Here is a 461373-nt window from a genome sequence, read left to right as displayed (position 1 = left end):
TTTGGAATCGTTCGGAAATTTATAAATCCTTTGGTTATGATCATTTCTTCGACATCGAATCGTATACCAATTTGACTGAAGAAGACATGGCAGAATACGGCGTTATGGATAAGCCGTTTTTTGAGCAGTCAGGTGAACTATTAGAAACCTTGCCAGAACCTTTTTACACGAAATTAATGACAGTGTCGCATCATTTCCCTTATCACATCAATCAGGATTTGACGACAATTGGAAAAGCTACAACGGGCGATCCAAGTGTTGATAATTATTTCCAAACGGCTCGTTATGCAGATGAAGCAATCGAGCAGTTTTTCACGCAACTAGAAGAGTCTGGTTTGGATGATAACACGATGGTTGTCTTGTACGGTGACCATTACGGGATTTCCGATAATCACAATCAAGCAATGGAACAAATTCTATCAAAAGAAATTACACCAGTTGAAAATGCTAATCTTCAGCGCGTGCCACTATTCATTCATGTACCAGGTATGAAAGGCGGCGTTGACCATACTTATGGTGGACAAATCGATCTTCTGCCGACTGTTATGCACATGCTTGGCGTTGAAACAGAAAATTACATTCACTTTGGTGCAGATTTACTATCTGAAGACCACGAGGAACTGGTGACATTTAGAAATGGTGATTACGTCAGTCCTGAAATCTATTCAATCGGCGAAAAATATTACAACCCTAAAACAGGATTGCCGTTAGAAGATGCACAACTCGAGCAAGCAGAGAAATTCCAACAACAATCTAATTACGAACTGGAATTATCTGATCAATTAGTTACTAGTGACTTGCTGAGGTTCTACACACCTGACGGATTTACACCAATTGATCCGGCTGACTATAACTATCAAAATGATAAAGTAGAAGAAGCTGAGTAACGATAACAAAAAAGCATCCTAAAGACGGATTACACCGTCTTTAGGATGCTTCTTTTTGTTATAAAATGAAGAACTCACTATAACTCTTATGTCTCGATCCATTTCTGTTCTTTCAAATTACTGTTTATTTTACTGAAACGGTTAGCAATCATCGCGCCAATCGACAAATTGAAAATCATATTGAAAATAGGTGCAATTACACCAAGTTCTCCAATGAATTTATAAGCGAGAATGGCAGCGAGTGCAGTGTTGCAAAGTCCTACTTGAAATAAAGCAGCACGCGCGTCTTGTTCTTCCATCTTCAGTCCTTTGGCAATAAGGTATGCTGAAGCCATTGGCAAAGTAACTTGGATAAAAGTGGCTACTGCAATAAGTGGGATGGTTGCTAGTTCAGAAGTGATGGCTTCTTTACCGCTACCAATAATCGTATGGACAATAACTAATAACGCTAAAGAGGTTCCCAGTTTTGTGACGGAGCCGGTGTAGGAATTTAAATTAGGAATGATTTTTTGAATCCATAAGCCAAGTCCCATAGGCAAAACGACGATTAAAAAAAAGGATGTCAGGAGGTCGGAAAAAGATAGAGAGATCTGTTCACTGGATAATCCAAGCATTGCGAGTGGTGTAACGACAGGACTAATCACAACATCAAGTAAAGATGCAACGACGACCAGTGAAGCGTTGCCCCCGGCAAGAAAGGTATAAACAGTCGCAGCTGTAGCACTTGGTACAGTTCCAGCTAGTATGAGTCCCGCAGCAATTTCTGGTTTTGATGAAAAGAAAAGGTGTGCTAATGCGATGGAAACAGACACAGTGAGTGTCCATTTTAATCCGGTAATAACTAATAATTCTTTCGTTTTCTTTTTAATTTGTTTAAAGGCTTCTATATTCATTGATAGACCAGCAAAAAAAATAACAGCTCCTAACAGCAAGCTAGGCACCCATGAAGATACTTGCCAGTAAACTGGAGAAAAATAAGTGGCTATTGAAACCAATAGGATAAGAAAAGGCAATTTACTAGAGATAAACATAATCAACGACATGAATAGACACTTCCTTCCTTTTGTATTTGGTCAATAGAATTCATTATACGTGAAAAAATTTTAAAAATTCAGTTTTAAATTTAAAAAGGGAAATCTTTTTGAATCTGTTAAGCTATATAGGACATATACAGAAAATTCATAAAGTATTTAGGAGTTAGGGGAGATAGGCGATGTTCGACTTTGAAGCATTAAGTTCTCAAATTGTAGAGGAACTAACTTCGTTGATTGATAAACATGTAATTGTTACCGATAAAAACGGATTTATTATTGCAAGTACAGATGCTAATCGCTTGAATTCTTATCACGAGGGTGCTGCCATTTCGATGAGAAATCAGCAAGAGTTTCATTTGACTACTGAAATGAGTAATCAATTACGTGGAGTACGACCGGGTATTGTTATGCCAATTATTGTTTCGGGGACACCAATTGGAGTTCTCGGAATTACAGGCAAGCCGACTGAAGTAGAGAAATATGCGAAGCTCGTAAGAAAAGTTGTAGAGCTTTTCATTACGGATTCTATTTCAAGAGAAGAGAAAGAGCGGGGCATTCGAGAAATTGAATTCTTTTTCTTTGATTTGGTAACGACAAATTCACCTAAAGAGGTTATTGAAGATCGTGCACGAATGATTAATATTGACAGTTCTCTGTATCGCCGAGTTGCGGTAATCCAAACATACCAGCAACTTGAAGTTACAGATGTAGAAGGTCTATTGAAAATCCAGACAATCCATCCAGAATTGAAGATTATTCGCTGGGGGATGGAAAAATTGGTCCTGTTAATGCCAGATATTAAAAAAGAAAAAATGATAGAGGGATTAAATAGTTTATCAATAAAAATTCAAAAAAAAATACGACAAAAATTACCGATTGGCATAGGCAACTTTAATAGCTTTGAGCATTTAAAAGAATCATTCAGTCAAGCGGAAACTGCACTTTTAGTATCTGAAAGACAAGAAAAAATAGTGTTTGAGGAAGATCTAAAGTTAGAATTGCTTTATTACTCGATCCGGGAAGAAGTTCAAGAGGAGTTTTTAAAGCGCACAATCGAACCACTGCTGAAAGAAGATGAGTTAATGCTGAGTTTGGAAACATGGCTTCAACGAAAGAATTCTCTTCAAGATGTAGCGGACGAACTGCACATTCATAAAAATACGTTGATTTATAGATTGAACAAAATACAAGCAATATTAAAGTTAAATTTGAATGACATGAATGATTTAGTAATTGTTTATACAGCGATTCGCCTTTATAGAAAAAAATGACTCTCTGACTTTTAGTCAGGGAGTCATTTGGTTTTTTGTACAAAAAATATGACGGATTTGTGTCTAACTTTGGTTGAAAGGACATAGAAGAAAGAACAGTTAGAATATTATAATTATAAAAAGAGATGAGATGAAAGTGGTGAGAAACGTGGGGCTTGAGATGAAGAACTCTTTCCTATCGATAGTTGGAGTAGAAAACGTAAAATATTCGCAAGCTCATATGCTTGCCTATTCCTACGACGCAACGGCAAATTTCCAAGCGATGCCCGACTTGGTGTTATCGCCTAGAAGTACACAAGAGATTGTAGAAATTGTGAAGATTTGTGCAAAAGAACAAATTCCGATTGTACCAAGAGGATCGGGAACAAACTTAGCTGCAGGCACTGTTCCCACTCAAGGTGGTATCGTGCTGTTGTTTAATAATATGAGTGAAATTTTAGAACTAGACAAAGAAAATTTAACAGTTACTGTACAGCCAGGCGTCATTACGCAAGATTTAAGTAATTATGTCGAAAGCAACGGATTGTTCTATCCTCCTGATCCAAGTTCGATGAAGATTTCTACAATCGGTGGCAATGTTAGTGAAAATTCAGGTGGACTAAGAGGACTAAAATACGGTGTAACGAAAGACTATGTGAAAGCGCTTACTGTTGTTACACCCGCTGGAGAAGTAATGAAACTCGGAGGGAAACTTGCGAAAGACGTGGCAGGCTACGACTTGTTATCTTTGCTAGTAGGTTCTGAAGGAACTCTCGGAGTCATTACAGAAATTACGTTAAAGCTAATTCCGCTACCTATCGCTAAGAAAACAGGAATTGCTTATTTCAACTCATTAGAGGACGCTGCAGAAACAGTATCAGCCATTATCGCAAATCGGATTATTCCAGTGACGCTTGAATTTATGGACAAAGGGACAATCGGTGCTGTGGAAGATTTTATGAAGATCGGTCTACCACGTGAAGCTGAGGCCATGCTATTGATGGAGCAAGATGGGAACGATAAGCAAGTAGATGAAGATATTCAAAAAATGATTGCCATAGCAAAAGAGAACGGAGCAACTTCCGCAATTTTAGCAGCTTCAGAAGAAGAGTCAGATATTTTGAAAACAGGAAGAAGAGCTGCACTTTCTGCTTTATCTCGAAAACGCCCTACTACTATCTTAGAAGATGCAACAGTCCCACGCTCTGAAATCGCGAAAATGGTTAAAGCGATACAAGAAATTGCACTAAAGCATGATTTGCAGATTAGTACATTTGGTCATGCTGGTGATGGCAATCTGCACCCAACTTGCTTAACGGATGTCCGAGATCAAGAAGAAATGGCAAGAGTTGAAAAGGCGTTAGAAGAAATATTTCAAGTAGCGATTGAGTTAGGCGGAACAATAACAGGTGAGCATGGCGTTGGAGAAATGAAAGCGCCTTATCTTGAATGGAAGCTTGGAACTGTTGGCATGAACTTGATGCGAACGATTAAACAGTCAATCGATCCGCAAAACATTATGAACCCAGGTAAGATTTTTGCAAAAGAAACAAAGAAAAGGCTGGTGATTCATGGTGGTAACTGAATTGCAGCAGCGGATGCAAGAATCGTTTAAGGACAATGTCGATGAAGAGTATTTGATGGACTGCATGCGCTGCGGCTTTTGCTTACCAGCCTGTCCAACATACTTAGTAACAAACAAAGATGAAATTCACTCGCCACGTGGTCGTATCGCCTTAATGAAAGGGATGCGAGACGGTGATGTGGTATGGGACGGTTCGGTAGAAGAGTCATTTGACATGTGTCTTGGATGTCGAGCTTGTGAGCCTGCTTGTCCTGCGGGAGTTCAATATGGCGTGTTACTTGAAGAAACTCGCGTTGCGATTGAACAAGTAAAGACCAAATCAGTCGTAGAAAAAGCTGTTCGAAAATCCACTTTTGATGGCGTATTCGCAGATCAAAAGAAAATGGCAGGAGCGGTAAAGCTTGTTCAGTTTTACCAAAAAAGCGGCTTACAAACCGTGACACGTAAAATTGGGTTTTTAAATCTATTTCCACCATTTATGAAAGAAATGGAAGCTGTACTTCCAGCAATTGAATCGAAGAAAAAAAGAGCAACCCCATCTGAACCAAAAACAACAACCGTTGCATTTTTTACAGGTTGTTTGATGGATACCCTTTTTCAAGAAACCAACCGTAAGACCATTGAATTACTTGAATCACTCGGAGTAGATGTAATGATTCCAAAAGAACAACAATGTTGCGGGGCTTTGCATGGTCATAGCGGAGAGTTGGAAAAAGGGCTGCGCAATGCTAGGACGAATGTTGATGCATTCGATTCGGACAGCTTCGACTTTATCGTCAATAATGCAGGTGGCTGTGGTGCTTTCTTAAGTGAATATGAAAAACACCTGCAATCTGATACAGCATATGCTGAAAAAACAACTCGATTTTCAAGAAAGATGATTGATATTTCGTCGTTATTAGTAAAACTTGGCTTGAATGAGCGTCTAAAAGAAATTCAAGTAGAAAGCAAAGCGATTGTAACTTATCAAGATTCTTGTCATTTACGCAATGTAAATAAAGTGTTTTTAGAGCCACGTACTCTTTTACAAGATGCACCTGGCTTTGAATATAAAGAATTGATCGACGCTGGGAGCTGTTGTGGATCTGCAGGTATATATAATATTCTGCAGCCTGAAATGGCAAAGAAAATACTCGACTTAAAAATGAAAGGAGTGAAAGAGTTGCAACCCGCCAAGGTTGTGACATCCAATCCAGGGTGTTTGATGCAAATGCAAGTAGGTATTCAGCGTGAAGGATTAGAAAAAGAGATGCAGGCAGTGCACATTGTTGATTTTTTGTATGATGCGATTTACAAAAACCAAAATTAGGGGTGGAGAGAATGTTGAAGAAAAAAATGAGTATGGCGGTACTTGGGTTATCAGCAGTTTTAGTATTAGGAGCATGCGGTTCAAACGAAGCTGAAAGTAGTGAAGGTTCGGAAGCAAAAGATTATGACTTAAAAATGTCGGTAACGGTTTCAGATTCTTCAACTTGGTATGAAGCAGCTGAAAAACTCAAAGAAGATCTTGCTAAAGAATCAGATGGACGCATTAACCTAGAATTATTCGCAAATGAGCAATTATCGGGTGGAGATTCAGGTAAAGCGGTAGAAAGTTTAGCAAAAGGTTCAATTGATCTGACTTTTAACTCTACAATTATTTATTCTATTTTGGATGATCGTTTCGGTGTAGCTAGTGCGCCGTTCCTATTCAATAATACGGATGAAGTTGATCCTGTATTTGCTGGAGAAGGCGGAGAAATGTTTAAGGAAATTTTAGCTGAAAAAGGCGTTCAGGCACTTGGCTACGGTGAAAATGGTTTCCGTCAATTGACAAATAGTAAATTGGAAATCAAGAACCCTGAAGATTTAAAAGGCTTAAAAATCCGTATTCCTGGCATCACAATGTATACAGACCTTTACCGCGAGTTAGGAACAGATCCACAGACGATGACCTTCTCTGAAGTATTTACAGCGCTGCAGCAAGGAACAATCGATGGACAGGAAAATCCGATTGATGTTATTTCATCTTCTAAATTACAAGAAGTTCAAGATTATATGACACTTTGGAATTACTCATATGATCCACTCGTGCTTGGGATGAACAAAGAACTTTATGACTCCATGAGTGATGAAGACAAAGAATTATTTGATCGTCTAGGTAAGGAAGCCGCAGCTTACCAAGTTGAAATTGCACGTGAAAAAGAAACGACTCAAATTGCAGATCTAGAAGCTGCAGGTATGCAAATTTACACGCCAACTGAAGAAGAAATTGCTCAATTTAAAGAAGCTTCAAATCCGATTTACGATAAATACACGGATATCTGGGGTGCAGATTTACTAAAAGCATTCCAAGGAGAGTAAAACATAACTCAATATAACAGGGGAAACTTTTACTAGAAAGTCATTGGGTTTAATGTATTTATAATAGTTACAGGGCTTCTTCGAATTCAGATGAAGGAGCCCTGTCACCTGTTATAAAGTCAGGATACGGGGAGGGTACTGTATTGAAAATTTTAAATTATTTTGAAGAAGTTATTTTATTTCTGGCTTTCTTAACAATGACCATTATTGCATTTTCAAATATTGTGGCACGAAACATGGCTAGCTTATCGCTTTCATTTACTGAAGAAATTACGATTAATCTTTTTGTGCTACTTACATTTGTAGGAACAGCAGTCGGTGTCCGTCGCTATGGACATCTTGGATTTACGTTGATTTTTGATCATATGAATCCGCTTTTCAGAAAAGTCTTTATTGTCTTTTCAACTTTGATGAGTTTAATCTTGTTTGGTGTTTTGCTTTGGTACGGCCTTCAAATGGTCATGTTCCAAATGGATATGGGTCAGAAAACGCCCTCTTTAGGTTGGCCACAATGGATCTTATCTTCTGCACTCCCAATTGGTGCTTTCCTTTGCGTCATAAGAACCATTCAAGTGGGCATTGAAGAGTTGAAATTAGAAAAGCATTCGGTGAATAAAGGAGATGAGGCAGTATGATTGCTTTGGTGTTATTTGGATTATTCTTCTTATTGGTCTTCTTGCGTGTTCCGATTGCGATTTCACTTGGTGTTTCTTCTATTATTGTGCTCGTCTCATCAAGTGGCATTTTTGGCTTAGAGATGGTCACAGATATTATGTACACGAGTGTCGCGAAATTCACATTACTAGCTATACCATTCTTCATATTAGCAGGGGTCATTATGGAGCATGTAGGAATCTCTAAACGACTGATTGATTTTGCGCAGACATTAGTTGGCCACCGTAAAAGTGGAATTGTGTTAGTTACAGTTATTGTCGCTGTTTTCTTTGCTGCTATATCTGGCTCCGGTCCGGCTACTGTTGCAGCAATTGGAGGTATCCTGATTCCCGCAATGATCAAGAACGGCTACAAAAAAGAAACTGCCGGAGCCTTAGTTGCGAGTTCGGGAGCGATCGGAATTGTTATTCCACCAAGTATTGCGTTCATCGTATTCGCAGTTGTAGCAGGAGATCAAATTCCTGTAACGATCAATCGATTATTTATGGCTGGTGTTGTTCCAGGGATTTTAATGGGAGTTGCTTTTGTTATTGCCGCGCTTGTCGTACGTTCACGACAAGAAAAACGTGGAGAATTCATTTTGCCAGAAGGTGTAGAAATTAGAAAAGCTACAGGGAAAGAACGGTGGGATGCTTTTGTTGGTGCATTTCCTGGCCTGATGATTCCTGTTATTATTTTAGGCGGTATTTATGGCGGATTCTTCACCCCCACTGAAGCTGCAGTTGTAGCGGTCGTTTATGGCTTACTTGTTGGAATGGTCGTCAACCGAAAAGATACATTCAAGAAAATGTATCGAATTTTTATCGAAGCAGCCGTACAGACAGCGGTCGTTATGATCATTGTTAGTGCTGCATCGGTCTTTGCGTATATTGTGACTACTGAACAAATTGCGCGCGATATTTCAGATGGCATTATGGGCTTGACAAGTAATCCAATTCTTATTTTATTGTTAATCAACGTCTTGCTACTAATTGCCGGTGCGTTTATCGATGCTATTTCAGCTTATTATATTTTTGTTCCAATTTTATTGCCAATCATTATCTTTTTAGAAGTAGATCCAGCCGTATTCGGCGTCATCATGACCGTCAACTTAGCAATTGGATTATTTACACCTCCTGTTGGTTTGAATCTATACGTTGCTGCTGGGATTTCTGGGACCAATATCGTCGAAATTTCACGAGGAGTTGTACCATTTATCGTTGCGGCAATTGTTGTACTGATGTTAGTTACATATATTCCGCAAATTTCTACATTTTTACCTGACTTACTAAATGTAAAATAAGGGGATGAATAAGTTGAGAATGCAAAATGAAGTAGCGATTATAACAGGCGCGGCAAGTGGAATTGGACAAGAAGTAGCGATTCAAATGGCAAAAGAAGGTGCCCGTGTCGTTTTGGTGGATTTGAATTCATGTGACAAGACAATTGCGTTATTGGGTGAAGCTGAGTATTTGGAATGTCTAGGAGATATTAGAGAACCAGAGTTTGTCAAAGCTGTCATCAATCGGACGATTGAAAAATACCACGAAATCCATGTGCTAGTAAATAATGCAGGTACGTGTAGTCGCTTAAATTTGGAAGATATGACAATTGAGATGTGGGACAGAGATTTAGATACCAATCTAAAAGCGACCTTCTTATTTACACAAGCAGTTGTTTATCCACATATGAAAGAAGGTGGATATGGGCGAATCGTCAATATTAGCTCAGTATCAGGAATCAACGGTGGTGTAGTATCTGGTGGTGAAAAAAATGGTCGTTCAGGACCTGCATATTCAGCGTCAAAAGGTGGCGTTATTGCTTTAACCAAATGGGTAGCAAAAGAGGTGGGTAAATACGGCATTACCTGTAACTCAGTTGCTCCTGGTGCCACGTTAACTGGTATTACAGCTGGTGTGCCATATGACACGAGTCAACAAGTAATCGATCGCATGGGCGAATCACGAGATATTGCGAATGCAGTCATGTACTTTGCTACAAAAGAAGCCAGCTATACAACTTCTCAAGTGCTTAAAGTTGATGGAGGGATTAGCATTGGATAATCTTCGCATCCAAGCTGTCTTCGATGAAGCATCTCATCGAATTGCAGGTCGATTAATGAAAGATGTCGATTTGTTTGAAGGGATTAAGGAAGTATGTCGTTATTATGATGTGGAGTCCGCCCATTTTCAATGTTTTGGATCACTGCAATATGCAACATTTGTCCAAATGGAGCGTGGCGATGAAGAAGGCTCTGTTCGTTACTCAGAGAAAATTCGCTCCACGTCTCCAGTTGAATTATTGTCTGGATCTGGCTTTATAGGATATGGAGAAGATAGAGAGCTCGATATTCATTTTCATGGCATGATGATTGACTGCGATCGCCAAATTAATGGTGGCCATTTCTTGAATGGGGAAAACCCGGTAGCGGTCACGATCGAATATGTAATTTTTCCGATTAACGGAGTTGGTATGCAACGTGGAGTTGATCCTCACTGGGGTTTGCCCGTATTTCAATTTTCAAAAAGGAGTGGCTCATAAATGGAAACTTTAGGACAGTTAGCAGTCAGGTCAGCACATGCTTATCCGAACAAAATCGCAGTAAAAGATGATAAACGTTCATTCACCTATAAAGAGTTTTTAGCTCGTGCCAATGCGTTGGCCGCATTTTTTCATGCATCAGGTTTTAGAAAAGGTGATCGTATCGGAATTTTGATGTCGAATCGACTTGAACATATTGAGTTGGATGTAGCTGTAGCACTAACAGGACTCGTTAAAGTCCCTCTGAATTATCGTCTTCATCCAAAAGAGCATAAGTATATGATTGATGATTCACAGTTGAGTTTGTTGATTGGAGAAAAAAATCTACTCGATACAGTCGATAAAACTGTGCCCTTTTTATACATGAATCGTGACTTTGAAGAAACAATTTCGCAGTTTACTGGACAGTCATTTGTTGAAAAAGTAGATGAAGACGATTTGTTCGCCATTATGTATACATCTGGAACTACGGGGAATCCAAAAGGCGTCATGTTGTCGCATCGCAATATCATTGCTGGGGCACTGTCGTTATCTCAAGTATGCGAAGTCGACTATAACGATATTATTGGTCACGTCGCGCCTTTGACACACGGGGCTAACTTTTTGAGTCACGTCGCTTGGCTGTTTGGTTTGACACAAGTCGTTTATAACAAATTCGAACCAGAAGAATTCTTAGACGTTCTAGTAGAAGATAATATTTCAGTTCTATTTTTAGTTCCGACAATGGTCAACTTGATGATTCAGCATCCTAAGTTTGACGCCTCAAAATTAGCGACAGTCAAATCAATCAATATGGCAGGTTCTCCAATTGCTGCTAGTAAACTACAAGAAGCGTTAGATAAAGCGGGCAATATCTTCGTAGAAACGTATGGACAAGTAGAAGCTCCGATGTGTATCACAATGATGCCACGCAATGAAATCCATGAACATTTGGATTCTTGTGGAAGAATTGGTGTGTTTGTTGATGTAAAAATAGTGGATGACGAAGGCAACGAAGTTCCGTACGGCGAAGTCGGTGAGATTATTGCAAAAGGTTCGCTTGTCATGCAAGGCTACTGGAATAATGAGAAGGCGACCAATGAAACGTTAAAAGATGGATGGTTGCATACGGGGGATTTAGGCAAGCGAGATGAATTTGGCTATGTCTATATTGTAGATCGCAAAAAAGACGTTATTATCTCGGGTGGCGTGAATATTTATCCGCGTGAAGTAGAAGAAGTTTTGAACTTGCATAAAGGTGTTAAAGAGACATGCGTCATTGGAATACCCGATGATAAATGGGGAGAAAGCGTCATCGCTTTTGTTGTACCAAATGGAAGAGAAGAAGTCACAGTTGATCAGCTGATTGTGCTGTGTAAAGAAAATTTAGCTAGTTTCAAAAAGCCAAAAGAAGTATTTATTGTGGACGAATTACCGAAAAGTTCGTATGGAAAAATATTGAAACGTGAAATGAAAACTCAACATGAGGAGGTGAGCAAATGACGAATGTTTATATTCATGGAATCGGGATGACGAAATTCGGGAAATCAGCGTCTTCGCTGAAAGAATTATTAGTAGAAGCGAGTGCTGAAGCGTTAATTGATGCAGGGAGACCAAAGATAGATGCTATATTCGTAGGTAACTTTATGGGGGGGAGCATTGCCAACCAAGAAATCTTAGGAGCAATCGTTGCAAATGAACTAGGGCTTGGTTATATTCCTTCAACTAAAGTCGAAGGAGCTTGTGCATCAGGCGGTATTGCTTTCCGTCAAGGATTGCTAGGTATTATGAGCGGCGAATACGATACAGTTTTAGTAGCGGGTGTTGAAAAGATGAAACATGCTTCTACACCAGACGTCACGCAGGCGATTAATGCGGCAATGGATACAACGACAACTGAAAAGCATGCTGGATTAACGTTTCCGGGATTTTTCGGCGTGCTAGCAAACCGTTATTTTTACGAAACAGGTGCAACCAAAGAACATTTGGCACAAGTGGCGTTGAAAAATCGTCAAAATGCTGTGAATAATCCGTTAGCGCAATTTTTAAAACCAACTTCAATAGAAGAAATTATGGGGGCACGAATGATTACAGATCCACTTGGCTTGTTTGATTGCTCGCCAATGACAGACGGAGCTTCGGCAATTGTCATTTCACGTAAAAAATCTCCAATCTATGTGAGAGCATCGTCACAAGTTTCAGGACCTACAAAAATGCAGGATGTCAGTAATTTACTATCGCTGCCAGCAATCGGTGAATCTGGACGTATTGCTTATGAAAAAGCAGGTGTCAGCCCAGGAGATATCGATGTGATAGAAATTCACGATTGTTTCTCAATGACCGAAATCATTGCAACAGAAGAACTTGGATTTTTTAACCGCTTGGAAGGATGGAAAGCTATCGAAGAAGGGCGTACAAAAGTGACTGGCGATAAGCCGGTAAATACAAGTGGGGGCTTATTGTCCAGAGGTCATCCAATAGGCGCAACAGGTATCGCGCAGATTTATCAACTTGTACGTCAATTGCGTGGAACTGCGGCTAATCAACTAGATAGAACATCTCGTCTCGCATTGGCACAAAATTTGGGTGGAACAGGTTCTTACTCAACTGTCCATATTTTAGAAAGGGTGTAATGCATGAAAATTTACTCTTGTTGCGGCACTGAATCTATTACAAAAAAATATTTCTGTTCAGAATGTGGTGGATCTACATTCGAAGAAAAAGAAGTATCTGACGCAGGAACCGTCTATAGCTACACCAAAATTCACATCGCACCTGCTGAATTCGCAGATATTGCACCTTATAATGTAGTATTAGTTGCTTTAGATGAAGCCAATGCTAAAGTGACAACGCGTATCGAAAAAGACGTAGAGATCGGGGACAAAGTAAGTTTGGACCGAATTGAAAATGAAGCCTATATTTATAAGCGAATTTCATAAAAATGCAAAAACCTTCCAGTAGGACACATTGTGCCTACTGGAAGGTTTTTGCATTTAGTTAAACTCTCAAAAACCCTCTAAATCCTCTTGCTCCGTAATACGAGTCCGCACCGTTATGGTACAAAAAGACTTGTCCATAGCGGAAATCACAGAACAGAGCGCCGCCGAGATCGCGGATTTCTTTAGGTGTCAGAACCCAGCTTGATGTTTTCAAATCAAAGCTACCGTGTTTTTGCAATACCCGGTATTGATCTTCAGACAGCAGTTCAATACCCATAGCAGTAGCCATTGACAGAGCATTGTTGTCAGGTTTGTTTTTCTTTCTAGCATCCAATGCCTTTTGATCATAGCAAATACTTCGGCGACCACTCGGGCTTTCTGGTGAACAGTCGTAAAAGACATAATTGCTTGTTGTCTCATCAAACTCTAGGACGTCTGGTTCTCCGCCAGTTCGCTCCATTTCGTGTAGTGACCAAAGCTTGTCAGGCTGGGTTTCCAGCTTTTTCTGGATTTCGTCCCACTGCATCCACTCGTGACGCTGGATATTTTCTTCGAAACGGATTTTCAGCGTACCGAGTAGTTCTTCTCGCTGTTCAGCTGTTAATGCATTTTTCTTAGCCATGCGCTTTCCTCCTGTCGTTCTCGACGTTCTACAAACTGACTTTTATTAAATTATGCACGGTTTTGAATAGCTAAGCAACTGGCACTCTTATGTAAGGAGAGAAAAGAGGGGTTACAATATTTCTTTGTAAGAGTTGTAGCTCTGTCACTAATATCCATTCAAATCCCATTGACTTTTCATTGATAACGATTATCATTATTAATTAGAAACAAAAGATGAAAGAGGGATATACATGAAAAAAGCTCCGTTTTTACTATCTTCCATATTAATAAGTGCTGCATTAGCAGGATGTGCAGAAAAAGAAGCGAGTTCACAGCCTGAAGTAGCTGCAGAAACGATCGACTTACAAAATGAAGTAGATGCTTATAAACAATTTGCGATTGAGCAAATGAACCAATTTGTAGTAGAAACAGAAAAATTTACAGAAGCTGTGAAAAGCGGGGATATTGAAACTGCGAAAGCGATTTATCCACAAGCACGTATGTATTTCGAGCGATCGGAACCAATTGCAGAAAGTTTTGGCGATTTAGATCCTCGTATTGATGCTCGACTTGCAGATATCGAAGAGGCCGGTCAAGGTGAAGAAGACTGGTCAGGTTACCACAAAATTGAGTACGGCCTATGGGTAGAAAATACAACAGAAGGTTATGAAGAAGTAGCGGATCAATTATTGGTCGATACGAAAGAACTTCGTGCTCGAGTTGAAACGGTAGAAGTGACGCCAGACTTGATGATGACAGGCGCAGTCGATTTGTTGAATGAAGTATCTACTTCGAAAATTACTGGAGAAGAAGAAATATTCTCTCATACAGACTTATATGACTTTCAAGCAAATGTCGAAGGTGCAGAAAAGATTTTCCACATTTTAGAACCTGAAATCGAAAAGAAAGATGCGGCACTTACGGAAGACTTGCAAGCGAAATTCGATGCTTTATATGAGCTATTAGACAAACACGCAACGGGTGAAGATGGTTTTGTTTCTTACGAGGAATTGACTTCTGAAGACACGAAACAATTAGCAGAAGCAGTAAACCAGTTAGGCGAACCACTTAGTCGGATGGGTATCATAATGGAGTGAATGTAATGACTGAAAAAGACGAAAAATGGTTGGAGAAGAAAATTTCAAGACGCCATATGCTGAAAATCACAGGAGCAAGTGCAGCAGGAGCTGCTGTGCTTGCTTCTGGAATGGGTGGCGTGGCAAAAGCTTTTGGCTTTGACATTCTTGATGACGATCAAACGGCTGAAAACAAAGTTTTGTTTTACGGAAAACATCAGTCAGGCATAACAACTGATACCACCACGCACATTTACTTTGCTTCGTTGAATGTATTGGTGGAGTCACAAAGTGAGTTACAGGACTTGTTTAAGATGTGGACTCCTCTGGCCGTACGTTTAATGAACGGAGAACGATTGGAAGAAAGTTCTCAAGGGGTATTTACGCCACCGAAAGACACCGGTGAATCAGCGGGGTTAGATGCTGCTAACTTAACCGTTACGTTTGGCGTTGGCCCATCGTTATTCGACAACAACAAGCTTGGTCTTGGATCTAAGAGACCAACTGAATTGACTGAGCTGCCTCATTTTTCTAAAGACCAAATTGACGATAAATTTGCAGGCGGAGATATTTGTATACAAGCATGCGCTGATGATCCACAAGTCGCGTTTCATGCCGTCCGTAATTTAGTGCGTGCTGCTACAGGAAAAGTGACATTAAAATGGACACAGACAGGATTTACATCGACACCTAAAGTAAAAGATAAAAAAGAAACGCCCCGAAATTTATTTGCCTTTAAAGATGGAACCGTCAACCCAAGTCCGAAAAGCGCTGCTGATATGAAGGAAGTTGTATGGGTGCAACCTAATGAATCAACAGGCTGGATGACTAACGGAACTTATTTAGTCGTCCGCAAAATTCAGATGCATTTAGAGACATGGGATCGAACTTCATTGCAAGGACAAGAAGCAACTTTTGGAAGACATCGTGACAGCGGCGCTCCAATTGGTAAAAAGAAAGAATTTGACGAAGTCGATTTAAATGCGAAAGATGCTAGTGGCAATCCGCATATTCCGGCCGACTCACATATGGCACTTGCGCGAAAAGTGAAAGATCGGATTTTGAGAAGAGGCTTTTCTTATTCCAGTGGATTGATCGATGAAACAGGCGCATATGATGCAGGCTTATTATTCATTTCGTTTCAGAAAAATCCAAAGCAGTTTATCAATATTCAAAATGCATTAGGACGTGCGGATAAACTGAATGAATATATTACCCATCGAGGTAGCGGTATTTTCGCTTGCTTCCCTGGTATACAAAAAGGGAGCTATATTGGTGAGAAACTTTTTAACGTACTTTAAAATTCTTCTACTAGCGATTGTATTACTATTGGTTCCGGCTCATAATCATGCTTCTGCCGAACAATCTTTTGGTCTTTTCTATGTTTCGATTACCGACGCGATTATGAGCACTCAAAATGATGATGATGTAAAAGCTGTTGAAGCCATTGAAGATTTTCAAAAAGAATGGCAACAGCTAAGTGTTACGGAAGGGGAGGAATCCCAAGCAGTAACGAACTCGCTTGAAAAAGCTTTGGTTGCAACAACCAGTGAAGAGCGATTAACTGCATTAACCGGACTATCAAAAGCACTGACTGCCTACGAAAAAGCTGAAAACCCCGTTGACGAAAAAGCGGGACGAGAGGATTTTTTGCAAGCAATAGAGCCATTTGTCGTTGACTTAAAAACAGCAGTCGATTCTGGAAACACACAAGAAATTCAAGATGCGTATTCAGTTTTTCTGGGGGGTTGGTCGAAAAATGAGCGAGTTGTTCAAGAGCAGAGCATTGCAGCCTATGGGCAAGTAGAAACACAAATGTCCTTTATGCGGATTTCTTTAGCTGAAGATAATCTTGATGTTGCGGCATTTAGTGAGCAGGTTGAAGCACTTGATCAAACGATTCAAAATTTTGCTGCTGGAAAAATAAAAGAATCAACTGCAACGACTACTTATTCTTTAGCAACTTTGATTGGCTTGTTAGAAAAAAGTGAAGCTTCTATTGAAGAAAAAGAGTTTGACCAAGCTGCAGAGGCGTTGAAGAAATTCATCACAATTTGGCCAAGTGTCGAAGGCGAAATTCGCACAAAAAACGCCGGCTTGTACAGCGAAATTGAAGCGGAACTCCCTCTTCTTGTGAGTGATTTGACCCGTGACGAAGTACAAGTTTCTGCAGTTGTTGAGAAGATTGCTTCTTTAAAACAACAAATCAATTTTATCCAACAAGATACGGAATACAGTTTTTGGGACTCTGCCTTGATCTTGTTACGTGAAGGATTAGAAGCGTTGCTCATTATTTCTGCGTTGATTGCGTTCTTGAAAAAAGCGGGTCAGCAACATATGCAGCATTATGTCTATATCGGAGCGGCAGCGGGCATTGCGGTGAGTATCCTTGCTGCAGTATTGATGTCTACGCTGCTTCAGTCCGGAACCATTGATGCCAGTCGCGAAGTGATGGAAGGCTATATCGGCCTACTCGCGGCAGCGATGATGCTAGGTGTTGGTGTATGGCTTCACAGGAAATCGACTGTCACTGCATGGAATCAATACATTGCAAAACAAATGAACCAAGCGTTATCCACACAAAGCGTTTTGGCCATGACGGTCTTGAGTTTTTTGACGGTATTTAGAGAAGGGGCAGAAACGGTCGTGTTTTATATGGGCATTGCACCGAAAATGTCGACCTTCGATTTTAGTTTGGGAATCGTCCTTGCGCTACTGATACTAGTAGCAGCAGCTTTCTTTTTTGCAAAAGCCAGTAAAAAGATCCCGATGCACTTATTTTTTGGTGTAGCAACTGTCTTCATTTACCTGTTAGCATTTAAAATTATTGGCGCGAGTATTCATACCTTGCAATTAACCAATGTGTTGCCAACTCATATTCTTGCTGATTTGCCTGTCATTAACGTCATCGGATTTTATCCGTCTGTAGAAACGCTGAGCGGTCAGTTGGTATTGGTCATACTGATTGTAGCGACCATACTTTATAAAAAGAACGCAGCTAAAACTAGCAATGTAGCAGTAGAAGGGTGATTACACCCACGAAATTCCTCTAAGGAAGTTCGTGGGTTTTTTTGTGCTTGAAAAGATGATTTTACGCAAAGTAAACTGATCCATGCAGGACATTTTACTGAATTTAGCGAAAGATACTAACTAGAAAACGAACTAGAGGAGGGGCTTTATGTTCACTGATGTTCAAGATGTACTTCAAAACTACCGGGATGCTGTTTACGAGCAAGATGTAGAGAAATTCCTTTTAAGCTATGCACCAAATGTTCATGTTTTTGATTGCTGGGAAGAGTGGGAATACCATGGAATAGAGCAGTGGAGTACGATGGTGACAGAATGGTTTCGTAGATTGGCTGAAGAAGAGATGAAGCTTGGGGTAGAAATTCACAAAGAAGTAGGAAAAGAAAATGCAGAAATGGCTTATGTTCATGGCTCTGTTAGCTTTGCAGCTTTAGACCAGACAGGTAAGGAATTGAGAAAGATGAGCAATCGGTTTACTTTTGTTATGGAAAAAATAGACGATTCTTGGCGTATTGTTCATGAACATTCGTCGCTGCCGATTGACATGGAAAGTGGGAAAGCGATTTTTGGATAATCTAAAAATAAAACCCCTGGCAGAAAAACGTGCTTTTCTGCCAGGGGTTTTTGCTTTCTATTCTTTTTCTGTTAAAAAGGTAATGATTAAGAACAGCAAGAATGCGAGCAACAACAAACTGCCACCTACAATGAATAAAATCATGACCAAGGTTTCATTCCAATTAAATGGGTTGATAGTGTATAGCCACATACCCCCAGTAAGCGTGAAAGCTCCAACCATTGCGAGCACACTGTGAATCGCTACTAATTTTTTGAAACGGATGGTATAGACGCGGTAAAAGATACCCCAAGCAAAAACGGACAACCACCCGACAAGCAAGATATGGGCGTGAATTGGGCGCAGGGAATAATCCATTTCACCGGCCATTTGCGAACCAAGAAAAGTGCCAAACAATCCGAAAATAGCTGAAAAGCGTATTAAACGAAGACTCCATGTTTTTTCCAAATTAAAACCTCCAAAAGATAGTTGAGTAAATCAAGCTGTACAAAGGGTGAAGCAAGTGATTTTCTTTGTCTAGTATACCAATGATTTATCTCAAGGGTTGGAAGCTTTGTGGAAATTCACTGTTTTGTCATAGTGTGAGTAGACGAATTTTAGAATGTTCACTAGTGTAAAAAGAGCATTGTTTACTAAAAAATGGTTGTTTTGAGTTCTATTAATAGCGGTGTACTAGTTTAAGTTTCTCAGGTTGTAGCCTTTTTAATCCAACTTATCACTAAGTTTTTCTTTGCTCATCCAAAATGCTGTTAGTAAGGCCAAAGCAGCTGGAACGGTAGCCCAAAAGAAAGTGCTAGCAATAGAAGAAGACAATGCAGCAATCAATTGGTCTGACACTTCAGCTGGAATATTGGCACGTCCTTCAGGAGATAGCAATGCACGAGGATCCCCGGAAAAACTAGCCGCTCCTGCACCAAAACTATCGGTTATGTTGCGTGTGAATAGCTGGCTTTGAACAATACCAAAAACTGTGATCCCGATCGTCATCCCGAATGTACGCAAGAAACTAACAGTAGAGGTTGCGGCACCTCGCTTGCGAACTGAAAATGGATGAATGGCCGCTGACGGAATGACCGAAAACGAAGCGCCGATTCCAAGACCAACTAGGATCATAAATACGACAACCCAAATTCTTGAAGTGTCGACGGACAAAGTGGCCAGTAACGCCATGCCAGCAGTTAGTAAAGCAAGTGTTGGAATGAGGAACGAGCGATACCGGAACTTGGTCATTAAAGCTCCTCCAATAGAAGCGCTAACGACGGAACCGACCATCATTGGTAATAAGACGAATCCTGCATTTGTTGCGTCGCCGCCTTGTACGCCTTGGATGTAGAACGGAATGTAAACAGAAGCAGTAATAAAAGCGGCTCCACTAAAAATGGAAATGAGACCACTTGTTGCAAATAAACGTTCTTTGAACATGCTGAAGTCTATAACCGGTTCATCAGCACGACGCTCTGCAATGATGAAGAGAACAGTTAATCCGATGAAACTCGCAAATAAGCCGAAGCTTTGTGGGGATACCCAAGCAAATTCTTTGCCGCCAAGTTCGACTGCGAACATCAATGACACGACAGCACCGACCAACGTAAAAGCACCGAGCCAGTCAATTTTTTGATTGGAATGCTCGAGTGATTCTTTATAGAAGAATGCGACCATGGCAAAAGCGATTAAGCCAAGTGGAATATTGATGTAGAAAACCCACGTCCAGTCAATGTATTCTGTTATATAAGCACCGAGTAACGGTCCAAAGACACTCGAAATACCGAAAACCGCGCCGAACATGCCACTCATTTTGCCACGGTCTTTTAACGGCACGACATCAAACATAATGGTAAATGCAATCGGCATTAAGGCACCGCCACCGACTCCTTGAATGGCTCGGAAAATAATTAATTCATTAATCGTATCGGCTGTACCGCAAAGAACGGAACCAATCATAAAGACGATCAATCCAAAAATGAAAAATCGTTTGCGTCCATACATATCGGATAATTTACCGAAAATCGGCATGCCGGCCATCTGTGCGACCAAATATGCAGAAGTTACCCAGACGAATTTGTCGACTCCACCGAGTTCACCGACAATGGACGGTAGGGCCGTTGTGACGATCGTATTGTCCATCGCAGCTACCAAAATCGCTAGTAGCAACCCCCCGATTACGACTTTCATATTGCTTTGTTTTGCAGTATTCATAATTCCCACCTGCCATTCTTTGTAAGTTATCTTAAAAGATATTCATAGCATAGTCCTCTAAAAGTAAAAAATCTATATACAAGTACTTGAATAGAAGTAGAAGGAGAGATTTTTAAGTTTTTCATTGAAGAATTGAACGTTTGTATAAATTCATAGTTCATTTGCGTTAGGTATATGACTTTTTAGTAAAAGGACTATTCGCATGTTCTACAGAATAGAGAATAATAGAGACAATCTAGTTTCTGAAAAAAGTCTTGTGTCAGTAACAATATTGAGTTTCAATAAGTGAAACGTTCGAAATAGCAAGGGGGAGAGTTATTGATGAACACACTTTTTATCGCTGGGCATGCAAGACTTCCGGCTGGAATGGCAGCTCAAAATATGTACGAAACGTTAACCATTACTGCAGAAATTGATAAGAAATATAGCGTGATTGTCGCAGCGAGTTGTACGCTGGCCACTACTCATGGACAAGAATTTGTTCATCAGTTACTAAGAGGACATAGCCTACAAGACGGCATTGAAAAACCGCTGGCTGATATCAAAGTCCATTACTTAGGAAAAGCTGGAAATGCGTTAGCTTCTGCTTTGAAAGATTTATATAAGCATTACGAAGGCTATCAAGAAAACTCGCGTTTATTTTGAATTGTTTGGGTGCCTGGCACCAAATCAATTGACGGCGCGTGATTAGTATCGAGCACACAGGGTAAACAACAAGTAAATCTTTGGAATCGGAGTGATCACAATGGCGAGAAAAGGGACAGCAGGAAAAACTCCTGAACAACAATCGGCTCCTTCACAATCGGTAATTGATAAAGCTGTCAAGAAAACAAAAGAAGCGTTCGACAGCGACAGTGAGGCGACTAATTACGAAGACGCTACAGATGAAATGGAGAAAGCGAAAGATTATTCTAAAGAGGCGCCCCATAAACGAAATGGAGAAAACCGGACTATTTAGTTAGTCTGGAGAAAGTGGTGAATAGTCAGATTAATCACTCTTTTCGATTTACAAACCCTGTGTTCTGTATTACAGTGATACTAAGAGTCGTGTTAAAACGTTACAGCGTTTATCTCGCACGATCTGTACGATACGAAAAAAATTATGCTGCCTAGTCTGCTGAAATTTCTTTTCAGGAGTTTCATACGTAGATAAAAGCCAGTCCATTCAGACAAGCAGTTTTGCTGTTGTCTTTTTTGGCTGGCTTTTTTGCATGGCAGTTGCAGGGAAAGGAGAGGTGAACGTGGCAGGAGCATTGGCAGGCATGAAGATACTCGATTTATCACGTGTTCTGGCTGGTCCTTATTGCACGATGATTTTAGGAGATCTCGGGGCAGAAGTAATCAAAGTGGAAGCGCCCGGTGGCAGCGATGAAACCCGTAAATGGGGTCCTCCTTTTCAAAAAGGGGTCAGTGCTTATTACCTGAGCGTCAATCGCAACAAAAAAGCCATTACTGTTGATTTGAAAACGGCAGAAGGTGTCGCTACTATTAAAAATCTTGTAGCAGAAAGTGACGTGATCGTTAGTAATTTCAAGACCGGTACGATGGAACGCTTGGGACTCGGTTATGAGACATTATCACTTATTAATCCAGCTATCGTATTCTGTTCGATCACGGGTTTTGGCGAAACAGGACCTAACCGACATTTACCAGGTTATGATTTCATTATCCAAGCGATGAGCGGACTTATGAGCATAACGGGTACGAACGAGTCAGGGCCTCAAAAATCAGGAGTTGCGATTGTCGACGTACTGACTGGATTGTACGCCTGCATTGGTATACAGGCGGCAGTGCTCGAGCGCGTTCACTCAGGAAAAGGACAAAAGCTAGATATCTCTTTGTATGATACAGCGGTTAGTGCGTTGGTGAACATCGGTAGCAATTATTTAATGGACGAACACATACCGACAGCTCTAGGCAATGCGCATGCCAACATCGTTCCTTATCAGACATTCCGAACAGCTGATGGAGAAATGGTTATTGCTGTTGGCACAGATCAGCAATTTCAGGCACTGTGTACGGTTTTAGGGAAACCCCAGTACGCAGTGGACGAACGTTACGACAGCAACCCGAAACGAGTAAAGAACCGTGACAGCCTTGTGCCATTATTGCAGGAAGCTTTGTTGACACAAAAAACAGTGTATTGGCAGGCTATATGCATAAAAAATAACATCCCAGCCGGACCCATTCAGACGATAGCGGAAATGATCCATGATCCACAGCTTCAAGCACGTGATATGTTCATTGAACAAAATCATCCGACAGCTGGAAAAATTAAATTGATAGGCAGTCCGCTAAAGTTGTCGCGGACACCGGTCAAAATGGAACGTCACCCGCCAAATGTAGGAGAACATAATGAAGAGATTTTAGGGCAATATTCTATTACGTAATTCACTTTATTAGTAAGGGGAGATTGACGATGAATTTTTCGTTCACAGAAGAACAAGACATGTTGCGCAGCACGACACGAAACTTTGTCGACAAAGAAATCATGCCATTTATTGAGGACTGGGACCGAGCAGGTAAATCAGATCCGGCGATTTATGAAAAATTGGCAAAGCTCGGATTGATGGGTGTCTGTATTCCCGAAGCATACGGGGGCAGTGGCATGGATTACAATTCGCTAGCAATCGTTTGCGAAGAACTTGAACGTGGAGACACGGCTTTCCGTACTGCCGTTTCTGTCCATACGGGATTAAATAGCTTAACCATTCTTCAATGGGGAACAGAACAACAAAAGCAGCAGTACTTAATCCCACAAGCAAAAGGGGAAAAGATGGGTGCTTTTGGATTGACGGAACCAGAAGCCGGATCGGATGTTGCAGCTATGAAATCGACTGCTGTGAAACAAGGCGATCATTACGTGTTAAACGGCCAGAAAACGTGGATTTCTTTATGTGATGTGGCAGATTATTTTCTCGTCTTTGCTTACACGGGCGACCAATCACAAAAGCATGGAGCGATTTCTGCCTTTATTGTTGAACGTACGTGGCCAGGTTTTTCCTCGAAGGCAATTAAAGGAAAACACGGCATACGAGCAGGAAATACAGGAGAACTGTTTTTTGAGGATGTTAAAGTACCGAAAGAAAATTTGTTAGGGCAAGAAGGCGAAGGATTTAAAATTGCGATGTCGGCACTAGATAACGGTCGATTTACGGTTGCCGCTGGAGCAGTTGGGCAAATCATGGCCTGTCTTGAGGCAAGTGTGAGTTATTGTCACGAGCGTCAGACATTCGGTAAAGAAATCGGTAGACATCAGTTGGTTCAACAAATGATTGCTAAAATGGAAGCAGGATTCCAGATGAGCCGTTTGCTCGTTTACCGTGCAGGTGAATTAAAAAATACAGGAAAACGCAATACACGTGAAACGTCTTTAGCAAAATGGCAGGCTTGTGATTTTGCCAATCAAGCAGCGGACGATGCTTTCCAAATACACGGAGCTTATGGTTATTCCGATGAATATCCAGTCAGCCGTTATTTGCGCAATTCCAAAGCACCTGTTATTTACGAAGGAACACGAGAAATTCATACAATCATGCAAGCAGAATATGCTTTAGGTTATAAAGAAGATAAGGCGTTGTCGAAAACTTTACCTGCTTGGGAGCATCAAGCCGATCCGACAACTAGCCGCTAAGAATTTGTTTTAAAGTTGGAAGCCCCTAAGCGAATGGCAGTCAAGTTTTGCGAGGGGGTTACCGGCTTTTTTCTTTTGATCAGGTTAGTTTAGTTTTAAAAAATAGAAAAGACTGAATTCTCTTTCGTTACAGATTAAATGAGTCGATTAATGCGTTATACTAGAATGGAGAAGTTTTTTCATCGCTATAGCTACAGTGAATATTGGAAGTAAAGAAAAACTATACAAAGAGGAGAATGATGATGGAAATTTTAAAACGCTTTAAAGATATTATGACGAGTAATATTAACGCTTTACTAGACAAAGCAGAAGATCCTGAGAAAATGATTGATCAGTATTTACGTGATTTGAACAGTGATTTAGGAAAAGTGAAATCGGAAACAGCCGCAATTATGGCAGCTGAAAAACGCGAACGTCGCGAACTGTCAGAGGTTGAACAAGAGATTGACGACATGCAGCGCTATGCCGTAAAAGCTTTAGAAGCAGGCAATGAAGACGATGCGCGGAAGTTTTTGCAACGAAAAGCAGAGCTTTCTGAAAGAGTAACAGACAAAGGAACAGCCGTTGAACTCGCAGCGGCCAATACACAACAAATGCGCCAAATGCATGACAAGTTAGAGTCGGACATTGGAGAACTTGAATCTCGCCGTTCAGAGCTAAAAGGCAAAGCTGCAGTTGCAAAGACACAAAAACGCATGAACGATTTTGCTTCTTCGGTAGACGGTGCAGGCGAGCGGATTTCTGCTTTTGATAAAATGGAGCAGAAGATCAACCAAGAACTTGACGAAGCTATTGCTATGACCGAACTCAACAAAGGATCGGAAACAGATATTAAAGATTTAGCTTCGAAATACGATGGCGACACATCTGTCGACGATGAATTGGAATCGCTAAAAGCAGGCATTAATGTAGACGATGAACTAGAAGCATTGAAAAGTCAGTTGGGCAAAAATGAATGATATGTGCAGTGTAAGAAGTTCCTTTAAGTTGAAAGGGGCGTAAAAGATGGTCATTCAGTATAAATGTCCGAACTGTGGTTCAGACATGGCGTTTGATAGTGAGTCAGGGCACCTGTCTTGTCCGAACTGTGGCAGACAGGACAACATTGAGACGTTTCCTGAAACCAATATCTTACGAAAATTTGATCCACAAGAAGCGAAAGAATATCACTGTGAAAACTGCGGCGCCGTTATTTTGACCGAAGCACAAACTACTGCGACACATTGCAGTTTTTGCGGAGCACCCGTGTTACTTGCAGACAGGTTAACAGGTGAATTGGCTCCGGCCAAAGTAATTCCTTTTACGATTAGCAAAGATGAAGCTGTCGCTGCATTTCGAAAATGGACGAATAATGGGCGATTGACACCAAGAGGTTTTACCAGTGGTGACCGCATTAAAAAAATGACCGGTATGTATGTGCCGTTCTGGCTGTACGACATTGATGGCACAGCGGATGTAGCGGCGCTTGCGACTAGAGTGCATAGCTATACGTCGGGCGATACGATCTACACAGAGACTGATTTTTATGACGTTCGTAGAGAAATAGATCTTAGCTATTTAAAAGTTCCAGCAGATGCCTCGGAAAAAATGGACGACGAATTGATGGATAAGCTGGAACCTTATAATTACGAAGAATTGAAAGATTTCAAGATGCCTTATTTGGCAGGCTTTCTTGCTGAAAAATACGATTATGACGAAGAAGCGCTGTACTCACGGATCGAGTCGAAGATCGTCCCTTATATCGATTCGTATATAGGCAGCACCATTTCAGGCTATTCGACTGTCAGCTATACCCATAAGCAAATTCTGACGAATAAGAAAAACGTCTACTATACGTTGTTTCCTGTGTGGATGGTTTATTATGATTTCGACAATAAGGAACATACTTTTGCGATGAACGGTCAAACCGGTAAGGTAGTCGGTAAACCGCCAATTAGTGGATTTAAAGTTGCAGCTTGGTTTACCGGTATTGCGGCTTCCGTTTTTGCAGTAATGAAAGTGGTTGCGTTCGCTGTAGGAGGTGTTCTATGGTGAAGGCTTTTCAAAGTACATGGCTTAAAACTCTTTGCTTATTGCTAATACTGATGACTATAACTGGAGTCACTGCATTTGCTGCAGTGGATCAACATGTTTACGATAACGCTAATTTGCTTAGTGAATCAGAAATCGCAGAATTAGAAACTGTTGCAACAAAATACAGCGATGAGCAAGATACAGACTTCCTGTTCTTAACTTTGGCAGATGAAAAATCGTTGTCGATTATGGAGGACATGGGTGATTTTTATGATGCATGGTCTGTAGAAAACAATCAAAAAAATGCGGTGCTGCTGACGATGAACATTGCCACGCGCGATGTTTACTTAGCGGGCTTTGGTACGGCAGAAACATCACTAGATAACAAGCGGGTCGATTTGGTACTAGATCGAATTGTTCCCGAAATGCAAAACGGCGACTATGCAGATGCTTTTCAGGAGACCGTCACTACATCAAGCCGCTATATGGAATATCGACCAGGTGTCAATCCGGAAAACATTCTTCTTAAAAGCTGGTTTCAGCTGCTAATTGCGCTGTTACTGGCGACAGGTGTTGTCGGATTCATGTTATACAATTCTGGTGGACGTGTAACAACGACTGCTAGTACTTATTTTGATGGGGATCATACAAAAGTGACCGGCACGCGTGACCAATTTCGCAACAAAACCGTTTCCCGCCGTAAAGTTCCGAAGGCTAACAGTGGAAGCGGCGGAGGCTTTGGTGGGGGCGGAAGTACGGGAGGCGGCGCTTCTTTCAGTGGAGGCGGTCGTAAATTTTAAAAACAGATGATAGAAAAGGAGGAGAAAAGAAGAATGGGTTTTTTTGGCAACCAATTTTCGGATGTAGTGGAATGGGAAGAATTCAGGGAAGATCAGATTTTCTGGAAGTGGACGAATAATGAAGTGAAAAAAGGGAGTAAGTTAATTATTCGTCCAGGTCAGGATGCCGTCTTTATGAATAATGGCAAAATCGAAGGGATTTTTGAAGAGGAAGGCGAGTACGATATCGAATCACAAATCGTGCCATTTTTGTCGACCTTAAAAGGCTTTCGTTTTGGCTTTAATAGCGGTATGCGTGTAGAGGTATTGTTCGTCAATACAAAAGAATTTACGGTTCGATGGGGGACGCAAAATCCAATTAATATCCCATCCCCACAGTTGCCAGGCGGTATGCCAATTCGTGCAAATGGAACGTTCCAGTTTACAGTAAGCGATTATATCGGCTTGATCGATAAAATTGCAGGCGTTCGAGATAGCTACATCGTTGACGATGTGAAAATCCGGATTACGGCGATTTTGGATCAACTTTTGATGAGATGGATAAGTAAAGAAGGCAAGGACATGTTCAATTTGCAAGCCAATGCGCATGAAATTGGACAAGGCATTCAAGACGATTTGAATATGCAATTGATGGAAGATGGCTTAAAAGTGACAGGCTTCCAAGTGATGAGCTTTAATTATCCGAAGGAAATTCAGGATATGATTAACAAAAGCGCATCACACGGAATGGTCGGGGATGTCGCCAAATACCAACAGATTTCAGTGGCCGATGCCATGGGCAAGTCATCTGGATCCAATGCAGCCTCTGACATGGCAGGCATGATGATGGGAATGAACATTGCCAAAGAAATGATGGACGGTCAGAAAGAACAAGAGTCCGGAAAGCAGCAAAACACAGCGGGTACAGGTTCTATGGATTCAGCAACACAACCAGGTGCTAACGATAAGCCAGCACCAAAATTCTGTCCGAACTGCGGTCAGAAAAACGAAGGGGCCAAGTTCTGTCCGAATTGCGGGCAAAAGCTAGTTTCATAAACAAAAAACCGACATTGGGGTGAAAGATCCTAGTGTCGGTTTTATGTTAGGTAGAAATGTAATTTCATCTTAATAACTGAATAGTCTGCTAATTACTTTGACTTTCGATAAAAAGAGAGTATGCTAAAGGGAAAAGGAGGAGGAGTTCTAATGGAAGCTACCTTTGGTTTTGTGCCCATGCTCATCCTTTCCATCATTGTCATTGTGCTCATCTTGTCTTATTTCTTCTTTCATCATTGGGCAAAGTGAGTAAAAAAGCGCTACTCCTAGGAATGTACATTTCTAGGAGTAGCGCTTTTTTATTAAACAAACAAATGACCGAACAACACAAGAATTGGTAAAGTGATGATGGTACGTAATACGAAAATTACAGCCAGTTCCCAGAATTTCACTGGAATGTTCGAACGTAAAATCAAAATGCCGATTTCAGACATATAGATGATTTGCGTTAACGAAACACCAGCTAGCACAAAGCGAGTCAATTCACTCTCGATACCTGCACCTAGTACAGCAGGCAAGAACATATCTGCGAATCCAACTAAGAACGTAGGAGCGGCTTCGGCGGCTTCGGGTAAGCCGAATAAAGTCAGTACGGGAATCAGTGGATAAGAAATGATTTTGAATAATGGTGTGTATTCTGCGACAATCAATGCCACAGTACCAAGAGCAATAACGAGTGGGATTAGCGCTAGCCATATATCCAGTACCGTCTCAATGCCGATTTGTGCAAGTTTTTTCGGGCTTGCCGCGCTGCTTGCTTTACGACGAGCTTCGTCAAAACCCCATTGTAAAAGCGGTGCACCTTCAGGAATGGTATCGTCAATTTGTTTGCCAACTGGCGCATAATAGTCGTCTTTTTTACGAGACAAAGGTGGGATGCGCGGCATAATGATGGCAGCTACTAAACAAGCAACCGATACAGCTAGGTAAAAAGGAAAGAACAAATGTCCGATGCCGACGACATTGGCAACTACTAAACTAAACGCCACAGAAGCGATTGAAAACGTAGTGGCAATGACCGAAGCTTCACGTCCGGTATAATTGCCTTCATCGTATTGCTTCATTGTTACCAAAACTCCAACAGGTGCAGCGCCCATCCATGATGCCATCGCATCGATTGAGGAACGGCCAGGCAAGGTGAAGACAGGACGCATGAATTTGTTGAGCAAGGTACCGACAAATTCCATTAAGCCAAATTCAACTAGTAACGGCAATAAAATTCCAGCAAACAAAAACCAAGTGAGTAGGACAGGGGCTAAGTCATAAAGCACAACGCCTCCCGTAGCTCTTGAAGAAATGATTTCAGGGCCAATTTCATAAAAAGTCATAAAGCCAAATGCAAAAGCAAGAACACGAACGATTAAACCAAATGGTCCATTAATAAAAGTAGTGCGCAAAAAAGGTGAATTTTGAACGAAAGCAGGTTTTGTAATCGTTGCAAGTACGCTAGCAAGTGCGGAAAAACCAAGTAAAAAAACAATAAATGCAGGAATTACATCACCGAATGTTGTTAAGAGGAAAGATGCCAAAATACCGACACCAATCGTGATTTCATCGTTGTAAGAGATGGGGCATAAGAATAATAGCGCACCTATACTAGAAGGAATTAAGAATTTCCATGTGTCGACAGATTCAATTTTCTTTTTTTCGCTTTGAAGCAATGTCATATAATTTCCCCCTTAAGTGATGTTTGTGTATTTTTTTAGTTTACGAACAACCGACGGCTGGCTAATGCCGAGAATATGAGCCATTTCAGTCGTTGTTCTGTAGCGTTTTTGTGCATTGAGTAACACTTTCTTTTCGACAGATTCTAAAATATGTGGAAGCGTCTGGCCATCAAGTTCAAAGCCGATGCGTTCACTGGAATCTGGCTGATAAGTAATCGGGAGGTCATCGAGCGTAATCAGTGCAGATTCACTTTCGATAAAGCTGCGTTCTAGTACATTGCGCAACTCTCGGAAATTGCCTTTCCAAGAAAGTTGTAGCGCATGAAAGTAGAAGTCATCAGAAATCGTTTTTTGATTTTTGTAGTTGATATTGAGTTCTTCAAGAACGCGATGGATAGACTGATCTAAATCATCTGGACGTTCTCTTAGCGCTTTTAATTCAATCGAAGCTAAATGCAAAAAGTAAAATAAGTCTTCACGGAAGTTCCCTGCAATGACGGCCTCTTCAATTGAAACCGTGCTGATGGCAATTATGCGTGCCTCGTGTGGCTGCTGCAAAACGTTAAACAGTATGGCCTGAGAAGCAGCTGAGAGCTGTTCCACTTCATTGAGCACAAGCGTGCCTCGAGCAGCCAAGTTTATGTAGCCTTCTCCGTCAAGTCCGGTAAAACTGATTTCAAACACCGATTCGGGGATAGCGCTGCAATGGACTTCGATAAATGCTTCTTCACGTCGATCGCTTTGTGCATGGATAAACTTAGCTAACGATGTTTTACCGGTGCCAGGTTCACCGTAAATAACAACCGGAACTTCAAGTTGCGCCATTTTGATAGCTGTTTGGAGTGCACGTTTAGAAGAAGGACTTTCCATGATACAACCTTCAACATGAAGCTGTTGGTTTCGTAGGTGAGCCAGTTCCCTTTTTACCTTGGACATTTCCGATTCCAGATTCTCTAAATATTCCTTCATAACCATCAACTGTGACATATCGTAAGAATAACTGACGACAAACTCTACATCGCCATTATCATTAAAAAGTGGAATACCAGTGATCAAGACCTTTTTCCCAGAAGGTGTATTTTGGCGCAAAACAACTTTTTTCTTTTGCTTTAAAACGAGTGGCGTAATGGCAGGAGAGAAGATTCCAGCTGCTTCTAAATCATAGACCGATTTTCCAAGTAGTTCATCAGCAGATACTCCATAGTGCTCACCACTGCAGGTAGAAGCTTTGATAATACGACCTTCTCGTGTAGTAACAATAATGTCTTCATCATAAGTGTTGATAATTTCTTCGTTCGTATTGGGAAGCAGAAATAAAGTATTCATGACTGTCCTCCTTTATTCATTCTTGTATAGACTATACATTATTGAATAATTAAATTACAAGAGAAAAATAAAATATTTTTAAATAGTTTTAGTTAGTTATTGATTTTATAAGAGATAACCATATTGGTGTTGATAGTTTGACGAAACAAGTGTGAGGAATTCTTATAAGTTAATGAGTATTTTTATAAATTCATTTTTAGTTTTTCTACATACTAGAATACTTACGAAAAAGGCAATGACGTTTAGAGAACCGAATACAGGGAAATCTAGAAGTATAACCATCTAACTTTAATTCAACTTAAATGTAGGAGGAATAAATAATATGGTAAACGACACAACAAACGATCTACAGGCCATCAAAACAGTTAATGACTTGATTAAGGACATTAAGGTAGCGATGTTCACAACCATTTCTACTGATAACAAAATCATTTCACGTCCTATGCAAACACAGGAAGTAGAATTTGATGGTAATTTGTGGTTCCTCACAATGAAAGATACGGAAAAATACGATGAAATCATTAGCAATCCAACCATCAATTTAGCCTATGCCGGGAAATCTTATGTATCTATTAGCGGAACTGCTGAGTTTATTGAAGATGCAGCGAAGAAAAAGGAATACTGGAATCCGATTTTTGATAAGATGCTCGATACTACTTATGACGATCCGAATGTCGTGTTGATTCGCGTTGATGCTGATTCAGCTGAGTATTGGGACTCTGGCAATACGGTAAAGTCCGTTAAAACGTTTGTGAAGAAATTGACCAATAAGGACACAGAAAAAGACCGTAAAGAAATAAACGATACAGTGGATTTTAAATAAGAAAACATACAGCTATAAAAAAGCTCGCAGACAACTAGTTGTCTGCGAGCTTTTATGACTTTAAAGAACTTCTGTTTTTAGCGTAGGCTCTTCTTTAGCGAGATTGTCGTTTTTCCGTCCTGAGCTCCGTGCAATTAATCAACACAAAGCGAGCAGTTGGCTTTTTCAATGTCCGATTTTCATTCAATCGCAATCAATTCTTTTGTTACGGTGCCGTCCAAGTCCACCGATTTTACTTCTCCAAAACCTTCCACCATATAGTAGATATGACCTTTTTCCAAAAGCTCAGAATTAGCCGCAACGGTCACTTCTACAGCGTTGGTAAACATTCGGTAAGGTGTTTTGACTGTAACTCCGATATTGGTAACTTCGCGTGGAGCCGCGTACATCGTGTTCATATACCAATTTTGTCCGATTTTAACAGGATACTCAAGCTCGGTATAGGACTCTGAATAAGGCATGCCAAATGTATAGTGAGTGGAGGTCTCGAATTCCACTGAATCTGTTAAGAGCAAGTTGTCTTTTGTGTTAATGCTCCAAACATAACCCAACGCTAACCCATTTCGGGCAGGCACATAATTGTAAACGTGACGTTCGACACCAAATTCTGTATCGTACACATAGGTTTTTGTTTTGTCTCTTAAATAAGACTGTTTGATCGTTGCGTCATTTTTAAACTTCGGTTCGAGCCCCCGTGCCAAAAATGCAGCAAATTGGCCACGCGTGACCGTATCGTTTGGACGGAATGTATTATCTGGGTAACCGATGGTAATGTTGGCTGCTAGTATTTTTTGTACAGGTTCGTATACCCTCATATTACGTGAAACGTCGGTAAAACTAATATCTGTCCGGAACGGTACAATAAACAATCGAGATAGAATAAACGCCATTTCGGCACGTGTGAGGGTGTTGTTCGGACCGTAGCTGCCGTCTGGATAACCTTTGACCAACTTCGCTTCTGTAGCTGCTGCAATGTAACCACTGGCTTTGTGGGAAGAAGGGACGTCTGAAAATCCTGTATGCCGTTGTGTACGATCAAATCCTTTCAAGCGACCCATCATAATAACAGCTTCTGCACGTGTTACGCCTGTATCGGGACGCATCGTACCATCAGGGTACCCACTTAAAACATCACGATCTACTAAGTAACTGATTTCTTCATAAAACAAATGAGACGTCGCTAAATCGGAAGCAGCTTGAGCAGGAATTGCTAAGGAAAGCATTAAAACTAAACAAGTACCTATTGATAATTTCTTCAACACGCTCACTCCTTTTGTGCGTATTCACCGACTCATGCATCAAAAGTGGTCATCATCCGGAGCAACACAGCTTTGTTTAAGGTATACCCGTTTTGCTGAATACTATTAAAAATCCCTTTTAAAAAACAAGAACTTCACAGGAAATAATTTTTATTTTCAAAAATAATTTTAAAATAGAAACGTCGAATTAATGCGAATGATAGCGTTTTCTTTTTTGGACTTGATCGATAAGAAGCTAATTAATGGGCTACTATAGTGAAATATTGATTTGCGCTAGCTTAAAACTGTTTGTATAATGAAAGGAAAATATTAAAAATAGCGAATAATTATACAGTTAGTTGCTGTTTTTAAAAAGGAGATTGAATGCAATTGACATTTATACGGCAGGAAAATCCGATTAAGCAGCAATCATCTTATGAATATATACAAAGTATACATAAAAAAGTTCGAGATCGAAATCCAGGAGAATCCGAATTTTTACAAGCAACTTGGGAAGTATTCGATACGCTGCAGCCGGTCTTCGAACAACATCCTGAATATGTTGAACAAGGAATTCTTGAACGCATTTCAGAGCCAGAACGGTTTATCGCGTTTCGTGTGACCTGGGAAGATGATGCTGGAAATGTCCATGTTAATCGTGGGTACCGTGTCCAGTTTAATAGTACTCTCGGACCGTACAAAGGCGGTTTGCGTTTTCATCCTTCTTTAACCGCAAGCGTCGTGAAGTTTCTTGGATTTGAACAAATTTTCAAAAATGCATTGACTGGGTTACCAATCGGCGGCGGTAAAGGGGGCTCTGACTTTGATCCGAAAGGAAAAACAGATCGTGAAATTATGCGTTTTTGTCAAAGCTTTATGACAGAACTTACACGCCACATCGGACCTGATATTGATGTTCCAGCTGGAGATATTGGCGTCGGAAAAAGAGAAATCGGGTATATGTTTGGACAATACAAGCGCCTTCGGAATGCCTCAGAAGCGGGTGTCTTTACTGGAAAAAATCCAGGGAATGGCGGTAGCTTAATTCGTAAAGAAGCAACGGGTTATGGAACGGTGTATTTTGTTGAAGAAATGTTAAAAGATCAGGGACATTCATTTAAAGGCAGTAAAGTCATCGTGTCCGGTTCTGGAAATGTTTCAATTTACGCGATGGAAAAAGCAATCGAATTTGGTGCGACCGTTATTGCCTGCAGTGACTCAGAAGGTTATATTTACGATCCTGATGGCATTAATGTTGAAACGGTTAAGCAGTTAAAAGAAGTGGAAAGAAAAAGAATTTACCATTACTTGGAGCATCATTCAAATGCTCAATATGGCAAAGACAAGTCAGAAATTTGGAAAATCCCATGTGATATTGCTTTACCATGTGCCACGCAAAATGAAATTGATCGAGAAAGTGCCCAGGTGATGGTCGAAAACTCAGTGAAGGCTGTAGGAGAAGGTGCTAACATGCCGTGTACAGAAGAAGCAGTTCGTGTGCTGACGCATAACAAAGTGTTATTTGCACCGGCTAAGGCCGCTAATGCAGGTGGAGTTGCGGTGTCTGCTATGGAAATGTCTCAAAACAGCATGCGTTATTCCTGGTCGGCTGAAGAAGTTGATGAAAAACTGTTACAGGTAATGAAAAGTATTTATCAAACGTGCACAGAGACAGCAGCGCAATACGGTTCGCCAGGCAACTTGATTGTCGGAGCTAACATCGCGGGCTTTAAAAAAGTAGCAGATGCTATGGTTAGCCACGGATTAAATTAAACATGAGTAAGCAGAACGAACAACAAACGGCTATTCCTAACGTAGAAATTTGGGGAATAGCTGTTTTTTTATTTGGAAGGTATTTATAGATGTGGCCGCTTCACTTATAGTTAGGCATAAGAACAATACGCAAAGGATGAGACATATGAAAGATTTTGCTACACACGGCGAGCAGTTGAAAATTCTTGAGGAACGAGGCTTGGACGTATCTGATCAAGCAGCTGCGAAACGAATTTTGTCTCGTGAAAATTATTACGCATTGGTTGATGGCTATAAAGAACCGTTTTTGGAGCATGATGAGCGACTCAATCCATACGGTCTTGAACGTTACAAAGAAGGTACAAAATTTAGTCATCTTCAAGCACTGCACAGTTTTGATCGGAATTTACGGTTGCTGTTGCTAAACGAACTGTTGAAGTTTGAAAAAAATATAAAATCAAAAGTGGCATATCGTTTTTCAGAGAAGTTTAGAGAGAAAGAAAGTTTTCTTAACCCTGTCAATTATAGTCACGACAGCCAGCATCATCACGAGCGTGACCGCATTATTTCAACACTCGCCAATCTAATCAAAAGTCATAAAAAGCGAGACAAAGTAAGGTATCCAGCCATCCGTGAATTTTATGACAAGCACAAAAATGTACCGCTATGGGTGCTCGTCAATTTCTTGTCACTTGGACAAACCACACATTTTTACACAGTAATTGACGAAAAACTACGTGACCAAATTGCAGCTGATTTTGCCAATGAATACAGTGAAGAATACCGAGCAATCCATTTAGAAGCAAACGAATTAGATGCTATTTTGCGTATTGTTTTTCCGTATCGCAATAAATCTGCACATGAAGAAGTACTCTACCGCTTCCGCCTTCCGCATCCTGTAGAACTAGGTGCTCTTGAAGAAAGACTGGCCATGTCAAAAGGCAGTTTGAGTGGAGCGACTGTTTTTTCTGTGAGTCGCCTATTAAAACTAGTACTCTCACAAGCTGATTACGGCCAGTTTTCTACAGAATTAAATCGATTGATTGAGACGCTTGAAAAATCGATTCAAGAGCACGCATTTATAAAAATTATGAAAGATACCGGTTTTCATGAGTAGCATGTGAGGAGAGGAATGCGGTGTTATATGTGGCATTACTACGAGGAATCAATGTGGGTGGCAAGAACAAAATAGAGATGAAGCTGTTAAAGCAAGCTTTTGAAGAACTAGGCATGTCATCGGTTGTGACCTATATCAATTCAGGCAATATCATTTTTGCCAATCCTACTCATTCCGAAGAACAACTGGCAGAACGATTAGAGGAAACAATCTATAGCCATTTCAATTTGCGAATCCATCTATTGATTTACAGTGCAGAAGCGTTCCGGAAAATTGCGCAAGCCATTCCGGAACAGTGGACAAACGATTCACAGATGAAAAGTGATGTCTTGTTTCTATGGCAGGATGTTGATCATGAAGCAGTGCTAGACAGACTGACCATCCATAAGGAAGTTGACCGTGTCTTTTACGTTCCGGGGGCCATTCTTTGGTCGGTTAATAAAGACAAAGTTTCAACTAGTGGAATGGTCAAGGTTGCAGGAACGACCCTTTATCGCCATGTCACTGTTCGCAACGTCAACACGGTCCGAAAAATTTTAATGCTGTTATAGAAAATGGAGCACGAATAAAACGACCCTCCTCTTGTCATAAGAGAAAGGTCGTTTTTATGTGTAGGTATTCAAGCCACTGTATATTTCGACAATGTCTTTCATCTTTAGACGGACGAGTCCGCTCGAAGATGGTGCTACATATTCGACAATGCCCGGAATGACCGGTTCTTTTTGAGCACCCCACGAAACGGCTTTTCTTTGGCTAAACTGCTGGTAGACACCTTTGCCAACAAAGCAGACAGCTTTTGGTTGCAGCTGTTTAATTTTTGCTGCTAGTAAGCTAGCCCCTTGTGCATATTCTTCTTTTGAAATCTCTGCCGCTTCTTTGGTCGGTCGTGCCACAATATTTGTTAAACCATAGCCGAGAGCCAGCAGCTTACTGTTTTCTTCAGGTAGGTACTTCCGAGGTGTCAAGCCAGCTTCGAAAAGAATCTTCCAAAATCGGTTATTCGGACTGGCGTAGTGAAAGCCGGTTTCAGAAGATCGAATGCTCGGATTAAACCCGACGAACAAAATCTTCAACTCTTTTTTTATATGGTCAGGAATCGGTTCTAAGTGCAAACGAGATATCCTCCTTTAAGATCTACCGTGTTTCTCTTGAAAGCTTTCTTCAGATTGCAGAAGATATAGAATGCCTTCAATAATCCCGATTACTGCAGGGATACCTGTCCAAAAGAATAACAGATAAAGGATTCCCATGCCCGGCTTCCCAAGATAAAATTTATGTGCCCCAAAGTCGCCAAGGAAAATAGCGAGTAATGCGGCCGCTAATTTGTTTTTCATTCGTAATCATCCTTTCCAGATACTTTACTATTCCCGAATTACGAGAAGTTAAAAGCGATGTCAGTAATAATGTCCTTATTTTAGCTAAAGGAATTTTTGTTCTAATCAAATACAGTGAGAAAGAAATAACATTCAACTATGGATTCTGATCAACCATTAACTTAAAAGAGCGAAAGTCTGGTCACAAATCAGCTATATCGTTAAATGATAACGGGTTCATCCAATTAATAGAGAAAAATAGCGGAATCTAAGTTTTGATATGACCACAGCGGTTATATTAAGAAGATATTTAAAGGAAAGAAGGTGAGCGCACGAGACAATATCTATGAAATGTTCGGTTTACTGCCTTGGTAATTTTTTGCGAATTCTGCTACACTATCAACTTATAATTAATTTTTCTAGAAAAATGTTGCTGGACGATGGAATAGAAAAAAGTTGAGATAGGCGTTTGGACATCTTCAGATTAGGTCAAGGCCGATTGATGGGGAGAATGACCAAGGTCTTTGTGAGGGATCAGTTATGAACAGAAAATGGTGGAAAGAAGCAGTTGCGTATCAAGTGTATCCGAGAAGTTTTCAGGATTCAACTGGAGACGGAGTAGGTGATATCAACGGCGTAACCAGCAAGCTAGATTATTTGAAAGACCTTGGGATTGATGTGATTTGGATTTGTCCGATGTATAAATCACCCAACGATGACAATGGCTATGACATAAGCGACTATCAGGAAATTATGGATGAGTTTGGGACGATGGCGGATTTTGATCGCTTGCTTGAAGAAGTACACGCACGAGGCATGAAACTTATTATTGATTTGGTGATCAATCATACAAGCGATGAGCATCCGTGGTTTATGGAATCACGTTCATCAACAGATAATGACAAACGTGATTGGTATATTTGGAGCGATGAGCCAACCAACTGGGAAAGTATTTTCGGTGGTAGTGCTTGGGAATACGATCAAGCAACTAAGCAGTATTATTTGCATTTGTTCTCTAAAAAACAGCCGGACTTGAACTGGGAAAACCCAGAAGTGCGACAAGCTTTGTACGATATGGTCAATTGGTGGTTAGACAAAGGCATTGATGGTTTCCGTGTAGATGCAATTAGCCACATCAAAAAAGACGTGAGCGACGTTGAAGACCCCCAACAAAATTTGTATGTACCGGCTTGGGAGAAAATGATGAATGTCAAAGGCATTCAACCGCTGCTTGCGGAACTGCGTGATGAGACGTTTGCGAAACGTGACATTATGACAGTTGGCGAAGCGAACGGGGTCCAGGCAAGCGATATTAACGAGTGGATTTCAGAGGACGATGGGAAATTCAATATGGTATTTCAATTTGAAAGCATGGGGCTATGGGATACGGATTCAACAACCGGTATCGACGTGCCTAAGTTAAAAGAAGTATTGACCAAATGGCAAAAAGCGGTGGAAGGCCAAGGTTGGAATGCGCTTTTCGTTGAAAATCACGACAAGCCGCGAATTGTCTCTTCTTGGGGCAATGACCAACAGTACTGGCGGGAAAGTGCCACGGCTATTGCCTGCATGTATTTTTTCATGCAAGGCACCCCGTTTATCTATCAAGGTCAGGAAATTGGCATGACCAACGCGCCCTTTGAAGAGCTTGCACATTACAACGATATACAAACACATAATTTGTATCATAATAATCGTTCGGAAGGCATGGAGCACGATGCGGTGATGACCATCATCAAAGCACAAAGTCGTGATCATTCACGAACGCCGATGCAATGGGATGCCAGTCCGAACGCGGGGTTCTCAAGCGGAGAACCTTGGCTGCGCGTCAATCCGAATTATGAGAAAATTAATGTAGCAGCACAGCTTCGCGATCCACATTCGGTTCTGTGGTTTTACCGGAAGATGATTTGGTTACGTAAGCAGCAAGATGTGCTCGTTTACGGAAATTACGAGTTGCAGGACGTCGGTCATGAATCAATTTACGCTTATACACGTACAAATAAAAACAAGACAATATTGGTTATCACTAATTTAACCGAGTATTCTTGTTACTGGGACGAACCGGAAACAGCACATTGCTTGTTGCATAATTATCAGCAATGCGACCCAAAACAATTATTACCTTTTGAAGCACGCGTTTACGAATTGTGAAGCTAAAGCCATGCCCTCAAGTGATTTACTTGAGGGCATGGCTTTTTTATTTGATCCAATCGGTCATTTTGCAAACAACCAGTTGGATTACGCAAACAACAGGTGAGATCGTGCAAAAAAACTGCGATATTCCGCAAACAACGAGCCTATTTACGCAAACAAGCTTCACAAAAAACCATATCCTTAAGTAATCAAGGTTTATTCAAATAAATCCCTTTAAAGTCAAGGAGACTTATACAAATCCTCTACTTAAACAGAAAAAAACCACCTTGCCCGAGGGCAAGATGGTTTTGATAGTTTGCGGCGTTTCAAGCCACGTTCCACAACGTGTTCCTAAAAGGAATGCTTGTCCGTCTTATGCAAACGAGCTCATCGCGTAGTTAATACTAGTCGATAATCTACAAACTGTCAATATTTTAGCGGGAAATAGTACTTGTTTTCTTCGTGTTTATGCATATTTACAAAACAGGACCTTGGCATTTGAATCATGTGTCAAGTCCAGATTATTATTACAGTAAGGATATTTTAATATGAAGGAGAGTTGATATGAAGCAATCTTGGCAAGAGTTAGCAGAATTACTGACAGCAGTTAAAGTCGTAGCCCATCCGAATAACGAACCCGTCAGTATTGACGGAAATGTGGATGGATTTCGCTGCATCGGAGTAGGAACGGATGCGGCAGTATTTCAATTTTTAGAGGCACCAGAATATGCCTTCAAAATATACGCAAAAGACAAAAAGGATAAACTTGAAGCTGAGGCAAAGGTTTACGCACAAATCGGGTTGTCTCCTTATTTCTCCAGTTGCTATGGAGTGACCAATCGATTGTTAGTGATTAAATATGAAGAAGGAGTAACTTTATTTGATTGTCTTTTGCAAGGAATTCATGTCCCGGATCAAGTTATACAAGATGTTGAAGCGGCAAGGGAATACATCCGTCAAATCGGGTTAAATCCACGAGATATTCACTTGAAAAATATTTTATTACAAAACGGTCGAGCGAAGCTGCTTGACGTTTCTGAGTATATAAAGCCGGGCAATGATTTCAGATGGGAGCACTTGAAAAAAGCATATGAAGAGTATTACGCGATTATTGACGGCAGACCGATGCCGTTCTGGCTGCTGGATACGATTAGGAAATGGTATCATCACTGGAACCGCTACGCCTCTTCTTTTGATGAATTTATGCAAACGGTATTAAAGCAAATGAATTATTGGAAATAAGTGTGTTTCTAACGAGCGGAATTTGTGTAAAAAATGAAAACGATGAAAACGTGCTTTCTTACACCATATTTGGCTATCGCTCTCCGGGTGTGTGGCGTAAAATATTTTTGATCCCGAAGAACCTAATTAATTTTTTGTGGAAAAGCTATCATTAACCAAGGAACATCAGGGGGGCATGATCCTGCACTTAATGTTTTCGACATTGTTTTGGGCGAGCGAACAGTGAATATCGGTTCTATGAAAACTGGAGACCGTGCTGAAGGTGAAGGCATCGAAGCAACTGAATAGAAACCGATGGACGTTATGGCTTCTGAAGGAAGCGCTGGGGAAGATCCAAATGCTGAAAAAGCACGTTATTACGAAGGTGACACAGAACTATTGGCCGCAACTAACCGAGTGAAAGATAGCTACACGCAAGGCAAAGTGGTTGAAGGAACAATTGGTTCAGCTGACGTATGGAATAACGAAGTTGATCGCATTCATTGGTTTCATGAAAACTATGGCACGTCAGTCGAAGAAATGGAATCCGCATCGTCCGCTATGATTTCAAAGGCGTACGATGTACCGTTTTTGGCAATCCGTATTTTGTCGAATAACAAAACAAATGAGGGTGCATATAACCCCGAAACAGCTGCAGCGAACCAAGAATATGTTTACAAATTTGTGCAAGAGTATATTGCTGCGTTAGAAAAATAGCATAAAATAGAAAAAGCATTCCCACCAACTCAATACGGTGTGAATGCTTTTTCTATAACCGATTCTTATTTTACAACGTAGTCCATGGTCACTTCATACATTTTTCCTTGTTTCGGCGTTAACCAAGCAGCCAGTTTATATGTTCCGGGTTCAAGCTCAAGTGCGGGAATTTCAAAATCATAACTTAGCTCATCCCCTTGATTTATCGTTTCTTCGCCTAAAGCTTGTAGGTACAAACTGACTGATGAAAAGAGGAAAGCTACTTCTCCACTGTCATTTGTTAACGAAAAATCAAAGCGCTGGCTACTGGTGAATTCAAAAAGCTGTGCTTTTTCTGTTTGATTGACCAAAGTGTAACGATAGGTATTGTCGTTAACTTGCTCGATAGTAGGTTCTACCTTTTCTGCTGCTTCACCGTTAGTATCGATTTCTTCAGTTGCCGGATCTTTTTCTGTATCGTTACTCTCTCTCGTTCCGCAAGCTGTTAACACGAAAACAGCAAACAGAATCAGAAAGGCGCCCAACCAAATCATTTTTTTCATGGTGGATTCCTCCTAATGGGTTTAAAGACAAGTAAATCGCTTTAGCATAAGAACGTTAAAGTGCTGGAAAAGTTACAATTTTCCGGTATAAATACATCGAATACAAAGAGGATTTCCACGACGTTCTACACATTAGGTGTTGCACACTGTAGAATAAGCATTAAGAGATTTTATATTATGCCATTAGCTACACGAAAGGAGAACAATCTACGTGAAAACAGCTTTCCATTTTTCAAAAGATATTGAAATGGCTTTTAAAAATGATCCGCCTGGCCAGTGGCTTTCTACTTTACCTCCAGGATGCTTGCGTCTGAGTTCGGGTTATCCGGACCCTGTATTGGTTCCATCAAAAGAAATAAAATTAGCGGTAACGCGCTTGTTAGAAGAGGAAGGGGATTTGCCACTTCATTATATGGGCAGTCCACGAATACCGCAGTTAAAGAAATTTCTTCAAAAACGAATGGCACAGCGCGGAGTTGAATTAGCATTTAATGAGCTGCTCATCACTTCGGGTGCTTGTCAGGCCATTGATTTGATTGCTCGCGTACTACTAGATAATGAAGCTGTCGTGGCTATTGAATCACCAAGTTATATGGAAGCTTTGGAAATATTCCAGAATTATACACCGCATTATATGACCATTCCAATTGATGAGAACGGATTGCAGACAGAGCTGTTTGCGGACATGTTGAAAGACCGAAAAGAAAAAGGACAACCGTTGCCGCGTTTGCTCTATACCATCCCGACTTATCAAAATCCGACCGGTACGACTTTGTCGCTTGAGCGTCGTCAACACTTGCTCGAACTTGCGGAACAATACGATTTTGTCATTTTAGAAGATGATGCTTATGGGGAGCTTGGCTTTCAAGACGTGCCGCATTTACTAAAAGCGATGGATCCCACTAACCGTGTACTTTACGTAGGTTCATTATCGAAAGTGGTAGCACCGGGTATGCGAATTGGTTGGGTAGTTGCCGATAAGCTACTAATCGAACCATTAAGCTGGTTTAAGAAAGATCTTGATCATCCATTCGATCAAGCAACAATGGCTTCTTTCCTAGAAGTTACTGATTTTGATCAGCACCTCCACGCTTTAACAAACGTCTACGCATCTAAATGTCAGACCATGTTGTTAGCGCTAGAAAAGTTTTTGCCATCTGAAGTCTCGTGGTTCGTGCCGAAAGGCGGCTATTTCGTTTGGGTTAAAGTTCCAGGTGTTGATACGTCAAAAATTCTTGCGGAAGCATTTGACGCGGGAGTTTCTTTTGTGCCGGGTAAATACTTTTTCTTAGAGCAGCAAGAAGGTCTTGAGTATATGCGCTTATCATTTAGCTATGCTACTGAAGAAGAAATTGTCAAAGGCGTGGAATTACTAGGACAAGTAATTGGCAAAAATATAGTAGTAGCTGAAAACCACTAGTACCTCTCAACAGCGTAATATTCCACCATAAATTAAGTATATTCATCTACTAACTCGATTAATTACATGATATATCGTGTGAAAATACGCCACACCGTGCACATCTATACAAAGATGGAGCACGGTTTTATTGTTTGACGTCGTTGTTAGCCTTAGCTCTGTATAAATCAAATTGACTATGTTTTCAGAATACTGTAAAGTTAAATAGACTATTTAAGGACGTATGGAAATTTCTAATGAGTATGAAGATACTAGAAATCTTCAATATAGGAGGAACGACTATAAGCATAATAAGTCGATTACACGAGGAGGAATTCAAATGAATATTACAACATCACTCAGACAAAATGCGAAACGCTTTTCAGATAAGATGGCCATTACGTGCGAAGGAAGATCCTATACGTACCAAGAGCTTAATGAAGAAGTAAATAGATTAGCCAATGGACTGTTGGAAACCGGGTTGCAAAAAGGCGATAAAGTATCGTTGTTTATGAAAAATTCCGATTATTACGTCCTGGCTTTTTTTGCTGTGCTAAAAGCCGGCGGTGTTGCTGTACCTGTGAACTACCAGCTAAGTTCAGATGAAAGTGGCTATATTTTCGGTCAATCTGATAGTAGATTTATCTTTTGTGATGCGGAATTTGAACTTGTCGTAGCTGAAGAAAAAGCACAAGCAAGCTCACTTCAGCAAATTATCGTTCATCCTGCACCTGACAATAACGATTATCTTAGCTGGGAAAGCGTGGTAAGCGAAAATGCATTAGAACCTTCCGTTGAAGTATTCAGTACCGATGACGCCGAAATTCTGTATACGTCTGGTACTACCGGAAAACCAAAAGGCGCGTTGTTTGATCATCAGCGTCTCGCTAATGTCAGTGCTTCTTTTGTTTTTGGAGTGGAGTTAAAAGCTGAAGATCGGATTCTTCATGCTGTTCCGCTTTTCCATTCGGTTCAATTAAATCTATATTTAGTGACCGGCATTTTACTAGGGACCTCTAATGTTATTGTTCGCGACTTCGAGCCAGTCAAAGCCATTCAAGCAATCAATGAATTCCAAGTTTCTGTTTTCTTTGGTTTACCGGATATGTACAGTGCATTGCTGCAAATGCCAGATGCAGATACAGTTGATGTATCTTCTGTCACCAAATGCATGTATGGTGCAGATCCAATCGAAGCGGATCTAGTCAAGCAAGCAATGACCTTTTTTGGACACCAACAATTTTACAATCTATGCCTATTAACGGAAGGTGGTCCTGGAGGCGTCTTTTTATTGCCAGCTCAGCATGAATACAAAGTAGGCTCTGGTGGAAAGCCGATGTACTTCACAGAAGTACGAGTAGTTGACGAAGAGTTTCGGGATGTTCAGCCTGGAACTATTGGAGAGTTTGTCATAAAAGGTGCGACCGTCATGAAAGAATATTTCAAAAAACCGCAGGAAACAGAAGAAGCTTTTCAAAATGGCTGGTTATTAACAGGAGATTTAGCAACAATTGATGAAGACGGATTTATCTCACTTGTCGATCGTAAAGCAGATCGAATCATTTCAGCCGGAGAAAATATCTATTCGATTGAAGTAGAGCAGGTTATTAACAGCCATCCGCAAGTGGCTGAAGCTGCAACGGTTGGTTTGCCGGAAGAAGAGTGGGGCGAGATCGTAGGCGTGGTTATCGTACCTAAACAAGGAGAAACTATTGATGAAGAGAAATTAATGGATTATTTTTTAGAGCATCTTCCGGGATACAAAATTCCACGCAAATACAGAATCGCGGATTCACTGCCACGCAGTGGAGCTGGGAAAATTGTGAAGTATAAATTGCGTGAATTGCATATTAGCGAATTTGAATGGTTCCGTAAAATTCCAGAGAGTCGTTATTAGGTTTTGGCAACACAAAAATGCCTCGCAGCAAGTTAAGCTGCTAGGCATTTTTGTGTTGTTTGTTTAAGTAATAGAAGCTTCGTAAATGCTCTTAATGGAGTTTTCCAACAGGGCATTAAATTCCTCATCTGACTGACTGGCGCTGACACCTTCAGATAAAGCACGCGAGAAGCTAGCAATCAGTCCTTCGTTCGCAGCTAATTTCTTATTAGCATCGTCTCGCTTATAGCCGCCTGACAATGCGACCACTCGAAGTACACGTGGGTGATCAATCATTTCCTTAAAGAAATTATCTACGTTAGGAATAGTGATTTTGATCATGACGTTTTGGTCTTCCTTTAACTGGTCTAACTGCTTTAACATTTCTTCTTTAAGTATTGTTTCGGATTGTTCTTTGTCTTTGCTATTGATATCTACTTCAGGTTCAAGAATGGGCACTAAACCAGCTGCAAGAATTTGTTTGCCAACGTCAAACTGCTGTTCGATTACTTTTTTGATGCCTTCAGAATTGGCTTCTTTAATAACGGAACGCATTTTCGTACCAAAAACATTTCGTTCGTTGGCACGTTTTAAGACATCTTCTAAGTCTGAAATAAGCTTCATGACCTGAACGCCGTTTTCTTCATCGGCTAGTCCTTTGTCGACTTTTAGGAAAGGCACGACGCCTTTTTTCTGCCATAAATAATCAGGGGTATAATGACCTTCCACTTTGCGGTCCATCGTTTGTTCAAAAAGGATTGCCCCGATAATCGAATCAGAACTGAAAGAAGGTGCTGTCATGACGCGTGTCCGCATTTTATGGATCAAGTCATACATTTCTTCTTCTGTCGAGTATTGGTCTTCCGAAACGCCGTATAGCGCTAAAGCTTTCGGTGTGCTGCCGCCACTTTGATCAAGTGCTGCAATAAAGCCTTTGCCGTTTTTCACGAATTCCATTTGTTCCTGATTCATCATCCCAGCTCCTTAGATAAGTTTTTAGAAAGTCGATCAGTATGCGTAAAAAATTTACTATAAAGAAACTCTTTCACTGAATATTGTAACAATATATACAAGAAACTACAAAAAGAAATTTTTTACTAATCGATCTATACGTAAGGGTTTCCCTGTATAAACGGTTGCAAACTTCCCTTAGCTATCAAGTTCCACAAAAAGTCTGGTAAAGTCCACTCGTAGGACCCGGCGGCTGCGCATAGATTTCTTGTTCGGGTGAGTGAGCATACGGATTAGCCAATACTGCCAGAAGTTGGTGGAGAACACGGTAATCTCCTCGTGCTTCAGCTGCTTCCAAAGCTTCCTCCACTCGGTGATTGCGCGCGATGACAGCCGGATTACTGTCGCGCATCAATTGCTGAATGGCTTCTATGGATTCCTCTTGCCGGTGGAGACGTGTCTGCCATGAGCGATGCCATTCCGAGAATTCGGGTGTTGTGAAAAAATTGTTGCCTTGCAGTTTATCGAAAGTTAATGCGCGAAAGGTATTGGTATAATCTGCAACGTTGGCATGCATTAGATTGAGCAATTCTTCGACTAAGATCTTATCAGTTGCTTCTTCATTGAAGAGCCCAAGTTTTCGGCGCATGCCGTTAAGCCAGTGACTTTCGAACAGTTCGATGTAGTTAGAGAGTTGTCTCTGTGCCATTTCGACGGCCTCTCCCGGTATGTCGTGCAGCAAAGGCAGTAAACTTTCACCAAAGCGAGCCAAATTCCAACCAGCAATCATCGGTTGGTTGCCGTAAGCATAGCGACCTTGAGCGTCAATCGAACTGAAAACAGTTTTCGGATCATAGCTATTCATAAATGCACAAGGACCGTAGTCGATTGTTTCACCACTAATTGCCATGTTGTCGGTGTTCATTACGCCGTGAATAAAACCGGCTACTTGCCATTTGGCAAGTAACGCGGCCTGGCGTTTGATCACTTCTTGAAACAATGCCAAATACCGATTTGGAACATCTTGTATATGAGGGAAATGGCGTTCTAATGCATAGTCAGCTAACGCCTTCACATCTTCTGTCGATCCGAACCTGGCTGCGTATTGAAACGTGCCAACGCGCAGATGGCTATCGGCGATGCGCGTCATAATTGCACCGGGAAGTATAGTTTCACGACGAACGGTTTCGCCAGTTTCGACGACAGCTAGGCTACGTGTTGTTGGAATGCCGAGCCCGTGCATCGCTTCACTGATGAGGTATTCGCGTAGCATAGGTTTAAGTGCAGCACGACCATCACCACCTCTTGAATAAGGCGTTCTACCAGAACCTTTTAACTGAATGTCTAAGCGTTTGCCAGTAGGCGTTAGTTGTTCGCCAATTAATAAAGCACGGCCATCGCCAAGCATCGTAAAATGACCAAATTGATGTCCAGCATAAGCTTGAGCAAGGGGGATCGTGCCTTTTGGAACGGCATTTCCTGCAAGAATGGCAATGCCGTCTTCACTTGTTAATTCCTCAGAATCTAATCCCAGTGTTGCCGCTAATTGTTCATTGAACATCACGAGTTTAGGTGCCGGCACTGGATTAACAGAAAACCTGCTAAAAAAAATTTCAGGCAAACGTGAATAGCTATTATCCAGTTGCCATCCGGTATGTGTAAGTTCTTTTTTATTCATTATCGATTCTCCTTCTTTAAGTAGGATTTACTTTCATTATACCCTCTCGAACAGAGGAACATGTCTCCGCTGTTCGAGTGATTTACGTGTGCTATAATTCGGTAAATGAGAAAGTGAATATTCGAACGAAAGGGAGAAGATTATATGAGCAATAACACCGTTTTATTTGTGTTGTTAGATGACTATGCGGATTGGGAAGCGGGTTCATTAGCAGCTGCGCTGAATGAAGAGCCAGAAGGTAAAGGACAACGGTTTAATGTCAAGACGGTGTCGTTGACGACAAATCCGATTCAATCAATTGGGGGCTTTACGGTGTTGCCGGATTACGGATTGACTGATGCACCAAAGGATTTTGTGGGACTGATGTTAATCGGTGGAAACTCTTGGAGAAAGAAAGACAGCAAACAGGTCATGAAGTTAGTCGATAAAGCTCTCGAAAAACGAGTCGTTCTTGGTGCGATTTGTGACGCAACTGTATTTTTGGGGAACAATGGAATCCTGAACAACATTCGACATACTAGCAATCACCTAGAAGATTTGAAGGAGGCAGCTGGAGAGAACTACAGCAATGAGGCAGGCTATCTCCATCAGCAGGCCGTTCGGAGTGGACAAATCATCACTGCCAACGGTTCGGCATTTCTGGAGTTTGGAAAACAAGTGCTTGAGGCGCTGAATGCGGCACCGCAAGCTGAAATTGACGAATGGTATCGTTTTTTCAAACAAGGCTATCACGAAAACATGAACACGAACCAATAGATCGAGTTGAATAAACCAGCTGTCATTGTGAGAGTACTTTTATAAGGAGAGGTGATTTTTGATGGTGGGCTATAAGGAACTTCGCTAAACTGAAATGAGCTATTGTAAAAAATAGATCGAATAGAAGTTATTAGTGAACAAGAATGGAATGAGAGAATGTTCAAAATCATGATTGTGGAAGATGATTTAACGATTGCTAACATTTTAAAAAAAGAACTTGAGAAGTGGAATTACCAAGCATTTTTAATAGATGATTTTAACCAAGTACTCAAAGAATTCAAAGATAAGACTCCTCAACTAGTGTTATTAGATATCCAGCTTCCTTCTTTTAATGGTTATTACTGGTGTCAGGAGATTCGTAAATTTTCACAAGTGCCGATCATTTTTATTTCGTCGCGAAACGAAAATATGGACATTGTGATGGCCATTCAAATGGGCGCCGACGATTTCATCTCTAAGCCTTTTGATTTGACGGTAGCAGTCGCTAAAACCCAGGCACTTCTAAGAAGAACTTATGACTTTAAAGAATCGGATCATTTTTTAAGTTTCAATCAAGTCTTGTTAAAATCTGGAGAATCGAAGCTGTTTGCGAAAGGTCAAGAAGTCAACTTAACACGTACAGAACTGAAAATTATGGAACTCTTGTTTCTTCAGAAAGGTAATTACGTCACCAGAGAGGAAATCATGGTTAATCTGTGGGAAGATGAATCGTTCATCGACGACAATACACTAGCCGTCAACATCGCGAGGCTACGAAAAAAACTAGTAAAAGTAGGGCTATCTGATTTTATTTTGACTAAAAAGAATGTGGGTTATGCATTGAATAAGGAGACATTACATGCTTAAAGTATCTAGGGGGATCCTTTTTAAAAGCTTCTTGCTATCTGTTCGTCATCAATTGTTTCTTTTTGTAGCAATGGCAGTGATTTTTGGAGTAGTGTACATTTTAGGAAGACAACCGATAACTTTATTTTTCTATAGCCTTGAGTTAGCAGGATTTCTGCTGCTAATTTATTTGGTTATCTCCTATTTTCGGTATGTTAAACGATATAAGCTCATCAGTAGGCTTGAGTTGTTGAATGCCTCAAGCCTGGAGGAACTCCAGCAACATACCGACTCTGTAGATCAATTGTACATCGAAAAGATGGCTGCTTTACTCGAACAGCTGCGAGAATCAGAAAATTTGCATGCCGAGCGACAAACCGATCAACTGGATTACTTTACACTATGGCTTCATCAAATTAAGACGCCCATCTCTGCTATCAGTCTCTTGACACAAAGCTCTCGTGCCAAAGAAGCTAAACAGATTTCGCAAGAGTTGGTGCGCCTCGAGGATTATACACATATGGTACTCAATTACATCAAGCTTGAAGAACCTGGAGCTGATATGGATTTAGCAATGGTCGATTTGGATGACATTATCAAAAAAGCAATCAAAAAATATTCTATTTTGTTCATCTACAAAGGTATTAAGCTCGATTACAAACCGCTTGGCATACGAGTATTATCGGATGGCAAATGGCTACAGAACTTATTGGAGCAAATCTTGTCGAATAGCTTAAAATACACGCTGGAAGGAACAATTTCTATTTACCTAGACCCAGTAAATGCAGAGACAGTGATCATTAAGGACACGGGTATTGGAATCGGTTCTGAGGATTTGCCAAAGATTTTCAACAAAGGCTATTCGGGCATGAATGGACGCCTTCAAGAAAAGTCGACAGGACTAGGCTTGTTTCTTAGTAAGAAAATCTGTAAGCGTCTTGGTCACCAATTTTCAATTGACTCGCAACCTGGTAAAGGAACCTGTGTCGCCATCGACATGTCGCGTGCGGATTTGCAGGTTTTTGACTAACAGTAGCTGATAAATAAATATTACTAGTTCGAAAGGTATTCAATGCAAAGGGGTTACGCAACTCCTGCGACTGGACATCACAGGAGTCACTTCGCCGGATGACGCTCGGATTCCTTGAGTGATTGCTGGTGTACAGTAGATGAGGTGTTTATAGATTTTAAGTCCATGGAAGGTGAAGTGAGCAGAACGGGTAGGTTTATATACCGTTATTCCTTTTGGTTAGACTTTTTCTACAATCTGAGCAATCTTACGAAACCGTAAGATTGCTTTTCTATTTGTAAGAATAGGTACAGGCAACTTGCTCTATCCTGTCGTATGATTAAAAGCAAGGAGGGGTTAGTAATGACTTTATTAGAAATCAAGAATTTAAAGAAAGTATATACAGCACGATTTTCAAACCAGCAAACAGAAGCGTTGACAACCGTCAATTTTTCAATAAAGGAAGGCGAATTTGTTTCCATCATGGGAGAATCGGGTTCGGGCAAAACGACGCTTTTGAACATTATCTCTACGTTAGACGATGCCACTTCAGGGGAAGTTTACTTGGATGGTCATCCATTATCGAAAATCAAAGATAAAGAAATTTCCGCTTTTCGAAGAAATACACTTGGTTTTGTTTTTCAGGATTTTAATCTATTAGATAACTTTTCTATTCGAGATAATATTTTATTGCCACTGGTGTTATCGAAAACACCTATCGTTGAAATGGAAGCACGGCTTATGCCGATTGTGCGGAATCTCGGAATTGAAGCACATATCGATAAATTTCCTTACGAAGTATCAGGTGGTCAAAAGCAGCGAGTTGCGATAGCCCGCGCATTGATCACACAGCCGAAAATAATTTTGGCAGATGAACCAACAGGGGCACTCGATTCCAAAGCTTCCCAAAACTTGATGGAAATTCTCAAAGCCATCAATGAAAGTGGTCAAACCATTCTTATGGTAACGCATAGTGCCCGCGCGGCGAGTTTTTCAAATCGTATCTTATTTATTCGAGATGGTTCGGTTTATCATGAAATTTATCGTGGCGATGCTCCTGATGAACAATTTATGGATCGTATTACAAAATCATTGAAGGTCTTGGCTAGTCGAGGTGAGCCGAATGAATAATCGTTTTTTTTCGTCATTAGCGTTGCGCAATATCAAGTCCAACAAACAATTGTACATTCCATATTTGTTGTCTTCGACCATTATCATCATGATGTTTTACTTAATGGCTTCTTTGTTGACCAATAAATTCGTACAGGAACGTTCGAGTTCATTGGCTACACTGTTTCTGTACGGTACTGTAGTGATCGGAATTTTTTCGGTTATTTTCATTCTCTACACGAATAGTTTTCTGATCAAGAGAAGGAAAAAGGAAATCGGCCTTTACGGTATTTTAGGATTGGAAAAAAAGCATGTTGCAAAAATTTTGTTTTTCGAAACGGTCTTTACTAGCTTGTTGAGCATTGCGGCAGGACTGTTGAGCGGATTTATATTCGGACGACTGTTTTTTATGCTATTGAACTACTTGTTAAGACTACCAATAGATATTACTTATTCAACCTCAGGTGTAACGATGTTGGCAACAATCGCATTATTTAGTGGAATATTCGGTATTATGTTTCTCTACAACGTTAGTCAGTTTACATTTGCTAATCCAATCAAATTGCTGAAAGGCAAACAAGAAGGAGAGAAAGAACCAAAAGGATCAATGATTCTGTTTGTCTTGTCACTTGTTTTTCTTGGATGGGGCTATAGCATCTCTGTGACAATTCCAGATCCGCTCGCCGCTATTTCAAATTTTTTCTTAGCGGTGCTGCTTGTTATTGTGGGTACTTATCTACTGTTTATTTCGGGTTCGATTTTTATCTTAAAAGCTTTAAAGAAAAACAAACGAATCTATTACCAACCTGGCGCTTTTATTTCCATCTCCGGGATGCTTTACCGTATGAAGCAAAATGCAGTGGGACTCGCAAACATCTGTATTTTGGCATCGATGGTCATTATCGCGGTTTCAACAACAGTTACAATTTTTATTGGTTCAGAAGAAACTTTGGAAAACCGATATCCTTTTGAAAACAATGTGACTTTGTTTGGTGAAGTAGAAAATTTGGAAAAAATGAACAAGCGTTTTTTTGAGTTTCAAGATGATTTGTGGAAGACCGTAGAAGCGAATGGTTTAGAAATCACAGAAAACAAAAGTTATCGACAGCTGTCTTTATTCGGTCGTCTTCAAGAGAACGAATTTGTATTCGATGGAAATCTGGCAGAACCGGAAAAATCAATCTTGCTTATGGTTTTACCGCTAGAAGATTTTAATGAAATGACTGGGAAATCAATCACACTTGAAGATGGCGAAGCATTGTACTACCACTCGACAACTACTGATAAAAAAGAAAGCCTCACAATTGGAGCAGAAACGTATCAACTCACCCAAGTAGAAAATGAATTCGATGGAAATATGGAGTTAACTGAATCACTGGCACTGGTTGTACCAGAAGTCTCGCATTTATTGGAAATCTCAAAAAAACTTAAAGAACAATTTCCAGAAAGTAACTATTTGACAATAGATGCGCACATTGGTTGGAACACCTCTGGCACTGAAGAGAAAAAAGAAGTGCTAGCTAAACAACTAGAAAACCAATACGGGTGGAATGCAGGCGAGAATAGTCTTTACGAATCTCGGTTACTTCAACGCGAGGAATGGTACAGCTTGAACGGGGGCTTCTTGTTCCTCGGAGTATTCTTGGGACTGCTATTTACGATGGGTACGGTGTTAATTACCTACTTTAAGCAAATATCTGAAGGTTTTGATGATCGAGAGAAATTCCAGATTATGCAGAAAGTTGGGCTAGATAAAGAACTGATTGAAGAATCTACACGGGCGCAAATTGTCTGGATGTTCTTGTTGCCGATTGTTATTGCCACAATCCATGTTAGTTTTGCCTATCCAATCGTCCGAAAGCTTTTACTGATTTTCGGTGTGACAAACGAGATTACATGGTTGCTCTCATTTATTGGAGTAGTGTTTGCTTTTGCAGCTAGCTACTGGATTATTTATCGCTTAACTTCTCGAGTTTATTACAGCATTGTTAAATAGAGCGAGAACGCTATCAACCGGCTAGTAGACTTGCAGTCTACTAGCCGGTTTTAGCATTTCAACAAAAAGATAAATTTATACAGGTGTGAAGCAAATCACCGCTTCCTTATTTAGTGGATGGAGCAAGAGAAACTAGGCTTGCAAGCGTCTTCAGATGGGTAAAGAACTAGATAAGGAGGGATTTAGATGACGATAACAACTCAATATCTATTCGAACCATTTACTTTTACATCTGGACTAACCGTTAAGAATCGAATCTTGATGGCACCGATGACTACCTCATCTTCGGATCCCAGTGGTGACGTCACAGAAGAAGAACTGACTTATTATAAACGCCGTGCTGAAAGTGGACTAGGTGCAGTTATTACTGCCTGCGCACATGTCGAACCACTCGGTGTAGGCTTTCCAGGTCCATTCGGGGCAGACAGCGATGACCGTATCGAGAGCCTCAGACGACTGGCTACAGCTATTCGAGAAGGCGGAGCCAAAGCCATTTTGCAGATTTATCACGCAGGACGTATGTCAAATGAAGACTTATTAAAAGGCAATCAGCCAGTTTCAGCAAGTGCCGTAGCAGCACTACGTTCAAATGCCGTTATACCGCGAGAAATGAGTTCTGAAGAAATTGAGAAAACAATCGAGGCATTCGGTGAAGCGACAAGACGTGCAATTGAAGCAGGATTTGATGGGGTGGAGATTCACGGGGCTAATACGTATTTGATTCAGCAATTTTTCTCGCCGCATTCTAATAGACGTACGGATAAATGGGGAGGCGACGTCGATTCACGTATGAACTTTCCGCTGGCAGTAATCAAATCGATCCAGCAAGCAGTTAACAAGCATGCCAGTCAACCATTTGTGGTCGGTTATCGTGTTAGCCCAGAAGAAAAAGAGGAGCCTGGTATTACAATGGACGATACATTGACTTTCTTAACCGCTATTGCTGATCAGGGCATCGACTATATTCATGTATCAGTCGGACGATTTTTTGGTGGTTCGATTCGCGAAGAGGATAGCCGCTCGCGTGTGGAAATCATTCAACAGCATATTGGGAGTCGTGTACCTGTTATTGGAGTAGGTGGCTTGCAGACCTTAGATCATGTAAAAGAGGCATTACAAGTTACTCCGCTCGTGTCTCTCGGTCATGCATTAATTATGGATCCGGACTGGCTCGCGAAAGTTCAAGAAAGTCGAGATGAGGAAATTTACCAAGCAATCCATTTGACTAGAAAACAGCAGCTAGATATTCCTGAAAATCTGTGGAATATGGTAACGAATGCACCTGGCTGGTTCCGAGTCGAGGAGTAACCCAAATGTAAGCGGGAAATTTGGTGTGCGCTTCGCAAAAAAACAGCACGCCCTGGAATTTATCCGGGTCGCGCTGTTTTTTTTGTAACTAAACATGTCAAACGATTTTTCGACCGCTGCGGCCTAACGCATAATAAATGCCGTGCTGAAGGCTTTGTAGGGATTCGAAGGTTTTCAAGCTATTTTGTGACTGAGCAATAATGATTGCCAGTTCAGGAGAAATGCCGACTAAAATGACTTCCGTTCCTAAAAGTCTTGCAGAAGCCCCAAGTTTATCGATTAAGGAAGCTGTATGTTCTGTAATATGCTGATTTAAACCAGTCAAATCAACTAATAGGTATTGGGCTTTGTGTTTTGGAAGTTCACTTAAAGTTTTAACGATTAAATCTTCTGTCCGTTGTTCATCGTAACTGCCAATCATCGGTACGACAATAATGCCTTCAAGTACAGGAATAATCGGAGAAGAAAGCTCTCGGACTAAATTTTGCAGCGATTTTGTATGCTCATCTACGAGTGCTTCAAGTTTTTGAATTTGATCGGCTTCTTGTTTCCGAGACAGCTCACGAATATTTTGCTGGACGGTTACTTCAGAAGGGAAATATTCGACGATGCTATAAGGGGTGCTATCGTTTTGATACTGAATGGTTTTATACCAGAAGTTAATACCAAACAGACCTGTCAATACACCTGCATAATGAGAAGGGACGAATATACCTTCTGTGCCTTTGTTTTTTAGTAAGTTCATTTTATATTCCCAATCATTTTGGATATGTAATGTAAAGGTATTGTGTTCAGTGTCCATTTTGATGATTTCAACTCTTCCCCAACCAGCAGGGGCATAAGTATTGGAAATCCACTCGACAATGTTGGACGTATCGATTTGCTTTAAGTTTTTAAATCCTTCACCGACAATAACGCCTTGACGAAATCCAGTTGTTTCTAATACGAGTTGTGTTGCTTCAATACCTGAAATGTCTTTGATCGTATCAAAAAAAGTTTCCATGGCAGAAATCCAAAAGAAAACAACATCTCCACCTTCAAAAAGTGTTTCTCCTGTTTCCAAATCCCATTGCAATTCAATACCGCCGACAACTATATTTTTTTTGCTCATGCTATAAATTCCTCCATTATGGTAAAAGTGGGGATAGAGAATAAAAATCACAAACTCTCTTTAAGTATTCCCTGGATAACAAACAATATGTCTCACCCAAAAAAAAGTGCAAAAAATCGGCCATACGTACTGTCAGCTTTTAATCTAGTCGTTTAAAGGGATACACAACAGTCGTCAGTTTTTCCGACACGTCCCAAAGCTTGCAAGAAATTTCAGGATCAGTTGCATTGGTGTGAGGGGTTCCTAGCGCAGGATAGCCTCTTCGTTGAAACTGGGCAACTGGACCAATGTATTCCCCACCCATAAGACTGGGTTCGGTCGCAGCATAAATTGCCGACAATGCTCCCATACTAGGTGGTTGAAGAAAAAGGTTAGCAACACGTTTAACAGCAGCTGGAATTTCTTGACTGCCAAGCTTTAAAATGTTGGTGGCAGAAACACCTGGATGACAAGCTACGCTAATTGTCTGACAGCCATGTTCTTTAAAGCGCTTATCTAACTCTAACGCAAAATATAAATTAGCTAACTTGCTTTGGTTATAGAATTTTTTTGCCTGATAACCTTTGGTTCCTTCGAGATTATCAAAGTCGATTGTGCCACGGCTATGTGCCCGGCTGCTAACAGTCACGACACGTGAACCAGAAGTGTTTGTTAGTAAAGGCAAAAGCAGACCCGTTAAAGCAAAGTGGCCAAGATGATTGCTGCCAAACTGCAGTTCAAAGCCGTCTGTCGTTTTTGAAAGAGGGGGTGCCATAATTCCTGCATTGTTAATTAACAGATCAAGTTTATCGAAGGCTTTGCTGAATTGTTCAGCAAACTTCCGAATCGTTTCAAGGTTAGCCAAATCCAACTTCATGACATCGATTTGAGCAGAAGGATAAAGCGCCAATAAAGTAGCGCGCGCTTGAGCTCCTTTTTTCGTATTGCGGACAGCCAGAATAACCTCTGCCTCTAGTGCTAGCAGAGCTTTTGCCGTTTCAAAGCCGATACCGCTATTGCCACCTGTGATGATAGCTGTTTTCCCTGTGAGCAAAGTAACACTTCCTTTGTTTCTAAGACTGGAGTTGCTCTTTATTATTTTAGCCGTTTTATGAACGATTTGGAATCTTTGCTAATAAAAAAGTATGTGGTTTTTGTTATTTATTCCTTGAGCTGAGCGGTAGAATGGAGAGAGATCTATGGAAGTTTCGATTCGTATACTGAAGAAATGAGGTTAGGTAGATGGGGTATGTAGAAGAATTGCGAGCGGTTGTGGGGCATAGACCGTTAATTCTTGTTGGTTCGGTCGTCGTAATTGTTGATGAAGAAGGGCGTTTGCTGCTAGAAGAAAGGAAATTCCCAGAAGGTTTGTGGGGGCTTCCGGGTGGACTGATGGAACTCGGCGAATCCACAGAAGATACAGCGAAACGAGAAGTTATGGAGGAGACTGGTTTGACGATTGCCGAGTTGAAATTGATCAATGTCTACTCCGGACCGAAACATTTTGTAGTGGCTAAAAATGGCGATGAATTTTATGTGGTCACGACGGGTTATTATTCAAATAAATTTCATGGCGAATTGATTGTTGATCAAAAAGAATCACTAAGCTTTAAGTTTTTTGCTCCAGCCGATTTGCCGGACAGGATGGTCGGTAGTCACCGTGTAGTAATCGAGGACTATCTTAACCACCTAACCAACCAGCCGGGATAACAGCCGGGAAGTAATGAATAAAGCCACTTTCATTATTAAAATGAAAGTGGCTTCTAGTGTCATCAGACTTTGCTGAAATCAAATTGGACGCCGGTCAGCTTTTCTGACACGTCCCAGAGTTTTTGAGCAACTGCCTGGTCACCAGCTGATGCGTGAGGCGTGTCTAGCGTTGGATAGCCTTTACGTTGACCTTTGCCATCTGGACCAATATATTCGCCGCCTGTCAGTCGTGAATCGGTAGCTGCATAAATGGTCGGTAAAGCACCCATAGCAGGCGGCTGCAAGAAGTTATGCATGAGCGACTTCATCAGTTTCGGTGCGTCCCGCTTGCCAAATTTAAAAAGATTGGTGGCGGAAATTCCTGGATGACAAGCAATACTGACGGTTTGCAAATCGTACGCTTTAAAGCGCTTGTCTAATTCCTGAGCAAACAGCAAATTCGCTAGTTTGCTTTGGCCATAAAATTTCATCGCTTTATAACCTTTGGCACCATCAAGGTTATCAAAATCGATTTTCGCCCCTTTATGAGCCAAACTGCTGAGAGACACGACACGTGAATCTGGCGTATTTTTCAGTAACGGCATCAAAAGGCCGGTTAATGCAAAATGTCCGAGATGATTGCTGCCGAACTGCAATTCAAAACCGTCTTTGGTTTTTGAATAGGGGGGTGTCATAACGCCAGCGTTGTTGATTAACAAATCAAGTGAATCGTGCTTGTTTTTGAAGCTTTCTACGAATGCATGAACGCTTGCAAGATCTGCTAGATCAAGTTTCATGACGGTAACGAGCGCGTCTTTATCTACATCAAGAATCAATTCACGAGCCGCCTTGCCTTTTTCAAGGTCCCGCACGGCCATAATAATTTGTGCGCCAAGACCGGAAAAGACTTTTGAAGCTTCTAATCCGATACCGCTGTTGGCTCCTGTAACAATGGCTGTCTTTCCGGTTAACTGTTTCAAACAATCAGCTCCTGAGTCATGTTATTTGTCGTACGATAAAAATACCACGCCATAGCTCACGGAACAAATGATAGGATTAAAGAACTTTTTGCTGTTACATATGTTCTACTCAAAAAGGGTAGAAGTACACTATTAGCGATAGGCGGGAGCGATTAGATGGAGAAAAATGAAAAACTAGCAGGCTTGGCTTTTTTGCTGTTGATCGGTGGACTGGGTCTAGCTGTGCTGTTTATTGTATTATTTGCAGAATTAGCTGAAGAAGTCGTGGAAAAAGAAGTTGCCCAGTTTGATAACTTTATTATTAATGGAATGGAAGCAGGAGCAAGCAAAACGTGGGATCAGGTAATGTTCATCTTTACCGAAATGGGTTCAGTATGGTTTTTAACGGTGTTGTCACTCGTCGTACTGGTCGTACTTGGAGTTAAAATGAAAGACAAGTGGGGCATGTTGTTTTTTGTTATTGCAGTGGGGGGTGGCTCACTATTAACGACCGTATTAAAAAATCTATATGTCCGGGAACGTCCGAGTATTAATCCGGGTATTGATGCGATCGGCTACAGTTTTCCAAGTGGTCATTCGATGGGGTCGTTAATTTTTTACGGCTTTGTCATATATTTGGTCATCCGAACACGACAACGGTCTTGGATTCGGTGGTTGTTTGTCGCCATTTTGGGTATGCTCATTATTATGATTGGCAGCAGTCGAATCTATCTCGGTGCACATTTCCCAAGTGATGTTCTGGGTGGCTACATTGCGGGATTGATTTGGTTGATATTGAGTTTGGTTGCACTTGAATGGATTCAATGGCATAGCAGAAGTCCGGTACCGCCAGTTTATGCACTACGCAAACTATTAGGGCCGCTATATAGAACCGTGCGAACAAAATTGCCTTTCTTTAATAAATAAAGTAGAAAAAGTAATCAGAAACGACCTCCTATTTATAACAGAAGGATGTCGTTTTTGTGTTAGGAAATTTAGGGGAATGGGTATCCAATATTATTAAAAAGGAGAGAAGGGACGTTATGAATCGGATATTCGGAGTTTTGGTGGCGGTAGGAGTACCCTTAACGGTACTTGGATCTTTCCAGAACTGGCCAAGCATCGCCATGTTTTTTATCTGCTCAATAAGTGTTGTGGCATTATCAAGTTTTATGGGAAGAGCAACAGAAAGCCTAGCAATCGTCAGCGGTCCACGTATCGGTGGTTTGCTGAATGCAACATTTGGAAACGCCGTAGAATTGATCATTTCTATTTTCGCCTTGCAGGCAGGTTTGATCGGCGTCGTATTAGCTTCCTTAACCGGCTCGGTGCTCGGAAATTTACTGTTGGTCGGCGGATTGTCCTTTTTCCTAGGAGGCATCAAATTTAAGCGACAAATGTTCAACGTTCATGACGCTACACACAACTCAGGTTTACTAATTTTTGCAGTTGTTGTAGCGTTTGTCATTCCAGAAATTTTTTCGATGACAATGAACGAAACCGAGACCATTCAATTGAGTGTCGGTATTTCCGTTATCATGATTGTTTTGTACTTGGCAGGATTATTCTTCAAGCTCGTTACACATCGCGGTGTTTATAACCATGCAGACGTAGCACAAGATTCCGAACACGAAGAACCAGAGTGGTCGAAAAAGAAGGCACTGATTATTCTGCTCGTTGCCACGTTAATCGTTGCTTACGTTTCAGAAAACTTGGTTCATACATTTGAAGAAGTAGGAAAGCAGTTTGGCTGGTCTGAATTGTTTATTGGTGTGATCATCGTCGCAATTGTTGGGAATGCGGCTGAGCACGCTTCTGCGCTCATCATGGCCATGAAGAACAAAATGGACGTGGCGGTAGAAATTGCCATCGGCTCCACGCTCCAGATTGCCATGTTTGTAGCACCTGTTTTAGTGCTTATTTCTCTTTTCATGCCGCAACAAATGCCATTGGTTTTTACCGTTTCAGAACTAGTCGCAATGATTACTGCAGTCTTTCTGGCAATCAACGTCATGAATGATGGAGAATCGAACTGGTTTGAAGGCTTAACGCTACTCGCGGCTTATCTCATCATGGGAATCGGGTTTTATTTGTTGTAAAAACAAGCTGCCAACGAAAAAATCGTTGGCAGCTTGTTTCATTTTTTGATTGCAGTACTACTGCTTATTGGATTGATTCAAAGCTTGCTTTAATTTCTTCATTGCTGAAATGACCAGTCTGACTTTTAACGAGTGTGCCATCTGATCCGATATAAACAGAAGTTGGATAACCAATGACGCCATATTCGTCAAAGAAAGTACCACCTTCATCTAATAGCACAGTAATATTCTCGGCATCAGGAAATCCTTTAAACCATTTAGCGAATGATTCGCTGCTTTTCTCAGCATTAGAGTCTGGCGATACGATTGTTAGCACTTTAAAATCGGTGTCTTCACCCGCTAATGTATTCAATTCCTCCATACCGGAAAGACAAATAGAACACCAAGATGCCCAAAATTTTACGTATACCTTTTGACCGGCGTAATCGGCAAGGTTTTGCTGATTTCCTTCCAAATCCACTAAGTTAAAACTAGGCGCTGGATTGCCATCGTTCAGTTGTTCAGCATTTGCTCCATCTTGTTGTGAAGTACCTGTGCATCCACTTAATGCCACTAAAAGAACAGACAGTAATAGGGTGTTTCGTAATATTCTCATAGCCATCATCCTTTTCTGTAAACGAGCAGTTCGAGTTTATCTAATTCCATCATATAGTGAAAATTCAATAAAAGAAATTTTGGTCTCTTCGTTTTCTATGAGAAATCACCGTTAGTTGATACGCAGTCTATTTTTTGTCACTTTTGCTCTCTTCTATTTTTTGTAACGCATTTTTTTGGATAATCAAATCAGATAACCGTAGCTTTTCAGTGACAGAGTCAATCTGCTCGCTACACTGCTCAACTTCAACTTTTTCGCCCGAATCGGTTTCATAACAAGTGCCGCTTCCAGCAGCTACAGTCAAATCAGGCTCAAAATAAAATTTTTCATAACGAAAAGCACCGTCACGGAACAGCGTCAAATTGCTAGTATCGTTTAATAGCGACTGTCCCAGCATATAAGACGACTCAATTCCGACTAGGTCAAGGATAGTCGGAGCAATATCAATTTGACCACCGTTATTAGTAAACGTTTCTCCACGGGTCATGTTTGGTGCTTTAATAAACAGTGGAACTTGTCGATCAAGTTCAAATAATTCCACCTTCGTTTTGGCATCGAGTTTTTGTGCCATTTCACTAGTGGCCTGAGTCAATCCACTATCATGATCACCGTAGAACACGATGAGTGAATCGTCCCACATGTCCCTTTTCTTTAGTTCTTCGATCATCACGCCTACAGCGCCATCGACATAATGAATTGTTTCGTAATAGCCTTTTAACAGGGGATCTTCGTAACCGGATAACTCTAATTGCTCTAGTTCTTCGGGTATTTCATAGGGTGTATGACTCGATAATGCGACTAAAAAAGCAAAATAAGGCTCTTTTAACTGTTCAGCGAAATCGATAGAAGAAGTGAAAAAGTCTTCATCATTCAAAGCCATGCCGATATCCTGATTGTCCGGGAAATCTGTTTGGCTGAAGAAATGGTTAAAACCGATATTCTTGTAAAAATCATCACGATTCCAGAAATCTTTTTCAAACGCATGCATAGCTGCTGTGTCATACCCTGCATTTCTAAGCAGTTCGGGTAAGCCATCAAATTCGTGGTCGGCGTATTGCGTATAAACTGAACCGGATTTTAACGGGTATAGAGACGTTAATGTAATAAATTCAGCATCCGATGTCCGACCTTCATGCGTTTGATGATAAAACGATGGGAAAAAGTATGCTTCTTCTTTTAACGCATTTAAGTGAGGGGTTAGTTCTTGGCCATTCACTTGCTGTTCAATGACGGATGTTTGAAAAGACTCTAATTGAACAACGATCACATTTGGTTTTTCAGAATCGGGATTAGTTGAAGAGTGGTTGGGATGCAATTGGCGAATCTGTGACTCTTCTTCAGCAGTTACATTCGTGTCTTTAAAAAAAGAGCCAATACCTTGGGCAAAATCTAACCCGTGATAGCCCCAAAATCCAAGCTGGTAATATTCACGCATATTCGAAATCGGTTCATCTACAAGCCATTGTTCTTCGTTAGAGTAGCTAATCACGATAGGAATCACAAACAACGCAAGTCCAAGCGCAAAGCCACCACCTGCTACTAGACTCTTTCTCTCCAGTGTTACTTTTTCTTGTGTGTTGCGAGTAGCAAAAAGAACAATAGAAAAAATTAGCAAGTCAGCAAAAAAGAGAAAATCTTTCATTTCGATTAAAGTCAGAAATCCACCGCCAACATCACTCATCTGTGTAAGGTCTGCGATTAGCACGACAGACAGCAAATCATCAAAATAACGATAGTACCAAAGATCTGAAATGAGAAGAGTGCTATGTAAAAACAGCAATAGCAATAAAATCCATCGTCTTTTTTTGCTACTTAGTAACAAAGTCCAACTAGACAACACCACTATCGAAGCGAGATTAAGAACAAAGAAACTGAAAGAGAAATTAGTCCCTGCATACACGCTAAACAAAAACAGCTTCGAAATAGACAGTAACAGGTAAATCCAATACTCGGGAAATTTCATGACAGACCTCCAAATAAATTAGTCTATTTTGCAAATCAAATTTTTTTTTGCAAAATGATACAGTTCTTTATAAATACCACTTTAAAGTCCTGCGAAAACATGGCAAAAGTTTGAGTAAATAAGCTGTGGGTATCTAGGAAATAAAGGAACAAGAAGTTAGTTCGTATAAAGGAGCGATGACTGTGGATAAATTTAATGGAAATACATCAGCTAAAGCAGAATGTAAGTATCCTGTGTTGCCTAACGGACAAAAATTTTTCGTGGATTTTGGCAGTCAGCAAGCTCTCCATGGCACATGGCAGATTATAGACAATGAGGAAGCTCCATTTTATTTCTGTGGTCGTGTTTTTGATAACGGTACATTGTCTAAACGAAAATCAGCTGATCACCGTCGCAAATTTTTTGAAGCGGAAATTTACTTGGCTTTAAAAAAAGAGATGTAAATACAACAGTAGAATCGATTGAGCGGAGGGGGGACCCACTCAATTAATAGATATAAATAAATCACCAACGCGATTTTCTACTATGTTTTCTATAAGCAAACAGTTATTTTTCAAAAAAATAACTGTTTTTGTGCTGTCTATATAGGATTACCGAAATCTTTTGTTAAAATAAATGATTTTATAGACCAATTACGCAAAAAAAATATAGATTATTTGAAATTTTGCTGTAATATGAAGTCATACTTTAAATGTAAGGGGATACATACAATGAAAACACAGCAACAAGAGATTAAAATACCATTTGCATTAGCACTTATTCCATTGATTGTCATGATTTCAGTAATGGCAATTACCATTATTGTTTTTGAAGGAAGTCCACATGTACCTCTAGCTATAGGCGCTATTGTGGCGGCATTGATTGCTTGGCGTCTCGGTTACAAATGGGAAACAATCGAAGAAGGAGCGTACAAAGGAATTCGTTTAGCGCTTCCAGCTATTTTGATTATTATTGTTGTTGGGATGATAATCGCTTCGTGGATTGGTGGCGGTATTATTGCAACGATGATTTATTACGGCTTACAAATTATTACGCCTTCATTGTTTTTGATGACCATTTGTATGATCTGTGGAATTGTTGCACTCGCTATTGGTAGTTCGTGGTCGACAATGGGAACAATTGGTGTAGCCGGTATGGGAATTGGTCTTAGCATGGGAATTCCAGCGGCAATGGTAGCCGGAGCTGTTATTTCAGGTTCTTATTTTGGTGACAAGATGTCGCCACTGTCAGACACTACGAATCTTGCAGCTGGTATTACGAATACAAATTTATTTGAACATATCAAGCATATGCTGTATACGACAGTTCCTGGACTAGTCATTGCTTTAATCGTTTACTTTTTCCTCGGTCGCCAATTTGCTGGATCGGCGATTGACCAAGAAAATATTCAAGGAATTTTAACCGCGCTAGACAGTAACTTTTTGATTTCACCTTGGTTGTTATTAGTACCTGCAACGATTATCGGATTAGTCGCACTAAAAGTACCAGCATTGCCAGCTTTAGTCGTGGGTGTATTCCTTGGTTTTATGTGCCAGATTTTTGTACAAGGAGGCAATGTTGGGGATGCAGTTAACACGCTGCATGACGGCTTTGCCATTGCTTCTGGTAACGAAATGGTTGATGAATTGTTTAACCGCGGTGGGATCGCTTCAATGATGTTCACTGTCTCCTTAACCATTTTCGCGATGGTTCTTGGCGGGATACTTGAACAAACAGGTATGCTAAAAGCAATCGTTACACAAATTTTGAAGGTCGCAAAATCAGCTGGTAGTTTAATCGCAGCGACAATCGTTTCTGCTTTTTTCACGAACGCAACGGCATCAGAGCAGTATATTTCGATTCTAATTCCTGGAAGAATGTATGCGACAGCTTATCAAGATAAAGGATTGCATTCAAAGAACCTTTCACGTGCGCTCGAAGATGGAGGAACTTTAACGTCTCCTTTTGTTCCATGGAATACATGTGGGGTATTTATTCTAGCAACTTTGGCCGTTCATCCATTTGCCTATGCTCCTTATGCGGTGCTCAATTATACAGTTCCAATTATCGGCATTATTATGGGTCTAGTTGGGTATAAAGTTCAATTTTTGACAAAAGAAGAAGTGAAAAATTTAAAATTAAGACAGCAGCGAATGGATAATGAAAACGAATTGACAGAAAATGTTTAAGATCTCGTGTTTGATAACTAAAAAAGTAAGCTCTCTTTTGAACATTCAAAAGAGAGCTTACTTTTTTAGGTAAATTACGAATTAGCGATTAACACCATACAATAGCCATGGAGAAGGCAAGTTAAACATGTGATGGGTTGGTAATGCACTGACTTGAGAAGGCGACAAGTCGATCCACAGCAAAGCTTTTGCTTTTACTGTTTCACTTAACTCGCGCTGAGCCAGTGAAACAGTTTCCCATAATCCGGCTTGTTCCATTAAATCATCCCATGGGTAGACGATGTGAAGATAATAATCTCGTTTGTAATCCTTTTTCGCTATGAGCACACGGTCTTTCTGAGGGTTTTCAAAAAAAGACCATTGTGCTAATTTAGCATCGGCAAACAACTCTTCAGAAGCTGGAAACGTATAGTAGCATTCATAAGGAAAAACAGCACCTGTCTGAATATACAATTGATCGACCCACGCCTGTTTTTGGGAAAGCGTTGTTAGGCTTTTCCAAATAGCACCACCAGTCTCAAGTGAAGATGCGTCAATGGAAATAGCGCTGTAAAGTGTGGATACTTCGGCAAGACCGAGCTTATCCATAACACGTCTGGCGGATGTGTTTTCTTGCTGCGTATTTGCACCGATCCATTGGATAGCAGGAAGCGAGAAGGCTTGCTCCATAATATAAGACATTAATTGTGTGGACAAATTTTTTCCGCGGAAGCGTAAATCACTGCGCATTCTGCCAAGCATAATGTATTGCTTGGCAAAAATCGTATAGCCACCGATACTTGCAAGACGGTCGTCTACAAACAAACCATACAAACGACTAGAACCGCTAGAAATTCTGCTGTAGACACGAAGAATATAATCATCTTCTATACCGGTCTCCATTTCTTTTAAATAATGCAAATCGTCCAATCCTAATTGCCGAATAATTTTTTTCACATACTTGACCTCCCTGCTCTAGTTGAGAACACCTAGCTTTATTATATCCAATACTAACGCTAACTTGGCTAATGCTAAGCTCTTATCGCCCATCTATCCCTACGAAAGACTTAGAGTGGAAAGGCTGTGCAGTATCTTTTACTCCTATTTTTATATATACTAGATATAGTGAAAAAGACGGTTTGAATATTCATTAACTTGCTCGTTAAAGGGGAAAAAACATTTGGGAAAAGAAATCGTAAGTGTTCAGGACAAATTTCAATTATCTAAAGGCGATCACGTTTTTTATTATGTGGAAGAACTGGAGCGTTACATTGATAATGCTGTTTCCTTTGTTATGGACGGTATGGAGCAAGGAGACCAAATTCTACTTGTTGAAAATGAACGTCTTTACCCAAAGATATTGACACATCTAGAGAAACTTCTATCTAAAGAACAATTAGAAAATGTACATTATGTTAATAGCTTTACGTTTTATTGGAAGAATGGAAATTTTCATCCGCCAACGATTTTAGATTATTTTTCTCGAATCATCAATCCTTTTCTCGAAAAAGATTTGAGCTTTCGTACTTGGGGACATATCGAGTGGCGTGATGAAACAGAAATCATTAGCGATATTAAAGAATATGAACAAGCAATTGAGCAACTTGTACCACAGCTTAAAGCCATTTCTGTTTGTGCCTACGATGCTCCTCGACTCTCGGATTCGCTTAAAGACGTTCTAATGAATTGCCATGACTATCTGATGACCGACAACAACGTTTCGCCAATCTCAAGGCAGTCTAATTAAGTTATACCCACTCAAAAGGATTTTTTCACGGATATTTCGTGAAGAAATTCTTTTTTTGACTAACTAAAGAAAAAAAGAGCAAGTGTGTTATTACTCTAATGTTTATTGACGGAATATTGACAATAATAGAAAAGAGAATACTATATTAAGTAACAACATGTAAACAAACAGTTGCATTTACAGTAAAAGAGGATTGTCCAATTGAAAGGAGGAGAATCCAACATGCTTGAAATTGGGACGTGCCGTTTCGGTTCGATTATTGAAGGGAACAAAGTCATTAAAGCAGGTCTTAGAGAAATTAGCGTGAACGATCCTTATACTCATAAAGTAATCGGAAATTTTTCATGTGCGACAACAGAAGATGCAACTCAGGCAGTTATTTGTTCGCATCGTGTCTACACAAAAATCATGAAGAAAATGCCGGCTCAGAAACGATCAGAAATACTAAGGGAAACAGCTAATCGAATAGAAAGCGAAATCGATCAACTTGCGTATTTCTTGTCTTTAGAAACAGTCAAGCCGTTAAAGACCAACCGTTTAGAAGTGGCACACGCTATAGCTGTGTTGCGTTACGCTTCAGAAGGCGCAAAAACAATCTACGCGGAAAGAATGCCACTAACTCGTGCGAGTGAAAAATTGACTCAGATGGGTATGACAAAGCGGATTTCTCTTGGGGTAGTAAGCGTCTTTACGTCGATTAACTTACCATTTAATTTATTGATCGATCAACTTGCTTCAGCGATTGCAGCGGGCAATACAGTCATCTTGCAACCATCAGAAAAAGCAGTACTTTCTTTTGCTTTGCTCTACCGTCTATTTGAAAAATCCGGATTGCCCAAAGGGGTAATGAATATTGTTATGGGGACTGACGAGAACCTAGCGAGAATAATAACAACCCACCCTAAAACTAAATATGTGATCTTTACTGACAATCACAACTTGAAAACAGACGGAATGACCATACGCAAAAAAGTCATTCTCTCACATGATTACAAGACACTGCATATTGTTTTTAGAGATGCTAATTTGGACACAGCAGTTTACGCTGCAGTAATTGGGGGCATTACACACGCAGACGCAAGCTATACATCAGTTCAGCAAATTTATGTAGAAAGAGAAATTTATTTAGTTTTTCTTGAAAAGCTTACTCAAAAAGTAAAATCACTTAAAATAGGAAATCCTCTAGACGAGACAATTGATGTCGGGCCGATGATTACTGAACAAGCAGCCGAAAGAGTAGCAACATGGGTAAGAGAAACGCTTGAACAAGGCGCAACTTTATCAGCAGGTGGATACCGTAAAGAGGCTTTCATGGAACCTACTATTATTAGTGATGTATCGATTAATATAAAGCAACGTAGTACCGATCGATTTGCCCCAGTCATTACGATTATTCCGTTTAGTGCTGAAAAAGAAATAATTAATCCTATTAATGAATCCAACTGCTGCTCACGAGCAGTCGTATTCACATGTGATATGAAACGAGTTATACACCTAGGTAATGTCTTGACATCAAAAAAGGTCTATATCAACGAAGGTGCAGGCGATCATCCTATCAATGGTTCTGACAAGAGCGTTGATGCTAAGGCTGTGCTTAAAGATGAAGTTATCTCGGCAATCAAAGATATGACCGAAGTGAAATTAATTCGTACTGAATTGTGAGTGTTGAAAATACAAGAGAAACGGGTGAGTATATGAAAATAAAGTCAGCAGTATTAAGAGAAATTGGAGCTAAAACTCCTTACGAAAAAAGCCAACCGATTAAAATTGAAACCTTAGAATTAGATTCGCCGCAAAAGGGAGAAGTACTGATTCAAATAAAGGCAGCCAGTTTATGTCATTCTGATTTGTCAGTAATGAACGGAAGTCGGCCACGTCCTGTGCCAATGGCTCTTGGTCACGAAGCAGCGGGTGTCGTTGTAGAAATAGGCGAAGATGTAATCGACTTAGAGCTTGGCGATCACGTTGCTTGTGTGTTCGTACCAAGCTGTGGACATTGTGGTCCATGCCGAGAAGGACGTCCTGCCTTGTGTGAACCAGGTGCTGCAGCCAATACGGCAGGAACCTTATTAGGTGGCGGAAATCGACTTCACACAGAAACGGAAATCATCAATCATCACTTAGGAGTGTCCGCTTTTTCGGAATATGCCGTAGTATCTAGGAACTCAGTCGTCAAAGTAAATAAAGAAATTCCGTTTGAAAAAGCAGCCTTGTTTGGCTGTGCGGTCATTACCGGTGTTGGAGCCGTCGTTAATACGGCAAGTATCAAACTGGGCAGTACCGTTGCCGTAGTTGGACTTGGGGGTGTTGGACTCAGTGCATTACTCGGAGCAATCGCTGCAGGAGCGAGTCGCATAGTAGCAGTGGACATCAATGAAACCAAACTAAAGCAAGCAAAAGAGTTGGGCGCAACAGACGTCTTCAATTCAAAGGATGCGGACGTTGTTGAACAAATTCGTAAAGTGACAGGTGGCGGTTTGGACTATGCTTTTGAAACCGCGGGAGTGGTACCTGCGATGGATGTCGCTTATGGCATCACGAAGCGTGGGGGAACTACGGTCACGACCGGGTTACCTCATCCGGAAAATCAATTTTCTTTTCCGTACGTCTCGTTAACTGCGGAAGAACGAACACTCAAAGGGTCCTATGTGGGCAGCTGTGTACCGAGCCGCGATATTCCACGTTACATGGATTTGTTTCAGAAAGACCGGTTACCTGTCGATAAACTGATTACCGATTTTATTACACTAGATGACATCAATAAAGGTTTTGATCTGTTAGCAAAAGGCGACTCTTCACGAATTATTATCAAGTTTTAGAGCGAAAGAATTAAATTCAATCGATATGTAAGTACATCTTTTGGAAGGAGAATCAGTGTGATTACCAAACTATTTCCCTATTTATATTTTGAAGGTAAAGGTCAGGAAGCGACACATTTTTACACAGATGCATTGGGCGGGAAAATAGCAGGAATCCTGACATACGGTGAGGCAAATGAAGGAGACATGGAAGGTGTGCCGGAAGCGGCAAGAGATATGATAATGAACGCACAAGTCGATTTGGAAAATGGAGATCTATTAATGATCTCAGATGTGGTGCCGGAGATGGGGACAGCATTTCGACATGGCACAAATATGGCACTTACGTTATTTTTTAATGACATGGAAGAAGCACGAACCGTTTTCCATAAACTAGCTGAAGAAGGTACCATTTCTATGGAGTTACACAAAACATTCTGGAGTCCCCTGTTTGGAACTTTAACGGATAAATTTGGAATCGATTGGCAAATTTCGGTTGAAGGTGAAACAAGTTAACTAAGTTTAAAAATCGTAATTCCTATAAAGGATTGCGATTTTTTTTTGCTGTTAGATTTATTCAGATGAAGGGTATAGAAACAGAGATCAGTAGATTTACTACAGTACTGAACAAGCATGTGGGAGGATGACTATGAATACCGATAAATACGCAGTTAAAAAAGATGAGAAAATAAAGCTTTCCGATTACCCAACGACTGATGAAAACAAATTCAGTGAAACACAGCTGAAAGACGAGTTGATTCCTAAAAGTATCAAAAAGCTTAAAGAGCTGCATATGAAACTCCATGCTCAGGAAGAGAAAGGGATTGTTGTTGTCCTTCAAGCGATGGATGCCGCGGGAAAAGATGAAGCGATCACCTATATTTTTTCGAATTTAACAGCTCAAGGGCTAAAGACAACTTCGTTTAAAAAGCCAACTGAAACAGAACTTGCTCATGATTATTTGTGGCGTTTTCGTGAAGGAATGCCAGCAAGAGGACAGATTGGCATTTTAAATCGTTCTTATTATGAAGAAGTGATTGCCCCAAGAGTTCATAACTTGCTTGAAGAGACACCACTTCCAGACGAATTGATTGACGAAAATATTTGGAATGCCCGTTATCGTCAAATCAATGACTTTGAGCGCTATATGGTGGAAAACGGCTTTCCAGTAGTAAAATTCTTTTTTAATATGTCTTATGATGAACAGCGTCGTCGATTGCTTGAACGTATGAAAAATCCAGAAAAAAACTGGGAGTTTTCATTTAATGACGTAAAAGAACGTGAGCATTGGGATGGCTATCAAGGAATTTTTGAAGATTTACTAACTAATACATCAACAGAATATGCGCCTTGGTATGCTCTTCCTGCTGATGATGAGTGGTATTCGCGTTACATCGTTTCGGAAGTGATGGTCGAAGCATTGCAGCGGATAGACCCGCAGTACCCGAAAATTACGGGAGAAGAAAAAGAAAAACTGAAAAAAGCAATTCGACAATTGGAAAAAGAGGAATAGCCATATAAGGAGTCAGGATGAATTTATTCTGGCTCTTTTTTTCTATTTGCGGACAGTCCGTGAACAAAAGAACAAAGGCTTGCATTCTTGTACCGAAAGCTACTATAATATGAAACATTGGTTCACTATAAAAAAGAACAATTTATTCGCATTGTCGTAGTTTTTATTGAAAAGTAAAAAAATACATTCCGATAAATAGTCTTAAGGTGACGTGCAGATGCACGCCCTTTTTTTGTGGAGTGAACAAAATAGAATGACTAAGGGTCACCTTAGGATTGGAGTTTAGTTATGAATAAATGGACGAGATTATTACTGATTTTTGTTTCTTCGATTGTTCTTGGATTTGCGTTTAATATGTTCTTACTGCCGCATGAAGTATTAGCAGGCGGAGTAACGGGTATTGCGATGATGCTAGGATTGGTAACCCCTTTGAACGCGGGGCTTTGGATGATCATTTTGAACATCCCGATTCTTGTTGTGGGCTGGATGAAGCTCGGCAAGACGTTTATCGCAAACAGTCTGTTTTCTGTTGTCGTGACTTCGGTTTCGATGTTGTATATTCCTGTCGTTAAATTGACAGAGGATGCATTACTTTCTACTGTTTTCGGGGGGGTAATTGCAGGAGCAGCCATTGGAATCATTATTCGCTTTTATAGTTCGACTGGCGGATTTGACGTGATTGGCTTGTTGTTGTCGAGAAAACGCGATATTCCATTAGGTGCACTCGTTTTTGGACTTAATAGTGTCGTCGTTTTTGTATCGGGCTTTATTTTTTCATGGGAATTGGCGATGTACACAATGGCTTCTATCTATATCTCGGGTCTAGTACTTGACCGTGTTCACACGCGTCATATTAAACTGAGCTTAATGGTCGTGACCAATCAAGGAGATGCAGTAAAAAAAGAGCTGCTCGATAATTTATATCGAGGAATTACGGTAGTGGACGGTGAAGGTGCATATTCAGCAACTAAAGTAAAAGTTCTTTATAGTGTGATTAGCCGTCATGAATTAGCATTTGTCAGACCATTGATAAAGAAAATTGATCCACAGGCATTCGTGAGCATTAGCGAAACGATGGAAGTCATGGGGAATTTCAGAAAAGACGATAACTTCATGAAAAACTCAATCTAAAAAAGACTCTCCAGTGACTGGAGAGTCTTTTTTGCGTCTCTAAGCTAATTTAAAAGCTAATTCGTTTTTGTTAACAGGAATTATCGAAACAAGAGATAATCAATTTCGGAGATAAAGTCGTTGCTAATGTCGATAAACAAATAGCATTCGTGCGATAAAGGAAAACTAAATGTACGAATCATTTTACCAGTTTCAATATCCGAATAAACGTCCGACAAAATTCCTTTATGCCAACTTTTCATTTGCATCGTGTTTTCAAGGAAATAAGGACGAAAAGCCCAATGTGAACCAAGTTGATCTTTTTCTAACACCCACTCGTCACCGTATTTTCTGAAATTGGAAGATACTTGTCGGCCATCGCTATTGCAAATATACAAGCGAAAGCTTTCTTCTTTAAAGGCTTCAGCAACAGCTTCGATAAAAAGATCTGCTGTTTCTGGACCATGCCATTTGGACAGCGATTTTTTCACCTTCTCTTCAAAACCTAGCGTAAAGGTATAGCGTTTTTCTATTAGCGATTTTTCTCGTTGAACAAACTCAGTAATTTTTTCTCCTACGTTCATCTGAATGCTATTGTTCATCGGAAGTTCAACCTCAGGATTGGCCAAATAAAATCCTTGGTAATAATGACCGCCATGTTTCCAGGCGAAATACAATTGGTAATTGTCTTCAATGTTTTCATAAGAAAGCTTGGCACCAATTCGACGTGCAAGTACAGAGAGGGTTTGGATAACATCTTGGAATACTTCTGGATTGGCATTTCGAACAAAGCCGGTATCGATTTTTAAAATATGAGGGCGCAATTGACGAATTCGATCAATATTCGAGCTTTTTGCCCCCACATGGTCAACCGCTATCTGAATACCATAGGTTTTGTAGTAAAACAATAAATGCTGGAGCGTATCAAAATCTTCTTCAAAATCATATTCGGTAATTTCCAGGACAATTCGCTCCATGGAAAATCCTTTTTCCGCAAAGTTTTGAAGAGTTTCTAGAAAATCTTCCCCGCTATTAATCAGCAGTTGTCTGGCATTACGGTTTATAAATAACAGGCCATCATTTCTAGCTTCAAGCATTTGAGTGATTGCTAATGCCAATAGGTGCTGATCAACTTCTACTTTGTACTCGTCAGGTACATCATCGTCGTGAAAGAAACTGCCTAAACTCATCCAAGTATCTTCAACTTGGAAGCGACCCAAAACTTCATAGCCGATGACAGTATGTTTAACGGCGCTAATGATAGGCTGGAAAGTAGGTTTTACCTTATGTAAATTCTCGAGAATGTCAAATGGATCCATCGGGTGTGCTCCTTTGCTGCAAGTATTTCGGGAAGCAGAATGTTACATGATCATAAAAAAGTAAACAATGACCATGATGATCATGATCGCTAGCATAGAAGAAATTAAAGTGATGTGCATGTTTGAGGGAGTAAAGGTTTCATCAATGAGTTGTTGGCGTTTTTTCTTGTAATTTTGTGTTGCTGAAAAAATAACGATGAGGCCAAAAATACAGGCGAAAATACCGAGTGCAATAGTAAACGTATCAACAAATGTATTACGTGTGACACCCATAGTAAAATGCAAACTCGTCGCCAGAAAACCAACGCCGACAATTGAAATAACCGTACGAATCCAGGCTAGGTAGGTACGTTCATTAGCTAGGTGTTGTTGTGTATAAACCAATTGATTTTTGTCCTTTCGGTAGGACTGACGGGACATACGGTACGCTCCTCCAAGTAATAATCAGTTCAAAATTTAAAAAATCTGGAATTGAGAAAAATGAATGTCTTTCCAGTATAAATGAATCGTGATTAAAAAGGAATTTCAAAAAATTAAACAAGTTGAATAAATTATACAAAGAGAAGCAAGTAACGTTCCGTTGCTATGAAGGCACGAAAGCTGAACAAATCAATCGAGGAAGAATTCGACCACTGTAAACTAGTTGTAAAAATTCTATTAAGTTAATGTGATTATGCCCAATTCGGAAGCTTTTTAAGTATAGTTAAGGGAGAATGGCATTTAAGAAGAGTCAGAAAAAATATGTCAGTGTCTTACTGCCAAACCAAATAAAAAGTAGGAGATGAAGCAGTTGAAGAAAATTTCGTTTAGCTTATTGGTCTTATTACTAATGAGTACAGTGGTGTCAGTCAACTCAATAGGAGCAAAGGGAAAGTCGAAAGAAGCTGAATTTAATTCCAATCGTTTTTTGTCTATTGCGCACCGCGGAGCCTCTGGACATGCACCTGAACATACGTTGGCTGCCTATAAATTAGGTGAAGGGATGCAGGCTGATTACATAGAAGTGGATTTACAGATGACAAAAGATGGCGTTCTGATTGCGATGCATGACGAAAAAGTAAATCGGACAACGGATGGTTCTGGTTATGTTAAAGACATGACGCTTGCAGAAATCAAAAAATTAGATGCAGGTTCCTGGTTTAACAGAGCTTACCCTGAAAAAGCTCAACCTGAGTTTGAAGGATTGCAAGTACCGACTCTTGAAGAAGTGATAGAAACGTTCGGCAAAGGCTCCCGGTATTATATCGAAACGAAGGCACCCAGCGTTTATCCAGGAATGGAGCAGGAACTTGTGCGGATATTAGAAAAGCATAAGTTGACTGGACAAAATGCACAGTCAAGTAAAGTTCTAGTGCAATCCTTTAGTCAGGAAAGCTTGTTAACTATGCATGACTTGAAGCCAGAAATTCCACTAGTTCAATTGATTTCTTATTCAAAACCTGCGGTTATTTCGGATCTTGAGCTTGAACATATTAAAGAATATGCGATTGGAGTAGGCATGAGCCATACGAAAATTGACCGCTCTTATGTAGAGCAAGTACGACATCACGGGCTACTGATTCATCCTTATACAGTCAATGAACGTGCCGACATGGAACGCTTGATTGACTGGGGGGTAACAGGGATATTCACCAATTATCCAGAGGTTTTAGAAGCCGTATTGAAAAAAAAGGGCTAGCAGAAATTTAAAGACCGTCTATGAAATCAATTGTGATTTCATAGACGGTTTTTTACGTTATAATTTTTCTGTAGTACAGCACAGTGCTGTGCAACGGGAAGAACAATAATGGGACTGAGAAAAGATGTTTTTTAGTGAATACATAGACTATTGTTAAAGTAAGGGAGGATTAAAGGATGTTTTTAGATGAAAGAAGTGCAACTTTACTAAAGCTCCTACAACATTCATCAATTCCTTCGATGAGTGCGATTGAAGACCAAACGGGACTGACACGCAGACAAATTCAGTATAGTTTAAACAAGGTCAACGATTGGCTTCAATCTAATCATTATAAACCCGTTCAGTATAAGCGAGATACCGGCTATTTTTTACCAGACGCAATTAAAGAAGAAATCAATATCCAACTGACAAAACGAAGTTATGTATTTTCAGAGAAAGATCGCCAACAAATTTTTTACTTGTTAATTTTGCTCAGTTTAGAGCCTTTATCTCTTTATCATTTTCAATCGGTCGCCGGCGTTTCACGAAATACGGTTTTGACAGATCTTCAACGTCTTAAAAAGATGGCTAAGCAAATGGATTTGACAATTCAGTATTCTAAACAAGCGGGGTACATCATTACTGGGAATAGTCGAATCAAGCGCTTTGTCATTGAACAATTGATTCATGAAGTATTAAGTGGTTCAAATAGTCAGCTGATTATCGAATGCATTTCGACAGGATTTGAAGAGCACATCGATGCCATTCATTCAGAATTGGAAAGAATAGAACAACAACTGGGCACTACTTTTACAGATAATCGCCTAAACGAACTGGCTTATCTATTCTTTTCCACAAATCAATTGATTGGAAAAGGTGAAGAGCTAGAACAAGATTCCAGTTGGTTGCCATTTATTGATACACAGGAATACGCATTAATCGAACAGATGGTTGGAGCGGCTGCATTTTATTCGGAATGGAGCCAAACGGAAAAATTATATGCAACTTTGCATGTCATCAGCATGAACCGTATAAAAGACGGCTCTCCTTTAGAAGAAGATCAAGTTTTTTACGAGATCTTGCAGCAAGTCATTGAAGAATTCGAACGACTAACGTTTGTTCACCTTCACGAAAAAGATCAGCTATGTGAACAATTGTATGTGCATTTTAAACCAGCTTTTTACCGAATCAAGTATGGGATTCCTCATGTCAATCCGATGAGCGAACGGATACGCAAAATCTATCCGGAACTTCATCATTTGACAATCAAATCCTTGAGAGTACTCGAGGAAAAATTAAGTCTTTGCATTCCAGAAGCTGAAGTAGCCTATTTTACAATTTATTTTGGGGGCTGGCTTCAAAGACAAGGCACGCGTTTAGATGATCGAAAAAAAGCAATTGTCGTTTGTCCACACGGTACAGGTGTCAGCAACATCCTTAACTACACGTTGCGAGAATTGTTTCCAACTATCTTATTCTTGGATGTATTATCTGTTCGAGATACAGCTGACTATCCGCTCCCTTACGATTTGGTTTTTTCATCGGTCTATATGAGGACGAATGAGACATTGTTTATAGTGCCGCCTATTTTAGAAGATCGCGACAAACAAAGGTTGAGTAAGCAAGTCATGCAAGAACTTTACGGCTATGCGGTTCCAGAAGCCGATGTTGCAGGTATGATGAAAATTATTTCTAAATACGCCACGATTCATGATGCAAAACAACTAGAGAAAGAACTCCAAGTATCGCTACAGACACAAAAAAGTGCAACTCACACATATACAGTAAAGGAGGCGGAAAAGCCTGTGTTAGCCGAACTATTAAATGAGCAAACGCTTCAATTAGAACCAGTGATTGCCACGTGGCAAGAGGCAATCGAAGTGGCTGCTAGGCCACTTGTAGAATTAGGGACAATCGAAGATCGCTATGTAACAGCCATGATAGAGTCTATCGAGGAAAATGGACCTTATGTCGTTATTACGCCGTTAGTTGCAATCCCACATGCTCGACCGGAAGAGGGGGTTCGTTCTTTATCAATGAGCCTATTAAAACTTGACCAAGCGGTGGATTTTTCACCGGACAAACCTGTTCGATTAATTATCATTTTAGCAGCAGCTGACAGCGATTCGCATCTTCGGGCATTAATTCAGTTGACAAATTTATTGAATGAACCTGAAAATATCCAACAAATGTTGGGAGCAACAAATAAAAATCAACTTTTGGAGATCATCCATAACTATTCCAAGGAGGAAACAGAATGAAAATCATGGTAGTGTGCGGAAACGGATTAGGAAGCAGTTTTATTATGGAATTGAATGTTAAGAAGGCATTAAAAGAATTAGGCAAAACAGCAGAAGTAGGTCACACAGATCTAACTTCTGCTGAATCAGAACAAGCGGACATCTTTATTGGGGCAGCAGATATTATGAGTCAGTTAGATAATGGCAGTCGAACTATCGTCAATTTGGAAAACATGATGAGCATTCCAGAAATTAAATCGAAACTAGAGCCGCATTTAGGATAAAACTGACGCCAAAGGAGGAAATGCTGTGTTACAAATAATTATGAACGATATACTGGGAACGCCAGCTATTTTGATTGGGTTATTTGCACTTATCGGGTTATTACTTCAGAAGAAAAATAGCGCCGATGTAGTTTCTGGAACGTTAAAAACAGTAATGGGCTTTGTAATTATTGGTGCTGGAGCTGCAGTGCTGATTGGCTCTCTGGATATATTCGGGAAAATGTTTGATTATGCGTTTAATGTCCAGGGCGTCATTCCAAATAATGAAGCGATTGTTGCTGCTGCACAAAGTGAGTATGGAACTTCAACAGCATTGATCATGGTTTTCGGAATGCTTTTCAATATTCTCTTGGCACGTATCACACCGTTTAAATATATATTCCTTACGGGTCATCATACCTTGTTCATGGCATGTCTACTAGCAGTGACTTTATCAGTCGGCGGACTTGCAGGAGCTCCATTAATTTTGGTTGGTTCAATTATTCTTGGTCTATGTATGGTGCTTTTCCCAGCACTTTTGCAACCATATGTGCGTCAAATTACAGGAAGTGACGATTTTGCTGTAGGTCATTTTGGATCAATTGGTTATTTCGTTTCTGCCAATGTTGGGAAATGGTTTGGTAATAAAGAAAAAACCACTGAGGACATTAAAGTTCCTCAATCGTTAGGGTTTCTAAGAGATACTTCTGTAGCAGTTTCTTTGACAATGACATTGTTCTTTATTGTGGTTGCTTTATTTGCAGGTCAAGAGTTTATTGAAACAACACTCTCGAACGGTTCAAATTTCTTAGTATTTTCATTCATTCAAGCAATTACCTTTGCAGCGGGTGTTTACATTATCCTTGCAGGAGTAAGAATGCTAATTGCTGAAATCGTTCCTGCTTTCCAAGGAATTGCCGACAAGCTAGTACCGAACACAAAGCCAGCACTTGATGTGCCAATTATTTTTCCGTTTGCTCCAAATGCTGTAATTATTGGGTTTTTATTCAGCTTTTTTGCAGGATTATTAGCGATGTTCGTTCTTCCGGTTCTTGGGTTGAGTGTCATTGTTCCAGGACTAGTTCCTCACTTCTTCACTGGAGCAGCAGCTGGTGTCTTCGGAAATATTACAGGTGGTAGACGCGGTGCGATGCTCGGTGCATTTGCTAACGGCTTAATCATCAGTTTCATTCCCGCTATCCTACTAGTATTACTGGGAGATATCGGATTTTCTGGAACGACATTTGGTGACTCTGACTTTGGAGTAGTAGGTATCTTGATTTTAAGTATTATGAAACTTTTAGGGTTTGCATAACAATGATTTTAAACTAAAAAAGCCATTCAGAATCTATGAATTCTGACTGGCTTTTTTTGCATGGCATGGCTTTTTAGGTTTGAAGACTAAACAGGTTCAGCAAAGGCTCTTTAGGTGATAGTAGTTGAATAGCAACTTATATAGACTGAAGATGAGCTAAAAAAACAGTAAATTCACCAAAATAGTCAAGATAATCGAAAGAATGAGTGAAGTAAGCAGGCTATCCATACAGGAAATCCGCACATTGACACCACCTTACTCAAAGAATGATTTGGAGCAGCACAGTGATAAAGATAAGCCCTGCGATAAAAGAAGGATAGCTACTATTTTTCTCTGCCGGCAATTCGTCATCTAAAATATTTAAGATGATTCCCCCTGTCAGAAACGCTGAAAAGAAGGCAATAGTCAATTCGTTAGTTTCTGTAACATGATAAAGCAACCAACCAAGTAATACGGAAATGGCCAATACCCAACGACCAATATTCGTATACAAGTCTTCGTGTGTTAAATGGAGTACACGATTGTTGGCGATAAAATGAAAAGAAAAGACGACAAAGTAAATAAGATAATCCGAAATTCGTTCGCCACTTAAATCAGTAAGCAAATAGCCAATTAGCACGTTATATAATGCAAATCCGAAAATTTCAAGAGCGAAGACGAACCTGCTTGGTTGAGAGAGGTTTTCTTCTCTTTCATTTTTTGCTTTGGATTTCTCATTGAGTTGATTGATGCCGTAGAAAAACGCAATACCCAGGAGCGTTAACAAATAAGTGGAGTAGTCAAGTGACTCAAGCCACAGCGGTAATTGAGCATCTTCAGCGACTTCTTGGTAATGGGTCAATTCAGGAACGAGGTGGAGAAAGACATAAGCAATTGAACCACCGGATACAAACGACATAAGTCTGTCTTTTGGCTTTCGATCAAGAAATTTAATGTAATTTGTAGAGATATGAACAATCATAAATGCGATGGTGATGGCTAAGCTCAAGTAAAACATCGCAGTACCTCCTAATCTGGGTTAAAAGCAGTATACCCGAATCTTTACAAAAAACTCGCGTTAAATAATAGTAGAATTCAAAAAGACATCTTAAATAAAAAGCGTAGAGTGTAGACTGTTTTGGGTATACATAGATGACTCATACCCGGAATAGAATGGAGAAAAGCTATGGACTTGTTGCTTACTATTTTTCTTTTGTTGATTTGTCTATTGATTTCGAATGTAGTGAGCCATTACATTCCGTTTATCCCGACCGCGCTAATCCAAGTGGCTCTAGGAATTATTTTGGTGCTTGTTTACCAAGATATCTCTTTCGATATTGAAACAGAATGGTTTTTACTGTTATTTATCGCTCCCTTATTGTTTAATGACGGCAGCCACTTTCCACGTGAAGAATTATGGCGAATGAAAGGACCCATTCTAGGAAATGCAATCATTCTCGTACTATTAACAACGGTGTTAGGTGGCTATTTTATCCACTGGCTAATAGATGAGATTCCGCTGGCTGCTGCATTCGCATTAGCTGCAATCCTATCTCCGACAGATCCAGTCGCAGTTAATGGCATCGCGCAGCGTATTCGGATTCCACAAAAAGTATTGAGTCTGGTGAGAGGCGAATCATTGATAAATGACGCATCGGGTTTAGTCGCATTTAATTATGCCGTAGCGGCTGTGGTTACCGGCTATTTTTCACTATCAGAAGCAGTTTTGGATTTTTCGTATAAATTTCTGGCAGGTGGATTGTTAGGTTTGCTATTAGGGTTATCAGTTATCGGAATCCGATTAATATTGCGAAAGCAAGGCATTAACGACGTCACATTCCACACCTTATTACAAATTATGACGCCGTTTTTAATATTCATCGTTACAGAAGATATTCTCCACGCATCGGGAGTTATAGCGGTTGTGGTCGCAGGAATCGTACATTCTCTCGTTAGAGAACAGACCGAAACGTTTATTGCAGAAGAACAAGTATCAACAGAAAACATTTGGAAAATCATTCTTTTTATATTAAATGGCATAGTTTTTTTACTGCTTGGGTTGAATATCCCGATTTCGATGCGCGGTGTTTTGGAAAATCCTAACGCCAGTTTGTTGCTCATATTTTCCTATGTGTTCGCAATTGGTACGATGATTCTCGGCATTCGTTTTGTCTGGGCATACCTGTTCTCCATTTATGAATATCATTTTGGCAAAATGAAAGAAGCGGCCAAGCCCAGCTTGAAGTTAACTTTGTATGTTAGTTTAACAGGAGTTCGTGGAACCGTAACTATGGTCGGAGTTCTGTCACTGCCTTTTCTGATGGAGAATGGAGAGACTTTTCCAAACCGGTCGCTTATTCTTTTCTTAGCAGCAGGAACCATTCTTTTTACGTTGATTGTTGCAACGATTGTTTTACCGATGCTCAGTAAAGGACAATTGGCAGATGGTGAGCAATCCTTAAAGATAGATTTAGAAGAAGCACAGAGACGAATTTTACTAACTTCGATTAAAAAAATAAAATCTGAAATTACGGAAGAAAACGAAGCAGGTGCTTATGAATTGATGGAAGAATATAAATTACGTTTCCGTCAGATTCAAACGGAAGAAGATGCCGCAACGCAAGCCAATAAAAAGTATCAGCGAAAAATGCGAGAACTTCGATTAAAGGCGCTGCGACTTGAACGTAAATACATCCAATCACTTTATCGCAAAAAGGAGTTGGATTCAGAATTACATGATGCTTTTGAAAAGTCACTAGATCGTCGCGAAGAAGTCATTGCCAACAATACGCGTTCGACGATGCTCTATTTACAGGGGAAGCTGATTCGGGCATGGAGGCGTTTCAGGGGGCAAAATGCGAGAGAAGAGGAAATACGGCTGGTCGAATTTCAGGAAGGACGAGAAGTTCAACTGCAGGCTTTGCAAGCGGCTCTCTCTGGGATTGAAGCATATGCAAAAAAATACGAACCGAAAGAAATTATGGAAGCGGTCGTTTCAGATTATAGACAAATGGTCAGTAGATTAAAAAAACCTGAAGCGTTGTACGATGAAAAATACGAATTGCAAAAAGAAGAACTGCGCGTCATTGTCATGGATATGGGACGAGCGGAAATTTATAAAATGTATGCAGCTGGAGATATTACAAGAGAGCAGGCAAAAGAACTAAGACGCTATATTCATTTTATCGAAAGCGTTACCTTGCACGAAACTACTGACTAAAAAGCAGCACCGATTTTTCGGTGCTGCTTTTTAGTCGTTAGTATCTACCAAAGAAAAGCTATATCCTTGCTGTTTAATCGCATGAATTAACTGAGGTAAAATAGTGATAGTTTGCTCTAATTCATGTAACAGGATGATAGCACCATCTTCAAGATTTTCAGTGATATATCGAATAATTTGTTGGGGATCTTCTTTTAATTCCCAGTCCATCGAAGCGATTCGCCACATGACCGTCGTTAAGCCCAGTGCTTTTGCTGCTCGTAACGTATCGGCATTGTAGTTACCGTATGGAGGCCGGAAAAAAACAACGGGTGTTCCAGTTATTTTTTCGATATGCAACATACTATTGTGGATATCTTGATACTGTTTTTCATAAGACAGTTGTATCAAGTTCCGGTGTTTCATTGAATGCGTACCAAGAACATGCCCATCGTCCAACAAGCGTTGCCATGGTCTTGCAGGATAAAGCAGATGCGATTGCCAGAAGAACATCGCTTGCACATCGTGCTGTTTTAAAATATCTAGTAGTTGTGGCAGTCGTTTGCTTGGACCGTCATCAAATGTTAAGATCACAGATTTTTTGCTTTGCAAACGAGTGCTCGTAACAATTTCGGGGTGAGTAGAGTCGTACACGACCCTGGATTGATCGACTGCTCAAGGGCTCTTAATCATCCGAATCATCTCCTTGAATTTAAATTCCTGCATCGAAAAATGCGGTTTGTGGATTAGACGTATAGGTTTCACGATATTGGGAATCCGTGAAGTCTGCCGGCAGCCCATCAAAAATAAGCTTACCATCTTTTAAAGCAAGAATGCGACTAGCGTAGCGCTTTGCCAATTCGATGTCATGAACATTGATAATCGTCAGTAAGTCTAAACGTTCATGCATTTCTGTCAGTAACGTGAAGATGTGATTAGAGGTGCCAGGATCTAGACTAGCAACAGGTTCGTCTCCAAGCAAAACTTTTGGCTGTTGGGCGAGGGCACGCGCGATACCTACCCGTTGTTTTTGACCACCGCTCAGTTGTTCAACTTTTCGATAAGTCATATCGGACAAGCCAACATCTGCAATAACTTGTTTGGCGAAAGCTAACTCATCAGCAGAAAACCAGCCAATCAGATTTTTGAAAGAAGAACGATAACCAAACATGCCGGTCAATACATTTTGAATGACACTCAGACGAGGAACGAGGCTGAAATGCTGGAAAATCATCCCCGTTTCTCGTCGTACTTTGCGCAATTTTTCTTCACTGTGGATAGAGATATCTTGATCATCAAAGTAAATTTCTCCACTAGTTGGTTTTTGTAATCCATTCAGACAACGAATAAAAGTCGATTTTCCAGCACCACTTTTCCCTAGTACACAGACGAAATCGCCTTTTTTAAGAGACAAGCTGATATCAGTCAATGCTTTTGCTTTCATATCTGGATACTGTACAGATAGATTTTTCACTTGAATCATATCGCCACTCCTTTAAATTACACGATTTCGAACCGTACTGGCCAAAAAATCGATAGCGATGACCATAATCATGATAATCAATACGTCTAGTGAAACAGAAGCGTATTGAAAGGTTTTAAAATCATTGAATAACCGTTGTCCGATTCCACCACCACCGATAAAGCCCAAGATAAGCGATGTCCGTATAGCTACTTCAAAACGATAAAAAAACTGCGACAATACGTTTGGCCAAATTTGTGGCAGAATGCTGAACAGATTCGCCAGCCATCTTTTTGCACCAACCGCTCGCATGGCTTCTTGGGGACCAGGGTCTGCTGCTTCAATTAATTCAGAAACCAGTTTCCCGAAAACCCCCACGTTATGGAACATGATGGCAATAACGGCTGGAAAAGGTCCGAGGCCAAGTGTTGTTAATAAGATAAGACCGAAAACAATTTCCGGAATCGATCGCACAAAACTAAGTGCCACACGTGTGATATGGAAGAGCGACTTAGAAGGCGCTGTATTGCGTGCCGCCATAAAGCTGATTGGCAAAGCAATCAATAAACCAAAAACACTGCCAAGAAAGGCCATTGCCAATGTTTCAAACGTATCTTCTACCATACCTGGAAGCTTAGAAAAGTCCATTGGCCACCATTGAGACAGAAAATCGATCATATTGCGAAAATCTTTAAACTTGGACAGATCGAATTCTGTAATGCGCATGCTGAAATAAACGAGTACGAGAACAATTATGAGTGTAATGAAATTTCTTTTTTTAAACCACAAGCTAATCAACTCTATTCTTCAATGATTCCTTGCTTTATAGCGGCTTGTTTGATGCTTTCATAATCGGCATTCGTAGCTTCTGTAAAACCCGTTGCGCCAAACGCGTCCAGGATCTCAGGATCTTCAATCGCCAAAAATGCTTTCCGTAATTTTACGATCGTTTCATCATCTGTACTTTCAAGAACAGCCCATGGGTATTGGAACAACGGCTCAGATTCCCAAACGATTTTTAATTGGTCCGCATCGATTTTGCCCGATTCTATTAATTGATTGTAAATAGCGCTATCAATAGCACCTGCATCAACTTGTTTGTTTTGAACGGCTAAGGCAGTAGCGTCGTGTGATCCAGTAAAACGAACATTTTTAAATTGGTTTTCTTGTTCGGACTCATAGACGCCTCGATCTTGTAATTCAATAGAAGGAATTAATGACCCGGAAGTAGAATTGGGATCACCAAAAGCAAATTGAACTTCACCAGGAGTTTTTAATAGTTCATCTAGAGACGTTGCTGGATTGTCTTTATGAGTGATGACATAGGAATGATAGAAAGGTTCGCCTTCGACCAGTTGGGTAATGATGGCTTCTGCATTGCTGTTCGCTTCAGCGATTACATAAGTCAATGGTCCAAGATAAGCCATATCAATCTGGTCGTAGTTCATCGATTCTACTACGCCGTTATAATCGGGATAAACTTCAATCTCAACTTTGCGATCCAGTTCTTTACTTAGAAGGGCTTGTAATTTTTCCATCGCGACTTCCATTTCACCTTCTGTTTGAGCAGGAATGACGCCTATTGTAAAGGGTTCTTGTTCATCTGAGGAGCTGTCATTTTCAGCTGACTCATTGCTACAGGCAGACAGGAATAACACAAGAAAAAGTGCAGAAATCGTACCAATCCATTTTTTCAATAAAATCACCTCTTTTTGAATTTGGGCATTGAGTTAACAGTAAAACAAGGACTCAAGCAGAGTCCTTGTAAAAAGCTTAAATAAGTTGTGCCTGACCTTTAAATAACACGAATACGTCCAGCATGTTCACTTGTTACATGACCAATGATAGCGGATTGAACTTTATTTTTTACTAACTCATTTTGTAATGCATCCGCATCTGCTTCAGGAACTGAAATCAGCAAGCCTCCTGAAGTGACCGCGTCGCACAGAATCAATTGATCGATTTCACTAATGTTTTCAGCATAATCGATGTCATCAGCAAGCCATTTTCGATTTTTACGGGTTCCGCCTGGAATGACGTCTTGTTCGGCAAGTTCTCTAGCGCGAGCCAGAACAGGAACATCTTGGTTAGTTACGGTCACGCCAACATTGCCGCCTTTAGCGATTTCCATTGTGTGACCAAGCAGGCCAAATCCAGTGACATCGGTGCAGGCATTAACGGTGAAATTTTCCATCACTTCTGCTGCAGTTTTGTTTAACGTAGCCATAACATTCATAACTTCATCCAAAGATTTTTGATCCAAAGTCCCTTGCTTGATGGCAGTAGTTAAAATACCGACGCCAATAGGTTTGGTCAAAATTAGACGATCACCCGGTTTCGCACCAGCGTTAGAGCGGATCCGATCGGGGTGGATTGTTCCTGTAACGGAAAGTCCGAATTTAGGTTCTTGATCATCAATTGAATGACCACCCACTAAAACAGCGCCAGATTCCTTCACTTTGTCAGAAGCACCAGCCAAAATATCAGCTAAAATACTTTTGTCTAAAGTATTGATTGGGAAAGCTACAATATTCATAACTGTTAAGGGTTTGCCACCCATAGCATAAACGTCGCTTAAGGCATTAGCTGCACCGATCTGACCAAACATATAAGCGTCATCGACAATCGGAGTAAAGAAGTCCAAAGTTTGAACCAATGCAGTTTCGTCATTAATTTTATAAACTCCCGCATCATCAGCTGTTTCCAAGCCGACCAGCAAGTTTGGATCGTCTACATTTTTCGGTAAGTGGCGCAGAACCTGCGCCAGGTCCTCAGGACCAATTTTGCAGCCTCAACCGCCTTTTGTAGATAAAGAAGTTAAGCGTACGTTTTCTTTTTCAACCATATTAATCTCTCCTTTTTCTCATCAGTTTATAAGTTAAATGAATCATTTTAGCCTGTGGATATTCCGCTGGGTTACTCCAACTCTCAATGACCATTGCTTCAATTCAACTTACTATTGTTTAATACTGACCAAAACCAAAATTACTTTAAGATGTTTTGATAAACTTTCAAGAACGTTTCAGCTTCGCGTTCACTTGAGTGATGTTGTTTCACATAAGCTTTAGCGGCATGGCCAATAGTTTCTCTTATTTTGTTATTATTCATGAGCTTTTCAGCATAATCAAGAAATTCGATCCGAGTTTTATATAAAAACCCTGTTTCCCCATCGGAAATGATGCTGCTGTTGCCTGGAATGTCTGAAGCGAGGACAGGTAAGGCATATCCCATGGCTTCTAAAATCGTAGCAGGCTGTCCTTCTGATAAAGAAGTATTTAAGACAACATCGGCCTGTTGGTAAATAGAACCCATGTCTTCGTGTGGTACTTGCCCGAGATAGCGAATCCAGTCTTCATGCTGCTTGACGAGAGCCATCACGCGTTCGTTTTCCATTTCTTCAAGAACGGGGCCAATGAGCCACAATCGAAGTTGGGGGTTTCGCAGATATAAATCATGGAGCATCAGAATTGCTTCAGGAATATTTTTGACTTTCCGAATACCGGCAGGCAAAAAAAACAAAAAGCTACCTGGCTCTTTTGTAAAAGAAGATGTACCTGCAAAAGAAGGCTGATTGCCTTGTGGCATAATAAAAATTTTATCAGTCAACCAAGGAACTTCCTTTACGAGCAAGTCTTCTGCTTTTTTATCGAACACATGAATTGCGTCTGATTCATGCAAACAGGTTAAGACGTCCGTTCGTCTATCTGGATTAAACAGGTCTTGATTCAAATCAGTACCAGTCATGGTCACAATGTAATGCGCAGGTTTGGTGTCTAGTTGTTGCAAGAACTGATAAAAATTATAAGCATGGAAACCGTGAACGATATCGGCAGGTGGAAAACAGCGAATGACGTCTTCGTCTGTCGTTGAAATGATTTCTGTGTCGATTCCTAATTTTGTTAGATTGTCTGAGATGCGTTGGACCGTTATGGTATTTCCGCGAAGTTGCGGATAGTTTGGTGAAGCTAAAACAATTTTCATTTTTATCCTCCTTTACTCCACAAATTGAAGGTTTGTTCACTTCTATTAAATTGAATTATCCTAAAGCCTAGTAAGTTTGTCACCTAACTTACCTTTCTGTTTGTAAAAAAAAGATTGCCGATAAGGCAATCTTTTTGGTGAATAGCAGCAGACACTGGGTTTAGGACGCTGTCGCTTTTCTCTATATCTAGCTCAAGCGCCTAGCTCCTCGGGTCTTAAGCCAACCCGACTGTGTGGCAGAGAGCGCCACTTCGTCGGTCTGTCTTAAGCCTGTCGGAGCTACATAGGCGCTGTCGCTTTTCTATGTATTTGGCGGGATTGTATGGGAATCGAACCCACCGAGCCTGACACGCAGGCCCCTCAGGGTTTTGAAGACCCAGGAGGACACCAGTCACCCATCCAACCCCAAAGTTCGTAATGGTGAACCTGTACAAGTTTATACCGAAAAAAAGATCTTCGCAAGAAAGGCGCTTAGTGAGAATCGGTGAAAGCGGTGCTCAGGCTTGAAACAGCCCTTCTTGAAGACTAAAGTAAAGAGAACAGCGATAAGAGAAGGCGTGTGAAAAAAATGGAAGAACGTTATTATACAATCGGCATGGCAGGACATATTGATCACGGCAAAACCACTTTGACAAAAGCATTGACTAACGTAGAAACAGATCGATTAAAAGAAGAAAAAGAACGTGGGATCTCTATCGAACTGGGCTACGCACCTTTAAATTTAGAAATGGGTGTTGCTATTTCGATTGTCGATGTACCAGGACATGAACGGTTTGTTCGGCAGATGATTGCCGGGGTTGCGGGAATTGATTTAGTTGTTTTGGTTGTAGCGGCAGATGAAGGCATCATGCCGCAAACCGAAGAGCATTTGGAAATTCTGCAGTTTTTAGGCGTGGAACATTGCATCGTGGCGATTTCGAAAATCGATCGTGTCGATGAAATTATGCTCGAATTGGTCATGGATGATGTTAAAGAACGGCTGTCAGAAACCATTTTTCGTGACGCACCGTATGTTGCGCTCGATAGTTTATCGGGAATCGGAATAGACGAATTAAAGCAAACGATTTTAACGAAACTGAAAGCAATCGATTTTCGTGACGCTTATGGTTCATTTCGTTTACCAATTGATCAAGTGTTTTCAGTCCAAGGTCAAGGCACTGTCGTCAGAGGAACCGTATACGAGGGGGTTGTCCAGAAATCCTCGCAGCTTCGTCTTTTACCAGAAGGGATTTCTGTGAAAGCGAGACAAATTCAAGTGCATCACGAAGAACGTCAGCAGGCGCGTGCAGGGCAGCGAACGGCGATTAATTTAGGCGGCATGGATCAGACAGCTGTAAAACGCGGAGATGTACTTGTCGATTCAGAACATTTTCTCGTGACAGATACGATCGATATTGCATTGCAAGTGATTGGTCGAAAGTTCGCACCACTTAAACAGCGGACGGCTGTCAGGCTTCACGTCGGAACCTCTGAAGTGATGGGTAAAATCGTCTTTTTTGACCGTAACGAACTGACGCAAACACCAAACGAAGTATTGTGCCAAATTCGGTTAGAAGAAAAAATAGTCGTGCGTCGAGGAGATCGTTTTGTATTGCGGCGCCCGAGTCCCGTTGAGACCATTGGTGGCGGCTGGGTCATACAACCAAATGGTGGGAAATACCGCTTTGGCGACGAGACAATCGAGATGCTTCGTCACCACCAGCAAGGAACACCGAAAGATTTAGTCGTAGATGCCTTAAGTAAATACTTATTGCTCGACGAGAAAAGCCTCATGCAACACACTTCATTAAACGAAAACACATTGGCGGAAATCTTAGAACAAGGAGTAGAATCGGATAGTTGGTTAGAAATTCCTCGCCAAGGCTATAGTTTGACCAAAACGTTTATCAAGATAAAAGATGAATTGCTCGACAGGTTGCAGCAGTATCACGAAGATTTTTCAATGCGTATGGGTATGAGCAAGGCCGAACTAATTCAGTCAGTGAGCACAAGCTATCCTAAACCATTACTGGAATTTAGTTTAAATTTATTGGTTGAACAAAATGAACTAAAGCGATTCGAACAGTTTGTAGCTCTACCTCTTTTTAACCCACATCTACCACAAAAATGGCGCGTCCGAATGGAGCAGGTTATTAGTTCGCTAGAGCAAGATGCTTTTCAAGCGAAGAAATGGCAAGACTATTTTTTAGGTACACCCTTACCGAAGATGGAAATTGCTGAACTCACTGCCCATTTGATTGGAAGTAATCAAGTTTATCGTTTGAGAGAAGATACATTGATTCACCATACTGCTTTCGATGACGCATTAAATCAACTGCGGCATCAAACAGACACTTGTTTTGATTTAAAGCAGGCCAAAGAAGTGCTAGATTTATCGAGAAAGTACATGATCCCGTTTCTCGAATTACTTGATGAACTTCATTATACGAAACGATCAGAAGATCAGCGTTATTGGACGGAGGATAAACGATGAAACAGTATTTGCGACTACTTCCAGCGGTTCATGAATTACAGAAAGACCCACGATTTGAAACGCTAAAAAAGAAATTTGATCTCCACGAAACGCAGTTGACTGAATTTCTACAACAAGAAGTGGGCAGTTTGCGAAAAAGCTTGTTAGCAGAAGAGACTCTAATCGAAAAAGCAACTCCAGATTTCACTGGACAGATTTTCAAGTCTGCGGAACTTCACATACAAATATGGCAAGAAGACCGATTAGAAAGAGTAATTAACGGAACCGGGACCGTGCTGCATACGAATTTAGGACGGTCACGACTGAGCGATGCGGCCATTGCTCACGTAGTAAGAACAGCAGAGAATTACTCGAATTTGGAATATCAATTAGTAGCAGGAAAGCGAGGATCGCGCCATCAGATTATCGAAGATTTGGTAGTCCAAGCTACAGGCGCGGAAGCTGCGATGGTGGTGAACAATAATGCTGCAGCGGTATTTCTCATTTTAAGTGCGCTAGCAAAAAAACAGGAAGTGATTGTTTCCCGGGGACAATTGGTCGAGATCGGAGGTTCGTTCCGTGTGTCTTCCATTATGGAAGAAAGCGGGGCTCGACTAGTTGAAGTGGGAACTACCAATAAAACCCATTTAGTTGATTATGAACAGGCCATAACAGAAGAAACCGCTATGATGATGAAAGTCCACACGAGTAATTTCAAAATGATTGGATTTACAGAAACAGTAGAGACTGCTAAGCTCGTTGAACTTACTGGCAAACATCAACATGTTATCTTTTATGAAGATTTGGGGAGCGGTGCGCTTTATGATTTTAAACAACATGGTATTGGAGATGAACCGCTTGTTCGGGAAGTAATTGAAAGTGGCGTAGATCTTGTGTCTTTTAGTGGCGATAAATTATTAGGTGGACCACAAGCGGGATTAATTGCCGGTAAAAAAGAGTTGGTCGAGCGATTGAAAAAGCACCAATTGGCGCGTGTCTTAAGAGTCGATAAAATGACTCTTGCCGCAATGGAAGAAACCTTAAAAAGCTATTTAGCGGGGGCAGAGAAAATTGCTGAACTTCCCACCATCCGTGATATCATTCGCCCAGCAGAAGACATTAAAGTTCAAGCGCAATTATTTATCCGTAATTTACAGTCAAAGTCTAGTAACTATCACAGTGAACTTCAAGAAAGTACATCTCAAATAGGCGGAGGCACTATGCCAGGAGTAGAAATTCCGACGTATATTGCGGCTATAACACATAAACGGTTAAGTGCAGCGCAATTGTCGCTTTGCCTGAGAAAAGTAAAACCAGCCATCGTGTCGCGAATTCAAGAAGACCAGGTATGTATTGATTTCCGGACTATCAACTTTTCTGAGCTAGACGATTTATTGGCAGGGTTTGTCGCTTGCCAATAAATACAGTGAACTGGCTCGTGACACTAGAAATCGGTGCTAAGCTTAGCGAACATCAATCGAAAATGCACCTTTACTAATGTAAAGATGAACAAAAGGAGTCGGCGACTAGCTGACTCCTTTCATCTATCGGCAATCATCTATTCAAGTAGGAGTCGTTCCTCATAATCGATAACAAGATCAGGAAGAATAGAAGGTGTGACGTTGTCCCAAATCAGTTGTTCACGTGTTTTTTTATCTAGTCGGAAAGACAAGACACTTTGATAATCTACCTCGTTTTGTTCGTTTCCAATAGGATACAACCATGAAAAGGACATATCTTCGAGTTGGTCGATTTCGGGTAGAGAGTCAAGTATCGCGATGGTTTGTGTTAACATTTTCTGTTTGGTTGAAATGACGGTAAGTTCTTTATCAGCATTTATGGAAATCTCGACATTCCAGCCTGTTGAACTGTGGGAAACTGATAGATTAGAAATGCGTTTCTTATTCATATTACTAGTTGCTCCCGTTTGGTCAATAATGATTTCCTGCAATGCGTTTTTTACGTTTGTTGCGTCTTGAGAGTTCGCTTTTAGTAGCCATCCACCGGTAGCGAGGAGAGCAGCTATTGTTAATAACAGCCAAGGTAAAGCAGCAAATCGCCAAAACTTCTGTTTATGTATTTTAGTCATTGTCTTGACCCCCTTAGGTCAGTCATGCTTTTAGTATAAAGGAAAACTAGTTTTTTTAGAAAAAACTACGTGTAGATTTATAGCCAAAAGTCCCCTAATTTAAAGGACTTTGAAAATAACAGGGACATTAAATTGCGGAAAAGCTCTTTATTTCAAAAGACCATGGCTGGTAGATAAAAAAGCGTTATACTGAAAAAAGATTCGAATTATTTCTTACGTGCAGTTCTATCATTCTTTAAAAAGTCAAAAGAATATACTTGTTTTGAAACGAGGGAATAGTATGAAGCAATACGAAAATCACCAGGCAATGCTTCAAGACTATATCGATTCACCAGAAAAGGTTAGAGGGCTGTATCGACGAACACTGTGGGTTGTTGTAATGGCACAGGTTTTTGGAGGAGCTGGACTAGCGGCTGGTGTGACGGTTGGTGCACTTCTAGCACAGGACATGCTCGGTACAGACCGATTTGCAGGTCTTCCAGTAGCCCTGTTTACACTGGGGTCAGCGGCAGCAGCTCTTATTATTGGAAGGCTTTCGCAGCGTTTTAGTCGACGAACCGGTTTGGCAACAGGCTTCCTTGCGGGTGCAATCGGTGCAATTGGTGTTGTTATGGCTGCTTTATCGGATAATGTCTTTCTGCTGTTTGCGTCGTTGTTAATTTATGGAGCAGGAACGGCTACAAATTTGCAAGCACGTTATGCAGGCACAGATTTGGCAACTGTGAAGCAACGAGGGACTGCAATTAGTATTGCTTTGGTTTCAACGACTTTCGGTGCATTTGCCGGGCCAAATCTAATTGGTGTAATGGGCAGATTTGCTGAATCCATTAACGTTCCAGCTTTAGCAGGTCCTTTTATTTTAGCTGCTGTGGCATTTAGTTTAGCTGGCATCGTATTAGTCATTTTCTTGAGACCGGATCCTTTGCTAGTATCAAAAGCGATAACGGAGCACCAGCGAAATTTTAAAGCGAGTTTAGTAGACACGGAGTCGGTAGGTTCTGCCATTAATAAAAAAGGAGTCGTACTAGGAGCGACTGTCATGGTGCTGACACAGTTGATTATGTTTGCAATCATGACAATGACGCCCATTCATATGGGTCATTATGGACATAATCTTGGAGACATCGGGTTAGTCATTAGCATTCATATAGCTGCCATGTATTTACCATCGCTTGTCACCGGTATCCTTGTCGATAAATTGGGTCGAATTATCATGACAGTAGCTTCAGGAGTGACGTTCATGGCTGCGGGAATCGTTGCGGCCTTAGCGCCAAGTGATTCTTTATGGGTGCTGATTGTCGCACTGGCTTTACTGGGTCTCGGCTGGAACTTTGGGTTGATCAGTGGCACTACACTCATTGTTGACTCAACCCATCCATCGACACGCGCAAAAACACAAGGTACTGTAGATGTATTAGTTGCGCTAGCAGGAGCAACAGGCGGCGGGCTTTCGGGACTGGTCATGGCGCAGTCAAGTTATGCCGTCATGTCTTTAGGAGGCGGATTTCTTGCACTGGCAATGATTCCAGTTGTTTTTTGGTCGATGAAGACAGTAAAAGTGGATAATTGAACAGCTCTGAGAAAGGTTGTTTTTCAGTGCTCATGCAAAATGGCAGGAGGTTATTTTCTTTTTGGCTTCGCTAAGTTACGTAGTCAAAAGGCTCTGTTGATCAATCCGCATGAACGGTATACTATTTTTACACTTAACGTTAGTAAAAGGGATAATTTTAGCTGTCATTTAAAAGAGCTCCGTTCACAATTTTGTGAACGGAGCTCTTTATACTAGGTTGAGTTTAAGGATTAGTCGACCAAAGTCCAGCCGATTTTAATAATACGCGTGGGTGTAGTTTTAACTGAGCAACCATCATTTCAGCCAAATCTTCTGGCTGCATCACTTTATCAGGATTGCCATCGGTTAAGTTTTCACCAATCGCTAAGTCAGTTGCAACTGTACTCGGTGTTAGTGCACTGACACGGATATTGTGTTTTCTTACTTCGAGCATTAACGATTCTGTTAATCCCATGACACCAAACTTCGACGCGCTGTAAGCACTTGTTACCGGCGCACCTTTTTGACCAGCTGTTGATGAAATATTAATAATGTCACCTGATTGACGCTCGATCATTTGCGGCAAGACAGCGCGTGTTACATAATACACACCCATCAAGTTGGTGTCGATAATGGCTTTAAATTCTTCAGGTGATAGATCAAGGAAGTTACCGAATTTCCCAATACCTGCATTATTAATTAAAATATCAATCGAGCCAAGTTCAGCCAAAACGTGTTCAACTGCTGCATTGACTGAATCTTGATCGGCAACATCAGCCACTGCAAAAACAGTTTTCACACCGTATTGCTCGAGTTCCGCAACAACTTTTTCCAAGTTTTCAGCAGTGCGACCTACAAGTCCAACGTTTATACCTTCTGCTGCAAAAGCAATAGCTGTAGAACGGCCGATCCCTCGTCCTGCTCCTGTAATTAACGCATTTTTTCCTGTTAAGTTTTGCATATGGATAGCTCCTTTTTATATAAAATCAATTTCCTATACCAGTGTAGCAAAGTCTAGTTGGAAATCCTAAATAGAGAACTCAGGAATAAAATAGAAACAAAAAACCAGCAGGCGACAAGCCTGCTGGTAGTGATTATCTTTTATTCATCAAATAAATTCATACTTAAGTAACGTTCACCGGTATCGGGTGCGATGCATAATACTTTTTTGCCGCTACCGAGGCGCTTCGCAAGTTCAATCGCTGCATAAATTGTCGCGCCTGCAGAGGGTCCGACAAAAATACCTTCTTCACGAGCAACTCGTTTAAAGATGTCAATCGCATCTTCATCTTGGATTGCCATGATTTCATCGTAGATTTTAGTATTTAAGATGCTCGGAATAAATCCAGGGCTCGTGCCTACTAATTTATGCTTGCCAGGTTTTCCACCAGACAAAACTGGAGATCCTTTCGGTTCCACGACTGCGATGTACAGCTCTGGCAGATGCTCTTTTAATGTTTCACCAGTCCCTGTAATAGTACCGCCAGTGCCAGCAGATGCTACAAAGGCATCCAGTTTCCCGTTCATTTGTTCCAAGATTTCTAGCGCTGTCGTTGTCCGGTGGATATCAGGATTTGCTTTGTTTTCGAATTGTTGCGGGATAAAACTATTTGGAATCTCCTTTTGCAGCTCAAGTGCTCTGCCGATAGCGCCAGGCATCTTTTCGTCACTTGGTGTGAGGACAACTTCAGAACCGTATGCTTTCAATAAATTGATTCGCTCTTTTGTTGCGTTGTCCGGCAGTACCAAGATAGAGCGATAGCCTCGTGCAGCAGCAACCATGGCTAAGCCAATACCGGTATTGCCACTTGTTGGCTCGATAATGGTTGCGCCTTCTGTTAATAACCCATCTTCCTCGGCCATTTTGATCATATTATAGGCAGCACGGTCTTTGACACTTTTCGATGGATTAAACATTTCCAATTTAACGTAGACGTCCGCTGCACCTTCTGGCACTATACGATTTAGTTTTACGACAGGCGTATCGCCAATCAATTCGGTAATATTATTGTAGAGTTTCACGTAGATAACAACCTTTCTTAGTTTAAAAAATCAACACGCGGATTTTGTGGAAATAAACGGCATCTTTCAATTGACGGCGTACAACCTAGCTATTATTGTACTAGTATAACGCATATTTGTTAATCATATTGGATTTGTCGGCTTAAGAAAGGGATGTTAAAGAAATGGAAAAAATACCTTTAGTAGTTAGTACAGAATGGCTAGAACAGCGATTAGATGATCCGAAGTTACGAATTATAGATGCGACGGCCTTTATGGATATTCCAAGAGATGGAGGCCAAACTTCGATTTTGTCAGGCAAACCATCCTATGAACAAGGGCATATTAGTGGAGCAGTTCATATTGATTTATTAAACGAATTGTCAGATCCTGAATCGTCGTTACCGTTTACAGTGCCTCCACGCGATTATTTTTGCAAAAAGATGACTGAACTGGGCATAGGTGACGGCACTTATACCGTTATCTACGATCAAGGGGCATTGGTGGAAAATCCAGTTGTCGCTGCTTATTGGGCTTCACGGCTAGCGTGGCAAATGCACTATGAAGGCTACGAAAATATCGCGATTTTAGATGGAGGACTGCCTAAATGGAAACAAGAAGGGCGTCCATTAACGACAGTTCCCGGGAATTACCCATCGACTGTTTGTACTGGACAGCGTCGTACCGAGCTGCTTGCGAGCAAAGAAGACGTTAAACGTGCGATGAACGATGACAATGTCATTCTCATCAACAGCTTGTCACCTGAAGATTTTAAAGGAACAACAGATGCCTATCCCAGAAAAGGGCATATTCCGAGCAGCGTCAATGTCTTTTTTGGTGATCATGCCGATCAACAGACACAAAAAATGCATGCCGATGCCGCACTGCGTCAACCATTTGAAAAAATAGGAGCGTTAGATCTAGATAAAAAAGTCATCACCTACTGCGGTGGCGGACTTGCGGCAACGTGGACCGCTTTGATACTTAATACACTCGGTCAAACAAACGTCGCTGTTTACGACGGGTCGTTAAATGAATGGATAAGTGATCCAACGTGTCCTTTAGTGATGGGAAATTGAAAGACCGGGCTGATGTCCATTGCGACAGACGCTTTCCGCGAGTAGAGCCTCAGCCGGTTGCACTACTGTAATCTCGAAAAACACACATCGAGTTCGAGATTGTGGGACGAGATTCAGAAAAACAGACGGAGAAAAAGAGCTTCTTTTTCTCCGTCTGTTTTATTTTAGAGGGTTATGGGAAAGCCTCATCTATTCGACTTTCAAGGACGTTTAAGGTTTTATGTAGCATAACGACAAAGTAAATCACTCAGTAATGCTATCTAACAGATATGTGATGATTTTATATTAAGACCTGAAAAGCTATAATGAATACAGCAGCTGTGAATGTTAAGAAAGAAGATGATCAAATGGTGATTTATCCAATGATGAAAACATTTCTAATTGGCTTAGCCGGTGCTGGGATTTTTATAATGGTTGGAGCACCCATGCCTTGGTTGCTAGGTCCGTTATTCGCTGTCTTATTCATGCAATTGTTTACGCCACTGCAGCTGAAATGGCATCCTCGCTTTCGCAATAGTGGATTGGTAATTGCAGGATACGTCATCGGCTTTGCTTTTACTGTGGAAGCGCTGCAAGGAATGAAAGAATATTTTCTGGCAATGGTCGTAATCAATTTAGCGTTTTTTATTCTTTTTTTATTTATCAGTTCATTAATGGCTTCTCAGACGAAAGTTGATCGGGCAACGGCGATGACGTGTTGTGTGCCGGGTGGATTGTCGCAGATTGTCACTTTTACAGAAGAACAGAAAACAATTGATTTGACAGCCGTAACGTTTTATCACGTCCTACGCGTGTTGCTCATTGTCGCCATTGTGCCATTTATTGTTGCTGACGGTGGATCTTCACATGTTGAAAAATTAGGGCAGGGAAACTATTCGCTGTCATTGCTGATGTTACTAGCGCTTTGTTATGGCGCTGGAATGATCGCACAAAAAATAAACGTACCGACAGCTTTTTTGTTGGGACCTGTTTTTTTTATTATGTTGCTTAACTTGACTGGTGTGGTAGTTCCGGTCATGCCAAGTTCTTTTTTGCATATCGCGCAATTGTTTATTGGCATCTATATCGGCTTATTATTGCAAAAGAAAGATTTGAAATTAACTAAGCGCATGGTCTTCTACTCTTTTTTTTCAAGCAGTGTACTGATTGCTTTTGCTTTTATCGTGAGCCTAGTGTTGCAGAAGTTATACGGGTTAAGCTTTTCGACTAGTTTTTTAAGTGTAGTGCCGGGTGGACTTGACCAGATGGGGATTATTGCCGCATCCGTGGATGCAGACGTCACAGTAGTGACAGCTTTTCAGCTATTCCGGATTTTGGTTGTCTCAACATTGATTGTGCCGTTTGTTAAAATTATTGCTAAACGCGGTGAACAACAGGAAAACTTGTATGCAAAAAATACAAAATAAACAACAACTATAAGTTAAAGCTAGTTGTTGTTTATTTCGCAGCTAGATTCTCTTTCATGATTCAGAAGTCGACAGCTCTTTTTGAAAATTAGGGAATGTAAAGTTCACCTCGTCCGACGACGACAGCAGTGCCACCAATTTTAACTTCTTGGTATGTTTCGTTGTTCTTAGTGATAGTGATATCGATAAAACTAGGTCTTCCCATTTCTATTCCTTGTTCACTGCGTATAAAAAAATGGCCTTCATCACCAGTGTCAATAACACCGTGTTCAACTAAAAATGCACCCAGTGGACCACAAGCAGCACCAGTTGCTGGATCTTCTGAAATGCCCATAGCAGGGGCAAACATTCGACAGTGGACTGTTGAGTCATCGTGTTCGGTTTCTGTTGTGAAGGTGAAGACGTGTTGGCGATTGGAATCCCCACTAAAGTGGCGTTCCCAAACATCGGTTCGGAAATTTATTTCTCTCATGGCGGCGAGGGAACGAAGGGGTACGAACAGGAAGGGAATACCGGACGAAACGGTCTGGATAGGAAAGCGTGTATCTAATTCTCCTTTTGGCAATGACAGCAAGTCTGCAACCAAAGCTTGTCTTTCAAATATTTCTCCGAAAACTGGGAGAGGTTGAATCATTTCTACTGTTGTTATTTGCTCTCCTTCTTTGCGGACGGTCACCGCGATATCGGTAAGCTCTTCTTCGATAATCCATTCATTCATTCCGTCGTGTAAAGGTAACATGTTTAGGTAGGCCATAACAAAAGCTGTTCCGATCGTAGGATGACCCGCTATCGGTAATTCTACTTGGGGTGTGAAAATCCGTAAACTTAGCTGGTGTTGTGGTTTGCGGGGAGGACAGATAAAAGCAGTTTCCGATAAATTCAGTTCGTTAGCAATCCGCTGCATGATTTTCGTGTCTAAGCTGGAACCATCATGAAAAACGGCTAATTGATTGCCACTAAAAAATTGTGCAGTAAACACGTCGACTAATGTATAGGTTAACGTTTGCATAGTAATCCTCCTTTTCTGAATAATTCTACTTATTAGTTTATTTTTATCAGTTATCCATCAAAAAGTCCAATGTCTTCGATTGCAAACAATTCGTTTTGGGAATAAAGTAGCTATATGAGAGAAAAGAGGGAAGCCTGTGAAAAAACAGATTGTGGTCGTCGGATTAGGTCGCTTTGGAAGCAGTGTCTGTAAAGAGCTACATAGCATGGGACATGAAATTATGGCGATAGATACAGACCCAGAAAAAGTGAATGCCTTAAGAGAGTATGCAGCTTTTACCGTAATTGCAGATGCTACTGATGAAAATCAACTGAAATCGTTAGGCGTACGGAATTTTGAACATGCCATCGTAGCTATCGGAGATAATCTTCAAGCAAGTGTGCTATGCACTTTGATGTTAAAAGAACTTGGCTTGCCGAAAGTGTGGGTAAAAGCACGTGACCTCCAGCATGAGAAAATTCTTCACAAAGTCGGAGCAGATCGTGTCATTCAGCCGGAAAAAGAAATGGGAATCCGGGTGGCGCATCACGTCGATTCGGATAAAATTATCGACTACATCGATTTGTCCCACGATTACAGCATCATCGAGCTAGTAGCTTCTGGTAAGATGGCCAATAAAACATTGATTGACTTAAACATTCGCAAAGAATTCAATTGTATTGTATTGGCGATAAAAAAAGAGGAAGATGTTAATATCGCACCAGCAATTGACGATATGGTGGAACAAGACGATGTATTAATTGTCATGGGACATAAAAATGATTTAAAGCGTTTAGAAGAGAAAGCATTATAAAGACAGCCGGGCTCCGCAATGGAGGCGGCTTTTTTGCTGCTTAAGTAGTCGTTTAGTGAGGTTGCTGAATGGGAATCGTGTGTACAAGAGAAGTTGAGCAAGTAGACTAGTTTACAGAGAATGGAGGACGACGGATGGAGCTGCGGATAGAGTGGACGCATAAAACGCCTAAAGGCCCAGAAGTGAATTTCTTTTCAGAAGAACTACCAGCAGCAGCCGCGATTTTAGTAGCCAAAGATCTGGAGCAAACAGGTCGAGCTAAAAATCTTCGTTTTGTAGATCGTTTTGACAGTAGCTGGACGTTAAAAGAAGTGAACGCATACTTAAAAGAAATAGAAACAGAACCGCATAGTGTCATTGTTTATTTTGATGGAGGTCATGAACGTATTTCAAGAAGTGCCGGTCTTGGTTGTGTGATTTACTATGAGCAACATGGCAAATCGTATCGCCTTCGGACAAATACCAAATTGGATCAGCTAACTTCAAATAACGAAGCGGAATATGCAGCGTTGTATTTTTGTCTGCAGCAATTGGAACAGCTAGAAGTCCACCATCAACTCGTTCGCATTGTCAGCGATTCTCGCATTGTCAGCGATTCTCGCATTGTCATAAACGGCATGACCAATGAATGGCTCGTAACAGAAAAACAATTACAGCTTTGGATAGAACGAAGTAGAGTAAAAATAAACGAGCTGGGCATTCAAACTGATTACCAATTAATACCGCGCAAAGAGAATTCAGAAGCAGATAAACTAGCTACGCAAGCGTTGAGCGGTGTAGCTATTGCAGCTTTAATTGAAATTACAAGTTAAGTTCGCTATGTGTAAGCGAAAAGAAATGGACAGGGTCATGCAACTCTGTCCATTTTTTTATAGGGAAAATGTTATTGTGTGTAAGCTAGTCATGCAGGAAGGTTATACAGAGAAAAAGTGAGAAAATATGGAATATTTTTAGGGTAAGCTACTAGTTATGTAGATGATGGATAGTACTATTAGTTTAAAAAACAGAATAATCTGATTTTAATGTTGTAAAAACAACAGAAATAGGTTATAAATAAGTTGTACAATAATTGTGCAAAAACTACACATGTGAAGGAGAGGAAAAAATGAAGAAAATTTTAGTTTCATTTTCAGTTGCTATGGCACTTGTATTCTCACTGCTCGCTGCTGGTGTTTTAGCAGATAGTGACACTGCTAAAGTCAGAGTGGTTCACGCTTCACCAGATGCACCTGCTGTTGATGTGTATGTTAATGGTGATTTAACGCTCGAAAATGTACCATTTAAGACAGATTCAGGCTACCTAGAAGTGCCAGCCGGTATACATGATGTAGAAGTTTTTGCAAACGGAACGGAATATGCAGCGGGTGAAGGCGTATTGCAGGCAGACCTTACCGTCGAAGCAGGCAAAGCCTATACGGTTGCTGCAGCAAACTTGCTGGAATCTATTGAATTTGTAGTTGCTGAAGATTCAATGGAAGTAACAGAAGGGAAAACAAAAGTACGCGTTGGACACTTGTCTCCAGACGCTCCAGCAGTTGATGTTGGTGTAATTGGTGGAGATGCTTTGTTCAGTGGAGCAGAATTCCCTGGAATTACAGCTTATGCTGAATTGGATGCCGGTACTTATGACTTGGAAATCCGTTTACCAGATGGCACACAAGTGTTGCCACTCGAAGGCACGGAGTTAGCTGCAAACACTGTTTATAGTGTCTTTGCAGTAAACACGGTTGATTCATTGGAAGTAATTGCGCTTGTTGATTATGAAGCAGCTGGATCACCGGACGGCATGCCAACTACAGGTCTTGGTACGCCTAATCAATCTCAGGCTACTTGGTTGTTGCTAGGAGGAGCCCTTGTTCTTATCGGAGCTAGTACGCTTATATGGAAAAAACGGTTTCAATAAAGAGCTCCTGGTAGTTCTAACTCTTTTGTTGTTAGCGGGTTGTCAGCAACCGGAGGATGAAGTAAGTGTCCGCTCAGAAAGCGTAGGATTTACGCTCGATGAACCGGCTACAGTCGATGTCCAACAGACGGCTCCAACTCAAAATCCGATTAATGGGTTAAAGCGAACAGGTATTGAGCCCAGTTCATTAAAAATTCCTTCTATTGATGTGCAAGCAGAAGTCCAACACCTGGGGATAACAGAGAATGGTGAAATGGCAGTGCCGGATAATATCGAAGATGTCAGTTGGTTTTCTCCAGGATACCAACCTGGTCAAAACGGTCGCGCTGTAATTGCCGGTCATGTCGATGGTATTGACGGTCCTGCAATTTTCTGGGATCTTTCTCAGCTTCAGTTAGGGGACGAAGTGGTAGTTGAAGGGAAAGACAAAACGCTGATATTCAAAATTCATACGATGGAGTCTGTCGCGCTTGATTTGGCGGATGTCTCGAATGTTTTTGGCTATACTTCTTCTCCTGAATTGGTGCTGATTACTTGTTCAGGAACTTACGATTTTGATCGAGGAACACGAGAAGAACGTTTGATTGTCTACGCAAGTCTTGTAGAAGAATAACTGGAAAGACGTTGTAATGTGCTAATAAGAGCATATCACAATGTCTTTTTAGTTTGAACTACGTGTGCATCTCGTTTTTTATTGGAATAGATGCAACCTTTTTCTGAGTACAGCGTTCTATAGTAATTGAACAAAAGTCTGTATGTTCTTTCTTAATCTTTGGCAGTACAAATGCTTTAAAAAGAAAGTCAAAATGACAAAAATTCAGCAACTCATACGCCTTTATTAACCGTATAATAGATACAGCATTTATTTTATTACAGAAAGCAGGATTCGTTTACATGGAATGGTTTGACTTGTTAAAGGCATTAATATTAGGGTTTGTTGAAGGGATGACAGAATTTGCTCCTGTTTCTTCCACAGGTCATTTAATCATCGTTGATGACATGTGGTTAAAATCACAGGAGTTTTTAGGGAAATACCCAGCGAATACATTTAAAATTGTTATTCAGCTAGGATCAATACTGGCAGTTGTTGTGGTCTTTTGGAAACGTCTATTCAGTTTAGTAGGCCTTTATAAAATAGAGGGTCAACAAGCAAGCTCGAGCTTCAATTTACTACACGTTATTATTGGCATGCTGCCAGCAGTGATTTTCGGATTTGCTTTTAAGGATTTAATCGATGATCACTTGTTTGGTGTTGAGACCGTCATCTATGCACTAGTTGCCGGAGCCATCTTGATGATTGTTGCAGACAAGTTCGGACCTAAAAAGCCAACAGTCAATTCTTTAGATGACATTACCTATTTTCAAGCATTGAAAATAGGCCTCGTGCAATGCTTATCGCTGTGGCCGGGATTCTCTCGCTCTGGTGCCACAATTTCAGGTGGTGTGTTGTTTGGGTTAAATCACCGAGTTGCGGCGGACTTCACGTTCATCATGGCTGTTCCGATTATGTTTGGGGCGAGCCTTGTATCGGTACTGAAAAACTGGGATACGTTATCGATGGATTATTTATCCTTTTACGTCGTCGGCTTCGTATCTGCTTTCGTCTTTGCGTTAATTTCCATTCGTTTCTTCTTAAAACTGATTTCTCGCATAAAGCTTATGCCGTTTGCTATTTACCGATTGGTCTTGGCTGCAGTGTTGGCGATTATTGTTTTCTTATAATAAGCAAAAAAGGAGCTTCCAAGTGGAGGCTCCTTTTTTGTATCAAACAATCGGTAACTTTTCTACTAAAGAAATAAACTCGCGCGATACATAAGGGACATAGCGATTTTTTGCTAAAATAATGCCCAGTCTCCAAGGAAAAGTATGAGTCAGTGAAATCATTTTAAATGGACCATCTTTAACGCGGTCGCAAATCAATTTGGGCATTAACGTAACACCTAAGTTTTTTTCTACCATTCCGACAATAAAATCCCATTGCGAACTTTCATAGGCAATTTTGGGCGTGAATCCTTCACTTATACAAAATTCAATCGTTCGGCTGTTCAAAGTAAATTCTTTGCTAAGGAGCAAAAATGGATCATCTTTAAAACGAATCAAATCAATAACATCGTGACAGGCAAGAGGATGTGATTCGTGAACGAGCAATTTAATTTCTTGGTCAACAAAGGGGACGACATCGAATTTTTCTTGATCAACTGGCAGCATAACAAATCCCAAATCAACTTCGCCTTCGTATACTTTTCTCTCTACTGTTTTGGCACCATCTTCTGCAAGAATGACAGTGACGTCGGGATAAGCGTGTTGAAATTCGGCGATGATGGTCGGAAAGAATAACGTACTAATAACTGGTGGAAGACCAATTTTCACTTTGCCTTTTTTCAAATTCATGACATCGTACAGAGAAGCCGATAAATCATCAATACTGTGAATGATTTTCTGAGCTTGTTCATAAACAACAACGCCTGCGTCAGTTAAATTGATTTGACGGGCTGACCGATCGAACAACATAACTTCCATTTCGTCCTCCAGGTTTTTTACCATTTTACTCAAAGTTGGCTGTGTCACGTGAAGAGTAAGTGCAGCTTTTGTAAAACTTCGATGTTTGGCAACTTCAACGAAATACGTTAATTGACGAATATCCATACTATTCTCCTCTACTTATAACTAATTATTATAGAACTTATAGTAATTATTCATTTTACCTATCTTGAAGAGAGTTGTACACTAATAAAAGCAAACAGCTCTAAATTTTCAGAAATTTAAATCGCTTTTTGAAAACAAGTAAGTAAGCGTTTTCATTTGGTAAGTAAAAGAAAAGGGGGATTTTAAATGTTGAGTATGATTGGAATGGTTGGTGGACTGGTACTTCTTATTGTTTTAACGATGAGAGGTATGAACTTATTGATTGCGGGTCCATTATCCGCATTATTTGTAGCACTTTTCAGCGGACTGCCATTATTTCCGCAATTGGTAGGAGAAGGAGAAGCAAACCTATTAACAAATTATATGACTAGTTTTTCTGGATTTATCACTGCTTGGTTCCCGATGTTCCTACTCGGTGCAATTTTTGGTAAAGTAATGGAAGATAGTGGAGCTGCTGATAGCGTCTCAAGATGGTTAGTTGGGAAATTTGGTTTATCGAAAGCTGTACTTGCAATTGTTATCGCCTGTGCTGTCTTGACCTATGGGGGAGTGAGTTTGTTCGTTGTTGCGTTCTCGGTTTTTCCAATGGCGCTTAGCTTGTTCAAACAAGCCGATCTTCCACGTCGCTTTATTCCTGCAGCTTTAGCTTTGGGCTCAGTAACATTCACAATGACGTCTGCGGGTTCACCTGAAATTCAAAACTGGATTCCGATTGAATACTTAAAGACGAGCCCGTATGCAGGGTGGGAAGTTAGTATTTTAGTCGCTGTCTTTATGGCCGTGTTTGGTTACTGGTGGTTAAAACGCATGATTAGTAAAGCTGTTAAGAAAGGCGAGCGTTTTGAAGCTCGTTCAACAGATCCAGTTGTTAAGAATCGAGAATTGCCGAACCCGATTATGGGCTTAATCCCATTAGTTGTCGTTCTTGGAATCTCCTTTATTTTCCATGATTCATTAAAAACATCTGCGTTGATTATCGCTTTACTAGGCGGCGTTTTGACAACGTATTTATTGAACCGTAAGTATTTTTCTAATCTAGGCAAAGCTTTATCAGATGGAACAATCGGTGCATTAATTGCAATCGGTAATACGGCGGCTGTCGTTGGTTTTGGTGGTGTTGCCAAATCTGTCCCAGCGTTCCAAGTAGCAGTAGATGCGATGACAAGTATTCCCGGAAGCCCATTAATCGGTGGGGCGATCGCTGTCAGCGTCATTGCTGGACTAACTGGATCCGCTTCAGGTGGGCAAGTTATCGCCTTGCCACTTCTTGCGCCACATTATATCGACATGGGTGTTAATACAGAAGCGCTTCACCGAACAATTGCTATTTCATCAGGAGCACTTGATTCATTACCTCACAACGGGTACGTCGTTACAACGATTCGAGGGATTTGTGGCGAAACACATCAAGCCGCTTATGGACCTGTTGGTGCTGTGACAGTCATTGTTCCGTTACTAGGACTTGCCATTGCCATCATTTTATTTTCACTAGGACTTGGAATTTAACAACAGCTACGGAGGGAACAAATGATGATAGACAATAAAGTAGTATTGATAACAGGCGCCGCTAGTGGAATAGGTTATGAAATCAGCTCAGACTTTGCACAAGCTGGAGCAAAAATTGTGTTATCGGATATTGATGAGCATGCAGTACAAAAAGCAGCAGAAACTTTGAGAGCCAAAGGGATGGATTGCCTCGGCATCAAATGCGATGTAACAAATGAAGAAGATATTAAAAATGTTATTGAACAAACAGTTGCTCATTATGGCTCACTTGATGTTCTTATCAATAATGCTGGAATGCAATACATCTCACCGATTGAAGAATTTCCAACAGAGAAGTATGAATTATTGATTCGGATTATGTTAATTGCACCGTTTATCGCGACAAAGCACGCTTTCCCAATTATGAAAAAACAAGGTTCTGGGCGCATCATTAATATGGCATCCATCAATGGACTTGTTGGTTTTGCAGGAAAAGCTGCATACAATAGTGCCAAGCACGGCGTCATTGGCTTGACGAAAGTTGCAGCACTTGAAGGCGCTGAGCATGGCATTACCGTAAATGCCATGTGTCCAGGCTACGTCGACACGCCACTTGTCCGAAATCAGATGAACGATTTAGCAAAAACGCGTCAAGTGCCAGTTGAAAAAGTATTTGAAGAAGTGCTATATCCTTTAATTCCTCAAAAGCGTCTACTGGCGGTAAAAGAAGTATCAGATTATACGATGTTCTTAGCTAGTGACAAAGCGTCAGGTATTACGGGACAAGCCGTTGTGCTAGATGGTGGCTATACCGCTCAATAAACTAAACCCGTTCAGCATAATAGGTGCCGAACGGGTTTTTCTTGTCGTTTTATAGACGTAGCTAGGGCAGATTAGTCAAGAAAGTTTTCAATAATTCCAAGGAAAAGTTTGGGTTGCTCCACATTTGGTGCATGTCCAGAACGTTTAAATTCCATAAAAGTAGCATCGGGAATGGCAATTGCTGTTTCGCGTCCTTTATCAGGCGGGTTTAATCCGTCGAATTTGCCGCTAATGATCAATGTCTCGGCAGAAATTTGGGGAAGTTGTTGACGAAAGTCGAATTTCTTTAAAGCATCCGCTGCAATAGCTTGCTCTTTCATAGTCAATTGACGGCTTTTTTGAGCCGTTTTTTTGAGCCATTCATCAATCCGATTTTGGTTGTGGTAGATATAGCTAGAGGAAGTCTTGAATTTTTCAAGAATGCTCAAACCGTCAAACTCCTCAGGATAACGATCAAAAAGCTCAGTCATAGAGGATTGTTCGCCGTAAGATTTAGTCGCAACTAGTACAAGCTTTGCAACTTTTTTCGGTTGTTGAGCTGCAATTCCCTGTGCAATATAACTGCCCATCGATACACCAATCACATGAACCGCATCAAGTGTGAGATGAGCAAGAAGAGCAAGGGCATCGTCTATATGATCTTGCAATGTGTATTGTTCAAGACGGCTGGAATTGCCGTGTCCGCGTGAATCCAATGCAATAACGCGGTGTTCATTTTTGAAAAAGTCCATTTCGCGATAAAACATCGCTGAATTGCTTGTCAGTCCATGAAGCAAGAGAAGCGGTTGTCCTTCTCCGATATCTTCGTAAAATAATTCGATTCCGTTGTGGGTGAAAACGGGCATAATCATTCTCCTTTATCAATCATCTATGACATGTAATACCCTGTAATTAAGAAAATTAAAAGCACAACTTAAAGTTGTGCTTCAGTTTGTAGACGAAAGAATCATTATAAGTCGGCAGAGAATGAACATTCTTTTCATCTTGTTTATATCGGATTTAGCGCTCCAGGCGGTCGCTTTCTGCGGGCTTGCGCTACGAATCTTAGCGTGTCGCAATTACCAAGCATATTAAGATTTTGTCTACAAAAAGTGAATAACAGTGTACTGTGTTTCTTCTACGTACTGTTTTAGTCAATCAGACTGTGGACGAGAATTATGCCATTTTTCAATAAAGCTGAATACCGCTGCAAGCAATATAAACATACTTGCGGTTACATACCAAGGAAACTCTGAAATAGACTGGCCAAATGCGGTGTAAAGAATGGCAGGTGCAATTAAACCAAGAGCAGAAATAGCCATGTATTCCTTAAGTGATTTGGTCATTTCCATCAAGTACCAAGATAATAAATGAAAATGAACAAAAGGCATAATCCGCAGAATCATCACTTGAGCAACAGACAAAGTGCGATTGGGAAATATCTTATCTTTCAACTTTCTCATTTTTTCTTGGAATTTCGGGAATTTATTAATTAATACGTAAGATACCCAACTCATTAATGTTAAGCCGATAAACGACAAAAGAGCTCCTTCAAAAAATCCGAAAAGGTAGCCTCCAGCAATACAAACAGCGATAACCGGTAGGAATAACAGTGGCCGTAATAAATGCAAAAGTATAAAAAGAAGCGGTGCCAACCAACCGACGTTATCCATGAATGTTTCGAGGGATTGATCGAATTGCTCCATACGATCCCAACCTCTCTAATTATGTTTACTAATAAGGTAGGATAATCTAAAAAGACTGTAAAAGCAAGGAGTTTTTTTATGTGGTATATTCATGCTAGATATATCGACTGAATGATTTTGCTTGTCGATCTTCCAAAATTAACGGTGCTATTTTTCATATAAAGTCGCTAAAGTTAGATAGAAAAGAGGGATTGCATGAATGTATTAATTATCGGAGCAGGAGCAATGGGGAGTTTGTTCGCGGGACGTTTAAAAGCACAAGGAGCTAATGTCTTTCTATATAATAGGAGAAATTCTCATGTTGATAAAATCAATCAAAGTGGATTAACGATTGTTGAACGAGATAACCAGGAGACAATGGTTCCTTTGACAGTCGTACACGAAGTTTCAGGTGCTTCGTATGATCTTGTATTAGTGATGTTGAAAACGCATGCTACGAAAAATGTGTTAACCCAATTAAAGGATTCATTTTCTGTGAATACCTTATTTGTGACCATGCAAAATGGTCTTGGAAACTTAGAAACTATTTCAGCCATTTTCCCGAACAATCCTGTGGTTGCCGGTACGATGGGCTGTGGTGCTAGTGTAGAAAGTGCTGGACGGATTCTTCACCGGGGCTGGGGGAAAAATTGGATTGGTCATTCTAAAGATGCTGCTGCTCAAAAGAAAATAGGAGGATTCATCGAAGCGTTGAATTGCTCCGGTCTGGAAACGGAATTAGCAGAAGATGTTCAAACCATTATTTGGAATAAACTGTTTGTTAACGTTGCTTTTAATTCATTGACGGCAGTAACGCGCTTGAGAAATGGTGATATTCTCCATACAAATGAAGGACAACAGTTGCTCGAACGTGTCGTAACAGAAGCACTGCAGGTAGCTAAAGCGGAAGGTGTTTCTGTAGACGCACAACAGACAATCGCCAAGTGCATAAAAATGGGCAACGAAGAAATTGCCACCAATAAATCTTCTATGTTAATGGATATTCTACATAAGCGAAAAACAGAAATTGACGCGATCAATGGCGCTGTATCCAAACTTGGCAAATACCACGGCATACCAACTCCATATAATGAAATGATCACGGGAATCATTCGAGTCATTGAAGCAAATTATGACCTGCAAGTCGACTAACTTCTGAAGAGTTCTGCTATACTTAGGAGATGTTGTCCTGAACAAAGGGGCAGATAAGGACGGGATGAATTGAAACAATTAACTGCAACAGGCGATTACATCTACACGTATGCTTATACAAATGATGAAAAAAATTTATGTCAATTAGAAATGCGATCTTTTTTCGAAAAAGACACCAGTAGTAAAATTATCAAAAGCGGAGTCGCAATCGATCCGAGTCGGAGCCCGTTTATTAAAGAACGAGTTGAAGTATTGCTTGAAGGCGATAGCTTGCAAGAAATTTTGAGACAATCAGCAGAAGTAGATATGGACCAGTTAACATTCAAAGTCATTTTTTTGAAAATCAACGGCTTGACTGAGCAGGACCAAGTTGATTATTCAGGTAAACGAAACGTTGAGCGAGAAATTGGTTCCGCTATTACCGGTGAAGCGGACGTTCATCATCCAGATGTAACATTTGGGTTGATTCCTTTTGAAGGTCGCTGGTATTTCGGGCGCTATCTTCAAAGCGAGCCTGTTTGGTTTAAGCATATGAAAAAACCGCGCGAATATTCAACGGCATTAAGTACACGCGTTGCTCGCGCAGTTGCTAATATTGCCGTACCACAACCAAAAGGTATCAAAGCCATTGATCCATGTTGTGGTATTGGTACAGTTTTAGTGGAAGCACTATCAATGGGAATCGACATTGTTGGGCGTGATATGAATCCGCTAGTTGTCGATGGATCTAGAGAAAATATCGCTCATTTTGGATTGACTGGTGAAGTAGCATTAGGCCCGATTGCGGAAGTCGAAGCTATTTACGACGTGGCCATCATTGATATGCCGTATAACCTATACACACACGCAACGCCCGCAGACCAATTAGGGATTTTAAAAGCTGCATATCCGATTACTGAAAAGTTAGTGGTCGTCACGATCGAGACAATGGATCATATGATCAAAGAAGCGGGATTTGCCATCACTGACCGCTGTATTGCTAAAAAAGGGTTGTTCTTGCGGGAAATCGTCGTGTGTCAAAAAGCTGTTTAAACGTCGCGATAAGCGGCGTTTTTTGGTTGAAATCGGGTTTGGCAAGTATTTAGCGTGAACTGGACAGTATTTGCTCCCAATCGGACAGTATTTCAGCCCAATCGGACAGTATTTTCAAAAACATTAAAAAATAAAGGGAATTGCGTTCGAAAATTGAATACGGTAACAGTACCTTACTCAAAAAGGAGCTGCAAGCAATGAAAATAGCCACAATAACGAATTATCCAATTGCTAAAGTACGTGAACAATTTCCGGCTTTAACGAGAACTTATAACGGGAAAATGGTTGCTTATTTTGATGGTCCAGGCGGATCGCAAGTTGTCAGTTCAGCGATTCAAGCAATCGCTCGTTATATGGAAAGAGGCGGCGGTAATCTCCACGGTGCTTTTCCATCTAGTTGGGAAACAGAAGAAGTGATTTCAGAAGCAAGACTTGCGGTCGCAGACTTTCTAAATGTCCAAGCCAAGGAAGTAGCGTTTGGAGCGAACATGACAACATTAACGATTGCCATCGCCAACGCACTCGGTAAAAAATTCAAAGCAGGTGACGAAATCGTGGTCACTGAAATGGATCATCGTGCCAATGTCGATCCGTGGATCATGATGGCAGAAGACCGAGGATTAACGATTCGCTGGGTCAAAGTTGATACTGAAACAAAAACACTCGATTTGACAGAATTAGACGAACTCATCAATGAAAAGACAAAAATTGTCGCTATTGGGATGGCATCTAACGCGATTGGCACAATCGTCGATCTTAAACCGTTTGCGGAACGAGCAAAAAAGGTTGAAGCCCTATTAATAGCTGATGCTGTTCATGCTGCACCACATGTACCGATGGACAGAGACGACATGGAAATTGATATTTTATTATGCTCAGCTTACAAGTTCTTTGGACCGCATATCGGCATCGCCGCAATCAAAGAGGAAATTTTCAAAGATTTGGAGCCGTACAAATTGACCACTTCTCCAAGTTATTACCCAGATAAGCTAGAAACCGGTACGCAAAATCATGAAGGCATTGCCGGAATTCGCCCAGCTATTGAGTTTTTTGCAGGTTTTGGAGAAGGCGAAACGCGAAGAGAGCGTATTTTGAGTGGTGTGGAGCATATTGAAAGTTACGAAAACAGTTTGGCAAATCGACTGCGAGAAGGCTTATCAGCTATTGAAGGTGTGATAGTTACACAAGCCGCAGCAAATGTACCCAAAACGCCGACAGTCGCTTTCCAAGTTGCGGGTGTTGAACCAGGAGAAATTTGCAAAAAGCTAGCTGAAGACCATAGTATTTTTGTTGCCGCAGGTCATTTCTACGCATCGACACTTGGTGAGGTTCTAGGCGTCAATGACAGTGGTGGCTGGGTGCGTGCAGGTCTTGCTCCATATAGTACAGAAGAAGAAGTAGATCGTTTAATTGGCGCTATTAAAGAGCTTACTTAAACTGTAGTATGAATAATCGACTTTTTTCCTTTTGCTCTAGATGATGTTATACTGGTAGGAACTTGTTCCGCCAACGGAGAGCATTACGTTATTTCCCGCAAAGGGACATAAACAAAGGAGAATGAAATTTTGACACAAACGAACAGCAACTCTGATAACAAACCGACGAATTTACCACCGAATTACGACGAATTGAAAAAAGCGGCGAACCGGCAGGCTAACTGGAAAGAGCGCTTGGCTGCGGTTGAAGAGCTTGGTAACTGGAAGAGCGAGCCAACAATCGATCTTTTGACACATCGCATGAATCACGATTCTGTTTATCAAGTACAAGAAGCTGCTTATGAACAACTTAAAAACTTTGGTGAAAACGTTCATATGCCAGAGCGTAAGAAATTTGATTTGATCAAAGATACTTCGAAAGTACTTGTGCGAATCAAAAAAAGTTTGCCAGTAGGGCATAGCTATGAAGAATTTAAAGAAAAGTTGCAAAAAATGCGTAGCGATATTTACGATACGTATAAAGGCGACAAAGGCGAAGATTTCGAAAAATGGTTAGAAGAGCAATGGAAAGCAGCTCCATTCAAACAACCACGCCGCAGATAATAAAACCAAAACCCGAATGCCACCGAGGCATTCGGGTTTTTTTAAAGGTATTTTTGAATAATAGGTTTTAAACGGTAACCGAACAAACCGGCAAGTACAGCGAGGATTAAATCTTTTGGAAGCGGTACAGCCATCCAAGCCCAAGCCATTTTATACGTAAAGCCTTCAGGCGCTGCAAACCATAATTTGTAGGCTGCATACATCCAGTTGGTACCAAACAAATAATTGACCGTCATGCCGACGAGTGCCGCAATAACAAATCCTTTTTTAGTAGACCATTTTTCAGCAATGAGTCCGGCTAAATAAGCTGTAAAAACATAAGACACAATAAATCCAAAAGTTGGACTGATCAACGTGTCCATGCCACCAGAAAATTTTGCGAAAACAGGGACGCCTGCAAGACCGATAAATGCATAAACAATCATAGAAACGGCACCCATGCGACTACCAAGAAGAATGCCTGCTAAAATTGCAAAGAAAGTTTGAAGCGTAATCGGTACACCGCCGATAATCAGAAACGAAGCAATATTTGCGCCAATGGCCATTAAGGCAGAAAATAACGCGATATGTACCAATTGCAGAGTGCGGGAGTGATTAGCCGATCTAGTCGTCGTTGTGGTCATTATATTTCCTCCTACTTTTTTCATATAAATTGAGTATAAAGAGATGATTTATTTAAGTCAACTTATTTATTTTTGTGGTTAACTCATTTAAAAGGAGAAAAATACAATCAAAAAAAGCTGACTCGTTACAAGTCAGCTTTTTGCTATAATTTTAAAATCCTGGTTTATTTAATAACTTAAAGATATTATTCTTGTAGTCTTCTACGCCCGGCTGGTCAAATGGGTTAATATCGAGCATATAAGCACTATAGGCACATGAAAGCATATAGAAATACAATAAATGACCTAGATGGTATTCATCGATTTTAGGAATCGTTAAACTAAGCTGCGGTACACCACCGTCTAAGTGAGCACTTGATGTTCCTTTGTACGCGACGTGATTAAACTCCTGTAAAGAAAGTCCCGCCATATAATTCAATTCATCGTCGTCATTTTCAGCTTCAACAATCGACAAGTCTTCGTTTGCTTCTTGAACGAGTAAGAAAGTTTCAAACAAATTGCGTTTGCCATCTTGGATATACTGTCCCATCGAATGCAAGTCGGTTGTAAAGGAAACAGATGCCGGGAAAATACCTTTGCCTTCTTTGCCTTCACTTTCGCCAAACAATTGCTTCCACCATTCCTGGACGAACGATAGTTTCGGTTCGAATGTTGCCATTACTTCTGTCGTATAGCCTTCTACATAAAGCTGGTGACGAACTGCTGCATATTGTGCTGCTGCATTGTCATCAAAGTTCGTATTGTTGTAAAGTTCTTCTGCATTTGCAGCTCCAGCCATCAACTCGCGTATGGAATAACCCGCAGCGGCAATCGGCACAAGTCCAACAGCAGTGAAAACAGAATAGCGTCCGCCTACGTCAGCAGGAACGACAAAACGTTCATAACCATTTTCTTCAGCAAGTGTTAATAAAGCACCTTTTTCAGCATCAGTCGTTACAATAATTCGCTCTGCTGCTTCTTGGCCATAGCGCTTTTCCATATAGTCTTTTAGGAAGCGAAAAGCGATAGCAGGCTCTGTTGTTTTCCCCGATTTGGAAATCACATTGACCATTACGCGTTTGCCATCAAGATGAGCAAGCAATTGCTTTAAATACTCACCGCTAACTTGGTGACCTGCAAAAATCACTTCGAGTCCTGATTCTTTACTGAAATAAGGAGCGAGTGCGGACAACACAGCTTTAGCGCCTAAATAAGATCCGCCAATACCAATCACTACTAATACATCTGCCTTATCCTGAATTTCCACTGCTGTTTTTTCAACTTTCTTCAAAAACTCTTCATCGAGTTTGCTTGGCCAGTCTAGCCACCCAAGAAAGTCAGAGCCTTTCCCTTTTTTGTTGTAAAGGTTTTCGTGAATCTGTTTTAAATGCGCTCTTTTTTCAAGTGTTAAACCTGCTCCAATTGACTCTGAAAATGTAAGTTCAACCATATTCATCCTCCTATCATTTGTTTATCAGTTTACCATATTTAAAGCGGCAATTGCGCAGCCAGCTAATGCAATAAGCAAAAAAAACAGAAATCCATTACGCTGATCACAAGATAAATTGAACGCTAAAAGTTAGCAAAAAAAAGCGATTCTTCGAGTCATTTTTACTCTAGAGCTTTTATTCTTTTAACTTATTGTTTATTATTGGTAAAATGAAGAAAACAATTGGGGGTTATCATGTGACTAAGAAATTAGCAGTCATCCTAGCACTGGCTTTCTTGGTTTTTCTTGCAGGTTGTCAACCAAAAGCGTCACCTGAAGAAAGGCTGAAGGAATACATAGGGCATTGGAACAAGGAAGAGTTCTCAGAAATGTACAGTACGTATTTAAACCAAGGCACGAAAGAAGCTTATGCTTCAGAAGATTTTGTCGAACGACAGCAAAAACTGTATGCAGACTTGGCAATTGAAAATATTGAAGTGACTTATACCAAGCCCTCGAAAGATGAAAACTGGGATACTGAAAAACCTGCAGATTTTCCGGTACAGGTGAAGATGGATACGATGGCTGGACCAATCGAGTTTGAAAAAAATATGACTTTGTTGTATGAAACAGCAGAAGACAAAGAAGATTGGTTTATTGAATGGGATCCTTCTTTTATCTTTGAGCAATTGGCAACAGGAGACGAAGTTCGTGTCTCGGCAACACGTGCAAAGCGCGGTGAAATTTTGGATCGCAATGAACAACCAATTGCCATTAATGGAACAGGCTATAACGTGGGTGTGGTTCCTGAAAACTTCAAAGATGCATCTGCTAAAGAAGAACTAGCCACAGTTTTGGGAGTGTCAGTAGCATCTATAGACGAAAAATTAAACCAAAGTTGGGTTCAAGAAAATCAGTTCGTGCCCATATCAAAAGTAGCTAAAGACAACACGCAATTACTGGAGAAAGTAAAAGCTGTTCCAGGAGCAACTTATCAAGAAACAGCTATGCGCGAATATCCATATGGAGAAGCTCTTGGTCATTTAAGCGGTTATATCGGACCAATGACTGCCGAAAAATTAGAAGAACTTAAAGACCAAGGGTATACGTCCACGGACTTGATTGGTAGAAGAGGACTTGAGCAAACGCTTGAAGAACGTCTTCGTGGCAAAAATGGCCTAAAAATCCTCATTAAAAAACAAGGCGATACAGGAGAAGAGTTAACGATCGCTGAAACTCCCGCAAAAGATGGAGAAACCGTTGTGCTAACGATTGATGCCGAATTGCAAAAATCGACTTATGAAGCGATGGAAGGCGAAGCTGGCACAAGTGCTGCGGTCAATCCAAAAACAGGAGAAACTTTAGTATTGGTCAGTTCACCAGCGTACAATCCAAACGAATACATGCTAGGGATTAGCGAGGATCGATTTAAAGAACTAAGCGAAGATCCGTTAAATCCGTTATTCAATCGTTTTGGTGCAGCCTATGCACCGGGGTCAACAATCAAGCCTGTAACGGCAGCAATCGGAATGGAAGCAGGAACACTAGATCCTTCAGTTGGGTTACAGATTGATGGAGAAACCTGGCAAAAAGACGGTTCCTGGGGAGATTACCGAGTTACTCGTCTTCATCCAGAAGCACCGAATCCAGTTAATTTGAATACAGCGTTAGTCTATTCCGACAATATTTACTTTGCACGACAAGCACTTGAAATGGGCAATCAAGCATTTGTTTCTGGTTTGCAGCGCTTTGGTTTCGGAGAAGAAATTCCCTTTGCTTTAGAATTGCAATCGTCTCAAATTTCAAATGAAGGTACAATCGGGTCACAAGGACAGTTGGCTGATACATCATTTGGTCAAGGTCAAATGCTAACGAATATCCTTCATCTGGCTTCTATGTATGAGCCTTTCTTAACGGACGGTACGATGTACAAACCGTTATTGTTTATAGATGAAGAAAAAAGCCAAGTTTGGAAAGAAGGATTGCTTAGCGCAGAAAATGCAAAAGTTCTCCGCACTGGGATGCGTAATGTCGTCGTAGATGGCTATGCACAATCGGCAAACAGTAAAACGGTCAAGATTGCTGGCAAAACCGGTACAGCTGAGTTGAAAGGTGCGATTGGAGAAGAAGGACAAGAAAATGGCTTTTTTGTTGCTTATGATTCCGAAAGCCCGGATTTTATTTTAGCGATGATGATTGAATCAATTGAAGAAAACGGTGGCAGTGATTATGTTGCTGGATTTGCAACCAAGGTATTTGAAAACTATAAAGCTGAATAAAAGAAAAAAGCCACCGACATCTATTGTTGGTGGCTTTTTGTATATAAGAAGGCTATGAGCCAAAACCAAATTTTAATTGCAGGGATTTTCATCAGAATATTGAATATAAACCATTAATAAATCATTCCATAATTTCAATGGCAGCCTGTAAGTATGCTCAACTAGATTTAGAAAGTCGGTTTAACAACAGCACATTCTAGTATCGGGAAGAGGGAGATGACGTTGAAGGAAGTATGGTGGAAAGAAGCAGTCGTCTATCAAATATATCCAAGGAGCTTCAACGATTCGAATGGCGATGGCATGGGCGATTTAAATGGCATAACAGCAAAACTAGATTATTTGGATGAACTGGGCATTACCATCATCTGGATCTGCCCGATTTACCAATCTCCAAATATTGATAACGGGTATGACGTTAGTGATTACCAAGCGATTATGGAAGAGATGGGGACGATGGCAGATTTTGATCGCTTGCTAGAGGAAGTGCATAAAAGAGGAATGAGACTTATTCTTGATTTAGTAGTGAACCACACGAGTGATCAGCACCCGTGGTTTATAGAATCCCGTTCCTCTAAAGATAATCCAAAGCGTGATTGGTACGTATGGCGTGATCAGCAAACTAATTGGGAAAGTATTTTCGGAGGGCCGGCCTGGACATTTGATCCCAAGACAGCGCAATACTATTTGCATATTTACACTAAAAACCAAGTAGATTTAAACTGGGAAAATAAAGCTATGCGTAATGCCATATACGAGATGAGCCATTGGTGGCTAGCTAAAGGAGTGGATGGCTTCCGCGTAGATGCCAGTAATCATCTGAAAAAAGATTATCGGGACATGCCTCCTTCTCAATCTTCTCCTTATGTTCCTGCTTGGGAAAGATTTACTGACGTAGAAGGATTACAGGACATATTGGCAGAGCTGCGAGATCGCGTTTTTTCGAATAATGATATTGTCACGATAGGCGAAGCGAATAGCGTCACATCACAAAATATGGGGCTATGGATCGGTGAGCAGGAAGGGAAGTTCAATATGATTTTCCAACTAGAAGCGATAAAAGCGGCCAGTGGTGGTTTGAATAGCGGATTAAACGTAGAGGGCTTACGAGAGGTTTTAGACCGTTGGCAAAAAGCAACATATGGCATTGCATGGAATTCTCTTTATGTGGAAAATCATGATCGCCCAAGAACAGTTTCTATTTGGGGGAATGACCAAGATTATTGGTTCGAAAGCGCTACAGCACTAGCTTGTATGTACTTTTTCATGCAGGGCACGCCTTTTATCTACCAAGGTCAGGAAATTGGGATGACCAATGCCCCCTTTGATGATATTGACATGTACGAAGACATCGAAACAAAAAACATCTATCGGTATAAGCGACAAGAAGGACTGTCTCACGAAGCAGTAATGGAAATTATTAAAAAAATTAGCCGAGATCATGCTCGGACACCGATGCAATGGAGCAATCAGAAGTTTGCTGGATTTTCTACAGTTACACCGTGGCTTTCAGTAAATCCAAATTACAAATGGTTGAATGTAGAGGCTCAAAAAGATGACCCGAAATCTATTTGGGCCTACTATAAAAAAATGATTCATTTACGCCAAAACTGGAAGGTTCTGATTTATGGGACGACCGATTTAGCGGATTCTGGATGTCCAGATGTATACGCCTACATCCGTGAAGATCAATACACAAAAATGCTCATTGCTTCAAATCTAAGTGAACATGTCTGTACGTGGAATACCCCTTACGATGCGGAACTTCTTCTAAGTAACTATGACAAGCGTGAAAAAGGCGTATTACAGCCATACGAAGCCTGTGTTTACTTTTTGAAAAAAGAAATTTACTGACGTTACTAAGCCACAAAGCCATCGTTTCAAGCTGGCTTTGTGGCTTGTTTTGTTTGTTTATAAATAAAAACGGAAAGCTTTAACGAAAACTCCGTCATCTAAAGGTGAAAAATCAAGTGAAGAAATTCGCTCAAATCCCATTTTTTCATAAAGTTTAATGGCGTGCTTCATGAAACAGCCAGTATATAGACCAATGAATTTTTGTTTGCGAATTTTAGAAATATCAATGCAATGTTCGACCAACAACTTGCCGATTCCATGGGAACGGAAATCGGGATTGACAGCCAACATTCTAATCTCAGGACATTCAATTGCTTGGGAAGTTCCTGCGTAGGATTTGGAGTCAGCAGGAAATAAGGCTACACTCCCAACAATTTGCCCATCCATTTCTGCAACAAACACTTCAACGCCTGGCTGGTGGTTAATGTCAGAAGACAAATGAGTTTCTAGCATAGCCCATTGTTTTGATGATAGTTTTTCTTTGTAAATTTTATAGGAAGCAAGTCGTTGTTTTTTTAGTAAAAGAAACTCATTTTTTTTGGCTTCGCGAATCAACAAAAGACCATCTCCTGTTACTCAGAATTCCGACCGGTGTTCAAAGTCTTAGAAAAGATAAAATGACAAGTGTATGAAGAGGCATGTAAAGAAATTCTGCAGCTCAATGTCTAAAAAGTTATTGTAGACATGGTAATTATAAAGCTATATATTGCATACATCAAGAGTGAGTACGTTATAATAACATGAAAACGGATACATTTGTGACTTGTTAGACAAATAAAAAAATATCTAACTATTATTTTTTTATTCATTGAATTCTGATAAATGTGTTCTATAATAAATAGAAAAGAAAGGATTGGATAATTATGAAAAAGGATTTGCGCATCAACAGTAAGGTTTTTGATGGAGCCATGAAAGCACCTAACCGAGCGATGCTTCGTTCAGTAGGTGTAACAGACGAAGATTTTAAAAAGCCAATGATTGGCGTCGCTAGTACGTGGAGCGAAGTGACACCGTGTAACATACATATTGACGACTTAGCGATTAGCGCGAAAAAAGGCGCTAGAGATGCTGGAGGCGTCCCGTTTATTTTTAATACAATTACTGTTTCTGATGGAATTTCAATGGGTACAGAAGGCATGAAGTATTCTCTTTCCAGCCGAGATGTGATTGCCGATTCAATTGAAACAGTCGTAGGAGCAGAAAGCTTGGATGGGTTAGTCGCAATTGGGGGCTGTGATAAAAATATTCCCGGCTGTTTGATTGCGATTGCGAACTCTGAAGTTCCAGCTGTTTTTGTTTATGGAGGAACCATTGCTCCAGGACGCCATAACGGACAAGATATTGATATTGTTTCGGTTTTTGAAGGTGTAGGTCAGCATAATAACGGCGACATCACCGACAATACACTTCGCAGTATTGAATGTGGGGCTTGCCCAGGAGCTGGATCGTGTGGCGGCATGTATACAGCGAACACGATGGCATCTGCTGCTGAAGCAATGGGAATGAGTTTACCAGGAAGTTCTTCTAATCCGGCAGTATCAGCAGCGAAATTAGCTGATTGCGAAAAGGCTGGAGCAGCAGTACATAATCTTTTAGAACTGGATATATATCCGAAAGATATTATGACAAAAAAAGCCTTTGAAAATGCGATTACCGTTGTCATGGCACTTGGCGGATCGACAAATGCGGTTCTTCATTTATTGGCGATTGCTCATGCAGCCGAAGTAGACTTAACAATTGACGACTTTAATCGCCTACAACAAAGGGTACCCCATTTGGCTGATTTGAAGCCGAGCGGCAAATACGTCATGCAGGATTTGCACGAGGTCGGTGGCGTTCAAGCTGTGATGAAAATGTTGCTTGAGGGAGGTTATATTCACGGAGATTGCATGACGGCTACGGGTAAAACGGTAGCAGAAAATCTGCAGGAAGCACCAGCTCTTAAGGAAGGTCAAAAAGTCATCATGCCTTTTGAACAGCCAAAACGTAAAGATGGGCCTTTAATCGTCTTGAAAGGAAACCTTTCTCCAAGTGGGGCCGTAGCAAAAGTTTCGGGCGTGAAAGTAAAACGTCATACGGGCCCAGCTCGCGTTTACAATACAGAAAAAGAAGCAACAGAAGCTGTAATGGCAAATGAAATAAACGAAGGCGATGTGCTAGTTATTCGTTACGTGGGACCAAAAGGTGGACCAGGCATGCCAGAAATGTTGTCAATTTCGGCAATTCTTGTTGGGAAAGGTATGGATGCATCTGTAGCGTTATTAACTGATGGACGTTTCTCAGGCGGAACCCACGGCCTCGTAGTTGGACATATTGCACCAGAAGCACAAGTTGGCGGACCAATCGCCTTGCTAGAAGAAGGAGACATTGTTACGATCGATTCTGACTTGCAGGAAATTTCGATGGAAGTATCCGAAACAGAACTAGAAGAACGTCGCAAACACTGGGTAGCACCGCCACTTCATAAAAAAGGCGTACTTGGCAAATATGCGCATAATGTATCTTGCTCTTCTCAAGGAGCAGTAACCGATTATTTGAATCGATAAGTAAGGTAGGTCACTGCATTAGTGCGTTCTGCATCCACTACGCATTTTCGCTTGCTTGAACAAGTATAAACAGAATTCAGCGGGATACTGCATCCCGCTGAATTTTTATAAAATATAAAAAACGGAATATTTTGTTTTTTTGTAGACAATTTCTTTTATTGTAAAAGTAGAATCTATTAAAGCGCTAGAGCAAGATAAAAAAGGGGGAAACAAAGATGGCAAAGAAGAAATTTGGATTTGTTTCAATAATGTTGGCAAGTACATTGGCTTTAACGGCATGTGGTGATTCTGATAGTGATTCCTCATCAGGAGGAAAAGACTCAGAAGAAAAATTTGTTTTGCAGGCAGGACATTCGTTGCCGGATGATCATCCGTACCATCTTGGACTTTTGGAAATGGCTGATGCTGTTGAAGAACGGACAGACGGTCAAGTAACGATTGAAGTTTTCGCAAACAGTGAAATTGGAGCTGAGCGAGAATTGACAGAAGGTATGGGCCTTGGAACTGTCGATTTGGTGGTATCTTCAACTGCTCCTGTTACGAACTTTGTGCCGGAGTTAGGTGTTTTAGATGTACCATTCTTATTTAAAGACCGGGAATCGGCAGTAGAAATTCTAGAAGGTGATATAGGAGATGAATTATTCGCTAAAATGGAAGAAAATGGTATAATAGGTTTGTCTTGGGGAGAAAATGGTTACCGTCACATTACCAATGCAAAACGTCCAATCGAAACACCAGAAGACTTGAAAGGGTTGAAAATCAGAACGCAGGAAAATGAAATTCATTTAGCTGCTTTTGAAGCACTTGGTGCACAACCGACTCCAATGGCTTGGACAGAAGCAATTACAGCATTGCAACAAGGTGTAGTAGATGCTCAGGAAAACCCAGCAATTGTTGCTGACCAATTTAGTTTGTATGATGCGAACCAGAAATACATGAGTTTAACAGGTCACGTTTATTCTGTAGCCATCTACATGATGAGTCAGCAAACATACGATGAATTGCCAGAAGATTTGCGTGACATTGTTGTGGAAGAAGGACAAAAAGCAGGCGCAAGAGAGCGTGAATTGATCGTAGAAATGGAAAAAGAATCGATTCAAACATTGAAAGACAATGGCATGGAAATAATAGAAGATATTGATACAGCGCCATTCCAGGAAGCTGTAAAGCCAGTTTACGAAACAATTGAGTATCAAGATCTATTAAATGAAATTCTGGATGCTCAGTAAAAAAATAATTAACTCAAAAAAGAGAGAATCCTTTCTCTCTTTTTTATATCGGAGGCATGACAATGAATAAATGGATCGGTTATATGAACGTTGGCATTAAGCATGTATTGAATCTGATTATGGCATTATTGGTCACCGTCGTTTTTCTTCAAGTAATTTTCCGTTTTATCCTCAACTCGCCTCTTGCTTGGACTGAGGAGTTAGCGCGCTATAGTTTGATTTGGCTAACGTTTTTAGGGGCATCGTATGCTATGTCATCAAAGGCGCATATCGGAATGGAGTTTTTTGTGAAATTATTTGCAGTTCCTGTACGCAAGGCATTCTACACTATCGCCACGTTTGCAAGTTTGCTATTTTTCTTGTTAATGGTAGTTGAAGGCTATGATTTAGCGATGCAAGGCATGTCTCAAACCTCGCCAGTTTTACGGATTCCGATGGGGATGATCTACATGATCATTCCAGTAAGTGGTGTAATTTTGATTATCAACATGACCTCGCAGTTTTCAAAAGACTTTAAAAGCGGGGGTGTCTGAAGATGGCGTTGGTGTTATTTGGTTTATTAATCGTTTTATTTTTAATAAATGTTCCAATTGCTGTGGGACTTGGACTGGCTTCAACACTCGTTTTCTTTATTGATGGAAACGTTTCATTGATCGTGATTATCCAACGAATGTTCAATTCGGTGGACTCCTTCCCACTTATGGCAATTCCCTTTTTTATTCTTGCTGGTAAATTAATGGAAAGTGGCGGGATTTCTCGCAGGCTGATTCACCTAGCCAATGTTATTTTTGGTCGTGTTCGAGGAGGACTCGGAATCGTCTCGATTGTTGCCTGTGCGTTTTTTGCAGCTATTTCAGGTTCAGCAGCTGCAACAACAGCGGCAGTAGGAGCGTTGATGATTCCTGCGATGGTCAATAAAGGCTATGACAAAAGCTTTGCGACGGCTATTCAAGCGGCTGGAGGGACAATTGGAATTATGATTCCGCCGAGTGTGCCACTCGTTCTTTACGGAGTGGCGGCAGGTGTTTCTGTTAGTGAATTATTCATCGCAGGAATTGTGCCAGGCTTGTTTGTAATGGTGTCATTGATTTTACTGGTGTATTTGATTTCTTTAAAAGAAGGATACGGGGGCGGCGAAAAGTTCGGTTTTAAAGACTTTTTCAAAGCATTTTTAGATGCATTTCTCGCATTGATGATGCCTGTTATTATATTGGGCGGAATTTATGGAGGAATTTTTACGCCAACAGAAGCTGCTGTTGTGGCAGTTGTTTACGGCTTGTTTGTAGGGATTTTTGTGTATAGAGAAATTAAGCTGCCAGACTTGGCAAGTATTTTTTCTTCTTCTGTTGTAGTAACAGCAGTGATTATGTTCATCATTGCGGGCGCTTCAGTATTTGGCTATTACTTAACGCGACAACGGATTCCGGCTGAGTTGACTGAGTTAATGCTTAGCGTGACGGATAATTGGATTATCGCATTATTGATCATCAATCTTTTACTATTGATTTGCGGAGTTTTCTTGGAAACTTCAGCGGCAATCATTATTTTGACGCCAATTCTCGTACCTATTGCTAGTGCACTTGGAATCGATTTGGTGCATTTCGGAATTATTATGATTGTTAACTTAGGAATCGGATTTATTACACCGCCAGTTGGACTCAATTTATTTGTAGCTGCAAATATCGCTGGAACAAAGTTTGAAAGTTTGCTGAAAGCGATTATTCCATTCATCCTGGTGATGATTGTCGATGTACTTATTATTTCATTTATTCCAGGAATCAGTTTATTCCTTCTTGGAGAGTAAGCAATTGGAGGAGAATATATGACAACTTATAAGATAGCGGTCCTTCCTGGAGACGGAATTGGACCAGATGTTACAAAAGAAGCTATCAAAGTATTAGAATCTCTTAAGCGACAAGACCCTACTTTTAACATTGATTTTCAGCAATTCGAGTGGGGCAGTGAATATTACTTGGAACATGGGTACATGATGCCTGCGGATGGACTAGATCAGTTAAAGAACTTTGATGCTATTTTGTTCGGTGCTGTTGGAGACAAACGGGTGCCAGATGAAATTACTATATGGGAACTAATCATGCCGATTCGCAAAAAATTTCAACAGTACGTCAACATGCGACCAATTAAACGATTGGCCGGTATTGAATCTCCTTTGAAAAATGATTTGCCAATTGATTTCATGGTATTCCGTGAAAATGCAGAAGGTGAATACTCGAATATCGGCGGTCGCTTATACCAGCAACAGTCGCAAGAGATGGCCATTCAAAACACCGTGATCACCAAACAAGGCGTCGAGCGAATTGCAAAATACGCATTTGAATATGCTCGAAAAAACAACAAATCGAAAGTGACGAGTGCGACAAAATCCAATGCTATCATCCATTCAATGAAGCTATGGGACGAAGTCGTGGAAGTGGTCGCGAAAGATTACGAGGATATTGAACTTGAAAGTAATTTTATTGATGCCTTGGCTGCGTATTTCGTCATGCGACCAGAATCGTTTGAAGTGGTTGTCGCATCTAATTTATTTGGGGATATTTTGACAGACCTCGGAGCCGCCTTAGTCGGAGGGCTAGGTGTATCCCCGTCAGGCAATATCAATCCAGAACGTAATTTCCCTTCTATGTTCGAAGCAATACATGGTTCGGCACCAGATATTGCGGGCAAAAGAATTGCCAATCCGATTGCGCAAATTTGGTCAGCTGCATTAATGTTGGATCATTTAGGACGTGCAGATTTATCGGCTGCAATTGTAAGCGCCATCGAACAAGTAATTCAAGAAGGCAAAGTGCTGACACCGGATTTAGGTGGTACTGCTACAACGCAACAAGTCGGATCAGCAATTGCAGAAAAAGTCTATCATTTGCTGACCAAAGAGGGGGAAAGATAGATGAATCTAGAAACTAAAGTAGCAATCATTACGGGTGCCGGCGGTGGAATGGGTAAAGTAGTTGTCGAACAATTTTTAACACATGGCACAAAAGTAGCGGCAATTGATCTCGACTTAGACGGTCTTAATGAATTAAAGACTCAATATCCGGAGCAGTTACTAGTTATTCAAGGAGACTTAACAGACGAACAAAGTGTGGAAGATGCGGTGAAAAAAACGGCTGAAACATTTGGGCAGATTGATGTCTTGGCAAACGTTGCCGGAATTGCACAGGCAGCGACAGATATTGAAAAAGTGTCTTTAAAAGATTGGGAACGCATTATGGCAATTAATTCAACGGCGGTTTTTTTAACTTCACGCGCGGCCGTTCCATATATGAAACAGCAAAAAAGTGGATCGATTATTAACATTGCTTCTGTTTCCGTAGACCGGCCGCGTCCGGGTTTGAATGCTTATGTAGCTTCCAAAGGTGCAACGATTTCGTTGACAAAAGCGTTGGCCATTGAACTAGCTCCTTACAACATAAGAGTAAATGCCATCAATCCAGGTCCAGCCGATACGAAGATGCTTGGTGAATTTACAGCATCCGGCAGTGATGAAGGAGAGACAAAAGAACGTATATTCCGCAAAAGCGTACCATTAGGTGAATTGATTACACCTGAAGCAATTGCGAACTGTGTGCTATACCTCAGTTCTGATTTAGCAAAAATGATGACGGGCAGCGTAGTAAACGTAGACGGAGGACGTGGAATCTAACCGAGAAGGGGAACAGGAAAATGAAAAAACAGCAAATGTATGTAAATGGGAAATGGCTAGACAGTCTAACCGGAGAGCGATTTGAAACAAAAAATCCGGCAACTGGCGAAATACTAGCGGAAGTACCAAGAGGCAAAAAAGAAGATGTGGATGCCGCGGTTCAAGCGGCTCGCACAAGGTTTGAGTCCGAAGAATGGCAGTTGTTTCCACCAATTGAAAGAGGACGAATTTTACATAAAGTAGCCTGTGCTTTACGCGCAGACATAGAAGAAATCGCCTTGTTAGAAACACTTGATACGGGAAAACCACTGACACAGGCACGTAAAGATGTGGAGGCTTCTGCTCTCTATTTTGAGTATTACGCTGGAATGGCGGATAAAATTTTCGGCGAAACCATACCCGTTCAACCGGGAATTTTGGATTACACACTGCGTGAGCCGATTGGCGTAACGGCACATATCATTCCGTGGAATTATCCGTTACAAATCATTTCTCGTTCAACAGCCGCAGCGATTGCAACAGGCAATACGGTCGTTGCAAAACCAGCAGAAGACACGCCGTTAACTGCGATCAAATTAGCTGAAATTTTTGATCAAACGGACCTGCCCAAAGGTGTGTTTAATCTGGTGACAGGCTATGGCTTTGAAGCGGGGTCCGCAATTTCTGAACATCCAGATGTGGATCATATTACTTTTACCGGCTCTGTTCAAACAGGTTCTGCTGTCATGATGGGAGCAGCGAAAAATGTTAAGCCAGTTACGCTAGAACTTGGCGGAAAATCGCCAAATATTGTTTTTGATGATTGCGATCAAGAAGAAGCGGTGGATTGGGTTGTTCGGTCGATTATTCAAAATGCCGGACAAACCTGCTCAGCGGGATCTCGTCTTTTGGTTCAACAAACCATCAAGCAAGAGTTTTTAGAAAAGGTAGTAGAAAAAATGAAAACAATTCAAATTGGCAAAGGACTAGATGATTTGGATCTTGGCCCAATTTTAAATGAAAAACAATTTACGCGTATCTTTGAATTTATGGGTGTAGCTAAAAAAGAAGGTGCCACATTTTTAACAGGAGGTGAACGACAGAAGACGGTTGGACTCGAAGATGGTTACTTTTTTCAACCAACTGTGATTGATGGACTGTCACCAGACAGCTATGTTGCTCAAGAAGAAATTTTTGGACCCGTGGTTACGGCTTTTTCATTTGAAACGGAACAACAGGCAATTGACTTAGCCAATGGCACAGATTACGGACTTGTAACAGGAGTTTGGACAAAAGATGGGGCTAGAGCACATCGAGTAGCCAGTAAAATTCGTGCGGGACAAGTATTCATTAATAATTACGGAGCGGGTGGTGGAGTACAGATGCCGTTTGGAGGATATAAAAAAAGTGGATTTGGACGTGAAAAAGGACTTGAAGCTTTGCGCAATTACACCATTTTAAAAAATGTAGCGCTCAAATATTAACAGCTAAAGAATTGGAAAAGGGATGCCCTCAAGTAGAGGACATCCCTTTGTTTGTTTAAGGTAACCATAATTTGTTTTGACTCAATTTTTCAACCCATGTTACTGGGGAATCATTTCCATTGAAAGTATTACTTTCAGTACCGCGGTCATTGTTCCACTGGGTGCTTTCTAACCTAAGCAACGTAAACCCTACCTTCTTTTACGTCCTTGCGATCCTTAAATCGCTCCAGTGTGAATAAGTATTCTCAAAAACATTATCGTAGAATGCCAGATTATCAAAATTTACCAGTTACCTTTGTGTTAACCAAGTAAGTATCTCATGTTTGGTGAAAAGTGTCAAGGCATATGATTAATTGTGGGTAGTCATATACTTTTTGTCAATTGTGTAGAAAAAGCATGTACATTTGTAGTCGATAGATTAACTAGAAGATTGAAACGTGAGATTACAGATTTTTGCAAAAAAAGTGTTGATTTGAAGGGGTTAGAAGAAAAGAAGCATTAGTTCTCTACATATGAATGACTTTTATTTTTGTCTTTGGATTATTGGTGTATAATTGGAAGCATTACTGATGGTGGAAGAAGGAGAATCTTATGGATAAGCATTATGCGGATGACAGTTTGGCGCTACATACAGATTTATATCAAATCAATATGTCGGAGACTTATTGGGCAGATGGGATGCATGAACGAAAAGCGGTATTTGAATTATTTTTCCGCAAACTGCCTTTTGGCAACGGTTATGCACTGTTCGCTGGATTGGAACGTGTTTTGGATTACTTGAAAAACTTTAAATTTACAGAAAGTGATTTGAATTATCTTCAAGAAGAACTCGGCTACAAGGAAGATTTTATCGAATATTTACGTACCGTCCGATTTACCGGAGATGTTTACTCGGTAGTAGAAGGCGAACTAGTCTTTCAAAATGAAGCGTTGATCCGTGTCGAGGCTCCTCTCGTAGAAGCGCAATTAATTGAAACTGCACTATTGAATATCGTTAATTACCAAACCTTAATTGCCACGAAAGCCAGTCGCATTAAACAAATCGTAAAAAAAGAACGGGTCATGGAATTTGGAACAAGACGTGCCCAAGAAATGGACGCTGCAATTTGGGGTTCTAGAGCTGCGTATATCGGTGGACTTGAAGCGACTAGCAACGCACGAGCTGGGAAAAAATTTGGTATTCCAGTAGCAGGTACGCACGCTCATTCAATGGTGCAAGCATACAAGGATGAATATGCTGCATTTCATGCATATGCTAAACGTCACAAAAACTGTGTGTTTTTAGTTGATACATACGATACCTTGAAATCTGGACTGCCTATTGCCATAAAGGTAGCGCAAGAATTAGGCGATAAAATCAACTTCCAAGGAATACGCTTAGATAGTGGAGATATCGCTTTCTTATCGAAAGAAGCGCGGAAAATGCTAGATGCTGCAGGCTTCACGGATACAGAAGTTGTAGTTTCAAATGATCTCGATGAATACACGATATTGAATTTAAAGGCACAGGGTGCTCGAGTAGATACATGGGGTATTGGGACAAAGCTAATCACGGCATACGATCAGCCAGCATTAGGAGCTGTTTATAAATTAGTAGCTATTGAAAACGACAGCGGTGAAATGGAAGATACCATTAAAATTTCCGGAAACGCTGAGAAAGTTACGACGCCGGGTCTGAAAAATGTTTACCGAATTATTGATAGAGAAAATGGTAAATCTGAAGGCGATTATATTGCTATGCACGACGAAGATCCGGCTTCTCAAGAACGTTTAAAAATGTTCCATCCGGTTCATACCTTCGTATCAAAGTTTGTGACGAATTTCGATGCAATCAATATCCATCAAAAAGTTGTTGAAAATGGTGAAATCATTTATGACAATCCAAGTGTGCAGGAAATGCAAAGCTACGGAATTAAAAATATGGATTTATTGTGGGATGAATACAAACGGTCGTTAAATCCTGAAGAGTACCCAGTCGACTTAAGTCAGAAATGCTGGAACAATAAAATGAAAAATATTCAAGAAGTACGGGAAGCAGTTCATGACTTTATCGAAGAGGAAGGAGGAGCTTAATGTCTACTTTGCAACAGCGAATTATTGATGAGTTAAAAGTAGAGCCTCTGATTCAACCGCAACAAAAGATTGAACAGATTGTAGTATTTTTAAAAGAGTATTTAAAGCATCATCCATTCTTGAAAGGATATATCTTAGGTATTTCTGGCGGACAGGATTCTACCCTGCTCGGTAAGCTAGCACAACTAGCAGTCAATCAGTTAAATGAAGAATCAACTGACGTTAAATACGGTTTTTATGCCATACGTTTGCCGTACGGTGTGCAGGTTGACGAACACGAAGCACAAGACGCTTTGGAGTTTATTCAACCGACTAAATTGTATACCATCAATATAAAAGAAGCAGTTGATGCCAGTGAACGTGCTTTAGAAAACGCCGGCATTATGTTGACTGATTTTGCCAAAGGCAACGAAAAAGCCCGGGAACGAATGAAAGCCCAATACTCAGCGGCAGCGATGCACAGTGCAGCCGTGCTCGGAACAGATCATGCAGCAGAAGCAATAACTGGGTTTTACACAAAATTTGGCGACGGTGCTGCTGATTTAACGCCATTATTTGGCTTAAACAAACGACAAGGGCGAGCAATGTTGCAAGAACTTGGTTGTCCTGAACACCTGTACATGAAAATTCCGACCGCAGATTTAGAAGACGATAAACCAGCGCTCCCTGACGAAGTGGCTTTGGGAGTGACTTATGAATTGATTGATGATTATTTGGAAGGTAAGAAAATTCCGCTAGATGCGCAGGAAAAGTTAGAAGGCCATTACTTGAGAACGCAGCATAAACGTCATTTGCCGATTACTATTTTCGATGATTTCTGGAAATAAATAATAAAAAGCAGGAAACCTTAAGGGATTCCTGCTTTTTATTTTAGGGAAATCGTGGGAAAAGATCTTATGCAGTTGAGTTATCACTTGTTTTTCGTTATGATTACGATAAGATTGCGATAATTCAAAACATTTTTGATTTATATTGGAGGAACCTATAGATGGATGCCAAACAACTATTGGAAAGAGTAATAGACAATATCGAAAAAGTTATTATCGGCAAACGCGATATTGCTGAATTGAGTATCGTGGCCATGCTGTCTCATGGTCATGTTTTACTAGAAGACGTACCGGGTGTCGGTAAAACGATGCTTGTCCGAGCATTAGCAAAATCAGTAGGCGCCGATTTTAAACGAATCCAATTTACGCCTGACTTATTGCCATCGGACGTGATTGGTGTGTCGATTTATAATCCGAAAGACATGGAATTTCATTTTCGAGCAGGGCCAATTATGGGCAATATCATATTAGCTGATGAAATAAACCGAACTTCTCCGAAAACACAGTCCTCTCTTCTTGAAGCGATGGAAGAAGCTTCCGTCACGATTGACGGAGTAACAATGCAAATTCCTAAACCATTCTTTGTGATGGCTACGCAAAACCCCATCGAATATGAAGGCACTTATCCGTTACCTGAAGCACAGCTTGATCGGTTTTTATTGAAAATTAAAATGGGCTATCCTACACCGAAAGAAGAAATGGAAGTATTAAATCGAGCACGCGCTGCGGCGCCAATCGAAGAATTAACTTCGGTCATTTCACTGAGCGAACTTTTGGAGCTTCAAGAGCAAGCGAAATTGATCAAAGTGGATGAAACAATACGCAGCTATATTGTCGATTTGTCTAGACAAACTCGTCAAGACGCTTATGTCTATTTAGGCGTGAGTCCGCGAGGGTCGATTGCATTGATGAAAGCCTCACAGGCTTACGCATTATTGAAAGGACGAGATTATGTAACGCCAGACGACGTCCAGTATTTGGCGAAATTCGTTTTCGGTCACCGAATTATGTTGCGTTCCGAGGCTCGTTATGATGGTATTACTGCAGAAGAAATCACAGAACGAATATTGGCAAAAACCCATGTACCTGTTCAAAGGCTTGTCGGTCAATGAGCCGAATGAAAAAAAATATTGGTTTATGGGGACGTTTGACTTCAGTAGTGCTGATTCTTTTTTTAACTTTCTCCTTTGCTATGTTTCAAGGAGGCTTTGTCAGCTGGTTTATTTTTTATATGTCTCTGCCGTTTACTATTTATTCGGTGTTACTGGCATTATATCCCATACAACACATTGTCGCTTCGAGAGAAATTCACACGACTCAGGTCAGAAAAGGCGGAAGTTTTTCTGCTACCGCCACTATTTACCGGAAAACTCCTTTTCCGCTACTTTATACTGTTGCCAGTGAACAAACCCACTCTCCTTCTCTCAACAAGCAAATGGCAGGGCAACATCAAAAGATGGTAGTTCCAGGATTTCGGAAGATCTCTTCTTGGACATATGTTATTGATCAAATGCCAAGAGGGGAACATGTACTAGAAGGTATTCACCTAGAAGTTGCTGATTTTTTTGGGTGGGTAAAAAAGACTGTATTATTGCCAGTTCAGCAAACAATTTTAGTATATCCGAATACAGTGGATATCGTTTATCGGCCGATGGAGTCACGTTACGATCAGGGAACGATGGCTGCCCCTTTCACATTAGTAAAAGACACGACCATGACTAGTGGACTTCGTGATTATCAACCCGGAGACCGTGTATCATGGATTCATTGGAAATCCTATGCGCGAACGCAAACATTGCGGACGAAAGAATTTGAGGATCGCCAGTCGCAAGAACTTTTTTTGCTAGACGATCGAAGAAATTCCGAGAAATTTGAACTTCAAGTAGAATTAGTTGCTTCTATTTTGCAATCGATCGTACGCGCAAATTCGAGCGTAGCTTATCTATCAGTGGGTCGCAACCGTAATTATTTCCCTTTAGTTCAAACCGAAGAGCACTTGCAGCGAATTATGTATCATTTGGCGAAAGTGCAAGATGATTTGGATAAACCAGTTGACCAAGCGATCGGTCGTGAGTTGCAGCAGATGAATACATCGAGCTTACTATATGTCACGAGTCAACTCTCGATGGATATGGTTCAGTCTATTCGGAAGAACGCTAAAAATTTGAGCAATTGCATGTGTTTAGTTGTCGCAACTAAAGGCGAGAATTTGCTGGCAGAGGAAGAAAAGGTACATCAATATGCTCGCTCAAAGGGATTTGTTGTTAAACGTGTAAGTCCTGAAAACTTTGCAACAGTGTTTACGGAGGTGAGCCGCCAATGACTTCCATAAGAAACAATAAAGTCTTTATGGCTATTTTATATGTACTGGTTTTTTTGATGCTAGCCGAGTGGCTGACGCCAGTTATTGTATTAACCGAAACAGGACATAAAGCGCTGTTTTTGATTTTTATTGCTGTCGGGTTGTTGATGGCTTTTCTGCGGGTTCCATGGTGGTTTTCCGGACCGATAAAACTTCTTTATATTTTATGGTTCATTGTCTATGTCTATACCGGTCACGTGTTTTTTACAGCTGATGCTATTGCGTTTCTTCAAACTGATGTCGGTTTGAATTTCTCAGCTTTAACGAGTCAGAACTGGGAGCAAACGACAGATGTTTTCCGAACGGTCTTGTTTTTTGTTTTGTTGTGGATGGCTATTTACTTAATCCATTACTGGGTTAGTTTTAGGTTAAGTATTTTCTTGTTCTATCTATTAACAGTTATTTTTATCGCCGTGCTGGATACCTTTAGTCCGTATTCAGGAGAAACGGCGATTGTTCGAATTATGGTCATTGGACTTCTTCTTGCGGGTCTATTGTATTTGGTACGCTGGATGGAAGGGCATCGTATTTTAGAACGTACGGATAAAATGGCTTTGTTTGCTGTACCCCTCGTGTTGCTGGTGGCGGCTTCGACAGCACTGGCGTTATATTTGCCCAAAGCAGATCCAGTTTGGCCGGATCCTGTGCCATTTCTCACCACCTTTTCTGGCCAAGGCGGGGCTGGTAGTGGAGGAACCATTGGTAGAATTGGCTACGGAGTAGATGATTCACGACTAGGCGGATCTTTTGTCGGAGACGATACCGCTGTTTTTCGTGCCGAAGTGTCAGAAGGTCAATATTGGAAAGTCGAATCGAAAGACACATATACAACAAAGGGATGGGAATTGACAGGAAATGTAGGGGAATCTGTTGTTTATGGAAACAGCGATACGGTTGATACTGATTTTGTTCCCGCAGAAGAGCTCGAATCAGCTCAATTGGCGATGGAGCAAGAGTTTCCGTTTGTACTATATCCCTATGGAACAAAATCTTTTTCAATGGAAGAGTCACCGGACTATCAATACAGTACAGCAGATCAACGTTTTGAGACTTACCGAAACGGTGAAGAATTCGAACCTAAGGCATACGAAGTATCCTTTAACGAACCGAATTTTAGTTTGACGGCATTGAGGGAGACAAGCCAAGTCGACTTAGCTGAATTGCCTATCGAGTTCGACCGGTTTTTGCAATTGCCGGACGAGTTGCCGGAACGTGTCCGAGATTTAGCTGTTGAAATTACAGGCGGTACTGAATCAGTTTATGATCAAGCACGTGCCATAGAACGATATTTCAGTACTGCTGGATTTGAATACAGTCAAACAGACATTCCGGTTCCTGAAGCGAACCAAGACTATGTAGATCAATTTTTATTTGAAACAAAAAGAGGATATTGCGATAATTTTTCAACCTCGATGGTGGTAATGCTCCGTTCTCTTGATATTCCAGCTCGTTGGGTCAAAGGATTTAACGAAGGAGAACTCATCAACTCGGGAGGAGACACCAACGTTTATCAAGTAACAAACAATAATGCACATTCATGGGTTGAAGCTTATATGCCAGGAGTTGGTTGGATGTTGTTCGAACCAACAATTGGGTTTACAGGATCTTCATCTATCGACTTCGACTTGGAGCTGGATGCAACAGACCCCGAACAGCCTGGTCAGCAAGAACAACCGTTAGCTGAAAAACCCGATACCGCAGAAGCCGAAGAGACCACTGTAGTTTCTGGGCCTTCTTTTTGGGATCGATTGACTGATTTTATTTCTATGAATCGGTGGAAACTTGTCTGGATGATTGTGGGGACGGTTCTACTTGCAGCGATTCTTTTCAAAATCCGTCATAAATGGATGCCAAAGTTATTAGTTGCTTATTACCGAATGAGCGGAGATAGACCCGAACGTTTTGAAAAGGCTTATCTGCGGTTATTAAAGCAATTGGAATTGTATGGCATTAATAAGAGACCCGGACAAACATTAAAATCTTATGCAGCATATATCGATGCGTTTTTCGGCACGAAAGAAATGACGGAATTAACCGATGCCTATGAGCGGATGATTTACGGCAATGATAGTGAATCCATTGACTGGCATGAGTTGAGGGAAAGTTGGGAAAACTTAATCAATCGGACAAGCGGTTGATTTTACAAGCTTTAACTTGTACAATTGATTAAATTATAAATTACAGGTGCCCTCATATATGTCCGGTAATATGGATCGGATGTCTCTACCAAGTCCCCGGAAATGACTTGACTATGAAGGTGGATGACGCATGCTTTTTGACATGTGCATTCGCCTTTTTGATGTAGAGCAGAAGAACGCGAGGTCCAATTTTCGCGTTCTTTTGTTATTTTGAAACCTAAATTAAATAGAAGAGGTGAAGGTTTTGCCAGTTAGTCCAATGTTGAAAGAACAGAAAAAAATCGTCGTTTTGGATTTTGGAAGTCAATACAATCAGTTGATTACTCGTCGCATCCGCGAAATCGGTGTATACAGCGAGCTTCATCCACATACAGTTACTGCTGAAGAAATCAAAGACATGAATGCTACAGGGATTATTTTCTCAGGTGGACCAAACTCCGTTTATGACGACAATGCATTTTCAATCGATGATGCTATTTTTGAAATGGGCTTACCGATTTTAGGAATTTGCTACGGTATGCAATTAATGGCGTTGCACCTTAAGGGCAATGTAGAAAAAGCGCAAAACCGAGAGTACGGCAAAGCAGAATTAAAGCTGACTAAGGAAAGTAAAATTTTCAATGGTCTTCCTGAAGAACAAATTGTTTGGATGAGCCATGGTGACTTAGTTACGGCTGCACCTCCAGGTTTTGATGTTATTGGAACAAGTGCTAGTTGCCCAATTGCCTCGATGGCTGACGAAAGTCGCGGATTCTACGGCGTTCAATTCCACCCAGAAGTCCGCCATACAATGCATGGCAACGATTTGCTTCGCAAATTCGTCTATGATGTTTGTGGCATGAAGGATGACTGGTCGATGGAAAACTACATTGAGTTGGAAATCGAAAAAATTCGTGAAGAAGTCGGCGACAAAAAAGTACTTTGTGCACTTAGCGGTGGAGTAGATTCGTCGGTAGTCGCTGTACTGATTCATAGAGCAATTGGCGACCAGTTGACTTGTATGTTCGTCGACCATGGCCTTCTTCGTAAAGGAGAAGCGGAAAGTGTCATGAAGACTTTTGCTGATGGTTTCAATATGAACGTGATCAAAATCGACGCGCGCGATCGTTTCATGAGCAAACTTGAAGGTGTTACAGATCCAGAGAAGAAACGTAAAATTATCGGCAACGAATTTATCTATGTATTCGATGACGAAGCTTCAAAATTAGAAGGTATGGATTTCCTTGCACAAGGAACGCTTTACACGGACATTATTGAAAGTGGCACAACAACGGCACAAACCATTAAATCTCACCACAATGTTGGCGGATTGCCAGATGACATGCAGTTTAAATTGATTGAGCCATTGAACACATTGTTCAAAGACGAAGTGCGCGTACTTGGAGCTGAACTTGGTATGCCAGACGAAATCGTTTGGCGCCAGCCATTCCCAGGCCCAGGATTAGGAATACGTATTATGGGAGCAGTTACAGAAGAAAAGTTGGAGATCGTTCGCGAGTCTGACTGGATCTTGCGTGATGAAATCAAAAAAGCGGGTCTTGATCGTGATATTTGGCAATACTTCACTGTTCTGCCGGACCTTCGCAGTGTAGGTGTAATGGGCGATGCCCGCACATATGATTACGCAATCGGTATCCGTGCAGTAACGTCAATTGACGGCATGACATCTGACTGGGCTCGCATTCCTTGGGATGTTTTAGAGAAAATCAGTGTCCGTTTAGTCAATGAAGTCGATCACATTAACCGTGTATTGTATGACATTACGAGCAAGCCACCTGCAACAATTGAGTGGGAATAATTTTTTGAGGTGTCAGCTAAACTAGCTGACACCTTTTTTTACGAACTTTTTTCATTTATTCTTTATAAATGTTCGTGTTTGGTATTGTTTAATGATTTTATACATGATATATTACGATAGAAATCAAATAAGCTTGTCGTATAATGTCGGGAATATGGCCCGAAAGTTTCTACCGAGTCACCGTAAATGACTCGACTACGATTTTAATCCGCTCCTAGTTGAGTAGGATGCCCTTCATTTCTGTTGAAGGGGTAAATCGAACGCATACGGCAAACTGCTGTATGCGTTTTTCTTTTGTAGAAATTATGCACAGGCATTCGGAGGAATCAATATGAAAAAGTATTTTCAGTTTGAAGAACTGGGAACAAATTACCGTCGGGAAATTATCGGCGGCTTAACAACATTTTTAGCGATGGCTTATATCTTAGTCGTCAATCCGTTAACTTTAACGCTGGAATCGGTTCCGGATTTTGATGATGCACTACGCATGAATTACGGAGCTGTATTTATGGCAACCGCTCTAGCTGCAGCTGTCGGATGTTTAATGATGGGAATACTGGCGAGATATCCAATCGCACTTGCTCCAGGAATGGGGTTAAATGCATTTTTTGCTTACACAGTTATCCTGACTTACGGAATTCCATGGCAAACGGCCTTAACAGGAGTTTTGTTTTCAGGTCTTATTTTTATTCTTCTTACGTTAACGGGTCTTCGTGAACTCATCATCAACTCAATACCTGCTGAATTAAAATATGCGGTTGGAGCAGGAATCGGACTTTATATAACTTTTATCGGATTGCAAAACGCTAATATTATCGTCGATAATCCAGCTACCTTAGTCGGATTAGGTGATCTATCAGATAGCTCAGCACTACTGGCTATTTTTGGTTTAATTATTACTGTCATCTTCATGGTCCGTGGTGTTCAAGGCGGAATCTTTTTTGGGATTTTAATTGCAGCAGTTGTCGGTATGATTTTTGGTGTAGTTAATTTGCCAAGCGCGATTATTGATCTGAATGTTCCGAGCATGGCACCGACTTTCGGTGTTGCGATTGATCCAATCGTTAACGATTTTGGTTCATTGTTGAATATTCAATTCCTTGTTATCGTATTAACATTTTTATTCGTCGACTTTTTTGATACAGCCGGAACACTAGTAGCTGTTGCTAATCAGGCAGGTTTGATGAAAGACAACAAACTCCCGAGAGCAAGCAAAGCATTATTGGCAGATTCAATTGCGACAGTCAGTGGAGCAATCTTCGGAACGTCAACAACGACTTCCTATATCGAGTCGACTGCAGGAGTTGCAGCTGGAGCACGCTCTGGATTTTCAGCCGTAGTCACGGGACTGCTGTTCCTCATTTCGATTCTCTTCTATCCGGTACTCGAAGTCATCACTAGTGCTGTGACAGCTCCAGCTTTGATCATTGTTGGGGTGTTAATGGTTTCAGCTTTAGGAAAAATAGATTGGACGAAATTTGAAATCGCTGTTCCGGCATTCTTAACGATGATAGCTATGCCACTTGGTTATAGTATTGCAACAGGCATCGCGATTGGATTTATCTTCTATCCAATTACAATGGTCGTAGCAGGTAAAGGCAAGCAGGTTCATCCAATCATGTATGGGTTGTTTGTGATTTTCGTTCTTTACTTCATTTTCTTGGTGTAATTATAAAGCGGCTATCCCATAAGTCTCGAACATAAAACAGACGGAGAAAAAGAAACTCTTTTTCTCCGTCTGTTTTTTTGAATCGCCGCCGAGAATGCAGAAAGTAGCTAAGGGATGCCAGCTGCTTATAGAAGAGTGTGGACCAATCCCACAATCTCAAACTCGAGATGTACTTTTTGAAGGTTCTAGAGGTGAATTCTATGGAGTGATCGCTTGTCCTTGATAGGCACGAACACACTTTATCGGTTAATTTTGCGTCCTCGTATCATCTTTAAGAGCGGCTTTGTCCTTTGCAGAAGTGGAATTTTTTAGATTCACAGGGGGATGACGACAATAAAGACGGTGACTCCTGCAAGAACAGTGTATCGTGAAGGCGGTGCAATCGGCTTAGGCAGGGCCAACAAAAAATGTCCATCGCAATAGGCATCAACTTACTCTGTTACAGTTAAAAAGGTTGCACTCAAAAGTCATTGTTCAAGACCTCTTGAGTGCAATGCTTTTTGTATTAGCGAAATTAAAAGTTGTATTCAATATACTATTATAGAAGGAACTCGAAAACCTTCTCTTTTTTTGGGGTACGCTAAAAAGAATTAGAACTTATGAAACGGGAATGGAGCAGTCTTGTCAGGACTTATTTACAGAAAAATTTCAATTGACGACCAACAGTGGGAATACCTTAAATATAAGGAGTAGTCTTCAATGTAAAGAGAGGATCTCCTTTCAAATTTGTAACAATTTCGTAATCTAATTATTAAGAGTTTTCTGTTATAATAAAGTTGTGAAAAAAACTTCATGAAAGTGTTGACTCTATATATGGAACCGTGTTATATTAATTGAGTCGCCAATGAGCGCGGCAAACTGAACCTTGAAAACTGAACAGCAAAACGTCAACGAAAGACGTCACGAGCACTTCGGTGCGAGAACGGCTTTTGCGAAGTTTGCCTTATGGCAATCAGAGCAAAGTTGTTTTCCTTCTCGGTGTTCGTGACGACAACTTACTGATCAGCATTACGCAGATCAAAGCGAATCGTGCGTCTTCGGACGGCGATACGCCAGCAGTATTGAGCAATCAACACTACTCTATAATGGAGAGTTTGATCCTGGCTCAGGACGAACGCTGGCGGCGTGCCTAATACATGCAAGTCGAGCGGAACCAGAGGAGCTTGCTCCTTCTGGTTTAGCGGCGGACGGGTGAGTAACACGTGGGCAACCTGCCCTGCAGATCGGGATAACTCCGGGAAACCGGTGCTAATACCGAATAGTTTGCGGCCTCTCCTGAGGCTGCACGGAAAGACGGTCTCGGCTGTCACTGCAGGATGGGCCCGCGGCGCATTAGCTAGTTGGTGGGGTAATGGCCTACCAAGGCGACGATGCGTAGCCGACCTGAGAGGGTGATCGGCCACACTGGGACTGAGACACGGCCCAGACTCCTACGGGAGGCAGCAGTAGGGAATCTTCCGCAATGGACGAAAGTCTGACGGAGCAACGCCGCGTGAGTGACGAAGGTTTTCGGATCGTAAAACTCTGTTGTGAGGGAAGAACAAGTACCAAGTAACTACTGGTACCTTGACGGTACCTCACCAGAAAGCCACGGCTAACTACGTGCCAGCAGCCGCGGTAATACGTAGGTGGCAAGCGTTGTCCGGAATTATTGGGCGTAAAGCGCGCGCAGGCGGTTCCTTAAGTCCGATGTGAAAGCCCACGGCTCAACCGTGGAGGGTCATTGGAAACTGGGGAACTTGAGTGCAGAAGAGGAAAGTGGAATTCCATGTGTAGCGGTGAAATGCGTAGAGATGTGGAGGAACACCAGTGGCGAAGGCGACTTTCTGGTCTGTAACTGACGCTGAGGCGCGAAAGCGTGGGGAGCAAACAGGATTAGATACCCTGGTAGTCCACGCCGTAAACGATGAGTGCTAAGTGTTAGGGGGTTTCCGCCCCTTAGTGCTGCAGCTAACGCATTAAGCACTCCGCCTGGGGAGTACGGCCGCAAGGCTGAAACTCAAAGGAATTGACGGGGGCCCGCACAAGCGGTGGAGCATGTGGTTTAATTCGAAGCAACGCGAAGAACCTTACCAGGTCTTGACATCCCACTGACCGGTGTAGAGATACGCTTTTCCCTTCGGGGACAGTGGTGACAGGTGGTGCATGGTTGTCGTCAGCTCGTGTCGTGAGATGTTGGGTTAAGTCCCGCAACGAGCGCAACCCTTGATCTTAGTTGCCAGCATTCAGTTGGGCACTCTAAGGTGACTGCCGGTGACAAACCGGAGGAAGGTGGGGATGACGTCAAATCATCATGCCCCTTATGACCTGGGCTACACACGTGCTACAATGGACGGTACAAAGGGCTGCAACCCCGCGAGGGCAAGCCAATCCCAGAAAACCGTTCTCAGTTCGGATTGCAGGCTGCAACTCGCCTGCATGAAGCCGGAATCGCTAGTAATCGTGGATCAGCATGCCACGGTGAATACGTTCCCGGGCCTTGTACACACCGCCCGTCACACCACGAGAGTTTGTAACACCCGAAGTCGGTGAGGTAACCCTTGTGGAGCCAGCCGCCGAAGGTGGGACAGATGATTGGGGTGAAGTCGTAACAAGGTAGCCGTATCGGAAGGTGCGGCTGGATCACCTCCTTTCTAAGGATAAATTCGGAACCGAGCTTGGCTCGGGGTTGACGTTTTGCGTTCAGTTTTGAAGGTTCACCTTCAGGCGGCAACGCCTTTTTTTGTGACTTTCACTCTTGTTCTTTGAAAACTGGATAAAACGACATTGAAACAAAGCAAGTAATTCAAGTACGCGTGACGATTTCGTCACAACTTTTTAATTAACCAGTGGTTAAGTTAGAAAGGGCGCACGGTGGATGCCTTGGCACTAGGAGCCGAAGAAGGACGGCACTAACACCGATATGCTTCGGGGAGCTGTAAGTGAGCTGTGATCCGGAGATTTCCGAATGGGGAAACCCACTGCCTTTAATCGGGTAGTATCCATGTGTGAATCTATAGCACATGAGAAGGCAGACCCAGGGAACTGAAACATCTAAGTACCTGGAGGAAGAGAAAGCAAATGCGATTCCCTGAGTAGCGGCGAGCGAAACGGGATCAGCCCAAACCAAGAGGCTTGCCTCTTGGGGTTGTAGGACACTCTATACGGAGTTACAAAAGATAGGATTAGGCGAAGCGACCTGGAACGGTCCGCCGCAGCGGGTAACAGCCCCGTAGCCGAAAACCCTATCCCTCCAGAGTGGATCCTGAGTACGGCGGAACACGTGAAATTCCGTCGGAATCTGGGAGGACCATCTCCCAAGGCTAAATACTTCCTAGTGACCGATAGTGAACCAGTACCGTGAGGGAAAGGTGAAAAGCACCCCGGAAGGGGAGTGAAATAGATCCTGAAACCGTGTGCCTACAAGTAGTCAAAGCCCGTTAATGGGTGATGGCGTGCCTTTTGTAGAATGAACCGGCGAGTTACGATTGCATGCAAGGTTAAGCTGAGAAGGCGGAGCCGCAGCGAAAGCGAGTCTGAATAGGGCGACAGAGTATGCAGTTGTAGACCCGAAACCAGGTGATCTACCCATGTCCAGGGTGAAGGTAAGGTAACACTTACTGGAGGCCCGAACCCACGCACGTTGAAAAGTGCGGGGATGAGGTGTGGGTAGCGGAGAAATTCCAATCGAACCTGGAGATAGCTGGTTCTCTCCGAAATAGCTTTAGGGCTAGCCTCAAGATTGAGAATCCTGGAGGTAGAGCACTGTTTGGACTAGGGGCCCATCCCGGGTTACCGAATTCAGACAAACTCCGAATGCCAGTGATTTATGCTTGGGAGTCAGACTGCGAGTGATAAGATCCGTAGTCAAGAGGGAAACAGCCCAGACCACCAGCTAAGGTCCCCAAATATCCGTTAAGTGGAAAAGGATGTGGCGTTGCTTAGACAACCAGGATGTTGGCTTAGAAGCAGCCATCATTTAAAGAGTGCGTAATAGCTCACTGGTCGAGTGACACTGCGCCGAAAATGTACCGGGGCTAAACGGATTACCGAAGCTGTGGATGGATCTCGTTAGAGATCCGTGGTAGGAGAGCGTTCTAAGGGCGTTGAAGTCAGACCGGAAGGACTGGTGGAGCGCTTAGAAGTGAGAATGCCGGTATGAGTAACGAAAGACGGGTGAGAATCCCGTCCACCGAATGCCTAAGGTTTCCTGAGGAAGGCTCGTCCGCTCAGGGTTAGTCGGGACCTAAGTCGAGGCCGATAGGCGTAGACGATGGACAACAGGTTGATATTCCTGTACCACCTCCCCGCCGTTTGAGCAATGGGGGGACGCAGAAGGATAAGGAGAGCGTGCCGTTGGTTGTGCACGTCCAAGCAGTGAGGCGTGAAATGAGGCAAATCCCATTTCTAATACGTTGAGCTGTGACGGCAAGAGGGTTTACCCTTGAGTCCCTGATTTCACACTGCCAAGAAAAGCCTCTAGCGAGGCGGGAGGTGCCCGTACCGCAAACCGACACAGGTAGGCGAGAAGAGAATTCTAAGGTGAGCGAGTGAACTCTCGTTAAGGAACTCGGCAAAATGACCCCGTAACTTCGGGAGAAGGGGTGCTCTGGTAGGGTGAATAGCCCGAGAGAGCCGCAGTGAATAGGCCCAGGCGACTGTTTAGCAAAAACACAGGTCTCTGCAAAACCGTAAGGTGACGTATAGGGGCTGACGCCTGCCCGGTGCTGGAAGGTTAAGAGGAGTGCTTAGCGCAAGCGAAGGTGCGAATTGAAGCCCCAGTAAACGGCGGCCGTAACTATAACGGTCCTAAGGTAGCGAAATTCCTTGTCGGGTAAGTTCCGACCCGCACGAAAGGCGTAACGATCTGGGCACTGTCTCAACGAGAGACTCGGTGAAATTATAGTACCTGTGAAGATGCAGGTTACCCGCGACAGGACGGAAAGACCCCGTGGAGCTTTACTGTAGCCTGATATTGAATTTTGGTGCAACTTGTACAGGATAGGTAGGAGCCTGAGATTCCGGAGCGCTAGCTTCGGAGGAGGCGTCAGTGGGATACTACCCTGGTTGTATTGAAATTCTAACCCACAAGCCTGATCGGCTTGGGAGACAGTGTCAGGCGGGCAGTTTGACTGGGGCGGTCGCCTCCTAAAGAGTAACGGAGGCGCCCAAAGGTTCCCTCAGAATGGTTGGAAATCATTCGTAGAGTGTAAAGGCAGAAGGGAGCTTGACTGCGAGACGTACAGGTCGAGCAGGGTCGAAAGACGGGCTTAGTGATCCGGTGGTTCCGCATGGAAGGGCCATCGCTCAACGGATAAAAGCTACCCCGGGGATAACAGGCTTATCTCCCCCAAGAGTCCACATCGACGGGGAGGTTTGGCACCTCGATGTCGGCTCATCGCATCCTGGGGCTGTAGTCGGTCCCAAGGGTTGGGCTGTTCGCCCATTAAAGCGGTACGCGAGCTGGGTTCAGAACGTCGTGAGACAGTTCGGTCCCTATCCGTCGCGGGCGCAGGAAATTTGAGAGGAGCTGTCCTTAGTACGAGAGGACCGGGATGGACACACCGCTGGTGTACCAGTTGTTCTGCCAAGGGCATCGCTGGGTAGCTATGTGTGGCCGGGATAAGTGCTGAAAGCATCTAAGCACGAAGCCCCCCTCAAGATGAGATTTCCCATTGCGCAAGCAAGTAAGATCCCTCAAAGACGATGAGGTAGATAGGTTCGAGGTGGAAGCGTAGCGATACGTGCAGCTGACGAATACTAATCGATCGAGGACTTAACCAACACACTGTATGCGAAAAACTTGCTTGTTTCACCTGTCGTTTATCCAGTTTTGAGTGAACAAACACTCAACCAAATAGTCCAGTGATGATGGCAAAGAGGCCACACCCGTTCCCATCCCGAACACGGCAGTTAAGCTCTTTTGCGCTGATGGTAGTTGGGGGTTTCCCCCTGTGAGAGTAAGACGTCGCTGGGCACATGAAAAAAAGTCGTTACCGATTCCGGTAACGGCTTTTTTTGTGTAAAGAAAATAATGAATTAAATCTTCATGCACTTTGATTAAGCAATACATGAGGGGTGTTCTATTGAATACAACGTGCTCGTGCAAAAATGCCATAAGGATTTGCAGTCAAATCACATATAAAGTTGTCGGTCAACAGCATGCGTCGGAAGCCGATAAGCGATAAAGCTAGTATTTGGACAGTTTTTTAAAAGAAAATTGTAGATTGTCGTAGCCAGTCAAACACTTAGAAAATAAAAATAACTCAAGTGGGTACACCGTAGTTAACGCGAATCAACTAAAGGAGTATCCCCAGAGCGATGTCCACATGATATTACGGGAAGGTGTGCGAATCGAGTGTTATTGCCTGAAAGAAAAATCACTGTCCTATATAGCGAAACAGCTAGAACGAAGCAAAAGCACCATCCACTATGAAGTGAAACGCTGTAAGCTTTGCGACGCTCTGTTGGCACAGGCTGATTACGAGGCCAGACCTGAACTAGACGATCGGTCAATCAAGAAGACGATTATATCCTATCCAAACTAAAGCTCGACTGGTCACCAGAATGCCTCGTCGGACGGTACTGGAAAATGCATCAAAAATCTTTTCCCATCCGTGTTTCGAGCATTACCGGTAAGGGACTCTCGGCTTGTTCAACCTGTCCCAAAAGATACTGATCCGCAAAAAAGTTAAAGAATAACGAGGTGAAACACGAGGCAAGCTGCCTTGTCTGAAAAAAATCCATGCACGTTTGGCGCCTCGAAGCCAAGTGGGACATTGGGAAATCGGCACCGTCATCGGCATGTCGCACAAGAGCCAGATTCTCACATTGACGGAACGTACCACCCGTTTTGAGAGGAGCTATAAGTTAGCTGCGAAAATGGTAAGTGAAACCGCACAGGCCATCATCCATATGTTGAAAAACCTGCCAAAAAAAGTGGTGAAATCCATTGCCGCCGACCGAGGCACGGAATTTCACGGCTGGATCGAAGTGGAGAAAGCGTTGGAGATCCCGTTTTACTTCTCAAATCCGAGTGTTCCTGGTCAGCGTGTCACGAATGAGAACAGTAACGGTCGTATTCGGCGCACGTATCCAAAAGGAACTGACTTCAGCCGCATGACCTAAAAAGAGACATTGGACTTTCTACTGGTATTCCACCAGGTTCCCCGGAAAATATTGAATTACAATAGGTTCTTTGAGGTATTCATGAATTTCTTGCCATGTTCGACTTGAATTGACAATTTACGAATAGAACTTCACAAAGACACATAATCGGTATCTCAAACAGCTAGATGCTTGTGTCTTATACGTTTGACTGAGAAGCTTTAGTACATAGAAGTGTTGTTTGATTTAGGAGAAAAGGATTAGATGGCCCCAGCGCGTTTTACACATGGTAGCGATTGCTTTGACCGAAACGTCACAGACTGGTGACAACCCGGATTTCATGTTCTTCAAGGCCAGTGAAAAAGAAGATACGATGCCGATTCAGTGAGCGCGATTGTGACGTGCTTAGCCGGTAAGTAAAGTCACGTGTGACAGTGTATTTTTTTCCAGCAGGCGGTCGATAAGACGACATTCTCTTTCGTCTGGATAACGAAATTTTGTTTGCTGTTGAAGTAGATGGGATCTTGAAACGGGATAAGCCGAGAGTAGATAAATTTTCGCTAATCGGTCCATCGTGTACCAGACCGGTGTTTCTACCAAGCGATACGGCACGTAGCTTACATGGAGCTTAATGCCGAGCCTTTCACTGTGATAAAGCACCTATGAAAGACAATTTTCCCCTGCGATAAGGGAAGTGAAATGCACTAAAAGGAGCGAGTTAAGAATTTTGAACACACGTTGTGCTGGCCGATTGTATTTGTTTATAATCATAGAAAAATCCTGGTTCATTAGTTGATTATTTAATGCTTTTTTCTTTTTGGAAAGCGTTGAGTACTATTCCTGCGGAAGTTCCACCATTTCCGAAACTGCGTCACCAAGTACTTCATCTTATTTGTCCGTAGGAAGTTTTTGTGCAGTATCTTAGTACCTGATAAGTTCGGAGATCTGTTCTTCTATGAGAAATTTTTGAAGTGAATTTGGAAACAATATATGCTAGTGTATCTATCTATAGTAACTTGTCATGTTTCTGTGCATTGTTATTTTGTGTTGTACAGGTAGTAAAGCTTACCAAATAATTGCTGCTTGGGTATCGCATATAAAGAGTTAGGTCTAACGTCGGCAAATCGAAATCAAAGTGATTGTTTACCTGTTAGTTTATTTAAACGACGTCGAGCAACTAAATCTGGAAATCAAACTCTTTAGAGTTGCTTTAGAAATTGACTTTCAAGGATTTTTTAGAATAAAGTTAGTAGTTAGTTCGAAGACACACTATTAGTACCGACTATCGCCACGTTACCTAACCAATTTTATAAAAATTCTACTATCTCTACAAAGAGCCAATTGATAGTTACTCGCTATAGACAATTTGACGTGCTAGCGTTTGGAGTAGAAAAATATGAAGCATTAGACAAACACTTAATACACAAGGCTTTTCTCTCTTGCATTCTTAAGATTTTTAACATAGTATGAAAATTAATTGTTAATGAAAATCAGAGGGGTGTAAAGATTGGATATAAACCCATGGATTATGGTGCTAATAATTTTTTCAATCAATATTGTGTATGTAACTTTTTTCACATTGCGAATGATTATGACGTTAAAAGGCTATCGCTATTTAGCAGCAGCCGTTAGTATGGTAGAGGTTGTTATATACATAGTAGGACTTGGATTGGTTCTTGATAATCTTGATCAAATTCAAAACCTGGTTGCTTATGCATTAGGTTACGGATCAGGGGTTGTTATCGGTTCTAAAATCGAGGAAAAAATGGCTCTTGGTTATATTACGGTAAACGTTATTACGAGTGAAGCCGGAGAGTATTTGCCTAAGCAACTTCGCGAAAAAGGCTACGGTGTCACGGATTGGAATACCAATGGGCGTGACGGGGATCGGCAATCGATGCAAATTTTAACTCCGCGAAAAATGGAACTAAAGCTATACAAAGCGATTCAAGAGCTTGATCCAAAAGCTTTTATTATTGCGTATGAACCTAAAACAATTCATGGCGGATTTTGGGTAAAGTCAGTGAAAAGGGGCAACTTGTTTAAATGAGTAAGAATACAGTGTGGTTTGAAGTTGAAGAACATGAATCTATTTCGGAATGTCTGGATCGGATGAAAGCGGAAGGCTACGCAGCAGTTGGACGAAAAGAGGAGCCTCTGTTTCAGGAAGTAAATGGCCAACCAGTACCTATTAGGCAAATCGTCAAGTTTAAAGGAGATAAACTAGAATAAAGATAAGTCAGACCTTATAAAGACGAACGATTAAATAATTGTATAACTTATTGTTCGACTTTATCATTGACGTAGTTTCGTCGTCTTGTTATGATAAGTGAGGATACCCCATATATGCAGAAGAATTGGCTTCTGCGTCTCTACCAGGACACCGTAAATGTCCGGACTATGCGGGAAAGCAACTTATTGGTCGTAAAGCGAAGGATGTGCTTCTTTATGCCATCATTTAAAATTCGTATCATTTACAGTCCTTAAGTAAACTGCTTTTCACGTAATGTGAGCAGTTTACTTAAGGACTTTTTATTTTTTAAAAGGAGAGTGCAATCGATGAATCCGCGAATTGGCGTCATTATGGGAAGTACGAGTGATTGGGAAACAATGAAGCATGCGTGTGATGTATTAGATGAACTGGGATTAAGCTACGAAAAGAAAGTGGTTTCAGCGCACCGGACACCGGATTTAATGTTCAGCTATGCAGAACAAGCACGTGAACGTGGATTGCACGTGATTATTGCAGGGGCAGGCGGTGCTGCTCATTTGCCAGGTATGGTAGCAGCCAAAACAACTTTACCGGTTATCGGTGTACCTGTTCAATCAAAAGCGTTAAACGGCTTAGATTCCTTATTATCAATCGTTCAGATGCCTGGCGGAGTTCCAGTGGCGACTGTCGCTATCGGCAAAGCTGGAGCTGTAAATGCTGGGTTACTAGCAGCGCAAATACTGGGGACGGTAGATGAGCAGGCAGCACAAGCATTGCATGAAAGAAGAGATCGCATCACAGCAGCAGTTCTAGAAAGTTCGGGGGATTTGGTATGACAAAAACCATATTACCTGGACAAACGATTGGCATTATCGGCGGCGGTCAATTAGGACGCATGATGGCGCTTGCTGCAAAAGAAGCAGGATTTAAAATTGCTGTTCTCGATCCAGCTATGGATTCACCAACAGGTCAAGTTGCGGATATACAAATCGTTGCACCGTTTAATGATCAGCATGCGTTAGAAGAGTTAGCTGAAGTGAGTGACGTCATTACTTATGAGTTTGAAAATATAGATGTAGACGGGCTATCAAAATTAGCAGAAATCGCTTATGTGCCGCAAGGATCTGAATTGATTCGTGTGACACAAAATCGAATTGTTGAAAAACAAGCGATTTCTGAAGCTGGTGTTGTCGTGGCAGATTATGTTACAGCTTCTACGTTTGAAGAGTTAAAAGAAAAAAGTAGTCAATTGTCATTTCCATTCGTTGTGAAAACAGCACGAGGTGGGTATGACGGCAAGGGGCAACAAACTGTTTCTTCTATAGAAGAACTTTCTTTAGCCAAAAGATTATTCACAAATGGCGAATGTGTTGCTGAAGCTTTTGTAGAATTCACAAAAGAAATTTCCGTTATTATTCAACGCAACGTACACGGTGAAACAGCTATTTTGCCGATTGGTGAAAATATTCATAAAGACCATATTTTACATGAGACGATTGTTCCAGCAAGAATCGATAAAAAGACAATGGATGAGGCGAAAAAAGCAGCTGAAAAAATTGCGACTCATCTCAATATGGTAGGCACATTAGCCGTTGAAATGTTCGTGTTAGAAGACGGTGGCATTATCGTCAATGAATTGGCGCCACGTCCTCATAATTCAGGTCATTATTCAATCGAAGCGACAAACATATCGCAGTTCCATCAACATATCCGTGCCATTTGCGGCTGGCCACTAAGACAGCCAATCCTTTGGTCTCAAGCAGTAATGGTCAACGTGTTAGGTGAGCATGTCGCGCCACTTGCTTCAAAAATAGCACAATTTCCAAATTGGTCGATTCATTTGTACGGAAAAGACGAAGCAAAGCAGAAACGGAAGATGGGACATGTTACGATATTAACGGAAGACTTAGAGGCAACTTTAGGTGAAATAGATAGATCTGGCATTTGGCCAGAATAATTGGAGGAACTAATTTATGATCGCACGTTACACAAGACCCGAAATGGGCGCAATTTGGACAGAAGAAAACAAATACAATGCATGGCTAGAAGTTGAAATTTTAGCATGTGAAGCTTGGGCAGAAATCGGAGATATTCCGAAAGAAGACGTAGCCAAAATTCGTAAAGACGCTTCTTTTTCAGTAGATCGCATTTTGGAAATTGAAGAAGAAACACGTCATGATGTAGTTGCTTTTACAAGAGCAGTATCCGAAACGCTTGGCGAAGAACGCAAATGGGTTCATTACGGCTTAACTTCAACAGACGTTGTTGATACCGCATTGTCTTACTTGTTAAAACAAGCAAACGTCATTATCCGTAAAGACTTAACAAACTTTATCGAAATTCTTGCGAATAAAGCAAAAGAACATAAAATGACGGTCATGATGGGCCGTACACATGGTGTGCATGCAGAACCAACAACTTTCGGTTTGAAACTTGCATTATGGCACGAAGAAATGAAACGTAACTTAGAACGTTTCGAAGCGGCAGCAGCTTCAATTGAAACAGGCAAAATGTCTGGTGCAGTTGGAACGTACGCTAATATTGATCCATTTGTTGAAGCATATGTCTGCAAAGAGTTAGGTCTTGCAGCATCACCTATTTCCACACAAACATTGCAACGCGATCGTCACGCACAGTATTTAAGTGTACTCGCATTGATTGGTTCATCTGTTGAGAAATTTGCGACAGAAATTCGCGGATTGCAAAAATCGGAAACACGCGAAGTAGAAGAGTTTTTTGCAAAAGGCCAAAAAGGTTCTTCTGCAATGCCACATAAACGTAACCCAATCGGTTCTGAAAACATGACGGGCCTTGCACGTTTAATCCGTGGCTACATGCTAACAGCTTACGAAAACGTATCTTTATGGCACGAACGCGACATTTCGCATTCATCAGCAGAACGTGTGATTTTACCAGATGCAACGATTGCGCTTAACTACATGTTAAATCGTTTCGGTAATATCGTGAAAAACTTAACAGTGTTCCCAGAGAACATGAAACGCAATATGGATTCAACGTTAGGTTTGATTTATTCACAGCGTGTGTTGTTGGCATTGATCGATAAAGGGATGGCTCGCGAGGCAGCTTACGATACCGTTCAGCCATGTGCGATGGAAGCTTGGGAAAACCAAACGCATTTCCGCAAAATTGTGGAAGCAAATGACACGATTACAGCTAAGCTATCTAAAGAAGAATTGGATGATTGCTTTGATTACAATCACCACTTGCAACAAGTAGACATGATTTTCAACCGACTTGGATTAAACTAAACGGGGGCTTCTGAAAATGGAAAAAGGTCAGCTATTGTACGAAGGAAAAGCAAAACGCCTGTATGCAACGGATGAACAGGGAATTTTGTGGGTGGAATATAAAGATTCAGCAACGGCTTTCAACGGTGAGAAAAAAGAAGAAATTACCGGGAAAGGCATTTTGAACAATAAAATCACGTCACTGATTTTCACAAAATTGCAGGAAGCAGGCATTGCGTCTCATTTCGTTAAGCAATTGTCTGATCACGAACAATTGGTGCAAAGTGTAAGCATCATTCCATTGGAAGTAGTGGTCCGGAACATCACAGCGGGCAGCATGGCCAAACGTCTTGGCATTGAAGAAGGCGTGGCCATTAGCCGTCCGGTTGTGGAGTTCTATTTGAAAGATGATGAATTGGGCGATCCACTAATTACAGATGATCATGTTGATATGCTAAAGCTGGCAACTGCAGAGGAAGTGGCAGTGCTCAAGCAAAAGGCACGCGAAATTAATGAAGTGTTAATCGGCTTTTTTAAAGAAATTGGCGTAGATCTTGTTGATTTTAAAATTGAATTTGGCCGTGACAAAAATGGTCAAATTTTATTGGCAGATGAAATTTCGCCGGACACTTGCCGGCTTTGGGATATGAAAACAAAACAAAAGCTTGATAAAGACGTATTCCGCCGCAATCTTGGGAATTTGACAGAAGCGTACGAACTCATTTTAACTCGTCTAGGAGGACAACACTCATGAAAAAAGTAAAAGTATACGTAACATTACGTGAAAGTGTATTGGACCCGCAAGGTTCTGCAGTTATGGGCTCTCTTCATAAAATGGGCTATGATGAAGTGGCAGATGTACGAATTGGCAAATACCTAGAATTGGTTATTGAAGACAGCGAACGCAATGTAGATTCTTTAGTAAATGAATTATGTCATCGACTTTTAGCAAACACTGTAATTGAAGATTACCGTTATGAAATTGAGGAGGTTGTCTCGCAATGAAATTCGCAGTAATTGTTTTCCCAGGTTCGAATTGTGATTTGGACATGTACCATGCGGTCAAAGATGAATTAGGTGAAGAAGCAGAGTACGTATGGCATGACTCAAAAGATTTGAGCAGCTATGACGGGATTTTACTACCAGGCGGATTTTCATACGGCGATTACTTGCGTTGCGGCGCGATCGCTCAATTCTCTGGAGTCATGGATGAAGTAAGAAAAGCGGCTGAAGCAGGCAAGCCGGTTCTTGGAATCTGTAATGGTTTCCAAATCTTAACGGAAGCGGGTCTTTTGCCAGGCGTTCTTTTACGTAACAAAAACTTGAAGTTCATGTGCCGTACTGTTGGATTGAAAGTAGAAAACAACAATACCTTGTTCACAAATGAATACGAACAAGGTGAAGAAATCCAAATTCCAATCGCTCACGGAGAAGGCAATTATTATTGCGATGATGCGACATACAATCACCTTAAAGAAAACAATCAGATCGTCTTTACGTATGCAGATGATTTTAACGGCAGTCGAAACAACATTGCAGGAATCATTAACGAACGCGGAAACGTGCTAGGCATGATGCCGCATCCTGAACGTGCAGTATCAGAGTTAATCGGCGGCAAAGATGGCTTGGCTTTATTTAGATCAATCGTTAAACAGTGGAGGGAATCACATGTCAGTCATGCTTGAACCAAATGCTGCTCAAATAAAAGAACAAAAAGTATATCAACAAATGGGCTTATCGGACGCGGAATTTGAAATGGTTGAAAAGATTTTAGGAAGATTGCCAAACTATACGGAAACAGGTTTGTTTTCAGTTATGTGGTCTGAGCATTGTTCGTATAAAAACTCGAAACCCGTTCTTGCGAAATTCCCGACTAAAGGTGAACGTGTTCTTCAAGGACCTGGTGAAGGTGCTGGGATTGTCGACATCGGTGACGGACAAGCGGTCGTTTTCAAAATGGAATCGCATAACCACCCGTCAGCTATTGAACCTTATCAAGGAGCGGCTACTGGAGTTGGCGGCATTATTCGTGATGTCTTTTCAATGGGCGCACGTCCAATTGCGTTGCTGAACTCATTACGCTTTGGTGAATTAACAACACCCCGCGTGAAATACTTGTTTGAAGAAGTTGTTGCGGGAATTGCCGGATACGGAAACTGTATCGGAATTCCAACAGTGGGCGGAGAAATTCAATTTGATGAATGTTACGATGGCAATCCATTAGTGAACGCGATGTGTGTCGGATTGATTAATCATGAAGATATTCAAAAAGGAATTGCCAAAGGTACAGGTAACCCGGTCATGTACGTTGGCGCTAAAACAGGACGCGACGGCATTCACGGAGCCACTTTTGCTTCTGAAGAATTAACGGATGGCTCTGATAAAAACCGTCCTGCAGTACAAGTGGGTGACCCGTTTATGGAGAAACTGTTGCTTGAAGCTTGTTTAGAACTAATCAAGTCAGATGCGTTAATCGGGATTCAAGATATGGGTGCTGCTGGACTGACTTCTTCTTCAGCGGAAATGGCTTCTAAAGCAGGTTCAGGAATCGAAATGGACCTGGATCACATTCCACAACGTGAAACAGGGATGACAGCATACGAAATGATGCTTTCTGAATCACAAGAACGGATGTTAATCGTGGTTAAAGCTGGTCGTGAGCCTGAAATCGTTGAGTTGTTCGAGAAATACGGCTTAGATGCCGTGACAGTCGGTACGGTAACAGATGATTCGACATTACGTTTAAAACATAAAGGTGAAATTGTTGCAGAAGTTCCTGTTGACGCACTTGCAGAAGATGCGCCGGTTTACCATAAGCCTTCAGCTGTACCTGCGTACTTTACAGAGTTCCAACAAATGGACAACGTAGAGCCAAAAGTAACGGATTTCAATGAAACCTTAACCGCTTTATTAAAACAACCGACGATTGCTTCTAAAGAGTGGGTTTATGATCAATACGACCACCAAGTGCGCACAAGCACTGTGGTAAGCCCAGGGTCGGATGCTGCAGTTGTCCGTGTCCGTGGTACGAACAAAGGTTTAGCCATGACGACTGACTGTAACTCTCGCTATATTTACTTGGATCCAGAAGTGGGCGGTAAAATTGCGGTAGCAGAAGCAGCACGTAATGTTGTCGTATCAGGTGCGAAACCACTTGCGATTACAGATTGCTTAAACTTTGGGAATCCAGAAAAACCAGAAATCTTCTGGCAGTTAGAAAAAGCAGCAGACGGTATGTCTGAAGCATGTACCATCTTAGATTCTCCAGTTATCGGCGGAAACGTCTCGTTATACAATGAAACAAACGGTACGGCTATTTATCCAACACCAACAATCGGTATGGTCGGGCTTGTTGAAGACCTTGCACATGTAACAACGCAAGACGTTAAAACACAAGACGACTTTGTTTACTTGATTGGTGAAAGCTTTACAGAATTTGGCGGAAGTGAATTACAGAAGATGGTCGAGGGACGTATTTTCGGTAAAGCACCAGCGATCGATTTAACAGTCGAAGCACAGCGCCAACAAGAAATTTTATCGGCGATTCAACAAGGACTCGTTGCATCTGCACATGACGTTGCTGAAGGTGGCGTGGCTGTTGCATTAGCTGAAAAAACCTTTGGTAACGAATTAGGCATGGAAGTCACGTTGTCTGGATCTGCAACAACTGCTTTGTTCAGTGAATCGCAATCACGCTTTGTGGTAACAGTTAGCCCAGAAAACGCAGAACAGTTCGAGAAAGTCGTATCAGATGCTAAGAAAGTCGGCCAAGTCACGGGAGACAAATTTGTAATCAACGGTGAAGACGGTACGACTTGGATTAACGAATCCGTCGCAACGCTTCGCTCAGCTTGGAAAGGAGCTATCCCATGCTTGCTGAAATCAGAAGCTTAAATGAAGAATGTGGTGTCTTTGGAATATGGGGACATCCGAATGCGACGCAATTGACGTATTACGGATTGCACGCTTTACAACACCGCGGTCAAGAAGGTGCTGGAATTGTTTCAACTGATGGAGAAGCTCTTCTCCCATTAAAAGGTGAAGGCATGGTCAGTGAAGTGTTTACGCCTGAAAAAATAGAGAAAATAGCAGGACATGCCGCAATTGGCCATGTTCGCTATGCAACAGCAGGAGGCAGCGGCATTGAAAATGTCCAGCCTCTGCTCTTTAACTCAACTACTGGTAGTTTGGCGATTTCACATAACGGTAATTTAGTCAATGCCACGCAGTTAAAAGGACACCTAGAACGTCAGGGCAGTATTTTCCAAACAACTTCAGATACAGAAGTGTTGGCACATTTAATTAAACGAAGCGGCTATGCGACGTTTGAAGAGAAAGCGAAAAATGCGTTGTCTTTATTAAAAGGCGCTTTTGCTTGTGTAATTTTGACTGAAGAAGCGATGTATATTGCGTTGGATCCAAATGGCTTACGTCCGTTGTCTCTTGGTAAATTGGGGGATGCGTGGGTAACGGCTTCTGAAACGTGTGCGTTTGATATTGTAGGAGCAGAATTTGTTCGTTCGGTTGAACCAGGTGAATTTTTGATCATTACGAAAGACGGCATGCGTGCAGAACGTTTTGCTTATCCAGAAGAGCGTTCGATTTGTACGATGGAATATGTTTACTTTTCTCGTCCTGACTCGGATATCGATGGCATTAACGTTCACGCAGCAAGAAAACGTTTAGGCGTTCAATTAGCAAAAGAAGTACAAATTGAAGCGGACGTGGTAACAGGTGTTCCGGATTCGAGTATTTCAGCTGCCATTGGCTATTCTGAACAAAGCGGGATTCCGTATGAACTTGGCATGATCAAAAACCGTTATGTCGGACGTACCTTTATCCAACCTTCACAAGATTTGCGTGAACAAGGCGTGAAGATGAAACTTTCGCCAGTGCGTCAAGTTGTGAAAGGCAAACGTGTGATTATGGTGGATGATTCAATTGTTCGTGGTACAACGTCACGACGCATTGTCAACTTACTAAAAGAAGCAGGTGCGACAGAAGTTCATGTGGTGATTAGTTCACCGCCAATCAAAAATCCATGCTTTTATGGCATTGACATTAGCACAGCAGGCGAATTAATCGCGGCTAACAATACAATAGAAGAAATGCGAGAAATTATTGGTGCAGATTCGTTAACATTCTTATCGGTTGATGGCATGGTTCAAAATATTGGACGCACAGATCCTGGATCAAAATGTGGGCATTGCCTAGCTTGCTTTACAGGAGAATACCCAACCAATATTTATCCAGATACCGTATTGCCGCACGAAAAAGAAAAAGTGAAATAAGGGGGAACCGGTGTGTCAAAAGCATATGAAAAAGCAGGCGTCAATATCGAAGCTGGCTATGAAGCAGTAAACCGCATGAAATCGCATGTAGAACGGACAGCGCGTAAAGGAATGCTCGGTGCGTTTGGTGGATTTGGCGGTATGTTCGATTTGTCTGAGCTAAATTTGAAGGAACCGGTTCTTGTTTCCGGAACGGATGGCGTGGGCACAAAACTAAAGCTTGCGTTCATGGCAGACCGTCACGATACAATCGGCATTGATTGTGTTGCGATGTGTGTCAATGACATCGTTGCACAAGGTGCGGAACCTTTATTTTTCTTAGACTATATCGCTGTCGGTAAAGCAATTCCTGAGAAAATTGAACAAATCGTTAAAGGCGTAGCGGATGGCTGTGTGCAATCGGGTGCCGCATTAATTGGCGGAGAAACAGCAGAAATGCCAGGACTTTATGAAGAAGATGAATACGATATTGCTGGGTTTGCGGTCGGAGCTGCGGAGAAATCCAAAATCGTTACAGGCGAAAAAATTGCAGCTGACGATGTATTAATCGGTCTTGCATCTAGCGGCATTCATTCAAACGGTTATTCGCTTGTACGTCAAATTGTATTTGAGCAAAATCAATTTACGCTAGATCAACAAGTTGAAGGTTATGAGACGCTTGGACCAATTGGTGATGCATTGTTAACACCTACGAAAATTTACGCGAAAGCTGTAGCTGCGATTGGCAAGGAGATTGAAATTCACGGCATGGCACATGTGACAGGTGGCGGATTTATCGAGAACATTCCACGGATGATGCCAGAAGGCTTAGGCGCAGAAATTTCACTTGGCAGCTGGCCAGTACTTGATATTTTCAAGTTGCTGAAAGAAAAAGGCGAGTTGGCAGACCGCGACTTGTACTCAGTTTTCAATATGGGAATTGGTTTTGTTGTAGCTGTAGCACCTGAAAACGCTGAAAAAGTGTTGGAAATCGCTAAAGCGAATGGTGAACAAGCTTACCAAATTGGTCGGGTTTCAAGTACTGAAGGCGTGCAATTCCAAGGACAACAGGACGGCACATTGGATGAAAACTAAAACAAAGATTGCTGTTTTTGCATCTGGCAATGGCTCTAATTTTCAAGCCATTGTCGATGCGATTACGGACGGTAACTTAGAGGCTGAATTAATGCTTGTTGTAACCGACAAGCCACAAGCGTTCGTAGTAGAACGTGCGAAAAAAGCAGGGGTGGCATCTTTTTCTTTTATTCCTTCTAAGTATGACTCCAAGCAACATTACGAAGAAATGTTAAAAGAAAAACTGCAAGCACTTGGAGTAGAATGGATTATCCTTGCAGGCTATATGCGCTTGATTGGCCCGGTTTTACTTGAAGCATATGAAAACCGCATTGTGAATATCCATCCTTCTGTTTTGCCCGCGTTTCCAGGAAAAGATGCAATCGGGCAAACACTTGCAGCAGGGGCAGAAAACGCAGGCGTCACAGTGCATTATGTAGACGCTGGAATGGATACAGGCAACATTATTGCACAACAATCGTTTCCGGTATTAGGTCGTGGACGTGAAGAAGTCGAGCAACAGATCCATCAGATTGAACATGAATTATATCCTGCAACATTGCAGCAATTATTCGACCGGTAAACTGTCGGTCTTAATCTATAGGAGGACTATTTGTGAAAAAAAGAGCATTACTCAGCGTATCGGATAAATCAGGGATTTTGGAATTTGCACAGGAATTGGAAAAAATGGGCTATGAACTGTTATCGACAGGCGGCACTAAAAAATTTCTTGAAGAAAACGGCGTTGCGATTACAGCCGTAGACGAAGTTACGAAATTTCCAGAAATTTTAGGTGGACGTGTAAAAACCTTGCATCCGCTTGTACACGGTGGACTATTAGCCAAACATGATGATGCAGAACATCAAAGTCAAATGGCTGAAAACGGCATTTCGCCGATTGATATTGTCTGTGTTAATTTATACCCGTTCCGTGAAACCATCGTAAAACCAGACGTGACAGTTGATGATGCGATTGAAAACATCGATATTGGCGGTCCAACCATGTTGCGTTCTGCTGCAAAAAATCACGCATACGTAACGGTTATCGTGGATGCAGCTGATTATGCTGGAGTATTGACGGAATTACAAAACAAACAATCTACAACTCCTGAAACGAGACGTCGTTTAGCAGCGAAAGTTTTCCGCCATACAGCGGCTTACGATTCATATATCTCTAATTATTTGACTGACTTGACAGGTGAAGAATATCCGGATCAATTGACGCTTACGTACGAATTGTCTCAAACGCTTCGTTACGGTGAAAATCCTCATCAAAAAGCTGCTTTTTACCGTAGTCCGCTTGGCTCAAATTTTTCAATTGCCAACGCACATCAAGTACATGGCAAGGAATTATCGTACAACAATATTCAAGATGCCAATGCTGCTCTTCAAATGATTAAAGAATTCAAAATGCCAGCAGCAGTTGCCGTCAAACACATGAATCCCTGTGGTGTTGGTACAGGTGAAACAATCGCAGATGCCTTTGGTAAAGCTTATGAAGCCGATTCAACGTCAATTTTTGGTGGAATTGTTGCTTTAAATCGTGAAGTAGATGCGGATACAGCCAAACAATTAGCGACGATTTTCTTAGAGATTATTATTGCACCATCATTTTCTGATGAAGCAATTGAATTACTGACCCAAAAGAAAAATATCCGTCTATTAACGATTCCATTCGATAGTAAAATTAGCGACAAATGGAACACGGTAACAGTAGAAGGTGGATTATTAATTCAACAACCAGATGTTTTTGGCTATGACGATGCGGATATTCAAGTTGCTACAGATCGTCAACCGACAGCAGCAGAGCTTGAAGCGTTGAAACTGGGCTGGAATGTTGTAAAACACGTAAAATCTAATGCGATTGTTGTGTGTAATTCGGAAATGACATTAGGAATTGGTGCAGGTCAAATGAACCGTGTTGGTTCTGCTAAAATTGCGTTAGACCAAGCAGGCAGTGCTGCAGAAGGCGCGGTTATGGCATCAGATGCGTTTTTCCCGATGAATGATACGGTAGAAGCAGCTGCAAAAGCAGGCATAAAAGCGATTATTCAACCAGGTGGTTCGAAAAAAGATCAAGATTCGATCGATAAAGCGAACGAGTACGGAATTGCTATGGTGTTTACTGGCGTCCGTCATTTCAAACATTAATCGGGGTGAAACAAGTATGAAGGTATTGGTCATTGGAAGAGGTGGGCGAGAACACGCCATCGTCCGTCAGTTCTCGAAATCTGCTTCGGTCACTAAAGTTTATGCAGCTCCAGGCAATGATGGAATGCGGGAAGATGCTGAAGTCCTTGCTATTGATGAAATGGATTTTGCGGGTCTTGCAGAATTTGCAAAAGAGCAGCAAGTCGATTTTAGTTTTGTCGGACCTGAACAGCCTTTATCAGAAGGAATCGTCGACTTTTTTGAAGCCAAAGGATTGCGCATTTTTGGTCCGTCTAAAGTGGCTGCGCAAATTGAAGGCAGCAAAGCTTTTGCAAAAGAATTAATGAAAAAATACGAAATTCCAACTGCTGGCTATGAGACTTTTACAGAAACTGCATCAGCTATTGAATTTGTTCGTCAACACGGTGCTCCGATTGTCATTAAAGCAGATGGACTTGCGGCTGGGAAAGGTGTCGTTGTGGCAATGACGGAAGAGGAAGCTGTTTCTGCCATTAATGACATGTTAGAAGGTCAAAAGTTCGGAGACTCTGGCTCAAAAGTGGTTATTGAAGAGTTTTTAGACGGTGAAGAATTTTCGTTTATGTCTTTCGTTCATAGCGGTCAAATTTATCCAATGGTCATTTCGCAAGATCATAAACGAGCTTACGATGGAGATCGTGGACCAAACACAGGGGGAATGGGCGCCTATTCACCTGTTCCACAAATTTCACAAGCAATTGTGGATCAAACCTATGCTGAAATTGTAGAACCTGCAGTTAAAGCGATGGCGTCTGAAGAAACACCGTTTAATGGCATCCTTTATACAGGTGTTATTTTAACGAAAAAAGGTCCAAAAGTGATTGAATTTAATGCGCGTTTTGGCGATCCGGAAACGCAAGTTGTTTTACCACGCATGAAGTCAGATTTTGGGCTATTCATGGATGCCATTTTAAAAGGTCAATCGGCTGAACTAGAGTGGGACGAACAAGCCGTACTTGGTGTTGTTGTTGCAGCTGATAATTATCCAGAGACTGTTGAAAAAGGCGCATGCTTACCAGACTTGACGAAACTCACTGGAGTGGAAGTAACTCACGCGGGAACTAAGCTGTCATATGGCAAGTACGTTGGAAACGGAGGACGTGTGCTGCTCGTTTCAGCAAATGGTTCTTCTATTCAAGACGCTCAGAGAAAAGTTTATGAACAGTTGAACAGTGTAGAGTGGAACGGCTTTTTCTACCGGACAGACATTGGATGGCGTGCAAAATAATTTTATCTCCCATTAATGGCCAGTAGCAATTTTACTGGCTATTAATGTCTAATTGGATCATCTAACATTCAAGAGAAAAAGCCGCTAAATTGAAGTTTATATACATATATGCTATACTTACTGATGACACAAATTCGACAAGAAGATGTGTCATTTTTGTTTTATTGTCTGCCCTATAGGCAATGATTCTAAAGTTGAGGATTTTCAACAGCCCACTTTTACCTCTATATAAACTCCAGAATGACAAACCTATGAAGACCCCAGAAACAAAATTAGCAGGGCATTTAAAAATTGAAGGGAGACAAACTATGAATTGGTATGAAAAGTTAAATCAGTATTTTCCAGTTGAAGAAATGAAGTCGAAAGAGCATATGGATGCATTATTAAAAGAAAAAGGGAGCGTCTACTACAAAGATGAGGGTCCTTATCATGTCTTAATGTATGCAGAATTTCCGCATTTCACATTTGTAGATTACTTGTTTGTGTCAAAAGAATCCCGCGGAATGGGTCTTGGCAGAAAGACTTTGCAGATGTTGAAAGACAAGAAAAAACCCATCATTCTTGAAGTTGAGCCGGTCAATTACGAAGATACTGACACGGAGAAACGTCTGCGATTTTATGCGCGCGAAGGATTTGAACATGCGTCATCTATTGGCTATTGCCGTCGTTCATTAGCAACAGGTGAAGAAAATTCCATGGAAATTCTTTACTGGACGCCAAGCGGTGAAACAGAAGAACAGATTTTTGAAGGCATGCAAAAAATGTACGAAGACATCCATACGTATAAAGATGAACAATTTTACGGAGAATCATATGATTCTGTTACGGATGTTTTGACTTTCCAAGAAGAAGAGAAAAAAGACGTTTTGAAACCTTTTAGCGATCCAATCAATAATCAGTAGCTGATAAAAAATCCACGCGCTATGCGTGGATTTTTTGTGTCCTGAGTAACTTAAAACATGCTTGTTTTTACAGGGAATAACTGTATTTCATTGTATAATTATGCTACGATATTAAGTATTGAACTAGTAGAAAGTAGGTGCCGGCAAATGGTAAATCCGTTATGGAAGAACACAGAGATTCGAAATCAGTTGAAGATTGTTACAAAAGAAATCGCGCCGGATCTCGTTTTGATAAATGCAACGTACCTTCATGGGATTTTTAAGAAATGGGTAACAGGTACTATATGGATTTCTGGAGATCGCATTGTTTATGCTGGGAAAGAAATGCCGAAAATTGACGATGCTACTGAAGTGGTCGATATGACGGATAAACTTATCGTTCCAGGATACATAGAACCTCACGTTCATCCTTCACAATTGTATAATCCACAAAGCTTTGCAGATTATGCGGCTCAAGGAGGAACGACAATGTTCCTTTCGGACAACTTAACCTTCTTTTTAGCGCTAGAAAACAAGAAGGCGTTTTCATTGCTAGATCAATTAGCGAAATTGCCATTTAGCTTTTATTGGTGGACACGTTTTGATTCGCAGACAGAATTGAATAATGAAGATCAGTTATTTACTTCCACATCAGTGGGCGAATGGTTAGATCGTCAAGATGTATTACTTGGTGGGGAACTGACGGGTTGGCCAAAACTAATGGCAGGCGATGATCAGATGTTGTATTGGATTCAAAAAGCCAAAATGGGCTTGAAAAAAATCGAAGGTCATTTCCCAGGTGCTTCGGAAAAGACTCTGGCGCGGATGAGACTGCTTGGAGCTGATGGAGATCATGAGGCGATGACGGTAGATGAAGTCGAAATGCGTTTGCTTCATGGCTATGGCGTTACACTTCGGCATTCTTCGATTCGACCTGATCTGCCAAATCTTTTAAAAGGAATTGTCGAGCGAGAGTTAAACGTTTTTGACAAGTTAATGATGACGACTGATGGCTCAACTCCAGCCTTTCATGTAGACGGGGTTATGGATTTGTGCATTAAAATTGCACTTGAGGCCGGTGTGCCACCGATTGATGCGTATATGATGGCGTCTTATAACGTGGCACGCTATTACAATGTAACAAGCTTGCATGGTTTAATCGCAACGGGGCGTTACGCCAATTTGAATATTCTCGATAGCATGGATAATCCGGTGCCATCTGGGGTCATCTCAAAAGGCGTATGGCTGAAAAAAGATGGAAAAAAAGTTCAATCTTTGCCGAATATCGATTGGTCGATTTTGCCTGACCTTGATCTTGACTATGAACTAACTGAAGGTGATTTCCAATTTTCGATGCCTTTTGGAATTGAAATGATTAATGATGTCATTACGAAACCTTATACGGTCAGTGTTGATACACATGACGCCAACTTATCAAAATCGCATGATGAAAGCTTTTTGATGCTTATCGATAAAAAAGGACAATGGCGTGTGAATACGTTGATTAAAGGTTTTGCACCGGGCTTGGACGGCTTTGCTTCTTCGTATACCAATACAGGTGATATTATTCTGATCGGAAAAAATCGCGAAGATATGTGGCTTGCATTTAACGAATTAAAGCGCATAAAAGGTGGTATTATTCTGACCGAAAACGGCGAAATTATCGAATCTCTGCCGCTGCCTTATGGCGGTGTGATGTCAGATCTGTCAATGGAAGAGTTGATTGATCAAGAGAAAGCATTAAAAAAGTCATTAAACGAACGTGGTTATAAGCATGGTGATGCGGTTTATACGTTATTGTTTTTGCAGGCAACTCATTTACCGTATGTACGGATTACGCAAAAGGGCATTTACGATGTCATGAATAAAAAAATCTTGTTTCCATCATTTATGAGGTAAGCGATATGAAAAATTGGGTTTTTACGTTGCTAGTCCTCGGAGTACTAGCAGCATTTACTACAGGCTTTTGGCTGATTATGAAAAAGGATCCCACTGAAGAGCCAGTGGGGGACCAGGTTTTAACGACTGCTCCGTTCACGGGAGAACGGGCAGTGCCACCAACAAATCGCCGAACTGTCATGGCGGTCATTAATAATCATCCAGATGCCCGCCCGCAGACAGGGCTGACAAATGCAGACATGGTCTTTGAAATGATTGCCGAATATGATATTACGCGGTTTGTTGCGCTTTATCAAAGTGATTTTCCAGAAACACTGGGGCCGATTCGTAGTGCACGGGAATATTTTGTCCAACTGGCCGCGGCATACGATGGCTTTTTTGTAGCTCACGGCTATAGTCCAGATGCCAAAGTACTGCTAGAATCTGGAGTGGTTGATCATGTCAATGGTATCCAACATGACGGAACTTTATTTCAGCGATCATCCGACCGAGTGGCGCCTCACAACTCCTATATCTCAATGGAAAATGTTTCAAGAGCCATGAAGATTACGCAAGCTTCTACGGAATACAGTGGGAAATCGCCTTATTATTTCTATGACTCGTTCGAAAATGCTAAACTAGAGGAACAGGCTCTTTCGGTAAGTGTGGAGTATGGAACAAATGAGCTGTTTTTTAGTGACTATGTCTATGATAGACAAACGCATTTGTATAGCCGGTCTTCCGGTGGCGAACTGACGACCGATAAAGAAACATCAGAAATTGTCGAAGTTTCAAATATTTTAGTGTTTGAAGCGCCTCACCAAACGATCGATTCGAAAGGGCGCCAATCCATTGATTTGACGAATGGTGGAGCGGCTTTACTTTTCCAAGCAGGAGGCGTTCGTGAAATAGAGTGGAGTTCACTTGATGGAATGCTCGTGCCAACTGCAAATGGAGAGCCGGTAAAACTAGTGCCAGGAAAAACGTGGATTCATATCGTTCCGACTGCCCCAGGAATAGAGCAAACTGTCAGCTATACGCATTGATGATCAGAGCAAGGAAAGGATGATGAAGCTGCATGCAAGTCGACAAAATAAGAGGCCATCAGACAGATCAGTTGATTGAAGCTGTTTTGGCTTTAAAAGATAAAGAAGAGGCTTATCGCTTTTTTGATGATTTGTGCACAATTAGTGAAATCCAATCGATGTCCCAGCGTTTGGAAGTAGCACATATGCTGCGCATGAAAAAAACATATGAAAAAATAAAGAACGAAACAGGCGCGAGTACTGCAACAATTTCTCGTGTGCGCCGTTGCTTGAACTACGGCAATGACGCTTATGACGGAATGTTGGAACGTCTGTATCCAGATGAAAAACCATTTGAACTTCCAAAAGACTGAACAGAGAGCCGACTCTGTTCGGTTTTTTTGTTATACTAAATAGATGATAACTGAGATAAAGTTAGGTGATAAATGGTGGATTTCAAAACATGGCAACATGTCTTTAAATTAGATCCGGCAAAAGAGATCACAGATGAACATTTGGAACGAATTTGCAGATCCGGGACGGATGCCATCTTGATTGGTGGCAGTGATCATGTCACACTCGATAATGTCCTTTGCTTAACAGAACGTGTACAGCGCTACGATGTGCCACTCGTGCTCGAAGTTTCAGCAATTGCCGCTGTGGCGCCTGGCTTTGATTATTATTTTATCCCAACGGTTTTAAACAGCGACAATCCACTGTGGATTAAAGGACTTCATCATAGCGCAATTCGTGAATATGGCGAAATTTTAGAGTGGGATGAACTGATTCCAGAAGGCTATTGTATTCTAAACGCTGACTGTAAAGCAGCAAAACTAACTGGAGCAAAAACAGATTTAACGACAGAAGATGTTTTAGCATATGCGCGCATGGCTGAACATTTTTTCCGTTTGCCTATTTTTTACTTGGAATACAGCGGTATGTTTGGTGACATGGAGTTAGCAGAAAAAGTGAAAAGTGTTCTATGTGAAACCCGCTTGTTTTATGGCGGGGGCATTGATTCAGCAAATATGGCAAAAAAAGCATCTGCAATTGCGGATACCATTGTTGTCGGCAACATCATATATGAAAATATCGAAAAAGCGATGGAAACCGTCGAGGCAGTTGCGGAAACGGCTGATGAATCGTTATACTAGTAAGAACAAATGTTCGAGGTGGTGCGAAATGGAATTGATAACAAAAAGTTTACTAAACGGAATGAATCCGGAACAAGCAGAAGCAGTCAAAACGACAGAAGGTCCTCTACTAATCATGGCAGGTGCGGGATCAGGTAAAACACGTGTATTGACGCACCGTATTGCTTATTTGGTGCTGGAAAAGCAAGTGTATCCATCTAATATTTTAGCCATTACGTTTACCAATAAAGCAGCGCGTGAAATGCGTAACCGGATTGATGGCTTATTAGGGCATGGAACCGGACAACGCATGTGGGCTTCTACGTTCCACTCAATGTGTGTACGTATATTGAGACGCGATATCGATAAGTTAGGAATGTCGAAAAGTTTTTCGATTTTAGATACGACAGACCAATTGACGGTTATTAAAAATGTCTTAAAACAACAAAATTTAGATCCGAAAAAATACGAACCGCGAACAATGTTAAATGCGATTTCATCTTCAAAAAACGAATGCATTGATGCATCGCAGTTTGCAGCGGACATGAATCAATTTAATCCGTACGAAAAAACAGTATCGGATGTTTATACAGCATATGAAAAACGCTTGAAGAAAAATCAGTCACTGGATTTTGATGATTTGATTATGACGACGTTGAATTTGTTTAATACCGTTCCTGAAGTATTGGAATACTATCAAAATAAATTCCATTATATCCATGTAGATGAATACCAAGACACGAACAACGCCCAGTATCAGCTGGTTCAAAAATTAGCGAGCAAATTTAAAAATATTTGTGTGGTTGGCGATTCAGATCAGTCGATTTATCGCTGGCGTGGAGCGGATATCACGAACATTTTGTCGTTTGAGAAAGATTATCCAAATGCGAAAGTCATTATGCTTGAGCAAAATTATCGCTCGACAAAGCGTATTTTGCAGGCAGCTAATGACGTGATTCAAAAAAACACCAGCCGCTATCCGAAAGAATTGCGGACTGATAACGACGAAGGTCCAGCAATCACTTTGCATAAAGCAGGAGATGAGCGACAGGAAGCACAATTTGTTGTTCAAACGATCCAGCGGTTAATGGAGGAAGAACAATACAAAACTTCTGATTTTGCGATTTTGTACCGTACGAATGCGCAGTCACGAATTATGGAGGAGATGTTCGTTAAATCGAATATGTCTTATACCATCGTTGGCGGAACAAAGTTCTACGATCGTAAAGAAATTAAAGATTTACTGGCGTATTTGCGCTTGATCGCCAACAACGACGATGATTTGTCTTTAGCTCGTGTCATCAACGAACCAAAGCGTGGAATTGGTGCAACTTCATTCGAGAAAATGGCACGTTTTGCGATTGAACAAGATCGTACGATTATGGATGCATTGCAAGAAGCTGACTTTATGGGGTTAACACCGAAGACGGCACAGACAGCTTTGGAATTCCGCGCGATGATCGATAGTTTTACGCAAATGCAAGAGTATTTATCCGTAACGGAACTGGTAGAAGAAATACTGAAGAAATCGGGCTACCGCCAAATGTTGCAAAACGATAAAACCATAGAAGGCGAAAGCCGTTTAGAAAACTTGGAAGAGTTTTTATCAGTCACGAAAGCTTTTGAAAAGCAAAGTGACGACAAATCATTAGTCGCTTTCTTAACCGATTTAGCATTGATTTCGGATATCGATTCATTAGATGACGAAGAAGATGCAGATGGCCCGATTATTTTAATGACGATGCACGCAGCAAAAGGATTGGAGTTTCCTGTCGTATTCATCATTGGACTGGAAGAAAACGTCTTTCCGCATTCACGATCGAATAACGACGACGAAGAATTAGAAGAAGAACGTCGTCTTGCTTACGTAGGAATTACGCGTGCGGAACAGCGATTGTATTTGACGCATGCGTCTTCACGCACATTGTTTGGGAAAAGTAATTTCAATATGCCTTCACGGTTTATTTCGGAGATTTCAGAAGAGCTGATTGAACAAACACGAGCGCACCATCGTGCTGGTGCTGCAACCAGTTATCGACAAGTACCGAAACGACCCGCTGTAACGCGTCCTAGCTATAATCAGTCAGGCAGTGAAAAGTTGGGTTGGAAAACGGGCGATAAAGCAACGCATAAAAAATGGGGTACCGGAACGGTCGTTAGCGTTAAAGGCGAAGGCGAACAAACCGAACTTGATATTGCCTTTCCAAGTCCTGTCGGCATTAAACGTTTATTGGCGAAATTTGCGCCGATTGAAAAAGTATAATCGGGAGGAAACTAGATGGATCGCTTAAAAGCAGAACAACGTGTAAATGAATTAAACGAAATGCTCCGGAACTATGGTCATGCTTATTATGTACTCGATAAACCGGCCGTTCCGGATGCAATATATGATCAATTACTGAATGAATTAATCGACTTAGAAACGCTTTATCCTGATCTGGTTTTCCCAGATTCACCAACTCAACGTGTTGGCGGAGCACCACTTTCAACTGTCGATAAAGTCACGCATGAACGTCCAATGCTCAGTTTATCTAATGTTTTTGACGAAGAGGATTTACATGAATTTGATAAACGAGTACGCAGTGGTGCAGGTGACAAGATTGAGTATGTTTGCGAGCTGAAAATTGATGGTCTTGCGGTATCACTGTTGTATGAAAACGGTAAATTCGTCAAAGGAGCAACACGCGGAGACGGTCGTATTGGTGAAGATATCACGGTTAATCTACGAACCATCCGTACTATCCCACTCAAATTAAAAGAAGCCGTCTCGCTTGAAGTGCGCGGCGAAGTCTTCATGCCCAAAAAATCCTTCCATGCCTTGAACGAAGAGCGTGGTGAACGAGGCGAAGAGCTATTCGCCAATCCACGAAACGCTGCGGCAGGATCGCTACGTCAATTGGATCCTAAAATTGCAGCGAGCCGAAATTTGGATGTTTTTATTTATGGAATTGGTGGCGACGGGGAAACATATAATTTATCAAACCACGATGAATCCCTTGATTATCTTGCAGGTCTCGGCTTTAAAACAAATAAAGAACGCCAAGTGTGTACGACTGTTGAAGAAGTATTGGCGTATATTAAAAAGTGGACTGACAAACGAAATGACTTGCCCTATGAAATTGACGGCATCGTCATTAAAGTCAATCAATTTTTATACCAGCAAGAACTTGGCTTTACAGCGAAAAGTCCAAAATGGGCAACAGCTTATAAATTTCCGGCAGAAGAAGTAATGACGACTGTACGCGATATTGAATTGAGTGTTGGGCGAACGGGAGTTGTGACACCAACTGCGATATTAGATCCAGTATCGGTTGCAGGAACGACTGTGCAACGTGCTTCTTTGCACAACGAAGATTTGATCAAAGAAAAAGATATTCGAATTGGCGATAAAGTGATCATTCGAAAAGCGGGAGACATTATTCCAGAAGTCGTAGCTGTCATTCTTGATCAACGAACTGAAGAAGAACTGCCTTTTGAAATGCCGACTCATTGTCCGGCATGTGATAGCGAGTTAGTTCGCATCGAAGGAGAAGTTGCGCTTCGCTGCGTCAATCCGCAATGTCCGGCACAAATCACAGAAGGACTCATTCACTTTGTGTCACGTAACGCGATGAATATTGACGGGCTTGGTGAAAAAGTGATTGAGCAATTGTACCGGGAAGGCTTGGTTCACGACATTTCTGATATTTACAAGCTAACAAAAGAACAATTGCTAGAACTAGATCGAATGGGTGACAAGTCTGCATCCAACTTAGTAGCAGCGATTGAGGCTTCTAGAAGCAATTCGATGGAGAAATTGTTGTTTGGTCTGGGTATCCGCCATGTTGGCGAAAGAGGAGCGCGTATTTTATCCGAACATTTTGGAACGTTAGCACAATTAATCGCAGCAACAAAAGAAGAACTAGTCGAAATACATGAAATTGGCGAAAAAATGGCGGATTCTATCGTGATGTATTTTGATAGTGAAGAAGTTCGTGCATTGGTGGAACGTTTGCACGAAGCGAACGTCAATCTAACTTATACGGGTACACGAGTACGTATCGAAGAAGGCGCAAATGCATTTGCAGGAAAGAAAATCGTTTTGACAGGTAAGCTGGAACAAATGACTCGTCAAGAGGCTAGCGCTCAAATTGAGGCACTTGGAGGCAAGCTGTCAGGCAGCGTGAGCAAGAAAACAGATTTGCTTATTGCAGGTGAAGAAGCAGGTTCAAAGCTCGATAAAGCGCGCGAGCTTAAAGTAGAGATTTGGGACGAAGCACGTCTCGTTGAGGAATTGAACAAATAAGGAGATTTTAACATGAAGCGTATGTGGTGGATTCCAATCAGCTTGCTGCTGCTAACGGGATGTGTTCCTTCCGAGACCGATGAGGAAGCAGAAGTAGTAAATGAAAAAGAAGAAGTAGAGACGGCGATTATTCCAAGCATGCAGTTGGATGATCAATATTATCGTACGCTTCTGCCATATAAAGAAAGTGCCACAAGAGGAAAAATCGTTAATCGCCTAAATTCTCGTTACGATATTGTGGAGACAGAAAATGGGTTGTTGCGCTTGTCGCAAAAACAATTTTCGCCTGACGATTATTATTTCCAGGAAGGGCAGAAAATCACGGATGAAGATGCCACTTCCTGGCTACAACGCACCAGTACAGACAATCCAGCAGGTTTAAATGCAGCGGACAAACGAACTGAAGAGCAGAAAAAAGCAGGCGAACGTGCACCTGCAGAAATACTGGCACACATCACCGAACAGAACTATTTAGTGAAGACGGATGAGGGGAAAATTCGGCTTGGTGGTATCTCAATAGGTCTGGCCTTGAATACGATGTATTATAGCTCTGAAGGCGGAATGTCCTATGAACAGGAAATTCCTCAAGCACAAATCGAAAAAGAAGGCAAGCGCATGGCCGACGAAATTGTTAAACGCCTACGTGAAAAAGAAGGACTAGCGGATGTACCGATCGTAGTAGGACTTTTTAAACAAAACGCAGGAAATGCAATGGTACCAGGTACGTATTTTGCTTCTGGTGCTGCACCGGGTGGCAAACAAACTGTTGCCAACTGGAATGCCGTAAACGAAGCGTACGTGCTGTTTCCAACTTCAGGTTCAGATGAACGTTACCGAGACATCGATACGGCTTTTCGCAATTTCAAACAAGACGTGGAAATCTACTTTTCCAATTTTACAAGTGTAATCGGGACAGGGTTTTATCAGAACAATGAACTAAAAGAATTGAAAATTGAAATCCCTATCCAATTTTTTGGAGCAGCTGAAGTGATTGGTTTTACACAATACGTGACTGGTTTAGTGGCAGAACATTTCCCTGAAAATGTATTAGTTGAAGTTAGTGTTACTTCGACTAACGGTCCAGAAGCATTGGTTTTGAAAAAAGCGGGAGAAACTAAACCGTTTGTTCACATTTACGAATAATTTATGTTAAAACAGGGATAGCCATGCGGCTGTCCCTATTTATTTTTTTAGAAAAATGGTATGATATAGCGTATGTTTACTGAATCCGGAGGTGTAGAAAAATGGCGAAAATGACTAAAGAAGAAGTAATTGAAGTCGCTCATTTGGCGAGACTTGCAATTACTGATGAAGAAGCGGAACATTTTGCAGATCAATTAGAAGCAATTACCAACGCAATGGAATTGTTAAGTGAATTGGATACGGAAAATGTTGAACCAACGACGCATGTATTGCAAATGGTCAACGTTTTACGAGAAGATAAATCCATCCCAGGATTAGATCGTGATTTGGTTATGAAAAACGTGAAAGAACATGAAGGCGGACAAGTTAAAGTCCCAACAATTTTAGAGTAGTCGGAAGGAGGCACTAAAGATGTCATTGGTAGAAAAAACAGCTGCACAATTGCAAGAAATGATACATACAAAAGAAATAACGATTGCTGAAATGACCGAAAAAGCATTTGAACGCATCGAAGCTCTTGAACCCAAAGTAGATGCATTTCTTGCGTTAAACAAAGAACGCGCAACACAACTTGCAAAAGAAATGGATAGTGTGCCTTTTGCTGAACGTGGACCTTTATTTGGTTTGCCTATCGGAGTAAAAGACAATATTGTCACAGAAGGTCTTGAAACAACTGCTTCTAGCCGTATTTTAGAAGGATTTAATCCAATCTATGATGCAACAGTCGTAGACAAATTAAAAGCTGCTGGAATGGTGACCGTCGGAAAACTAAATATGGATGAATTTGCAATGGGTTCGTCTAACGAAAACTCGTATTACAAAAAAACAAAAAACCCATGGAATCTTGAAACTGTTCCGGGTGGTTCTTCAGGCGGGTCTGCTGCTGCAGTTGCGTCAGGACAAGTTCCGTTTTCGCTAGGATCAGATACGGGTGGCTCAATTCGTCAACCTGCTGCTTTTTGTGGTGTAGTTGGTATGAAGCCTACTTACGGACGAATTTCGCGTTTTGGGTTGATTGCTTATGCTTCATCGTTAGATCAAATCGGTCCAATTACACGAACTGTAAAAGACAACGCACTCCTGTTAAATGCGATTTCGGGATATGACGACAAAGATTCAACTTCTGCTAATGTTGAAGTTCCGGATTTCACTGCGGCATTGACGGGTGACATTACAGGTCTTCGCATCGGTGTTCCAAAAGAATATTTTGCTGAAGGTGTTGGCGAAGCAGCAAAACAAGCTGTTCTTGATGCTTTGAAAGTGCTTGAAGAACAGGGTGCGATTTGTGAAGAAATTTCACTGCCTCATTCGAAATACGCATTAGCTACGTATTATATTTTGGCTTCTTCTGAAGCTTCATCTAACCTGTCACGTTTCGATGGCATTCGTTATGGCTACCGCACAGAAAAAGCAGGAAGTCTTCTTGAGTTTTACATGAATACGCGCTCTGAAGGATTTGGTGATGAAGTAAAACGCCGCATCATGCTTGGAACGTATGCACTAAGCTCAGGTTATTACGATGCTTACTACAAAAAAGCACAAAAAGTTCGGACATTGATCAAAAAAGACTTTGATGATGCATTTGAAAAATACGATGTCATCGTTGGTCCAACAACGCCAACACCAGCATTTAAAATTGGTGAAATCATTGACGATCCATTAACAATGTATGCAAACGATATTTTAACAATTCCAGTTAACTTAGCAGGTGTTCCAGCTATCTCTATTCCTTGTGGGTTTGAAAATGGTCTACCACTAGGTTTGCAAATTATCGGGAAACATTTTGATGAAGAAACCGTTTATCGTGTTGCAGATGTATATGAACAAGCAACAGATTTCCATAAAAAAACTCCTCAAACATGGGAGGGAGCAGCACAATGAATTTTGAAACAATCATTGGACTTGAAGTCCACGTTGAATTAAAAACAGAATCGAAAATGTTTTCTCCAGCACCGGCTCATTTTGGTGCGGAACCGAATACCAATACAAACGTCATTGACCTTGGCTATCCAGGTGTTTTACCAGTAGTGAATAAAACAGCAGTGGACTGGGCAATGAGAGCGGCACTTGCATTAAACTGCGAAATTACGCGCCACACGAAATTTGATCGCAAAAACTATTTTTATCCAGATAACCCGAAAGCTTATCAAATTTCACAATTTGATCAGCCGATTGGTGAGCATGGCTGGATTGAAATTGAAGTAAAAGGCGAGAAAAAACGGATTGGCATTACCCGTCTTCATATGGAAGAAGATGCAGGGAAACTAACGCACACGGGCAAAGGCCATTCATTGGTTGACTTTAACCGTCAAGGCACACCATTAATCGAAATTGTTTCTGAGCCAGATATTCGTACAGCTGATGAAGCGTATGCGTATCTTGAAAAAATCAAAGCCATTATTCAGTACACAGGCGTTTCTGATGTACGCATGGAAGAAGGATCATTGCGTTGCGACGCGAACATTTCGCTTCGTCCGTTTGGTCAAGAACAATTTGGCACAAAAACCGAATTGAAAAACTTAAACTCGTTCAACTTTGTTCGTAAAGGGATTGAGCATGAGCAAGTTCGTCAAGAGCAAGTGTTATTGTCCGGTGGGATTATCGAGCAAGAAACACGTCGTTACGACGAATCCACAGGAAAAACCTTGTTGATGCGCATTAAAGAAGGATCTGACGATTATCGTTACTTCCCTGAACCTGATCTTGTCGATATCGTTATTGATGATGCTTGGCTAGAACGCGTTCGTTCAGAAATTCCAGAATTGCCAGATGCACGAAAAGCTCGTTATGTTTCAGAGCTAGGCATGTCTTCTTATGACGCTATGGTTCTGACACTAGCAAAACCAATTTCGGATTTCTTCGAAGCAACAGTAACTGCTGGCGCCGACGCAAAACTGTCATCTAACTGGTTGATGGGGGAAGTATCTGCTTACTTGAACGCTGAGCAAAAAGAACTTGAAGATACGGAATTAACACCAGAAGGTTTGGCTGGTATGATCAAATTGATTTCAGATGGCACCATTTCATCTAAAATTGCGAAGAAAGTCTTTAAGGAATTGATTGAAAAAGGCGGCGACGCGAACAATATCGTTAAAGCGAAAGGACTTGTTCAGATCTCTGATGAGAACACATTGCGTGAATTCGTTACAGCAGCTCTTGACAATAATCCACAGTCGATTGAAGACTTTAAAAACGGTAAAGATCGAGCAATTGGTTTCCTTGTCGGGCAAATCATGAAACAAACTAAAGGGCAAGCAAATCCGCCATTGCTTAATAAAATTCTTCTTGAAGAAATTGCTAAAAGATAAGCTTTACCTATGTGAAAGGATGGTCCATTATGGATCATCCTTTTTTATGGGTTGGGTAAAGTTAAAGCGATACCGGCCACTTTGAGCATTGCTCTCGCTAAAGCTAAGAAAAATCCGTTTGTCTTTAGCTTCGTTTAGCCGATGGACGCGCTTCGTGCTGGAATCGGCTTCTTTTAGTTAGGAGAATTGCAGGTAAAAGTTTATTTTATGCTTAGTGAAACTAAGTTAAACTTTAGACGTCTTTAAGTTGACCGTTAATTAGTGGTGACTTACACCGCTGTAAATCAGCATTTCTTCACCTAAGCCTTGAAGACTTTGCTACATAACAGTAAACTGGTAGTAAAGATAAGTTTGGATCAATAGCATGTGCTTGATGGATCTTGTAATTTCAACTGAATTCATGTGAATGAACCTTCTAATTCGAGAGGAACCGACTGTTTAGTAGAAAGTAGGAAGAGGGAGACGTGATTGTATGATGACGGAGCAGCAGTATTTTGAAGCTGGCATTACTTTGGAAAGTTATATGGCTCAAATGGAGTCGAATCAGCAAAAGTCCTATAGCATCTATGAGAAGTTTAACCTTCCAGAAGACTCGGAATTTATGGCGTTGCTAAAAGAAAAGCAACCTCATATTTTGGTTATTACTGAAGATTGGTGTGGCGATGCGATGATGAATAATGCCATCCTGCGAAAAATCACAGATGCGGTTCATTTAGAGGTTCATTGCGTATACCGTGATGAAAATCTCGAATTGATGGATCGTTATTTAACGAATAGCGGACGTTCAATTCCTAAATACATTATTCTTTCAAAAGATGGCAAGGTTCTGGGTACTTGGGGACCACGAGCACCTGAAGTTCAAAACTTTGTCGATGAAAAGAAATCGGTACTTCCGGATAAAGACGACTCCCAATACGAGCATCACTTGAAGACCGTTATTGGTGAGATTTCAGATGGATTTGTATATAACAATGGTTTTTGGCAAATCGTTTATGAAGACTTACGTCAAGCATTTCAAAAAGCACTAACATAAATGAATGATCTATTTTTAGAAAACCTATAACTGCTTACCTAGAAAATGTTTTGTCGATCTTTACAGAAAGTCCAGAAAGGCTGAATCTCATGAAACGTGCACGTATTATATACAATCCAACTTCCGGCCGTGAGTTGTTCCGAAAACACCTGCCTGAAGTTTTAGAAAAAATGGAAAAAGCGGGCTACGAAACATCTTGTCACGCGACAACTTGTGAAGGCGATGCCATTCAAGCCGCAGCTTTTGCTGTGGAGCGGAAGTTTGATTTAGTAATTGCTGTGGGTGGAGACGGTACGTTAAACGAAGTTGTTTCAGGAATCGCTCCTTTTGAAAATCGTCCCAAAGTGGGTCTTATTCCAATGGGAACGACCAATGACTTTGCTCGCGCTGTTCATATTCCACGCGATATAACAAAAGCTGTTGATATTATTCTTAAAGGTGATTCAATTCCTGTGGATATTGGGTTAATGAATGGTGATCGGTATTTTATTAACATTGCAGGGGGCGGCAGGCTGACGGAGCTAACGTATGAAGTTCCAAGCAAGTTAAAAACAGTTCTCGGTCAAATGGCTTATTATTTAAAAGGCATCGAGATGCTGCCTTCGATTCGATCTTCACGTGTTCGGATTGAATACGATGGTCAAGTTTTTGATGACAGTGCCATGATGTTTTTGATCGGATTGACTAATTCGGTTGGAGGATTTGAAAAATTAGCGCCTGATGCTAGTATTAACGACGGGAAGTTTACGTTATTAATTTTAAAAGAGCTCAATATGGCTGAGTTTATCCGTGTTGCCTCTTTAGCTCTTCGGGGTGAACATTTATCGGACTCTCATGTAATTTATGCTAAAGCCAGCAAAATTACAGTAACGACAGAAGAACGAGTATTACTCAATTTAGATGGAGAGTATGGTGGGTTACTGCCAGCTGTATTCGAAAACTTAGCTAGTCATATTGAGATGTATGTACCGATTGATTCATTGAACGAAAAAGACCGTAAATAAAAATAAGTCGTCCGGTAAGTCTCTAAAATAAAACAGACGGTGGAAAAAGAGTTCTTTTTCCACCGTCTGTTTTTTTTGGATTGCTGCCAAGAATATAGAACTCGGTGTGCATTTTTAGAAGCAAAAGAGGCCGTACTCAAAAAGTCATTGTTCATGACTTTTTGGGACAGCCCCGTTTGCTAGTTACTATTTTGCGACATTCTAAAGTAGTTCGATTGCTTTGTCTTGTTCTGCTGCAAGCTGCGGCAGACTTTTAATCGATTCCCAGCGGAATAACAACGTCATGCCGTTATCACGGCCCTGGCTTTTAATCATGTGTTCAAAAAATTCAATAGGTTCTCCGGTATATTCAAATTGAAAAATATTCCGTTCGTATGCCTTATCCTGATGTTCAGGATAATACGTATACTTGTGGATTTTCCCTACAAAGTCAAGAACTTCACGTGGCAAACCTGTTTCTTCTTTTACTTCTCGGTATAATGCATCGATCAATAGTTCGCCGTCTTCGATTGTGCCACCTGGAACTTGCAGGCCAACTTCTGGTTCTCCTTTGTATTCGAATACAAGCAATTCACGATTTTCATCATCGCCTCTTGTGATATAAGCAAATACTTTCCGTTTTGTTCTCATGATGAATCACCCTTTTTCTTTGTTCTTTATAGAATACTAAAAATTGAGAAAAATTTCAATTCTTTTTACTTCGTTTTTGTCACAGCTTATTCAAAGTTGGTTGTGATACCAAGGCTTAGGAAGAGTTTTGGCAAGTGCGTTTGATGTACAATAGGAACTAAGGGAACAGTAAATTACATGTTTGAAAAAAGGAGACGAGTAGATTGGAATTCCAAGATCCAGCTTTTCTGAGTCGTATTCTAACGCTTTTGACTTTATCATTCCATATTCTCTACGCAACAATCGGCGTAGGGGTACCACTCATGATTATGATCGCCCAGTGGGTGGGGATTAAGAAAAAAGATGAACATTATATTTTGATGGCTCGCCGTTGGGCAAGAGGCTTTGTTATAACCGTAGCTGTAGGAGTTGTAACCGGTACGGCGATCGGCTTGCAGTTATCGCTGTTGTGGCCGAATTTTATGCAATTAGCAGGGAACGTCATTGCGTTGCCATTGTTTATGGAAGTTTTTGCGTTTTTCTTCGAGGCAATTTTCCTCGGGATTTACCTTTATACATGGGATCGCTTTGAAGATCAGCGGAAGCATTTCCTGCTACTGATTCCGGTTGCACTGGGTGCAGCCGCATCGTCCGTTTTTATCACCATTGTCAACGCCTTTATGAACCAACCACAGGGCTTTGAAATACTAAATGGTGAAATGGTTAACGTCAGCCCGCTACTGGCGATGTTTAGTCCTGCAGTACCGACAAAAGTAGCGCACGTTATGGCGACAGCTTTCATGACCAGCGCATTTTTACTGGCTTCTATTGCGGCTTTCCGAATGTTACGTGGCTCTACGCATATTTATCACAAAAAAGCTTTGTTCTTGACGATGAAGTTAGCATTGGTATTTTCTGTCGCTACGGCTTTAATTGGTGATTTTTCTGGTAAGTATTTGGCAGAGTATCAGCCGGAAAAATTGGCAGCTGCTGAGTGGCATTTTGAAACCGAAGAAGATGCTGGTTTGGTCATGTTTGGAGTTTTAGATGGTGAAGAAGTGAAGTACGCCATTAAGATTCCATATGCTTTAAGCATACTGGCGCACAGTAATCCATTTGCTGAAGTAACAGGTCTTAATGAGTTCCCAGAGGACGAAATTCCACCATTATGGATCCACTATCTTTTTGATACGATGGTCACTATTGGGATGTGGCTAGCCTTCTTCTCCTTTGTCTATGTTGTGGCGGCTTGGCGTAACTGGTCGTTTATACGGACAAAATGGTTCCGTTGGCTAACAGTAGCAGGAGGTCCTTTGGCACTCGTGGCTATTGAAGCAGGATGGTGGTTTACAGAAGTAGGACGCCAGCCTTGGATTCTTCGAGGTCATATGAAGATTGATGAAGCGGCAACTACTAGTGGTCATGTGGACTTGATGATTGTTTTGTTTGCTGGCTTGTATTTGATTCTAGGAATCGGGACGGTTGTTGTTCTTTCGAGAATGTATAGACGCAACCCCGTTGAAAAAGAATTAGCAGCACGTGAAAATGGCAAAGGCGGTGAAGAAGAATGACTCTAGAAATTATTGGGATTTCTGTTTTATGGTTGTTTCTGTTTCTATACGTCATCGTGGCGTCGATTGACTTCGGCGCCGGCTTCTTTAATGCCTATAGCTCGTTTGTTGGCAAGCAACATATTTTGACAGGGGTTATTCAGCGCTACTTGTCACCAGTTTGGGAAGTTACCAACGTATTTTTTGTTTTCTTCTTTGTCGGGATTATCGGATTTTTTCCGCAAACCGCTTTTTACTACGGTACAACCTTATTAGTTCCAGCTAGTCTAGCATTGATACTGCTGGCGATTCGAGGTTCCTATTACGCTTTTGCGACTTACGGAGCAAAAATCAATCATAGAGGGTATATCTATATGTATGGGTTGTCTGGGCTGTTGTTACCAGCGGCATTATCACCAGTTCTTGCCATGTCTGAAGGTGGCTTTATCCAACTTGATAATGGCCAGCCTTACTTGGATTACTGGGCATTGTTCACCAGTCCGTTAATGTGGAGTATTGTCGTTTTGAGTTTAACAGCAGTTCTTTATATTTCGTCGGTATTTTTAACTTGGTACTCATCGAAAGCTGGTGATGCGAAAGCGACTGATTTGATGCGTAAATATGCACTCGTTTGGGCAGCTCCCGCAATCGTTACTGCAACCGGGATTATTTACGAACTGCGTGGCCACAATCCAGAGCATTACGCTCGTATTCTTGATTTATGGTGGGCATTCGCATTGTCGTTCTTATTGTTTGCTGGAACGGTTTACCTAATTTGGAAAAAGCGTCATTACGGTTGGGCTTTTATTTTGTTAATGGGTCAGTTCTTTACAGCATTCTTCGCCTATGGTGCATCCCATTACCCGTACTTGCTTTATCCGTATTTGACGATATATGACAGCTTTACAAATGAAGCCATGGCGATTGCTTTGATCATTGCATTTATCGCAGGGCTGTTCTTGTTGTTGCCATCGCTTTACTTGTTGTTCCGTCTGTTCTTGTTCGATAAGGACTACGTGGAAGGCAAATCAGATTACCACGCATAAGAGGAGGCATTATTCATGCAGGATTTCATGATATTTTATGCACCATTTCTAGTGTTGTTCGGAGCCATTATTTTTGGTTTCTGGTTCTCTCTGAAAGATGGTCCCGCTAGAAAAGAAAAAAATTAGGAACGCGTACAGGCTTTTGCCTGACGCGTTTTTTTGTTGTATGATAAGTAGATGTGAAATGGAGTGAATTTTTTTGAAACCAGTAAACAAAAACGATCGACTAACAGTCCATGTAGAAGATTTGACACATGACGGTGCAGGCGTAGCAAAAGTTGATGGCTATCCGCTGTTTATCCCAGGCGCTTTGCCAGGAGAAGATGTCTCGGTCCATGTGTTAAAAACCTTGAAATCTTATGGCTTTGCAAAGCTAATCGAAATACAGCAAGCTTCACCTTTTCGTGTTACAGCTCCGTGTCCAGTGTTTGATACATGTGGAGGCTGTCAAATTCAGCACTTGTCCTACGAAGGACAGATGACTTTTAAACGAAAATTAGTGCGCGACGCGATTACACGTATCGGTAAATTACCAGATGTGCCGGTACATCCAGTTAAAGGTATGGAAGATCCGTGGCGCTACCGCAATAAATCTCAAATTCCTTTTGGTACACAAGACGGCAAAGTGGTCGCTGGATTTTATCAGCCGCGTTCTCATGACATTGCAGATACGGATACATGTTTGATTCAAACACCTGAAGCAGATGCGATTATGGTCGCTTTGAAAAACAACTTAGTGGAAATAGGCATTGAACCTTACGAAGAAGCTACACACCGCGGTATGCTTCGCCACGTAGTGGTTCGGAAAGCTCGAGCGACTGGAGAAATTATGGTCGTTTTAGTCACTAAGAAAAAGAAGTTTGCTCATTCAGCACGAGCAATTGAATTGATTCAAGCAACTGTTCCGGAAGTGACATCGATTGTCCAAAACATCAACCATGAAAAAACCAATGTTATTTTTGGTGATGAAACCGTAACGCTTTGGGGCAAAGATGTGATTGAAGATCGGATCGGTAACGTTCGTTTTGAAATTTCAGCACGCTCTTTTTATCAAATCAACCCGATACAAACAGAAATTCTTTACGGTCAAGCGCTTGAATACGCTCAATTAACGGGACAGGAGACCGTCATTGATGCGTATTGTGGCATTGGGACCATTTCTCTGTTCCTTGCAAAGCAAGCTAAATTTGTCATGGGTGTTGAAATTGTGCCGCAAGCAATTGAAGACGCTAAACGCAACGCGGAACTAAATGGTTTAACAAATACATTATTTGAAGCAGGACCTGCCGAACAAGTGATTCCGCGCTGGTACAAAGAAGGCAAGCAGGCGGATGTTTTAGTGGTCGATCCACCACGTAAAGGCTGTGATGAGCAGTTGCTACGGACTATTCTCAAGCAGCGTCCATCGCGTGTTGTTTATGTATCGTGTAACCCGGCTACACTTGCGCGTGACTTGCGCATATTAGAAGATGGTGGCTACCGCACAAAAGAAGTACAGCCTGTTGATATGTTCCCACAGTCAACGCATTGTGAAGCAGTGGCTTGGCTAGAGCTAGAAAAATAAAAAAAGAGTTTAATTGGCGAAACGCGCTGATTAAACTCTTTTTTTATTTTTGACACAACTTTACTGAGTTACAGGTTTTAAAGAGATAAATCATAGGGTAAAGATAAAAGAATACTTCCAGAAGGAGATAACGATGAAAATGAAACAAGTGCCCGAGTCAAAATTCACAGATAAACGTGAAACCATCATTCAAGGGTTAGTCGAACAAAATGTATTTAAGATCAATGGCAGACAATTATATGAAACTTCACTTTATGAATTAATGAAAACTTATACAGACAATGAAAAAGCCGGTTGATTCTGGCTTTTTTTAATGGTTGATACAAAGTAGGAGCCATGTTCATGTGTGATGAAAAATTAGCAACCTATCGCAAGAATCGATTAGTTGAACTGACGATTGCCGAAATGTAGCAAGAACTGACAGCTGATAACTTAACTTCAGAAAAAATCAGTTTTAATGTACAAAGAAACGATTTCACATTTGCATGGCATCCCCATTTTGCTGGAAGACAATATAGCTACTAGTGATGAAATGCACACAAAAGCAAATGTCGAAAAAAGCGAAGCCAAAACTGGCTTCGCTTTTTTTATGCCAACTCGTCTAAATGCTTCCATACTTGTTCTATGAGTATCGACAGTTCAGCTTCGATCCGTTTGTCATTAGCTAAAGTCGTTAGGACACTTTCAATTAACGCTTTTCTCGGCGCTTCTGTGGCGAGCTCTGTTGCTAGAAACTGCACTAATTGCCGTGTGTTGGCATGATCTTTTAAGTTTTGAGCATAAGCTTCTAATAGCATAGCAAGTTCTTCAATGCTAACATGATCTGCTAAAGTGGCGATTGGTAATTTGAGCTTGCCAATAAAACTGTCTTTCGCTGCTATTTGAAGAGTTATCGTTGCTTGTAAGCGGCGGACGACAAAAGAAGAGAGTTTTTCTGCCGGTAATTCCTCCACAGAAACGAGACGCCATAAATGGATCAGTTGCTGAACATAACCGTGGACAAAAGCCGCATTTTCTAATGCGTAAGGAGCTGCTTCTTTGCCAAAAACATCTACGATTCGTGAAGAAATCCATTCCATTTCTAACGTATATTGTTTAATGGAAAATGCTTTTAGTTCCGGATCTTGTGAATAAAAGATGCTTTCGTAGAGAGAAAATAGATTTTTTTCAAGGTTCAGCTTGATGCGAATAGACAGTTGTTCTGCCAGAACCTCTGGATCGTTGGTTAGCATTCCAAGTGCTGCGGCTAATCGTTGCTGGCGAATTTCACTGCCAATAGATTCCATGATTGCCATAAGGCACTCAGATTTGGAACCGAAATAGTTGTAGAAAGTTCCTTTAGACACGCCAGCATCATCGAGTATGTCTTGGATAGAAGAGGGGTTATAGCCTTTATTGATGAACAGCTTGTAGGCTGCGCTTAAAATTTGTTGTTTTTTCGGATTCATATACCTCACCTTTATACCGTTAGTCTATCTTTATAATAAGTTAAAAACGCTTTCAAATCAATGATTAAAGATGAATAAAACATTTGACTTGAAAAAAATATACAACCGGTATAGAATAATCAAATGAAGAAATAGAAAAAGCGTAAGATGTATGGAGGAAATGAAAATATGACAGAACAGAAAAAACCACCTTATGGCATTATTGCCATTCTCTTTACCGGCGCGTTCGTAGCGATTTTTAATCAGACTTTGTTGAACATTGCATTGCCTGAAATTATGATCGATTTAAATATAGCCGCTTCTACAGCACAATGGTTAGTTACAGGCTATATGCTAGTTAACGGGATTTTGATTCCTGCTAGTGCTTTTTTCATTCAGCGCTATTCCAATCGTTCGATTTTCATTGTGGCGATGTCATTATTTGCACTCGGCACATTATTGGCGGCAATATCGCCAACATTTAGCATTCTGCTAATCGGCAGAATGGTCCAAGCTTCTGGGGCAGCATTGATGATGCCATTATTAATGAACGTTATGCTTGCTGCTTTTCCTGTTGAAAAACGAGGATCTGCAATGGGGATATTCGGACTGGTTATGGTCGTTGCACCTGCAATTGGCCCAACTCTTTCTGGATTTATCGTCGAGCATTACTCATGGCGTGTTCTCTTTTGGATTGTCTTACCGATCGCACTAGTTCCTCTTACTTTAGGGATATTCAAATTAAAGAACCTAACATTCCAAAATAGAGATATATCACTTGATAAAGCTTCGTTGGCTCTTTCAAGTTTAGGATTCGGCGGTGTTTTATACGGGTTCAGTTCAGCCGGAACGCTCGGCTGGACCAATGCCACTGTCATAGTGACAATCGCAATAGGTGTGATATCTTTAATTGTTTTCGGGTTCCGCCAATTAAAATTAGATGAGCCTTTACTGGAAATTCGAATTTATAAATATCCGATGTTTGCTTTATCATCTGCTATTTCAATTTCTCTTTCCATGTCTATGTTCTCAGCAATGATTTTAATGCCGATTTATATCCAAACCATCAAAGGAATTTCACCGATTAACTCGGGGTTGTTAATGTTGCCGGGCGCTTTAATTATGGGCTTTATGTCGCCGATTACTGGCCGACTTTTCGACCGTTTTGGCGCTAAAGTGTTGGCCATTCCTGGGTTGTCATTAGTTGTTTTAACGACGTATATGTTTAGCCAATTGAGCTTAGACTCTAGTTACGTCAGTATTATGGTAATTTACACATTGCGGATGTTTGGTATTTCAATGGTTATGATGCCGGTTATGACCAACGGTTTGAATACCTTGCCGATAAAATCTTACCCTCACGGAACAGCAATCAATAATACGTTGCAGCAAGTGGCAGGGGCTGTTGGATCTGCTTTCTTAATTACCATCATGAACACACGCACCGAATCGTCAGCGAAAGAATTGGCGGCAAGTGGAACTTCTCCGGAGAGTATTTTGAACTTAGCCATGCTTGACGGCATTAACTTCGCGTTTTTCGTTTCTACTTTTATCGCGCTCGTATCATTGATACTGGCTTTCTTTATTAAAAAGCCTGTTCGACCAGTCACTGAAGCCGAAAAAGAAATTGTCTACAGACGAAAAGAAGTAACTGAATAATTGACTGAGTCAGTCCGGTATCCGGGCTGGCTTTTTGAATTTAAGAAAATAGAAATGACTGCACTTTGTTAGTCATTAGACACTAGGGAGGCTTGCACTTTTCCGGTTTCAAAAAGGCGATAAAACAGCAAATATGGTACACTAAAAGCATTGAAAAAAAGGTGGAATCGCAAATGACTTTTATAAAAGAACTAAGTCCAATATGGCAAGAGAAATGGGAGAAGGCTGGATTTGAAGCGGCAATGCCGATTCAAGACCAGATGATTCCAGAAATGTTAGCAGGCAATGATATCGTAGCAGAATCTCCAACAGGTTCTGGTAAAACTTTGGCATATGTCTTGCCGATATTAGAACGAGTAAATCCAGAAAAACCAGCAATACAAGCAATGATCGTTGCGCCATCGCAGGAATTGTCTATGCAAATCGTTAATGTCTTACGTGAGTGGACAGAAGGAACAGACGTAACCGTTACGCAGTTGATTGGTGGTGCAAATATGCAGCGTCAATTAGAAAAGCTGAAGAAAAAGCCAACGATTGTAGTTGGAACTCCGGGACGTCTAAATGAATTAGTGAAAACGAAAAAATTGAAAATGCATGAAATCCGTATGTTGGTATTGGATGAAGGCGATCAGTTAATGGCGCGTGAGCACCGTGGGATTATGAAAGACTTGATTGAAAAAACGCAACATGATCGCCAATTGGTTCTTGTGTCTGCGACCATTACAGAAGAAATAGAAGTAGTTGCCGAACGGTTAATGCAACATCCAACGCGTCTGCAAGTAACAGCTGCAGATTTACCAATGTTTGGCAAAGTGACGCATTCATTCATCAAAGTGGATGAACGTGATAAAACGGAATTGCTGCGCAGCATTTCGCATATTCCAGGCATGAAAGCATTAGCGTTTGTGAATAACTTAGATCAGTTGCTAATGAAGGAAAATAAATTGAAATTCCGTGACGCGAAAATCGTCACATTGCATTCTGAAATGAAAAAAGATGAACGTAAAAAAGCATTAGATGCTTTTCGTAAAGGGGAAGTAGCCGTTTTGATTGCAACAGAAGTAGCGGCACGTGGATTGGATATCGATTTGGTGACGCATGTGGTTCACGTCGATGTTCCACAAACCGTTGAGCAATACTTACATCGTTCAGGGAGAACCGGAAGAGCTGGGGCTGATGGTGAAGTATTGACTTTGTTGGCGTATGCTGATGAACGTCATTATAAAAAATTTACGAAAGAATTGCCTTCTAAGCCTGTTCAAAAAATTGTTCATGGTGGTAAGTTAATCGAAGGATCTAGCAAAACCATTGCCGCGAAGGGGAATAAGCGATGAATTTTCATGAAAAGCTTGAACAATACGCTGAATTAACGGTTTATGTCGGATTAAATGTTCAAAAAGGACAATTGGTCGTCATCAATACAACAATTGACACGCTTGAATTTACGCGGATTGTCGTTAGAAAAGCTTATGAAGCAGGTGCTAAACGCGTACAGGTTAATTACGAAGATCCGGTATTGACACGAACGCATTTTGAATTAGCTCCTGATGATACATTTAAAGAATATCCAGAATGGTCTGTCTTACAGCGAGACGAAGTTGTTAATACGGGTGGGGCTTTCCTGTGGATTGATGCGGAAGATCCGGATTTGCTAACTGGAATTCCAGCAAAACGTTTGGCCGATTGGCAAAAAGCTTCAGGAACAGCGTTAGAGCGCTATCGTCAAGCAGTTGGAACGGACAAAGTAGCATGGTCGATTGTTGCAATTCCGTCCTCAAAATGGGCACAAAAAGTGTTTCCCAACTTGCCGGCTGAACAACAAATGGAGTCTTTATGGCAAGCTATTTTCAAAACTGTACGAATCGGTGAAGGCAATGCAGTGGAAGCTTGGAAAAACCACATCGCCTTGTTAGAGAAACGAGCTATGCAATTAAACGATAAACGTTACGTGAAATTGCAGTATAGTGCACCTGGAACGAATTTAACTATTGAACTTCCAGACAAGCACATTTGGATGTCTGGTGCGTCAAAAACGCCTCAAGGAAATCCATTTATTGCGAATATGCCGACCGAAGAAGTTTACACCGTTCCGTTGAAGCATGGAGTAGATGGCATCGTTCAGAACACAAAGCCACTGGTCTACCAAGGCAATGTGATTGATGGATTTACACTGACTTTTGAAAAAGGGAAAATTGTTCAGGCCAAAGCAGCAACAGGACAAGAACTTCTAGACGAAATGATTAGCGCCGACGAAGGGGCAGCTTATTTGGGAGAAGTGGCATTAGTGCCATTCCATTCTCCAATTTCCGATTCGAATATTCTGTTTTACAATACCTTATTCGATGAAAATGCTTCAAATCATTTAGCGATTGGCGATTCTTATCCTACTTGCTACGAAGGTGCACGCGATTTAGAGCGCAATCAACTAGCAGCTATCGGCCTTAACACGTCAATTGTCCATGAAGATTTCATGATAGGCAGTGAGCACATGAATATTGATGGCATCACGATTGATGGTTCAAAAGAGCCTATCTTCCGAAACGGAAACTGGGCATTCTAAGAGGTGATGGAGATGAAGAAGTATTGGATGGCAGCAATGGCTGGTTTTCTATTGTTTAGTGGAACGGCCTCTGCGCAAGCAGCGATACAAATCCCTGCCGCGTATGTGGCAATCGGGGATTCACTAGCAGCAGGACAAACACCCAATCAACAAATAGATACGGGTTATACCGATTTGATCCATCAAGAACTAACACGCAATCAACCCGTGGCCTTTTATTCGAAAAATTTGGCATTTCCTGGATTTACAACGGCTGATGTGTTAGACAGTATACAAACAGATGAGGCGGAAAAAGTGCTTGGGTCAGCTAATCTGATAACGATATCAGCTGGAGCAAATGATCTGTTGCGTTTAGTGCAAAACGACTCGAAACAAGGTTCTTTGACTTTTCAACAACGTCAAGTAGATTTTGCGCTCAATGGAGCAAGAAAAAATATGGACTTAATCTTGTCTGAGCTTACCGAAAAATCTCCAGATGCCACTGTTTATGTGATGGGCTATTATTTTGCATACCCTCACGTCCGTGAAAGTCAAAAAAATGGCACGTCCAAACAACTGGATCGGCTTAATGAAATTCTTCGACTGTCAGCTGAAAAAGCGGGTGCTGTTTTTGTGTCAGTAGACCAACCATTTGGTGCAAACGGCGTGGATAAAATTCCAAATCCAGCCGATGTTCATCCGAACGTAATTGGTTACCAGGCGATGGCAAACGCATTTTTCGAAAACTATCAAGAAGCGTGGACTATAGAAAATTCTGAACTGCCACCAGCAAACCCGCTGTCTTTTGAGGAAATTATAGAAGCACAAGAACAGCAAGAACAGAAGAAACCAAAAGATAGCGAAGCTGAAGAAACGGCGAAGCGACCTTCTGATCAAAACAAAACAGGTTACTTGGCTTTACAGCAAGAAATCCCTTACGTTTAAAATGTGCGAAAATGCATATTCACTTTTCTCTAAATACTGAGAGGTTCACTTTTTTATGGAAGAAGAGTAGCTGTTTCATGCTAATAAAAAACGTTCCGGCATATATGCCAGAACGTTTTTTATTAGCGTTTTTTAGTAGGCTGTTTAGTAGGGGATTGACCTGCTTTGCCTTGTTTTCTTTTGTTTAATACTTTGCGAATAATGGGATATGCTATAGGGCCATATTTGATTGCAGATTTCAGTAGTCTTCCAATTGCCATTTAAATCTCTCCATTCATAATCGTAGTGATTGTTGTTTTCCCGAGTTCTCTATAATGCAAACCTTTTACGTCAGTTGCGCATGTGCCAGCAAGATGTTTTTGTATGCGTGAACACTTGAAATCGTTACATATTCCGCATTGCCATGCCAGTCGTCACCACTTGGTCCGAATTCAATGGCACCTTCACCGCCGTTTACGGCTGCATAATAACGTGTGTCGGCTGCGCCGTGCTGACCAAACAAAACAGCTTGTTGTTGTGTAGTAGCTGTAATTGCTTTTTGCAAGCTTTGAATAAATGGATTGTCTTTTGTAGTTGTTAGAGGAGGTGTAGATCCCGAAGCTTTATAATCCATAGTAACGTTCAAAGTCTCAGCCAAGTCCACCAATTGTCGAACGATCTCTTCTTTTTGCTGTCCTGGCATAAAACGGATATCGTAAGACATTTCACAAACTTCAGGAACGACATTATAGCGTTGTCCTGCTTTGATGATGGGCAGATTGACAGAAGGTTGCTCGTAATATTCGGTGGATTCTTTTCGGAACGGTAAATCGGCGACAGACAGATGGAATTTCATCGCAGATTCAATGGCGTTAATTCCTTCCCATGGACGACTACCATGAGCAGGTTTTCCTTTAAAAACCATATCCATTCTCAAAATCCCTTTAGATTGAAGCCCGACTTTTAATCCGGTAGGTTCTCCGCAAATGACAAAATCACCGTGGAATCCTTGTTCGACGAGCCACTTGGATGTATGGCGTCCGCCAATTTCTTCATCAGTGACAATATGTAACTGCACTTCGCGAGTTACGAGGGAACTGTCGAGTTCGACAAACGCCTGCATCATGGCTGCAACTCCGGCTTTCATGTCAGCAGCGCCTCGCCCGTAAAGTCGATCTCCTTCTTCAACAGGTACAAATTGCTCTTTATGACCCGGAACTACATCAACGTGACCATTCCAGACAATCGTCTCTTCTCCTTGCCCTTTAACAGCTGTCAACATCAAGTAGCCTTTATTGTCATGAACCTTCACGGATTCTCCTTTGGTTTTTAGCCAATCGGCACAGAAAAGAAGAGCTTTGTTGGCACCCTCTTTGGTATCACTTTGAATCTTTATCAATTCTTTTAACAATTCAATCATCCTTTTGGCAAGCCTAATATCCCGGCTGCCTCCACCACCTTTCAAGTATCGTAACTATTCTCATCTTTACCCTATCACATCATCTTAAAACGATGTTGCATAAAAGAACAGTGTTGTGTATAATACAGGTGACTGTTAATATAGTTGTATACACCACAAGGGGAGCTTTTGCTGAGAGTGAACATTTGTTCTTACCCTTTGAACCTGTAAGTTAACACTTGCGCAGGGATGTGGATGGAAACCGGCTCTTACAACGACGCCAGGCTCTGTCCTGACGTCGTTTTTAATATGGTTTTATTCACGACCCTTCTGGTGATGTACACAACACCTAAGGAGGAAGTCATGAGAAATAAAAAAGTATTGTTGATGACAGAAATTGCAATTTTCGCGGCTCTTGGATTTGTGTTGGATTTCATTTCTTTCCGGATGCCACAAGGCGGCTCGGTCAGCTTGGTAATGATTCCAATTGTTTTAATTGCTTTTAGAAGAGGTGCAGGTGCCGGAATTCTAACTGGGATTTTAGTCGGGCTCCTGCAAATCGTTTCTGGATTTATCTCTGTCACCCCATTATCGTTTGGGTTTGTTGTCATGCAGGTCTTGCTGGATTATATTTTAGCGTATGGAGTTGTTGGGGTAGCGGGCGTTATGCGTGCAAAGTATATGCAACATGCGCAAGCTAAGCAAACGGGTAAAATGATAACGGCTATAGTAGTAGGAGTGCTAATCGCTTCTGTGTTGCGCTACTTGGTCCATGTTATTACAGGTATTTTGTTCTTCGGCATGTTTGCTGAAGGCAATGTGATCATCTATTCGGTCATCTATAATGCAACTTACATGATACCGGTATTCTTGCTTGCTGCTTTTGTCTGTGCTGCGCTTTTTGCGGCTGCACCGAAATTGGTAGATGCAGAAGCTTGAAATGGTAGAAGGCTGTCTTTTGACAGCCTTCTTTTCAATCTTTGGATTCAGAACTAGTTAGACCTGTAGAAGAGAATCCCTTTTAATTTTGTGGTATAATTCTTGAATAGAAAAGCTTGAAAGAAGGGTCATTGATGATAGCAACTAATGAAAAAGAGATTGAAATGTTAAAAAAAGCTGGCCAAATGGTGGCTGAAATTCGGGAAGCGATGAAAGCTGCCACAAAAGCTGGAGTCACGACAAAAGAAATCGACGAACTGGGCGGTCAATTATTTGAGGAGCTGGGTGGCGTTTCCGGTCCAAAATCAGAATATGATTTTCCTGGGTATACATGTATCAGCGTCAACGAAGAAGTGGCTCATGGTATTCCAGGTAGCCGTGTCATCCAAGATGGAGATATTGTGAATATCGATGTTTCGGGGTCATATGAAGGATTCTTCTCTGATACAGGAATTTCATTTGTTGTAGGCGAAGGACATGCTGAAAAAGAAAAAATTTGTGAAGCAGCTGCTTCGGCATTTGACCGCGCGATGACGAAAGTCAAAGCCGGTGCAAAACTCAACCAAATTGGTAAGGCTGTTGAACGTGAAGCGAAAGAGCAAGGTTTGTTCGTCATCAAAAACTTGACTGGACATGGCATAGGTAAATCACTTCACGAAGCGCCTCAACATATTTTAAATTATTACGATGCTTGGGAGACGACGATTTTAAAAGAAGGCATGGTACTTGCAGTAGAGCCCTTTATCTCTCAAAAAGCCGAGCACATTATCGAGTCAGGTGATGGCTGGACATTTATAACACCGGATCAATCATTGGTCGCGCAAATCGAGCATACTGTATTGGTAACAAAAGGTGAACCGATTTTATTGACTAAACTAAACAGCTAACATAAAAAGAGATTCGGTGGAATAGCCGAATCTCTTTTTTATGTTAGTTGAATGTGAATGCAAAAAATCTGCAGACAAGCTCGCTCTAATCGAGTCTCTCGCAGATTTATTGAGTAGGTGCCGTTCTTTTTTTTATGAGCAAAATACCGGTTAAGATAACGCCGCTCAAGAAAAGAGATGCGGTTGTTACTAACATTTCGTCTGTACCGTGTTTAACAGCAATTCCAATGAACGCCCATATAAAGACCAAAGCGAAAGGAATATCCATATGATGAAACCGAATATGCAAAGCGATTGCAGTCGCGACTGTCAACATAATAACTGTCCACAGCTGATCGCTCAACCCCCAACCGCTCCAATTGTAAAAAGTTAAGACGAAACTGATGTTGGCTATAGTGGCTACACTAATCCATCCCATATTGATTGAAATAGGCAGCCGTTCAGTAAACGATCTTTCCGAATTTCCATATTGCAGATAAAGAGCAATCAACGCTATCAAGTAGCCAAGCATGGCAACAATGGACCAGGCAAAAAACTCATAATGCCATAACAGGAGCCAACTTATATTGAACAGGCAGCTTAAGACGAAAAACAAAGTGATCTTGTATGAAGGGGTCTGTCCTTTTCTTAAACGTATCCAGAAAGCAACAATCCAAACAGCCAGCAAAAGATAGATGATGGACCAAATTGAAAATACGTAACCGGCTGGTGTAAACAAGACTAACAGTCGGTTAGACACGTCACCTGTAGTTTGATCGTTTAACGGCAAGGTATTTGCCAAAGTATTCATGACAACGACAGCAATAAAAGAAATTGTCATAAGTAAAATACGAATCATGCAGAATCCCTCCTTCATTTTAGTATACCTGTCGTCGTTTCAATCAACAATTAACCTTTTCCAAAAAAATCCCTAAACATGTCGATAAGGTGAAGTATTAGCTTGAAGAGTGGAATATTGTTCCGGTTTCGGAAAGAAAAATGATATACTAAAGAAGTGTTTTTAGAAAATTTAGTTTATCAGGAGGAGAAATTATGACAGTTACCTATCCAGAACAATGGGATTTGGACACGCTATTTCCAGGAGGAAGTGAATCTCGGGAATTGCGGCTACATATGGACGAGGCAGTAAACAAACTCTCTGAATTTGAAGAGCACGTCCAAAAATTTGAAGTACTAACGACGAAAGAAGATGCACCAAAAGTTGCTGACTTGCTTGAACAAATGAGCCATGTAATGCGCCATCTCAGTCAAGCAGGTTCATTTATTGGCTGTTTGATGGCACAAAATACACAAGATAAAAAAGCAGGTATTTTAGAAAGTGAAGCTTCGACCTTATCTGCACGTTTCCAAAACTCTTTTCAGAAAATCCAACAAGATTTAGTAAAGACCGAGGATGGCATATGGAACGAACTAGTAAACGAAGAGTCTTTACATAAATTTACGTTTGTCTTAAACGAGTGGCGTGACGAGGCAAAAATGTTACTTTCTGAAAAAGAGGAAGGCTTGATTACCGCGTTAAGTATTGACGGGTATCACAGCTGGGGCCAATTATACGATATGCTAGTTGGCGAAATTAACGTTACAGTCACAGTGGACGGCGAAGAGAAGTCATTATCGGTAGGACAAGCGAATAATCTGAGTTCTCATAAAGATGCAGCAGTTCGAAAAGAGTCCTACCAAAAATTAGAGGAAGCATGGACAGAGAAAGAAGAATTCTTTGCCAAAACCTTGAATTCCATTGGTGGCTTTCGTTTGGAAACGTATAAAAAACGTGGATGGGACAATCCCCTTCAAGAACCCTTACACATTAATCGCATGAAGCAAGAAACCTTAGATGCCATGTGGGGAGCTATTAGTAAAAACAAACAGCCTTTTGTTGATTATTTAAACCGAAAAGGAAAACTACTTGGAAAAGACGGACTGGATTGGTATGACGTGGATGCACCAGTAACGGAAAGTACGCAACAGTTTTCTTATCAAGAAGGGGCAGAATTTATCCTTAAGCAATTTGGAAAATTTGGTCCGGAACTAGAGCAATTTGCACAGCAAGCTTTTGAAAATGGCTGGATCGAAGCAGAAGATCGTCCGAACAAACGACCTGGTGGATTTTGTACAAGCTTGCCACTAGGTGAAGAATCGCGTATTTTCATGACTTATAGTGGCTCGATGTCTAATGTGGCAACTTTGGCTCATGAACTTGGGCATGCATTTCATTCTTTCGCTCTTCGTCCAGTTCACGCGTTAAACCGTTCGTATGCCATGAATGTCGCAGAAACAGCGTCTACATTTGCAGAAATGATTGTGGCAGATGCAGCTGTGAAAAATGCCCAGTCCAATGAAGAGAAAATTGCGTTGCTAGAAGATAAAGTTCAGCGTAGTGTTGCTTTCTTCATGAACATTCATTCGCGCTTCCTTTTTGAAACTCGTTTTTATGAAGAACGTAAAAACGGTGTTGTTCCTGCAGCTAGATTAAATGAATTAATGGAGCAGGCTCAAACAGAAGGATTTGCGGGCGGATTGGCGTCAACGCATCCACATTTCTGGGCATCCAAATTACATTTTTATATTACCCAAGTACCTTTTTACAATTTCCCTTACACCTTTGGTTATTTATTCTCTTTGAGCGTATACGCAAAAGCTTTAGAAGAAGGGGATAGTTTTGAAGGAAAGTACATGGCTTTACTTCGTGATACAGCGGTAATGTCAGCAGAAGACTTAGCAATGAAGCATTTAGGCGAAGATATTACACAACAGGCGTTTTGGGAAAAAGGAATTGCCTTATGTGTTCAAGATGCCAAGGAATTCATTTCATTGACATCTACTGAGGCCTAGTGTGAATTTGCTTTTTGAAGGGCAGACATGCTATCTGCGCAGTTTAGCGGTTGAAGATGCAGAGGAAATGGTGCAATTGCTGCTTCGTAACCGAGAATACTGGTCTGTCTACGAACCACGTCATCGAGACAGCTATTTCTCAGCGAGCGTTCAGCGAGAAAAAATTCGGGAATCGATTTATCAAGCGAGAGAAAATCGAGAATACAGCGTTGGGATCTTTGAACACAATACCAATAAGTTGATTGGACACATCTCCGTGTACAGCGTGAAACGGATGCCTTTTTTAAGTGCTTTGATCGGTTATTCGATTGATAAGGTGTATGTGGGTAAAGGGATTGCTACAGAAGCAGTCAACTTAATGACGGTCTTTGGTTTTGAACAGCTTCGTCTTCACCGAGTCGAAGCTTATGTTTCTCCGGATAATGTGGGCTCTATTCGCGTGTTGGAGAAAACGGGTTTTCGACAAGAAGGCTTGTTGAAGAGTTTTCTCTATATAAATGGTGAGTGGAAAGACCATTTTTATTATTCAGTAATTGAGGAAGAATTTTGAAAGGGCAAGGCCACCTATAAAAAATGGTGGAAAGATGCGCGACGTTGGTTTGAATCGTGAGTAGCGGTAGAGAGAGGTGTGTAAATTGAACAAAGACAAAATGTTCTCCTATCACAAATGGGCCACATTAGCCTGCCTGCAACACGTTAGAGATTTAGGCGAAGAACTTTACAAAACAGAAGGAATCAATTCTTTTGCTTCGATTCAAGAAACAACAGAGCATGTTTTAGGCGTGGAAAAACTGTGGTTGCTTCGAATGTCAGGTGTAGCGAATCCGACATTTGAACATTTCGATGTAGAAACAACGGAACAAGCAGCAGAAAGTTTTATGTTGCTTCATGCTGAAATGGAATTATTCTTCGCCTCTTTACCTGAAGCGCAGTGGCAAGAAACGCTCCATTATCGAAATATGCGCGGAGATGATTTTTCCACAACTAGAGAAGAAATGCTATTCACTTTTGTTAATCATGCTAGCTATCATAGGGGGCAGGTAACGTCTTTGCTACGGCAATTCGGGAAAGAAGGCATGGCGCTTGATTACATCTATTACCAAAAACAAAACCGCTGAGAAACTCTCAGCGGTTTTCGTTTCCATTAACAACAACATCTAATTTTCCAGTAGTTGGATCAATAACCAGGCCATGAACTGGGACTGTATTGACTAGTAAGGGATGATGACGTACCATGTCGACACTATGAGCGACACTTTCTGCTACGTCGTCAAATCCACCAAGCCAACCTTCTAAATTGACTCCTGAATACTTCATCATCTCAATGGTCTTTTCATCTATTCCTCGTTTTTTCATTTTATCAAGGATTACATCAGGATCTATAGCAGACATGCCGCAGTCATGATGGCCAACAATATAAATTTCATCTGCATTCAGTTCGTATACAGCTACAAGTAGGCTGCGCATAATACCACCAAATGGGTGGTTGATGACAGCTCCGGCACTTTTAACAATTTTCGCATCCCCATTTTTGAAATTCATCGCTTTCGGTAGCATTTCTAAAAGTCGTGTATCCATACATGTTAAAATGACGAATTTTTTATCCGGAAATTTAGTCGTTATAAATTCCTCGTAACGCTTTTCCTTTACGAACACTTCGTTGTACTCTAAGATTTGGTCTAATAAAGCCATTATAGTTCCCCCTTATCGACTGATACTTATTAAGTTTAATCCTAATGTCTGAAAAATACGAATTGAAACTGACATAATGCAAAAAATCAGGAAAAAAGTCATCTATTAACTTTCTTTTTTTGTTAACGGCTTGTCTTTTATAAAAAATTTAGAAAACAGGTTCTCGAACCGAAGAAAACCAGGGGGCTGTCTCATAAGTCCCTTGAAAGCAGTTGCCGAATGCCCGCTACTTTCTAGGAGATTATAGGTCCATGCCACAATCCCGAACGTCGTATGCACTTTATCGAGGCCCAGGAAGAGGAATCGCCTGAACGACCGATTGCTCTTGGATAGGACTGAACACACTTTCTCCGTACTATCGGGAAAGTCATCTCCAGATTTCACATAAAAATCGTCTTTTCTGTAATGAAGATGTGGGAACTTTCGTTTTACAGAAATAAATGATTTTTTGTATCATTTTTTCATTACAGAACGGCTGATGGGAATGGAGACAGCGACTCCCGCGGAAAGCGTCTGTCGAAATGGACATCAGCCTTTTCTCACAAATAAAAAAAGGGGCTGTCCCCAAAAGTCTTTTTTTATGACTTTTGGGGACAGCCTCCTAGTTTTTACTGATCAACGTGACATTTTTTCGAGTTGTTTAATCATGCCAAGTGATAGGCCTGTGCCAATAGCGACAGACTCAAGAGGGTGTGGCGCGATATGAACAGGTACCGAAATTTCTTTTGATAACCATTCTTGCATGCCTTTTAGCAATGCACCACCTCCAGAAATAACGACACCTTGGTCAACCATATCGCCTGATAATTCAGCAGGACAATTTTCCAAGGTCGCACGGATGCATTCTAAAATGGCAGATAGCGATTCTTTTAGCGCTTCTTGTGTTTCGTGAGAACTTAAGTTGATGGTTTTCGGCAATCCGGTTAAGATATCGCGGCCCCTTATATCCATGTATTCAGCTTCATGTGGAACAGGTGCATAGCCAATTTCTTTTTTGATATTTTCAGCAGTCTGTTCGCCGATTAAGACATTGTACTTTTTGCGGACATAATGAATGATATCTTCATCCATGCGATCGCCTGCCACTTTTACTGTATTTGAAGAAACCACACCACCAAAAGAAATGATGCCAACCTCTGTTGTGCCGCCACCAATGTCTACAATAACGCTTGCAACCGGCTCACTAATTGGTAAATCCGCACCAATAGCTGCTGCGACAGTTTCTTCGATTAAGTGAACGGTCTTAGCACCGCCTTGTTTCACTGCATCGTGAATAGCGCGGCGTTCGACCGTGGTAGCTCCAGAAGGTGTGCAGACCATAACGTTAGGCTTACGAAAAGCGCTGCCTAATTGCTTAGCAGCTCTTTGCATAATAATTGTTAAAAGTTCTCTTGTTACATCAAAATCTGCGATAACGCCGTCTTTTAAAGGGCGAATCACATCAATAGAGTCAGGAGCTTTGCCAAGCATGGCTTTCGCCTCATTACCAACCGCTAAGATGTTCCGAGTTTTCGCATCCAATGCGACTACAGAAGGTTCATTTATGATGATGCCTTTTTCTTTTGTATACACTAATATATTTGCAGTTCCTAAATCAATCCCAATAGCTGTTGCAGAAAACATACGTGAATTCCTCCTATAAATAAAGACGCTAACTAGTACAGATTTTACCATTATAGAAGACTAAGTGAAAGTGTCGAAGGAACCTAAAACGTAGCGGAAGGGAAAAATACAGTTGTTTTCATACAGAGTAGACTGAGTGGCTAGACTACTTAATGATCTGGTAACAGGTATTTTATTAAAACCTTCTGCTCGTATAGAACAAGAGATATAGTAACAAACATAAAAACCGGCTTCAATGAAGAAACCGGCTTTTATCGCTTAGTATTTTTTTTCAGGAATAGGATCTACATGTTCTGCGTCGTGCGTGTGGAGCTCTTTCCCAAGAAAGTGAAGAAGCGTAAAGAAAAACATGAAGATTACGGCCATAAAGCCAAGTACTACGGTAAGATCGTAAAACATAATGATAACTCCTCTCTAAACTGTAATTATCAATATTAAGTATACCCGATATCGAAGCAAAAAATAAGTGTCGAATTATCGATACTTAAAATGCCCAATTGCCGTTGCGGAAAATCGGCTCACGGGAACCATCTTCCAAGATCCCATCAATATTCATTTCAGAAGACCCAACCATAAAATCAACATGTGTGATGCTTTGATTCAAGCCGTTTTTCAACAAATCTTCTGGTGACATGGTTTTCCCACCTTCAAGGCAGAATGCATAAGCACTTCCGATAGCGAAATGGTTTGAAGCATTTTCATCAAACAATGTGTTATAGAAAAGAATATTCGAATCAGAAATCGGTGACTGATGAGGAACCAGCGCCACTTCACCAAGGAAGTGTGAACCTTCATCAGTAGCAACTAATTGTTTCAAGACTTCTTCTCCTTGTGCTGCAGTCACGTCGATGATTTTCCCATCTTTAAACGTTACTTTAAAGTCATCAATAATATTGCCGCCATAGCTCAGTGGTTTTGTGCTCGAAACATAGCCGTTTACACCCGTTTTATGAGGAACGGTGAATACTTCTTCAGTTGGCATATTTGCCATGAACGTATCGCCTTTTTCGTTAACTGAACCTGCACCACACCAAAGATGTCCTGCTGGAAGAGCAACTTCCAAATCTGTTTTCGGTGATGTGTAATGAAGTTTCGCATATTTTTTGTCGTTCAAATAATCGACTTTGGTATGCAATAAGCGATCATGCTCAGCCCATGCTTCAATTGGTTGATCTAAGTCTACACGTACAGCTTTGAAAATGGCATCCCATAGCATGTCAACTTGCTGATTTGCTGGTGCGTCTGGAAATACTTTAGCTGCCCATTTTTGGGAAGGTGCTGCAAGAACTGTCCAACTAATTTTGTCTGATTGGACATACTGCCGATATTTACTCAATGCTTGACCTGTAGCTTTTTGTGAAGCTGCAATACGTGTCGCATCAATTCCCGTCAATAGATCCGGGCTCTGTGACACGATGCTAATAAATGCAGCACCTTGCTCTGCTAATTGTTCACGCTCTTGTACTTTCCAGGCAGGAAATTCAGTAAACGCCTCTTCTGGCGCTAATTCAAAGCGCAGCCGTGTAACGGTATCGTCAGCCCAATCAATATAGACTTGTTTAGCCCCTGTTTGATATGCTTTTTCTGTAAGTAAACGAACGAATGGTGCCGAATCAATGGTTGCAGCAATATAAAGTTGTTGACCAGGTTGGATATTTACTCCCACTTTTATAGCCAGTTCAGCATAGCGAGATAACTTTTCATTAAATGATGTCAAATAAATCTCTCCTCTCATCCTATCTATAGTAGCAATTTTCAGTTACTACCTGCAACAATTTATAACGATATTCGAATTACTATTTTTACTTGCTATTTTAGTTATAAAAGTTTATGATTTAAACAAATGTTTAAGTTGGAGGTGTTACGATGAATCAAAAAGAAGTAGAAGTGTTGGAATTGATCCGGCGAAACCCTTATTTGTCACAGCAGGAGATGGCAGAACACTTGAATATGTCTAGACCGTCGCTTGCCAACTTTATTTCGAACTTAATGAAACAAGGAAAGATTTTAGGACGTGCTTATGTGTTGCCAGAAGAAAAAACGGTGATCTGCATCGGTGGTGCCAATGTCGACAGAAAATTTCTGATTCAACATCGAGCGCAGATGGGAACGTCAAATCCTGCATCAGTATCCGGTAGTGTTGGTGGAGTGGCAAGAAATGTAGCCGAGAATCTAGGAAGACTCGGTCATTCTGTTAAACTCTTGTCCATTGTAGGCAATGATTCAGAATGGAAGTTAATCGAGTCAGCGTCAAACTCATTTATGTCGACTGAACTAACCAAAGCTGTCGAAGGATTTTCGACGGGAACATACACAGCCATTTTAGAACCCGATGGTGAAATGCTGTTGGCGATGGCTGATATGAAAATTTACGATTTTCTGACACCGGAGTATATTTCTAAAAATGACAGTACGCTATTATCAGCTGCTTTTCTCGTCATCGATTTAAATTGTCCTCTGGAAACTGTTGAATATGTAAGACAGTTAGCTTCTGCCAATAAAATCCCGCTGGCGGTCATTCCCGTATCTGCTCCAAAAATGGATCGGTTAAGTGAAGATTTGACTGGAATCAGTTGGCTAATCTTAAACCGTGACGAAGCAAGTAAATATTTGCAAGTGTCCATCGATTCACTAGATGACTGGCAACAAGCAGTTCAACAATTAGTAAATCGAGGAGCGGAAGCTGTAGTTATTACAGCAGGAAAAGAAGGAGCAATGGCTGGGAATTCTACCGGCATTCGTTATTATCCTTCTATGCAAGTCGATCAAGTTACCGATGTAACAGGGGCTGGCGATGCATTTTCAAGTGCCATTGTCCACAGTGTCATGGAGGATCAAGAATTCGAAACAATTATCCGTACAGGTATGATGAATGCAGCAAAAACGCTAGCAAGTAACGACACAGTACGGCACGAATTGACGGCAGTACAACTACAAAAAGAACTGGAGGAATTACAATGACAAACATGATATCTTATTCAACTGAAGTACAGCAGGCACTAGAGGGCAAAAAACCGATCGTAGCACTTGAATCGACGATTATCTCACACGGTATGCCTTATCCACAGAATGTCGAAACGGCTCGTATGGTCGAGCAAATTATCCGTGACAATGGAGCAGTTCCAGCAACCATTGCCATTATGGATGGCAAGATTAAAATTGGTTTATCCGAAGAAGAGCTTGAATTGCTCGGCAATACACCTGGTGTTGCTAAAGTTTCAAGAAGAGATATCGGCCAATTAATCGCTACAAAAAAAATCGGTGCTACAACGGTGGCTGCGACGATGATTTGTGCAGAACTTGCGGGCATTCGTGTTTTCGCAACAGGCGGCATAGGCGGGGTGCATAGAGGCGCTGAGACGACGATGGATGTTTCAGCTGATCTTGAAGAGTTATCCAATACGGGAGTAGCTGTTGTGTGTGCAGGTGCAAAATCGATTTTGGATATCGGCTTAACAATGGAGTACCTTGAAACAAAAGGCGTTCCAGTTATCGGCTATCAGACAAATGTAATGCCGGCATTTTACACGCGTTCAAGCGGATTTGACTTAACGTTCCGCAGTGACGATGCAGCAGAACTTGCACAAGTCTTAAAAGCGAAATGGGATTTAGGAATCAAAGGCGGAGCAGTTATTGCCAACCCAATTCCAGCAGAACATGCTCTAGAAGAGTCATTCATTAACGGCATCATTGCACAGGCAATGGCTGAAGCAAATGACAACGGCATTTCTGGTAAAGAAGTAACTCCTTTCCTTCTAGGTAAAGTGAAAGAATTGACTGAAGGAAAAAGCTTGGTCGCTAATATCGAATTAGTGAAGCATAATGCAAAAGTTGGAGCAGAACTTGCTGTAGCTTACAATAAACTTTAAAAATAGCTTGTGTAGAGAAGTCCATTCGTGGGCTTCTTTTTTTAGTTGAAGCATTTAATGGGTTTTCATTCCATTGAATTTAGGGTAAAGAGCCACAAGGGGATGATGCGGATGAAAGCAGATGTATTCATTGGCGGTGGGGGCATTGGAGGATTGACGCTTGCTTTGAAATTGGTGCAACGTGGTGTCAATGTAGTTCTCGCTGAACGGATGGCTGTTAAGGCACCTACTTATAAGGGAGAACTGCTACAGCCAAAAAGTATGCAAATATTCGATAGTCTTGGACTGTACGAACAAATATGCAATCGCTCAAATGAAATAAAAGTTTTAGATATGCTGGAACTTTCAAGTTCCTTGCAAGTAAAAGATCAATCGTTCATGGATTATAGTGTGCTGCCGGGTAAGTACAATGCAGCTTATATGATGCATCATGAAGAATTAAAGTCCGTCATTTTAAAAGCCGCTTGTGCGTTTGATAATTTCCACTATTTAAAGGGTGTGGCTTGTAAAGGCTATGGAGAGGGAACAGCTTTGCTTCAAAAAGGGACAGAAAAATTTGAAGTAGAAGCACAGTTTTTCTTCGGAGCAGAAGGGCGTTCATCGGTTACGCGTAAAGCGATGGAAGTTGAGGTCAAACAAACTACTTACAACCACCACTTTCTAACAGTGACGTTTCCACGTGCAGAAGATTTTACAGATGGTAAAATTATTTCTACATACAATCGCTTTTTGGGCCTTTTTCCACTGCCGGACGATCAGGTTCGCAGTGTTTATTTAATACCCCCTGGAGATTACAAAGCATTAAAAGAAAAACCAATTAGTCATTTTCATAAACTCTATACAGACTTAGCACCTGTAGTAGACGGCTATGTACAGCAATTGCTTGATTGGAAAAAAATACAATTAATGATTCCTGTAATGTATCATGCTGATTCATATGTAAAAGACAATAAGGCTATTATTGGAGATGCCAGTCATGCGGTTCATCCAATGGCAGGAGAAGGCATGAACATGGCAATTCAAGATGCCGATGTTCTCGGCGAACTAACGGCAGATATGTTTGAACGGCAACAAACCGATCTTACTAATTTAAAATGGTATGAAAAGGTTCGCTATAAACGGGCGGACCATGTTATCCAGCTAAGTCATTTAGCCGCACTGGCTTATTCGTTTCCATTTAAACCGGTGAGTTACTTACGTCAGCGAACATTTGAACGAATGGAAGAAGATCCAATTCTTCATTTTAAACAAATGCTGAATGTTTCAGGACTAGGCATGTGGAAAGAAAACGTTCGAGACCGATTTATTCAAGGAGGCATTATGCCAGTCCGTATAAAAGACTTAGCTAAAGATACGAAAGAATTAAGGTATTATACACCGGAAGAAGATTATCCATGGAAAACGGAGGGACTCACATGATTGATGTAATGAAGATGTTTAAGGCAAGGATGTATATGAAACGGAACGAACCTTTTTTGTATAGCTGGCACGCATATGTTGGCTATGAGCTAGATTTGTTTAAAGCGTTTGATCGACCCATGACAAAATTTGACGTGTCAGATGCGTTGCAACTTGATGAAGATCTTTTAACGCAGTGGGTGAGTATTGGGGTTTCTATCGGTCATTTAAAAGAGATGGAAAGAAATCGCTACAAAACGTGGAATGCCTGGAAATTGCCAAAACCAAAGGGCAATAATTCTTCAGGTGTGCTACTGAAAGAAATGATGGAATTGCACATTCCAACACTTTTAAGTTATCCAGACATGATGCGTAACCAAGAGCGTCTTCATTACGATGAAGAAAAACATGCGTCGACAGTAGCAGAAACAAGTCGTTTGTTAGAAGTATTGGCCTTACCTAAAATAGCTAGACGCTTAAAAGAAACACATGCGGATTCAGTATTAGATATTGGCTGCGGCGAAGGTGGCTACATCAAAAAGTTAGCTGAACGCTTCCCCAATACACATTTCACAGGCATTGAAATCAGCCCTTCAGTAATAGAAGTTGCGAAGAAACTAACGGAAAAAAACAAAAACATTACAATCGAACAAGCAGATCTTTGGAAATACAAACCTGACAACCCACAAGACATGGTCATGATGAACAACGTCATTCACTATATCGACCTTGAAAAACGTCAAGAACTTTTCAACGAATTGGCTAGCTGGGTTAGAGAAGAAGGCATGTTATCCATCATTACACCTATTGCCGGAGGTAGTGACAGTCCACCTTTTGCCAATGTCTTTAATAGCTTTTTCTCATCATTCGACAACCTATACCGGTTGCCTGAACGCGAAGAACTAGCTGAATGGGGAGAACAAGCAGGACTCGAACTACTCAGCATCCAAACTGTCATAAAAGAAGGCGGCTGGTATGTCGTACATTATGAAAAGAAAAGCTGAAACGACCGTTTTGCTCCGACAGGCATAAGACAGACCGGCGAAGCGACATGTTTACAGGCGCATAGTCGGGATGGCTTATGACCCGAGGAGCAGGTCGTTGAAGCTAGCCAAAAAGAAAAGCTGAAACGACCGTTTTGCACCGACAGGCATAAGACAGACCGGCGAAGCGGCATGTTTACAGGCGCATAGTCGGGATGGCTTATGACCCGAGGAGCAGGTCGTTGAAGCTAGCCAAAAAGAAAAGCTGAAACGACCGTTTTGCTCCGACAGGCATAAGACAGACCGGCGAAGCGACATGTTTACAGGCGCATAGTCGGGATGGCTTATGACCCGAGGAGCAGGTCGTTGAAGCTAGCCAAAAAGAAAAGCTGAAACGACCGTTTTGCTCCGACAGGCATAAGACAGACCGGCGAAGCGACATGTTTACAGGCGCATAGTCGGGATGGCTTATGACCCGAGGAGCAGGTCGTTGAAGCTAGCCAAAAAGAAAAGCTGAAACGACCGTTTTGCTCCGACAGGCACATTAACAGCATCAAATCAAAAATCCCCTAAAGGAGTCTCCTTCAGGGGATTTTAACTATCTTATTTACGTAAAGAACCAAGCTCAGTAGCAATGGCCTGCATTTCGCTCGTACTAAATTTATCGCGATTTGCGACAACTTCGTAAAGCTCATGCAAGTCTTCATATTGAGATGCATTAAAATGCTCAGCTTTCATTGCATCTACATTAACCATGCGTAATTTTGCTTTTATTTCTTCAATCATAAAGCTAACATTCTCTGGAGAAGGTGTTGATAAGTCCATGATAAGTTCCTGCCTTTCGGATGGGTATACTTTATCATTTCATTATTCAAATGCAATGTCAATTGCCAGAGCGTTCTGCTTCTTTTTCTTCTTTGATTTTGGCAACGATGCGTTTTGTCTCGAAGACAATAACACCAGACAAACCAAGAAGACCAATTAAGTTCGGGAACGCCATCAAACCATTCATCACGTCAGAGAACGTCCAAACAACATCAAGTGAAACGGTTGCACCGACGAAAACCATCGCTACGAAAGCAATGCGATAAACGACTAACAATGCTGGGTTTTTGAATAAATACTGGAAACATTTCTCTCCGTAATAAGACCATCCAATAATCGTAGAGGATGCAAAGAAAATTAAGCCAATCGCCACTACAAGTGGACCGGCACTTCCTAAAAATTGTTCAAAAGCAGCAGTTGTTAAAGCAGCGCCTTCCAGTGACTCGTCTTTATAAAGACCCGACATGACAATGGTGACACCTGTAATCGAACAAATGATGATTGTATCGAAAAGCACTTGTGTCATAGACACCAATGCCTGACGTCCCGGAAGATCTGTTATGGCAGCAGCTGCTGCAATCGGAGCGGAACCAAGTCCTGCTTCGTTGGAGAAGACGCCGCGTGCCACACCGTAGCGGATAGCGGCACCAATAGCACCACCAACTGCTGCTTCACCTGTAAAGGCAGCACTGAAAATTGTAGCAAAAGCTCCTGGAATCAATTCCATGTTCAAAATCATAATAATAATTCCTGCGATTATGTAAAACAATGCCATGAAAGGAACAAAGAATGAAGTAACGCGTCCAATGCTCTTAATTCCACCGAGCAGAACCAACGCCGTAAAAATGGTTAAAATAATGCCTGTAATCCATGTGGGCACGCTGAACGTATCACGAACAACCGAAGCAACTGAGTTTGACTGTGTGCCATTACCAATACCAAAAGCAGCAAGGGCACCGAAGATAGCAAATAAAACAGCTAGCCATTTCTGTTTTAATCCATGCTCCAAGTAATACATAGGTCCGCCAGCCATTTGACCTTTAGCATCCACTACACGGTATTTGACTGCGAGAACCGCTTCACCGTATTTCGTGGCCATCCCGAAGAATGCTGAGAACCACATCCAGAAAATAGCACCTGGTCCGCCGAGAATAACCGCTGTTGCGACACCAACAATATTACCGGTACCGACTGTAGCAGCCATGGCAGTGGAGAGTGCCTGAAAGTGACTGATATCCCCTTCAGAGCTTTTATCCGTATTTTTAGTGAAAACTAGTTTCAAGGCATAGGGCAATAGACGAAGCTGTAGAACACCGAGACGGACAGTTAAGAAAATTCCAGTACCTACTAATAAAATCAATAAAGGCGGTCCCCATATGTAACCGCTAATTGTGCCCAATAACTCTTCAACTTGTGACATAATCTCTCCCCCTTCTATCTCTCCTTTTTATCTGTAAAACCTCCCGTAAACATAATATTCCGAAATTTTTTAAAGATAGTCAAGCTATTTTTTAAAAATAACTTTTAGATTAGCGTTTAAAATTTTTAAGATTAGGGAAAATTCTAAACAGATGTGAAAAATTATTTTTATCTTAGGAGGAATTTAGGATGAGTCAAAACAAGTTAATGACAGGTTTATTAGTAGGGGCAGCAGTAGGAATTATTGTTTCATTACTCGACAGTAATACTAGAAACGATGTTGTTCAAAAATCGAAAAAAGCAAGCAATAGCGCAAAATACTATGCATCAAATAGAGATGAATTGGTACAGGCTTTCCAGCATCAAGCTGAAAGAGCACAAAACCTATATTCTCGTATTTCTGAAGATGCTTCTTACGTTGGCAGTAAAGTAAATGAATTGAAAGAAATGACACCACAAGTAAAAGAAATGGCACTCGAAACAAAAGAGGTATTTATGGATACAAAAGCTGCTGTTGTTGAAACAAAAGATGATGTAATATCAGCCGTCAAAGAAGACAATCCATCACCAAGCACTTCTTTAGGAGACAACGATAGCACTTCTGGATCATCATCAAACGATGCCGGCCACACAAAAAATCAAGCTAATGGGAGTTCAAATTCCCAAAATCGATTATAGGCTGTTTGTCCCGATGAAACCTGCAGGGCAACAACCAACTAATAGTAAAGAACGCGCCCGTTTAAATAGGTTTGATGTAACAACGACTAGCGGGTTTTTAAAAGAATTATTGCAACGGATTAAAGACGTCGACGTGCCAGGACTAGGAGCACAGTTGGCGTTTTTTTTCCTATTGTCCATTTTCCCTCTACTGATCTTCTTAGTAACCCTTTTACCGTATTTATCTTTGTCGGAAGAGCAAATTTTTAGTTATATGCAAGAAGTGGTACCTGGAGAGGTTTATGTGCTGATTGAAAGCACATTACAAGAGATTTTGACAAGTCAAAACACTGGATTGTTATCCTTTGGGATTTTAGCGACGATTTGGTCAGCAAGTTTAGGGATGGATTCGTTAATCAAGTCGTTGAATACGTCTTATAAAGTAACAGAAAATCGTCCGCTTCTCATCGCGCGTGGTATGTCTATTTTGATGACCATTTTGCTAATTTTTATTTTGATTATTGCTTTAGCATTGCCCGTTTTCGGTGAACAGCTTGGCTTGTTGATTTTTTCGTTTCTAGGATTGGAAGAAGGGTTTCTTGCGCTTTGGAGCTCAATCCGTTTTACCATCCCAACGATTATTACATTTGTTGCTTGTGCCATCATTTACTGGCTAGCTCCAAACGTAAAAATGAATATTTTAAGCGTCTTAGGAGGCGCTGCATTTGCCGCAATCGGTTGGTTGGTGATTTCCTATCTGTTTTCAATTTATATCAGCAATTTCGGTAATTTTTCAGCAACTTACGGTAGCATCGGAGGCGTGATTATCTTAATGCTTTGGCTTTATATTTCGGCTATGGTATTAATAATTGGTGGGCAGATTAACGCTGTCATGAAAGAACGGCGACATTTCAAAAAGAAGGCATCCTGAATTGTCACTCATTCAGAATGCCTTCTTTTTATATGCTGCGATTCAACATACGCAACCCATTTAAAATAACTAAAATGGTACTGCCTTCATGTCCGATGACGCCAATGGGCAAAGTAATCGTCTGAAAAAAATTTGAGATGATCAATAAAATAATGACTGAAACAGAAAAGAAAATATTTTGTTTGACGATCCGCTGCATTTTGCGTGAAAGCTTGATTGCGTAGACTATGCGCGATAAATCGTTTTTCATCAAAATAACATCAGCGGTTTCCAGTGCAATATCGGTTCCAGCACCCATCGCAATGCCAGTTGTTGCCGTTGCTAAAGCAGGTGCGTCATTTATGCCATCACCTGTCATCGCAACGTATTTATACTTTTTTAACAACTTTTTTATTTCTTCTACTTTATCAGCAGGCATGCATTCTGCGACATAGTCAGTGACTCCAGTTTCTTTGGCAATCACCGCTGCTGTTTTGTGGTTATCACCTGTTAGCATAATGCAGTAAACCCCTAGTTTTTCCAACTCATTAATCGTTGCCTTGGTAATAGTACGAACTGTATCTTTTAACGCCATAGCGGCAAGAATTCCTTCGCGGTCTCGAACGAAGGTCACCGTTTTTCCTTGATTGGCTAGTTTCGCCAATAGCCCATTTTCAAAAACTTCTGCTAGCTGTTCGCCAACAAATTTCGGCTTACCGACGAGAAATTCTTCTTGTTCAATCATTGCTTTTAAGCCGTTACCTGGAATATCTTCAATTAATAAGTTAGGCAATGGAACAATTCCTTTAGAAACAACAAAATCACTAATAGCTTTTGCTAAAGGATGATTCGATTGTGTCTCAATTCCTGCAATTCTTGCCATTGTCAGTTGAGGATCTGCGCCTTTGCGAATAACAAAGTCTGTAACTTCAGGTTGACCGCGTGTTAATGTGCCCGTTTTATCAAAAGCGATAGCACGAACCAAGCTCAGGTTTTCTAAATGCATGCCACCTTTGAAGATAATTCCTGTTTTTGCGCCGTTAGAAATGGCCGCAAGCGTGGCTGGCATAATAGAAGCGACAAGTGCACAAGGAGAAGCTACTACAAGTAAGACCATAGCGCGATAAAGTGTTGTGTTCCAATCCCAACCGAAAACGTAATGTGGCGCAAATAGCATGATGACAAAACCTACAAGAACGGCTTTTACATAACGACCTTCAAAGCGTTCGATAAATTGCTGAGAAGGGGACTTTTCACTTTGTGCCGACTGAACCAAATCAATTATTTTTTGAAACAAAGTTTCAGAACTGGGCTTCGTCATTTCTATCGTGATGGCACCTGACAAATTGACTGTCCCTGCAAATAGTTCATCTTCTTCATACTTCGAGACAGGAAGAGCTTCACCGCTGATGGCTGATTCGTCTACAGCACTTTGGCCAGTATGTAAAACCCCATCAACTGGTATTCGCTCACCAGGCTTTACGACGATATAATCACCAATGTCCAAGTCACCTAAAGGGACACGCAGTGTTTGTCCATTTTGAACGCGCCAGGCTGATTCGGGCTGTATTTCCATTAACGAGGTAATTTCTTTCCGACTTTTGTTCATTGTGTACGTTTCTAGCGCGCCACTTAAAGAAAAGATAAAAATTAGGATGGCGCCTTCTGCCCAATAGCCAATGATAGAAGAGCCAACTGCTGCTAAAATCATTAAGATTTCAACATTTAATTGTCTATCTTCTAAAGTTTTCAATATGCCATATTTGGCTTTGGCATAACCACCAATTACAAAAGCTAGTAAAAAGGTAGTGACTGAATAAGTGGAATACTGTTGCAGATCTAGTATAAACGCGATGACAATTAAAAATCCTGAAAACAACGAGGCAATCAATTCGATATGAGTTTTTAAAAATAGCATGAGCGATACCTGCCTTTCTAAATCGATTTGTCGAATTAAAAATTCTGAAGGACGGAGGTGCAGAAAGGAAAAACTAAAACTCTATTACTGTGTAGTCTATCACATTACTTCTAAGCAATAGAGCAGCTATCACTACAGTAAAAGACAAAAAAATCCGCTGCCAAAAGGCAACGGATTTACTACTTATCGATCTTCAGAAGGACGTGACTGGAATTGTTTCATTTTATCATCCAAATCATCAACCATCGCGATTAACCGATCAATGTCTTCGAGTTCTGTGTTTTCAGGTTCGATAGCATCTAATACTTCTAAAAACATGCTTAAGCGCTGTTTCATATAAGAAACTTGTTGCTCTTTATTCGTAATGGATTTTCCCATTTGATACACCTCATTTCGCCTATTAATCGTAACGGATAATGGAGACGAATTCAATAACTATAGGTAGAACTAATTATTTTACTAGTTTTACTATTTTGAATATTTACTTAATATAGAGTTTGTGTTAAGTTAAGGTTAATCAAAAGAGAGGGGAGGCCGAAGGGAATCAGCGAAGCCACATCACAGCATCAGAAAATTCGAAGGAGGCGGTTCGCACATTTCACCGGCGTCTTAGCCGAAAATGGCATTTATGAAAGATAACTTAACTGTATATAAACTGTAAAAGGCTCATCCTTAATCTGACATCAGATATAGAATGAGCCTTTTATCATGTTTGACGAACTTCAAAGCTTTCAATGATTTCGATAGAATCCTTTACCGACTGAACCATTGAGCAGTTTTTTCGAGTTAATTCCATAACACGCGCCATTTTCTTTTCGTCAATGTCACCAGTAATCGTAAAGTGTAAATGAATTTTTTCCACACGACCAGCTTCTTCGTCATTGCGAACAACTTCTGTTACTTCGATTTGAATATCTTTAGCAGGCATCCTCATTTTATCGAGGACTTTTCTCATAACCCCACCACTACATACAGCCAACGAAGAGATCAATAATTGATAAGGTCTAAAACCATATTCCTCGTCGCCTGAAATTTGGATGTCACCAAAAGGCAAATGCCCTGTAAAGCCGTTTTCGTTCATTGAATAGTTCATCTTGTAACGCCTCCCTATGTTAGAATTGTATCTGAAATCTTATTAAATACAAAAGAACATGCTTGTTCGAGGAGGCATTATGAAGAAATTTTCAAAAAGTGAGCGTGGCCGATTTTGGATTCTTGTTGCCATTGTCTCGATTTCAGGCTTTTCACAAGGCATGCTGCTGCCATTAATCGCAGTTATTTTTGAACAGGATGGTGTATCTTCCGCATTAAATGGCTTGAGTGCCACAGGTTTGTATATTGGAACATTAGTAATCGCGCCTTTTATGGAACCGCAATTGCGAAAATTTGGTTACAAACCATTGATTTTAGTAGGCGGAGGATTAGTTGTCGTATCGCTTTTTCTTTTTCCGTTATGGAAATCAGTGTTGTTTTGGTTTGTGTTGCGTATTTTAATTGGTATTGGTGATCAAGCCTTACATTTTTCAACGCAAACTTGGATTACGAGTACGTCGCCACACCACCGGTTAGGACGTAATATCGCGATTTATGGGATGTCTTTCAGTATCGGTTTTGGAGCGGGTCCACTATTTGTTCCGATGGTAGAAGTGTTTGAAGCTCTGCCATTCATCATTTCAGGTTTATTGTGTTTGCTAGCTTGGTCATTGGTTTTTTTGCTTAGAAATGATTTTCCTGAAGTTACGGGAAGTGCCATGACAGCAAAAGGTACGGTAGGACGATTTAAAGCAGCCATCCTCATTGCTTGGGTTGCCTTTCTTCCACCGCTGGGCTATGGGTTTTTAGAAGCTTCACTCAATGCCATTTATCCAGTTTATGCGCTTCGTCAGTCTATTGAAGTTGGAATGGTTTCGATTATGCTAGCCGCTTTTTCAGCAGGAGCGATTGTTACGCAATTGCCACTTGGGAATTTGAGTGATCGCATCGGTCGAAAAAAAGTACTGTTAGTAGCATTGGCCGGTGGAGCGCTAGTTTTTGCTACTGCTAGCTTTTATGAATCGAATGCTTGGGTAACTGTTGGATTTTTTGCAGTAGCGGGTATGTTTGTTGGTTCAACATTTTCACTGGGTATATCTTATATGGCAGATTTGATGCCAAAAGAGTTATTGCCAACAGGGAACTTGTTATGTGGAATCGGATTTAGTATTGGCAGCTTAGCAGGACCTACAATGGGTGGATTATTTGTTCAATTCTCAGGAGGGGTAAGTTTTCTGCTGCTCATCGCTGGTATTTTACTAATAATTACAGTACCGATTGCCCTGAAAAATCCAGTGAAAACGAGTAATGCTTAACAAAAAAGCTGATGCCTAGAGGTATGCTTCTAGCATCAGCTTTTTTTATTTCAGTACTAATTTTGTAACAGATTCTACTTGCGCTGTTTGTGGGAACATATCGACCGGTTGAATGTATTCAATGCGGTAGATTTTAGTTAATTGCTGTAAATCCTTAGCTAAAGTGGAAGGATTGCAAGACGTATAAACAAAACGCTTCGGTTTTACTTTTAAAATAGTTTGCAAAAGTGAATCGGCAAGTCCAGTACGTGGTGGATCTACGGTTAACACATCCGGAACAAATCCTTCGTTGCTCCAAAGCTCCAACCATTTCTCGGCTGTACCTGTAACATATTTTGCTGTATAGCCTTGTGCTTTAGCATTGGCTTTAGCGTCAACCACACTTTCGTGTAAAACGTCCATGCCCCGAACTTCTTTAGCACGGTCTGCTAGCCAAAGTCCAATCGTTCCGACGCCACAATAAGCATCGACGACCGTTTCTTGTCCAGTTAATTCAGCAGCGCGTTTGATTTCATCGTATAGTTTGACGGTTTGCGTCGGATTTAGTTGGAAAAAGGCACGTGCTGACAAATCGAATGCCAATTCGCCTAACTCTTCGTGGATCGTATCTTTGCCGAACAATGTAATCGTTTCGTCTCCAAAAATCAAAGAAGTTTTTTCTTTATTGATGTTTTGAACGATTGATACTAAGTTTGTGTCGATTTTTTGCAGACGTTCCATTAATAATTCTTTTTGTGGAATCTTCGAACGTGTCGTCACTAAGACCAGCTGAATTTCACCCGTTCTAACACCAGTGCGGACAACGATGGTACGGATAATGCCTTTCATCGTCTTGCCATCGTATATTGGCATTTTCAATTCTTCCAAAATTCGCTTGACTGCGTTCGTAATGACCGTTGTATCGGGGTGCTGAACGATACATTCATCGATATCCAAAAGTTGATGAGAGCCTTCTGCAAACAATCCTGCGATAACTTTTGTGCCTTTTAAGCGTGTCTGGAATTGGCTCTTGTTGCGGTAACGCCACGGTTCTTCCATGCCGATGGTTTTCTCAACATGCACGGTCGTCCCTTTTAGGTAGCGCTCCAATGCCTGTACGACAAGATCCCGCTTTTCAACTAATTGCTGATCATACGTCATGTGTTGCAATTGACAGCCGCCGCATGCTTCATAAATTGGACAAGGTGGTGTCTGACGATGGGGAGAAGCGCTTAATATTTTAATAATGCGTGCTTGTGCAAAGTTGCGCTTGACTACAGTTACTTGCGCCACGATTTCTTCACCTGGAAGAGCTCCTGGAACAAATACGACATTACGTTTAAAATAGCCAATGCCTTCGCCGTTAATGCCGAGTCGTTTAATGGTCATCGGAATTTTCTGGCCTTCTTCAATACTAGGTTTATCGTTCATGGATCTCACATCCTTCAGTTAATCATCTCCCCATTATAGTCTTATTTATAGATATCAGCCAGTGCTGATCGTAAATTAGAAAACTTGAATTGGAAACCATGTTGCTGAAGAACCGTAGGGAGGACTCGTTGGCCTTCAAGAACTAGCTGACTCTTCTCCCCTAGGATAGCTTTCATAGCAAATGATGGGACAGGAATCCAATGCGGCCGTCCAAGTGTATGGGCAATTTCCTTGCCAAAATCCTTCATTTGTTTTGGACTTGGAGCGGTGACATTAAAGGCGCCGCTTAATTGATCAGTATCGAGTGCAAAAGCTAATGCCCGAGCGACGTCTTTAATATGAACCCATGACAGCCATTGTTTACCAGACCCAACAGTGCCGCCAGCGAACATTTTATAAGGCAAAGCCATTAAAGGTAAAGCCCCTCCATTTTTCCCAAGAACAATGCCGAAACGCCCACACGCTACACGTAATCCATCTTCTTCAGCGCGATGAGCTAAAATTTCCCAATCACGAACCGTTTGTGCCAAGAAGTCTGAACCAAGTTCGGCAGAAGCCTCAGTATAAGTAACCGTTTGAGAAGGTGGGTAAATACCGACAGCACTGGCGTTTACTAAAACTTTCGGCTTTTTCTCTAGCTTGTGAATAATGCGCAATAATTCATTCGTGGCATCCATCCGACTTGAGTAAATCATTTTTTTCTGTTCTTCACTCCATCGACCATCGTTAATAGAAGTACCAGCCAAATTAACAAAAGCATCAACGCCTTCTAATTGTTTTTCTGGAACAGCATCTTTCTCCAGCCATTTGGCGTATGTAATTTTATTGGCTGTCGTTTTTGGATTTCTCGTCAAAATAACTACTTCATCGCCTCGATCAAGTAGTAAGCGAGTCAATTCTTTGCCAACGAATCCTGTGCCACCTGTAATTGCTACTTTCATTTCCATCTCCTCCTGTTTCTTGTTAGCATACCCTTAATGGCTCTAAGCTATGCCATTTTTTGTCCTGAAGGTGTATAATATAAGGAGAAGAGAGGTGCCGGTAAATGCCGATTATTTCAAAAATCACACAGGGAAAGAAAAACCCTGAAAGGTATAATATCTTTTTCGAAGATAAATATGCTTTTAGCGTGGATGAGGCGGTGCTTATTAGGTATCAGCTGACAAAAGGCAAAGAGCTGGACCAATGGACCATCGAAGAAGTTAACTTCGAAGACGAAGTCCGAAAAGCCTATAATAAAGCTCTTTATTACCTTGGCTTCCGTATGCGAAGCGAAGGAGAAGTACGCCAAAAGTTAAAAGAAAAAGAATACGGAGATGCCGTAATAGATGAAGCGATTAAGAAACTATATGTCCATAGTTTTTTAGATGATCAACAATTTTCAGAAGCGCTGATGAGAACCCAAATCAAATCAGGAAAAAAAGGTCCGCGCGCAATCCAGCAAGATATGCAAAAGAGAGGGATTGATAAACAGATGCAAAAAGACGTCTTAGATTCCTATTCCGAAGAAGAGCAATTGGAAATTGCCAAAGGCCTTGCAGAGAAAATTGCACTTAAAGAAAAGATGAAAACGCCAAGCCAAATCCATCAAAAAATTAATGACACCCTGATGAGAAAAGGCTATAACTATTCGTTGATTAAACTAGCAATTGAAGAACTTGACCTTGAGAAAAATGATGATCAGTGGTTGGAAATTGTCGCAGAACAAGGCGATAAGTTATGGCGCAAGCAGAGTTCAAAACTGTCCGGCTATGATTTGAAATCGAAAGTTAAGCAAGGACTTTACCAAAAGGGATTTCCAAGTGAAGTAATCAACGACTATCTAGATAAGAAGGAGCTTGAAGATGACTGAGAAAAAACCATACAGTGACATGACAGAGCATGAACTTCGCGGAGAAATTGCTAACTTAAAAGAAAAAGCTAGAAAAGCTGAGCAACTAGGCATCGTCAATGAATTCGCAGTACTCGAGCGAAAAGCCATGATGGCAGCAGCTTATATGCTGAATCCCGCTGATTTTAAACAAGGCGAGATATACCGCATTGAAGGAGACCCAAATGTCTATTTTCAAATCGATTATTTAAAAGGTCGTTTTGCTTGGGGTTACCGAATGGGTGGAGAAAAATTTACAGAGGCGCTGCCTATTTCGATGCTGCGTCCATTGAAAGAAGGGAAGTAAAAGATGAAAGAAATTATCGATCAACTAACAATTGAGTTACAGGAAAAAAATCCGAATCTTACAGAAGAGAAAGCACGGACATGGGTTGAACTACTAGCATCTGACTTTGAATCGTCTTACGCCAAAGCAGGATACGATTACCAAGGGACCGCAGTAGTTGAAAAAGTCATGCGACAGTGGATCGACAGCTATGGCGACAAAATTCATGAATTTGCCGGAACGAATCCGAAATATGCACATCTTTTAAACGACTAAAAGAAAAGCGCAAGCGCCCGTGTAGATTCGACGGGCATAAGACGCGCTGGCGGAGTGGCGTTCTTTGCCACACAGCCGGAGTGACTTATGACCCGAGGATCTGGGCGCTGGAGTCTGGACAAAGAAAAGCGCAAGCGCCCGTGTAGATTCGACGGGCATAAGACGCGCTGGCGGAGTGGCGTTCTTTGCCACACAGCCGGAGTGACTTATGACCCGAGGATCTGGGCGCTGGAGTCTGGACAAAGAAAAGCGCAAGCGCCCGTGTAGATTCGACGGGCATAAGACGCGCTGGCGGAGTGGCGTTCTTTGTCACACAGCCGGAGTGACTTATGACCCGAGGATCTGGGCGCTGGAGTCTGGACAAAGAAAAGCGCAAGCGCCCGTGTAGCACCGACAGGCATAAGACAGACTGGCAGAGCGGCGCATTTGGCCGCACAGCCGGGATGACTTATGACCCAAGGTGTTGGGCGCAGGAGCCTAGACAAAGAAAAGCGCAAATCGGTACATTTCTGAAAGTTTTTTGTTGTAAGCATAAAAAAGAAAACGCGCACCCTAGGGTGCGCGTTTTCTAGTTATGGCTAAAATCTAGTTTTTTTCTTAACTTGTCTTCGCTAAAAATCCAGCCCGTATACGAATTGATAATTTTACATTCTTTGTCCAAATGAGCTACAGCAACAAATGGATAATAATCATTGCTGCGATAGCGCAGGTCAATCAATCGCACTTCGAAAATGTCGCCGTACTCGTTGATTTCCCAACGGTACAATGGAGAAAACGAAATGAATGCAGCTATGTTTTTGTCTTTCATTGCTGCTTGAATCAAGTTATTTTCAGGCATTTCTTTTTTCATAAATTTATCGTAGATGTTGATTGTTCGCCCATATGCACGGCCGACATAATGGTGACGTTCAGTGTCGGCAGCAATACGCCAGTGAAAAAAACGCATCGTCGGTGCCACAAAAACGGCAGAAGCACCTGGGATGGTGTTGAGAACGGCTTTTTTAATTGCGGCTTGTAGCGCAAAACGTGCAAGATAGTAGAAGAATAAGGTAATATACAGGATGCTAATGGTCCAAACAGGATCAGCGCCAAATGCCCATATCGTTAAAGCCAACACGTGTGCACCAAAAATAATCGGATCGAAGGTGTTAATGACACCAAGCGCAATCCAGCGGTTAGAGATTGGCCTTAAGGCTTGTGTACCATACGAGTTGAAAATATCGACGAACACATGGATAAAGACAGCCAAGAAAGACCAAAGCCATAAATGCAGTAGATTAGCTTCTGGAAAAATCAGAGAAATCGCACCTGCTATAAGCAATGGCCATAACAATACTGCCGGAATCGAATGAGTTGCACCTCTATGGTGGCGAATATAAACAGCGTTATCTCGCAATTTTAAAACAGTATCAACATCTGGCGCTAACGAGCCAATAATAACACCAGAAATAACAGCGGTCATGGTAACGGGGTGACTGGCGACGACGGGATCGGCCATTGCGAGGCCACCAAGGGCGATACCCATGACAATATGAGTACCTGTATCCATTGTCTCATCTCCTCTCTAGAGAAGTTATGTTTATGAAAAACTAAATTTTTTTGTTAAAATAAACAGATTCCTCATTGTCATATATACCCGGAAAAGGATTCGAATAATCAAGCTGAACGGAGGAAATAACCATTAAAATAGAAAAAAAGCAATTTCAAAATGACTTGATTAGTTGGTTTGCAGCGGAAAAGAGAGATTTGCCTTGGAGACGTACAGCAGATCCTTATCAAATCTGGATTTCAGAAATTATGTTACAGCAAACCCGTGTAGATACGGTTATTCCTTATTATAAACGCTTTATCGAAAAATTTCCCACTTTGAATGACTTGGCACAAGCAGATGAACAAATTTTACTGAAACAATGGGAAGGGCTAGGCTACTACTCGCGTGCACGCAATTTACAAGCTGGAGTCAAAGAAGTAGCTGAGAACTATGGTGGTATCGTTCCAAATAGTCGAAAAGAAATTTCTTCTTTAAAAGGTGTGGGTCCGTATACAGCAGGAGCGGTATTAAGCATTGCTTACGGTATTCCAGAGCATGCAGTAGATGGCAACGTTATGCGTGTGTTGTCGCGAATTTTACTGATTGAAGAAGATATCGCGAAGCCAAAGACGCGTAAAATTTTTGAAGAAGCCGTCACAGAAATTATCAGCCATGAGGATCCTTCTTCATTTAACCAGGGATTAATGGAGTTGGGTGCTTTGATCTGTACGCCCACTTCGCCGAAATGTCTGTTATGTCCTGTGCGAGAGCATTGTGCTGCTTTCCACGAAGGAAAGCAAAATGAATTGCCGATTAAGACGAAAGCTAAGAAAACCAAATCATTGCAATACGCAATGGTAGCCATACGCAATGAAGGTAAATTCCTTATGGAACAGCGACCAGAAAGTGGATTATTAGCGAATATGTGGCAGTTCCCGCTGTTAGAAACAGCCATAGATGCGCTACCGCTAGAAATCGAAGAGCAATTGTCCGAAAGGTTAAAAGGCGTCGTGGACAAAGCTGAAAAAATTACTTCTTTCAAACATGTCTTTTCTCATTTAACATGGAACGTGGACGGTTTTATTGCCGATAGTAAAGACATAGTCGCACTAGATCGCATGAGATGGGTGACAGCAGAAGAGTTAGAGTTATTGCCGGTTGCAGGACCGGTTCAAAAAATGAAAACAGCTTTACAGCAAAGAGGAGATGTATAGTCATGACAGAACAAAAAGTAGCATTAGTAACAGGTAGCAGTAAAGGGCTAGGCAAAGCACTGGCAATCGCACTGGCAGAACAAGGATACGATATCGTCGTCAACTACGCGCGTAGCAAAACGGCTGCGCTTGAAACTGTAAAAGAAATTGAAGCACGAGGACAAAAAGCTTTGCTGGTTCGCGCTAATGTAGGAGATGTTGAGAAACTGCGTGGCATGTTCCAGACCATTAAAGAAGAATTTGGGAGACTAGATGTTTTCGTATCCAATGCGGCTTCTGGTGTTTTACGACCGATTATGGAACTAGAAGAATCTCATTGGGACTGGACGATGAACATTAATGCAAGAGCCATGTTATTTGGTGCTCAAGAAGCTGCAAAGTTAATGGACAAAGGCGGTAAAATTGTTGGTATTAGTTCATTAGGTTCAATTCGCTATTTGGAAAATTATACGACGATAGGTGTTTCAAAAGCAGCTGTAGAATCACTGACACGTTATTTAGCTGTAGAAATGGCGCCCCTTGGAATTGCGGTTAATACAGTATCCGGTGGAGCACTCGATACAGACGCGTTAAAACATTTTCCAAACCGTGATGATTTATTGAATGATGCACGGATTAATACACCAGCAGGCCGTATGGTTGAGGTTGATGATATGGTCAAAGCTGCTTTGTTCTTGATTTCTCCCGACTCGGATATGATCCGTGGTCAAACGATTATTGTCGATGGAGGTCGCTCAGTCGTTATGTAATCCTTTGGTCCTTATGCCTTATTGCTGTATGTTTTCAGAATTGGTTGATATAATACTGAAATAGCAGATAAATAATGGCTTAGACAAGAAGGTGGGATAGTACATGGCGATTCCTGCGGAGGGTGAAACAATCCAAATCCACAGTTACAAGCACAACGGCCGAATCCACCGTGTCTGGCAGGAAACAACTGTACTGAAAGGTACGAATAATATTGTAATTGGTGCAAATGAACGGACGCTAGTGACAGAATCTGATGGCCGAACTTGGTTGACGCGCGAACCATCAATCTGCTATTTTCATGCAGAACATTGGTTTAACATCATCTGTATGCTCCGAGACGACGGTGTTTATTATTATTGCAATGTCAGTTCTCCATTCGTTTATAATAATGGCTCGTTGAAATACATCGATTATGACTTAGACGTCAAAGTGTTTCCAGACATGTCTTACACGCTGTTGGATGAAGACGAATATGAAGACCATAAGCGACAAATGGGTTATCCTGATGTGATCGATCAAATTCTTCATCGAAATGTTGAAAAACTGATTGGCTGGATCAAACAGCGCAGAGGACCATTTGCCCAGGACTTTATCGAAGTATGGACGAATCGCTATGAATTTCATAGACAAAATCGGATTCGTGATTAAAATGAAAACCTGTTGCTTGCCAACAGGTTTTTCGTTTTGAATAGAATGGAGTGAGAAATTTGAGTAGTGTGAAACGCTATATGCAGTTTGTCAAACCGTATTATTGGCAGATTGCGTTAACAATTGTCATTGGGATATTCAAATTTGCCATCCCACTTTTTATTCCGCTACTAATCAAAATCGTCATTGACGACATTATTGGAGCGGATGCATTGTCTAATGCCGAAAAGTTGAACCAGCTATATTTATGGCTTGGCGGAACCGCAATCGTCTTTTTCTTATTGCGTCCACCCATTGAATATTACCGTCAATATTACGCGCAGTATGTCAGCAATAAGATTCTTTATGATATCCGTGGCTATTTATATGGCCATTTGCAACGGTTAAGCCTGCGCTATTACGCGAACACACGAGCGGGTGAAATTATCTCACGCATCATTAACGACGTTGAGCAAACCAAAAACTTTGTCATGATTGGCTTAATGAACGTGTGGCTGGATCTGGCAACGATTCTCATCGCCATTGCGATCATGCTTTCTATGGACGTTTCGTTAACTATTGTTGCATTACTGGCATTTCCGTTCTATGCCTTCAGCGTCAAATATTTCTTTGGTCGTTTGCGCGACTTGACGCGTGGACGTTCTCAGGCTTTAGCTAATGTTCAAAGCTATTTACATGAACGTGTTCAAGGAATGAGTATCATTAAAAGTTTTGCACTCGAAAAGCACGAGCAGAAAATTTTCAACGATACCAATAATCAATTTCTAGAAAAAGCTATTGATCATACGAAATGGAATGCTAAAGCATTCGCTGTAGTCAATACGATTACGGATGTTGCTCCGCTATTGGTTATCGGCTACGCCGGTTATCAAGTAATTGAAGGCAATTTAACACTCGGGACAATGGTAGCGTTTATTGCTTATATTGAACGACTTTATAGTCCACTTCGCCGCTTAGTCAATTCTTCAACGACTTTGGTGCAGTCACTAGCTTCTATGGATCGTGTTTTCGAATTGATCGATGAAGACTACGACGTGACTGATAAAGAACAAGCACATAATTTAACAGTGGTTGACGGCAAATTGGAATTCCGAGACGTTTCTTTCCATTACAACGATGGTGGAAATAACGTATTATCTAATTTGAACTTTACAGTGAAACCTGGAGAGACTGTCGCATTTGTTGGAATGAGCGGTGGTGGAAAATCTACGATTGTCTCCTTGATTCCGAGATTCTACGATGTTACGAGTGGTGGGATCTTCATGGATGGTCACGATTTGCGCGACGTCACGACTCATACGTTACGTGATCAGATTGGATTAGTGCTACAGGATTCTATTCTCTTTAGCGATTCGGTAAAAGCAAATATCCTGATGGGCAAACCAGAGGCAACAGACGAAGAAGTAATTGCAGCAGCCAAAGCTGCCAATGCAGATGAATTTATTTCGCAGCTGCCTGAAGGCTACGACACTAAAGTTGGAGAACGCGGAGTGAAATTATCGGGTGGACAAAAACAACGTGTCGCGATTGCACGTGTCTTCTTGAAAAATCCACCGATTCTTATTTTAGATGAAGCCACTTCAGCACTAGACCTTGAAAGTGAAGCATTGATTCAAGATTCACTAGAACGTTTGGCACATGACCGCACAACCTTAATTGTTGCACATCGCCTTTCAACAATTACTCATGCAGACCAAATTTTGGTCATCGATCATGGTAAACTTGCTGAAAATGGTACGCATGCAGAACTGATGAAACAGCAAGGAGTATATTACAACTTATTCCAAGTTCAACATTTTAATTGATTGACACGAAGAGCCTCCATTATTTTGGAGGCTCTTTTGTGATGTCTTCGACTTCCAGCAAATACAAATAAGATATTGCATTAATAATAATATTACGTATAATTAAAAGAAGGAGAATGTTCTGAATCATTTTTGTGTAAAAGGGGGAGCATCATGAATGAACGCAAAACCATCTTAGACGTTAAAGGATTACAAACAACCTTTTTCACAGACGATGGAGAGATACCAGCAGTAGATAATGTAGATTTTCATATACGAGAAGGGGAAGTGCTTGGAATTGTTGGGGAATCCGGATGTGGTAAAAGTGTGACGTCACTTTCCATAATGGGATTAGTTCCAAGTCCTCCTGGGAAAATTACGAACGGCGAAATTTTATTTCAGGATAAAGATTTAACGAAATTATCCGAGAAAGAAATGCGAGGAATCCGAGGAAATGATATCGCAATGATTTTTCAGGAACCGATGACGTCGTTAAACCCGTTGTTTACAATTGGCAATCAGCTTCGTGAAGCGATTAAAATTCATAAAAAAGATTGGTCAAAAAAACAGGTGCAAGAAAGAGCAATTGAAATGATGAATTTGGTAGGCTTGCCTCGACCTGAAGGGTTGATGAAAGAATATCCACATCAATTATCAGGCGGAATGCGTCAACGAGTCATGATTGCAATGGCTTTGTTATGTGATCCGAAAGTATTGATTGCAGACGAACCGACAACAGCGCTTGACGTAACGATTCAGTCTCAAATTCTGAAATTGATCAAAAATCTTAACGAACGGTTAAATACAGCAGTGCTATTAATTACTCATGATTTAGGTGTAGTAGCTGAAACTTGTGAGCGGGTAGTCGTTATGTATGCCGGAAAAGTAGTCGAAGAAGGTCCGGTCCACACGATTTTTAACGACCCACAACATCCCTACACAAAAGGCTTACTTGAATCAGTTCCAGATATGCGTTTTAAAAAAGAGCGATTGTATTCGATTCCTGGGAACGTTCCCAAACCGGGAGCGATAAAAACAGGCTGCAAATTCGCAGCACGTTGTGAATTTGCTTTTGATCGCTGCACCGTAGAAAATCCAGAGCTGTACCAAACAGCGGAAGATCATCAAACACGCTGTTTCCTATTCGATCCGAAGGAGGTACAGTCTCATGACAGAACCGTTGTTAAAAGTTGAAGGATTAAAAAAGTATTTCCCGATTAAATCGGGAATTTTAGGGAAAGTTAGCAATCATGTAAAAGCTGTAGATGATGTGTCGTTTACAGTTCAAGAAGGGGAGACACTGGGAATCGTTGGTGAATCAGGTTGTGGAAAGTCCACAACAGGTCGCATGTTGATGCGTCTTTTGGAACCAACAGAAGGCACTGTGACATTTGATGGACAGGAATTGACCAGTTTATCAAATCACGACATGCGCAAAGCCCGTCGCGATATTCAAATGGTCTTTCAAGATCCCTACGCTTCATTAAATCCACGTCATACCATTGAGAAGATTTTAATGGAACCGCTTAATGTTCATAATATAGGCGATCCAAAAGAACGGAAAAGAAAAGTGCACGAATTTTTGGAAATTGTCGGATTGAGTAGTTACCACGCTAAACGTTATCCGCATCAATTTAGTGGTGGTCAAAGGCAACGCATCGGGATTGCACGCGCCTTAATGACAAATCCAAAACTGATTATTGCAGATGAACCCGTTTCGGCACTTGACGTATCAATTCAAGCACAAGTATTAAACTTGATGCAAGATCTACAAAAAGAGCTGAAGCTGACTTATATTTTTATTGCTCATGATTTAGGAGTAGTTCGCCATATTAGTGACCGCGTAGGTGTTATGTATCTCGGGCAAATGGCGGAACTTGCCAATACTGAAGATTTATACGAAAAACCATTGCATCCGTATACGCAAGCTCTATTGGCTGCAGTACCGGTACCAGATCCCGCATTTGTCCGGGAAGAAGTCGTTATTACTGGAGATGTTCCAAGTCCAGCAAATCCGCCAAGTGGCTGTAGATTTCATACGCGCTGTCCGTTCAAAATGGACATTTGCTCACAAGTCGTACCGATTTTTGCGGAAGTTGAAAAAGGTCATTCTGTTGCCTGTCATCTTTACGAAGAATCCAGGCCGCAATGATAATAAATAGAAAAAACGGAGGGGTTAATTTGGGGAAGAAAAAGTTCTTGTCGTGGACATTTTTATTGCTTTTGTTAGTTTCAACAGCTCTTTATGGCTGTAGTTCTGATGAAGGTTCAAAAGAAGACGGAGGTGGCTCTGCTGAAGAGAAGCAATTGATCTTTGGACGCGGAGGCGACTCGGTGTCACTTGATCCAATTACTGTAACAGATGGGGAATCTTTTAAAGTTACAAAAAACATTTTTGATACATTAGTGAATTTTGGTGAACAGGACACAGAAATCGAAGGAGCGTTAGCATCTAAATGGGAACCTTCTGAAGATGGATTGTCATATACGTTCACATTAGAAGAAGGCGTTAAATTCCATGATGGCACTGATTTTAATGCAGAAGCTGTTGTGAAAAACTTTGAACGTTGGGCAGCTGGTGACGGCGAGAAATTCCCATATTACGGTTCTATGTTCGGTGGTTATGGTGATGAGGAAGGACATGTTATCAAATCTGTTGAAGCAACTGGCGATTATGAAGTTGTTTTCACATTAAATCGTCCACAAGCACCATTCCTTAAAAACCTAGCAATGAGCCCGTTCGCGATTGCATCGCCAACTGCATTTGAAGAAGCAGGGGATTCTTTCGGTGACAATCCGGTCGGAACTGGTCCATTCAAATTTGTTGAATGGAAACGCAATGATACAATTACAATCGAAAAATTTGATGATTATTGGGTAGATGGCGAGCCGAAACTAGATCAAGTGGTATTCCGCGCGATTCCAGATAACTCAGCTCGTTTAAACGCTTTACTGTCAGGTGAAATTGATTTGGCAGACGGCATTACACCGTCTGATGGTAAAACAATTGAAGGAAATGCAGATCTTCAATTGTATGAACGCCCATCTATGAACGTTGGCTACCTTGGAATGACTGTAACACGTGAACCATTTGATGATCCAAAAGTACGCCAAGCGATCAACCATGCAATCGATAAACAAGCGATTGTAGACGCATTTTTTGAAGGACGTGCAGAAGTAGCGAAAAACCCGATTCCACCAGTTATTAGTGGATATAACGACAGTATTGAAGATTACGAATACAGCCCTGAAAAAGCAAAAGAATTATTAGCCGAAGCGGGTCTTCCAGATGGATTTGAAATGGAACTTTATGCAATGCCAGTTCCCCGTCCATATATGCCGGATGGTCAAAAAGTAGCTGAGGCGATTCAAAAGAACTTGGCTGACGTTGGCGTAACTGCTAAAATCGTGTCATTTGAATGGGCTACTTATCTAGAGAAAGCTGCAAACGGAGAAGCTGATGCATTCTTACTTGGATGGACTGGCGATAACGGCGATGCAGATAACTTCTTGTATGCATTACTTGACCAAGACAATGTTGGTACTAACAATTACACGTACTATGAAAATCAGGAATTGCACGATATCTTAATTCAAGCACAATCAGAAGTTGAGGAAGATAAGAGAAATGAATTATACATGCAAGCTCAAGAAATCATCCATGATGATGCTCCTTGGGTTCCACTTGCACACTCCACACCGCTATTAGCTGGTGGGAAAAACGTAATTGATTTTAAAGCGCATCCAACAGGTTCTGACAAGTTGGCTGGAGTAGATTTAGAGTAGGCAATTCAAGGGAGGAAGTCGGAATGATTTCCTCTCGTTTTTTTTACTGCTATACATATTGCATATTGTTAGAGATGGAGAGGTGAAGAAGATGCTTCACTATATCGGAAGACGGCTTCTACAGTTGATCCCAGTGTTACTCGGTATGACATTTATCGTTTTTATGATCATCCGTGCCATTCCTGGTGACCCTGCACAAGTTATTCTTGGTCAGCAAGCATCCGAAGAAGCAATAAAGGCATTACGAACAAATTTGGGGTTGGATAATCCTTGGTATATTCAGTACTTTGATTATTTAAAAGGATTAGTTACTGGTGATTTGGGAGAATCGCTTCGTACACGAACGCCTGTTGTAGATGAAGTATGGCCATATTTGGCTGCAACAATCGAACTTTCTTTATTTGCTATTATCATTGCCGTTATTATCGGAATCAATGCCGGCATTATTTCAGCCTGGTTCCAAAATTCATGGTTCGATTATTTAGCAATGATTATTGCGTTAATCGGAGTATCGATGCCAATCTTCTGGTTGGGTTTAATGAACCAATGGATCTTCTCAATTGAACTTGGAATTCTTCCAACAACAGGGCGTGAAAATGTTCGAGATCCTGTGGATGTTATGACTGGTTTTTACGTCATTGACACATTGCTTGCGGGAGATTTTAATCAATTATCGACTGTGTTAAAACATCTTGTATTGCCGGGGACCGCATTAGCGACGATACCAATGGCAATTATTGCTAGAATGACTCGGTCGAGCATGCTAGAAGTAATGCGTTCGGATTACGTCAGAACAGCTCGGTCGAAAGGTTTGTCGATGTTTTGGGTAGTTTACAAACACGCGCTTAAAAATGCGATTATTCCTGTATTGACAATTATTGGACTTCAAATGGGATTGCTACTTGGTGGTGCTATTTTGACAGAAACCATTTTCGGCTGGCCTGGAATCGGACGTTATATTTATGAAGCGATTGGCTTCCGTGATTATCCGGTTATCCAGTCAGGTATATTAATCGTTGCATTTATTTTCGTTATGATTAATCTGTTTGTCGATCTGCTTTACGGTTTGGTTGATCCACGCATTAAATATGACTAGGAAGGGGGAGACGTATTATGGCTGAAACAGTAGACAAACAAGATCAAGTAAAAATGCAAAAAGTTGCTGGCCCTTGGAAAGAGGCTTGGCGCGGTTTCCGTAAAAGTAAAGTTGCGGTTATTGGAATGGGAATTGTTATCTTCTTTATCCTGCTAGCAATTTTTGGTCCGCTTCTAACATCGCAAGGCATCAATGAGCAAAATCTGTCTCAACGGCTTCTGCCCCCTTCTTCCGCGCATTGGATGGGGACGGACGATTTTGGAAGAGATATTTTATCGCGAGTTGTCTATGGTGCCCGAATTTCGTTATGGGTTGGCTTTTTAGCAGTTATTGGCTCCGTCATTGTAGGCAGTATTTTAGGGATTTTAGCAGGATATTACGGACGTTGGGTAGATACAATTATTTCACGTATCTTTGATATTATGTTAGCGTTTCCGAGTATTCTATTGGCCATTGCAGTTGTTTCGGTTCTTGGACCGTCTTTACGTAATGCACTTATCGCCATCGCCATTATTAACGTGCCAAATTTTGGCCGTTTGATTCGCTCGAAAGTATTAAGTATTAAAGAAGATGAATACATTATGTCTGCGAAAGCGATTGGTATGAAAGATAACCGTATTCTTATTTCGCATATTTTACCAAATTCCATGGCACCTGTTATTGTTCAAGGAACATTAGCAATTGCAACTGCGATTATCGAAGCAGCAGCACTAGGTTTCTTAGGATTAGGTGCACAAGCTCCTTCTCCAGAATGGGGCAAAATGCTGGCAGACTCACGTTCGTATTTAACGAATGCCCCTTGGACAATGATTTTCCCGGGTGTTGCGATTATGCTAACTGTACTTGGCTTTAACTTGATGGGTGACGGTTTGCGTGATGCGCTAGATCCACGAATGAAATCATAAAAAAAGTGTGAGGCAAATTTGCCTCACACTTTTTTTATATGGCATTTTCAAGACCTGTGTCTACTTCTTCTGAATGATAGTTCAAGTAAGCGATGATAAGTAAGTCTAGATGCTCTAGTTGTTCTTCGTAATCTAAAATAGCTGATAGCACATGCATTAAATGATAAACCGAAAATTCACCTTCATTTTCTTCATGTGCTAAATTGATTTCTTTCACAAAAATTGTCATGACTTCATTGCGTCTCATGACGGCATCAGTCCCAGAACCTTCGCTATGTTCGGGACGTAATTTACCAACATATTTCATGTAAAGTTGCTCATGATAACTCGCCAAACTTTCTAATCGCTCTTGAACCATCATATGAAAGTGCTCAGGAAGTTCCATTAGTTCATTTTCAAAACGGTTCAAGCGTTTTAAAACTTCTAAGCTCTTTTTCGATGTGGCAATCATTTGACGGTACAGGACCAATTTTCGTGCTTTTGCATATTGCTGCTTCTTGGTGTAGCTACGTTCTTCTTTATAAAATGAATACCATTGATCAACTTTTATTAATTTCTCTGTTAATTTATCGATGTCTTCTTTAACAGAGGCATGATCAGAGGCATGACGGATCGAAACGCGAATCCAACGAATCACTTCTTCACTAACGGAATGAATGGACGTAAACAAACGGGTTTCGTATTTAGGTGGCAGAAATATCATATTTACGATAAAGGCAGATATAATTCCAAGCATAACAGTGGAAATTCTTAACGACGCAAAAGTTAAGAAGTTCGTAGAATGAGAATCCATGATGATGATGATTGTTACTAATGTTAAAGGAACGGTATTTTCTAACTTCAACTTCAGCATGACCACAATGGCTAATATTGCTGCTATACCAATGGTTAAATAATTACTGCCAAGTGTTAGGACAAAAACGATCGCTATTGCGGCACCAATCAAATTTCCATAAATTTGATCGAGTAATGTTAAGTAAGAACGGTAAATAGATGGCTGGATAGCGAAAATCGCTGCCACTCCTGCGAAAACAGGGGAAGGCAATCCAAGTAAATTGGCCAGATACAGGGCCATAGAAATGGCCACGCCAGTTTTAAAAATACGTGCGCCTAATTTCATGTACTTAAGGACTCCTTCCTTAAAAAATGATTTTCATTAATTATAACTGTTTAAACGCCTCACGTACTGCTTGGATAGAAAATTCTACATCTTCTTCTGTATGTTCAGTAGTTAAAAACCAAGCTTCATATTTTGATGGAGCTAGATTAATGCCTTGAGCAAGCATCAATTTAAAAAAGCGACCAAAAATTTCACCATCCGATTTTTCAGCTTGTTCGTAGTTTTCCACTGTTACATCCGTAAAGTAAATAGTTAATGCACCTTTCAAGCGATTAACGGTAATGGTTACACCAAATTCTTCAGCAGCTGACAAAATACCTTGTTCAAGCTGTGCACCCAGTTGATCCATTTTTTCATACACTCCGTCTTCGCCAAGTACTTCTAAACAAGCAATCCCAGCTTGAATCGAAGCAGGATTTCCAGCCATTGTTCCAGCTTGATAGGCGGGACCTAAAGGAGCGACCGTTTCCATAATTTCTTTTTTTCCACCATAAGCACCAATTGGCAGTCCGCCACCGATGATTTTACCGAGTGCTGTCAGGTCTGGGACTAAGCCGAGCATGTCTTGTGCACCGCCGTAGTGGAAGCGGAAAGCTGTAATGACTTCGTCATAGACAATTAACGCACCTTTTTCGTGAGCGATGCGATGAACTTCTTTCAGGTAGCCTTCTTTTGGTTCAACGATTCCGAAATTACCGACAATCGGTTCGACTAAAAGACAAGCTATTTCTTCGCCCCAGCGGTCCATGGCTTCTGAAAATGCTTCAATATCATTGAAAGGAATTGTGATAACTTCTTCTGCGATTGATTTTGGAACACCTGCTGAATCAGGAGTGCCTAGTGTTGCCGGACCAGATCCTGCAGCAACTAGTACTAAGTCGGAGTGGCCATGATAGCACCCAGCAAACTTCATGATCTTTGTTCGTCCGGTGTATGCGCGTGAAACGCGAATTGTTGTCATGACAGCTTCAGTTCCGCTATTAACGAAACGTACTCTGTCCATGTTCGGCATCGCTTCTTTTAACATTTTAGCAAACGTAATTTCGTGGCGCGTTGGAGTTCCGTAAAGCAGTCCGGATTCCGCTGCACGCGTAATTGCTTGCGTAATGTGCGGATGTGCATGTCCTGTGATGATAGGACCATATGCCGCTAAATAATCTATGTACTTATTGCCATCGACGTCCCAAAAATAAGCGCCTTTGCCACGTTCCATCGCGACGGGAGATCCGCCACCTACTGCTTTAAAGGATCTTGATGGGCTGTTGACGCCACCCACAATGTGCTGTAATGCCTCTGCGTGAAGCTTTTCTGAAGTTGAATGATTCATTGGGTGAATTGCCTCCTATTGGTTAGTCTATTCTTTATTGTAGACAATCTTGTGCATAAACGCCAAAGAAATTGAAACTAGCGCTTGGGTTCGGTACGATAAGGAAAAGAAAAGGAGTGATGAAGATGTCAGCAGTAACCGGTGTGCAAGCACCAGACTTTTCGTTAAAAAACGAAGCGGGAGAGACTGTTTCTCTAAAGGATTTTTCTGGTAGTAAATATGTGGTTCTTTATTTTTATCCGAAAGATATGACGCCCGGTTGTACAACGCAAGCTTGTGACTTCCGCGATTCGCAAGCTGATTTTTCAGCACTCAACGCTGTGATTCTCGGGGTCAGTGCAGATTCAGAAGATCTCCACAATAAATTCATCGAAAAACATGGTTTGCCATTTTCATTGTTGGTCGACGAAGATCATCAAGTTTCAGAAGAGTATGGGGTTTGGGTAGAAAAAAATATGTACGGGAAAAAGTTTATGGGCATTGAACGCGCGACTTATTTAATCGATCCGACAGGAACAATCGTTAACGTGTGGCGCAAAGTTAAAGTACCCAATCATATCCAAGACGTTTTAGAAACCTTGAAAACAATTAGCGATCAATAAGGAGAGAGAGTTATGGAGATTCTGTTTACATTCGTTCCAAAAGAAGATCAACAACAGAGGTTGAAAGCTGAATTCCCCAAAATTGAGTTCTATTTTCTCTATAAAGATAAAACACGTTTAGCGTCTGCAGACGTTATCGTCACTTATGGAGAAGATTTAACGGCAGAAGATATTGACGCTGCTAAAAATGTGCAGTGGCTTATGGTAGCTAGTGCCGGTATCGAAAAACTGCCTCATCAAGCTATTAAGAATCGTGACATTACGGTGTCTAACGTTAAAGGCATTCACAAAATCCCTATGGCTGAATCTGTTCTGGCTCATCTTTTATCTCTCGAGCGCTCGTTGCCGTTAATTTATCAAAATCAGCGCAACCAAGATTGGAATAGAAGAGTAGGTTCTGTTGAATTGAAAGATTCGACAGCGTTGATCCTTGGACCGGGCGCGATTGGTTCAGAAATCGGTCGATTGCTGCAGGCGTTTGGTGTCAAAACGATTGGTTGCAACCGTTCAGGAACACAGTCACCTCATATGGATGAAATGATCTCATTCGAAGCAATTCTTGAAAAACTATCGCAGGCAGATTATGTGATATCAATTTTGCCGAGTACAACTGAAACAAAATATCTATTAAAGGAAGAGCATTTCAAAGCAATGAAAAAAACAGCCATCTTTATGAATTTCGGAAGAGGCGATTTAGTCGCTGATGCAGTTCTTTTGAATGCACTGCAAAAAGAAGAGATTGCTTCTGCGGTTTTAGATGTCTTTGAGCAGGAACCGCTTCCGGAGGATCATCTTTACTGGACAATGGATAATGTCGTCGTGTCACCTCACATCTCAAGTAAATCTAGCAAGTATGTAGAGCGTACCTTAGATATATTTATACCGAATCTCAAAAAATGGCTCGTCAATAGAACCGTTCCAACTAATCTGGTTGACATGGAAAAGGGGTATTGAGCATGAAAATTTATACGAAGACGGGGGATAACGGGACTACTTCGTTAGTTTATGGAGTGCGAGTGGCGAAAAATGATGCGATAGTTGAAGCATATGGAACTTGTGATGAAGCAAACTCCTTGATCGGTTTATCGGTAGGGCATATGACTACGGAGTTTTTTGAAGAAAAAGAAGCACTATGTGAAGTTTTCCATGAAATCCAAACGACCTTATTCCATGTAGGGGCTGAACTCGCTACGCCAAAAGGCAAACAAGTAAAATGGAAACTAACAGAACAAGATATTTCAAAGCTAGAACAATGGGTGGACCACTACGATGCAAAAGTTTCTTCACTTACTAACTTTATTTTGCCAGGAGGACATCCGTCCGGTGCGACACTTCATGTGGCTAGGACCGTCGTCAGGAGAGCGGAACGGACGGTTTTATCCACCGGAACGGACGTTTCTCCACTAGTTTTGGCGTATTTAAATCGCTTATCCGACTTTTTGTTTGTTGCAGCACGCCTAGTTAACCAGCGCCTTGGCCGTAAAGAAAAAGGACTACATGAAAAATAAAGTAAGAGATGCGTAGCGACCGGTGGGCATATAGTGATTTCTTGACATCTAGCACTTTCATTAGGTACACTGTTTATAACGATTATAATGTAAGAATATCTATGAAGTGAGGTGCACGGCGATGTCTGAAGTACAATTAAAAGACGCGCTTGATGCTTTGAAGTCAACAGGTGTAAGAATCACGCCCCAACGCCATGCGATTTTGGAGTACATGATTCACTCGACAACACACCCAACAGCGGATGACATTTATCGCGCGCTTGAAAAAACGTTTCCTAATATGAGTGTTGCAACTGTTTATAATAATTTACGGGTGTTCAGAAAAGCGGGATTGGTAAAAGAGCTGACTTATGGAGATTCTTCAAGCCGTTTCGACTTTGTGACACATGATCATTACCATATTATCTGCAATGATTGCGGAAAGATTGTTGATTTCCATTATCCCGGACTTGATGAGGTTGAACATCTAGCTTCTCACGTGACTGGATTCCAAGTGGATTATCACCGTCTCGAAATTTATGGAACATGCCAGAATTGCTTAAGCGAAACGGCAAAAGCCCAATAAATTTCTAAAAAGTAAAAAGAGCTTATTGCAATTAGCGGTAAGCTCTTTTGTATGCAGTGAAAAACAACCAGCGAAATGTTCATTCGCTGGTTGTTTTTAATGCTGTGAACTTTTTTTATTGTAGTCTTGATCAAACTCTTTTCCTTCAAGAGAGCGATCCATTGTCAATGGCTCGTTACAATGCATGCAAATATCTACGCGACCCAGCATTTTTGTATGTTTTCCACAGTTAGGACATTCCACGGGTACGGTTTTCATAGACAGCAACCCAATCCAAGCATAGACACCTGTACTGCCAATAATCGCTACAACACCAAGCAACATGAAAATCACCATGACAATAGGGTGATTTCTAAAATAGATGCCGACATACATAATGACGATACCAATGAAGATTAGCGCTAACGCAAACGTCCGAATGCGATTGATTTTATTTTTATAAGGTTTCATGATTTATTTCCTCCTTGCATCCATCATACTATATCATAAATGTTCTTAAAAAGTGATATCGGTTTTCAAATGAAGGAATCCGTAATAAATATGTCGAAATAAAGAAGGGTAGGAATCAATGAAAGTGACAGTAAGGTTTGAGAAAAAGAGAATGGCAAAGTCTAGCAGACGATGGGGAAATGAAAACAAGCTGTAGTTTATAACTAACGACTCTGTTCAGCTTTATAGCAGAATGCGATAGAGACAGCAAGGAGTGAAAACAAATGGAACAAATACTACGACCTATTTATCAAGAACGTGCCAGCCAAGAAAGTACACTTGGCGTGATCTTAGTTGAAAAAAGAGAAAAGCTAAGTCAGATTACAGATACGTTCGATTCGATCTTGTTAATTATCACCAAGGAAAACGAGACACCCGTATTTACAAAACATTATACGTATCTAGCTAAAAAAGCAGCAATGCACATCGTTACCGAAAAGCAATTACATAAATGGCTGCTGCTAGGGACAAATCGAAAAATTGTTGACTGGTTGTTTTATGGTCGCGTAATCTACGACCGGAACGAATTCATGGAAAAGTTAAAGACCGAGCTAAAAGACTATCCTTTCTATGGACGGAAAATCAAGATGGGTATGGAATTTGCAAAACTCATTCGTCGTTATATGGAAGGAAAAGTGTTTTTTGAAGAAAAGAACTACATGGATGCCTATAATCATATGGTTGAGTCGCTACATCATTTAGCGCGATTGGCAGTGCTAGAAAATGGTTTGCCTCCAGAAGTGACTGTTTGGTCGCAAGTTAAACAAATGGAACCCGCCATCTACAAACTCTACGAAGAATTGATTTCGAGTGATGAGCCTATTGATAAACGGCTAGAATTGTTATTTTTAGCGAGTGAATTTTATATTCATTCGCGGACACAAGACGGTGCTCTTCATATAAGAGAAGTTATGGAGAAACAAAGTAGCTGGATGATACAGGAGTTACACGAGCAAGAAGAATTGAAAAACTATTCTTCTGATCTTGAAGTGTTCATCGAATATTTAGTAGACAAAGAATTGATTTTTATTAACGGGGTAACGACCAAGAGTGAAGGGATTTTCCACAGGTATTATTACGTAAAAAAATAAAGGGTGATTTAGAGAAGTGAATGCTCTTTCGAATGATAGAAAAATGAAATGCGCGTTGTTGCGCTTTTCCCTTAGCGATAAAGTTAGGAAGACTGGAGCAGTTAAGGGGATTACAAAGATATGTAGAGACAAAATAAGTGCCAAGAACTGAATTGAATTGATAGCTGTTACTGAAAGTCGGATATTTGGACTTTAGTGACAGCTTTTTTTTGCTAGAATTCACTAAAGAATAATGATTTAACAGCTTATTTATTAAGACGAGTAATATTTTTGAAATTATTTTGCTTTAACCGTTGACATATTAAGTGGATCTGTATTATGATAATACACGTCGCTAAGAGAAATTAAGTTTTTTACAATAATAAAAAAGCTTGACTCTCTCGGAAGACAATGTTAAATTAGAGAAGTTGCTTTTACAGAACGAACACATTGAACCTTGAAAACTGAACAGCAAAACGTCAACGAAAGACGTCACGAGCACTTCGGTGCGAGAACGGCTTTTGCGAAGTTTGCCTTATGGCAACCAGAGCAAAGTTGTTTTCCTTCTCGGTGTTCGTGACTACAACTTACTGATCAGCATCACGCAGATCAAAGCGAATCGTGCGTCTTCGGACGGCGATACGCCAGCAGTATTGAGCAATCAACACTACTCTATAATGGAGAGTTTGATCCTGGCTCAGGACGAACGCTGGCGGCGTGCCTAATACATGCAAGTCGAGCGGAACTTTGGGAGCTTGCTCCCATTGTTTAGCGGCGGACGGGTGAGTAACACGTGGGCAACCTGCCCTGCAGATCGGGATAACTCCGGGAAACCGGTGCTAATACCGAATAGTTTGCGGCCTCTCCTGAGGCTGTACGGAAAGACGGTTTCGGCTGTCACTGCAGGATGGGCCCGCGGCGCATTAGCTGGTTGGTGGGGTAATGGCCTACCAAGGCGACGATGCGTAGCCGACCTGAGAGGGTGATCGGCCACACTGGGACTGAGACACGGCCCAGACTCCTACGGGAGGCAGCAGTAGGGAATCTTCCGCAATGGACGAAAGTCTGACGGAGCAACGCCGCGTGAGTGACGAAGGTTTTCGGATCGTAAAACTCTGTTGTGAGGGAAGAACAAGTACCAAGTAACTACTGGTACCTTGACGGTACCTCACCAGAAAGCCACGGCTAACTACGTGCCAGCAGCCGCGGTAATACGTAGGTGGCAAGCGTTGTCCGGAATTATTGGGCGTAAAGCGCGCGCAGGCGGTTCCTTAAGTCCGATGTGAAAGCCCACGGCTCAACCGTGGAGGGTCATTGGAAACTGGGGAACTTGAGTGCAGAAGAGGAAAGTGGAATTCCATGTGTAGCGGTGAAATGCGTAGAGATGTGGAGGAACACCAGTGGCGAAGGCGACTTTCTGGTCTGTAACTGACGCTGAGGCGCGAAAGCGTGGGGAGCAAACAGGATTAGATACCCTGGTAGTCCACGCCGTAAACGATGAGTGCTAAGTGTTAGGGGGTTTCCGCCCCTTAGTGCTGCAGCTAACGCATTAAGCACTCCGCCTGGGGAGTACGGCCGCAAGGCTGAAACTCAAAGGAATTGACGGGGGCCCGCACAAGCGGTGGAGCATGTGGTTTAATTCGAAGCAACGCGAAGAACCTTACCAGGTCTTGACATCCCACTGACCGGTGTAGAGATACGCTTTTCCCTTCGGGGACAGTGGTGACAGGTGGTGCATGGTTGTCGTCAGCTCGTGTCGTGAGATGTTGGGTTAAGTCCCGCAACGAGCGCAACCCTTGATCTTAGTTGCCAGCATTCAGTTGGGCACTCTAAGGTGACTGCCGGTGACAAACCGGAGGAAGGTGGGGATGACGTCAAATCATCATGCCCCTTATGACCTGGGCTACACACGTGCTACAATGGACGGTACAAAGGGCTGCAACCCCGCGAGGGCAAGCCAATCCCAGAAAACCGTTCTCAGTTCGGATTGCAGGCTGCAACTCGCCTGCATGAAGCCGGAATCGCTAGTAATCGTGGATCAGCATGCCACGGTGAATACGTTCCCGGGCCTTGTACACACCGCCCGTCACACCACGAGAGTTTGTAACACCCGAAGTCGGTGAGGTAACCCTTGTGGAGCCAGCCGCCGAAGGTGGGACAGATGATTGGGGTGAAGTCGTAACAAGGTAGCCGTATCGGAAGGTGCGGCTGGATCACCTCCTTTCTAAGGATAAATTCGGAACCGAGCTTGGCTCGGGGTTGACGTTTTGCGTTCAGTTTTGAAGGTTCATTTTCAATGGCGACATTGAATTGATCTTCTATCAGTATTACAATTATACTCAAGAGGGCCTATAGCTCAGCTGGTTAGAGCGCACGCCTGATAAGCGTGAGGTCGATGGTTCGAGTCCATTTAGGCCCACCATTCTTCTTGGGGCCTTAGCTCAGCTGGGAGAGCGCCTGCCTTGCACGCAGGAGGTCAGCGGTTCGATCCCGCTAGGCTCCACCAATCATTTTGTAAGTAGAAATGATGACTTTGTTCTTTGAAAACTGGATAAAACGACATTGAAACAAAGCAAGTAATTCAAGTACGCGTGACGATTTCGTCACAACTTTTTAATTAACCAGTGGTTAAGTTAGAAAGGGCGCACGGTGGATGCCTTGGCACTAGGAGCCGAAGAAGGACGGCACTAACACCGATATGCTTCGGGGAGCTGTAAGTGAGCTGTGATCCGGAGATTTCCGAATGGGGGAACCCACTGCCTTTAATCGGGTAGTATCCATGTGTGAATCTATAGCACATGAGAAGGCAGACCCAGGGAACTGAAACATCTAAGTACCTGGAGGAAGAGAAAGCAAATGCGATTCCCTGAGTAGCGGCGAGCGAAACGGGATCAGCCCAAACCAAGAGGCTTGCCTCTTGGGGTTGTAGGACACTCTATACGGAGTTACAAAAGATAGGATTAGGCGAAGCGACCTGGAACGGTCCGCCGCAGCGGGTAACAGCCCCGTAGCCGAAAACCCTATCCCTCCAGAGTGGATCCTGAGTACGGCGGAACACGTGAAATTCCGTCGGAATCTGGGAGGACCATCTCCCAAGGCTAAATACTTCCTAGTGACCGATAGTGAACCAGTACCGTGAGGGAAAGGTGAAAAGCACCCCGGAAGGGGAGTGAAATAGATCCTGAAACCGTGTGCCTACAAGTAGTCAAAGCCCGTTAATGGGTGATGGCGTGCCTTTTGTAGAATGAACCGGCGAGTTACGATTGCATGCAAGGTTAAGCTGAGAAGGCGGAGCCGCAGCGAAAGCGAGTCTGAATAGGGCGACAGAGTATGCAGTTGTAGACCCGAAACCAGGTGATCTACCCATGTCCAGGGTGAAGGTAAGGTAACACTTACTGGAGGCCCGAACCCACGCACGTTGAAAAGTGCGGGGATGAGGTGTGGGTAGCGGAGAAATTCCAATCGAACCTGGAGATAGCTGGTTCTCTCCGAAATAGCTTTAGGGCTAGCCTCAAGATTGAGAATCCTGGAGGTAGAGCACTGTTTGGACTAGGGGCCCATCCCGGGTTACCGAATTCAGACAAACTCCGAATGCCAGTGATTTATGCTTGGGAGTCAGACTGCGAGTGATAAGATCCGTAGTCAAGAGGGAAACAGCCCAGACCACCAGCTAAGGTCCCCAAATATCCGTTAAGTGGAAAAGGATGTGGCGTTGCTTAGACAACCAGGATGTTGGCTTAGAAGCAGCCATCATTTAAAGAGTGCGTAATAGCTCACTGGTCGAGTGACACTGCGCCGAAAATGTACCGGGGCTAAACGGATTACCGAAGCTGTGGATGGATCTCGTTAGAGATCCGTGGTAGGAGAGCGTTCTAAGGGCGTTGAAGTCAGACCGGAAGGACTGGTGGAGCGCTTAGAAGTGAGAATGCCGGTATGAGTAACGAAAGACGGGTGAGAATCCCGTCCACCGAATGCCTAAGGTTTCCTGAGGAAGGCTCGTCCGCTCAGGGTTAGTCGGGACCTAAGTCGAGGCCGATAGGCGTAGACGATGGACAACAGGTTGATATTCCTGTACCACCTCCCCGCCGTTTGAGCAATGGGGGGACGCAGAAGGATAAGGAGAGCGTGCCGTTGGTTGTGCACGTCCAAGCAGTGAGGCGTGAAATGAGGCAAATCCCATTTCTAATACGTTGAGCTGTGACGGCAAGAGGGTTTACCCTTGAGTCCCTGATTTCACACTGCCAAGAAAAGCCTCTAGCGAGGCGGGAGGTGCCCGTACCGCAAACCGACACAGGTAGGCGAGAAGAGAATTCTAAGGTGAGCGAGTGAACTCTCGTTAAGGAACTCGGCAAAATGACCCCGTAACTTCGGGAGAAGGGGTGCTCTGGTAGGGTGAATAGCCCGAGAGAGCCGCAGTGAATAGGCCCAGGCGACTGTTTAGCAAAAACACAGGTCTCTGCAAAACCGTAAGGTGACGTATAGGGGCTGACGCCTGCCCGGTGCTGGAAGGTTAAGAGGAGTGCTTAGCGCAAGCGAAGGTGCGAATTGAAGCCCCAGTAAACGGCGGCCGTAACTATAACGGTCCTAAGGTAGCGAAATTCCTTGTCGGGTAAGTTCCGACCCGCACGAAAGGCGTAACGATCTGGGCACTGTCTCAACGAGAGACTCGGTGAAATTATAGTACCTGTGAAGATGCAGGTTACCCGCGACAGGACGGAAAGACCCCGTGGAGCTTTACTGTAGCCTGATATTGAATTTTGGTGCAACTTGTACAGGATAGGTAGGAGCCTGAGATTCCGGAGCGCTAGCTTCGGAGGAGGCGTCAGTGGGATACTACCCTGGTTGTATTGAAATTCTAACCCACAAGCCTGATCGGCTTGGGAGACAGTGTCAGGCGGGCAGTTTGACTGGGGCGGTCGCCTCCTAAAGAGTAACGGAGGCGCCCAAAGGTTCCCTCAGAATGGTTGGAAATCATTCGTAGAGTGTAAAGGCAGAAGGGAGCTTGACTGCGAGACGTACAGGTCGAGCAGGGTCGAAAGACGGGCTTAGTGATCCGGTGGTTCCGCATGGAAGGGCCATCGCTCAACGGATAAAAGCTACCCCGGGGATAACAGGCTTATCTCCCCCAAGAGTCCACATCGACGGGGAGGTTTGGCACCTCGATGTCGGCTCATCGCATCCTGGGGCTGTAGTCGGTCCCAAGGGTTGGGCTGTTCGCCCATTAAAGCGGTACGCGAGCTGGGTTCAGAACGTCGTGAGACAGTTCGGTCCCTATCCGTCGCGGGCGCAGGAAATTTGAGAGGAGCTGTCCTTAGTACGAGAGGACCGGGATGGACACACCGCTGGTGTACCAGTTGTTCTGCCAAGGGCATCGCTGGGTAGCTATGTGTGGCCGGGATAAGTGCTGAAAGCATCTAAGCACGAAGCCCCCCTCAAGATGAGATTTCCCATTGCGCAAGCAAGTAAGATCCCTCAAAGACGATGAGGTAGATAGGTTCGAGGTGGAAGCGTAGCGATACGTGCAGCTGACGAATACTAATCGATCGAGGACTTAACCAACACATTGTATGCGAAAAACTTGCTTGTTTCACCTGTCGTTTATCCAGTTTTGAAAGAATAAGAAAGTTTTTGTAAAAAAAGCTTGAAAAAACCGGTACTAATGGTATAATAAAACTTGTCTTTCAAAATAAATTCAGTCTGGTAATGATGGCAAAGAGGCCACACCCGTTCCCATCCCGAACACGGCAGTTAAGCTCTTTTGCGCCGATGGTAGTTGGGGGTTTCCCCCTGTGAGAGTAGGACGTTGCCAGTCTGAATAATTATTCCGAAGTAGCTCAGTGGTAGAGCACCGCACTGTTAATGCGATGGTCGTAGGTTCGAGTCCTACCTTCGGAGCCAAATATGGAGAGCTGTCCGAGTGGCCGAAGGAGCATGATTGGAAATCATGTAGGCGGGCAACCGTCTCAAGGGTTCGAATCCCTTGCTCTCCGCCAGAAGTTCTTTTTAAAAGTACGGCCCCTTGGTCAAGCGGTTAAGACACCGCCCTTTCACGGCGGTAACACGGGTTCGAATCCCGTAGGGGTCACCAATTTCATGGAGGATTAGCTCAGCTGGGAGAGCATCTGCCTTACAAGCAGAGGGTCGGCGGTTCGATCCCGTCATCCTCCACCATTTACACTTACATAGTGAACGCGTTGTTTTAAATTTCACAATGTTAATCGTAAGAAAATAGTATTGTCGCGGGGTGGAGCAGTTCGGTAGCTCGTTGGGCTCATAACCCAAAGGTCGCAGGTTCAAATCCTGCCCCCGCAACCAAATGGTCCCGTGGTGTAGCGGTTAACATGCCTGCCTGTCACGCAGGAGATCGCCGGTTCGATCCCGGTCGGGACCGCCATTTTTACTTAACAAAGTGGGTCAGTAGCTCAGTCGGTAGAGCATTAGATTGAAGCTCTAAGTGTCGGCGGTTCGATTCCGTCCTGACCCACCATTTTTTATTAATATTTGTGCCGGAGTAGCTCAGTTGGTAGAGCAACTGACTTGTAATCAGTAGGTCGAGGGTTCGACTCCTTTCTCCGGCACCACTAGGTGGGGTAGCGAAGTGGCTAAACGCGGCGGACTGTAAATCCGCTCCTTCGGGTTCGGCAGTTCGAATCTGCCCCCCACCACCAGTTTTTAGGGGCATAGTTTAACGGTAGAACAGAGGTCTCCAACACCTCCGATGTGGGTTCGATTCCTACTGCCCCTGCCAATTTTTAATTTTATGATGGCGGTCGTGGCGAAGTGGTTAACGCACCGGATTGTGATTCCGGCACTCGGGGGTTCAATTCCCCTCGTCCGCCCCATGTTTTCATTTCATTAAGTGAACTTATAAATAATAAAGTGGCGGTCGTGGCGAAGTGGTTAACGCACCGGATTGTGATTCCGGCACTCGGGGGTTCAATTCCCCTCGTCCGCCCCATCTTTTACTAGTGGGGTATAGCCAAGCGGTAAGGCAACGGGTTTTGATCCCGTCATGCCCTGGTTCGAATCCAGGTACCCCAGCTTTAAGCGGAAGTAGTTCAGTGGTAGAACGCCACCTTGCCAAGGTGGAGGTCGCGAGTTCGAACCTCGTCTTCCGCTCCAATATTTGGCGGCATAGCCAAGTGGTAAGGCATGGGTCTGCAACACCCTTATCACCGGTTCGAGTCCGGTTGCCGCCTCCATAATATTTTGCCGGCGTGGCGGAATTGGCAGACGCGCGGGACTCAAAATCCCGTTCCTTCACGGGAGTGTCGGTTCGACCCCGACCGCCGGTATCACGAAAGAGCCTGCCTGCTCTTTCAAAAACCTCTTAACTGTGAGAAATCATAGTTAAGAGGTTTTTTTATTGAGTTTAGGTTAAACTGAAAATTCCGGTTTATTAAGAATTTGTAAATTGATTATATAGATAGTGTTAATATCTCGAGAAATAAGCTATTATAATTTAGCTGAGAAATTATGTTGCGAAAATAGTGGAGGTAGAGAGAATGGCTTTCAAAAAGAAAGATAAGTTTGCATTGCAGTTGAGTGACATTGCGTTGAATTTAAAAGAAAGTGCAACTTATTTTGCTGAGTATAAATTAAAAGTTAGTAATGACTTGATCATTTTTTCAAACACTATGAAGGATTATGAAACAAAAGGAGATTCTTTTGTACATTCCATAATCCAAGATCTTAACAACGCATTTATTACGCCAATTGAACGAGAAGATATATTGGCTTTAGCAATGAGTATGGATGATGTATTAGATGGTTTAGAACACACAGCTGCACGATTTGATATGTATTCAATAGTAGAAGCAGATGAATACATGCTTGAATTTGTTGAAGCAATTCGATTGAGCACGATTGAGATAGAAATGGCAGTCGAACTAATGGTTTCTAAGAAGCTGCCTCAGATGAGATCTCATGCCATTAAAATTAAAGATTACGAATCTAAATGTGATGCCGTTCTGCGTCGATCCATAAAAAATCTGTTTCAAACTGAAAAAGATCCGATTCGAATTATTCAATACAAGGACATATATGAAGAGTTAGAAGAAATTGCTGATCATTGTCAGCAAGTCGCGAATACATTCGAATCAATTATTATGAAAAACGCCTAAGGAGCAAAATGACTAATGGATATGGTATTGCTGTTAACAGTTTTGATTGTCATTTTTGCTATAATATTTGACTTTATCAATGGGTTTCATGATACGGCAAATTCGATAGCTACTGCGGTTTCTACAAAAGCACTAACACCGAGACGTGCAATTATGCTTGCGGCCATTATGAATTTTGTCGGTGCTATGGCTTTTACGGGTGTTGCTAAAACAATAACCAAGGATATCGTCGATCCTTTTGCGCTCGATAATGGCTCTGTCGTTATTCTAGCAGCTTTATTAGCGGCTATTACGTGGAATTTGTTGACTTGGTACTATGGAATTCCAAGTAGCTCCTCACACGCGCTAATTGGTTCAATAGCTGGAGCAGCTATTGCAGGGGCTGGCTTTGCAGCTCTTAATTACAGTGGCTTTCTAGCAATTTTGCAAGCTTTAATCTTTTCACCAATTCTTGCTTTGGTCGTGGGCTATCTCATGTATAGTGTTTTTAAAATAGTATTCAAAGATCATAATTTAACAAAAACAAATAAGAATTTTAGATTAATTCAAATTGCCACTGCTGCATTGCAGTCATTTTCCCATGGGACGAATGATGCGCAAAAAGCGATGGGGATTATTACGTTGGCATTGATTGTGAATAATTATCAAAGCTCTGATGATATCCAATTATGGGTACAAGCTACATGTGCCCTAGCGATGGCGTTAGGGACTTCGGTTGGCGGTTGGCGAATTATTAAAACGGTGGGCGGGAAAATCATGAAAATTCGTCCAGTTAATGGTGTAGCAGCTGATTTGACAGGTGCAGCAGTAATTTTTGGTGCTACTCTGATTCACTTGCCAGTTAGTACAACTCACGTTATTTCGTCTTCTATAATGGGAGTTGGGGCAGCGCATCGTGTTAAAGGCGTTCAGTGGGGTACAGCCAAGACTATGTTAATCACTTGGGTGATTACAATGCCAATATCGGCGATGTTAGCCGCTGTCTTCTACTTTCTTCTTAATCTGGTTTTGTAAAAAAGATAAACACCTATTTTTGCAAAATTATTTGTTATACGAATAAAGTATTGGCGAGCGAAATGAGATGTGCTATAATAATTCTTGTCCGCTAAAGAAATACTTGCCGGCGTGGCGGAATTGGCAGACGCGCGGGACTCAAAATCCCGTTCCTTCACCGGAGTGTCGGTTCGACCCCGACCGCCGGTATACCGCAAGATTAGATGACAGGCCCTAACATTATTGTTGGGCTTTTCTTTTTGGAATTTTTAAGATGGATTGCTGAGGATAAGTAGCAGTAAATAGATTCTTAAAGAACTAGTAAAAAGACCACCGCAAAAGCTAAAGCTTTTGCGGTGGTCTTTTGGTTAACGTTAAATAATTCCTTGAAATCGAAGGATAATTTCCGCGATGACTGCTGAGCCAAGAAATGTTCCGAGCAGAACCACCATGCCAATTACGATAGTTTTCCAACCTAATTGCATAAAGTCGAACCATGAACGGCCAATGGATACGCCGGCATAAGCTAAGATAGGCGTAGCAATTGCTAATAAAGTAACTTCTGTCGTGTAAGTGACAATTTGTGCTGCTCCCGGCATACCCGGAATTGTCAATATTAGACCGATAATGCCGATGTAAGCGATGCTAGGCAACTTGAATGGTAGTAGGCGGTGAATAACCAATCCGGCCAGGCTAATGCCTATTAGGATGGCTATTCCGGGAAGCGCATCCCAAGGAAGTATATCATAGCCAATCCAATTACCAATCAGCATGATCACACCAATAATCATAAAGACCAGTATCCATTCTTTAAGACTTTTTATCATAATCTACGCTTCCTTTCGCTGCTTTTTTCTCTTTGTTTTTAGAGAGAATCTCATACAGTTTAACCGTTAAGGGCAAACCAATAAAAATACTCATGTATAGACCTGTTACTGAGGAAATTAAGTTGCTGACTCCTGAAAAGGCAGTCAAGGTTTCACTCATCTCAGGAAATGCGGCAATTAAAGGACCTAGAGAAGCCGCTGCCATACTGCCGCTGCCCACACCTGTCGCCATGGCGAAAGAAATCGGATGCAGGGGCGTCACGGTAGCTAAAAAGCCTGATATCAACCCAATAAAAATCGATCCGAAGACGGTACCAAAAATATACATAGCCATAACGCCGCGTCCTTCGGGAGAGGATAAACCATATTTATCGGTAATCAGAGCAAGGTTGGCTTCTCGTCCGATAGAATGCGTCATACCGATGCTTTCTCTCTTGAGTCCTAGAAATACAGCTAAAGGAAGAGCTAATAAGATCGTGCCAAGGTTACCAAATTCCTGTAACAATAGAGCAGGACCGGCTTCGATGATTTGAGGCAGAGCGGGTCCTGCTTGGACACCGAATTTAGCTATCAGTACAGAAACTGAGAGAAATACTAAAGGTTCTGCGTTAATCGATTGTTTATCGGTTACCAGTGGAGTGAAATACAATCCGAGACCAATCACAACTGCATAAAGCATCGGCAACAATAGAATGGTCCCAGGTCCAACTGGAATAGCGAATGTACCAATCGACTCAGTCACGGCTACAATCGCTAAAACGATGACATGTAGCCGCCAATCTTTCCACAATTTAAAAGCTTGTTCGCCCATGTAACATCTACTCCTTTTATGTGGGAGAACTGGCTCTCCGTTAGTGATTAGCTTGCGTTAATAGCAGACTGGTATTTTTTCGCATAGTTAAGTGCCGCTGTGCCTAATGCTTTTGCGGCTATCAGCAAAGAACGTTCATCAATATCAAATTTTGGATGGTGATGTGGGTAAGCATCAGTGTTGTCTGGGCTCTGTGCACCTGTAAAAAAGAACGTTCCTTTTATATGTTGAAGGTAATACGAGAAATCTTCGCCACCCATGACAGGTGGTGTTTCTCTAACTTCTTCTACTCCAGGGACAGAGGATGCGAGAGCTGCTAGAAAATTTGTTTCCTCTTCGTGATTGACTGTTGTTGGATAACCGCGTGTATAGGTATATTCATAGTCTGCTCCTGAAACGAGACAAGTTCCTGCAATGACGCGTTCAATTTCTTCTTCGATAAAACTACGAATGTCTTCTTTGAATGTCCGTACAGTTCCAGTCATTTCAGCCGTGTCCGCGATAACATTATAGGGATTTTTAGCTTCGAAATTACAAATTGAGATAACAGCAGATTCCAATGGATTGATTCGGCGGCTGACGATTTGTTGCAAGTTATTAATCAGTTGTCCCCCAATGACAATGCTGTCTTTTGTATCGTGAGGGCTTGCAGCATGCCCACCTCTTCCAAGGATTTTAATGTCAAAGCGATCTGGAGCGGCTTGAAGAGGACCTGAGCGATAACCAATTTCTCCAAGAGGCATTTGTGCCTGTAAATGCGTACCAAAAATAACATCGACGCCATCGAGACAGCCGTCTTCAATCATGGCGATGGCTCCGCCGGGTGGTAGTTCTTCTGCGTGCTGATGCAAAAAGACAATGGTACCTTCAATTTCTGATTGCATACTATTTAATGCTTTCGCTAGACCAAGTAGACTCGCCGTATGGCCATCATGGCCACAAGCATGCATGGCACCGTCATTTTTAGATTTAAAAGGCACGTCAGTTTGTTCTTGAATCGGTAGGGCGTCAAAGTCTGCGCGCAAAGCAACAGTTGGACCAGGTTTGTCACCTTTTAAGTAGGCCAGCACACCGTTACCACCAACATTTCTGCGGACCTCGTGACCTAATTTTTCGTGGAAAAGAGCAATATATTCGGCTGTTTCCACTTCCTCAAAAGATAGTTCTGGGTATTCATGAAGATGGCGCCGAATATCGACAATCTCGTCGTACAGTTTATCGAGCTTAGTGAATAGTTGATCCAAAAAAAAACCTCCTTTAGAATAATATTCTTATCCTATCATAATTTTCAGTGAAGTTTAAGGTGTTTTTGCGGAAAATAAAAAGTATTCAGTTATATTAACTTCCATTCCTGGTGTAAAAAGTATATTCAGGATTAATAAGGACTATTTATGAGAACGACTGTGGAATATGTTAGTAGTATAACTATAAGGAATACTTGGATTGATGTATTTATCCAGTTGAAATAGCAAAATCAACTGGATAAACAAAATGAAGAGTAGAAAGAGTGAGCTGCTTTACTTAATAATAAGGATCGAATTTAATAAGGAATTATTTCTTTAATTTAAGAACAACTTTTCAAACGCTGCTTTTGAGTTTTTTATCGTAAATGTGTATGCTAAAACCTAATCAGTGATTCTGCACTACAAAGGAGAATTTGATGAAATCTATACATAGTAACATTTTAGAATTTAGAGGAAGTCATTACGATTTTGGATTCAAGCAAGGAGAGCTGTTAAAGAATAGTATAATATTGGAGAATCGACAAAAGCAGTGGAAAGCAAAAAGACCACGATTTAAAATAAATGTGGCAGAAACGGCAGAAGCTTATTGTAAATTTGCTCCTCGGATCTGGCATGAGTTAGTGGGTCTGCAGGAAAGTCTCGGCTTGCCGATGGAGGAAGTGCTGCGCGATTTTGGTGGATACCGAATCGATGCCATGCCATCTGGCTGTTCGATCGTGACAGGCACAGATTTTATGGTTCGAAATTATGATTTTCACCCGCAGACCTATGAAGGACGTTTTAGTTTGTTTCAACCAACTGATGGTGGATTTGCGACGATTGGTCCAACATCACGAATTATCGGACGGATGGACGGCATGAATGAAAAAGGACTTGCCATGGGCTATAATTTTACACACCGAAAAAAGCCAGGAGACGGCTTTGTGTGTTATTTAATCGGGCGGATTATTCTAGAAACTTGTGCAACAATTGAAGAAGCGGTGGAACTGTTAAAACAGCTTCCTCACCGTGGGTCGTTCAGCTATATTGTCACAGATACAAGCGGAAGAACACGCATCATCGAAGCAAGCCCTCGCTCGGTTGATGTCCGCATCAGTAACGCATGCACCAATCATTTTGAAATTCAGCAGCACGAAAACCGCAATTATTTAAAGGATTCGTTTGACCGTTTAGAAGTTATTCAAAGTCAGCAAAGCCAAACGGCAGACGCATTGAAAGCATTTCGTTTATTTAACGACACAGGCAAAGGTGTATTTTCGAAGCTTTACAAGAGCTGGGCGGGGACGATTCACACATCTCTTTATTTGCCAAAAGACAAAGAAGTTTGGTTTGCACTCGGTGGAAATCAACAGCCAACCGTTTTTGATTTTGCAGGCTGGCTACGCGGAGAAAATTTGAACATTCAGCAAATCCATGGAGTAGTAGATACGGATATTGGCTTTGCACATGTCGACAAACAATTCAGCTAAACAAAACAGGCGCCAGCAATTTAGTTGCTGGCACCTGTTTTTTATAGTTCTGCCATATGAGCAAATGGAAAATGTGTGTCAATATTCCCATTGATCCGTTTGGCGTATAGTCGCTCACCTTGTAACCATTTATCGAAATCGAGCATCAGTGGCAAACGGTCAGGACCAATGGCAAATCCAATTTCGAGACTATGCGGAAAGTAAGAAGCGGTATGCAAGGTTCCTGAAGCGGTGCTGTACTTTGTTGAAAAGACACCTTGATTCGAGTCGTTTAATAGACGAAATGCACTATAGGCATCGATTTTATTTTGTTGTTGCTTTAACATAGCGTCTTCTCTTCTGCGAGAATCATCAATTTGGTACCGATTTTCTTCTACGAGCAATTCAAAATGATTGGTCGATACAGCGGAGTCACGAACGACGACAAAACGAGGCGATGCTTCAACGACCACTGATCTTCCTGTACGATCAAGTAAGACATAACTAAACGAACGACGATGAGGCAGTTCTTCTAATAACTCGACTGCATCATCAATGGTAGCGCAATTTTCCAAAATCAACCGGCCAATCATATTGCAAATAAAACCATCTTCAGAGTTGCGTCGATTGATAAAGTTATACCCCATAACAAGCCCTTTTTCATTCATACCATCCGTGCGACCGGTTATTTGCATCGTCGGGCCAATCGTGGCAAATCCACCATCAGTTGGTTGATACAAAGCAAGTCGACCTTCATAGCCTTGTGGGGAACTATCGTAATTGCGAACCATAAAGTCGGATTCGGTATAAATCGAACAGCCACTTCGTGTGTATTCTAAATAATAGCCGCCGAATTCTCGAATGGCATCATGCAACGACCAATTTAACGCATCAGCAAGGCCGTTAATTTCTTCCCACACACGTGGTGCTAACGTTTGCAAGATGTTTTTAGCGCGTTGTTCATCTATAATCAAATGGCGACTGGAAGCTGTTCGTTGTTTTTGGCGGTTGGCAAGAATTACGGACTTTTTCAATAATTCTCCTTGCATTTGACCAAAATCGTAATGGCTTCCACGAAACTGAACGATGTCACTGTGTACTCGTTTCACGTATTGACCCCTCTTTTACTAATTAATGTAAGAAGAGTTTACTGCATTTATAGGCAAATAGAAAAGAATATGCCTATGGACTACTAGTTGTGTTGTACTAGTTGTCAATGAGTGATCTCGTCGTGCAGTTAACTTATCTGTAGGAAAGACTTTTTTACAATAAAAAAATAACTAGGCTTAGTTTGTTATATATTGTATGATATTCCAGTAGGTAAAAGTAATCATTAAAAAGGGGATTAATATGAGTAAAAAAACAGGGGTTCTATTATTTTTATCAGGTCTTTTAGCTTTGACGGTATCAACGGAAACAACATTTGCAAATACACAATATTCACAGGCAGTTAAACAATTATCAACCTTTCAAAAGAAATTGCCTGTTGAACAAAAACTACTGAAATCTTCGACTATTCAGCAACTAGAATCACAGCTACAAAAAGAGTTGTTGATTCAGAAACACTCGGTTCCACAAGCTAATACATCTACAGTTAACCGCGCAGCTTCAGATTACCTGATAGAGCAAGAACCAAATGATGACTTTGATTTCGCTAATCAATTATCTTATTCAAAACCCACGGTAGGACAATTACTACCTGATTATGATTTGGATTTTTACAAAGTGATCGTTCCAAGCGACGGTATGTTGGCTGTTGGTGGGGGAACAACGTCTTATGAAATCGACCTTTTGTTCATGGCAACTGAAAAAGATTTTAAAGACACGGGAAAGCTTAGCTATTTAGCTAGTGATTATGACGGTAATGTAGAAATTCAAGTTTATCAAGCTAAGGCAGGCACTTATTATATTCCAGTAATTGATGCAGATGATTACAGCAATGGCTCATCAGATCTATATATTATGGCTACATCCTTTATAGATAACGTTGCCCCATCTAAACCGACTGTTAACGCAATTGACAATAACGATTTGGTTATTACTGGGAAAGCTGAAGCAAATTCCACAGTTACAATAAAAAATGGCAGTAAGGTTATAGCTACAACAAAAGCTACAACAAAAGGCGTATTTTCCTCTAAAATAGCTGCTCAAAAAGCTGGTGTGAAATTGAATATTACAGCGGAAGACAGTGCAAAAAACAAAAGTTCAAATGCAACAGTAACGGTAGCAGATAAGACAGCCCCAGCAAAACCAATAATCAATAAAATTACTAGTAAGGACTTAAAAATAACCGGTAAAGTAGAAGCAAATGCTACAGTTACAGCAAAAGTAGGGAAAACAGTGTTAGGTTCAGTGAAAGCTGATGCAAAGGGTAATTATTCTGTGAAGATAAAAGCGCAGAAAACAGGTACAACAATTGAAGTAACGGCAAAAGATAAAGCCGGGAACATTAGCAATAAGACTACAAAAGTAGTTGTTAAAAAATAAGTAGAATAAGAAAAAGACCGACAACTTTCAAAATTGAAAGTGTCGGTCTTTTGTATTTTTACTAGATAACATAAAACTCGGCATTTCCGCCGTTAATACCGGTAAACATATTCGAAGCGGCGGTAAGCAGCTGCAAAGCCGTATCTTTTTGCATAGAAGGACGCAGATAAAAAATATGTACTGCATTTTTTGTCTGTTCTGTAACAGCCGTCCGTTTAGAATCGACATAAGGGCTACCGAAAGCGCCTTCGTCGTCTTTGGATACGAGAATACCAGTCAATGTATTGGTGCGGTTATTTAAGCCTTCATAGCGGTCTGTGCTGGTTCCAACCGTAATTTCAATATCGCCTGAAATTTTATCAGCATCGTAAAGACCTAGTGGAATTTCGTATTGGAGCGACAAAAAGCTATTCATGTCGACAGCAGAATCGACGACTGATAAATAATTTTGCTTTTTAATACGACGGTATAATGCTTCAGCAGACGGTCGGTAACGACTTGGATCGGCTCCTAATGCTTTCCATATTAGTTGCCATTCGAGCAAACCAGGAAAATCGGTAAAGTCTTTATCTTCTAACTCGAAATACAATTGCTCTTGAAAAAGTTGCAAACGGCCTTTTAACATTTGAGGTGAATCGGAAACGGTGATATTGTTATAAAGAATGATGCCAATTTTAAAATCGCCTAGAATCTCGTTTATTTGAGGATCGATTGTCAGCTTCATTGCAATCTTCCTTTCGCGTATGGGTTTTTATTATCGTATCATAGAATTGAGTGAGGGGTTACGACATGAATCTTGATCAATTTCAAAAAGAGCTTGTTGCGTATGCCTCGGACATCGGAATTGATAAAATCGGCTTTGCATCGGCAGAACCTTTTTATAGCTTAAAGCATCAATTGATTCGTCAGCAGCAGTTAAATTACCAGTCAGGCTTTGAAGAATCAGATGTGGAAAAACGTACGAGGCCGGAGCTGTTGCTAAATGAAGCCGTTAGTATTGTTGCGATTGCCATTGCTTATCCATCAAAGATGGAAGATGCACCGCAAGGAGTAAAAGGCGCAAGGCGAGGCATGTTTTCTCGTTCCTCTTGGGGCAAGGATTACCATGCCGCTCTCAGAGAGCGGCTGACGCTGTTAGAAGCGTTCATTGCGTCGCGTTACCCAGAAGCACGAATGCGATCGATGGTGGACACAGGAGAACTATCTGACCGGGCAGTAGCAGAACGAGCTGGCATTGGCTGGAGTGCTAAAAACACGAACATTATCACGCCAGAATTTGGTTCGTACGTGTATCTGGGTGAGATGATTACCAATATCCCGTTTCGTTTTGATGAGCCAATGGAAGATCAATGCGGGGACTGTCGGTTGTGTATCGACACGTGCCCAACAGGAGCGATTGTCGAAGGCGGCCAATTAAACGCTCAGCGTTGCATTTCGTTTTTGACGCAAACAAAAGGATTTTTACCGGATGAGTTTCGTAGCAAAATTGGCAATCGGCTATATGGCTGTGACACGTGTCAGACGGTATGTCCGAAAAACAAGCGAAAAGCCAATCAAATTCATGCAGAGTTTGAGCCAGATCCAGAAATTGCGAAACCCTTATTGCTGCCATTATTAACAATTTCTAATCGTGAGTTTAAAGATAAGTTTGGTTATGTGTCCGGATCGTGGCGAGGCAAAAAACCGATTCAGCGAAATGCTATTTTGGCGTTAGCACATTTTAAAGAAACAGCTGCTATACCTGTTTTGATTCAATTGCTCGACAGTGATGAGCGACCGGTCATTCGAGGAACTGCGGCTTGGGCAATTGGTAAAATTGGCACTGATGAAGGATTAGAAGCATTAAAGCGCGTGCAACAGCTAGAAAAAGATGGTGAAGTGCAAGAAGAAATTCAAAAAGGATTGGCATTTTTTGCTGAAAGATTGAAAGGATAAGTGACAGATTTGGCTATTCATATTGTGTTGTACCAACCGCTGATTCCAGCAAATACAGGGAATATCGCGCGTTCATGCGCCGGGACAGGAGTTAAGTTGCATTTAATCCGGCCGCTCGGTTTCTCGACAGACGATAAAATGCTTAAACGCGCCGGGCTGGACTACTGGGAACATGTCGATATTTATTATTATGACGGGTTGCAGGAGTTGTTTGACAGTTACCAAGACGGGGTGTTCTACTATATTACGAAGTTCGGCGCAAAGCCGCATACTTCATACGATTTTTCCGATAGAGGAAAAGATCATTTCTTCGTTTTTGGACAAGAAACTAAAGGATTGCCGAAAGAACTGATCGAGCAAAACCCAGATCATTGCTTGCGAATTCCAATGAACGATCATATTCGTTCACTTAATTTGTCGAATACGGCAGCGATACTCATGTACGAAGCGTTACGTCAACAAGATTATCCAGGCTTAGAATAAAAAAAGGACAGCGAATTTCGCTGTCCTTTTACACTATTCTCTTTCGTTTGTTCCAGGTTTGTCATCGTATCCAGCAGTAAAAATAGCTACTAAGAACGAAACACAAATACCTAAAATAAGGATTAAGTTCATAAGAATGACCTCCTTGAAATGTGCATCTTTGTTTAGTATAGCTTACAAGCGGGAAAAATGAAATATACAACATCGTTTGAAATGTGGATAATTTCTGACGGTCTCGTAAATAATGAAACCTTAGCTGTTATCGTTCGTATAAAGAAGATAGCAACTTTTATAGAAGGGATGAAGATATATGAAAATGAAGATTTCTGTTGCGTTACTTTGGATTACAGGCTTAGCTGAAGCCTTTCTAGCAATCCCGTTAATTGGCGGAGGCTTTGTCATCAGCACAGGTTACTCAGCGTTAGGTGTTATGTTCGTACTTCACGCGATTACATTATTCTTCAGCTTCCGTGAATATTCACCAAAAGCAGGTTCGATTCTCGGAATCATTACAAGCATAATCGCATGGATTCCAGGTGTCGGTTGGGTATTCCACTTGATTACTGCAGCTGTGTTATTATTGTCAGCAACATTCACCAGAAATAGAATCTAAAAAACCGCCAATTTGGCGGTTTTTTTACATCTATCATCAATGAGGTGCGATTAATAGTTGAATCGTGAACAAAATCGCAAAGACGTAAAGAATTGGATGAACCGACTTGCCTTTGCCTTTGAAGATTTTCATTAACGGATAAGAAATAAACCCAAAAGCAATCCCCGTTGCAATACTCGATGTTAACGGCATAGCGAGTACAATCAAAAAGGCAGGGAAAGCTTCATCGAATTTTTCCCACTCAATTTGTTTGACTGCACCAATCATTAAACTGCCAACGATAATTAATGCAGGAGCTGTAATGGCAGCAACACTTGATAAAGAGCCGACTAACGGTCCAAAAAACGCTGCGAGTATGAAAAGAACGGCAACTGTTAAACTTGTAAGACCGGTGCGACCACCCGCTGCAACACCTGCCGTAGATTCAACATACGCGGTAGTTGGACTGGTTCCAACCATAGCACCGGCAGTAGCTGCGAACGAATCTGCTAGCAACGCTTGGCGCATTCTAGGCATTTTATTGTCTTTTAGTAAGCCAGCTTGTTTGGCGACACCAATCATTGTGCCAGTCGTATCAAACAACGTCACGAGTAAGAAAGAAAAGACAACGCCATAAAGACCATATTCAATGACCAATTGAAGAGCTTCTAACGGATTCCAAATCAGAATCCCTTCGGGCAATGACGGTAATTTTATAAATCCTGTTTCAAATTTTAATTGACCAGTGAAAAAGGCAACGATTCCTGTGACAATCATACCGTAAAAAATACCACCACTAATATTTAATGACATAAAGATGACAGTAATTAGTAAGCCGAGCAACGTTAAGGCGACAGGAGGAGACGTTAAATCACCTAAGCCGACCAAATTCGCCTCGTTTGCAACAATCAAGCCGCTCAGTCTCATACCGATAAACGCGACAAACAAACCGATTCCAGCAGTAATAGCATGCTTTAAGTTTTCAGGAATAGCTTGAATCAGCACTTTTCTCAAAGAAGTCAATGACAATAAAATAAAAATAAGACCCGCTACAAATACAGCTGCAAAGGCAGTTACGTAATCGATGGCCCCATTTGATCCGAGTACCATAGAAGTGAAATAAGCATTCAATCCCATGCCGGGTGCAATGGCAATGGGGTAATTAGCGGCTAAGGCCATCCATAAAGTTCCGATGGCGGCGGCGATAATCGTAGCTAAAAATACTTGATCAAACGGCACACCTGCAGCACCTAAGATGACTGGATTGACAATGACGATATAGGCCATGGTTAGGAAAGTCGTCATTCCAGCAGTCACTTCAGTCTTTATCGTCGTATTGTTTTCTTTTATATGAAACATAAAAAACTCCTCCTAAAACACGAACAATTTTACACAACATGATATATATTATTCGTTTTAATCGGAGAGTGCAAGAGCTTGCACCGAAATCCTAAAAGTCGAATTAATCTAATATTATTTGTACAATAGAAAGATGAAAGGATGATGATAGATGGAGTTAACAATCAACTCAACAAAACAATTACATAATGGTGTAGAAATGCCCCGCTTCGGCCTCGGTGTCTACAAAATGACCGACAAAGAAGCAGCAGTAGAAGCGATGATTACGGCAATTGGAGCAGGCTATACAGCAATCGATACAGCGACCATTTACGACAACGAAGCAGAAGTAGGCGAAGCGGTACGGAATTCGGGTGTTAAACGCGAGAACTTGTTTGTCACTTCGAAAGTTTGGAACACGGACCAAGGCTATGATGAAACTTTGCGTGCATTTGAAGCATCGCTAAAACGTCTGGATTTTGATTATTTGGATCTGTATTTGACACATTGGGCGATTGAAGGGAAATACGTAGACACGTATCGTGCCATCCAACGTCTTTACGACGAAAAGCTCGTTCGTTCCATTGGTGTTTCAAATCACCAAGAGCATCATTTGGAGAAAATTATGGCTACGGCCAATACAAAACCAATGATCAATCAAATTGAATTGCATCCACAACTGACACAAGTGCCATTGCGAAACTATTGCGACGCAAATGACATTGTAGTAACATCGTGGTCGCCACTTGCAAGAGGTCGTTTGCTAGAGGATCCTGTGTTAGTGGAAATCGCAAAACAGCATAATAAATCAATTGCACAGGTCATTATCCGTTGGCATTTGCAGAATGATTTAGTCATTATTCCAAAGTCAGTAACACCCTCACGCATTCAAGAAAACGCGCAAGTATTTGATTTCGCGTTGACTCCAGAAGAAATGGGTATAATCGATGGGTTAAACCAAGATTGGCGTAGCGGAACACATCCAGATGACATTAAGGTTTAAAAGATCCTCTACTTTAAGTAGAGAAAATCAAAAAGAACGAAGAAAAGGACATCCTTTTCTTCGTTCTTTTTATTGTTTTTAAAATCGCTGATTGAAATGGAAGCGTCGACGCAAGCCCACGAGAAAGCGTCCGCTGCAATGGAAATCAGTCACTACCTTTTTGTTATCTCGCAGTATCTTCAACCACTACTTTTTCATTTGTAAACGGGTGGATAAACGACATGCGGAAAGCATGAAGGTGATAAGCGCCGTCTTGTGTTGGTGGTCCGTCGTATAATGTATCTCCAACAATCGGGTGACCGATATGAGAAAGGTGTGTACGGATTTGGTGCGTGCGACCTGTTTCAAGTGTTAAATGAAGCAAAGATTTGCCTTCCATTAATTTTAACACGCGGTAATGAGTAACAGCACTTTGACCAGTTTGTGAAACCATGCGACGCGTTGGGTGATGGCGATCGCGACCAATTGCGAAATCAATTGTGCCGGATTTGTTGTGAACTTTGCCTTTCACGACAGCTTCGTAATCACGAACCAATTGTTTTTGTTCTAACATACGGTCCAGCACGTTTTTTGCAACAGGGTGTTTTGCAACCATCAACAAACCGGAAGTTCCTTGGTCTAAGCGGTGAACATGCTCCCCGTATGATCCGCCGTTACGAATAATGTGACCAAGAATGGCGTTAATGAATGTATCTGTTTGGCCAACTTCGTTCGGGTGAGTCGCCATACCTTTTGGTTTACGAGCCACGATAAAATGATCGTCTTCAAAAAGTACCGGTAGCTCGACATCGTGTTTTGGTTCGTAAGGTGAGTCTGCGGGAGGCAAGTCAAATTGCAAGACAGTTCCTTTTGGTAAGGGTTCTTTCCAAACTACTTCTTGGAATTTGTCATTTTTTACGCTTTTGGCCATACGCATTTGGTGAACGACTTTTTTTCCAAGGCCCCATTCGGTTCTTAGTAATTCTTCTACGGTCATACCTTCATCTTTGATTTCATAACTCCAAGTCATGTGGTTTCCTCCATTAAAAAAGGACCATGCGCCAGACACATGATCCTTTTGTCAGTTATTTTTTAACTACATCAGTGAAAAATTGTTCAATATTCTCTTTTGGTTGTGCACCGACCCAACGCGAAACTTCTTTACCCTCTTCGAAATGGATCAATGTTGGTGTAGCTTCGATCAAGTATTGTTGCCAACCTTGATCATATTCTAACAGATTGTACTGCAAAACGTCTATACTCATATCTTCAGCAACCGGCATCAAAACAGGTGTAGTCTGCTGACAGTAGCTACAGGTTGGGCTGTAAAAATAAACCGTAGTTGGCTCTCCGCTAGCAATTTGTTTTTCTAAATCAGCCGGTAAGACAATGTTCTGATAATTTTCATCGTCTAATTGATCAATAGTTGCCTGCTCTAGATCCTCTGTATCGTATGGGTTATCCGCCAATTTCTCATCATTTGCCTGATTCGTTAAAAAGATGATTCCGGCAAAAATAATAACAACAATTCCTGCGATGATTAATAACTTTTTCATGTTACTTTTCCTCCTTAAGGGACTTTAATAAATAGATACTCATTCCAGCAATTAGAATAAATGCAGTAAGCGCTAAAAAGGGAATGGTGATAAATCCGAGGAGATTGATATACTCACCGTTACATGGAACAAGTCCACAAGATGGTGCAGAATCTGCCAGAAAATCGAGCTTCTGTAAACCGTAATGATAAAGAGAAATTCCTCCTCCTATAATGGAGAACACAAGCGCAGTAGCTGCAATTCGAACATTTTTCTGTACGTAAGCAACTCCGATGACAATAACAAGCGGATACATAAAGATACGTTGAATCCAGCATAGTTCACACGGAGCAAAGTCACGAATTTCAGAAAAATAAAGCGAACCGGCCGTGGCGATAAGGGCTACAACCCACATGGAAAGCAAAACATTCTCTTGGCGTTTCGTCATTTGAGATTCCCTCTTTTCAAAAAATGATTCCATAGAATTATAATTGTTATCGGGAGACAAGTAAAATAATATCAACCTGAGCGACTATCCGATATAATAAAGTATGAAACTTTTGTGAAGGAGAGCTGTGCTGTGTCAGAACAATTTGATTTATCCCATTTTGAAAAAAGCATGATCATTCGCGAGATGACTTATGCAGATATAGATGCCATCCTGGCAATGCAGCGTCTATGCTTCCCGGGAATGGATCCTTGGAAAGAAGAACAGTTAAGAAGTCATTTGGGTGTTTTCCCACAAGGTCAGCTTATAGCTGAGTTAGATGGAACAGTCATTGGCTCCTGTTCAAGTTTATTAATCAACTTTGATGAATATGATGACCGTCATACGTGGGACGATGTAACCGACGCGGGATACATTACCAACCATAATCCAGATGGTTACAATATGTACGGCATTGAAGTGATGGTACACCCAGAATACCGCCGGATGAAAGTAGGCCAGCGTTTATATGAAGCCCGCAAAGAATTAGCCCGCGAATTAAATTTAAAATCGATTATCATCGGAGGACGTATTCCAAATTACCACAAACACGCGGATGAAATGTCACCACGTGAATATGTAGATTCGGTTTCACGTCATAAAATTTACGACCCGGTTTTGACGTTCCAATTGATGAACAACTTCCAATTAATGCGCATCAATCCGAACTACTTGCAAGACGACGTAGCTTCAGGTAAATACGCAACGTTGATGGAATGGAATAACGTCGATTACAAACCTGTTTCTAAACGTCATTTCAAAACAAGTTTGCCGGTCCGTATTTGTGTTGTCCAGTATTTGATGCGCGCCATCGAATCGTTTGATGATTTAGCGAACCAAGTAGAATATTTTGTAGATGTAGCGTCAGATGCCCATTCAGATTTTGTGGTATTCCCTGAAATCTTCACGACGCAGCTCATGTCGTTCTTAAATGAGCCATCGCCGAGCCAAGCAGTACGTAAGTTAACGGAATATACACCTCAATATATTGAATTGTTTACAGACCTTGCTGTTCGTTACAATGTCAACATTATCGGAGGATCGCATTTCGTTAAAGAAGAAGACGATGAAATTTACAATATTGCTTACTTGTTCCGCCGTGACGGATCGATCGACAAGCAATACAAAATCCATATCACACCAAACGAACGCAAATGGTGGGGAATTTCTGCAGGAGATTCGGTTCGTGTCTTCGATACGGATTGTGGGAAAATCGCTATCCAAATTTGCTACGATATTGAATTCCCAGAACTGGCGCGTATTGCGACAGATATGGGTGCCAATATTATTTTCACCCCGTTCTGTACAGAAGATCGCCAAGGCTACTTGCGCGTTCGTTATTGTGCACAAGCGCGTGCTGTAGAAAACCAAATCTACACGGTCATTTCCGGTACGGTCGGTAACTTGCCGCAAACCGAAAACATGGACATTCAATATGCACAATCGGGTATTTTTGCGCCATCCGATTTTGAGTTTGCACGTGACGGCATTGTCGGCGAAACCAATGCAAACCTTGAAATGGTGTTGATTGGAGATGTCGATTTGGAAATTTTACGTCGTCAACGTCAAAATGGAACAGTCAAGCAGTTAAAAGACCGTCGTCATGATGTCTACCGTGTAGAATACAAAAAAGACTGAACACCGCCGCTTCCGAAATGGGAGCGGCTTTTTTTTGAGATGTTTGATAAACTGGAGATTCAGCGAAAAAATTTTTAACTGATGTGCTTACTTAGTGAGGAGCTCTCGCAGGAAAGCGCAACTGGTTTGTAGAATATCTACATATAAGACTGTTTAATTTAACTCAATTTCAATATGGATGGAGGAATTTCTATGTCATGGAAAGAACGCATGAAGCGTTGGTTAGACAATGAATCACTTGATGAAGAAACGCGCCAATCATTAACTGTCTTAAAAGACGATGAAAAATTAGCAGAAGATGCTTTTTATCAAGATCTGGTTTTTGGTACCGGAGGCATGCGCGGTGAAATTGGTCCAGGGACAAACCGCATGAACGTTTATACGGTCCGTAAAGCCTCTCAAGGAATCGCGGATTACATGAAGGAAAATGGTGAACTTGCTATGGCACGGGGGATGGTCATTGCATATGACAGCCGCCGCATGTCACCTGAATTTGCAGAAGAAGCAGCACGTACATTTGCAGCAAACGGTATTCATACGTATTTGTACAGTAGCTCTAGAACGACACCTCAGTTATCGTTTAGTGTTCGGTACTTGAATGCATTTATGGGAATTGTTATTACGGCGAGTCACAATCCACCGGAATACAATGGCTATAAAGTGTACGGAGAAGATGGTGCTCAATTAAATCTAGAAGATGCCGACCGTGTCATTGACTATGTTAGCCGTGTAGAAGATGAGCTATCTATCGTCAACGAAGGATTTGACGAGTCATTACTAATCCGAATTGACGAAAAATTGGATGAAGCGTATCTTACCAATGCGTTAACTGTTCAAGAACATTCAGCGAGTCCGATCCAAGCCGTTTTTACGCCACTTCACGGAGCATCGGGTGCAACGGTTAAACGGTTATTAGATCGAGCAGGCTATGATCAAATTACTTACGTAACCGAACAGATGCAACCAGACGGTGAATTTCCAACTGTTACTTCTCCGAATCCAGAAGAAGGATCTGCATTTGAATTGGCAAAAGAATACGGCAAGAAATCCGGAGCTGATTTACTGATTGCCATCGATCCAGACGGAGACCGTGTTGGAATTGCCGTTTGGAGCGGTAGCCAGTATGAACTACTGAGCGGCAACCAAACCGGCGCTATTTTGATTGAGTATTTGCTGAGTCAAAAACAAGTAAAAGGCACGTTACCCAAAAACGGTCGTATTTTTAAAACCATTGTCACATCAGAATTTGGTCGCGTCGTAGCAGAATCATATGGTGTCAGTTCGGAAGATGTTTTAACTGGTTTTAAATTCATCGGTGAAAAATTAAAGCACAACGATGAGGATCCGAAATTCGAATTTTTATTCGGCTACGAAGAAAGTTATGGTTATTTAATTCGTGATTTTGCAAGAGACAAAGACGCTGTCCAGTCTGTTTTATTGCTCGTTGAAGCAGCTGCTTTTTATAAAAAACAAGGGAAGAATCTTCATGACGTGTTGATCGAATTGTATAATGAGTTTGGTTGGTACCGTGAATCACTCGTATCTGTTACGAAAAAAGGCATTGATGGGGCCCGTGAAATTACTGCATTGCTGGAAGGTTTGCGTAAACACCCAGTCCAGGCGATTGCCGGCATTCCTGTTGTTTCGATTGAAGATTATGAAACGCAAAACCGCATTTCTGTCAATTTAGGCACCAATGAAAAAATTGAACTGCCTCAATCTAATGTCTTGAAGTATTTCTTAGAAGATGGTTCGTGGGTATGTGTGCGTCCAAGCGGCACAGAACCGAAAGTGAAATATTATTTTGGCATCACCGCAAAAACACAGCAAGAAAGCGACGAAAAAATGGAATTGCTAAAAGAATCATTCATAGAAGAAGTAAATAGCCGCTAACGACTAAGCCCCCCTAAAAAAGGGGGGCCTTTATTGTCTAACTCTGTATACGCATGTGCCTTTCTAAGACAAAAGTACGAGTGAGTTGGATTGCGATCATGTATATGATAAAAGTAGGTTGAGTGAGGTGATTAATGTTGGCAGAACCTTCAAATGTAACGCTGTTAAAAGAAATTGCTGAACTGTTAAATGAAGAAATGGATATGACGCGTATGTTAGATGGGGCTATTCGTAAATTGTTGAACGGCTCTGCTTTTGAAACGGCTTGGATATTCTTTATTAATGAAAAAGGCAAGCATCAATTAGTGGCTCAGGCTAATTTGCCGGCCGCTTTAGAAGAAAACAGTTGCCGTCATTTACAAAAAGGCGGCTGTTGGTGCGTTAAGCGCTATCACGATGGCGATCTTGAAAAAGCATCGAATATTATCGCTTGTCAACGTATCGAAAATGCCATGCCAGAAAATTCGCGGCTACAAGGCAGTATCACTCATCATGCGACGGTTCCTTTGCAGTCAGGAGAAGAGAAATTTGGCTTGCTGAACATTGCTGCACCCGACACTGTCGGGTTTTCAAAAGATGAATTGGCTCTGTTGGAATCAGTGGCTTTTCAAATTGGCTCTGCAATCAAACGAATTGTTTTAACAAAGCAAGAGCAGGAATTGGCTCTTGTGAAAGAACGAAATCGCTTAGCGCGCGACCTCCATGATTCTGTTAACCAATTGCTGTTTTCAGTGACGTTAACTGCTCGCGGTGGTGTCGAGATGTCAGAGGATCCTGTTGTTCAAGAAACTTTTCGCGATATTCAACATTTGACGCAGGAAGCATTGAATGAAATGAGAGCGTTAATTTGGCAATTGCGGCCAAAAGGGTTAGAGAGTGGATTGCTTGATGCCATCAAAGGTTACGGAGAAATGCTCGGAATTGCAGTTGAAACAAAAGTAATGGGTGTTATTCAATTGCCATCGCGAATTGAAGAAACGCTATTCCGGATTGCGCAGGAATCGTTGAACAATGTCCGAAAACACGCGGAAGTTAATAAAGTCGAATTGTATTTATCGGTCACGGCAACGGATGTTTTGTTCGTGCTAAAAGATGAAGGGCGCGGATTCGCATTTGATCATAGAGTCCACTTGCCATCTATCGGCATTCAAAGCATACGTGAACGTGCCAAAGCAGAAGGTGGAACAGCTGATTGGTCAAGTGAGATTGGCAAGGGAACGGAAATCTTAGTGCGGATTCCGTATGGATAAGGAGTTGAAAACGTGGTGAAAGTTTTAATAGCCGATGACCATCATGTAGTCCGACGAGGATTGTTATTCTTTTTGAAAACACAAAAGGATATTGAAGTGGTAGGAGAAGCGGTAAATGGCAAAGAGGCTGTAGAAATGGCCGCAGCACTTCAGCCGGATATTGTGTTAATGGATTTGGTAATGCCCATTATGGACGGCATTCAAGCAACGCGAATGATCAAAGAACAATTCCCCACTATCATCGTTTTAATGCTAACTAGTTTTTCAGATCAAGATCACGTGGTGCCTGCGATTGAAGCGGGAGCAGCAGGCTATCAATTGAAAGATATTGAACCGGATGAACTGGTTGCTTCTTTGCGCAGTTTGATGCGTGGTGAAAACACACTGCATCCAAAAGCTTCTTCTGAACTGATGAAAGCGCCAGCGGAACCGGCACCTCATACCATCAACCAGCTGACACCAAGAGAACAGGAAGTGCTGGCTGAATTGACTAAAGGCAAAAGCAATCGCGAAATCGCTTCTGCTTTATTTGTTACCGAAAAAACAGTGAAAACGCATATTTCCAACATCTTTATCAAACTAATTGTTCAAGACCGGACGCAGGCGGCACTTTATGCCGTGAAGCATGGTCTGACTGAACCAGAGATAAGATAAACAGAGAGGGCTGTACTCAAAAGGTCATGAAAAACGACTTTTTGAGTACAGCCCCGTTTTCAGGCGACAAAATAGGTGGATGCATTTGCACGTACGATCTGTAGTCAATGATTTTTTATATTCTCAGAAGCAATTCAAAAAAACAGGTGGAGAAAAAGAGTTTCTTTTTCTCCACCTGTTTTATGTTAGAGACTTACGGGATAGCCTCCTCTATTTTAGCGTTTTTTAACGGGTCGTTTGCGATTGTCTTTGGTTAGTTGTTTCCATTTGTTACGCTCGGCTTTTTGAGCAGCGGCATCGCTTTTTCGCTCCATATGAGCAAGCTCACGCTTTAGCTTTAAATAACTCTGGTAACGTCCGGCATCCAACTTACCATTTCGAAGTGCCTCTTGAACGCAACAACCAGGCTCGTCATGATGAGCGCAATCACGGAATCGACAGTGGAGTGCCAAATCTTCGACATCGCTAAATCCTGCTGTTACGCCTTCTGAATAGTCACCCAGCTGAAATTCACGCATGCCAGGTGTATCAATCATTAATCCGCCTGCAGGCAATAAGATCATTTCTCTGTGTGTAGTCGTATGTCGCCCTTTGCTGTCATCTTCTCGGATATCTTGAACCACCATTTGTTCATTGCCAGACAAGGCATTGATCAAAGAAGATTTCCCGACACCGGAAGAACCGAGTAAAGCTCCAGTTTTTGAACCCGTTAACTGCTTCTGTAATTCTTCGATTCCTTCACTAGTATGTGCGGATACGGCAAAAATCGGAACGTCAAACGCTACATTTTCTACTTCACGTAAATAAGGGGTAATGTCAGTGCATTGGTCTTTTTTTGTTAAGACGATAATGGGATTCGATCCAGAATCCCAAGCGGCTAACAAATAGCGTTCTAACCGCCGAATATTAAAATCATCGTTTAGTGACATCGTTAAAAACACAACATCCACATTGACCGCAATTAATTGGATATCAGATGTTTCGCCCGCCACTTTTCTAGAAAACTGAGACGTTCGTGGTAGCACATGGTGAATAATGCCTTTGTCTTCGCCCGGCATTTGCTCGACCATGACCCAATCTCCGACGCACGGAAATTCTATGCCATGGTGCTGGTGTCTGTATTTTCCAGATAATGAGCAAAGCCATTCACCATCATTAGTGACAACGCGGTATCCATTTTTATGCTCCAGTGTGACACGCCCTGGAGTGCCATTCGTCGTTGTTTTGTCTTGCCAGCCTGAATTCCAGCCGTATTGTTCAATTTTCATCAATGTTATTTCCTCCTAATTATGCAAAATAAAAAACCACGGATGCGCGCAATTCGCAGTCGTGGTCTCCGGACATAATGGAAGAAGCGTATCGTCAGCGATACACAGAGGGAGACACTATAGACTGGAATTGCGTATTCAACAATAAAATAGCCATAATGCTTCACCTCTTTCTTCAAGTTAGATTAACGATATAGGATATTCTGTTTTTGGTCAAGAACATTTTTTAGATTATTGGGAAATATTTTACTGTAACTTGCATAAACGAAATGACCACGCTACCATTAAGTGACTATTCCGAATTCTTGTGGTGATTAAATTTAGAAGAGGTGGAGAAATGAGAGAGCGACAAAATGTGATTATTCCAGTAAGAGTAGGCGAAGAACTTGATATAGAGACGCTTGAGCGATTTCTCCAAGAGAAAATTGAAAATCTGCCAACAGGAAAACTTGAAGTTCAGCAGTTTGGTACGGGTCATTCCAATTTAACGTATGCCTTGCAAATCGGAAACTGGCAAGCTGTATTAAGAAGGCCGCCGCTCGGACCTGTAGCACCTAAAGCGCATGATATGGAACGCGAATATAACATTCTATCTGCTTTACATCCAGTCTTTAAAACAGCACCAAAGCCTTTTGTTTTTTCAAATGATTTATCAATTGTTGGCAGTCCCTTTTTTGTGATGGAGAGGCGCCATGGTCATGTATTAGATAGTGATTTCCCAGAAAATAGTAGACCGACCAGAGAGTTGGGACAAAAAATTTCAGAGAAAATGGTCGATTTATTGGTCGAGCTTCATTCGTTAGATTACAAGCAAACTGCTTTGGCTGGAATGGCAAAACCGGAAGGCTTTATGCAGCGTCAAGTTGACGGCTGGATTGGACGTTATGAGCGTGCACAAACAGACGATATTGAAGGTGTAGGAAGATTAACTGAATGGATGCTCACAAACATGCCAGTATCTCAAGAACCCACGATTATTCACTATGATTTTAAATTGAACAATGCTTTATTTTCGGAAGATTTCTCAGAAATAACGGGTCTGTTTGACTGGGAAATGACGACAGTCGGAGATCCATTAGCAGATCTTGGAGCGGCTATGAGTTATTGGATTCAAGAGGGAGATCCTGACTTATTAAAAAAAGGACTCGGTAGAGCACCCGTTACTGTGCTAGAAGGCTTTTACAGTCGTCAGGAGTTTATAAAAAGCTATGGTGAAAAAAGTGGAAGAGACGTATCCGATATGAATTTTTATTTAACATTTGCTTATTTCAAATTGGCTGTGATTATTCAACAAATTTATTATCGTTACAAAAAAGGACAGACACAAGATCCGAGATTCGCACATTTCGATCAATATGTAGCGAGTCTAATGAAGCATGCATTGTCGACTGCTTTGGAAAAATAATTTTCTTTAGTTTTATGTTATTTGTGCGCATGCCAACAGATGGATTTTCTTCGGCTGCGCTAGAAGAAGGGCTGATCAACAGGTAGTGCACCCAAAAGTTAGAGTTCAACTCTAACTTTTGGGTGCACTACCTCATCTAGCCTTTTTTGTTTGTCAAAAAGCCATCAAGGGAAAAGAAAGAGGATAGATACCCACAAGAAAGGAGCATGACGATGAAGGCATTGTCTTTTTGGCTAAAAGAAAAACTGTGGATTACTCCTGCATTTTACATTGTAATTTCAATTTTTCTGTCCATCTTTTTCTATTATGTTGACTTATTGTATATTGACGAACTAAAGCCATATGTTCCAGCAATTCTTTTAACGAATGTTGACTTAGCTAAGACGATTATGGGAAGTTTATCAGGCGCTCTCCTAACGATGACGACTTTTACTTTTTCAACAATTCTCGTCGTACTAACGATGTACTCATCTCAATTTTCGCCAAGAACATTAAGGAACTTTATTCATGATAAAATTGTTTGGCGAGTTTTAGGGATTTTTCTGAGTGGCTTTATTTACAATACTTTATCATTATTATTTATGAGAGAAGATCTCTACGAAACTGATGTCATCTCAACTTTTATCGGTATTATTATCGCTTTTTTCTGTCTTTCTACATTTGCCTATTTCATCCATTATATTGCAACAAATGTACAAGTAGGACAACTAATCAATCAATTAATTAAGGATACAGAAGATGCCATCTCCAAATTTGAAAAGTTACAAGAAAATGAAAAAGGTGAAGAAATAACGTGGAGCCCAATTGGTATCAAAGAGACGCATCAAGCTGAAAAAGAAGGATACATTCAGTATATGTCTTTCGAAAAGCTCGGAAATTATGCACAAGAGCAAAAACTAAAAGTTGAAATTCTTGTGAATCCAGGCGATTACGTCTATGAGGGCAAGCCGATTTTTCATGTTTATGGAGTGAATCACGCTAAACAGTCTATTAATAACTTCTATTCACTCGGTACTTCTAGAACGACAGAACAGGATCTTGATTTTGCCATTCAAAAATTAGTAGAAGTGGCGCTTCGTGCCATATCGCCCGGCATCAATGATCCAAATACAGCGAACAATATTATTATCCGGCTCGGACGTTTACTTGGCCAATTAGGCCGATTAAAAAAGGGTCCTTTCTTACTAGCTGAAGAGCATGTTTTATACCGCTTTCCTGCATATAAAAAAGCGTTGTATAAAACTTTCTATCAATTATCGCATTACGGCAAGGAAGACATTTCAGTTTTAATTTCTATTCTTGAGTCTTTGAAAGTGGCTGCTGAAATGGGAGATAACCGGCATTATGTGGAGTTGTGGGAAATTCATGCTTACGTTTTAGAAGGTGTGGATATCGGGGCATTGAAAACCTTTGATCAAGAAGTTCTTCAAGAAAAAGTGGACGAGCTAGCCATAGCTACGGATCAGCATTCGTATCATCTGGTTTTGACGGAAAAAAACTGAGGACAGTGTTAGAAATCTATCAAGCAGTAAAGGAGAGGGGTTATGAAAAACAATGAGCTGTTTGAAGGCATTATTTTTTTAAAGGATTTGTCTTTAGTAGAGTTTTTCATGTTCTTCGTGTATGTGGCTTTAATCCTTATCGTGAAATTTTTGATATTATTCCTGCTGAGAAAGGTTATAGCTTCAACAGATTTCAAAAGACGGGTTTATCCGGTAATTGAAGATGTCTTAAATTGGTTGCTTCTTTACGGCGGCATCCTGTTCTTTCTTTTTTACTTCTCGAAAGAACAATGGCTGACTTCAGCTTTTTATGAAACTGAAGGCGTTGAGATCTCCGTATTACTAATCATTGTAGCTGTCCTCATTGTGACATTTGCCAGTCGCGTCACTAAAGCTTTAAATCGCTACGTCATGCCATTTGTCTACGAACAATTTAATATAGATATGGGAATGGGCTACACAATCAACCGACTGCTTTATTATGTCGTGATGTTTTTAGCATTGGCAATCAGTTTTACTACTGTCGGACTTGACTTAACAGCGCTCGGATTTGTATTTAGTGTTCTTGGAATTGGTATAGGTTTTGGCGTTCGTAACATCGCCGCTAATTTTGTCTCAGGCATCATCATTTTGTTTGAGCGTCCGATGGAAGTTGGAGAAATGGTGGAAATCGACGGGAAAATCGGACGTATTACTAAAATTAAATTGAGGTCAACTGTTATAGAAACCTTGAAAGAAGGCACTCTCGTCGTTCCGAATCAATATTTTATCGAGCAAATTGTTAAAAATCGTTCGAGCGCACAATTGTATGCCAGGGTAGTAGTAAGTGTGGAGTATGGCAGTGATACGAAAAAAATCGAACAACTTCTCAAAGATGCAGCTCTAAAGACAATCAACTTGATGAAAGGAATACCAGAAAAAGAACCAGATGTCCGATTTATTAACTTTCGGAATTCAGCATTGGATTTTCAAGTAGAAGTACAAGTTGCCGATGTTGAAATGAAAGAAAGGCTTGAAAGTCGAATTCGTCATGCCATTGCAGAAGATTTTGTTCACAACGATGTAAAAATGGCGCAAGCACTAGACGAATAATCAAAAAAGTCCGCGGCTCTTTAAAGCCGTGGACTTTTTCGATTACAGAAAGCATTATATAAGCCTAAATGGTCTTGCCACTTGGAGTTCCTTTCATCGGTGTGGAATGCAGAATGCCGTACAAGCACAGTGAAATGAATATTCTTTTGTTCGTTTTATTCGTCCTGACGACTAATAGGAGACGAAAAATCTGGTTCAATGTGAACAAGAATGACGCAATGAGGTTTTACTTTCTGAATTTTTCTTTCGATTTCTTCAGTGATCCAGTGACTTTCTATTACATTAAGTTTGGGTGCAACACTGACAGTCAAATCGATAAACATGACATTGCCATGATTGCGTCCTTTAAAATCACGCAATGAAATAACTCCGGGAACTCTTCTAACTAAAACAGATAAAGTTTCCACTTCATCTTCATCAAACCCATCGGTTAACGTCATGACAGATTCCTTGAAAATATCCAGAGCCGTTTTGATAATGATCAATCCGATAATAAATGCGGTAAGAACATCGAGAATTGGTGCGCCAAAAACAGCACCCATAATGCCGATACCTGCGCCAATACTGACGAGAGCATCTGACCGATTATCGTAAGCTGCAGCACGGACAGCTGAACTTTTGATTTCTTGACTAAGCTTCAAGTTATAGCGATACACAACGTACATAACAATTGCGGAAAACAAAGCAATCCAAGCCGTAAACAGAGAAGGGGTTTCGGCAACAGGTTCAAAAATAGAGCGAATAGCGTTAGCCAAAACTTGCAATCCTACAGCCGCCATAATGAAAGATGCCAAAAGAGAGGCAATGGTTTCAGCGCGCAGATGACCATAATGATGATTTTCATCGGGCGGTTTCTGAGAAATTCGTAGTCCCACCAAAACGGCAATAGATGCGAGAATGTCAGTTAAATTGTTAAGACCATCGGCTTTTAATGCTTCAGAAGAACCTGAAAAGCCGAAGAAAAGCTTGATAGCACTAAGAAATACATAAGCACCAATACTGATCCAAGCCCCTTTTTCCCCTTTGCGTAAGTTTGTATACATGTCCATAATGTTTCCCGCCTCCAAGTTGCTGAAACAAAGTGAAACGACCCTCAGAGGAGGGCCGTTTCGTTATCTTTATTTATGAGTAGTAAAATAGATGTTTTGAGTTATTGCTCGCAGTAACGTGCAAAGAATAGACAGTCCAAAATAGTGAATAGCGACTTTGATTCACAGATGACCTTTTAATAGTATCAAGGTCTTTTGAAGCGTTGTCAATACTAAGAATTTCTAGAAATGCTTGAGACAGTAAAGTTGCATGAATTTAATATCAAGACATATAAGTAAACGGTTATCCTCAAAAGGACTAATTTATTTAAAGGAGAGGGCTATGATAAAGAAAAAAACAACTATGCAGAAATCTTAAAAGCATCGAAGAAGTTAGGACTGACGTCTTTTGGTGGCTGGCAGCACATATTGGTTATTTCAGAGATGAATACGTCAACAAAAGAAAATGGCTCGACGATAAAGCGTATGCAAATTTAGTAGTGAGTTGTCAATTCTCTCAGGACTTGCTCGTTCACAGGTGGGGATTTCCATTGGCATGCCGCGTGGAAGAATATTTGGTGGATTCTTGTCGTGATTTGGATTCACCATGCCTTCGGTCATCTTGCTAATGCTATTTGCACTTGTCATAATGAACGGTTCTTTTGACAGCGGCTGGATACAAGGTTTGAAAATTGGGGCTGTTGCCGTTGTAGCGCATGCTTTACTAGGAATGGGAAAGAGTTTAGAACCTGACCGGCAACGAATTGCAATTGCAGTTGGTGCAGCGATTATTATCCTGTTAATTCCTCAAACTTGGGAACAAATTGGTGTAATCGTGCTGGCCGGTATTGGTGGCTACGCATTTATCACAAAGAAGAAGCACCTAAGCCGGTAAATCTCGTATTAAGTTTTGGTAAAAAAACAGGGCTTGCCGCATGGATTATTTTCGTTACTTTGTTAAATGGCTTGCCATTAGTTCGTCCCTTAATCGAATCTACTTCTTTCGCTATTTTTGATATCTTTTACCGAGTCGGATCGATCGGGTTCGGTGGAGGACACGTTGTGCTATCCATGCTTGAGCGCGAGGGTGTACCCGGTTGGATGACAGCAGATGCGTTTATGTCTGGTTATGGGATGGCTCAAGCAGTTCCAGGTCCACTTTTTACGTTGACTGGTTATCTCGGTCAATTGATGAACGGTGTATCGGGAGTGATTGTTGGGGTCATTGCTATGTTTTTGCCATCTTTCCTATTGGTGATTGCAACATTTCAGAGATTCGTGATCCTGTTGATTTTGCAATTGCAGTAATAGCCTTTACAATGTTAGTCTATTTTAAACTGACTCCTTGGATTGTCGTACTGGTAACAACAATTCTAGGTGCAATTGCTTATGCAATATAAAGTTTAGAGGAGGACGAAATAATGACGAGCAAAGAGTTGGATCGCGAAGATTTGTTAGCGGATTTTAAACAGGAGTTTTTTGTTGAAAAAGGGATGGTTTATATGGACGGCAATTCTCTTGGGTTGATGTCTAAACGGTCTGAAGCAAAATTACAGACGCTGATGGATAGCTGGAAAACATTTGGAATTGATGGGTGGACAGAAGGTAACCATCCGTGGTTTACCTTAGCTGAGGAAATGAGTAAACGCATTGCCCCATTAGTCGGCGCACAAGGCAATGAAGTGATGGTAACAGGATCGATTACGTCGAATATTCATCAAATGCTGTCAACGTTGTTTCAACCGACTGCTGAACGTTTTGCAATTGTTGTCGATGACTTGAACTTTCCTTCAGATATTTATGCTGTAGAAAGCCATCTTCGTTTGCGAGGATTGGATCCGGCAAAAGCTATGAGAAAAGTTGGTAGTAAAGATGGCTACACACTTGAGCTAACCGACATTATTGAACAATTAACTGACGATGTTGCTGTTGTGCTGTTACCTTCTGTGCTTTACCGCAGTGGTCAGCTATTGCCAATGCGCGATATTGCAAAAGCGGCACATGAAAAAGGTATTTTGGTCGGCTTTGACTTAGCGCATTCAATCGGTGCCATGCCGCATCACTTGCATGACGATGGAGTGGATTTTGCTATTTGGTGTCATTATAAATACATGAATTCAGGACCAGGTGGAACAGGGGGGCTGTATATACACGAACGCCACCATCAATTGCTGCCTGGGAATGCTGGATGGTTTGGTTCTGATAAAGCTCGTCAATTCGATATGGACCATGAATTTACGAAAGCACAAGGAGCGGGTGCTTACCAAATTGGGACACCGCATATTTTCAGTATGGCACCGTTGCTTGGCAGTCTCGAGTTATTTGAAGAAGCGGGAATTGGAGCAATTCGCCAAAAATCACTGCAGCTGACTCGTTTGTTGAGACAGCTTGTAGGACAACAAGTTCCTGAACTGACTGACGTTACACCCGTACAAGACGAAGCTAGAGGCGGTCACATCGCTTTTGCTCATCCTGAGGCAGCGAGAATTTGCAAAGCACTGAAAGAAGCAAAAATCGTTCCTGATTTCCGTGCACCCAATATCATTCGATTAGCGCCTGTTGCTTTTTACACATCTTTTAGCGATGTAGAGCAAGTGGCCGATAAGCTTCAGCACATTATGGACAATGAAACATATAAAAAATTTAGCAATGAACGAAATGTGGTGGCTTGAATGGACCCACAAAAAATCATTGATATTTCGATGGAATTGAACGACACAACACCGGAATGGCCTGGAGACGTACCGTTTAGTTATGAACTATCTGTCACGATAAAGCAAAGTGGTTCAGTTAATATCGGGAAGGTGCAAACGAGTACGCATATTGGCACTCATATTGATGCTCCTTTTCATTACAATAACGAGGGGCTCAAAACACATGAACTGCCCTTAGATGTCTACTTGTCACAAGCTCAAGTGATGGATGTTAGTGGCTTGGAAAAAATCAAGGTGTCAGATTTGAAACCACTTGAAGAACAGGTCACGGCGGTGTTGCTAAAAACCGTGTCTTGGAAAGACCGTAGTAAATTTCCAGTGGAATGGCCTATTTTTGATGAAGGAATCGCACGATGGATGGCTGATCATGGTATAAGCTTACTTGGCGTTGACGTGCCGTCCGTGGATCCAGAAACTAGCAAAGAATTGCCAATGCACCAGGCTATGAATCGTCATCATCGTTTTATTTTGGAAGGCATCGTTTTGGATCATGTAGCAGAAGGGGTTTACCGACTAGCAGCATTGCCACTGAAGATTAAAGGCGGAGAAGGCAGCCCAGTCCGAGCGATTCTCTATACGTAAAAAGCAGTGTAGGCAAGTGTAAAAGAATGAAAGCAAATAAAACCTTCACCGGTTTACTGGTGAAGGTTTTATGCGTAATCTGCACGGAAATAAGGTTCCATGTTTTTTATATTCGTCGCAATTTCATCACAAATCTCTTGGTAAAGCGCCCATTGTTCTGTAGTATCGCTAGTTCTTAACTCAGGGTTACGTATGTCCCAGCGCAGCAGTTTCTGAGTCGGCAAATCTGTTGGAATGTCACCATGTTCAAATTCTCCATCGTGTAAAGCGATGATTAAATCTGCTTCCCTTATTTCTTCCGGATTATAAGCACGTGCTTCAACTGCTGGTAAGTCCAATATAACTTCCTTCATTATTTCTAAAGGCATGTCATTAAAAGAAGGCTGAGCTTCTTGTGACCACGCAGCGCTACGAATTTCCCAATCAGGAAGCATCAGTCGATTTGCCCAAATTTCAGCCATCAAGCCACGATGCTGATGAGGAGATAAAAAATAAACTGTTTGTCTTGACATAGGTCTTCCCTTCTTCCTTTTGTAAAACGCGTTTTGCTATTAGTAATGTTTACCCGGTAAAGAAGAAATCAAACTGTTAAATTTGTGATGTTAGTGTGACTTTTTGATAAGGAGTTAAAAATCCGGTCTGGTGAACAAGCAATAACTTGTCCAACTAGACCGGATTTTTTGAGTGCTTTGGTAATCCATTCAGTAGTGCAAGAGGAAATGGTTATTTGACAACCAAGATAGAACAGGAAGAATCTTTGATTAACTTTTTGCTGACAGATCCAACGAAGAATTTTTGCAAACCTGCTTTCCCGCTGTTGCCAATAATGAGCAAATCAATGTTTTGCTCATCAACAAAAGCAGAAATCGTTTTGGCCGCATTTCCTTCAAGGGCGAGCACCGATGCTTTTGTGTTGTGTTCATCTAATTGACGTTGGATAGATTGTTGAAGGTGCTTGGAGTATTCAACTACTGTCTCATCATAATCCTTTAGATTAGAGACGCGTTCATCGCCAATTCCAGGTGGCATGAATTGTGCATAATTGCTGTCGACGTTTGCCGAAATTACTGGAGCCGAGGCACTGCCGGCATCCATATAACCAATGCTTTCCCGGTAGTCTTCGTTCACATAGATAACAGAAAGTTTAGCACCTGGTAATACGTTTACAAATTCCATTGCCTTTTCAAATGCAATTCGACTTCCATCAGAACCATCATAAGCCACAGCAATATTTTTATACATTATCATCACCTCATCCTAATTTCTCTTAGTGTTAAATTACCCTACGTTATCAGAATGAAACATCCGTTATATTTTGGAAAAAATAAATTTTCGAAAAATCTTGACAATTCAAAATAAACTTTGCTATTCTAGAATTAACAAATAAAAGGGAATGGAGGTCATGATGATGAAAAAATTGGAAATTAACAAGCACATTAATTTAATATTGTTATCAGACCTTCCTTCGATTTTTCTCTGACTTTATTTCGGAAATAGAATGATTCAGGACATGTCTGACTAAATGTCCTGTTTTAATGAGCGTGTGCCCATAAACGAGGCGCGCGTTTTTTTGTGTGTTTTAATGCAAATTGAATGAAATCTAATGGGAGTTGTTGGATATGAAGTTGTTTCAACAGGTAGAAATGATCAATAAAGAATGACTTGAAACTGATTATTGGAGTGGAAAAGAAAAGAGGCGTAACTAATGTTTGACGTATTATGGAAATTAAAATGGTTTTTTAAAGAAAATTGGCTGAGGTACACGACAGCTGTTGCTTTGTTATTCGTTGCCAATATTTTAGAAATTATTCCACCCTGGTTAATTGGGAAAGCGATTGATTCAATTGCTCAAGCGCAGCTGACTTCGACGCTGATGTGGCAGTACATGGCAGTATTAGCAGTAGCGATGGTATTAGCTTATTTGATCAATTTTGTTTGGCAATATCAATTATTTGGTGGGGCTTATGTTATTGAACGGCAGCTCCGTTCTAGCTTGATGGGGCATTTCTTGAAAATGACACCCACTTTTTACGAGAAAAATCGGACAGGCGATTTAATGGCACGTGCAACAAATGATTTAAAGGCCATTTCCGAGACGGCAGGATTCGGCATTTTAACGTTGGTGGATTCAACTTTGTATATGGCAACTATTATTGTCGCGATGGGAATGTTGGTTTCTTGGGAATTGACTTTTCTAGCGATGATTCCCTTGCCGATTCTAGCGGTAGTAGTACAAATACTGGGGAAGAAAATTCATGTTCGTTATATGGAAGCGCAGGAAGCTTTTGGTGACATGAATGACCGCGTATTGGAATCGGTTGGAGGAGTTCGTGTCATCCGAGCTTATGTTCAAGAACGCGCTTCAGAACAACAATTCGCTGCTATGACCGAAGACGTGTACGAAAAGAATATGGCTGTAGAACGAATTGATGCTTTGTTTGCGCCAGTAACCAAAGTGCTGACTGCCATTAGCTATATGATTGGACTTGGCTATGGGGCATTTTTAGTTGCTGAAGGCACGATGACGCTAGGGGATTTAGTGGCTTTTAATGTTTACCTTGGCATGATTGTTTGGCCGATGTTTGCGATTGGAGAATTGATTAACATCTTGCAACGAGGCAATGCTTCATTGGACCGCGTCAACGGAACACTGGATTATCCGGAAGATGTTACCGATCCACAGGAGCCATTTACTACCGGTAAACCAAAGGAAATTGGTTTTAAAGACTTTAGTTTTACTTATCCACAATCAAATTCAATCAATCTTCAAGGCATCAATCTTTCCATGAACAGTGGCCAGACGCTGGGCATTGTCGGCAAGACAGGTAGTGGGAAATCGACTTTCGTTAAGCAATTGCTGAGAGAATACCCCACTGGTCAAGGAGCCATCTTTATGAATGGAATTGAATTGAAGAAATTAACGAAAGATCAGCTGCGTAGCTGGATTGGCTACGTGCCACAAGATCATGTGTTGTTTTCGCGGACAATTCGAGAAAATATTCTTTTTGGAAAATCAAATGCTAGTGAAGAAGAGATGGTTGAAGCGCTTCGTTTAGCTTATTTTGAAAAAGATTTAGCGTTGTTGCCAAATGGGTTAAACACACTAGTTGGTGAAAAAGGAGTGGCGTTATCAGGTGGTCAAAAGCAGCGGATTTCTATTGCTCGCGCATTGATTAAAAATCCGGAGATTCTAATTTTGGATGATTCGTTGTCAGCGGTAGACGCGAAAACAGAAGCGCGCATTATCGAAAACATCCAAGCCAATCGTACTGGCAAAACGACCATCATCACAACACACCGACTTTCTGCAGTAAAGCACGCTGATTGGATTGTCGTATTAGATGACGGGAAAATTATTGAAGAAGGAACTCATAAGGAGTTGCTGGAAACAAACGGATGGTACAACGAGCAATTCCTCCGTCAGCAAATCGAGGAGGTGTAAATATGGGAACAGGTAAACGATTAGTACAATATGCATTGCACTTTAAACGTGTTTTAGTTTGGGGATTAGGAATGCTTGCGATCGCGGTTGCTGCTGATTTGGCAGCACCGCTTATTGCCAAAGAAATTATCGATAAACACATCGCTACCTCTGGTGAAGTAATAAACTTTGAGCCGATTGCTTATTTACTGGCTTTGTTTTTTGGACTTGCTATTATCAGCGCGATTTTTCGTTATTGGCAGTCTATACTTCTCCAAAAAGGAGCCAATCGGATTATCCGAAAAATGCGAAACGATGTCTACGGCCATACACAAACGCTACCAATTCGTTATTTTGACAATTTACCAGCTGGAAAAGTAGTATCGCGCATAACAAACGATACAGAAGCAATACGGGATTTGTTTGTGACTGTATTGTCTCAATTTGCAACGAGTTTTATGTATATGGCTGGTATCTTTATCGCGTTGTTTTATCTCGACTGGAAAATGGCTGCAATGACACTTGTTTTAATCCCGTTGTTGTATATATGGATGTTGGTATACCGTAAATATGCGGCCCGCTACAATCATGTCGTGCGAGAAAAGGTCAGTGAAATGAACGCTATGATCAACGAGTCAATTCAAGGAATGACCATTATTCAAGCATTTCGTCGAGAACACAAAATGAAAGACGAATTTGAAGAACTGAACGATGAACATTACAAGTATCAGAAGAAATTATTAGTACTAGAAGGTGCCGCTTCTTATAATTTGGTTGGGGTACTGAGATCCATGACCTTTATTTTATTTGTCTGGTATTTCGGCGGAGCTTCTATGTCGGGGAGTGAAGTAGTGACAGTTGGTATGCTGTATGCTTTTATCGACTACATTATCCGGCTATTCAACCCTATCAGTGGCATAGTCAATCAGTTTGGACGCCTAGAACAAGCGTTAGTCGCGGCTCAACGAGTATTCCGTTTACTAGATCAAAGTGGTGAAGCAGTTGTCGATAAAAAAATAACTCGATATCAGGGAAATGTCAGTTTCGAGAAAGTTTGGTTTGCTTATAATGAACAAGACTATGTGCTACAGGATATTTCTTTTAAAGCAAAACAAGGCGAAACCGTAGCGTTAGTCGGTCACACAGGTTCAGGTAAAAGCTCCATCATGAATTTATTGTTTCGCTTTTACGATACTTCTAAAGGTGCGATCACCATTGATGGCATAAATATCAATGATATGCCAAGACAATCGGTTAGAGAGCATATGGGAATCGTTCTACAAGACCCTTATCTGTTCAGTGGAACAATCGAGTCAAATGTGACTCTAGGAGATGAGCGGATTACTAGAGAAATGGTGACGGATGCGTTAGCAGCAGTCGGAGGAGAGCGCGTGTTGGCTCATTTGCCGAAAGGAATTGATGAGCCAGTTGTAGAAAAAGGCAGTACGCTTTCTTCTGGACAACGACAATTGGTTTCTTTTGCTAGAGCATTAGCATTTGATCCGGCAATCTTGATTTTGGATGAAGCAACGTCTAACATCGATACAGAGACAGAAGAAATTATCCAGCATGCTATGGATGTATTAAAAAAAGGCAGAACGACGTTCATTATCGCTCATCGCTTGTCGACAATTAAAAATGCAGATCGAATACTAGTACTGGAAAAAGGTCAAATTGCGGAAACGGGTAGTCATGAAGAATTGATGAAGCTCGGCGGCATCTATTTCCAAATGTATAAAATTCAATCAGGAATGTCCAAAACCCAGACCGTTGGGTAAGGGGACATTCCCTTTTTTATGCGTTCACAGAGCTATCGCTGTTAAAATAAGTCAAGCTTCCTTATACTTAAAAGAGCGAACGAAAAAAGCACTGGAACTTTCCAGCGCTTTAATCGTATACATGATAGAGCATGAGCTCGTGGATCATCGTTTTGATAGCTTCTTCATCTTGCGGTGGATTTGAACGCCAAACGATGCTGCCATCGGGATGATACTCCCCGTTTATGCGTTCGTTCTTATAAAAGAAGGAAATGTTCCAACCTGGTAATTGATGATTTTCGAACATTGGTTTAAATTTAAAATGCTGAAGCATATGGAACCTCCTTTGCTTTCTTCTCTCTATTATAGAGGATTGCGAAGAATACACAAAGAAGAAAAAGAAATGAGTGACAACAGTGAATATTATCGTAACATTAGTTTTTATGGCGATTGTGGGTGCGTTAATTGGTGGCGTCACCAACCATTTAGCAATTAAAATGCTTTTTTGGCCGTACGAGGCAAAGTATATTGGGAAATGGCGAGTCCCACTGACACCGGGACTCATTCCGAAACGACGCGATGAACTATCTCGTCAACTGGGTCGAACAGTTGTTGAGCATCTGTTAACTCCTGAGACATTCAAAAAGAGGTTTTTTAACGAGGAAATGCACATTAAAACAGAAAAATGGATCAATCGACAGCTGCAGAAGCACTTATTTAATTCTCCAAAATCCTTCAACGACTGGCTGCAAGAAGCTGGACAAACAGAAATGGATATAAAAATAGAAGCAAAATTAGATGAGTTGGTTGATCTGCAAAAAGAGTCCTTGCAACAGTATATTGCTGGGAAAACGATTCGTGAACTCATGCCTGAAAACTGGAAAGCAGAGACAGAAGCCAAACTCTATGAAGGTGTCGAATATGCCATCAGTCAAGGAACAACTTATTTTGAATCGCCGCAAGGAAGACAAACGATCAAGTCTTTGTTGGATGAATTTTTAGAATCGCGAGGTCGCTTTGGTCATATGCTGCATTCTTTGCTTGGTGAGTCAAAACCGTTAGTAGATCGGATTCAACCGGAAATTATCAAATTTCTCAACTCCCCAAGAACCTTCGAATTGGTAGGAACATTGGCATTTAGTGAATGGGAAAAAGTACAGGACCGGAGAGTCGATGAGTTACTTAAAGAATTTGATTTTGATACAGCATTAACCGCAGTGAAACAGTATGTGCGTGAAAAAGCCGCGATTTCAACGCGTTTAAACACAACACTTGCAGAGACTTGGCCTGGAGGGTTAAAATGGACGAGTGTCAATTTTACGCCACTTGTGACAGACTTTGTCTTCGAACAAGGAGAGCATAAACTGGAAGAAACCATATTGAAAATTGATATGGAAGGTATGGTGAAAGAGCAAGTCGATTCTCTGCCGCTCAGTCGCCTAGAAGAATTGGTGCTTGGAATATCCCGGAGAGAATTTAAAATGATTACCGTATTGGGCGCTTTTTTAGGAGGATTCATCGGAATCTTCCAAGGGATTTTCGTCATGATACTAAACTAACAAAGAGGAGATGGATGAACATGACAGTAAACATTTATGACGACATCAACAAATTAGAAAGCACGTTCCGTTCAACAGACGAGTTTAAGAAATTAGAAGAGGCAGTTGCACAAGTAACTTCTGATAAAGAAGCAAATGAGTTATTTAAGACGTTCCGTGATTTGCAGATTTCTCTTCAGCAAAAACAAACACAAGGTGAAGAAATTACAGAAGAAGAAATGATGAACGCGCAAAGCACTGCACAAGCAGCTCAGCAAAACGAAAAAATTCTTGCAATGCTTGAAGCTGAAATGGGATTAAGCCAAATGATCGAAGAAGTAAACCGTGTCTTGATCAAACCGGTTCAGTCTTTATACGAAAGCATGTAATTTTCAAAAAAATAAAGGAATAATAGAAAGAGACACCGAATACATAGAAGTGAATGACAATTCATTTCTATGAAGGGGTGTCTCTTTTTATGTACGAAACGATTGAATTGACAAAACAAGGACGAATCGGCCAATTGGTTTTGAATCGTCCGAAATCAATGAATGCCATGAATGGAACGATGATGAAAGAACTAGCGGATTGCTTTGAATCTTTGTTGCAAGACAGCACAATACAGGTCCTAATTATTCGTGGCGAAGGTAGAGCATTTTCAGCGGGCGGCGATATCAAAGAGATGATGGACCCGGAACATCCAATGGATATCGATTTGGTTATGAAGGACGTCAGCCGCTTGGCAAAAGCACTTTACACGCTGCCACAAATTACAATTGCTGCTATACATGGAGCAGCAGCTGGTCTTGCTTTTAGTATGGCACTGGCCTGTGACTATGTAGTCGCAGAAGAAAATAGTAAATTGGCTATGAATTTTATCGGCATCGGGCTAGTACCAGATGGTGGCGGTCATTTCTTTATGAAAGAACGAGTAGGTGTACCAAAAGCCAAGCAGATTATTTGGTCAGGACAAGTGTTAAAAGCACACGATGCACTAGCAAAAGGATTAATCGAAGAAGTGACTGCCGAAGGAAGAGGTCTTGAAAAAGCAGAAGCCTATGCAACTGAAGCAATCTCATCACCAATCGGTGCTAAATTGGCATCTAAGCACATTCTTCATCAATGGAAAGTAAAAGAGTTAGTCAGTACGCTGGACATGGAAGCGGCAGCACAATCGGCAATGCGGAAATCAGCAGATCATTTAGAAGGCATCCAAGCATTTGTTGAAAAGCGAAAACCTGAGTTTAAAGGTCTATAAAAAGCATGGCGGAATCTCCGCCATGCTTTTTACGTTCTTATGAATGGAAAAGAATAAGTTTCCCAGCGGGTGACGCTAAGCGATGTGTTTGGTTAATCAATTCTTTTTCTTCTAACATAGCTTGACCTTTACCACGCGCTTCTTCGTCCGTCTCAGCGGTAAATGTTTCGTCTAGTAGTTGTTTGCCAGTTTGTTCAAAAGCTGTCAGTTTGTAAGTTCTCAAGCAGAATCAATCCTTTCTGAATGGATGTTCATTTTAAGTATAAAGGCTTTCCATTAAAAAGTCCTGTCATTTTTAAAACATCTTATTAAGTGCTTTGGAACATTGATCGATTCGACTGTTTACAGAAACTTTTCTGCAAAGAGTTTTTTTAATGGTTTTGTCATGATAAAATAAGAACAAATATTCGGTAATTAAAAGGGGTTTATTTATGGAGTCGATTCGCTTTATCCACACGGCAGATTTGCATTTAGGAAGCCCTTTTATCGGCATGAGGGATTTGCAAAAAGAGCAATGGCAAAAATTAAAAGACAGTACGTTAGAAGCGTTCGATCGACTTATCAACTATGCACTAAAAACAAAACCAGATTTCGTGTTAATTGTGGGAGACATTTATGACGGGGAAGATCGCAACATTCGTGCGCAAGCGCGTTTTCAAAAAGGCATGCAACAACTTGCTAATCAAAAAATACCAGTTATTATGTGCTACGGCAATCATGATCATTTAAGTGGCAATTGGACGCGCTTTGAACTTCCGGAAAATGTTCATGCTTTTGATGACACAGTTTCTCAATTCAAACTAGCCACCGCCTCAGGGCCTGTAACGTTTACTGGATTTAGCTATGGCAAACGTCACATTAGTGAGTCCATGGTCAAGCAATACCCGGTAGCGCAAAACCAAGAGTATCATATTGGGCTACTACATGGCAGTCTCGAAGGAGACTCAACACATGCTGTTTATGCGCCTTTTAAAAAAGAACAACTACTTAGTAAGCAATACGATTATTGGGCATTAGGGCACATCCACAAGCGTCAAGAACTTGCTAACGAGCCCGCTATCGTGTATCCCGGTAATATTCAAGGACGTCACCGGAAGGAAACCGGTGTAAAAGGCTTTTATGAAGTGACTTTGTCAAAGGCAACAACACAATTAGCATTTATTCCAACGTCAGTTGTTCAATTCGACAGAGTGGCTGTTTCAGCTAAAGGCATTGTTCACATGAATGAATTGATCGAGGCTTGCCAAGACAAACTAAGTCTTTTTACTCAAGGAGCAGGAGCTGCCATTATTGAATTGGTCTTTACAGAATTGGATCAAGAAAGCTTTCAACTGCTGGCTGAAATTCCCGAAAGTGAATTATTAGAAATGCTTCGTGAGTCGATTGCTGAAATGGAATGGTTTGTTTGGATCCAATCGATTCAACTTCAGCAAGTGGAACAAGATAGTGAACTTTCTCCAATAGGAGCAACGTTGATTGAGACGATAGAGAGCTGGGAAATAGACAATTGGAAAGCTATTTTGAAGGATTTGTACAGACATCCAAAAAGTAGCCGATTTTTAGAAGCTGTAGACGATCAAACCGTCGGAGAACTTCAATTAGCTACCGCCCAAAAAATTCGGCGTAGGATGCAGGCGGGAGAGTGACAACATGAGAATCGAAAAATTAACAATCTATGGTTTTGGCAAACATGAAAACCGAACCATCGAATTAGGAAATCAATTGGTTTTATTTTATGGTCCCAATGAAGCGGGGAAAACAACAATTCAGCAATTTATCATTCAACTTCTTTTTGGCTTTCCTACACGCAATCAAACGCAATTACGGTACGAGCCAAAAACTGGCGGAAAATATGGGGGCAAACTATATTTGACGGACCCGTATTATGGAAAGCTTGTAATCGAACGAACAAAAGGAAAATCCGCTGGAGACGTCATAGTAGAATTTGAAGACGGTCACAGAGGTGGTGATACCGAGTTGAAACAAATCTTGCGAAACTACGATCGCGCTTCTTTTGAAGCAATTTTTTCATTTTCGATTCATGAATTGCAAGGCCTAGATCAACTCAGTGAATCAGAACTGAGCCGAACTTTACTAGCTTCAGGGACAACAGGTATTGATGCCTTGACAGATTTAGAAAATCAGCTTGAAAAACAAATGGCTGAGCTATTTAAAAAAAATGGTCGCAAACCACAAATAAATGCCTTGGTTGAAGAGCTTCGTGACATCGAAGAACAGCTAAAGGAACTTCGACACCGTGCAGAGCTCTATAGTCCTGCTACTGAGCGATTACAAGCAATTGAACAGCGTTTAAAGGTCATTGAAGAAGTAGAAGCAGAAATGGATCAAGAGCTTAAAGAAATCCATAGATGGCAACAAGCCGCGCCATTAGTAGCAGACCAGCATAGATTGACTAAGCAATTAGACAATCTTGCCATTACGCAATTCCCAGCAGAAGGCAGAAGGCAAATGGATCGGTTAGTGGATAAGCTAACTCAAACAAAAGCCGATATGGAGTATTTAACCAACCAACGTCACCTACTAACCACTGCAGATAAAGCCGATTCTTTAGACGCGATTGAGAATTTATTGAATCGTGAATCAGACTGGCACCAATTAAATCTACAACTAGTTCAAAAGCGTAATGAAACAATCGAGTTATCAGAAGAACGCGAAGAACTATTATCGTTACTTGGACTTACGGAACAACAAGCGATGGCGGTTGATGTTTCGTTAAATCACGAAGAGCAATTGCTTGAGAGGTTGAAGGAGTTGGATGTAGAAGAAGAAAACCAACGCTTTAACCAACGTAATTTGCAAGAAGAGAAAAACAAATTGGTACGGGCAGAACAAGATTTATCGGCGTTTTTAGTTCAAGAACCAACTGCAAAAGAACGACTCATTGCAGAAGAATGGCCAGAGATTTCAGCACAATTAGCAGAAGCTAAAGCTGCTTCGAAGTTTCAAAAAAGCGACACTGGACAAGACCAAATCGTTCGTTTTGCATTGTTTGGACTGGGGTTACTCGTAGCAGCTTATGGATTTATCCAATCGACTGCTTTACTTATTGTGATTGGACTTGTCGCAATGGCTGCAGGTGTATGGCTTTTTGTGAAAATGCGAAAACCCAATGAGCTGCCTGCAAATTACGCCGCTCTGATTAAAAAATACAGTGGAAAAGAATGGCAGTACGAAACACTCATCACAAAAGTAGCCGAGTTTGATCGGCAGTTAGACAGCTTGATGAATCGTGTAGAGACAGTCAAAAAGAACATAACCAGTTATATAGCTGTCGATTCAACCGCTGTAGCACAAGAGGCTTATCAGCAACTCTTGCTTGAAATTGGTTTGAAACCAGATGCTAGTCGAACGATGATACTGGAGCTTTTTAGTAAGTTGCGAAAAGTTCATGCAAATTATTCGCGTATATTACGAATTCAAGATGAAATAGACAAATTAGCAATGCAACAACAAGAGTGGATGGATAAAGCGCAGCAAGCATGTGGCAAAGAGCTCGCAATAGCAGGCTTGATTGCCACGCTGCGTTCTGAACAATCAGTGCGACAGCAAAAGAAAGATCAATGGAATAAGCAACAAAGTGAAACCCATGACTTGTTAGAAAAAATCGAGCGGTTGCAAGCATTCCAAGAGCAACTTGAAAAAGAACAGCAAGTGCTAATTGCCTATGCGTTAGCAGAAGATGTCTTTGATTTTTACCGGTTGGCCGATCAATGGGATCAGAAAAAACGAGTGGAAAAAGAACTTGAATTGGTCGAAGGGCAATTGCAAGCTATTGGAGAAATTGAATTGCCAGGAGACTGGGAGTCGGATCATACACAGCAAGCAATTGAGCAACGACAAGAAAAAATGACAGAGCTTAAAGCCCAGCGAAATAAATTATTAAACGAACAAGCAGACAAGCAACACTTGACTCAGATGTTAGTAACGGATACTTCTTACGAAGAAAAGTTACAGCATTTTGAAGAGAAAAAAGCCGAATTTATTGATTTGGCGAAGCAGTGGTCCATCAACAAAGCAATTGTTGAAGCAATCAACCAAACGATGAGTGAACTAAAAGAAAAAAAACTACCTGCTGTACTAGCTAACGCTCAGCTTTATTTTAGTAAATTGACAAATGGTGCTTATACCGAATTAGCCATGAATCGAACCGGCTATTTTGAAGCTAAGCGTCAAGACGGGACACGTTTTCCAATTTCAGAACTTAGTCAGGCAACAAAAGAACAAGCGTATTTAGCATTGAGGTTGTCGTTGGCTGTATCTATGAAAAAAAGCCATCCGTTTCCGATCATTATGGACGATGCTTTTGTTCATTTTGATCGCAGTCGACTGCAGCAAATGATAAACTTAGTGACAGAGCTGCAAAAAGAGCACCAGTTCATCTATTTTACTTGCCACGACAGCATGCAACAGGCTTGGCCTAATGCGCAAATTATTAACGTGGCCATTACCGAAAGGAGCGTTCATTCATGACTAAAGGAATTACACAGTATGCAGTCGGCGAGACAGTCGATGAATTCTTATTGATCAAACAGTCTGTAAAAGGAGTTACGACTACCGGAAACCCATTTATTTCGCTCGTGTTACAAGACAAAAGCGGAGACATTGAAGCAAAATTATGGGATACAAAAGATGAGCAGGAAAAAACATTCGCTGCTGAAACAATCGTCCGTGTCGGTGGTGAAATCCATAATTACAGAGGGAAAAACCAATTGCGGATTAAAAGCATTCGTCCAGCAAAACCAGATGAACATCAGTCAATATCAGACTTGATGCCATCTTCGGAAAAGTCGACAGATGAATTGTTAGAAGAAGTAACAAAGTATTTGTTCGAAATGGAGAATCCCCAAATCCAACGAATGACACGTTACTTGCTGAAGAAATATCAGCAGCAATTCTTAACTTATCCTGCAGCAACACGTAATCATCATGACTATGTGTCTGGTCTGGCAGATCATGTGGTGTCCATGTTGAAGCTAGGTAAAGCACTGGTCGACATTTATCCAGGATTGAACAAAGATTTACTGTTTGCAGGAATTATTCTTCATGACATCGGCAAAGTGATCGAACTTTCTGGACCCATTGCAACTACATATACAGTAGAAGGCAATTTGATTGGACATATTTCCATTATGGTAACAGAAGTAGCAAAAGCTGCAGAAGAGTTGGAAATTGAAGGCGAAGAAGTTATGCTACTGCAACACATCATTCTTTCTCACCACGGCAAAGAGGAGTGGGGAAGCCCGAAAAAACCAATGCTGAAAGAAGCAGAAATTCTTCATTATATCGATAATATCGATGCGAAAATGATGATGCTGGACCGTGTTCTTGGGAAAACAAAAGAAGGAGAGTTTTCTGAACGCGTCTTTGCATTGGATAACCGCTCATTTTACAAACCGAAAATTTAATGAAGAACTGAGTCTCCAGCGAAAAATAGACACAGACAAGTTAGCTATCTTGTCTGTGTCTATTTGTATGCAAAAAAGAACCGTTGCTAAAAGTCAGTTGCAAGACTTTTAGAACGGTTCTTTTAAAGTAACTTCTATTATTCAGTTGGAGCAGCAGGCGTTTGAGGATTTAAAATATCATCTAGTGCCCCTTTAAGATCTTCGTCCTGGATTTCTACATTTGCGTCTTTCATCAACTCAGCGACTTTTGGAAGCAAAGTGGATTGATCTGCTTTAGCTATAGCCAAATCAGAACGAATCTTATCTTTTTGGTCTTCTAGTGCCGGTTGATCTTCTACTTTACGTGTTTCAAGAACTTGAATGATATGGAAGCCGAATTCAGATGCGACAGGTTCACTAATTTCGTCAATTTCAAGCTCGTAAGCGACTTTTTCGAACTCAGGAACCATTGCCCCTGGACCGAACCAATCAACGTTACCGCCATTTTCAGCAGAACCGGTATCTGTCGAATTTTCTTTAGCTAATTTCGCGAAATCAGCGCCTTCATCCAATTGCTTTTTAAGAGAGTTAGCGGTTTCTTCATCAGCAACAAGAATGTGACGTGCATTTAATTCAGTGCCTTGGCGATCGTATTGTGTCTGTATTTCTTTATCCGTCACTTCGATGCCTTCAGTCAATGCTTTTTCTTGTAATAAATTCAAACGGATTACTTTTTTGTAGCTTTCTTCTGTTTGGTTGTTCTGGGTTAGAAATTGGTCAAAGCTTTCTCCAAGTTCTTCTTTGTTGCTGTCGTATTCTGCCGTTACTTCTTTGTCAGTCACTTCGAAGTTTTCAGCAAGTACTTTTTCAATTAGTAAAATTTGAACTGCTTGTTCACCAATCGATGTTTTCATTTCTTCATAAAGCTCGTCTTTTGTAATATCACCAGCATCAGAAGTTACAATTGTTTTGTCATCCCCGCTATCGCTACACGCAGATAAAGCCAGTACAGATGCTGCCAAAGTAAATGTTAAAAAAGATTTTTTCATTAGATTTCGCTCCCAACTTTCTATCTAGATGCAGTAGTTACTATACTATAAACGTATTACGGTTTGCAAAGTTTCAAAAAAAAGTCACTTGCCAAAGAGGCAAGTGAGTTAAGGTGTAAATTCTACGCCTACATACAACGATACCAATAGTATTGTAATTAATATATTTATCGTTCGGAATATCTTTTGATGATTTTCTTCTGGAATTTCTCGAGAAGTTACAAGTGCCAATGTCATCCGGTTGATCTGGAAAAGATAAAACACAGAGAACATAACAATAAATGCGATAATCATGGATTTCCTCCCCTCTGACTTTACTTCCTAGTATAACAAAGACCGGAAGAAAAAGCAGATATCAGCTAACTACTGGAGGGATCAGGATTTCAAAGCCGGTGTCTGTTTCTTCTATTAATGCATACTTTGGCGAACGGGCTAAGTTACGAAGGTAAATAATGTCCGTCAAGCACAGCGCACAATGATACGCCAAAAGCATAGCGAAGTAATGGCTAAATTCAGGCATTGCAATACTTAAGCTAATAATAGCCGTATTTAGTACAAGAAAAGGTGTACCCAATGAAAGCAAAAACCGTATTTTGGGAACCGGTTCATTGACATGGAGTGAAAAAGCGGGACACACTTTCATTTGTTTTCGAATTATGAATTTCAATGATTTATGGCAGCCGATCAAAGGCAAGAAATGCAAAATCTTGTGAAGCGGATAAATAGCGAGCAAAGACACTATAAAAAATAGAAAATATTGATCGGATAGAGGCGTGGCATAGACGATTGCAAGCCCAATGTAAGAAGCCATAAAAACAGCGACTCCAAAAAGCGCAGAGATCATGAAAAGCCGGTCAAATCCGTATTGTTTTTTTAAGTTAATTGTTTTCCAGCAGTGCATGTGTGCATCCCCTATTTACTAAATTCATTTTTGATTCGATACATACAATACAATGATTTATAAGGAAATGCAACCATAATTTTTTTTTATGAAATGACTTGTTATTGCTGGCTTTCTTGATGCTTGATAACATGGTTTTCTTCGCTAAATCGATTCTCAATATTTTTGAAGGAAGCTTCGAAGATTTCCATGAAGTCTTCGCCATAAATATTGCGTATAACAGCCATGATGTCCATGAATTCAGGGAACTTTCCGTAGAGTTCGCGTAAAGGTAGAGAGCCTTCAATGACGGAGTGAGGAGTTTCATGATAGTTCTCAATCATCTCCTGCATTAATTTTTCGCCTTTCTCAGTTAGCTGGACATACGTATTGCGTTTATCCGTATCGCGTTTTGAAAAAGACAGCAGTTCACGTTCTTCTAATTTTTTGGAGAAGTTAAAAGCAGTGGAAACATGCATCACACCAAATTTTGCGACATCTGAAATCGAAGCGCCTTTTAAATGATAGGAAATCCAAAGAATGTGATGTTCATTAATATTCAAATCATAAGGTTTTATCCACATTTGCCAATCTTTTTCTACCGCTTTCCATAGAGCTTTCGACAATTGACCAATGCGTTGACTAAACAGCATAGCTTCTTTCATGGTATATTCCTTCTCGTTCACACAGGCACCAACTTTCCTCCAAAATCTTTTCTTTATTATAGCAGTAAAGCAAACGTAATTAAAGTAAGAATAGTAAAATAATTTACAGTGGGAAGATCTACGAGTTTGTTTAGTTTTTTGGAATAAAAAGACAACGTGGCAAAAGAAATCAAACTGGCAAACGTAAAAGATAACTCAGTCTCCAAAAATCACTGCGATGGATTTTTGTTAAATAGTAGATTTACAATGAGCTTTCTAAGTTATAAACAGACCATCAAAAAAAACAACCGCCGGAAGGCAGTTGTTTTAAGCGCTTTGTGTATCATCGTCAACTTTTTCTGATTTGGGTTGGTCATCATTTTTTATAACTTTTTTATCTTTGCTAATGGCTTTTTGCAATTCTTCGATTGAATTTTGGATGGCCATGATTTCAAGTTGAAGATGTTCTTTAGCAGGAGCGGTACTCTCTGTCCATGTTTCCAGTGAAGCTTTTAATCCATCGACTGCTTCAGGAAGCTGAGATTTAGCTTCTTCTGTTAAATGATTGATCGACTCTTTTAAGCTATTCACTTTATCTTTTAGTTCGGTCAAATATTCTTTCCATTCAGCTGACGTTGATTTCACTGTAGAGCGAAATTCCTGTCCTGATTGTGGAGTAGAGAATAAAGCTGTTGCAGCTCCAGCTGCTACCCCTGTAGCAAGTCCTAAGAAAAATCTTGATGCTTTCATATTTGAAACGCCCCTTTCTTCCTATAAACTTCTTTTCCTCTATTATACCTAATTAAAACATATAGATGAACGACTATTCAATAAAAAGAGCTTTTCACTGTTGTTACTAGTGAAAAGCTCTTTTGTTAGGCGGCTTGCGAAACCGCCGTTTCGAATTTTGAACGCTTGACCAATGTAATCACAATCGGGTAAATAAAAGCGAAAGCGATTCCGTTTAACAAAACTGCAGGCAGCACTACTGTGACAAACAACAAACTAAAAGGAATGTTGGCGCCAATAACGAAAATAGCAGCAGAAAGGAAAATCGTTCCCGATAATACAGTTCCCATTGCAACAAGGGCAATCGTAACAGGTAACTTTGCAACGAATTTTTTCAATAGCATGACCAAAGCAAGGAACACAAACGCTGTGATAAATTTATCGATAATATTCGGGAAAAAGCCGCCTGGGAATGTCGAGAATAGACCTGATAAGACACCGGTCGTTACTGCTAATAAGAAGACATTTTTTACATTTGGGAACAACAGAATTCCGACAAACATCATTGTCAACATAAAGTCGGGCTTCATCCCGCCGTTGATGCCTGGAATCACTACATAAAGTGTGGCTCCGACACTGACCAACAGCGCCATTAAAACTAGATTTTTCGTATTCATTTCTCATCTCTCCTCAGCTATGTGCTAGTTTCTTTTTCCCGGACGTGCCCTCATGACCGCCGGCGAAAAACTTAACCTGATTTTATCCTGTTTACTTCAGAAAATCAAGCTTCAGCGTTTAACTTTTCTTTTACGCTTTCTGCCAGTTCCTGTATACGTTCAGAAGTGAATTCTTTTTCCTTGGTCATCCACTTGGCACCGAAACCATCACTTTGACCATAGCGTGGGATAAAGTGTAAGTGGAAGTGGAAAACACTTTGTCCGGCTTTTGCGCCATTATTGTTTAGCAGGTTCATGCCTTCAGGTTGAAAGGTTTCATTGATAGCTTTAGCAATTTTAGGAGCTACGGAAAACAAGTTGGCTGCTTCTTCTGGGGTCATGTCGTATACGAATTCACGATGTGTTTTCGGAATAAGTAAAGTATGGCCTTTTGACAAGGGCATAATATCCATAAAAGCGAAGACGTGCTCATCTTCATAAATTTTTACGCTAGGGATTTCGCCTGCAATAATTTTGCAGAAAATACAATTTGTCATTGGGGATCATCCTTTCCATTTTCACCATGTTACCATAATTGCCATATGACAAAAGAAATCGAGAGTCAGTTTTGATACAATAGTTTAATAGAAAGAAAGAGGTGTTTCGATGGCTATTTTGGAAGTTGATGCGTTAACAGGGGGGTATACACGTAAACCCGTTTTACAAGAAGTGACGTTTTCGATAGGAAAAGGAGAACTTGTGGGCTTGATTGGCTTGAACGGAGCAGGCAAGAGTACCACCATCAAACATATTATCGGTTTGATGCAACCAAAATCAGGGCAGATCCGCTTGAATGGCAAAACTTTTGAAGAAGATATGGACACGTATCGATCTGCTTTTTCCTATATTCCGGAGACTCCAGTGTTATATGAAGAATTAACATTGCGTGAACATCTTGAACTGACAGCGATGGCTTATAATATCGATGCTAAGCTGTTTGAAAAACGTTCTGCAGAATTGTTGAAGGAATTTCGAATGGAAAAGCGCCTAAAATGGTTCCCGTCACATTTTTCAAAAGGAATGCGTCAAAAAGTGATGATTATGAGTGCGTTTCTCGTGAATCCCGCACTGTATATCATCGACGAACCTTTTGTTGGACTCGATCCACTGGGTATTAAATCACTATTAGATCAAATGGAAAAACAAAAGAAAAAAGGCGCATCGGTGCTGATGTCGACACATATTTTGTCCACAGCTGAGCGTTATTGTGACCGGATTATCCTGCTTCATAATGGCCGTGTGCGAGCAAGTGGGACAATGGAAGATTTGCGCAAAGCCTTTAATATGCCAGATGCGTCGCTAGACGATTTGTATATTGCGATGACCGAGGATGAGCTAAATGAAGAATTTGCATGATATTTGGTCGAGACGACTTCATAAGCACACCGTTGAAGTTCAAAACTATTTAAAATATATTTTTACAGGTCATATTGCCGTCGTTTTACTTTTTGCACTCGGAGCTGCCGGTTTTGCTTATAGCGAATGGATACAGGATATTCCACCTGAATTCCCAGCCGCATGGCTATTAGCAGGAGTGTTTGGATTGTTGCTCGCCATCAGTCCACCGTCAACCTTGTTAAAAGAAGCGGATACGGTGTATTTTTTGCCATTGGAAAGCAAATTAGATGAGTTTTTGAAACCTGCTTTAAAATGGTCGTTCGTGTCTCAACTGTATTTGCCGGTAGTCGTTTTCATCGTTTCGCTGCCGATGGTCAACGCCCTATACGGTCTGCCGTCTTCTTTTTTGATTGGCTTTCCAATTCTCTTACTGCTAATCAAATGGTGGAATGTTCAAACTGAATTCGCCTTTCGACGCCAAGGAGCAGGAGAAGGCGTGTGGCTAGACCGATTGTTACGTTTTTTGCTAGTTGGTTTGTTCACCTACTTTTATATAGAAGAGCAGTTAATAGTTGCTGTATTTGTTCTGTTTGCTATCATTTTTTATGGCAAATGGATTACTCGTAAAGCCGTTGGCAAGCCTTTTGCTTATGAGCATTTTATTGCACTAGAAGAAAATCGCATGCTGCGTTTTTATCAGTTTGCTAATTACTTTACCGATGTCCCTCATCTAAAGGGAAAAATAAAAGTCAGGTCATGGCTCAATTGGATTTATCGCTTTATTAAGCCGGGAGCAAAAAATGCTCACTTGTATTTGGTTTGTAGAACGTTTATCCGGTCAGATGAATTATTTTATTTATGGGTACGGCTAACTGTCATTGTTATGATAGGTGCTTGGTTCGTTCCGTTTCAAGTGGGTGTGGCATTGTTTGCAGGCGCGTTGGCGTTCGCAACCACTATTCAAATTTGGCAGGGCTTGACACATACACAACATTTCCGAATGGACAATTTGTTTCCACTATCTCACTTTAGTAGACAACAAGCTGTTTTTAAACTTATTCTTGCGTTGCAACTAGTGCAGAGCATCGCTGCAGCCATCATGTTAGTAATTATGGGTCAGTTGATCACAGCTTTGATAACGCTTATGGTTATTTTGGTCGTGTCTTTCGTGACTGTTACTGTATTAAAAAGTAAAAAAACTTAAAAACAAACCCGGCCTCTGAAAAAGAGGGCGGGTTTGTTTTTATTGATGAAAATGAATAGCTGCTGTGCCTAAAGTTTTAGCGGCGACAAGCATCGCTTCTTCTTTAAAATCGAATTTCGGATGGTGGTGGGGGAACACATCACCATCGGGCATAGCTCCTGTAAAGAAGAAGGCTCCAGGAATTTCCTCTAAGTAGTAGGCGAAATCTTCTCCACCCATTTGAGGTGGGCAGTCAAAGACTTCTGTAACGCCTGGAACGGTTTCCGCAATGCTTTTAATATAAAGCGTTTCTTTTTCATGATTAATGACAGCCGGATAGCCTCGTTTGAAATTAAATTCATAACGACTGTTGTTAGCCAAACTCGTTCCTTTAATGACGCGCTCCATTTCTGTTTCCATCAAGCTACGAACATCTTCCTTAAATGAACGGACAGTACCTGACAATACTGCTTGGTCTGCGATAATATTAAAAGGGTTTTGCGCAACAAACGAACCGATAGATAAGACAGCAGATTCTAAAGGATCTACACGTCTAGATACTAAAGACTGGAGAGTAGAGACAATTTGAGAGCCGACGACAACTGCGTCAATGGTTTCATGAGGACTTGCTCCGTGACCACCACGACCTTGAATTTTCAATTGAAAGCTATCTGCTGCTGCCATAATTGGACCGACACGTGTGTCAATTCTCCCGAATGGTGTCGTTGACCAAAGGTGTGTGCCAAAAATGGCATCAACGCCTTCCAAGACACCAGCTTCTATCATAGACTTTGCCCCTCCAGGAACGAGTTCTTCAGCGTGCTGATGAATTAATATGTAGGTTCCTGCTAATTCTTCACGCATGGTGTAGAGTGTTTTCCCTAAAACTAAGAGAGTGGCTGTATGACCATCGTGTCCGCATGCATGCATGACACCATCAACAGTTGATCGGTAAGATACTCCTTCTTTCTGGTCCTGAATCGGCAAGGCATCAAAATCAGCGCGCAATGCAACGGTTTTTCCAGGTTTTGCGCCTTGAATGGTTGCGACGACACCATTTCCACCAATATTGTGTTTAACGTCAACGCCTAATTTTTCGTAATAATCTCGAATAAACTGAGCAGTTTGGGTTTCTTGAAACGACGGTTCAGGATTCATGTGGAGGTGACGACGAATCTCGACCATTTCTGGGTAAGCAGCATCTAATTTAGCGTAAAGCGTATCAATCATTTTTAAAACCCCTTTCTTTTTTAAAAGCATATCATAAATAACTAGCAGTATGAAAATGAACCTAAATGTAATATGCGATATATGGTATAGGAACTATTAACTTATTTAAGATTTAAAAGAAACAAAAAAAGCAAAGTCCAACTCCGCAGACGGGAATCGGACTTTGCTTTTAGTTTATCTTAGTAAGTGAAATTAAAGTAAGATGCTGCGAAATACACAACGACAATAATAACTGACGGTAGTGCATAGGATAATGTAGAACCACTCTTTTTTCTATAAAGCGAAAACAAAGCGAGCAATGACATGATCAATACACCGATAGCGATAATCATATTCGCACCAGATACCCCTGAAATAATTGTCCCAGCAGTATATACAGGGTCAGAAAGGGCAAGAATGATCATATTAAAGATGTTGCTTCCGAGAATTGCACCAACAGCCATGTTCACATTGTTCAATCGTAGCGCCACAAAAACAGAAATGGCTTCTGGAAGAGAAGTCGCTGCTGCAATTAAGAAACTACCGATAAAGCTAGAGCCGATTCCAGTAATGATCGCAATTTCGTCTCCTGTAATGGATAGCGCCGTCCCAGCAGCTAAAATGATCAGTGCCGCGATAACAAAACGAAAAATGGCTGCTTTTGACGATAAAGAAGCACTTGGGTTATCAGGTTCTTCTTCTGACTCGGCAATTGCTTCTGCTTGAGGATCAAGAGACGGCAATTTATTGATAGCAATCATACCAACTATATAAGTGATGGCAATGATTAATGCATCTAAACCAATACCTAAAATTTGGACATCAATGCGTAACCAAAGTGCCAAAATGACCAAAACCGTTAATAAGGTTCCAAGAAGTGCTGTATAAATATTATTGCGTGAAGCTCGATCTAAAATACGTCGACCACGCAAGAGAAAATCAAATCCAGCGAGGATGAACAAGTTAAACAAGTTCGATCCGATCATGTTTCCAACAGCGATATCAGCGTTGCCAATCGCTGCGGCAGAAAAACTAGTGGAAACTTCAGGCAGAGAAGTAGCACCTGCTAATAATAATGTACCGACCATCATGCCGCCCATTGCTGTTTTGGAACTGATGACATCTGCATATTGAGATAGCTTGATGGAGGCAAATACAGTAAGTGCCGCCGCTAATATAAAAATAACAAAAACCAATTAATTTCCTCCTTTTTAGTTATGGGGCAAGAATATGCTGTATTAATCTTCTTCAGGCTTTGCTCTATAGGTACTGATATGAGAAACACCTGAGAAAATATTTGGCCGCTGTGCACCACTATCCGGTTTCTCAGAATGAGCTTGTGCAAAAGCTTGAGACTCTTTCCATTTTTCATAAAAAACAGGAGATTCCCATTCAGTCAAAACGATATAAGTATCTGAATCAAGCGGTCTTAAAACACGAAATGCAATGTATCCGGGTTCGTTTTCAATAGCACCCGCACGATTTTTAAAACGATGTTCAAAAATTGGACGACCTTCTTCAGTTACCGGTATATTGTTTAAAACGAAAAATCCTTTCTCAGTTAAGTCACCTGTCCCATCGACGATTTCATAACGCCGAGGTGTTTGGAAAATAGTTTTTCCTTTTGTTTCGTGCATCATCATTGTCGTATTTTCGCCCTGCATGACGACCATCGTCTCTTGTGGGTGTTTGTCACGCATTTTTTTCATGTAGTCGTATGTTCCAGTTGTCATGTAAAAGTTCATTAATACCCCTCCTAATAATATAAATACTACTATATCTACTTCCCTTTAGGAAACTTCCTGAAACAGGAATGGCAATCAAGTGAAAAGAGAAGCGTCGAATTTATGACAAATGCGTTTGGAATCTATACAATATAGTACGGAACGTCTATAGTATAGACGGATATAGGTAGACAAAAGTAGAGTAGCACATCGAAGGGATGAAACATTCATGACATTTAATGATACTTATCTTCGCGCAGCACGTGGAGAAAAAACAGATCACGTACCCGTTTGGTATATGAGACAAGCTGGACGTTCACAGCCAGAGTACCGCAAAATCAAAGAAAAATACTCATTAGAGGAAATTACGCATCAACCAGAATTGTGTGCATATGTTACCAAGCTTCCAGTGGATCAGTATAATAACGATGCGGCCATTCTGTATAAAGACATTGTGACACCACTGCCGGCAATTGGAGTGGACGTAAAAATCAAGTCAGGAATCGGTCCGGTTATCGATAACCCAATCCGTACGATGGCAGATATCGAACGCTTAGGAGACATTAATCCTGAACAAGATGTCGATTATGTACTTGAAACAATTCGTATACTAACACAAGAACAATTAAACGTGCCGTTGATTGGGTTTTCAGGCGCACCTTTTACATTGGCGAGTTATATGATTGAAGGCGGTCCTTCGAAGAGCTACAACAAAACAAAAGCAATGATGGTTTCTGAGCCCGCTATGTGGTTTGCCTTGATGGACAAACTAGCCGACACAATCATTCCTTATGTAAAAGCACAAGTAAAAGCAGGAGCTAAAGCGATCCAAATTTTCGACTCGTGGGTTGGTGCCTTGAACGTTGAAGATTACCGTATTTTCATCAAACCGGTAATGGATCGTATTTTCGCAGAATTGCGTACAGAAAATGTACCATTAACCATCTTTGGAGTAGGCGCAAGTCATTTAGCTAAAGAATGGCACGAACTTCCTGTCGACGTCGTTGGACTGGATTGGCGTTTGCCGATTTCAGAAGCGCGTTCAATGGGCTTAACAAAAGCGTTGCAAGGCAACTTTGACCCAGCTTATTTATTGGCAGATTGGTCAGTAATCGAAGAGCGGGCGAAAAAGATTTTAGATATGGGTATGCAAAATGATGGGTATATCTTTAACTTAGGTCACGGAGTATTCCCAGAGGTTAATCCAGATACTTTGAAACGCTTAACATCATTTGTTCACGAATACAGTGCTGCACATAAAAATAACTGGAAGTAAAACAAAATTCATAATGAGGTGACTAGGTTGAAAAAGAAAATGGGATTATTAGTAATGGCATATGGAACACCTTACTCAGAAGATGATATTGAACGCTACTACACACATATCCGCCGTGGCCGTAAGCCGAGCGAAGAAAGTTTAGAAGACTTGAAAAGTCGTTACAAAGCAATTGGTGGTATTTCGCCACTTGCTAAAATTACATTAGAACAAGCGAATGGCCTATGCGATCGTTTAAATGACGTTCAAGATGACATTGAATTCAAAATGTATCTAGGTCTTAAGCACATTGAGCCATTTGTAGAAGATGGTGTTGAAGAAATGAAAAAAGACGGCATTACAGAAGCAATCTCAATCGTCTTAGCACCCCATTTTTCAACGTTCTCAGTAAAATCATATAATGGCCGTGCAGCAGAAGCAGCTGAAAAAGCAGGCATCTCTTTGACTTCTGTTGAAAGTTGGTACAAAGAACCAAAATTCATCCAATATTGGACGGAAAAAGTAAGTGAAACGTTTGATGGAATGTCAGAAGAAGAACGAGCAAATGCTTGTTTAATCGTTTCTGCACACTCATTGCCAGAAAAAATTATTGCAAACGGTGATCCATACCCAGACCAATTAAAAGAAACAGCCCAAATGATTCAGCAAGCAACGGGCGTTAAAAATGTAGAAATTGGCTGGCAAAGTGCCGGACAAACGGGCGAACCTTGGATTGGACCAGATGTTCAAGACTTAACTCGTGATCTTTTCGAAGAAAAAGGGTATACATCATTTGTTTATACACCAGTTGGCTTTGTAACAGATCATTTAGAAGTTCTTTTCGATAACGATTATGAATGTAAAGTAGTATGCGATGACATTGGTGCAAATTATTATCGTCCAAAAATGCCGAACGTTCAGCCTTTATTTATTGATGGGTTAACAGATGTCGTATTGCGCAAACTAGCAGAAAAATAAATTAGATAAAAGTGAGGATTAAACGTGACTGTACAAACGCATAAAGTAGTCGTTGTAGGCGGTGGCATAACTGGACTGTCAGCGGCATACTATTTACAAAAGCAAGCAATTGAGCAAGGTTTGGAAATCGAAATCACTTTGATTGAAGCAGCCCACCGTCTTGGCGGGAAAATCCAGACTTTGCAAAAGGATGGTTTTGTAATTGAGCGTGGTCCGGATTCGTTTGTCTCACGAAAAAATAGTATTCAACAGCTGGCTCGAGAATTAGGGATAGAAAATCAATTGGTCCAAAGTGCTCCTGGTAAAACCCATGTAGTGGTTGAGAATCGACTTTATCCGATTCCAACAGAATCGGTTATGGGCATACCTACCAATTTCGCTTCGTTTTTCACTTCAGGTACTAGCTCTTGGTTTGGCAAGATCCGTACTTTGGGAGATTTTGTCTTGCCTGCATCGACTATACTTGACGATCAGCCGCTGGGGAGATTTTTAAGACGTAGATTTGGTAACGAATTGGTTGAAAATTTAATTGAACCCTTATTTTCAGGTGTTTTTGCTGGGGACATTGACCGATTGAGTTTAAAAGCAACATTTCCTGAATTACTGGCAATTGAGCAACAACATCGTAGCTTAATTCATGGCTTAAAGAAAAAGAAAGTATCAGATTATCGTGCTTTTGATACCGAAAAAGAAGGTTTGTTCCAAACGTTCGAAGGCGGTCTTGAAACACTTGTGCAGACGCTGGAAAAAGAATTGGAGAAGTGCACGATTTTAAAAGGCATCAAAGTTGAAAAAATAGAGCAGCAACAGCGTGAAATAGAGCTTACGTTAAACAATGAGACATCGATAACCGTGGATGGCGTAATATTCGCGTTGCCACATGCGAAATTAATGCCAATCTTTGAGCCTTTAGGATTGTTACAAGGATTAAAAGATATGCCTTCTACGTCTATCGCGACAGTGTCTATTGTTTTACCAGAAAGTGTCCGAGCGAGCAAAAGTGATTGTACCGGTTTTGTTGTAGCGCGAAATAGTGATTTTACGATCACTGCTTGTTCAGCAGCCCATTTGAAATGGCCGAGCCTAACACCGTCTGGAAAAGCTGTTTATCGGTCATTTATTGGCCGTGTCGGGGATGAGGCTGTTGTAGAACTATCAGATGGTGAAATTGTTAAAGCTGTTTTAGAAGATCTGCAAAAATTATTGGATATTCAACTAATCCCTGAATTTACAGTGGTTTCCCGTTGGAAAGAAGCGATGCCACAATATTTGGTTGGTCATGATGAACGCGTAGCTTTAGCAAAGAAAGAGTTGCAATATGCTTTTCCACAAGTGCAGGTTGCGGGGGGATCTTTTGAAGGGTTCGGCTTGCCAGCTTGCGTTGACCAAGGAAAAGCAGCTGCCACTCAACTACTAAAACTGTTTTCTGCTGAAACACCTACTACGGAGGGAAATACGAAATGAAAAAATTATTTTGGCTAGGTATCCCTTTTCTTTTACTTGCTGCATGCGGAACAGGAGAAGCTGATTCTCCTGGTGCCGCACCTCAAATTGAAGAAGTGAAAGTTGCATTTAATACCGATACACAAGCTGACCCGGCTAAAGAAGTTCTTTTGTCTGTTACTGTGACACAGGGCGATAAAGCTGTGGAAGATGCTGATGAAGTTGTCTATGAAGTATGGCAGTCTGGAGATCGCAGCAATAGCGAAATGATTCCAGCTGAACATACGGAAGAGGGCATTTACGAAGCACAAACAAGCTTTGAAGAAGAGGGACTGTATTTTATGCAGGCACATACGACTGCGCGTTCGCTGCATGTCATGCCAAAACAAGAAATTACGGTGGGTAATCCAGATCCAGCATCTATTGTTTCGGATGATAGTGATGATACACAAGGCATGGATAAGATGGAAGATCATTCAGGCCATTGATATAAAATGACGAAGATACTGCTCAGGCGGTGTCTTTTTTGTTGTGTATGGTCAATAAGAGAGAGCTAAAGAAATCGATTTTAACGTTTTGGAAATTGCTTCGGAGTAGGGTCTCGCGATATGTTGAGAAAATGCCAGTCTTATCACTCGATCGACTCCTTTGACGTGCTTTCGCTGCATAGTGATAGGAAGAGGGGGAATTTGTGTTGTGATAGATAAGGTAGCTTAGGTTTTAGAATTGCTCGGCAGCGATTGCGCCCGTAAAAATACCGCGTGTTGTAGTACAGCATTGAATTATCGGATCCGTTATATTGATTAATACAAAAAACGAAGCACCGCTAAAGAGCGTTGCTTCATTTCTTCTAAGTATGCTTTAGTTGATCTTATAAATCGTTGCACGAGTCACATTTAGTACCATAACATTCATGCTGCTCTTCCATTTTTTCTCCACAAGACGCGCACTGTTTCGGGGGCAAGTTCTTGAAAAATTCGACTACGTTTTCAATCATAACTTCCAGCTCCTTTTTGTTATAGTACTGTTGGTGTTTAAGTTAGTGTATTATAACAGTTTGGATTCGTCAACCCAAAATAGTGAATTTATTTAAATAATCCGTTAAACTAGAAAGAGCGACGTAGCCAAAAGGAGAGAGAATATGTATTTTGTAGATAATAAAGGCATTACAGACCCGCGAATTAACTTGGCAATCGAAGAATATCTATTAAAAACAATGGATGTTGAGAAAGATCCATTTCTTCTATTTTATATTAATGAACCATCTATCATTATTGGCAAGAATCAAAACACAGCTGAAGAGATTAATACGGATTACGTAGATTCTAATGGCATTCATGTCGTTCGCCGCTTATCAGGTGGTGGCGCAGTTTATCACGACTTAGGAAATTTGAATTACAGCTTTATTACAGTTGATGACGGCAACAGCTTCCGTAATTTTCGTAAATTTACTGAACCTGTTGTAAAAGCATTGCAAAGTCTTGGCGTTAACGCAGAGCTTTCTGGACGCAATGATTTAATGGCAGAAGGTCGGAAAGTATCGGGTAATGCACAATTTTCAACTAGAGGACGTATGTTCAGCCATGGTACATTGATGTTTGATACACAGATTGATGAAGTCGTATCTGCGCTGAAAGTTAGCAAAGAAAAAATCGAGTCAAAAGGCATCAAGTCGATTCGGAGTCGCGTCGCGAACATTTCTGAGTTTTTGAAAGAGCCGATGACAGTGACAGAATTCCGTAATGCGATTTTACATTCAATTTTTGAAGGTGAAGAAAATGTACGTTATTATGAATTAACGGACGAAGATTGGAAGAATATTCATGAATTGTCGAAAGAGCGCTACGGCAATTGGGATTGGAATTACGGCAAGTCACCTAAGTTCAACATTAAGCACTCTCATCGTTTTCCAGTTGGCGGTATTGATGTCCGATTGCAAGTAGACAAGGGCATAGTTCAAGATGTCAATATTTACGGAGACTTTTTCGGTGTTGGTGATGTATCGGAAATCGAACAGGCGATTGCTGGATCTAAATACGAGCGTGCCTCATTAGATGAAGCGATTTCAGGGATCGACATCCCCAAACTTCTGGGCGGCATCACGACAGATGAATTTTTAAAATTAATTTATTAAGAATTGCTGAGAGCCTGCTTTTATGCAGGCTCTTTTGTTAAAATGGAAAGAAAAAGGAAAGGGGGAATCAATGTGGCTGTTCAACGGGTTTTCATAGTAGAAGATGATTTGAAAATTGCGGAGTTATTGGCAGAGACTTTAAGGAAGTACCATTACCAAGTAGAGACCGCAAAAGATTTTGATCAAATCATCGAAGAATTCGAAGCTTTTGATCCCCATTTGATTTTACTGGATATTAACCTGCCTTCTTACGATGGCTATTATTGGTGCCGTCAGCTCAGGCAGCAAAGCACGTGTCCAATCCTCTTCATTTCAGCTCGCTCAGGTGAAATGGATCAAGTTTTCGCTTTGGAAAATGGTGGAGATGATTTCATTACGAAACCTTTCCATTATGAAATCGTCCTTGCAAAAATAAGGAGCCATTTGCGTAGAGCTTATGGGGAATACGCACCAAAACAAGAAGAACGCTCTGTCAAAGTGGGGCGCATCATACTGTATATGGAACGAATGGAGCTGCATGTAAAGGCTGAAGTTATTCCGCTGCAAAAAAAAGAGTGCACAATTATGGAACTCTTGTTATCTAATTATCCGAAAGTAGTATCACGTGAGCAATTGCTTGAGGAATTATGGGACGATCAGGCATTTGTGGATGAGAACACGCTAAATGTGAATATGACGAGAGTTCGTAAAAAACTAGCTGATTACACTGTGAAGTCTACGATTGAAACGGTTAGAGGGGCGGGATACCGTCTATTGCTTCACGAGGAGGAAGCATGATGTGGCGATTATTTTTGAAAGAACACGCAGCATTCATCGTCTTTCAAATGGTGCTGGTAGCTTTTATTATGCTGCTGTACTGGCTAGATGGTTTTCGTAATGTGGATACAGCTATTTATTCATTCGTCATTAGCACAGTTTTGGTCATTTCGTTTCTTTTGACACGCTTTGTTAAACGTTACCAATATTATCAACGTATTTTGGCCACTCCACAGAATATGGAACATATGCTTCAACGTGAAGGGAAGTCACCTGAGCAAGTACAAAATGAAATCTACCTGCAAAAATTATATCGACTGTACCAGCATGAAGTGCAATCTTTATATGCTTCTCAAAACCGCCATTTGCAGTTTATGAACCAGTGGGTACATCAAATGAAAACTCCTTTATCGGTTATGCACCTCTTACTTCAAGAAGAGCAGGAGCTTGATAAGAAAAGTGTTCATGAAGAAATGGACCGTTTAAAAGCAGGGCTGGACACAGTTTTGATGAATGCACGTTTAGATACATTTGAGCAAGATATGCAAATTGAAAAAATTAATTTACGGTCTTTAGTTAGTGAAGTAGTTACAGAAAATAAACGATTATTTATTTCAAAACGTGTATACCCTGAAATTTCAATAGCAGAAGAGCACGTTGTAGCAACGGATCAAAAATGGATGAAATTTATCATGGGTCAATTTTTAACAAATGCGGTTAAGTACACATTTGAACCGAATAAAAAAGTGCTGATTGCTGCCGAATGTTCGAACGGCAATACGCTCTTGACAGTTCGCGACGAAGGAATCGGTATTTCTTCTTCTGATTTACCACGTATAACTAAAGCGTTCTTCACTGGAGAAAATGGACGGAAAACTGGAGAATCCACAGGAATGGGCTTGTACTTGGCAAAAGAAATTTGCGGGAAGCTGGGTCATGAATTGTTGATTTCTTCTATTCAAGGAGAAGGGACAACTGTATCTGTACGATTCTTCAACCAAGATTTTGCAACACAGGAGGAAAATGATGACAGTAGTGAAAATCGACGAAGTGACCAAGGTCTACGAGGGGAAAGTGACGCACCGGGCAGTGAACCAGTTGAGCTTCACAGTGGAAAAAGGTGAATTTCTGGCAGTAATGGGACCTTCAGGGAGTGGTAAAACAACGCTGCTAAACTTGATTTCAACAATTGACTCGTTAACTTCTGGAGAGATTTTAATCGACGGAACCAATCCACATTTGTTGAATAAAAATGAATTGGCGTTATTTCGTAGAAGACAACTAGGTTTTGTTTTTCAAGACTTTAACCTACTGCAGATGCTGACGGTTGAAGAAAATTTAGTTTTGCCGTTAACGCTTGATTATGTGCCAATTGATGAAATGGCACGTCGCGTGTTGCGAATTGCGAAACGTCTCGGATTGACATCAATCCTTCATAAAAAACCAAACGAAATTTCAGGTGGAGAAGCGCAAAGAACAGCTATTGGACGTGCGCTTATCCATCAGCCAGCACTTATTTTGGCAGATGAACCGACAGGAAATTTAGATTCTAGATCTTCACGTGACGTACTTGAAATTTTATCGAATATTGCTAAAGACAATAACACGACAATCATTATGGTAACGCATGATCCGATTGCAGCAAGTTATTGTGATCGTGTGCTGTTTATCAAAGATGGTGAGTTCTTCAATGAAATTTATGGAGATGAACGACGCCAGACATTTTACCAGCGAATTTTAAATGTTTTGTCGTTGTTGGGAGGATCCGTTAATGACCTTTCGGCAACTCGCTTACCATAACGTTGTCCGTAACCGAAGAAATTACGCAGCGTTCTTTTTAGCTAGCGTCTTTTCTGTCATGGTATTTTTTGTCTGCTCGATGTTTATTTTTCATCCGATATTTGACAAGGATGGATTGCAACTGCTTGCTATACGAGGCATGATGATTGCAGAAATAGTGTTGTATATTTTTACGTTATTTTTCTTGTTTTATTCGATGAGCGCTTTTTTACAGGCACGTTCAAAGGAATTCGGCGTGTTGATGCATTTGGGAATGTCAAAAAAGCAACTGAACAAGTTAATTTTTTTCGAAATGCTCATTATTGGAACAATTTCAACTGTAACTGGAATCGTTTTCGGTTTTGCGTTTTCTAAATTCTTTTTTATGATCGGCCGAGAGATTATGGAATTAGATGCGTTGCCCCTCTATGTTTCATGGGAGCCCTTTTTGCTGACGATTGCGGCATTCGCTAGTCTGTTTGTCATTATATCCTTTGTCAGCGTCGGGTTTATTCGGACGAAGCGAATCGTCGATTTGTTGCAAGGCTTTTGGAAGGTCGAGGAAGAGTCGAAATCTTCTACTGTGCTAGCGATTATGGGTATTGTCTTTTTAGCTTCTGCCTATACATTTGCGGCAAATGTATCAGATCAAACAGTGTACCAAATGGTTTTTATCGTTCCGCCACTTGCGACTTTCGGTACGTATCTCTTTTTCACGCATACACTTCATTTTTCCCTGCAACTATACAAACGAAAAAAGATTGTATATTGGAAAAAAACGCGCTTAGTGTCGTTGGCCGAGGCTTCAGTTAAATTAAAAGACAGTGCTCAAATGTTTTTTATTGTCACTATCGTTTCGACGGTAGCTTTTTTGACAGTCGGAACTTTGGCGTCTTTTATGTCTTATACAGGAGATTTCCGTGAATCAAATCCATTAGGCCTTGTTTATATTTCGTTTGACGACAATGAGTTGGAAGAAGAGCATATCGACAGACTAGCGAGCCAATTAAGAGATGAGCAATTATCCTACGATATGGTCGAATTGACGGTCAAACGTCAAACCTCAGCGGCTACTGGAAACGACGTCGATATTTTAGCGCTGTCCGAATTTAATCGCTTAGCAACAGCGCTTGATTTTGAACCAGCGCAATTGCAGCAAGGAGAAGGGCTATTTGTACCATTTTCATTAGATTCTTTAAAAGAGTTGCAAAGTGCTAGCGTCGATACCGTATTGCTCGAAAGTGATGTACCTTTATCGCTTCGTTCAACGTATCCGCATGTTGTGTTTCCAATTCACACATTAAACATCAATACGATTGTTGTTAGTGACGCCGATTATCGAGCCATCGATCAACCGCTACTAGGCTACGAAGCTGGAAAATCAAATTTCTCTTACTATGCCTTTGATGTATTAAATTGGACAGAAACAATGAATATTGGCAATCGGTTAACGGCGATAGTTGATGAGGCAGTGGAAACTGCCAATTTTAGTGACGTTAATTTTTTCTTTGAAAATCCTGGCGCCGATTATCGGTGGTTTAAATCTTCTTTTGCTTTGTTGTTGTTTATCGGAGTTATGGTAGCAGCTGTCTTTTTGTTGGCAGCAGGGAGCTTTATCTACTTTAAATTGTATACAGGTCTTGAACGGGATCGTAAGCAATATAAATTGCTAACTCGTCTAGGGATGACTGACAAAGAGCTAGGGAAAATTGTGAACCGGCAACTTATTCCTCAATTCTTTTTGCCGTGGTTACTTGCTTTACTTCACAGTGCATTTGCGTTCATTTCGTTGCAAGTTGTATGGGATGAATTTGCTGAGTTGTCGATTCTTGGTGAAATGTCCATTGTGCTTGGCGGATTTACAGTGGCGCAAATTTTATACTTTTTCTTGATTCGTTGGCGCTATGTCGCTCACTTACAGGCACCGTAATTTTACGGTGCCTGTTGTATTGTCTGAAGATTTATTTTATAATAAAAATAGATTTAAATATGAATGAGTATTCATTCAACGCGAAAGAGGGATGAAGATGAATTTAATGACACGTGTTCATGAAATTTCACAACAGGATTCTGCAAAAGTCGCTTATAGCTTTATGGGGAAAGATACAAGCTATGGTGAATTTGATCAAACAGTTGCTGTTTTTGCTAATTCTTTACAAAGTTTAGGCGTAAAAAAAGGCGATCATGTTGCACTTCTTTTAAGCAATACGCCACATTTTTTAATTGCACTATACGCCACAATGCGCTTGGGAGCTACAAGTGTCCCCATCAATCCTATTTATAGCCCCGATGAAATCGCTTACATAGTCAATGATAGTGATGCAAAAGTAGTAGTAGCATTAGACGCCTTACTTCCGCTCATAGAAAAAGCACATCAAGCACTGCCTTTTGTAGAATCGTATATTATTTGTGAAACAGATCCATCGACACAAGAGAAAATGATGCAATTGCCTGAAGCTGTTCAAAAGAAGGTGTATTCATTTACAAATCTGTTGGCTCGTTCAACAGCAACTAATACTTTTGCAGAAGTTGCAGCAGATGATAATGCCGTCATTTTATACACATCGGGTACCACTGGAAAGCCAAAAGGCGCACTACTGACACATCAGAATTTATATTCAAACGCACGTGATGTTGGAGCGTATTTGCAAATTGGTGGAAATGATCGGGTAGTAGCAACTTTGCCAGTTTTCCATGTATTTGCATTAACAGTAGTAGTTAACGCACCATTATTACAAGGTGCGACAATTGTTTTGATTCCACGCTTTCATCCAAAAGAAGTGTTTGATGCGATTAAAACACACAAAGCAAGCGTTTTTGCTGGCGTACCAACTATGTTTAACTTTATGAACCAATTGCCAGACATTGACCCAGCGGATTTTGCGTCTATTCGTCTTGCGGTGTCAGGAGGTTCCGCAATGCCGGTTGCTTTGTTGCATAGTTTCGAAGACAAATTCAATGTGCGTATTTCAGAAGGCTATGGCTTATCTGAAGCATCACCAGTTACGTGCTTTAACCCGATTGATCGTGAGCGTAAAGCGGGCTCAATTGGTACTTCCATTATCAATGTAGAAAACAAAGTGGTTAACGAATTAGGTGAAGAAGTAGCAACAAACGAGGTGGGTGAATTGATTGTTCGTGGACCGAACGTCATGAAAGGTTATTACAAAATGCCTGAAGAAACAGCTTCAGCAATTCGTGATGGCTGGCTTTATACGGGTGATTTAGCACGTGTTGATGAAGAAGGGTACTTCTATATTGTAGACCGCAAAAAAGATATGATTATCGTCGGCGGTTACAACGTTTATCCACGAGAAGTGGAAGAAGTGCTTTTTGCTCATCCTGCAATCTTAGAAGCCGCAGTTGTCGGTTTACCGGATCCAGACTTCGGTGAAGAAGTTAATGCTTATGTAGTATTAAAGGATCCAGCGGTTTCTATAGAAGATCTTAAAGCTTATTGCACAGAGCATTTAGCAAAATACAAAGTGCCAAGACAGTTTGAAGTTCTTAAAGAGTTGCCGAAGAATACAACTGGGAAAATTTTACGGCGATCGCTAAAAGACCAAGCGATGCAGAAATAAGGCAGTGCCAGATTAAGTATAAGAAAGAGGTTCCGAGATTGAATCGGAGCCTTTTTTATATGGCTATCACATACCTTATCTTCTTTCTGCATCGTCGTTTGTGGTAGACTTTGATTGGTAAAACTGGTGGTTTTCATTGGTGAGCAATAAACGCGTAAAGGAGTATACAAAGTGGTGAAAAAAGTAGTAGAAAGTAGCGATTTAACGAAATTGATTTCAGTGACAGATCCTCAAATTTCACCGGATGGAAAAAGAGTAGTTTTCGTCCGTACGCAAATAGACGAAAAGGAAAATACGTACACAACGCATCTGTATCATATCGACTTAAAAACGGGGCAACAAAGTCAGTGGACAAATGGCGCAGGAAGAGTCCTTTCCCCGCGGTGGTCAACTGATGGAACAGCTGTCGCTTTTTTATTCGATCGAGGAAAAGAAAAGCAATTGTTTGTATTATCAATCGCTGATGGAAAAATGAACAGGTTGACCCGTTTTGAGAATGGGGTAGATCGATTCGAATGGGCACCTTGCGGAACAAAAATTTGGATTAATGCCGCAGTGAAAAAAGAAGATACGCAGTCACAAAGCTACAGTCAAATTGGCTTAGTAGATCATGAATCGAAAAGTGTGGAATTTGTGACACAAGGAAATTTCAATCATCATTTAAAAGCCGTTTCGCATGACGGTGAAAAAATAGTCTTTGGCTTGACCGGCAATCTACAAAAAAATCCTCATCAGCCTCTCTATTTGTACGATACTAAAACAGCGCAACAAACCATGCTGACAGAAGGGCAAGGGTATTTTAATGATGCCGCTTTTTCACATGACGATTCAAAAATCGCTTATACCGGTAGCATGCGTTATTACGGAGATGTAACCCATACTGAACTTTATATCGCAGACTTACTAACAAATACTCGCTTTTGTTTGACGGAAGGGATGGATGCACCTATTGGTGATTACGCAATTAGTGATTACAAGAAGGCAGTTGCACCTGCCGTTGTCTGGACAAAAGACGATCATTTGTATTTCCAAGTATCGACGATGGGGGATGTGCGCTTGTACTTTGCGTCGCTTGATGGAATGATTTTCCCAGCTTCACCTGACATGGAACATGTGTATGATTACGATGTTTCACGAGACGGCGTCTATGCAGTTTTAGCCAGTAGCAATCCGATTCAACCGGGAGAGCTCCATCGTTTGACGATTACGACCGGTGAATATCAGGCGTTGACCTCGTTTAACCAAAAGTTTATGGAAGATACTGAGTTGGTCCAAGCACAAACTACCTTTACAACAGGTTCGATTGATGTGGTTCATGGCTGGCTAATAAAACCTGCTAGTTTTGAGGAAGGTCAGAACTATCCCTTAATCATTAAAGTTCATGACACCCCTCATGAGATGTTTGCCAACACCTTTTCTCTGGAAATGCAACTTTATGCAGCGAGCGGTTTCGGCATTTTCTACGTCAATCCAAGCGGTAGTCAAGGATATAGCCAGGAATTTGCGGCTGCAAGCCGGGACTTTACTTATAAAGACCTTCTGAGCGCGATCACGGATACTGTGGAATCGGCTGACTGGATTGATGTTAGTCGCATAGCTGTGCTGGGTGAAGAAGTCGCAGAACAAGTAACTCTGAAGTTGAAAAGCATGAATATCGCAACAACATTCGTTCATTTTCCAGATTTATCACGTACAGACACTCCAAACCACCGGATTGCTCGTTTAGAAAAAATTGTGAATTGGCTAGCAGATAACGTGTGAAAATCAAAAAACGGAGCAGCTATTTTTAGCCGCTCCGTTTTTTATCTACCTTTAAATATGGGTTTTCTTTTTTCGCCAAAAGCAGTTAGCGCTTCAACTCGATCTTCTGTGGGGATAGTGATTTCATAGGCCTTGCGTTCGATGTGCAGGCCTGTTTGTAAATCCGTATTCATGCCATTCTTGATGGCGAATTTTGCCTGTTGAAGAGCAATTGGACCATTGGCAAGAATCGCATCAGCAAAAGCCGCTGTCACGTCGGCAAGCTCATCACGTGCTGCTACACGTGTTACTAATCCATATGCCAGTGCTTCAGTTGATTTTAGACGACGAGCAGTCAAAATCAGTTCTAGTGCTTTGGCTTCTCCAATTAAGCGAGGCAAACGTTGCGTCCCCCCAGCTCCTGGAATAATGCCGAGACTGGTTTCAGTCAGACCAAGCAATGTATCGTCTGCAGCAATGCGGAAATCGCAGGCAAGTGCCAATTCCATTCCGCCTCCAAAGGCAAAACCATTCATCATCGCGATGGTAGGTTGCGGCAAATTCTCAATTGTCGAGAACACTTCACCAATTTTAAAGATATTGCGTTTAACATGCTGTTCCGTTAAGTTTTTACGTTCTTTCAAATCTGCGCCCACACTAAAAGCCTTTTCTCCAGCGCCGGTAAATACCACTACACGGATATCTGGGTTGATGCGGATTGCTTCTACGACCTGTCCAAGTTCAAGAAGCATGTCATAGTTAAAGGCATTCATTGAATCGGGCCGATTTAAGGTAATAAAAGCTAAATTGTTTCGCTGTTCATAATGAATTGTGTCCATTTCCATCCCCCTTGTATCATTCCATCCATTAAAAACATATCACTTTTTGGACTATTTCGCCATCAGACTCTATAATGAAAAATATGGGAGGGACTGCATTTATGAATAAAATTACGTTTATCCGTATCTTCCGGATTGTTTGGCTAGCAGTTAAAATCTTTTTGCAAGTGACGTTTTTCCAAAAGCGAAATCGTGGAAAATGGACTCCACTAGTTGAAAAAAGATGGAATGAAATGATCACCAAACAAGCAAAAGAATACAAAAATCTCGCCTTAAAACTAGGTGGGCTAATGATTAAGTTAGGTCAGTTCCTGTCGACACGAGCAGATATTATGCCGCCCTCATTTCTTGCGGAACTAGAAGGATTAACAGATCGTGTGCCATCTGTTTCAAGAAATAGCATCGTTTCGGTGTTAGAGCAAGAGTGGAACACCGTTCACACCGATTATTTAGATAACTTATCTGATTCGGCTGTCGCTTCAGCTTCTATTGGTGAAGTGTATAAAGCGGTATTGAAAAATGGTGTAGAGGTTGCTGTGAAAGTTCAGCGGCCGGGAACAGATCGTATTTTACGCGCAGACTTTAAGGCCATTCGCATAGTCATTTGGTTGGCTGAAAAATTTACGCCGTTCACAAAACAAATTGATTTTAACTTATTGTATATAGAAATGACTGAAACCATTGGCGCAGAGTTGAACTTCTTGGGAGAGCTTCAAAATGGTCGTGCTTTTGCCGATCGGTTTGACGCAATGGAAGGCGTTCGCATTCCGTTGTATTTCGATGAATACACGACACGTCGTGTATTAGTTATGGAATGGATTGAAGGAGCACGTATTACAGATTTAGCATTTATTGAAAAGAATGAGTTAGATCGTCATGAAATTTCAGAGCGCTTGTTTATTTTGTTTTTAGAACAAGTTTTATACGGCGGACAATTTCACGCAGACCCTCATGGAGGAAACATCTTGTTAGAACCGGATGGTGGCATTGTCTTAATTGATTTTGGGATGATTGGCAATATAACACCAAAAGATTCTCAAGCAGTGTTACGTGCAGCAGAAGGAATTATTTTTAAAAATTATGATCAAGTATTAGATGCACTAGAAGATTTGCGTTTCTTATTGCCGCAGGCGGATCGCGCCATTTTAGGAGATGCCATTTCACGGCTAGTCGCAGCTTATGAATCGAACGAACTGTCACAGATGGATAGTTTTGTTGTTGAGCGGATTCTTACTGATATGCAAGAAATCGTTCGAACTCAACCGGTTCAATTGCCGGCAGAATTTGCTTTTTTTGGTCGTGCTGTTTCTATTTTTGTTGGCGTCTTGCACGTATTAGATCCAAAAGTAGATTTATTAGCACTTGCCCGTCCTCGAATATTGGAGTGGGCAGCTTCGCAGAAGGAAGGCAAAGGAATCTTCGGAAAAGAAGATATTCTACGCTGGGTATTGAATGCAACGGGGCCACTGCGAATCTTTCCGCAAAAAGTCATTAATTACCTGGAAGAGCCTGAACGTCTCCGCCGTTACATTGAAAATCGAGATGGCCGAGAGCGTGAATACCGTCGTGATCTGCAATCAAGAATGTTTGCTGGAATTTTCACCATCATTTCTTTCGTTGGAATTTCAGTGTCAGTCTGGTTTTGGAACGAACCGTACATGTGGGTCTCATCCGTATTTTTTGTAGGATCGCTGTGGGCTTACCGATCGATTAAATAAGAAAAGCAAAAACGCGCTCCAAGCGGCGTTCTTTGCCGCACAACAGGGTGACTTACATCCCGAAGAGCTAAGCCAGAGTCTAGATTCTACGAAAAAAGAGTTGCCGACCCAAGTCAGACATTGTGACTTGGGTCGGCAACTCTTTTTGGTATAAATAAGGACTGGTGGTAACATGAGTATTTCTGGAGCTAGTGGGTGGAGCAATAAAGCTTGTGTAGTAAAAAGCGAGGGAAGCAGAGCTCCTTACGCAATCATACTCGATAAATCAAGAAAGTTGTACATGATTATAGAAGAGACTCTTTTCCAGCAGAATTTTCACAGCCTCAAAACTAATCGAGTGGCTGCTGTTTGCGGGACAGAAATGTTCGTTTTGTTACGTAAGCCATCGGTTGGTTATGGACACGCTGCGCCTTTTTAAAATAGCGGCGGAGAGAACCAGCAAACGAATGCTGGTTTCGCAAAGCGATAGGCGATACATCCAAACAAACGGTTTCACTATTGCTTAAATAAACAATGCTGCCTTTTCCGCTGCTGTCACTTTCTATCAAATCGATTGCATCGTAATTAAACCACACACATTCTTTGTTTTTTGGAGAGTGAGTCGGAAAGAAAATGAGCGGATTGCCATAATACTCGCCAATAATAACCGGGGGCTTATGCTTTACGCCAACTGCTTTTTGAGCGTAGAGTGTAGCACTTTCTAAAGAAGCGCGATAAAACCGACAAGATGTTGTAACTGTTTTGTAAACAGCTTCTTCAACGACAAGCTCGCTGCGATTTTCAATGACACGCGTCCACGTTCGATGACCATCTGGATAAGGCAAAAGAGCATAGGTGTTCGTACAAATAGTATATGATGACGGCCGATGATTCTTTTTACTCATGAAGAAAAACCCCCTAAATTTACTTTACATACCTTATTATAATAAAAAATGGAAATTCTGCAATATGCATTAGATTGAAAATAAAATTTTTTCTATTTAATCATAATTTTCAAATAAATATTGATTTATTCTATTCGTGTCATGTATACTAATGAAAAGCATTCGGGGTGAAGTAGAATGGAAAACTATTATTCTTATGCTGATTTCATGAAGGCAATGGCTCAAACAAAAAAAATTACGGAAGCGGAAAAGCTGCTGAATGATATTTACTTGGATTTGTTCTTAAAGCATGTTCACCGCTCCCAGCAAGAAGAACAGCTGATGACACTCATCGATGAAGCCTTGGACAATCATGATCAAAAAGCGTTCACCAGATATACTGCACAATTGCAAACTTTAAATTACGAAGAAACTGAATAAATAGCTGCCTAAGAATGGCCGTAAAAAAGGGGATTTAGAGCTAATCTAATTCCTCTTTTTTTTATGTCTAATAAAAAGCAAATTCGGTTATTTTTTGAGTATCTTCACATAAAAAACATACGTTCGCTTTTTGTTAGGGGTTTTTTAGGGCATATGTTAAAGTAGAAGTATTGAAAGAATGGGAGGACGCCTTGCTATGAAACAGGAATTTAATCTTCAAGCCCCTTACGAACCCGCTGGCGATCAGCCTCAGGCTATTGCTGAACTGACACAAGGCATCATTAGTGGCAAACGCTGCCAGACCTTATTAGGTGCTACTGGTACAGGGAAAACCTACACGATGTCAAACGTCATCCAGCAAGTTAAAAAACCAACATTAGTTATGGCCCACAATAAAACATTGGCAGGCCAGCTTTATAGCGAATTCAAGGAATTTTTTCCCGATAATGCAGTTGAGTATTTTGTTAGTTATTATGACTATTATCAGCCAGAAGCTTATGTGCCTCAATCAGATACATTTATCGAAAAGGATGCAAGTATAAATGATGAAATTGATAAATTACGCCATTCTGCCACGAGTTCGTTATTTGAACGGGATGATGTTATCGTTATTGCGTCTGTTTCATGCATCTATGGTCTTGGTTCGCCAAAAGAGTACAGAGAACTCGTGGTTTCCCTTCGAAAAGGAATGGAAATTGAACGCAATCAGCTATTGAGAAAGTTAGTTGACGTTCAATATGAGCGCAATGATATTAATTTTATTCGTGGAACATTCCGTGTTCGTGGAGACGTAGTGGAGATTTTCCCAGCATCCCGTGACGAAAGATGTTTACGCGTTGAATTTTTTGGCGATGAAATTGATCGAATTCGCGAAGTCGATGCGTTAACAGGTGAAATTATCGGTGAACGTGACCATGTAGCAATTTTTCCAGCATCTCACTTTGTTACACGCGAAGATAAGATGGTTAAAGCAATTGAAAATATTGAAATAGAATTAGAGGAACGTTTAAAAGAAATGCGTGCAGAAGACAAATTACTGGAAGCGCAAAGACTTGAGCAACGAACGCGCTACGATTTGGAAATGATGCGAGAGATGGGTTTTTGTTCGGGTATTGAAAACTACTCCCGTCATTTAACTCTGCGTCCTGCGGGGGCTCAACCGTATACGTTAATTGATTATTTTCCAGAAGATTTTCTACTAGTAGTGGATGAAAGTCACGTAACCTTACCGCAAGTAAGAGGCATGTTCAATGGTGACCAAGCACGTAAAAAAGTGCTAGTTGATCATGGTTTCCGCTTGCCTTCTGCTATGGATAATCGACCGTTAACTTTTGATGAATTTGAAAAGCATATTAGCCAAGCGGTCTTTGTATCCGCAACACCAGGTCCTTACGAATTGGAACATACCCCAGAAATGGTTGAACAAATCATTCGTCCGACAGGTCTATTAGATCCAACAATTGAGATTCGTCCAATTGAAGGCCAAATAGATGACTTGATGGATGAAATCCGCAAACGTGCGGAAGTCAATGAGCGTGTACTAGTAACGACGTTGACGAAGAAAATGTCGGAAGATTTAACAGCTTACCTAAAAGATGCCGGTATCAAAGTGAATTATTTGCACTCGGAGATTAAAACACTTGAACGTATTGAAATTATTCGAGAGTTGCGGATGGGCGTTTACGATGTATTGGTGGGCATTAACTTGCTACGTGAAGGATTGGATATTCCAGAAGTTTCACTAGTCACCATTTTAGATGCTGATAAAGAAGGGTTCTTGCGTTCTGAACGGGCATTGATTCAAACGATGGGCCGGGCAGCTAGAAATTCAAATGGTTGTGTCATTATGTATGCAGACAGAATAACAGATTCCATGCAAAGAGCGATGGATGAGACGACGCGACGTCGGACCATTCAAGCTGAATACAATGAAGAACATGGCGTAACGCCGATTACGATACAGAAGAAAATCCGTGACGTCATTCGTGCGACTAATGCAGCAGAAGAGTCAGAGGAATACATCTCTAAAGCAGTATCAGGCAAAAAACTCAAAAAAGAAGAGCGCGTAAAGCTGATCAGTTTGCTAGAGACAGAAATGAAAGAGGCGGCAAAAGCACTCGATTTCGAACGTGCCGCAGAACTGCGTGATACAGTTCTTGAATTGAAAGCGGAAGGATGATGCAAGTTGAGAAATCAGGAAATACGGATACAAGGCGCGCGTGCAAATAATCTAAAAAACATTGATGTGGTGATTCCACGTGACAAGCTTGTGGTTATGACTGGACTGTCAGGATCCGGTAAATCTTCGCTTGCATTTGATACGATTTATGCGGAAGGACAGCGGCGATATGTTGAATCGTTGTCTGCTTATGCACGCCAGTTTTTAGGACAAATGGATAAGCCTGACGTTGATTTAATTGAAGGATTGTCACCGGCTATTTCGATTGATCAAAAGACCACGAGTAAAAATCCGCGTTCTACAGTAGCGACAGTTACGGAAATCTATGATTACATGCGGCTCATGTATGCACGGATTGGTAAGCCGATTTGTCCAAATCATGGTATAGAAATTTCTTCTCAAACCATTGAACAAATGGTAGATCGCATCGTGGAATACCCGGAACGTACCAAAATGCAAATTTTAGCTCCAATTGTTTCTGGTCGAAAAGGAACTCACGTCAAGTTACTTGAGGACATTAAAAAGCAAGGGTATGTCCGGGTGCGCGTGGACGGGGAACTAATTGATCTCGATGACGACATTGCACTAGATAAAAATAAAAAGCACAACATTGAAGTTGTTATTGATCGCATCATCATTAAAGAGGGCATTGCGCCACGTCTAAGTGATTCTTTAGAATCAGCCCTTCGGCTAGCAGAAGGCCGTGTTTTAGTAGATGTGATGGAGCAAGAAGAATTGCTGTTTAGTGAGCATCATGCCTGCCCGATTTGTGGATTTTCTATTGGTGAGCTTGAACCGAGAATGTTTTCGTTTAACTCACCTTTTGGTGCATGTCCAGAATGCGACGGTTTAGGGATAAAGCTAGAAGTTGATCCTGAATTGGTCATTCCAGATTGGACTGCCACGTTGAACAAAGGAGCAATTGTTCCTTGGCAACCAACCAGTTCGCAATATTATCCGCAACTTCTAAAAGCGGTTTGTCAGCATTATAAAATTGATATGGACATTCCAGTAAGTGAATTGCCAGAAGAGCATATTAACATTATTTTACGCGGTTCTGGAAACGATAAAATTCGTTTCCGTTATGAAAATGACTATGGTCAAATTCGAGACAATCACATTAATTTTGAAGGTGTCCTTTCCAATGTGGACCGTCGTTATCGTGAGACATCTTCAGATTATATCCGTGACCAAATGGAAAAATACATGGGTCAGCAAAGTTGCACAGTTTGTGAAGGCTATCGTCTAAAGCCTGAATCGCTGTCAGTGAAAGTAAATGGTCTTCATATCGGAACCGTCGCTGAATTTTCGATTGTCGAAGCCAATCAGTTTTTCGATCAGCTCGTATTGTCAGAAAAAGATATGCAAATTGCCAAACTGATTTTACGGGAAATTCAAGAACGCATTGGTTTTTTGATCAATGTTGGACTGGATTACTTAACGTTAAGTCGTGCATCGGGAACTTTATCCGGAGGAGAGGCGCAGCGAATCCGCCTAGCAACTCAAATCGGATCAAGACTTACCGGTGTACTTTATATACTCGATGAACCATCCATAGGTCTTCATCAACGAGATAATGATCGATTGATTGAGACTTTGAAAAGTATGCGAGATATTGGCAATACCTTAATTGTCGTAGAGCACGACGAAGATACGATGTTAGCTGCTGATTATTTGATTGATGTTGGACCGGGAGCAGGAGCGCATGGTGGAGAAATTATTGCTGCAGGAACACCTGAAAAAGTAATGAAAAATAAAAAATCATTAACGGGTCAATACTTAAGCGGCAAGAAATTTATTCCCGTGCCTGCTGAGCGAAGAGTACCAAGCGACCGGAAAATCTCAATCCGCGGTGCGAATCAAAACAACTTGAAAAAAGTAGATGTCGATATTCCACTCGGTTTATTTACAGCAGTGACTGGGGTTTCAGGATCAGGTAAAAGTACGCTCATTAACGAAATTCTGTACAAAACATTGGCTCATAGATTGAATCGTGCGAAAGCCAAACCAGGACATTTTGATCTAATTGAAGGAACTGAAGAATTGGAAAAAGTTATCGATATTGACCAGTCCCCAATTGGTCGGACGCCACGTTCAAACCCAGCAACCTACACAGGTGTTTTCGATGATATCCGTGATGTTTACGCCACAACGAACGAAGCAAAAGTTCGTGGCTACAAAAAAGGCCGGTTTAGTTTCAACGTCAAGGGCGGTCGCTGTGAAGCTTGCCGTGGAGATGGTATTATAAAAATAGAAATGCATTTCCTACCGGATGTCTATGTGCCGTGCGAAATTTGCCATGGTAAACGTTACAACCGGGAAACATTGGAAGTGAAGTATAAAAACAAAAGCATTGCGGATGTTCTTGCGATGACAGTGGAAGATGGCTACGCATTTTTTGAAAACATTCCAAAGATCAATCGCAAGCTAAAGACGATTGTCGATGTAGGGTTGGGGTATATTAAGCTTGGCCAACCTGCGACTACCTTATCCGGCGGAGAAGCGCAGCGCGTTAAGTTAGCATCTGAGCTTCACAAACGTTCAAATGGTAAGTCCTTTTACATTCTGGACGAACCGACTACAGGTCTGCATGCAGATGATATTTCTCGGTTATTGGTCGTTCTGCAGCGGCTTGTAGAAAATGGCGATACAGTACTGACTATTGAACATAATTTAGATGTCATTAAGACTGCGGATTATATTATCGATTTAGGTCCCGAAGGTGGAGATAAAGGCGGCATGATCTTAGCTACAGGTACTCCCGAGGAAATCGCCGCTGTTGAAAATTCTTATACCGGAAAGTACTTGAAACCAGTACTGGAGCGCGACCGGGCACGTATGGATGCTGTCGTCAAAGGTGCAAGTCGCAAGAAAAAAACAGTTAAATGAAACTTTTTCTGCTAGTAAACGTATCAACATAGAAGAACCATCTGTTTGTAAGGGTAAGGATTTACTTATCGGCATTCAGACAAAGAGGAGGCCGCAATACATGCAAAGTGAAAAAGAACGCATTTTGGATATGGTTGAGAATGGTACGATTTCAGCACGTGAAGCAGTTGAGTTGCTGCGGGCAATTGATGGTAGTAGTTCATCGTCGAACGAGTCAAATTATGGCCGTAGCAACCAAAGAGACAAACCTAGCAAACGTGGATTTTTTAGACCAGAAGATATTGTTAAAAAAGTATCCAAAGATTTTTCAAAGAACGTTTCCAAAAACGTTTCCAAAAATGTGTCACGAGACTTTAATGATTTGGGTACACGAATGATGGACTTTATGCAGTCGTCTGTTGGCAAGTTAAAAACGATGGAATTTGACTCGCCATTCGGTGAAGCAGTTCAGTTTACTCATACATTTACAGAAAATATGACAGACTTGAACACCATCGTTGCGGATATCGCAAATGGTCAGCTGGAAATTTTCCCATCTCAAGACGGCTTGCTACGTGCAGAATGCAACGTTAAAGCATATCGTTCAGAGTCAGCAACACAAGCGAAAGAAGATTTTCTTGATAAGTTTGTTTTTATTGCCGACGATCAAAAGTTACGCGTCATCAGTGATTTGAAAACAACGCAAGTAAATGTGATCCTGTATGTTCCAGAAGCTTCCTATCAACATATTACAGCTCGCTTGTTCAATGGTGGATTCACAATGAAACGCATGAATGCTGCATTGATAAAAGTGAAAACAGCAAATGGTAAAGTGGATTTGAAAAATGTAGAGTTTGATGATGCTGAACTAGAAACGGCTAATGGTGCTATTCATGTTCAGGAAGCAAAAGGGAAAGTAGTGGAAGCAGAGACATTAAATGGCCGCATTTATATTGATGGCGATATTCAAACAATCGTTACTAAATCATTAAACGGCAATATTGTCGCTACAACAAGATGCAAAGAAGCTCGCAAACTTGAAACGAAAACCTTGGCAGGCAATGTAGAAATTTACATTCCAGCTCATTTGCCGTTAAAAGGTGAAGTTTCGTCAAACTTGGGCAAAATAGATGTCTTATTATCGGATATCGATTCTACGCACGAACAAGGACAATTCATGCAAAAATCGATACGTTTTTCAAAGCAAGGAACTGAACCAGCTGCAGCTCCGTTATTAGTCTATGGAGAAACCAAAACAGGTTCTGTCTTGCTACGCTATTTAACAATCGACTAAATAATAGATAAAACAAAAAGCCGGCACAGATTTCCTGTGCCGGCTTTTTAACGATTTTAGGTGACGAAACTACATTGTTATTTTAGAGGTGGATACAAACTTTGAAGAAAGCTGATGGATTGTTGGATCAATTGCTGAAGGACATCAAGGTCGATGTCTTCGGTTTTATTAATATAAATACAGGCTTTTCCACTTGTATGCTTGCCGAATTTCTCGAGTAGAGGACCGCGATTTTCATCACCAGTTGCAAAATACAAACTAATCTTCGCTTTGCGTGGAGAAAAACCGACAAGTGGCGCATCGCCTTCGTGTCCGGTTTTATAAACATAATGGTAAGAGCCAAAGCCAATAATACTGGGGCCCCACATTTTTGCGGAGTGACCGCTCGCCTTTTCAAATAGTTCCAGTAACTTATAAGCATCTTGACGTTTTTTTGGATGATCGACAGATTCGATAAATTCAATAACGTCGGCATCGGTTTCTTTTGTTTTTTGTTCGTACATAGCCCATTCCTCCTTCATGCAGATAGGTTTCACAAACAATGCATCGCTTTTTCTGCTTCGTCCCAAGAAACTTTATAACCTTTGCCTTTTGCGCAAAAAATAGAAGTGGATGTATAAAGAGGATCAGTGTTTTTTTCATAGCCAATCCGGTTGATTACTTGTTCTTCATTATGGCAGAAGTCATAACCATCAAATAGTAAACTGAGTGCGCCTTTGCCGTGGGTAAGTGCAGCAAATTCTGTGCTGTATTTCATAAATGTCGCTACGGGTACACGACCTTCGATGATCGTTTTGCTACCAATGGTTTCAGGAGTATTAAAACTACCATGTGCTTGCTGAACATCCGATAATACTTTTCCCATTTGCTCTAAACTTACTTTGATTTTAAAACGGTACATGGGTTCAAGTAGACGGTTTTGTGCTTGTTCAAGTCCTTGACGAAGCGCTCGAAAAGTTGCTTCCCGGAAATCACCGCCAGAGGTGTGCTCGTTGTGACCGCGTCCAGTTACAAGCGTTGCTTTAACATCGGTCAAAGGAGAACCAGTTAGTAAGCCATGATGGTCGCGCTCGTTAAGGTGATGCAAGATGAGGTTCTGATTTCCGACAGATAAAGCGTGAGCATGGCAGACGTTGTCTACCTGTAAGCCGCTGCCACGCTCACCCGGCTCTAGCTTCAAATGAACTTCAGCGTAATGGCGAAGAGGTTCAAAATGGCCATAGCCCATCACGGGTATGCTAATCGTTTCTTTATAGAGAATTTCAGGTTCCCCAAACTGGACGTGGTGGCCAAACCGTTCTAGAACTACTTGTTCGAGAACTTCTAATTGAATAATGCCCATTACTTGAATTTGGATATGCTGGAAATACTCGTTCCAAAAAACCGACAAAGAAGGGTCTTCAGCACCGAGAATTTGGAAACTTGATAGTACTTCTTTTGCAGGGAGAGACGCATCAAAAAGGACAATTGATTTCAATGTTGGCACTACTTCAGATTGGTTGTCAGTAGCATAATTCCCAATGACATCACCGACCATAGCCTCTGTCAATCCCGCTATCGCAAAAAGTTCGCCTGCCCTTGCTTGTTCAACCAGTTTAAATTTGTTGCCATTATAATTGCGGATTTGCGTCACTTTTTCTTCAAGCTGATTAGGACCATAAACGAGTTTATCACGAACCTGTAAAGTCCCGCTAAACGCTTTTAAAAAACAGATTCGATTGCCATTGTCATCGTGCCGAATTTTATAAATTCGTGCACCAAATGCTTGATCTTCTGAATAAGCACTAGTCGTTAATTGATCAAGTTGGAGCAGGAAATCTAAGATGCCGATATCTTGTAAAGCAGAGCCACTAGCACAAGGGAAAATCTGGTTAGCTGCAATCAACCGCTGAAAAGCCTCTATCCAGGTTTTTTTATCAAAACCAGTCTCGACATACTGCATCAGCAATTCTTCGTCTCGTTCAGCAATAAATTCAATGAGACTTTCGCTCAACTCACCATTGTGAAAGTTATTTGTTAGGTCACAGACATCTTCGGAAAAATTCAAACGAATGTCTGCTAAAACTTGAACGGCATCTGCTCCTTCGCGATCTGTTTTATTAACGAAGAAAAAGACCGGAATCTTATGTTTTTGAAGAAGCTGCCAAACGGTTTCAGTATGCCCTTCAATGCCATCAACTGCACTAATGATAATAACGGCGTAATCCATTACTTGAATCGAACGCTCCATTTCTGGAGAAAAATCAACATGACCAGGTGTGTCAATAAGAAAATAAGTAGAATCATTTAGTGTAAAGGTTGCCTGATCAGCAAAAATTGTTATGCCTCGGGTTTTTTCAATGGTGTGGCTATCGAGAAAAGCATTTTGGTGGTCGACTCGCCCGCGCTGCCGAATACTTTTCGTATGATATAACAGTTGTTCTGAAAAAGTAGTCTTACCGGCATCGACATGCGCAAGAATTCCAATCGTTTTGTTCATGTTGTCACCTCTTTATCTCTAGTTTAGCAGAATTTATATGCAATTATAAAAAAGGGAGTGTCCCATAAGTGTTTAAAATAAAACAGACAGAGAAAAAGTATCTTTTTCTCTGTCTGTTTTTTTGAATCGCGCCTCACAATTCCGAACTCGGTTTACTTTTTCAAGGTTCCAGAGGTGAATTCTTGGGAATGATTAATTTTCCTTTATAGAAGAACACACTTTCTATTGTGATTTTGCGTTATCGATGCCACTTTAAGAGCTGCTTTGACCTGTACTTTCAGTTTACAGAAATGCACTTTTTAAAGTTTTAAAGGGGTTGATGGGAATGGAAACAATGTGTGGTTAAGATGGTTCAACCGGTTGAGACTGTTCCCGCGAAAAGCGGCCTGTTCTGTTGCAAGAAAAAGAGGCTGCACTCAAAAGTCTTAGTTCATGACCTTTTGAGACAGCCCCGTTTTCATATAAGTGTAAAGTTCCCCCTTTACCGACTTGCTTCAAAACAAGCGATACCGAAACAGATTCCTTGTGCGCAGCGTTTTCGGTAAGCGGCTGACTTAAGTAATTCGACTTCTTCCTTGTGTGTCATAAAGCCGCATTCCACCAGAATAGCTGGCATATGGGTATCCCGAAGTACGGCGAAATCTGCTTGTTTAATCCCGCGATTTTTTCGTCCAGTTACTTGTATTAGTGACTGTTGGACTGCAGATGCTAGCATGTGTGTAGCAGGCTGAGGGTGGTTATAGGTAAACGTTTCTAGGCCATTTGTAGAGTTAAATGTATGCCCCACTGCGTTGGCGTGAATCGAGACGAATACATCTGCCTTCATACGATTTGCTAGGTTCGTGCGTTCGTGTAATGGAACATCAAAGTCATTTTGATGGCTGAAAAAGACAATATGTCCATCCAGTACCAATCGCTTTTTAACTTCTTCTGCTACGGCCACGTTAAAATGGAATTCTCTCAATTTGCCATCGGGTGAGCGCTTTCCAGGTGTATCTGGGCCGTGTCCGGCATCAATCATAATCTTCATTGGGATAGACCTCCTTTTGCAATCTATATAGGAAGGAAACATGACAAAGGGGACAAAAATCTTCAAATATATAGTTTCCATGTTAAAATAAAAGCAAACCGCATATAAAAATAATTGTTTTGATGAAAATTCAAAATAATGTGTGGATAGGAAGTGAGGAATACCAAATGGGACAAGTAACGACAAAACAAGTGATGAAGACGTTCGACTTGGAATTAATTAGTGGAGAAGAAGGCATTGGCCGTCATATCCCCATTAGCGATATTTCAAGACCAGGGTTGGAAATGGCCGGTTATTTCACCCATTATCCAGCAAATCGTGTGCAATTGCTCGGCAAAACCGAGCTTTCTTTTTTTTCTATGCTATCACCTAAAGAACGATTAGATCGTATGATGAAGCTATGCACAGACGATACGCCAGCAATTATTGTTTCGCATGGTGTACCAGTTCCAGAAGAATTGATCGCTGCTTCAAGCAATCGGCATGTGCCAGTCATGACGACTCCAATGTCAACGACTCGGTTTTCGAGTTTGCTGACGAACTTTTTAGAAAGTCAGTTAGCTCCTACGACGGCAATCCATGGCGTTCTTGTAGATATATACGGTGTTGGAGTGTTGCTGACGGGAAAAAGTGGTGTTGGTAAAAGCGAGACAGCTTTAGAACTTGTCAAAAAAGGTCACCGCTTAGTTGCCGATGACTGTGTAGAAATTCATCAAGAAGGTGAAAATACATTAGTAGGATCTGCACCTAAACTAATTGAGCATTTGCTCGAAATTCGTGGAGTCGGTATTATCGATATCATGACCTTATTTGGTGCGAGCGCTGTTCGCACATTTAAACGGATTTCTTTGGTCATTGATTTGGAAATCTGGGATCAAGACAAAACCTACGATCGATTAGGACTAGAAGAAGAAAAAATGAAGATTATTGATACACAATTGACGAAACTAACAATTCCTGTTCGTCCAGGTCGTAACTTATCGGTTATTATCGAAGTTGCCGCGATGAACTATCGTTTGAAACGAATGGGCGTTAACGCCGCCGAAGAGTTTTCGAAGCGTCTGGATGACGTGATTGCACAAGATACAAACTAAGCGAATGGGAAGGTGCACGACATGTTTGCAATATTAGCTTCAATAGATCCGACCGCTTTTTCACTCGGTCCGATTTCGGTTCAATGGTACGGTGTTATTATCGCTGTTGGTATTATCATCGCCTTTTTGGTAGGCCAGCGTGAAATGGTTAAGCGAGGACTGCATACTGAATTTTTAACTGATTTACTAATTTGGGCGGTACCGCTGGCGATTGTTGGCGCACGTATTTATTACGTAGCGTTCGAGTGGGAACATTACAAAGACAATCCTAGTCAAATTATTGCTATTTGGAACGGTGGAATTGCGATACATGGTGCCTTGATTGCATCTGTTATTGTCGCTTATCTGTTTACCAAAAAGCGTAATACGTCATTTCTGAAAGTGGCGGATATATTAGCACCAAGTATCTTAATCGGACAAGCCATTGGTCGTTGGGGTAATTTTATCAACCAAGAAGCACATGGCGGAGAAGTGTCACGGACTTTCCTTGAAAATCTGTTTATCCCTGATTGGATCATCAATCACATGTACATAGACGGGGCTTATTACCATCCAACTTTCTTGTATGAATCTATGTGGAGTTTAGTGGGAATTATTCTTTTGTTGCTACTACGAAAAGTAAATCTAGTACGTGGTGAAATGTTTTTCTTCTATATGATTTGGTATTCTGTTGGCCGCTTCTATATCGAAGGAATGCGCACAGATAGCCTGTATGTAATTGGTGAACTTCGTGCTGCACAACTAGTGTCAGTATTGGCTATTGTCATCGCTGTTGTATTCATCGTATACCGTCGTGTCACAATTAAAAATCCACCTCATTATAAGGATAACTAATTAGGAAAAGAGCGATCAGATGTCGACACTGAAAAATGGTTTGAAGGCAGGGTTGAAAACGACTTGGTCATTAGGGAAAATCATTTTCCCTATCACTTTGCTCGTCACCATGCTTCAATACACACCGGTTTTGCCTTTTGTTATCGATTTAGTATCACCCGTTATGGGCTTGTTTGGATTAAGCGGCGATGCGGCAATTCCACTGGTTCTCGGTAATGCGCTTAATCTTTATGCTGGAATTGCCGGCATCCTATCATTAGATTTAACGGTTAAAGAAGTTTTTATCTTGGCCGTCATGCTATCATTTTCACATAATATTTTCATTGAAACTGGCGTAGCGCTAAAAGTTGGCGTCAAGCTGTGGATCGTTTTAGTTGTCCGCTTTGGTCTAGCTGCGTTATCTGCTATTATCATTAATGTCTTTTGGAAAGGTGGCAGCGAGATGGCGCAATACGGTTTTGCGCCTGAAGCATCAGCTGTTCCTGAGAGTTGGATTGGGGTGATGCTAATCGGACTTGAAAAAGCTTCGTTTGGTGTTCTTCAGTTGGCGATGATTGTTATTCCATTAATGATTATGATTCAAATTTTAAAAGATAAACGATACCTTCAAAAAATATCCAATCTGCTCGGACCCTTAACTCGTTTATTGGGTGTTCAGAAAAACGCTTCGTTAACACTTGCTTCAGGACTGGTTTTCGGACTCGCTATGGGAGCGGGTGTGATGATTCAAGCTGTACGAGAAGATGGCGTTAGTAAAAAGGATGCGACACTGGTATTTATCTTTCTCGTTGCTTGTCACGCGGTAGTGGAAGACACATTAATTTTTATGCCATTAGGTATTCCAATCTGGCCGCTATTGTTAATCCGAATCGTTACGGCATTAGTACTAACGGTCTTTGTTTCTTATATGTGGCGTAGAGCGGAAGAAAAACAAAAGGAAGTGATTTCGACATGACTGCAAAAAAAATAAATACGCTATTATTCGATTTTGACGGAACTTTGCTCGATACCAATGAATTAATCATTCAAACTTTCTTAGCCGTCCTTGGTGAACATTATCCTGGTCGCTTTGATCGTCAAGATGCACTGGATTTTATCGGCCCATCGTTAACACAAACATTTGCAGCGATTGATCCGGACCGCGTGGAAGAGCTGACTGTTCAATACCGCGCGCTCAATCGTACGTTGCACGATGAACTAGTCGAAGAATATGATGGTGTCGCAGAAACCTTACGTTTACTGAAAGCGCAAGGAATGAAAATGGCAATTGTCTCGACAAAAAGAAGTGACACAATACGTCATGGCTTGAAGCTAATGGGCGTTAACGATGTGTTTGATGTGTTGGTTGGTCTGGATCATGTCACAAACCCAAAACCAAATCCAGAGCCCTTGCATTTGGCATTAGAGCAATTAGGTGCGTCTCACGATGAAGCCTTAATGATTGGTGACAATTCCCACGATATCGAAGGTGGTAAAAATGCAGGAGTTCGAACTGCGGGCGTGGCGTGGTCTGCAAAAGGAGAAGAATTCTTAGCCAGTTTTAATCCGGACTTTATGTTGCAGCATATTAGTGATTTACTGGAATTAACTAAAGAGGCTGTAAAATGAGAGACACACAACGGCATTTTGTGGAAGGGCCTAATTCACTTTGGCATATTTACAAAACAGTGCCATTCTGGAAAGTTGCCAAAAATTTCCTAGTGATTCAAACGGCTAGATATACGCCGTTTTTGCCTATGAAAAATTGGCTGTATAAAACGTTTCTCCATATGAAAATTGGAAAACACTCATCTTTTGCGTTGATGGTCATGCCGGATGTTATGTTTCCGGAGAAAATAACGGTTGGAGAAAACACCGTAATCGGTTACAATACAACGATTCTTGCACATGAATATTTAATAGATGAATATCGACTTGGCGACGTAGTGATCGGAAACCGCGTCATGATTGGAGCAAACACTACGATTTTGCCCGGCATCACGATTGGAAACGGCGCAATTGTTTCCGCTGCCACGCTCGTCCATAAAGATGTGCCAGCTGGAGCTTTTGTCGGCGGAAATCCGATGAATATTATTTATACAGCTGAACAAATGGCAGAGCGCCAAGCAAAATCCTGAAAGCAACGATTGCTTTCAGGATTTTTTTCGAGTATATCTCTTGACGGTAGATGGAACAGTGCGCTAAAATAAATATTACTTCATCACATTAGCGAACTAAAGTAAAATAACCAATATTAGGGAGTTTTATAAATGACTATACAAATGTTCGAGAAACCACTAGGCATGAGAGATGATTTCCCATTTATCGCAAAAAAGAAAGCGGAACTCCGTACAAATGGAACGTCTATTATTCAACAGGCAGGCTATGATTTGCTGCAAACACCTACTTTAGAATATTACGAAACCATCGGTAAAATTTCAGCAATTGCTGATAATGCGTTGTTTAAATTACTAGACAGCCAAGGTGAAACCTTGGTATTACGTCCAGATATGACTTCACCCATTGCACGCGTCGCTGCATCTAAGCTACTAAAAGAAAAGATGCCGGTACGACTTGGCTATTATTCAAATGTTTTTCGCGCTCAAAAACGTGAAGGGGGACGTCCAGCTGAGTTTGAACAGATGGGCGTTGAGTTGATTGGCGATGACTCTTTATATGCAGATGCAGAAGTTATTATTTTGGCATGGACCATTTTAAAAAATCTAGATATTGAGTCTAGCCGCTTTGTTATTGGACATACCCAATTATTGCAGTTGATTTTAGAGGATTTCGGTTTGGATCAGCAGCAAATTGAACAAGTTCGCAGTGCTTTCGTTTCCAAAAACAGTGTAGGCTTTGAAAGCTTGGTTCACCAGTTACCTATAGAAGCTTCTAGTCGAGAATCATTTATTGGTTTGATGTCCACTTCTACTGTAGAAGAATGGCAGCAATGGATTGATCCTCATAACGCCAAACAAAGTTCTTTATTCGAAGATATGAAAAAGCTGAAAACCATATTGGAGCGCAGCGGCTTAGCAGACGCGGTAACGTATGATTTGTCGTTTAACAGCCATATGACCTATTACACTGGCTTAGTATTTGAAGTGTATGCAACGGGCAGTGGGTTTCCACTTGGCAACGGGGGACGTTATGACGGATTAATGAAGCAATTTGGATTAGAGGTTGGTGCAACCGGCTTTGGTTTACGTGTAGATCGTTTACTAGAACTGATTTCAGCTGTTTCCGAACAACAAGACCATACATTAATCTTATTTGATGAACAACACGAAGAGCGTGCCTATGATGAAGCACAAAATCTTCGTCAGCAAGGAACCCGAGTCACATTGCAATTTGCACCAGCGGTTATGGCTCTTGACGAATTTAGTAAACATTTCAGCAAGGTTCTAAGATTGGAAGGTGTGAAGTAATGGATGCATTAACGATTGCCATGCCCAAAGGGAGAATATTTGAAGAAGCTTATGAATTATTAGTAAAAGCAGGCTATGATTTGCCAAAAGAACTCGATGATTCACGAAAATTGATCGTCGAAGCACCCAATGAAAATATTCGTTTTATTCTTGCCAAACCAATGGATGTTCCAGCTTATGTCGAACATGGAGTTGTAGACATTGGCATTGCTGGAAAAGATGTGATGCTTGAGCATGACCGAGATGTTTATGAATTATTAGATCTTGGTATCAGCCGCTGTTATATCGCAACTGCAGGTATGCCGGACACGCCGATGAATAAAGTATCTCCGCGTGTTGCGACTAAGTACCCGAAAGTAGCGTCGCAATATTATCGTGGCAAAGGCGAGCAAGTCGAAATCATCGAATTAAACGGTTCGATTGAATTGGCGCCAATGATTGGTTTAGCGGATCGTATTGTGGATATTGTCTCTACTGGTAAAACATTAAAAGAAAATGGCTTAGTTGAATACGAAAAAATTGTCGACATCACGTCACGTTTGATTGCAAATCCTGTAAGTTATCGCTTAAAGCAAAAACGCATTACAGAGCTAGTAGAAAGACTGAGAAAGCAGGCCATTTTATGAAAGTGACTCGTTTATCTTCAGGAATTTCCATCAGAAGAACGATTGCAGAAGGCACGGAACAGCAAGTTACAGCGGTAAAAGCGATTATTCAAGAAGTGAAAGATCACGGGGACAGAGCGATGTTTCGCTTTACAGAAAAATGGGATGGTGCTAAATTAACCTCTTTACGTGTGACAGAAGAAGAAATTTCGCAAGCAGTCGACCGTTTTGACCCGCAATTGTTAACGGACTTAACTGAAGCTGCGGCGAATATTCGGAAGTACCATGAAAGTCAGCAACAACAAGGCTACCGTTTAGATAACGATGATGGTTCGTATGTTGCACAGCGTGTTACAGCTATCGAGTCAGCTGGACTTTACGTACCAGGTGGCACAGCTGCATATCCTTCATCTGTGTTGATGAACGTCATTCCGGCACAAGTAGCAGGCGTATCACGCATTGTCTTAATTTCACCACCGAGTAAAGACGGCACATTGTCTGACGGAGTACTCGCATCGGCTCATATTCTTGGCATTACAGAAGTTTATAAATCAGGTGGTGCCCAAGCAATCGCAGCTTTAGCATACGGCACGGAATCTATCGCACCCGTTGATAAAATTACCGGTCCGGGCAATATTTTTGTTGCGCTTGCTAAACGAGAAGTGAATGGTGACGTGGCGATTGATATGATTGCTGGACCAAGTGAAATCGCGATAATTGCGGATGATTCCGCATATGCTGATGAAGTGGCAGCTGATTTATTGTCACAAGCAGAACATGATCCGATGGCGAGCGCTGTGTTATTAACGACTAGCGAACAATTGGCTGATGCGGTTTCTAAAGAAGTAAAGCGTCAATTAGCAAACTTGCCTCGTCAAGCCATTGCGAGTCCAGCGATGATAAATCACAGCATGATTTATCTAGGGCAAACGGTAGAAGAGCTGATTACAGCCGCCAATCAACTAGCGCCTGAACATTTGGAAATTATGACAGAAGATGCAGAATCAGTCGCGGAGAAGATTCGCCACGCCGGTGCCATTTTTATCGGAAGGTTTTCGTCTGAACCAATTGGCGATTATTTTGCAGGAACGAATCACGTATTGCCAACAAACAGCACGGCACGTTTTTCGAGTGCTTTATCTGTTTATGATTTTATTAAAAGAACCAGCATTATCCGTTATAGCGAACAGGCTTGGCAAAACAATAAAGAAAAAATTGCTCGTCTAGCACGTCTTGAAGGATTAGAAGGCCATGCGCGTGCAGTCGAATCGCGGTCGTGGGAAAAGGGGAACCGATTATGAGAAAAGCTGAAATCAAACGCAATACCAATGAAACCAAAGTAGCCATCAAATTTTTCTTAGATGGTGAAGGGAAATCGGTAATTGATACAGGTGTTCCATTTATGGATCATATGCTGGATTTGTTTATTAAACATGGCTTATTTGATGGCGATATTACGGCAGATGGCGATACGCACATCGATGACCACCACACTACTGAAGATATTGGCATTGTTTTAGGTCAAGCTGTTAAAGAAGCACTTGGCGATAAAAAAGGCATACGTCGCTACGGCAACGCATTTGTACCAATGGATGATGCGTTAGCTCAAGTAATTATTGATTGTTCAAATCGCCCACATCTGGAATTCCGTAGTCAGCCGCTGACTGAAAAAGTAGGAACGTTTGATACGGAATTGATCCAGGAATTCCTTTGGAAATTTGCGCTAGAATCAAGGATGAACGTCCACGTTATCGTTCATTACGGAAAAAATACGCACCATATTATCGAAGCAATCTTTAAAGCGCTAGCACGTGCGCTTGATGAAGCGACGATGATTGATCCACGAGTTAAAGGTGTACCATCAACAAAGGGGTTGCTCACATGATCATTGGCATTATTGATTACGGCATGGGCAACTTATTCAGTGTCGAGCAAGCGTTAAAAAAGCTGGAATGTACAGTGATTGTATCCGATGACCCTGCGGTGCTGCTCGAAGCAGAAGGGATTTTGCTGCCAGGAGTCGGTGCTTTTCCAGATGCTATGGAGTTGTTAAATGACAAAGGACTTTCAGGATTTATCCAATCATTGCCAGAAAAAAATATTCCGCTTCTTGGAATTTGTCTCGGTATGCAGTTGTTATATGAAGATAGTTCGGAAGTGAAACCGACAAAAGGTTTGGGGTTACTGACAGGACAAATTCGTCGTTTTGAAAAAGGCACATACCGAATTCCTCATATGGGCTGGAACCGTTTGGAATTTTCGCATATGCCGTATTGGTTAGAGGATGTATTAAGTGATACGCACGTGTACTTTGTACATTCTTTTTTAGCGATAAATACAAAGCAGCAAGAAGTTTTAGCTACAGCAAGCTACGGAGGCCTCAACGTTCCGGGAGTAGTCGGGACAGGTTTGATAACGGGTATGCAATTCCATCCAGAAAAATCAGGTGATTTTGGCCATTATTTATTAGAACAATGGATTTCAAATGTTAGGAGGAACCTACATGTCTAAGTTTCAAATCTATCCTGCGATTGATTTAAGGGATGGCAAATGTGTACGCCTATTTCAAGGAGATTATACTCAGGAAACCATCTACGGAGATTCACCAGTCGAAATGGCTCGGAAATTCGTAGAAGCTGGTGCAGAGTGGATACATATGGTCGACTTAGACGGTGCCAAAGACGGCATCCGCATTAACGATCAAGTGGTCATTGAAGCCGCAAAGCTCGGTGCTAAAGTACAAGTCGGCGGAGGCATTCGAACTCGTGAAGATATCCAGCATTATTTATCAAATGGTGTAGCACGTGTCATTATCGGCAGCCTAGCAATCCGTAATCCGGAACTTGCTGTATCGTTTATTGAAGAATTTGGAGCCGACCAAATTGTGATCGGTATTGATGCGAAAAATGGCATGGCTGCAACAGAGGGCTGGATCGAGACATCTGGACAAGCAGCGACAGAAGTAGCGGATTATTTCGCGCAAAAAGGTGCAAAACATTTTATCTATACAGATATTGCAACAGACGGCACGCTCGCAGGACCAAATATTACCGCCAATAAATCGTTGGTGGGTGCTGAATCAGCACAAGTCATTGTTTCAGGTGGCATTGGTTCGCTAGAAGATGTACGAAATGTTAAAGAAGCATCTGCGCAAAGTAACATCGCAGGTGTTATTATAGGGAAAGCACTTTATGAAAAACGTTTTACGCTGGAGGAGGTTTTGTCATGTTGACAAAACGCATTATTCCCTGTCTTGATGTAAAAGAAGGACGTGTCGTCAAAGGCGTTAGTTTCGTTTCGCTGCGTGATGCGGGAGATCCTGTTGAATTGGCTCGTTTTTATGATGAGCAAGGGGCGGATGAATTGGTGTTTTTGGACATTTCGGCTTCTCACGAAGGCAAGGAAACGATGGTCGAAGTCGTGAAAATTGTTGCAACAGAACTGTCGATTCCGTTTACAGTAGGTGGCGGTATTCGCAGTCTTGATGACATGAAACGTTTGTTGCGCGCCGGAGCTGATAAAGTCTCTTTAAACACAGCTGCCCTTGACCGTCCTGAGTTGATCAAAGAAGGCGCAGACTTTTTTGGTTCTCAATGTATTGTCGTAGCAATTGATGCTAAGAAAAATGGTGATAGCTGGGACGTTTACACACATGGTGGTCGCAACAAAACTGATTGGGACGCAGTTGAATGGGCAAAAAGAAGTGTTGAGCTTGGAGCTGGTGAACTGTTGTTGACGAGCATGGACAAAGACGGCTCGAAAGACGGTTTTGATTTGGAATTAACACAAGCTGTACGCGAAGCGGTAGAAGTACCGGTCATTGCCAGTGGTGGAGCAGGAAACAAAGAACATTTTAGCGAAGTCTTTAAAATGGTGGATGCTGATGCTGCTTTAGCGGCCTCTATTTTCCATTACAAAGAAACCAGTGTAGATGAGGTCAAGCAATATTTACGGAAAGAGGGAGTGAACGTCCGATGACAACCATACAATATGATCCAAGCGGGCTGATTCCCGTGATAATCCAGAATGCCGAAACAAAAGAAGTGTTAACTTTGGCTTATGCCAACGAAGAAGCCGTCCAAAAAACAATGGCTACAAATGAAACGTGGCTTTACTCAAGAAGCCGTAGTGAATTGTGGAACAAAGGTGCGACGAGTGGTAACACTCAAAAAGTGACGGCTGTGCGATTAGATTGCGACGGCGATTCGCTAATTTATGAAGTAATTCCAAATGGACCCGCTTGTCATACGGGTAAGGATAGCTGCTTTTTTGAAACCATTCATGGTGAGCGCAATGAATCTCCAGGCGATATGTTCGCACAATTGACCGCGTTAATCGAAGCGCGTGAAAAAGAAATGCCTGAAGGTGCGTATACGACTTATCTGTTTGAAGAAGGCATAGATAAAATTTGTAAAAAAGTAGGCGAAGAAGCAGCTGAAGTGATTATCGCAGCCAAAAATCGTGACGCTGAAGAGCTATCAATGGAAACAGCCGATTTGTTGTATCATGTGTTGGTGCTTTTACAAGAACAAAAGGTAAACTTTAACAAAGTGACCAATGTATTAAAAGAACGTCATGAAACAAAAGCGACAAGTAAATAATAGGGAAATATGCTATAATTACAGCATATTTGAGTATGGAGACGATGGAAATCGTCTCTTTTACTTTTTCGGAGGCATATTTTGGAGAATAAAAAAATAAATACTAAAAACGTATTGTCGTTTATTCCGACAGGAGAATTCTATTACAGAAAAGCGTTGAAAGAGCTTCAGCGTGAAAATTACTCAAAAGCACATAAGTATTTGCGTCGTGCTTCAGAGTTGAGTCCGAAAGATCCGCTCATTTTGACGCAATACGGAATTGTGCTAATGGAAATACAAGAGTTTGAGCAGGCAATGGATGTGCTGCATACAGCACATGAACTAGACTCAAAAGAACCCGACATTCTGTATTTTCTTGCTGAAGTCCATGCACATATGGGCTTGTTTTGGGATGCTCGAAAATTTGCTAAAAAGTACTTGGTTTATGAAACACAAGGGAAATATGCATCTGAAGCAATGGGAATTATTGATTTTGCCGAGCAAGAAGATTGGCAAAATTTTGATGAGGACGGGGACTTGCAGGACAGCGAACACCATTACCGACAGGAAAAAGCACGTCGAATGATGGAGCAAGGTGATTTTACCGGTGCTATTGAATTGCTTGAAAAGTTAATTGAAGGAAAGCCGGATTTTTGGGGAGCTTGCAATAACTTAGCTTTGGCTTACTTTTATATCGGAGAAGCAGAAATGGCGAAAGCGCTGCTTTACGATGTACTGCGGAGAAATACTGGCAATTTGCACGCTTTGTGTAATTTAGCAGTCTTTCATTACTATGAAAAAAACGCAGAATTGGATGATGTACTCGATTTGCTAAAAAAAATACAACCTTATGTATTTGAGCATCGCTATAAACTAGGTGCGACTTTTGCATTGGTTGGTAAATACAAAGAAGCTTATCGCTGGCTCAAAAGTTTGCAGAAAAAAGGCTTTGAAGGTGATGCAGCGTTTTACTTTTGGTTATCGCATGCTGCGTATCATTCAGGCCATGAAGACGCGTCAAGACAAGCTTGGGATCAATTGAAAAAAATGGACCCAGATAAAGACGGTTATGCGCCATGGAACGAGCATTCAGAAATGCCGCACGTCGATGCGCTTGAGCATGATCGAGATTATTTGGTTGGAAAACTGGATCACCAAAAGAAAAGTGAACGGTTATTCGGCTTGTTTTTGTTAGGCAAATCAGCACATAAGCAAGAAATTATTTCACACCCAAATTGGTTGGCATCTGATCAGCCTTCTGTTTTGGAAACTTTTGTTTTGGGTTATGCACTTGGTCATCCTTTCAAAGAAAGCGTTCCGGCTGAAAAGGCTTTTATGCGTGCGATGGAAGCAGCAGAACTTCTTTATGGCTCATATGGAATGGTGAAAAAACAGCAAGAAGAACTCTTTCAACTGTGGTTTTTACTGCTAGAAAAAGGCTTTAGCAGGAACTATGCATTCAAAAATCCCGCGGCTCTTGCTGCGGCTGCAGAATATATGATTCACTCTTCTAAAAATGAAAAAACCACAAAAAAAGAACTGGCGGATCAATTTGGTATATCGGTTGCTACGTTGACAAAATACAGTAAAGAACTAACTGTTTTCTTACCACACATCGAATCATAGGCATAAAAGTTGAAGCTTTCGCATGAATCTTATACGATTTAACTACTGAGAAATAGGAGGCCTAGTAATATGACTGAAGCAACTACAATTTTTGATGTAATTATTATCGGAGCAGGACCAGCAGGCATGACAGCCGCTGTTTATACATCTCGCGCGAACTTAACAACATTGATGCTAGAACGCGGTATTCCAGGTGGTCAAATGGCCAATACGGAAGAAATTGAAAACTATCCAGGATTTTCACACATTTTAGGACCAGACATTTCAACAAAAATGTTTGAACACGCAAAAAAATTCGGTGCAGAATATGCATACGGTGACGTAACCGAAATTATTGATGGCGAAGAATACAAAACCATTAAAGCCGGATCTAAAGAGTACAAAGCACGTGCAATTATTGTGACGACCGGTGCTGAGTATAAGAAAATGGGGATTCCAGGTGAAAATGAACTAGGAGGCCGTGGTGTCAGTTATTGTGCAGTATGTGATGGAGCTTTCTTTAAACAAAAAGAACTTGTCGTAGTTGGCGGTGGTGATTCAGCGGTTGAAGAAGGTGTTTACTTGACTCGTTTCGCGAGTAAAGTAACAATCGTCCACAGACGTGACGAATTACGTGCACAAAAAATTCTTCAAGATCGTGCTTTTGCAAATGATAAAATTGACTTTATCTGGAGCAATACAGTTAAAGAAATTCACGATGATGGCAATGGCAAAGTAGGTGCAGTTACGCTGGTGTCTACTGAAGATGGTTCTGAAAAAGAATTTAAAGCAGATGGTGTCTTTATCTATATCGGCATGCTTCCTTTAACAAAACCATTTGCTGAGTTGGGCATTTTGAATAAGGACGGATATATTGTAACGAACGACAAAATGGAAACGACTGTTCCAGGGATTTATGCAGCAGGCGATGTTCGTGAAAAAACATTGCGTCAAGTAGTTACTGCGACAGGCGATGGCAGTATTGCCGCACAAGCAGCTCAACACTATATTGAAGAGTTAGTAGAGAAAATTAGCATGAAAGCACAAGCTTAATTAGTTTTTAACTGTTTTGTAACGTGGTTGTCATGAATAAGGTTTATAGTAAGAAGAGTAAATTGACCCCCTTTTTATAAAAGATTTTGTTGGGCTGTCTTTCGAGTAACTCGAAAGACAGCCTCTTTTTTTATTCTTTTGCATGACACGCCAGGATAGATGTATAATGGAGAGAGTTTACAATAGAGACGGAGTGTCGAATGTGCAGCGAATCGCGAATTTATTAGTCATTGAAAATGGACAAGTATTATTATTGAAAAAACCACGACGTGATTGGTATGTAGCGCCCGGTGGTAAAATGGAAGCCGGAGAATCGATTATCGAAGCTGCAGTCCGTGAGTTCAAAGAAGAAACGAATGCTACCCCAATAGGTACACATTTAAAAGGGGTCTATACCATGATGATTCAAGAACATGAAAAAACGGTGGATGAGTGGATGTTGTTTACGTTCGCTGCAAACCGCGTAATTGGAGAGTTATTTCAAGAAACGACCGAGGGGCTGTTAGAGTGGCATCCAGTAGAAGCGTTGGCATCTTTGCCAATGGCTGAAGGGGACCGGACCAATCTGCAATTTGCAGCTAACCAGCAAGGAGTTCAGTACGGGACATTCTACTATACGCCAGAATTTCAGCTGATCAAAGAAACCATCCAATCATCAATTGAAGAGGTGAATCATCCTAATGGAAAAGCATAAAGAAGAAACAGAGTTAATCATTATTACAGGCATGTCAGGTGCAGGTAAAACGGTCGCAATCCAAAGCTTTGAAGATTTAGGTTTTTTTACAATCGATAATTTGCCTCCCACGTTATTGCCAACGTTTATCAATTTGATGAGAGATTCGGGAAAATCGATGAAGCGCGTAGCTGCAGTTATGGATTTGCGCGGAGGCGATTTTTTTGATAGTTTAGTAGACGCAATTGACCACCTATCACAAGATCCGAATGTCTCCATCACGATTCTATTTTTGGATGCAGAAAACGAAACCTTAGTGAGCCGCTACAAGGAAACGAGAAGATCTCATCCACTGTCACCCGGTGGATTGGTTTTGGGTGGCATCAAAAAAGAGCGCGATATGCTGAGTGACCTTCAAGGGAGAGCACAGCATATATACAATACTTCTAACATGAAGCCTCGCCAACTAAAAGAACGAATCATCGCCGATTTTTCATCAAAGACCAGTAATGTCTTTACCGTAAACGTCTTGTCTTTCGGATTTAAACACGGCATGCCGATTGATGCTGATTTGGTGTTTGATGTACGCTTTTTACCAAACCCTTATTATATTGAAGAGTTGAATCCGCTAACAGGGCTTGATGAGCGAGTGTCGAGCTATGTACTAAAATGGCAAGAAACGCAAACGCTGCTAGAAAAATTAACTGATTTACTGCAGTTTATGATTCCACAGTACAAAAATGAAGGGAAGGCACAACTTGTTATCGCCTTCGGTTGTACAGGAGGCCAACACCGCTCGGTTACGTTAGCTGAGTACTATGGCAAGCTTCTGGCACAGAATAATAAAGTGATTATCACGCATAGAGACATTAAAATTAGAAAGGATTGAGTGCATGGAACATAATCAGCACCGGAAACGTATCGTTATTTTAGGCGGCGGCACGGGACTGTCTACATTGTTGCGTGGGTTAAAATTGTATCCACTGGATTTGACGGCTATTGTAACAGTTGCAGACGATGGTGGAAGTTCGGGACGCTTAAGAAATGACCTGGATATTCCACCCCCGGGAGATATTCGAAATGTTATGGCAGCATTATCAGATACAGAACCTTTAGTTGCTGAAATGTTCCAATATCGATTTAAGCACTCCTTAGATCTTGACGGTCATTCTTTGGGTAATCTAATGCTCGCGGCATTGACGGATATTACAGGCGACTTTTCCCATGCAGTCCGCGAAATGAGTCGTGTATTAAGTGTCAATGGCACGGTTTTACCTGCCGCCAACCAAATTGTTACGCTTAGCGCAGAGCTAGAAGATGGGACGATTATAAAAGGGGAATCCAAAATTCCTGCCTATTTACAGCCAATTAAAAGTGTGTTTATTGAACCACATGATGTTAAAGCCTTGCCTGCAACAATTGCAGCAATTAAAAATGCAGACGTAATTGTTGTGGGTCCAGGTTCTTTATACACCAGTATTTTGCCGAACTTGTTAGTGAAAGATATTAAAAAAGCAGTCATAGCTGCTAAGGCAAAGAAAATATACATCTGTAATTTAATGACACAAGCAGGGGAGACTTATCAATATACAGCCTCTGACCATGTTCAAGCACTTTACAATCATGTCGGAGAAAAATTTCTAGATGCTATTCTAATTGATAAAGTCCAAATGCCGTCTAACATTGCAGAACGTTACGAAAAAGAGAAAGCATGGCCTGTTGAGTATGACGAAGAGCGCCTGAAAAAAATGGGTCTCGAAGTCTACAGAAAAGACATTGCTAATATCTCTGGAGAAACTGTACGTCACGAGCCGACGAAAGTTGCAGAATGGTTATTCGAATATGCTGATGGCCGTGCTAGTGAAGATTCGAAGCAGTTGTATTTTTGACGCTTTGAAAGGAGGAACGAATTTTGTCTTTTGCATCCGAAACAAAAAAAGAAATGACACAAATAGAGATAGATGATTGCTGCGGCAAAGCAGAGCTTTCCGCAATGATCCGGATGAATGGCACTCTATCGTTTTCCAATCGGCAATTGAGCCTGGATATTCAAACTGAGAATGCGGCGATCGCCCGCCGTATTTACACGTTATTAAAACGTTTTTACAAAACTTATCCCGTCGAATTGCTGGTTAGAAAAAAGATGCGCTTAAAAAAGAATAATATTTACATTTGTAGAATCCGAGAAGGCGCTAAGCATATTCTCGAAGATCTCGAAATTTTGACTGAAGGATTTCAATTCCAGCACCAGATTGTCAAGTCGCTGATTGAAAAGAACTGTTGCAAACGTTCGTATATCCGAGGTGCCTTTTTAGCTGGAGGATCTGTCAATAATCCTGAAACGTCATCTTACCATCTCGAAATTTACTCGCTCTACAAAGACCATGCAGACTCGTTAGTTGAATTAATGAACGAATTTCGTTTGAATAGCAAAACGATTGAACGTAAAAAAGGATTTGTGACTTACCTGAAAGAAGCAGAAAAAATTTCTGATTTTCTAAGCATTACAGGCGCACATTCTGCTTTATTGAAATTTGAGGATGTTCGAATTATTCGAGATATGCGTAATAGCGTTAATCGGTTAGTAAATTGTGAAACCGCTAACTTAAACAAAACCATCGATGCGGCATTGCGGCAAGTAGAAAATATTCGATTTATCGACCAAACAATTGGCATTGACCAATTGCCTGAAAGACTACGTGAAATCGCCAGACTCCGGGTAGAGTGTCAAGATGTGACGTTAAAAGAGCTAGGGGAAATGGTATCGGGCGGAACCGTCAGCAAGTCGGGGGTAAACCATCGTCTGCGAAAAATTGATGAGATTGCAGCATCCCTGAGAAATGGAGAAATGATCGGCCGCTAGCTAGGCTGTTCGTTTATATAGAAGAGAGTTGAGTTTTGGAGGAGGATCCGTATGGTTGAAAAACAAGTAAAAGTACGATTAAAATCAGGTCTTCAAGCAAGACAAGCAGCGTTATTTGTTCAAGAAGCAAATCGATACAGCGCAGATGTTTATTTGGAAAAAGACAATAAGAAAGTAAACGCCAAAAGTATTATGGGAATTATGAGCTTGGCAATTAGTAAAGGAACAGAAGTCACCATTTCTGCAGAAGGCTTGGATGAAGAAAAAGCGGTTCAGTCTTTATCGGAGATTATTGAAAAAGAAGCGTAAAAAAGCAGCAATCTATTATTTCAAGTAACTTCCACAAACGAAACGTATAAAAAAACTCACAGTCAAAGATGACTGTGAGTTTTTTGCTTGATTTAGTTTTCTTTTTTGTGGTTTTCAGGCAATTTGCTACGTGTAATCACTTGGTCGATTAAGCCGTATTCAAGTGCGCGTTCTGCTGTCATGAAGTTATCGCGATCTGTATCTTTAGCGATAACTTCGATTGGCTGACCTGTACGCTCAGAAAGAATCTGGTTTAATTTTTCGCGAAGGTGAAGAATGCGTTTTGCTGCAATTTCGATTTCAGTCGCTTGTCCTTGGGCACCACCAAGCGGTTGGTGAATCATTACTTCAGCATTTGGAAGTGCAAGGCGTTTGCCTTTTGTTCCTGCTGCAAGTAGGAAAGCACCCATTGAAGCAGCCATACCGATACAGATTGTTTGAACGTCTGGACGGATAAACTGCATCGTATCATAAATCGCCATACCAGCTGTGATACTACCACCTGGGCTGTTAATGTAGATTGAAATATCCTTATCTGGATCTTCTGCTTCAAGGAATAGAAGTTGCGCCACAATAGAGTTTGCAACGTTATCATCAATTGCACTACCTAGCATAATGACGCGGTCTTTTAACAAACGTGAGTAAATATCGTAAGCACGTTCGCCTCGGCTAGTTTGTTCGATTACTGTAGGAATTAAGTTCATAGAATAGTTCCTCCTCGATTAAGTGTTTTACAAACAATGCTGAAAGTTCTCTCAGCTGTACTATTATCATACACATCATGGTCAATGAAGGTCAAATCTAACGAATCAAAAAAACGGACTTGATTATGTTAAAATATTTTTGTATAATAGAAAAGTCGCTAATAGCGAAAACGCCCTCGTAGTGTAATGGATCACACGTAAGATTCCGGTTCTTGAGATGGAGGTTCGATTCCTTCCGAGGGCATAAGAAAAGCACAACAACTCGTTGAATCCGGAAAAAGCCTATTCAACTAAAATCTATTGTTCTAAAGTTGAGAAATGCCCCTTTGCCTTAATTGGTAAAGGGGTGTTTTTTACTTTTGGCTGTATTTTTTGATTTCAAAAAACCAAAGAGAAAAGGGAAGTTTAAAAGAGCCGGTAGAAAGGGAAATGACTAATAGCTTATACTAGTAGAGAAAAGCAACAGGTGAGCAAATTACTGATTCTTATTGTCATCGTATCTATTGGTAGTGAAGCAGCGATTCTCGTACCAATATAATGGCTTCATGCACCTTAAAGAAGAGAGTAACGAGTTTTAAGCACAAATTGAAATTTAGTAACAGTGTACACTTGATTTACTACCTAACTTAGTAGAAACAATGGAAAGCTCTGTTGATCAATAGTAACGTGTTATTGATTGTCTAACAGATATCGGTTTGGAGAAAGCTTCACCAGTAACTTCATACTTTTATTTAGAAAGAAGGAGACAGATGTACACTTTATACACGCGTTCTAATTGCCCTCTTTGCGATGAAGCCAAATTGATGATTGCACTAGTCAACGAGGAGGTACCATTGCCTTACACAGAAGTAGATATCGAAAGTGATGAAGCCTTACACGAAAAATACATGATGATGATTCCTGTATTAGAAAAAAACAATCGCGTATTGGTGTATGGCAATATTGGTTATGTTGAATTACTAGAAGCGTTAGAAACTTAACGCTTCTTTTTATTTGCAATTAAAAGAAAGATTAGGTAGAATGAATTTAGTGGGACGCACAATTAATTAGTGGGACAAAAAACGTCCAGATAGAATGGAGTGAACCTATGGATGCATTATCTGTCGCTCAGCAAAAGTTGATGCCGGAAATGTCCGAACTCCTGAAAAAACGTTATCAAATTTTACAGATTATCAACTTGGAACAGCCAATCGGTAGGCGAACTTTGAGTGAAGTTGCCGGTTTGACAGAGCGAGAAATTAGAAAAGACACGGATTTACTACGCAATCAGCAATTGATTGAAATGAAAACAGCGGGCATGACAGTTACTTCGCAAGGATTGGAAGTGCTAGAGAAGCTAAAAGTTTTTGTGCGTGAAATGTCTGGACTGACAGATATGGAAATACAGCTACAGGAAATTCTAGGAATTACGAAAGTTGTGATCTTACCGCAAGATAGCGATGAAATTCCAGCAGTGAAGTCCCATATTGGTAAAGAGGCTGCTCGTTTTTTGGAAACGTTGTTTGCTCGCTATAAGAAAATCGCTGTTACTGGCGGTAGCACAATGGCGGCTATCTCGAAAGAACTAACGAACGTAAAGCCGGACAAAGCGCTGCAATTTATCGCTGCACGCGGTGGACTGGGAGAAGATGTTTTGCACCAAGCAAATACGATTGCAGCTGCATTTGCCGAAAAAACAGGTGGTTCATTTAAGACGCTATACTTGCCTGATCATTTGAGTGCAGAAGCATTTGCCATGATGATGAAAGAACCAGTGATTAAAGAAATGATGGATTTGTACGATCAAACAGATGTTGTCGTCCACGGGATTGGCAATGCAGGAGAGATGGCGGTTCGTCGGCACTCTTCTACTGAAGAAGTTGAAAAGATTCATTCAGGCGGAGCGATTAGTGAGGCTTTCGGCTATTATTTCGATAAAGACGGAAAAATTGTTTATCGCATTCGAACGGCGGGCATTCAATTAGAGCAGGTGCAAAAAGCGACAACTGTTTTGGCAGTTGCCGGTGGTGAATCTAAAGCAAGAGCGATTTTATCGTACGCTAAAAACGCAGCGAGTCCGACAGTGTTGATCACAGACGAAGGTGCTGCACGAAAAATTATGGAATTGACTAAAAAATTGGAGGAATACTAAATGACTTTAAAATTAGCAATTAACGGATTTGGACGTATAGGACGCATTGTATTTCGTGAAGCTTTAACAAATGACGAAGTAGAAGTGGTAGCAGTAAACGATTTGACAGACGCAAAAATGTTGGCACATCTTTTGAAATACGATTCTGTTCATGGTATTTTAGACGCTGAAGTTTCAGTTGATGGCGACAACATTGTTGTTAACGGCAAAACAATCCGCGTATTCTCTGAAAAAGATCCAGCTAACCTTCCTTGGGGAGAGCATGGCATAGACATCGTTGTTGAATCTACTGGATTCTTCACGGATGCTGCTTCTGCTTCTAAACACATCGAAGCCGGCGCTAAAAAAGTAATCGTTTCAGCACCAGGCAAAAACGGCATGAAGACACTTGTTATGGGTGTTAACCACGAAACATATGATCCGAAAGAGCATCATGTGATTTCAAATGCTTCATGTACAACAAACGGTCTTGCAGGAATGGCGAAAGTATTGAACGAGCGTTTCGGTATCAAACATGCAATGATGACAACGATCCACTCTTACACAAATGACCAAATTCTTTTAGACTCTCCGCACAGTGACTTCCGTCGTGCGCGTGCAGCTGCAGAATCAATGATTCCGACAACTACTGGTGCAGCTTTAGCAGTTGCAAAAGTATTGCCTGAATTAGAAGGCAAAATTGATGGAATGGCGATCCGCGTTCCAACACCAAACGTTTCACTTATCGATTTAGTTGCTCATCTTGAAAAAGACGTAACTGTCGAAGAAGTGAACAAAGCATTAAAAGATGCAGCAGAAAACGAATTAAAAGGATTCATGGACTACAGCGAATTGCCGCTAGTATCTAGAGACTATAACGGCAACACAGCATCAGCTACAATCGATGGTCTTTCAACGATGATGGTTGGCGATAACATGGTTAAAGTTCTTTCATGGTACGATAACGAATCTGGTTACTCAGGCCGTTGTATCGACCTTGCGCTTCACATGTACAAAACGGGCTTATAATCCCGAAATCATAGCTTAATTACCAATGAACCTCTATAATAAAAGAGGGTAAAAGGGGCGGGGAACTTACCCCGCTCCTTATTTTTTTGAATACAAATAGGAGGTATTTTCATGCAGCAGAAAATGACCATGAAAGATTTGGATTTGAAAGGAAAACGGGTATTTTGCCGTGTCGATTTTAACGTACCGATGTCAGATGGTAAAGTGACGGATGATACGAGAATCCGTGCAGCTGTACCGACGATCGAATATTTAGTCAACCAAGGCGCTAAAGTAATTTTGGCTAGCCATTTAGGTCGTCCGAAAGGCCAAGTCAATGAAGAAATGCGACTGGCTGCAACAGGCTTTCGTTTAGGCGAATTGTTACATAAAGAAGTGAAAAGCCTGGACGAATCAATCGGCGAAAAAGTAGAACAGGACATTTCAACGATGCAAGAAGGCGACATCATCTTACTTGAGAACGTCCGCTTCCATGAAGGTGAAGAAAAAAATGACGACAAACTTGCACAAGCATTTGCTTCGCTAGCAGACGTTTTCGTTAACGATGCATTTGGAGCAGCTCATCGTGCTCATGCTTCAACAGCAGGCATTGCGAGTCATTTACCGGCGGTATCAGGCTTACTGTTAGAAAAAGAGTTAGAGGTTTTAGGCAAAGCTTTGTCTGAGCCAGAACGTCCGTTCACGGCAATAATCGGCGGCGCGAAAGTAAAAGACAAAATCGGCGTCATTGATCATTTGTTAGATAAGGTAGATAATTTAATTATTGGCGGAGGGTTGTCGTATACGTTTATCAAAGCGCAAGGTTACGAGATCGGAAACTCTCTTGTTGAAGAAGATAAATTAGATTTGGCTAACTCATTTATTGAAAAAGCAAAACAAAAAGGCGTTAAATTTTATTTGCCAGTAGATGCAACTGTAGCTAACGAATTTTCAAAAGATGCCGAAACCAAAAGTGTGAAAATCACGGAAATCCCAGCTGACTGGATGGGCTTAGACATTGGTCCTGAAACGGTAGCGTTATATGCGGATGTTATTAAAAATTCGAAGTTGATTATTTGGAATGGACCGATGGGTGTTTTTGAAATGCCTGCATTTGAAAATGGCACGAAATCTGTCGCACAAGCAATGGCAGAAACTTCAGGTTACACCGTAATCGGTGGTGGAGATTCAGCAGCAGCTGTTGAAAAATTCCATGTGGCTGAACAAATGGATCATATCTCTACAGGCGGAGGCGCTTCACTAGAGTTTATGGAAGGGAAAGATTTACCAGGTGTCAGCGCGTTAACAAACAAATAAATAAGATAGCTAAACTGAAAGGGAGTGCTCTTGTGAGAAAACCAATTATTGCAGGAAACTGGAAAATGTACAAAACCGCTACAGAGGCAAAACAATTTGTTGAAAAAGTGAATGGCTTAGTGCCAGCATCTGATAAAGTAGACGCTGTTATTTGCGCACCAGCATTATTCTTGGCACAACTAGTTGTGTCTGCAGAAAATAGTCCGCTTCAAATCGGAGCACAAACAATGTCAGAGCAAGACGAAGGTGCCTATACAGGCGAAATTAGCCCTGTCCAACTAACGGATATTGGCGTTAAGTATGTCATTATTGGACATTCAGAACGTCGCCAGTATTTCAATGAAACAGACGAGTCAGCCAACCAAAAAGTAAAAGCTGCTTTTACTCATGGGTTAGTGCCGATTCTATGTGTTGGCGAAACACTTGAACAACGTGAAAACGGAGAAACGGGTTCTGTCGTTGAAGCACAAGTAGAAAAAGGAGTCGCTGGTTTGACTGAACAACAAATCACTCAATTGGTTATTGCTTATGAACCTATTTGGGCAATTGGCACAGGGAAAACAGCTACTGCTGAAGACGCCAACGAAGTTTGTGGAATCATTCGCAAAAAAGTAGCATCTTTGTATCAGAATGAAGCAGCTGAGCAACTGCGTATTCAATACGGCGGCAGCGTAAAGCCAGCAAACGTAGATGAGTTAATGACAATGGAACATATTGACGGAGCATTAGTTGGAGGCGCAAGCCTAGAAGCCGAGTCATTTGTTAAATTGTTGGAGGCTGGTTCGCATGCGTAAAACTGAACACCCAGCGGCTCTTATCATTTTAGATGGATTTGGCTGCCGTGAAGAAAGTTTTGGTAATGCAGTAGCACAGGCTAATAAGCCGAATTTTGATCGTTTATGGGAGACTTATCCACATGAATTACTGACCGCTTCAGGTGAAGCGGTTGGGTTGCCTGAAGGACAAATGGGTAATTCAGAAGTAGGTCACTTGAATATTGGTGCTGGCCGAGTGGTTTACCAAAATTTAACGCGTATCAATAAAGCAATTCGTGATGGCGATTTTTACGAAAATCCAGCATTTCTTGAAGCGATTGCGAACGCGAAAAGCCGCGGCAAAGCGCTTCATATATTGGGGTTATTATCTGATGGCGGCGTTCATAGCCATTATGAGCACCTTTTCGCTTTATTGCGACTTGCTAAACAGCAAGGATTAACGGAAGTTTATGTTCATGGCTTCTTAGATGGGCGCGATGTGGGACCAAGGACTGCGCTTAAATACGTAGAGCAAGCTGAACAGCAAATGACAGAAATTGGTATTGGGAAATTCGCGTCGATTAGCGGACGGTATTATGCAATGGATCGTGATCAGCGCTGGGAACGTGCCGATTTAGCATATCGCGTTTTAGTTGACGGCGTTGGAAAAATGGCGGAATCGGCAACTGCCGGTATTGCTGCTTCTTATGAAGAAGGCGTTTCGGACGAATTTGTTCTACCATTCGTAATCGAAGAAGATGGCAAACCAGTAGCGACCGTTGATTCAGGCGATTCACTAATTTTCTTTAACTTCCGACCGGACCGTTCGATTCAATTAACAAAAGCATTTATTCGTGAAGATTTTGTTGGATTCCCATTAAGTGCTAAGCATCCGAGAGCATTAAGCTATATCACCTTTACTTCTTATAGTGAAGATTTGCCGACGCGTGTAGCATTTGAAACATTGAACTTGGAAAATACCATTGGTGAAGTGTTATCCGCAAATGGACTAACGCAACTGCGCATTGCAGAAACCGAAAAATACCCACATGTTACGTTCTTTATGAGTGGTGGACGTGAAGACATTTTTCCTGGAGAAGATCGTATTCTCGTTGCTTCGCCAAAGGTTGCAACTTACGATTTGCAACCTGAAATGAGTGCTTACGAAGTGACCGACCGTCTAGTTGAGCAAATTGAAGCGGGTGCGCACGACGCCATCATCTTGAACTTTGCGAACCCGGATATGGTTGGCCATAGTGGGATGCTGGAACCTACGATTCGTGCCATTGAAGTAGTGGACGAATGTCTAGGTCGCATAGTTGATGCGCTACATGCTCAGGGTGGCTCGGCATTGATTACTGCCGATCACGGCAATGCTGACGAAGTCCGTACCCTTGAAGGACAGCCAATGACAGCACATACGACCAATCAAGTCCCAGTAATTTTAACGAAGTCAGGTCATGAACTTCGTAAAGGCGGCATTCTTGCTGACCTAGCACCAACCATTTTAAAAATGCTAAATGTAGAACAACCGGTTGAAATGACCGGAAAACCATTATATTAAAGGGAGCTGTTTTAATTGCCAATTATTACACACATTCAAGCACGCGAAATTTTAGATTCACGAGGAAATCCAACAATCGAAGTTGAAGTATTCACAGAAAGCGGCGCTTTTGGTCGCGCAATCGTACCATCAGGCGCATCTACTGGTGAACACGAAGCTGTAGAGCTACGTGATGGCGATAAGAGCCGTTACCTAGGTAAGGGTGTCTTAAAAGCAGTAGAAAACGTTGATGGTGAAATTGCTGAAGCATTAGAAGAAAAATATTCAGTGCTTGATCAAGTATCAATCGACAAAGCGATGATCGAATTAGACGGTACTGAAAACAAAGGACGTTTAGGCGCTAACGCAATTCTTGGTGTTTCTCTAGCCGTTGCACACGCAGCAGCAAACTACTTGGATATGCCTCTTTACCAATACTTAGGCGGTTTTAACGCGAAGCAACTGCCAGTTCCAATGATGAACATTTTAAACGGCGGCGAACATGCTGACAACAACGTGGACATCCAAGAATTCATGGTAATGCCAGTTGGCGCAAAATCGTTCCGTGAAGCTGTTCAAATGGGAGCAGAAATTTTCCACAACTTAAAAGCTGTATTAAAAGAAAAAGGCTATAATACTTCTGTTGGAGATGAAGGCGGATTTGCTCCGAACCTTGGTTCAAATGAAGAAGCATTAACGACAATCATGGAAGCAATTGAAAAAGCTGGATACAAACCAGGTTCAGACATCTTGCTTGCAATGGACGTTGCATCTTCTGAAATCTACGACAAAGAAAAAGGTGTTTACAACCTGCCAGGCGATAATACAGTGAAAACATCTGCTGAAATGGTTGACTGGTACGAAGAGCTTTGCAATAAATACCCAATCATTTCAATCGAAGATGGCTTAGATGAAAACGACTGGGCTGGACATAAATTATTGACAGAACGAATCGGTGACCGCGTTCAATTAGTTGGAGACGATTTATTCGTAACGAACACGAAAAAATTGGCTCAAGGAATTGAAGAAGGCATCAGTAACTCAATCTTGATCAAAGTAAACCAAATCGGTACATTAACAGAAACATTTGATGCGATTGAAATGGCGAAACGTGCGGGCTACACAGCAGTTATCAGCCACCGTTCAGGCGAGTCTGAAGATGTAACAATCGCAGACATCGCAGTTGCGACAAACGCTGGACAAATCAAAACAGGTGCACCGTCACGTACGGACCGCGTTGCGAAGTACAACCAATTACTACGCATTGAAGATCAGTTGTTCGAAACGGGTCAATACCTAGGATTGAAAACTTTCTATAACTTGAAAAAATAAAGTGATAGAAAATAGAATTTGATTGAAGTTAAATAATTGATAAATCAAATTTTCTGATTTAACTTTTAGAAAATAGAGGGCATTTGCCTTCTATTTTCTATTGCTATTGTCACCGGTCACAATTTTTGGTAAACTTAATTTTGTTGTGAACGTTCGTTTCAGGAGGTGGAATTTATGCATACGTTGTTAATGACATTACTCGTCATCGTATCGCTCGCATTAATCGTAGTCGTTTTATTGCAATCCGGAAAAAGTGCAGGTCTTTCAGGAGCCATCTCCGGTGGAGCAGAGCAACTTTTCGGCAAGCAAAAAGCTCGTGGCTTGGACTTAGTCTTACACCGAGTAACGATTGTACTTGCTGCCTTATTCTTTATTCTGGCTATTGCCGTAACGAAAGTTTAATGTAGATGATTAAATCGCCTGACCATACATGGTTGGGCGTTTTCTTTTAGTATTGAAATGGAGGAATTGTTATGCGGATTTCGCAACCAAAACCATTTTTCTTCAAATCTGGACCTCGAGCAGTACTTCTTTTGCATGGATTTACTGGGAATTCGGCGGATGTAAGGATGTTAGGTCGTTTTCTAGAAACAAAAGGATATACGAGCATTGCACCGCATTACGCAGGTCATGGTGTGGCACCTGAGGAACTGGTAGTCACCGGTCCAGTAGATTGGTGGAAAGATGTAGAGCAAGCATATGATGCGTTGATAGAAGAAGGCTATACGGAAATTGCCGTGGCTGGACTGTCACTTGGTGGCGTATTTAGCCTGAAATTAGGGTATACAAAACCTATTAAAGGAATTGTCACGATGTGTGCACCTATGTACATGAAAACTACAGATCTCATGTATGAAGGTGTTTTAAAATATGCACGCGATTACAAGGGATTTGAAGGGAAAAGTGCTGAGCTTATCGAAAAAGAGATGCAGGCATTGAAAGAGCAGCCGATGGAATCGTTAGCCGATTTACGCGCCTTGGTTGAAGAAGTCAAAGAACATGTAGACCATATTTATGCGCCTTTGTTCGTTGCCCAAGGTAGACTGGATACGGTGATTAATACAGATTCGGCTAATGTCATTTACGATAATGCGGAATCAACCGATAAAAACATCAAATGGTACGAAAACTCAGGGCATGTCATTACGCTTGATAAAGAGAAAAAGCAATTGCACGAAGACATTTTCACATTTTTCGAATCACTTGATTGGAGTGTGTGAACGGTCATAAAGGAGGAGTTAGATTTGGGGAATCCCGAAAGTTCATTAGAACAGCGCTTATTGGTTTTCATGCGTGAAGAAGCATATAAGCCGCTGACTGTACAGGAAATAGAAGAGCAATTCGGTTTTGAAAATGCCGATGAATTCGAGAAATTGGTCAAAACTTTGGTGCGTTTGGAAGAATCCGGAACACTTATCCGTTCAAGATCAAACCGCTACGGTGTGCCAGAACGAATGAATTTGATGCGCGGAAAATTCATTGGGCATCCAAAAGGTTTTGGTTTTGTGGCACCTGAAGAAGCGGGCTTGGACGATGTGTTTATTCCACCGACGGAAGTAAATGGTGCGGTAAACGGAGATACAGTTATGATTCGCGTCTCAGAAGGGTCATCTGGTGATCGACGCGAAGGCGCGATTATTCGAATCCTTGAACGCGGAACGACAAAAGCTGTTGGTACATTCCAAGAAAACAAAGGATTTGGCTTTGTCGTAACAGATGATAAAAAAATGAATATGGATATCTTTATAGCTAAAGGTGATACGTTAGGTGCTGTTGATGGCCATAAAGTAGTAGTTGAAATCACGGGATGGCCTGAAGGCAGAATGTCTGCGACGGGTATGGTGACGCAAATTTTGGGTCATAAAAACGATCCAGGTGTTGACATTCTTTCGATTATTCATAAATATGGCATTGAAACGGAGTTTCCGCCTGATGTTTTAGAACAAGCGAACAACGTGCCAGACGAAATCGACCCGGCAGATCTTAAGGATCGCCGTGATTTACGTAACGAGCAAATTGTAACGATTGATGGAGCGGATGCTAAAGATTTGGATGATGCTGTTCAAGTCGTAAAATACGAAGACGGTACGTACAAATTGGGTGTGCATATCGCAGATGTTAGCCATTATATGACGGAAGGGTCTCCAATGGACCGTGAAGCTTATGACCGTGCAACGAGTATTTACTTGACTGACCGTGTGATTCCAATGATTCCGCATCGCTTGTCGAATGGTATTTGTTCATTAAATCCACAAGTTGACCGTTTGACTTTGTCTTGTGAAATGATTTTCAATGACCAAGGTGAAGTGCAGTCTCACGATATTTTCCAAAGTGTTATTAACACATCCGCACGTATGACCTATACGGACGTTTATGAAATTCTTGAGCAAGACAATCAAGAACTAAAAGAGCAGTACAGCGAATTGGTGCCCATGTTCGAATTGATGAAAGAACTAGCAGCAGTCTTGAGTAAGAAACGGATGCGTCGAGGTGCCATTGATTTTGATTTCAAAGAATCAAAAGTATTAGTAGATGAAAACGGCTATCCAGTAGACGTAGTTGTTCGCGAACGAACGATTGCTGAACGTCTAATTGAAGAGTTTATGCTAGCTGCTAACGAAACAGTAGCAGAACATTTTCATCATCTAGAAGTACCAGCAATTTACCGCATACATGAAGATCCAAAACCGGAAAAACTGCAACGCTTTTTCGAATTCGTTACAAATTTTGGTATTGTGGTCAAAGGTTCGGGTACACAAATCCACCCACGTGCATTGCAAGAAATCGTCGAATCGATTGCAGGAACTCCAGAAGAGCCAGTCATTTCTACGATGATGTTGCGTTCAATGCAACAGGCGAAATACTCGTCTGAAAGCTTAGGACACTTTGGCTTATCGACTGAATTTTATACGCATTTTACTTCACCGATACGTCGTTATCCGGATTTGATCGTCCATCGCTTGATCCGCACGTATTTGATCGAAAAAGATTTGTCTCAGAAAACGATTGCACGTTGGGATGCGAACATGGATGACATTGCGACCCATACATCCGAGCGTGAACGCCGGGCAGTAGAAGCAGAACGCGATACCGATGCTTTGAAGAAATCACAGTTTATGGCTGATAAAATCGGGGAACAGTTTACTGGGATTATTTCTTCAGTAACGAACTTTGGCTTATTCATTGAATTACCGAATACCATTGAAGGGTTGGTTCACGTGTCTAACATGACTGATGATTATTACCGCTTTGATGATCGCAGCATGATGATGATTGGGGAACGTACCAATCGCCAATTCCGTATTGGTGACGAAATTGAAATCAAAGTGATTGGTGTTAAACCAGAAGAGTCATCCATTGATTTTGAAATTGTTGGCATGGTACAAACACCTCGTCGTACGAGAAAAGATCAGCCGAAAGTAATCCGTGCTGGTAAAAAAGACGGCGCTGGAAAACCAAGACGTGATGGCAAAAAGCCAGAAAGCGGCGGACCTACACGCAAGCCGAAAAATGCCAAGAAAAAGTTCTATGAAGGCGCAGCAAAGCAAGGGCGCAACAAGAAAAAATAAAATAGCGGCTCGAGGGCCGCTTTTTGAATCTAGCTGAGGTGAAACCACATGGCCAAAGGAGAAGGCAAAGTAATTGCCCAAAACAAGAAAGCCGGTTTTGATTTTTTCATTGAAGAAACAATCGAAGCAGGTATCGTCTTGCAGGGAACCGAAATTAAATCTGCACGAAATGGCAAAGTCCAATTAAAAGAATCGTTCGTCCGTATTCGTAACGGTGAAGCGTGGATTTCAAATATGCACATTAGCCCGTATGATCAGGGAAATCAGTTTAACCACGATCCGACACGGTCGCGTAAGCTGTTGCTTCATAAAAAGCAAATTGCTAATTTGCTGGCACACTCAAAAGTGCAAGGCTCCGCGATTATCCCGCTGAAAATGTATTTGAAAGACGGCTTTGCTAAAATTTTACTCGGTGTCGGTAAGGGTAAGAAAAACTACGACAAACGAGAAGATTTGAAGAAAAAAGATGCGAAACGCGACATTGCCCGAGCAATAAAAGAACACAACCGCTAGGGCTTGATGTCTGACCTTCGTTGCCTTATAATAAGGATATAGCACATGAAGCTGTTTATACATCTTCCGTGTCTCTTTTAATAAGGGGACGTTACGGATTCGACAGGGATGATCTGGGCTTGAGTTGCGCGTCGGAGGGTCGTCTCCGTCACAAACGTACTTATAACAACTGGCAAAACAAACCAAAACCTAGCATTCGCAGCGTAAGCTCGGATCTGCTTTATCTATCCATCGCCCATGTGGCTAGGTAAAGCTCAACTTTAGTGGGATACACCGTTTGCTGCCATCTGAGGCAACCGGGAGAGATTCTCAGATTAGTGCCCAAGACGCCTGCTTATCGGCAGAATGGCGCATGAAACCTTAATAGATGAGCTACACGCGTAGATGCTTAAGTAGCGGAGTTTCTGGACGCGGGTTCGACTCCCGCCGTCTCCATAGTGAGATAAAAAACGTCAAAACCTTTACTGGTTTTGGCGTTTTTTGGTTCCTGCCCAACATTGACTTTCTGTTTATTCAAGATAGATCGAACCTCTACCAATCACGATCGTCCTATTACCGTATAACGCTAAAAGAGGTGTCCGTATGGAGTTTCGGTATTTCTTGATGTTGCTTATAGGAAAAAGTTTACTCTTCTCTGGAGTCTTCATGAAAAGCGGTTTCAGTTACCGATGCGCATCGGATTTGGCGTTATAGGGATCGTTTTTATTGCATTTTCATTGTTCGTGTTTACACCAGGGAGTGCTGAAATAATGACTGACTTCTTAAAATTAAGTAAGAGCTAGTTAAAATTAAAGTAGAAGTGATTCAAATCAAAAAAATACGAAGATCTATGACTTTCGTCTTGCAACTGATTGTTTTGAGGGAGTCTAATGATGGTAAGCGTGTTTATATAAGAAAAGCTTGCTGAATAATGTAGAATTTTTTTATTTCTAAATAATGTTAATAGACAAGGTGCAATGGTTATTGTTTTTACAGCTCTACAGAGTGTGCTACAATAATCCACATTATGTTTGAAGGGAGAATACCCATGATTAAAAAATGGTTTTTAACAATTGTACTTGGAGGATCCATGGTAGCGTTAGCTGCTTGTGGTGATGATACTGCTAAAGAAACAGAAGGTGAAGAAACACCGCAAGAAGAGGTAGCAACCGATCAAGAAAGCGCGGAGCAACCAGAAATGCCTGAACCTGATTTGAAAGACATTCCTGATGTCGTAGCAGAAGTAAATGGAGAAAAAATCGATAAAAAAGAATTTGAATCGACCTATACTGGACAATTTCAACAGATGGCGATGCAAGCACAAATGTCTGGTCAAGAAGTCGATCAGACTCAGTTAAAAGAGCAAGTTGCTGAAAGCCTAGTGGCACAAGAATTGCTTGTTCAAGAAACGAAAAACCAAAAGTTATCGGCAACGGAAGAACAGATCAATACAGCGTTAGAAGAATTGGCTCAGCAAAATGGCCTTAAGTCGTCAGATGAGTTATTGACAGCACTTGAAGAGCAAGGCGTTTCTAAAGAAGAAGTAATGACTCAAGTAGAATCGCAAGTAAAAATTGATCAGCTGGTTGCATCAGAAACTGGCGAAATCAAACTAACGGATAAAGAACTACAAACTTACTATGATGAAGCAAAAGCACAGCAAGAAGAATCGGATGGCGAAGAAATTCCAGCATTTGAAGAAGTCAAGCCACAGATTGAAGAGCAAATGAAGGCGCAAAAAGAAAGTGAAGCCACACAAGCGTTAATCGCAAAACTTCGCGAAAAAGCAGAAGTCACCATTAATTTATAAACCACCGAAAATCAGATTCCTTGTGAATCTGATTTTTTTAAAAAATAAATAGATGGATACAAAATGCGGAGAAATGGATTTTATGCGGTGAACAACGATTTTTAGCTTGAACAGGAAATTTTGCTAGTAGAGTGGAGTATGTGAGGACGTAAGCGACTACTACTATGAAAAAATGGTCAGTTGTTTATCATTTTTTGAATGTGTAAAAACCTGGTTTTAAAGTCTTTTAGGAATTTTTTTAGCCCGGCTAGTTTGACAGGAGCCGAAAATTTCCGTATCCTTTACACTTGTGATAAAGATAAACTTCAATCAGCGGGGGTCTTCATCCTCTGCTGTTTTTTAGTTCATCGATTCGGACTTTAGCGGTCAGCGGAATCTTGCTCAGGATGCGAGAATCTACTGACCGTTAAAGCGGCGATAAAAATGGAAGAGGAGAGGTACTATATGAAAAAAGTAACCAATGTATTTTGGATTGTACTTGCGCTCGTATTGTTAGCCATTGGCTTTGGCGCGCTTGCACCTGATAGTTTTTCAGAAGTTACAGGGAATATAGAATCATTCCTGACAACTTCGTTTGGATGGTATTATTTATTAATTGTTTCCATCATCGTTTTGTTCTGTTTGTTTTTCCTCATCAGTCCGATGGGGCAAATCAAATTAGGGAAAGACTCAGACAAGCCTGAGTTTTCATTTGGAACGTGGATTGCCATGCTGTTTTCAGCAGGAATGGGAATTGGTTTGGTATTCTGGGGAGCGGCAGAACCGCTGTCGCATTACGCGATTGATTCAGCAACCGCTGAACCTGGAACCGCTGAAGCGATGCGTGAGTCAATGCGATTCAGCTTTTTCCACTGGGGTATTCATGCATGGGCGATTTATGCCGTTGTGGCATTAGCACTTGCATATGCTCAGTTCCGAAAAGGGGAACCTGGCTTGATTTCGGCAACGTTAAAACCGATATTTGGAGACAAGATGAAAGGACCATGGGGTACTTTTGTTGACGTCATTGCGGTTTTCGCAACAGTTGTCGGTGTCGCAACGACTCTTGGCTTTGGCGCTATCCAAATAAACGGCGGCCTTGCGTATTTGTTTGACGGAATCTCGGAAGATAGTTTTTCTGTTCAATTGGTCATCATTGCCATTGTGACGGTATTGTTTATGATTTCAGCTTGGTCTGGGCTAAGCAAAGGGATTAAATACTTGTCAAATACCAATATGGTGTTAGCTGTTGTACTATTGCTAGCCGTCATCATTCTTGGGCCAACCTTGTTGATCATGAATATGTTTACTGACACAATCGGTACGTATTTCCAAAACATCGTTGAAATGAGTTTCCGTGCAGCCCCAATCGATGGCGAAAATCGTGCGTGGATTGATGGCTGGACCATCTTTTACTGGGCTTGGTGGATTTCTTGGTCTCCATTTGTTGGTGTTTTCATCGCACGTGTTTCCAAAGGTCGGACAATTCGTCAATTCTTACTAGGCGTATTGATGATTCCAACGTTTATCAGTTTCCTTTGGTTTGCAGCTTTTGGTACAACAGCAATCGATGTGCAACAAAGCGGAGTGGATTTGACTGGATTATTGACAGAGCAAACTTTGTTTGCCGTATTTAATGAATTGCCGTTTGGCGTGATTTTATCTGTTATTGCCGTATTCTTAATCACTACGTTTTTTGTTACTTCTGCCGATTCGGCAACATTTGTTCTCGGTATGCAAACAACAGGTGGATCGTTATATCCTCAAAACACAGTAAAATTAACTTGGGGGATTGCACAATCAGCCATTGCGGTCATTTTACTCTCGACAGGTGGACTGGATACATTGCAAACAGTGCTAATCATTGCGGCGTTCCCGTTCTCGATTATTATCCTGCTCATGATGACATCCTTCTATAAAGCAGTAACAATTGAATACAAAGCAATTAAACGCAAACGTTAAAACCGCCGCTTTGGCGGTTTTTTCAATACATAGGCGTTAGAATAGAAGGGAAGCAATAAAAAGATGGAGGATTTTTATATGGAAAAACCACATGTGTTATTAATAGATGGAATGGCTCTTTTGTTCCGGTCGTTTTTTGCAACCTCAGCAGTCAACCAATATTTCCGCACAACAGAAGGATTAGCGACAAATGGCGTTCAAGGATTTACGCGACACGTGCTAGCGGCTAAAACGATGATGAAACCGACACATATGGCCGTGTGCTGGGATATGGGATCTAAAACTTTCCGTACAGATCTTTTCGATGGCTATAAAGCCAATCGTCCGGCACCACCAGAAGACATGGTGCATCAGTTTGACTGGGCACAAGAAATTTCTGAGCAACTGGGTTGGAAAAATTATGGTGAAGCGGGGATTGAAGCAGATGACTTTATCGGGTCATTTACAAAGCAATGGCAGGGCCAAGTCGACTTTACCATCATTACCGGTGACAAAGATATGCTGCAACTATTATCGCCTTCTGTCAAAATTGCGTTTATGAAAAAAGGATTTCACGTTTACGATGTCTATACTGATGATCGATTTATTGAAGAGTATGGCATTCAGCCTTCGCAGTTTGCTGATGTTAAAGCGTTTATGGGTGACCCAAGCGATGGCTATCCTGGCGTTAAAGGGATTGGACCGAAGACGGCACTTCAGCTGATTCAAACGTACGGCTCGACTGATGGTGTACTAAGAGCCATCGACGAATTAAAACCGGCACAGAAAAAGAAAATTGAAGAACATAAAGAAATGCTGCTGCTATCAAAAAAACTGGCTGTCATCAAATGTGACATCCAGTTGGATATGCCGCTAGAGCAACTTGTTGTTCCTAGCTACACCAATGACCATATACAGTTATGTCGCGATCAACAATTATTGTTACTGGCTAAACAACTCGAAAAAAATGCCGAAGTTACGATCGATCCTTGGGCGTAATTTTCACAAAGGTCAGCACGTGTTGATTTGCTAAATAAGAAGCCGTCCGCATTTTGCTGGGACGGTTTTTCTGTCCGTTGTCGTGAAAATAGAGAACGAGGTCAGCTGACTTTTCCTCAAAACCAATTAACGGGACCCAGTGATAGCTATATAGCGGTTTAGAAAACCAACGAAAAGTAAAGTAGCGGTCAAACTTCATAGCAAGCGGTCGATTTGCCAACAATTCTTCTTTTACCTCGGACATATCGAGAACTTTTTTTGCCTCATACCGTTTGCCGCTGAGCTTCTGAAAATTTTTCAATAGTCTCCAAGTAAACAACCCGATGCGTGTAGAGCCGAGAAGTTGATACAGTTGATTGATACCAATATTGAGTTCTTCGTGGTATTGCATAATGGCAGCAATAGTCACAGGTCCACACGCAGAAGAACGATATTTTTTGTGAATACTTGTATCATGTTGGGAAAGACCTTGAAAAGCGATGAGTTTTTTCATGGCAATTTTACCTCCACGGAGTTTCTAACAATTAGTTTTATCACGTAGTCGTTAATTTTTTGTTTTCAGTGAGCAAACGTTCAAGAGCAGTTTTAAATGTTGTATAAACTTCCAGTTCGACTTGGATGCCAGCCCGGACGATTTCACGTACAAACAATGGATTAAATCCGACATAAATAGCACGCAGTCCCATTAAACTCAGAGCAGAATTCAACTGGCTCAGTTCACTTGCTAATCCGTCATAGTCGAATTCCATCAAGTTATCAGTTGTCACACCAGTAAAATCAAAGATGACACGTTCAGTATCGCGATGCTTTTCTGCGTAGGTTAATACAGTTGTACGAATCAAATCAAAGCGCTCTGAAAAAATAAAACCAGCGATTGGTACTAAAATGGTCTTTGGAACAACTGATGGAATTATCGGAGCAGACATATTTTTGATCAGCTTTTCATAATAAAGCAGTTGTTCTTTTAATTGGGTTATTTCCTGTTGTGGATCCATCTATATACCTCCAGGGTCTTGTAGTAAGTATGAAATTATTAAATGAAACATGTGATAGACGCTTGAAAATTTTAGTAGAGAAAAAAGGAGTAGGCATGAGCCTACTCTTTTTGGTCGTTCAAAAATTCTGTAACAGATTCAGGTGATTTTGCGTTAGCGCTGTGAAGATGAGCTGTTTTCTCGCCGTTTTTGAAAATCAATAGACTTGGAATACCCATTACGTCATATTTTTCAGCAAGTTCTGGAAGTTCATCGCGGTTAACGTCTACCCATTGGTATTGGTTGTATTCTTCGACGATTGGATCGATAAACATATCCATTCTTCTGCAGTCTGGGCACCAACCAGCTTGAAATTTTACGATTACCGGTTGTTCGCCGTTTATAGCTTCGTTAAATTGTTCGTTCGTAGAAAGTGATTTCATTTAGATGGCCTCCTTATAGGTTCCCTTTCAGTTTACCGTGTATTTATAAAATGGCAAAGAATTTGTTTCTGAAAAATTAAGGGATTTTTTAGCGATTAAATATTGCGAAAAAAGAGAAAATAACTTACACTAAGAGACATAGGAGAACGTTCTATTTTTTTAAACTAAAAATGAATGAGTATTCATTCAAAAAATCAAGGAGGGTTTGCTAGTGGCTTACCAAATTAGAAAAGCGGCTGTACTCGGTTCAGGTGTTATGGGTTCGGGAATTGCAGCGCACCTTGCAAATATAGGAATTCCTGTATTGTTGCTTGATATTGTTCCTCGTGAATTGTCAAAAGAAGAACAGGCAAAAGGGTTTACTATGGAAGACAGTGTGGTTCGTAATCGAATTGCAACCGGCTCTATTCAGAAGTTACTTAAACAGAAACCAGCTCCATTAACAGCTAAAAAAAATCTTCAACTAATCACACCAGGAAATCTGGAAGATGATTTAGATAAATTAAAAGACATCGACTGGATTATCGAAGTTATTGTCGAAAACCTGGATGTAAAAAAATCATTATATGAAAAAATTGATAGCGTTAGAAAAGATGGCACCATTATTTCTTCAAATACATCGGGTATTAGCATTAATGCGATGGTCGAAGGGCGTTCGGAAGATTTCGGTAAACATTTCCTAGGAACTCACTTTTTCAATCCACCACGTTATTTGAAGCTGTTAGAGATCATTCCTGCGACAACGACTGCTCCAGAAGTTGTCGAATTCATGACGGCATTTGGGGAAAATCGTTTAGGAAAAGGTGTAGTTATTGCAAAAGATACACCAAACTTTATCGCTAACCGAATCGGTACATATGGTCTATTGGTTACGTTACGTGAAATGATGGCACGTGGCTATTCAATAGGAGAAGTCGACTCGGTAACGGGTCCACTAATTGGTCGTCCAAAATCAGCAACATTCCGTACACTTGATGTTGTTGGACTGGATACGTTCATGCATGTTTCCAAAAATGTCCATGATCAAACTTCAGGAGAAGAACAAAAGGTTTTTGAAGCGCCTGAATTTATGACGAAAATGGTGCAAAATGGTTGGTTAGGAGCAAAGTCGGGACAGGGCTTCTTCTTGAAAAAAGACAAAGAGATTTTAGAACTTGATCCAGAGACGCTTGAATACCGCACAGCCGGTAAATTGAAAACGCCTTCACAAGAACTCGCGAAACAGCAAAAAGGTCTTGCAGCTAAAATGAAGACGCTTGTGTATGCAGAAGACCGTACCGGTGAATTGCTTTGGAGCATACTTGCTCCGACACTTTTGTATTCGGCTGAGTTAACTGGAGAAATTGCTGATGATATTGTTGCCATTGACAATGCTATGAAATGGGGCTTCGGTTGGCAACAAGGACCATTTGAAATTTGGGATGCCATTGGTGTTGAAAAATCAGTCCATAAAATGAAAGAACAAGGCCACACTATTCCAGCATTTGCGCAAGCTTTACTAGACAGTGGAAACGAAACTTTCTATAAAGAAGAAAATAACGATGTGTACTTCTTTGATGGCACAACTTACCAGCCTGTCCCAGTAAATGAGAAAGTAATCGATTTAAAGCGCTATAAGAAAAAACACGGCGTTATCAAATCGAATTCGGGTGCTAGTTTGATTGATCTAGGTGATGGGATTGCGTTATTAGAGTTCCATTCACGTTCAAATGCGATTGGCTTAGATATTATGCAAATGATCAATTTCGCGGTCGACGAGGTCGAGAAAAACTTCAAAGGACTGGTCATTGGGAACCAAGGCAAAAACTTCTGTGTCGGTGCCAACCTCGGCATGATCTTGATGGAAGCACAAGATGATAATATGTTCGAACTCGATTTCACGATTAAAACGTTCCAAAATGCCATGATGAAACTCAAATACAGTAACAAACCGGTAGTAGCAGCACCATTTGGTATGTCTCTAGGCGGTGGTGCAGAAGTAACCTTGCCAGCCGCACACATTCAAGCTTCAATGGAAACGTATCTGGGTCTTGTCGAAGTGGGCGTGGGATTAATTCCTGGCGGCGGCGGAAACAAAGAACTTTATATGAAACAATTAAAAGGCTTACCGAATGGTGTAACAGTCGATTATCAAAACATCGCAACGAAAGTATTCGAATCAATAGCTATGGCAAAAGTTTCGACTTCAGCAGAAGAAGCACGTGAAAATAACTTCTTAAACTTTGTAGATGGTATTAGCGCCAATAGCGACCATTTAATTTACGATGCTAAACAGGCTGCTCTGTCATTATATGAAAATGGCTATCAAGCACCTTTACGTGAAAAAGTGCCTGTTCCCGGTGAACCTGGCTATGCAACGCTACTTTTAGGTGCAGAAGGTATGTTTATATCCGGCTATATTAGCGAACACGATTTGAAAATCGCTAAAAAGCTAGCATTTGTTCTAGCGGGCGGCAAAGTTCCATACGGCACAAAAGTCGATGAACAATATTTGCTTGACCTTGAGCGCCAAGCGTTCTTAAGCCTAGTCGCAGAACCGAAAACCCAGCAACGTATGCAACATATGCTGGTCAAAGGAAAACCATTACGTAATTAATCGTTGAGGATAAAAGGAGGAAATACACATGCGTGAAGCAGTAATCGTGGCCAGTGCTCGAACACCGGTCGGAAAAGCGACAAAAGGTTCTTTAGCGACTGTGCGACCGGATGATTTCGGTGCTTTAGTTGTCAGAGAAACGCTACAGCGAGCTGGTGGCTATGACGGGCCGATCGATGATTTAATCATGGGTTGCGCCATGCCAGAAGCAGAACAAGGCATGAACATCGCGCGTAACATCGGAGCACTTGCAGGATTGCCCGATACGGTTTCAGCCGTAACCGTTAACCGCTTTTGTTCATCAGGTCTTCAGTCGGTTGCCTACGCAGCAGAACGGATTATGGTCGGTTCAGCCGAAGCCATTATTGCAGGCGGTGTCGAATCAATGAGTATGGTACCGATGATGGGTAACGTCATTCGTCCCAATTCAAAACTAGCTGAAACAGCACCTCAATATTACATGAGCATGGGTCATACAGCAGAACAAGTTGCGACCAAATACGGTGTGAGCCGTGAAGACCAAGATGCCTTTGCAGTTCGCTCTCATGAAAAGGCAGCAGCAGCTATTGCAGCTGGAAACTTTGATGATGAAATCGTCCCTGTTGAAGTAACAAAACCTTATATTGACGAAAACAATAAATACCAAGAAAAAACGTCTATGTTCGAAATGGACGAAGGCGTTCGTCACGGAACCAATTCGGATGGACTCGGAAAATTGCGTCCTGCTTTCTCAGCACGCGGCTCCGTGACAGCTGGGAACTCCTCACAAACGTCTGATGGTGCAGGCGCATTGCTCGTGATGGACCGCGAAAAAGCAGAAGCACTTGGACTCAAACCAATTGCCAAATTCCGTTCATTCGCAACAGGCGGTGTCCCACCAGAAATCATGGGAATTGGCCCAATCGTGGCAATTCCAAAAGCTTTGAAATTGGCAGGCTTAACAATTGATGACATTGATGTATGGGAACTAAATGAAGCATTCGCTTCTCAATCACTTGGTGTTATTCGTCACTTAGGTCTTGATATCGACAAAGTCAACTTTAACGGAGGCGCCATCGCTCTCGGCCATCCGCTAGGTGCAACAGGTTCTATTTTAACCATTCGCATGATGAGTGAATTAAAACGACAAGGCAAACAATTTGGTGTTGTAACCATGTGTATCGGCGGAGGAATGGGCGCAGCAGGCGTCTTTGAAATGCTGTAGAGAATAGGCGTAAGGTAATAGTCGCTTCGACCGCTTTGGGCATGGCTCCCGCCATGAGCCGAGAAAAGCACTCGTCTCATAGCTTCGCCTAGCCCGTGGACGCGCCTAAGCTATTAGCTGTCTGTCGAAAAGATATTAAAACTCGATACCTATCAAAAGAAGAGAAAGTTCGCCATTAAAATTTAAAAGAATGAGCGGAAGGCGGCGACTCCTTGGGGATCAGGCCGAGGTGAAGACCCTGGACTGAGCAAAGCGAGGGAAGCGGCTTCAGCCGGTCCCCAGGAAAGCGTCCGCCTGAAGCGAATTCTTCAACCTATAACACTATAAGCAAGTAAAAACTAGGAGGAATTCATCATGGAACAAGAAAAAACATTGATCAAAGGCGGAAGCTTTTTAATCGAAGATGCAGACCTGTCGCGTGTGTTCACGCCGGAAGATTTTACTGAAGAGCAAAAAATGATCGCTAAATCAACAGAAGATTACGTCAACACTGAAGTAATGCCAGTTGTTGAAAAGTTAGAAAACCATGAATTTGAGCATTCGGTTCGTCTTTTAAAAACAGCAGGTGAGCTTGGCCTTCTAGGTGCTGATGTTCCTGAACAATACGGCGGTCTGGGATTAGACAAAATTGCTTCGGCCCTAATTGCTGAAAAAATGTCCAAAGCAGGTGGTTTCTCAATTACTCACGGAGCCCACGTAGGAATTGGTTCATTGCCAATCGTTCTTTTTGGTAACGAAGAGCAAAAACAAAGCTATTTGCCGCGTTTAGCAACTGGCGAAATGATTGCAGCTTACGCATTAACAGAACCAAGTTCAGGGTCTGACGCATTAGGCGCGAAAACAGTAGCAAAATTAAATGAAGCGGGTACGCATTACGTCTTGAATGGTGAAAAACAATGGATCACCAATGCTGGATTTGCGGATGTCTTTGTTGTATATGCAAAAATTGACGGAGACAAATTCTCTGCGTTTATCGTTGAACGTGAATTCCCAGGTGTTTCTGTTGGGCCTGAAGAAAAGAAAATGGGTATCAAATCGTCTTCAACACGTACGTTAATTCTTGAAGACGCTGAAGTTCCTGTGGAAAATCTTTTGGGCGAAGCAGGACGTGGCCATATTATCGCGTTTAACATTTTGAACATTGGTCGTTATAAATTAGGGGTAGGTACAATTGGTGCCTCGAAACGTGCGATGGAATTGACGATTCCGTATACGAACCAACGTCAGCAGTTTAAAACACCAATCTCGTCTTTCAACTTGACGCGCGAAAAATTAGCGACAATGGCTTCTAAATTGTATGCAGTTGAAAGTTCTGTTTACCGTACTGTTGGCCTTTTTGAAGACCGAATGAGCGGGTTTACAGACGAGCAACAAGCAGACGGCAAGCTAGTGGCAGATTCAATTGCTGAATTTGCGGTAGAATGTTCGTTAAATAAATTTTTCGGTACAGAAACGTTAGATTATATCGTCGATGAAGGCGTTCAATTGCATGGTGGTTACGGCTTTATGCAAGAATATGAAATTGAGCGCATTTACCGCGATTCACGCATTAACCGTATTTTCGAAGGCACCAACGAAATCAACCGGTTACTCGTACCAGGTACATTGTTGCGTAAAGCAATGAAAGGTGAATTGCCGTTATTGCAACACGCTCAAAAGTTACAAGAAGAGCTGTTAATGATGATGCCTGAAGAAGTAGGGACAGATGCATTAGACCAAGAAAAATACTTGGTAAAAAACGCGAAGAAAATTGCATTGCTCGCAGCGGGACTAGCGGCACAAACATACGGCACAAAACTAGAGGCCGAACAAGAAGTGCTAGTGAACATTGCCGATATCGTCAGCAACGTCTTTGCGATGGAATCTGTCGTGTTGCGTACTGAAAAAGCAATTGCCGCTTCAGGTGAAGAAAAAGCGAAACAAAAACTGTTGTATACACAAATTTATTGTCAAGAAGCGTTTGATCAAATCGAGCGAGATGCGAAAGAAACATTGATCGCGGCTATTGAAGGCGATAACCAACGCATGATGCTTTCAGCGTTGCGCAAATTAACGCGTTCAACTCCTTATAACGTTATTGCGAAAAAACGCGAAGCTGCTGTTAAGCTAATTGATGTAGAGAAATACGTCGTGTAAGAAGTTTTATGAAACAGGCAACTCCGTTAATTTGGGGGTTGCCTGTTTTTATTCATCGACCACAAGGCTTCTCTTTGGTAAGCTTAGAAAAAAGGGAGGTTTTAAGGTGATTACTTATTACGCATATCCAAAATGCATGACTTGCCGTAAAGGAAAAAGTTGGCTAGAACAAAACAAAGTGGAATTCAATGAAATACACATTGCGGAAAACCCACCAACTAAAGAACAATTAGCTCAAATGTATCAAGCGAGTGGTTTAGAATTGAAGAAGTTTTTTAATACGAGTGGTTTGGTTTATCGCTCACTTAGTTTAAAAGATAAGTTATCGACTATGAGCGAAGACCAGCAATTGGAACTACTTGCTTCTGATGGCATGCTGATCAAGCGTCCCTTGGCTTGGGATGGCGAAAAAGTGACACTTGGCTTTAAAGAAGCAGATTATCAAAATCGCTGGTTGTAAGCGAGTAGCACCATCTTGTATTTCGCGGCTGTTTATGTCAAACTGAATGTGAATGAACTACATAATTTGGAGGGGTCAAGATGAGCACACCAGCAGAACTTCGTTATTCAAAAGAACATGAATGGGTTAAAACCGAAGATGGCAATGCACGTATCGGTATTACTCATTTCGCACAAGCGGAACTAGGGGATATCGTTTTTGTTGAACTTCCACAAGTTGGAGACGAGCTAAAAAAAGATCAGCCTTTCGGCAGTGTTGAATCCGTTAAAACGGTTTCAGAATTGTATGCGCCAATTAGCGGAAAAGTAATCGAGGTTAACTCTGAACTTGAAGATAGCCCAGAATTTGTGAACGAGTCTCCTTACGAGCAGGCTTGGATGGTTGTAATCGAAGCCCCTTCTGAAGAAGAAGTTAATGCATTGATGACAGCAGACGAATACAAAGAAATGACCAACGAGTAATTACTGAAAAGCGCCTATCTTGGCGCTTTTTTTTATGACCGATAAGTGTTGTCAGCAGTTCGCATAAGTCATGGAAATGGACGTCAGCCTGTTCTATTGGTATTTTAAAACTAGATAAGTTGGTAAAAGAAACCGACTTTTCTATACTGCTTTGTGCTCAGCAAAGGAACGGGTTGCATGATCCACATCCTGTGAGCTCGAAAGCACTGCTGTTTTACGGAATATCAACAAGTGGAAATCATTAGTTCGACTTATATAAAGAGCTTTATCGCAATAAAACGAAAGTTTTCTTTTACCGCTAAGTCTTAGAACTTTTCTTATTTTATATTTGATGGGGTGAGTGTTATGGGAAAGGTGATTGTTGTCGAAGGGCTCAGTGATAAGTCAAGGATTGCACCACTCATTGCAGAACCCGTGACGATTCTTTGTACAAATGGTACAGTAAGTGCATCGAGACTGGAAGAGTTACTATTACCGTACGAAGGCCAGGATATGATCATACTAGTAGATGCAGACTCTTCAGGAGAAAAACTGAGGAAACTCGTCAAGCGTGAATTTCCTGAAGCTCGTCATTTTTACATTAACCGAAATTATAAAGAAGTTGCAGCAACACCGCTCCGGATCTTGATGGATGTGCTCATCACAGCGAATATCCAGGTAAATAAGCTATTAACAGAGGGATGAAGAAAATGAATGAATGGACGCACAAAGAATGGATCAAAGAAAAGAATACGAATAAATCAACGGCTTATTATTTGTACGCGCCAATGTGTGGAACTTGCCAGGTTGCGTCTAAGATGCTATCAGTTGTCACCGAATTGTTACCGGATCTTCCAATGGGCAAAGCAAATTTAAATTACGTTCAAGAAATAGCGGATCTCTACGAAGTGGAGAGTGTACCGTGCTTACTTATAACAGAAGGTGGCAAACTAAAAGAGAAAATCTATGCTTTTCAATCAGTGCCATACTTGTATAGTAAGTTAAAACCTGTTGACGAATACAGCCGGTCATGGTAAATTAGTCTTCTGATAAAAAACCAATTGCTTGTCTGAAATCTAGACAACAAGCGAAGAGTCAAATAGAATACAGTCCTTAAGTTTTTCAAAAATTTCATATCAAAACTCTTATTACGAGTGGTGGAGGGAAGTGCCCTATGAAGCCCGGCAACCGTCATGAAAATGAAATGGTGCCAAATCACACAAAGCGAAAGCTTTGGACGATGAGAGATTGGTTTCCGTATACTATACGTTTGCCCTTCTGCTCAGTTATGCGCGGAAGGGTTTTTTATTTTTAAGATTTAGGAGTGTTGGAAGAATGATTGAGTTAAAGCAAGTGACAAAAAAATTCGATACAGGCAAGGCAATTTTAACAGCTGTGGATCAAGTGGACTTATCCATTTCTGATGGAGAGATATTCGGTATTATTGGTTATAGTGGAGCAGGTAAAAGTACCTTAATCCGATTGTTGAATGGGTTAGAAAAACCAACGTCAGGAACTGTAGAGATTAATGGACAAATTATCACAGCGATTAAAGGCGGAGAATTACGCAAGGCACGTCAGAAAGTCAGTATGATTTTCCAACATTTTAATCTACTATGGTCTCGTACAGTGAGAGAAAATATTGAATTTCCGCTAGAAATTGCCGGAGTGGCAAAAGCACAACGCGGAAATCGTGTACAGGAGTTAATTGAATTAGTCGGATTAACGGGTCGTGAAAACGCCTATCCTTCTGAGCTATCAGGAGGACAAAAACAACGCGTCGGTATTGCCCGGGCATTAGCAAATGACCCAGAAGTCTTGTTGTGTGACGAAGCGACATCAGCACTCGATCCAGAAACAACAGATGCCATTCTTGACTTGTTAGTAGACATCAATAAGCGATTGGGATTGACAATTGTACTGATTACTCATGAAATGCACGTCATCCGGAAAATTTGCCACCGTGTGGCTGTAATGGAAGGCGGACGAGTTGTAGAACTTGGCGACGTTTTACATGTGTTCCAATCACCGAAAGAGGCAATCACGAAACGCTTTGTTGCGCAAGTAGCCGACAGTGGAGATTCACAGGAAACCATCAAAAACCTGCGGGAATTATACCCAACTGGCGAATTGGTGAAATTGGTTTTTGTTGGCGATCAAACCGAACAACCCATTTTAACTAAATTGATTCGCAGTCATGCCGTGGAAGTGAATATTGTTCAAGGCAATATCTCGCATACGCAGCGTGGCGCATACGGCACCTTGATCTTACAGCTTAAAGGGTCTCAAGCAGAAATTGAAGAAGCACTGGTATTTCTTCGCTCAGAAGATATTCAAGCGGAGGTGATGGACAATGATTGAATCGTTATTTCCAAATGTAAAGTGGGACAGCATGTGGGAAGCTACTCTTGAAACACTTTACATGACCGCATTATCAACTGTATTTACATTTGTTATTGGTTTAGCACTTGGTATTATCTTGTTCTTAACAGCACCGAAACAATTGTGGGCAAACAAACTCGTTAATTGGCTGACTGGCGCATTCGTCAATATTTTCCGTTCAATTCCTTTTATCATCTTGATCATTTTATTGATTCCTGTCACTTTGTTCTTGATGGGATCGATTCGCGGACCGAATGCGGCTTTACCGGCATTAATCATCGGTTCAGCTCCATTTTATGCACGAATGGTGCTAATTGCGCTAAAAGAAATTGATAAAGGTGTGATCGAGGCGGCTCGTTCAATGGGTGCAACAACCGGCACCATCATTTGGAAAGTGTTATTGCCCGAATCAAAACCGGCATTAATATCCGGCATTACGGTCACGGCGATTGCATTGGTCGGCTATACAGCAATGGCCGGCATTATCGGCGCAGGTGGTCTTGGTACACTTGCTTTCCTCGACGGCTTTCAACGCAGTCGTGAAGACGTTACATTGATGGCAACAATCTTAATCTTAATCATTGTCTTTATCATTCAATACATTGGTGATTGGGTCACGATAAAAGCAGACAAACGGTAAAAACGGATTTTCCGTTCTATAAAACAACACATAAGGGAGAGATTGAGATGAAGAAATTTGTAGTAGGAACAGCGTTAACGGCATTGGTACTCGCAGGATGTGGAAATGGTGGAGCAAGTGAAGAAGAGTCTAAGACATTACGCATAGGCGCTTCTAACGTACCGCATGCTGAAATTTTAGAACAAGCGAAGCCCCTTTTAGAAGAGCAAGGAATTGAACTTGAAGTTGAAACGTATCAAGACTATATTTTGCCAAACAAAGATTTAGAGTCTGGTGAAATTGATGCCAACTATTTCCAAACTATTCCTTACTTAGAAACTCAAATAGCTGATAATGGTTATGAGTTTGAAAATGCTGGAGGGATTCACATTGAACCAATCGGTGTTTATTCACAAAAATATGCTTCTCTTGATGAACTACCACAGGATGCAACCATTTTGATGAGCAACTCGGTATCGGAGCAGGGTCGTATTTTATCGCTGCTTGAGGTAGAAGGCTTAATCACATTGGCAGAAGGTGTAGATAAAACATCGGCTGAAGTGAGTGATATTGTTGAAAATCCGAAAAATTTACAGCTTGAGCCAGACTATGAAGCAGCTTTACTTGTTCAATTATATGAATCAGGTGAGGGAGATGCAGTCTTGATCAACTCCAACTATGCGATTGATGCTGGCATCAGCCCTCTAGAAGATTCAATTGCAATAGAATCATCTGATTCGCCATACGTAAATATTATTACCGTGCGTGCAGGTGATGAAGATAACGAAAATGTGAAAGCTTTAGTTGAAGTATTACAATCCCAGGAAATCCAAGACTTTATTTTAGAAGAATGGGGCGGCTCAGTAGTACCGGTAGATTGAATAAAAAAGGAGCTGTCTCATAAGCCCCTAAAATAAAACAGACGGAGAAAAAGATTTTCTTTTTCTCCGTCTGTTTTTGATTGGTTGGAGAGGGTACTGAAAGTGGCTGGCGAATGCTGGTTACTTTATGGAATGAGAAAGTCGAATCGTGGCTCTTTTTCATCCCCGAGCGCATACAGGTAATTCTCTTCGCTGCCACCTGCGCCCGCGATGACCGTCTTTGGCATGGGCAGGCTGGAATCCGCTAGTTTTCAGGTGCGGAATAAAACAGTGTGTATCTGTTGGACGCTGGTACATCGAATGATAATGAACGGTTTTTTGTATCCTTTTTGTTCCAGAACGGCTGATGGGAATGGAGATGGCGACTCCTGCGAGAACAGCATGTGGTGAAGACGGCGTAGCCGGCTGAGGCCGTGCCCGCGGAAAGCGTCCGTCGGAATGGACATCAGCCATTTCTCATCTTTTTATTATTTTCGAAATAATAAAAATATTTCGCGTTTTCTTGTATACCTTACATTCGCGAGAGGTTTGTGCTATTTTTGAATAATAAAAAAGAAGCATTTGTTCATATGAGGGGGACAGGTTCATGAAGTTCAATTTTGGTTTATTGCCTCGAATAGTGGTGGCAATCGTTCTAGGGGTACTTATTGGGTTAGTAGCACCAAAAGAAATAGTGAGAGTATTTGCGACGTTTACAACGATTTTCGGTAACTTTTTAAACTTTGTTGTGCCGCTAATCATTCTTGGGTTCATTGCACCGGGAATTGCCAAACTAGGGAAAGGTTCTGGTAAGCTATTGGGGATGGCTACAGTTGTTGCATACGCTTCCACCATTGCGGCAGGAATCTTAGCGTTCTTCGTGGCGACGACAGTTCTGCCTAACTTTATGAAAGCGGGTTCTTTAAGCAGTATGGAAGATCCAGAGCATGCTTTAGCGACTTCGTTTATCGCACTCGATATGGCACCTGTTTTTGGTGTTATGTCCGCATTGATCTTGGCTTTTTTACTAGGTATTGGCATGGCTTCTACAGGAAGCAAAACAATGGTATCGTTTTTTGATGAATTTCAGGCAATTATTGAGAAAACAATTTCTTACATTATTATTCCTCTGTTACCGTTTCATATTTTTGGTATATTTGCCAATATGGCGTACGGCGGAGCGGTATTTGAAATTTTGTCGTTGTTTGCCGTCGTCTTTGTGATGATTATCATACTTCACTGGACAATGCTGTTGCTGCAATATTCGGCAGCTGGTGCATTAAAAGGGAAGAATCCATTATCGATTTTAAAAACGATGATGCCTGCTTATTTTACAGCACTTGGAACGCAGTCTTCTGCAGCAACCATCCCCGTCACATTGCGTCAAGCACGCAAGTCGGGAGCTAACGAACGCGTAACAGACTTTACCGTTCCATTGTTTGCAACTATCCATTTATCAGGCAGTACTATTACATTAGTGTCCTGTGCAATCGGCGTATTATTACTAACAGGTGGAGCGCCGACATTTAGCAGCTTCTTTCCATTCATTTTAATGTTGGGTGTTACGATGATTGCAGCACCAGGCGTACCAGGTGGAGCTGTTATGGCAGCGATTGGTTTACTGCAAAGTATGCTAGGATTTGATGCAACAATGGTAGCATTAATGATCGCACTTTATATGGCGCAAGATAGCTTTGGTACTGCAGCAAATGTTACCGGAGATGGTGCTTTAGCACACATCGTCGACCGTTTCACAAATGGTCAAAAAAGTTTACAATAGTCGATCGATTCAAACAATTATGGCTATTTTGAAAGGTCTATTCTATTGATAATTTCTGTGCTATTATAGCGAAGATATTACACAATAGGGGGAAACACCATGAAGAAATTATGGGCAATTGGTTTATCAGCGGCGGTATTATTGGCTGGCTGTGGAGAAGAACAATCAGCGGAGTCAACTGAAGCTACTACCAGTTCAGAAGATAGCAAAGATGTTAAGAAAGACATGATGAGATTTTATCTGACCATTTCAAATACGATCAATGCAGTTGATGTAGATCTGAACACATTTGAAAAAATGAAAGCAGAAGACCTATTACCAGAAGGTGAAGAGCTGAAAGCGATGACAGACGCAGCGATTGTTTCTGCTAAAGATTCAGCTGCTGCTATTGAGACCTTGGAAATTCCAGCGGTATTAGAAAATCAAAAAGAACAAATTGAAACGGCATTCACAGCTATTCGTGAGTCCTATGAAATAAAAGCGGAAGAATTAACGAAAGATGCATCTTTTGAAGCAGCTGACGAAAAGTTCACCGAAGCAGATACGTTGTTAAATGAATTGCTAACAGAGCAAGGGTTAGCCGGTTCTAGTATTCAAAACGAAGTTTCACAATAAGCAGAAAGCCCTTTGACAACTAAATGTCAGAGGGCTTTTTGATGAAGTTATGTATAAGGCAAAAGATCTGTTTTCAGATTAGTTTGATTATTTTGGTGTTTATTTGCTCTTTTATCGGGTATACTGTAAAAGGTAAGCGTTAAATCAACAGATTGAAAGGAATGGTTCATTATTGAATCGAACGGCATTGAGAAGACCGATAAAATGGAGCATGCATTTAGAAATGCGCATGGCTTCGGAATTGACGAATATCAAAATGACCCGGACAAAATTCTCGAAGTAGAACAACGTCGTGAACAAGATTATCAGCTAGGCCAAAAAGTAGCCAGCCAGATCGAGCGGCAGGTTCATCGAGACTAAGCAGAGCATATAACAACATGAAGCCAGTATCTTCGGATGCTGGCTTTTTTATTGATATAATTTCTCAATTAGGATTCTTTTATTGAAAATATGAAGGTGTGACAGTTGTCACACTAGGCTTTTACAAATAAGTGATAAATGCAGCAATCTAAATTGTTTTATCGTCATTTTTTTAGTAGTTTAATGATTTGCTAGTAAGGTGAATATGAGTTAAGATTAGAATGATACTAATTAAGAATGGTTTTCCATTCAACATTAACTTTATGGAGGTATTTACATGTCAACTTTGGTCATTAAAGATTTACACGTTAAAATCGAAGACAAAGAGATTTTAAAGGGTGTAGACTTAACAATTAATACAGGTGAAATTCACGCAATTATGGGGCCTAACGGTACGGGTAAATCAACACTAGCGTCAGCTATTATGGGTCATCCTAAATATGAAGTAACTCAAGGAACAATTACACTTGACGGCGAAGACGTTCTAGAGATGGAAGTTGACGAACGCGCTCGTGCAGGTCTTTTCCTAGGAATGCAATACCCAAGCGAAATTTCTGGCGTAACAAACGCAGACTTTATGCGTTCTGCAATGAACGCTCGTCGCGAAGAAGGATCTGAAATTTCATTGATGAAATTTATTCGTGAACTAGACAGCAAAATGGAAGTTCTGGATATGGAACAAGAAATGGCGCAACGTTACTTGAACGAAGGTTTTTCAGGCGGAGAAAAGAAACGTAATGAAATTTTACAACTTATGATGATCAAACCTAAAATCGCTGTTCTAGACGAAATTGACTCTGGACTTGATATTGATGCATTAAAAGTTGTTTCAGATGGCATTAACCAAATGAGAAGCGAAAATTTTGGTTGCCTGATTATCACTCACTATCAGCGTCTACTAAACTACATTACGCCTGATCATGTTCACGTTATGATGCAAGGCCGCGTCGTTAAATCAGGCGGAGAAGAACTTTCTCTTAAACTCGAGTCTGAAGGATATGACTGGATCAAAGCTGAACTTGGCATTGAAGACGAGACTGTAGGACAAGCATAATTGAAGGGAGAGACTAGCATGACGGTTGAAACAAATTTAAAAATGACCGAGCAGGATGTGCGCTCTTTTTCAGAAATGAATGGTGAACCTTCATGGTTTACTGAGCTTCGTCTTCGTTCGTTTGGGGAAGCGCAAAGCTTGCCATTGCCAAAACCAGATAAAACAAAAATTCTTAGCTGGAACTTTACAGATTTCCCAGTACACACGGTTGAAAGTGCAAAGTTCGATTCACTTGAAGATTTAACAGAAGATGTTAAAGCAATCGTAGATTTAGAGCAAAAAAACCTTTATATCCAACACAACAACACACCTGCATTTTCACGTGTTTCTGATGAACTTGCGGCACAAGGTGTTATTTTGACGGATATTTTTACAGCTCTACGTGAACATGGCGATTTGGTTAAGAAATACTTTATGACTAAAGGCGTGAAAACGGACGAGCATAAATTGACAGCGTTAAATGCTGCATTGATGAACGGCGGAGCATTCCTTTATGTTCCGAAAAACGTTGTTGTAGAAGAACCTGTACAGGTAGTTTTCTATCATGATGATGCAGAAGCGTCATTGTTTAACCACGTTATCGTTGTTGCAGATACAAGCAGTAAAGTAACTTATGTGGAAAACTATTACTCAACAGTTCCACATGCGAACGGCTCGGCAAACATCGTGTCAGAAGTTTTTGCTGAAGATAACGCACAAATTACGTACGGCGCTGTAGACACATTAGCAGAAGGCTTTATTACGTATGTAAACCGTCGCGGTGTTGTAGCACGTGATGCACGTATTGAATGGGCTTTAGGCATGATGAATGATAGCGATACAATTTCTGAAAACACAACGCACTTGATCGGCGATAATTCTTTTGGTGATACGAAAAGTGTAGTCGTTGGACGAGGATCGCAAAAACAAAACTTTACAACGCAAGTTGTTCATTGGGGCAAAGATTCTGAAGGTTTCATTTTGAAACATGGTGTTATGAAAGATTCGTCTTCTGCTATCTTTAACGGCATTGGTAAAATCGAACACGGTGCGACAAGATCTAACGCAGTACAGGAATCACGTGTATTGATGTTAAGTGAAAAAGCACGTGGCGACGCTAACCCGATTCTGTTAATCGACGAAGACGATGTAACAGCAGGACATGCGGCATCAGTTGGACGCGTAGATCCGCTTCAATTGTATTACTTGATGAGCCGCGGTATTACAAAACAGGAAGCTGAACGTCTTGTTATTCACGGTTTCTTGGCACCGGTTGTCCGTGTATTGCCAATCGAAGGCGTTAAAAAGCAATTGACGGAGGTTATCGAAAGGAAAGTCCGCTAATGATCAACCAAGAGATAAAAAGCTATTTTCCAATACTCAACCAAGAAATAAATGGTCACCCACTGATTTATCTGGATAGTGCTGCTACTTCACAAAAGCCGATTCAAGTAATTGAAGCATTAAAAAATTATTATGAATTGGATAATGCCAACGTGCACCGAGGCGTTCACACACTCGGGAATCGCGCAACCGAACACTATGAAGGCGCACGCGAAAAAGTCCGGAAATTCATCAACGCTAATTCGATGGAAGAAATTATTTTCCTGCGAGGAACGACAACTGCCATGAACCTCATTGCGCAAAGCTACGGAAGAGCCAATGTCCAAGAAGGCGATGAAATTGTCATTACTTATATGGAACACCATTCTAATATTATTCCATGGCAGCAATTGGCTAAAGAACGCGGCGCCATTTTAAAATACGTTGAACTTGAAAAAGATGGCACGATTTCCTTGGAGCAGGTCCGTGCAGTTGTAACAGAGCGAACTAAAATCGTTTCGATGGTTTATGTTTCGAATGTTCTTGGCACGATGAATCCAGTGAAAGAAGTTGCACAGATTGCTCATGAAAATGGTGCAGTGATGGTTGTTGATGGTGCTCAAGCAGCGCCGCATTTGAAAATAGATGTTCAGCAACTTGACTGTGATTTCTTTGCATTTTCGGGTCATAAAATGTGTGGCCCTACTGGAATTGGCGTTCTTTACGGCAAGAAAGAGTTATTAAATAATATGGAACCGGTCGAATTTGGTGGAGAAATGATCGATTTCGTTGGGTTATACGATTCGACATGGAAAGAGTTGCCTTGGAAATTTGAAGGCGGTACACCCATTATTGCAGGTGCTGTTGGACTAGGTGCGGCAATCGATTTTCTCAATGAAATCGGCTTAGATGAAATTGAAAAGCATGAACATCAAATGGCTGCTTACGCAATGGAAAAAATGAGCTTGATTGAAGGATTGGCTATTTACGGTCCAACTGATCCACAAAAACGGGCAGGGATTGTCACATTCAATCTGAATGATGTTCACCCACATGATGTTGCAACTGTTCTTGACATGAGCGGCATTGCGGTGCGCGCTGGTCATCACTGTGCGCAACCTTTAATGAAATGGCTGGAAGTTTCAGCTACAGCACGCGCGAGCTTCTACCTATACAATAGCGAGTCAGATGTTGACCGTTTGGTAGAAGGTCTGCGTTCGGCAAAGGAGTATTTCAACGATGTCTTCTAATAATTTAGATCAATTATACCGACGTGTTATTATGGACCATTATAAAACGCCCCGCAACAAAGGAACGCTTGAAAATGATAGCGTTAGTATTGAAATGAACAATCCGACCTGTGGAGATCGCATCCAATTGACTTTGCAGGTCGAAGACGGCATTGTCAAAGATGCGAAGTTTGACGGTGAAGGATGTTCGATTTCAATGGCTTCTGCTTCAATGATGACGCAAGCTGTCAAAGGGCAAGAAATTGATACGGCATTAAAACTTTCCAGCATTTTTTCAGATATGATGCTTGGCAAAGAGTACGATGATTCGATTGATCTTGGTGACATTGAAGCATTGCAAGGCGTCTCTCAGTTTCCAGCCCGTATCAAATGTGCGACTTTGGCATGGAAAGCCATGGAAAAAGGCGTGCAAAACGAAGAAAAATCGTAATATAGAACGGAGGAACGACGATGGCGAAAAAAATGCCGGAAATCGGTGATTATAAATATGGGTTCCACGACAAAGATGTATCAGTTTTTAGATCTAAACGTGGCCTGACTGAAGATATTGTAAGAGAAATTTCAAAAATTAAAGATGAGCCAGAATGGATGTTAAAATCCCGTCTGAAAGCATTAAAATTGTTTTATTCAATGCCAATGCCACAATGGGGCGGCGATTTAGGTTCACTAAACTTTGATGAAATTACGTATTACGTAAAACCATCAGAAGCGAGCCAAACTTCATGGGATGAAGTTCCTGAAGAAATCAAACGCACATTCGATAAATTAGGTATTCCAGAAGCAGAGCAAAAGTATTTGGCTGGTGTTTCGGCTCAGTACGAATCTGAAGTTGTTTACCACAACATGAAAGTTGAATTGGAAGACATGGGGATTATCTTTAAAGATACCGGTTCTGCTCTTCGTGAAAACGAAGACCTTTTCAAAGAATATTGGCAGTCAGTAATTCCAGCAGCAGATAATAAGTTTGCAGCGTTGAATACGGCAGTTTGGTCTGGTGGATCATTTATTTACGTGCCAAAAGGCATTAAAGTAGAATCTCCACTTCAAGCTTATTTCCGTATCAACTCGGAAAACATGGGCCAATTTGAGCGTACATTAATTATCGTTGATGAAGGCGCAAGCGTTCATTATGTAGAGGGCTGTACAGCTCCTGTTTACACAACGAATTCACTTCACTCTGCTGTTGTTGAAATTATTGTGAAAAAAGATGCTTATTGCCGTTATACGACAATTCAAAACTGGGCAAACAATGTCTTTAACCTTGTAACAAAGCGTGCATTTGTTGACGCGAACGGAACAATGGAATGGATTGATGGCAACATCGGTTCGAAATTGACAATGAAATACCCAGCTATTTACTTGAAAGGTGAAGGCGCACGCGGCATGACTTTGTCGATTGCAATCGCTGGTAAAGGACAGCATCAAGACGCTGGAGCGAAAATGATTCACTTGGCTCCAAATACATCTTCATCGATTGTTTCGAAATCAATTTCAAAACAAGGCGGGAAAGTTTCGTATCGCGGAATCGTTCATTTTGGACGTAAAGCGGACGGCGCACGTTCAAACATTGAATGTGATACGTTAATTATGGACAATCAGTCAACTTCTGATACAATTCCATACAACGAAATTTTAAACGATAACGTTTCTTTGGAGCACGAAGCGAAAGTTTCAAAAGTATCTGAAGAGCAATTGTTCTACTTGATGAGCCGTGGTGTTTCTGAGCAAGAAGCAACAGAAATGATCGTAATGGGCTTTATCGAACCATTCACGAAAGAACTTCCAATGGAATATGCGGTAGAAATGAACCGTTTAATCAAGTTCGAAATGGAAGGCTCGATCGGTTAATAGACGAATAACTAACGGGCTGTCCCAAAAGGTCATGAAATATGACTTTTGGTGACAGTCTTTTTGTGTCTTGTAAGATTTAATTGCTTCCCATGCTATTCGGTGGAATTAAAATACTTCTAACTAGACGGCTATCTTAGTAACCTAAAATAATATTTTCTCCCTGAACTCTCAATTGATCAAAAGAAACTCCCTTTAAAAAAAGACGTTCTATTTTTTCTATGCTATCATAAAATAATAACCAGAAATGGAGGCGGGACGATGATTTATGTAGGTTTGACGGGGTGGGGAGACCATCCAGATGTCTATAGCCCTGGCTCAAAGAAAACAGATAAATTGATCGATTACAGTGCTCATTTTCCAATTGTAGAATTGGATTCCTCCTTTTATGCAGTTCAGCCGGAAAAAAATATTCGGAAGTGGATGGAAGAAACGCCAGAGCCGTTTCAGTTTGTAGTAAAAGCTTATCAAGGAATGACAGGACATCTGCGTGGAGAAAATCCATTTGACTCACGCGATGACATGTTTGAAGCGTTTAAAAAATCCATTCGCCCATTAAAAGAAGCTGGGAAACTGGCAATGGTACTGCTTCAGTTTCCGCCGTGGTTTGATTGCCAAAAAGACAATGTCGATCAACTTCGAGAGATTACCGGGCGTTTAAAAGAATTTGATCTGGCAATCGAATTTCGTCATCAATCCTGGTATGCCAATGGGATGAGTGAAAAAACCGTGGACTTCTTACGGGATAATCAGTTGATTCACACAGTGTGTGACGAACCGCAGGCAGGAGATGGCTCAATTCCACTGGTTCCAATTTCTTCAAGAACAGACAAAGTGCTACTTCGTATTCACGGTCGCAATGTTCATGGCTGGCTAAATCCAGGGCATGGACAAAACTGGCGGGAAGTTCGTTATCTCTATGATTATAATAAAGAAGAACTGGGCGAAATCAGTCGTGCTGTAAACCTATTGGCGCAAACAGCAGAAACGGTCTACGTGATTTTTAATAATAACTCAGGAGGCCATGCAGCAGGTGACGCTAAAGAGTTCCAGAATATGAATGATTTATCATTTGACGGGCTTTCACCAAAGCAAATGGATTTATTTGAAGGAGGATTTTAATGGTTTTTATCGTTATGGCACTTGTCGGAGTGGCTTCTGGCATAGTGGGTGCATTGATAGGGCTTGGTGGTGGCGTTATACTGGTTCCAGCTTTACTTTTTCTAGGCACCAGTTTTGCGTTTTTTCCGGACCTTTCGCCTCAGAAAATTGTTGGCTTATCAGTCATCATGATGATTTTCACAGGCTTGTCTTCAACTTTAGCTTATATGAAAGTTCGAACAGTCGATTATAAAAGCGGACTTATTTTCTTTGCAGGAAGTGCACCCGGTACAATCATTGGTGCTTTTGTTAATAAAAACTTGGATTTGCCGTCATTCAATCTGTATTTCGGAATTCTTCTCGTTTTTCTATCGCTGCTTTTACTGTTGCGCGACCGGCTCAAAGCGGTTCGCTGGTTCGTGGACAACGGTCGTAAAACAACGTTTATAGACAATCAAAATAAAGAATATATTTATGGTTATCCAATTTGGTTTGCCTTGTTATTAACTTTTTTTGTTGGAGTGGCTTCAGGGTTGTTCGGTATCGGTGGTGGCTCAATTATCGTGCCTGCGATGATTTTATTGTTCTTATTCCCACCACATGTAGCCATTGGGACGTCTATGTTTATGGTGTTTTTATCAGCACTTGTCAACTCCGTTACCCATATCTCATTAGGAAACGTGCCATGGATTTATACGCTAGCCGTTGTTCCAGGTGCATACATGGGTGCGAAAATAGGTGCGAAGTTAAACAAGCGCCTGAATTCGGAAATGCTGGTGACCATTTTGCGTATTGTCCTTTTGATTCTCGGGTTGCGATCGATTTATGAAGGAATATTTAGTTCTTAAAGAGGTGTTTTCATGAGTGAAACTATTCATATTTATCATACAAATGATTTGCATAGCCATTTTACAAATTGGCCACAGATTAAATCGTTTTTAGCTGAACGAAAAAGATGGCACGAAGAAGAAGGCGACGTCTGTCTTATTTTAGATATTGGTGACCATGTTGATCGTTCGCATCCTTATACAGAAGGCACAGCAGGCAAAGGCAATGTGCAATTACTAAACGAAGCGCAATACGATGCTGTGACGATTGGCAATAACGAAGGCATTACACTGTCAAAAGAAGAGCTTGCTGATTTGTATGTTCAAGCCGATTTTAAAGTGGTGGTGTCAAATTTATTTGATTTGCGTGGCAATCGACCTCAATGGGCTAAGCCCTATCATATTATCCGTACAACAAACGGAAAACGGATTGGATTAGTGGGTGCAACCGCAGAGTTTACGCCTTTTTATCATAAACTGGGTTGGCGACTTACAGATGCCAAAGAATCTATTATTCAAGCAGTAAAAGAAATTGAAGAACACACGGATTTAATTATTTGCTTATCACATCTTGGCATTAAAGAAGACGAGTTATTGGCGGATCTTTGTCCACAAATCAATATTATTTTGGGGGCACATACGCATCATGTTTTTCATGAAGGCAAATGGCAAGGGGACACTTTGCTAGGTGCTGCAGGAAAATTCGGTGTTTACGTTGGTCATATTGCTGTAGCAGAAGCATTTGAAAAAACCACTGCGCAACTCGTTGAAGTGTCTCGGTTACGCGAAGAACAAGAAGGATTTGATGAACGGCTAATCGAGCAGGGAAAAATACAAATGAACGAGTTAGTTTTTCATAGCGACAAGACGCTAAAAGCAGAGTGGTTTAAAGATTCAGAGCTGGCAACTTTGTTTGGACAAGCGCTGATTGAATTTACAGAAGCCGATTGTGCGTTATTTAATGCCGGAATATTTATGGAAGATATGGCAAAAGGTGCGATGACTCGCTACAACTTTCATCAAATGCTGCCTCATCCAATCAACCCTTGTCTTGTCGAGCTAAGCGGAGCCGAGTTAAAAGAGATTTATTTGCAGTCTTTGAACTCAGAATGGCCACAGCTCGAGTTAAAAGGAATGGGATTCCGTGGCGCGGTGTTTGGCAAGATGATTCATTTGAATATGGAAATTATAAATCACCGGTTTTATATCAATGGGCAACTAGCAGTGCACGATCAAACTTACCGATTGGTTACGTTAGACATGTTAACGTTTGGCTACTTTTTTCCAAGCTTGAAAAGAGCGGCTAAGACATATTTTATGCCAGAGTTTCTGCGTGATGTGTTTAGCGAGTATTTTCATAGCAAAGCCTTGAAGTAGAAGGCCTATTCGGAATATAAACGCAGTTGATTTTATGGTGATTTTGGGCTATGCTAATAAAGAAATATATATTGGTGGGTAGAGGCTGCAGGACTGATCAGTAAGATGCGCGAGTTTGACCGCGTTGAACGCATCTGAAAGGAAGTTTTGCCGAAATCGATTTTCTAGGTCTAAGAAGATGGATTGGGGTCATTCTAAATAAGAATGTCACTGTCATTTGAGCAACAGCTTAAATGGGGAGCTACAGGGTTGTTTGATGTTCTAATGCACAGACGAATTGTAGAAGGCTGACTTTATCCAATTGGAGAGGTCGGCTTTTTTTATCTCATTTTTCACCCATCAAAAATTAGGAGGAGTTTTTATGGAGAATACGATTTTTTCGATTTTGCCGCCGATTATTGCAATCGTTATGGTACTTTTAACGCGTCGTGTGCTATTGTCGCTAGGTACCGGTATTGTAGCAGCAGCTGTAATATTGACATGGTTTGCACCACTTGATGCCTTACAAGAGCTTGTAACATCATTTACGATTATTTTTTGGGATGAAGGTTTCAACGCTTACAACGTCTTTATCATTCTTTTCTTGTTGTTGCTTGGCATTATTACAGCATTCGTTAGTTTATCAGGAGGCAGCCATGCTTTCGCTGAATGGGCTTCCACACGTATCAAGTCGCGAAGAGGGGCGAAGGTTCTAACAGTAGTTCTTGGAATTGTGATCTTCATCGATGACTATTTCAATGCTTTAGCTGTAGGACAAGTTGCACGTCCAATTACTGATCGTTATAAAGTGTCACGCGCTAAGCTCGCGTACTTTATCGATTCGACTGCTGCACCTGTTTGTGTCGTTTCTCCCGTATCAAGTTGGGGAGCTGCAATTATTGGGATTATTGCGACGATTTTAGCAGGACAAACTTTTGTTGAATATTCCGCATTAGAAGCTTTCCTGTGGATGGCACCGATGAACTTTTATGTAGTTGCTTCTCTAGCTATTGTCTTTTTTGTTGCTATTCGTGATGTTGATTTTGGTGAAATGAAGAAACATGAAGTGCTTGCCATTACGGAAGGACAACTTTTTGATCCTAACAAAACAATTCCAGGTGAAATGAAAGAAGATTTTCCAACTCATTCACATGGACATGTTAGAGATTTATTACTACCAATTTTATTGTTGATTGTTGGTACAGTAGGGGCAATGATATGGACGGGCTATCAGAACGCAGATCAAGTATTTGATATTTGGTTGATTTTTGAAAATACAGATGTGCCAGCTTCCTTATTAACAGGTGGTGTGCTAGGCGCATTAACGTCCATTATCTTATACGTTATGCAAATGAAAAAGAACGAAACAGCTAACGTGGGCTGGATTGGCAAAGGCATTTGGGCAGGTATCAAATCAATGATGGGTGCAGTGCTAATCTTGATTTTTGCTTGGTCGCTGACTTCTTTGATCGGGTTACTTGAAACGGGTGCATATTTAGCAGGCGTTGTGTCTGAAGGCAATGTTCCGACAGCTATTCTTCCCGTTTTACTGTTTGTGTTAGCGGGTGTTATGGCTTTTTCTACAGGAACATCGTGGGGGTCTTTCGGTATTTTATTACCGATTGCCGGTACAATTATGATTGAGGCTGACCCATCCTTATTATTGCCAGCGTTATCAGCAGTGTTAGCAGGAGCGGTTTTTGGTGATCATTGTTCACCGATTTCCGATACGACGATCTTGTCTTCGACAGGAGCGGGAAGCAATCATATGGACCATGTCTTAACTCAGATACCGTATGCGTTAACCGCTGCAGGTATCGCTGCAATTGGGTACATTGTCATAGGTTTCACTGGTTCGCTATTGATTTCGTTAGGCGTAGTCTTAGCCGTGTTAGCCATTCTCTTTGTTGTCTGGTCACAACGAACAACTATTATTGAAAAACAACAAAATATATAATGAAATCAAGGCAGAGAAGCTATTTCTCTGCCTTTTTACTTTTGCCGCAATAGTTTTTTTAAATTATATTGTGAAATCGTCTTTACATTAAAGCGCTCTCTCGGTATACTATTTTTAGATTAGTTAATAATCTGAAAACAAACAAAATTCCTATTTTTATGTAAATAGAATGGGAATACAGAGGGGGAAGAGTGATGGAACGTTCGCAATGGGGTACACGTGCCGGCTTTATCATGGCAGCTGTCGGCTCTGCAGTAGGTTTAGGTAACATTTGGCGTTTTCCGTATGTTGCCTTTGAAAATGGCGGGGGTGCCTTTTTCATACCATATCTATTTGCATTATTAACTGCCGGTATACCAATTTTAATCCTTGAATTTACGATTGGTCATAAGTACCGAGGTTCTGCACCATTATCATTCTTTAGAATGGGTGGTAAAAAACTAGAATGGCTTGGTTGGTGGGCAGTATTTGTGTCCTTCATTATATCTGTGTACTATGCCGTTATTATCGCTTGGGCAATGCGCTATACTATATTTTCAATCAATCAGGCATGGGGCACAGATACACAAGATTTCTTATTCAATGAATTTTTGCAACTGACAGTTAGCCCAGGGCAAACAGGTGGAATTGTTTGGGGCGTATTTATTCCTCTAGTGCTGGTCTGGGTCATTACACTCGGAATTTTGCTTGCAGGAGTGAAAAAAGGAATTGAAGTGGCTAACCGGATTTTCATTCCAACTTTAGTCGTCATTTTCTTGGCAGTAGTTATTCGTGCAGTTACACTGGACGGGGCATTGGTAGGACTAGAAGCATTCTTCCAACCAGATTTTAGCGCTATTATGGATCCGTCGGTTTGGGTCGCAGCTTATGGACATATATTCTTTAGTTTATCTGTCGCATTTGCCATTATGATTACGTACTCAAGCTATCTTCCTAAAAAGTCGGACATTACAAATAACGCTTTTATCACAGGTTTTGCCAACTCAAGCTTTGAATTATTAGCTGGTATCGGTGTTTTCGCAGCTCTTGGGTTTATGGCATCGCAACAAGGTGTTGAAGTAAGTGAAGTAGCAACAGCCGGTGTTGGATTGGCATTTGTGGTATTCCCACAAATTATCAATGAATTTCCAGGATTCAACGGATTGTTCGGCGTATTGTTCTTCTTGTCGTTAACACTCGCTGGATTGACGTCTTTGATGTCAATTACTGAAACTTATGTCGCTGGGTTTTCTGAGAAGTTCGGTATTTCTCGTAGAAAATCTGTTCTTTTCGGAGGCGGACTTGCAGCATTGATTTCAATTCTCTTTGCAACACAAGGCGGATTGTTCTTCTTGGATCTTGCAGATTACTTTATCAACCAATTTGGTGTTGCAGCAATCGGTCTAGTAGAAGTGGTGCTAGTCGTTTGGGTGTTCCGCAAAGCAGATACACTTAAAGCACATGCTAACGAAATCTCGGATATTCATTTGGGTGGCTGGTGGAAATTCAGTCTCGGCATCATTACACCAATCGTTTTAGGTTATATGATGTTCGGTTTACTCAAGCTAAACATTCTGAAAGAGTTTGATACTGAAACTGGAAACTACGAAGGGTACTCAGATATGTTTACCTTATCAGGAGGCGTAGCAGTTGCTTCCGCTGCAATCATTTTCGGGGTTCTATTCTCTCTTGCAAAATGGCATAAAGAACAGGGAGAATATGACGAGCGCAATTAAAAGGAGGAGTATCATATGACTGTAAGTTCAATTGTGGTAATGATTATCGGCATGGTCATTATTTGGGGTGGCTTGGCTGCTAGCATCATTCATGCAGTCAGTAGCAGCAAAAAGAACAAGTCGAAAAATGCTGCAAACAACGTATAATTTACAAGCCCAGAAACTTTTGGTTTCTGGGCTTTTTCATGTCTTTAGAGAGAGACGTGAACTTGTGAGGAACAAACCTTTATGATACATTTGGAGTACAATAGGATTCCATTCACAAATCAGATAGACAGGGGACGATGTGCATGTCAACAAAACAAGAGCATCTTAGAAAGCCCGATTGGTTAAAGATCAAACTCAACACCAATGAAAACTATACAGATTTAAAAAAGATGATGAGAGAAAATAACCTCAATACCGTCTGTGAAGAAGCGAAATGTCCAAATATCCACGAATGTTGGGGAACCCGGAGAACCGCTACCTTTATGATTTTAGGTGCTGTTTGTACAAGAGCCTGCCGTTTTTGTGCAGTCAAAACAGGACTACCGAATGAATTGGATCTTCAAGAACCTGAACGTGTGGCAGCCTCTGTAAAAATGATGAATCTCAAACATGCAGTCATTACAGCGGTTGCACGAGACGATTTAAAAGATGGAGGTTCAGCTGTTTTTGCTGAAACAATCCGCGCGATTAAACGTGCTAATCCATTTACTACTGTTGAAGTCTTGCCGTCTGATATGGGTGGAGTCTATGAAAATCTGGAACGTCTAATGGAAGCAAAACCGGATATTTTAAATCATAATATAGAAACAGTACGCCGTTTAACGCCAAGAGTTAGAGCGCGTGCTAAGTACGACCGATCACTGGAACTGTTAAAACGTTCAAAAGAAATGCATCCGGAAATCCCAACAAAATCCTCATTAATGATCGGCTTGGGGGAAACAAAAGAAGAAATTATTGAAGTAATGGATGACTTACGTGCGAACGATGTCGATATCATGACAATCGGTCAATATCTTCAGCCTTCGAAAAAACACTTAATGGTACAAAAATATTATTCGCCAAAGGAATTTAAAGAATTTTGGGAGATTGCGATGACTAAAGGGTTTTCGCATTGCCAGGCAGGCCCTTTGGTTCGAAGCAGCTACCATGCGGATGAGCAAGTCAATGCAGCTGCTAAAGAGCGTCAGCGCCTCGGAGAAGTGCAAGCAGCTGCTACAAACAGCTAATGGATGGTGGAAAAATGATTACATTGGATCAATGGGAATACGACATATTAATAGATCACCGAGAAGGATTCAAAGAGGAGGCCATAACAGGACGCTATAGCGAAATTTTGTCGAAATATGATTATATTTTGGGAGACTGGGGCTATGGACAGTTACGGTTGAAAGGCTTTTTTGAAGACACGAACCACAAAGCAACCTATGATACAAAAATTAGTACTTTACAGGATTATCTTTACGAGTACTGTAATTTTGGTTGCGCTTATTTCGTTATAAAAAAAGGTGGAAAAGCAGCTCCTTTAATTGAAGAACCCGAACAGCAAACCCCCGAAGCGGATGTGTAATCCGTAAGGGGGTTTTTTTTTGGCAATATGATATGATAAAGAAAGAAATTGACGATTTTCAAACGCCTATTGGAGGGTATTTTTATGTATTTTATTGACCGCAGAAAAATTACTGAAACGATTCAGTACATGAATGCTTTATTGGAATTTTACGAAAAAAAGCAGCAATGGACGTCATTTAATGACTTACTTGCGCTAGAACGTGTCGGGGCAAACATTATTGAGTCGATCATTGATGTCGGTAACTCGATGATTGATGGCTTTATTATGCGTGACCCTGGAAGTTATGATGACATAATCGATATTTTAGTTGATGAAAAAGTAATTACAGCAGACATGGATCAGCCGTTTAAGGATGTCATTGCGTTGCGAAAAATGTTAGTTCGAGAGTTTATGAAAGTAGATCAGCAAGCAATTATCGCAGCACTTGATGCGAATCTTGAATCATTGAAAGCGTTTGGACCGAGAGTCGAGCATTACCTTGTTCATGAATTAGGTCCAGTTTCAGCGTTTATACCGGAGACAAATGATGACAAGTAGAAAACACTATCAAGCCTATTGCCTAGATTTAGACGGAACCATTTATCGCGGAACTGAAGCCGTTGAAGGAGCGGTAGACTTTGTTAAGCGCCTGCAGCAACGGGGGATTGAACCTTTTTTTATTACGAATAACGCATCTATGACGCAACAGCAACTCCAAGACAAAATGGCGGGCTTTGGGATTGCTGCTAAAAAAGAACGCATTATGTCTTCCGCAATTGCAGCAGCCAAATACATTAAACGGTGGTATCCAAAAAAGACTGTATACACAGTTGGTTCTCACGGCTTAGATCAAGCATTGCTTCAAGAAGGGCTCGAACGAGTAGAAGAACAAGCCGGCATCGTATTAATGGGACTTGATCGAAATGTTACGTATGATAAATTAGCAACCGCTTGTTTAGAAATTCGCAAAGGAGCTATTTTTTTATCTACAAATCAAGATCTGGCTTTTCCTTCTGAACAAGGCTTTTTGCCAGGAAATGGCGCATTCACAACAATGGTAGCTGCTTCGACAGATAGAGTGCCTGTGTTTATTGGCAAGCCAGAAATTCATATGTTAGAAGCCATTCAACATGAATCGGGTTTTGAAAAAAGCGAAATGGTGATGATTGGAGACAACTATGATACGGATATTCAAGCGGGCATACGCTTTGGCATTGATACCATTCACGTTAATACAGGTGTTAGTAGCACAGATTATGTATTGAAAAAAGAACATCCACCAAGCTTTACAATTGAAAATCTAGGGTTTTGGGAGCTATAAAAACAACTGCCAAAAGAAAAAGCCCGGCGATGCAGCACAAAGCCGCATCGCCGGGTTAAATCGTTTAGCCCCACGAACTTAAGTGTTCCAATTTCTCCATATACTGAAAAAAGCCGTTTTTGAACGGCTTAAAATAATGGGTTTTCCTCTATGAATTCGTAAACTTTTTTCGTCAACTCATCGGGAGAGTCTGCTTCGACGATTTCTCCGTTAACAAGTGCGTACAAAGACTCGGAACATTTTGTGCAATAGCTTAAACAGCCGTATTCCAAAACATCGAGATTGGGATCTCGTTCGAGTTTTTCAAAAGAATCTTGTGCACCATTGGCTATATTACTAATGCAAAATTCAACAATTGGTTTCATTCTAAGTCACCTCACTACAACGAAATCCTACCTTTTTTTGTGGCAGGAGTCAATTAATTGATTTCTGGTGAAAGCATTGTGAAAGTTATCACAATCAGCTATACTCATATGTGAGAAATTGATCTGACAGATGAAAGTTAAAGGAGATTTTTATGAGAAAATTAGTCTTACTTGGAGGCGGTTATGGCAATATGCGGATTTTGCTCCGCTTGTTGCCGTCAAGCCTTCCACAGGATACCGAAATAATTTTGATAGACCGGACACCATTCCACAGCATGAAGACGGAATTTTATGCGTTAGCCGCTGGTACAGAGTCAGACCATGAAGTCCGCGTCCCGTTTCCAGAACACGAACGCCTAACAGTAGTTAACGGAGAAATACTGGAAATCGGCCTTCAAGAAAAATGTATTTTTATGGAGAACGGAGAACGCATAGCCTACGATGACTTAGTAATTGGTTTAGGGTGCGAAGACAAATACCACAACGTACCAGGAGCTGAAGAATTTACTTACAGCATTCAGACGATTGGTAAGTCACGTGCTACGTATCAACAGTTATTAGGACTGCCTGCTGGTGCTGTAGTTGGTGTAGTGGGCGCAGGTCTTAGTGGGATTGAACTAGCCAGTGAACTGCGTGAAAGTCGAAAAGACTTGAATATTAAATTGTTTGACCGGAGTCCACGAATCTTACGTGATTTCCCAGAACGTTTGAGTGATTTCGTTAGAAAATGGTTTGAAAAACATAACGTAGATGTGGTATCGAATTCGAATATCACACAAGTAGAACCAAAGTTGCTGCATAATCATGAAGAAACGATTCCTGTTGATGCAGTTGTTTGGACTGCAGGCATTCAGCCTGTCAAGCCAGTCCGTGATTTAGGGTTAGAAAGTGATGCTAGTGGACGCGTAGTCATCAATCAATATCATCAACTGCCAAACGACAGCAATGTCTATGTGGTAGGAGACTGTGCTGCCTTGCCAATGGCACCTTCTGCACAGCTAGCAGAAGAACAAGCAGAGCAAATCGTTAAAATATTGAAAGCAACATGGAAAGGCGAGGCGTTGCCTGAAACGATGCCTGAAATTAAACTAAAAGGCTTCCTAGGTTCTTTAGGGAAAAAACAAGGATTCGCTTACTTAGCAGATCGCACAGTTACTGGTCGTATTGCTCGTTTAATGAAATCCGGCGTATTGTGGATGTACAAATGGCATAACGGCTAATTAAAAGCATGTTGACTGTAGGCAAACTTAACTCGTTCGAGTTGTCTACAGTTTTTTATGAAAGAGAGTAAATGGCTAAAGAAAAAGGGTCTGGAATATGTCTATTCCAAACCCTTTACTCATTTTTATTTACCTTCTGAAAAACCATGTTTTTCAAGTTCACGATAAACAGGTTTTAGTTGTACATAACCTTCTCCAACAACTTCACCTTCAACTAATACTAAAGGATAAAAGAATTCATCGTCCATGATGCGTTGTGCATAATCTTTTTGATGGTCTAGCTCAATTGGTTTCTCAATATCGATATAGGTAATTGAAAATGGCTGATCTTTGTATTTTCTTGAGATGGCGGCTTCTAGCCACTCATACGTATCAATTGACGAAGGTGCATTGACACAACTTGCGCAAATAACATCGGTTCCGTAGACTTCTATTGATAATTGTTTCTTCATAATTTGGACCCCCTGTGAATTCATTAGTGGCTTTTTCCTGCTAATCACATTATAATGATTATAATGAAAGGAGTCGATATAAATGACTGAAGCTTTGCTAGAAGATCAAGTAATGGAAGTCTTAGATAAATTACGTCCATTCCTTTTGCGTGACGGTGGAGACTGTGAACTTGTTGATATAGAGGATGGCATCGTAAAACTTCGTCTGCTCGGCGCATGCGGAAGCTGCCCAAGCTCGACCATTACATTAAAAGCAGGAATTGAACGCGCGTTAGTGGAAGAAGTTCCTGGAATTGTAGAAGTAGAACAAGTATTCTAATGCTAAGGGACCTTTTTAGGTCTCTTTTTCTATATAAATAAATGGAAGTAATTATTCTTAGTTCGATAGCATTTTAATTCAAGGTCAACGGCTTGAACAATGATAGAAATGATTGCTATGATAGAGTTAGAGGAAGGTGATCAGATTGACAGAAGTAGTAGAAATTACAGAAGCAGCCTCATTCCAAATTAAAGAAATGATGCGTCACAACGAAGAAGAAGGATCCTTTTTGCGTGTTGCTGTTAAAGGCGGCGGATGCAGCGGATTGACATATGGTATGGGGTTTGAAAAAACCAAAAGCGAAGCAGATGATCGGTATGAGCAATTTGGAATTCCCATTCTAATTGCTAAAGAAGACGCACCGATTTTACAAGGTACGGTAGTTGATTATAAACAGTCATTAATGGGTGGCGGATTCACAATAGAAAATCCCAATGCCATTGCATCATGTGGCTGTGGAACTTCCTTCCGAACAGCTAAAAAAGCAGGTACTCCAGAGAATTGTTAAAAGTCGGTGACAAACCGGCTTTTTATTATGGACACGTTTAGCATAAACGCATTATTCAGTTGAAATCAGAAGGGTTTAGGTCTAGTATAGAGGATAGGTGTTTATCGGGGCGTCAAGGCTAAAAGGCTTTGTCGATATTCGATTAAAAAATGACTTGAAGGTGGTTGCGATTGTGTTGAAAAGACCGTCAATATTAGTATTAGGAGCAGGTTACGGTGGATTGACTACTGTAGTAAACTTGCAAAAAGTTCTTGGCACAGATGCTGCGGACATTACATTAATCAACAAAAATGAATATCATTATGAAAGTACTTGGCTCCACGAAGCTGCTGCAGGAACTTTGCTTCCAGAACAAGTGCGTTACGATATCAAAGATGTTATTGATGGCGTGAAAGTGAAATTTGTACAAGCAACTGTTGAAGCAATTGATGTAGTAGGTAAAAAAGTTTCTACAGACAATGGTGAATTCACATATGATTACATTGTTATTGCGCTTGGCTTTGAAGGAGAGACTTTCGGAATTGAAGGTCTCGATAAATACGCATTATCTATTGCCAACGTAAAAGCTGCACGTTATATTCGTGAGCATATTGAATTCCAATTTGCTACATGGTCTGCAGAGCCTGTTAAAGATGATAGCCGTTTGACGATTATTGTCGGAGGAGCTGGATTTACAGGAATTGAATTCCTTGGTGAATTAGCGAACCGCGTACCTGAACTTTGTAAAGAGTTTGACGTGCCACGTGAAAAAGTGCGTGTTGTTTGTGTAGAAGCTGCACCAATGGTATTGCCTGGATTTGATCCAGAGCTTGTCAACTACGCAGTAGGTCATCTGGAGTCTAAAGGAATCGAATTCTCAATTGGTACACCTGTTGTAGAAGCGACTCCAGAAGGCGTTAAAATTAAAAAAGGCGATGACGAATTTGAATTCATCAAAGCTGGTACGGTCGTTTGGGCTGCAGGTGTCCGTGGTAACCGTTTGATCGAAGCCACTCCAATCGAAAACATGCGCGCTCGCGTTAAAGTCGATAAAGATTTGCGTGCTCCAGGATACGATGATGTTTTCATTATTGGTGACTGTGCATTAATGATCAACGAAGAAACGAATCGTCCATTCCCACCAACTGCACAGATTGCTATGCAACAAGGTGAAAGCGTAGCGAAAAACCTGAAAGCATTGATGAATGGTGAAACAACGATTGAATTTGTTCCAGATCTAAAAGGAACAGTTTGTTCACTTGGTGATGACGATGCAATTGGTGTTGTCTTCGGCAAAAAAGTAACAGGTAAAAGAGCGTCATTCATGAAAAAAATGATTGATAACCGCGCATTGTTCATGATTGGCGGACCTATGCTTGTTTTGAAAAAAGGTAAATTCAACGTTCTATAAGATAAACAGTTTAAGCTCCCTTAGCGGGGAGCTTTTTTTGTACCTTGATAGGGCTTATTGTGTTTTTAGATAGTCTGTATCACAGACTGGTCTAATGTAAGTAAAAAGGAGAATGGTCATGGCAACTAATAAACGAGGAAATGTTTGGCTAGGAGCGGCTGCACTTGTTGTAAATTCCGAAGGTCAGTGGCTAGTCGTGAAAAAAAGATATGGCGGACTGCACGGGAAGTGGTCGCTTCCAGCGGGATTTGTGGAGGGCACTGAAACGATTGACCAAACTGCCTTAAGAGAAGTTAAAGAAGAGACAGGAATTGAATGTGAAGTAATCAGGATGATTGGTTTTCGTTCAGGCGTTATTCAAGGGAAAGTTAGTGACAACATGGCCATTTTTTTATTGAAAGCAAAAAATGAAAAACAGCCAGTTCGTGCACAGTTAGCCGAATTGTATTCAGCAGATTGGTTAATGCCTGCAGAATTATCGAATGATGCAGAGGCTTCTGTGATGCTTAAAGAAATGGTTTCTTACGTACTAGAAGATGGGTTAGAACCAATTGAGAACGTAGATCCAGGTAAAGTATTTGGCTATTCGGACTACAAACTCTTTTTTAAAAAAGAGTAAATGCTTCAGGTAAATCGAGAAAATAATATTTTTTTCGAATGATAGCGGTTACATTTATTTTTTAGCTTGCACTCTAATAGGCATCGTGCTATATTATCAGAATATTACAAACAAGAACAGAAGGAGGTGTTTCGAATGACGATCTTCAAAAAGGCTACAAACGTTGATCAATGCTCTTATTGCTCAGGTCAAGGATATTTCCAATTACGACTGGGTGGTTCAGAAACGTGCTCCTGCTGTTCGGGTTCAGGAAAAAAATAAGCTGCACATTAAGAGCAATCGGTTGAGTCATGCCGATTGCTTTTTTTTTTTAGAATCGGAGCTAAACGGCCGCTTCCGCATTTAGCATTGTCCAGCTCCACCGGCCAACTCCTCGGGACGTAAGTCGAACTAGCTGTGTGGCTGAAGAAATGCCACACGGCCAGCTCAACTAACGCCTGTCGGAGCTAAACGGCCGCTTCCGCATTTCGGTCATAAGTGACAAAGCGATGAACTCTGTTCTGTTGGATTGAAAGCCTTTGTTTTTTCGGGTAAACTGATGAAAGGAATAACGGAGGTTAGAGTTGATGAACAGTTCATTTACAATTGTGCAATTAATTATTTCTATGTTGCTTTTTTATGTTATGTTTTTCGGAATCGGCTTTTTGTTGAACATGCTGCTTCGCATGACTTGGTTGATGGGGATTGTTTATCCCGTCGTTATCTTGCTAGTTGTGGATGATGTCGGTATTTTTGATTATTTCACGAATCCGGGTGAATCTTTTTCGATGCTAGGAGATACCATTACTTCCATGACAGGCAGTGATCTTGCCGTCTTACTTGCTGGTTGGGCAGGAGCCATTACGTCAGGGTTCATTATGAAAATTTTGCGTAAAATGGGTTACCAAATGTTTTAATAAGAAATCGCCAATCTGGTCATCCGGATTGGCGATTTTTTGGTTGTGTTAAGTTGTTGTTTGTAAGTGAAAGACGCCTTAAAGTAATAACCATAAACGGTGATACAGCCTTTCTGTGTAATGTGTTGTCCTGGTGTATCCTAGACAATAACAGTAGCATGTTTTTCCTTCGTTACACGAACTACTCGAATTTCGAATTAAATGCTACACTGGAAGAGAACGTAAAAAGGAGGAATTACATGCAAATCAATCTACAGCAACATTCGCACGACAGTAAAGCTGATATCCTGATCGTCGGTCTAAACCGACATCCCGAAAACAGCAAAGGGTGGAGTGAATTCACTAAGCGCTTTAATGGCAAATTAGAACAGTGGATCAAACTAGATCTATCATTTGATTTGAAATCATTAATTACCTATCCCACACTTTCAGGAGCGATCCCACGTGTTTTATTTGTCGGATTGAATGATCGCAAAAAGTTAACTGAAGAAGACCTTCGATCATGCTTCGGATTGGTCGGCAAAGAATTAGCCAAGAAAAAGATAAAACATGCGGCAATTTATATGGAATCGTTTAAAAATGAAAGAATCACCTCTGAAGATGTTGCCTTTTTAGCAGCAGAAGCCATTACGATGGGTGGCTATCGCTTTGATGACTACAAAACGACATCAAATGAAACGCAAGTAGAGTTAGAAACTTTGACTTTATTGGCAGAAGAAGTACAAGAAGACGTCGAAGCAGCAGCTACTGTAGGCACTATTTTCGGACAGTCTGTCAATGAAGCGCGAACGCTTGTTAATATGCCAGCAAACGTTTTGACTGCAACAGCAATGGGTGAATATGCACGTGAACTTGGAGAAGCTTATGGCTTTGAAACCGACATTTTAGGAAAAGCGGAGCTTGAAGAACTGGGCATGGGCGCGATTCTTGCGGTCAATCAAGGATCAGTCGAAGAGCCACGCCTCATTGTTTTGAAGTACAAGGCAACAGAAGGCTTTGAAGACCCACTGGCACTTGTCGGAAAAGGAATTACCTTTGATACAGGTGGCTATTCAATCAAGCCAAAAGACGGCATTGTAGGGATGAAAGGCGACATGGGTGGAGCTGCTGCAGTTCTTGGCGCCATGAAAATTATTGGTGAATTGCAGCCACAGCAAAACGTCATTGCCGTTATTGCATCAACCGACAATATGATTTCTGGTAATGCCTTTAAACCAGATGATGTGATCACTTCGATGAGTGGCAAAACCATTGAAATCCTCAACACCGATGCAGAAGGCCGTTTAGTACTAGCAGATTCTGTTAGTTATGCGAAGCAACTGGGCGCAACACGCATTGTGGATGTGGCAACATTGACTGGTGGAGTTATTGTCGCATTAGGCAAAGACAAAACTGGCGCTTTAACAAACGATGAATCATTTTTTGAGACTTTCCTTGAAGCATCGCTGGAAAGTGGAGAATTTGTTTGGCGCTTGCCATTAACAGAAAGCGATAAAAAACGCATACGAACAAGCAATGTGGCAGACTTGAATAATTCACCGGGACGCGATGGTCATATGATTTTCGGTGGGGGATTTGTTGGAGAATTTGCAGGAGACACGCCTTGGATTCATTTGGATATTGCGGGTACTTCTGATGCAGACGGAGCTCACGATCTTGGACCAAAAGGTGGTACGGGTGCCATGGTTAGAACACTGGCTATGTTAGTTGAGAAGATGGCAGACGAACGATAAATTATAAAACAAGCCTGCAGGCAAAGTGCCTGCAGGCTTGTTTTATAATTCTGTTGGTTTATGATCTCTTATTTCTTGTTTTGCTTCTTTTACTGCATCCTTCATGTCGTCACGTACCGTTTCTTCGGTAACTTTAATGCCAGACATATAGGCAGCACGTCCAATCAAATGTCCACCTACAGGAGCAGTGATAAACAAGAAAGCAATCGCGATAATCAATTGTGTATTGAAAATGCCTTCGATTAACCAAAAATGGATGAAAGCAGCGAGCAATACACAAAGGACACCCAGTGTCGAGCTCTTAGAGGCAGCGTGTGTGCGCGTGTAAACATCTGGCAAGCGAATAAGTCCCAATGCCGTTACTACGCTAAAAATGACGCCTGTGCTCATTAATACAATGATGACAATGTTAATGATGATTGTTTCGATCGAAAATCTCTCCTCTCTCAAGGAATTTCGCAAAAGCGGTAGTCCCGATAAAGGACAAAATACTTAACAGCAAAATGATTTCTAAAAAGAATTCTGTTTCGATAATCAATGACAGCAGAGCGATGATTGAAACGAGCGAGATTCCAATGGCATCAAGGGCTACTACGCGATCTGCGATTGTCGGTCCTTTGACGAGCCGAAAAAGCAGTCCAGTAAATCCGATGCTGACGATAATTAGTGAAACCCAGTAAAACATTATCATGGGCGGCTCACCTCCAAAATGGCCCGTTCGAATGTATCTTTGATGGAGTTAACTGCATTGTCGATGTCATCAAAGTCGAGCGCGTGGATGTACAGCCTTTTCTGGTCGTCGGAAATGCCGACAACCAGTGTTCCGGGTGTTAACGTAATCAAAGCGGATAAGAGAGTAATTTCCCAGTCCTCCGTCAATTTTGTTTCTAGTTCAAAAATAGCGGGTTTTAAGTTCATAGACGGTTTGATAACAATCCACAAAACTTGAACGCTTGATAGAAAAAGCTCTTTAAGAAACAAGAGGAATAGCGAGATAATCGCCCATGCTCTTGCTGTATAAAGTCTGTGTGAAAAGAATCGGCGCATTAAGATGATGATGCCAAGGCCCACCAAGAAACCAATTGCAAATCCTGAAGGACTAAAGGACACGGTCATAAACATCCAAACAAAGGCTAGGAAGAAATTCAATAATATTTGTAAAGCCATAGGTTACCTACTCCTTTAATACCGCATCAATATAGATGGATGGATTCAGCAGCACTTCACCCGCGCCTGAAATGAGCGGCATGAAGAGTTCCGCACCGACCCCGAACGCCACTGTCAAGGCCACCAGGACAACTGTTGGAATGAACATTTGATTGAAAACTGATTTTTTTAGAGGAACGGTTTCAACCGGTTCTCCCCAAAAAGCGTAGACAAAAATACGCACAGCACTCAACAACACAATTAAGCTAGTTGCCAGAATAATAATACTGCCCCAAAACTGCGGGCCTTCAAATCCACCTTGAACAATCAAAAGTTTTCCTGGGAATCCACTGAGTGGCGGAATACCCGCTAACCCAAATGCAGTGACCAGATAAACCCAGCCTAAAACTGGATAAGTTTTAATCAATCCGCCCATTTGTCGCAAGTCTGTTGTGCCAAAAAGGACCGCAACAATTCCAACAAGGAAGAACAAGGCAGCTTTGATCAACATATCATGAATCAGGTAAAAAATAGAGCCATCAATACCTGGTTGATTTAACTGCGCAATTCCGAACAAAATAACACCGACAGCGATAATGATGTTATAGATAATGATTTTTTAACATCAAAGTAAGCGAGAGCGCCAATGCATCCAGCAAGGATTGTCAGGATGGCAATAATGCCAAGTAATTCATGCGTAAAGCCGATATTCATCGTAAAGAATAAAGTATATGTACGCATGATGGCATAGACGCCAACCTTTGTCAGCAAAGCGCCGAATAATGCAAGTATCGGAATCGGAGGTGCATAGTAAGACCCCGGTAGCCAGAAGTACAAGGGGAAGATAGCGGCTTTAAATCCAAAGACAACTAGGAACAACACAGCAATAACAGTCAAAATGCCTGTTTCTTCTATTTGTGGAATCTTGACCGCCAAATCCGCCATATTCAACGTACCAGTAACAGAGTAAAGAAAAGCAACAGCTGCTACAAACAAGGCAGATGAAATGATGTTCACCAATAAGTATTTGATGGACTCGCGCAACTGTGGTTTCTCGCCGCCGTGAACGATTAATGTATAAGAAGCCATTAGCAACACTTCGACGAAAACGAATAAGTTGAAAATATCTCCAGTCGTGAAAGCACCGTTAACACCAACCATTAAAAATAACACAGCTGGATAATAGAAAGATTGTTCGCGTTTGATGCCAATAGTTGGAAAACTATAAAAAATAACAAACAATGTAATAATCGAAGACGTGACCACCAGTAAGGCAGATAACGGATCGGACACCATAGAAATACCGAATGGTGCCGGCCAACTGCCAAGTGTTACCGCTTGAACACCAGCTGTATTAACTTTTGCTACTAACACAAGAGCAGAAAGTAAAGCAGCTCCAGCTCCAACAGCAGCTAACGTGCGCTGAAGTTTCAAGTTTTTCGGGAACATCATCAGGATAGCAGCAAAAAACAACGGAATGATGATTGGAAAAAGGAGTAAATTACTCATAATCTTCAGTTCCTCTCAGCAAATCCATATTGTCGGTACCGAGTTCCTGATAAGAGCGGTAGGCGAGCACTAGGAAAAATGATGTAACAGCAAATGAAATAACAATGGCTGTCAAAATCAAAGCTTGTGGCAAGGGATCTGCATAATCGCTGACACTGACGCCATCAGCTACGACAGGAGGAGAGTTTCCTCCAAGTCCCCCCATAGTTAAAAGTAAAAGATGGGCGCCATGACTCAGCAGTCCTGTTCCGATAATGATGCGTATCAAACTCTTCGAAAGCATTAAGTAAACAGCTGCCATAAAGAGAAATCCAATGGCAACCGACATAATTATTTCCATTATTCATCCTCTCCAATCGTTTGAATAATGGTCATCGTTACACCGACAACAACCAGGTAAACCCCTGCGTCAAACAGCATTGCTGAATGTAGAGAAGTTTTACCAAAAAGCGGTAAATCAAAATAATCGTAAGCATGTGTAAAAAAAGGAACATCAAAGATGATAGAGGCAGAAGCTGTAGCAAGTGCCAACAGTAAGCCGATTGCTGTCATTGTTACATAATTGATCGGCAGTATTTTTTTCACCGTTTCAATATCAAAAGCGAGCATTAATAGCACAATTGCACTGGTAGTTAACAGCCCACCAACAAATCCGCCACCTGGTGTATAATGTCCTGCAAAGAAAATGTGGACAGCAAACATCAAAATGATGAAGGTCACTACTTTTGTGGCCGTTTGAAGCATTACATCATTTGTTCTCATGCTGATCCTCCTTTTTCGTCAAGCGTAGTTTAATCATCGTAATAATACCGATACCCGCAATACCTAATACAGCAATTTCAAACAAAGTATCAAACCCACGATAATCAACTAAAATCACATTGACGATATTTCCGCCGCCAGCTTCTTTATAAACCGTTTCTTTATAGAATTCGGAAATCGAAGGCAAAGCTTTTTGTGATAGAGAAGACAAAGCAACCAACGTTACCGTCACTCCAACACCTATTGCCACAAGTGCATTTCCAAAACGGAAGCGCATCCGTTCTTCTTTCCGACTGATCTGTGGCAGATGGTAAAACGCCAGCAAGAACAAAGCAACAGAAATTGTTTCAATAACAAGTTGTGTTAAAGCCAAATCAGGAGCACGGAAAATAACAAAGAATAACGCTACTGAATAACCGACAGCACCAAGTGCGATAATTCCTGTCAGTCTAGACTTAGAGAAAAGAATGGTAAGTGTCGAGCCGACTAATGCGATTAAAATCACGACTTCATAAAATCCAACGGGTGCAAGGTTTGTAAAATCAATAGCAAAAGCATCCGTTAAGAATAAAGTTCCAAGAACAATGAATATGACGAAACTAAACATATACACCAAATACGAACGGATAAAGCCAGTCATATAAAGTCTTGAAAAACGGTTTGCTCCCGTATCGCTCATGAACATGACACTGTCATACAGAGCATTCAACGTTAACGTATCTGGGAAAAGATCATAGCTCTTCTGCCATTTGCGCAACGTCCAGAACATCAAGAATCCAATAGCAACAATTCCAAGCGTCATAAACAGCTCAGGCGTAGGTCCGTGCCATGCTTCAACATGAATGTTAATTTCATCCGGCGATGTATAAAGAAACGGTTGCATCGCTAAAACAGCTGGCTTCACGAACCAGTCACCGACAAGGTTCGGAATAAAGAAAATGACCACAACAAGAAGTGATAAAAAAACAGGTGAAATCAGCATGCCAATGGGTGCTTCATGAGCAGGTTTTGGCAATTGTTCCGGCTTGTGTTCGCCAGCAAATGTGTGGAAAACAAAATAGAAACTGTAGATAAATGTAAATACCGAGCCCAGCCAAGCGACAACAGGGAATAAGATGCCCCAAACGTCCATGGAAAACAAATCAAATTCCGTTAATGACAGCATGGCAGTCAAAAACATTTCCTTACTAAGGAATCCACCAAATGGAGGCAAGCCTGCCATAGAGAAAGCTCCAATCATAGCTACGGTAAAACTGATCGGCATTAGGCTCATGAGACCACCAAGTTTGCGAATGTCCCGTGTACCGGTTTCATGATCGACGATACCAGCAATCATGAACAAACTGCCTTTAAAGACCGCGTGGTTAATCAAATGAAAAATCGCTGCGAATCCAGCATACTTAAATGTCGTCTCAGCAATGTTGTCAACATGATAACCAGCAGCCGAAGCTCCGAGTAACGACATAATCAAACCCAGTTGAGAAACGGTCGAGAATGCGAGAATCCCTTTTAAATCTTTTTGTTTCAAGGCGAAAAACGAGCCCCAGAACATGGTAAACAATCCAACGCCGGCGACTAGCCACATCCATGTACCGGATATCGCAAACACAGGCGTCAGTCGTGCCACTAAATACAAGCCCGCTTTGACCATAGTCGCTGAGTGCAAGTACGCACTAACAGGAGTAGGCGCTTCCATCGCATCTGGAAGCCAAATGTAAAATGGAAACTGCGCAGATTTTGTAAATGCTCCGAGCAGCACAAGAACGAGCGCCCAAATAAAGAAATCATGCGTTACGAGTTCAGCTGCTTGTGGGATTAATTCGCGTATCGAATATGTATCACCCATAATACTCAGTAGCACGAACCCACCGAGCATCATCAATCCTCCGAAAACGGTAATCATCATTGATTTTAAGGCACCAAATCTTGAACGATCACGAGTATACCAATAACCAATCAGCAGGAAAGATGAAATCGAAGTTAACTCCCAAAACAGATAAAGAGTGATTAAATGATCACTTTGAACAATACCGAGCATTGCCGTCATGAACATCAATAAATAAACGTAAAAGTTATGTAATTGTTCGCGATGTTTGTCCAAGTAGAAAATAGAGTACAGCACGACTAAAGCGCCAATGCCTGTAATCAATAACGTGAACAGCAGGCTCAATCCATCGATATACGCTACAAAGGCGATATCAAGTGAAGGGATCCATTGAAATTCAGAAACTAAATTGCCTCCACTAATCGTTGTGGGAAGCAATGAGACGTAGTAAGTGAATAAAATAACGGGAACGACTAAAACAAACCAGCCTGTGTGAATCCTTCCGAATTTCTTAAATAACAGCGGAATGAACAAGGCTGCAAGCAAAGGTACAAAGATTAAAAACACAAATGACAAATGAATCCTCCTTCCAGCATAAACGTGATGAGTTTCTAATTAGAAATTATAACGCAAATCGAGTGGATTTGCACCGCCCGTCTACTAATGGACCAAGATCAGCTTTACTTTTTGCAAACTTTAGAAATAGGAAGAAAGCCAATTAAGTTAATTTTGTGAAATCAAAAAAAGACACAAAAAAACCAGGTTTTCTAGTAGAAACCTGGTTTACGTATTTTTTAATTCTTGTTCGAGCAGGACGTCTTCAAAATCTTGCTGCGGTTTTGCTAATGTAGACCGTAGAAAGATGAATGCAAAGATAAACAACACGCCCGTTACGATGAAGACAGAAGAGATGCCAATCACACCGCTGATAATCCCACCGAACATTGGGCCGATAATGTTTCCAAGAAAGCGGAAGCTCGTATTGTAACCCATTATTTCTCCTTGAATTTCAATTGGAGCTTCCCGACGCATTAAAGCAGTTGTCGTTGGAATCATTCCGCCAACTGCCATTCCGAAGAACAACCGCAAAATGATGAGTTGCCAAAGTTCTGTGACAAAAGCTTGCGGGATGATAAAGATAAAAGACAGCAAAAGTAGAAAACCTAATACCTTCTCGTAACCGATAGAATCGCCTAGTCGTCCCCAGCGCCGAGCAAAAAGAAGGTTCCCTACGCCAGTGGCACTGAAAGTAATACCCGCTAGAAAAGCGACTTGCGTACTTCCTTCTGTTAGTTCTGCCACATACAGCGATAACAAAGGCTGAATGCTGAAATTCCCAATTTGAATCAATGCTGTGATGATCATAACGTTGAGCATTAAACGGTGATTTAAAATTCCGCTGACGATTGTTTTCGGTGCGTAAACGTGAGCACCTTTTACTTTCAGTCGTTTAACTTCATGCAAGCCAAACACGACAAACAATGCAGCGATGGTAATGACAGTAGCTGTAATCAAGAATGTATATTTAAAACCAAAAGCATCTGCCATTAAGCCGCCGAGAACTGGACCGAACAATGTGCCGGATACACTGCCCATTTGAAGCGTGCCGAGAGTTTTCCCTGCTGTCTCTTTGGAAGTTTGAGAGCTGACAAAAGCCAAGGAAGTCGGGATAAATCCAGTTACTACACCCATGAACAAACGAATCATAAACAGTTCTGAGACGGAATCAGCGGTTCCCATTAAGAAAATACTGATGGCAATACCAAAGCCGTTAATGATTAAAATAGGCTTAAAGCCGTATTTATCAGCAATGCGTCCCCAAATGGGCGACATGATCAAAGCCGCAACGAACGTAACGCCAAAGACTAGACCAGACCAACGTTGCACATATTCATCTGTGAAATTCCCGAGTGATTCAATATAAAGAGATAAGAATGGCATAATCATGGTAGTGCTACCAGCTACTAAAAAGTTAGTGAACATAATAATAAAGAAATTCTTTTTCTGAGTGTCCATAAAGAACCCTTCTTTCTGAACGAAGCATCTGTTCTCATTATATAATACTTCGTTACACGAAGAAAGAGCTAGGTTTTATTGATTAATTCAAACTGTTCTGTCTCCTGTCAGTATACGCTATTCGCTTACAAAGCGAGTTCTTTTGTTGAATGAAACTATGCTAAAATAAAGCGGGGTGAAAAAGATGGAAAAAATAATTGTGGCACCAGTTTTATTAGCGTTGTTCCTAAGTGCATGCTCAGGACAAGAAGAACAGGAAACAACAACAACAACAACAACCGAAAGTGCGAAAGTGGAAGTGGACGGCTATCCGCAATTATCAACAGAAGTTGCAGACAACGAAGCGCTTGTTGAAGTGACTACGTCCATGGGCGCTATGCAAATCAAACTGTTTCCGGACATTGCACCAAAAGCAGTGGAAAACTTTTTGACACATGCAGAAGAAGGCTATTACGACGGTCTGACTTTCCACCGAGTCATTGAAAATTTCATGTTGCAAACAGGAGATCCGACGGGTACAGGTGGCGGTGGTGAAAGTATTTATGGAGCGCCGTTTGAAGACGAGTTTAATGACCATCTGTTTAATATTCGGGGAGCTTTATCGATGGCTAACGGAGGACCGGGCACGAATGGCAGCCAGTTTTTCATTGTCCAAGCACCAGAAGTAACAGCGGATATGTTTGCAACCGAATACCCGCAGGAAGTTAAAGACGCTTACCTAGAACAAGGAGGCACGCCTTGGCTTGATGGCAAACACACCGTATTCGGTCAAGTGATTGAAGGAATGGATGTAGTAGACGCCATCGCAGCAGTTGAAACCGAAGCTGAAAAGCCAGTTACAGATGTGACCATCGACTCTATTGAAATTCTTCAGCAATAAGAGAGCATCGAAAAACGGTCTAATCGGTTTTTCCTGCTTTTCTTTTTCTGTTTATGTGCTATTATAGCCCTTAACAATAGAGAAATGTCAGGTGAAGACAAATGGACACGAGTGAAATGAACAGAAGAGCGGTTGCAATCATGAAGTATTGGGATCCTTTTGCTATTGGCTCCGAATTATATGGTAAAGAAATTGGAGATGTCGTTGCTCAATTGCAGGTTTTAGACCATCCTTCAGATCTCGCAAAAACAATTCAAACTAGCTACGAATTGTCGTTTGGAAAATGGATTCCGTTAGAACAATGTGTGGACATTTCTTACAAACTGCTTGCAGTTAAATACGAAGCCAAACACATTATTTAAAACAAGAAAAGAGCTTTCAGCGGAATTCGCTGAAAGCTCTTTTCTTGTTTTAGTTCGATTCTAATCCGTCTACTAAATTAGAAGCAGGAACTTCTAATGCATTTGAAAGAATCATGATTGTTTGAGTTGATGGTACTTCTTCGCCACTTTCATAGGCTTGCAGTTTAGCAACACCAATTCTTGTTTTTAAAGCCAGTTCGTCTAATGATAGCCCGCGTTCTTCGCGAAGCGCTTTTAATTGAGCGTGTAAGTCGTTTTTCATAATCATGCACTCCTTCTCATAAGAAACTTTCTTCTATAAGTTATATACTATCATGTCGTGAAAACTTTCGATAGGACAAGTTGTGGCATTTTTCAAACAGCTGAGTCAAAAAATGGCAATAATTCCTTGAATGAAAACAACAATAATAGCGATCGGTGCGATATAGCGAACTACTACTCGCCAGATATCGACCCATAGTTTTTGTTGCGGAAGTTCGTTATGGACGTCTTCTTTTGTCAAAACATAACCTGCAAATAATGCAGTGAATAGAGCGCCTAAGGGCAATCCGATTCGGTTAGTCAAGGTATCGACGAAGTCAAAAAATGTGAAACCGAAGAAAACTTCTTGCGGCATAACGCCAAACGACAAAGCACTTGGAATTCCGACGATGAAAATCATTAAGCCAAAAATTAGCGCAACACGACGACGGCGATCATATTTGTTTTTGACGCCAATGGAAACGGTAATCTCTAGCATGGAAATAGAAGAGGTTAATGTTGCAAACAACAACAGAATAAAGAAAATGATCATTAAAAATTGTCCCATAAACAATTGATCGAAAATCGCAGGCAGAATGATAAATACTAGCCCTGGTCCTTGGTCGGGTGTATAGCCTAAAGAGAAAACAGCTGGGAAGATAATCAATCCCGCCATAATTGAGATAACGATATTCAATGACACAACACTAATAGAAGAGCGTGTCAGATTTTCTGATTTCGATAAGTAGGATGAATAAGTAATCATTCCTGCCACACCGACACTTAGTGAGAAAAAGGCTTGACCGAGTGCCACCAATGCCGTTTCAAAGTTAAAGAAAGACCAGTCTGGAACGAACATAAAGCGTACACCTTCCATCGCACCATCAAGTGTCAACGACCGAATCATGAGTACTACAAAGAAGATCAATAGAGCAGGCATCATAATTTTGCTAGCACGCTCGATGCCTCCTTTAATGCCGCCTTGTACAATCCACACCGTCAATCCCATAAAGGCAGCTTGTGCAAGCAGCACTTCCCATGGATTTGTAATAATGCCTGTGAAAAGTTCTGCAAATTCGTTGTCCCCCAGATCAGACAATTGGAATAGAATAGAACGACCTAGGTAAGACAATACCCAGCCGCCCACAACGCTGTAAAAAGACAAAATGAGGAACGAAAAGATAAATCCAGACCAGCCGATTAAATACCAAGGCTTGCCAGGGGCTTGTTTTTTCAATCCGGTGACCGCATCAGCCTGACCTCTGCGGCCAATGACAAATTCAGCGAGTAGAATCGGTAATCCAATTGCGATCGTACTTATAATGAACAGCAGAATAAAAACACTGCCACCATTTGCGCCAGTTTCGTATGGGAACTTCCAAATAGCTCCTAAGCCAATAGCACTTCCTGCTGCCGCTAAGATAAAGCCTAGCTTAGAGCTCCATTGATCGCGTTTTTCCAAATTCGTCACTCCTATCTCATATAGATTTCCTCATTTTACACGAGCTACACAAAAAAAAATAGCAGTATTTGAAACGTTTTGTAGGAAGAGTCGTATAATAAACAAGAATTAGTAAAAAAGTGATTATTCCAACTATACGAGGAGTGTGGCAATGACTTCCGCAAACGATCATTTTAGACAAGCTCAAAAAGGGGATACAGCCTCGCTTTATTGTTGGGTTGAGAGTGCTTTTCCTGACATGGGCCGCTTTGCTTATCAATTGGGTGTCCGCTCCCCGAAACTGCCAGAATTCCAACAAACTAGTTTGCTAGAACTGCAAAAACACCTTGGACAACTTACGCCGGAACAAGCAAAAATCCAACTTTATCAGTTACTGATTCAGCGCGTTTCAATACAGCCAATTCGAGTTGAAAGCACGGATCTTCCGATGATTCTTAGTTTTCAAGAAGATCAAGAACTGCACGACGAATTACAAAAATTACTACCGCTTCAGCGAGTGCCTATCGTTTTATTTTATTTTCATCATTTTTCGCCTCGTGACATAGCGACCATACTAGAGATTTCAGAGCAACAAGTACAGCAAGCTATTGATGAGGGACTGCATACGATTCGGCTTACGATGAATTTAAATGAAACGCAATTGGTGCAAAGGTTGACCATGCTCCAGAAATCTTATCAACGTTTTGTCCCACTATCACCAATAGAACTAGATATTCAGCGGTCAGATGAAGAAACACTAAATCTGGAAAGTGTAAAAACGTCTTCCTCACCGCAGCCACTGGGCAAAAAATCAGCGATGTTTCTTGGAACTGCAGGTCTTTTTCTAGCGCTCGTCATCGGCATCAGTTTTACTGTAAACGACCAACAAGCAAAAACTTCAGGCGCAACAGAACCCGAACAATCTGAAATAGTGACTGATAAGATGATGACGGATTGGCAGTCGCAATACGACACCATTAAGAAAACAGCTCCCGAACGTTTAGGAATGACGCCGCAACAGTTTGAACAATTAGCATACGTTAAACAGGCAGACGTTGAAATGGAGCGAGTTTTCAGCGATAACATGCAAAAGTCATTAAAAGACGATCCCATTCACATGCAAGTTGTTGTCGATCGTCTTTTTAGGAAGATTGAAACACCGAGAGGAATGGTTGACTCTTTAGCTGGTCCGAACCCAATGTTGAGCACTGAAACGGAAGGTTTTTTATTGGATTATGCAGCGAAAACGGATGAATTACGTTTGTTTGTAGACAACCTGCTCCTAAAATACCAACAAGAGTTAGAGTCAACGATTGTGATGGATCAATTGTCACCCGAAAAACTGTTAGCACAAGCTAGTAGTTATCCGGAAGAATTACGTTTAGTTGTAGAGGCATTACCAGAATATAATTTAACGCCAATTGCCCACCCGAAAAATAGTTATTTTAGAACGGTTCGAAATGTCGACAATCTTACGCAACAGCAACCTATTATGGGAGATCTGCACGCCGGGCAATATTTGCATTTACTTAGCAGTGAACCTTATTTTGATAATAGTGGTTTTTTGCTACCTCTTGAAAGCATTCCTTATCATTTGTTTGCTATGGAAGCGGCATTGCTTGAAGAGGGACCAAGTTCGGCTTTGTTAAGTAGCATCGAAATTGCTTATCAGCAAATTTTTTGGCAATTAGTTAAGGGCAGCGATAATTCGCCGGTCTTTGATGAGCAAGGAAAAGTAAAAATGGATTACCGAATTGCCTGGAATAGTATCGCTTCTTCTAATCCGATGGCGTTTATCATGCTGCCCATTTTAAAAGAAATGGAAGCGAGCGATTGGACCACTTCGACAATCTATGACGAATTAGAGTTTCATCATGTGATGGATGCGTTAGCGATGGAAAAGTCAGGCGAATTGGCCAACAAATTACCCAATGGCAACTTAAAGCTTGAAGACGAATTTGTTGATTTGAAAGATTTTGATTACAGTCGCATCCAATCTTTGTATGAATCATTTGAAGCGTCCTATGATTTACAGCTTTTATCAGGTGTATCGCCGTTGGATGTCTTGTTTATGTATCACTATGCCAACAAACAAGAAGATGCAACCACGCAATGGCACCTGTTAGCGGACAGTCCGTCAAAGCCAACACTTGAAACATTCATTAAAGAGTGGAGGAAAATTCCTGAGCTGACGAAAACAGCGAGATGGGTTGAACTTTCTAATAGTTCATATACACAAAGAGTAAAAGACAAGGTTTATATATATCCGGGAATTGACATGTATGAGTTTGATGAACAATTGGATCTACTGTTGGTTACAGAAAAAGATCAAATTTGGCAAATCGACTATCGCCAATATGAAAGTTACGATTTGCAAGGAGAAGACCAACAATTCAATCAAGCCGTTGAGTCTTTGTATGCATCGTTTGCTACTGATTTCCAAGCACAACTTCTAACGGAGGCTAAGCCATCCGAAGTTGCAGCCATGTTTTTCAAGGCTGTTGAAAATGAAGACGTTCCAATGATGAAAAAATTGATGATAGAAACCCATTTGACTGATGAAGAGTTTGTCGATTTATTAGCATTGAAAAATTTCCGGCCATTTTCTGAATTGGCACAATTGACATTTAGGAGCCATTTTACTCCAAATCATCCACTGGGACGTGGAGGGACAGTGGAAATACAATACTATACAACGGCACAGGAAAATCTGTTTCCTGAAATGTTTAACATGGATAAAACCAAAGATGGCTGGCGAATGTCGAATATAAATGAATACTGATTTTGCTCCCAGCATATAGTTGTGCTATAATATACAGATGCCAATAGGTGTACAGGACAATTAGATATGACTAGGAGCGGGTAAACATGACAAAAACATACCAAACAGGCGATAAGGTTTCAGGTAAAGTTACAGGAATCCAGCCATACGGCGCATTCGTAGCTTTAGACGATCAAACACAAGGTTTGGTCCACATTTCAGAAATCACTCACGGTTACGTAAAAGAAGTTAGTGAGTATTTGGCAGTAGGACAAGAAGTTGACGTGAAAGTATTGGAAGTTGATGAAAAATCTAAAAAAATCAGCTTGTCAATCCGCGCACTTCAAGAGCAGCCAGTAGCAGCTCAAAAAACTGAAAAACCAAAACAATCTCTTCAGTCACATGTGAACGAAAGTGATTCTGAAGGATTTAACTCTTTGAAAGAAAAAATGGAAGAGTGGATCAAGCGTTCTGGTCAACAGTAATAAACAAAAAACGAAGCACAGACATCATGTCTGTGCTTCATTTTTTTTGATTTTACGTAGACGGTACTGCAAATTTTGACGGCTCATGCCAAGAGCGGCAGCGGCTTTTGTCACATTGCCACTATGTAAATCCATCGCTTTTTGCAAATAATACATTTCCGCTTCAAACAAATAATCCTCAAGTGGCAGCAACTCTGTGGTGGATTGAACAATAAAATCTTCAGGATTTTGTGCGCCGTTCAAATTGGTCTTTAGTTTAAAGTGATAAGGCAGCATGTCTACAGTTATAATTTCTTGTGTTGTTAGCATCGACGTTATTTCATCGAGCAGCACTTCAAGTTCTTTTAAATTTCCTGGCCAGTCATAAGCATGAAGCAAATCAGTCACTTCTAAATCCAATCCGCGAACAACCGAACCTACTTTCATTCGGTGACGAGAAAAATAATCGTCAACAAACGGCAAAATGTCCTCTTTCCGTGAACGCAGCGGTTCTACTTTAATGGTCATCGACGAAAAGAAATAATACAAATCCTTCAGCAACTTGTGTGAAGTAATCAATTCAACCGGATCTTCACCAACACTCGCAATAAAATAGGTATTTCCTCGTGAACGTTCTTCAGCCATGGTCAATAACTGCTCTTGCAAAGACAAAGGCAACAAATCAATTCGTTCACAGTAAATCGTTCCATCGCCCATTTGTTTAATATCTTCGCCTAATTGATCGATGATGGTACCATCTGTTCCATGGCAGTACAGCGTATACATCTGTCTAACCGAAGACTGTGCCCAGTGAATAGCCTCGGCAATTAGTTCCTTACCAGTCCCTGATTCTCCTACAAGAAGAACAGGTAATTTAGCGGTAGCGGCTTTTTCGGCAGTATCAATCACTTTTCTCATACTCTTAGAAACAGCAGTAATTGCCGAGAAGGTAATAGGCTCATCGTATTTTCTTAAAGGTTGATAAATTACTTTTTCAAGTGTAGTGACGTCACGTGATAATTCGATTGCCCCAATTAATGCATCTCCCTCAACTACCGGGTAAGTATCATTTATCGTCGTAATTTCTTGCCCTTTTCGGTTCCAATACGTTTGTTTGACGTTGAAAACAGGCGTGCCACTTTGCAAAACTTGGAGTAACGTACTCTCATGTTGATCAAAACGAAACATTTCAAGCAGTGAACGATCGGCAAGTTCTTCGAAATCGAATCCTTCAATTTCACGCATCTTTTTATTATATAAAATAGTTTTACCTTTCATATCTATGGCATGAATCCCAATAGCCACGTGCTCTCCAGCAAATTTATAGAACGGGGATAAGTCGATGTTTTCAGTCTTCAAAACGCTCACTCCAAAATTATTTTGATTTTTTAAACGAAAACACTTGAATTATGCAACAATCTTTTGCATTATTATAAGTGGAAACAGTTTGAAAGTGCAAATTTTTTTTGCGCTTACTTAAAACTCAAGGAGGATTTACATGATTCCCTACAAACACGAACCATTCACAGATTTCTCAGTTGACCAAAATCGCAAAGACTACCTAGAGGGCTTGAAAACAGTTGAAGCTTATCTTGGACAAGACTATCCGTTAATTATTGGTGGAGAACGCATCACTACTGAAGATAAAATTATTTCATTCAACCCTTCAAACAAAGAAGAATTGATTGGTCGAGTATCAAAATCAAACAAAGAACTAGCTGAGAAAGCGATGCAAGCAGCTGACGAAGCATTTAAAACGTGGAAAAAAGTAAGACCAGAAATTCGCGCTGACGTTTTGATGAGAGCAGCTGCAATTGTGCGTCGTCGCAAACATGAATTCTCAGCACTTTTGACTAAAGAAGCAGGTAAGCCTTGGAACGAAGCAGATGCTGATACAGCTGAAGCAATTGATTTCATGGAATACTATGCGCGCCAAATGCTACGTCTGAAAGACGGCATGCATGTAGAAAGCCGTCCGGGCGAAGACAACCGTTATGACTACATTCCTTTAGGTGTAGGCGTTGTAATCTCACCTTGGAACTTTGCTTTTGCAATTATGGCTGGAACGGCTGTTGCAGCGATGGTAGCAGGTAACACAGTACTATTGAAGCCAGCTTCAACAACTCCAGTGGTTGCTTACAAATTCATTGAAGTTCTTGAAGAAGCAGGCATGCCGGCTGGTGTTGTTAACTTTATTCCTGGACCAGGATCTGAAGTTGGCGACTACTTAGTTGATCACCCGAACACTCGCTTTATCTCGTTCACAGGTTCAAAAGAAGTGGGTCTTCGCATTGCAGAACGTTCTGCTAAAGTGAACGAAGGACAAATTTGGATGAAACGCTTGATCGCTGAAATGGGCGGTAAAAACACAATGGTCGTAGATAAAGAAGCAGACCTTGAACTTGCAGCACAATCAATTGTAAAATCAGCATTCGGCTTTAGTGGACAAAAATGTTCTGCTGGATCACGTGCAGTCATCGTTGAAGATGTGTACGATACAGTACTTGAACGCGTTATCGAATTGACAAAAGAATTGACGATTGGTGACCCAACTGATCAATCAAACTATATGGGCCCAGTTATCGACGGTAACTCGTACGATAAAATCATGAGCTATATTGAAATTGGGAAACAAGAGGGACGTCTTGTAGCTGGTGGAGACGGAGACAATTCTAAAGGTTTCTTCGTAAACCCAACTGTCTTTGCTGATCTTGATCCACAAGCACGTATCATGCAAGAAGAAATCTTTGGTCCAGTGGTGGGTCTAACGAAAGCAAAAGATTTTGATCATGCAATTGAAATTGCAAACAACACAGAATACGGCTTGACTGGTGCAGTAATTACAAACAACCGTGCTAACCTTGAAAAAGCGCGTGAAGATTTCCACGTAGGTAACTTATACTTTAACCGCGGCTGCACAGGCGCAATCGTAGGATATCAGTCATTCGGTGGATTCAACATGTCTGGAACTGATTCAAAAGCAGGCGGACCTGATTACATCGGTCTTCATATGCAAGCAAAAACTACTTCTGAAATGTATTAATCTATAACCAAAGGGTATGATCATTCATTAAAAGGCGGACGACTGTCTGCCTTTTTTTAAAAAGGAGGAAATTACATGACACAGACACAAACAATCATTGAACAAACAGAAAAATACGGGGCTAATAACTACCATCCGCTACCAATCGTTATTACAGAAGCAGAAGGTGTTTGGGTAAAAGATCCAGAAGGCAATAAATTCATGGATATGCTGTCAGCGTATTCAGCTGTAAACCAAGGGCACCGTCACCCGAAAATTATTCAAGCATTAAAAGATCAAGCGGACCGTGTTACATTGACTTCACGCGCATTCCACAATGATAAATTAGCTCCTTGGTATGAAATGATTTGCGATATTTCTGGTAAGGAAATGGCGTTGCCGATGAACACTGGTGCGGAAGCAGTTGAGACCGCTTTCAAAGCTGCACGTCGTTGGGCGTATGATGTAAAAGGCGTTGCAGAAAATCAAGCAGAAGTTATTGCATGTGACGGAAACTTCCATGGCCGCACAATGACAGCTGTTTCATTATCTTCGGATCCTGAATACCGTAAAGGCTTCGGACCAATGCTTCCGGGTATCAACTTAATTCCTTTTGGTGATTTAGAAGCATTGAAAAATGCCATTACACCAAATACAGCTGCTTTCTTAATCGAACCCATTCAAGGTGAAGCTGGAATTATCATGCCACCAAAAGGCTTCTTAAAAGCTGCGAGAGAACTTTGTCGTGAAAATAATGTGTTGTTCATTGCTGACGAAATTCAGTGTGGACTTGCTCGTACAGGTAAAATGTTTGCTTGCGAATGGGAAGATGTAAACCCGGACATGTACATTTTAGGTAAAGCACTTGGGGGCGGAGTATTCCCAATTTCATGTGTGGTAGCTGACAAAGACATTCTTGGTGTATTCAATCCAGGATCACACGGTTCTACTTTTGGTGGGAATCCGCTTGCGTGTGCAGTTTCAGTAGCTTCTTTAGAAGTATTGCTTGATGAAAAACTTTCTGAGCGTTCTCAAGAACTAGGTGAATATTTCATGGGCAAATTGCGTGAAATCAAACACCCCTCTGTTAAAGAAGTTAGAGGTCGCGGATTGTTCATCGGTATGGAATTGACTGAAGCAGCAAGACCATATTGTGAACAACTAAAAGAGTTAGGTCTTTTATGCAAAGAAACACATGATACGGTTATCCGTTTTGCACCGCCACTAATTATTTCAAAAGAAGAATTGGATTGGGCGATCGAACGCATTCAAAAAGTATTCGCTAATTAATTTCTGCATGGCACACAAATCTTGACATGTGTTACACTAGAATATGAGTAAATATTAAATATAAAGAGGCGAACTAATACAATGGCTGAAAACTTGAACTTGTTGACGTCTACACAGAATGTTATTAAAACTGCATTAGATAAGCTTGGCTACGAAGATGCGATGTACGAACTTCTAAAAGAACCAATGCGGCTTTTAGAAGTACGCATTCCAGTGCGTATGGATGACGGCAAAACAAAAGTCTTTACAGGTTACCGCGCTCAACACAGTGATGCAGTTGGACCGACAAAAGGTGGAGTCCGTTTTCATCCGGATGTAAATCGTGATGAAGTAATTGCTTTATCAATGTGGATGACATTAAAATGTGGAATTGTGGAATTGCCTTATGGCGGAGCGAAGGGTGGCATCATTTGCGACCCACGTGAAATGTCCATGCACGAGATTGAGAAATTGAGTCGTGGATACGTTCGCGCGATTAGTCAAATTGTTGGGCCGAACAAAGATATTCCAGCGCCAGATGTATTCACCAACTCACAGATTATGGCTTGGATGTACGACGAATACAGCAAAATCGATGAGTACAACTCCCCTGGTTTTATTACAGGTAAGCCAATTGTTCTTGGTGGATCTCAAGGTCGGGACAAAGCGACGGCACAAGGAGTTACTATCTGTATTAACGAAGCTGCGAAAAAACGCGGCCTAAATATGCAAGGGGCACGTGTTGTCATTCAAGGTTTTGGTAATGCAGGAAGTTTCTTAGCGAAATTCCTTCACGACGCTGGAGCAAAAGTAATCGGAATTTCAGATGCTTACGGTGCCTTGCATGATCCGGATGGCTTGGATATTGATTATTTATTGGACCGTCGTGATAGTTTCGGTACGGTTACAACTTTATTTGATAACACCATCACAAACAAAGAGTTGTTTGAATTAGATTGTGATATTTTGGTACCGGCAGCGATTGCTAATCAAATTACGGTAGAAAATGCGAATAACATTAAAGCTTCTATTGTGGTTGAAGCAGCAAATGGTCCTACGACTGCTGAAGCTACTAAAATCTTGACAGAACGCGGAATCCTTTTGGTGCCTGACGTTTTAGCAAGTTCTGGTGGAGTTACGGTTTCTTACTTTGAATGGGTGCAAAATAACCAAGGTTATTATTGGACACAAGAAGAAGTGGACGAAAAGCTTAACAAAAAGCTAATTGATGCATTTGAAAATGTTTATAATGTCGCTACTACGCGTAATATCGATATGCGTTTAGCTGCTTACATGGTCGGCGCTCGTAGAACTGCTGAAGCTTCACGCTTCCGTGGATGGGTATAAGATATGAAAAAACCGCCTGGAATCCTTTCCAGGCGGTTTTTTAGTCTCAATCTTTTGCTTTTTTCTGTAAGAGACTACATACTATTATTTGAATAGAGGAGGATGATTGGATGAATGCATTTTCATTTTATAACCCAGTAAAACTTATTTTTGGTCAAGGCCAACTCGAAGCAGTTAAAGAAGAGTTACCTAAATTCGGTAAAAAAGTTCTGCTTGTATATGGTGGAGGCAGTATTAAAAAGAACGGACTTTACGATGATGTGATTAAAACTTTGGCTGAAGCGAACCTTGAAGTTTTTGAACTAGCGGGAGTCGAGCCAAATCCACGTATTTCGACTGCTAAAAAAGGAATCGAAATTTGCAAAACAGAAGGCATCGATATGCTATTAGCAGTTGGAGGCGGTTCAGTTATTGACTGCACGAAACTGATTGCTTGCGGCGCTAAATACGACGGCGATGCATGGGATTTAGTATCTCGCAAAGCACAGCCACAAGAAGCGCTGCCATTTGGTACAGTTTTGACAATTGCTGCTACTGGTTCAGAGATGAACGCAGGTTCAGTTATTACGAATGAAGAAACACAAGAAAAATACGGCTGGGGAAGCCCGTTGTCATTCCCGCAATTTTCAATCCTAGATCCGACTTACACATTGTCAGTGCCGGAAAACCATACGGTCTACGGAATTGTTGATATGATGTCTCATATTTTCGAGCAATACTTTAACGATGCGACGAGCACACCGGTTCAAGATCGTATGTGTGAAGGTGTATTAAAAGCGGTAATTGAAACTGCGCCAAAATTAATGGAAGATCTTCAAAGCTATGAGCACCGCGAAACAATCATGTTCGCAGGAACAATGGCATTGAACAAATTCCTTGAAATGGGCTATAGAGGAGACTGGGGTTCGCATAACATTGAACATGCAGTGTCTGCAGTTTATGACATTCCACATGCTGGTGGATTGGCAATTTTATTCCCGCAATGGATGCGCCATAACGTAAAAGTAAATCCAGCTCGCTTTGCTCAAATGGCAGTTCGTGTCTTTGACGTAGATTCAGCAGGTAAGTCTGAGGAAGAAATTGCTTATGAAGGAATCGATCGCGTATCTGCATTCTGGACTTCATTAGGAGCACCAACTCGTTTGGACTACTACGACATCGATGATTCAAAAATTGATGCAATGGTAGAGAAAGCGATGGTCTATGGAGAATTCGGTAACTTTGCAAAATTAAAAGGTGAAGATGTGAAAGAAATTTTGCAAGCATCACTATAAGAAAAAGGATTGGCGCTGAGCGCCAATCCTTTTTTAATTTGGATTAAGTTTTTCTGGTCGTTTACTTAAATGCTTCCAATGTGTTTCACCATCATCTGCATCGAGAGAAACAATGACGTCGTCAACACTTGGTTGGCTGAGGATAAGCTCGGCTAAACGCTCTTGTAAAGCATCGGCCTGTATCACGTTTAAATTTGAATCAACTTCAATTTTAGTTTCAACATGAAGAAATTCTCCTTCTTTAACAACTTCTAACTCTTGAATGTCTCGAACATCTGGATGATCACTCAACAAGTGTGCAATATGATTTACCATATGTTCGTCCGTTTCACCAATGGCGCCACGTGCGTTATCCATGAAAACTTTTGCGACAACATAGAACATCATAAAGCCAATCGCAATAGACGCAGCACCTTCGACTTGAAGAAAGCCAGTGTAATGCGCGATTAATACAGCGGTTAAGGCAAGGACCCCACCTGCAGTTGCAACCAAATCTTCTAAAAACACTAATTTAGTTGCAGGCTTCGCTCGATTCAAGTGAGAAAAACTTGTAGTCAAGGGAGCTAGAGCTCCACCTTTAACACCTGCTTCGTGAAGGATTTCTTTTCCTGCTTTATAAAGAACAAAAAATTCAAGAATGATTGCGATGGATAATACCACAACACTGATGATGAATCCTTCTGCTTCGACTGGTTTTGTCATTTGATGCCAGCCTTCGATAATAGTTTCATATGCCATGATTCCAACAATCAAGACGGCACCTAAGAGAACGATGTTCAATAGACGCCCGAAACCATTTGGAAATTGCTTGGTCGGCGCCTTCTTAGAGAGTGCAGAGCCAATAAAAACGAAATACTGGTTCGCTGCGTCTCCGATAGAGTGCATTGTTTCAGCGAACATGGCGACATTCCCTGTGAAGAAAAACGCGACACCTTTCATAATTGCGATAAACGTATTAATGACTGCTGCCGTCAAAGACGGCTTATTGCCATTTTTCAATAATCCGAAAAACTCTTTCATAAAAATCCTCCTCAATCAAATTAATTCGATTTCAACATGCACAACATTTTTCATGTCTGATATTTCTTGGTACAAATCAATGGTGTCTTTGTCGTGAGGGACAGACATACGAATCCGGAGTTCATGAAAGAAAGAAGAACCTACTTCATCTGAGTAGGCGATTGAAATGCTTTCGATCACGGACCCATTTATTTTTAATTCATTTAGCACCTCCCGTATGGACGTTCGATCAGTGACAACTACCTTTAAATTTGCTTCAACCATCTTCAAACGTTTTGGTCCAAACTTAAAAAGTAGGTGAGGCAAAACTTCTATTCCAATCAGGACGAGTAAGACCGCAGTTACGGCTTCGATATAAAAGCCAGCAGCAACTGCAATCCCAATTCCTCCAGCTCCCCAAATCATGGCCGCAGTCGTAAGTCCTGAAATAGAATCGTTGCCACGTTTTAAAATTACGCCAGCCCCTAAAAAACCAATGCCTGAAACAATCTGTGCAGCAAGACGCAAAGGATCCATTGTAATATTAACATTAGCATACTCGCTACCTTGTGCAATATAGGCAGATTCAATCGAGATGATGGTTAGTAAACAACTGAACGTAGAGATAACGATGCTCGTTTTTAATCCGACAGGCTTTCTTTTTAATTCCCTTTCCAGTCCGATTGCTAAACTTAAGAGAGCGGCTATGACAAGTTTAAAGAAAGTTTCATATGAAGAAATTTGCATTGCGCTGAAAAACTCCATAAAAAAACCTCCATTTTTTTGTCTTGTATTGATTCTCCTTAGCGAACGTGGCAAACTTGTTAAGTGTGTCGTCGGTGAAGTTAATATAGAAGAAGAGGTGTAGGTATGGAAAAACCGGCTATTCATCCATATATCCCTATTATGATAGGAGTATTCTCAGTAGCGTTATCGGCTATTTTTGTTAAGATGACATCTGCCGATTCAGGAGTGACAGCTTTTTACCGGATGTTGTTTTCGGTGTTGATCATGAGCCCAGTCTTCTTTTTAAAATATACCCATGAAATCAAAAAGCTAAGCAAAAGAGATTGGGTTTTTGCGTCAATTGCGGGTGTGTTTTTATCTTTTCATTTTATTTTATGGTTTGAATCGCTTAATTATACGTCAGTGGCAAGCTCGACTGTCCTTGTAACCTTGCAACCGCTGTTCGCTTTTGCTGGTACATACTTCTTCTTTAAAGAGAAAGTATCTATTAAGACGCTTATTGCGGGAGCTATTGCAATTGCGGGAAGTGTTTTAATTGGCTACGGTGATTTCAAAGTGAGTGGAAGTGCTCTTTATGGAGATTTGTTAGCTTTAGTAGCTTGTGCTTTAATTACGGCATATTTATTATTTGGTCAAGATGTCAGAAAGAGGTTATCACTGGTCACGTATACGTTTGTGGTTTACGGAGTTAGCACAATAACATTATTCTTCTATATTGTATTCAAAGGAGAATCTTTTGGTCCTTACCCAGCTTCTGAGTGGATGTGGTTTTTGTTGTTAGCGATTATTCCGAATCTGTTAGGCCATACATTATTTAACTGGGCTTTAAAGTGGGTAAGCACGAATGTTATATCAATTGCTATTCTTTTTGAGCCGATAGGAGCAGCTATACTAGCGTATTTCATACTCGGAGAATATTTAAGTGTATCTCAAATTGTTGGTGGAAGTGTAGTGTTGGCGGGGATAACGCTATTCGTTGCAGACTATCAAAAAATTAAAATGTACTTTTTAAAAATAAAGGCTTGATTTTTTGCTCGTGGCGGTTTATATTTATATATGTCCTTAAGACAACTCGTAAAAATATTTTGAAATAGTATTGACAACGAAGTTGGGATGAGATATATTAATTAAGTCGCCAATGAGCGCGGCTAAAAAAAACAATAACTTGAACCTTGAAAACTGAACAGCAAAACGTCAACGAAAGACGTCACGAGCACTTCGGTGCGAGAACGGCTTTTGCGAAGGTTGCCTTATGGCGATCAGAGCAAAGTTGTTTTCCTTCTCGGTGTTCGTGACTACAACTTACTGATCAGCATCACGCAGATCAAAGCGAATCGTGCGTCTTCGGACGGCGATACGCCAGCAGTATTGAGCAATCAACACTACTCTATAATGGAGAGTTTGATCCTGGCTCAGGACGAACGCTGGCGGCGTGCCTAATACATGCAAGTCGAGCGGAACTTTGGGAGCTTGCTCCCATTGTTTAGCGGCGGACGGGTGAGTAACACGTGGGCAACCTGCCCTGCAGATCGGGATAACTCCGGGAAACCGGTGCTAATACCGAATAGTTTGCGGCCTCTCCTGAGGCTGTACGGAAAGACGGTTTCGGCTGTCACTGCAGGATGGGCCCGCGGCGCATTAGCTAGTTGGTGGGGTAATGGCCTACCAAGGCGACGATGCGTAGCCGACCTGAGAGGGTGATCGGCCACACTGGGACTGAGACACGGCCCAGACTCCTACGGGAGGCAGCAGTAGGGAATCTTCCGCAATGGACGAAAGTCTGACGGAGCAACGCCGCGTGAGTGACGAAGGTTTTCGGATCGTAAAACTCTGTTGTGAGGGAAGAACAAGTACCAAGTAACTACTGGTACCTTGACGGTACCTCACCAGAAAGCCACGGCTAACTACGTGCCAGCAGCCGCGGTAATACGTAGGTGGCAAGCGTTGTCCGGAATTATTGGGCGTAAAGCGCGCGCAGGCGGTTCCTTAAGTCCGATGTGAAAGCCCACGGCTCAACCGTGGAGGGTCATTGGAAACTGGGGAACTTGAGTGCAGAAGAGGAAAGTGGAATTCCATGTGTAGCGGTGAAATGCGTAGAGATGTGGAGGAACACCAGTGGCGAAGGCGACTTTCTGGTCTGTAACTGACGCTGAGGCGCGAAAGCGTGGGGAGCAAACAGGATTAGATACCCTGGTAGTCCACGCCGTAAACGATGAGTGCTAAGTGTTAGGGGGTTTCCGCCCCTTAGTGCTGCAGCTAACGCATTAAGCACTCCGCCTGGGGAGTACGGCCGCAAGGCTGAAACTCAAAGGAATTGACGGGGGCCCGCACAAGCGGTGGAGCATGTGGTTTAATTCGAAGCAACGCGAAGAACCTTACCAGGTCTTGACATCCCACTGACCGGTGTAGAGATACGCTTTTCCCTTCGGGGACAGTGGTGACAGGTGGTGCATGGTTGTCGTCAGCTCGTGTCGTGAGATGTTGGGTTAAGTCCCGCAACGAGCGCAACCCTTGATCTTAGTTGCCAGCATTCAGTTGGGCACTCTAAGGTGACTGCCGGTGACAAACCGGAGGAAGGTGGGGATGACGTCAAATCATCATGCCCCTTATGACCTGGGCTACACACGTGCTACAATGGACGGTACAAAGGGCTGCAACCCCGCGAGGGCAAGCCAATCCCAGAAAACCGTTCTCAGTTCGGATTGCAGGCTGCAACTCGCCTGCATGAAGCCGGAATCGCTAGTAATCGTGGATCAGCATGCCACGGTGAATACGTTCCCGGGCCTTGTACACACCGCCCGTCACACCACGAGAGTTTGTAACACCCGAAGTCGGTGAGGTAACCCTTGTGGAGCCAGCCGCCGAAGGTGGGACAGATGATTGGGGTGAAGTCGTAACAAGGTAGCCGTATCGGAAGGTGCGGCTGGATCACCTCCTTTCTAAGGATAAATTCGGAACCGAGCTTGGCTCGGGGTTGACGTTTTGCGTTCAGTTTTGAAGGTTCACCTTCAGGCGGCAACGCCTTTTTTTGTGACTTTCACTCTTGTTCTTTGAAAACTGGATAAAACGACATTGAAACAAATGCAAGTAATTCAAGTACGCGTGACGATTTCGTCACAACTTTTTAATTAACCAGTGGTTAAGTTAGAAAGGGCGCACGGTGGATGCCTTGGCACTAGGAGCCGAAGAAGGACGGCACTAACACCGATATGCTTCGGGGAGCTGTAAGTGAGCTGTGATCCGGAGATTTCCGAATGGGGGAACCCACTGCCTTTAATCGGGTAGTATCCATGTGTGAATCTATAGCACATGAGAAGGCAGACCCAGGGAACTGAAACATCTAAGTACCTGGAGGAAGAGAAAGCAAATGCGATTCCCTGAGTAGCGGCGAGCGAAACGGGATCAGCCCAAACCAAGAGGCTTGCCTCTTGGGGTTGTAGGACACTCTATACGGAGTTACAAAAGATAGGACTAGGCGAAGCGACCTGGAACGGTCCGCCGCAGCGGGTAACAGCCCCGTAGCCGAAAACCCTATCCCTCCAGAGTGGATCCTGAGTACGGCGGAACACGTGAAATTCCGTCGGAATCTGGGAGGACCATCTCCCAAGGCTAAATACTTCCTAGTGACCGATAGTGAACCAGTACCGTGAGGGAAAGGTGAAAAGCACCCCGGAAGGGGAGTGAAATAGATCCTGAAACCGTGTGCCTACAAGTAGTCAAAGCCCGTTAATGGGTGATGGCGTGCCTTTTGTAGAATGAACCGGCGAGTTACGATTGCATGCAAGGTTAAGCTGAGAAGGCGGAGCCGCAGCGAAAGCGAGTCTGAATAGGGCGACAGAGTATGCAGTTGTAGACCCGAAACCAGGTGATCTACCCATGTCCAGGGTGAAGGTAAGGTAACACTTACTGGAGGCCCGAACCCACGCACGTTGAAAAGTGCGGGGATGAGGTGTGGGTAGCGGAGAAATTCCAATCGAACCTGGAGATAGCTGGTTCTCTCCGAAATAGCTTTAGGGCTAGCCTCAAGATTGAGAATCCTGGAGGTAGAGCACTGTTTGGACTAGGGGCCCATCCCGGGTTACCGAATTCAGACAAACTCCGAATGCCAGTGATTTATGCTTGGGAGTCAGACTGCGAGTGATAAGATCCGTAGTCAAGAGGGAAACAGCCCAGACCACCAGCTAAGGTCCCCAAATATCCGTTAAGTGGAAAAGGATGTGGCGTTGCTTAGACAACCAGGATGTTGGCTTAGAAGCAGCCATCATTTAAAGAGTGCGTAATAGCTCACTGGTCGAGTGACACTGCGCCGAAAATGTACCGGGGCTAAACGGATTACCGAAGCTGTGGATGGATCTCGTTAGAGATCTGTGGTAGGAGAGCGTTCTAAGGGCGTTGAAGTCAGACCGGAAGGACTGGTGGAGCGCTTAGAAGTGAGAATGCCGGTATGAGTAACGAAAGACGGGTGAGAATCCCGTCCACCGAATGCCTAAGGTTTCCTGAGGAAGGCTCGTCCGCTCAGGGTTAGTCGGGACCTAAGTCGAGGCCGATAGGCGTAGACGATGGACAACAGGTTGATATTCCTGTACCACCTCCCCGCCGTTTGAGCAATGGGGGGACGCAGAAGGATAAGGAGAGCGTGCCGTTGGTTGTGCACGTCCAAGCAGTGAGGCGTGAAATGAGGCAAATCCCATTTCTAATACGTTGAGCTGTGACGGCAAGAGGGTTTACCCTTGAGTCCCTGATTTCACACTGCCAAGAAAAGCCTCTAGCGAGGCGGGAGGTGCCCGTACCGCAAACCGACACAGGTAGGCGAGAAGAGAATTCTAAGGTGAGCGAGTGAACTCTCGTTAAGGAACTCGGCAAAATGACCCCGTAACTTCGGGAGAAGGGGTGCTCTGGTAGGGTGAATAGCCCGAGAGAGCCGCAGTGAATAGGCCCAGGCGACTGTTTAGCAAAAACACAGGTCTCTGCAAAACCGTAAGGTGACGTATAGGGGCTGACGCCTGCCCGGTGCTGGAAGGTTAAGAGGAGTGCTTAGCGCAAGCGAAGGTGCGAATTGAAGCCCCAGTAAACGGCGGCCGTAACTATAACGGTCCTAAGGTAGCGAAATTCCTTGTCGGGTAAGTTCCGACCCGCACGAAAGGCGTAACGATCTGGGCACTGTCTCAACGAGAGACTCGGTGAAATTATAGTACCTGTGAAGATGCAGGTTACCCGCGACAGGACGGAAAGACCCCGTGGAGCTTTACTGTAGCCTGATATTGAATTTTGGTGCAACTTGTACAGGATAGGTAGGAGCCTGAGATTCCGGAGCGCTAGCTTCGGAGGAGGCGTCAGTGGGATACTACCCTGGTTGTATTGAAATTCTAACCCACAAGCCTGATCGGCTTGGGAGACAGTGTCAGGCGGGCAGTTTGACTGGGGCGGTCGCCTCCTAAAGAGTAACGGAGGCGCCCAAAGGTTCCCTCAGAATGGTTGGAAATCATTCGTAGAGTGTAAAGGCAGAAGGGAGCTTGACTGCGAGACGTACAGGTCGAGCAGGGTCGAAAGACGGGCTTAGTGATCCGGTGGTTCCGCATGGAAGGGCCATCGCTCAACGGATAAAAGCTACCCCGGGGATAACAGGCTTATCTCCCCCAAGAGTCCACATCGACGGGGAGGTTTGGCACCTCGATGTCGGCTCATCGCATCCTGGGGCTGTAGTCGGTCCCAAGGGTTGGGCTGTTCGCCCATTAAAGCGGTACGCGAGCTGGGTTCAGAACGTCGTGAGACAGTTCGGTCCCTATCCGTCGCGGGCGCAGGAAATTTGAGAGGAGCTGTCCTTAGTACGAGAGGACCGGGATGGACACACCGCTGGTGTACCAGTTGTTCTGCCAAGGGCATCGCTGGGTAGCTATGTGTGGCCGGGATAAGTGCTGAAAGCATCTAAGCACGAAGCCCCCCTCAAGATGAGATTTCCCATTGCGCAAGCAAGTAAGATCCCTCAAAGACGATGAGGTAGATAGGTTCGAGGTGGAAGCGTAGCGATACGTGCAGCTGACGAATACTAATCGATCGAGGACTTAACCAACACACTGTATGCGAAAAACTTGCTTGTTTCACCCGTCGTTTATCCAGTTTTGAAAGAATAAGCCCAAGTTTTTGTAAAAAAAGCTTGAAAAAACCAGTACTACTGGTATAATAAATCTTGTCTTTCAAAACCAAATAGTCCAGTGATGATGGCAAAGAGGCCACACCCGTTCCCATCCCGAACACGGCAGTTAAGCTCTTTTGCGCCGATGGTAGTTGGGGGTTTCCCCCTGTGAGAGTAGGACGTCGCTGGGCAATATATATCGGAGGATTAGCTCAGCTGGGAGAGCATCTGCCTTACAAGCAGAGGGTCGGCGGTTCGATCCCGTCATCCTCCACCATTTATTTCTTTTGCCGGAGTAGCTCAGTTGGTAGAGCAACTGACTTGTAATCAGTAGGTCGAGGGTTCGACTCCTTTCTCCGGCACCACTTTTTCGAGCCATTAGCTCAGCTGGTAGAGCATCTGACTTTTAATCAGAGGGTCGAAGGTTCGAATCCTTCATGGCTCACCATTTTAATTTTATATTGCCACGCGGGTGTGGCGGAACTGGCAGACGCACTAGACTTAGGATCTAGCGCCTTCGGGCGTGGGGGTTCGACTCCCTTCACCCGCACCATTTTTGCGGAAGTAGTTCAGTGGTAGAACGCCACCTTGCCAAGGTGGAGGTCGCGAGTTCGAACCTCGTCTTCCGCTCCATATTTATTTGCACGTGATACCGACCCTTAGCCGGGGTGGCGGAACTGGCAGACGCACAGGACTTAAAATCCTGCGGTAGGTGACTACCGTACCGGTTCGATTCCGGTCCTCGGCACCATCTTTTCACGAAATAGTGAATAGCATCATATGCGCCCGTAGCTCAATTGGATAGAGTACTTGACTACGAATCAAGCGGTTAGAGGTTCGAGTCCTCTCGGGCGCACCATATTTTTATACTCAGCAACTCAAGTTCGGGAAGTAGCTCAGCTTGGTAGAGCACTTGGTTTGGGACCAAGGGGTCGCAGGTTCGAATCCTGTCTTCCCGACCAAACAATGGGGCCTTAGCTCAGCTGGGAGAGCGCCTGCCTTGCACGCAGGAGGTCAGCGGTTCGATCCCGCTAGGCTCCACCAACTTTTTAAAGTAAAGATCCCGGCGGCGTAGCTCAGCTGGCTAGAGCGTACGGTTCATACCCGTGAGGTCGGGGGTTCGATCCCCTCTGCCGCCACTTTTTTAGGACCTTTAGCTCAGTTGGTTAGAGCAGACGGCTCATAACCGTCCGGTCGCAGGTTCGAGTCCTGCAAGGTCCACCATATGTATTTTATCTCGGAGGAATACCCAAGTTTGGCTGAAGGGATCGGTCTTGAAAACCGACAGGGGAGTCAAATCCCGCGGGGGTTCGAATCCCTCTTCCTCCTCCATATTTTTTAAAATGTGTGGACGAATTTCTTTTGAATTATAATATTGTCGCGGGGTGGAGCAGTTCGGTAGCTCGTTGGGCTCATAACCCAAAGGTCGCAGGTTCAAATCCTGCCCCCGCAACCAAATGGTCCCGTGGTGTAGCGGTTAACATGCCTGCCTGTCACGCAGGAGATCGCCGGTTCGATCCCGGTCGGGACCGCCATTTTCAATAAATAAAGTGGGTCAGTAGCTCAGTCGGTAGAGCATTAGATTGAAGCTCTAAGTGTCGGCGGTTCGATTCCGTCCTGACCCACCATTTTACGCGGGTGTAGTTTAGTGGTAAAACCTCAGCCTTCCAAGCTGATGATGGGGGTTCGATTCCCCCCACCCGCTCCATAATATTACATATGGGCCTATAGCTCAGCTGGTTAGAGCGCACGCCTGATAAGCGTGAGGTCGATGGTTCGAGTCCATTTAGGCCCACCATTCCGAAGTAGCTCAGTGGTAGAGCACCGCACTGTTAATGCGATGGTCGTAGGTTCGAGTCCTACCTTCGGAGCCATACTGGGGAAGTACTCAAGTGGCTGAAGAGGCGCCCCTGCTAAGGGTGTAGGTCGGGCAACCGGCGCGAGGGTTCAAATCCCTCCTTCTCCGCCAGTATTTGGCCCCTTGGTCAAGCGGTTAAGACACCGCCCTTTCACGGCGGTAACACGGGTTCGAATCCCGTAGGGGTCATTATAGAAAAGTGTTATGCATTTAATTGCATAACACTTTTTTTCGTTTTACTAGAATTAAGACTGTGAAGAATCATGCCAAGCATTACAATGAAAATTCCGATTATTGCTAAGCTTGAAGGTAAGACAATTGACAAGAAAAGTGCTTCTCCTGCTAACGCAAATAAAACTTCCATTGATTGTGTCGCTTCTACTGCTCCTAGTTTCTGCATATCGCCTCTAACTAGATCAGTCGCTTTAAAGAAGAGTACTGTTGCCATTACACCTGAACTGATTGCTACAATTAAAGTTTGTAAGCTTTGTGAAGCGCTAGGTCCACCTACAGTAACAAGCCCATATAATGATAGGATGAACCAAAAAGGTAGACTAGCTAGTGTCATGCCCAAAACCCTCTGATACGCATCCAACCTGCCTCCACATATATCCATCATTTTTCTATTTCCTAATGGGTATGCGAAAGCTGCGAGGATAACAGGGATAAAACCGAACCAAAGTGTTGAAGAAGAAACAACTGCTACATGTTCAAGTTGCATTAAACTGACTCCTGCTAATATGATAAAAGAAATCATCAAGCTTTTAACAGGAATCTTTCCTCTTAGTTGAGTAGTTTCTTTATTGCTATGTATGGTAATGAGAAATAAGGGAGCAAGTAATGTACCAGCGACTATGGTAATTTGCCATGTTCCTGCGATGAGCCAGCCAGGGGAATAGGCTGCAGCGAAACATAGTGGAGCATAGAATAAGCCAAATCCAACAAAACTCCATAAGGTCCAAGCTCTTTTGTTTTTGTTCATTTCTTGTAACAGTGGTTTTAAGTTCTTTCTTAAAACAACAATCAAAAGTAAAAAGGGAATCATGAAAAAGTATCGGAGAGACGCACTCCAGATCCAATTCCCGCCGTCAGCTTCCATCGTGGCGTTGAGTACGAAAGTAAATGCAAAGAAAAAAGCTGCAATAATGCCGATGATGATAGGTTTCACTATATATCCTCCTCATTCGAAAATTTAGAATTATTTATTTACTATAACTTATAATTAACTGTTCTTCAAAGTATTATTTTAGACAAACAAAAAAAGGATTTCTAGAGAAATCCTTTTTTGTTTGTCTATATTATAGAAGGTAATCAATCAGTAACCCAATTCCAAGTAAAAAAGCCACAAATGTATTTGTTTTTCCAGTATCTTTCATCGCCGGCATCACCTTTAGAGGTTCTGTAAAACGTTTAAAGATTTGAACGACTTTAATAGGTTTAATGACGCTTATGAAGACTAGTAAAGCCCACGGTGTCAATATTCCTACTAGGATAAGGATGACAATCCATACGTAGGCTAGAATGAAAAACCACATAAGAATATTGACAGCTGCCGGTCTTTTAACCAAAATAGCAAGTGTTTTGCGTCCACTTTCTTCGTCGCCCACAATATCGCGAATGTTATTAGCTAGCATAATAGCTGCTACTAATAATGTGCTCGGAATAGCAAGTAACGATGCTTCTAGGGTTACCATCCCCGTTTGAATATAGAAGGCAATGATTACAATCAAATAGCCCATGACTACGCCAGAGAAAAGTTCGCCAAAAGGTGTGTAGGCAATAGGATATGGCCCACCGGTATAAAAATAGCCAATCCCCATTGCAACGGCACCTACAACTAAAAGCCACCAACTAGTTAGTGAACAAATGTAGAGACCAATAACTGCAGCAATCCCGTAGAACAATAAAGCTAGAGTTAATACAGTTTTCGGTTTCACACCGTTCCGAACAATTGCACCCCCAATACCGACAGAGTTCTCATTGTCTAACCCTCTAGCAAAATCGTAATATTCATTGAACATATTAGTAGCTGCTTGAATCAATAAACTCGCAACGAGCATAGCTAGGAATAAAATCCAATCGATAGGGGAATACTGTAAAGCAATCATCGTTCCGAGGAATACGGGAGCGAAAGAAGCGGTTAAGGTATGCGGCCGAGTTAGTTGCCACCATACGCGCCATCCGCTGTCTGCTTGTAGTGAATGTGTCATATATCTCTCTCCTTTAATTCTTTCCACTCCTCATTGTACTTCAAAATAACAGTGAATACAGCAAATGATGTGCTGATTTTAGCAGAAAAGAGTATGATAGAAGGTAGAGATTAAAAAGTAGAACGTTTGTGGAATAAACTAGACTGTTGTCTTAAAACGGAGGTAATCAGGTGAATTCAGAATCGTCTTCATCGACTCAACAATCTGCGGATAGCCAATACGAAGGCTACCGCTTTTATACGGAAACAATTGAAGTAACACGCATGTCAGCATTGGCATTTTTTGAAGCCGGCGGAAGTGACCACTCAGGAAAACGACTGTACTGGCAAAATCGGGAAAAGACCTTTACGTTGGTCGGAATCGGTCATGCCCATGTATTGTCTACAAACAAGGCAAATGGAAGATTTGAAGAAATAAAAAAAGATTGGCAGAACTTATGTCGCCAAATTGTCAATGAAGAGCATTCGGTTCAGCCGGTTCTATTTGGTGGATTTTCGTTTGATCCGTTAAACAATAAAGCGAGTGAATGGAAGAGATTTCCTCAGGCTTATTTCGCAGTGCCGACTTTTCAACTAGTGTTAAAAGGAGAACAGGCTTTTATTAGTATCCATTTAATCACTCAAAAGCAAGAGAGTTTTGCAGAATTTGAGGCGATGCGCAAAGAGCGGGATAAATTGATCCATGCAGCCCAAGTATCAGAAGTGGACAAATACGATAAACCGCAAACAACGGGTCGTATAGAACTGAAAAAACAAGCTTATTTGGATTCCATCAAACAAGTAACCGACATTATTAAAGCTAAAGAAGTTGAAAAAGTCGTTATTGCACGCACGATGAAACTGGAATTTGAAGATGTGTTTACACCGACTTCAGCATTGTATCAAGTATCTAATGAACAACCTGAAAGTTTTCTATTTGGTTTGGAGGCAGAAGACCAATTTTTCTTTGGTGCGACTCCTGAACGATTAGTAAAAGTGGAAAATCATAAAGCCCTTTCGACATGTTTAGCGGGTTCTACTCCGCGTGGAAAAACCATTGAGAAGGATACCGAACTTGGGGAAATTTTACTGAAAGATTCTAAAAATCGTGCTGAACATCAATATGTAGTAAACATGATTAGTGAAGTTTTTAGAGCGAATTGCAGTCGGACAATCGTACCCAAATTGCCGAAATTGATGAAAATTAGGGATATTCAGCATTTATATACACCGGTTGAAGGAGACTTGAATCCAGGTGCTACGCTATTTGATTTGGTGCAAGTTCTTCATCCTACGCCAGCACTCGGTGGAGAACCCAAATTACTAGCGTTGGAAATGATTCGGAACTACGAAGCAATGAATCGCGGTTATTATGCTGCGCCTGTTGGGTGGATTGATGCCAAAGGAGACGGCGAATTTGCGGTTGCTATTCGGTCGGCTTTACTAGATGGCAAAGAAGCTTATTTATATGCGGGAGGTGGAATTGTAGCAGATTCCACGCCAGAGTCAGAATATGACGAGACATGGGTTAAGTTTAGGCCGATGCTCCGGGCATTGGGAGGTCAATTGAGTGACGAGTCGTAAAGCATTAACAGAATATGTATCTGCATTCACCCATTCACTAGTTGAACTAGGCGTGGCAGCTGCAGTCATTAGTCCAGGATCTCGTTCAACACCATTAGCTTATGCTTGTATGAAACAAGAAGGCTTGACGGTATACCGTCAAATCGATGAACGTTCCGCAGCTTATTTCGCGCTGGGCATGGCGAAGGCGTCTGGTAAACCGGTGATGCTGTTATGCACATCTGGAACTGCAGCCGCTAATTATTTTCCAGCAGTCGTCGAAGCTTACTACGCACGTGTACCGTTAATCGTCGTAACGGCTGACCGACCGCACGAGTTGCGAGAAGTCGGGGCACCGCAAGCAATCAATCAAATCAATTTGTTTGGATCACATGTTAAATGGTCAACTGATTTGCCGATGCCGGAAACGGAAAATCAATTGGCGTTCTTAACGCGTCATTTGCACCGTTCTGTTCAAAATGCCAACAGTGAACCAAGAGGACCCGTGCATATCAATGTACCATTTCGTGAACCACTCGGTATTGATTTTGAACAAACTTATGAAAGTAGCGGAGACATTGCCCATTTTGGTGGAGAACTTTCCCTATCTGCCGAAAGTCGTGTGTTTTTGCAGAACGTGTTAAAAAAGGACCGGGGACTATTAATTGTTGGGGAAATGACCAAACCGATGCCACCTGAATTTTGGGAGTTTATTCAAAAGCTCAACTGGCCAGTACTTGCCGATCCACTATCGAATTTACGAGGCAATTGTCCATCAACTACAAGACATCTGATTGTTGATTCATACGATGCGTTGTTAAAAAATAAAGAGTTTAAAGAACAAGTAACCCCACAAGTCGTGTTTCGGATTGGGCCACAACCGGTTTCAAAACCACTGAGTTTGTTTTTGGCAGCAGCTAGACCTGAAACTTATGTGGTGTTTGATGAAAGTCCGATGTTGCGAGATGCGCAATCGGTAGCAACGCATCACATTCAGGCTTCTATAAATGGTTTGTGGCAATTGTCTTTAGAAATGAAACAAACGAATTCGTACCGTGAAAAATGGACCAAGGCATCCTCTTTATATTGGAAAGTTGTAGCTCTTCATAGTCAAGAAGAGTTGGATGAAGGCGTGTTAGCAAAAGTGTTTTTTGAGACATTAGAAAACTGCGATTTGATCATTGGTAGCAGTATGCCAATTCGCGACGTGGATACCTTCTTCCAATCAACAGAGCGGGATATCATGATGTATGCGAACCGCGGGACGAATGGCATTGATGGTGTGGTGTCAACGGCGTTTGGCGTACAAGCGGCAAAACAGCGACCTGCGTATTTATATATTGGCGACTTATCCTTTTTGCATGACATGAACGGCTTGATTGCGTCTAAAATGCAGGAAACCGATTTGACGATTGTTGTGATGAATAACGATGGTGGCGGCATTTTCTCTTATTTGCCTCAGTCTCAAGAAGAACGTCATTTTGAAGAACTGTTCGGTACGCCGACTGGATTAACGTTTAGCGATGCAGCGAACATGTACGATGCGCAATATGTATCTGCTGAAACGATTGCCCAATTTGCTGCCGCGTTAGATGAGCCGAAAACAAAATCAGTGAAGATTATTGAAGTGTTCACCAATCGTGAAAATAATGTGATGACACATCGTAAATTATGGAGCCGCTTTGATGAGGAGCTGGCTAAGCAATGAAACTAACAGTTAATGGAACTCACTACCATATAGAAGTAAGGAATCGAGAAAAACAAGAAACCGTAGTATTTCTGCATGGCTTTACGGGCACTACAAAAAGCTGGCACTCAGTTGCAACAGGTTGGACGGACCACAAACTTGTTTTCATTGATTTGATTGGTCACGGAAAGACGGAGAGTCCAAAATCAGTCGAATTTTATACAATGGAACGGCAACTCGCCAATTTAGATGCTTTGTTTGACCAGTTAGAGCTTGATCGCTTTTCTCTTATCGGCTATTCAATGGGCGGGCGTACAGCGCTTGCTTATGCTTGTGAATTTCCAGTGCGAGTTAGTGGATTGATTCTAGAAAGTGCTTCTCCTGGACTCCGAAGTGAAGAGGCCAGAAGAAAACGCCGAGCCAATGACGCACATCTTGTAGAGCGAATTGTTACGCAAGGTCTTGTAGGTTTTATCGATTCCTGGGAAAACATTGCATTGTTCGATAGTCAGAAATCTTTGCCAGAAAAGGTCAAGGACGCAATTCGCCAAGAACGCTTGGAGCAAAATCCAGTAGGGCTTGCGAATAGTTTACTCGGTATGGGAACCGGTTCTCAAGCTTCTTATTGGGGAGAGTTAATGTGTTTAAATATGCCGGTTTTATTGGTGACAGGGCAGTTGGACTTGAAGTTTGAGTTGATTGCTAAAGAGATGGCTAGTCTGATGCCAAAGGCCATTCATAAAACTATCGACGCAGGACATGCAATACATGTGGAAAAACCTGCTGAATTTGCTACAATAGTAAGAGAGTATTTAAGTTTGAACTATCAAGGAGGAAAATCATGACACGCGAGTGGATTACAGAACGTACATATGAAGACATTAAGTATGAAATTTTTAACGGTATTGCGAAAATTACGATTAACCGTCCGGAAGTGCGCAACGCATTCCGTCCGAAAACAGTTCATGAATTGATCGATGCGTTTTCACGTGCGCGCGATAACGCAGATGTAGGCGTTATTGTTTTAACTGGCGAAGGTGAAAAAGCTTTCTGTTCAGGTGGCGACCAATCTGTACGCGGACACGGTGGTTACGTTGGGGAAGATGAAATTCCACGTTTGAACGTATTGGATCTACAACGTTTAATCCGTGTTATTCCAAAACCAGTTGTCGCAATGGTTGCGGGTTATGCAATTGGCGGTGGACACGTCTTGCACGTTGTGTGTGACTTGACGATTGCAGCAGACAACGCACGATTTGGCCAAACAGGACCGCGCGTTGGTTCGTTTGACGCTGGCTACGGTTCTGGTTACTTGGCACGTATTATTGGTCACAAGAAAGCACGTGAAATTTGGTACTTATGCCGCCAATACGACGCACAAGAAGCACTGGACATGGGCTTAGTGAACACAGTTGTACCTCTTGAACAGTTAGAAGACGAAACGGTTCAATGGTGTCAGGAAATGCTTGAAATGAGCCCAACTGCACTTCGTTTTGTAAAAGCGGCGATGAATGCTGATACAGACGGTCTTGCTGGATTGCAGCAAATGGCTGGAGACGCAACGCTATTGTATTACACAACAGACGAAGCAAAAGAAGGACGCGATGCGTTTAAAGAAAAACGCAAACCGGACTTTGGTCAATTCCCACGTTTCCCATGATCATAGAATAATTGAAAGCTGTCCTCTTGGGGACAGCTTTTTTTGAAGAAAGGATTTTTAACATGACCTATCCGAATTGGTTGAGTCAGCGAAGTTATTTGAGCGGGGACCGTATGGCCTTGTCGTTTGAGCAGCAGCAATGGACTTTTTCTGAAATCAATAAGATTGCACTCGATTATGCACGTAAACTTAGCGCGCTTGGCGTGAAAGAACATTCACGTGTTGCAGTATTAGCAAAATCTACTCCAGAATTTGTTTTTGTCTTGTATGGTTGTATGCATCTAGGCTGTGAAATGGTCATGCTCAATGAGCGTTTATCAAGCAATGAATTAACGTACCAAATAAACGATGCGGAAGTCGCGTTTATTTTCGTAGCTGATGTGCTAAAAGAAAAAATGGACGATTCACGCATGGTTTTATTTAGTGAAATCGAAAAAGCCAACGCCGATCAATTCGAACCGCAACAACAATGGGCAAAAGACCGGACTCTTTCGATTATGTATACGTCAGGTACTACCGGACATCCAAAAGGTGTTCGCCAAACAGCGGAAAATCATTTTTCAAGTGCTGTATCTTCTGCACTTAATATTGGCGTTGCACCGGAAGATGTTTGGCTATGTGCCGTGCCATTGTTCCATATTAGTGGATTTTCCATATTGATGAGATCGTTAATTTATGGCATGGGCGTCCGGTTATATGAGAAATTTGACGCAGAACGCAGCGCAGAAGAAATTTGTAACGGCAGCGTGACGCATATGTCGGTTGTGAGTGTGACGTTAGAACGCATATTAACGAGTGTCGAAAGAGGTTCCACGCAAGCTTCTAATCGTTTTAAAGCGGTTCTTGCTGGAGGTGGACCGATTCCCGTTGCCTATATGAAACGTGCTGAAAACTGTGGGATACCGGTGTTGCAAACATACGGCATGACAGAAACATCATCGCAAACAACAACCTTACAAGTGGCGGACGCAGAGCGAAAAATTGGATCAGCGGGTAAGCCATTATTTTTATATGAAGTCAAAACGGAAAAATTGGGTGAGGTGGGAGAAATCCTGATTCGCGGTCCACAAGTAACACCCGGCTATATCGGGAAATTTGCGGAGCGGAATGTGCAACAAGATGGCTGGCTTCATACGGGAGACATGGGTTATTTAGATGATGAAGGATTTTTGTTTGTGGTGGACCGCCGTTCGGATTTGATCGTCTCTGGTGGGGAAAATGTGTACCCAGCTGAAATTGAAAAAGTTTTATCGGGTCATCCAGCTATTCAAGAAGTTGGCGTTTGCGGGGCACCGAGTGAGAGGTGGGGAGAAGTTCCCGTGGCATTTGTGGTATTGCAACAAGACGTGACTGCAGAAGAATTGCTAGATTATTGCCGCGAGCAGTTGGCGTCTTACAAAGTGCCAAAACAATTGACGGTTGTTGAGTCGTTGCCGCGCAATGCTTCCAACAAGCTGCTGAGAAGAGAGTTGAGAGCATGGGTATAACCATTAAAGAGATTGGCTTTAAGAAAGTACGAAGACCGCTCAAAACCCCTTTTAAATCTGTTTTACAGCAAGTAGATGAGCGGGAAGTAATTGTTGTAAGTGTACGAGACGAGTCAGGAGACATTGGCTACGGAGAATGTGTAGCATTTGAAACTCCTTGGTATACAGAAGAAACCATTACCAGCTGTCGTTTTGTACTTGAGCACGTGTTACTGCCACTACTCACGGGTCAAAATTTTCAACATCCAAAAGAAGTTTGGGAACTGTTCAAAGCTGTGAAAGGCAATCGGATGGCAAAAGCAGCCGTAGAAATGGCTGTGTGGGATTTGTTTGCAAAACAGCAACAGCAGCCGCTTTGGCAATTTGTTGGTGGCACTTTGAAAGCAGTTCCTGCTGGCATCGTTGTAGCTGCAGATCCGTCTCAAATAGGAGACCGAGTAGCACAAGCCAACAATGCGGGGTACAAGCGTATCAAAATCAAAATTCATCCAGATACAGATCCGTTTGTGTTGAAATCTGTTGTTACTAACTATCCCGAGCTATTATTTTTTGCGGATGCCAATGGTAGTTTCAACAAAGCCAATTTTGAACGGTTAAAAGAATTTGATGATGTTGGGTTCACGCTTATTGAACAGCCGTTTGGAGAGCGTGAGTGGGCGTTACATGCGCGAGCAAAAGCGCAACTCAACACTAAAATTTGTTTGGACGAGAGTATTTCTAGTGTAGATGATGTTCAGCAAATGATCGATATGAAAGCAGGAGACATTGTCGTGTTAAAAATGAGTCGTCTTGGAGGCTGGACAGAAACCTTGAAAGTGGTGGAATTGTGTCGTGAGCATTCTATAGGCATGTGGGTGGGGGGCATGATTGAATTTGGCGTATCAAAGGCTCATAATTTAGCGCTGGCGTCGTTACCAGGTATAGAATATCCAGGTGATTTTTCTGCTTCTACTCATTTTTGGGAAAAAGATATAATCGAGCCGGAAATTTTTGTCGACAATGGTGAGATCCAGTTAAGTCAGCTTACAGGAATCGGTTATAAAGTAGACACTGCTCATTTAAGCCCTAGCGAGGAGGTGAAGGAATGTTTTTGACTGGCATCCGTTTATTGAGAGACCAAGTAGAGGATTTTGAACAATACCCTTTTACAGTACCTGCGGTAAACAGTATGAAACAAGTCAAGCTGAGCAACCCCATTACCTTTTTTGTTGGAGAAAATGGGTCGGGCAAGTCAACATTACTCGAGGCCATCGCAGATAAATGCGAATTTAATACAGCGGGAGGTGGACGCAACAATAACTATGACGTACACGCTTCTGAATCGGTGTTGGGTGAGTACATTCGATTATCCTGGATGCCGAAAGTGACCAATGGATTTTTCATGCGCGCTGAATCATTTTATCATTTTGCGACACATTTAGAAGATGTGGATGAAGATGGATTTCAGTCATATGGAGGTCGTTCGTTGCACAAGCAATCTCATGGGGAATCGTTCTTGTCTTTATTTTTGAATCGCTTTAATGGGCGAGCACTGTATTTGCTTGATGAGCCAGAAGCCGCATTGTCCCCCCAACGACAATTGACATTTTTGAGGATTTTAAAAGACTTGACTACACAAGAGAATTGTCAATTTATCATTGCGACACATTCACCTATTCTTCTTGGATATCCAGATGCACAAATTTTAAGTTTTGACGGAGGAGCGATTGAAGAAATCGATTATGAAATGACCGACCATTACCGAATCACCAAATATTTTTTAGATCATCGCGAAAAGTTTTTAAATGAAATTTTAGAAGATTGATGGTCTGATGTATAATACAGAAAAGTAAATCAGAGTCGATTAGCTGACGGATCAAAAGGTGGGGGATGTATGAGAAGTTCAGAAAAAGCGGTCATCAAAAATTTTGCGATCGGTTTACCTGAGAAAATGACCTATGAAAACGGCAAGGAAATGGAAACCGCTATTCGTAAACAACAAGCGCAAACGGTGTTGTTAACTAAGGGCGGTTTTCAAGGAGATGGTGTCGCAGATCTTAAGCATCACGGAGGTCCAGAACGTGCCGTGTGCATTTATTCGTATGAACATTATGCTTATTGGAAGGACCAATTTAAAGTTCAGTTACCCCCTGCTGCTTTTGGCGAAAATTTAACGGTGACAAATATGTTAGAGCGAGACGTCTGCATTGGGGACATTTTTCAAGTGGGAGAGGCTATTATTCAAGTGACGCAAGGAAGAGTTCCTTGTAATACCATTGACAGGCGACTGGACATGAAGCCTTTACTAAAAGAAATGGTGAAAACGGGCTTTACTGGTTATCTTTGCCGTGTACTAGAAGAAGGCATTGTGAGAGCCGATTCATCGATTCGTCTAGTAGCAAAAAGCCCACAACAAGTATCGGTTCTATATGCCAATGAAATCAATTTCCATAGACCAAGAGACATCGATGGGATCGTCAAAGTATTGGAAGTAGAAGAACTCGCAGCTGAATGGCGGCAATTTTTGACCAAACGACTAACTAAATTAACATCGGGTAGCTAATATGAAAAAAAGAAAGGCATAGCAGAGAAGGTCTCTCTGCTGTGCCTTTTTGCTATTTTAGAATGGTCTCAAGTACTTGAAGATTTTTTTCCATCAAGGTAAAATATGTTTCTTCATTGTCGATGTTTTCTTGTGTCAAAACGCCAAGATTGTGCATTTGGATTGCTTCAGCATCTACTTCTTTTCGAATAACCTCTGTCAGGTTAGACGAAACATTTTGTTCAAAGACGATATACTCTAAGTTTTTTTCTTTCGCTAAATCAACAATCTCTGTTAACTCTTTTTGCGAAGGCTCATCCTGGCTATTTAGCCCAGCGATTGCCATTTGTTCAAAACCGTAAGGCTCTGACAAGTAGCCAAAAGCCTCATGGGAAACGAAAAAGGTGTCTTTCGTGACGCGCTCAGATAGCGCAGCGAACGAACGGTCTAAGGTTTCGAGCTCAACAACTAATTCTGTGTAGTTGCTTTCGTAAGTTTCTGCGTTTTCTGGGTCGGCTGTTATCAAGGAATCTTTAATCGATTCTGCTAATTTCTCGCTTAGTACAGGAGACATCCAGACGTGCGGGTCAGTTGAACCGTGATCATGACCATCGTCGCTTGCAGATTCTTCAACATGGGCTTCTTCTGTATGGCCAAGTACCGCTTCAAAATCTTCCTCTGTCATTGTTTCGGCTGTCGCTACAAATTCAACATTTTCATTTTTCAATGTTTTTTGAGCTTTGTCGATAAACCCTTCAAGACCCAGACCAATCGAGAACATCAAATCTGCATCTGCGAGTTGAATCATTTCTTGTTGTGTGGGTTCAAAGGTGTGTTCATTGGAACCGGCAGGATAAATTGACTGAACATCAATCAAATCACCACCGATGCGCTCCGTAAAATAAGTTAGTGGATAAACCGTTGTGTAAATTTGTAGCTTCGAAGCATCAGTATCGATACTTTGCGCTTCATCACTTGTTTTTCCACAAGCTGCTAATAATAAAACAATAGAGATTAGTAATAGTATTTTTTTCATATTTTCCTCCAAAATGTAATGATTACGTTTTAATGACTAGTTGAATATTACAGTATACGCAATAAAAACACAAGAAAAACCACCAATTATTTTTTTGGTGGCCATTCTTCAGGGACGAAATCGATTCCCCCTTTATGGAAAGGATGGCAGCTTAAAATGCGTTTCGCGGCTAGATATCCGCCTTTTAACGCGCCATGCTTTTCGACAGCTTCAATGCCGTAATGCGAACATGTTGGATAAAATCGACAGCTTGGGGGTGATAAAGGAGAGATGAATCGTTGATAAAAACGGAACATCCGTAGTAAAGTCGTCTTCATAAAATTTCAACTCTTTTCGCAGAATTACTTCATATGTTTATTGTAGGGGCATCAGTGGTATAAATAAAGTATATGAACTTATCAAAAAAATGGAGTGTGATCGGAAATGTCAAACGAATTAAACCAAGAACTAAACGTACAGGTGGCAACATGGTCTGTTGCTTATACAAAATTACATAATTTCCATTGGTATGTAAAAGGCCCTTCGTTTTTTACATTGCACGTAAAATTTGAGGAATTATACAATGAAGCGACATTGCATATGGATGAGATTGCAGAACGGTTATTAGCGCTTGGTGGAAAGCCGGTCGCTACAATGAAAGAACAGCTAGCGCTTTCTGTGATCGAAGAAGCGAATAGCAAGGAGTCGGCTGAGGAAATGGTAGATACTGTTGTGAGTGATTACGATAAAATTATGAAATCACTGAAAAAAGGAATGCATTTGGCAGCTGAAGATGGTGACGACATGACAGAAGACATGTTGAATGCCATTCATCAAAACCTTGAAAAACATTCTTGGATGTTATCAGCATTCTTGGGCGAAAAGAAGTAAGATAGAATTATACAAGCGTACACTGAAATTTAGTGTACGCTTTTCTTATGGCATTGAGGTGAAAAAATGCATTATCGAGACTTGAACGGCTACTTATGTGAACTATCATTTGAAAAAAATAGCTTTTCTATTGAAAGTAGACATGTATTGGTAATCTGTAGCGATAACGGAAAGTGGGTACTGACCAAGCATAATGAGCGAGGGTTAGAATTTCCAGGTGGCAAAGTAGAAGTGGGGGAAAGTTTACAGGAGGCTGCCAAGAGGGAAGTTTACGAAGAAACTGGGGCGCATATCAAAAACTTAGACTGGTTTGCTGAATACGTGGTGTATTCAGAGAAACCGTTTTGCAAAACGGTTTTTGTCGCAGAGGTAGAAGGAATAGACCGAATTTCCCTTCTTGAAACAGAGGGAATCGTCTTGTTAAAAGAATTAAAGACAACTAGCCACTTTAGTTTTTTAATGAAAGATGAAGGAATGAGTAAAATAATAGAAAAGGTGAAGCAGCTTGAAAAATGGAACGATTAGATCGAAGAGACCTTATCCATCGCCGAATCCACACGTTCGGTTATCAGAAATTGTTTACTGGTCAGAAGGATTACGCGTAAAAGGAATGCTAGCTGAACCGAAAAAAAGAGGAAGCAATAGTGGCATCTTGTATTTAAGAGGAGGCATTCAGTCGATTGGGATGGTACGTCCTGCACGAATCGCTCAATTTGCCGCACAAGGCTTTGTGGTGTTTGCTCCGTATTATCGAGGCAATCGAGGCGGTGAAGGCCGTGATGAATTTGCAGGAGAGGACAGGTGGGATGCCGTTCATGCTGTCGATGTTTTAAAAAAATTCAGTAATGGAAATGTCCACTTACTGGCATTTTCACGAGGCGGGATTATGGCATTATGGACAGCTATTTTGCGTCAAGATATTAGGTCGGTTGTTACATGGGCAGGTGTTACAGATACGGTATTAACGTATAAAGAACGTCCGGATATGCGTCGCATGATGAAGCGACTTTACGGAGGAACGCCGAACACCGCTTTAACTCAATTTGAAGAGCGCAACCCATTATTGCGGATTGAAGAAAATACTGCGCCCGTTTTGATCATTCACGGTTTACTAGATGACAATGTCTCACCCGGACAAGCATATTTGTTAGAAGAGGCATTAAAGTTAAAGGATCAGCCGCATGAAACATGGTATTTTCCAGATTACACGCACTTTTTTCCACCTGCAGCGAATTGGAAAACAGTCAAAGCAGTTTGTCTGTGGATGAGAGAAAAAGAAAAGTAAAAAAACCCGTTCGGAATAAAATCCGAACGGGTTTTTGCAAGATTATTTTTGAGTTGGTCCGCCTAGCACGCTGATTTCAGGTGCGACAGTGCCGAACTTTTTAAAGTTTTCTTGGAATTCTTGCGCCAATTCATTTGCTTTTTGGTCATAAGCTGCTTTGTCTGACCATGCATGGCGTGGGTTTAATACTTCACTTGGAACTCCAGGTACTTCAGTTGGAATTTCAAAACCGAAGACTGCTTCTTTTTCAGTTGGCACTGTGTTTAATTCGCCTTTGATCGCAGCGCGAACCATTGTGCGTGTGTAAGAAAGTTTCATACGGCTACCGACTCCGTATACGCCACCAGTCCATCCAGTGTTAACGAGGAAAACTTGAGCGCCGTGCTCGTCGATTTTCTTACCAAGCATTTCAGCGTAAACTGTTGCGTGCAACGGCAAGAAAGGTGAACCGAAGCATGTAGAGAATGTTGCTTCAGGTGAAGTGATTCCGCGCTCTGTTCCAGCAAGTTTCGATGTATAGCCGCTTAAAAAGTGGTACATTGCCTGTTCTTTTGTTAATTTACTGATTGGAGGCAATACGCCAAATGCGTCAGCAGTCAAAAAGACAATTGTTTTCGGATGTCCTGCAACAGAAGGGTCTACAATATTGTCGATTGCTTGCATTGGGTATGCTGCACGTGTGTTTTCAGTTAATGAACCGTCATTATAATTTGGAATGCGTGTTTCAGGGTCCACTACTACGTTTTCAAGTACTGAACCAAAACGGATTGCGTCGTAAATTTGTGGTTCATTTTCACGAGACAAATTAATCGTTTTAGCGTAGCAACCGCCTTCAATGTTAAATACGCCGTTATCTGACCAGCCGTGCTCATCATCACCGATTAGTTTGCGATCACCGTCAGCTGATAAAGTTGTTTTACCTGTTCCGGATAAACCGAAAAATAAAGTTACGTCGCCTTCTGGACCAACGTTTGCTGAACAATGCATAGGTAAAATTCCTTTTTCAGGAAGTAAGTAGTTCATGATAGAGAAAATTGATTTTTTCATTTCGCCAGCGTACTCAGTGCCGCCGATCAAAATAATGCCTTGCTCCATCGATACAATGATAAATGTTTCAGAAGCTGTACCATCAACTGCAGGGTCTGCTTGAAAAGTCGGAGCGTACACAACTGTGAATTCAGCTTCGTGTGTTTGCAATTCTTCAGCTGTAGGCCGGATGAACAATTGGTGAGCAAATAGATTATGCCATGCGTATTCATTGATTGTTTGGATGGGCACACGTGATTCATGGTCGGCTCCGGCAAATCCTTTGAATACATAAAGCGCATCTTTGTCTTTAAGGTGCTTAATCACTTTAGCGTAAAGCTTTTCAAATACTTCGCTTGAAATCGGACGGTTCACATTGCCCCAGTCGACTTTGTTTTTAGAACTTTCTTCTTCCACCATGTATTTGTCTTTCGGTGAGCGGCCAGTATATTTTCCTGTTTCCGCTGTTACAGCACCTTCCCGAGTTAATACTGCTTCTTTGCGGGATGTTGCCGCTTCCACTAATTGTGGCACTGATAATTGAACATGCACATTTTGGCCAGTCAAAAGATCTTTTAAATCGTTTGCAAAGTTCACTGAAGTCATATATATGTACCTTCCTTTTCTGTTATTCCCATAATGGGGAGGATGTATATTCGTTCATTAGTATAACACATTAGCTTTATTAGTCTACACTAATCCACTGGGGAAATTAAAAAATATTAGAGGATAGCTCCGACAATACGTAGAATTATTTCTATAATTTCCAAATAGTACTGATGCCTTTTAAAGCGGTTTTCTACAGTGTACAATGGCTTTGTGTGAACAGAGATATTACTGAATAGTTTGGTTTTTTACTTGCGGGAATCTAAAGTTTGGTAGAATAGCATAATCAAAAAATCATTGTTTTTATTTGAAGAATGTAATTTTATTTTCGAAAATTGTTGACATCGCTTTGCTAATTCCGTATGATGAAAAATTGAACGGATACTCTTATTCCGAGCTGGTGGAGGGGGCAGGCCCTATGAAACCCGGCAACCTGCTGCTTTTGCAGTGATGGTGCCCAACCTGACACAAGGTGCACAGACCTTGGATGATAAGAGTGAAAGGTGCTAATGATGATTCTTCCTTTCCTCATGACGAATGAGTGAAGGGATTTTTTTGTGAAATGCCCTTAATCCTCGTGTGAAAGGCCACAAACGGCTTGAAGTTCAATCCAGATTGTCTGGAACGGACTTGACATGGGAAACGAGTACCGTATCAATTTCGAGAGCAATCTCGCAGGATATAAGGAGGAACATTTTTTGAAAAACCGTCGATTATTTACATCAGAATCAGTAACAGAAGGACATCCAGATAAAATTTGTGATCAAATCTCAGATGCTATTTTGGATGCCATTTTAACCGAGGATCCAAATGCACGCGTTGCGTGTGAAACGACCGTTACGACAGGACTCGTTCTAGTAGCCGGAGAAATTACCACTTCTACGTATGTGGATATTCCGAAAGTCGTTCGACAAACAGTAAGAGAAATTGGCTATACGCGAGCTAAATATGGTTTCGACTCAGAAACAAGTGCAGTTCTTACCGCAATCGATGAGCAATCACCGGACATCGCTGCTGGAGTAAACGTAGCGCTTGAATCACGCGAAGGCCAAATGACAGATAAAGAGTTAGACGATATCGGTGCAGGTGACCAAGGATTAATGTTTGGATACGCAAACAACGAAACAGAAGAGTTAATGCCATTGCCGATTTCATTGGCACATAAATTGGCACGTCGTTTGGCTGAAGTACGCAAAGAAGAAATTCTTCCATACTTGCGTCCAGATGGCAAAACGCAAGTGACCGTTGAATATGACGAAAACAACAAACCACTTCGTGTGGATACCATTGTTATCTCAACTCAACATCATCCAGAAGTAACGTTAGAACAAATTCAACGTAATATTAAGGAATACGTCATTAACGAAGTTGTTCCAACAAAGTGGATCGATGAAGAAACAAAATATTTTATCAATCCAACTGGCCGTTTTGTTATCGGTGGACCTCAAGGAGATGCAGGTTTAACTGGACGTAAAATCATCGTAGATACGTACGGTGGTTATGCTCGTCACGGTGGCGGCGCATTCTCAGGGAAAGACGCGACAAAAGTTGACCGTTCAGCGGCTTACGCGGCACGTTATGTTGCAAAAAACATTGTCGCAGCTGGCCTTGCAGATAAGTGCGAAGTGCAACTAGCTTATGCAATTGGTGTAGCACATCCTGTATCGATCGCATTTGATACGTTTGGAACTGGCATCGTTGATGAAGACACATTAGATGATTTGGTACGCGCAAACTTTGACTTGCGTCCTGCTGGAATCATTAAAATGTTGGATCTACGTCGCCCGATCTACAAGCAAACGGCAGCTTACGGACATTTTGGCCGTACGGATGTTGATTTGCCGTGGGAACGTACAGACAAAGCAGCGATCTTAAAAGAACAAGCTGGCGTATAAGTTAACAAAACGAAAAGGACGACTAGGCAGTGATGCCCGGTCGTCCTTTTTTATTGTTACTTTTTTTGGAGTGATTTATAATAAGCTGCTTTTTCTGCATACTCTCGAACAATACGTTCCATATCTTCTTTATCGTCTTCACGAAGTTCGCGGACGACTTTCGCGGGGCGTCCGAGTGCTAGCATGCCAGGAGGGATAACTTTTCCAGGCGGTACGAGACTACCCGCACCAATAAATGCGCCTTCTCCGATTTCAGCGCCGTCAAGAATAATCGAACCCATGCCGACGAGAGCACCTTTACGAACATTGCAACTGTGAAGTGTAACTTGATGGCCAATGGTCACGTCATCTTCAAGAAGCAAGGTTTTACCCGGGCTTTGATGAAGCATGCAGAGGTCTTGAATGTTGACTTTATCGCCAATAATCGTCGGAGAGACATCCCCGCGAATCACCGTATTAAACCACACAGAAGAGTCTGTGCCAATTGTCACATCACCAGAAATTGTGACGTAGTCTGCAATGAAAACAGATGGATCGATTTTAGGGAATTTGTCTTTAAATGGATAAATCATAGCAAAGCTCCTTTAAACAAGATAAGATATTCTTAATCGTAACAAATCAAATCAAAACGTCAAATTAACAGACAACATCAAGAATTGATTAGCAGGGAAAGGAAGTTGGATTATGTGGAAATGGCAGGCTGAAGGATCAGCAAAGGCAGTAGTTGTGTTCATACATAGTGCGTATGAACAACACCTGCGCTATGCATGGCAAATTGAAAAATGGCGATCGGCAGGATTTGACGTATATACAGGAGATTTACCGGGCCATGGCAAAAATGCGGGAGCGGACAAAGTTCACCGAGAATCGTTTGATGACTATGAACAGGCAGTAAATGAGTTGCTGAGACTGTCGTCAGAAAATGAGTTGCCAGTATTTGTCATTGCCCATGGACTGGGCGCAACCATTGCGATGAATGTCTTAGGGAACCGGAAATTCAATGTAGCCGGAGTTATTTTTACATCGCCTTGGTTGCAGTTAAAAAAATTGCCACCGAAAGCGCCAAACGCATTTCCGGGAGTTGCGCAATTGACTGGCCGCAGAAAGATGGATCACGGCATCGAATTACGCCACCTGACACGCGATCGTTTTTCCTATAGTCAAGAAACCGAAAGCAAGCGGTATCAAACGGTTATTACTGCAAGTTGGTATAAAGAAGTGCAGAGTTATATGAAAGAAACGGCTGCAAGTATTGACAGGTATCCGCAGATTCCGACTTGTTTGTATACAGCAGAGCGAGATTTGATTGTTGAGAAAGAAGTAGCTCGTCAATGGTTACTAAAGCAACAACTAAACGAATTCAGCTACAAAGAATGGAAATTCTGCTATCACGATATTTTCCAAGAACCTGAAAAAGAAGAAGTCTTTCTAGCAGCGCAGGCGTTTATCCATACAGTTTTGCGCTCTGTCGGTTACTTGGTTGAAGAATAAGCTGTTTGTTTTTTTGTAAAGGAGAGAATTTTTATGGCATTAAAGTATAGCCTATTAGACCAATCACCAATTTCAGAAGGCAGCACACCGCAGGAGGCATTAAAGCATACCGCCATTCTTGCACAACAAGCTGAAAATTGGGGTTATACACGCTTTTGGGTGTCTGAGCATCATGATGCAACAACGCTAGCCGGATCTTCTCCAGAAGTGCTGATTGCGCATCTAGGAGCTGTGACTCAAACAATACGGCTAGGTTCTGGTGGCGTCATGCTGCCACATTATGCTGCTTTTAAAATTGCGGAAAACTTCAAATTGCTGGAAGCCTTATATCCTGGAAGAATCGATGCAGGAATGGGACGAGCACCTGGTGGTATGCCACGTGCTTCTTATGCATTAAATGAAGGGAAAAAGCGAGACAGTAGTCTATTTCCTAAACAAATAGACGAGCTCTGTATGTACTTAAACGATGCTATTCCAGAAGACCATCCATACTTTGGCATGAAAGCAACGCCGGTTACGGTAAATACGCCACCCATCTGGATTTTAGGATCTAGTGAAAATTCAGCACGGCTAGCAGCTGAAAAAGGATTGCCTTATATGTTTGCTCACTTTATCAATGGAGAAGGCGGCCAAAACTTTACGAAAGAATACCGAAAACAGTTTAAGTCAATTGATGGCAGTAAACCTTATGTCGGTATTGCCATTTTTGTAGTCTGCCAAGAAACACCTGAACTAGCAGAGTGGATCGCCTCTTCTTTAGATTTATCATTATCCATGAGTGCGCAAGGGATGCCCTCAAACGGCACACCGCCACCTGAAAAAGCAAGTGCTTATCCATACTCGAAATTCGAAAAGCAATTAGTCGCTGAAAATCGTCGTCGCATGGTAGTGGGCACGTCGCAACACGTTGTAGACCAACTCGAAACAGTAGCTTCAGAATACGAAGCAGACGAAGTCATGCTAGTTTCAGCAACGTACGATTTTAAGGACAAACTCAAAACCTTTGAATTGATTGCTGAAGAAATGAAAAGACGTAGACAAACTGACATTTCTTTATTCACAGATTCATAATAAATACATTTTATATTCTAACCACTTCCACTAGAGGAAGTGGTTTTTTGATGCTAAGAAGAAAGTTATAGTGTTCAATATGACTAATAGACTGTTAATTTAAAAAATACTGATTCCATTTGTTCATTTTAAAATCAATTAAAGGATTTCAATCAATAAAGAAGGAAGAACATTAGTGTGACGAAATACTTTGGAGCGGAGGCTACAGATGGAGCTGAATTGTTTTTCTTAAGACCGTTTCTAAAAAAATCATAGGGGTGAAAAATGGATGAAGAAAATGAATGTGACGAAAACAGCTAACAAGAAGATGATTCGCAAAAAAATGATGACATTAACAATTGCCGGAGCGATGGTTTTGAGCGCTTCTCCTTTTATGTCGCCTGTTGTCGGAGCAGTGGGGAATGGACCAGCTTATGGTGGCAACGAAACCATCAACACATCCATACTAACAACATATGATGAAATGGCGGATTTTTTAAAAACACAAGAAGCCAAACAAAAAAATATGGAACTTGAAGTAATTGGTCAAAGTATTAAAGGGCGTGATTTGTACTTAGTTAAATATGTGACAAATCCTGAAAATCCAACCATTCTTTTTCTCACTCAACAACATGGCAACGAACAATTGACAACAGAAGGCGCGCTTGAATTTATCAAACACCTTGGAACAGGCAAGATGAAAGGGGTAACAGATGGCGTCAATATGTTAATCGTGCCGATGCTCAATCCAGATGGAGCAATGGGAGATGTAAACTTTTCATTAGATGATTACATAGCGAAAGGAGAGCGGAATCTCACACGCTATAACGCGGACGGCATCGACTTAAACCGTGATCACATTACCAAAATTCAACCTGAAACAAAAGCCTTCCACGAAAATGTGATGAGAAAATATGATATCGATTACATGATTGATTTGCATCATCAAGGTACTCAAAGTGAGCGAGATGGAGAACTGGTATCCGGTTCTATTTTGTACCCGACAACACCGAACGTTGACCCGGATGTACTTCTTAAATCCAAGCAGCTGGGAGCTGTAGTATTCGATGCTATCGATTCAAAAGGATGGGGCCATTTAGGCAAGTACAGAGGCGGAAATGCAGAAACCATTAGTCGAAATGGCATTGCAGTCGAGTATGGAATTTCTACCCTGTTATTCGAGATGCGCGGCATGTCGGATCATTCTTACGAGTCGTATGTTCTGGGACAAAAGAGCAATGGCTATCTAATTAAACAAACCATCACGACACTCGATGCAACAGTTCGTGCAATTGCGGATGATTCTATTGCAGATGCGGACATCTCATTCTGGGATACACTTTCTTATCAAGAAAACCGTACATCTGAGTGAGATGTGAATATGTAAGGAACGAATTACTATTTTAACTTTAGTGTTAACGGAATATAGACGCTAATAGGAATGGGACTAAGAAAAGCGTTCGTAAATGTATATGTAAAATATGAACGTTCGTAAAGTGTTTAGATACGTTTACGAACGTTCTTTTTTTAGTTTTTGTGCTGTTTTTAGAGTGTTCGTAAAAGTGTACTTTTGCGAACGGTTTTTTCACGAGAAATAGTTTATTCACTCTATCTATAAAAATCAAGAATGGTAAAATAAGTATTATAGAGAAGAGATACAAAATGAAAGTTAAGGTAAATAGTAGAATGACACATCCATATGAAAAATATGAAAATACAGAGTTATGGAAAAAGTTGGATCAGGTACTAGATGAGTTAGTAGAAAATCAGGATATTGAAGAAATAACAAAGAGAGAATACATTGTCGGATATATCTGCAAGAAGCTCATAGAAACAGAAGAACCAAAATAACATAGAATATCAAGGAATTGAATGTAACTTATGTGCAGATAAGTTACATTCAACATTAGTAACAAGAGGAATGAATAACTGAGAGAGGAATTATTGGATGATGAAATATTTAGTAGACGAAGATCATTGGGATTTAGAAGGTTATACCGAAGAAAAAGAAAAACTTTTAAATAGATTCAATAAAGGCACAGCTATCTTTCTAAAAAATAATTCATTTCATGATGGCAAAGTAGTTTCGATTAATATTTTGAACCAAGAAAATGGTCAAACCAAAGACCCTACAGTGGTTAAAATGTTGATTGAGCAGTATAATGGCGAACTCTATGAAATCCAATGGATTAACGTCCGTAAATTTTTCATGGATTATGATATTACTCGTAATGTTTATTCGAACATACCTTATAAAATTGTAGATGGAGGCAAAAGAGGGCTTGATGAATGGGGATATGATGAAATTCTTCCACTGAGTAAAAAGAAGCTCCAACATGAAATTCTTCTTTTTTCACAAACAACCGTTATAATTCATTGTTCAACTATTAAAATCAGAAAAGTAAAAGGTTTGAATGTAACTTAATGTGAATTATGTTACATTCGCTTCCGAGATTTGTGGGTCATTCCCTTACATAAATAATCGAACGAGAAATGAGGTCGAAAGCAATGAATAAGCATCATCGATCAAGCCTGCAATTACTCATCATTGTCACCATAACGTTAATTTTATCTGTATATTGGCTGAATCTAGAGATTGGGTATGGAATTATATTTTTGTTCATAGCAGTTGGATACACGATCTATCTCAATTCCAATGCAGCCAAAAAAAGTAAAAAGGAACAATGAATCTTGGTACTTCTTATCTTTGATTTCACTCTCAAAGTGACCTAGTTTGACACCAATACGGTATTTGTTTGAGTTAGAAAAAATACTAATTAATATCAATAAGTGCCATATTTGATACTCAGATTTCATTGATTTCTAATAAACTGAATGTAACTTAATAGCAATTAAGTTACATTCAAATTTCCACTGACAGAAGGTCAACAATTACTCAAGATTGGGGAAAACATTATGATGGATTGGCAATGGGTGGAAGTGGATGTATTAGAAAGTCAGGAAAAGTGGGATGAAGCTAAATCGCTTTTAATAAAGAGTTGGCAGGAAGATCCTAATGACTTAAAAGTGACTATTCGCCTTGCTTTCTTTTGTTGGTATCTCGTAGTCGAAGAAGGGCCTTTAGGGATAAAAAGTATAGATTTAGATGAGTTAACGACTATATTAATTCAAGTTACGAATTTCGGATTAACTAATTTTGAGGATCATGAAGAATTCCTCTGGATTTTCGGGTGGATGATTTCTCTTTTTCCGTATTACTTCGGGGATTATGAAGAGTGGGAAGAAAAAGGTAAATCGATGTTAAAACGTGCTCATGAACTAAACCCAGAAGATCCCGTATATCGGTATTCTTACATAGGTTCCCTAGCTTCTAGCGAGGTTGAGCTGAAGAATGGGTATCAACCATTGGAAGTAGTTCTTGACGACAGGTTTCAAGGAAAAGGAGTATTGTCCGAGTACTTCAAAGATATCTGGAATAGCTATTGAAGAGATTGTATCAACTGAAATTCAGATAGTTTTCTCTCGTTTGCATGTAACATAAGTGCAGTTAAGTTACATTCAAAATCAGTTAGAGTATTAAAGAATATTATGTAGACGAGAATGAAATATGAGGTGTTTGGGATGAAAAAAGATATTTTTTCTATAATTGTTATTTTGGCATTTATCGGCTTTTTAGTTGCAACGTTTTTTCTTCAATACGAATATTTTTTTCTAACTCGGTTTGTTTCACTTATCTTCGCAGTCGTTTATTTAGTGATTGAATTGAAGAAAGAGTATTTCTCATCACACAAGCCATTATATATTCTTTTTAGTGTCGTTAGCATGTTAGCTTTAACTGTCAGTATCTTGCTTGATAAAACTTTTGGGACTGATGAATTTAATGCTAGAATTTTTTATTGCTTAATATTTATGTTCTGTCTTCTCGTAATTAGCTATAGAGATTTATACGAGAAAAACAACGGTGCAAAATAGGTTCAGTTCAATTCCAGCTTTATTTATTAGGCTATTGAATGTAACTTATTGTGAATTAAGTTACATTCAAAACGAAGTAAAAAAAATCAAAATTAAAACTCCACTTGAACAGTAAGTGGAGTTTTAAAATACGATCATTTCTCTAAATCTCTAATAATATTAAACATTTCGTAATAAAGGCCTTTTATAATTTCTTCTTTTTCTTCTTCGCTAGGATCTTGAGCTGTAATATCCAACTGCCACGTTCTAATATTTTCTTCATCCCCAGGATAATATCCTAAAGCATATATTTCTTCATCATTTATTCTAGTAGAGTAGTCTGAGTAACTTATTTCATCCTCTACAAAAGGGAAATAATAGGCTTCTGTTTGGATAAAGAAAAAGAGGACATCTGATTTTTCAAATATATCACTATATGGACCGTCTGCAGCCTTCTCTAAATAGTCTTCCATAATGAAAAATCCATCATACTGTTCAACTGTTTCAATACTTAGTTCTTCAATTTCCACAGAACTAAAGTTTATTTTTTCATCACTTATTTCCGGAGGTGTTCCCAGTACGCCAATATCAAGATTTTTACCTAGGTATTCTTCTTGATTATTCTGATCTTCAAGTTCAACGGTTTCTTGCTGTGATTCGTCCGATCCAGTATCTTCTTCTGTACTGCAACCTGCTATGATCAAAAATAGAATTGTAGTTATAGTAATAATCATAAATTTTTTTCTCACTTCTATCCCTCCAATATCGTCTAATAAATAAAAAAAGCTGTTAAGAGTTATCTTAACAGCTTTAAATTGGACTAAACAATGTTGCCTTTAATTGAATAAAATAATGTTATCTGATTGATACGTATAGCCGAAGTAGTTAGTAGTATCAGAAGCGTTGAAAGTAGCTGACGCAACTGGCGTAGTAAACCCGCCTGTTGTTCCAGTTGTGGTAGTAGTATTATTGTACCAATAGCCATCGACTACATAAAAAAGTGTTTTTCCGTTGTTAAGAGCTGAAGCTTCCGTATTTCCGGAAACTCCTTTTACAACACCACCATCAGTAGCATCAATGTTGATTGATTGAATACTTTCAATCACATATTGATTATCATCATTTAAGCATAATTCTGTGTAAATATTGACTACAGGTCTGTAACTAGTGGGACCATCAGTAGTCAATCCTCTAGTAAATGCAGTTGAACCTGTCGCACATTGTTGAGCCATAACTGACATCTTTTCTTCTGGTAAGCTATATCCCAACTCTTTTTCGAGTTGTTCGTCTGACAACTGTCTGAGTTGAAAACCATCACCTTCAATTACATCACCAGGCTTTAAGTCAGTTAGATCTAAATCGCTTAGATCAATGGACCCCGTCGTACCAGTATTCGTTCCTGCGCTTACTTGACCACCTAGTAGGACTGTAAACATGAAAGCCAAGAGTAAAAAACTTCCTAAGAATTTCTTCAAAATAATTCCTCCTCAATTTTTTTGTCTTATTACAACTATTTCCTTTAATTAACACTTTAAACTTATAAATGTAATTTTTTTAACAAAAGTAATAAATTATAAATATTGGAATTAAAATATTGCTTGTATTTATTGAAAAATTTTTTTACGTAGAAGTCTCTACTAGTCGACTTATTTAACTAATTTTGAGGGAGATAATCCTTAAAAAATATCTCGATAATTTTTTCTATAATGATAAATATTTCTTTTTTATACAACTACTCGTGATAAAAGAGTCTGTAATAAAACCGATTTTGATGAAAGTGAATGTAACATAATACTAATTAAGTTACATTCCGAATTGCCATTCCATTGACTTCATCAAAAAACAACGAAACTGAAAATACACAAAAAATAATACATTCAAAAGGGTTTATTTCAAGGCTCTATGTCCGTATTTTTGAATGAGTAAGAGTATACTTATCGGAGCTTATCAACAGATAAAAGGCTAAAGTTTAAGTTCCTTATCTTTTAGTTTAGGAAAGTATAATTTTACGAATACTTCAAACAATTAAAAGAGAGAAGAATCGCAATGCTCTTTTCTTCTCAATTTCGGTTTCTTTAATTGGCTTTTATTAAAATTATTCATTTACTGTTGGGACCTACTAAATAACTTATGACTGTTGGAAGGTATCAACCATCTTTTTGATTTGATGGATAATCTCTTTTGGAGAATCTAAGTGAACAGCATGTCCAGCTTTCTCTAGAATGACGTGTTGACTATTGGTACTTAATTTCGCCAAATCCTGTTGGAACATCATCCAATAAGCCCAAGATTCCGATGTATGGTGCGGTTGGTTTTCACCTGTGATTACAATAAGAGGAATATTTCCAAGTGAGTTATATTTTCGGACTTGTTCTAGGCTTTCTTCAAATTCACTCAGTGTTCCTTCGACGGTAAATTGACTGAAATACTCATCCTGCGTATGGGAAGAGAAGAGTGGGGCCATAAGCTTATTCTGATCTTCATGGCAGGAATCTAAGAGAACAAGTCCAGCTACTTCTTCCGGATAAGTGGCTGTATATAAACGAACATTTACGCCACCAAATGAATGACCGACCAAAATATAAGGTGGTTTTATTTCTGCTTCTTTAAGCAACCTACGCAAATTTTCTACGTTTCTCTGACTATGGCGGGGGTCTCCTGTGTATTTACTTTTTCCTAGTCCAGCCCGATCATATATGAACACCCTTGAAAAATAGGCGATTTCGTTTTTTATTATGTCCCAATTATCTTTCGTCCATCCGTATCCAGAATCGAAAACGATAGTAGGTAATGAGTTAAGTTCATCTGTGTATTCGCAATAAAGTTGTTGATTCCCTATATCAATAGAATATTCTTTAAAATCGTTCATTACGTAAGTTCTCCAATCTAAAGTAATTTTACTCTAACTAAGTAGAGTTCCGTTCCAATTTTCAAAGTCCTATGTGGCTTCGAAAAGGCCAGGAGTCTTCGTAATTAAGACAAGCTCTTATTTTCTTCGCTTTTCACTAAAATATACATAGAGTATTTGTAAAATTATAACATTTTAAATTTTAGCACGAACTTTCATTGAATTTATCTTTTCTTTATATTTCCAAGTTAATATATAGCTATTATAGTTGTATTATGACTAGTTTACATATCGTAGCTTATCGGAAGTCTATAAAAGCAAACTAGAGAAGGTGCTGGTCCTAAGCATCTTCTTTTTTCGTTCATGTAGGTGTATTTTTACGAACGCTTTTATTACCAAATTTATCTAGCTATTATAGTTAGTTCTAAGTATATTTAACATAAGTATGTTGGTTCTAATGATAAGAGAGAAAAGAGAACTAAGGAGGACCTATGGAAAAAGGTAAACTACGCATTAGAAATGACGAGGATGGTATCACCGTATTGATTGGCAAACATAATGTACAAGAATCTATCCAATACATCCAAACAAACCACATCAAAAGTGTACAGATTACGTATTACTATGAAGAAGCACAAATCGATTTCTTGAGTGAATGCCCAAGCATTGAATCTTTGTCGCTACAAGGTCCGAATGTGAAGAATTTGAACGGACTCTATCACTTGAAGTCGCTTAAAGATTTATCAATTGATGATGCTGTTTCTTCCTCGACAATTGATTTTAGCCAATTGACCACTTTGGAAGAGATTTACGGAACACTGCCGCCTAAGGCAGCAGGAATCGGCAACTTGATCAACTTGAAGAAAATACAGATCTGGGGCTATAAGCCAAAAGGAAAAGATCTAAAAGAATTCTCAGACATGAAAGCTCTTGAAGATCTCGAGCTCATCAGCTCTAATATCACTTCCCTAGAGGGGATTCAAGGATTGAAGAAGTTGAATAGCTTAGGATTATTCAGAATGAGAGCTTTGACTGACATCGAAGCGATCCAGCATCTATCAAAAAATTTGATTTCACTTGAAATCGAAGCTGCGAAAAATATAGAAGACTTTTTGCCAATCGAAAAAGCTTTGTCGCTCGTTCATTTAGCTTTAAATAACTGTGGAGCGATACCTTCTATCCGATTCATTAAGCATCTTCCTCACTTGAGCAGCATGAGGTTTTGGGACTCTACTGTCAAGGATGGAGATGTCTCCCCCTGTATCGAATTGGAACACGTTTATTTCACGAATAAAAAACATTATTCGCACCGGCTTATAGAGGGGCCACGACTCAATGACCGTCCCACTTTTAAAGAAAAATTCCTACCGGAAGACACTGAACCGGTTTTCCAAAATGCTAATCAGGTAGAGCATACGTTGCCTACTCAAGAGTGGAGAATAAGGATGAATGACGGAGATGACCAATTTACCGAAGAGAATATAATGGCAACCGAAACTGTGCTCCAAGACTATAGGGTTGTACTTTCCAATCTAAACAATCCATCCGAAAAGGAAATTATTAAAAAAGTGAAGAAAACAGTCCTCCGTTTAAATGCGTTGAATGAAAAATATGACTTTTTCATTGAGACGATGGAACGGGAGGAACTCTGTGATTTGCTACTGGAAAATGCGCAGCAAGCTGGTCTGGAGACCGATGAAGATATTACAGAAGAATGGCGGGAATGGTAGGGAAGATTTCACAAATTTTCTCTGCCACTGAAACTTAGAACAAAAGTAAAGGAAAGAAAAGCTAATGTCCTTGGTCCGGCAGTTGCAAAACAATCTGGAGGAATGAAAAATTATTGGCAAAAGCTAAATGAAAGTATTGGGGCAAAGACTAGGTTTTGAATGTAACTTATGTGCAGTTAAGTTACATTCAAAACAAGTGTGACGATCCAGTAAATATAACGGGAGGTCTACATTGAAAAAAATCTCAGAAAAACTGGTTTACTATTTAGTGACTTTTGTTATTTTCTTTTTACTTTTTAAATTTTTTGCGTGGCTTGAAAATGCATATATCCCTCTAAATACTCAAACTCAATTAATATCAGGCATTATTATTATTCCGGCCATTGTGATTCTTTCGTTTATTTTATCCAGTTTACTTTTTAGAAGCTTGAAAGAATCTAAGCAAATCTGAATGTAACTTATTGTGAATTAAGTTACATTCGTTTCCTAATAAAATCAATCTAGGAGGGATATATTTGCATCCAGTATTTCTAGGAATTATTCTATTTTCTTTACTTGTTTCTTCTCTGGTAGCTCTTTGGATGATAAAAACAAAAGCAAATAAATGGACAAGAATTTTAGCTGTCTTTTTTGTAAATGCACTTATCCTTTCAATTGCTTCGGTTTATCTTTACAAATTGGACGTTCAAACTTTTCATAAACAGACAGAAGGTTTATTTGATTCAATGGGTATAGTGACATTACTATTTTTCATTCCGATAAACGCATTCATAAATATTCTTGTTATGGAGTTCTTTAAAAATAAAAGAGATCGTATAGGTAATGAACGTCAAATCTGAAAGTAACTTAATAGCAATTAAGTTACTTTCGTTTACAGCGTTTTTAACGATATTGAATGACAAAATTATTTAAGGATCGAGGTTTTATTGATGAATGAACAAACGTTGAAATTTTGGAATGATTACTGGACAAGCCAAGGCCAAATCCAAACAAAAGAAGTAGAAGCATTTCAATTCGGCGCTGATGCAGATTGGTTAGCTAGTTTAGTAGTCGAAGGGAAGAAAACAGCTACATGTTCAGCTCACGTATGGTATGAATTCGAGAATGAACCGTTACCACACGTTGGTCAATATAACATTGTATTAAATTCAAAGGAGTTACCCGTTGCAATTATTAGAGTGACAGATGTATCGATTTTACCTATGAATGAAGTTCCAATTGACTTTGCCTTAGCAGAAGGTGAAGGCGATTACACCTATTGGTGGAATGCTCATGAACAATTTTTTAAAAGCGAACTAAAAGTACATAATTTACCATACTCAGAAACCATGCTTCTAGTATGTGAACGGTTTGAAGTCATCCATAAATTATAGATTTATTGGAGTAATTGCTTGAGAATATCGGATTGTTTGAATGTAACTTAATACTAATTAAGTTACATTCAAAAAGACCAGGGAAAAGGGGAAATCCCTTACCTGGCCTTTAGCGCTATTCGGCATTACTTTCAAATTACGCTTGTTCAGATCTCACTTTTTTGCTAGGTTTTTTTATTCTCCAAAGGAAAAAAGTCGTTAGTAAAATATAAAAAATTGTAGCTAAAATAATAAAGACTATATCTTGAGGGTAGGAAAAGACGCCATTCGTAAATATTAAAAAATAGATAATCCAAATCAGGATAATCTTAATCAGCTGATTCGCAAGATTAGATTTAAACATTTTATGGTCTCCTTTACTAGAAAGCATGAATGATTTAACTGGATATTATATATACCATTTTTATCCAATGAAGGTTTCGTTTTTCTTAAACAAATAAATTTCAAGAGATTTTCTACTTGTTTTGAATGTAGCATAATTCTATGAAAGTTACATTCAGTTGTTAGGCGCATTTTTCTTTTGTCTTTTGTATTGAATATAAAAAATAATAGCAATGATTAAAGAAGCTACAAATGCACCTATTTGAATTTCGCCTAGAAATAAAAGCGATAAAATTAAGAAAAACATTCCAACAATTACCATCACAATGGACAATAGTAAGCTAACGTTCATGGTATTTCCTCCTCAGCAAAATTTATGATCAAGTACTATACTGATTTATTTTCATTAAAGTTTCATTTTTCTTCTAAAATCATGCAGTTTCATACTATTTTTATTGATTTTCCGTTTGTCAATATAAGCTAGACAAGTCCACTCCATTCAGGTGACTCAAAAATGTTTCCAAAGGTGTGCGGTAATTCAGCGACTTACGTGGGATGTGATTCCGCTTGTCGGCCACTGAGGAAATGAACGGTTGATCCACCTGGTCGAAGTCCATTTCCTTTGGCAGCCTTTTCAAAGCAGCTCGTTGGAATGTTCATTCAAGGCGCTTAGAAGGCGTGCCGGGATCCGTAAAATAAATCGAGACGTCATGTTGGTTCAACAGCGCTTTTCAGTTGAAGAATTCCTTTTTAGAATCAAACGTGATGGACTTGAACAGATTTCTGGGAATCCCTTGAAACAACTGATGTAATGTGGTCTCACTATGGCACGCCTTATCCTGCAGGCTTCACGGCGATGATGACTTTTGTTAGCCTTTCAACGAGCGTGGTTACCGCACTTTTGTGTCGGGCGCCCACAATGGTATCTCTTCAATGTGCCCGAATTCTTTTTCGAAAATGTACCTTTTGAACGCCTGCTTTCCGTGACGTTCCTAGTGACTATGGGATTTCCGTTTCCCTTTTATCGGCAGAGTCGCTACATTAAAAATCCGATTTTTGAACATGTGATAGAGCGTGCGCATGAAACAGTGGATTGCTTTTTTTCACGACCGACAATGACATCTGTTGTTTAGACTTGCGTCATCTTGTCTTGAATATAAGCGATTTTTTCTTCGGTAAGCCCATTTTCAGCAAACGCAAGGTTTCTTGTTTCTTTCGTACTACTTGTGAAAGTCGAGGGCTTTATGCCCCGATTCCAGGAATTTTATGATATTATAAATTGGCTGTCTGGAACGATTCAGGCACTCAGCGATGATTGAAACGTGCATATTTGGTTGTGGTAGGATTCTATCATCACCGGTTCATTCGTGATCACTCTGAAGTTTTTCTTTGATTGGAAAATACATTGTGAGGTATCACGAATGACTTTTTCGGTTGTCTAGCTTAATTTCACAACCGGCGCATTTAAAAAATGTATACACAAATCTTTACGAATATGAGGGAGTGGCATACTGGCAATTAGGTAGTTAAATACAACTAATAAAAAGATAGTTAGGAGATAAAGTGAATGACATATGCATTAGAAATAAACGACTTGAAAAAGGTCTATACTGGCGGCGTTGAGGCTTTGCGTGGCATCGATTTGAAAGTAGAAGAAGGAGACTTCTACGCTCTTTTAGGTCCTAACGGTGCTGGGAAATCTACGACCATCGGGATTGTGACATCCCTTGTCAATAAGACATCAGGAAATGTCAAAGTCTTCGGCTATGATATGGACACACAGTTAATGCAGGCGAAGCTGCAGATTGGTTTGGTCCCCCAGGAGTTTAACTTCAGTCCTTTTGAAACGGTTCAACAGATTGTCGTGAACCAGGCAGGTTATTACGGCGTATCAAGGAAGGAAGCATTAGAGCGCAGCGAAAAGTACTTGAAGCAGTCTGATTTATGGGAGAAAAAAAATGTTCAGGCACGGATGCTTTCCGGAGGGATGAAACGTCGATTGATGATTTCACGCGCCTTGATGCATGAACCGCGTCTACTTATTCTTGATGAGCCGACGGCGGGTGTGGACATTGAATTGAGACGAGAGATGTGGACGTTTCTGAAAGAGTTGAATGATAATGGTACGACGATAATTTTGACAACACATTATTTGGAAGAAGCGGAGATGTTATGCCGCAATATTGGTATTATTCAAAAGGGGCAGCTGATTGAAGATACAAGTATGAAATCATTGCTTGCTAAGCTTCAGTTTGAAACAATTATTTTAGATATTGAATCTTCAGGACAAATTCCGGTAATTAAAGGCTATAAGAGTGAACTTATGGATGAAGGATCCCTTTCTGTGGAAGTAGGGCGTGATCAAGGGATCAACGAACTGTTTAACCAATTGACCGAACAAGGGATTAAAGTGTTGTCGATGCGTAATAAGTCTAATCGATTAGAAGAGTTATTTTTAAAACTTACAAAAGAAACTGCGTAGTGGAGGATTCACATGTTTAAACTATATTTAGTAGCATTAAAAGGTTTGGCGGTCAAAGAAACGAACCGTTATCTTAGAATTTGGATCCAAACATTGGTTCCGCCTGTTATTACGACTTCCTTATACTTTATCATCTTTGGGAATTTGATTGGCAAAAGGATTGGCGAAATGGAAGGATTTTCGTACATGGAGTTTATTGTTCCTGGATTGATTATGATGTCAGTCATTACCAGTTCCTACTCGAATGTATCGTCATCATTTTTCTCACAAAAATTTCAAAAGAATATTGAAGAACTATTGGTCGCTCCCGTCCCGACCCATATTATTATTTGGGGATTTGTGATGGGAGGACTAGGAAGAAGTACTCTGGTAGGGGTACTGGTCACCATTATCTCGCTACTTTTTGTCCCGTTGCAAGTCCATTCTTGGAGTATTGTCATATTAACGTTTTTAATGACGTCTATTTTGTTCTCTTTGGCTGGTCTGTTGAACGGCATTTTTGCAAAATCGTTTGACGATGTGTCTATTGTTCCTACTTTTGTTCTTCAGCCATTAACTTACTTAGGTGGTGTATTTTTTGCCATCTCGATGTTGCCTCCATTTTGGCAGTTTGTATCAAAGTTCAACCCGATTGTTTATATGATTTCTGGATTTCGATTCGGGATCCTCGGTGTAATCGATGTACCGATTCTATTCTCTGTTCTCATTTCGATTATTTTTGTGGTTTTACTTTATGGACTCAATTGGTATCTGATCGAAAAAGGCCGTGGGCTGAGAAGTTAATATCTATAGGCTTGGTTCATATATGTATGTAAATCAGAATCAGTTTTACAAGAAGAAAATCAACTTTATAAAGATAGTCTAGTTTACGTATCATCAGATTATCAGAAGTTGTAGTCATCAAAATAGAGAATAATTTGGTTCAACAAAATAAGAGTCCGGCAAAGCGAGCACTTCTAAAGTGTTCGCTTTGTCGGACTCTTTTTAGTCGGGAAAACTTGTTCTTCATTTCAATTAGCTTAATCACTCTTCAGCCATTTTATAATTTTTTCTTTATCGCGTTTTCCAATAGCTACAATCTGAATTATTTGGATGGTCGCCTCGGCTTCTCTGAAAATAATCCGCAGGCCCATCTTCTTGTTTTTCAGCTTGTTGCATTGCGCCAAGTTGCCGTGAAGGGATTGGCCCGCTTCCATAACTCTCAATTTGATTCGGTCCAGCGCTTTATGGACGAAAATCTTTTGGCTGCCATCAAGCTGTTCATAATCTTCCGTTGAATACTGTGTCCATTCAAGCTGATACAACGGTTATTCCCACCCGTCTCCTTCATCAATGACAGGGGAGGCAGTTGCGATGGCTCCGCGGACTTCCACGACTGAAAAAGTAGAGATATTTTCTGTCAGTAGCCGTTTTTCAGCCATCAAATCAGCCAGCTGATCGTAAAGTTCTTCTATTAAAAGCTTATACTGTTCGCCATAGTAAGACTCTGCCTTTATAAGCAATCAAGCTGACGATGCTCAATAAAATTCCAGACAAAATGAATACCCCGCGAATGCCAAATGCGTCTGCCAGAACACCCATCAAAAGGGAAGCAATGCCAAAGGTTCCGGTACCAATTGCGCCGAGTGTAGTAAATACGGTTGGCAATTGTGCTTTGGGAACACTTGTCTGAACTACCGTCTGTTGCGGAATATTTTTAATCTGACCAAAAACCCCAACCAAAAAGGAAAAAAGCAGCGCAAGCATCGGAAGGTTCGTCAAGCCAAAGAAGATGGTGACCAAGCTGCTGGAGATTGCACCAAGGAAAATAAACTGGCTGAGCTTTTGTTCGATCCAATCTGAAAACCGCAGACAGAACAAGCTGCCAGCGATCAATCCTAAAAAAAATGCGCCATTGATGAACCCCCACCATTTTTCATCTACTAATAAGGCATCACTGACAAAAACATAGAGAATCGCCGCAATCCACACCGTCCCAGCTATCGTCTCCAGGACATCCATCCAGACAATTCGCTTGAGTACAGGCGAATTGGAGACCGTTTGCCAGCCTTCTGTAATTTGTTCCCACTTTCCTTGCGCCTTCGATGGCGTAAAGTAGACCCTCTCCAAAAAGCTCAATAGCAGACTCGAGACCAAAAATAAGCCGGCTGTTAACCAGACCAATTCATTTGCAGAGAGCCAAATCAACAAGGAGCTACCGACAAACCACATGGCGGTTTGGATTAGTTGGGTAACAGTTTCCATAAGGCCATTTGTTTTTAGCAACTGTTCGCTTTTCACGTAATTCGGAATGAGCGATTGGGTTACGGGATTGGCACAGCCGTCCAGTAAGGCGACTAGGCTGATAAGCAAAAACAGTCCGTAAAAATTGGCCAGCGAGAGTTGCGGCAGAAAGAATGCCAGTCCGATTAGCAACACCGTTTTGCCCATCTGCGAACCTGCCAACAGCCATTTCAGGTTGAAGCGTTGCATCAACAAAGGTGTTAAGGTGTTCGAGATGAACATCGAACTGGTGATGGTAAACGGGACAAAAGCAGCCGCAGTGGCTGATCCGGTCAATTCGAAAATCATGTAAATGATGCTGACAATGTACAAGACATCGCCGATGTTGGCAAGCGATTGCCCGGTCAGCAATAAGTTGAAATTTCGATTCAGTTTCATGAATAAGTTCCCCCAAGAGTTCATTTCTTAAATGATTTCTATTGAAGGGGGATCAAATTGGACTAATTATCATATCAGCAGTTCCTTTCCGATTGAAGATAAATCTTGGGGGATTTCGATTTATCGAGAAATTTGATTATTCCTATTATACGTGAAATTAACAGAAAATAAATGGCGTTAAAAGAAAATTTTGGATATAGTAGATAGAAACTACGCCATTTTTTCAAGAGGCCTTAGCATGTTCTTTTCGTTGCGGGTAAGGTGTATGAAAGGATTTAGACATGCTAGCCTATCCGGTTTCAACGACGAGAAAAGAAAAGTTAGAAATGATACACACGATAAAAGAGAGACTGCTCGATGCACACGGGGATGCCATATTGGCTATCGGTGCTTATGGATCTATCGCTTTAAAAACGGATGGACCGTTTTCAGACATCGAATTGCATGTCACTACAAAAGATGCCAATCAGTTAAAGAGCCTTGAATTTATCTACGACAAATTCAAAAT

Annotated in this window: 420 protein-coding genes, 41 tRNA genes, 9 rRNA genes, 1 other RNA gene, 4 pseudogenes and 7 riboswitches (2 of these 482 running past the window's edge); of the genes and pseudogenes, 353 read left to right on the top strand and 122 right to left on the bottom strand. The window is 41.3% G+C overall.

Going from position 1 to position 461373, the window contains the following annotated elements:
• Positions 1–887, top strand: the 3' end of a protein-coding gene (gene ltaS, locus AUO94_RS04930) for a lipoteichoic acid synthase (protein WP_058386178.1). It extends 1066 nt beyond the left edge of the window; 887 of the gene's 1953 nt are visible here — the last part of the coding sequence; the start codon falls outside the window, past its left edge; the stop codon is at positions 885–887.
• An 86-nt stretch (positions 888–973) separates the two neighbouring features.
• Here ltaS and AUO94_RS04925 read toward each other — a convergent pair whose 3' ends face one another.
• On the bottom strand, positions 974–1930 hold the full coding sequence (locus AUO94_RS04925; RefSeq protein ID WP_058386177.1) for a bile acid:sodium symporter family protein: 957 nt from the start codon (positions 1928–1930) through the stop codon (positions 974–976).
• A 170-nt stretch (positions 1931–2100) separates the two neighbouring features.
• Here AUO94_RS04925 and AUO94_RS04920 point away from each other — a divergent pair, with 170 nt between their 5' ends.
• From AUO94_RS04920 to AUO94_RS04870, 11 genes are all read left to right on the top strand, one after another.
• Positions 2101–3192: a CdaR family transcriptional regulator gene (locus tag AUO94_RS04920; protein WP_058386176.1), complete on the top strand. Its 1092-nt coding sequence runs from the start codon at positions 2101–2103 to the stop codon at positions 3190–3192.
• A gap of 160 nt (positions 3193–3352) precedes the next feature.
• Positions 3353–4756, top strand: coding sequence for an FAD-binding oxidoreductase (locus AUO94_RS04915; protein ID WP_237150175.1), 1404 nt, complete (start codon positions 3353–3355; stop codon positions 4754–4756).
• Entirely contained in the window at positions 4743–6065 is a 1323-nt protein-coding gene (locus tag AUO94_RS04910; RefSeq protein WP_058386174.1) for a (Fe-S)-binding protein, read from the top strand. Before AUO94_RS04915 ends, AUO94_RS04910 begins: the two co-directional genes overlap by 14 nt.
• 11 nt (positions 6066–6076) lie before the next feature.
• On the top strand, positions 6077–7099 hold the full coding sequence (locus AUO94_RS04905; protein WP_058386173.1) for a DctP family TRAP transporter solute-binding subunit: 1023 nt from the start codon (positions 6077–6079) through the stop codon (positions 7097–7099).
• A gap of 143 nt (positions 7100–7242) precedes the next feature.
• Positions 7243–7734 carry a TRAP transporter small permease gene (locus tag AUO94_RS04900; protein WP_058386172.1) on the top strand — a complete coding sequence of 164 codons (492 nt, stop codon included), beginning with the start codon at positions 7243–7245 and terminating at the stop codon, positions 7732–7734.
• Entirely contained in the window at positions 7731–9056 is a 1326-nt protein-coding gene (locus tag AUO94_RS04895) for a TRAP transporter large permease (RefSeq protein ID WP_058386171.1), read from the top strand. Before AUO94_RS04900 ends, AUO94_RS04895 begins: the two co-directional genes overlap by 4 nt.
• Positions 9057–9075: 19 nt before the next feature.
• The gene (locus AUO94_RS04890; RefSeq protein WP_418054997.1) at positions 9076–9816 is read left to right on the top strand and encodes an SDR family NAD(P)-dependent oxidoreductase; all 741 of its coding nucleotides are present in this window, start codon (positions 9076–9078) and stop codon (positions 9814–9816) included.
• The gene (locus tag AUO94_RS04885; RefSeq protein WP_058386169.1) at positions 9809–10294 is read left to right on the top strand and encodes a PPC domain-containing DNA-binding protein; all 486 of its coding nucleotides are present in this window, start codon (positions 9809–9811) and stop codon (positions 10292–10294) included. Before AUO94_RS04890 ends, AUO94_RS04885 begins: the two co-directional genes overlap by 8 nt.
• The gene (locus AUO94_RS04880; RefSeq protein ID WP_058386168.1) at positions 10295–11776 is read left to right on the top strand and encodes a class I adenylate-forming enzyme family protein; all 1482 of its coding nucleotides are present in this window, start codon (positions 10295–10297) and stop codon (positions 11774–11776) included.
• Complete coding sequence (locus AUO94_RS04875) at positions 11773–12906, top strand: thiolase C-terminal domain-containing protein (RefSeq protein WP_058386167.1); 1134 nt, start codon at positions 11773–11775, stop codon at positions 12904–12906. Before AUO94_RS04880 ends, AUO94_RS04875 begins: the two co-directional genes overlap by 4 nt.
• A gap of 3 nt (positions 12907–12909) precedes the next feature.
• Positions 12910–13212, top strand: coding sequence for a Zn-ribbon domain-containing OB-fold protein (locus AUO94_RS04870; RefSeq protein ID WP_058386166.1), 303 nt, complete (start codon positions 12910–12912; stop codon positions 13210–13212).
• A 58-nt stretch (positions 13213–13270) separates the two neighbouring features.
• Here the strand turns inward: AUO94_RS04870 and AUO94_RS04865 are convergent, their stop codons facing one another.
• Positions 13271–13834: a DUF4256 domain-containing protein gene (locus AUO94_RS04865; RefSeq protein WP_058386165.1), complete on the bottom strand. Its 564-nt coding sequence runs from the start codon at positions 13832–13834 to the stop codon at positions 13271–13273.
• Between the two features lie 232 nt (positions 13835–14066).
• On the opposite strand from AUO94_RS04865, the gene efeO reads away from it, so the two are divergent.
• From efeO to AUO94_RS04845, 4 genes are all read left to right on the top strand, one after another.
• A complete protein-coding gene (gene efeO / locus AUO94_RS04860; protein WP_058386164.1) occupies positions 14067–14912 on the top strand; it encodes an iron uptake system protein EfeO in 846 nt (281 codons plus the stop codon).
• 5 nt (positions 14913–14917) lie between these two features.
• Entirely contained in the window at positions 14918–16192 is a 1275-nt protein-coding gene (gene efeB, locus AUO94_RS04855; protein ID WP_058386163.1) for an iron uptake transporter deferrochelatase/peroxidase subunit, read from the top strand.
• A complete protein-coding gene (locus AUO94_RS04850; RefSeq protein WP_058386162.1) occupies positions 16167–17921 on the top strand; it encodes an FTR1 family iron permease in 1755 nt (584 codons plus the stop codon). Before efeB ends, AUO94_RS04850 begins: the two co-directional genes overlap by 26 nt.
• Before the next feature lie 148 nt (positions 17922–18069).
• Positions 18070–18492 (top strand): YybH family protein, encoded by a 423-nt coding sequence (locus AUO94_RS04845; protein ID WP_058386161.1) that lies wholly within the window; start codon positions 18070–18072, stop codon positions 18490–18492.
• A 57-nt stretch (positions 18493–18549) separates the two neighbouring features.
• Here the strand turns inward: AUO94_RS04845 and AUO94_RS04840 are convergent, their stop codons facing one another.
• Entirely contained in the window at positions 18550–18939 is a 390-nt protein-coding gene (locus tag AUO94_RS04840) for a hypothetical protein (RefSeq protein ID WP_058386160.1), read from the bottom strand.
• Positions 18940–19194: 255 nt separating this feature from the next.
• On the bottom strand, positions 19195–20688 hold the full coding sequence (locus AUO94_RS04835; protein ID WP_058386159.1) for an MDR family MFS transporter: 1494 nt from the start codon (positions 20686–20688) through the stop codon (positions 19195–19197).
• A 321-nt stretch (positions 20689–21009) separates the two neighbouring features.
• On the opposite strand from AUO94_RS04835, the gene AUO94_RS04830 reads away from it, so the two are divergent.
• The 8 genes from AUO94_RS04830 (at position 21010) to AUO94_RS04795 (ending at position 28170) form a co-directional block, all read left to right on the top strand.
• A complete protein-coding gene (locus AUO94_RS04830) occupies positions 21010–21333 on the top strand; it encodes a DUF3870 domain-containing protein (RefSeq protein ID WP_058386158.1) in 324 nt (107 codons plus the stop codon).
• A gap of 100 nt (positions 21334–21433) precedes the next feature.
• On the top strand, positions 21434–21646 hold the full coding sequence (locus AUO94_RS04825; protein WP_058386157.1) for a hypothetical protein: 213 nt from the start codon (positions 21434–21436) through the stop codon (positions 21644–21646).
• Between the two features lie 283 nt (positions 21647–21929).
• Positions 21930–23078: a CaiB/BaiF CoA transferase family protein gene (locus AUO94_RS04820; RefSeq protein ID WP_149456598.1), complete on the top strand. Its 1149-nt coding sequence runs from the start codon at positions 21930–21932 to the stop codon at positions 23076–23078.
• A 29-nt stretch (positions 23079–23107) separates the two neighbouring features.
• Positions 23108–24322, top strand: a complete 1215-nt coding sequence (locus AUO94_RS04815; protein WP_058386155.1) for an acyl-CoA dehydrogenase family protein — start codon at positions 23108–23110, stop codon at positions 24320–24322.
• Between the two features lie 242 nt (positions 24323–24564).
• On the top strand, positions 24565–25281 hold the full coding sequence (locus AUO94_RS04810) for a PspA/IM30 family protein (protein ID WP_058386154.1): 717 nt from the start codon (positions 24565–24567) through the stop codon (positions 25279–25281).
• A gap of 46 nt (positions 25282–25327) precedes the next feature.
• Entirely contained in the window at positions 25328–26356 is a 1029-nt protein-coding gene (locus AUO94_RS04805) for a TFIIB-type zinc ribbon-containing protein (RefSeq protein WP_058386153.1), read from the top strand.
• Positions 26350–27135: a TPM domain-containing protein gene (locus AUO94_RS04800; protein ID WP_058386152.1), complete on the top strand. Its 786-nt coding sequence runs from the start codon at positions 26350–26352 to the stop codon at positions 27133–27135. The genes AUO94_RS04805 and AUO94_RS04800 overlap by 7 nt, the downstream gene beginning before the upstream one ends.
• Positions 27136–27168: 33 nt before the next feature.
• Complete coding sequence (locus tag AUO94_RS04795) at positions 27169–28170, top strand: SPFH domain-containing protein (protein WP_058386151.1); 1002 nt, start codon at positions 27169–27171, stop codon at positions 28168–28170.
• Between the two features lie 302 nt (positions 28171–28472).
• Here the strand turns inward: AUO94_RS04795 and AUO94_RS04790 are convergent, their stop codons facing one another.
• Both AUO94_RS04790 and AUO94_RS04785 read right to left on the bottom strand, forming a co-directional pair.
• The gene (locus AUO94_RS04790; protein WP_058386150.1) at positions 28473–29837 is read right to left on the bottom strand and encodes a YjiH family protein; all 1365 of its coding nucleotides are present in this window, start codon (positions 29835–29837) and stop codon (positions 28473–28475) included.
• A 12-nt stretch (positions 29838–29849) separates the two neighbouring features.
• Positions 29850–31163 carry a sigma 54-interacting transcriptional regulator gene (locus tag AUO94_RS04785; RefSeq protein WP_058386149.1) on the bottom strand — a complete coding sequence of 438 codons (1314 nt, stop codon included), beginning with the start codon at positions 31161–31163 and terminating at the stop codon, positions 29850–29852.
• Positions 31164–31485: 322 nt separating this feature from the next.
• Between AUO94_RS04785 and AUO94_RS04780 the strand changes: the two genes are divergently transcribed.
• Positions 31486–31986: a pyridoxamine 5'-phosphate oxidase family protein gene (locus AUO94_RS04780; protein ID WP_058386148.1), complete on the top strand. Its 501-nt coding sequence runs from the start codon at positions 31486–31488 to the stop codon at positions 31984–31986.
• 179 nt (positions 31987–32165) lie between these two features.
• Here the strand turns inward: AUO94_RS04780 and AUO94_RS04775 are convergent, their stop codons facing one another.
• On the bottom strand, positions 32166–33245 hold the full coding sequence (locus AUO94_RS04775; RefSeq protein ID WP_058386147.1) for an S-layer homology domain-containing protein: 1080 nt from the start codon (positions 33243–33245) through the stop codon (positions 32166–32168).
• A gap of 369 nt (positions 33246–33614) precedes the next feature.
• On the opposite strand from AUO94_RS04775, the gene gdhA reads away from it, so the two are divergent.
• The 3 genes from gdhA (at position 33615) to AUO94_RS04760 (ending at position 36644) form a co-directional block, all read left to right on the top strand.
• Complete coding sequence (gene gdhA, locus AUO94_RS04770; RefSeq protein WP_410477400.1) at positions 33615–34997, top strand: NADP-specific glutamate dehydrogenase; 1383 nt, start codon at positions 33615–33617, stop codon at positions 34995–34997.
• Positions 34998–35142: 145 nt separating this feature from the next.
• Entirely contained in the window at positions 35143–36093 is a 951-nt protein-coding gene (locus AUO94_RS04765; protein WP_058386145.1) for an Abi family protein, read from the top strand.
• 20 nt (positions 36094–36113) lie between these two features.
• Positions 36114–36644: a DUF1697 domain-containing protein gene (locus tag AUO94_RS04760; RefSeq protein WP_058386144.1), complete on the top strand. Its 531-nt coding sequence runs from the start codon at positions 36114–36116 to the stop codon at positions 36642–36644.
• Positions 36645–36698: 54 nt separating this feature from the next.
• Here the strand turns inward: AUO94_RS04760 and mug are convergent, their stop codons facing one another.
• Positions 36699–37205, bottom strand: a complete 507-nt coding sequence (gene mug, locus AUO94_RS04755; RefSeq protein ID WP_058386143.1) for a G/U mismatch-specific DNA glycosylase — start codon at positions 37203–37205, stop codon at positions 36699–36701.
• 15 nt (positions 37206–37220) lie between these two features.
• On the bottom strand, positions 37221–37427 hold the full coding sequence (locus AUO94_RS04750; RefSeq protein WP_058386142.1) for a TM2 domain-containing protein: 207 nt from the start codon (positions 37425–37427) through the stop codon (positions 37221–37223).
• Positions 37428–37946: 519 nt separating this feature from the next.
• Between AUO94_RS04750 and AUO94_RS04745 the strand changes: the two genes are divergently transcribed.
• The 3 genes and pseudogenes from AUO94_RS04745 to AUO94_RS04735 all read left to right on the top strand — a co-directional run.
• Complete coding sequence (locus AUO94_RS04745; RefSeq protein WP_058386141.1) at positions 37947–39560, top strand: glycoside hydrolase family 13 protein; 1614 nt, start codon at positions 37947–37949, stop codon at positions 39558–39560.
• A gap of 546 nt (positions 39561–40106) precedes the next feature.
• Positions 40107–40784, top strand: a complete 678-nt coding sequence (locus tag AUO94_RS04740) for a protein kinase family protein (protein WP_058386140.1) — start codon at positions 40107–40109, stop codon at positions 40782–40784.
• Between the two features lie 144 nt (positions 40785–40928).
• A pseudogene (locus AUO94_RS04735) lies at positions 40929–41480 on the top strand (5'-methylthioadenosine/S-adenosylhomocysteine nucleosidase); the annotation flags it as partial.
• 65 nt (positions 41481–41545) lie between these two features.
• On the opposite strand, the gene AUO94_RS04730 reads toward AUO94_RS04735, so the two are convergent.
• Positions 41546–42022 (bottom strand): BsuPI-related putative proteinase inhibitor, encoded by a 477-nt coding sequence (locus tag AUO94_RS04730; RefSeq protein ID WP_058386139.1) that lies wholly within the window; start codon positions 42020–42022, stop codon positions 41546–41548.
• A gap of 211 nt (positions 42023–42233) precedes the next feature.
• Here AUO94_RS04730 and AUO94_RS04725 point away from each other — a divergent pair, with 211 nt between their 5' ends.
• Complete coding sequence (locus AUO94_RS04725) at positions 42234–43442, top strand: aminotransferase-like domain-containing protein (protein ID WP_082707498.1); 1209 nt, start codon at positions 42234–42236, stop codon at positions 43440–43442.
• Between the two features lie 319 nt (positions 43443–43761).
• Positions 43762–45318, top strand: coding sequence for a class I adenylate-forming enzyme family protein (locus AUO94_RS04720; RefSeq protein WP_058386138.1), 1557 nt, complete (start codon positions 43762–43764; stop codon positions 45316–45318).
• Between the two features lie 63 nt (positions 45319–45381).
• Here AUO94_RS04720 and AUO94_RS04715 read toward each other — a convergent pair whose 3' ends face one another.
• Positions 45382–46269 carry a fructose bisphosphate aldolase gene (locus tag AUO94_RS04715; RefSeq protein ID WP_058386137.1) on the bottom strand — a complete coding sequence of 296 codons (888 nt, stop codon included), beginning with the start codon at positions 46267–46269 and terminating at the stop codon, positions 45382–45384.
• A 184-nt stretch (positions 46270–46453) separates the two neighbouring features.
• Positions 46454–47926: a protein adenylyltransferase SelO gene (locus tag AUO94_RS04710; protein ID WP_058386136.1), complete on the bottom strand. Its 1473-nt coding sequence runs from the start codon at positions 47924–47926 to the stop codon at positions 46454–46456.
• Positions 47927–48070: 144 nt separating this feature from the next.
• Between AUO94_RS04710 and AUO94_RS04705 the strand changes: the two genes are divergently transcribed.
• The 6 genes from AUO94_RS04705 to AUO94_RS04680 all read left to right on the top strand — a co-directional run bounded on the left by AUO94_RS04705 (position 48071) and on the right by AUO94_RS04680 (position 54930).
• Complete coding sequence (locus AUO94_RS04705; protein ID WP_058386135.1) at positions 48071–48682, top strand: DJ-1/PfpI family protein; 612 nt, start codon at positions 48071–48073, stop codon at positions 48680–48682.
• Between the two features lie 156 nt (positions 48683–48838).
• Complete coding sequence (locus AUO94_RS04700; protein WP_058386134.1) at positions 48839–49528, top strand: response regulator transcription factor; 690 nt, start codon at positions 48839–48841, stop codon at positions 49526–49528.
• On the top strand, positions 49521–50537 hold the full coding sequence (locus AUO94_RS04695; protein WP_179946128.1) for a sensor histidine kinase: 1017 nt from the start codon (positions 49521–49523) through the stop codon (positions 50535–50537). The genes AUO94_RS04700 and AUO94_RS04695 overlap by 8 nt, the downstream gene beginning before the upstream one ends.
• Before the next feature lie 342 nt (positions 50538–50879).
• Positions 50880–51647, top strand: a complete 768-nt coding sequence (locus AUO94_RS04690; protein ID WP_058386133.1) for an ABC transporter ATP-binding protein — start codon at positions 50880–50882, stop codon at positions 51645–51647.
• On the top strand, positions 51640–53622 hold the full coding sequence (locus AUO94_RS04685) for an FtsX-like permease family protein (RefSeq protein WP_058386132.1): 1983 nt from the start codon (positions 51640–51642) through the stop codon (positions 53620–53622). Before AUO94_RS04690 ends, AUO94_RS04685 begins: the two co-directional genes overlap by 8 nt.
• 186 nt (positions 53623–53808) lie before the next feature.
• Entirely contained in the window at positions 53809–54930 is a 1122-nt protein-coding gene (locus AUO94_RS04680; protein ID WP_058386131.1) for an NADH-dependent flavin oxidoreductase, read from the top strand.
• 97 nt (positions 54931–55027) lie between these two features.
• On the opposite strand, the gene AUO94_RS04675 is transcribed toward AUO94_RS04680, so the two are convergent.
• Both AUO94_RS04675 and AUO94_RS04670 read right to left on the bottom strand, forming a co-directional pair.
• Entirely contained in the window at positions 55028–56041 is a 1014-nt protein-coding gene (locus AUO94_RS04675; RefSeq protein WP_058386130.1) for an STAS domain-containing protein, read from the bottom strand.
• A 139-nt stretch (positions 56042–56180) separates the two neighbouring features.
• Positions 56181–57074, bottom strand: a complete 894-nt coding sequence (locus AUO94_RS04670) for an oxidoreductase (RefSeq protein WP_058386129.1) — start codon at positions 57072–57074, stop codon at positions 56181–56183.
• A 188-nt stretch (positions 57075–57262) separates the two neighbouring features.
• Here AUO94_RS04670 and AUO94_RS04665 point away from each other — a divergent pair, with 188 nt between their 5' ends.
• Positions 57263–57730, top strand: a complete 468-nt coding sequence (locus AUO94_RS04665; protein ID WP_058386128.1) for an NUDIX hydrolase — start codon at positions 57263–57265, stop codon at positions 57728–57730.
• A gap of 62 nt (positions 57731–57792) precedes the next feature.
• Here the strand turns inward: AUO94_RS04665 and AUO94_RS04660 are convergent, their stop codons facing one another.
• The gene (locus AUO94_RS04660; protein ID WP_058386127.1) at positions 57793–58689 is read right to left on the bottom strand and encodes an oxidoreductase; all 897 of its coding nucleotides are present in this window, start codon (positions 58687–58689) and stop codon (positions 57793–57795) included.
• Positions 58690–58845: 156 nt separating this feature from the next.
• On the opposite strand from AUO94_RS04660, the gene AUO94_RS04655 reads away from it, so the two are divergent.
• Positions 58846–59595, top strand: coding sequence for a phosphatase PAP2 family protein (locus AUO94_RS04655; RefSeq protein ID WP_058386126.1), 750 nt, complete (start codon positions 58846–58848; stop codon positions 59593–59595).
• 89 nt (positions 59596–59684) lie between these two features.
• Positions 59685–60767, top strand: coding sequence for a calcium/proton exchanger (gene cax, locus AUO94_RS04650; protein ID WP_427694812.1), 1083 nt, complete (start codon positions 59685–59687; stop codon positions 60765–60767).
• A 64-nt stretch (positions 60768–60831) separates the two neighbouring features.
• Here cax and AUO94_RS04645 read toward each other — a convergent pair whose 3' ends face one another.
• Both AUO94_RS04645 and AUO94_RS04640 read right to left on the bottom strand, forming a co-directional pair.
• Complete coding sequence (locus AUO94_RS04645) at positions 60832–61362, bottom strand: TlpA family protein disulfide reductase (protein WP_058386124.1); 531 nt, start codon at positions 61360–61362, stop codon at positions 60832–60834.
• A 127-nt stretch (positions 61363–61489) separates the two neighbouring features.
• Positions 61490–63325, bottom strand: coding sequence for an LTA synthase family protein (locus tag AUO94_RS04640; protein ID WP_058386123.1), 1836 nt, complete (start codon positions 63323–63325; stop codon positions 61490–61492).
• A 176-nt stretch (positions 63326–63501) separates the two neighbouring features.
• Between AUO94_RS04640 and AUO94_RS04635 the strand changes: the two genes are divergently transcribed.
• Positions 63502–63768: a hypothetical protein gene (locus tag AUO94_RS04635; protein ID WP_058386122.1), complete on the top strand. Its 267-nt coding sequence runs from the start codon at positions 63502–63504 to the stop codon at positions 63766–63768.
• A gap of 267 nt (positions 63769–64035) precedes the next feature.
• Entirely contained in the window at positions 64036–65493 is a 1458-nt protein-coding gene (gene nhaC, locus AUO94_RS04630) for a Na+/H+ antiporter NhaC (protein ID WP_058386121.1), read from the top strand.
• 81 nt (positions 65494–65574) lie between these two features.
• On the opposite strand, the gene AUO94_RS04625 is transcribed toward nhaC, so the two are convergent.
• Entirely contained in the window at positions 65575–66429 is an 855-nt protein-coding gene (locus tag AUO94_RS04625; RefSeq protein WP_058386120.1) for a GNAT family N-acetyltransferase, read from the bottom strand.
• A 223-nt stretch (positions 66430–66652) separates the two neighbouring features.
• Here AUO94_RS04625 and AUO94_RS04620 point away from each other — a divergent pair, with 223 nt between their 5' ends.
• The 6 genes from AUO94_RS04620 to AUO94_RS04595 all read left to right on the top strand — a co-directional run bounded on the left by AUO94_RS04620 (position 66653) and on the right by AUO94_RS04595 (position 72661).
• On the top strand, positions 66653–67219 hold the full coding sequence (locus AUO94_RS04620) for an MEDS domain-containing protein (protein WP_058386119.1): 567 nt from the start codon (positions 66653–66655) through the stop codon (positions 67217–67219).
• Between the two features lie 222 nt (positions 67220–67441).
• Positions 67442–68881: an aldehyde dehydrogenase family protein gene (locus AUO94_RS04615; protein WP_058386118.1), complete on the top strand. Its 1440-nt coding sequence runs from the start codon at positions 67442–67444 to the stop codon at positions 68879–68881.
• Positions 68882–68913: 32 nt separating this feature from the next.
• Positions 68914–70038 carry a zinc-dependent alcohol dehydrogenase family protein gene (locus AUO94_RS04610; protein WP_058386117.1) on the top strand — a complete coding sequence of 375 codons (1125 nt, stop codon included), beginning with the start codon at positions 68914–68916 and terminating at the stop codon, positions 70036–70038.
• Positions 70039–70095: 57 nt separating this feature from the next.
• A complete protein-coding gene (locus AUO94_RS04605) occupies positions 70096–70533 on the top strand; it encodes a VOC family protein (protein ID WP_058386116.1) in 438 nt (145 codons plus the stop codon).
• Positions 70534–70666: 133 nt separating this feature from the next.
• On the top strand, positions 70667–71530 hold the full coding sequence (locus AUO94_RS04600) for a PPK2 family polyphosphate kinase (protein ID WP_058386115.1): 864 nt from the start codon (positions 70667–70669) through the stop codon (positions 71528–71530).
• Positions 71531–71818: 288 nt separating this feature from the next.
• Positions 71819–72661 carry a YitT family protein gene (locus tag AUO94_RS04595; protein WP_058386114.1) on the top strand — a complete coding sequence of 281 codons (843 nt, stop codon included), beginning with the start codon at positions 71819–71821 and terminating at the stop codon, positions 72659–72661.
• An 80-nt stretch (positions 72662–72741) separates the two neighbouring features.
• On the opposite strand, the gene AUO94_RS04590 is transcribed toward AUO94_RS04595, so the two are convergent.
• Together AUO94_RS04590 and AUO94_RS04585 are read right to left on the bottom strand one after the other, a co-directional pair.
• Positions 72742–73959 (bottom strand): EAL domain-containing protein, encoded by a 1218-nt coding sequence (locus tag AUO94_RS04590; protein ID WP_058386113.1) that lies wholly within the window; start codon positions 73957–73959, stop codon positions 72742–72744.
• Positions 73960–74001: 42 nt separating this feature from the next.
• Positions 74002–74379 (bottom strand): YidH family protein, encoded by a 378-nt coding sequence (locus AUO94_RS04585; protein WP_058386112.1) that lies wholly within the window; start codon positions 74377–74379, stop codon positions 74002–74004.
• A gap of 361 nt (positions 74380–74740) precedes the next feature.
• On the opposite strand from AUO94_RS04585, the gene AUO94_RS04580 reads away from it, so the two are divergent.
• The 4 genes from AUO94_RS04580 to AUO94_RS04565 all read left to right on the top strand — a co-directional run bounded on the left by AUO94_RS04580 (position 74741) and on the right by AUO94_RS04565 (position 79434).
• A complete protein-coding gene (locus AUO94_RS04580; RefSeq protein WP_058386111.1) occupies positions 74741–75637 on the top strand; it encodes a glycerophosphodiester phosphodiesterase in 897 nt (298 codons plus the stop codon).
• Positions 75638–75813: 176 nt separating this feature from the next.
• Positions 75814–77877, top strand: coding sequence for a BglG family transcription antiterminator (locus AUO94_RS04575; protein WP_058386110.1), 2064 nt, complete (start codon positions 75814–75816; stop codon positions 77875–77877).
• The gene (locus tag AUO94_RS04570; protein WP_058386109.1) at positions 77874–78140 is read left to right on the top strand and encodes a PTS sugar transporter subunit IIB; all 267 of its coding nucleotides are present in this window, start codon (positions 77874–77876) and stop codon (positions 78138–78140) included. The genes AUO94_RS04575 and AUO94_RS04570 overlap by 4 nt, the downstream gene beginning before the upstream one ends.
• 40 nt (positions 78141–78180) lie before the next feature.
• Entirely contained in the window at positions 78181–79434 is a 1254-nt protein-coding gene (locus AUO94_RS04565; RefSeq protein ID WP_058386953.1) for a PTS ascorbate transporter subunit IIC, read from the top strand.
• Positions 79435–79693: 259 nt separating this feature from the next.
• Here the strand turns inward: AUO94_RS04565 and AUO94_RS04560 are convergent, their stop codons facing one another.
• Positions 79694–80431 carry a hypothetical protein gene (locus tag AUO94_RS04560; protein WP_058386108.1) on the bottom strand — a complete coding sequence of 246 codons (738 nt, stop codon included), beginning with the start codon at positions 80429–80431 and terminating at the stop codon, positions 79694–79696.
• A 168-nt stretch (positions 80432–80599) separates the two neighbouring features.
• Between AUO94_RS04560 and AUO94_RS04555 the strand changes: the two genes are divergently transcribed.
• Positions 80600–82633, top strand: a complete 2034-nt coding sequence (locus AUO94_RS04555) for a Na+/H+ antiporter (protein WP_058386107.1) — start codon at positions 80600–80602, stop codon at positions 82631–82633.
• Between the two features lie 30 nt (positions 82634–82663).
• Here the strand turns inward: AUO94_RS04555 and AUO94_RS04550 are convergent, their stop codons facing one another.
• From AUO94_RS04550 to AUO94_RS17225, 7 genes are all read right to left on the bottom strand, one after another.
• Entirely contained in the window at positions 82664–83206 is a 543-nt protein-coding gene (locus tag AUO94_RS04550; protein ID WP_082707575.1) for a polysaccharide deacetylase family protein, read from the bottom strand.
• Positions 83207–83324: 118 nt separating this feature from the next.
• On the bottom strand, positions 83325–84095 hold the full coding sequence (phnC, locus tag AUO94_RS04545) for a phosphonate ABC transporter ATP-binding protein (protein WP_058386106.1): 771 nt from the start codon (positions 84093–84095) through the stop codon (positions 83325–83327).
• A gap of 12 nt (positions 84096–84107) precedes the next feature.
• Positions 84108–84863, bottom strand: coding sequence for a phosphonate ABC transporter, permease protein PhnE (gene phnE / locus AUO94_RS04540; RefSeq protein WP_058386951.1), 756 nt, complete (start codon positions 84861–84863; stop codon positions 84108–84110).
• Positions 84864–84874: 11 nt separating this feature from the next.
• Entirely contained in the window at positions 84875–85771 is an 897-nt protein-coding gene (gene phnD, locus AUO94_RS04535; RefSeq protein ID WP_058386105.1) for a phosphate/phosphite/phosphonate ABC transporter substrate-binding protein, read from the bottom strand.
• Between the two features lie 98 nt (positions 85772–85869).
• Entirely contained in the window at positions 85870–86919 is a 1050-nt protein-coding gene (gene selD / locus AUO94_RS04530) for a selenide, water dikinase SelD (protein WP_082707497.1), read from the bottom strand.
• 140 nt (positions 86920–87059) lie between these two features.
• Positions 87060–88055: a glycosyltransferase gene (locus AUO94_RS04525; protein WP_058386103.1), complete on the bottom strand. Its 996-nt coding sequence runs from the start codon at positions 88053–88055 to the stop codon at positions 87060–87062.
• Between the two features lie 310 nt (positions 88056–88365).
• Positions 88366–88462 (bottom strand) — tRNA-Sec (locus tag AUO94_RS17225).
• Between the two features lie 161 nt (positions 88463–88623).
• Between AUO94_RS17225 and selB the strand changes: the two genes are divergently transcribed.
• Both selB and selA read left to right on the top strand, forming a co-directional pair.
• Positions 88624–90528 carry a selenocysteine-specific translation elongation factor gene (gene selB / locus AUO94_RS04520; RefSeq protein WP_058386950.1) on the top strand — a complete coding sequence of 635 codons (1905 nt, stop codon included), beginning with the start codon at positions 88624–88626 and terminating at the stop codon, positions 90526–90528.
• Positions 90525–91928, top strand: a complete 1404-nt coding sequence (selA, locus tag AUO94_RS04515; protein WP_058386102.1) for an L-seryl-tRNA(Sec) selenium transferase — start codon at positions 90525–90527, stop codon at positions 91926–91928. Before selB ends, selA begins: the two co-directional genes overlap by 4 nt.
• A gap of 137 nt (positions 91929–92065) precedes the next feature.
• Here selA and AUO94_RS04510 read toward each other — a convergent pair whose 3' ends face one another.
• A complete protein-coding gene (locus tag AUO94_RS04510; RefSeq protein WP_058386101.1) occupies positions 92066–92596 on the bottom strand; it encodes a hypothetical protein in 531 nt (176 codons plus the stop codon).
• Positions 92597–92876: 280 nt separating this feature from the next.
• Here AUO94_RS04510 and AUO94_RS04505 point away from each other — a divergent pair, with 280 nt between their 5' ends.
• Complete coding sequence (locus AUO94_RS04505; RefSeq protein ID WP_058386100.1) at positions 92877–94166, top strand: MFS transporter; 1290 nt, start codon at positions 92877–92879, stop codon at positions 94164–94166.
• Positions 94167–94389: 223 nt separating this feature from the next.
• Here the strand turns inward: AUO94_RS04505 and AUO94_RS04500 are convergent, their stop codons facing one another.
• Together AUO94_RS04500 and cysK are read right to left on the bottom strand one after the other, a co-directional pair.
• Positions 94390–95106 carry a 3-ketoacyl-ACP reductase gene (locus AUO94_RS04500; protein WP_058386099.1) on the bottom strand — a complete coding sequence of 239 codons (717 nt, stop codon included), beginning with the start codon at positions 95104–95106 and terminating at the stop codon, positions 94390–94392.
• Between the two features lie 140 nt (positions 95107–95246).
• A complete protein-coding gene (gene cysK / locus AUO94_RS04495) occupies positions 95247–96167 on the bottom strand; it encodes a cysteine synthase A (RefSeq protein ID WP_058386098.1) in 921 nt (306 codons plus the stop codon).
• A 164-nt stretch (positions 96168–96331) separates the two neighbouring features.
• Here cysK and AUO94_RS04490 point away from each other — a divergent pair, with 164 nt between their 5' ends.
• Positions 96332–97225 carry a sulfurtransferase gene (locus tag AUO94_RS04490; protein WP_058386097.1) on the top strand — a complete coding sequence of 298 codons (894 nt, stop codon included), beginning with the start codon at positions 96332–96334 and terminating at the stop codon, positions 97223–97225.
• A 305-nt stretch (positions 97226–97530) separates the two neighbouring features.
• On the top strand, positions 97531–98631 hold the full coding sequence (locus AUO94_RS04485) for an AbrB family transcriptional regulator (protein WP_237150174.1): 1101 nt from the start codon (positions 97531–97533) through the stop codon (positions 98629–98631).
• Positions 98632–98719: 88 nt separating this feature from the next.
• On the opposite strand, the gene AUO94_RS04480 is transcribed toward AUO94_RS04485, so the two are convergent.
• On the bottom strand, positions 98720–99640 hold the full coding sequence (locus AUO94_RS04480; RefSeq protein ID WP_058386096.1) for a PhzF family phenazine biosynthesis protein: 921 nt from the start codon (positions 99638–99640) through the stop codon (positions 98720–98722).
• Between the two features lie 136 nt (positions 99641–99776).
• Between AUO94_RS04480 and AUO94_RS04475 the strand changes: the two genes are divergently transcribed.
• From AUO94_RS04475 to AUO94_RS04455, 5 genes are all read left to right on the top strand, one after another.
• Entirely contained in the window at positions 99777–100433 is a 657-nt protein-coding gene (locus tag AUO94_RS04475) for a potassium channel family protein (RefSeq protein WP_058386095.1), read from the top strand.
• Between the two features lie 134 nt (positions 100434–100567).
• Positions 100568–101245 carry an RNase H family protein gene (locus tag AUO94_RS04470; protein WP_058386094.1) on the top strand — a complete coding sequence of 226 codons (678 nt, stop codon included), beginning with the start codon at positions 100568–100570 and terminating at the stop codon, positions 101243–101245.
• A 293-nt stretch (positions 101246–101538) separates the two neighbouring features.
• Positions 101539–102336 (top strand): DUF4397 domain-containing protein, encoded by a 798-nt coding sequence (locus AUO94_RS04465; RefSeq protein WP_058386093.1) that lies wholly within the window; start codon positions 101539–101541, stop codon positions 102334–102336.
• Entirely contained in the window at positions 102287–102949 is a 663-nt protein-coding gene (locus tag AUO94_RS04460; RefSeq protein ID WP_237150173.1) for a class F sortase, read from the top strand. Before AUO94_RS04465 ends, AUO94_RS04460 begins: the two co-directional genes overlap by 50 nt.
• A gap of 281 nt (positions 102950–103230) precedes the next feature.
• A complete protein-coding gene (locus tag AUO94_RS04455) occupies positions 103231–104058 on the top strand; it encodes an undecaprenyl-diphosphate phosphatase (RefSeq protein ID WP_058386092.1) in 828 nt (275 codons plus the stop codon).
• Positions 104059–104100: 42 nt separating this feature from the next.
• On the opposite strand, the gene AUO94_RS04450 is transcribed toward AUO94_RS04455, so the two are convergent.
• A complete protein-coding gene (locus tag AUO94_RS04450; protein WP_058386091.1) occupies positions 104101–104982 on the bottom strand; it encodes a LysR family transcriptional regulator in 882 nt (293 codons plus the stop codon).
• 186 nt (positions 104983–105168) lie between these two features.
• On the opposite strand from AUO94_RS04450, the gene AUO94_RS04445 reads away from it, so the two are divergent.
• Complete coding sequence (locus tag AUO94_RS04445; RefSeq protein ID WP_058386090.1) at positions 105169–106488, top strand: GntP family permease; 1320 nt, start codon at positions 105169–105171, stop codon at positions 106486–106488.
• A 24-nt stretch (positions 106489–106512) separates the two neighbouring features.
• The gene (locus tag AUO94_RS04440) at positions 106513–107289 is read left to right on the top strand and encodes a 3-hydroxybutyrate dehydrogenase (RefSeq protein ID WP_058386947.1); all 777 of its coding nucleotides are present in this window, start codon (positions 106513–106515) and stop codon (positions 107287–107289) included.
• A gap of 71 nt (positions 107290–107360) precedes the next feature.
• On the opposite strand, the gene AUO94_RS04435 is transcribed toward AUO94_RS04440, so the two are convergent.
• Positions 107361–108134, bottom strand: a complete 774-nt coding sequence (locus tag AUO94_RS04435; protein WP_058386089.1) for an alpha/beta fold hydrolase — start codon at positions 108132–108134, stop codon at positions 107361–107363.
• A 288-nt stretch (positions 108135–108422) separates the two neighbouring features.
• Positions 108423–108974 (bottom strand): TVP38/TMEM64 family protein, encoded by a 552-nt coding sequence (locus AUO94_RS04430; RefSeq protein WP_058386088.1) that lies wholly within the window; start codon positions 108972–108974, stop codon positions 108423–108425.
• 195 nt (positions 108975–109169) lie between these two features.
• Between AUO94_RS04430 and AUO94_RS04425 the strand changes: the two genes are divergently transcribed.
• From AUO94_RS04425 to AUO94_RS04410, 4 genes are all read left to right on the top strand, one after another.
• Complete coding sequence (locus AUO94_RS04425) at positions 109170–110105, top strand: ketopantoate reductase family protein (RefSeq protein WP_058386087.1); 936 nt, start codon at positions 109170–109172, stop codon at positions 110103–110105.
• Positions 110106–110174: 69 nt separating this feature from the next.
• On the top strand, positions 110175–111137 hold the full coding sequence (locus AUO94_RS04420; protein WP_058386086.1) for a TRM11 family SAM-dependent methyltransferase: 963 nt from the start codon (positions 110175–110177) through the stop codon (positions 111135–111137).
• A gap of 197 nt (positions 111138–111334) precedes the next feature.
• Complete coding sequence (locus tag AUO94_RS04415; RefSeq protein WP_058386085.1) at positions 111335–112573, top strand: cysteine desulfurase-like protein; 1239 nt, start codon at positions 111335–111337, stop codon at positions 112571–112573.
• Between the two features lie 129 nt (positions 112574–112702).
• A complete protein-coding gene (locus tag AUO94_RS04410; RefSeq protein WP_058386084.1) occupies positions 112703–113176 on the top strand; it encodes a HEAT repeat domain-containing protein in 474 nt (157 codons plus the stop codon).
• Between the two features lie 41 nt (positions 113177–113217).
• Here the strand turns inward: AUO94_RS04410 and AUO94_RS04405 are convergent, their stop codons facing one another.
• Together AUO94_RS04405 and AUO94_RS04400 are read right to left on the bottom strand one after the other, a co-directional pair.
• Positions 113218–113799 carry a biotin transporter BioY gene (locus tag AUO94_RS04405; RefSeq protein WP_058386083.1) on the bottom strand — a complete coding sequence of 194 codons (582 nt, stop codon included), beginning with the start codon at positions 113797–113799 and terminating at the stop codon, positions 113218–113220.
• 151 nt (positions 113800–113950) lie between these two features.
• On the bottom strand, positions 113951–115234 hold the full coding sequence (locus tag AUO94_RS04400; RefSeq protein ID WP_058386082.1) for a glucose-6-phosphate isomerase: 1284 nt from the start codon (positions 115232–115234) through the stop codon (positions 113951–113953).
• 203 nt (positions 115235–115437) lie between these two features.
• On the opposite strand from AUO94_RS04400, the gene AUO94_RS04395 reads away from it, so the two are divergent.
• Together AUO94_RS04395 and AUO94_RS04390 are read left to right on the top strand one after the other, a co-directional pair.
• The gene (locus AUO94_RS04395) at positions 115438–117486 is read left to right on the top strand and encodes a penicillin-binding transpeptidase domain-containing protein (protein ID WP_237150172.1); all 2049 of its coding nucleotides are present in this window, start codon (positions 115438–115440) and stop codon (positions 117484–117486) included.
• Between the two features lie 216 nt (positions 117487–117702).
• On the top strand, positions 117703–119337 hold the full coding sequence (locus AUO94_RS04390; protein WP_058386080.1) for an alpha-glucosidase: 1635 nt from the start codon (positions 117703–117705) through the stop codon (positions 119335–119337).
• 57 nt (positions 119338–119394) lie between these two features.
• Here the strand turns inward: AUO94_RS04390 and AUO94_RS04385 are convergent, their stop codons facing one another.
• Entirely contained in the window at positions 119395–119895 is a 501-nt protein-coding gene (locus AUO94_RS04385) for a GNAT family N-acetyltransferase (RefSeq protein ID WP_058386079.1), read from the bottom strand.
• Positions 119896–120200: 305 nt separating this feature from the next.
• Here AUO94_RS04385 and ilvD point away from each other — a divergent pair, with 305 nt between their 5' ends.
• The 46 genes from ilvD (at position 120201) to AUO94_RS04160 (ending at position 177104) form a co-directional block, all read left to right on the top strand.
• Positions 120201–121883 (top strand): dihydroxy-acid dehydratase, encoded by a 1683-nt coding sequence (gene ilvD, locus AUO94_RS04380; RefSeq protein WP_058386078.1) that lies wholly within the window; start codon positions 120201–120203, stop codon positions 121881–121883.
• Positions 121884–122098: 215 nt separating this feature from the next.
• Positions 122099–123112 carry a TRAP transporter substrate-binding protein gene (locus tag AUO94_RS04375; RefSeq protein WP_058386077.1) on the top strand — a complete coding sequence of 338 codons (1014 nt, stop codon included), beginning with the start codon at positions 122099–122101 and terminating at the stop codon, positions 123110–123112.
• A gap of 62 nt (positions 123113–123174) precedes the next feature.
• Positions 123175–123645, top strand: coding sequence for a TRAP transporter small permease (locus AUO94_RS04370; RefSeq protein WP_058386076.1), 471 nt, complete (start codon positions 123175–123177; stop codon positions 123643–123645).
• A gap of 2 nt (positions 123646–123647) precedes the next feature.
• The gene (locus AUO94_RS04365; RefSeq protein ID WP_058386075.1) at positions 123648–124916 is read left to right on the top strand and encodes a TRAP transporter large permease; all 1269 of its coding nucleotides are present in this window, start codon (positions 123648–123650) and stop codon (positions 124914–124916) included.
• A gap of 18 nt (positions 124917–124934) precedes the next feature.
• Positions 124935–126020, top strand: a complete 1086-nt coding sequence (locus AUO94_RS04360) for a tartrate dehydrogenase (protein ID WP_058386074.1) — start codon at positions 124935–124937, stop codon at positions 126018–126020.
• Positions 126021–126776: an SDR family NAD(P)-dependent oxidoreductase gene (locus AUO94_RS04355; protein ID WP_058386073.1), complete on the top strand. Its 756-nt coding sequence runs from the start codon at positions 126021–126023 to the stop codon at positions 126774–126776.
• A gap of 20 nt (positions 126777–126796) precedes the next feature.
• On the top strand, positions 126797–128239 hold the full coding sequence (locus AUO94_RS04350) for an aldehyde dehydrogenase family protein (RefSeq protein WP_058386072.1): 1443 nt from the start codon (positions 126797–126799) through the stop codon (positions 128237–128239).
• A 591-nt stretch (positions 128240–128830) separates the two neighbouring features.
• Positions 128831–130312, top strand: coding sequence for a nicotinate phosphoribosyltransferase (locus tag AUO94_RS04345; protein WP_058386071.1), 1482 nt, complete (start codon positions 128831–128833; stop codon positions 130310–130312).
• The gene (gene nadE, locus AUO94_RS04340) at positions 130312–131139 is read left to right on the top strand and encodes an ammonia-dependent NAD(+) synthetase (RefSeq protein WP_058386070.1); all 828 of its coding nucleotides are present in this window, start codon (positions 130312–130314) and stop codon (positions 131137–131139) included. Before AUO94_RS04345 ends, nadE begins: the two co-directional genes overlap by 1 nt.
• 161 nt (positions 131140–131300) lie before the next feature.
• A complete protein-coding gene (locus AUO94_RS04335; protein ID WP_058386069.1) occupies positions 131301–132251 on the top strand; it encodes an AAA family ATPase in 951 nt (316 codons plus the stop codon).
• Between the two features lie 5 nt (positions 132252–132256).
• The gene (locus AUO94_RS04330; RefSeq protein WP_335339247.1) at positions 132257–133462 is read left to right on the top strand and encodes a DUF58 domain-containing protein; all 1206 of its coding nucleotides are present in this window, start codon (positions 132257–132259) and stop codon (positions 133460–133462) included.
• Complete coding sequence (locus AUO94_RS04325) at positions 133459–135639, top strand: transglutaminase domain-containing protein (protein WP_058386067.1); 2181 nt, start codon at positions 133459–133461, stop codon at positions 135637–135639. Before AUO94_RS04330 ends, AUO94_RS04325 begins: the two co-directional genes overlap by 4 nt.
• Positions 135640–135671: 32 nt before the next feature.
• Positions 135672–135773, top strand: a riboswitch (purine riboswitch).
• 125 nt (positions 135774–135898) lie between these two features.
• Entirely contained in the window at positions 135899–137437 is a 1539-nt protein-coding gene (guaA, locus tag AUO94_RS04320; RefSeq protein WP_058386946.1) for a glutamine-hydrolyzing GMP synthase, read from the top strand.
• Positions 137438–137553: 116 nt separating this feature from the next.
• A riboswitch (purine riboswitch) is annotated at positions 137554–137655 on the top strand.
• Positions 137656–137768: 113 nt separating this feature from the next.
• Positions 137769–139106: an NCS2 family permease gene (locus AUO94_RS04315; protein ID WP_058386066.1), complete on the top strand. Its 1338-nt coding sequence runs from the start codon at positions 137769–137771 to the stop codon at positions 139104–139106.
• A gap of 1082 nt (positions 139107–140188) precedes the next feature.
• Positions 140189–141739: ribosomal RNA gene (locus tag AUO94_RS04310) — 16S ribosomal RNA — on the top strand.
• 197 nt (positions 141740–141936) lie between these two features.
• A 23S ribosomal RNA gene (locus AUO94_RS04305) occupies positions 141937–144869 on the top strand.
• A gap of 77 nt (positions 144870–144946) precedes the next feature.
• Positions 144947–145062 (top strand): 5S ribosomal RNA (gene rrf / locus AUO94_RS04300).
• The 16S, 23S and 5S rRNA genes sit together here, the layout of an rRNA operon.
• A 352-nt stretch (positions 145063–145414) precedes the next feature.
• A complete protein-coding gene (locus AUO94_RS17220) occupies positions 145415–145633 on the top strand; it encodes a helix-turn-helix domain-containing protein (protein WP_156423928.1) in 219 nt (72 codons plus the stop codon).
• A 205-nt stretch (positions 145634–145838) separates the two neighbouring features.
• Entirely contained in the window at positions 145839–146213 is a 375-nt protein-coding gene (locus AUO94_RS17215) for an IS30 family transposase (RefSeq protein WP_470382023.1), read from the top strand.
• Between the two features lie 1507 nt (positions 146214–147720).
• Entirely contained in the window at positions 147721–148242 is a 522-nt protein-coding gene (locus AUO94_RS04290; RefSeq protein WP_058386945.1) for a DUF2179 domain-containing protein, read from the top strand.
• Positions 148239–148424 (top strand): NETI motif-containing protein, encoded by a 186-nt coding sequence (locus tag AUO94_RS04285; protein ID WP_058386064.1) that lies wholly within the window; start codon positions 148239–148241, stop codon positions 148422–148424. Before AUO94_RS04290 ends, AUO94_RS04285 begins: the two co-directional genes overlap by 4 nt.
• 88 nt (positions 148425–148512) lie before the next feature.
• Positions 148513–148613: riboswitch (purine riboswitch) on the top strand.
• A 138-nt stretch (positions 148614–148751) separates the two neighbouring features.
• Positions 148752–149240, top strand: a complete 489-nt coding sequence (purE, locus tag AUO94_RS04280) for a 5-(carboxyamino)imidazole ribonucleotide mutase (RefSeq protein ID WP_058386063.1) — start codon at positions 148752–148754, stop codon at positions 149238–149240.
• Positions 149237–150361 carry a 5-(carboxyamino)imidazole ribonucleotide synthase gene (gene purK, locus AUO94_RS04275; RefSeq protein ID WP_058386062.1) on the top strand — a complete coding sequence of 375 codons (1125 nt, stop codon included), beginning with the start codon at positions 149237–149239 and terminating at the stop codon, positions 150359–150361. Before purE ends, purK begins: the two co-directional genes overlap by 4 nt.
• Before the next feature lie 16 nt (positions 150362–150377).
• Positions 150378–151673 carry an adenylosuccinate lyase gene (gene purB, locus AUO94_RS04270; RefSeq protein WP_058386061.1) on the top strand — a complete coding sequence of 432 codons (1296 nt, stop codon included), beginning with the start codon at positions 150378–150380 and terminating at the stop codon, positions 151671–151673.
• A gap of 16 nt (positions 151674–151689) precedes the next feature.
• The gene (gene purC / locus AUO94_RS04265) at positions 151690–152406 is read left to right on the top strand and encodes a phosphoribosylaminoimidazolesuccinocarboxamide synthase (protein WP_058386060.1); all 717 of its coding nucleotides are present in this window, start codon (positions 151690–151692) and stop codon (positions 152404–152406) included.
• Complete coding sequence (purS, locus tag AUO94_RS04260; protein WP_058386059.1) at positions 152403–152657, top strand: phosphoribosylformylglycinamidine synthase subunit PurS; 255 nt, start codon at positions 152403–152405, stop codon at positions 152655–152657. The genes purC and purS overlap by 4 nt, the downstream gene beginning before the upstream one ends.
• Positions 152654–153337 carry a phosphoribosylformylglycinamidine synthase subunit PurQ gene (gene purQ / locus AUO94_RS04255; protein WP_049695147.1) on the top strand — a complete coding sequence of 228 codons (684 nt, stop codon included), beginning with the start codon at positions 152654–152656 and terminating at the stop codon, positions 153335–153337. The genes purS and purQ overlap by 4 nt, the downstream gene beginning before the upstream one ends.
• Positions 153321–155546 (top strand): phosphoribosylformylglycinamidine synthase subunit PurL, encoded by a 2226-nt coding sequence (purL, locus tag AUO94_RS04250; protein ID WP_058386058.1) that lies wholly within the window; start codon positions 153321–153323, stop codon positions 155544–155546. Before purQ ends, purL begins: the two co-directional genes overlap by 17 nt.
• Positions 155522–156943 carry an amidophosphoribosyltransferase gene (gene purF, locus AUO94_RS04245; protein WP_058386057.1) on the top strand — a complete coding sequence of 474 codons (1422 nt, stop codon included), beginning with the start codon at positions 155522–155524 and terminating at the stop codon, positions 156941–156943. The genes purL and purF overlap by 25 nt, the downstream gene beginning before the upstream one ends.
• Before the next feature lie 12 nt (positions 156944–156955).
• Positions 156956–158017 carry a phosphoribosylformylglycinamidine cyclo-ligase gene (purM, locus tag AUO94_RS04240; protein ID WP_058386056.1) on the top strand — a complete coding sequence of 354 codons (1062 nt, stop codon included), beginning with the start codon at positions 156956–156958 and terminating at the stop codon, positions 158015–158017.
• Positions 158007–158579: a phosphoribosylglycinamide formyltransferase gene (gene purN, locus AUO94_RS04235; protein ID WP_058386055.1), complete on the top strand. Its 573-nt coding sequence runs from the start codon at positions 158007–158009 to the stop codon at positions 158577–158579. The genes purM and purN overlap by 11 nt, the downstream gene beginning before the upstream one ends.
• Before the next feature lie 32 nt (positions 158580–158611).
• Positions 158612–160147, top strand: a complete 1536-nt coding sequence (gene purH, locus AUO94_RS04230) for a bifunctional phosphoribosylaminoimidazolecarboxamide formyltransferase/IMP cyclohydrolase (protein WP_058386054.1) — start codon at positions 158612–158614, stop codon at positions 160145–160147.
• A 16-nt stretch (positions 160148–160163) separates the two neighbouring features.
• Positions 160164–161414 (top strand): phosphoribosylamine--glycine ligase, encoded by a 1251-nt coding sequence (gene purD / locus AUO94_RS04225; RefSeq protein ID WP_058386053.1) that lies wholly within the window; start codon positions 160164–160166, stop codon positions 161412–161414.
• Positions 161415–161722: 308 nt separating this feature from the next.
• On the top strand, positions 161723–162316 hold the full coding sequence (locus AUO94_RS04220) for a GNAT family N-acetyltransferase (RefSeq protein ID WP_058386944.1): 594 nt from the start codon (positions 161723–161725) through the stop codon (positions 162314–162316).
• A gap of 147 nt (positions 162317–162463) precedes the next feature.
• Positions 162464–164194, top strand: a complete 1731-nt coding sequence (locus AUO94_RS04215; protein WP_058386052.1) for an adenine deaminase C-terminal domain-containing protein — start codon at positions 162464–162466, stop codon at positions 164192–164194.
• 5 nt (positions 164195–164199) lie between these two features.
• Complete coding sequence (locus AUO94_RS04210) at positions 164200–165219, top strand: DUF3048 domain-containing protein (protein ID WP_058386051.1); 1020 nt, start codon at positions 164200–164202, stop codon at positions 165217–165219.
• 32 nt (positions 165220–165251) lie between these two features.
• Positions 165252–165572, top strand: a complete 321-nt coding sequence (locus AUO94_RS04205) for a YerC/YecD family TrpR-related protein (protein WP_008432175.1) — start codon at positions 165252–165254, stop codon at positions 165570–165572.
• Positions 165573–165647: 75 nt separating this feature from the next.
• Positions 165648–166352 carry a heptaprenylglyceryl phosphate synthase gene (pcrB, locus tag AUO94_RS04200; protein ID WP_058386050.1) on the top strand — a complete coding sequence of 235 codons (705 nt, stop codon included), beginning with the start codon at positions 165648–165650 and terminating at the stop codon, positions 166350–166352.
• 28 nt (positions 166353–166380) lie between these two features.
• Entirely contained in the window at positions 166381–168594 is a 2214-nt protein-coding gene (gene pcrA, locus AUO94_RS04195; protein ID WP_058386049.1) for a DNA helicase PcrA, read from the top strand.
• 15 nt (positions 168595–168609) lie between these two features.
• Entirely contained in the window at positions 168610–170616 is a 2007-nt protein-coding gene (gene ligA / locus AUO94_RS04190) for an NAD-dependent DNA ligase LigA (RefSeq protein WP_058386048.1), read from the top strand.
• Positions 170617–170628: 12 nt separating this feature from the next.
• Positions 170629–171759 (top strand): CamS family sex pheromone protein, encoded by a 1131-nt coding sequence (locus AUO94_RS04185; protein ID WP_058386047.1) that lies wholly within the window; start codon positions 170629–170631, stop codon positions 171757–171759.
• 101 nt (positions 171760–171860) lie between these two features.
• A complete protein-coding gene (gene gatC, locus AUO94_RS04180) occupies positions 171861–172151 on the top strand; it encodes an Asp-tRNA(Asn)/Glu-tRNA(Gln) amidotransferase subunit GatC (protein ID WP_058386046.1) in 291 nt (96 codons plus the stop codon).
• Positions 172152–172170: 19 nt separating this feature from the next.
• Positions 172171–173640 (top strand): Asp-tRNA(Asn)/Glu-tRNA(Gln) amidotransferase subunit GatA, encoded by a 1470-nt coding sequence (gene gatA / locus AUO94_RS04175; protein ID WP_058386045.1) that lies wholly within the window; start codon positions 172171–172173, stop codon positions 173638–173640.
• A complete protein-coding gene (gene gatB / locus AUO94_RS04170) occupies positions 173637–175067 on the top strand; it encodes an Asp-tRNA(Asn)/Glu-tRNA(Gln) amidotransferase subunit GatB (RefSeq protein WP_058386044.1) in 1431 nt (476 codons plus the stop codon). Before gatA ends, gatB begins: the two co-directional genes overlap by 4 nt.
• 472 nt (positions 175068–175539) lie before the next feature.
• Positions 175540–176100 carry a thioredoxin family protein gene (locus AUO94_RS04165; RefSeq protein WP_058386043.1) on the top strand — a complete coding sequence of 187 codons (561 nt, stop codon included), beginning with the start codon at positions 175540–175542 and terminating at the stop codon, positions 176098–176100.
• Positions 176101–176189: 89 nt separating this feature from the next.
• Positions 176190–177104, top strand: coding sequence for a diacylglycerol kinase (locus AUO94_RS04160; RefSeq protein ID WP_058386042.1), 915 nt, complete (start codon positions 176190–176192; stop codon positions 177102–177104).
• Positions 177105–177305: 201 nt separating this feature from the next.
• On the opposite strand, the gene AUO94_RS04155 is transcribed toward AUO94_RS04160, so the two are convergent.
• A complete protein-coding gene (locus tag AUO94_RS04155) occupies positions 177306–177734 on the bottom strand; it encodes an NUDIX hydrolase (protein ID WP_058386041.1) in 429 nt (142 codons plus the stop codon).
• Between the two features lie 203 nt (positions 177735–177937).
• Here AUO94_RS04155 and AUO94_RS04150 point away from each other — a divergent pair, with 203 nt between their 5' ends.
• From AUO94_RS04150 to fbpA, 5 genes are all read left to right on the top strand, one after another.
• Positions 177938–179284, top strand: coding sequence for a cytochrome ubiquinol oxidase subunit I (locus AUO94_RS04150; protein ID WP_058386040.1), 1347 nt, complete (start codon positions 177938–177940; stop codon positions 179282–179284).
• On the top strand, positions 179281–180309 hold the full coding sequence (locus tag AUO94_RS04145) for a cytochrome d ubiquinol oxidase subunit II (RefSeq protein ID WP_058386039.1): 1029 nt from the start codon (positions 179281–179283) through the stop codon (positions 180307–180309). Before AUO94_RS04150 ends, AUO94_RS04145 begins: the two co-directional genes overlap by 4 nt.
• A 15-nt stretch (positions 180310–180324) precedes the next feature.
• Positions 180325–180435, top strand: coding sequence for a cytochrome bd oxidase small subunit CydS family protein (gene cydS, locus AUO94_RS17765; protein WP_410477416.1), 111 nt, complete (start codon positions 180325–180327; stop codon positions 180433–180435).
• 73 nt (positions 180436–180508) lie between these two features.
• Positions 180509–181873, top strand: a complete 1365-nt coding sequence (rlmD, locus tag AUO94_RS04140) for a 23S rRNA (uracil(1939)-C(5))-methyltransferase RlmD (RefSeq protein WP_058386038.1) — start codon at positions 180509–180511, stop codon at positions 181871–181873.
• Positions 181874–182006: 133 nt separating this feature from the next.
• Positions 182007–182171 (top strand): Fur-regulated basic protein FbpA, encoded by a 165-nt coding sequence (gene fbpA, locus AUO94_RS17210; protein ID WP_143039503.1) that lies wholly within the window; start codon positions 182007–182009, stop codon positions 182169–182171.
• A 289-nt stretch (positions 182172–182460) separates the two neighbouring features.
• Here the strand turns inward: fbpA and AUO94_RS04135 are convergent, their stop codons facing one another.
• Positions 182461–183321: a TetR/AcrR family transcriptional regulator gene (locus AUO94_RS04135; protein WP_058386037.1), complete on the bottom strand. Its 861-nt coding sequence runs from the start codon at positions 183319–183321 to the stop codon at positions 182461–182463.
• A gap of 168 nt (positions 183322–183489) precedes the next feature.
• Here AUO94_RS04135 and AUO94_RS04130 point away from each other — a divergent pair, with 168 nt between their 5' ends.
• The 4 genes from AUO94_RS04130 (at position 183490) to AUO94_RS04115 (ending at position 188443) form a co-directional block, all read left to right on the top strand.
• A complete protein-coding gene (locus tag AUO94_RS04130) occupies positions 183490–184959 on the top strand; it encodes an MDR family MFS transporter (protein ID WP_058386036.1) in 1470 nt (489 codons plus the stop codon).
• A gap of 173 nt (positions 184960–185132) precedes the next feature.
• Positions 185133–186293 carry a DEAD/DEAH box helicase gene (locus AUO94_RS04125; protein ID WP_058386035.1) on the top strand — a complete coding sequence of 387 codons (1161 nt, stop codon included), beginning with the start codon at positions 185133–185135 and terminating at the stop codon, positions 186291–186293.
• Entirely contained in the window at positions 186290–187519 is a 1230-nt protein-coding gene (locus AUO94_RS04120; protein ID WP_058386034.1) for an aminopeptidase, read from the top strand. Before AUO94_RS04125 ends, AUO94_RS04120 begins: the two co-directional genes overlap by 4 nt.
• 12 nt (positions 187520–187531) lie before the next feature.
• Complete coding sequence (locus AUO94_RS04115; RefSeq protein WP_058386033.1) at positions 187532–188443, top strand: SGNH/GDSL hydrolase family protein; 912 nt, start codon at positions 187532–187534, stop codon at positions 188441–188443.
• A gap of 122 nt (positions 188444–188565) precedes the next feature.
• Here the strand turns inward: AUO94_RS04115 and AUO94_RS17345 are convergent, their stop codons facing one another.
• On the bottom strand, positions 188566–188703 hold the full coding sequence (locus AUO94_RS17345; RefSeq protein WP_169793159.1) for a hypothetical protein: 138 nt from the start codon (positions 188701–188703) through the stop codon (positions 188566–188568).
• Positions 188704–188768: 65 nt separating this feature from the next.
• Positions 188769–189842 (bottom strand): M20 family metallopeptidase, encoded by a 1074-nt coding sequence (locus AUO94_RS04110; protein WP_058386032.1) that lies wholly within the window; start codon positions 189840–189842, stop codon positions 188769–188771.
• A gap of 148 nt (positions 189843–189990) precedes the next feature.
• Positions 189991–190088: riboswitch (TPP riboswitch) on the top strand.
• Between the two features lie 96 nt (positions 190089–190184).
• Between AUO94_RS04110 and thiT the strand changes: the two genes are divergently transcribed.
• On the top strand, positions 190185–190760 hold the full coding sequence (gene thiT / locus AUO94_RS04105; protein WP_058386031.1) for an energy-coupled thiamine transporter ThiT: 576 nt from the start codon (positions 190185–190187) through the stop codon (positions 190758–190760).
• 134 nt (positions 190761–190894) lie between these two features.
• Positions 190895–191647: a type I methionyl aminopeptidase gene (gene map, locus AUO94_RS04100; protein WP_058386030.1), complete on the top strand. Its 753-nt coding sequence runs from the start codon at positions 190895–190897 to the stop codon at positions 191645–191647.
• 106 nt (positions 191648–191753) lie between these two features.
• On the opposite strand, the gene AUO94_RS04095 is transcribed toward map, so the two are convergent.
• On the bottom strand, positions 191754–192485 hold the full coding sequence (locus AUO94_RS04095; RefSeq protein WP_058386029.1) for a tryptophan-rich sensory protein: 732 nt from the start codon (positions 192483–192485) through the stop codon (positions 191754–191756).
• Between the two features lie 194 nt (positions 192486–192679).
• Between AUO94_RS04095 and AUO94_RS04090 the strand changes: the two genes are divergently transcribed.
• The 3 genes from AUO94_RS04090 (at position 192680) to AUO94_RS04080 (ending at position 195597) form a co-directional block, all read left to right on the top strand.
• Positions 192680–194479, top strand: a complete 1800-nt coding sequence (locus tag AUO94_RS04090; RefSeq protein ID WP_082707496.1) for a M3 family oligoendopeptidase — start codon at positions 192680–192682, stop codon at positions 194477–194479.
• 1 nt (position 194480) lies between these two features.
• Positions 194481–195029 carry a GNAT family N-acetyltransferase gene (locus tag AUO94_RS04085; RefSeq protein ID WP_058386027.1) on the top strand — a complete coding sequence of 183 codons (549 nt, stop codon included), beginning with the start codon at positions 194481–194483 and terminating at the stop codon, positions 195027–195029.
• A gap of 85 nt (positions 195030–195114) precedes the next feature.
• Positions 195115–195597, top strand: a complete 483-nt coding sequence (locus AUO94_RS04080) for a DinB family protein (protein WP_058386026.1) — start codon at positions 195115–195117, stop codon at positions 195595–195597.
• Between the two features lie 7 nt (positions 195598–195604).
• Here the strand turns inward: AUO94_RS04080 and AUO94_RS04075 are convergent, their stop codons facing one another.
• The 4 genes from AUO94_RS04075 to AUO94_RS04065 form a co-directional block, all read right to left on the bottom strand.
• The gene (locus AUO94_RS04075; protein WP_058386025.1) at positions 195605–196171 is read right to left on the bottom strand and encodes a beta-class carbonic anhydrase; all 567 of its coding nucleotides are present in this window, start codon (positions 196169–196171) and stop codon (positions 195605–195607) included.
• Positions 196172–196786: 615 nt separating this feature from the next.
• The gene (mreBH, locus tag AUO94_RS04070; protein WP_058386024.1) at positions 196787–197794 is read right to left on the bottom strand and encodes a rod-share determining protein MreBH; all 1008 of its coding nucleotides are present in this window, start codon (positions 197792–197794) and stop codon (positions 196787–196789) included.
• Positions 197795–198052: 258 nt separating this feature from the next.
• A complete protein-coding gene (locus AUO94_RS17340; RefSeq protein ID WP_169793158.1) occupies positions 198053–198193 on the bottom strand; it encodes a hypothetical protein in 141 nt (46 codons plus the stop codon).
• 85 nt (positions 198194–198278) lie between these two features.
• Positions 198279–199511 (bottom strand): aminopeptidase, encoded by a 1233-nt coding sequence (locus AUO94_RS04065; protein ID WP_058386023.1) that lies wholly within the window; start codon positions 199509–199511, stop codon positions 198279–198281.
• Positions 199512–199660: 149 nt separating this feature from the next.
• Between AUO94_RS04065 and AUO94_RS04060 the strand changes: the two genes are divergently transcribed.
• The 4 genes from AUO94_RS04060 to AUO94_RS04045 all read left to right on the top strand — a co-directional run bounded on the left by AUO94_RS04060 (position 199661) and on the right by AUO94_RS04045 (position 204065).
• Positions 199661–200755, top strand: coding sequence for a carbohydrate kinase (locus tag AUO94_RS04060; protein WP_058386022.1), 1095 nt, complete (start codon positions 199661–199663; stop codon positions 200753–200755).
• Positions 200752–201663, top strand: a complete 912-nt coding sequence (locus AUO94_RS04055) for a pseudouridine-5'-phosphate glycosidase (protein ID WP_058386021.1) — start codon at positions 200752–200754, stop codon at positions 201661–201663. Before AUO94_RS04060 ends, AUO94_RS04055 begins: the two co-directional genes overlap by 4 nt.
• Before the next feature lie 111 nt (positions 201664–201774).
• Positions 201775–203082 (top strand): FAD-dependent oxidoreductase, encoded by a 1308-nt coding sequence (locus AUO94_RS04050; protein WP_082707495.1) that lies wholly within the window; start codon positions 201775–201777, stop codon positions 203080–203082.
• The gene (locus tag AUO94_RS04045) at positions 203079–204065 is read left to right on the top strand and encodes a class I SAM-dependent methyltransferase (protein WP_058386020.1); all 987 of its coding nucleotides are present in this window, start codon (positions 203079–203081) and stop codon (positions 204063–204065) included. The genes AUO94_RS04050 and AUO94_RS04045 overlap by 4 nt, the downstream gene beginning before the upstream one ends.
• 582 nt (positions 204066–204647) lie before the next feature.
• Here the strand turns inward: AUO94_RS04045 and AUO94_RS04040 are convergent.
• Complete coding sequence (locus tag AUO94_RS04040) at positions 204648–204869, bottom strand: DUF1128 domain-containing protein (protein WP_058386019.1); 222 nt, start codon at positions 204867–204869, stop codon at positions 204648–204650.
• Positions 204870–204927: 58 nt separating this feature from the next.
• Positions 204928–206289, bottom strand: a complete 1362-nt coding sequence (locus AUO94_RS04035; protein WP_058386018.1) for an alanine/glycine:cation symporter family protein — start codon at positions 206287–206289, stop codon at positions 204928–204930.
• Between the two features lie 188 nt (positions 206290–206477).
• On the opposite strand from AUO94_RS04035, the gene AUO94_RS04030 reads away from it, so the two are divergent.
• Both AUO94_RS04030 and AUO94_RS04025 read left to right on the top strand, forming a co-directional pair.
• On the top strand, positions 206478–206966 hold the full coding sequence (locus AUO94_RS04030) for a YtxH domain-containing protein (RefSeq protein ID WP_058386017.1): 489 nt from the start codon (positions 206478–206480) through the stop codon (positions 206964–206966).
• A 13-nt stretch (positions 206967–206979) separates the two neighbouring features.
• Positions 206980–207876, top strand: a complete 897-nt coding sequence (locus AUO94_RS04025; protein ID WP_058386942.1) for a YihY/virulence factor BrkB family protein — start codon at positions 206980–206982, stop codon at positions 207874–207876.
• Between the two features lie 28 nt (positions 207877–207904).
• On the opposite strand, the gene AUO94_RS04020 is transcribed toward AUO94_RS04025, so the two are convergent.
• The 3 genes from AUO94_RS04020 to AUO94_RS04010 form a co-directional block, all read right to left on the bottom strand.
• Positions 207905–209773 carry a heavy metal translocating P-type ATPase gene (locus AUO94_RS04020; protein WP_058386016.1) on the bottom strand — a complete coding sequence of 623 codons (1869 nt, stop codon included), beginning with the start codon at positions 209771–209773 and terminating at the stop codon, positions 207905–207907.
• Between the two features lie 183 nt (positions 209774–209956).
• Positions 209957–210151, bottom strand: coding sequence for an SE1561 family protein (locus AUO94_RS04015; RefSeq protein ID WP_058386015.1), 195 nt, complete (start codon positions 210149–210151; stop codon positions 209957–209959).
• A 328-nt stretch (positions 210152–210479) separates the two neighbouring features.
• On the bottom strand, positions 210480–210866 hold the full coding sequence (locus tag AUO94_RS04010) for an OsmC family protein (RefSeq protein ID WP_058386014.1): 387 nt from the start codon (positions 210864–210866) through the stop codon (positions 210480–210482).
• 79 nt (positions 210867–210945) lie between these two features.
• On the opposite strand from AUO94_RS04010, the gene AUO94_RS04005 reads away from it, so the two are divergent.
• Positions 210946–212121 carry an MFS transporter gene (locus AUO94_RS04005; protein WP_058386013.1) on the top strand — a complete coding sequence of 392 codons (1176 nt, stop codon included), beginning with the start codon at positions 210946–210948 and terminating at the stop codon, positions 212119–212121.
• A 45-nt stretch (positions 212122–212166) separates the two neighbouring features.
• On the opposite strand, the gene rlmD (AUO94_RS04000) is transcribed toward AUO94_RS04005, so the two are convergent.
• Both rlmD (AUO94_RS04000) and AUO94_RS03995 read right to left on the bottom strand, forming a co-directional pair.
• Positions 212167–213531 (bottom strand): 23S rRNA (uracil(1939)-C(5))-methyltransferase RlmD, encoded by a 1365-nt coding sequence (rlmD, locus tag AUO94_RS04000; RefSeq protein ID WP_058386012.1) that lies wholly within the window; start codon positions 213529–213531, stop codon positions 212167–212169.
• Between the two features lie 41 nt (positions 213532–213572).
• Complete coding sequence (locus AUO94_RS03995; RefSeq protein ID WP_058386011.1) at positions 213573–214472, bottom strand: TIGR01777 family oxidoreductase; 900 nt, start codon at positions 214470–214472, stop codon at positions 213573–213575.
• Between the two features lie 104 nt (positions 214473–214576).
• On the opposite strand from AUO94_RS03995, the gene recX reads away from it, so the two are divergent.
• Genes recX through AUO94_RS03980 form a run of 3 tightly spaced genes read left to right on the top strand, consistent with a single transcriptional unit; the run spans position 214577 to position 215963 of the window.
• The gene (recX, locus tag AUO94_RS03990) at positions 214577–215383 is read left to right on the top strand and encodes a recombination regulator RecX (protein ID WP_058386010.1); all 807 of its coding nucleotides are present in this window, start codon (positions 214577–214579) and stop codon (positions 215381–215383) included.
• The gene (locus AUO94_RS03985) at positions 215376–215708 is read left to right on the top strand and encodes a YfhH family protein (RefSeq protein WP_058386009.1); all 333 of its coding nucleotides are present in this window, start codon (positions 215376–215378) and stop codon (positions 215706–215708) included. The genes recX and AUO94_RS03985 overlap by 8 nt, the downstream gene beginning before the upstream one ends.
• A 3-nt stretch (positions 215709–215711) precedes the next feature.
• Positions 215712–215963: a YfhJ family protein gene (locus AUO94_RS03980; RefSeq protein WP_058386008.1), complete on the top strand. Its 252-nt coding sequence runs from the start codon at positions 215712–215714 to the stop codon at positions 215961–215963.
• 568 nt (positions 215964–216531) lie between these two features.
• Here AUO94_RS03980 and AUO94_RS03970 read toward each other — a convergent pair.
• On the bottom strand, positions 216532–217512 hold the full coding sequence (locus tag AUO94_RS03970; protein ID WP_058386006.1) for a metal-dependent hydrolase: 981 nt from the start codon (positions 217510–217512) through the stop codon (positions 216532–216534).
• A gap of 197 nt (positions 217513–217709) precedes the next feature.
• Here AUO94_RS03970 and mutY point away from each other — a divergent pair, with 197 nt between their 5' ends.
• From mutY to nikC, 9 genes are all read left to right on the top strand, one after another.
• Positions 217710–218708, top strand: coding sequence for an A/G-specific adenine glycosylase (gene mutY, locus AUO94_RS03965; RefSeq protein WP_058386005.1), 999 nt, complete (start codon positions 217710–217712; stop codon positions 218706–218708).
• A gap of 2 nt (positions 218709–218710) precedes the next feature.
• A complete protein-coding gene (gene fabL / locus AUO94_RS03960) occupies positions 218711–219457 on the top strand; it encodes an enoyl-[acyl-carrier-protein] reductase FabL (RefSeq protein WP_058386004.1) in 747 nt (248 codons plus the stop codon).
• A 103-nt stretch (positions 219458–219560) separates the two neighbouring features.
• Entirely contained in the window at positions 219561–220106 is a 546-nt protein-coding gene (gene ntdP, locus AUO94_RS03955; protein ID WP_058386003.1) for a nucleoside tri-diphosphate phosphatase, read from the top strand.
• 59 nt (positions 220107–220165) lie between these two features.
• The gene (locus AUO94_RS03950; protein WP_058386002.1) at positions 220166–221911 is read left to right on the top strand and encodes an ABC transporter ATP-binding protein; all 1746 of its coding nucleotides are present in this window, start codon (positions 220166–220168) and stop codon (positions 221909–221911) included.
• A gap of 153 nt (positions 221912–222064) precedes the next feature.
• Entirely contained in the window at positions 222065–223084 is a 1020-nt protein-coding gene (locus tag AUO94_RS03945) for an ABC transporter ATP-binding protein (RefSeq protein WP_058386001.1), read from the top strand.
• Positions 223059–224042: an ABC transporter ATP-binding protein gene (locus tag AUO94_RS03940; protein ID WP_058386000.1), complete on the top strand. Its 984-nt coding sequence runs from the start codon at positions 223059–223061 to the stop codon at positions 224040–224042. Before AUO94_RS03945 ends, AUO94_RS03940 begins: the two co-directional genes overlap by 26 nt.
• Before the next feature lie 29 nt (positions 224043–224071).
• The gene (locus tag AUO94_RS03935; protein WP_058385999.1) at positions 224072–225676 is read left to right on the top strand and encodes an ABC transporter substrate-binding protein; all 1605 of its coding nucleotides are present in this window, start codon (positions 224072–224074) and stop codon (positions 225674–225676) included.
• Between the two features lie 91 nt (positions 225677–225767).
• Positions 225768–226772, top strand: coding sequence for an ABC transporter permease (locus AUO94_RS03930; RefSeq protein WP_058385998.1), 1005 nt, complete (start codon positions 225768–225770; stop codon positions 226770–226772).
• A gap of 17 nt (positions 226773–226789) precedes the next feature.
• Positions 226790–227677, top strand: a complete 888-nt coding sequence (gene nikC / locus AUO94_RS03925) for a nickel transporter permease (protein ID WP_058385997.1) — start codon at positions 226790–226792, stop codon at positions 227675–227677.
• A gap of 34 nt (positions 227678–227711) precedes the next feature.
• On the opposite strand, the gene AUO94_RS03920 is transcribed toward nikC, so the two are convergent.
• Entirely contained in the window at positions 227712–228797 is a 1086-nt protein-coding gene (locus tag AUO94_RS03920) for an FUSC family protein (RefSeq protein WP_058385996.1), read from the bottom strand.
• Positions 228798–228837: 40 nt separating this feature from the next.
• Complete coding sequence (locus tag AUO94_RS03915) at positions 228838–230124, bottom strand: glutamate-1-semialdehyde 2,1-aminomutase (RefSeq protein ID WP_058385995.1); 1287 nt, start codon at positions 230122–230124, stop codon at positions 228838–228840.
• Positions 230125–230249: 125 nt separating this feature from the next.
• Here AUO94_RS03915 and bcp point away from each other — a divergent pair, with 125 nt between their 5' ends.
• From bcp to perR, 4 genes are all read left to right on the top strand, one after another.
• A complete protein-coding gene (gene bcp / locus AUO94_RS03910; protein WP_058385994.1) occupies positions 230250–230726 on the top strand; it encodes a thioredoxin-dependent thiol peroxidase in 477 nt (158 codons plus the stop codon).
• A 12-nt stretch (positions 230727–230738) separates the two neighbouring features.
• On the top strand, positions 230739–231680 hold the full coding sequence (locus AUO94_RS03905; protein ID WP_058385993.1) for a D-2-hydroxyacid dehydrogenase: 942 nt from the start codon (positions 230739–230741) through the stop codon (positions 231678–231680).
• A 2-nt stretch (positions 231681–231682) separates the two neighbouring features.
• The gene (locus tag AUO94_RS03900; protein WP_058385992.1) at positions 231683–232234 is read left to right on the top strand and encodes a cob(I)yrinic acid a,c-diamide adenosyltransferase; all 552 of its coding nucleotides are present in this window, start codon (positions 231683–231685) and stop codon (positions 232232–232234) included.
• A 121-nt stretch (positions 232235–232355) separates the two neighbouring features.
• On the top strand, positions 232356–232799 hold the full coding sequence (perR, locus tag AUO94_RS03895) for a peroxide-responsive transcriptional repressor PerR (RefSeq protein WP_058385991.1): 444 nt from the start codon (positions 232356–232358) through the stop codon (positions 232797–232799).
• Positions 232800–232895: 96 nt separating this feature from the next.
• On the opposite strand, the gene AUO94_RS03890 is transcribed toward perR, so the two are convergent.
• Entirely contained in the window at positions 232896–233249 is a 354-nt protein-coding gene (locus AUO94_RS03890) for a YgzB family protein (RefSeq protein WP_058385990.1), read from the bottom strand.
• A 263-nt stretch (positions 233250–233512) separates the two neighbouring features.
• On the opposite strand from AUO94_RS03890, the gene AUO94_RS03885 reads away from it, so the two are divergent.
• From AUO94_RS03885 to AUO94_RS03765, 25 genes are all read left to right on the top strand, one after another.
• The gene (locus AUO94_RS03885; protein ID WP_058385989.1) at positions 233513–234379 is read left to right on the top strand and encodes a nucleotidyltransferase-like protein; all 867 of its coding nucleotides are present in this window, start codon (positions 233513–233515) and stop codon (positions 234377–234379) included.
• Between the two features lie 653 nt (positions 234380–235032).
• A 16S ribosomal RNA gene (locus AUO94_RS03880) occupies positions 235033–236582 on the top strand.
• A 121-nt stretch (positions 236583–236703) separates the two neighbouring features.
• Positions 236704–236780, top strand: a tRNA-Ile gene (locus AUO94_RS03875).
• Between the two features lie 8 nt (positions 236781–236788).
• Positions 236789–236864 (top strand) — tRNA-Ala (locus tag AUO94_RS03870).
• 120 nt (positions 236865–236984) lie between these two features.
• Positions 236985–239917 (top strand): 23S ribosomal RNA (locus AUO94_RS03865).
• A 137-nt stretch (positions 239918–240054) separates the two neighbouring features.
• Positions 240055–240170, top strand: a 5S ribosomal RNA gene (gene rrf, locus AUO94_RS03860).
• Between the two features lie 11 nt (positions 240171–240181).
• Positions 240182–240256: transfer RNA gene (locus tag AUO94_RS03855), tRNA-Asn, on the top strand.
• 5 nt (positions 240257–240261) lie between these two features.
• A tRNA-Ser gene (locus AUO94_RS03850) sits at positions 240262–240351 on the top strand.
• 20 nt (positions 240352–240371) lie between these two features.
• A tRNA-Glu gene (locus tag AUO94_RS03845) sits at positions 240372–240446 on the top strand.
• A 7-nt stretch (positions 240447–240453) separates the two neighbouring features.
• Positions 240454–240529 (top strand) — tRNA-Val (locus AUO94_RS03840).
• A gap of 67 nt (positions 240530–240596) precedes the next feature.
• Positions 240597–240673, top strand: a tRNA-Met gene (locus AUO94_RS03835).
• A gap of 3 nt (positions 240674–240676) precedes the next feature.
• Positions 240677–240752 (top strand) — tRNA-Asp (locus tag AUO94_RS03830).
• Positions 240753–240769: 17 nt separating this feature from the next.
• Positions 240770–240845 (top strand) — tRNA-Phe (locus AUO94_RS03825).
• Positions 240846–240863: 18 nt separating this feature from the next.
• A tRNA-Thr gene (locus tag AUO94_RS03820) sits at positions 240864–240939 on the top strand.
• A 3-nt stretch (positions 240940–240942) separates the two neighbouring features.
• A tRNA-Tyr gene (locus AUO94_RS03815) sits at positions 240943–241026 on the top strand.
• 6 nt (positions 241027–241032) lie between these two features.
• A tRNA-Trp gene (locus AUO94_RS03810) sits at positions 241033–241106 on the top strand.
• An 18-nt stretch (positions 241107–241124) separates the two neighbouring features.
• A tRNA-His gene (locus AUO94_RS03805) sits at positions 241125–241200 on the top strand.
• Between the two features lie 40 nt (positions 241201–241240).
• Positions 241241–241316 (top strand) — tRNA-His (locus AUO94_RS03800).
• A gap of 11 nt (positions 241317–241327) precedes the next feature.
• Positions 241328–241399, top strand: a tRNA-Gln gene (locus AUO94_RS03795).
• A 6-nt stretch (positions 241400–241405) separates the two neighbouring features.
• Positions 241406–241480, top strand: a tRNA-Gly gene (locus AUO94_RS03790).
• 6 nt (positions 241481–241486) lie between these two features.
• A tRNA-Cys gene (locus tag AUO94_RS03785) sits at positions 241487–241560 on the top strand.
• 9 nt (positions 241561–241569) lie between these two features.
• Positions 241570–241653, top strand: a tRNA-Leu gene (locus AUO94_RS03780).
• Positions 241654–241863: 210 nt separating this feature from the next.
• On the top strand, positions 241864–242481 hold the full coding sequence (locus tag AUO94_RS03775; protein ID WP_058385988.1) for a DUF47 domain-containing protein: 618 nt from the start codon (positions 241864–241866) through the stop codon (positions 242479–242481).
• Between the two features lie 15 nt (positions 242482–242496).
• The gene (locus AUO94_RS03770) at positions 242497–243495 is read left to right on the top strand and encodes an inorganic phosphate transporter (RefSeq protein ID WP_058385987.1); all 999 of its coding nucleotides are present in this window, start codon (positions 242497–242499) and stop codon (positions 243493–243495) included.
• 105 nt (positions 243496–243600) lie between these two features.
• Positions 243601–243684 (top strand) — tRNA-Leu (locus tag AUO94_RS03765).
• Positions 243685–243848: 164 nt separating this feature from the next.
• On the opposite strand, the gene AUO94_RS03760 is transcribed toward AUO94_RS03765, so the two are convergent.
• Genes AUO94_RS03760 through AUO94_RS03750 form a run of 3 tightly spaced genes read right to left on the bottom strand, consistent with a single transcriptional unit; the run spans position 243849 to position 246356 of the window.
• Positions 243849–244301 (bottom strand): hypothetical protein, encoded by a 453-nt coding sequence (locus tag AUO94_RS03760; RefSeq protein WP_058385986.1) that lies wholly within the window; start codon positions 244299–244301, stop codon positions 243849–243851.
• A complete protein-coding gene (locus AUO94_RS03755) occupies positions 244285–245112 on the bottom strand; it encodes a DUF3100 domain-containing protein (protein ID WP_058385985.1) in 828 nt (275 codons plus the stop codon). Before AUO94_RS03755 ends, AUO94_RS03760 begins: the two co-directional genes overlap by 17 nt.
• A 47-nt stretch (positions 245113–245159) precedes the next feature.
• Positions 245160–246356 carry a M20 family metallopeptidase gene (locus tag AUO94_RS03750; protein WP_058385984.1) on the bottom strand — a complete coding sequence of 399 codons (1197 nt, stop codon included), beginning with the start codon at positions 246354–246356 and terminating at the stop codon, positions 245160–245162.
• A gap of 416 nt (positions 246357–246772) precedes the next feature.
• Between AUO94_RS03750 and AUO94_RS03745 the strand changes: the two genes are divergently transcribed.
• Positions 246773–247825, top strand: coding sequence for a C45 family autoproteolytic acyltransferase/hydrolase (locus AUO94_RS03745; RefSeq protein WP_058385983.1), 1053 nt, complete (start codon positions 246773–246775; stop codon positions 247823–247825).
• Between the two features lie 41 nt (positions 247826–247866).
• Here AUO94_RS03745 and AUO94_RS03740 read toward each other — a convergent pair whose 3' ends face one another.
• Complete coding sequence (locus tag AUO94_RS03740; RefSeq protein ID WP_058385982.1) at positions 247867–248913, bottom strand: C45 family autoproteolytic acyltransferase/hydrolase; 1047 nt, start codon at positions 248911–248913, stop codon at positions 247867–247869.
• 241 nt (positions 248914–249154) lie between these two features.
• Between AUO94_RS03740 and AUO94_RS03735 the strand changes: the two genes are divergently transcribed.
• Entirely contained in the window at positions 249155–250291 is a 1137-nt protein-coding gene (locus AUO94_RS03735; protein ID WP_058385981.1) for an Ig-like domain-containing protein, read from the top strand.
• Positions 250292–250352: 61 nt separating this feature from the next.
• On the opposite strand, the gene AUO94_RS03730 is transcribed toward AUO94_RS03735, so the two are convergent.
• Entirely contained in the window at positions 250353–251015 is a 663-nt protein-coding gene (locus AUO94_RS03730) for a B3/B4 domain-containing protein (RefSeq protein WP_058385980.1), read from the bottom strand.
• Between the two features lie 65 nt (positions 251016–251080).
• On the opposite strand from AUO94_RS03730, the gene queG reads away from it, so the two are divergent.
• The 3 genes from queG to AUO94_RS03715 all read left to right on the top strand — a co-directional run bounded on the left by queG (position 251081) and on the right by AUO94_RS03715 (position 253322).
• Entirely contained in the window at positions 251081–252226 is a 1146-nt protein-coding gene (gene queG / locus AUO94_RS03725) for a tRNA epoxyqueuosine(34) reductase QueG (protein ID WP_058385979.1), read from the top strand.
• Positions 252227–252235: 9 nt separating this feature from the next.
• Entirely contained in the window at positions 252236–252709 is a 474-nt protein-coding gene (gene trmL, locus AUO94_RS03720; protein ID WP_058386941.1) for a tRNA (uridine(34)/cytosine(34)/5-carboxymethylaminomethyluridine(34)-2'-O)-methyltransferase TrmL, read from the top strand.
• Between the two features lie 310 nt (positions 252710–253019).
• Positions 253020–253322, top strand: a complete 303-nt coding sequence (locus tag AUO94_RS03715) for a hypothetical protein (protein WP_078080221.1) — start codon at positions 253020–253022, stop codon at positions 253320–253322.
• A gap of 36 nt (positions 253323–253358) precedes the next feature.
• On the opposite strand, the gene AUO94_RS03710 is transcribed toward AUO94_RS03715, so the two are convergent.
• On the bottom strand, positions 253359–254660 hold the full coding sequence (locus tag AUO94_RS03710) for an NCS2 family permease (RefSeq protein ID WP_058385978.1): 1302 nt from the start codon (positions 254658–254660) through the stop codon (positions 253359–253361).
• 151 nt (positions 254661–254811) lie between these two features.
• On the opposite strand from AUO94_RS03710, the gene AUO94_RS03705 reads away from it, so the two are divergent.
• Positions 254812–255642 (top strand): aldo/keto reductase, encoded by an 831-nt coding sequence (locus tag AUO94_RS03705; protein ID WP_058385977.1) that lies wholly within the window; start codon positions 254812–254814, stop codon positions 255640–255642.
• Between the two features lie 163 nt (positions 255643–255805).
• Here AUO94_RS03705 and AUO94_RS03700 read toward each other — a convergent pair whose 3' ends face one another.
• The 3 genes from AUO94_RS03700 to AUO94_RS03690 are packed head-to-tail and all read right to left on the bottom strand — an operon-like array spanning position 255806 to position 257604.
• The gene (locus AUO94_RS03700) at positions 255806–256651 is read right to left on the bottom strand and encodes an RluA family pseudouridine synthase (RefSeq protein ID WP_058385976.1); all 846 of its coding nucleotides are present in this window, start codon (positions 256649–256651) and stop codon (positions 255806–255808) included.
• 55 nt (positions 256652–256706) lie between these two features.
• On the bottom strand, positions 256707–257177 hold the full coding sequence (locus AUO94_RS03695) for a thioredoxin family protein (RefSeq protein ID WP_058385975.1): 471 nt from the start codon (positions 257175–257177) through the stop codon (positions 256707–256709).
• A 1-nt stretch (position 257178) separates the two neighbouring features.
• Entirely contained in the window at positions 257179–257604 is a 426-nt protein-coding gene (locus AUO94_RS03690) for a disulfide oxidoreductase (RefSeq protein WP_058385974.1), read from the bottom strand.
• 132 nt (positions 257605–257736) lie between these two features.
• Between AUO94_RS03690 and AUO94_RS03685 the strand changes: the two genes are divergently transcribed.
• The 4 genes from AUO94_RS03685 (at position 257737) to AUO94_RS03670 (ending at position 263078) form a co-directional block, all read left to right on the top strand.
• A complete protein-coding gene (locus AUO94_RS03685) occupies positions 257737–259281 on the top strand; it encodes a carbon-nitrogen hydrolase family protein (RefSeq protein ID WP_058385973.1) in 1545 nt (514 codons plus the stop codon).
• Positions 259282–259473: 192 nt separating this feature from the next.
• Positions 259474–261174 carry a phospho-sugar mutase gene (locus AUO94_RS03680; protein ID WP_058385972.1) on the top strand — a complete coding sequence of 567 codons (1701 nt, stop codon included), beginning with the start codon at positions 259474–259476 and terminating at the stop codon, positions 261172–261174.
• Between the two features lie 134 nt (positions 261175–261308).
• Complete coding sequence (locus tag AUO94_RS03675) at positions 261309–262424, top strand: GAF domain-containing sensor histidine kinase (protein ID WP_058385971.1); 1116 nt, start codon at positions 261309–261311, stop codon at positions 262422–262424.
• A gap of 12 nt (positions 262425–262436) precedes the next feature.
• A complete protein-coding gene (locus tag AUO94_RS03670) occupies positions 262437–263078 on the top strand; it encodes a response regulator (protein ID WP_058385970.1) in 642 nt (213 codons plus the stop codon).
• Positions 263079–263293: 215 nt separating this feature from the next.
• On the opposite strand, the gene rsgA is transcribed toward AUO94_RS03670, so the two are convergent.
• Positions 263294–264346, bottom strand: coding sequence for a ribosome small subunit-dependent GTPase A (gene rsgA / locus AUO94_RS03665; RefSeq protein WP_058385969.1), 1053 nt, complete (start codon positions 264344–264346; stop codon positions 263294–263296).
• A 337-nt stretch (positions 264347–264683) separates the two neighbouring features.
• Between rsgA and AUO94_RS03660 the strand changes: the two genes are divergently transcribed.
• The 3 genes from AUO94_RS03660 to AUO94_RS03650 all read left to right on the top strand — a co-directional run bounded on the left by AUO94_RS03660 (position 264684) and on the right by AUO94_RS03650 (position 268345).
• The gene (locus AUO94_RS03660) at positions 264684–265751 is read left to right on the top strand and encodes a phosphotransferase family protein (protein WP_058385968.1); all 1068 of its coding nucleotides are present in this window, start codon (positions 264684–264686) and stop codon (positions 265749–265751) included.
• A gap of 212 nt (positions 265752–265963) precedes the next feature.
• Entirely contained in the window at positions 265964–267253 is a 1290-nt protein-coding gene (locus AUO94_RS03655) for a DUF2254 domain-containing protein (protein WP_058385967.1), read from the top strand.
• A gap of 42 nt (positions 267254–267295) precedes the next feature.
• A complete protein-coding gene (locus AUO94_RS03650) occupies positions 267296–268345 on the top strand; it encodes a mechanosensitive ion channel family protein (protein ID WP_058385966.1) in 1050 nt (349 codons plus the stop codon).
• Positions 268346–268500: 155 nt separating this feature from the next.
• On the opposite strand, the gene AUO94_RS03645 is transcribed toward AUO94_RS03650, so the two are convergent.
• The gene (locus tag AUO94_RS03645; RefSeq protein ID WP_058385965.1) at positions 268501–269394 is read right to left on the bottom strand and encodes a cation diffusion facilitator family transporter; all 894 of its coding nucleotides are present in this window, start codon (positions 269392–269394) and stop codon (positions 268501–268503) included.
• A gap of 351 nt (positions 269395–269745) precedes the next feature.
• Here AUO94_RS03645 and chrA point away from each other — a divergent pair.
• From chrA to AUO94_RS03630, 3 genes and pseudogenes are all read left to right on the top strand, one after another.
• A pseudogene (chrA, locus tag AUO94_RS03640) lies at positions 269746–270773 on the top strand (chromate efflux transporter).
• Positions 270774–270794: 21 nt separating this feature from the next.
• Positions 270795–272045 (top strand): kynureninase, encoded by a 1251-nt coding sequence (kynU, locus tag AUO94_RS03635; protein ID WP_058385964.1) that lies wholly within the window; start codon positions 270795–270797, stop codon positions 272043–272045.
• Positions 272046–272669, top strand: a complete 624-nt coding sequence (locus tag AUO94_RS03630) for a cyclase family protein (protein ID WP_058385963.1) — start codon at positions 272046–272048, stop codon at positions 272667–272669. It abuts the gene before it with no gap.
• A gap of 68 nt (positions 272670–272737) precedes the next feature.
• On the opposite strand, the gene AUO94_RS03625 is transcribed toward AUO94_RS03630, so the two are convergent.
• Together AUO94_RS03625 and AUO94_RS03620 are read right to left on the bottom strand one after the other, a co-directional pair.
• Entirely contained in the window at positions 272738–273181 is a 444-nt protein-coding gene (locus AUO94_RS03625) for an arsenate-mycothiol transferase ArsC (RefSeq protein ID WP_058385962.1), read from the bottom strand.
• 211 nt (positions 273182–273392) lie between these two features.
• Entirely contained in the window at positions 273393–273911 is a 519-nt protein-coding gene (locus AUO94_RS03620; protein ID WP_058385961.1) for a universal stress protein, read from the bottom strand.
• A 463-nt stretch (positions 273912–274374) separates the two neighbouring features.
• On the opposite strand from AUO94_RS03620, the gene AUO94_RS03615 reads away from it, so the two are divergent.
• Positions 274375–276111: an ABC transporter ATP-binding protein gene (locus AUO94_RS03615; RefSeq protein WP_058385960.1), complete on the top strand. Its 1737-nt coding sequence runs from the start codon at positions 274375–274377 to the stop codon at positions 276109–276111.
• 2 nt (positions 276112–276113) lie between these two features.
• A complete protein-coding gene (locus AUO94_RS03610) occupies positions 276114–277868 on the top strand; it encodes an ABC transporter ATP-binding protein (protein ID WP_058385959.1) in 1755 nt (584 codons plus the stop codon).
• Between the two features lie 109 nt (positions 277869–277977).
• Here AUO94_RS03610 and AUO94_RS03605 read toward each other — a convergent pair whose 3' ends face one another.
• Positions 277978–278181, bottom strand: a complete 204-nt coding sequence (locus AUO94_RS03605; protein ID WP_058385958.1) for a YheE family protein — start codon at positions 278179–278181, stop codon at positions 277978–277980.
• Positions 278182–278290: 109 nt separating this feature from the next.
• On the opposite strand from AUO94_RS03605, the gene AUO94_RS03600 reads away from it, so the two are divergent.
• The 3 genes from AUO94_RS03600 to AUO94_RS03590 all read left to right on the top strand — a co-directional run bounded on the left by AUO94_RS03600 (position 278291) and on the right by AUO94_RS03590 (position 280643).
• Positions 278291–279406, top strand: coding sequence for a DUF445 domain-containing protein (locus AUO94_RS03600; protein ID WP_078080819.1), 1116 nt, complete (start codon positions 278291–278293; stop codon positions 279404–279406).
• A 20-nt stretch (positions 279407–279426) separates the two neighbouring features.
• The gene (locus AUO94_RS03595) at positions 279427–279774 is read left to right on the top strand and encodes a YlbF family regulator (RefSeq protein ID WP_058386939.1); all 348 of its coding nucleotides are present in this window, start codon (positions 279427–279429) and stop codon (positions 279772–279774) included.
• Positions 279775–279863: 89 nt separating this feature from the next.
• On the top strand, positions 279864–280643 hold the full coding sequence (locus AUO94_RS03590) for an enoyl-CoA hydratase (protein ID WP_058385956.1): 780 nt from the start codon (positions 279864–279866) through the stop codon (positions 280641–280643).
• 37 nt (positions 280644–280680) lie between these two features.
• On the opposite strand, the gene AUO94_RS03585 is transcribed toward AUO94_RS03590, so the two are convergent.
• Entirely contained in the window at positions 280681–280866 is a 186-nt protein-coding gene (locus AUO94_RS03585; RefSeq protein ID WP_058385955.1) for a YhzD family protein, read from the bottom strand.
• Between the two features lie 208 nt (positions 280867–281074).
• Here AUO94_RS03585 and AUO94_RS03580 point away from each other — a divergent pair, with 208 nt between their 5' ends.
• The 3 genes from AUO94_RS03580 to yhaM are packed head-to-tail and all read left to right on the top strand — an operon-like array spanning position 281075 to position 286069.
• Entirely contained in the window at positions 281075–282289 is a 1215-nt protein-coding gene (locus tag AUO94_RS03580; RefSeq protein ID WP_058385954.1) for a metallophosphoesterase family protein, read from the top strand.
• A gap of 4 nt (positions 282290–282293) precedes the next feature.
• Entirely contained in the window at positions 282294–285134 is a 2841-nt protein-coding gene (locus tag AUO94_RS03575; protein WP_058385953.1) for an ATP-binding protein, read from the top strand.
• Positions 285131–286069, top strand: a complete 939-nt coding sequence (gene yhaM / locus AUO94_RS03570) for a 3'-5' exoribonuclease YhaM (protein ID WP_058385952.1) — start codon at positions 285131–285133, stop codon at positions 286067–286069. The genes AUO94_RS03575 and yhaM overlap by 4 nt, the downstream gene beginning before the upstream one ends.
• Positions 286070–286206: 137 nt before the next feature.
• Here the strand turns inward: yhaM and AUO94_RS03565 are convergent, their stop codons facing one another.
• The 7 genes from AUO94_RS03565 to AUO94_RS03535 all read right to left on the bottom strand — a co-directional run bounded on the left by AUO94_RS03565 (position 286207) and on the right by AUO94_RS03535 (position 290563).
• On the bottom strand, positions 286207–287097 hold the full coding sequence (locus tag AUO94_RS03565; protein ID WP_058385951.1) for a peptidylprolyl isomerase: 891 nt from the start codon (positions 287095–287097) through the stop codon (positions 286207–286209).
• 108 nt (positions 287098–287205) lie between these two features.
• On the bottom strand, positions 287206–287391 hold the full coding sequence (locus AUO94_RS03560) for a hypothetical protein (protein WP_006828367.1): 186 nt from the start codon (positions 287389–287391) through the stop codon (positions 287206–287208).
• 61 nt (positions 287392–287452) lie between these two features.
• Positions 287453–287998 (bottom strand): DUF3267 domain-containing protein, encoded by a 546-nt coding sequence (locus AUO94_RS03555; protein ID WP_058385950.1) that lies wholly within the window; start codon positions 287996–287998, stop codon positions 287453–287455.
• A gap of 101 nt (positions 287999–288099) precedes the next feature.
• Positions 288100–288642, bottom strand: a complete 543-nt coding sequence (locus AUO94_RS03550; protein WP_058385949.1) for an HTH-type transcriptional regulator Hpr — start codon at positions 288640–288642, stop codon at positions 288100–288102.
• A 306-nt stretch (positions 288643–288948) separates the two neighbouring features.
• Positions 288949–289371, bottom strand: coding sequence for a YtxH domain-containing protein (locus tag AUO94_RS03545; RefSeq protein WP_058385948.1), 423 nt, complete (start codon positions 289369–289371; stop codon positions 288949–288951).
• Between the two features lie 125 nt (positions 289372–289496).
• Positions 289497–290027 (bottom strand): tryptophan transporter, encoded by a 531-nt coding sequence (locus tag AUO94_RS03540; RefSeq protein WP_058385947.1) that lies wholly within the window; start codon positions 290025–290027, stop codon positions 289497–289499.
• Positions 290028–290131: 104 nt separating this feature from the next.
• Positions 290132–290563: an HIT family protein gene (locus AUO94_RS03535; protein WP_058385946.1), complete on the bottom strand. Its 432-nt coding sequence runs from the start codon at positions 290561–290563 to the stop codon at positions 290132–290134.
• A gap of 109 nt (positions 290564–290672) precedes the next feature.
• On the opposite strand from AUO94_RS03535, the gene AUO94_RS03530 reads away from it, so the two are divergent.
• Entirely contained in the window at positions 290673–291422 is a 750-nt protein-coding gene (locus AUO94_RS03530; RefSeq protein WP_058385945.1) for an ABC transporter ATP-binding protein, read from the top strand.
• Complete coding sequence (locus AUO94_RS03525; RefSeq protein WP_058385944.1) at positions 291406–292608, top strand: ABC transporter permease; 1203 nt, start codon at positions 291406–291408, stop codon at positions 292606–292608. The genes AUO94_RS03530 and AUO94_RS03525 overlap by 17 nt, the downstream gene beginning before the upstream one ends.
• Positions 292609–292647: 39 nt before the next feature.
• Here AUO94_RS03525 and AUO94_RS03520 read toward each other — a convergent pair whose 3' ends face one another.
• The 3 genes from AUO94_RS03520 to AUO94_RS03510 all read right to left on the bottom strand — a co-directional run bounded on the left by AUO94_RS03520 (position 292648) and on the right by AUO94_RS03510 (position 295541).
• Positions 292648–293817 (bottom strand): amidohydrolase, encoded by a 1170-nt coding sequence (locus AUO94_RS03520; RefSeq protein WP_058385943.1) that lies wholly within the window; start codon positions 293815–293817, stop codon positions 292648–292650.
• A gap of 179 nt (positions 293818–293996) precedes the next feature.
• A complete protein-coding gene (locus AUO94_RS03515; protein WP_058385942.1) occupies positions 293997–294992 on the bottom strand; it encodes a sodium:calcium antiporter in 996 nt (331 codons plus the stop codon).
• Between the two features lie 42 nt (positions 294993–295034).
• A complete protein-coding gene (locus AUO94_RS03510) occupies positions 295035–295541 on the bottom strand; it encodes an antibiotic biosynthesis monooxygenase family protein (RefSeq protein ID WP_058385941.1) in 507 nt (168 codons plus the stop codon).
• A gap of 208 nt (positions 295542–295749) precedes the next feature.
• Between AUO94_RS03510 and hemE the strand changes: the two genes are divergently transcribed.
• The 4 genes from hemE to AUO94_RS03490 are packed head-to-tail and all read left to right on the top strand — an operon-like array spanning position 295750 to position 299684.
• A complete protein-coding gene (gene hemE, locus AUO94_RS03505; protein WP_058385940.1) occupies positions 295750–296796 on the top strand; it encodes a uroporphyrinogen decarboxylase in 1047 nt (348 codons plus the stop codon).
• 39 nt (positions 296797–296835) lie between these two features.
• Positions 296836–297753: a ferrochelatase gene (gene hemH / locus AUO94_RS03500; protein WP_058386938.1), complete on the top strand. Its 918-nt coding sequence runs from the start codon at positions 296836–296838 to the stop codon at positions 297751–297753.
• A gap of 24 nt (positions 297754–297777) precedes the next feature.
• The gene (hemY, locus tag AUO94_RS03495; RefSeq protein WP_058385939.1) at positions 297778–299217 is read left to right on the top strand and encodes a protoporphyrinogen oxidase; all 1440 of its coding nucleotides are present in this window, start codon (positions 297778–297780) and stop codon (positions 299215–299217) included.
• The gene (locus AUO94_RS03490; RefSeq protein WP_058385938.1) at positions 299214–299684 is read left to right on the top strand and encodes a FixH family protein; all 471 of its coding nucleotides are present in this window, start codon (positions 299214–299216) and stop codon (positions 299682–299684) included. The genes hemY and AUO94_RS03490 overlap by 4 nt, the downstream gene beginning before the upstream one ends.
• 383 nt (positions 299685–300067) lie before the next feature.
• Here the strand turns inward: AUO94_RS03490 and yhfH are convergent, their stop codons facing one another.
• Positions 300068–300193 carry a protein YhfH gene (yhfH, locus tag AUO94_RS16990; protein ID WP_071153669.1) on the bottom strand — a complete coding sequence of 42 codons (126 nt, stop codon included), beginning with the start codon at positions 300191–300193 and terminating at the stop codon, positions 300068–300070.
• A 144-nt stretch (positions 300194–300337) separates the two neighbouring features.
• Between yhfH and AUO94_RS03485 the strand changes: the two genes are divergently transcribed.
• The 7 genes from AUO94_RS03485 (at position 300338) to AUO94_RS03455 (ending at position 309207) form a co-directional block, all read left to right on the top strand.
• Entirely contained in the window at positions 300338–301330 is a 993-nt protein-coding gene (locus AUO94_RS03485; RefSeq protein ID WP_058385937.1) for a lipoate--protein ligase, read from the top strand.
• A 42-nt stretch (positions 301331–301372) separates the two neighbouring features.
• Positions 301373–302107, top strand: a complete 735-nt coding sequence (locus tag AUO94_RS03480; RefSeq protein ID WP_410477406.1) for a response regulator transcription factor — start codon at positions 301373–301375, stop codon at positions 302105–302107.
• Positions 302107–303210, top strand: a complete 1104-nt coding sequence (locus AUO94_RS03475; protein ID WP_058385935.1) for a sensor histidine kinase — start codon at positions 302107–302109, stop codon at positions 303208–303210. Before AUO94_RS03480 ends, AUO94_RS03475 begins: the two co-directional genes overlap by 1 nt.
• Positions 303113–303886, top strand: coding sequence for an ABC transporter ATP-binding protein (locus AUO94_RS03470; RefSeq protein WP_058385934.1), 774 nt, complete (start codon positions 303113–303115; stop codon positions 303884–303886). The genes AUO94_RS03475 and AUO94_RS03470 overlap by 98 nt, the downstream gene beginning before the upstream one ends.
• Entirely contained in the window at positions 303858–305795 is a 1938-nt protein-coding gene (locus AUO94_RS03465; protein WP_058385933.1) for an ABC transporter permease, read from the top strand. The genes AUO94_RS03470 and AUO94_RS03465 overlap by 29 nt, the downstream gene beginning before the upstream one ends.
• Positions 305796–305892: 97 nt before the next feature.
• The gene (locus AUO94_RS03460; RefSeq protein ID WP_058385932.1) at positions 305893–307446 is read left to right on the top strand and encodes a fatty acid--CoA ligase family protein; all 1554 of its coding nucleotides are present in this window, start codon (positions 305893–305895) and stop codon (positions 307444–307446) included.
• A 171-nt stretch (positions 307447–307617) separates the two neighbouring features.
• Positions 307618–309207, top strand: a complete 1590-nt coding sequence (locus tag AUO94_RS03455) for a S9 family peptidase (protein WP_058385931.1) — start codon at positions 307618–307620, stop codon at positions 309205–309207.
• A gap of 41 nt (positions 309208–309248) precedes the next feature.
• On the opposite strand, the gene AUO94_RS03450 is transcribed toward AUO94_RS03455, so the two are convergent.
• Positions 309249–310025 carry an enoyl-CoA hydratase-related protein gene (locus AUO94_RS03450; protein WP_058385930.1) on the bottom strand — a complete coding sequence of 259 codons (777 nt, stop codon included), beginning with the start codon at positions 310023–310025 and terminating at the stop codon, positions 309249–309251.
• A 101-nt stretch (positions 310026–310126) separates the two neighbouring features.
• Between AUO94_RS03450 and AUO94_RS03445 the strand changes: the two genes are divergently transcribed.
• Positions 310127–311743 carry an ABC1 kinase family protein gene (locus AUO94_RS03445; protein WP_058385929.1) on the top strand — a complete coding sequence of 539 codons (1617 nt, stop codon included), beginning with the start codon at positions 310127–310129 and terminating at the stop codon, positions 311741–311743.
• 329 nt (positions 311744–312072) lie between these two features.
• Here the strand turns inward: AUO94_RS03445 and AUO94_RS03440 are convergent, their stop codons facing one another.
• Positions 312073–312627, bottom strand: coding sequence for a competence protein ComK (locus AUO94_RS03440; protein WP_058385928.1), 555 nt, complete (start codon positions 312625–312627; stop codon positions 312073–312075).
• Between the two features lie 177 nt (positions 312628–312804).
• Here AUO94_RS03440 and AUO94_RS03435 point away from each other — a divergent pair, with 177 nt between their 5' ends.
• The 4 genes from AUO94_RS03435 (at position 312805) to AUO94_RS03420 (ending at position 319388) form a co-directional block, all read left to right on the top strand.
• Positions 312805–313047: an IDEAL domain-containing protein gene (locus AUO94_RS03435; RefSeq protein ID WP_058385927.1), complete on the top strand. Its 243-nt coding sequence runs from the start codon at positions 312805–312807 to the stop codon at positions 313045–313047.
• A gap of 196 nt (positions 313048–313243) precedes the next feature.
• Positions 313244–315226: an excinuclease ABC subunit UvrB gene (gene uvrB, locus AUO94_RS03430; RefSeq protein ID WP_058385926.1), complete on the top strand. Its 1983-nt coding sequence runs from the start codon at positions 313244–313246 to the stop codon at positions 315224–315226.
• Positions 315227–315232: 6 nt separating this feature from the next.
• Positions 315233–318115: an excinuclease ABC subunit UvrA gene (gene uvrA, locus AUO94_RS03425; protein WP_058385925.1), complete on the top strand. Its 2883-nt coding sequence runs from the start codon at positions 315233–315235 to the stop codon at positions 318113–318115.
• A 100-nt stretch (positions 318116–318215) separates the two neighbouring features.
• Positions 318216–319388 (top strand): DUF4097 family beta strand repeat-containing protein, encoded by a 1173-nt coding sequence (locus tag AUO94_RS03420; protein ID WP_058385924.1) that lies wholly within the window; start codon positions 318216–318218, stop codon positions 319386–319388.
• Positions 319389–319465: 77 nt separating this feature from the next.
• On the opposite strand, the gene AUO94_RS03415 is transcribed toward AUO94_RS03420, so the two are convergent.
• The 3 genes from AUO94_RS03415 to AUO94_RS03405 all read right to left on the bottom strand — a co-directional run bounded on the left by AUO94_RS03415 (position 319466) and on the right by AUO94_RS03405 (position 322897).
• On the bottom strand, positions 319466–319891 hold the full coding sequence (locus AUO94_RS03415; RefSeq protein ID WP_058385923.1) for a DUF1801 domain-containing protein: 426 nt from the start codon (positions 319889–319891) through the stop codon (positions 319466–319468).
• A gap of 29 nt (positions 319892–319920) precedes the next feature.
• Complete coding sequence (locus AUO94_RS03410; protein WP_058385922.1) at positions 319921–321867, bottom strand: elongation factor G; 1947 nt, start codon at positions 321865–321867, stop codon at positions 319921–319923.
• A gap of 481 nt (positions 321868–322348) precedes the next feature.
• Complete coding sequence (locus AUO94_RS03405; protein ID WP_058385921.1) at positions 322349–322897, bottom strand: N-acetylmuramoyl-L-alanine amidase family protein; 549 nt, start codon at positions 322895–322897, stop codon at positions 322349–322351.
• Positions 322898–323064: 167 nt separating this feature from the next.
• On the opposite strand from AUO94_RS03405, the gene hprK reads away from it, so the two are divergent.
• The 20 genes from hprK to AUO94_RS03305 all read left to right on the top strand — a co-directional run bounded on the left by hprK (position 323065) and on the right by AUO94_RS03305 (position 339920).
• On the top strand, positions 323065–323991 hold the full coding sequence (hprK, locus tag AUO94_RS03400; RefSeq protein WP_058385920.1) for an HPr(Ser) kinase/phosphatase: 927 nt from the start codon (positions 323065–323067) through the stop codon (positions 323989–323991).
• 21 nt (positions 323992–324012) lie between these two features.
• Positions 324013–324825: a prolipoprotein diacylglyceryl transferase gene (gene lgt, locus AUO94_RS03395; RefSeq protein WP_058385919.1), complete on the top strand. Its 813-nt coding sequence runs from the start codon at positions 324013–324015 to the stop codon at positions 324823–324825.
• 19 nt (positions 324826–324844) lie between these two features.
• Positions 324845–325780, top strand: coding sequence for a nucleoside recognition domain-containing protein (locus AUO94_RS03390; RefSeq protein ID WP_058385918.1), 936 nt, complete (start codon positions 324845–324847; stop codon positions 325778–325780).
• Positions 325777–326433 carry a pyrophosphatase PpaX gene (ppaX, locus tag AUO94_RS03385; RefSeq protein ID WP_058385917.1) on the top strand — a complete coding sequence of 219 codons (657 nt, stop codon included), beginning with the start codon at positions 325777–325779 and terminating at the stop codon, positions 326431–326433. The genes AUO94_RS03390 and ppaX overlap by 4 nt, the downstream gene beginning before the upstream one ends.
• On the top strand, positions 326430–326942 hold the full coding sequence (locus AUO94_RS03380) for an acyltransferase (protein WP_058385916.1): 513 nt from the start codon (positions 326430–326432) through the stop codon (positions 326940–326942). The genes ppaX and AUO94_RS03380 overlap by 4 nt, the downstream gene beginning before the upstream one ends.
• A 132-nt stretch (positions 326943–327074) precedes the next feature.
• Positions 327075–328232: an ATP phosphoribosyltransferase regulatory subunit gene (gene hisZ, locus AUO94_RS03375; protein ID WP_058385915.1), complete on the top strand. Its 1158-nt coding sequence runs from the start codon at positions 327075–327077 to the stop codon at positions 328230–328232.
• Entirely contained in the window at positions 328232–328858 is a 627-nt protein-coding gene (gene hisG / locus AUO94_RS03370; RefSeq protein WP_058385914.1) for an ATP phosphoribosyltransferase, read from the top strand. The genes hisZ and hisG overlap by 1 nt, the downstream gene beginning before the upstream one ends.
• Complete coding sequence (hisD, locus tag AUO94_RS03365; RefSeq protein WP_058385913.1) at positions 328855–330138, top strand: histidinol dehydrogenase; 1284 nt, start codon at positions 328855–328857, stop codon at positions 330136–330138. Before hisG ends, hisD begins: the two co-directional genes overlap by 4 nt.
• Positions 330135–330722 carry an imidazoleglycerol-phosphate dehydratase HisB gene (gene hisB / locus AUO94_RS03360; protein WP_179946126.1) on the top strand — a complete coding sequence of 196 codons (588 nt, stop codon included), beginning with the start codon at positions 330135–330137 and terminating at the stop codon, positions 330720–330722. Before hisD ends, hisB begins: the two co-directional genes overlap by 4 nt.
• The gene (gene hisH, locus AUO94_RS03355; protein ID WP_058385912.1) at positions 330719–331348 is read left to right on the top strand and encodes an imidazole glycerol phosphate synthase subunit HisH; all 630 of its coding nucleotides are present in this window, start codon (positions 330719–330721) and stop codon (positions 331346–331348) included. Before hisB ends, hisH begins: the two co-directional genes overlap by 4 nt.
• Positions 331341–332069: a 1-(5-phosphoribosyl)-5-[(5-phosphoribosylamino)methylideneamino]imidazole-4-carboxamide isomerase gene (hisA, locus tag AUO94_RS03350; RefSeq protein WP_058385911.1), complete on the top strand. Its 729-nt coding sequence runs from the start codon at positions 331341–331343 to the stop codon at positions 332067–332069. The genes hisH and hisA overlap by 8 nt, the downstream gene beginning before the upstream one ends.
• Positions 332063–332815 carry an imidazole glycerol phosphate synthase subunit HisF gene (hisF, locus tag AUO94_RS03345; protein WP_058385910.1) on the top strand — a complete coding sequence of 251 codons (753 nt, stop codon included), beginning with the start codon at positions 332063–332065 and terminating at the stop codon, positions 332813–332815. The genes hisA and hisF overlap by 7 nt, the downstream gene beginning before the upstream one ends.
• Positions 332812–333438, top strand: a complete 627-nt coding sequence (gene hisIE, locus AUO94_RS03340; RefSeq protein ID WP_058385909.1) for a bifunctional phosphoribosyl-AMP cyclohydrolase/phosphoribosyl-ATP diphosphatase HisIE — start codon at positions 332812–332814, stop codon at positions 333436–333438. Before hisF ends, hisIE begins: the two co-directional genes overlap by 4 nt.
• 81 nt (positions 333439–333519) lie before the next feature.
• Positions 333520–335043, top strand: coding sequence for a tetratricopeptide repeat protein (locus AUO94_RS03335; RefSeq protein ID WP_058385908.1), 1524 nt, complete (start codon positions 333520–333522; stop codon positions 335041–335043).
• A gap of 69 nt (positions 335044–335112) precedes the next feature.
• Positions 335113–336075, top strand: a complete 963-nt coding sequence (gene trxB / locus AUO94_RS03330; RefSeq protein WP_058385907.1) for a thioredoxin-disulfide reductase — start codon at positions 335113–335115, stop codon at positions 336073–336075.
• 202 nt (positions 336076–336277) lie between these two features.
• Positions 336278–336769: an 8-oxo-dGTP diphosphatase gene (locus AUO94_RS03325; RefSeq protein WP_058385906.1), complete on the top strand. Its 492-nt coding sequence runs from the start codon at positions 336278–336280 to the stop codon at positions 336767–336769.
• Positions 336756–337637, top strand: a complete 882-nt coding sequence (gene rapZ, locus AUO94_RS03320; RefSeq protein ID WP_071153685.1) for an RNase adapter RapZ — start codon at positions 336756–336758, stop codon at positions 337635–337637. Before AUO94_RS03325 ends, rapZ begins: the two co-directional genes overlap by 14 nt.
• 4 nt (positions 337638–337641) lie before the next feature.
• On the top strand, positions 337642–338637 hold the full coding sequence (locus AUO94_RS03315; protein WP_058385904.1) for a gluconeogenesis factor YvcK family protein: 996 nt from the start codon (positions 337642–337644) through the stop codon (positions 338635–338637).
• 23 nt (positions 338638–338660) lie between these two features.
• On the top strand, positions 338661–339611 hold the full coding sequence (gene whiA, locus AUO94_RS03310; RefSeq protein ID WP_058385903.1) for a DNA-binding protein WhiA: 951 nt from the start codon (positions 338661–338663) through the stop codon (positions 339609–339611).
• Between the two features lie 51 nt (positions 339612–339662).
• Positions 339663–339920, top strand: a complete 258-nt coding sequence (locus AUO94_RS03305) for an HPr family phosphocarrier protein (RefSeq protein ID WP_058385902.1) — start codon at positions 339663–339665, stop codon at positions 339918–339920.
• 92 nt (positions 339921–340012) lie between these two features.
• Here the strand turns inward: AUO94_RS03305 and clpP are convergent, their stop codons facing one another.
• The gene (gene clpP / locus AUO94_RS03300) at positions 340013–340624 is read right to left on the bottom strand and encodes an ATP-dependent Clp endopeptidase proteolytic subunit ClpP (RefSeq protein WP_058385901.1); all 612 of its coding nucleotides are present in this window, start codon (positions 340622–340624) and stop codon (positions 340013–340015) included.
• A gap of 172 nt (positions 340625–340796) precedes the next feature.
• Here clpP and AUO94_RS03295 point away from each other — a divergent pair.
• The 16 genes from AUO94_RS03295 to AUO94_RS03220 all read left to right on the top strand — a co-directional run bounded on the left by AUO94_RS03295 (position 340797) and on the right by AUO94_RS03220 (position 357479).
• Positions 340797–340868, top strand: a tRNA-Arg gene (locus AUO94_RS03295).
• Between the two features lie 505 nt (positions 340869–341373).
• Positions 341374–341604, top strand: coding sequence for a glutaredoxin family protein (locus tag AUO94_RS03290; RefSeq protein ID WP_058385900.1), 231 nt, complete (start codon positions 341374–341376; stop codon positions 341602–341604).
• Between the two features lie 107 nt (positions 341605–341711).
• Complete coding sequence (locus AUO94_RS17500; protein ID WP_058385899.1) at positions 341712–342755, top strand: sugar-binding transcriptional regulator; 1044 nt, start codon at positions 341712–341714, stop codon at positions 342753–342755.
• Positions 342756–343763 (top strand): type I glyceraldehyde-3-phosphate dehydrogenase, encoded by a 1008-nt coding sequence (gene gap / locus AUO94_RS17495; protein WP_058385898.1) that lies wholly within the window; start codon positions 342756–342758, stop codon positions 343761–343763.
• 111 nt (positions 343764–343874) lie between these two features.
• Positions 343875–345059: a phosphoglycerate kinase gene (locus tag AUO94_RS03275; protein ID WP_058385897.1), complete on the top strand. Its 1185-nt coding sequence runs from the start codon at positions 343875–343877 to the stop codon at positions 345057–345059.
• A 32-nt stretch (positions 345060–345091) separates the two neighbouring features.
• On the top strand, positions 345092–345853 hold the full coding sequence (gene tpiA, locus AUO94_RS03270) for a triose-phosphate isomerase (RefSeq protein ID WP_058385896.1): 762 nt from the start codon (positions 345092–345094) through the stop codon (positions 345851–345853).
• Entirely contained in the window at positions 345846–347378 is a 1533-nt protein-coding gene (gene gpmI, locus AUO94_RS03265; RefSeq protein ID WP_058385895.1) for a 2,3-bisphosphoglycerate-independent phosphoglycerate mutase, read from the top strand. The genes tpiA and gpmI overlap by 8 nt, the downstream gene beginning before the upstream one ends.
• 15 nt (positions 347379–347393) lie before the next feature.
• On the top strand, positions 347394–348689 hold the full coding sequence (gene eno, locus AUO94_RS03260; protein ID WP_058385894.1) for a phosphopyruvate hydratase: 1296 nt from the start codon (positions 347394–347396) through the stop codon (positions 348687–348689).
• A gap of 174 nt (positions 348690–348863) precedes the next feature.
• Entirely contained in the window at positions 348864–349091 is a 228-nt protein-coding gene (gene secG / locus AUO94_RS03255) for a preprotein translocase subunit SecG (protein ID WP_008429540.1), read from the top strand.
• Between the two features lie 71 nt (positions 349092–349162).
• Positions 349163–349909, top strand: coding sequence for an alpha/beta hydrolase (locus AUO94_RS03250; RefSeq protein ID WP_058385893.1), 747 nt, complete (start codon positions 349163–349165; stop codon positions 349907–349909).
• A gap of 24 nt (positions 349910–349933) precedes the next feature.
• A complete protein-coding gene (gene rnr / locus AUO94_RS03245; RefSeq protein ID WP_078080236.1) occupies positions 349934–352258 on the top strand; it encodes a ribonuclease R in 2325 nt (774 codons plus the stop codon).
• A 48-nt stretch (positions 352259–352306) separates the two neighbouring features.
• The gene (gene smpB, locus AUO94_RS03240; RefSeq protein ID WP_049694328.1) at positions 352307–352771 is read left to right on the top strand and encodes an SsrA-binding protein SmpB; all 465 of its coding nucleotides are present in this window, start codon (positions 352307–352309) and stop codon (positions 352769–352771) included.
• Between the two features lie 84 nt (positions 352772–352855).
• Positions 352856–353209, top strand: a transfer-messenger RNA (tmRNA) gene (gene ssrA / locus AUO94_RS03235).
• 589 nt (positions 353210–353798) lie between these two features.
• Positions 353799–354560, top strand: coding sequence for a SurA N-terminal domain-containing protein (locus AUO94_RS03230; RefSeq protein WP_058385892.1), 762 nt, complete (start codon positions 353799–353801; stop codon positions 354558–354560).
• Between the two features lie 444 nt (positions 354561–355004).
• Positions 355005–356501, top strand: a complete 1497-nt coding sequence (locus AUO94_RS03225) for a glycine betaine uptake BCCT transporter (RefSeq protein WP_058385891.1) — start codon at positions 355005–355007, stop codon at positions 356499–356501.
• A gap of 78 nt (positions 356502–356579) precedes the next feature.
• Positions 356580–357479: a 5'-3' exonuclease gene (locus AUO94_RS03220; protein WP_058385890.1), complete on the top strand. Its 900-nt coding sequence runs from the start codon at positions 356580–356582 to the stop codon at positions 357477–357479.
• Here AUO94_RS03220 and AUO94_RS03215 read toward each other — a convergent pair.
• From AUO94_RS03215 to AUO94_RS03205, 3 genes are all read right to left on the bottom strand, one after another.
• Positions 357457–357972, bottom strand: a complete 516-nt coding sequence (locus AUO94_RS03215; RefSeq protein WP_058385889.1) for a hypothetical protein — start codon at positions 357970–357972, stop codon at positions 357457–357459. The two genes, AUO94_RS03220 and AUO94_RS03215, sit on opposite strands and share 23 nt — an antisense overlap.
• Positions 357973–358012: 40 nt before the next feature.
• Positions 358013–358474, bottom strand: coding sequence for an STAS domain-containing protein (locus tag AUO94_RS03210; protein WP_058385888.1), 462 nt, complete (start codon positions 358472–358474; stop codon positions 358013–358015).
• Between the two features lie 101 nt (positions 358475–358575).
• Positions 358576–358896 (bottom strand): thioredoxin family protein, encoded by a 321-nt coding sequence (locus AUO94_RS03205; RefSeq protein ID WP_058385887.1) that lies wholly within the window; start codon positions 358894–358896, stop codon positions 358576–358578.
• A 211-nt stretch (positions 358897–359107) separates the two neighbouring features.
• On the opposite strand from AUO94_RS03205, the gene AUO94_RS03200 reads away from it, so the two are divergent.
• From AUO94_RS03200 to AUO94_RS03075, 28 genes are all read left to right on the top strand, one after another.
• Entirely contained in the window at positions 359108–361492 is a 2385-nt protein-coding gene (locus AUO94_RS03200) for a 3-hydroxyacyl-CoA dehydrogenase/enoyl-CoA hydratase family protein (protein WP_058385886.1), read from the top strand.
• A gap of 28 nt (positions 361493–361520) precedes the next feature.
• The gene (locus tag AUO94_RS03195) at positions 361521–362696 is read left to right on the top strand and encodes an acetyl-CoA C-acetyltransferase (protein ID WP_058385885.1); all 1176 of its coding nucleotides are present in this window, start codon (positions 361521–361523) and stop codon (positions 362694–362696) included.
• A 354-nt stretch (positions 362697–363050) separates the two neighbouring features.
• The gene (locus AUO94_RS03190) at positions 363051–364832 is read left to right on the top strand and encodes an acyl-CoA dehydrogenase family protein (RefSeq protein ID WP_058385884.1); all 1782 of its coding nucleotides are present in this window, start codon (positions 363051–363053) and stop codon (positions 364830–364832) included.
• A gap of 136 nt (positions 364833–364968) precedes the next feature.
• Entirely contained in the window at positions 364969–365292 is a 324-nt protein-coding gene (locus tag AUO94_RS03185) for an arsenate reductase family protein (RefSeq protein WP_058386935.1), read from the top strand.
• An 80-nt stretch (positions 365293–365372) separates the two neighbouring features.
• Positions 365373–365753, top strand: coding sequence for a glycine cleavage system protein GcvH (gene gcvH, locus AUO94_RS03180; RefSeq protein ID WP_058385883.1), 381 nt, complete (start codon positions 365373–365375; stop codon positions 365751–365753).
• A 345-nt stretch (positions 365754–366098) separates the two neighbouring features.
• Complete coding sequence (locus AUO94_RS03175) at positions 366099–366437, top strand: ribonuclease M5 (RefSeq protein WP_058385882.1); 339 nt, start codon at positions 366099–366101, stop codon at positions 366435–366437.
• Positions 366438–366442: 5 nt separating this feature from the next.
• Entirely contained in the window at positions 366443–366769 is a 327-nt protein-coding gene (locus AUO94_RS03170; RefSeq protein WP_058385881.1) for a thioredoxin family protein, read from the top strand.
• 105 nt (positions 366770–366874) lie between these two features.
• A riboswitch (SAM riboswitch) is annotated at positions 366875–366979 on the top strand.
• Positions 366980–367067: 88 nt separating this feature from the next.
• Complete coding sequence (locus AUO94_RS03165) at positions 367068–368093, top strand: methionine ABC transporter ATP-binding protein (RefSeq protein WP_058385880.1); 1026 nt, start codon at positions 367068–367070, stop codon at positions 368091–368093.
• A complete protein-coding gene (locus tag AUO94_RS03160; protein WP_058385879.1) occupies positions 368086–368754 on the top strand; it encodes a methionine ABC transporter permease in 669 nt (222 codons plus the stop codon). Before AUO94_RS03165 ends, AUO94_RS03160 begins: the two co-directional genes overlap by 8 nt.
• A gap of 47 nt (positions 368755–368801) precedes the next feature.
• Positions 368802–369614: a MetQ/NlpA family ABC transporter substrate-binding protein gene (locus AUO94_RS03155; RefSeq protein WP_058385878.1), complete on the top strand. Its 813-nt coding sequence runs from the start codon at positions 368802–368804 to the stop codon at positions 369612–369614.
• A 586-nt stretch (positions 369615–370200) separates the two neighbouring features.
• Positions 370201–371373: a dicarboxylate/amino acid:cation symporter gene (locus tag AUO94_RS03150; protein WP_058385877.1), complete on the top strand. Its 1173-nt coding sequence runs from the start codon at positions 370201–370203 to the stop codon at positions 371371–371373.
• A gap of 99 nt (positions 371374–371472) precedes the next feature.
• Positions 371473–371988 (top strand): hypothetical protein, encoded by a 516-nt coding sequence (locus AUO94_RS03145; RefSeq protein WP_058385876.1) that lies wholly within the window; start codon positions 371473–371475, stop codon positions 371986–371988.
• 204 nt (positions 371989–372192) lie between these two features.
• Positions 372193–372348 carry a YuzK family famiily protein gene (locus AUO94_RS17335; protein ID WP_169793157.1) on the top strand — a complete coding sequence of 52 codons (156 nt, stop codon included), beginning with the start codon at positions 372193–372195 and terminating at the stop codon, positions 372346–372348.
• Between the two features lie 271 nt (positions 372349–372619).
• Complete coding sequence (gene sufC, locus AUO94_RS03140) at positions 372620–373402, top strand: Fe-S cluster assembly ATPase SufC (protein WP_281251063.1); 783 nt, start codon at positions 372620–372622, stop codon at positions 373400–373402.
• An 18-nt stretch (positions 373403–373420) separates the two neighbouring features.
• Positions 373421–374725, top strand: a complete 1305-nt coding sequence (gene sufD, locus AUO94_RS03135) for a Fe-S cluster assembly protein SufD (RefSeq protein ID WP_058385874.1) — start codon at positions 373421–373423, stop codon at positions 374723–374725.
• Positions 374725–375954 (top strand): cysteine desulfurase, encoded by a 1230-nt coding sequence (locus AUO94_RS03130; protein WP_058385873.1) that lies wholly within the window; start codon positions 374725–374727, stop codon positions 375952–375954. Before sufD ends, AUO94_RS03130 begins: the two co-directional genes overlap by 1 nt.
• Positions 375944–376384 carry a Fe-S cluster assembly sulfur transfer protein SufU gene (gene sufU / locus AUO94_RS03125; RefSeq protein WP_058385872.1) on the top strand — a complete coding sequence of 147 codons (441 nt, stop codon included), beginning with the start codon at positions 375944–375946 and terminating at the stop codon, positions 376382–376384. Before AUO94_RS03130 ends, sufU begins: the two co-directional genes overlap by 11 nt.
• A 20-nt stretch (positions 376385–376404) precedes the next feature.
• Entirely contained in the window at positions 376405–377802 is a 1398-nt protein-coding gene (gene sufB / locus AUO94_RS03120) for a Fe-S cluster assembly protein SufB (RefSeq protein WP_058385871.1), read from the top strand.
• Between the two features lie 261 nt (positions 377803–378063).
• Positions 378064–378924: a DUF72 domain-containing protein gene (locus tag AUO94_RS03115; RefSeq protein WP_058385870.1), complete on the top strand. Its 861-nt coding sequence runs from the start codon at positions 378064–378066 to the stop codon at positions 378922–378924.
• Entirely contained in the window at positions 378924–379751 is an 828-nt protein-coding gene (locus tag AUO94_RS03110) for a sulfite exporter TauE/SafE family protein (protein ID WP_058385869.1), read from the top strand. Before AUO94_RS03115 ends, AUO94_RS03110 begins: the two co-directional genes overlap by 1 nt.
• Before the next feature lie 12 nt (positions 379752–379763).
• Positions 379764–381107 carry a bifunctional metallophosphatase/5'-nucleotidase gene (locus AUO94_RS03105; protein ID WP_058385868.1) on the top strand — a complete coding sequence of 448 codons (1344 nt, stop codon included), beginning with the start codon at positions 379764–379766 and terminating at the stop codon, positions 381105–381107.
• A 71-nt stretch (positions 381108–381178) separates the two neighbouring features.
• A riboswitch (Lysine riboswitch) is annotated at positions 381179–381359 on the top strand.
• 109 nt (positions 381360–381468) lie between these two features.
• Positions 381469–383043, top strand: coding sequence for a Na+/H+ antiporter NhaC family protein (locus AUO94_RS03100; protein WP_058385867.1), 1575 nt, complete (start codon positions 381469–381471; stop codon positions 383041–383043).
• 194 nt (positions 383044–383237) lie between these two features.
• Positions 383238–384758: a sodium-dependent transporter gene (locus AUO94_RS03095; RefSeq protein WP_058385866.1), complete on the top strand. Its 1521-nt coding sequence runs from the start codon at positions 383238–383240 to the stop codon at positions 384756–384758.
• Between the two features lie 15 nt (positions 384759–384773).
• Positions 384774–384905: a methionine/alanine import family NSS transporter small subunit gene (locus AUO94_RS17205; protein WP_143039520.1), complete on the top strand. Its 132-nt coding sequence runs from the start codon at positions 384774–384776 to the stop codon at positions 384903–384905.
• A gap of 143 nt (positions 384906–385048) precedes the next feature.
• The gene (gene lipA, locus AUO94_RS03090) at positions 385049–385972 is read left to right on the top strand and encodes a lipoyl synthase (RefSeq protein WP_058385865.1); all 924 of its coding nucleotides are present in this window, start codon (positions 385049–385051) and stop codon (positions 385970–385972) included.
• A 14-nt stretch (positions 385973–385986) separates the two neighbouring features.
• On the top strand, positions 385987–386313 hold the full coding sequence (locus AUO94_RS03085; RefSeq protein WP_058386934.1) for a YutD family protein: 327 nt from the start codon (positions 385987–385989) through the stop codon (positions 386311–386313).
• Positions 386314–386397: 84 nt separating this feature from the next.
• The gene (locus tag AUO94_RS03080; RefSeq protein WP_058385864.1) at positions 386398–386853 is read left to right on the top strand and encodes a DUF86 domain-containing protein; all 456 of its coding nucleotides are present in this window, start codon (positions 386398–386400) and stop codon (positions 386851–386853) included.
• Positions 386843–387616 (top strand): TIGR01457 family HAD-type hydrolase, encoded by a 774-nt coding sequence (locus tag AUO94_RS03075; RefSeq protein ID WP_058385863.1) that lies wholly within the window; start codon positions 386843–386845, stop codon positions 387614–387616. Before AUO94_RS03080 ends, AUO94_RS03075 begins: the two co-directional genes overlap by 11 nt.
• 128 nt (positions 387617–387744) lie before the next feature.
• On the opposite strand, the gene AUO94_RS03070 is transcribed toward AUO94_RS03075, so the two are convergent.
• On the bottom strand, positions 387745–387981 hold the full coding sequence (locus AUO94_RS03070) for a YuzB family protein (RefSeq protein WP_058385862.1): 237 nt from the start codon (positions 387979–387981) through the stop codon (positions 387745–387747).
• 152 nt (positions 387982–388133) lie between these two features.
• Here AUO94_RS03070 and AUO94_RS03065 point away from each other — a divergent pair, with 152 nt between their 5' ends.
• Positions 388134–389201 carry an NAD(P)/FAD-dependent oxidoreductase gene (locus tag AUO94_RS03065; RefSeq protein WP_058385861.1) on the top strand — a complete coding sequence of 356 codons (1068 nt, stop codon included), beginning with the start codon at positions 388134–388136 and terminating at the stop codon, positions 389199–389201.
• 125 nt (positions 389202–389326) lie between these two features.
• On the opposite strand, the gene AUO94_RS03060 is transcribed toward AUO94_RS03065, so the two are convergent.
• Positions 389327–389653 carry a YuzD family protein gene (locus AUO94_RS03060; protein ID WP_058385860.1) on the bottom strand — a complete coding sequence of 109 codons (327 nt, stop codon included), beginning with the start codon at positions 389651–389653 and terminating at the stop codon, positions 389327–389329.
• An 82-nt stretch (positions 389654–389735) separates the two neighbouring features.
• Here AUO94_RS03060 and AUO94_RS03055 point away from each other — a divergent pair, with 82 nt between their 5' ends.
• The 7 genes from AUO94_RS03055 (at position 389736) to AUO94_RS03025 (ending at position 395118) form a co-directional block, all read left to right on the top strand.
• Positions 389736–389972 carry a NifU family protein gene (locus AUO94_RS03055; RefSeq protein ID WP_008429467.1) on the top strand — a complete coding sequence of 79 codons (237 nt, stop codon included), beginning with the start codon at positions 389736–389738 and terminating at the stop codon, positions 389970–389972.
• 145 nt (positions 389973–390117) lie between these two features.
• Entirely contained in the window at positions 390118–390480 is a 363-nt protein-coding gene (locus tag AUO94_RS03050) for a HesB/IscA family protein (protein WP_058385859.1), read from the top strand.
• A gap of 175 nt (positions 390481–390655) precedes the next feature.
• A complete protein-coding gene (locus tag AUO94_RS03045) occupies positions 390656–391870 on the top strand; it encodes an NAD(P)/FAD-dependent oxidoreductase (RefSeq protein ID WP_058386933.1) in 1215 nt (404 codons plus the stop codon).
• 118 nt (positions 391871–391988) lie between these two features.
• Positions 391989–392489: an NUDIX domain-containing protein gene (locus AUO94_RS03040; protein WP_058385858.1), complete on the top strand. Its 501-nt coding sequence runs from the start codon at positions 391989–391991 to the stop codon at positions 392487–392489.
• Between the two features lie 135 nt (positions 392490–392624).
• Positions 392625–392750 carry a YuiA family protein gene (locus tag AUO94_RS17330; protein WP_169793156.1) on the top strand — a complete coding sequence of 42 codons (126 nt, stop codon included), beginning with the start codon at positions 392625–392627 and terminating at the stop codon, positions 392748–392750.
• Between the two features lie 305 nt (positions 392751–393055).
• Positions 393056–393385: a YuiB family protein gene (locus tag AUO94_RS03030; RefSeq protein ID WP_058385856.1), complete on the top strand. Its 330-nt coding sequence runs from the start codon at positions 393056–393058 to the stop codon at positions 393383–393385.
• A gap of 239 nt (positions 393386–393624) precedes the next feature.
• A complete protein-coding gene (locus AUO94_RS03025; protein ID WP_058385855.1) occupies positions 393625–395118 on the top strand; it encodes a leucyl aminopeptidase in 1494 nt (497 codons plus the stop codon).
• A gap of 42 nt (positions 395119–395160) precedes the next feature.
• On the opposite strand, the gene mnhG is transcribed toward AUO94_RS03025, so the two are convergent.
• The 8 genes and pseudogenes from mnhG to AUO94_RS02985 form a co-directional block, all read right to left on the bottom strand.
• On the bottom strand, positions 395161–395568 hold the full coding sequence (mnhG, locus tag AUO94_RS03020) for a monovalent cation/H(+) antiporter subunit G (protein WP_410477404.1): 408 nt from the start codon (positions 395566–395568) through the stop codon (positions 395161–395163).
• Entirely contained in the window at positions 395528–395809 is a 282-nt protein-coding gene (locus AUO94_RS03015; RefSeq protein ID WP_058385853.1) for a Na(+)/H(+) antiporter subunit F1, read from the bottom strand. The genes mnhG and AUO94_RS03015 overlap by 41 nt, the downstream gene beginning before the upstream one ends.
• The gene (locus AUO94_RS03010; protein WP_058385852.1) at positions 395806–396285 is read right to left on the bottom strand and encodes a Na+/H+ antiporter subunit E; all 480 of its coding nucleotides are present in this window, start codon (positions 396283–396285) and stop codon (positions 395806–395808) included. Before AUO94_RS03010 ends, AUO94_RS03015 begins: the two co-directional genes overlap by 4 nt.
• Positions 396286–396292: 7 nt before the next feature.
• Positions 396293–397773 (bottom strand): annotated as a pseudogene (locus AUO94_RS03005) (Na+/H+ antiporter subunit D).
• Complete coding sequence (locus tag AUO94_RS03000; RefSeq protein ID WP_058385851.1) at positions 397766–398113, bottom strand: Na(+)/H(+) antiporter subunit C; 348 nt, start codon at positions 398111–398113, stop codon at positions 397766–397768. Before AUO94_RS03000 ends, AUO94_RS03005 begins: the two are co-directional and overlap by 8 nt.
• Positions 398113–398535 carry a Na(+)/H(+) antiporter subunit B gene (locus AUO94_RS02995; protein WP_058385850.1) on the bottom strand — a complete coding sequence of 141 codons (423 nt, stop codon included), beginning with the start codon at positions 398533–398535 and terminating at the stop codon, positions 398113–398115. Before AUO94_RS02995 ends, AUO94_RS03000 begins: the two co-directional genes overlap by 1 nt.
• Positions 398522–400936 (bottom strand): Na+/H+ antiporter subunit A, encoded by a 2415-nt coding sequence (locus AUO94_RS02990; protein ID WP_058385849.1) that lies wholly within the window; start codon positions 400934–400936, stop codon positions 398522–398524. Before AUO94_RS02990 ends, AUO94_RS02995 begins: the two co-directional genes overlap by 14 nt.
• Positions 400937–401143: 207 nt before the next feature.
• Positions 401144–402376 (bottom strand): MFS transporter, encoded by a 1233-nt coding sequence (locus AUO94_RS02985; protein ID WP_058385848.1) that lies wholly within the window; start codon positions 402374–402376, stop codon positions 401144–401146.
• Between the two features lie 184 nt (positions 402377–402560).
• Here AUO94_RS02985 and AUO94_RS02980 point away from each other — a divergent pair, with 184 nt between their 5' ends.
• On the top strand, positions 402561–403256 hold the full coding sequence (locus AUO94_RS02980; RefSeq protein ID WP_058385847.1) for a peptidylprolyl isomerase: 696 nt from the start codon (positions 402561–402563) through the stop codon (positions 403254–403256).
• A gap of 101 nt (positions 403257–403357) precedes the next feature.
• Positions 403358–403618 (top strand): DUF1871 family protein, encoded by a 261-nt coding sequence (locus tag AUO94_RS02975; RefSeq protein ID WP_058385846.1) that lies wholly within the window; start codon positions 403358–403360, stop codon positions 403616–403618.
• 49 nt (positions 403619–403667) lie between these two features.
• Here AUO94_RS02975 and AUO94_RS02970 read toward each other — a convergent pair whose 3' ends face one another.
• Together AUO94_RS02970 and AUO94_RS02965 are read right to left on the bottom strand one after the other, a co-directional pair.
• Entirely contained in the window at positions 403668–403880 is a 213-nt protein-coding gene (locus AUO94_RS02970) for a helix-turn-helix domain-containing protein (protein WP_058385845.1), read from the bottom strand.
• A 105-nt stretch (positions 403881–403985) separates the two neighbouring features.
• Positions 403986–405320: a sodium-dependent transporter gene (locus tag AUO94_RS02965; RefSeq protein WP_058385844.1), complete on the bottom strand. Its 1335-nt coding sequence runs from the start codon at positions 405318–405320 to the stop codon at positions 403986–403988.
• Between the two features lie 151 nt (positions 405321–405471).
• On the opposite strand from AUO94_RS02965, the gene AUO94_RS02960 reads away from it, so the two are divergent.
• Positions 405472–408081, top strand: a complete 2610-nt coding sequence (locus AUO94_RS02960; protein WP_058385843.1) for an RNA polymerase sigma factor — start codon at positions 405472–405474, stop codon at positions 408079–408081.
• Between the two features lie 86 nt (positions 408082–408167).
• Positions 408168–408545 carry a S1 domain-containing post-transcriptional regulator GSP13 gene (gene yugI / locus AUO94_RS02955; protein ID WP_058385842.1) on the top strand — a complete coding sequence of 126 codons (378 nt, stop codon included), beginning with the start codon at positions 408168–408170 and terminating at the stop codon, positions 408543–408545.
• Between the two features lie 24 nt (positions 408546–408569).
• Here the strand turns inward: yugI and AUO94_RS02950 are convergent, their stop codons facing one another.
• Entirely contained in the window at positions 408570–409883 is a 1314-nt protein-coding gene (locus AUO94_RS02950; RefSeq protein ID WP_058385841.1) for a sigma 54-interacting transcriptional regulator, read from the bottom strand.
• 139 nt (positions 409884–410022) lie between these two features.
• Between AUO94_RS02950 and pruA the strand changes: the two genes are divergently transcribed.
• From pruA to AUO94_RS02930, 4 genes are all read left to right on the top strand, one after another.
• Complete coding sequence (gene pruA, locus AUO94_RS02945; RefSeq protein ID WP_058385840.1) at positions 410023–411567, top strand: L-glutamate gamma-semialdehyde dehydrogenase; 1545 nt, start codon at positions 410023–410025, stop codon at positions 411565–411567.
• Positions 411568–411642: 75 nt separating this feature from the next.
• Entirely contained in the window at positions 411643–412836 is a 1194-nt protein-coding gene (locus AUO94_RS02940; RefSeq protein WP_058385839.1) for an ornithine--oxo-acid transaminase, read from the top strand.
• 81 nt (positions 412837–412917) lie between these two features.
• The gene (locus AUO94_RS02935; RefSeq protein ID WP_058385838.1) at positions 412918–414162 is read left to right on the top strand and encodes a Glu/Leu/Phe/Val family dehydrogenase; all 1245 of its coding nucleotides are present in this window, start codon (positions 412918–412920) and stop codon (positions 414160–414162) included.
• 110 nt (positions 414163–414272) lie between these two features.
• On the top strand, positions 414273–415436 hold the full coding sequence (locus AUO94_RS02930; protein ID WP_058385837.1) for an iron-containing alcohol dehydrogenase: 1164 nt from the start codon (positions 414273–414275) through the stop codon (positions 415434–415436).
• 33 nt (positions 415437–415469) lie between these two features.
• Here the strand turns inward: AUO94_RS02930 and AUO94_RS02925 are convergent, their stop codons facing one another.
• Both AUO94_RS02925 and AUO94_RS02920 read right to left on the bottom strand, forming a co-directional pair.
• The gene (locus AUO94_RS02925; RefSeq protein WP_058385836.1) at positions 415470–416456 is read right to left on the bottom strand and encodes a cation diffusion facilitator family transporter; all 987 of its coding nucleotides are present in this window, start codon (positions 416454–416456) and stop codon (positions 415470–415472) included.
• 15 nt (positions 416457–416471) lie between these two features.
• Complete coding sequence (locus tag AUO94_RS02920) at positions 416472–417200, bottom strand: MgtC/SapB family protein (protein WP_058385835.1); 729 nt, start codon at positions 417198–417200, stop codon at positions 416472–416474.
• A gap of 105 nt (positions 417201–417305) precedes the next feature.
• Between AUO94_RS02920 and AUO94_RS02915 the strand changes: the two genes are divergently transcribed.
• The 24 genes from AUO94_RS02915 to AUO94_RS02800 all read left to right on the top strand — a co-directional run bounded on the left by AUO94_RS02915 (position 417306) and on the right by AUO94_RS02800 (position 425362).
• Positions 417306–418208, top strand: a complete 903-nt coding sequence (locus AUO94_RS02915) for a DMT family transporter (RefSeq protein ID WP_058385834.1) — start codon at positions 417306–417308, stop codon at positions 418206–418208.
• 363 nt (positions 418209–418571) lie between these two features.
• Positions 418572–420121: ribosomal RNA gene (locus AUO94_RS02910) — 16S ribosomal RNA — on the top strand.
• A gap of 198 nt (positions 420122–420319) precedes the next feature.
• Positions 420320–423252 (top strand): 23S ribosomal RNA (locus AUO94_RS02905).
• 138 nt (positions 423253–423390) lie between these two features.
• A 5S ribosomal RNA gene (gene rrf / locus AUO94_RS02900) occupies positions 423391–423506 on the top strand.
• Positions 423507–423516: 10 nt separating this feature from the next.
• A tRNA-Val gene (locus AUO94_RS02895) sits at positions 423517–423592 on the top strand.
• 12 nt (positions 423593–423604) lie between these two features.
• Positions 423605–423680 (top strand) — tRNA-Thr (locus AUO94_RS02890).
• A gap of 7 nt (positions 423681–423687) precedes the next feature.
• Positions 423688–423763 (top strand) — tRNA-Lys (locus AUO94_RS02885).
• A gap of 20 nt (positions 423764–423783) precedes the next feature.
• Positions 423784–423868: transfer RNA gene (locus AUO94_RS02880), tRNA-Leu, on the top strand.
• 5 nt (positions 423869–423873) lie between these two features.
• Positions 423874–423948 (top strand) — tRNA-Gly (locus AUO94_RS02875).
• A gap of 29 nt (positions 423949–423977) precedes the next feature.
• Positions 423978–424066, top strand: a tRNA-Leu gene (locus tag AUO94_RS02870).
• A gap of 31 nt (positions 424067–424097) precedes the next feature.
• Positions 424098–424174: transfer RNA gene (locus AUO94_RS02865), tRNA-Arg, on the top strand.
• Positions 424175–424200: 26 nt separating this feature from the next.
• Positions 424201–424277, top strand: a tRNA-Pro gene (locus tag AUO94_RS02860).
• 6 nt (positions 424278–424283) lie between these two features.
• Positions 424284–424359, top strand: a tRNA-Ala gene (locus AUO94_RS02855).
• A gap of 21 nt (positions 424360–424380) precedes the next feature.
• Positions 424381–424454 (top strand) — tRNA-Met (locus AUO94_RS02850).
• Positions 424455–424462: 8 nt separating this feature from the next.
• Positions 424463–424539: transfer RNA gene (locus AUO94_RS02845), tRNA-Ile, on the top strand.
• A 15-nt stretch (positions 424540–424554) separates the two neighbouring features.
• A tRNA-Ser gene (locus AUO94_RS02840) sits at positions 424555–424647 on the top strand.
• Between the two features lie 47 nt (positions 424648–424694).
• Positions 424695–424771: transfer RNA gene (locus AUO94_RS02835), tRNA-Met, on the top strand.
• A gap of 3 nt (positions 424772–424774) precedes the next feature.
• A tRNA-Asp gene (locus AUO94_RS02830) sits at positions 424775–424850 on the top strand.
• 17 nt (positions 424851–424867) lie between these two features.
• Positions 424868–424943, top strand: a tRNA-Phe gene (locus AUO94_RS02825).
• Between the two features lie 6 nt (positions 424944–424949).
• A tRNA-Gly gene (locus AUO94_RS02820) sits at positions 424950–425023 on the top strand.
• Between the two features lie 13 nt (positions 425024–425036).
• Positions 425037–425113, top strand: a tRNA-Ile gene (locus AUO94_RS02815).
• 1 nt (position 425114) lies between these two features.
• Positions 425115–425189 (top strand) — tRNA-Asn (locus AUO94_RS02810).
• Between the two features lie 4 nt (positions 425190–425193).
• A tRNA-Ser gene (locus tag AUO94_RS02805) sits at positions 425194–425284 on the top strand.
• 6 nt (positions 425285–425290) lie between these two features.
• Positions 425291–425362 (top strand) — tRNA-Glu (locus AUO94_RS02800).
• Between the two features lie 13 nt (positions 425363–425375).
• Here AUO94_RS02800 and AUO94_RS02795 read toward each other — a convergent pair.
• Together AUO94_RS02795 and AUO94_RS02790 are read right to left on the bottom strand one after the other, a co-directional pair.
• Complete coding sequence (locus AUO94_RS02795; protein WP_058385833.1) at positions 425376–426341, bottom strand: DMT family transporter; 966 nt, start codon at positions 426339–426341, stop codon at positions 425376–425378.
• 130 nt (positions 426342–426471) lie between these two features.
• Positions 426472–427383 carry a 1,4-dihydroxy-2-naphthoate polyprenyltransferase gene (locus AUO94_RS02790; protein WP_058385832.1) on the bottom strand — a complete coding sequence of 304 codons (912 nt, stop codon included), beginning with the start codon at positions 427381–427383 and terminating at the stop codon, positions 426472–426474.
• A 170-nt stretch (positions 427384–427553) separates the two neighbouring features.
• On the opposite strand from AUO94_RS02790, the gene AUO94_RS02785 reads away from it, so the two are divergent.
• The 8 genes from AUO94_RS02785 (at position 427554) to AUO94_RS02750 (ending at position 436300) form a co-directional block, all read left to right on the top strand.
• Positions 427554–428945: an isochorismate synthase gene (locus AUO94_RS02785; protein WP_058385831.1), complete on the top strand. Its 1392-nt coding sequence runs from the start codon at positions 427554–427556 to the stop codon at positions 428943–428945.
• Positions 428932–430632, top strand: a complete 1701-nt coding sequence (gene menD / locus AUO94_RS02780; RefSeq protein WP_058385830.1) for a 2-succinyl-5-enolpyruvyl-6-hydroxy-3-cyclohexene-1-carboxylic-acid synthase — start codon at positions 428932–428934, stop codon at positions 430630–430632. The genes AUO94_RS02785 and menD overlap by 14 nt, the downstream gene beginning before the upstream one ends.
• Positions 430629–431456 (top strand): 2-succinyl-6-hydroxy-2,4-cyclohexadiene-1-carboxylate synthase, encoded by an 828-nt coding sequence (gene menH / locus AUO94_RS02775; protein WP_058385829.1) that lies wholly within the window; start codon positions 430629–430631, stop codon positions 431454–431456. The genes menD and menH overlap by 4 nt, the downstream gene beginning before the upstream one ends.
• Entirely contained in the window at positions 431453–432271 is an 819-nt protein-coding gene (menB, locus tag AUO94_RS02770; RefSeq protein ID WP_038703419.1) for a 1,4-dihydroxy-2-naphthoyl-CoA synthase, read from the top strand. Before menH ends, menB begins: the two co-directional genes overlap by 4 nt.
• Positions 432272–432333: 62 nt before the next feature.
• Positions 432334–433758, top strand: coding sequence for an o-succinylbenzoate--CoA ligase (locus AUO94_RS02765; RefSeq protein ID WP_062429946.1), 1425 nt, complete (start codon positions 432334–432336; stop codon positions 433756–433758).
• Positions 433749–434852, top strand: coding sequence for an o-succinylbenzoate synthase (gene menC / locus AUO94_RS02760; RefSeq protein WP_058385828.1), 1104 nt, complete (start codon positions 433749–433751; stop codon positions 434850–434852). Before AUO94_RS02765 ends, menC begins: the two co-directional genes overlap by 10 nt.
• Entirely contained in the window at positions 434843–435562 is a 720-nt protein-coding gene (locus tag AUO94_RS02755) for an AAA family ATPase (protein ID WP_058385827.1), read from the top strand. Before menC ends, AUO94_RS02755 begins: the two co-directional genes overlap by 10 nt.
• Positions 435563–435631: 69 nt before the next feature.
• Positions 435632–436300, top strand: coding sequence for an MOSC domain-containing protein (locus AUO94_RS02750; protein ID WP_058385826.1), 669 nt, complete (start codon positions 435632–435634; stop codon positions 436298–436300).
• 52 nt (positions 436301–436352) lie between these two features.
• Here AUO94_RS02750 and AUO94_RS02745 read toward each other — a convergent pair whose 3' ends face one another.
• Both AUO94_RS02745 and yidD read right to left on the bottom strand, forming a co-directional pair.
• On the bottom strand, positions 436353–437315 hold the full coding sequence (locus AUO94_RS02745) for a metal ABC transporter solute-binding protein, Zn/Mn family (RefSeq protein WP_058385825.1): 963 nt from the start codon (positions 437313–437315) through the stop codon (positions 436353–436355).
• 86 nt (positions 437316–437401) lie between these two features.
• Positions 437402–437632, bottom strand: a complete 231-nt coding sequence (gene yidD / locus AUO94_RS02740) for a membrane protein insertion efficiency factor YidD (protein WP_058385824.1) — start codon at positions 437630–437632, stop codon at positions 437402–437404.
• A gap of 106 nt (positions 437633–437738) precedes the next feature.
• Between yidD and AUO94_RS02735 the strand changes: the two genes are divergently transcribed.
• The 3 genes from AUO94_RS02735 to AUO94_RS02725 all read left to right on the top strand — a co-directional run bounded on the left by AUO94_RS02735 (position 437739) and on the right by AUO94_RS02725 (position 439470).
• Positions 437739–438185, top strand: coding sequence for a Dps family protein (locus tag AUO94_RS02735; protein WP_058385823.1), 447 nt, complete (start codon positions 437739–437741; stop codon positions 438183–438185).
• Between the two features lie 66 nt (positions 438186–438251).
• A complete protein-coding gene (ytkD, locus tag AUO94_RS02730) occupies positions 438252–438710 on the top strand; it encodes an RNA deprotection pyrophosphohydrolase (RefSeq protein WP_058385822.1) in 459 nt (152 codons plus the stop codon).
• Positions 438691–439470: an alpha/beta hydrolase family protein gene (locus tag AUO94_RS02725; protein WP_058385821.1), complete on the top strand. Its 780-nt coding sequence runs from the start codon at positions 438691–438693 to the stop codon at positions 439468–439470. Before ytkD ends, AUO94_RS02725 begins: the two co-directional genes overlap by 20 nt.
• 42 nt (positions 439471–439512) lie before the next feature.
• On the opposite strand, the gene pckA is transcribed toward AUO94_RS02725, so the two are convergent.
• The gene (pckA, locus tag AUO94_RS02720; protein ID WP_058385820.1) at positions 439513–441102 is read right to left on the bottom strand and encodes a phosphoenolpyruvate carboxykinase (ATP); all 1590 of its coding nucleotides are present in this window, start codon (positions 441100–441102) and stop codon (positions 439513–439515) included.
• Between the two features lie 384 nt (positions 441103–441486).
• Positions 441487–441599: riboswitch (SAM riboswitch) on the top strand.
• Positions 441600–441800: 201 nt separating this feature from the next.
• Here pckA and metK point away from each other — a divergent pair.
• Entirely contained in the window at positions 441801–442997 is a 1197-nt protein-coding gene (gene metK / locus AUO94_RS02715; RefSeq protein ID WP_058385819.1) for a methionine adenosyltransferase, read from the top strand.
• A 56-nt stretch (positions 442998–443053) separates the two neighbouring features.
• Here the strand turns inward: metK and AUO94_RS02710 are convergent, their stop codons facing one another.
• The gene (locus AUO94_RS02710) at positions 443054–443569 is read right to left on the bottom strand and encodes a gamma carbonic anhydrase (RefSeq protein ID WP_058385818.1); all 516 of its coding nucleotides are present in this window, start codon (positions 443567–443569) and stop codon (positions 443054–443056) included.
• A 112-nt stretch (positions 443570–443681) separates the two neighbouring features.
• Between AUO94_RS02710 and AUO94_RS02705 the strand changes: the two genes are divergently transcribed.
• From AUO94_RS02705 to AUO94_RS02670, 7 genes are all read left to right on the top strand, one after another.
• Positions 443682–444488: an alpha/beta hydrolase gene (locus tag AUO94_RS02705; RefSeq protein WP_058385817.1), complete on the top strand. Its 807-nt coding sequence runs from the start codon at positions 443682–443684 to the stop codon at positions 444486–444488.
• Between the two features lie 33 nt (positions 444489–444521).
• Positions 444522–445559: an LLM class flavin-dependent oxidoreductase gene (locus AUO94_RS02700; RefSeq protein WP_058385816.1), complete on the top strand. Its 1038-nt coding sequence runs from the start codon at positions 444522–444524 to the stop codon at positions 445557–445559.
• A 268-nt stretch (positions 445560–445827) separates the two neighbouring features.
• On the top strand, positions 445828–446910 hold the full coding sequence (locus tag AUO94_RS02695) for a M14 family zinc carboxypeptidase (protein WP_237150169.1): 1083 nt from the start codon (positions 445828–445830) through the stop codon (positions 446908–446910).
• A 314-nt stretch (positions 446911–447224) separates the two neighbouring features.
• Positions 447225–447389, top strand: a complete 165-nt coding sequence (locus tag AUO94_RS02690) for a hypothetical protein (protein WP_169793155.1) — start codon at positions 447225–447227, stop codon at positions 447387–447389.
• Between the two features lie 97 nt (positions 447390–447486).
• Positions 447487–447963 carry a hypothetical protein gene (locus tag AUO94_RS02685; protein ID WP_237150168.1) on the top strand — a complete coding sequence of 159 codons (477 nt, stop codon included), beginning with the start codon at positions 447487–447489 and terminating at the stop codon, positions 447961–447963.
• Between the two features lie 491 nt (positions 447964–448454).
• Positions 448455–448985, top strand: coding sequence for a hypothetical protein (locus AUO94_RS02675; protein WP_058385813.1), 531 nt, complete (start codon positions 448455–448457; stop codon positions 448983–448985).
• A 135-nt stretch (positions 448986–449120) separates the two neighbouring features.
• Complete coding sequence (locus AUO94_RS02670; RefSeq protein WP_058385812.1) at positions 449121–449471, top strand: hypothetical protein; 351 nt, start codon at positions 449121–449123, stop codon at positions 449469–449471.
• Between the two features lie 134 nt (positions 449472–449605).
• Here AUO94_RS02670 and AUO94_RS02665 read toward each other — a convergent pair whose 3' ends face one another.
• The 3 genes from AUO94_RS02665 to AUO94_RS02655 form a co-directional block, all read right to left on the bottom strand.
• Positions 449606–450199, bottom strand: coding sequence for a hypothetical protein (locus tag AUO94_RS02665; RefSeq protein ID WP_058385811.1), 594 nt, complete (start codon positions 450197–450199; stop codon positions 449606–449608).
• An 87-nt stretch (positions 450200–450286) separates the two neighbouring features.
• Entirely contained in the window at positions 450287–450925 is a 639-nt protein-coding gene (locus tag AUO94_RS02660; RefSeq protein ID WP_058385810.1) for a hypothetical protein, read from the bottom strand.
• 653 nt (positions 450926–451578) lie between these two features.
• Positions 451579–452319, bottom strand: a complete 741-nt coding sequence (locus AUO94_RS02655) for an alpha/beta fold hydrolase (protein ID WP_058385809.1) — start codon at positions 452317–452319, stop codon at positions 451579–451581.
• A 470-nt stretch (positions 452320–452789) separates the two neighbouring features.
• On the opposite strand from AUO94_RS02655, the gene AUO94_RS17525 reads away from it, so the two are divergent.
• The 4 genes from AUO94_RS17525 (at position 452790) to AUO94_RS02635 (ending at position 455401) form a co-directional block, all read left to right on the top strand.
• Positions 452790–454028: a leucine-rich repeat domain-containing protein gene (locus AUO94_RS17525; protein ID WP_058385808.1), complete on the top strand. Its 1239-nt coding sequence runs from the start codon at positions 452790–452792 to the stop codon at positions 454026–454028.
• Positions 454029–454260: 232 nt separating this feature from the next.
• The gene (locus AUO94_RS02645; protein WP_038703437.1) at positions 454261–454479 is read left to right on the top strand and encodes a hypothetical protein; all 219 of its coding nucleotides are present in this window, start codon (positions 454261–454263) and stop codon (positions 454477–454479) included.
• Between the two features lie 64 nt (positions 454480–454543).
• Entirely contained in the window at positions 454544–454867 is a 324-nt protein-coding gene (locus tag AUO94_RS02640; RefSeq protein WP_058385807.1) for a hypothetical protein, read from the top strand.
• A 90-nt stretch (positions 454868–454957) separates the two neighbouring features.
• Positions 454958–455401, top strand: a complete 444-nt coding sequence (locus tag AUO94_RS02635) for an ASCH domain-containing protein (protein WP_058385806.1) — start codon at positions 454958–454960, stop codon at positions 455399–455401.
• A gap of 496 nt (positions 455402–455897) precedes the next feature.
• Here AUO94_RS02635 and AUO94_RS17200 read toward each other — a convergent pair whose 3' ends face one another.
• A complete protein-coding gene (locus AUO94_RS17200) occupies positions 455898–456074 on the bottom strand; it encodes a hypothetical protein (protein ID WP_156423926.1) in 177 nt (58 codons plus the stop codon).
• A 118-nt stretch (positions 456075–456192) separates the two neighbouring features.
• Positions 456193–457076 (bottom strand): annotated as a pseudogene (locus AUO94_RS17325) (IS30 family transposase).
• Between the two features lie 213 nt (positions 457077–457289).
• Here AUO94_RS17325 and AUO94_RS02625 point away from each other — a divergent pair.
• On the top strand, positions 457290–458204 hold the full coding sequence (locus AUO94_RS02625; RefSeq protein ID WP_058385804.1) for an ABC transporter ATP-binding protein: 915 nt from the start codon (positions 457290–457292) through the stop codon (positions 458202–458204).
• 12 nt (positions 458205–458216) lie between these two features.
• A complete protein-coding gene (locus AUO94_RS02620; RefSeq protein WP_058385803.1) occupies positions 458217–458987 on the top strand; it encodes an ABC transporter permease in 771 nt (256 codons plus the stop codon).
• Between the two features lie 236 nt (positions 458988–459223).
• On the opposite strand, the gene AUO94_RS02615 is transcribed toward AUO94_RS02620, so the two are convergent.
• Genes AUO94_RS02615 through AUO94_RS02605 form a run of 3 tightly spaced genes read right to left on the bottom strand, consistent with a single transcriptional unit; the run spans position 459224 to position 460865 of the window.
• Positions 459224–459508, bottom strand: a complete 285-nt coding sequence (locus AUO94_RS02615) for a hypothetical protein (RefSeq protein WP_058385802.1) — start codon at positions 459506–459508, stop codon at positions 459224–459226.
• A 3-nt stretch (positions 459509–459511) separates the two neighbouring features.
• Positions 459512–459706 (bottom strand): hypothetical protein, encoded by a 195-nt coding sequence (locus AUO94_RS17520; protein WP_058385801.1) that lies wholly within the window; start codon positions 459704–459706, stop codon positions 459512–459514.
• Positions 459666–460865: an MFS transporter gene (locus AUO94_RS02605; protein WP_058385800.1), complete on the bottom strand. Its 1200-nt coding sequence runs from the start codon at positions 460863–460865 to the stop codon at positions 459666–459668. The genes AUO94_RS17520 and AUO94_RS02605 overlap by 41 nt, the downstream gene beginning before the upstream one ends.
• Positions 460866–461146: 281 nt before the next feature.
• Between AUO94_RS02605 and AUO94_RS02600 the strand changes: the two genes are divergently transcribed.
• Positions 461147–461373 carry the start of a kanamycin nucleotidyltransferase C-terminal domain-containing protein gene (locus AUO94_RS02600; RefSeq protein WP_058385799.1) on the top strand. Its footprint extends 535 nt past the window's final position, so only the first 227 of its 762 coding nucleotides appear in the window; it begins with the start codon at positions 461147–461149; its stop codon lies beyond the right edge, outside the window.

This window comes from Planococcus kocurii (assembly GCF_001465835.2).
Classification (GTDB): Bacteria; Bacillota; Bacilli; order Bacillales_A; family Planococcaceae; genus Planococcus; species Planococcus kocurii.
This window is presented reverse-complemented; position numbering and strand designations above follow the sequence as displayed.

Coding starts and splice junctions, on each gene's coding strand:
- AUO94_RS03070 (WP_058385862.1), bottom strand. CDS start 387,981: ATGAAACCAATTGTTGAATTTTGCATTAGTAATATAGCCAATGGTGCA.
- AUO94_RS03575 (WP_058385953.1), top strand. CDS start 282,294: ATGAGAATCGAAAAATTAACAATCTATGGTTTTGGCAAACATGAAAAC.
- AUO94_RS04155 (WP_058386041.1), bottom strand. CDS start 177,734: ATGAGAACAAAACGGAAAGTATTTGCTTATATCACAAGAGGCGATGAT.
- AUO94_RS04465 (WP_058386093.1), top strand. CDS start 101,539: ATGAAGAAAATTTTAGTTTCATTTTCAGTTGCTATGGCACTTGTATTC.
- AUO94_RS03915 (WP_058385995.1), bottom strand. CDS start 230,124: ATGAATCATTCAACTTCAGAAAAGCTTCACGCAGAGGCATTACAGCAC.
- AUO94_RS03130 (WP_058385873.1), top strand. CDS start 374,725: ATGATCAACCAAGAGATAAAAAGCTATTTTCCAATACTCAACCAAGAA.
- AUO94_RS03605 (WP_058385958.1), bottom strand. CDS start 278,181: ATGCTTCAGCATTTTAAATTTAAACCAATGTTCGAAAATCATCAATTA.
- AUO94_RS04390 (WP_058386080.1), top strand. CDS start 117,703: ATGACGTTGAAGGAAGTATGGTGGAAAGAAGCAGTCGTCTATCAAATA.
- AUO94_RS03205 (WP_058385887.1), bottom strand. CDS start 358,896: ATGAAATCACTTTCTACGAACGAACAATTTAACGAAGCTATAAACGGC.
- AUO94_RS03025 (WP_058385855.1), top strand. CDS start 393,625: ATGCAAATCAATCTACAGCAACATTCGCACGACAGTAAAGCTGATATC.
- AUO94_RS04920 (WP_058386176.1), top strand. CDS start 2,101: ATGTTCGACTTTGAAGCATTAAGTTCTCAAATTGTAGAGGAACTAACT.
- AUO94_RS04910 (WP_058386174.1), top strand. CDS start 4,743: ATGGTGGTAACTGAATTGCAGCAGCGGATGCAAGAATCGTTTAAGGAC.
- AUO94_RS03145 (WP_058385876.1), top strand. CDS start 371,473: ATGAAGAAATTATGGGCAATTGGTTTATCAGCGGCGGTATTATTGGCT.
- AUO94_RS03220 (WP_058385890.1), top strand. CDS start 356,580: ATGGAAAAACCACATGTGTTATTAATAGATGGAATGGCTCTTTTGTTC.
- AUO94_RS17500 (WP_058385899.1), top strand. CDS start 341,712: ATGGATGCATTATCTGTCGCTCAGCAAAAGTTGATGCCGGAAATGTCC.
- AUO94_RS03745 (WP_058385983.1), top strand. CDS start 246,773: ATGAAATCTATACATAGTAACATTTTAGAATTTAGAGGAAGTCATTAC.
- AUO94_RS03680 (WP_058385972.1), top strand. CDS start 259,474: ATGTCATGGAAAGAACGCATGAAGCGTTGGTTAGACAATGAATCACTT.
- AUO94_RS03690 (WP_058385974.1), bottom strand. CDS start 257,604: ATGACGAAACGCCAAGAGAATGTTTTGCTTTCCATGTGGGTTGTAGCC.
- AUO94_RS04895 (WP_058386171.1), top strand. CDS start 7,731: ATGATTGCTTTGGTGTTATTTGGATTATTCTTCTTATTGGTCTTCTTG.
- AUO94_RS03080 (WP_058385864.1), top strand. CDS start 386,398: ATGTATTTTATTGACCGCAGAAAAATTACTGAAACGATTCAGTACATG.
- AUO94_RS04645 (WP_058386124.1), bottom strand. CDS start 61,362: ATGAGAATATTACGAAACACCCTATTACTGTCTGTTCTTTTAGTGGCA.
- AUO94_RS04450 (WP_058386091.1), bottom strand. CDS start 104,982: ATGGATATTCGTCAATTAACGTATTTCGTTGAAGTTGCCAAACATCGA.
- AUO94_RS03165 (WP_058385880.1), top strand. CDS start 367,068: ATGATTGAGTTAAAGCAAGTGACAAAAAAATTCGATACAGGCAAGGCA.
- AUO94_RS04135 (WP_058386037.1), bottom strand. CDS start 183,321: ATGAATCCGAAAAAACAACAAATTTTAAGCGCAGCCTACAAGCTGTTC.
- AUO94_RS04750 (WP_058386142.1), bottom strand. CDS start 37,427: ATGAAAAACAAATTAGCGGCCGCATTACTCGCTATTTTCCTTGGCGAC.
- AUO94_RS03675 (WP_058385971.1), top strand. CDS start 261,309: ATGTTGGCAGAACCTTCAAATGTAACGCTGTTAAAAGAAATTGCTGAA.
- sufD (WP_058385874.1), top strand. CDS start 373,421: ATGACGGTTGAAACAAATTTAAAAATGACCGAGCAGGATGTGCGCTCT.
- AUO94_RS04635 (WP_058386122.1), top strand. CDS start 63,502: ATGACTGTGGATAAATTTAATGGAAATACATCAGCTAAAGCAGAATGT.
- AUO94_RS03760 (WP_058385986.1), bottom strand. CDS start 244,301: ATGATAAAAAGTCTTAAAGAATGGATACTGGTCTTTATGATTATTGGT.
- hisD (WP_058385913.1), top strand. CDS start 328,855: ATGAAAGTGACTCGTTTATCTTCAGGAATTTCCATCAGAAGAACGATT.
- AUO94_RS03705 (WP_058385977.1), top strand. CDS start 254,812: ATGGAGTTAACAATCAACTCAACAAAACAATTACATAATGGTGTAGAA.
- AUO94_RS03980 (WP_058386008.1), top strand. CDS start 215,712: ATGAAAGAAATTATCGATCAACTAACAATTGAGTTACAGGAAAAAAAT.
- recX (WP_058386010.1), top strand. CDS start 214,577: ATGCCGATTATTTCAAAAATCACACAGGGAAAGAAAAACCCTGAAAGG.
- AUO94_RS03250 (WP_058385893.1), top strand. CDS start 349,163: ATGCGGATTTCGCAACCAAAACCATTTTTCTTCAAATCTGGACCTCGA.
- AUO94_RS03095 (WP_058385866.1), top strand. CDS start 383,238: ATGGAACGTTCGCAATGGGGTACACGTGCCGGCTTTATCATGGCAGCT.
- AUO94_RS03715 (WP_078080221.1), top strand. CDS start 253,020: ATGAAAATGAAGATTTCTGTTGCGTTACTTTGGATTACAGGCTTAGCT.
- perR (WP_058385991.1), top strand. CDS start 232,356: ATGTCTGAAGTACAATTAAAAGACGCGCTTGATGCTTTGAAGTCAACA.
- AUO94_RS03525 (WP_058385944.1), top strand. CDS start 291,406: ATGAAGAATTTGCATGATATTTGGTCGAGACGACTTCATAAGCACACC.
- AUO94_RS04500 (WP_058386099.1), bottom strand. CDS start 95,106: ATGCAAAACTTAACAGGAAAAAATGCGTTAATTACAGGAGCAGGACGA.
- AUO94_RS04455 (WP_058386092.1), top strand. CDS start 103,231: ATGGAATGGTTTGACTTGTTAAAGGCATTAATATTAGGGTTTGTTGAA.
- AUO94_RS04425 (WP_058386087.1), top strand. CDS start 109,170: ATGAATGTATTAATTATCGGAGCAGGAGCAATGGGGAGTTTGTTCGCG.
- AUO94_RS04575 (WP_058386110.1), top strand. CDS start 75,814: ATGTTTTTAGATGAAAGAAGTGCAACTTTACTAAAGCTCCTACAACAT.
- purF (WP_058386057.1), top strand. CDS start 155,522: ATGCTTGCTGAAATCAGAAGCTTAAATGAAGAATGTGGTGTCTTTGGA.
- AUO94_RS03190 (WP_058385884.1), top strand. CDS start 363,051: ATGGAACAAGAAAAAACATTGATCAAAGGCGGAAGCTTTTTAATCGAA.
- cydS (WP_410477416.1), top strand. CDS start 180,325: ATGCAGGATTTCATGATATTTTATGCACCATTTCTAGTGTTGTTCGGA.
- AUO94_RS04115 (WP_058386033.1), top strand. CDS start 187,532: ATGAAGAAGTATTGGATGGCAGCAATGGCTGGTTTTCTATTGTTTAGT.
- AUO94_RS02655 (WP_058385809.1), bottom strand. CDS start 452,319: ATGAACGATTTTAAAGAATATTCTATTGATATAGGGAATCAACAACTT.
- AUO94_RS03900 (WP_058385992.1), top strand. CDS start 231,683: ATGAAAATTTATACGAAGACGGGGGATAACGGGACTACTTCGTTAGTT.
- AUO94_RS02745 (WP_058385825.1), bottom strand. CDS start 437,315: ATGAAAAAAATACTATTACTAATCTCTATTGTTTTATTATTAGCAGCT.
- AUO94_RS04370 (WP_058386076.1), top strand. CDS start 123,175: ATGAATAAATGGATCGGTTATATGAACGTTGGCATTAAGCATGTATTG.
- yhfH (WP_071153669.1), bottom strand. CDS start 300,193: ATGATTGAAAACGTAGTCGAATTTTTCAAGAACTTGCCCCCGAAACAG.
- AUO94_RS03150 (WP_058385877.1), top strand. CDS start 370,201: ATGAAGTTCAATTTTGGTTTATTGCCTCGAATAGTGGTGGCAATCGTT.
- hisIE (WP_058385909.1), top strand. CDS start 332,812: ATGACAACCATACAATATGATCCAAGCGGGCTGATTCCCGTGATAATC.
- purS (WP_058386059.1), top strand. CDS start 152,403: ATGAAAAAAGTAAAAGTATACGTAACATTACGTGAAAGTGTATTGGAC.
- yhaM (WP_058385952.1), top strand. CDS start 285,131: ATGACTAAAGGAATTACACAGTATGCAGTCGGCGAGACAGTCGATGAA.
- nadE (WP_058386070.1), top strand. CDS start 130,312: ATGTCTACTTTGCAACAGCGAATTATTGATGAGTTAAAAGTAGAGCCT.
- AUO94_RS04675 (WP_058386130.1), bottom strand. CDS start 56,041: ATGAGCAAAAAAAATATAGTTGTCGGCGGTATTGAATTGCAATGGGAT.
- AUO94_RS04690 (WP_058386133.1), top strand. CDS start 50,880: ATGACTTTATTAGAAATCAAGAATTTAAAGAAAGTATATACAGCACGA.
- AUO94_RS03170 (WP_058385881.1), top strand. CDS start 366,443: ATGAATGAATGGACGCACAAAGAATGGATCAAAGAAAAGAATACGAAT.
- AUO94_RS04440 (WP_058386947.1), top strand. CDS start 106,513: ATGATAGACAATAAAGTAGTATTGATAACAGGCGCCGCTAGTGGAATA.
- selB (WP_058386950.1), top strand. CDS start 88,624: ATGGAAGAACGTTATTATACAATCGGCATGGCAGGACATATTGATCAC.
- AUO94_RS03890 (WP_058385990.1), bottom strand. CDS start 233,249: ATGAAACCTTATAAAAATAAAATCAATCGCATTCGGACGTTTGCGTTA.
- AUO94_RS17200 (WP_156423926.1), bottom strand. CDS start 456,074: ATGAACGTTAGCTTACTATTGTCCATTGTGATGGTAATTGTTGGAATG.
- AUO94_RS04810 (WP_058386154.1), top strand. CDS start 24,565: ATGGAAATTTTAAAACGCTTTAAAGATATTATGACGAGTAATATTAAC.
- AUO94_RS04480 (WP_058386096.1), bottom strand. CDS start 99,640: ATGCAAACGTTAACCTATACATTAGTCGACGTGTTTACTGCACAATTT.
- AUO94_RS04800 (WP_058386152.1), top strand. CDS start 26,350: ATGGTGAAGGCTTTTCAAAGTACATGGCTTAAAACTCTTTGCTTATTG.
- purE (WP_058386063.1), top strand. CDS start 148,752: ATGAATCCGCGAATTGGCGTCATTATGGGAAGTACGAGTGATTGGGAA.
- hisG (WP_058385914.1), top strand. CDS start 328,232: ATGGATGCATTAACGATTGCCATGCCCAAAGGGAGAATATTTGAAGAA.
- AUO94_RS02970 (WP_058385845.1), bottom strand. CDS start 403,880: ATGAAAAACGACTTACACGCTCAATTAAAAGCGCTTCGCGAAGAACGC.
- hemE (WP_058385940.1), top strand. CDS start 295,750: ATGACATTTAATGATACTTATCTTCGCGCAGCACGTGGAGAAAAAACA.
- AUO94_RS03000 (WP_058385851.1), bottom strand. CDS start 398,113: ATGGAAATAATTATGTCGGTTGCCATTGGATTTCTCTTTATGGCAGCT.
- map (WP_058386030.1), top strand. CDS start 190,895: ATGATAGCAACTAATGAAAAAGAGATTGAAATGTTAAAAAAAGCTGGC.
- AUO94_RS03390 (WP_058385918.1), top strand. CDS start 324,845: ATGTCGACACTGAAAAATGGTTTGAAGGCAGGGTTGAAAACGACTTGG.
- AUO94_RS04060 (WP_058386022.1), top strand. CDS start 199,661: ATGAATCAAAAAGAAGTAGAAGTGTTGGAATTGATCCGGCGAAACCCT.
- AUO94_RS04210 (WP_058386051.1), top strand. CDS start 164,200: ATGAAAAATTGGGTTTTTACGTTGCTAGTCCTCGGAGTACTAGCAGCA.
- AUO94_RS04010 (WP_058386014.1), bottom strand. CDS start 210,866: ATGAACTATTCAATGAACGAAAACGGCTTTACAGGGCATTTGCCTTTT.
- AUO94_RS03540 (WP_058385947.1), bottom strand. CDS start 290,027: ATGAATACGAAAAATCTAGTTTTAATGGCGCTGTTGGTCAGTGTCGGA.
- AUO94_RS04805 (WP_058386153.1), top strand. CDS start 25,328: ATGGTCATTCAGTATAAATGTCCGAACTGTGGTTCAGACATGGCGTTT.
- AUO94_RS03155 (WP_058385878.1), top strand. CDS start 368,802: ATGAAGAAATTTGTAGTAGGAACAGCGTTAACGGCATTGGTACTCGCA.
- AUO94_RS17340 (WP_169793158.1), bottom strand. CDS start 198,193: ATGTTTTACGATCTTACCGTAGTACTTGGCTTTATGGCCGTAATCTTC.
- gpmI (WP_058385895.1), top strand. CDS start 345,846: ATGCGTAAAACTGAACACCCAGCGGCTCTTATCATTTTAGATGGATTT.
- clpP (WP_058385901.1), bottom strand. CDS start 340,624: ATGAACTTAATTCCTACAGTAATCGAACAAACTAGCCGAGGCGAACGT.
- AUO94_RS03695 (WP_058385975.1), bottom strand. CDS start 257,177: ATGAAAAAGTTATTAATCATCGCAGGAATTGTTGTTATTATTTTTGCC.
- AUO94_RS03700 (WP_058385976.1), bottom strand. CDS start 256,651: ATGACTTGGAGTTATGAAATCAAAGATGAAGGTATGACCGTAGAAGAA.
- AUO94_RS03535 (WP_058385946.1), bottom strand. CDS start 290,563: ATGACAAATTGTATTTTCTGCAAAATTATTGCAGGCGAAATCCCTAGC.
- AUO94_RS03085 (WP_058386934.1), top strand. CDS start 385,987: ATGATTACATTGGATCAATGGGAATACGACATATTAATAGATCACCGA.
- AUO94_RS03100 (WP_058385867.1), top strand. CDS start 381,469: ATGGAGAATACGATTTTTTCGATTTTGCCGCCGATTATTGCAATCGTT.
- purQ (WP_049695147.1), top strand. CDS start 152,654: ATGAAATTCGCAGTAATTGTTTTCCCAGGTTCGAATTGTGATTTGGAC.
- AUO94_RS02980 (WP_058385847.1), top strand. CDS start 402,561: ATGGAAAAAATAATTGTGGCACCAGTTTTATTAGCGTTGTTCCTAAGT.
- hisF (WP_058385910.1), top strand. CDS start 332,063: ATGTTGACAAAACGCATTATTCCCTGTCTTGATGTAAAAGAAGGACGT.
- AUO94_RS03560 (WP_006828367.1), bottom strand. CDS start 287,391: ATGATTATCGCATTTATTGTTATGTTCTCTGTGTTTTATCTTTTCCAG.
- AUO94_RS03775 (WP_058385988.1), top strand. CDS start 241,864: ATGGCTTTCAAAAAGAAAGATAAGTTTGCATTGCAGTTGAGTGACATT.
- AUO94_RS03105 (WP_058385868.1), top strand. CDS start 379,764: ATGAGTGAAACTATTCATATTTATCATACAAATGATTTGCATAGCCAT.
- AUO94_RS03565 (WP_058385951.1), bottom strand. CDS start 287,097: ATGAAAAAATCTTTTTTAACATTTACTTTGGCAGCATCTGTACTGGCT.
- AUO94_RS03485 (WP_058385937.1), top strand. CDS start 300,338: ATGTATTTTGTAGATAATAAAGGCATTACAGACCCGCGAATTAACTTG.
- AUO94_RS02735 (WP_058385823.1), top strand. CDS start 437,739: ATGTCAAACGAATTAAACCAAGAACTAAACGTACAGGTGGCAACATGG.
- nhaC (WP_058386121.1), top strand. CDS start 64,036: ATGAAAACACAGCAACAAGAGATTAAAATACCATTTGCATTAGCACTT.
- AUO94_RS03630 (WP_058385963.1), top strand. CDS start 272,046: ATGGACCCACAAAAAATCATTGATATTTCGATGGAATTGAACGACACA.
- AUO94_RS04830 (WP_058386158.1), top strand. CDS start 21,010: ATGAACACACTTTTTATCGCTGGGCATGCAAGACTTCCGGCTGGAATG.
- AUO94_RS04075 (WP_058386025.1), bottom strand. CDS start 196,171: ATGGCTTTATTAGACCAAATCTTAGAGTACAACGAAGTGTTCGTAAAG.
- AUO94_RS03405 (WP_058385921.1), bottom strand. CDS start 322,897: ATGAAGATTATGATTGATGCCGGACACGGCCCAGATACACCTGGAAAG.
- pruA (WP_058385840.1), top strand. CDS start 410,023: ATGATTCCCTACAAACACGAACCATTCACAGATTTCTCAGTTGACCAA.
- AUO94_RS03030 (WP_058385856.1), top strand. CDS start 393,056: ATGAACAGTTCATTTACAATTGTGCAATTAATTATTTCTATGTTGCTT.
- AUO94_RS03615 (WP_058385960.1), top strand. CDS start 274,375: ATGTTTGACGTATTATGGAAATTAAAATGGTTTTTTAAAGAAAATTGG.
- AUO94_RS03225 (WP_058385891.1), top strand. CDS start 355,005: ATGAAAAAAGTAACCAATGTATTTTGGATTGTACTTGCGCTCGTATTG.
- AUO94_RS04845 (WP_058386161.1), top strand. CDS start 18,070: ATGTTCACTGATGTTCAAGATGTACTTCAAAACTACCGGGATGCTGTT.
- AUO94_RS03115 (WP_058385870.1), top strand. CDS start 378,064: ATGATTTATGTAGGTTTGACGGGGTGGGGAGACCATCCAGATGTCTAT.
- AUO94_RS04055 (WP_058386021.1), top strand. CDS start 200,752: ATGACAAACATGATATCTTATTCAACTGAAGTACAGCAGGCACTAGAG.
- AUO94_RS04745 (WP_058386141.1), top strand. CDS start 37,947: ATGAACAGAAAATGGTGGAAAGAAGCAGTTGCGTATCAAGTGTATCCG.
- hisH (WP_058385912.1), top strand. CDS start 330,719: ATGATCATTGGCATTATTGATTACGGCATGGGCAACTTATTCAGTGTC.
- AUO94_RS04470 (WP_058386094.1), top strand. CDS start 100,568: ATGGAGCTGCGGATAGAGTGGACGCATAAAACGCCTAAAGGCCCAGAA.
- AUO94_RS04330 (WP_335339247.1), top strand. CDS start 132,257: ATGAAAAAAAATATTGGTTTATGGGGACGTTTGACTTCAGTAGTGCTG.
- AUO94_RS04610 (WP_058386117.1), top strand. CDS start 68,914: ATGAAAATAAAGTCAGCAGTATTAAGAGAAATTGGAGCTAAAACTCCT.
- AUO94_RS03410 (WP_058385922.1), bottom strand. CDS start 321,867: ATGAACAAAACGATTGGAATTCTTGCGCATGTCGATGCCGGTAAGACT.
- AUO94_RS03550 (WP_058385949.1), bottom strand. CDS start 288,642: ATGAAAGAAGCTATGCTGTTTAGTCAACGCATTGGTCAATTGTCGAAA.
- menC (WP_058385828.1), top strand. CDS start 433,749: ATGGGTATAACCATTAAAGAGATTGGCTTTAAGAAAGTACGAAGACCG.
- uvrB (WP_058385926.1), top strand. CDS start 313,244: ATGAAACAGGAATTTAATCTTCAAGCCCCTTACGAACCCGCTGGCGAT.
- rlmD (WP_058386012.1), bottom strand. CDS start 213,531: ATGAACGATAAACCTAGTATTGAAGAAGGCCAGAAAATTCCGATGACC.
- AUO94_RS03275 (WP_058385897.1), top strand. CDS start 343,875: ATGCAGCAGAAAATGACCATGAAAGATTTGGATTTGAAAGGAAAACGG.
- AUO94_RS03420 (WP_058385924.1), top strand. CDS start 318,216: ATGCAAAGTGAAAAAGAACGCATTTTGGATATGGTTGAGAATGGTACG.
- AUO94_RS04640 (WP_058386123.1), bottom strand. CDS start 63,325: ATGAAATTTCCCGAGTATTGGATTTACCTGTTACTGTCTATTTCGAAG.
- AUO94_RS04790 (WP_058386150.1), bottom strand. CDS start 29,837: ATGACATTGCTTCAAAGCGAAAAAAAGAAAATTGAATCTGTCGACACA.
- AUO94_RS03175 (WP_058385882.1), top strand. CDS start 366,099: ATGGGAAAGGTGATTGTTGTCGAAGGGCTCAGTGATAAGTCAAGGATT.
- AUO94_RS04915 (WP_237150175.1), top strand. CDS start 3,353: ATGAAGAACTCTTTCCTATCGATAGTTGGAGTAGAAAACGTAAAATAT.
- menH (WP_058385829.1), top strand. CDS start 430,629: ATGAAACTAACAGTTAATGGAACTCACTACCATATAGAAGTAAGGAAT.
- AUO94_RS04355 (WP_058386073.1), top strand. CDS start 126,021: ATGAATCTAGAAACTAAAGTAGCAATCATTACGGGTGCCGGCGGTGGA.
- efeO (WP_058386164.1), top strand. CDS start 14,067: ATGAAAAAAGCTCCGTTTTTACTATCTTCCATATTAATAAGTGCTGCA.
- AUO94_RS04795 (WP_058386151.1), top strand. CDS start 27,169: ATGGGTTTTTTTGGCAACCAATTTTCGGATGTAGTGGAATGGGAAGAA.
- AUO94_RS17335 (WP_169793157.1), top strand. CDS start 372,193: ATGGAGCATGCATTTAGAAATGCGCATGGCTTCGGAATTGACGAATAT.
- AUO94_RS03065 (WP_058385861.1), top strand. CDS start 388,134: ATGAGAAAATTAGTCTTACTTGGAGGCGGTTATGGCAATATGCGGATT.
- AUO94_RS04435 (WP_058386089.1), bottom strand. CDS start 108,134: ATGCCCGTTTTCACCCACAACGGAATCGAATTATTTTACGAAGATATC.
- AUO94_RS04015 (WP_058386015.1), bottom strand. CDS start 210,151: ATGGGAAAATCCATTACGAATAAAGAGCAACAAGTTTCTTATATGAAA.
- gatB (WP_058386044.1), top strand. CDS start 173,637: ATGAATTTTGAAACAATCATTGGACTTGAAGTCCACGTTGAATTAAAA.
- AUO94_RS04485 (WP_237150174.1), top strand. CDS start 97,531: ATGAATACAGCAGCTGTGAATGTTAAGAAAGAAGATGATCAAATGGTG.
- AUO94_RS03055 (WP_008429467.1), top strand. CDS start 389,736: ATGACTGAAGCTTTGCTAGAAGATCAAGTAATGGAAGTCTTAGATAAA.
- kynU (WP_058385964.1), top strand. CDS start 270,795: ATGACGAGCAAAGAGTTGGATCGCGAAGATTTGTTAGCGGATTTTAAA.
- AUO94_RS04345 (WP_058386071.1), top strand. CDS start 128,831: ATGGATAAGCATTATGCGGATGACAGTTTGGCGCTACATACAGATTTA.
- AUO94_RS02790 (WP_058385832.1), bottom strand. CDS start 427,383: ATGACACATTCACTACAAGCAGACAGCGGATGGCGCGTATGGTGGCAA.
- AUO94_RS04780 (WP_058386148.1), top strand. CDS start 31,486: ATGGTAAACGACACAACAAACGATCTACAGGCCATCAAAACAGTTAAT.
- AUO94_RS03735 (WP_058385981.1), top strand. CDS start 249,155: ATGAGTAAAAAAACAGGGGTTCTATTATTTTTATCAGGTCTTTTAGCT.
- AUO94_RS03215 (WP_058385889.1), bottom strand. CDS start 357,972: ATGAAAAAACTCATCGCTTTTCAAGGTCTTTCCCAACATGATACAAGT.
- AUO94_RS04870 (WP_058386166.1), top strand. CDS start 12,910: ATGAAAATTTACTCTTGTTGCGGCACTGAATCTATTACAAAAAAATAT.
- AUO94_RS04400 (WP_058386082.1), bottom strand. CDS start 115,234: ATGAATATGGTTGAACTTACATTTTCAGAGTCAATTGGAGCAGGTTTA.
- AUO94_RS02995 (WP_058385850.1), bottom strand. CDS start 398,535: ATGAGAACAAATGATGTAATGCTTCAAACGGCCACAAAAGTAGTGACC.
- AUO94_RS17330 (WP_169793156.1), top strand. CDS start 392,625: ATGACGATCTTCAAAAAGGCTACAAACGTTGATCAATGCTCTTATTGC.
- AUO94_RS02935 (WP_058385838.1), top strand. CDS start 412,918: ATGGCTGAAAACTTGAACTTGTTGACGTCTACACAGAATGTTATTAAA.
- AUO94_RS03490 (WP_058385938.1), top strand. CDS start 299,214: ATGAAAAAATTATTTTGGCTAGGTATCCCTTTTCTTTTACTTGCTGCA.
- AUO94_RS03930 (WP_058385998.1), top strand. CDS start 225,768: ATGCTTCACTATATCGGAAGACGGCTTCTACAGTTGATCCCAGTGTTA.
- AUO94_RS03995 (WP_058386011.1), bottom strand. CDS start 214,472: ATGAAAGTAGCAATTACAGGTGGCACAGGATTCGTTGGCAAAGAATTG.
- AUO94_RS04285 (WP_058386064.1), top strand. CDS start 148,239: ATGAGTAAGAATACAGTGTGGTTTGAAGTTGAAGAACATGAATCTATT.
- AUO94_RS03040 (WP_058385858.1), top strand. CDS start 391,989: ATGGCAACTAATAAACGAGGAAATGTTTGGCTAGGAGCGGCTGCACTT.
- pcrA (WP_058386049.1), top strand. CDS start 166,381: ATGGAATTGATAACAAAAAGTTTACTAAACGGAATGAATCCGGAACAA.
- AUO94_RS04220 (WP_058386944.1), top strand. CDS start 161,723: ATGAATTGGTATGAAAAGTTAAATCAGTATTTTCCAGTTGAAGAAATG.
- AUO94_RS03440 (WP_058385928.1), bottom strand. CDS start 312,627: ATGAGTAAAAAGAATCATCGGCCGTCATCATATACTATTTGTACGAAC.
- AUO94_RS04405 (WP_058386083.1), bottom strand. CDS start 113,799: ATGACCACAACGACGACTAGATCGGCTAATCACTCCCGCACTCTGCAA.
- purN (WP_058386055.1), top strand. CDS start 158,007: ATGAAAACTAAAACAAAGATTGCTGTTTTTGCATCTGGCAATGGCTCT.
- AUO94_RS04590 (WP_058386113.1), bottom strand. CDS start 73,959: ATGGATCCATTTGACATTCTCGAGAATTTACATAAGGTAAAACCTACT.
- AUO94_RS03510 (WP_058385941.1), bottom strand. CDS start 295,541: ATGAACTTTTACATGACAACTGGAACATACGACTACATGAAAAAAATG.
- AUO94_RS03970 (WP_058386006.1), bottom strand. CDS start 217,512: ATGGATACAGGTACTCATATTGTCATGGGTATCGCCCTTGGTGGCCTC.
- AUO94_RS03985 (WP_058386009.1), top strand. CDS start 215,376: ATGACTGAGAAAAAACCATACAGTGACATGACAGAGCATGAACTTCGC.
- AUO94_RS04315 (WP_058386066.1), top strand. CDS start 137,769: ATGAAAAAGTATTTTCAGTTTGAAGAACTGGGAACAAATTACCGTCGG.
- AUO94_RS03625 (WP_058385962.1), bottom strand. CDS start 273,181: ATGTCAAGACAAACAGTTTATTTTTTATCTCCTCATCAGCATCGTGGC.
- AUO94_RS04580 (WP_058386111.1), top strand. CDS start 74,741: ATGAAGCAGTTGAAGAAAATTTCGTTTAGCTTATTGGTCTTATTACTA.
- AUO94_RS04685 (WP_058386132.1), top strand. CDS start 51,640: ATGAATAATCGTTTTTTTTCGTCATTAGCGTTGCGCAATATCAAGTCC.
- AUO94_RS03555 (WP_058385950.1), bottom strand. CDS start 287,998: ATGCACTGCTGGAAAACAATTAACTTAAAAAAACAATACGGATTTGAC.
- AUO94_RS04560 (WP_058386108.1), bottom strand. CDS start 80,431: ATGTTTTACTTGAGCTTAGCCATCACCATCGCATTTATGATTGTTCAT.
- AUO94_RS03595 (WP_058386939.1), top strand. CDS start 279,427: ATGACAGTAAACATTTATGACGACATCAACAAATTAGAAAGCACGTTC.
- AUO94_RS04050 (WP_082707495.1), top strand. CDS start 201,775: ATGAAAGCAGATGTATTCATTGGCGGTGGGGGCATTGGAGGATTGACG.
- AUO94_RS04720 (WP_058386138.1), top strand. CDS start 43,762: ATGAATATTACAACATCACTCAGACAAAATGCGAAACGCTTTTCAGAT.
- AUO94_RS02755 (WP_058385827.1), top strand. CDS start 434,843: ATGTTTTTGACTGGCATCCGTTTATTGAGAGACCAAGTAGAGGATTTT.
- purC (WP_058386060.1), top strand. CDS start 151,690: ATGGAAAAAGGTCAGCTATTGTACGAAGGAAAAGCAAAACGCCTGTAT.
- hisA (WP_058385911.1), top strand. CDS start 331,341: ATGTCTAAGTTTCAAATCTATCCTGCGATTGATTTAAGGGATGGCAAA.
- AUO94_RS02985 (WP_058385848.1), bottom strand. CDS start 402,376: ATGGACACTCAGAAAAAGAATTTCTTTATTATTATGTTCACTAACTTT.
- ntdP (WP_058386003.1), top strand. CDS start 219,561: ATGGCGATTCCTGCGGAGGGTGAAACAATCCAAATCCACAGTTACAAG.
- AUO94_RS03230 (WP_058385892.1), top strand. CDS start 353,799: ATGATTAAAAAATGGTTTTTAACAATTGTACTTGGAGGATCCATGGTA.
- AUO94_RS03315 (WP_058385904.1), top strand. CDS start 337,642: ATGGAACATAATCAGCACCGGAAACGTATCGTTATTTTAGGCGGCGGC.
- hisZ (WP_058385915.1), top strand. CDS start 327,075: ATGACTATACAAATGTTCGAGAAACCACTAGGCATGAGAGATGATTTC.
- AUO94_RS02675 (WP_058385813.1), top strand. CDS start 448,455: ATGATGGATTGGCAATGGGTGGAAGTGGATGTATTAGAAAGTCAGGAA.
- AUO94_RS04160 (WP_058386042.1), top strand. CDS start 176,190: ATGAAACGTGCACGTATTATATACAATCCAACTTCCGGCCGTGAGTTG.
- AUO94_RS04700 (WP_058386134.1), top strand. CDS start 48,839: ATGTTCAAAATCATGATTGTGGAAGATGATTTAACGATTGCTAACATT.
- AUO94_RS02620 (WP_058385803.1), top strand. CDS start 458,217: ATGTTTAAACTATATTTAGTAGCATTAAAAGGTTTGGCGGTCAAAGAA.
- trxB (WP_058385907.1), top strand. CDS start 335,113: ATGACTGAAGCAACTACAATTTTTGATGTAATTATTATCGGAGCAGGA.
- AUO94_RS03015 (WP_058385853.1), bottom strand. CDS start 395,809: ATGATAATGTTTTACTGGGTTTCACTAATTATCGTCAGCATCGGATTT.
- phnC (WP_058386106.1), bottom strand. CDS start 84,095: ATGATTCAAGTGAAAAATCTATCTGTACAGTATCCAGATATGAAAGCA.
- AUO94_RS03465 (WP_058385933.1), top strand. CDS start 303,858: ATGACCTTTCGGCAACTCGCTTACCATAACGTTGTCCGTAACCGAAGA.
- AUO94_RS04490 (WP_058386097.1), top strand. CDS start 96,332: ATGGAAAAAATACCTTTAGTAGTTAGTACAGAATGGCTAGAACAGCGA.
- AUO94_RS03885 (WP_058385989.1), top strand. CDS start 233,513: ATGGAACAAATACTACGACCTATTTATCAAGAACGTGCCAGCCAAGAA.
- AUO94_RS03600 (WP_078080819.1), top strand. CDS start 278,291: ATGGCGATTGTGGGTGCGTTAATTGGTGGCGTCACCAACCATTTAGCA.
- secG (WP_008429540.1), top strand. CDS start 348,864: ATGCATACGTTGTTAATGACATTACTCGTCATCGTATCGCTCGCATTA.
- AUO94_RS03290 (WP_058385900.1), top strand. CDS start 341,374: ATGTACACTTTATACACGCGTTCTAATTGCCCTCTTTGCGATGAAGCC.
- AUO94_RS02695 (WP_237150169.1), top strand. CDS start 445,828: ATGAAGAAAATGAATGTGACGAAAACAGCTAACAAGAAGATGATTCGC.
- AUO94_RS03185 (WP_058386935.1), top strand. CDS start 364,969: ATGACTTGCCGTAAAGGAAAAAGTTGGCTAGAACAAAACAAAGTGGAA.
- AUO94_RS04130 (WP_058386036.1), top strand. CDS start 183,490: ATGACAGAACAGAAAAAACCACCTTATGGCATTATTGCCATTCTCTTT.
- AUO94_RS03530 (WP_058385945.1), top strand. CDS start 290,673: ATGGCTATTTTGGAAGTTGATGCGTTAACAGGGGGGTATACACGTAAA.
- AUO94_RS02700 (WP_058385816.1), top strand. CDS start 444,522: ATGGCATTAAAGTATAGCCTATTAGACCAATCACCAATTTCAGAAGGC.
- AUO94_RS04505 (WP_058386100.1), top strand. CDS start 92,877: ATGAAGCAATACGAAAATCACCAGGCAATGCTTCAAGACTATATCGAT.
- AUO94_RS03905 (WP_058385993.1), top strand. CDS start 230,739: ATGGAGATTCTGTTTACATTCGTTCCAAAAGAAGATCAACAACAGAGG.
- AUO94_RS04785 (WP_058386149.1), bottom strand. CDS start 31,163: ATGAATACTTTATTTCTGCTTCCCAATACGAACGAAGAAATTATCAAC.
- AUO94_RS02940 (WP_058385839.1), top strand. CDS start 411,643: ATGACACAGACACAAACAATCATTGAACAAACAGAAAAATACGGGGCT.
- gcvH (WP_058385883.1), top strand. CDS start 365,373: ATGAGCACACCAGCAGAACTTCGTTATTCAAAAGAACATGAATGGGTT.
- queG (WP_058385979.1), top strand. CDS start 251,081: ATGAATCTTGATCAATTTCAAAAAGAGCTTGTTGCGTATGCCTCGGAC.
- AUO94_RS04365 (WP_058386075.1), top strand. CDS start 123,648: ATGGCGTTGGTGTTATTTGGTTTATTAATCGTTTTATTTTTAATAAAT.
- sufU (WP_058385872.1), top strand. CDS start 375,944: ATGTCTTCTAATAATTTAGATCAATTATACCGACGTGTTATTATGGAC.
- AUO94_RS03460 (WP_058385932.1), top strand. CDS start 305,893: ATGAATTTAATGACACGTGTTCATGAAATTTCACAACAGGATTCTGCA.
- AUO94_RS04765 (WP_058386145.1), top strand. CDS start 35,143: ATGAAAGATTTTGCTACACACGGCGAGCAGTTGAAAATTCTTGAGGAA.
- hprK (WP_058385920.1), top strand. CDS start 323,065: ATGGGACAAGTAACGACAAAACAAGTGATGAAGACGTTCGACTTGGAA.
- AUO94_RS04510 (WP_058386101.1), bottom strand. CDS start 92,596: ATGACTAAAATACATAAACAGAAGTTTTGGCGATTTGCTGCTTTACCT.
- fbpA (WP_143039503.1), top strand. CDS start 182,007: ATGAAAATGAAACAAGTGCCCGAGTCAAAATTCACAGATAAACGTGAA.
- AUO94_RS02690 (WP_169793155.1), top strand. CDS start 447,225: ATGACACATCCATATGAAAAATATGAAAATACAGAGTTATGGAAAAAG.
- AUO94_RS04905 (WP_058386173.1), top strand. CDS start 6,077: ATGTTGAAGAAAAAAATGAGTATGGCGGTACTTGGGTTATCAGCAGTT.
- AUO94_RS04740 (WP_058386140.1), top strand. CDS start 40,107: ATGAAGCAATCTTGGCAAGAGTTAGCAGAATTACTGACAGCAGTTAAA.
- AUO94_RS04600 (WP_058386115.1), top strand. CDS start 70,667: ATGAATACCGATAAATACGCAGTTAAAAAAGATGAGAAAATAAAGCTT.
- AUO94_RS04020 (WP_058386016.1), bottom strand. CDS start 209,773: ATGCTATTTTTAAAAACTCATATCGAATTGATTGCCTCGTTGTTTTCA.
- AUO94_RS04120 (WP_058386034.1), top strand. CDS start 186,290: ATGAATTTTCATGAAAAGCTTGAACAATACGCTGAATTAACGGTTTAT.
- AUO94_RS02705 (WP_058385817.1), top strand. CDS start 443,682: ATGTGGAAATGGCAGGCTGAAGGATCAGCAAAGGCAGTAGTTGTGTTC.
- AUO94_RS04335 (WP_058386069.1), top strand. CDS start 131,301: ATGGATGCCAAACAACTATTGGAAAGAGTAATAGACAATATCGAAAAA.
- AUO94_RS04875 (WP_058386167.1), top strand. CDS start 11,773: ATGACGAATGTTTATATTCATGGAATCGGGATGACGAAATTCGGGAAA.
- AUO94_RS02710 (WP_058385818.1), bottom strand. CDS start 443,569: ATGATTTATCCATTTAAAGACAAATTCCCTAAAATCGATCCATCTGTT.
- lipA (WP_058385865.1), top strand. CDS start 385,049: ATGTCAACAAAACAAGAGCATCTTAGAAAGCCCGATTGGTTAAAGATC.
- AUO94_RS03610 (WP_058385959.1), top strand. CDS start 276,114: ATGGGAACAGGTAAACGATTAGTACAATATGCATTGCACTTTAAACGT.
- nikC (WP_058385997.1), top strand. CDS start 226,790: ATGGCTGAAACAGTAGACAAACAAGATCAAGTAAAAATGCAAAAAGTT.
- AUO94_RS04095 (WP_058386029.1), bottom strand. CDS start 192,485: ATGATTCGTATTTTACTTATGACAATTTCTTTTATTGCTGTCGTTGTC.
- hemH (WP_058386938.1), top strand. CDS start 296,836: ATGGGATTATTAGTAATGGCATATGGAACACCTTACTCAGAAGATGAT.
- AUO94_RS04730 (WP_058386139.1), bottom strand. CDS start 42,022: ATGAAAAAAATGATTTGGTTGGGCGCCTTTCTGATTCTGTTTGCTGTT.
- AUO94_RS03470 (WP_058385934.1), top strand. CDS start 303,113: ATGACAGTAGTGAAAATCGACGAAGTGACCAAGGTCTACGAGGGGAAA.
- purK (WP_058386062.1), top strand. CDS start 149,237: ATGACAAAAACCATATTACCTGGACAAACGATTGGCATTATCGGCGGC.
- AUO94_RS04025 (WP_058386942.1), top strand. CDS start 206,980: ATGAAACCTGCAGGGCAACAACCAACTAATAGTAAAGAACGCGCCCGT.
- AUO94_RS04005 (WP_058386013.1), top strand. CDS start 210,946: ATGAAGAAATTTTCAAAAAGTGAGCGTGGCCGATTTTGGATTCTTGTT.
- efeB (WP_058386163.1), top strand. CDS start 14,918: ATGACTGAAAAAGACGAAAAATGGTTGGAGAAGAAAATTTCAAGACGC.
- bcp (WP_058385994.1), top strand. CDS start 230,250: ATGTCAGCAGTAACCGGTGTGCAAGCACCAGACTTTTCGTTAAAAAAC.
- AUO94_RS03380 (WP_058385916.1), top strand. CDS start 326,430: ATGAGAGACACACAACGGCATTTTGTGGAAGGGCCTAATTCACTTTGG.
- AUO94_RS04445 (WP_058386090.1), top strand. CDS start 105,169: ATGTTGAGTATGATTGGAATGGTTGGTGGACTGGTACTTCTTATTGTT.
- AUO94_RS04205 (WP_008432175.1), top strand. CDS start 165,252: ATGCAAGTCGACAAAATAAGAGGCCATCAGACAGATCAGTTGATTGAA.
- AUO94_RS04035 (WP_058386018.1), bottom strand. CDS start 206,289: ATGTCACAAGTTGAAGAGTTATTGGGCACAATTAGCGGTTACATATGG.
- AUO94_RS02625 (WP_058385804.1), top strand. CDS start 457,290: ATGACATATGCATTAGAAATAAACGACTTGAAAAAGGTCTATACTGGC.
- AUO94_RS04595 (WP_058386114.1), top strand. CDS start 71,819: ATGAATAAATGGACGAGATTATTACTGATTTTTGTTTCTTCGATTGTT.
- AUO94_RS02635 (WP_058385806.1), top strand. CDS start 454,958: ATGAATGAACAAACGTTGAAATTTTGGAATGATTACTGGACAAGCCAA.
- AUO94_RS04925 (WP_058386177.1), bottom strand. CDS start 1,930: ATGTCGTTGATTATGTTTATCTCTAGTAAATTGCCTTTTCTTATCCTA.
- gatC (WP_058386046.1), top strand. CDS start 171,861: ATGGCGAAAATGACTAAAGAAGAAGTAATTGAAGTCGCTCATTTGGCG.
- fabL (WP_058386004.1), top strand. CDS start 218,711: ATGACAGAACAAAAAGTAGCATTAGTAACAGGTAGCAGTAAAGGGCTA.
- AUO94_RS04215 (WP_058386052.1), top strand. CDS start 162,464: ATGGTAAATCCGTTATGGAAGAACACAGAGATTCGAAATCAGTTGAAG.
- AUO94_RS04585 (WP_058386112.1), bottom strand. CDS start 74,379: ATGTCCCGTCAGTCCTACCGAAAGGACAAAAATCAATTGGTTTATACA.
- smpB (WP_049694328.1), top strand. CDS start 352,307: ATGGCCAAAGGAGAAGGCAAAGTAATTGCCCAAAACAAGAAAGCCGGT.
- AUO94_RS04030 (WP_058386017.1), top strand. CDS start 206,478: ATGAGTCAAAACAAGTTAATGACAGGTTTATTAGTAGGGGCAGCAGTA.
- AUO94_RS03160 (WP_058385879.1), top strand. CDS start 368,086: ATGATTGAATCGTTATTTCCAAATGTAAAGTGGGACAGCATGTGGGAA.
- AUO94_RS04395 (WP_237150172.1), top strand. CDS start 115,438: ATGAAGAAAACAATTGGGGGTTATCATGTGACTAAGAAATTAGCAGTC.
- sufB (WP_058385871.1), top strand. CDS start 376,405: ATGGCGAAAAAAATGCCGGAAATCGGTGATTATAAATATGGGTTCCAC.
- AUO94_RS04880 (WP_058386168.1), top strand. CDS start 10,295: ATGGAAACTTTAGGACAGTTAGCAGTCAGGTCAGCACATGCTTATCCG.
- AUO94_RS04825 (WP_058386157.1), top strand. CDS start 21,434: ATGGCGAGAAAAGGGACAGCAGGAAAAACTCCTGAACAACAATCGGCT.
- AUO94_RS02765 (WP_062429946.1), top strand. CDS start 432,334: ATGACCTATCCGAATTGGTTGAGTCAGCGAAGTTATTTGAGCGGGGAC.
- AUO94_RS03445 (WP_058385929.1), top strand. CDS start 310,127: ATGAATAAAATTACGTTTATCCGTATCTTCCGGATTGTTTGGCTAGCA.
- AUO94_RS03450 (WP_058385930.1), bottom strand. CDS start 310,025: ATGGACACAATTCATTATGAACAGCGAAACAATTTAGCTTTTATTACC.
- AUO94_RS03655 (WP_058385967.1), top strand. CDS start 265,964: ATGAAGGCATTGTCTTTTTGGCTAAAAGAAAAACTGTGGATTACTCCT.
- AUO94_RS04695 (WP_179946128.1), top strand. CDS start 49,521: ATGCTTAAAGTATCTAGGGGGATCCTTTTTAAAAGCTTCTTGCTATCT.
- AUO94_RS02960 (WP_058385843.1), top strand. CDS start 405,472: ATGACTTCCGCAAACGATCATTTTAGACAAGCTCAAAAAGGGGATACA.
- yidD (WP_058385824.1), bottom strand. CDS start 437,632: ATGAAGACGACTTTACTACGGATGTTCCGTTTTTATCAACGATTCATC.
- AUO94_RS17205 (WP_143039520.1), top strand. CDS start 384,774: ATGACTGTAAGTTCAATTGTGGTAATGATTATCGGCATGGTCATTATT.
- AUO94_RS04415 (WP_058386085.1), top strand. CDS start 111,335: ATGAAAATAGCCACAATAACGAATTATCCAATTGCTAAAGTACGTGAA.
- AUO94_RS04165 (WP_058386043.1), top strand. CDS start 175,540: ATGATGACGGAGCAGCAGTATTTTGAAGCTGGCATTACTTTGGAAAGT.
- AUO94_RS02685 (WP_237150168.1), top strand. CDS start 447,487: ATGATGAAATATTTAGTAGACGAAGATCATTGGGATTTAGAAGGTTAT.
- AUO94_RS03770 (WP_058385987.1), top strand. CDS start 242,497: ATGGATATGGTATTGCTGTTAACAGTTTTGATTGTCATTTTTGCTATA.
- purB (WP_058386061.1), top strand. CDS start 150,378: ATGATCGCACGTTACACAAGACCCGAAATGGGCGCAATTTGGACAGAA.
- AUO94_RS04090 (WP_082707496.1), top strand. CDS start 192,680: ATGACAGTTACCTATCCAGAACAATGGGATTTGGACACGCTATTTCCA.
- AUO94_RS02670 (WP_058385812.1), top strand. CDS start 449,121: ATGAAAAAAGATATTTTTTCTATAATTGTTATTTTGGCATTTATCGGC.
- AUO94_RS04815 (WP_058386155.1), top strand. CDS start 23,108: ATGAATTTTTCGTTCACAGAAGAACAAGACATGTTGCGCAGCACGACA.
- AUO94_RS04360 (WP_058386074.1), top strand. CDS start 124,935: ATGACAACTTATAAGATAGCGGTCCTTCCTGGAGACGGAATTGGACCA.
- AUO94_RS04185 (WP_058386047.1), top strand. CDS start 170,629: ATGAAGCGTATGTGGTGGATTCCAATCAGCTTGCTGCTGCTAACGGGA.
- gatA (WP_058386045.1), top strand. CDS start 172,171: ATGTCATTGGTAGAAAAAACAGCTGCACAATTGCAAGAAATGATACAT.
- AUO94_RS03010 (WP_058385852.1), bottom strand. CDS start 396,285: ATGGCTTTACAAATATTATTGAATTTCTTCCTAGCCTTTGTTTGGATG.
- AUO94_RS03435 (WP_058385927.1), top strand. CDS start 312,805: ATGGAAAACTATTATTCTTATGCTGATTTCATGAAGGCAATGGCTCAA.
- AUO94_RS03075 (WP_058385863.1), top strand. CDS start 386,843: ATGACAAGTAGAAAACACTATCAAGCCTATTGCCTAGATTTAGACGGA.
- AUO94_RS02915 (WP_058385834.1), top strand. CDS start 417,306: ATGGAAAAACCGGCTATTCATCCATATATCCCTATTATGATAGGAGTA.
- AUO94_RS02930 (WP_058385837.1), top strand. CDS start 414,273: ATGAATGCATTTTCATTTTATAACCCAGTAAAACTTATTTTTGGTCAA.
- mreBH (WP_058386024.1), bottom strand. CDS start 197,794: ATGTTTTCTGCAACAGCTATTGGGATTGATTTAGGAACTGCAAATATA.
- AUO94_RS03480 (WP_410477406.1), top strand. CDS start 301,373: ATGGAAAGAAAAAGGAAAGGGGGAATCAATGTGGCTGTTCAACGGGTT.
- AUO94_RS03660 (WP_058385968.1), top strand. CDS start 264,684: ATGAGAGAGCGACAAAATGTGATTATTCCAGTAAGAGTAGGCGAAGAA.
- AUO94_RS04890 (WP_418054997.1), top strand. CDS start 9,076: ATGCAAAATGAAGTAGCGATTATAACAGGCGCGGCAAGTGGAATTGGA.
- ilvD (WP_058386078.1), top strand. CDS start 120,201: ATGAAAAAGGATTTGCGCATCAACAGTAAGGTTTTTGATGGAGCCATG.
- AUO94_RS04525 (WP_058386103.1), bottom strand. CDS start 88,055: ATGAAAATTGTTTTAGCTTCACCAAACTATCCGCAACTTCGCGGAAAT.
- AUO94_RS04710 (WP_058386136.1), bottom strand. CDS start 47,926: ATGAATAAAAAAGAACTTACACATACCGGATGGCAACTGGATAATAGC.
- AUO94_RS04705 (WP_058386135.1), top strand. CDS start 48,071: ATGAGCAATAACACCGTTTTATTTGTGTTGTTAGATGACTATGCGGAT.
- AUO94_RS02975 (WP_058385846.1), top strand. CDS start 403,358: ATGGACACGAGTGAAATGAACAGAAGAGCGGTTGCAATCATGAAGTAT.
- AUO94_RS03755 (WP_058385985.1), bottom strand. CDS start 245,112: ATGGGCGAACAAGCTTTTAAATTGTGGAAAGATTGGCGGCTACATGTC.
- AUO94_RS04375 (WP_058386077.1), top strand. CDS start 122,099: ATGGCAAAGAAGAAATTTGGATTTGTTTCAATAATGTTGGCAAGTACA.
- AUO94_RS04045 (WP_058386020.1), top strand. CDS start 203,079: ATGATTGATGTAATGAAGATGTTTAAGGCAAGGATGTATATGAAACGG.
- AUO94_RS03920 (WP_058385996.1), bottom strand. CDS start 228,797: ATGAAATTAGGCGCACGTATTTTTAAAACTGGCGTGGCCATTTCTATG.
- AUO94_RS02605 (WP_058385800.1), bottom strand. CDS start 460,865: ATGAAACTGAATCGAAATTTCAACTTATTGCTGACCGGGCAATCGCTT.
- AUO94_RS17345 (WP_169793159.1), bottom strand. CDS start 188,703: ATGGCAATTGGAAGACTACTGAAATCTGCAATCAAATATGGCCCTATA.
- AUO94_RS04350 (WP_058386072.1), top strand. CDS start 126,797: ATGAAAAAACAGCAAATGTATGTAAATGGGAAATGGCTAGACAGTCTA.
- ytkD (WP_058385822.1), top strand. CDS start 438,252: ATGCATTATCGAGACTTGAACGGCTACTTATGTGAACTATCATTTGAA.
- AUO94_RS03415 (WP_058385923.1), bottom strand. CDS start 319,891: ATGTACGAACAAAAAACAAAAGAAACCGATGCCGACGTTATTGAATTT.
- AUO94_RS04835 (WP_058386159.1), bottom strand. CDS start 20,688: ATGAATACTGCAAAACAAAGCAATATGAAAGTCGTAATCGGGGGGTTG.
- ppaX (WP_058385917.1), top strand. CDS start 325,777: ATGACTGCAAAAAAAATAAATACGCTATTATTCGATTTTGACGGAACT.
- AUO94_RS03475 (WP_058385935.1), top strand. CDS start 302,107: ATGTGGCGATTATTTTTGAAAGAACACGCAGCATTCATCGTCTTTCAA.
- AUO94_RS04615 (WP_058386118.1), top strand. CDS start 67,442: ATGCTTGAAATTGGGACGTGCCGTTTCGGTTCGATTATTGAAGGGAAC.
- AUO94_RS04680 (WP_058386131.1), top strand. CDS start 53,809: ATGACGATAACAACTCAATATCTATTCGAACCATTTACTTTTACATCT.
- AUO94_RS17525 (WP_058385808.1), top strand. CDS start 452,790: ATGGAAAAAGGTAAACTACGCATTAGAAATGACGAGGATGGTATCACC.
- thiT (WP_058386031.1), top strand. CDS start 190,185: ATGAGAAATAAAAAAGTATTGTTGATGACAGAAATTGCAATTTTCGCG.
- AUO94_RS04570 (WP_058386109.1), top strand. CDS start 77,874: ATGAAAATCATGGTAGTGTGCGGAAACGGATTAGGAAGCAGTTTTATT.
- hisB (WP_179946126.1), top strand. CDS start 330,135: ATGAGAAAAGCTGAAATCAAACGCAATACCAATGAAACCAAAGTAGCC.
- AUO94_RS03110 (WP_058385869.1), top strand. CDS start 378,924: ATGGTTTTTATCGTTATGGCACTTGTCGGAGTGGCTTCTGGCATAGTG.
- AUO94_RS03945 (WP_058386001.1), top strand. CDS start 222,065: ATGAATGAACGCAAAACCATCTTAGACGTTAAAGGATTACAAACAACC.
- pckA (WP_058385820.1), bottom strand. CDS start 441,102: ATGACTTCAGTGAACTTTGCAAACGATTTAAAAGATCTTTTGACTGGC.
- rsgA (WP_058385969.1), bottom strand. CDS start 264,346: ATGAAAATTGAACAATACGGCTGGAATTCAGGCTGGCAAGACAAAACA.
- rapZ (WP_071153685.1), top strand. CDS start 336,756: ATGGAAAAGCATAAAGAAGAAACAGAGTTAATCATTATTACAGGCATG.
- AUO94_RS02920 (WP_058385835.1), bottom strand. CDS start 417,200: ATGGAGTTTTTCAGCGCAATGCAAATTTCTTCATATGAAACTTTCTTT.
- ligA (WP_058386048.1), top strand. CDS start 168,610: ATGGATCGCTTAAAAGCAGAACAACGTGTAAATGAATTAAACGAAATG.
- AUO94_RS04565 (WP_058386953.1), top strand. CDS start 78,181: ATGAACGATATACTGGGAACGCCAGCTATTTTGATTGGGTTATTTGCA.
- AUO94_RS03305 (WP_058385902.1), top strand. CDS start 339,663: ATGGTTGAAAAACAAGTAAAAGTACGATTAAAATCAGGTCTTCAAGCA.
- yugI (WP_058385842.1), top strand. CDS start 408,168: ATGACAAAAACATACCAAACAGGCGATAAGGTTTCAGGTAAAGTTACA.
- purL (WP_058386058.1), top strand. CDS start 153,321: ATGTCAGTCATGCTTGAACCAAATGCTGCTCAAATAAAAGAACAAAAA.
- AUO94_RS04325 (WP_058386067.1), top strand. CDS start 133,459: ATGACTTCCATAAGAAACAATAAAGTCTTTATGGCTATTTTATATGTA.
- AUO94_RS02925 (WP_058385836.1), bottom strand. CDS start 416,456: ATGAAAGAGTTTTTCGGATTATTGAAAAATGGCAATAAGCCGTCTTTG.
- guaA (WP_058386946.1), top strand. CDS start 135,899: ATGTTGAAAGAACAGAAAAAAATCGTCGTTTTGGATTTTGGAAGTCAA.
- AUO94_RS04715 (WP_058386137.1), bottom strand. CDS start 46,269: ATGAATCAGGAACAAATGGAATTCGTGAAAAACGGCAAAGGCTTTATT.
- gap (WP_058385898.1), top strand. CDS start 342,756: ATGACTTTAAAATTAGCAATTAACGGATTTGGACGTATAGGACGCATT.
- AUO94_RS04040 (WP_058386019.1), bottom strand. CDS start 204,869: ATGGACTTATCAACACCTTCTCCAGAGAATGTTAGCTTTATGATTGAA.
- AUO94_RS03210 (WP_058385888.1), bottom strand. CDS start 358,474: ATGGATCCACAACAGGAAATAACCCAATTAAAAGAACAACTGCTTTAT.
- AUO94_RS03545 (WP_058385948.1), bottom strand. CDS start 289,371: ATGAAAGCATCAAGATTTTTCTTAGGACTTGCTACAGGGGTAGCAGCT.
- lgt (WP_058385919.1), top strand. CDS start 324,013: ATGTTTGCAATATTAGCTTCAATAGATCCGACCGCTTTTTCACTCGGT.
- AUO94_RS02750 (WP_058385826.1), top strand. CDS start 435,632: ATGAGAAGTTCAGAAAAAGCGGTCATCAAAAATTTTGCGATCGGTTTA.
- AUO94_RS04865 (WP_058386165.1), bottom strand. CDS start 13,834: ATGGCTAAGAAAAATGCATTAACAGCTGAACAGCGAGAAGAACTACTC.
- AUO94_RS03195 (WP_058385885.1), top strand. CDS start 361,521: ATGCGTGAAGCAGTAATCGTGGCCAGTGCTCGAACACCGGTCGGAAAA.
- AUO94_RS03520 (WP_058385943.1), bottom strand. CDS start 293,817: ATGATTGATACGCTTTACGCTAAATTAGATGCTGCTTACCCAGAAATG.
- AUO94_RS03710 (WP_058385978.1), bottom strand. CDS start 254,660: ATGTTTCATATAAAAGAAAACAATACGACGATAAAGACTGAAGTGACT.
- AUO94_RS04290 (WP_058386945.1), top strand. CDS start 147,721: ATGGTGCTAATAATTTTTTCAATCAATATTGTGTATGTAACTTTTTTC.
- purD (WP_058386053.1), top strand. CDS start 160,164: ATGAAGGTATTGGTCATTGGAAGAGGTGGGCGAGAACACGCCATCGTC.
- AUO94_RS04110 (WP_058386032.1), bottom strand. CDS start 189,842: ATGATTGAATTGTTAAAAGAATTGATAAAGATTCAAAGTGATACCAAA.
- AUO94_RS04665 (WP_058386128.1), top strand. CDS start 57,263: ATGGGGTATGTAGAAGAATTGCGAGCGGTTGTGGGGCATAGACCGTTA.
- AUO94_RS04555 (WP_058386107.1), top strand. CDS start 80,600: ATGGACTTGTTGCTTACTATTTTTCTTTTGTTGATTTGTCTATTGATT.
- AUO94_RS03580 (WP_058385954.1), top strand. CDS start 281,075: ATGGAGTCGATTCGCTTTATCCACACGGCAGATTTGCATTTAGGAAGC.
- AUO94_RS03060 (WP_058385860.1), bottom strand. CDS start 389,653: ATGAAGAAACAATTATCAATAGAAGTCTACGGAACCGATGTTATTTGC.
- AUO94_RS04125 (WP_058386035.1), top strand. CDS start 185,133: ATGACTTTTATAAAAGAACTAAGTCCAATATGGCAAGAGAAATGGGAG.
- selA (WP_058386102.1), top strand. CDS start 90,525: ATGAAACAGTATTTGCGACTACTTCCAGCGGTTCATGAATTACAGAAA.
- AUO94_RS04655 (WP_058386126.1), top strand. CDS start 58,846: ATGGAGAAAAATGAAAAACTAGCAGGCTTGGCTTTTTTGCTGTTGATC.
- AUO94_RS03590 (WP_058385956.1), top strand. CDS start 279,864: ATGTACGAAACGATTGAATTGACAAAACAAGGACGAATCGGCCAATTG.
- AUO94_RS04430 (WP_058386088.1), bottom strand. CDS start 108,974: ATGGAGCAATTCGATCAATCCCTCGAAACATTCATGGATAACGTCGGT.
- AUO94_RS03940 (WP_058386000.1), top strand. CDS start 223,059: ATGACAGAACCGTTGTTAAAAGTTGAAGGATTAAAAAAGTATTTCCCG.
- AUO94_RS03620 (WP_058385961.1), bottom strand. CDS start 273,911: ATGTATAAAAATATTGCTGTGGCTTATGATGGTTCTGATGGAAGTCGA.
- AUO94_RS17220 (WP_156423928.1), top strand. CDS start 145,415: ATGATATTACGGGAAGGTGTGCGAATCGAGTGTTATTGCCTGAAAGAA.
- AUO94_RS03730 (WP_058385980.1), bottom strand. CDS start 251,015: ATGAAGCTGACAATCGATCCTCAAATAAACGAGATTCTAGGCGATTTT.
- AUO94_RS03650 (WP_058385966.1), top strand. CDS start 267,296: ATGAAAAACAATGAGCTGTTTGAAGGCATTATTTTTTTAAAGGATTTG.
- AUO94_RS04145 (WP_058386039.1), top strand. CDS start 179,281: ATGACTCTAGAAATTATTGGGATTTCTGTTTTATGGTTGTTTCTGTTT.
- menB (WP_038703419.1), top strand. CDS start 431,453: ATGACACGCGAGTGGATTACAGAACGTACATATGAAGACATTAAGTAT.
- AUO94_RS03645 (WP_058385965.1), bottom strand. CDS start 269,394: ATGGACATGTATACAAACTTACGCAAAGGGGAAAAAGGGGCTTGGATC.